Consider the following 457,781-nt stretch of genomic DNA (forward strand, 5'->3'; position numbering starts at 1 on the left):
CGAGCAGCCGGGCGGCCATGGTCGGCACGGCGCCCCAGTTGGTGACCCGTTCGCCTTCGATCAGCCCGAGCACGGTGCCGACATCGAAAGCGCCCTCGTTCATGATCACCGCACTGCCCGTGGCCAGCCGTGGGACGACCAGATTGTGCAGGCTCGCAATATGGAACAGCGGTGAGGTGAGCAGGTAGCGCAGCGGGCTGGGCTCCGAATCGGAGTATTCGCGACCGCTCAGTGCGGCGGTGAAGGCGTCGGTGAACCGGTGGTAGTCGGCGACGGCGAGCAGGTTGCGTTGCGAATGCAGGGCGCCTTTGGGGCGTCCGCTGGTGCCGCTGGTGTAGAGGATGACCGCCGGATCGTCCTCCTCGACCTCGGGCCGGGGGAGTTCGGCGCCGGCGTGTTCGGCGATCAGGCGTGGCAGGTCGGTCGTCGTGAGCACGGTGCGGCCGGCGGTATCGAGTTCGTCGAGCAGCCGGGCGCGTTTCGCGTCGGCGATGACGACCGTGGGGCGGCAGTGCCGTAACCCGTAGCCGATTTCACGAGGCACCCACCAGCTGTTCAGCCCGACGGCGATCGCTCCGAGGCACTGGGCGGCCCAGAACGCCATCACCCATTCGGGGCTGTTGGCGGCGAGGATCGCCACGCGGTCGCCCGGGCGCACCCCGTAGTTCTCGCGCAGCGCCACCGCCAGCGCCGCCACCGCATCGTGATGCTCGGCGAACGAGATGCGGCGGTCGGTGGTGACCAGATAGTCGCGCTCACCCCACGTCCGCGAGGCGGCGACCAGTTCGCCGACGGTGCGGCCGCGGTGGCGCAGCACCGGCAGGACGGAGCCCAGGACGTTCTCGGGCACGATCTCGAACCGCCCGCCCGGCCCGGTGAGCCGCCGGATGATGGCGTCGAGCTGCGCCTGGATATCCGGTACGGGTGTCGTCATGGTGGCCGCCCTTCTCCGCACGGTGCCTGTCGGGCAGCAACATCTCACGGACCGCGCCGGCGGTCCGCGGTCACTACCACTGAGCGAGACTGTCGGGGCACCGGCGGGTTCGGTCAGCTCGCACGGAACGTACAGCCGAGTTCCGCGCCCAGGGTGCGGAGAGCGGCGAGCTGCTCGCAATAGGAGTCGGCGCCGGTGGCGGTCAACGCGACACTCGCGATGGTGGTGCCCGCGGCACGCAGCCGGTCGAGGGCACGGGCCGTCCGGTCCCGGTCGCCGAGCGGGTCGAGTGGGCGGCCGGTGCTGAGCACCAGGTCGAAGCCGTCGGGGAGTTCCACCGCGGTGAGCATCGCGGTCAGGTCGGTGAGCGAGAGCGCGAACGGGACCCAGCCGTCGCCGAATTCGATCGCCCGTCGCAGCGAGCGCCGGGTGCGCCCACCGATCCACAGCGGAACCCGCGGCTGCACCGCATGCGGTTGCACCAGCAGATCCTGGAAGTCGTGGTACCGGCCGTGATACTCGGGCCGCTCCCGGGACAGAGCGGCCCGGAGGGCGGCGAGCGCGTCATCGGCGCGGGCCCCGCGATCGTCGAAGGACGCACCGAGCAGGTCGAACTCCGCGCGCAGGCTGCCGACCCCGAGACCCAGCACCAGCCGCCCGCCGCTGACGACGTCGAGCGTGCCGTAGCGTTTGGCGATCTCGAGGGGATGGTGGTAGCCGAGCACCAGCACCTGGGTGGCGAGCCGGATCCTGGTGGTGCGGGCGGCGAGGAAACCGAGCGTGGCCAGCGGATCCCAGTAGGTGCCGCCGCGTTCGGCGGCGATATCGACCGGGACCGCGACGTGCTCACTGCAGGTGAGATGGTCGAAACCCAGCCGGTCGGCGGTTTCGGCGATCTGCGCGAGCTCACTGATACCCGCACCGCGTTCCCATTCGGCGCACAGCGCCGGATGGGTGACGACGATGGGCGACGAGATTCCGATATGCATCCTGGCGATATCTCCGCTGCTCGGCCGGGCTGGTGAAGGACGGGGTCCGTTCTACCCGGCCGGAGCCGCCCCGGTGGGCTGCCGTCTCGGTGGCCGGTACGCCGGCCCGCTACCATCCCCGGCAATGCCGGCGCGCCGCAGCCTGCGGACAGCCTGGGACCCGATTTCTCGGAGTCGGGCTGTGAGTGTGCCGGGATTGCGGGCGCCGCAGCCGGGACGCCGGACGAGGGCGCCGCTGCCCGGTCGGTGAACTACCTGGTCGGCGTCCTGGTTTCGGTCCGGCTGTGTCCGGGCGGGGAGTTGTTACCCTTCGGATGACCGGTCGCCACCCGACGCGGGCATCCGGACATCGTCCGATTCCCCCGACCCGGCGAGGCGAACGGTTCGCCGGTGGACGGGTATCGTCTGCACCGGCTAGGCAGCTGTCAGCAGGACCTGCGCGGACTGCGGGGATATCGCCGCGCGGGAGTGTGTGTTCGACCCCGATCCGGGAACGTCGAGCGCGGTATGCGGTGGTATCGGGCCGGCCGCGACTCGTGCGGGTTCCGGATCGTTTTCCGAGGACGAGCCGAGAGGATCTGCATGGGACGCGATATCACGCAGTACGAATTGCTGGTCGAGCTGGAACCGGTGGTCGCCGAGAATCTGGACCGCCACCTGTCCACGGCCAAGGACTGGAACCCGCACGACTATGTGCCGTGGGACGAGGGCCGCAACTTCGCCGCCATGGGCGGTGTCGACTGGGATCCCGAGCAGTCCCGGCTGTCGGAGGTCGCCAAGGTCGCGATGATCACGAACCTGCTCACCGAGGACAATCTGCCTTCCTATCACCGGACGATCAGTGAGCATTTCTCCCGGGACGGCGCCTGGGGCACCTGGGTGGGCCGGTGGACGGCGGAGGAGAACCGGCACGCCATCGCCATGCGCGACTATCTGGTCGTTACCCGCGGGGTCGATCCGGTGGCGCTGGAGAACGACCGCATGGTGCATATGACCCGCGGTGTGCACGCGCCCGAATACTTCCACGGCATGCTCGACCAGGTCGCCTACGTGACGTTCCAGGAGCTGGCCACCCGGATCAGCCACCGCTGCACCGGAAAGGTCTGCGAGGACCCCATCGCCGACCGCATGCTCAAACGCATCGCGACCGACGAGAACCTGCATATGATCTTCTACCGCAACCTGGCCGCGGCGGCGTTCGATCTCGCCCCGGACCAGGCGATGGAATCCGTCACCAAGATCGTGACGGATTTCGCGATGCCCGGGAAGGGGATGCCCAACTGGCGGCGCAACGGTGTGCTGATGGTCAAGCACGGTATCTACGATCTGCGCCAGCATCTCGACGAGGTGCTCATGCCGGTCTTGCGGATCTGGAATGTCTTCGAACGTACCGATTTCACCGCGCGCGGCGAGCGCAGCCGTGAAGAGCTGGGCGAATATCTCGCCAAGCTGGAAAAGGACGTCCTGAAGTTCGAGGAGCAGCGGGCGCGGTTGCTCGCCCGCGAGTCCGCCAGGGCGGAGAAGGCCGGCGTCGCGGTCGGCTGAACCGAGTGCGATACCGGCATACGGGACCGGGTTCGGCGGGGCGGCACATGCACCCGGCGCCCGGCCCCGTCCACGCGAGGTGTGGATCGCCGACCGGCGGGTACCCGCGTCGGCGGAAGGAGGCGTCATGAGCCAGCGAGATACCGTGCACGCACTGCTCGACCGGGCGGGTACCACCTACGCCGCCGAAGCGGGGATCAAGCTCGACGACAAGCCCGCGCCGTTGTTCCAGCTGCTAATGCTGTCCGAACTGCTCAGCGCCCGGATTTCGGCCGATATCGCCATCTCCGCGACAGCGGAACTCGTGCACAGCGGTTTCCGCACCGCGCGCAACGTCGCCGACGCCGACTGGCAGGAACTGGTCGACGCGCTCGGCCGCGGCCATTACCGCCGCTACGACGAACGCACGGCGTCCCAGCTCGGTGAGATCGCCGGGACGACACTCGACAAATACGACGGTGACCTGCGCAAGCTCGCCGCCGTTGCCGATCACGACGTCGACCGCGCCGGCGAGCTGCTCCAGCAGTTCACCGGTATCGGTCCGACCGGCAGCGATATCTTCCTGCGTGAAGTCCAGGATGTGTGGCCGTGGGTGCGCCCGCACTTCGATCAGCGTGCCGTGCGCGGCGCCGAACGGGTCGACCTGCCCGCCGACCCCGGGAAGCTGGCCGGCCTGACACCGGAGAGTCATGCCGCCGAGCTGGCCGCGGCGCTGGTGCGTGTCGGGCTCGACGACGAGCTGGCCGAGGAAGTCCGCTCGGCGACGCATTGACCGCTCAGGTGACGCGGTAGGCGGTGTAGCGGATCCGGTCGGCGTCCCGGAGGGCGGAGGCCACGAAAATGGTATGTTCCAGTTCGGCCAGCTCTGGGGCCGAGGTTTCCAGCCGGACACCGAGGCGGAAGTAGTACTCCGCCGCGTCGACCGGGTCGCCGCGCAACAGCGCCGCCAGCACTTCCGGGCTGCCGCTGCGCACACCGAACGTGGTGAGGTAGACGTACGCGCCCTCCGCGGTCCGCGCGGAATACCGGGTATCGATCTCGATGGCGCCGTCCGGTCGCACCACCTGCCAATCCGCGCCGCCCGGCAGGATCTCCGCGTCGAACAACCCGGTGACGGTGCCGCCGACGATCGGAACGACCCGGCGGTGCCCGGCGCGGGTCGTGCCGTGATCCTCCATCGCCCCGAGCCGGGCCTCTACCCGGAACGCCGGCTCCAGGCCGGGTATCGCCGGGGCGTTCACGACGACCACACCGGCAGGTCGATACGCGACGGTACCGCGGAATCGTGCGAGATCTCCTGGGTGGCGCGGTGCAGGGTGGTGGCCGTGGCGGCCGGTTCGCCCGAGCCCGGATTACGGGCGTACCGGGGATGCGCACCCGAACTGATCTGCACGCCGATCCGGTGGCCGGCCGCGAAGCGGTGGAAGGTCGGCCACAGCCGCACCTCGACCTCCCGGAAACCGTCCGGATCGGGTGGCGGATCGGTATCCACGGTGGCGATACTACCGATGCGGCGGATACCGTCGCAGACGGTCATCGACCGGCCGTCCGGATGCACATCGCAGATCCGGACGAAGAGATCCGCGCTCGGTTGTGACGACCGGAAACGGATGCGCGCCACCGGTTCTCCGGCGATCGTGACCGCGGCGGAAAGCGGCTCGCCACGGAATACCGTGACATCGGCCCGGCGTTCGTGCCCGGCATTGTCCACCGGACCCGAATCGGGCTGCAGGCTGGGCCCGCCGAGGGCGGGGGTGGGATCGGCCGGATCGTAGACATAGCTCGTGACACCGCCGTCCGGGCGATCACGGCCCAGCCCGCCCGCGGGCCGCAGGTACAGGACGTCGGTGGCCGTACCGGGCGGCGGCCACGATTCCAGGTCGTGCCATTGCCCGCCGCCGGTGCGATACGCGCGCACCGGTGCGACGCGCGAGCTCGGCGCCGCGGTGAAATGTTCCCGGAGGAATTCGGCGGTTTCGCTGATCGCCGGTGCGCCCATACCCCGGGACAGGTGTCCCCACGGTCCGAGCGTGAGCCGTGGCGGTCGCCCGGCCGCAGCGAGCTGGGCGTAGGTGCGCAGCTGCCACGGCAGGAAGATGTCGTACCAGCCGCTGATCATGTAGACGGGCGCGGTGACGTCGGGGACCGTGGCGGTATGCGACTGCTGGGTCCAGTAGTCGTCGGTGAGCCGTTCGTGGCCGACCCAATCCTGATACCAGTGCACCCGCCGGCCGTTCGCGGCGATATCGCCGTCGGTCAGTGGCAGCGCATCGAATGCCTTGCGCAGCTCGGCGTCCGGGCGCAACTGTCCCAGCAGCAACGCGAGCATTTCCCGGTGGATCATGCGGTCCATCATCTGCGTCCAGCCGAGTGCGTTGCGTAGCGAGAACGCGGCATTCTCCCAGGTGATCGCCCCGAAATCGGGCATGGTGACGAGCAGGCAGAGGGCGTCGGGCGCGAGCGCCGGGTCGTCGCGCTGGAGTTTCCCGGCGACCGCCCACTGAGTGAAGCCCATATAGCTGGGGCCGAAGGTGGCCACCGTGCCGGTGCACCAGGGCTGCTGTCGCACCCAGCGGTGGGTTGCGATCCCGTCGCGCTGTTCGTCGACCTGCGGGGTGAACACACCGCCGGACCCCCAGGTGCCGCGGCAGCTCTGGAACAGCACCCGGAAACCTTCGCGGGCCAGCGCCCGGGCCTGGTTCGCGACCGGCCCGCTGCGGCCGTACGGGCCGCGGATCACGACGGTGGGCAGTCGCGGATCGGTCTCGCCGAGTGGGGTGATCAGGTCGGCCAGCAGTTCGACTCCGTCGTCCATCGGTACCCGCAGGTTCTTCTGGATGGCGATATCGTGCGGGCCGGGGACGAGCCCCTTGATGGTCCGCGCCTGCATCCATCGGGAAAAGCGCCGGCGCAGTGCGTTCATTCGGTGTCCTCGGGGGTGCGCAGATCGTGCAGTGCGGCCCGCAGCTGTTCCAGCGCGGGCAGTGCGGCCGCCAGGGCAGCGCGGTCGGTATCGCTCAAGGTGGCCGCGGCGGCGCTGACGAGGGCGCTACTGGCCAGGTCGAAACGGGTGAACAGGTCGTGGGCGCGTGCGGTGGTGCGGATCTCGACCTGGCGGCGGTCACCGGAACCGGGGCGGCGGTCGATCAGCCCGGCCGCCTCCATCGTGGTGAGTAGGTTGCTGACCGTGGACCGGCTCAGGCCGAGTTGCCGGGCGAGTTCGCCGGAGGTGGTGACAGTGCCCGCCGGCAGCGCGCGGATGACCTCTATCTGCGCGTCCGGGATCTCCGGCAGCTGTTCGGCGGCCCGCGCCGCGGCGAGCAGGGTCCGGCGCAGCGGGGAGATCACCGCAGCCAGCCGGGCCGCGTCCAGTTCGGTCACGAAGCGGCTTCCAGCGGGTCGAGGCGGCGTTCGGCGGGTGGCGGGGTCAGTGACGGCCGCGTGTTGAGGGCATCGGGGTGGAATCCGGCGGCCTTCTTGTAACCGGTGGCGATCTCGGCCAGCTCGGCCGGGGAGACGATATCGTGGATATGCGCGAACCCGTCCGGCGCCCGTTCGTGGGCGAGCACCATGACCTGTTCGGGGCCCTGCTGACGGTTGCTCAGCACGAGTGCGGTGGTCGCCGGCCGCCGATCCTGTTCGTAGGCCGCGAGCGCCGCGTCGGTGGAACCGGCGGTGGCCAGCCGGTAGGCGAGAGTCCGGGCGTCGAGGATCGCCTGGGAGGCGCCGTTGGAGCCGTTCGGGTACATCGGATGGGCCGCGTCGCCGAGCAGCGTGGTGCGCCCGTAGGTCCAGCGGTCGAGCGGATCCCGGTCCACCATCGGGTATTCCAGGATTTCCCCGGCGGCCGACAGCAGGCCCGGCACATCCAGCCACGGGAAACGCCAATCCCGGAACAGGTCCACGATCGGGGCGGGGTCGACCGCACGGTTCCAGTCGACCTGGCGATCGGCGGCGTCACCGGGGCCGCCGGTACGGCGTTCGGCGATGAAATTGATCTCGTCACCGATCGGGTAGGCGACGAATTTCTGCTGCGCGTCACCGGCCATGATCATCGTGCGGCCGTCGAGGAACCCCGGCGCCCGGGTGGTACCGCGCCACAACGTCAGGCCGTTCCACACCGGCGCACCCTCGTCCGGCCGGTGCCGGCGGCGCACCGCCGAATAGATACCGTCGGCGCCGATGATCAGATCGGCATGCACCACCACTTCGCCTGCGGCCGTGTGGAATCGGGCGGTGCCGGCCGGTTCCGCGGCGATCAGCCGGTGCCCGGTGTGCACGGCATCGTCGCCCAGCCGCTCCCGAACGGCGGCGAGCAGCTCCAGCTGTAACCGGCCACGATGCACCGACAGCTGCGGCCACCGGTAACCGGCCGCGAGACCCCGCGGTTCCGACCAGATCTCCTGGCCGTACCGGTTGTAGTAGCTCAGCGTTCCCGGCGCCACCCCCAGCGCGGCCATCCGCGCACCGAGCCCGAGTTCGGTGAGCTCCCGCACCGCGTGGGGGAGGAGGTTGACTCCGACGCCGAGCGGTCGCAGGCTGCCGACGCGCTCGTACACGCCGATATCCCGGAACCCGGCCGCGTGCAGGCTCAAGGCGGCGGAGAGCCCACCGATACCCGCACCGACGATCACGATTCCCATGGCGGGTCAGTTTTGCAACAAAACTATTTTCCGTCAATAACGAGCCGGATCCGGCCGGTGAGCCGGCAGCCGTGCGCCACCCTCATCGACGCCGGTCCGGCCGCCGGAAGAGGCGAGCCCGGCAGCCGGCGGGTGACCGGGCGGTCACTGCGGTATCCGCTCCTGGTAGACCGTCGCGAGATCGCGCAGCGCCTGCGCGCAGTCACCGGTGTAACCGGAGCCGTGCATCACCGCCAGGGTCGTGGGCCGCAGTTCCGCGAGCCGATTCAGCGCCGCGGGGACGGCGGGGCCGATCGAGGTCGCGTGGAATACGTCCTCGGCGACCGTCGCGGGTTCGACGAGGTCCGCATCGGTGAGTGCCGGTCCGTCACCGAGCTGCGTCATCAGGTCACCGCAGAACAGCACCCCGGTGGTTTCCTCGTACAGGACGCGCGCCTCCCAGTTGTGCGGTGCGTGCGGGGTGTCCAGATGCCGGATCCGGCGGTCGCCCAGCTCGATCACCTCACCGTCGGCCAGCCGCCGCGGTGGCCGGTCGGCCAGATCGTCGATCGACACCAGGCAGCCCACCTCGCCGTGCGCGACCTCGGCGCGCGGGGCGGCGGCGAGGAACTGGTTCATGGCCCCGCATTCGTCGGCCTCCACATGCCCGAAGGTGATCCACCGCAACTTCTCGACCGGCCTGATCCGCGCGACGGCCGCGGAGACCAAGGGGAACAGGGCACGCATACCGGTGTGGAACAGCAAGGGGTCGTCGGCGTCGACGAAGAATTGATTGAACGTGAACCCGGTGGGCCCCACCTCGGGTATGTAGGTGGAGAACCGGTAGATACCGTCGGCGATTTCGTCGGTTCGGGTTTCCATAGGAGACGTCCTGGTCGTTTCGATCCCCCGTCGCAGCACCCAGCGCGGTCGAACAGCGAACGCTCAGTTTACTCCCGTCCGGGTCCCCGGCAGAAGGCCCGCGCAAGGACGGCGGGAGGTCGTGCGCGCCCGGCCGAAGGGACCAACGCGCCGGCTCGGCCGGCCGTCACGACTCACGGACCAGGGCGAACGGCGGTGTTGCCGCACCCGGCTCCCTCCGGTTCCGATGCCCTCGCACGTGTATCGGCCGATGACCGATTCGGCGCCGGAGCGGTGGTCTCGAATCCCGGCAACCATCCGTTCACCAGCGGAATCAATGCCTGCATCAGCGGTCCGATCGCGAGCGCGTACACCGCGGTGCCGAGCCCGATGCTGCCCCCGAGTATCCAGCCGGTGACCAGCACCGCGACCTCGATCGCCGTTCGAACCAGGCGGATCGACAAACCTGTGCGCTGCACCAGACCGGTCATCAAACCGTCGCGGGGCCCCGGCCCGAACCCTGCACCGATATACAGCACACCGGCGAGTGCGTTGAGGGCCACCGCGAGCACCATAGCGCCCACACGGACCGGTAGCGACTCCCAGTGCGGTAGCAGCCACAATCCGAGGTCCACCGCCGGGCCGACCAAGACGACATTGCTCACGGTGCCGAAACCGGGCCGCTGCCGCAGCGGTATCCAGGCCAGCAGCACGACGGCGCCGGTCACGATGGTGACCGTCCCGAAGCTCATCGGAACATGCCGTGTCACACCTTCGTGGAAAACGTTCCAGGGACCCAGACCCACTGCGGCGCGGATCATTACGGCCATCGAGAAGCCGTACAACCAGAGGCCGGCGAACAGAGCCACGAGACGTCGGATCACATGACGAGCATGCCGGGCAGCCGGACCGTTCGTACAGGGCCGGTCATGTGCTACTGGACCCTTCACGCTCCGCGGCGAGAGTCCGCCGGGGCGTCAGGAACGAGGGGAATCGCTGATTGCAGCCACCCGCCGCCGATGGAACGGAGTTCGGGGACCGGACCCCGAAAAGCACGAAACCCGCGCCGTAGCGCGGGTTTCGGGACCAACGACTCTCAGATGGCGCGGACGTCCTGCGCCTGCGGGCCCTTCTGGCCTTGGCCGATCTCGAACTCGACCCGCTGTCCCTCTTCGAGGGACTTGAAGCCGGAGCCGGAAATCGCGGAGTAGTGGACGAAAACGTCAGGCCCGCCACCGTCTTGGGCGATGAACCCGAAGCCTTTTTCGCCGTTGAACCACTTCACACTGCCTTGCGACATACTGTTTCATTACTTCCTGTTGCGGGTCGGGCGATCACTTCAACAACCCATACCCAGCACCCAGCATGCCATACCCACGGATCGCGCGCACACTCAGGCCCCTGCGGGGATGCTCCGGCCGCCGGGCGGGGTCAGGGCGCCGCGCGGGCCACTGCCCCGATCTCCAGGGCCGTCCACACCGCGCCGTCGGGGCCGATGGTGATGCCGTGGGGTTCGGATTCCTTTGTGGGCAGGTCGTATTCGGTGAGGGTGCCGTCGCGGCCGAGGCGGCCGAGGCGGTTGGCACCCCATTCGGTGAACCAGCAGTCACCGGAGGCCGGGGCGACGACCGCGTGGGGTTTCGCCGCCGGATCGGGCAGCGGGAACATCCGCATGGTGCCCGCGGGGTCGAGGCGACCGATCCGCCCGGCCGCGATATCGGCGAACCACAGGGCGTCCGGGCCGGACGCGATGCCCACCGGTGCGCCCCCATCGGGTAGCGGGTACCGGGTGACATCACCGTCGAGGTCGATCCGTCCGATGGCGGCGGCTTGGTTGAGGCTGAACCACAGCGCACCATCGGGGCCGCAGGTGATCATGGACGGGAAACCGCCTCGCACGGGCAGGTCGAAGTGGGTGATCTGCCCGCCGGGCGTGATGCGGCCGATCCGGTCGGTGTTCATCTCGGTGAACCAGACGGCCCCATCCGGACCGGCGCAGGTCCCGAACGGGCCGCTGCCGGCCGGCAGGCCGAACGCCGTCACGACGCCGTCGGTGGTGATACGCCCGATATGGTCGTCGCCGGACCGGGCGAACCACAAGGCGTCGTCCCCGCCCGCGGCGATAACGGTCGGCCGGCATCCGGCGGGGCCGGCCGGATAGCGGTCGAGCGCACCGTCCACGGTCAGGCGGGCTATTTCGCCGCTCTGGGCCAGCGTGATCCAGAGCGCGCCGTCGCCACCCGTGGTGATTCCGTAGGGCCCCGCCGCGGCGTCGGCCACCGGGAACTCCCGAACGATGCGAAAATCGGCTTCTCGTGTCATAGCTGCCCTCCCGGCTCGGTCATTCGGTAGTGGCGCCGACCTGGTGTACCAGGTCGGAGATGAGCGCGGCGAGTTCGGCGGGCCGGGTCATCGGCAGGTTGTGGCCGCCGTCGATATCGATCAACCGTCGGCCGTGCCCGGCCCCGGCCACCGCGCGGACCTCGGCGTAGCGCGCCGCGTAGAAGCCGTCCGTGGGCAGCACGATCGTCATCGGGCACTCGATCCGCTCGTACACGTCCACACTCGGATATACGTCCGCCTCGGGATCGGGCACCGCGGTGAGCGCGATTTCTTCCACGGTCGGCCGCCGCACATACCCACCGTCATGGCCGGGTACGAAGCAGCGGCGCATTACCTCCCGCACCAGCTCCGGGCGGGCACCGGCGTTGAGCGGATCCGTTTCCGTCTCCCGCGTGCACCGGTCGATGTAGTCGAGCATTCCGCGTTCGTCTGTGAGCCACCCATAGCGGAACATCTCCCGCAACTGCCGGCCGGCCGCGGGTTCTCGCCACTGCGCGTTGGTGCGCACCGCTGTCGCACGATCGTCGAGGACGAGACCGTCGACCACACACAAGGCCGCCGGATCGACGACCCCGGCGGCCGTCGCCGCTGTGACGGCGTATCCACCGGTGGAATGCCCCACCAGGACAGGCCGGTCCCAGCCCAGAGCGGCCACCACGTCACCGAGGTCACGCCAATACTGTTCGGCTGTCGGAGAATCGGCGTCCGTATGTCCGTGGCCGCGCAGATCGAACGCCACGACGCGGCAGTGCGGCACCAACTGCGCCGCCACCTCCGACCACGCCACACAGTTGTGACCACTTCCGTGCACCAGCAACACCCCCGTGCCCGCACCGCCGAAGTCCAGCCCCGACAACACCCCGCCGGACACATCCACCGTGATCTCGGTCGCCAACACAAGCCGACACTGTGCCCGCCGCGGCCGGCTCCACGCAACTCGTTATCGGCGCGGGCGTGGCCGCATCACGAAGCGGATGCGGCCTTGTGCAGTTGCCGTTCGAGGAACCGTCGTTCCGGTTCGTTGCCCACGCGCTCGAGGGCGGCACGGTAGGCGGCGGCCGACTCGTCGTACCGGCCGAGGCGGCGCAGGAGTTCGGCGCGGGTGGCGTGGTACAGGTGGAAACCGGCGAGGTCGAGTGTGTCGACGATCGCCAATGCCGCACCCGGCCCGTCGGTCTCGGCGATCGCGACGGCCCGGTTCAACGCCACCACCGGGGTCGGTGTGGCGTCGAGCAGCAGGTTGTACATCCGCACGATGGCCGGCCAATCGGTGCGGGCGGCCGTCGGGGCCTGGGCGTGCAGCGCGTTGATCGCGGCCTGTAGTTGGTAGGGCCCGGGGCGGCCGCGGCGCACACACCGGGCCACCAGGGCGAGACCCTCGCCGATCTCGGACCGGTCCCACTGCGACCGGTCCTGTTCGGCCAGCGGAACGAGATCCCCGTGTGGTGTGGTGCGGGCGTCGCGGCGGGCGTCGGTCAGCAGCATCAACGCCAGCAGGCCGAGCGCCTCCGGTTCGTCCGGCATCGCCTCGGCGAGTACCCGGGCGAGCCGGATGGCCTCCGCACACAGATCACCGCGGATCAGGTCCGTACCGGACGAGGCCGCATAGCCCTCGTTGAAGATCAGATACAGCACCGCGAGCACGGCATCGACCCGCTGCGGCAGGTCGGCATCGCGGGGGACCCGGTAGGGGATGCGGGCGACCCGGATCTTGTTCTTGGCGCGCACGATTCGCTGGGCGACCGTCGGCTCGGCGACGAGGAACGCCCGCGCGATCTCGGCGGTGGTGAGGCCACCGAGCAGCCGCAGCGTCAACGCGACCTGGGCGTGCCGGTTGAGCGCCGGATGGCAGCAGGTGAAGACGAGCCGGAGCCGCTCGTCGGGGACCGCGCCGGTATCCGGCGGTTCGTCGTAGTGGTGCAGCACCGCGGCCTCCGCGTGTTTGGCGTCGCGCTGCGCTTCCCGGCGGTGCCGGTCGATCGCGCGATTGCGTGCGGTCGTGATGATCCACGCGGCCGGACCGGGCGGCACACCCTGGTCCGGCCACGTGCGCACGGCCGCCGCGAATGCCTCCTGCACCGCCTCCTCGGCGGCATCGATACTGCCGAGGAGGCCGATCAGCACCGCGACGGCGCGGCCGTATTCTGCGCGGAACACAACCGCGATATCGTCCGGTGTTCCGGTCACTGCTCCGCTTCGGTATGGAACGGCCGCACCTCGACGGGCAGGTGGCAGGCCCGTGTCGCCTTGCGACCCCACTCCAGCGCCTCATCCAGGTCGGCCGCCCGGATCACCCAGAACCCGCCGATATGTTCCTTGGTTTCCAGATACGGGCCGTCGGTGACCAGCACATCGCCACCGGCACCGACCCGCAGCACGGTCGCCGTGCTCGCCGGATGCAGGCCACCACCGAACACCTCGATACCGGCCTGCGCCAACTCCTTGTTCAAGGCGTCCACGTCGGCGGCGATCTGCGCCATCTCCTCGTCGCCGGGGGCGTAATCGTCGTCATGGTGAATGCTGAGCATGTACTGCGGCATCTGAACCTCCTGTGTCGTTGCGTTCACCCTCTACACGAACGGGCACCCGGTGGATCGACATACTCGCGAAGAAATTCTGCGCCCATTTTTCCCGGTTCGGAACTCCGCCGGTACCCGACCGGGACGGCGCCGCCGAGTACGGCCGCTGCGGTACCTTCGGCGGTGGCTCCACGCTCCCGGCTCGGAGCGAGCGGAGGAGGTTATCGGTGAACCGAACTGTTGCCGCAACGCTGTGGGTGGTACTCCAAGCCGTTGCCGGAATCGTCGCCGGCGCGGCGTTCTGGACCGTGGTGCAGATAGCGCTGGCATACATCGGTCACTGGCTGGTGAACGCCCTTGTCCTGACACCGTTGGTGGCCGCGGCAATAGCGGCGGCACTCCATCTACGAGCTCGACGGTTCGCGGTGTTCGGCTGGGCTTTCTTCGCCGGCGCGACTGTCTACGGTTACCTGTTCAGCCTTCTGGTCCTGGTCCACATCTGAAAGCAGGACTACCACGGGTTTCGCAGGGGCCGGCGCCGCACACGTCGACCGTCGGCGCCTGCCTCCGGCGTGGCTCCACGACTGTCGCCGTGTGCGAATACTCTCGTCCGCGTCGAACGCGGTGCAGGGGGTCTTACGGTCGCTCGAACGCGCGGGCGGTGGTTTCGGTCAGGAAAGCGTCCCATTGGGCGGGGGCGAAGACCAATGCCGGGCCGCTCGGGTTCTTGGAGTCGCGGACACCGACCATGCCTCCGCCGAGGTGTGCGACCTCTACGCAATCGTTGCCCCCGCCGCTGTGGCTGCTCTTGAACCATCGGACTCCGGATAGGTCAAAATTCACTGCTCGTACTCCCTGGCTACCCGCCGAAGCATCTGTTTGCTGTCTGCCAGTGGCAACGCTACCCGCTGTAACTTCCGGAACGTATCTCTGTAGTGGGTGACCGCCTTGTCCATGTCGTAATACATGTTGCCCCTATATCCCTCCACGTAGACCGTGGGCGGCTCGCCGGTCGCTCGGTCGAAGTCCAGAACGGTGAACGGACCACACGCAACTCCGAGCGGGAATCCGGCCGAGAAGGGCAGCACCTGAACTGTGACGTTCTCCGGCAAGTCCGCGAGGTGGCGTAATGCGTTCCGCATGACGGCCGGGCTGCCGACGATACGACGCGTCGGTCTCGGCGATCAGCATCGCGCGGTGGAATGCCAGGGTGGTCATGAGAACCGGTCGGCGCTCAGTTCGGCGCGTCTGCCGGGACGCGGACCGCGACCTCGCCGCCGAGCGTATGCCCGCCGGTGAGCCGCAGGTGGTCGCCGCTCCAGAAGCGGCCCGGGTCGTACCAGTCGGGGCTGCGTTTCGGCGGTAGCAAACCCATCTCCTGATAGGTGGCGGCCACGATCTCCGCGCAGTAGGCGTTCTCGACCTCGCGGGCCGCGGGACGCCGGGACTTGCGGCGCGGCAACTGGATCCGGCCGCGGAACCAGCGTCCCGCCAGGGCCGCGGTCGAGGGGAACGGCGTGCCGTCGAGACGGGCGATCGCGCGCAGGGCGCCGTCCTCCATCGGGCCGGTGGCCGGCGGATCGAGCTGGCGTAGCCAGGCCTGCTGGTCGTATCGGTTGGCCCACACCAGTACCGCGTCGCGCAGATTGTGCAGCTGGGCGCCGCGATGGGTGGTGCCCGACCACATATCGGTGAGCGAGCGACCGAGTTCGGCGTGCCAGATGAGGGCGGGTAGATCGTCGAGCACCACGGCCATACCGACATGGTTGACCGGACTGTTCGTGGTCATCCTGATCATCCGGTCGGCCGTGGAATGTCCACGGAACAACCAGATATCGCCCGTTCTGGTGATCTCGACAGCCCGGTCGAGATCGATATCCGTACCCGCCATAGAAGTAGCCTATGCGGTATGAGGTGGTGGAAGGTGCTGGGTTTGGCGGGTGCGGCCGGTGTGGTCGCCACCGGTGTGGTGGTGGTGCGCGCGGAGCGCCGTCGCCGGGCGTACACGCCGGACGAGGTCCGGGAACAGTTGCAGGCCCGGTTCGCGCAGGCGGTGGCCGCTGCGGAGGGCGCCGAGGCGGCCGAACCGGAACCGCGGGCCGCCCGTATTCGCGCGTGGGCTCGCCGGGTTTTCCGGCGCCGGCGGGCAGCCGCCACGGAGGAGTGATCCACATCACATACTGATCCTGTCAGGGTTTCGTGCGCTGTCCCGTTCAAGGAGCACGCGAATCAGAATTCGCCAGTGCACACGAACCATCGGTTCGGGCACACGAACCGAGACAGGAGCACCGCCATGTTGCATCGCATCGTGATCCTCGGCGCCGGATACGCCGGCGCCTACGCCGCCGGACTGCTTGCCCGGCGCCTGCATCGCGACGAGGTCGAGATCACCGTCGTCAACGGGGAACCCGATTTCGTCGAACGGATGCGCCTGCACCAGCTCGCCGCGGGCCACGAGCTGCCGCGGCGCGAGCTGGCGGAGCTGTTCGCGGGCACCGGTATCCGGTTGCGGGTGGCGCGCGTGGATGCCGTCGACCCGGACGAGCGGATCGTGTCCCTGACCGGGGACGGCGGGAAGGAGCGGCTGGGGTTCGACACCCTCCTGTATGCCCTCGGCAGCACCGCCGCCGTGCACGAGGTGCCGGGGGTCGCCGAGCATGCCTTCCATGTCGCCGGGCGGCCGTCGGCGCTGCGGTTGCGCACACGGTTGGACGAACTCGACGGGACCGGGACCGTACTCGTCGTCGGCGGGAATCTCACCGCCATCGAAGCCGCCACCGAACTCGCCGAAGCCCGGCCGGGACTGCGGGTTACCCTCGCCACCAGCGGTGAGCTGGGCGGCTGGCTGGGCCCCGCGGCCCGTCGTCACCTGCGGCAGGCATTCGACCGGTTCGGGATCGCGGTCCACGAGCACACCGCCGTCGAACGGGTCGAGGCGAACAGCGCGGTCGCGGCCGACGGCACCGTGTTCCCCGCCGACGCCACCGTCTGGGCGGCCGGCTTCTCGGTGCATCCGGTGGCCGCGGCGAGCGGGCTGGCGGTGCAGGAGAACGGCCGGATCCGGGTGGACCGGATGATGCGGTCGGTCTCGCATCCGGGGGTGTACGCCGCCGGTGACAGCGCCTTCGTGATCGGTGACAACGGCCGGCCGCTGCCGATGTCGTGCGCGTCGGCGGGATTCACCGCCACACAGGCCGCGGCCGCGATCATCGGCGATCTCACCGGCCGGCCGGTCTCGCAGACGGCGCTGTCCTACGTCGGCAACCACATCAGCCTCGGCCGCAAGGACGCGATCTTCCAGCTGGTCGACCGCGAGGAGCAGTCGCGGACCTGGGCCCTGCGGGGTCGCCCGGCCGCGCACGTGAAGGCCGCCATCCTGGCGGCGGGACCGTGGAGCCTGCGCCATCCCACCTACGGCCTGCCCACGCGCAAGGTCCACGTGGCGGACGCGGTGCGGCGTAGCGGCGAGGCGGTCGCGGCCTAAAGTGGCGATCGTGGACACCGCCACCGTGGAACGCTTCGAGGCCGGCCGGTCGCGGCTGGCCTCGCTGGCGTACCGGCTGCTCGGATCGGCCGCCGACGCGGAAGATGTGGTGCAGGACGCGTTTCTGCGCTGGCAGGCCGCCGACCGGGACCGGATCGAGGTGCCCGAGGCATGGCTGACGAAGGTGGTGACGAACCTGTCGCTGGACCGGCTGCGCTCGGCGCGGGCCCGGCACGAACGCGCGTCCGGTGCCTGGCTGCCCGAACCGCTGCTGGACGGCGACCCCATGCTGGGGCCGGCCGATACCGTCGAGCAGCGCGAATCGGTCACCTTGGCGGTACTGCGGCTGATGGAACAGCTGTCGCCGGTCGAGCGCGCCGTTTACGTTTTGCGCGAGGCGTTTTCCTACACCCACGCCGAGATCGCCGGGATCCTCGACATCACCGAAGCCGCGAGCCAGCAGCACACACATCGTGCCAGGCAGCGGATCGCCGCCGGGCGCAAGGCCGGCGCCGCCGACCGCGCCTCCGCCCGCCGGATCGTGGAGGCATTCGTCGCCGCTGCCTCTTCGGGGCACACCGAACACCTGGTGGCCCTGCTGACCGACGATGCCACCGCGGTCTCCGACGGGGCCGGCCTGGCCGCGAAGCTACAGGTCATGACATCGCCCGTCCAAATCGCGCGCACGCTGCGCGCGGGCTTCAAACCGACCCCGGCCAAACGCCGTTTCGTGGGCGCCCCCGTGACGATCCACGCCGGTGTGGTCAACGGTGCCCCGGCGATGCTCGCGACGGCCGAGGGCCGCGTGATCGGTGTGGTGGTCCTCGAAGTCCGCGACGACAAGGTCGCGGCGGTCTGCGGTATGGCCGCCGCGCACCGGCTGGGGCGAGTCAACGAGCAGTGGCGGCGCACCGAGCACCCGGCGCCGGTGATCGAAACCTGGTGAGTGCCGGACGTTTCCGTTGACCCGGGAACGGCGAATCGGGCCGCCGCCGCGCATCAGGGGTGTGCGCCGCTTCGTCGGGCTGAGTACTGCCGGCGACCCCACCCCGCTCAGCGCACCGCGTGCGGATATGCCTCGGCACGTCCCTGGAAGGAGAGGATCCGCGGATTCACTATCCGGCCTTCGCGGATCTCGATCGCGCGCCGGACGGTCTCGCTGCGATCCCAGGCCTGCGGACCGCCCGCCACGATCGGCAGGTACTCCAGCAGTGCTTCGGAGTTCTCCCAGGTGGCTGAATTCCACAGATACGACGGGCTGTGGTCGACACCGTAATAGTGCAGATCGTCACCGACGGTGAACATGGGGTCGGCGAACGATGTCGGGCGAGACCATTCGAATCCCATGCCCGAATCGCAGGAGACATCGACGAACAGGGTCGAGGGCGGGAACAGGCCGAGATCTTCGTCCAGCACGAATAGCAGCGGGTTCTCGGTGTCCTGGAACATGCAGTTGACGATCACGTCGTAGTGGGCGAGCATCTCGGCCAGCGGTCCCGGCTCCGGGGGTTTCAACGCCAGGGTGCGCCGGGGGTTGCGCGGGTCGCGCTGGAAGGTCTGCATCCGCACCGACGCGAACGGCGACGCGACAGCGGATACGCTGCGCTGGGTCAGCACCGTCACATCGCTGATCCCCAGTGCCGACAGCGCACGCACCGCGCCCCGGGCAGTGGCACCGAAACTGAGGACCGCGGCCCGCAACCTCCGGCCGTAGTCGCCGGTGACGCCTCTGAGCTGCAACGCGTGCATGACCGAGCAGTAACCGGCCAATTCGTTGTTCTTGTGGAAGACGTGCAGGCCGAAACCACCGTCCGCGTTCCAGTGGTTCATGGCCTCCCAGGCGATCAGGGTCAGGCCACGATCGACGGCCGACTGGGTGAGTCGCGGGTCCTGCACACAATGCGGCCAGCCCCAGACCACCTGCCCGGGATGCATGGCCGCGAGATCTTCCGCGAGCGGTTTCGGCAGTAACAGGACATCGCATTCGGCGAACAGTTCCGCCCGCGTGCGGTGCCCGGCGACCAGCGGCGCCATCCGCTCGTCCGAGTAGCCGAACCGTTCGCCGTAACCGTGCTCGAGGAAAATGGTCGCGCGGATTCCGGGGTCGATCCGGTCGAAATGCGCGGGATGGATCGCGAGCCGATGTTCGTCCTCCTTGTGGGAGGTCGCCACGACACCGAGCGTCAGTTGCTTCACCAAATGAGCCTACGCGCGTGGCTAGGGGCGGATTCACCAAGCACGTGTTCGCGCCGGTCAGCGCGCGACGGTGTCCACGATCCGGTCGGCGACAGCAGTCATCCCGGCCGCGTTGGGATGGTTGGCGGTGACAGAACATCGAAGGGGCACGGCGAATCGATCGCCGCTGAACCGATGCTCTTTCGCGCGTGGTCCGTGCCGGAGTTGCCAACGGCATTACCAAATGGCGGGGAGGGGCTGATGGGGTGCGGTGTCCGCCCACCGCGCCTTGATGCGTTCCAGTTTCTCCGGGTTCACCTGGATACGAATCGCGGCGACGCCGTCAGGTGTGGTGTCGAAACAGAAAACACCGAGAACCTCCCCACCGACCTCCACCAGCAGCGCCGGGTCACCGTTGACCGAGATCTCGTAGAAGAGCGGATTGTCGCCGATGAACGCGCGTTTTGCGGCCGTCGGCTTGAACAGCCCGTGCAGGTACCGCGCGATCGCGGCGGCGCCGCTGACCGGACCCCGCCGCGCCGGAACCCGGCCGCCGCCGTCGGCGATACTGACGGCATCAGCGGTGAGCAACCGGATCAGCGGTTCGGTATCACCGCTGAGGGTCGCGGCCAGGAATTCCCGGGCGATGGTCCGGGCGGCCGCCCGGTCGACCCGGGTCCGGGACCGGCCCGCGGCCACATGTTCCCGTGCGCGCCGGTAGATCTGCTGGCAGTTCGATTCCGTGAGGTCGAGGATTTCCGCGATTTCCCGGTGCCGGTAATCGAAGGCTTCGCGCAACACGTACACCACCCGCTCCTGCGGTGAGAGCCGTTCCAGGAGGGTCAGCACCGCCAGCGACACCGATTCGCGCTGCTCGACGGTATCGGCCGGGCCGAGCAGCGGGTCGCCCGTCAGTACCGGCTCCGGAAGCCACTGTCCCACATAGGTTTCCCGCCGGGCCCGCGCCGAGGTGAGCTGGTTGAGGCAGTGGTTGGTGAGTACCTTCGTCAGCCACGCCTCCGGCGTCTCGATCTGTTCCCGGTCGGCCGCGTGCCAGCGTAGGAACACCTCCTGCACCGCATCCTCGGCATCGCCCGCCGACCCCAGCAGACGGTAGGCGATCGCCGCCAACCGTCCCCGGTGTTCTTCGAACAGATCCATCTCGTGCGCACTGAGCGACATCGCTCCATCGTCGACTATGCCTACAGATTCGTTCCACCCCACCCGTCTGTGGGTGCGCCTGCCGTGCCCGGTCAGCGGGCTCCGGTCTTGCTGGGCCGGCCGGCCCCGGGCGGACCATCGCCCGTGCGCAGTGCCCGGTGGGTCACTGCTCAACGGCGGTGCCGGAGGAGCGAGTCGCCTGCAATACCGACGGGTCTGTTCTTTCCTGGTGCAGTAAGCGATCATGATCGGGTGGATCTGGATCGAATCAGCACCCGAACCGCGGAATTAGCGGCAAGCTTCGGTGTGCGGGCGCCACATGTTGTGGCGGGGAAAGTGCCGACGTGGTCGATCGCGGGCCTGCGGTACGCCATTTGGAAGCGGCCGCCGGTGCTGAGAGTAGAGGCCCGATTCGGTGACCTCCCCGCGGCCGAACAAGACGGGGCGCTCGCCATAACGGTCGTGGCAGGCGATCTCTATAGAAGAGGGGCGTACAAGACCGTTTTCGCTTACGTCCTGAGTTTCTCGGTCGTCAGTTTTCCGCTGCTCTACCTTGCCGCCCTGCACCGAATTCCGAGTTCGCTGGTATTTCCGGTCTTCATGGCGCTCTATGTGTGCGGCTACCTGCTGACCTTCGCGCTGCGGTCGCGGCGCATCATCTACCGCATCGACCACCGAGTGGCCGAGGTGATGGGGCGGCCGGTCGTGGACATGATGATCGACTACGGCATTCGTAACGACCACTTGGTTCGCGGCTTCATCCGGCTTTACTTCACCGCGTTCAGCCCCACGGTCGCCCAGCGAGTGCGACGCCTCGACACCGCGTTCGGACCGCGGCTTCTCACTGCCTAGCCGTATGCGGGTCACGCGGCTACGTCTTCCGGAGGCGGGCATGTAGCCGGGGAACTCGATGAGGCCGGACTTCGGGGAACGAAGGTCGAAAAGGACGTTTTCGCCCGGCGGCTCCGCGCGGCCGGGGTGGCAGTGGAGATCTGTGCCTCGGGACGCGGCGCCCGACACCGGCTGAAATCGGGCGTCGGTGGCCGCCACGTGGCGCGGCGCTCTGTACTAGTACACGGCGCAAGGATCATGTTGTGCGGGGCGTTGTTTCGGGCCGCGGTTCCTACGTTGTACTCATGAGATATCTGGAAGGTCATTTCGCGCCTGTAGAGGTAGAGGTCACGGCCCACGACTTGCCGGTGACCGGGCGTATCCCGGCCGAACTCGTCGGCCGGTATGTGCGCAACGGTCCCAATCCGGTGGGCGTGGAGGATCCGGGCGCCCATGTCTGGGGTATGGGGCAGGGCATGGTGCACGGGGTGCGGCTGCGGGACGGACGGGCCGAGTGGTATCGGAACCGTTTCGTGCGTGTGCCGGGCTTCGCGCCCATGGTGCATGTGCTCGAGCACGCGGGGCAGACGTTCGCCGTGGCCGAGGGCGGGCTGCCGCCGGCCTTGCTGGACGACGAGTTGAACACCGTGGGATTCTGCGAGCTGGGTGCGACGGCGGAGGGATTCAGCGCGGGGGCGCATTCCAAACACGACCCACTGACGGGGGAGTTGCATTCGCTGTCCTATATGCCCGGCCGTGATTTCGTGCAGTACATCGTGACCGATGCCGCGGGGACGGTGATCCGCACCGTGCCGATCGAGATGAACCGCACCCCGTTCCTGCACGACTTCGCGCTCACCGGCGACCACGTGGTGCTCTGGGATACGCCGCTGGGGTTCGACGGATTCGACTGCCGATGGCTACCGGAGCACCCCACGCGTGTGGGCGTGATGCCGCGCACGGGCGGGGAGGTGCGCTGGTACGAGATCGACCCGGTGCATGTCAGTCATACGCTCAACGCCTACGACGACGGAGAGTCGATCGTCGTGGACCTGGTCACCGCTCGAGGCCCGTTCGACCCCGCCGACCCCGGCGCGATCCGGCCGGTGCTGGACCGCTGGACCGTCACCACCGACAAGGTACGGCAGCAACGCATCGACGACCGGCCACAGGACTTCCCCCGCATCAACGACGCCTACGCCGCCCACCCCCACCGCTACGGCTACTCCGCCGCGACAGCCCTGTACGGGATACCGTTCGCACCAGAAAGCGCGCCCCCGGACGAAGCGTTCACCAACGCGCTGGTCAAACACGATTTCCAGCGGGGCACCGCGGAAGTGCACGCGTTCGGGCCGGAAGAAGCCGTGGGCGAGGCCGTGTTCGCGGCCACCGGGCCGGGCGAGGACGAGGGATATCTCCTCACCTACGTGCACGATCCGCACCGCAACGCCGCCGATCTGGTCGTGCTGGCCGCTCAGGACTTCACCGGTGCACCCGTCGCGCGTATCCACCTGCCCGCCCGCGTACCGCTGGGTCTGCACGGCAACTGGCTGCCCGACCACTGACCCGTGCCAGCATGATGGTGTGACCGATCCCCGACCGCCCTACCTCCGAATCGTCGCCGAGATCGAGCGGCGCATCGCCGCGGGCGAGCTGCGGCCGGGCGATCCGGTTCCCACTACCCGAGCCGTCGCCCGCGAGTGGGGGGTCGCCATCGCCACCGCCACCAAAGCGCTGGCCACACTGAAAAATTCGGGCGCCATCGAATCGACGTCCCGCGTCGGCGCCGTGGTCACCGCGCGTCGTCTGCCCTCGCGAACCGGTGAGGGGCTCGATCGTGACCAGGTCGTGCACGCGGCGATGCGGATCGCCGACAACGGTGGTTTGGCCGCGCTCTCTCTGCGGGCCGTGGCCGCCGAACTCGGCGTCGCGACGATGACACTGCGCCGCAACCTCGACGGCGAGGCCGAACTCACCCAGCTGCTCGCGGACGCCGCGTTCGCCGAGATCGACTATCCCGAGCCGTCCCCGGTGTGGCGTTCGCAGCTGCGGGTGGCCGCGCTCCTGCAATGGGGTGTCTACCAGCGACATCCGTGGGTGCCGCCGCTGGTGTCCATCACCCGTCCGGCCACCCTGCCGGCGATGATCGCCTACGGCCTGTGGACGCTGCGCGCCTTCGACGGCCTGGAACTGGATCCCTCCACCCGGCTCCACGTCTACGCCACCCTGGTCAACTATGTGCGGGGCACCGCGATGAACATCGAAAGCGAAGCCCGCGCCGAAATGGACACCGGAATGACGAGCAGGCAGTGGGGCACTGCCCGCCTCGCCGTGGACCGGCCACTGATCACCCAGCTCACGGAACCGGACACCGAGGTGGACCTGGAATCGCTGTTCGCCTTCGGGTTGGAACGGCTGCTCGACGGCCTGACCGTGGTGATGACACCGCGAAAGACCCGGCGCCCGCAGACGTGAGGCGTGGCCGGCACGGTTTCGCGCCGGCCGGGACTCCTCCCAACGAAGGACGCGCGGCGGCGGCCGCCGACTATACGGTCGGCCCATGGAGCCGCCGCCGACCGCCGCCCCGCCGACTCGCGCCGTCGTAACCACCGGAGTTCTCGTGGTATTCGCGGCTGTCACCGGGTGGTGGCTGCTGCTCATCGACGGGGTGGGCGCACTCACCGGTACCGAGTACACCCGCGGCGCCCATATCGTCCGGGCCGTGGGGGCGACACTGTTCGTGGTTCCCCTGATCGCGCTGGTGCTGCGGTTCCCCGTCCGGCTCCGCTGGTCCGAGCTGGGCCTCACCGGGTGGCGGCTCGGGGCGAGGCAATTCGTATACGGTGCCGCCCGCTGGGCGGTCCCCGCGTGGCTCACGCTCGCCGTACTGGTAGGGGCGGGCTGGACCGAGGTGACCGTGCGGGCGCCGGTGGCCGAGATCGCCGTCGCGCTGCTCGGGCTCACCGCACTCGTATTGCTCTACGAGGCGATACCCGAGGAGCTGGTGTTCCGCGGATACTTCTTCGCGGTCCTGGGCGGCCGTCACGCATCTGTCCGGTCGGTTCTGGGACAGGCGGCGCTGTTCACCGTCTGGGGTGCGCTGGTCGGCGGCCGGCTCTCGGTGGACCGCATGGTGCTGTTCGCGCTGTTCGCCACGCTGCTGGGCGTACTGCGCACCGTGACCGGCAACCTCTGGTCCTGTATGGGCTTCCACACGGCATTCCAGGTGACCGCCCAGTTCTTCGGCGGAGCCTGGACCCAGATGGAGTTGCACGATCCGGACCTGATCGCCACCGCGGTCGCTTTCGTCGCCGTACCGTTCGCCTCGACCGCAGTGTTGCTGTGGTGGCGTCAGCCGGCCGAGGCGCCGGGGGACAGGTAGCCCGGTTCACCCAGGCGCATGGCGTCGACGCGGTCCAGGAAATCGCGGTGGGCGCGCAGGGTGGAGTCGAGTAGTTCGCGCCAGGTGCGGCGGTCGATGCGGAAATCGTTGCGGAGTGAGGACAGCGACGCCGGGCGTAAACGGTCGATGTGGTCGACGATGAAGGTCAGCCGGCGGCGCGGGAACTGTTCGCCGATGCGGGGGTTCTCATCGAGGAATGTTTCCAGCATGTAGAGGTAGTTCACGGCGCGGCTGTATTCCTCGTCGGTGAGGCGATAGTCCATGCGTTTGATCTCCACGATCCAGAGTTCGCCGGAATCGTGCAGCAGGACGAAATCGGGTTCCCGTTTCCGGCTGCCGATCGCGGTGGTCACCAGCGGTACCCCGGATTTCTGCAGGTACCAGCGTTCGAAGGCGGCGCGCACCCGCTTCAGCGACTCGTTCATACCTAGGGGCGTCCATTCCGGGGCGAGCAGCCACGGGGCGCGTTCGATCAACTCCTGGAACGGCCGCTCCAGGGAATGCCGATCGTCGATCAGACTCTGCAATCGGTTGACCACCGCCACTCGTTCCGAGGCGATCTGGCCCAGCGAGTACACCTCGGCCACCCGGGCGGTTTCGAACAGTGCGACCACGATATCGAGCCGGTTGCCCGTGTCCTCGGCGACCTCCTTCAACGTTTCCAGCAGGCTGCGCTGCGGACCGAGCGATAACGCCAGCCGCACCAGGCTGTCGATATGGTTCTGATCCTCGAGCGCGGCGCGGTCCTTGTTGTTCACCAGGATGCGGGCGGCGTCCATCACCGATTTCCGGAACATCCGGTCCTGCGGCGCGATGGACTGCAGCATCGTGTGGATTCCCGAGCGTTCGACGAACTCCTCCCACACCCGGCGTTTCACCGAATTTTCCCCCAGCCGGCCGAGTTCCCGGATCAGGTTCCGGCCCCACGCCGAAAGCGCTTCGCCGCGTTCGGAGTTCCAGATGATGTCCTGGCGGTCCGAGCGCACGAGATCTTCCTCGCTGTCGAGCCAGTCCACGTGGATCGCGCCGACCAGGTAGGACCGTAGTTTGAACTCACCGGTGAATCCGGCCGGAATCCCGAAATCGCGGGTCTGGGCTACCAGCTTGCCGCGCGCGTATATCCGGACCCCGGCCATGGCGTCGTCCCGGTACGGGTGCTTGGCGTAGGCGACCCAGCCGGTCACCGGCAGGAACCGGTCACCGAGTTCCACCGGCCGGTCGGCCACCTCGATCCGGGTCTCCGGCATGACGTCGATGGCCAGATCGCGCAGCACGAAATGCCGGGGCGTGCCGGCCGCGGCGACACTGTTGCGGACCTCCACCCGCCAATCGCTGCGTTCGAGCCCGAACCGGGCAGCCAGCTGGCGGCTCAGCTCCGGTCCCGAAGCCACTCGCTTACGGAGGAAATCACGCAGGATGATCGTTGTACCGCGCTGGGTGCCGATGGTGCCGTCGAGCGGGCCGGGCCGAGGATGGTAGTCGCGTTCGGTATCGGAGAGCATATCGTCGAGGCTCAGCACGATATTCGCCACCGGCCAGCCGTCCGGCCCGCGCTCGGTATCCGCGCCGCCCACCGAGATCACCTCGATGGTCCGGCAGATCCCGAAGGCGGCGAGTTTCCCGATTCCCTTGCGGCCCATCACCGGTCGCCGCAGCGAGCGGGACAGATCACTGCCCGCGCGCAGCCTGCGATCGGAACCGACCCGCAGATAATGGTCGTTGACCTCGGCGGCGGTCATCCCGTGGCCGTTGTCGCGGACCACGATCGAATACGGTGCGTGCTCGGCGGCCCGCACGGTACCGGCGAGCGTGACGCCCCACGGCAGCGAAATCTCCACCCGCGTCGCATCGGCATCGTAGGAATTGGCGATCAGTTCGGCCAATACCGCGGAAACACGGTCGTAGAGCCGTATTCCGAGTTTGTCTATGGTCAGCCGGCTTATCCGCATGGTGTACTTGGGGCGGTCGGTGTATTCGCTGTCCATAGGGGCTCCCATCGCCCGATGGTCGACGCGAAGAATATTCGCTACCGTCCAGCGTGCTTGCCGCGGTTGACATTCCGCCGAATAATGGACGACGAATTCATAACGGCGCCCGCGACGAAGGTATTTCGGAACCACGCAGGTGGGTGATGTCATCGCGCGTCCGGGAGAGGGTGGGGAATGATTCCTCATCGCTTCTCGTACCGCTGGACAATCGCTCCACCCGGCGTAATATCTGTGCGGCGGGTAACCGCCGGGCGCGGATTTCGATCGAGTTCTGTTCCGCGTAATATCGAATCCACTTGCCGGGTGCTTATTGTTTTCGAACAATTGGCCTGCGGGAGTTTCCGGAAACGCGGTGCGCGGGGAACGACCGTCTGCTGAGCGCGACGCGCCACCCGGCCGGTGCCGGAATGTCCGGCCGGTGCCGGGACCGCCCGTCCGGCGTGGTACACCCGGAACACCACTCGAGGAGAGGACGATGACAGCGTGTCAGGAGATTCCGCAACCCCCGATATGAAACCACGCAGCCGCGATGTGACCGACGGCCTGGAGAAAACCGCCGCGCGCGGGATGCTGCGCGCCGTCGGTATGGGCGACGACGACTGGGTGAAGCCGCAGATCGGTGTCGCGTCCTCGTGGAACGAGATCACGCCGTGCAACCTCTCGCTGGACCGGCTGGCCGGCGGCTGCAAGGACGGTGTGTTCGAGGGCGGTGGGTTCCCTATGCAGTTCGGCACCATCTCGGTGTCCGACGGGATCTCGATGGGGCACGAGGGGATGCATTTCTCGCTCGTCTCCCGCGAGGTGATCGCCGACAGCGTGGAAACCGTGATGCAGGCCGAACGGCTCGACGGCTCGGTACTGCTGGCCGGCTGTGACAAATCGCTGCCGGGCATGCTGATGGCGGCGGCCCGGCTGAACCTGGCCAGCGTGTTCCTCTACGCCGGGTCGATCCTCCCGGGTATCGCGAAGCTGTCCGACGGCAGCGAACGCCAGGTCACCGTGATCGACGCGTTCGAGGCGGTGGGAGCGTGCGCGCGCGGGCTGATGAGCCGGGAGGACGTGGACGCCATCGAGCGCGCCATCTGCCCCGGTGAAGGCGCCTGCGGCGGTATGTACACCGCCAACACGATGGCGAGCGCGGCCGAGGCGCTGGGGATGTCGCTGCCCGGCAGCGCGGCACCACCGGCCACCGACCGCCGGCGCGACGGTTACGCCCGCGGCAGCGGGGCGGCAGTGATCGAACTGATCCGCCGGGGTATTACCACCGCCGATATCCTCACGAAAGAGGCGTTCGAGAATGCCATCGCGGTGGTGATGGCGTTCGGCGGCTCCACCAACGCGGTACTGCATCTGCTGGCGATCGCCCACGAGGCCGGGGTGGAGCTGAGCCTGGACGATTTCGCCCGCGTCGGCCGGCGGGTCCCGCATCTGGCCGATGTGAAACCGTTCGGCCGGCACGTGATGACCGATATCGACCGGGTGGGCGGGGTGCCGGTGGTGATGAAAACGCTGCTGGACGCCGGTCTGCTGCACGGGGACTGCCTCACCGTCACCGGGCGCACCGTCGCCGAGAACCTCGCCGATATCGCGCCACCGGACCCGGACGGCAAGGTCGTACGGGCGCTGACCGAGCCGATCCACCCGACCGGCGGGATCACCATCCTGCACGGAACGCTCGCCCCCGGTGGCGCCGTGGTGAAATCCGCGGGTTTCGACTCGGATGTCTTCGAGGGCACCGCACGGGTTTTCGACCGCGAACGGGCCGCCATGGACGCGCTCGAGGACGGCACGATCTCGGCGGGCGACGTGGTGGTCATCCGCTACGAAGGGCCCAAGGGCGGCCCGGGTATGCGGGAGATGCTGGCGATCACCGGAGCCATCAAGGGCGCCGGGCTCGGCAAGGATGTGCTGCTGCTGACCGACGGGCGCTTCTCCGGCGGCACCACCGGCCTCTGCGTCGGGCATGTAGCGCCGGAAGCTGTGGACGCGGGCCCGATCGCCTTCGTGCGCGACGGTGATCGCATCCGTCTCGATGTCGGCGCGGGCACACTCGACCTACTGGTCGACCCGGCCGAAATCGCCCGCCGCGGCGAGGGCTGGGCGCCGCTGCCCGCGCGGTACACCCGCGGGGTGCTCGCGAAATACGCACGGCTGGTGGGTTCGGCATCGCAAGGGGCGATCTGCGACTGACCGCTTTTCCCGGATCGGCCGGGTTGTCGCGAGCAGGTGCAGCCGGCGCGGTCGGCGTTCCGCGGGCGAGCAGAGTGGTGGACGACGTCAGTGCGAGCGTTCCAACCACTGCCGGCGATACGGGGCCCGCGACCGTGACGGTGCGGTCGCGCTGGCCGGCCGGCCGGCTTCTCGCGGCGAGCATCGCGGGGCGTCGGGACGGCACACCGGCTGGAGGCCGGGTCGCCCGCGCCTACGGTGCCCCGCCCGTCCTTCGCGTTGCCGGTCCGGCCGCACAACTCGGTATCCGCCACGTTGCCCGCGAAGGCAAGGGCGGACCACCGCGTCCGGCCCGGGCGCCCGCGCGCACCGAACAGTTGCGCAGCTGTGATCGCGCGGGGGTTCGGTCGCAAATGTGCTCAGGCGTTGGCCGCCGGCGACGGGACCGTGCTGTGCAACACCTCGTCGACGACGTCCGCCATACGGGCCCGGAACATCTCCGGGCCGAAGGATTGCGCATGTGACCTGATCCGGGCGGGATCGAGGTCGGTGGTGCCCGGATCGCGCAGGGCGGCGGCGAAGCCGGTGATCACTTCCTCGTCGGAGCCGAAGGGAACATGGGCACCGCTGAGACCCGGCAGTACCGTGTCGAGGGCGCCACCGGCGCCGACCGCGAGCACAGGAGCGCCGCATGCCATCGCTTCCACCGGAACGATGCCGAAATCCTCCACACCGGGCATGAGAAGGGCCCGGCAGCGGCGGTACAGATCGACCAGCACCGCGTCGGAAGCGGCACCCAGGAAGGTGGTTTCCGGTCCGGCGAGCGATTCCAATCGCTGCCGGTCGCGCCCGCCGCCGAGGATCACCAGCCGCATTCCCGCTCGCTGGGCTATGCGAATGGCCAGGTCGGCGCGTTTGTACGGGACGAGCCGGCCGGCGAACAGCAGGAAATCCTCGCGCGGCACCGCGGGATCGAGGACGAAATGGTCGAGCCGGACCGGCGGGTTCACCACGGTGGCCGGTATGCCCCACCAGTTCCGGACTCGGTCGGCGACCGCGTGCGAGTTCGCGACCACCGCGGTGAGCTGCGGGGCGGCGGCGAGTTCGGTGCGGCGGGCCAGGGTGCCGAGGGCGGTGAGCGCGGCGCGGCCGGCCGCACTGTTCGCCTCCTGCGCGCGGAAAGCCGGCTCCCAGGCCCAGCGGGCCGGGCTGTGCACGTAGGCGATCACCGGTGCGTCGGTGGCGAACACCGCCTGGGTCGCGAAGGCGTGATGGCTCACCACCACCGCGTCGAACCGCTCCCGCAGCGGTAGCCGCCGCAGGGCGCGTGGGACGAGCGGTAGCAGCGGGGCGTGCGAGCGCCGGCCGGTGGCGGTGTAGGCGCGTGAGATCCAAGTTCCGGTGATGGTGTCCCAGGGTGGATACGCGCTTTCCGGGGCGGCGGTGGGATCGACGATCGGCGCGAACATCCGGGCCTGCGGCCAGGTGCGCGCGAGTTCCCCGGCCACCGCCTCGGATCCACCGTATTCGGTGAACCGTTCGTGCACGATCGCCACCCGTGCTCCGGAGCCGCCGAGGGCGGACGGTCCGGTTACGTGGCGCGTTTCGGGCGAGGGGTTCATGGCAGGAGCTCCTCGACCGGGTGCGGGGTCGGCGGTGGGGCCATGGTTCGACCCTGCGGCCCGGTGTGCTGCCGGCGCCGGGGTCGTCGCGCGGCCTGCGCGGCGCGGTCGGCCGGGTTCACCGCACGACCTGCGGGAGCCGGCGCGGCGCGGCGTACGCGCGTAGCGCGGGTGCGACGGGACGGCCCGTGAGCAGGCCTTTCACCGTGCCTTGTTCGAGGGCCTGCCGGTAGATCTCGGCGGCGCCGCGGCAGGCTTCCACCGTGCGGTCGATATCGCGGTTCGTATGCGCGGCGGAGGTGACGAAGGATTGACCGAGGACGCCGCGGCGAAGGAGTTCCTGGAGGAACAGGGTGCGGAATTCCTGGGACGGCCGGCCCGCCGGGTCGAGGGTCTGGAACAGCAGGCAGGACGGGCGGCCGGCGATGCGGAGGCGGTCGGCGATCCCGAGTTCGGTGGTGACCTCCTCGAAACCGGCGCGCAGCCGGCGGCCGGCGCGTTCCATGCGGGCGATCGGGTCGGTGGTCGCGTAGGCGTGCACCACCGCGCGGAACGCCGCCAGGGAACCGGTTTCCGGGCCGTGGGTGGTGGACAGCAGGAACACCCGGGCGGCGTCGGTGCGCAGACCGCCGAGCTCGAGGTATTCGCGCCGCCCGGCGAGGGCGGCGATCGGGAAGCCGTTGCCCATCGCCTTGCCCCAGCAGGAGAGGTCGGGGGTGACACCGTAGACCCGCTGCGCGCCGCCGGACGACCAGCGGAAACCGGTGATCATCTCGTCGAACACCAGCAGCGTCCCGTACCGGTCGCACAGTTCCCGGACGCCGGTGAGATAGCCGGGGGGCGGTTCCTGTAGCGCGGTCGCGGCTTCCATGATCACGCACGCCACCTCGCGGCCGGACAGGACCTGCTCCAGCGCGGGCAGATCGCCGTAGGGGAAACGCACCGTCGGCTGGGCGGGGATCCCGGCCGACATCTCGGTCGTCCCGATGAACCAGTCGTCGACCGAGAAGAACGGCTGTTCGCAGGCGGCGACGGTGGTCCGGCCGGTTACGGCACGAGCCAGGCGCAGCGCGGCGGTGGTGGTGTCCGAGCCGTTCTTGGCGAATTTCACCATCTCCGCGCCCGGAACCAGGGCGAGAAAGTCTTCGGCGGCGGCCAGTTCCAGCGTCGTGGGCCGGGAGAAGTTCACGCCGTCGGCGATCGCGGCGCTCACCGCGTCGACGACCGGCCGGTAGCCGTGGCCGAGCGTCACCGACCGCAAACCCATGCCGTATTCGATGAATTCGTTGCCGTCGCAATCGGTGACCCGGCATCCCTGCCCGCGCACCAGGACCGGCGCCATACTTTCCGGATACTGGTCGGCGCCGCGGGCATAGGTGTGTGCCCCGCCGGGCACCAGTTCGTGCAGCCGCGCCTGGGCGCTGCCGCTCTGACCGAAATCGGTGATCACACTCGCTCCTGCGTAGACCGGCTAACAGCCGGATTCGGTGAAGGCCTTCAGATATCCGCCGCTCTGCCGCACATACATCCACGCCCGGAACGCCGGGCCGGTGGGGCTGGGACTGGCGACCATGGTGAGTTCACCGTCGAAACAGCGGTCGACGATGAAGCGGGCCCGCGAGATATGCGGGGTGAAGGTGACAACGATGATATGGCGCCAGCCGCCCGCGATCGCCCGGCGGCGGATCTCCTGCGCCTCGCCGCGCGTGGTCCACGGCCGCGGCTCGAAACAGTCCACCCGGAACGGGTATCCGGTGCGGCAGTAGCGGTCCATCCGTGGATCGTCGAGACCGGTGGAGGCGGAGATCAGCAGCTCCGGTGCCCACCGCTGCCGCGCCAGTTCCAGCCCGAGGTCGAACCGTTCGTACGGGGTGCCGCCGAGGACCACGATGGCGTCGGCCGGGCGCAGCGGGTCGATCTGCGGTGCGACGAACACCGGCCATCCGGTGATACCCGCGACCACCACCGCGAGCAGGCCCGCCGCCGCTGTCCGCCACCACCGTCGCGGCGCCCGTGACTGTCGGTCCATCGTCAGCGCACCGGCCGGTCCCGGCCCAGGGGCGCGGTGCGCAGCGCGCCGTCGGGCGCGACCACGAGCCGCCAGTAGCCGCCCTCCGGATCCTTGAGTACCACCCCGGCGTCGGCGTGATCGGACAACCAGGCGCCGCTGGCCAGTACCGACGCCAAACCGGCCCCGTCGGGCGCGGTGGCCCGCAGTATTTCCTCGTCACCGCCGGCGCGGGCGGTGATGGTCCCGGTGAACGTCGGCCGGTAGGTCTGGCCGCGTCCGGTGACCTGCCAGTGCCGCGGGAACACCGCGGGCCCGATCTCGGTGCCGGCGCCGGAGATCAGGTTGACGGCGATCCCTTCGGGGCAGCCGGCTTCGTCGATCCGCAACTCGATCGGCCGGCTGCCGGGATCGGCGTCGAAGGCGATATTCGCCAGGTACGGCTGCCGGCAGTAGACCAGGTCGATATCGCAGGCCCGGGCCGCGACCTTGCAGTTCACCATCCCGAACTGCGACGGCCCGCCCAGCCCGGCGTTACCCACCTGCACCGCGACCTCGGCGCCTTCGAACCAGATGTTGGTGAGCCACCAGTTGTTGGCGGCGCCGTCGATCAGCAGATGCCGGTCGGTGGTCGCCGGGTCGGTATCGGAGACGAATTCGACATTGGTGAGCGAGAGCCCGGCGTTGTGGTCGTTGCCGGTGCCGAGGACGCCGATCCGGTTGCCGGCGAACTTCGAGGAGGTGACGTAGTTCTGGATACAGGAGGTGGTGAGCCCGACCCCGAAGTTGTTGATATCGCAGTCGATGAACGAGGTGCCGCCGGTATTGGCCTCCAGTACCACGCCGCGCTGCCCGGTGAAGTGGGGGTGGTTGTCGCCCAGGTGGTTACCACGCAGCAGCACGGAATCGAAACTGCACCGGAAGCATTCGGCCAGCCGCACCGCCGTGGACCGCGGGCCGGTGAGGTAGAAACCCAGGCGCGCGAACCGGATTCGCTGTTTGCCCGTGAGATCCACCAGCGTCGTGTCCTGATCGCAGAACACCGTGGACACATCGGCGCCGTCACCGTAGACGACGGCGAAATCGGGCAGATCGGGCCAGGCGGTGATCCGGTAGTCGCCGGCCGGCAGGTACACCACCGGCGGTGTGCCGTCGCCGCGGCAGGCGGCGGCCAGTGCCGCCGTATCGTCGGCCACGCCGTCGCCGATCGCGCCGAACGCGCGGATATCGCGCACGGTGGTGGACGGGGAACCGGTGGGTACGACGACCGGCGCGGGTGGTGCGCCCGACGAGACCAGCGGAGCCGCGACGGCGGCCAGCCCGGCCGCGCCCAGCCCGGCGGCGAACAGATCGCGGCGCTGGACCCGCCTACCGCGCCGTTCGGCGTCTTCGGAAGAACGCTCGGTCACCGGCGGCCCCACCTGCTCCGGTGGGTCACCGCGACCACGCCGGCGATCTCGGCGCCCGCCCCGGCCAGCGCGGTGAGTGCGGCGGCCACGCGATCCCCGCGGTCGCGGCCCAGCAGCACGATGCCGGCTACCTCGGCGGTGTCCACGGCCGGGGCGTCGGCAGGCGAGATATCGACCACCACCCGGTCGAAACGTTTCGCGGCCTCGGTGAGCACCGCCGCGAAACGGGCGGAGGCGAGCAGATCCGGCGTCTGCGCGTCGGCCGCGCCGAGCGGTGCGACGGTGACCGATTTCTCCGGCCAGGACACGTAGATCTCGTCGAGCCGGGCGTCCTGCCGTAGGACGGCGGCGAGGCCGTCCGCGGCGCGCGACCCGGTCGTGGCGGGGCCGGTGTCCGGCGGATCGTCCTGTGTGACGCTGTGTGTACCGCGCAGGTCCAGCTTCACCGTCGGCGGGTCGAAGACTTCGCCGCGGACCGCGGCCGCGGTCCGGCCGGAGACTGCGGTCGCCAGTTCGCGGCGGGGGTTACCGTCGCGCACCGGCCAGTCGGGAGTCGCCGGGGGCAGCATCAGCGACTCGGGCACCAGCCCGGAGATACCGTCCCCGCTGGTGTTGGCGTCGATCACCAGCACTCGGGCGCCGGTCGCGCCGAGTACGGACGCGAGTCCGAGAACGAGTGACGGCTCGGCAGGCCCGGCGAGCCGGGTCAGCACGATCCGCTCGCCTCGCGGCAGCCGGGCCCGTACCGCACGGAGCCCCTCCGCTTCACGGCCGGTGCCGAGCGCGACGGTGCCCAGCACCGGGTGCCCGAGATCGGCGAGGTCACCGGCGGTGCGAATCCGCTTGTCCAGCCGGTCCAGCAGATAGGACGCGACCGCGCCGAGCAGCAGTCCCGCGATGGCGCCCAAGGCGAGCAGCCGGGTACCGCCCGACCCGTTCGCCTCGGCCGGTGCCTGCGCCGCGTCGACCACCGCGACCCGTGCCGCCGGTGCGGCCGTGACCTCGATGGTCTCCAGTTCGTCGACCAGCGCCCGGAACTGGGCCACCACCTGGTCGGTGAGGATCCGGCTGGTCTCCGCGTTCTCGTCGGTCACCGAAACCCGCAGCAGAGCCGTCGCCGGTGGGGTGTCCGCGCTGATCGCGGCGCGCAGCTCCTCGCGATCTACACCGAGCCCGAGCTGGCCGATCACCCGGTCCACGACATGATCGCTGGTGACCAGTTCCAGATAGGACCGCACCCGCTGCTGAGCGGCCAGACCGCCCTGATAGGAATCGGCCACCGAGGTACCGGTCGCCATCGATACGTACATCGTGCTGGTGGCCGTATACGTTTCCGGGATCGAATCCGCCTGGTACGCGGCGGCTCCCACACCGAGCGCCAGGCCGGCCAGCAACACCGCCCAGTAGCGGCGCACCAGGCGCAGGTAATCGGGCAGTTCCATCATTGTGTTCCTTCACTTCCCACGCTCGCGCCGGCCGGTGCCGCCTGCGGCCCGGCCGGTACTTCCCGATCACGTTGTGCCACCGGTGGCCCGTGCGTCCGGCGCCACTGGCCGAGCATCAGCCGTACCAGCCACGCCAGTACGACGACCTGTAGATATTTGCCGAGAGTTTCGGCGCTGCCGAGCATTCCGCGTTCGAACACCACGGGGATCTCGATCAACGCGATCCCGAACAGCACCGGCACCAGATGCCGCGCATACAGCGTGCGCGACCAGCCCACCAGTACCACCGCGGTGAACGCCACCCCCACCACCACACCGGTCCAGCCGCCGAGTACGTACCCCTCACTCACATTGCCTTCCGCCAGCGAGACCGATACCTGGCTCATATCGACCGAGGCGCCGCGCACTTCGGCGGCCCACGCGGTGCCGGCGTGTAATTTCTCCTCCGCGAGCAGTTGGGCCGGGATCATGCTGCGGGCGAGATGACCCACCACCTCGCCCGGGCCCAGCCAGGAACTCGGGCCCACGTAGTAGGCATCGGTGGCCGCTTCGAGAAGGTCGAAGCGGCGCAGCAGGCTCAGGAACGGCCGCACCGCATCCGGGTAGGCGCCGTCGACCGCGGCCGCCTCGGCCCGCAGATGCGGTGAGGTCTTCAGCGATTGCAGCCAGTCGAACCCGGCGATACCGGCCACCGACACCGCGCCGATTCCGGCGATCTTCGCCCGGGTCCAGCCGGTGAGCGCGAACCGCACCGCGACCGCCAGCGCGGCCCCGAGAATCGGGGTTTTCGATTCGGTGGCGGTGGTCCACCAGAGTTCGCCCGCGATGAGTACGCCCAGTACCGCGAGCGTGCCGGACTGCCCGGGCGGCCGGGCGAACACGATCAAACCGACCGCGCCCAGCGTGGCGGGCATGGTGAGCAGGCTCAGCACCGGGGAGGCGCTCTGCACATCGCCGGCGCTACCGGCGGCCCCGGTGGCCACGCTGAGCAACCGGGCGCCGGTGCCCAGCACGTACAGCACCCACAGGGTGGCGATCAGATCGGGGTCCCCGGCCAGCGGCGCGCGGCCGGGTCGCGGCCGGTGCCGGGCCCACAGCACGTAGGCCAGCACGATCAGCGCGTACACGGTGAGCCCGAACGCCACCGGCCGCAGCGCGGCCTCGATCCCTACGTCGTAGCCGATCTCGGCCAGCCGCGGATCGGCGATATTGTCGCCGAAGCGCGGTTCCGGGCGCACCGTCAGCAGCACCACCGGGCGCGCCACATACGACATCGCCCAGTACACCGCCTGAGCGATGAGCAGAACCCGCAGCACACCGTGCGCGAGCAGCGCCGCGACCACCAGCGCACCGAGCGCTACCGCGACCACCAGCAGCGAGAAATTCGACAACAGCAGGGGCAGCGCCTGTTTCAGCATGCCGCCGCTCCCGCCCCGGCCGGTTCACCCGAGTGCACGCAGGATCTCCCTCGCCCGGTCGGTATAGGTGTGACCGCCCTCCACGATCCGCCGGTGCCCGGCCTCGGCGGTTTTCACGGCCTGGTCCGGGTACTGCGCGCAGCGGTCCAGGATCTCGTCGAGTTCGTCGCGGCTGGAGAACAGGAACGCCTCGGTGCCGTCGTCGAGCAGTTCGGCGTGTTCGTCGGTGCGCTCGCCGACGAACAGGCCGCCCGCGGCGGGCACCTCGAAAGTGCGGCAGGTGTGCGTATCGCGGTTGCCGGAGTTGAGCAGCACCAGATTGGCCGTCACCGAGGCGACGGTGATCGCGAAATCCTCGCCGTACACGGGGCCGGTGACCGCAGCGCGGGTGGTGCGCAGCTGCCGCACCCGCCGCCAGCCGGGCCCGCACACCAGCAGTTGCGCCCCGTAGGTACGAGCCAGCGACACCATCCCGGGGCGGCGATCGGGCCGGCAGGCGCCGATGAATCCGACCAGGAACCGGCGGGTGCTGCGCCGGGCCGCGACATGATGCCAGGCCGGGTCGTAGGCGCTGCGGACGAACAGGGTCCGCCGGACGCCGCGGTCGGCCAGTTCGGGCAAATTGTGTCGTTTGGTCGTCACCACCAGGTCCCATTCCGGTTCGTGCGCCAGATAGTCCGGTGTGGTGTTGGCCGGATTCGATACATCGTCGGGGCTGTAGTGCACATGCAGCGCGGCCGGGATCTCCAGCAGCCGGGACTGGTCCAGATACACCGATTTGAACCCGAACACCAGGTCCGGGCGCAGTTCCGCGGCGGCCCGCTCCAGCCGGGTGTGGATCCGGTCGACGGTCCAGGGCGCCCGCTGCGCACCGGTTTTCGCGTACAGCCACGACGGGGACAGCCGCGGCGGCAGGGTCACCGGCGTGGAGTCGACCACCATGACCTCGTGCCCGAGCCGGCGGAAACCCTCGGCGAGCGAGCGGGCATTGCTGCCGAGCCAGTCGTCGCCGACGAACAGAATTTTCATCGTGTTCCTCTTTCACCCGCTGTGGCGGGCGGTACCGCGCCGGGCGCGTGTTCGCGCCCGGTAAGTCCTGTGCGTTCCCGGGCGATGAGCCCCCGCATCCGCGCGAGATACCAGATCGCGACAGCGAATTCGGCGGCCACGATGCCGCCGGCCAATGTCCATACCGAATGCGTGCGCATCGTGATCAGCAGCGCCACGGCCGCGACCGCGGTGCCGACGGCCGAGCCGATCAGTACCCCGAGGGTGTCCTGGCGTACCGGGAGCACCGCCGTGGTGACGAAGGAGGTCACCGTCGTGGCCGGCAGGATCAGCGCCTCCAGGCGCAGCACCCCCACCGCGCCGGCGAATTCGTCACCGAACACCAGCGGGATCACCAGCGGCGCCGCCACCCACAGGGCCGCGGCGGCCACACCCGCCAGCGCGACGCACACCGCCAGCGAGCGCAACGCGGACGGCCAGAAACTCTGTTCACCGGCGCGTTTCGCCATCCGGGGCAGCAGCGCGAAGCCGATCGGGTCGAGCAGCGATTGCACGGCCCGCACCAGCCGGTCCGACGCCGAGTACAGGCCGAGCGAGACCGCGTTGAGTACGGCGCCGTACACCGCGGCCGACCCCTGGCCGTAACTGGTGACCAGTAACCGGCCGGTCACCACCGGCAGCGCGGCGCGGATCAGTTTCCACGCGCCGCGCGGCGGGCCGGGCGCGCCGAATTCCCGCCAGGTGTCCCACCAGGTGAGCGCCAGACTGATCACCGAGGAGGCCAGCAGGCACAGCAGGGCCATCGCCGCGGTCGGGAAACGTGGCAGCAGCGTGAGCAACAGCCCCAGGTAGCCGACGCGGGCAATCGACTGGTACAGCGTGGAGGCGCCGAAACGGCCCTGCCCGATCAGCACCCAATCCTCCGACAGCGACCAGAATCCGCCGACGAACAGTCCGAGCAGCACCATCGTCAGGTAGTCGGGGGCGCCCGCGGCGGCCGCCGCGGCCAGCGCGGCGCCGAGTACGCCCAGGATGCCGCCGCGAATCGCCAGATAGGTGCCGCGGGTGTGGTTGACCACGGCGCGGTCCAGGCCCGACTCCTGCACCCGCGCCGCGAGGTAGGAGGTGATGCCCAGGTCCACGATCAGCGAACCGAGAAAATAGGCCGACATCCCGATGGCCAGCAGACCCATCCCGGCGGCGCCGAGCAGGCGCGCAATGAGCGGAAGCGTGGCCACGGTCACCAGATACTGGCCGTACTTGCCGAAACTGACGTAGGCGATATCGCGGACGACCGTCGCCAGTTCGCGCACCCGGGACCGCGCGGCCGGCGGCTCGGCCGCGACCGCGGTGACGACCGGCAGTTTCTCGGTCGGCCAGTCGGCGAAGGCCGGGATGATCTCGGTCGGCAGGTCGTAGTCGGGGGTCCGCAAACCGTCCAGCGGGACCGGATAGTGGCGGGCCACCATCCGGATCGGGATGGTGTTCTGCCCGGACAGATTCATCGCGGCGCCACCGCCTTGCGCGCGGTGACCTGTTCCAGCAGACCGGTGACGGCCCGGGCGGTGGCGGTGATCGTGAAATCGCGGGCGCGGTCGCGGGCGGCGGTGCCCAGCCGCGTGCGGAGGACGGGATCGGCGACGAGCCGGTCCAGCGCGGCGGCCAGCGCGCCGGGGTCGCCCGGCGGGGTCAGCAGGCCGTCCAGTTCCGGCCGGATGATCTCGGTGGGCCCGCCCGCACCGGCCGCCACCACCGCGCAGCCGGCGCCCATGGCTTCGACCACGACCTGCCCGAACGGTTCGGCAAGGACCGAGCAGTGCACGGCGATATCGGCCTGTGCGAAATACGGGGCGGGATCGTCGGCGTGGCCGGTGAATTCGACCGGTAGGCCCAGTTCGGTGGCGGTGCGTTCGAGTTCGGCGCGGTAATCCTGTTCGCCGAAGAAGGTTCCGCCCACCAGGTGGACGGCGGCGGGCCGATGGCGCATCCGGGCGAGGGCGCGCAGCAGGACGTCCTGGCCCTTCCACGGAGTCAGGCGTCCGACCATGACGATCCGCACCTGGGAGGAATCGCGCTGTGGTGCCCGCGCGAGATCCGGACCGGCTTCCACTCCCGGATACGCGACCACTGCCGCCCGGCCGGTGGTGGACAGTGTGTGCAGCGTCGACCGGCTGTTGGCGATTAAGCCCTGCGCCGTGAGCCGGCCGAGCAACCGCAGCGCGACAGCGAGCGGGCTGCCGAAGTATTCCGCGCTGACCCGGTCGTGCACCTGCCACACCAGCGGGATCCCCGCGCGCCGCGCCGCCACCGCACCCATCAGCAGAGCCTTGGTGCTCTGCGCGACGAGGACGTGCGCGCCGTGCGCCCGGACGGTCGTGCCGAGCCGGGTACCGAGCCGGATCAATGCCACGGCGCCGGTGAGCAGGCGCAGCGGCCCGGAACCGGCGCGGGTGAGCGATCGGCTGTCGAAATCGCCGGGGCATACGGTGACCGGGATCGCGCGGGTGCGCAGCCGGTCCACCAGCGGGCCGTCCGCGGTGAGCAGCATCGAGGCATCCACCACGCCCTCGGCCCGCAGCGCGGACAGCAACCGCAGGGTCGCCAGTTCGGCGCCGGACGGGGCGGCGGTATGGGCGAGGAAAACGGCGCGGATCATCCGGCCAGCTCCCGGTAGAGCGCGATATGGCGTTCGGCGGCCGCCGACCAGGAGAAGGTTTCGGCATGCGCGCGGCAGCGGTCCGATCCCGGGATTTCACCGTCGAGAGCGGCCACCAGCCGGGCGGCGAGTGCGTCCGGGTCGGCGGCGGGCACGATCAGGGACGGATCGAGCCCGCGCACCGAATCGGGGAGCCCGCCGCAGCGGGTCACCACCGGGGCCCGCCCGGCCGCCAGCGATTCGAGTGCGATGAGGCCGAATCCCTCCAGCGCCACCGACGGCACCACGGTCAGCGCCGACCGGGCGTACCAGCCGGTGAGTCCGGTATCGGTCACCGATCCCGCGAAATGCACACTCGCGCCGAAGGGTTCGGCCTGGCGGCGTAGGGCGGTCTCGGCCGTACCGGTGCCGACGAGTACCAGCCGGGCCCGCGGATGGGCCGCGCGGACGGCGGGCCAGGCACGCAGCAGCACATCGATACCCATGCGGTGTTCGAGCCGCCGCACGCACAGCACGACCGGCGCGTCCCGCGCCGGCGGGGGAGTGGCGGTGAAACGGTCGAGATCGACGCCCGGCGCGATCACCGACACCGCGTCCGGCGAGACGCGGTAATCGTGGACCAGCAGGTCGCGGAAGTGTTCGGAGAGCACCACGAACCGGTCGGCGGGCCGGGCGCGCAGCCGTTCCAGTGTGTACTTCACCCGCGCCGCGAGCGCGCCGCCGCCCGCCCACCGGCTCTCCGCCGCCCACGGACCGTGGAAATGCACCACCAGCCGCCGCCGGGCCCGTGGCCCGCGTGCGGGCGGGCCGTACAGCGTGAAATGCCGGTCCAGGATCACCGCTCCGTGATCGGGCAGTTCCTCCCGGAAGGCGGTGCGCGCCCGGCGCCAGGTGGATCCGCCGACCGGACCCCACGACACCCCGCCGGGCGGCGGATCGCCGAACGCCGCGGCCGAAACCCGGATTCCGGGACGATCGGCCAGCGCGCCGAACAAATCGGTGAAATAGCGGTTGAGCCCGCCGGGTGCCGAGCCGAACCACTCCGACCCGGTCATATGTATCCGGGGCGGGGCCGTCGTGATCATCCGCCCGCCCTGTTCCGGCCGCCGCGCCACCGGCCCGCCCGCACCCGCAGCCGGTGCAGTGCCGTACGCGCCAGGCGCAGATCACCGACGGCCACATCCAGCGGTGACAGCAGCCGCGGGCAGTCCCGGGCCAGACGGTGATGGAAGCGCAGGGTCTCGCTCAGTTTGCTGATCGTCGACGTGCGTGCGCACAGGTTGAAACTCGACGCCCGCCAGGCGGCCGCGACCTCCGGCAGCCCGAAGAACAGCCCGAACTGCCCGACCCGCGCGAACAGGTCGACATCCATCGGGAACACCAGATCGCCGCGCAGCCCGCCCACCCGGTCGAAATGCTCGCGCCGGAACATCGCCGCCGCCGTGGGCCCGAAATCGGCGGGGCCGCGCCGCACGATGGTGCGGGCCAGCGCCTGCGCGGTGCGCACACCGTCGAGGCCCGGGAGCCCGAGGCCGGTTTCCACCAGCGCGCCCTGTTCGTCGATCACCTGGAACCGGCTGGAGCTGATCGCGAAGGCCGGGTCGGCCATCACCTCGAGCTGCGCCGCCAGTGCGCCCGGCAGCAGGATATCGTCGGCGCACACCACTTTCACCAGGTCGCCGGTGGACAGGGTGATCGCGCGATTCCAGTTGTCGCCGATCGGCAGGGTCGTCTCGTTACGTTCCACCCGCACCCGGGGATCGTCGAAGGAGGCGGCGATCTCGCCGGTCCGGTCGGTGCTGGCGTTGTCGAGGACCAGCAGTTCGAAGTCCACGTCCTGACTCAGGATCGAGCGCAGCGTCTGCTCGAGCGTCCGGGCGGCCTCGTAGGCGGGGACACAAACCGACACGGCGGCCACTGCCCCTCCTTTCGATGGGATGATGCGGAATTCCGCTAATCGAATACACGTCGTCTGCGGATCCGGCGAAGGCGCCGGATCCGTTGTCGCGCCGTACCGGGCGATGCCCGGCGGCACCCTGCGCTACCGGATGGGCCGCTCCCGCGCATATCCGGCCGGATCGTCGACCAGCCAGCGCCCGGCCAGTTCCGGGAAACGCTCGCAGACCTCGCCGTACAGGTCGGGGACGGTGAGCAGTACCCGGTCCGGCCGCGCCGCTAGCAGATCCGCCGGGGCGATGATCGGCACATCCGTACCCGGCATCCGCCGACCCTGTTTGGCGGGTGCCGCGTCCGCGACCGCCCGCAGCAGGTCACGCCGCACCCGGGCCCGGCAGAACAGCGCCACCGCGCGGGAGGCCGCGCCGTAAGCGTAGACCCGGCTGCCGCGAGCCGCCTCCTCCCGAAGTGTGCTGCGCAGGTACTCGGTGTGCCGGTCCGCCGCGTGCTGTAATTCGCGCACTGCCGCCGGATCGCGCATCCCGGCCTCGCGGGCGAGGATCCGGTGCACCGCCTCGTCGGGCTCGGCCGGGCCGTGCACCGCTGCGAGCAGCACCGTGCCGCCGTACAGGCCGAAATCCCAGGCGGTGACGACCGACATGCCCACCGCGGCCAGCATGGCTCGGAGCACCTCGAGGGTGTAGTAGGCGAAATGGCCGTGCCGCAACGCATTCCATTGGCCGGTGGCCACGATCGTGTGCAGCGAATGGTATTGCATCAGCAGCACACCCGCCGGTGCGGTCGCCGCGGCCCGGCCGGCCACCGCTGCGGCCTGGTCGCGTTCGTGCATGAGCCCGAACGAATCCAGCACCACGTCCGCGGGGCCGCCGGTCGGGTGATAGCCGCGGTCGGCGAGCAATTCCAGCCAGCTACCACCGTGCGGGCTGGTGAACTCGCGCACCGTCGTGCCCCGGAGCAACCCGGCCGCCGCGACCCGGCGCACCGCGTCGGCGGCCTGGTCCCGCAGGGCACGCGGTTCGACGCCGCGCGGTTCGGCGGTCACCGTATCGTCGTGCGCCAGTTGCGCCAGGCCGCAGCCGCGGCACAGCACCATCGCCAGCGGATGCGCTGTTTCGCCCGGCTCGTACGGTTCGGTGGCGAGCGGGAAATGGTCGGCCGCGGGCATCGGCCCGAGGTCCAGCACCGTCACCGGTTCGCGGCGGCGGCAGGCGCGGCATCCCGCAGGCTCGGGCCGTGACGGCCGGGCCGCGGCGGGCGGCGCCGGCAGCGGATGCCCGGTCATGGCACGATCTCCCGGTGCGAATCGAAGAGACGGAACTCGCCGATGTGGTGCTGCTGGTACCCGAACCGTTCCGGGATGCCCGCGGCCTGTTCACCCGCACCTTCGACACCGCGATCTTCGAGGCCCGTTTCGGCGCGGGCGCGGCCGCCGCGTTCGTGCAGGATTCGCAGTCGCGCTCGGCCCGCGGGGTGATCCGCGGGATGCACGGGCGAGCCGGCCGGGGGGAGGCCAAACTGGTGCGGTGCGCTCACGGGGCGGTGCACGACATCCTCGTCGATATCCGTCCCGGCTCGCCCACGTTCGGGCACAGCCAGGCATTTCTGCTGGACGACGACAGTTTCGGCCACCTGTACGTCCCGCCCGGCTTCCTGCACGGTTTCCAGGCGCTCACCGAGACCGCCGACGTGTGCTACCGCATCGACCGGCCGCACGACCCCACGGAGGATCTCGCCGTCGCCTACGACGATCTCGATCTCGCCCTGGCCTGGCCGCAAGAATGCACCCGGGTTTCGGCCCGCGACCGCGCGGCGGGCAGCTGGCGCGCACTGCTCGAATCCGGGCATCTCACACACCGGTCCTGATCCGCCGCAGGCCGGCGTCCACCGCACCCACACTGCCCAGCTGCCGTAACCGGGCCAGCCGGACGAACCGCTCCGCGAAATCCGCCGCGGTCAGACCGTGGGCCACGTACTCGGTGTGGAGCTGCGCCGCGCCCGCGGCCACCGTCCAGCGCGCCGTGTACCCGAGTTCGCGCCGGGCCGCACCGAAGTCGACCCGGTAGGAGCGGGGATCGGCACCCGATTCCCCGGTGATCACCACCTCCGAACCCGGTACGACCGCCGCCACCGCCTGGGCGATCTCGGCGACCGTGCAATTGTTGACCTCGGTTCCGATGTTGTAGGCGCGGCAGGCGATCGCCGCCACCGGTGCCTCCAGGCAGACCGCGAAGGCCTCGGCGATATCCTCCGCGTGCACCAGCGGCCGCCAGGGCGTGCCGTCGGAGAGCACCTTCACCACCCCGTCCAGGACGGCGTGGCCGACCAGATTGTTCAGCACGATATCGGCGCGCAGCCGCGGCGAGAACCCGAACGCGGTCGCGTTGCGCAGGAACACCGGCGCGAAATCGGCGTCCGCGAGCGCGACCAGATCGTCCTCCACCCGCACCTTGCTCTCCGCGTACGGGGTGATCGGCCGCAGCGGCGCGTTCTCGTCGACCAGTTCGTCCCCGGCCGCGCCGTACACCGAACAGGTCGAGGCGTACAGGAACCGCCGGACCCCGGCGTCCTTGGCCATCCGCGCCAGCCGCACCGATGCGCGATGGTTGATGTCGTGGGTGATCTCGGGTACCAGCGCACCGAGCGGATCGTTGGACAGTGCCGCCAGATGGACCACCGCGTCGAACCCGGTGAGCTGACCGGCCGACACGTCCCGCAGGTCGGCGGTCATCGTCGGCGGGTCCTGCGGGACCGGGCCCAGGACACAGTCGGCGAACAACCCGGTGTCCAGGCCGGTCACCTCGTGCCCGCGGGCCTGCAGGACCGGCACCATGACGGTGCCGAGATAGCCCTGATGGCCGGTGACCAGAACTCGCATGGTTATGCCTCTCCGAATTCGAGTACGGCTTTGATCAGGTCGAATCCCTCGGCATACGCTGCGCGGCACTGGACGCCGCGCACGCGCGCCAGCCCCCGGAACGCCTCCTCGTCGAACCAGTCGCGGTTCGCCTGCGAGGGATAGCATTCGGCGAGGATCCGGGCCTTGTGCCGGACGGTCTCCGGCGTCACCGGATGCAATACCGCCGGCCGCGGAGTATCGGTCTCCCATTTGAGGATTTCGTAGCCGAGTATCAAATGGTCCCGGAACTCCGTGGGCGCCAGCTCCGCCAGCAGCCGATGATCCTGGTGGGCGTCACCGCGCTGCGGGGCGAATACGATCTCGGGTTCGGTACCGCGGCGGAACTCCGCGAGCGCGTCCTTCACCCGGTCCCAATGGGCGGGCGCCCGCCCGTCCGGGAAATCGAGCACCGTCAGCTCCAGATCGGCGCTGCCGCAGAAGGAGCCGAGCGCGGCGGCTTCTTCCGCCGCGCGTTCGGTGCCGCGGCCGGTGAGCACCAGCGCCCGGACCCGCAGGTCCGGATACCGGCCGGTCAGCGTCAGCAGGGTCGCGCCCATACCGATGGCGATATCGTCGCAGTGCGCGCCGAGCAGCGCGATCTCGGTGAGTCGCGCGGGAACGAGCGTGATCACGAGGCGGCTCGCTCCCACACCATCCAGGGACGCTCGCCGCGGTGGTAGCCGGCGTCGAGTTCCGCGCGTTCCTTGAACGTATCGGCCGGTTTCCAGAACCCGTCGTGCTGGTACCCGTACAGCCGGCCGATCGCGGCCAGCGCCCCGCAGACGTCTTCCACCAGATCCCCGTTCTCCGGCAGATGCTCGAAGATCTCCTGGGTGAGCACGAAATAGCCGCCGTTCTCCCAGATCGGGAGTTTGCTCACCGGGGTGATCTGTTTGACCTCGCCACCGGGCAGGACATCGACGCAATGGAACGACGACTGCGGCGGCACGATCATCATCGACGCGGCCGCACCGGACGCGGTGAACTGCTCGATCATCCGGTTCAGCGGGGCGTCGGTGAGGACGTCGGAATAGTTCGCCAGGAACACCTCGTCACCGTCCAGGTACGGCCGCACCCGGCGCAGGCGTTCCCCGATCGCCGATTCGAGACCGGTGTCGACGAAGGTGATCGTCCAGTCCGCGATATCGGAGTGCAGCAACTCGACCTGCCCGTCGCGGATGACGAAATCGTTGGACATCGTCTCCTGGTAGGTCAGGAAGAAGTTCTTGATGTGATGCGCCCCGTACCCCAGACAGAGGATGAATTCGGTGTGCCCGTAGTGGGCGTAGTACCGCATCACATGCCAGATCAGCGGCCGCGGGCCCACCATCTGCATCGGTTTCGGCGGGCTGTCGGCCTCCCCGCTGCGCATCCGCATCCCGTAGCCGCCGCAGAACAATACGACCTTCACCGCGCGCCGACCTCCACCGGACCCGGCGCCACCACCGCGACGGTGGGCAGCGGGAACACCAGCCGCCCACCCCATTCACCGATATACCGCAACTGTTCGCCGAGCTCATCGGCCAGGTTCCAGGGCAGGACGACGACGAAATCCGGGCGGTCGGCGGCGATCCGCTCGGGCGGATGGATGGGGATCCGGGTGCCCGGGGTGTAGCGGCCGTGCTTGTAGGGGTTGCGGTCCACCGTGTATTCGAGCAGGTCGGGCCGGATGCCGCAGTAGTTCAGCAGCGTATTGCCTTTACCGGGTGCCCCGTAGCCGACCACGCGTTTGCCCGCGGATTTCTGGTCCAGCAGGAAACGCAGCAGATCACGGCGCACCTCTTCGGCCCGCTCACGCAGCGGCCGGTAGCCGTCCACCGTATGCAATCCGGCGTCGGCCTCGGCGGCCAGCAGCTGCGCGACGCGCGGCGTGGGCTCGGCCGCGGCGGTCGGCCGGGCCCAGATACGCAGCGAGCCGCCGTGCGTGGGCAGGGTCTCCACATCGGCGACCGCCAGACCGGCCGTCGCCAGCGCACGCTGCGCCGACGCGAGGGTGTAGTACTGGAAATGCTCGTGGTAGACGGTGTCGAACTGGCCGTACCGCACGAGGTTCAGTGCATGGTGCACCTCGAGGGAGAGCCAGCCGTCGTCGGCGACCAAGGCCCGCAGCGCGCGGGTGAAACCGCGCAGATCGGGGATATGGGCGTAGACGTTGTTCGCCACGACCAGGTCGGCCGGGCCGTGTTCGGCGCGGACGCGGCGCGCGGTGGCCTCGTCCAGGAATTCGGTCAGGGTGGGCACCCCGGCCGCCCGGGCGGCCGCGCCCACGTTCTCCGCCGGTTCGATGCCCAGGCAGGGGACACCGGCTTCGACCACCGTGCGCAGCAGGTAGCCGTCGTTGCTCGCGACCTCCACCACGAACGACTCACTGTCCAGGCCGAACCGCGCGATCGCGGACGCGGCGAAATCCCGCGCGTGCCGGACCCAGCTGTCGGAGTACGAGGAGAAATACGCGTACTCGGTGAACGTCTCGGCCGGGGTGATCAGGGCCGGGATCTGCAGCAGCAGGCAGTCCGCGCACAGCCGCAGATGCAGGGGGTAGGTGATCTCCGGGAGGTTTAACGCCTCCTCGGACAGGAAACTCTCGCAAGGTGGTGTCGCCCCCAGGTCCAGGACACTGGTCAGCCGGGACGAATCACACAATCGACAATGCACTCGGGCTCCACTCGAACGGTCACGGATATCGGCGGCGCCCCGCAGCTCCGAGAAGTGGCTTCTCTCTTGCCGATCGACGGGAAAGTTAGCACCGATCCGGCGCAACTGCGACACGGTCGCGGGTGAAATTCTCGCGGAAGTGAAGAATGGCATATCTTCAGCAAACCGCGTAACGATCGGCCGCGCGGCGACGATTGTCATCGTCCGAAACCGCGCTTCACGACTGCGCGACACCGTGTTCGGTGAATTCGCTATCGCGAACCCATTCTCCACACTTGTGCCGGACGGCGACAGGGGCAATACTTTCGCAACAGGCCGGCCCGGTCTCGGCGCGCCTCGACATTATCGGGGCCGGGCTTCCTGTAAAACAGCGTGCTTCCGGTTGTCATGGATGGGAACCGGAAGCGCGGCGGGTTCGACGTTCAAGCGAGTACATTTTCATGGTTCTGGATCTCCGGGGAGTCGGCGGCATCGTCGACCTGCACCTGCCGAATCCCGCTGATCGGGACTCCTGGCGCGCGGGTCATCTCCGCCGGCTCGCCGGTACCGACACCCTCGTGGTCACGCTGGCGGCGCTGGGCGCGCACCTGGCTGCCCTCGCCGCCGAAGCACCGGCCGCGGCGTTCGATCTGCGGGCGGTGGCCCTCACGATCGCAGTGGCGGCCGGGTGGTCGATCATGCTCGGGTGGAACGGTTCCCGTGCCCCGCACACCGTGGGCGCCGGTAGCGACGAGTACCGGCGGCTCGTTTCGGCCACTCTCCAGTTGTTCGGCGCGCTCGCGATCGCGGCGCTGATCCTGCGGATCGACAGCGCGCAGGGATACCTGGTGGTCGCATTGCCGGCCGGCCTGTCGGGACTGGTCGTGACCCGGGCGCTGTGGCGGGGTCATACGGCCCGCCGCCGGGCGTCGGGCCGGTACCGGCGTTCCGTGCTCGTCGTGGGTGGTCCCGAGGCGGCCCGGGCCATCGCCGCCGCCCTGTCGGAACAGGATATGTACGGCTATCACGTCGTCGGGGTGTGCACGCCGACCGGTGCCGCGCTCGCCGAACCCGCCACGCTGCGGGCCGGCCGTCGCGATATCCCCATCGTCGGTGACGACCGTTCCGTACGCAGCGCCGTCCGCCGCATCGGCGCCGATACCGTCGTGGTGATGGCCACCGATCGGCTGGGTCCGCGCGATATCCGCAGGCTCGCCTGGGATCTCGATGCGTTCGGCACCGACCTCATCGTCGCGCCCGGAGTCATGGACATCTCCGGCACCCGCATGTCGAGTCAGGTACTGGCCGGTATGCCGATGCTGCATATCGAGCGGCCGCAATACGACCGGGCGCTCTCCCTGGGCAAGGCCGTATTCGATATCTGCTTTTCCACGCTGGTCCTGGTGCTGATCTCGCCGATGCTGCTGGCCATTGCCGTAGCGGTCAAAACAACCAGTACCGGACCGGTTTTCTATCTGTCGGAGCGGATAGGCATGGACGGCAAACCATTCCGGATGGTGAAATTCCGCAGTATGTACGTGCGGGCCGACCGGGAAGCGTCCGCGCTGATCACCGCACACGGCGGTAACCCGCTGTTCTTCAAACTGAAGAACGATCCCAGAGTCACCCCGGTCGGCCGTTTCCTGCGCCGATACAGCCTCGACGAGCTACCTCAGTTCTTCAATGTGCTGTCCCGGGATATGAGCGTGGTGGGGCCACGCCCGCAGGTGCGGCGCGAGGTCCACTCCTATGACGGAGTGATGCGCCGGCGATTACTGGTGCGTCCCGGTATCACAGGGCTGTGGCAGGTGAGCGGGCGTTCGGACCTGTCCCCGGAGGAGTCCGTGGAATTCGATATCTCCTACGTCGAGAATTGGTCCATGTTGCTCGATGTGCGGATCATCGCGCGCACGTTGCGGGCTGTTCTCCGGGGCGACGGGGCCTACTGAACCCACCGGAACCCGCTGCCGTCGAGCGCTGCCGCACGGGAACCGCTCGCGCACCGCGGTTCACCAGGAGACATTGATCGGTCCGGGACTCCACAAGCCGCCGTGCGTTTCCTGGGTGACCGCCGGAACGGCCGGCCGTGTCGCGGGGTCGAGGGGGGTGAGCCGCTGCAGCTGACCCCAGTCGTGGCTCCAATCGTCCTTCAGATAGGTGGCCAGGGTCTGCGACCGCAGCAGCTGGCGGGTCCAGCCGAGCGGGCCGCCACCGTCGTGGCTCTGCCACATCGACGTGGTCGCCGACGCCGGGCGGTTGGGCAGGATGCGCCAGCCGGGCGGCTGGGCGATACCGTCCTTGTGGTCGTAGGGCCGCTGGCACGGGAACTGCAGGCCCACCGCCCAGTCCAGCAGGACCGGTTGCTGCGAGCCGATCAGCTCGTTGACGGTCCGGGTCCGCGGGATACGTGGCGGCGTGAGCGCCATCCACTCCTGGGAGTCGACGGACAGGTCCCTGGCCTTGATGCGCACCACATCGGCCTGCGCGGGAATCTCGTCCAGCGGTATCCGCAGGTTCCGCCAGGACGGGGACGGGCCGATATCGATGGGCATCGCCACGCCGAGTGGCCGGGCGCTGGTCGCCGATTCCGCGGTGCCGTATTCGATATCCACCGGCTGCCCCGGCATCACCGAACCGTCCTGGGTGATCGCCCGGAAACGGCCGGCCGCGGTGATAGCCATGATCCCGTCCCGCTCCGCGGGCGCGGGCAGCCGGTACCAGCCGGTGGTCAACTCGGCCGCCTCCTGCTGTCCGGCGGTGCCGAGCACCGGCGTGGCGGGGGAGAGCCCGAAGGGCAGCGGCGCCCCGCCGGTCTGTGTCCGGGAACTGCCGTCGGAGCCCTCGTCGTCCAGGGCATCGGCGATACTGCTCTCCTTGTCCTTCGGCTGATCGTCGTCGGAGGTCACATTCGCGACCCCGTGCGGTACGAAACCGGTGCCGTCGCCGCGGAAGGTACTCGCGGCGTCGCCGGACAGCGGTGGCAGCATCGCGGCGTTCGGATCGGTTTCGACCAGCACATCGTTGGCCATCCCGCACGGTTCACCGCGGACCGCGTCGATATTGGAGCGCGCCAGGGAGAAGGCCGGGTACTGGGTGGCGGCGGCGGTGGCGAACGAGCCCACCTGGAACAGCACGATCAGGGCGGCCGCCACCGTCAGCGGCGGGATCTTCGCCAGCCGCCAGGCCCGGCGCGAAACACGGTGCGGAATACCCGGTTCGGGCGCCCGCAGATGCCACCAGGCCGCCAGTACCAGGCACAGGACCGCGACCGTCAGGAAGATCTGGCTCATGCCGAGGCCACCGATGGACGGCGCCTCGTTCCACCACGGGATGCCGTGATCGGAGGCGTAGAACCATTTGTTGACGCCGGTGAAGATCTGCGCCAGCGCCACCGCGACGATGGCGGCGAACAGGGCCCGGTAGCGCGGCGCCCGCATCACCTTCGGTCCCACCGCCACGGCCGTGACGACGGCGACCGCCCCGGCCAGACCGGCGAATACGCCGTTGTGGTGGGTGAACTTCGTCGGAACGGTCGCCATCAGCAGCATCGCGCCGAAGGTGATCCCCAGCAGCCGTTTCGCCGGACCCGGCGCGACGAACGGGATCCGGCCGCCCTTGCGCAACATCACGAACGCGCACACCAGCAGTCCCAGCCACATGGCGACCATCCCGAACCGGCGCCCGATCGAACCGTCGGCCGTAGGGGTGAACAACCGCTGATAGGCGACATAGTCGTCGTACCACGGGATCGAGGGGCCCACCTCGTTGTGCACACGGGTCATCTCGAACATCGCCGATAGCGGCTGGACGCCGAAGGCGAAAACCAGGACCAGAGTTCCGGCGGCGGTCAGCGGGGCGAGCAGTGCGCCGTAGGCCAGTATCCGGGTGACCCGCGAGCGTTCGCCGGGCGCCGGCATCCGGCGGGCCCGATCGGTGGCGAACCGCACCACCGACCGGGCCCCGGCGGCCAAGGGCGCGAAGCAGATCACACCCGACGGTGCGGCGGTGAGGCTGAACGCGGCGATCAGGATGGCGATCGCGTAGGGCAGAAGCTGTTTGGCCGCGATGGCACGTTCGACGAAACACCAGGTGAGCAATACGGCGACCGCGATCACCGGTTCCGGGCGCAACCCGTTGTTGTAGGGCAGCCACACCGCCAGGAATCCCAGCGCCCCGGTCCAGACGACGACCCGGTCGCGCCGTAGCACGACGCCCAGCCGGGGGATCACCTCCCGGCTCAGTGCCAGCCACGCGAGGAAACCGGCCAGCAGGGTCGGCAACCGCACCCACGGGCTGGCGATACTGATTTCGGTCAGCTGGGCGATCACGTCGTAGGGCGGCGTGCCCACCGGGTTCTCGGGGACCCCGAAGAACCGGAAATAGTTGGACATATAACCGGACGCCAGGGAGGTGCGGGCCATGCCGAACTGGTAACCGTCGTCCGATGTCGTGGACCCGATGAAATGCCAGACCACCAGCGTCCCGAGCACCGCGGCGTCGACACCGGTGACGCTGCGCCACCGCTGCGGTACCGCGAACCGGATCCGCCGGCCCGCGGAATGATCCAGCCGGAACAATGCCACCAGCGAGGCCAGCGCGCACAGTACCGCCAGGACGCCGGCCGCCCGTTTGACGAATGACGGGACCACCGAGAACCGGCTGTCGACCTCCGCGGTCACCGTCGTCCCCGCCGAGCCGTCGAGATCGCTGAAGATGCCGACGAGTTGCGGTCGGAAATCACCCTGCAGGACCACCGGCTGGACAGCGGTTCCGGTGAGTTCCGCGGTGGTCAGCGAACGGTCGGAATGCACGGTGAGGGTCGCGTCGCCGAGTTCGGCGACCGGCAGACTGAACATCGACTGGCTGCGCAGCACCACCTCGAGGCGGGCGGGCGAGCCGTCCGCCGCGGGCTGGACCCGCGCCACGAATCCGTACTTCTCCAGATCGGGTGCTTGTGCGGGCATGGTCGCCGCGGCCAGGCCACCCCGTTCGGCCAGCTGTTGCAGCGCGGAGCCGGGGACGGTCGCGTCGAAGGTGACCGGCGCGTACGAGACCAGCGGTGCGGCGATGCTGTCGGTGGAGCCCTGCTGCGGCCAGGTGAGCGTCGTCTTGTCCACGTGCACCGGCAGCAGCGGTACCGCCAGGGCGAGCAGGGTGGCGAGCAGGCCGGCGACCAATGCCACCGGCTTCGCCCAGTGTCCGCGTGCGGGCCCCGGGGCCCGAGATTGCTCCGCGGGCGTCAGGTCCGCCCTCACCATGGTGTCGGTCACGGGGGGCGATGGTAACGTGACGCATTCGTTACCGGCGAAGTCGGGCAAAACATCCTCGCCCCGCTCGGCCGTGCCGAATTCCTCGCGACCGCTCGAGCAGCGACGATTCCGGCCCACCGGTATTGCGATCGGAACGGTCGAGCGACACGCCGACTTGAAACGAAAGTATTTCTGTCCAGGCCCTCGACTTCCGACGAGCCGTTGTCGGCGCCGGCTGTTTGTCCGGCGGTCACCCGGGTAGGCGGTGGATGTACCGAAACCGCAAACCCGGGGCGTCGCCGGCCGAAACCGATGCGGGCACGTGACCGGGCGTGACAGCAAGTGAGGTAGTGAATGAGCACTGTCACCGCTTCGACCGAGGTCGCGGTACCGATTCGCACCGCCTACGACCAGTGGACGCAGTTCGAATCGTTTCCGCAATTCATGGAGGGCGTCGAGCGGGTCGACCAGCTCGACGACACGCATACCCATTGGAAGGTGTCGATCGGACCGTCGGTCCGCGAGTTCGACGCCACGATCACCGAGCAGCACCCCGAGGAACGCGTGGCCTGGCGCTCCGAGGTCGGTCCGAAGCACGCCGGGGTCGTGACCTTCCACCGGATCGACGATTCGACCACCCGGGTCATCACCCAGATGGATATCGACCCGGAGGGCTTCGTCGAACAGGCGGCGGACAAATTGAAGATCCTGGATCACCGCGTCAAGGGTGATCTCGAGCGCTTCAAGGAGTTCATCGAATCCCGCGGCCACGAGACCGGGGCGTGGCGCGGTGATGTCCCGCGCCCGGGCAACTAGACCACCTGCTCACAGCGCCGAACGGGCCGGCCGGCTCGTTCGGCGCTGTGCTGTGTTATCGGCATTCCGGCACCGCGTAGGCCCCCGCTTGATAACCTCGTTACCGGAATTTGAAAGTGGGATTCTTCCGGTGTCGCTTCCGGTCGTGGAAACCCGGCGCCGCCCCGCAGCGATCGAAGGAGTTCGCCCGTGCGCCGTGCAGATCAGGTCTATTGGGACCCCTTCGACCGCGATATCGCCCGCGACCCCTACCCGGTCTACCGCAGGTTGCGGGAGGAAGCGCCGCTCTACTACAACGACGAGCACGACTTCTACGCCCTGAGCCGCTACGACGACGTCGACCGCGCACTCCTGGACTGGCAGACCTTCTCTTCCTCGCGCGGGCCGATCCTGGAGATCATCAAGGCGGGGATCGAGATCCCGCCGGGCACCTTGCTGATGGAGGATCCGCCCGCGCACGATATCCACCGCGCGCTGCTCGCGCGGGTGTTCACGCCGCGGCGGGTGCTCTCGCTGGAACCGCAGATCCGCGAGATGTGCACGCGATCGCTGGACCGTCTCGCCGGCGCCGGGAGCTTCGATCTCATGACCGCGTTCGCCAATGAGGTGCCGATGCGGGTGATCGGCATGCTGCTCGGGATCCCGGAATCCGATCAGCAGGGGGTCCGCGACCGGGCGGACGCGAATCTGCGCACCGAGCCGGGGCAGCAGATGCAGGTCTCGGACCAGGCGATCCCGCATGCCGAATCCTTCGCCGAATACATCGACTGGCGCGCCGAACACCCCTCCGACGATCTGATGACCGAACTGCTGAACGCCCAGTTCGAGGACACCGAAGGCGTGACGCGGACCCTCACCCGCCAGGAGATCCTGACCTACATCTCGGTGGTGGCCGGCGCCGGTAACGAGACCACCGCGCGGCTGCTCGGCTGGCTGGGCACGCTCCTGGCCCGCTACCCCGAGCAGCGGGCCGAACTGGTCGACGATCCGCGGCTGATCCCGAACGCGATCGAGGAAACCCTGCGCTTCGAACCCACCGGTCACGCCATCGCCCGCTACGTCACCACCGATATCGACCTGCACGGCACCACCGTGCCCGCCGGGAGCGCCATGATGCTGCTGGTCGCCTCCGCCAATCGCGATCCCGGTCGCTGGAACGATCCGGATACCTTCGATATCCACCGCCGGATCAGCAACCTGCGGACCTTCGGTTTCGGCACGCACTTCTGCCTGGGCGCCGCCCTGGCCCGGCTCGAGGCGCGCGTCGCGCTGGAGGAGTTCCTGAAACGCTTCCCCGTCTGGGAGGTCGACTGGGACGCGGTCGAACTCTCGTCCACCTCCACCATGCGCGGCTGGGAAACGGTCCCGATCACCGTCGACCACGCCGCCCTGCGCGCCTGACTCCGGCGCACCGCCACATTCCGAGGAGAAACGATGGGAAAGCTCGACGGCAAGGTCGCTTTCATCACCGGCGCCGCGCGCGGCCAGGGCCGCAGCCATGCGATCCGGCTGGCGGAGGAAGGCGCCGATGTGATCGCGGTCGATATCTGCGCCCAACTGGATTCGGTGCAGTATCCGATGGGCACCGAGGAGGAACTGGCGCAGACGGTCGCCGAAGTCGAGAAGCTGGGCCGGCGTATCGTCGCCCGCCAGGCGGACGTGCGCGAGGTGAGCGAACTGCGCCGGGTGTTCGAGGAGGGCGTCGCCGAACTCGGGCCGGTCGAGATCGTGCTCGCCAATGCCGGGATCGGCGCGGGCGGTGCGGGCGCGGCCGAAGACCGGGAATGGGACGAGGTCGTCGGCGTCAACCTGAAGGGCGTGTGGAACACCGGCCGGGTGGCGATCCCGTCGATGCTCGAACACGGCCGCGGGGGATCGATCGTGCTGACCAGTTCGACCGGCGGCATGATCGGCGTCGGTATTCCGACCGCCGGTTTCCTCGGTTACACCGCCGCCAAACACGGCGTGATCGGGCTCATGCGTTCGTGGGCGAACTTCCTTGCCCCGCACAATATCCGGGTGAACAGCGTCGCCCCGACCGCCGTGCGCACACCCATGTCCGGAGACGGCAATCTGCAGGCCATCATGGAGCGCGCCCCGGAACTGGCCCGCGCGTTGTCGAATGCCATGCCGGTGGATCTGGTGGAACCGCGGGATGTCTCGAATGCCATCGCCTGGCTGGTATCCGACGATGCCCGCTATGTCACCGGCACGGTGGTGCCGGTGGATGCGGGCCAGCTGAACAAACGGTAGCGGCCGCGGGCGGCCGAGAATGCCGAATACGCTACGAGGGGCCGGGGGCCGGGCGTAGGCTTCGGATTCGATCGACCCGAGTCTGGAGTGCGCTATGGCCGGTGCTGCGGAAATGATGTCCCGAGGAATGAGTGCGGGCGATCAGCTCACCCGCCACGCTCGCAAGATCCCGGAGACTCCGGCCCTGCGATTCGGTGGAATATCGCGTAACTACCGCTCGTTGGACGAGCGGGTTTCCCGGTTGGCGAACGCGTTGCGCGAGCGCGGCGTCGAGGCGGGCGACCGGGTGGCCGTGCTGGGCCTGAACTCGATGGAGATCGTGGAGGCGTTCCTCGCGCCGATGCGGCTCGGCGCGTTGTGCGTACCGATCAACTTCCGGCTGACCGCCGCCGAGATCGCGTATCTGCTGGCGGATTCCGGTGCGGTCGCGGCGGTGGTGGACGCCCGGTTCGCGGGTGTGCTGGCCGACGCGCGCACGCACGCGCCGGGATTGCGGGCCTGCCTCGTGATCGGCACCGAACCCGGCGCGAACGGGGATCACGGCGACGACTACGAAACGGCGCTGGCCGCGGCGGATCCGGTATGCCCCGCGTTCGCGGTCGACGAGAATTCGGCGGCGTACATCATGTACACCTCGGGGACGACCGGGCGTCCCAAGGGGGCGGTACTGACGCATACCAATCTGCTGCTGCACGCTTTCAGCGTCAGCCTGCACCAGGGCAGTTCCGGCGATGTCGATCCGGTGGCACTCAACGGCGCGCCGCTGTTCCACATCGCCGGATTGTCGAGTTATCTGATGTGCCTGCTCCCCGGCGGTACCTTCGTGATCACCGCCTCCGGCGGATTCGATCCCCGCGCCTCGGTGGAACTGCTGGCGCGCGAACGGGTTTCCAGTTGTTTCTTCGTGCCCGCGCAGTGGCAGGCGATCTGCGCGCTGCCCGATATCGGTCAGTACGATCTGTCCGCGCTGCGGCAGATCTCCTGGGGCGCGGCACCGGCCTCGACGACCCTGCTGCGCACCATGATCGAGACGTTCCCGCAGGCCGCGGTGTCGACGGCGTTCGGGCAGACCGAATGCAGCCCGGTCACCTGCACCCTGCGCGGTGAGGACGCCCTCCGCAAGATCGGCTCGGTGGGCACACCGATCCTCAATGTGGAGGCGCGCATAGTCGACGACGAGATGAACGATGTAGCGCCCGGTGCGGTCGGGGAGATCGTCTACCGGGGCCCGATGGTGATGAAGGAGTACTGGAACAAGCCGGCGGAAACGGCGGCCGCGTTCGCCGGTGGCTGGTTCCACTCCGGTGATCTGGTCCAGCAGGACGAGGACGGCTATATCTACGTCGTCGACCGTAAGAAGGACATGATCATCTCCGGCGGAGAGAACATCTACTGCGCCGAGGTGGAGAATGTGCTCGCCGCGCATCCCGGGATCGCCGATGTCGCACTGATCGGCGTGCCGCATCCCACCTGGGGTGAGGCGCCGTTCGCGGTGATCGTCCCGGCGGATCCGGCGAACCCGCCGACGGCGGAGGGAGTCGAGGTCTTCGCCCGGACTCGGCTCGCCGGATACAAATGTCCCAAGGAGATCGCGGTGGTCGCCGAACTGCCACGCAATCCCAGCGGGAAGGTGTTGAAAACCGAACTCCGGAAAACCCATGCGCACGGTGAATCGGTAATCCCCGGAGCCTGAGGGGGTTACCCCTTGGCAGGTCCGGCACCGGCGCTGCACCGACCGGCGGAACAGACCGAGTTCCCCGGCACTTGTGTTCACTGTGATCGCAACGGGGAACGATCCGCCGCGCCGTCCGTTCCCGGCCTGGTCGCGGCTCGAAATCGCCGGCCGGCCGACTGTGTGTCGAGCGCGCCGGCCGCGTGCCGTACCCGGCGCCGGCGGCCGAGATCGACTAATCTTGGCGGCTCGCGCATCCGTGACCTCGCGCGGACCGGTACCGGCCGGTCCACGGTCGACGATGGGAATCCCGTGAACATATGGAGTTACGTCCAGGGACGAGGGGAGACCCTGGCGTTCCTCACCTACCAGCACGCGTCGCTGGCGTTCCAGACCGTGCTGGCCGGCAGTGTCGTTGCCATCCTGATCGCCGTCGCGGTCTACCGGCTGCCGTTGCTGTCGGCGCTGTCGCTGACCTCGAGCCGCGTCGCCCTGACGATTCCGTCGCTGGCCCTGCTGGCGCTGCTGCTGGTGCCCTTCGGGCTCGGTGTCGTGCCGTCGTTCCTGATGCTGGCCTTCTTCGCGGCCCTACCGGTGATCGGTAACGCGATCGTGGGCCTGCGCTCGGTTCCGGCGTCGGTGATCGAATCGGCACAGGGCATCGGCTTTTCGCGCTGGCGGATCCTGTTCACCGTCGAACTGCCCATCGCCTGGCCGGTGATCCTCACCGGTATCCGGGTTTCCACGCAGATGATCGTCGGTGTCGCCGCCATCGTCGCCTATGTGCTCGGGCCGGGGCTGGGCTCGCTGATCTTCAACGGTCTGTCCCGGCTCGGTGGTGCGAACGCCCTCGAGATGGCGTTGACCGGCACCGTTCTCATCGTGATCATCGCGCTGGTCTTCGACGCGCTGCTGGTCCTGCTCGGCCGCTTCACCATCGCAAGAGGATTGTCATGACGCGCTACCGCCGCCGCTCCGGCCGCCGCAGACCGCACGAACTCGCTCCGAAGGAGGCGCCTTGACCGAGGCTGTGACCAGGCGGGCCGCCCCGGGGACGACGGATCGGGCGGTGACCGGTGCGTCGATCACCCTGGATTCGGTGGTCAAACGCTACAAAGGCCAGGAGACCCCCGCGGTGGCCCGCCTCGACCTGGAGATAGGGGCCGGCGAGATCGTCGCGTTCGTCGGGCCGTCGGGGTGCGGGAAGACGACCACGCTGAAAATGATCAACCGGCTGATCGAGCCCACCGAGGGCCGGATCCTCATCGGTGACCGTGATGTCACCCGGGAGGACCCGGACAAACTGCGGCAATCGATCGGCTACGTCATCCAATCCGGCGGGCTGTTCCCGCACTGGACCGTCGCCAAGAACGTCGGCGCGATCCCGCGGGTCCTGGGCTGGGACAAGAAACGGATCGCCGAACGCACCGAGTACCTGCTCGATCTGGTCGGTCTCGATCCGGCGGAATTCGCCGGCCGACTGCCGAAGGATATGTCCGGCGGCCAGCAGCAGCGGGTCGGGGTGGCGCGTGCCCTGGCGGCCGATCCGCCGGTGCTGCTGATGGACGAACCGTTCGGCGCGGTCGATCCGATCACCCGGGCCCGGCTCCAGGACAGCCTGCTCGCCATCCAGCACGAACTCGGCAAGACCATCGTGGTCGTCACCCACGATTTCGAGGAGGCGACCAAACTCGGCGACCGGGTGCTGATCCTGTCCGAGGGCGGGCATATCGAGCAGTACGCGACCCCGGAGGAAATCCTCACCGATCCGGCGACCCCGTTCGTGGAGGAATTCGTCGGCTCCGGCGCGAAACTCGCCTACCTGACGGTGTCCCGGGTACGCGATATCGACACCGATGAGGTGGTCACCGCCCGGGTCGGGGAACCGGCCCCCGCCGTGATCGAACGCGCGCGGGCCGCCGGGCACACCTGGGTGGTCGTCGTCGACGAGGCGGGACGGCCGCGGTCGTGGCCGACGCTCGCCGAACTCGCGACCAAACCCGAGGTCTCCGACTTCCTCGACCGGCGGCTGCCGGTGGTGGCGCGGTCCTCGACCCTCAACGACGCGCTGGACGCCATGCTCGCGACCAGCCAGGGCGCCGCCCTCGTCACCGACGGCCGCGGCGCGGTCGTGGGCTCGTTGCGCATCGGGTCGGTGACCGACGTGATCCGGGACAAACTCGCCGAGGTGCGCGAGGAGGAGCCCCAGGTTTCCTACACCACCTATGTCGACGGTACGGATCCGGCGCCGACCCCGGTGGTCGCCGCCGACGAACCGCCGGCCGAGCCCGGCGCGGAGCCGCCCGCCGCGGCCGGCGGCGGGGAACCCGGCGCGCAGGATCCGGCGAGTAGTGCGTCGTCCGCGGTGAACCGGGCGCCCGGGGGCGCGGCGGCGGCGAAACCGGCCGATTCCGGAGAATCCGGTGGTGACGACAGCGGTTCGGCCGGGGCGTCATGAACCGGCTGCGCCGTGTCCCGCTGGATGTCTGGTTCGAACCGCTCATCATTCTCGTCCTCGGTGCCGGATACATCCTGTGGTACCGGTCGACGACCTTCACGCCGACCGAGCAGGCGTCGCTGAGCTGGGCAAACCTGCAGACCACCATCCTGGAGCACGTCAAGCTCACCGTGACGGCCACGGTGATAGTGGTGGTGATCGCGATCCCGCTGGGTATCGCGCTCACTCGGCCCGCGTTGCGGCGATTCGAGCCCCTCGCGGTCAATATCGCCAATATCGGCCAGGCCGCGCCCGCGGTCGGCCTGCTCGTCCTGTTCACCTTCTGGCTGGGCACCGGGTTCCGCACGGCGATCGTGGGCCTGGTCGTGTACGCGGTGCTGCCGATCCTGCAGAACACGATCGTGGGGTTGCGGCAGGTGGATCAGCGCACGATCGAGGCGTCGCGCGGAATCGGTTTCTCGGGCGCCCGCACGCTGGTCCAGGTGGAACTGCCGCTGGCCGTACCGGTGATCCTCAACGGAGTACGCACCGCGCTGGTGATCCTGGTCGGCACCGCGACCCTCAGTACTTTCATCGGCGCCACCAGCCTCGGGACCCTGATCACCACCGGGGTCACCCTGTTCCTGCCGAAACTGCTCGTCTCCGGCGCGATCCTGGTCGCGCTGCTGGCATTGATCATCGACTGGCTGGGCCGGCTCGTCGAACTGGCCGCGACTCCGCGAGGCATCTCATGACAGCGCCCCGAACCCGGCCGGCCGCCCTGGCCGGCGCGCTCGTACTCGTGCTCGTCCTCGCCGGTTGCGGTCTGGTGAGTTCGTCCGGGACGTTCCACGATGCGACCCTGCCGGACGGCGCGCGCCCGCTGGACGGCGCGCGTATCACCGTCACCTCCAAGAGCTTCACCGAGGGCGTACTGCTGGGCAAGATCACCGCGACCTATCTGGCGGCGGCGGGTGCGGAGGTCAGCGATCTCACCGGCGCGCCCGGATCGGCGTCGTCGCGTCAGGCGCAACTCAACGGCGATGCCGATGTGCTCTGGGAGTACACCGGCACCGGCTGGGTGAACTACCACAATCGCACCGAGACCATCGCCGATCCGCAGGAGTTGTGGCAGCGCGTCCACGATATCGAGAAGAGCGAATACGACCTGGAGTGGCTGCCGCCGGCCAACTTCAACGACACCTACGCGTTCGGGGCGGCCACCCCGACCGCCGAACGTCTGGGGGTGCGTTCCCTGTCGGAGGTGGCCGCGCTGCCGGTCGCCGAGCGCACCTTCTGCGTCGACGACGAATTCTTCAGCCGCTCCGACGGTTTCCTGCCGATGCTGGAGAAATACGGAATCCCCTACAACGCCCCGAACGGCGTTCCGGCCGCCAATGTCACCCGGATGGACTCCGGCGTGGTCTATACGGCGACGGCCCAGGGCGCCCCCTGCAATTTCGGGATGATCTATACGACCGACGGCCGGGTGAAGAACCTGAACCTGGTGGTCCTCACCGACGACAGGAAGTTCTTCCTGCCCTACAGCGGTACCGCGGTGGTACGCGGCGAGATCATCGAGCGCTATCCGCAACTGCGCGCACTGCTCGGGACGATCTCCGAACGCCTGACCGACGACCTGATGCAGGAACTCAACGGCCGCGTCGATATCGACGGCGAGGATCCCGCCGACGTCGCCTACGACTGGCTGAAGGGCGAGGGGCTCGTCGAGTAGACCTCCGCGGCGACCGCACGGCACGGCGCCCGGCGTGCTCGCCGGGTCGGCGCCGTGCGGACGGTGGGTCCGAATGTTCGCACGGCGCCGGTGCCGGTGGGCCGCTGGGCGGCCGATCGTGCCGCGCGGGCGTCGCGGAGGTGGGATTCGATCGAAAGGCAGCACATCGCTGCCCGTCCGTAGTACCTTTTTCAATCACGTGATTGAACGAGAAGGATCGGGCGGCGCGCAGTGGGTACAACGGATCGGTTGTTCGGCATCCTCCGGCCGGAGCTTCCGGTGGTGGATTTGGACGAATGGAGCCGCGGTAGCAGGGCGGAGAAGATCCGGCCGATGGCCCGGCACTGGGCCGAGGTCGGCTTCGGCACCCCGCCGGTGTTGCATCTGTTCTACGTGGTCAAGATCGCGCTCTACATTCTGGGCGGCATGCTGTTCGCGCTGACCACCGCGGGAATCGACGGGTTCACGGCGGTGGGATCGTGGTGGTCGGAGCCGATCGTCTTCCAGAAGGTCGTGCTGTTCACCATGTTGTTCGAAGTGGTCGGCCTGGGCTGCGGTTTCGGGCCGTTGAACAACCGCTTCTTCCCGCCGATGGGCTCGATCCTGTACTGGCTGCGGCCCGGCACGATCCGGCTGCCACCGTGGCCGGGCCGGATACCGCTGACCCGCGGTACGGCCCGCACACCGTTCGACGCGGTGCTGTATGCGGCCTTGCTGATCATGCTGCTGGTCGCGCTGCTCTCCGACGGCGCCGGGCCGGTGCCCGAAATCGATTCGCAGGTAGGGCTGCTACCGGTGTGGGAGATCGCCGCGGTCCTCGGCTTGCTGGCGGTGCTCGGGCTGCGCGACAAAACCATTTTCCTGGCGGCGCGCGGTGAGGTGTACGGCGCGTTCGCGGTGACCTTCCTGTTCGGCGGCGTGGACACGATCGTCGCCGCCAAGGTGGTGTTCGTCGTCATCTGGGTGGGCGCGGCGGTGTCGAAGCTGAACAAGCATTTTCCGTTCGTGGTGTCCACCATGATGTCCAACAGTCCGGTGGTCCGCCCCCGGGCGCTCAAACGCCTGTTCTTCGAGCGGTTCCCCGACGATCTGCGGCCGGGCCGCTTGTCCCGGCTGTTCGCGCACGGCGGTACGGTCGTCGAGATGTTCGCCGGGGTCGTCCTGCTGTTCAGCCACGGCGGGCTTCCCACGGCGATCGCCGCCACCGCGCTGATCTGCTTCCATCTGGTGATCCTCACCTCGATCCCGATGGGTGTGCCGCTCGAGTGGAACGTTTTCATGATCTTCGGTGTGCTGACGCTGTTCGTCGCGCACGCCGACGTCGGTCTCGGCGATCTGGGCAATCCACTGCCGGTGGTGCTGCTGTTCATGGTGCTCGCGGGGACGGTCGCCATCGGGAACCTGTTCCCGCGCAAGGTATCCTTCCTGCCCGGCATGCGGTACTACGCCGGAAACTGGGACACCGGCCTGTGGTGTATCAAGCCGTCGGCCGACGCCAAGATCCGCGCCGGGATCACCGCCGTGGCCGCCATGCCCGCCGCGCAGCTCGAGCGTTACTACGGCAGCCGGGAAGCGGCGCAGATCCCGCTGTATCTCGGATACGCCTTCCGTGCGTTCAACACCCACGGCAAGGCGCTGTTCACCCTGGCACATCGGGCGATGGCCGGGCAGAACGAAGCCGATTACGTGCTCACCGACGGGGAACGCATCTGCTCCACCGCGCTGGGCTGGAATTTCGGTGACGGCCATCTGCACAACGAGCAATTGATCGCCGCCCTGCAGCAACGCTGCGGCTTCGAGCCCGGTGAGGTGCGGGTGGTGCTGCTGGATGCCCAGCCCATCCACCGGCAGCGGCAGAACTATCGCCTGGTGGACGCCGCGACAGGGGAATTCGAACGCGGGTACGTGCGGGTCGCGGATATGGTCGTCCGGCAGCCTTGGGACGACGACGTCCCCGTGCACCCGCAGGGCAGTGAGCCGGGCGCTAGCCCGCGGCCGTGAGCCGGCGTACCGCTTCGTCGAGTGTTTCGGGGCGTTTGCAGAACGCGAACCGGACGAGGTGCTGCCACGGGCCGGGGTCGTCGGTGAAAACACTCACCGGTACGGCGGCCACGCCGAGCCGTCCGGGTAGTCCGCGGCAGAACGAGATACCGTCGGTCAGGCCGAGCGGGCGGATATCGGCGCAGACGAAATAGCTTCCGGCGCTGGGGTGCACCCCGAACCCGGTCTCGGCAAGTGCGGCGGACAGATGCAGTCGCTGTGCTGCCAGCGCTTCGCGCTGCCGCGCCACCCAGCCGAGCTCCTCGGTGAGCGCGTGGGCGACCGCGGGCTGGAACGGGCCGCCGCCGACGAAGGTGAGGAACTGTTTGGCGGCCAGCACACCGTCGATCAGGGCGGCCGGCCCGCATACCCAGCCGATCTTCCAGCCGGTGACACTGAACGTTTTCGCGGCACTCGAGACGACCAGCGTCCGTTCGGCCATCCCGGGCAGGGTCGCGATACTGATGTGCTCGGCGCCGTCGTAGACGAGATGCTCGTACACCTCGTCGGTCAGTACCAGCAGATCGTGTTCGCACGCGATCTCGGCGATCGCGGCCAGATCCGAGCGACCCAGGACCGTGCCGGTGGGGTTGTGCGGGGAATTCAGGATCAGCATCCGGGTGGCGGTGGTGATCGCCGCCCGGAGGCTGTCGTGGTCGAGGACGAACCCGTCGCCCGCGGCGGTGAGCCGGGCGGTGCGCCGGTGCGCTCCCGCCAGCGCCACCGCGGCCGGGTAGGAATCGTAGAAGGGTTCGACCAGCACGACCTCCGCACCCGGTTCGACCAGCCCCAGCACGGCGGCACTGATCGCCTCGGTGGCGCCGACGGTCACCAGCACCTCGCTGCCGGGGTCGTAGTGGGTGCCGTAGCGGCGGGCGCGATCGGCCGCGATCGCCTGCCGCAACACCGGCATACCGCGCCCGGGCGGATACTGGTTGCCGCCGTCGGCGATGGCCGCGCGGGCCACCTCGAGCATGGCCGCGGGACCGTCGGTGTCCGGGAAACCCTGCCCGAGGTTGATCGCCCGGTGGCGTACGGCGAGTTCGGTCATCTCGGCGAAAACGGTCGCTGCGAACGGCCGCAGCCGGGTGACGGTAGGCAGTGGGGCGGGCATGCAACGAGGGTAGACGCCGGTCCGGCGCGGACCGGCGGTACCGGGCTCGCCGGTGGTGCCGTTGCGCGGCCGCCGGGCACCACGCCGCGGGCGGGGCAGTGCGCGCCCAGGCGGGGTCGATACAGTCGCGGGTGATGCGAATCGATCGGAAAGTCCTCGTACTGCTGACGATCCTCGGTCTGGCCCTGGCCGGCTGTTCCTCCGGGCCGCCCGAGCCCGAGACCACGGCCGGCGCTTTCACCGACGCCCTCAACCGCGACGATATCGCCGCCGCGGCCGCGCTCACCGACGATCCCGCCCGTGCGGGGGAGAGCATCGGAGCGCTGTACGACGGCCTCGGTAAGGAGGTCACCTATACCGTCGCCGGGGTCGAGGACGATACCTTCACCCTCGAGGCCACCTGGAAGCTGGGCGCGCAGGGTCGGGCGGAATGGAAGTACACCAGCACCGGCACCGCCGTGGAGACCGATGCGGGCCATCGCATCCGATGGCACCCCGCGACTCTCGCTCCTGGCCTGGACCAGGGTGAGCTGACCTATACCCCGGTGTATCCGGAGCCCGCGCGAGTGCTCGACGCCGCGGGCGGGGAACTGTTGTCCGAACAGGTGGTGACGCTGGTCCAGCTCGCGCCCGGCGCGGACACCACGGCGGTGGCCGGGCTGCTCGCCCCGCTGGCACCGGGGATCACCGCGGCCTCACTGGACGCCGACCTCGCCGCCGCGCAGGGCGGGCCGGTGACCGCGATCAGCCTGCGCGAGACCGATATCGCGCCGATCCGCGCGGCGCTCGCCGCCACCCGCGGCGTCACCCTGTCCCCGCAGAAACGGCTGCTCACCACCGATCGCACCCTGTCGGCGCAGACCATGTCCGGCCTGGCCGGGCTGTGGCAGGACCAGGCCGACGCGGCGGCGGGCTGGACGGTGCAGGCGCGGACCCCGCAGGGCACGACCCGGATCGCCGGCCGGGACCCCGGGCAGACCGCCGATATCCGCACCACCATCGATACAGACCTGCAGCGCGCCGCGGAAACCGCGCTCGACCCGATCGGTACCCCGGCGGCGATCGTCGCCCTGCGCCCGTCCACCGGGGCGATCGTGGCCGCCGGCCAGAACGCGGCCGCCGACGCCGAAGGGCCGATCGCGTTCACCGGCCTGTACCCACCGGGTTCGACCTTCAAGACGGTGACCACCGCCGCAGTGCTCGACAACGGCCTGGCCGGCCCCGATACCGTGCTGCCCTGCCCCGGCGTCGCCGATATCGAGGGCCGCCGCATCCCCAACGACGACAATTTCGATCTCGGCCCGGTACCGCTGCACACCGCCTTCGCCCGCTCCTGCAACACCACCATGGCCGGGCTCGCCGTCCGGCTGCCGCCGGAAGCGCTCACCACCACCGCCGAACGCCTCGGACTCGGCGTCGACTACGTGACGCCCGGCGTCACCACGGTGACGGGCAGTGTGCCGATCTCGCAGACGCCGGCGCAACGCGTGGAGTCGAGTATCGGGCAGGGGCAGGTGACGGCGTCACCGTTCGGGATGGCGCTGGTGGCGGCCTCCATCGCGCACGGCACCACCCCGGCCCCGGTCCTGGTCGACGGTGAACCGGGGAAACCCGATCGCAGCCCGCAACCGCTGCCCGCCGCCGTGACCGACCAGCTGAAAACGATGATGCGGGAAACGGTCACCGCAGGCACCGCCACCCAACTGGCCGATATCGACGGCCTGCTCGGGAAGACCGGGACCGCCGAATACGGTGACAACACCCATGCCCACGGCTGGTTCGTCGGGATCCGCGGCGATCTCGCCTTCGCGGTGTTCGTCGCCGACGCGGGCAGTTCGGGCCCGGCTGTCGAGGCGGCGGGCCGCATGCTCAGGTAGCGAGTCGCCGTGCTCCGGCGAGCAGCAGGCCGACCGCGTGGACCACGACCTGATCGAGGATTTCGGCGGGTTCACCGGGGAAATGGCGATGGTCGGTCTGCACCGTCCCGCCGGCCGAAACGGCGAACCAGACGGAACCGGGTTCGTGCCCGTCCTGCGGGTCGGGTCCGCCCGCTCCGGTGACGCCGACGGCCAGTGTGGCCTCCATCAGTGTCGCGACTCCCTCGGCCATCGCGGCGGCCGCCGCCTCGGAGACCACCGGGCCCTCGGGGACACCGAGCACATGATGTTTGACCGTCCGGCTGTAGGCCACCACCGCCCCACGGAACCATTCGCCGGAGTTGCCCGCCGCGCCCAGTGCCGCCGCGAGCTGGCCGGAGGTCAGTGATTCGGCCACCGCCACCTTCAGTCCGGTCCGGCCGGCGATCTCGGCCAGTTCCTCGGCCTGTTCGTGCGCGCGCCCGAGGACCGCGGGGACGAGCAGCCCCTCGGAATCAGATCCGGAAGCCATGGAATTCCTCCGGCCGGCCCCGCCGCGCCACAGTGCCCGCCAGCTTCGGCATTCGGTCGCAGAACATGGACGCCATCGTAACGGCCGCGGGACTGCCGGAAGTTCTTCCGGGCTGCGTGGCAGCGACGGTCGTATCGGTCACCATGGCGGCCGGCGGCGGGCGGGATCCGGCGCGCGCCGGCCGAATCGCCCGGCGATTCCCGGCCGCCTGCTATACACAGCACATGCCGGAGAACTCCGGGCACCGCCACGGTGCCTTCGACGCCCTGGTGGCCGCCGCCGATGCGCCGATTTATCTGGTTACCGTCGCGGCCGGTGGGCAGCGCGCGGGATGCCTGGTGGGGTTCGCCTCCCAGGTAGCGATCGAGCCCGCGCGGTTCCTGATCTGCCTGTCCAAGGCCAACCACACCTACCGCCTGGCTCGGTATGCGGAGTTCGTCGCCGTGCATCTCGCCGGGACCGGCGATACTCCGCTCGCGACGCTCTTCGGCGGTGAAACCGGGGACGAGATGGACAAATTCGCGCACTGTTCGTGGCGCACCGGCCCATACGGCGTACCCGTGCTGGACGCCGCGGCGGCCTGGTTCTGCGGTCGCGTTCTCGCCCGGCACGATTTCGGTGATCACGTGGGGCTGGTCCTGGAGCCCGAGGAGGGCGAGGTCGTGCGCCCCGGCACCCCCGCCCTGCGTTACCACCACGTCGCGGACCTCGAACCGGGCCATCCCGCCTGAACCGTTCGGGTACCGCGCGAGTTCAGCGGAACGAGCGCGACCCGCCGGATCCCACGAGCGCCGCGCACACCGCGCGATGGGGATCGTCGCGGCCGGCACCGTGGCGCCGCGTAACAGCAGTACCTCTTCACCGCTCTCGGTGGACGAACCGCGACCCGTGAGGCCCGCCGCGCGCCAGCTTGCTGGACATTCGCGGCGTGCGCCATGGCCGCACGGTATCGGCACCGTCTCGCTCACGCGCGGCGAAGCGGCAGCGATGCCGGTGCACGACGGAACCCGGCGTTATGCCGACATCGGCAGCTCCGGTTCCGGTTCGATGTGGAAGGTGCCCGGCGGGTCGCAGGCGCGGACGGTGACCGCTTCCGGGCCGCCCGCCCGCTCGGCACTGGTGAAAACGACCCGTTGATCCGGGAACAGCGTGCGGTAACCGGTGGCGTCGATACTGCGGTATTCGACGAATACCGGGGCGATGTCGTCGTCGGGCTGTAGATATCCGAACCCCTTGCGGGCGTCGAACCAGATCACCCTTCCCGTCCGCCACGAGGACGAATCACGCGCCCGGGTGGTGTCGGTGCGGGCGTGCGCGGGTGTGCTCACCGCGACCCCGCCTTCCGGTCGTCGTGCATGATCCGGTGCCACCACTCGTCGAGCGGGCTCGGTTCCGGCCAGACCACGGGATTCACCTCGGGCAGTGCATCGCCACGGTCTCGGGTGGATGCTGCGGGCAATTGCGAAACTGTCATGACCAAGTACTTCTCCAAGAGATAACCTATGTCAGGTGACGCAGATTTTCTTATAGCACTCGGCCGCATCGAGTGCAAGCGGCCGGCTGCGGCCTGTTCCGCGCCGCGCGGCTGTTTAGGCGGTCGGCTGCTGGTTACCCGTGCCGGAGACCGGCCGGATAGGGCAGGCCGGTCGTCCCGACGAGAGGAGTCCGGCTGTGAGCGGAACCGACAAGCTCAGCAACAAGGCCGAGGACCTCGCCGGTCAGGCCAAGGAGAAGTACGGTGAGGCCACCGGCGACGAGGACAAGAAGGCCGAAGGCAAGGCCGATCAGGTCAAATCCAACCTGAAGGATGCCGGCGAGAAGGTGAAGGACGCCTTCCGCGATTGATCGACCGGCCGGGACCGGCGGCGGAGCAGCTGTCCGGTCCCGGCGCCGTCGCGTGACGAACGCTCTCCTGACCCGTTGTCTCGCCGGCGGCGGCCGTCCGGCCTGGGTGCCGGTCCCGAGCGGATTCGACCGCGCCGCTGACGGTGAATCCGTGGCGAGCGGTGGCCGGGCCGCCCGGACCGGGGCTCGAACGAGCCTGCGCGCGTTGCGAATTGTGGTGCGCCGGAAACGTATCGTCTCCGGCAGTGATTCGTGCTACTTTTCGTAACATATATCCCGGCTGGTGTGGAGGTCCAGTGTCGTACGGTGCGTACGAAATGATCGGATTATCGGCCGCCGAGGGTGGTGAAGGTGGCGGCGCCGCCCTGGATCAGGTCGCGATCATGACCGGCTCCGCCGGAGTGATCGCCTTGGGGCTGATGTGGGTGGGCTATCTGCACCGGACCCGGCGGATCACCTGGCTACAGCGCGTGGCCGATCGGCTCGGCCGCCTCTTCGACCAGCCCGGCTGGGTGGCATTACCGCTGACGATGTTCCTGGCCACCATCCTCACCGCGCTGCTCGGGTTCATCTGGGATGTGAGCCTGCACATCGGCAACGGCCGTGACGAGGGCCCGCTGGCCAATCCGGCCCACTACTTCATCCTCGCCGGGCTGTTCTTCCTGTTCACCGCCGGAATGTCGGCGATCGTCCTGCCGCTGGACGAGAAACCCGGACCGGCGGCGGTGCGGATCACCCGTACCTGGTATGCACCGGTCGGCGGCATACTGCTGGCCGGCGCCGGCCTGTACGCCCTCATCGGCTTCCCGCTCGACGATATCTGGCATCGCATCTTCGGCCAGGACGTGACGCTGTGGGGGCCGACGCATCTGATGCTGATCGGCGGCGCCGGGCTCTCCCTGGTGGGTGTGCTGCTGCTGGAATTCGAAGGCCGACGCAGCCGGCCGCGGGAGGATGTGTCCCGGCCCCGGCGCATGTGGTGGATGCGGGCCTTCGCGTTCGGCGGCCTGCTCATCGGCTTGTCGGTGTTCCAGGTCGAATACGACTTCGGTGTGGAACAGTTCCGGCTCGTCCTGCAGCCCATGCTCATCGTGGCCGCGGCGACGGTCGCGCTGATCGGTGCCCGGCTGACCCTCGGCCCCGGTAGCGCGCTGGTCGTCGCGCTGTTCGCGGCCGCGGTACGCCTGGCGGTGGCATGGCTGGTGGGCGGGCCGATCATCGAGGCACCGCGCAATGTCTTCCCGCTGTACCTCGGGATCGCCGTCGTCGTGGAACTGCTGGCGTTGCTGCCGCTCGAGCGCCGCCGGCTCCTGTGGGGCGCCGTGGCGGGCCTGGTAGCCGCGACGGCCGGGATCTGGCTCGAATCGCTGTGGGTGGGGGCAGTATTCGTCGACCCCTGGCCCGCCGCGATGTGGCCGGAACTGCTGGCGATGGCCGTCCCGACCGGGATCGCGGGCGGAGTGATCGGTGCGCTGCTCGCCACCGTACTGCTCGGCGAACCACTACCGCGGCCCGCGGTACGCCGCACCCTGGTCACCGCCGCGGTGGTCGTGGTCGCGGCGGCCACCGCCAACGGCCTGATGATCGATATCCCGCAGGACGCCCGCGCCACCGTCCAACTGCGCGATGCCGAACCCGCCGGCGGCCGGATGGTGCGAGCCGATATCCGCATCGAGCCCGCGGGACTGGCCGGCGCCGACCCGGAATGGGTCCAGATCCTGGCCTGGCAGGGCGGAGTGGGTAGCGACAGCCCCGGCCGGGGCCTGGTGGTGGACCAGTTGGACCGCGTCGGGGAAGGGCATTACGTATCGACGAAACCCGTCCCGGTGCACGGCACCTGGAAGACGATCCTGCGGGTGCAGGACGGGCGGACCCAGACCGCGCTGCCGATCTTCATGGCCGCCGATCCCGGTATCGGAGCCGAGGAAGTCCCGGCGGCCGATTCGTTCACCCGCCCGTTCGTCTCCGAGATCACCGTGCTGCAGCGGGAACGGTCGTTCGATCATCCCGCCTGGCTGTTCGCGGCGGCCTCGCTGGTGGTCCTGTTCTGCAGCCTGGTCCTGATCGCCGCCCTGTGCTGGGGCGCGGCCCGGATCAACGACCGCTATCCCCACACCTCGCGGGTGCCCACGGCGGAGCCGGCGCCCGTGTCATGAGCGACCGGTACGACGAGGTCGTCATCCTGGCCGATCACTCGGTGCTGCTGGCGATCCCCGCCTTCCTGCCCGCCTTCATCATCGCCGGGGTCGTACTCGTCATCGCGGTGCGCGATCGGCGCGCCGGCGGCGACGAGCCGCCGGAGCGCGGCGAATCCGGTTCCGATACCGACGAGGAGAATTGATGTCCGTCTCGCGTCTCTGTCTCCCGGTGCTCGCCGCCGCGCTGTTCACCGCCGGTTGCGCGGCGTCCGGACCGCCGGAACCGTCCGGGCCGCAACACTCCGAAACAGCTACGGGCGCGCCGGATTCCGCGCGGAGCGTGCGGATCGAGGTGCGAATCGCCGGCGGTGCGGTGACTCCGGTGGACAGCCGGCTCGACGCACGGGCGGGGCAGCCGGTCGAGGTGATCGTCGACAGTGACAGCACCGACGAACTGCATGTGCACGCGAACCCGGAACACACCTTCACCGTCACCGTCGGTGCGGGGCAGCGATTCCGGTTCACCGTCGATGTACCGGGCCGGGTGGATATCGAACTGCACCACGCCGGGGTCACGGTGGCGACCCTGCTCGTGCGCCCGTGATCCTGCTCGCCCACGGGATCGGCGGCGCCGCGGACCTGCCGATCCCGTTGTCCTTCGCGCTCATCGGCGCGGCCTGGGCGCTCACCTTCTCCTTCGCGGTCCTGGCCTTCGCGTGGCGCGAGCCCCGGCTGGACCCCACCGCGCCCGGGAAGCCGGTACCGGCCCGGATCCGGGCGCTCGTGGATTCTCCGCTCGTCCGGGCGGTCGTCGCCGCCCTCAGCGTCACCGCAGCAGTGCTCATCGTGGCCATCGGGGTATTCGGCCCCGCCGATCCGGCCGCGAACCCGGTGCCCGGGGTTCTGTACGTGTTTGTCTGGGTCGGGGTCCCGGTGATCTCACTCCTTGCCGGCCCGGTGTGGAAGGTGGCGTCCCCGGTGCGCGCCTGCCATCGCCTGCTGTGCCGGCTCACCGGCCGGACTCCCGCCACCGGCCTGTTCCGCTACCCGCGGGCGCTCGGCCGGTGGCCGGCGGCCGCCGGGTTGTTCACGTTCGTCTGGCTGGAATTGGCCTCGCCGGATCCCGGTTCGGTAGCGGCCGTCACGGTCTGGTGGGCCGGATACCTGGTGGTCACACTCCTCGGGCTGATCGCCTTCGGCACGACCTGGGCCGAGCACGCCGACCCGCTGGAGGTCTACAGCAGTCTGCTCGGCCGGCTCAGCCCGCTCGGCCGTGGCCGCGAGGGCGCGCTCGTCTTCCGCTCGCCGCTGGAGAACCTGGCCGGCACTCCCGTGGGGCGAGGTTCGGTCGCGGTCGCGGCAACGCTGCTGGGGTCCACCGCGTTCGACAGTTTCTCCCTGTTCGCCTGGTGGCGCGGCCTGCTCGCCGACGCGGGCGACGGGCTCACCCGCACACTGCTGAATACGGCCGGGCTGTTCGTCTTCATCGCCGTCGTCGGGGTGAGTTTCCGGTTGGCCGCCGCGGCCACCGGTGGGCTCACCCGCACCGAGCGCCGCCGGCTACCGACCCGGCTCGCGTATACCCTGACCCCGATCATCGCCGGCTACGTGCTCGCGCACTATCTGAGCTTCCTGGCCGAGAAAGGACAGGCGACAGTCATCCTGTTCGCCGATCCGTTCGGCGTGGGCTGGAATCTGTTCGGCCTCGCCGGCCGCGAGGTCGCCTATGTGTTGTCCGCACATCCCGCAGTCCTGGGAACCATCAAGGTGGCCGCCGTGGTGGCGGGCCATATCCTGGGCGTCGCCGCAGTGCACGACCGCTGCCTGCGCCTGTTGCCGCCGGCTCATCGGCTCACCGGACAGCTCGCTCTCATGCTGCTCATGGTCGGCTACACCTTCACCGGGCTCTACCTGCTCTTCGACGCCTGACCGCCGAGCAGGTGAGCGAACCGCTCAGGCGTTCGTCGGGCACCGAACGGGTGAGCCGGCGATCCCGGCGGGCCGGCCCGCTCGCCGCTCGTGCACCGCGCGGATCGCCTCCACGATATTGCTGCAGGTGAGATGGTCGGCGGGGTGGAGACCCTCGGTGCATTTGAAGCGGACGTTGGCCGTGCCCTTCGCCGAATCGGTGGTCGTGGTGAGCCGGTAGCGTAACGGCGCCCGGTTCGCGGTAGCCGCCGACCACACCGATCGGTAGCTCAGGGCGGGCCCGAGATCGCGGTCCACCACCACTTTCCCGACCGAGCCGTCGCGATCGGTGACCACCTCGACCGAACTGTCCGGGGTTGCGGTGGCGGCGGCCGCGCCCCCGAACACCGTCTCGTCGAGCACCCGGAGGCCGGCGGCGTAGTAGCCGTCCACCAGCGCCGCGGACCGGGCCGCGAGACCGGCATCGGCCGTCCCCAAGCCCAGTTCGGCCGGTGTTTCCCAGGGATAGACACCGGCTCCGGGGAAATCCAGTTCCTCCACGAGTTCGACGCCCCGGATGCCCCGGGTGACCTCGGCGAGCGATCGGATGAGCCGGGCCGGGATCGTGGCCTGGAAGGCGCCGGTCGCGTGGAAGGCCGACTCGCCGGCCCGGCAGGCGGCGGCGATCGCGGGATCCGGCGCGTACTCGTTCACCGGCGCTGTCGAGACCACGTCGTACCCCTGGCGCAGCAGGTCCGGTACCACGGTCCGCGGTGCGTCCGCCGCGATTTCGGCAAACGACGGGAGATAGACGACGCAGTGGGTCCCCGCGGGCGGAACCGGCGAATCCGGGCATAACCGCGCGTTCACCGTGAGATCGGCCCGGGCCCCGATCCGGTCCGCGATCCGGTCGGCGTGCGGGCCGTCGCCCAGCACCGCGACGGCGAGGGTGGGTGAAACCATTCGGACTCCAGGAGCTAGTGCGGACGGGACCGGCGCCACGGACACAACGGGTGGTGCCGGCCCGGTCCCGGATACGCGCTCCCGGGCATACGCGGGTAACCGGGTAGAGCTGCCGTTCGACCCGTACTCTGCCGGCCCGGCCCCTTACCAAAGCGTAGGCAACATCGCCGAGTACGGCGTCGAAATCGCCGGGTTGCCGAAAACCGGTCGCGTAGCCGGAATCCGTTGGGTCCCGGGTGTTGTGGCCCCGTCCCGCGGGGCGAGGCCACAGATCGCCGCTATACCTCGGCGACGCAGGTGACGAGTTGGCGTTCCTCGTAGGTGTAGTAGCTGGTGGACTGCTCGGGACAGCCGGCCGAATCGGTGGTGCCGGGCAGGATCGCGAGCACCTGGACGGTATCCGCCTTACCCGGCGTGCACGGGCTGTGCGTGGGGCTGTCCATGCCCATCGGAATCGTGATGCACTGGCCCACGACCCAATCGATATCTAGGCACAGGGCGCCCTGCTCCTCACCGCCCAGGGTCACGTAGTAGGTCTGGTCGACATCGGCGGCGCAGTCGTCCTTGGTCGGCGCCTTGGCGACCACCTTGTAGTTGGACTTCTCCGTGCCGCATGCGGCGTGGTCGATCTCGGCGTCCATCATCGTTCCGGACAGCGATACGCAGTCACCGATCTCGGCGTCGAAGGACACATCGCCGCCTTCGTCGGTTCCGGTCTGCCCGGGCACCGTGGACGTGGCCGGCGAACTCGCGGTGGTGGCCGATTCGGCGCCGGAACACCCGGCCAGCGCGAGTACGGCACAACCGGCCATCACGAACCCGGTGAGCAGGGTGCGGACACCGGTTACGGGCGCGCGTCTGGACATGACAATTCCTCCATCGAAAAACTGATCGAACGAACGGGTGGCGAAGGATTCGCGAATCGTCCGGCGAGGTGTGGGCGTATGCTGCCGCTCCTCGCCGCCGTTACCCGATCAAGATCATATCCGGAGGTGCTGCGCCGGTGGTCGCCCAGCGGGGCACTCGCGGAACACCAGGTGCAAGGGTGTTTCCGGTCGGTCGGACCCATCGGGTGGGCCGCCGGTGCCCCGGCGGCCCACCCGGTGGGTTGCCGGACGGCTCAGGCCGGCCTATTCGGCGTCGGCGGATCCGCGCGGATCCTTCGCCTCCCGCAAGGCGGTTTCCAGTTCCCGGCGCAGCCGGGCCGCCTCGGCCTCGTCCCCCGCGTCCTCGGCCGTGGTGATGTCCTGGTGCAACTGTGCGATCGTATCCCGGGTGCTCATCTGTGCTCCCTTCTCGTCGGACGACCGGACCGGGGCCCGGCGTTCTCCACCGACCGCGTGTCCGATTTCCCGCATTCGAAACATGGCACGCGCTCGCGGAGCTGCGCTCGTGGCCGCGGAGTGCGAGGATTCGGCGCATGAGTGGAGCCAAGCGCGTGCGGTTACAGCCGGTCGCCCAGGGGGCCGCGGTCACCCAGCTCGAACTGTTCTTCGATCTGGTGCTGGTCTTCGCGCTCACCAAGGTCACCGACCTGGCCGCCGACGATACGTCCGCCGTGAACATGCTGCGGGCGCTGCTGGTGCTGGCCGTGATGTGGTGGGTGTGGATCGCCTACAGCTGGCTGGGCAATGTGGTGCGCGCCGACGAAGGCCTGGCCCGGATCGCGATGTTCGCGGCCATGGGTGCCGGGTTCATCGCGGCGCTGACCATTCCGGAGGCCTTCCACGACCTGCCGGGTGGCTGGTCGGGACCGCTGGTGTTCGCCCTGGCGTATCTGGTGGCACGGCTCGTCCACTTGATCATGTTCTGGCTGGCCAGTGCCGGAGACCCGCAATTGCGGACGCAGGTGATCCGCTGGGGCCTGGGTTCGATCACCATCGGCACGGCGCTGCTGGTCGTCGCCGCGACGACCTCGGGCACGGTGCAGATCGTCCTGTGGATCGCCGCGGTGGCCGGCGATATGGCCTGGACCTTGCTGTCCGGTAACGGGTGGCGGGTGAACTCGGCCCGGCATTTCTCCGAACGATACGGCCTCATCATCATCGTGGCGCTCGGCGAATCCATCGTCTCGATCGGGATCGGGGTGGCCGCCCTGCCCATCTCGTGGCCGATCATCGTGGGTTCCCTGCTGGGTCTCGCGATCTCCGGACTGCTGTGGTGGGCGTATTTCGACGTCGCCGCGCTGTCGGTGGAACACGCCCTGGCCGCCGCGGATGGGGAACGGCAGATCAAGATCGCCCGGAACTGCTACACCTACTGGCATTTCCCGATGATCGCCGGGATCATCGCGCTCTCGCTGGGCCTGAAGAAAGTGCTGTACTACGTCGGTGACAGTTCACACCACACCTTGACCGACGCGCTGTACGGTATCCCGCTGTTCGCGCTCTACGGTGGTGCCGCGCTCTTCCTGATCGGCCTGGTCGGCTGCAAGGCGTACGCCACCGGGGAGGTCACCGTATCCCGTGTCGTCGCGATCGTGGTGCTGCTCGCCCTGATCCCGCTCGCCGCGGCCCTCCCCGCACTCGCCGCCCTGGCGATCCTGTGCGGGGTGCTGGTGCTGCTCATCGTCTGGGAGACCATTCGTTTCGCCGCCCCGCGCGACGAGATCCGGCACGCCGGGCACCATTCGTAGCCGCCGCCGGCCGGATGCCGTTCCCCTGTACCCGGAGTATGTTCGCCAGAGATCGCCGGGACCGCCAGGGTTCCCTGCCGGTCCCGACCGTCCTGTACCGCGACGAAGGAGCCTGCTGTGCCGAGGGAACTGGAGCTGACCACCGACGAGTTGCTGTCCACGACACGCGCGGTCCGCAAACGGCTGGATCTGGCACGTGAGGTGCCCCTCGAGATCATCGAGGAATGTCTCGAGCTGGCGGTCCAGGCGCCGAGCGGATCCAACCGGCAGGGCTGGCACTGGGTCGTCGTCACCGATTCCGGGAAGCGCGCGGCACTGGGGGAGCTGTACCGGAAGGCCTTCGACGAATACGCCGCCTCCCCGCATTTCCCCGGAAACCAGCTCACCGGGGAGGCCGAAGCCGACGAGTCCCGGCGCCGGATCGCGGATTCGGCCCGGTATCTCGCCGACCGGATGGGCGAGGTACCGGTATTGGTGGTGCCGTGCCTGGCGGGCCGGGTCGACAACGCGGCCAGTGCGCAGAGTGCCTCGTACTGGGGCTCCTTGTTCCCCGCCGCCTGGAGCTTCTGTCTCGCCGCCCGTTCCCGCGGACTCGGGACCTCCTGGACCACACTGCATCTGCGATACGAGCGGGACGCGGCCGAGATCCTCGGAATTCCGTACGACAAGGTGTCCCAGGGCGCGTTGCTACCGGTCGCGTATACGAAGGGCACGGACTTCAAACCGGCCACCCGTACCGATCTGGACTCCATCGTGCATATCGATGCCTGGTAGGCACTCACTCGAATAATGCGTGGTCCCAGCCTCTTTCGGGGCATAAGGCACACCCGGAAGTGACCGGGGCCGGAGCGTGCGGGGTGCACCGGCCGGGGTAGGTCACGTTTCGATCACACCGGTGTGGGTAGTTCTTGTAGGGAGTCGCACCGATCAGCGAGCCGATTGGGAACACCCGAGGAGCCCACGATGAACGAAACGACCGCAGCCACGCTCGACGAGTCTGCTAGCCGCGACGCACGTTCCGGGCGGGTGCACGGTGGTGACAGTTACGACAATCTCGAGCCGTGGTTCGACAAACTGGCAAGCCTGGCGCCCGGCGATCCGGAACGACAGGAGCTGCGCACCGAAATAGTGCATCTGGGCCTGCCGTTGGCCGAACATATCGCCCGCCGGTTCAGCGGCCGCGGCGAAGCATTCGACGATCTGCTGCAGATCGCCCGCGTCGGACTGGTGCAGGCCGTGGACCGCTTCGATGTGAGCCGGGGCAGTTCGTTCCTGTCCTTCGCCGTGCCCACCATCATGGGTGAAGTCCGCCGGCATTTCCGCGATCACACCTGGGCCGTGCGGGTGCCGCGCGGCACCAAGGAGCTGCACCTGCGCATCGGCCCGGCCTCCGAGGAGCTGTTCCAGCGGCTCGGGCGCACGCCGACGGCCCGGGAGATCGCCGCGGAACTCGGCGTCGAACTGACCGAGGTCACCCAGGCGCTCATTGCCGGGAACGGGCACACCAGCAACTCTCTGGACGCGGCGGTCCGCGAACACGACGACGAGACGCCCCCGCCCGCCGTGGTCACCCGGCTCGGTAGCGAGGAACCCTGCTACGAGCTGCTCGAGGACGCCATGGCGGTACGACCGCTGATCGAGCAGCTGCCGCACCGGGAGCGGCAGATGCTGGTCTGGCGTTTCTTCGGCGGGATGACCCAGAACCAGATCGCCGAACGGCTCGGAATCTCGCAGATGCAGGTATCCCGGACTCTCGCCAAAACCCTGAAGACCCTGCGTGAGCAGGCGCTCGCCGAACCGGACGGGCAGACTGCCCGGTTGGCTGCCTGAATGCCGGCACCCGCGCAGCGAACGGGTCGGTGAACGGTCCCGCACTGCCGTAGCGCCCGGCTCTCGCGCGTCGGCGATGATGTGTCCGCTTACTGGTGCAGGGAATACGTGCCCCCGTGTGTGTCGTCCGGCAACGTACCGTTGTTCATCGGTAAATAACGGTACGGCGGTCACGAGCGGCCCGTCGTCGACAGCGAGGGAGAGCGTGATGGGTTCCCGATTCCTGGGTTTCCTGATGTTGATGTTCGGCGCGATGATGCTGATGTAGCGACCGGCGTACTGTGCGGCGGTCGTATTCGCGGGTGCCGGCCACTCGGCGGGCAATCGGGCGGCCGCCGCCCTGCCCGCGCGTGGCCCGGTTCAGCCGGCGTTGCGCAGGTGTTCGTCGAAGAAGGCGGTGATCCGGCGCCAGGCGTCCTCGGCTTCCGGTTCCGAATAGGCCAATCCCGCGGTGCGCTCGACCACGCGCAACGGGGCCGGGGTGCGCCAGTCGTTCATGAAGGAATGGCCCACACCCGGATATTCCCGCACATCGTGCGGTACGCCGCCGTCGGTGAGCACCTCCTCGAGCTGCGCCGCCGCGCCGCGTAGCATCCGATCGCCACCGCCGTAACTGGCCACGGTCGGGCATGCGTCCCGCAGTGCATCCAAGCCCCGCGGTGCTACACCGTAATTGGGCGCGGTCGCGTCGAATACTCCGCGCGGTGCCAGTAGCAGGCAGAATCCGCCACCCATACAGAATCCGGCCGAGGCCACCCGGCCGGTACACCGCGCGTCGGCGGCCAGGTGATCGCGTGCGGCGACGAGGTCGTCGACGGCATCGCCGCGGCCGTCCTGCAGAGCCCGCAAGGTGCGCACGACACAACCGACCCGGCTGCCCCGTCGATACAGCGCGGGCGCGAGCGCCAGATACCCGTTCGCGGCGAAGCGGTCGGTGATCCGCCGGATATCGGCGGTCAGCCCGAACGCATCGTGGACGACCACCACGCCGGGCCAGGGTCCGCCGGACCCGGGTACCGACAGGTGGCCGGGCAGCGGACCGCGCGGCGCGGGGAATTCGATCATCGGCACGGCTCGCTCCCTCGCGGACGGGGTCCTCTACGACCTCCGATACTGGCACAGACCTCGCCGGGCTGCGCGGCGATGGGCCGCACGGAAATCGCGCTTGCCGATGCCGGGAACGTGGCCGGCCCATTCCCGGCATCGTTCGCACCGCAATGGTCGCGGCCTGAGGCGCAGGTCGTGGAATTCCGCGTGACGGGTGTGGCGGTGCTGTCCGTGCGCGGCGGTTACCCTCGGCAAATGACTGACGAGAGGTCGATGCGGGAGCGCATGCTCGCCGGGGAGCTGTACCTGGCCGACGATCCGGAGATCCGGGAACTGAGCCTGCGGGCGATGGATCTGATGGAGGCGTACAACGCCACACCGGCCCGGGACACGGTGGGGCGGCGCAAAGTCCTGGAGGAGTTGCTCGGCGCGGTGGGGGAGGGCACCGAGATCCGGCCGCCGCTGCGGGTGGACTACGGCAGCCGGATCACCATGGGATCCGGCTGTTTCGCCAATTTCGGGCTCGTCGCCCTCGACGTCGCGGCCATCACGATCGGCGACGACGTCCAGATCGGGCCGAACGTGCAGCTGCTGACCCCCACCCATCCGCTCGATCCCGGGCCGCGCCGGGCGAAATGGGAAGCCGCCGAACCCATCACCATCGGCGACAATGTCTGGCTCGGCGGCGGCGCCATCGTGCTCGGCGGGGTGTCGATCGGGGACAACACGGTGGTGGGCGCCGGAGCCGTGGTCACCCGGGATCTGCCCGCGAACGTGGTCGCGGTGGGTAACCCGGCCCGGGTGATCCGCACGCTCGATCCGGCACCGGAATGACCGTGCCGGCCCACTGTGCGCGGGCCGGCACGGCGCGGCCCTACATCGGGGGCAGCTGTTCGCCTTGGACCACCTGGATGTCCAGGTCGAGTTTGACGGTGGTACCCACGGCGGCCACGCCGGCGCGCACCATCGCGTTGTAGTCGATCGCGAAATCGTCGCGGCGCAGCACGGTTTCGGCGTGGAAGGCGGCGCGCACACCACCCCACGGGTCCGGCCCGAACCCGCCGTAGGTGAGGTCGAGATCGATCGCCCGGCGCTGTCCGTGCAGGCTGAGCTCACCCGGCATCACCCAGGTGTCGCTTCCGGTGCGGCGCATTCCGCGCCCGGTGAACGAGATCAGCGGATAGCGTTCGACATCGAGGAAATCGGCCGAGCGCAGATGATCGTCGCGCATCGCGATCCCGGTGTCGATACACGCCGCCTTGATCTCGGCGTAGCCGGTGGAGCGTTCGAACGGCGCGGCGATATCGATCCGGCCGCCGACCTCGGCGAACCGGGCTTTGATACTGGAGATGCCGAGATGGCGTGCGGTGGCGATCACCGTCGAATGCACCGGGTCGATCGTCCACGTGCCCGCCGGCGGCAGCGCGACCGTTTCCGCGACCGCCACCAGCGTGATATCGCCGAGCGACCCCGCGCCCGCCGCGGAGACCTGGGCGGTGCGGGCCACCGGCTGGTAGCCGGGTGCGGTGAGAACCGCGGTGTGCAGCCCGGGCGGCAGCGAGCCGGTGGCGACGGCCCCGGTGTTGTCGGCGACCGCGCGGCCGATCTGGCGGCCGGTGCTGTCGGTGACGGTCAGTACCGCCTCGGGTACCGGCCAGTTCTCGCCGTTGCGGATACGAGCGGTCAACCCGGTCATCAGCGCTCCTCGGTGTCGTAGCCGAGCCGCACGTCGAAGGCCGCGTCCGCACCGTTCACCGAAATCTGCCCGGTGACCGGCGGATAACCGCGGGCGACGACCGTGTACCGCCCTTCGGGCAGATCGGTCACGACATAGCGGCCCGTCTCGTCGGTTCGCACGGTGGCGTTCACTTCGCCCGCGGCGTCGAGCACGGTGATCTGGATATCTTCCAGTGCCCGGCCGCTCTCGGACAGCGCCGAGCCGCTGAGCACGGCCATCGGCGACAGCTCGATATCGTGGCGCAGCAGCCCGCTGTCCGGCACGGTCAGGGCGCTGGCGCTGGGTCGCATATGTTCCGCGACGGCGACCAGCGTGTAGGTCCCCGGAACCACGCCGTGGCACAGGTAGGCACCGTGGGCGTCCGAGGCGGCCGAGGCCACGACCTCACCGCGCTGGTCGGTCACGGTGACCGTGGCACCGGCCAGCGGTTCACCGCCGGGCGCGCGGCGGACGGTTCCCGACAGCTCGCCGAGCCCGGTGAGGGTGAGGTCGGCGCGCACCGTCCGGTCGGTGACGGTCACGTTGACCGCGGTGGGTCCGTGACCGGCGGCGGAGGCGATCAGCACATAGTTGCCGGAGCCGGGCGCGGTGATCGAATAACCACCGTCACCGGATCCGATGGCCCGGGCGACCTGCTGCCCGCGCTGGTCGATCAGGGTGAGCGCGGCGCCCGGCACCGGCCGGCCGTCGTCGCGGGTGATCCGGCCTTCGACGGCCGCCCGTGGCTGCCCTTCGCCGTCGCCGAGCCGGGACACCGGGAAAGGCTTCGCCGCGGCCGAATAGGCACCGTGCCCGTTCCGGTCGGCGGATACCGGGCCGGCCACGGCGCCGACGGCGACCGGGACGCGATCGGGCCGCGGTGCCTCCCCGGCGCCGGCCGTGCTCTCGCGTGCCGCCGGTTCGGTGACGGCATAGGCGGCCGTATCGAGTTCGGCCAGATCATCGGGGATCTCGGTCTCGGTGCCGAGGTCGGTGGCGGCGGCCGGGTCGGTCGTCGGTTCGATATCGATCGTGCGCCGCAGCGGCCGGTTCGGCAGCAGAATCGCCGCCAGGAAGGCGACCACCGTCGCGACAGCGGCGATCAGGAAGATCCGGCCGGTGGCATCGCCGTAGGCGAACCGCACGATTTCGGCGATCGGAGCCGGCAGGGCATTGATATCGAGGTTGCCGCTACCGGAGGAGGTGGTGGTGATACCCAGTTCGGCGAAGCGGGCGGTGGACAGTTCGCTGACCCGGGTGGCCAGCACCGATCCGAGCACCGAGACCCCGATCGCGCCGCCGAAGGTGCGGAAGAACGCGACACTGCTGGACGCGGCGCCGATGTTCTGCACACTGACGGTGTTCTGCACGGCCAGCACCAGGTTCTGCATCATCATGCCGACACCGGCGCCGGTGATCGTGATGAAGGTGCCGATGAGCCACATATCGGTGGCGTGATCCACGGTCGAAAGCAGCGAGAAGCCGATCACCAGCAGTGCCGCGCCGGAGACGACGAAACGCTTCCATTTGCCGAATCGGGTGATCAGCGCACCGGAGATCACCGAGGCGACCAGCATCCCGGCGACCATCGGCGAGGACAGCAGGCCGGCGGCGGTGGGGGAGTAGCCGCGGGCGGTCTGCAGGTACTGGCCGAGGAAGGTGGTGGCACCGAACATGCCGACACCGACGGCGATGGAGGCGATGATGGCCAGCGCGGTGGTGCGTTCGGTGACGATCTTGAGCGGGATGACCGGGTCTTTGACCTTCGCTTCCACCAGCACCGTCGCGAGCAGCAGCAGGACACCGCCGCCGACGTAGAGCGCGGATTCGGTGGACAGCCACTCGTAGTAGCCGGCCTTACCGGCGAACGAAACCCAGATCAGCAGAACGGAAACGCCCGCGGTGAGCAGGGTGGCACCCAGCCAGTCGATGGACACGTTCTGTTTGCGGGTGGTCGGCAGCTTCAGCGTGCGCTGCAGCAGGAACAGGGCGATCACGGCCAGCGGGATGCAGATGTAGAAGCACCAGCGCCAGCCCAGCGGGCTGTCGACGATCACACCGCCGAGAATGGGCCCGCCGGTCATCGACACGGCCATCACGGCACCCATATAGCCGGAGTACCGGCCGCGTTCGCGCGGCGGGATGATGCTGCCGATGATCGCGACCACCAGCGCGGTGAGCCCGCCCATACCGACACCCTGCAGGGCGCGGGCGGCGAGCAGCAGTCCGACGTTGTGGGCCATACCCGCGATCACCGAGCCGACGACGAAGATGACGATGGCCGATTGGACCAGTGTCTTCTTGTTGAACAGGTCGGCCAGTTTGCCCCAGATCGGCGTGGAGGCGGCGTTGGTGAGCAGCGCCGTGGTGATGACCCAGGCGTAGGCCGTCTGCGAGGCCTGTAGATCGCCGATGATGGTGGGCAGAGCGTTGGCGACGATGGTGGTGCTGAGCAGCGCGGTGAACAGCGCGGCCAGCAGGCCGGTCATCGCTTCCAGGATCTGGCGATGGCTCATGGCGAGCGGATCGCGGGAGGCTGTCGCCTCGGTGTCAGACATCGGTTCTCTCTTTCGAAACCTGCGCGTCCTCGCCCGTCGCGGCGCAGCGGGGGCGAGCGTTGAGGGAATTACGGAGTCGCCGCACGGCCAGGTACGCCTGTTCGGCGTCGTCCTCGGACCAGTCGTCCAGGGTTTCCTGCAGATGCCGGGTGTGGATATCCCGCGCCCGGTCCAGTAGGTCGCGTCCGTCGCTGGTGAGCTGTACCAGGGCGGCACGTCCGTCGCTGGGATCGGCTCGGCGGCTGATGTATCCGGCCGCGACCAACTCGGTGATATGCCTGCTCAGCGCCGATTGCGTGATACGCATATCGGCGGCGAGATCGACCTGCCGGCAGGAGCCGGAGGCGTCGAGCGTGGTGAGTACGGCGAGCCCGCCGGGTGGTAGCTGTCCCGCGTCGGTGAAGAACAGGGCACTGCGGAGGGCTCGGCCGATATGGAACATCTCACCGAGGAGGTTTCTCGCGGTGTCGGATGAGATGGGCACGGGGACTCCAAAAGGGGTAATAGTTTCTTTCGCTAACCAACTTTAGAGCAGTTGCTTTCGCTAATCAACTAAAGGGACGCCGTGGAGAGTGTGGTGTCGTGCACAAGAGGTGGAGTGGATCAGCCGCCGGCCTACGGGGCGCGGCCCGATGAGGGCCCCCGGCGAGGGCAGAGTAGTACGGCATCCGGGACGCCCGGTCGGCGGGGTCCGGACGCACGCGCGGCCGCGGCGTGACCAGCACTTGTCGAATGCTGTCGTACGCCGCGGCCGCGTGCGGTGGTGCGGGGTGGGTGGCGCCGGAGGCCGGCGGCACCCGGTCGCGTCAGTCGAAGGTGCAGCCGGAAACGGGTTTACCGGCCAGGCGGTCGAGCAGGTAGGTGACCGCATTGTCGGGACCGAAACCGTCGATCATCTCCGGCCCGAAATGGTTCGGGATGGTGGTGCCGGGCAGGATCGGCGGAAGTTCGTTGGTGCGGAAGGTGACCGTGGCGCCCTTGGCGCACCAATCGTCGGCCAGCTGCCGGGCCTGGTTGTAGGGGACGGTGTCGTCGTTGCGCCCGCTGGTGATGAGCACGGGTGCGGCGGGCCTCAGATTGCCGACCCGCATCTCGGCCAATGCCGGTGCGGCCTCCGGTATCTCGCGCAGATGATCGCTGAGCGAGCGGCCGTCGGCGGTGAGGGAATCGGTTTTCAGGAACGGATGATGGGTGACGATATCGCCGATACACGCCTCGCTGAGCTCGCGCAGAATATCGCGCCCGGCCGGGCTCGACACCCGGTCCAGGGCCTGCTGCAGATCGGGATAGCGGGCGAGCAGGGCGTTCACGGCAAAACCGATGGCACCGCCGATAAGCGCTCCGTCGATCCGTTCGAGAATCTTCGCCAGATCGGCCACCGGCCCACCGGCCCAGGTGCCCTTCAGATCGAGTTCCGGGGCATAGTCCGGCGCCATCTCCGCGGCGGCGGCCGAGGCCCCGCCACCTTGGGAGTAACCCCACAGCACCAGCGGGGTTTCCGGGCCCGCACCGGCGAGATTGTTGGCCGCGCGTGCACCGTCCAGTACCGCGTGCGCCTGTTCGATGCGGTTGGCGTAGGTGTGCAGGCCGGGCGTGCCGAGTCCGATGTAGTCGGTGACCAGCACCCGGGCGCCGAGCCGGCTCCACACCGCCGACGACGGGAGTTCCTGGTTGGCCGAGAGCGACGGGGACGGGTCGGTGGTGACCGTGACACCGGTCGAGAACGCCTTGGACATCGCGCACCGATCGCCCTGACCCGAGGTGCCGGGGCTGATCACCACCGTCGGCCGGGGCCCTGCCCCGAGCCACGGCCCCGCGGCGTCGATGAAGGTCCCGGTGACCGCGACGGGTGATCCGTCCTGCAGGCGCGAGGTGTACATGACATGGTCGGCCTTGCCGGGCCATCCCTGGTCTGTGGGCAGGGTGGCCAGCAGCGACATGGGCTGGGTCTTGATCACGGTGCCCGGCTCGGCGGGAACCTGTTGCGGTGGGGTGTAGAAGTCTTCCGGCGCCGCAGCGGCCTCCGGCTGATACACACTCACGGCCGCCGCCGCGGTGATGCACGCCGTGAACACCGCCGCCGCAGCGGCCCACCCCCGCGCACCCGGTCGGGTACGCCCACGCTGTCGAATCATCGTTAACTCTCCGTGCGAATCCGCCCCGGACATCCGCGTCCGAGTGCTGGTCACAGAGTGTGAGGCACGTGATGTGCCCCACCCCTGGGACTTACCGGACAGTAACATGTTCGGGCCGGAAGTTGATCACCGTTCTGCCCGGGCCGATCCGCGACCCGGCGACCGGCAGCGGATCGGTACGCCCGGGCTAGCCTGGATGATCATGGCGATCGAGTCGGACCCGGCACGTCCGGACTTCCAGATCCTGGTCATCGGTGCCGGGCAGTCCGGCCTGTCCGCCGGATACCACCTGCGCCGCCGCGGGCTGATCGCCGGCCGCGATTTCCTCATCGTGGATCACGCGCCGGGCCCTGGCGGCGCCTGGCAGTTCCGCTGGCCGTCGCTCACCCTGAGCACCGTCAACCGGGTGCACGACCTCCCGGGGATGTCGTTCGCCGAGAATCTGCCGGAAACCACGGCGGATACTGCCGAAGTGCCGGCCGCGACGGCTGTTCCGTACTACTACCGCCGCTACGAGGAGCGTTTCGAGCTGCGGGTGAGCCGCCCGGTCACCGTCCGCGTGGTCTGCGACCGGAGCGAACGCGACGGTTTGCTGCACGCCGAAACCGACACTGCCGGCACGCTGCGGGTGCGGGGCCTGATCAACGGCACCGGCACCTGGGAACGGCCGTTCGTCCCGCACTACCGGGGAGCCGAGGTTTTTGCCGGCCGGCTGCTGCACACCCGCGACTACCGGACAGCGGAGGAATTCGCCGGGCAGCACGTCGTGGTGGTCGGTGGCGGGATCTCGGCGGTCCAGTTGCTCGACGAGATCTCCCGGGTGACCACCACGACCTGGGTGACCCGCTCCGAACCCGTCTTCCGGGAAGAACCGTTCGGCGAGGACGCCGGCCGGCGGGCCGTGGCGATCGTGGAGGACCGGGTGCGTCGCGGCCTGCCACCCGGTTCGGTGGTGTCGGTGACCGGATTACCGTTGACCGCCCGCCTGCGCGCCGCCCGCGACCGCGGTGTCCTGCACCGGCTGCCGATGTTCGACCATATCGAGCCCGACGGCGTGCGCTGGGCCGACGGCAGTTTCCAGGCCGCGCAGGTGATCCTGTCGGCCACCGGGTTCCGCAGTGCCCTCGACCATCTGGCGCCGCTGGGGCTGCGCGGCCCCGGCGGCGGGATCACCATGACCGGCCGTTCGGCGACCCGGGTCGCGGCGGATCCACGGATCCATCTGATCGGGTACGGGCCGTCGGCCAGCACCATCGGCGCCAACCGGGCCGGCCGCTCGGCGGCCGCCGAACTCACCACCTACCTCGGCCTTCCCGCCGGGTGATCGAGAAGGTCCCGACAGGGTCACGCGGGTCTCCCGCGCAGGGCGGCTCGAATGGTGCGCCGCGGCCGATGTTGCACCACCGTCGAAATTTACGATTCCGCCCTGCCCGGTGCCGTCGAGCGCTACTTTTCGGGGCGCCGGGGAAGTGTCGTATCCGGACGCGCCCGGGGCCGGGGGTTGGCGCACTTCGGACGCACTCCTGCGTTCGCACGACATAGTTCGCAAGGTCTGTGTAGTGTCTCTGCAATCTGAAACACTCTTGAACGGGGTAGCGGCGCAGTGATCGGTATCGACGGATGTCTGGAACGCATCATGGACATCCCGGGGGCGCGCAGTGCCACATTGGTGGACGGCGCGAGTGGGCTGGCGGTCGCCGGGGCCGGGCAGCACGATCTGGTCGATCAGCACGAGGACGCCGCGACGACAACCGATGTCGTGCGCGCCGTGCTGGGTTGTCCCGCTCTCGCGACCGGGGGAAACGGTGACGACATCACCGAGATCATCGTGTGCGGCAGCGGGGGCTACCACCTGATCGACCTGGTGCGTGGCGATTTCGAGGGCCGCCTGTTCGTGCACGTGCTGTTCGACGAGGATTCCGGCAACCTGGCGATGGCCCGGTTCCGGCTGCGCGGCATCCTCGCGGAACTGACCGGGGGCGAGCACGGGGCGGGACCGGCCGAGGGCGGTCATGGTCATTGAGCTCGCGGACGAGCTGTGTCGCTTGGCGGACGAGGGCAGCACCGGTGTGCTGCACGCGGGCGACGGGGTGTTCCATCTCGCCGGCGGCGCCATCGCCTCCGCCGAATGCCGCCGCACCACCGGGCTCGAGCGGCTGGCCGTGGAGGCCGGTGTCGCCGGCACCGACGATTGGCAGCGCGCCGCCGGCGGCGATCCCGCCACCGTACTCGGCCACCCGTTGCTCGAAACCCTCGCGTTGCTCTCGGTTTTCGACGCCGCCTACTTCCTGCTGTCCGCCCCGGTCGTCCCCGAATTCCGGCCCGCGCCGCCGCACTGGCTGGCCCCGGTATGCCATATTCCGCCGCGGACACTGGTGCGTGAATGCGCCCGGCGCGGCGACCCGGAGTCCGGGCCGTGGCCGGCGCAGCTGGTCGACCGGGCGGCCGTGGTGCCGGTGCGCCGGGTGCGGCGTAACCGGGTGGTGCTCACCGGAAGCCAGGCCGAAGTGCTGGCCGCAGCCGATACCCGCCGCAGCGTCACCGCAATCGCCCGGGATCTCGGGCGTACCGCGTACGGCTGCCTGGAGGCGGTCCGCGACCTCACCGCGGCGGGGCTGATCGAACCACCCGGGCAGCCGCGTTCGCCGGGCGACCACCGGTCACCGGCCATGCCCCGGCACGCGGCCGAACCGGTATTGCGGCGCCGGGTGCGGCAGCCGGTCCCGGTTCCCGAGGACGGCGACTGGGAGCCGGTGGATCAGGAACTGCTGCTGCGGCTCCGTTCGGCGCTGGAGGAACTCGCGTGACCGGGCGCAGGAAATTGCTCGGCGATTTCATGGGGAGGTTGACCAAGGTGCCGATGCCCGAACTCGCACCGAACCCGGCGGTGGACACGGAACTGGCGGGGCTACGGGCCCGGGTTCCCGGGCTGATCGGGACGCTGGTTGCCTCCAGCGACGGCCTGCTGGTCACCCACGATCTCCCCGACCGTATCGAGCCCACCGGGATGGCCGCGCTCGCCGCGGCGCAGCTGTCGCTGTCCGAGCGGATCGCCGGTGTGGCGCACGGCGGCGGATTCCAGGAGGTCGTGGTGGACGGTTCCCACGGGCACGTCGTCATCTACGCGGCGGGCTGGGCGTCGCTCACGGTCCTCGCCGGCCCGGAGGTCAATATCGGCCGGCTACATCTCGAATCGCGACCCGCCGCGCGCAGGATCGCCGGGCACCTGGCGGGCGTCGCCCGCGAAACCGGCAGGCCCAACGGAAGATCCGGATAACCCATCGAGAGGAAACACCTGTGTCCGATATGGACTTGGCGCTCAAGGAAATGATGTCGATCGACGGCGCCGTCGGCGCGGCGGTAGTCGACTACAACAGTGGTATGGCGCTCGGGATGCTCGGCAGCTCGAAATCGCTCGACCTGCACATCGCCGCCGCCGGCAACACCGAGGTGGTACGCGCGAAACTGCGCACCATCGAACAGTTGGGGCTGCAGGAGGATATCGAGGACATCCTCATCACGCTCAGCGCCCAATACCATCTCATCCGGCCGATGACCGGCCGGAAAGCGAAGGGCCTGTTCCTCTACCTCGCGCTCGACCGGGGTCGCGCGAACCTGGCACTGGCCCGCCACAAGCTGCGCGGTATCGAAGAAGATCTCGAGGTGTGATCCGGTGCCGGGGAACGGTATACGGCCGCGCCCCGGCAATCGGTCCTAGCGGTTCACCGGCTCCGCCACGGCGGTGGGTTCGCGTACCTCGGCGGGTGGCTCGGCGCGGTAGAGATCGGCGATCCGGTCCGCGTATTTCTCGGCCACCACGGTACGTTTCAGTTTCATGGTGAGCGTGACCTCGTCGCCGCCGGGTTCCCAGAAGACCGGCAGGACGGCGAAGCGTTTGATCTGTTCGACGCGGGCCAGCTGCGCGTTACCGGCGGCGATACCCGTTTCGATCGCCGCCAGGACCGTGGGGTCGGTGGCGAGCGCGGCGGGCGAGGCGTCGGGGAGTCCGTGCCGGGTGGCGTAGGGGCCGGTGGTTTCGGCGTCGAGGACGATCAGCGCGGTGTTGTAGGGGCGGCCGTCGCCGATCACCGCCACGGCGCCGATGAGCGGTGTGGCCGCCTTCACGGTGTTCTCGATATGCGTCGGCGACATGTTCTTACCGGACGCGTTGATGATGATGTCCTTCTTGCGGTCGACAACGGTGAAATACCCGTCCGCATCGACGGTCACGATATCGCCGGTGGACAACCAGCCTTCGGCATCGATCGTCTCGGCCGTCTTCTCCGGCAGACCGCGATACCCCTTCATCACCAGCGGACCGCGGACCTGGAGTTCGCCGTCGGGCGCGGTGCGGGCCTGCATACCCGGCAGCAGTGTTCCGACGGTACCGAGCCGGACGTCCCGGGGATGGCTGACCGTGCAGATACAGGACAGTTCCGACATCCCCCAGATTTCGGTGATGGGCACCCCGAGACCGGCGAAGAAGCCCAGAGTTGCCGGTGGAATCGGAGCGGCGCCCGACATCGCCCAGCGCATCCGGTCGAATCCGAGGGCCACCCGCAGGCCGCGCAGGACCAGGTCGTCGGCACGCTGCCACTCGGCGGCCGACTCGGCGGGCAGTTCCCGGCCGGACAACGCGTATTCGCCGCGGGTGACGGCCAGCGACAGTGCCCACTGCATGGCCGCGCGCCGGTCGGGATCGGGTTCGGCGGCGACTTTCGACTCGATGGCGGTGCGGATCTTCTCCCATACCCGGGGTACCGCACCCCAGATGGTCGGGTGCAGATCGGCCAGGGCCGCCGCGATTGCGGACGGATCCGGTACGCAGGTCACCTGGACGCCGCGTACCTCCTGCGCGTAGAGCGCGGTGAGCCGGTCGGCGATATGCGCGGAGGGCATATACGAGGTGATGGTGTCGCCGAATTCGATTCCGAGGACCTCGGCGACCCCGTAGACCTGGAACAGCAGGTTGGCGTGGGTGGTTTCCACGCCCTTCGGGGCGCCGGTGGTACCGGAGGTATAGATCAGCGTCGCCACATCGCCGGGGCGGACGGCACGCCAGGCGGCATCGAAATCGAAATCCGGGGCGCCCGCGGTGCGCAATCCGGCCACCGGCAGAGTCCCCGCCGGGGCGTCGTCGAGACAGATCAGGTGATCGAGCGCGACCCCGCATGCGCGCAACCGCGCAACATACTGCGGTTCGCAGATCACCACCCGGGCACCGGCATTGCCGAGCACGTGGCCGAGCTGGGCCGGCGGCAGGGTGTTGTACACGGAGAACGAGGTCGCGCCGAGGTGCTGGGCGGCCACCTCGAGCGGATAGAAATCCGGCCGGTTGCCCATCATCAGCGCGACCGTGTCACCGCGGCGCACGCCGAGAGCGGCGAGCCCGGCGGCGAATTCGCGGACCAGCTGTGCGTATTCACCCCAGGTCAGCCTCCGGGTATCGCCGGGGGTGCGGAGCGCGACGGCGGCCGGGTCCACGGCGGCGGTGTGCTGGAACGCGGCGGGCAGGGTGTCGAATCGCTCCGGCGCCGGGGTCATCGGCGTTTCTCGATGGCGCGCACGATCTCGTGCACGGTCGAATCGGCGGCCAGCCGGCTGTCGAGCACGGTGTTGATCACGCCGCGTAGCAGCGCGTACGGCTGCCATCCGCTGGGGGCGATGGTGCGCGGCGCGCGGCGGGCGATCCCGTCGGCGATGGTCCGCGCGGCCTGTTCGGCGGTGATCCGCACATTCAGCGGCCAGGGCAGCAGATCGTTGAGGCGGCGGCCGAGATCGTCGGCGTCGAGCACGGCATGGGTCATCGGGGTTTCCACCAGCCCGAAGTACGCGATCCCCGCGGTGGCGCCGGACGCGGAGAGTTCCACCCGCAGCGCGCGGCCCAGCTGTTCGACCGCGGCCTTGCTGATCATGTAGGGCGACCCGCCCATACCGGGCGCGAACGCGGCGCAGGAGGACACCACCACGACATGGCCCCGGCTGCGCACGATCTCGTCGAGCGCCGGATGGACGGTGTTGAACACGCCGGTGAGGTTGATCTCGAGGACCCGGTCGAAATCACCCGGTTCCATGGTGCGCAACGTCGCCGGGACCGGCGTGACACCGGCGTTGGCGACGACGATATCGAGGCGCCCGAACCGGTCGGTCACCTCGCCGATCACCTGTTCCATCCGGCTCCGGTCGGTGACATCGGCGCCGATTCCGTGCGCGCGCGAGCCCAGCTCGTCCGCGACGCGCCGGGCGGCGGCCTCGTCGATATCGACCGCCACGATCACGGCGCCGCGCCGATGCAGCAGGGTCACGAGTTCCCGGCCGATTCCCTGCCCGGCGCCGGTGACGAGCACGACCGTGCCCTTCACCTCGAGCGTGGGCCCGGTGAGCCGGTCCAGGGCAGCGGGTAACGGTGGTTTCATGCGGTCACCTCATAGGAATCGGCATCGAAACGCTTGGTGCGGCGGCGGTATTCGAAGCTCCAGCTCGGGTACAGCCCGGCATTGCGGCCGTCGGGCGTGGTGTAGTAGGTCTGGCAGCCCCCGGTCAGCCACACCGTATCGGCGCTGCGCCGCGCCATCTCCCCGACGAAGGCGTCCTGGGTCTCCCGGCGCACCTCGACCCGGCGGGCGCCGCGGTCGCGGAGGGTGGTCAGCGCGTCGACGATATAGGCGATCTGCGATTCCAGCATGAAGATGGCCGACTGGTTGCCGGCCGCGCCGAACGGGCCGAGCGTGCAGAAGAAGTTGGGGAACCCCGCCATCGCCGTTCCCAAGTAGGTTTGCGGTTCCTCGTAGTAGAGCTCGGCGATCGAGCGGCCGTCGCGGCCGGTGATCCGCTCGAACGCGGTGGGGATGGGGGTGAATCCGGTGCCGTAGATGATCGTGTCGACCTCGATCTCCGCCCCGTCGCGGGTGACGATCGAGCGGGGCCGCACCTCCGCGATCCCGTCGGTGACCACCTCCACGTTGTCCTGGTCGAGCGCCGGCAGGTAGGCATCGGAGAAGATGGCCCGCTTACAGCCGATGACGTAGTCGGGGGTGGCCTTGCGGCGCAACCGCGGGTCCCGGATCTGGCGCAGCAACTGGATACGGCCGAGTACCTCGAAGGGGTGACGGAACCGGTTGTCGACGAAGCCGACCAGTCCGAAGCTCTCGATCAAGCCGTACCAGGTACCGCGGACGGCCTTCTGCGCCAAGGGGATACGGCGCAGCAGACGGCGTTCCAGACCCAGGGTGGGCCGGTCCATCCGGGGCACGATCCACGGCGCCGAACGCTGGAATACCGTCAGCGCCGCCACGCGCGGCTGGATCTCGGGAATGAACTGCACCGCGGAGGCCCCGGTGCCGATCACCGCGACCCGCTCGCCGGTCAGATCGTGGTCGTGGTCCCAGTGCAGCGAATGGAACGCGGTGCCCGTGAAGCTCTCCAGGCCGGGGAGTTCCGGATACTTCGCTTCGGCGAAGATGCCGGCGGCGGAGAGGAAGTAGTCCGCGGTGAGCGGGCCGCGGGAGGTGTCGATCCGCCACAGCGACTCCGTCTCGTCCCAGCGTGCGCCGGTGAGTTCGGTGTTCAGCCGGATATGGCGCACCACATCGTGGTCGGTGGCGACGCGGCGCAGGTATTCGAGGATTTCCGGCTGCCGGCCGTAGGTCCGGGACCAATCCGGATTCGGCGCGAAGGAATAGCTGTACAGCTGGGACGGGACATCGCAGGCGCAGCCCGGATAGGTGTTGGCCTGCCAGGTGCCGCCCAGGTCGGCGGCTCGTTCCAGCACGACCACATCCTCGAAACCGGCCTCCCGCAGTGCGATCGTCAGCCCGATCCCGCCGAAACCCGCCCCGAGCACGACGATGTCGTGGTGCTCGCCGGCGGCGCCGTTCGGATCCCGTGGGCTCATCGCCGTGCCCCCACCGATTCGGCGCGGACCCGGCCGGTGACGCCCTGGGCGATGGATTTGGTGACCAGCCGGTTCACCGGGCTCGTGGCCGCCAGCGCGGGACGCAGCAGCGGGTTGCCTTCGAGTGCGAAAGTCCAGACCAGCCGGGTCGCGGAGCCCAGCGACAGCAGAGTGAGATCTTCGGCGAACCGGCGCAGCCCGGGCACGGACGCGGAATCGACGGTGAAGGTCATCCGGGCGTTCTCGTCCCATCGGTAGAAGCGCTCGTCCAGGCGGAGGGCACCGCCGAGGACCACCTGCCGGGTGGTGCCGATACCGAACGGGCGTGGCGAGGTCCAGCGGGCGGCCGTGATCACCGGCGACCACGACACCAGCGCGTCGTCGGCGGTGAGGGTTTCCCAGACCTGCTCCCGCGAAGCGGGGATATCGACGATATGGGTGTAGCGCCGGTGCGCGGTGTCGAGGAAGGTATCGTCCGCTGCTTCGAGCGGGAAGCTGGTACGCATTGTGCTGGCGGGCCTTTCGCTGTCAGAGATCGAGAACCAACGGACCGCCCGCGGACCGGGAGACACACGGGAGCATGTGGCCGGGGCGTTCGGCGTCGGTAAGAGTGCGGTCGCGGTGGTCGACGTCGCCCGCGAGGACCTTGGTCTTGCAGGTGCCGCAGAAACCTTGGCGGCAGGAGAAGACGGCGTCGGGGTGTACCCGGCGGACGGCGTCGAGCGCGGATTCCGCGGCACCGACCCGCACCTGCCGGCCGGAAGCGGCCAGGTTGATATCGAATTCCCGGCCGTCGACGATCGGCGGCGGCGAGAACCGTTCGGTATGCAGCGAGCCGGCCGGGTTCAGCGCGAAGAAGTTGCGCTGGGCGGCTTCCAGAACGGGCGGCGGCCCGCAGACATAGACCGCGGCCCCCGGCGGTGCGGTCGCCAGGATCGCCGGGATATCGGGGGTGCCGGATTCGTCGTCGGGCCGGATCTCGGCGTCCTCGGGTAGTTCGCCGAGGAAGGGCATGGTGTCCCGGGAACGCCCGAGATACACCAGCCGGCCGCGGTCGCCCGCCGCGTGCGCCATGGGCAGGATCGGGGTGATACCGATACCGGCGGCGACGAACAGATAGTCGGATGCGGTCGCCACGAAGGTGAACCCATTGCGTGGACCGCGGATCCGCAGCGGATCACCGGGCGCGAGCGTATGGACCTCCGTCGAACCGCCGCCACCATCGGGCAGTCGGCGCACGGCGATCCGGTAGCGGGACAGATCCCGTGGGTCTCCGCACAGGGAATACTGGCGTTGCCGTCCCGAGGGCAGGAAAACATCCAGATGCGAACCGGGACGCCAGGCGGGCAGTGGCTGCCCGTCCGAGCGCCGGAGGGTCAGCGAGACCACCTCCCGCGCCTCGGTGCGGACCGATTCCACCGTGACGTCGAGATCGAAACCGCTGCGCCGCACCGGGTTCGGTGGCGACAGCGCGGGTGTGGTGAACACCTTCTTGTAGACATCCATCGCCACGCCCAGCAGGTGCAGGCCGCGCGACGGCGCCGGCCGGGTGGTATTCATCCGCGGGCCGCGGGGGAGTGCGCCAGATACCGCAGCGCGTTATCCATCGAACCCAGTTGCGAGGGATGGAAACCGGGCCGCAGATAGCGGGGCATCTCGGTGAAGAACGTGGTGAAGCTGGGTATCACCCCGCGCACCGTGGCGCTGAGGAACTGCTGTCCCCAGAAACGTCCCTTCGCGGGGCTCGGGTCCTTGCGGTAGAGGTAGGCGGTGGAGACCACGAACAACGGCAACAGCAGCCCGCTTGCCAGCAGGCCGGTGCGCACCCGGCGCGCATAGCCGCCGTCGACGTGCATATAGGCGTCGAACACCACGCTGCGGTGCTCGACCTCCTCGGCGCCGTGCCAGCGCACCAGATCCAGCATCGTCGGATGCATCCCGAGCTCTTCGAGCACCCTCGATTCGAGCAGCCATTCCCCGATCACCGCGGTGAAATGTTCCATCCCGGCGAACAGCCCCAGCCGTTCCTTGAGCCATTCCTGTTCGGCGCGGCCGGTGAGCCCGTGATCGCCGAGTACCCGGTCCACCAGCCAGCCGATCTTGGCGACATAGGATTCGACATCGAGCCCGATCGATTGCAGGTGGTTGCGTGCGCCCTCGTGGCTTCCGGCGTGCATCGATTCCTGGCCGATGAACCCGGTGACCTCCTCCCGGAGCCGTTCGTCCTCGATATACGGCAGGGCCTCGGCCAGGCAGGCCGCCATGGCCCGTTCGCCCTCGGGGAGCACCAGGTGCATGACATTGGTGACATGGGTCGCCAGTACTTCGCCGGGGATGTAGTGCATCGGGACATCGGAGAAGTCGAAGTGCACGTCCCGCGCGTGGATCGCGTGCGTTTCCTCGCGATAGGTGTGCGGCGGTGCGCTGTCATCAGCCATGCCATGACCGTACAATGCAACATATTCCCTTGCAATGTGGTCGCAACAAATTTCTTTGGATTGTTGCCGATCGGGTGTCCGCTGCTAGCGTGTCCGGCGTGCCCGCTACCGCCTCTACCTCGAAAGACCCCGTTCCGGACGAAACCGAGGAACGGATCCTCGACGCGGCCCGCCGGCAGTTCGAACGGCTCGGCGTGAAGAAAACGACGATCGGTGATGTCGCCCGGGAAGCCGGTGTCGACCGCGGGACCGTCTATCGGCGCATCGGGTCGCGCGATGATCTGGTGCGCGCGGTGAGCGCGCGGGAGGTGCGCACCCTGCTCGACGAACTGCACGGGATTCCCGCGCGGCATACGACGGTCGAGGGAGTCGTCGCCGATCTCTTCGTCACCGTCGTCACCCGCTGGCGTGGTCACCGCCTGGCGAATCGAGTGCTCGCGGTGGAACCCGCCCGATTGCTGCCGCAACTCACCACCGAAGGTGGTGCGTTCTTCACCATGGCGGTCACCGCGGCCGCCACGGTGGTGGGCGATGCCCTGCGCCGGTTCCGGCTACCGGACATTCCCGACCTCACCACCCGGATCGAGATCGCCGCCCGGGTTGTGCACTCGTTGCTGTTGCAGCCGGTCGGCGCGGTCGACCTGGACTCCGCCGATCGGCTCGCCGATTTCGCGCACCGGCATATCGTCCCACTGGTCACCGGTGGGTATCCGCCTCGTCGAGGGTAGCGGTCGCCCGCGCCGGAACATCGCGGTGTCGCCGATCGCCGGTGCGGCCCGAATGCGGGGCGGATTCGGGTGCGGACGATCTACTATCGTCGGTAGTAGTACGCGTTCGGGTGGTGTTGCCGGCGCGCTCCGGCAGGGAGGGGTTTGTCATGGAGACGATCAGCGTCGAGCGCACCATTGCCGCGCCCGCGCCCGCGGTTTTCGAATGGATCAGCAACGCGCACAACTACACTCGTATTCCACTGGTGCTGCACGAGCGGCTGCGGGAGCCCGGTGTAGACGCTCCCTACGGGCGCGGGGCGGTACGGGTACTGATCTGGGTGATCGGTGTGTTCTGGGAACGCATCACCGAATACGATCCGCCGAATTCGTTCGAATACCACGTATATCGCAGTGTTCCGCCGTCTCGGCACGAGAAAGGGCGTGTCGAATTCACCGAAACCGGTGCCGGCACCCATGTGCGATGGACGACGACCGTGCGATTGAGAATTCCGTTCGCCGGACCCGTGCTGATGCGGTGGGTGGCGAAGCCGCTGCTGACCTACGCTTTCGGCCGGGTATTGCGCACGGCGGCGGACGATCTCGGCGGCGCGGGTAACCGCTAGCCGTCCGTATCCGGGTGGGCGCCGGCAGTAGCCGGCCGGCACCCACCCGGTCCGTTCCGGCCGCCCGCTGCGGCCGAGGTCGGTCAGCGGCTGGCGTAGACGACGAGGAGATCGCGCATGGCGCGGATTTCCCGGTTCGCCTCGTTCAGGGCGGTGCGCAAACGGAGATTCTCGTCGAGGAGATCATCGAGATCGCCCGTGGTCTCGGCCGTCCTGTCGGTGGCGCGGACGTGGACGAGTTCGGCGACCGGCGATGCCGCGGCTTCGGTGAGCGGCGGGGCTTCGGCCTCGGTGGCGGTACCGGTCGCGTGGACCTCGGGTTGTTCGGCCGGGGTCTCCTTCTCCGTATTCTGCTCGGGCTCCGGAGTTTTCTGCTCGGGTTCCGGCACCGGTGCAGCGGCGGCGGGGGCCGGTTTCCGGGTGGCGACCCGGCGCGGACGCTTCTTCGGTGCGGGCGCAGCCGCCTCCTCGGCAGCCGGTTCGACCTCGGGCAGCCCCGCCGCCTTGACCCAATTCGCAAGGGTGTTGGCCGCGGGCTGGCCGCCTTCGCGTTCGGAGACCGCAGTGCACGCGGCGTTGACCGTTTTGCCTTGGGCGATCAGTTTTTTCACCCGATTGACGAGTTTGGTCTGTTCCCTTTTCGAGTAGCGCACTGCCATCCTCTACCTCCTGCATTCCGAGCGCTTGTTGCCAAATTGAACCATTGCCCGGTCGCTCGCGTCCCGCCGGGGCAACGACTTTCCGGGTAACGAGTGCCCGGCTATTCGGATCGACCCGTCGATTCCGTTTGCGGCAACAGATTTACGGAGTGCTTTCGTGGACGGGCTCGGGAGCGAATACCGCAGGGACTCCGGATCGAATACCCGGTATTCGCGGCGTGCGAAACCGTATGGACGTGGGATGGTGCCGGTGCCGCGGCGGCCGCTGCGACGGAGGGTGTTCGCGGAACCCGGATCGTGGCCCGACCAGGCGAATACCTGATCGCCGGCGCCGGCCGGGGATTCTCCGGGATCGGGTGCCGCCGGCCTGACGCGGGCGGCACCCGGCCGAAACCGGTTCGTCCCTGCCGGGCTCAGCAGCCCGACGGCACGTCCTCACCGCGGAAGCGGGCCTCCACGAAGTTCCAGGCGTCGGCGAAACCGGCGACCGCGGCCGTCATATGCTCGGCGATATCGTAGGTGGTGAGTTTCACCGGTGCCCCGGCGCGGCAGGCGCGGTCGGCATATTCGGCTATCCCGTCGTAGGGGGTGAGGGTGTCGAATCGGCCGTGCCAGAGGTAGGTCGGCATCGCCGGATACCCGTCGAAGAAACGCAGGCTGTTCTCGTGCAGCACCTCGCGCGCCTCCGGACTGTCCATCAGGCTCTTCGACGCCGCCATCTGCTCGGCACTGCGGAACGCGCCGTGGAACAGCAGGAACCGGCGGCAGGCGTCATGGGTGAACTCGCGGAACCAGAGGCCGTTCTCGTTGAGCTGATCCGAGATGGGCAGCCGGTGCGGGTACTCCCGTTCGAGCCCCATGGCGGCGGCGAAAGCGAGACCGAACCCGGGGTGCGGGTTGAAACCGAGTCCCAGGGCCATCTGTTCCAGATCGGCCGGGATCCCGCCCGCCACCACGGCGTCGATCTTCAGGTCCGGGGCGTAGTCCGGCTGCAGTGCCGCGGCCCAGCCGGTGGCGAGGCCGCCGCCGGAGTACCCGGCGATCGCGACGGGAGCATCGTCCAGTCCGAGTTCGGTGACCCGCGCAACGGCGCGGATGCTGTCGAGGGTGACCATTCCGCTGAGCCGGCCGGCGGCATAGGCGACGGTGGGCCCCAGATAGTCGGGTACCGAGATGGCCCAGCCGCGGCCGATCGGCAGCATCGCCCCGACCGCGTCCTGCAGTTCTCCGTTGAACAGCGAGCGCGAGGGGTTGCAGCGAGTGCCGAGTGAATTGATCAGCGCCTGGTAGGAGACGAGCGGCGGATTCTCGACACCCACCGGCATCAGCACGGTCGTCATACCCATGATGGGTTCGCCGCGGGAGTTGGTGGATCGGAACGCGACCTGCCAGCCCTCGGTGCCCACGTAGAGTCCGGTGTCGATCTTCCGGGTGCGGACCACGTCACCGGGTTGTAGATCGCCGAGGTCGGCGGGTGCGTGATAGAAGGGGTCGGGGTCGGGCTGGGGGTACAGCGGTTCGGCTTTCGCCTCGACGCCGAACAGCCCGGCGGAGACGAAGGCGAGCAGCAGGATCAGGATTCGGGTGGAAACTCTGAACACGATCTTCTTTCGGACAGCGGGAGGCGACCCGGCGGGAACGCGGCATTCGTGGTGCCGTGATGCCCGTCGCCGACGGTTGGGCGACGCGTGCGGAGGGTGCGGTCACCGTGGCACGACCGGTCGTGGCGCCCCGGAGCCGGCGAGCGTGGTGACCGCTCGAACGAACTGTCTCCGTTGGCTTGTGGCCGTGGTCAGTTCCGCATGTGGCGGCTAACCATACGACAGGTAAGGCACAAAAGGGTCACCGAGATCGTGGCGGCTCACCCGATCTGCGTGAGATCACAAGGAACAGGGGAGGCCGTCTCGACCGGTCACAAGCCCGCGGCCGCCTCGACCGGACCGTAGATGTAGTCGTCGAGCGGGAAGCGCACCGCTTCCCGGTGTGCGGTGACGGTGCTGGTGGGGCGCAGCAGGGCCGCCTCGCCGTGCTGATTGAAGTAGTAACTGCGGGCGGTGGCGCAGTCGCCGCCGTAGAACACCGAGGAGGCCAGTTTGCCCGTGACCCGATCCAGAAATTCGGCGTTCGCGCGTTCGGTGACCTCGAAGGTGGTCTCACCGCGGCGCATCAGCTCCCCGAACAGCCTGCCCATATGCTTCATCTGCGCCTCGATGGTCGTGAAATAGGACAAGCCGCTGTAGGAATAGGGGCTGTTGAGGCTCAGGAAATTCGGGAACTTCGGGACCGTGATGCCCTCGTAGGCCTGGAACCGGTTCTTCCGCCAGAATTCTCCGAGGTTCACCCCGTCGCGGCCGATGATCTCGAGCGCCGGGAAGTTGACGTCCCACAGGTTGAATCCCGTGGCCAGCACGAGGGTGTCGATACCGGTCTTCGTACCGTCCGCGGTGACGATACCGTCGGGCTCCACTCGTTCGATCCGGTTCGTCTCCAGCCGGACGTGCGGTTTGTTGAAGGTGGCGAAATAGTGGTTGGAGAACGTCGGCCGCTTACAACCGAAATCGTAGTGCGGTGTCAGCTGCTCGCGGAGCCGCTTGTCGTGGACCTGGGCGCGTAGATGCGCCTTGGCGAGCAGGGCCGCCGCCTTGTTCAGTGGCCGGGCCTGTTCGAAATGCAGGACGCCGACCACCATCAGGGCCTCCAGCATGGCCGTGTTGACCAGCCGGGCCGCCTTCTGGGTGGCCGGCACCCGCGCGAACAGCCGCTGCACCGCGGGCGGGATCGGCATATCGATCTTGGGAACCACCCAGATGGGGGTGCGCTGGAAGACGGTGAGTTCGCGCGCCCGGGCGGCGACCTCGGGTACCAGCTGCACACTCGTGGCGCCGGTACCGATGATCGCGACCCGGCGGCCGGTGAGATCGTGCGTATCGTCCCAGGCGGTGGTGTGGATGATCGTGCCGGCGAAGCTGTCGATCCCCGGGAAAGGTGGCGTATAGGGCTGGGAGAGGAATCCCGTCGCGGTCAGCAGATAGCGGGCGGTCAGGGTTTCGCCGCCGGCCACGGTGACCACCCAGCACTGCTGTCCGGCGTCCCAGCGGGCGCTTTCGACCGTGCTGCCGAAACGCATCCGCTCCCGCAGCCGGTATTTGTCCGCGACGTGGTCGGCGTATTTCTTCAGCTCGGCACCGGGTGCGAACAGCCGCGACCAGAACGGATTGGGCTCGAACGAGTACGAGTAGGTCACCGAGGCGATATCGACGGCGAGCCCGGGGTAGTGGTTGACGAACCAGGTGCCGCCCAGATCGGACTCGCGCTCCAGGATCACGAAGTTCCCCAGCCCGAGGCGATCGAGCTGGATACCCGCACCCATTCCACCGAATCCCGCACCGATCACGACGGCGTCGTATCGAGGTGCCACGTCGAACCTCCCAGCGATCTGAACCAAGCATCACGGAATGACACATCATTCCGTTTGTGATGACCGTATCATCGTGGGCGTGACGAAGCCATCGACGCGGGCCGAACGCCGCAAGGCCGAACTCCGGCGCGACATCATCGACACCGCGTTCGCCTGCTTCGCCGACAAGGGCTACCACGCGACCGGTATCGCCGATATCGCGACCGCCCTGGGCATCGGCCACGGCACCTTCTACCGCTACTTCAGCAACAAACGCGACATCATCGACCACGTGATCGACGATCTGGCCGCCCGGATCATCGAGGCGCTGGGCACCGACAACGCCCCGGAGGCCGCCAGCACACTGGACGACTACCGCGCCCAGATCGAGCGCATCGGCGAGGCGCTGAGCCGGATCCTGCTCGCCGACCGCCGGGTCGCGCAGTTGCTGCTGTTCCACGCCACCGGCATCGACGACGAGCTGACCCGGCGCCTGTACGGCCTGCTCGATACCGCCGATGCCTTGACCGCCGGATATCTCGAACACGGGGTGGAGCTCGGTTATCTACGCGCCGATCTCGATACCCGCAATACCGCGCGGGCGGTCACCGGCATGCTGCTGGCGGGGGTCGTGCACGGGTTGCGTGATCCGGACGAACAGCAGATGGCGGCTCTGAACGAAGCCGTGCGACGGCTGTTGATCGACGGGGTGGCCAAGGGGTGACCGGCGCCCCGGCCGGCAAGCTCACCGGGCGCCGGGGCGAGGAACGCATACAGTGGATTCCATGTCGCCGATGGACGAATGGCATCCGTCCACCGTCGCGGACTGGAGCGATGCACGCCGCCGGGCCAGATTGCGGGAAACCCGCCCGGGGAACCGGTGGAAGGCGTTGGGTCGCACCAGGCAGGCGTTGCTGCGGGTTGCCGTACTACTGATGATCGGGCTGGTCGTCTTCGCCCAGTACTGGGAATACGATGTCGCACCGGAACGGGCGCGGCTGGCCCGCACCGAACCCGCGCTGCTGCCGGTCGCCGAACCGTTCGCCCCCGCCGACCGCGATACCGCGGTCGTGGATCTGGTGGGCCTGGGTGGTCTGAACGCCAGCGATACCGCCGCGTCACTCCCCGCGCTGCGGGAGATGGGCGCGGTCTGGGCGATCCGCTACGACAACCGCGGTATCGACACCGAGGTGATCGCCGATCTGGTCATCCGAGCCGCCGTCATGTCCGGCGTCCGCAATATCGTGCTGGCCGGGCACAGTATGGGCGGGGTGATCGCGCTGGAGGTCGCGCGGCATATCCACATCGGCAGCGACCGGCGCCTGCTCGCGGTACTGCTGGACTGCACTCCGCTCGATTTGGACGCCGTGCGGCCCGAAAGCCGCGGACTGGGCGAGGATATGGTGCGCTGGATGGGGTGGCTGCCCGGTGCTCGGGAGAGCCGGGGCCTGCGGATCGCGGTGGAAACCTATGCCCGCCGCAAACAGTTCCTCGACTACACCGGGGTGCCGGGTATCCGGTTCGACCGATTCCGCGCGGCAGTGGACCAGGTGTTGCGGGACAAGATATTCAACGCCGACGCCGCCAGCAACGGCCTGATCGAATCCCAGTTCCTGGCGATCGTCGCGGGCGGTGCCACCGACGATCTGCGGCCGCTGTCGCGGTCCGCCCGCGGTAAACCGCGACCGGCCCTCGTGTTCCTCCGGCCGCACGACGCCTCCCGGGACCGCGTGGTGGATGTCGCCCGCACGCAGGAGGTACTGATCGACAAGGTCGGCGGTGTGGACGGCAATCTGCTGGTGGTGAAGCCGCGCGGCACCGGCCATGCGGATCCGCGCCAGCACCCCGGCGAGTACAACAAGATCATCTCTCAGCAGGTGCTGCCGTTCGTGGAGCGGTACCGCGCGCAGATCAGCCGGGTGGCGGACGCGGCGGCACCGGCGCGGCCGCGGTGGTCTACTCCGGCCCGGGCTCCGGGCGGGTGAGCGGGAGCCAGACGGTGAACGTGGTGGCGCCCGGCCGCGAATCCACCCGGATATCGCCGCCGTGTTTGTTCACCACGATCCGGAAGGAGATATCCAGCCCGAGACCGGTCCCCTCACCGACCGGTTTGGTGGTGAAGAAGGGTTCGAAGATCCGGTGCTGTACCTCGGCCGGGATCCCGGGGCCGCTGTCGGCGATCTCGACGACGGCGCATTCGTCCTCGAGGCGGGTGCGCAGCGTCAGCGTTCCGCTGCCCTGCATCGCGTAGACCGCATTGTCGATGAGGTTGGTCCAGACCTGGTTGAGTTCGGCCGCGTAGCAGGGCACGTCGGGCAGGGTGTGGTCGTATTCCTTGACCACGGTGACGGAGTCGCCGATCTTGCGGCTGAGCATCACCAGGGTGCTGTCCAGCAGTTCGTGCAGGTTCACCACCTGGAACGGGGCCCGGTCCATCTGCGAATACTGCTTCGCGGCGTCCACCAGCGTGGAGATCCGTCCGGTCGAATCGGCGATCTCGTTCATCAGCAGCTCGGTCTCGATGGTGTAGTTGAGCCATCGGAACGCGCCCTCGAGCACCTGCCGCGCGGAACCCTCCAGCGTGGCCGACACCCGTTCGAGCCAATCGGTGTCGAAACCGGCCTGTACGAAATTCGGGGCCAGTTCCCAGCCGCCGGGGATACCGTGCTCCTCGAGCCAGTCACCGATCGTATCCTCGCGGTCGGCGGCCTCGAGCGGCGACAGCTCGGGAGCCTTGGCCACCTGGGCCGCCGCCTCCTCTTGCAGCCGCACCAGGGTTTCCAGGACGCCGGTATCGAATTTCCCCTGCGCCATCATGGCCAATTTGTGCCGCATCCCGGCGATCCGGTCGCGCAGGCCCGACGTCGCCCGGACCGCCGCCGCGGCCGGGTTGTTCAGCTCGTGGGTGAGCCCGGCCGACAGCGATCCGAGCGCCAGCAGCCGTTCCCGCTGGGCGATACGGGCGTTGTTGTTGCGATTACCGAAGAACGCGCCCTCGAGCAGATGCACGGCCATCGGGAACCAGGCGTGCATCATGCGGGAGAAGATCTGGGCGTCCAGAACGAAGAACCGCGAGGGTTCGGTCACGTACAGCGAACCGGCGTAGCCGGTTTCGGCGTGCTCGCCCAGATAGGCCGTCCACGCACCGGCATAGGAACCACGATGGGCGGTGCGCACCATCTCGATCTCGCGGCCCCCGGAGAGTTTGGTCAGCCGTACCTCGCCGTCCAGCAGAACGTAGAAGCAGGTCGCGGGCTCGCCTTCGCGGTACACGGGCCCGGGTTCGAGGTGTTCGATACGGCCGTCGGCGCACAACCACGCGAGCTGGTCGTCGTCGAGCTTCTCGAACAGGAACAGCGTCCGCAGTTCGGCGGGATCGCAGATACTCACCACTCGCCTCCTAGGCCAGATACCGGTGTACGAGCATGACCGCCATGGCGCCCTCGCCGACCGCCGACGCCACCCGTTTGGCCGATTCGGCGTGCACGTCACCGGCCACGAAAACCCCGGGCACGCTGGTCTCCAGGTGATGCGGGGGCCGGGTCAGCTCCCAGCCCGGTGGCCGGGCGCCGTCCACCAGCAGATCAGGGCCGGCCAGCACGTAACCGGCGGTATCGCGGTGCACCACCCCGTCGAGCCAGTCGGTCTGCGGCGCCGCTCCGATGAAGAGGAACAGCCGCTCGGCGGGGGCCTTCTCCTCGGCGCCGGTGCGGTTGTCGCGCAGCACCACCGTGTGCAGGTGATCGGCGCCGTCCACCGCGACGACCTCGGTCTCGGTGTGCACCCGGATCGAGGGAACCTGTGCGATCTGCTGGATCAGGTAGTGCGACATGGATTTGTCCAGCGAATCCGCCCGCACCACCAGATGCACCGTGCGGGCGTGCCGGGACAGGTACATCGCCGCCTGACCCGCCGAATTCGCGCCGCCGACGATATAGACGTCGTGTCCGGCGCATTCGGCCGCTTCGGTCATCGCCGAACCGTAATACACGCCGCGCCCGGTGTATTCGTCCACGCCAGGCGCGGGATGGCGCCGGTAGTCCACACCGGTGGCGATGATGACGGTATGGCCCGACAGCGACCCACCGTCGGCGAAACGCACCGCGCGGGCCGACCCCTGCACCTCGAGCCCCACCACCTCCCGGGTGGTGACCACCTCGGCGCCGAATTTCGCGGCCTGGCGGCGGGCCCGGTCGGCGAGTTGCGCCCCGGACAGGCCGTCCGGGAAGCCGAGGTAGTTCTCGATCCGGGAACTCTGCCCGGCCTGGCCGCCGGTCGCGGTGCGTTCGACCAGCACCGTGCGCAGCCCCTCGGACGCCCCGTACACCGCGGCGCCGAGTCCGGCCGGTCCACCGCCGACGACGATGAGATCGTAGAAGTCCTCCGCCGGCCGGGTGCTCAGCCCCACGCTCTCCGCCAGCTCGCTGTCGCTGGGCTGGACGAGGGCCCCGCCCGTCTCGGTGATCACCACCGGGCACCGGCGGGGGTCGGCGCCGGCGGCTTCCAGCAGCCGCGCTCCTTCGGGTTCGTCGGCCAGATACCAGCGGTACGGCAATTGATTGCGTGCCAGGAACTCCCTGATCTGCGAAGACCGTGGTGACCAGCGGTTACCGACGACTTTGGTGCCGTGCACCGGGCGGTGATCGCTGCTACGCCAGGCGTCGAGCAGAGTGTCCAGGACCGGGTAGAGCTTTTCCTCCGGCGGGTCCCACGGTTTGAGGAGATAGTGGTCGAGGTCCACGACGTTGATGGCGTCGATCGCGGCGTTCGTATCGGCGTACGCGGTGAGCAGTACCCGCCGGGCGAAGGGATGCAGGTCCATGGCCTGTTCGAGGAATTCGATCCCGTCCATCCCGGGCATCCGGAAATCGGCGATCAGCACGGCCACGGGTTGGCCGCGCAATTTCAGCTCGCGCAGCGCCTCCAATGCCTGCGGACCCGATTCGGCGCGCAGGATGCGGTAGTCGGCGCCGTAGCGGCGGCGCAGGTCGCGGACGACCGCCCGCGACACTCCGGGATCGTCGTCGACGCTCAGAATGGCGGGCTTGGAGACAGTCGGGGAGCTCACCCGTCGAGTATGCCTGCACGGGCGCGGGAACGGCCGCTCGCCGGTTCCGCACTCCGAGGGATCGCTGGTGCGGAGATCGGGACCGTAGGAGGGAAGCGGTGCTCGTATCCGGCATACGAACGAGCGGCCGAGTTGCCGGAAGGTCGCTGGTGTCGGGGTGGTGTCATTATCTGCGGCCGGTGTTCGCAGGTCGATCGGGCAGGGCGAGAACTGTCCCGCACTGCCGCGGTAGTGCTTCGGTAGCCGGTGAACTGTGATTATGAGGAAGCTGGATATCGCGCGTGTGGGCGGAGTATGCCCGGGGCCGGCGGCCTTGATGCCGGAAATTCTCCAGAGAGCCTGTTTGTCCACCCGTGTGCCGGGTAGTTGCCGGGATGTAGCCGGTCGGCGCTCAACCAGGGCGTCCGGGGCTACCCGAAAAGAGCCGACGCCGTGACCGGTGGTCACGATCACCGATCACGGCGCGCACACCGAGTCGGATCGGCGATCGTGACGGGCCGGACGGACACCCCCCGACCCGCCCGCCCGGAACCGGTCCCGGCGGTGCGACTCGGTCCGCCGATCACCTATCGGCCGAGAAGCAAGGAGGAACCATGGCTCAACAGGTGGAAGAACTGATCGGTGACGCCGTCTACGACCTGGACGGCGACAAGATCGGCAAGGTGAAACGGGTCTATGTCGACAATGCCTCCGGCGCACCGACCTGGGCGTCGGTGAGCACGGGGCTCTTCCGTGACGATTCACTGGTCCCGCTGGCCGGAGCGCAGCTGCGGCAGGACACCGGGGAATTGCGGGTCCGGGTACACAAGGAAGCGGTGAAATCCGCACCGCACCTCGAACACGACGGCCTGATCAGCCAGGAATCCGAGGACGAATTGTTCGTCCACTACGGAATCGACCCCGGTAGATCCGGCTGGGACGACTACGGGCGGCACGCCCAACGGCCGGGCGGCGATACGGCCGGGACGGATACGACCGCCGCCGGAATGGGCACTGCCGCCGGAATGGGGACCGCCGCGGGGACGACTGCGACCCCCGCGGATCGGGAATCCATGGTGCGTTCGGAAGAGCAGCTCGACGTCGGCACGGAACAGCACGAGACCGGCCGGGCGCGGCTGCGCAAGTACGTGGTCACCGAGGAACAGTCGGTCACCGTGCCCACCACCCATGAGGAGGTGCACGTCGAACGCGAACCGATCACCGATCCCGGCGCTGTGCACGCCGATCTGGGTGACGAAGAGCAGGAGGTTACCCTGCACGAGGATCGGGTGACCGTGCACAAGGAATCCGTCCCCGTCGAGCGGGTCCGCCTCGCGGTCGACGAGGTCGAGGACGAACAGACCGTATCCGACACCGTCCGCAAGGAACGGATCGAAACCGAGGGCACCGATCGCGACGACCGTCGCTGACTGCGGCAAGCCCCCACGGATCCCGGGCGGTATCGCCCGGGATCCCTTGTCGCCGGCGGTCAGGCGTAGTCGGCGGATTCCCCGTCGGCGGATGCGGGAATCGAGTCCCGGTCGGGGCCGGGCAGGGCGGGAGCCTCGCCGGCCTCGGTATCCACGGCCGGCAACAGCCGCGGCAGCAGTGCGGCACCCGCCGTGGCGCCCGTGGCGGCGGTGGTCGCGATGGACCATCCGATCGGGCCGAGCGGGGTACAGCCGAAGTAGGCACCCAACCCCGGTGTCATGACGATGATGCCCAGCACCGCGCCGCTGGCGGCGGTGGTGAGCCAGACCAGGGGACTGCGGTAGCCGGCGACGAGGGTCTGGCCCAGCTGGGTGCCGATCAGCGCGACGAGCCCGATCGTGTCCGCGCGGCGCTGGGTACCGGTGTAGCGGCCCGCCATCCAGGCCGCGGAGGCGCCGGTCGCGGTGGCGACCCCGCGCACGGCGATGGTGCGGATCAGATCGCCGCCGAGGTGGGCCGGCGGGATCTCGGCGAGCTGCCGGGCCCGCTGTTCGACCCAGTCCGGGTCGTCCTCTGGCGCCACACCCTCCTGGCCACCGGCCAGGGCGAGTGCCAGCGCCGGGAACATATCGGTCAGTAGATTCACCAGCAGGAACTGCCGGGTCCCGAGTGGTGCGCGGCCGCCGACCGCCGTCCCGAACAGGGTGAACGCGATTTCGCCGGCGTTACCGCCCACCAGCACCGCCACCGAGTCCGCGACCCGCTGCCACATACTGCGGCCTTCGACCAGCGCGTGCAGCAGGGCCCGCGGATCCGGTTCGGTGAGTACCAGATCGGCGGCATTGCGGGCGGCGGCCGAGCCGTGCGCCGCGATCCCGATCCCGATATCGGCGGTGCGGATGGCGGCGGCATCGTTGCTACCGTCGCCGGTCATCCCCACCACATGGCCGGAGCGGCGCAGGGCGGTGACGATCCCGACCTTCTGCTCCGGATCGACCCGCGCGAACACGGTACTGCGTTCGATGAGTGCGGTCCGTTCGGTGTCGTCCAGTTTCTCGAGGTCGGCGCCGGTGGTGACCGTATCCACGGTGATACCGAGCTGCCGGGCGACAGCGGCCGCGGTGACCGGATGATCGCCGGTGATCATGCGGACCCCGACCCCGTTCTCCTGGAGGGCCCGGACCAGATACGGCGTCTGGGGTCGCGGGGTGTCGGCGATCCCCAGGAACCCGAGCAGGGTGAGTTCCTCGACCGCGTCCTCCATATCGTCGGGCTGGTCCGGCAGATCCCGCCGGGCCACCACCAGCACCCGCAGGCCCTGCTCGGCGAGACGGTGCACCATCGCCTCGGCGCGTTCGCGCAGCTCGTCCGACAGCGCCGGATCGGGTTTGGTGCCGGTGCGCACCCGCACACAGCGGGGCAGCACGACCTCCGGCGCGCCCTTGACCATCAGGCGCAGTTTGTGGGCGGTCTGCCCGAACGCGGCGGCGTATCCGCGGTTGGATTCGAAGGGGATTTCGTCGAGCGGATCCCAGGAATGGGCGTCGGCGTCCAGTATTTCGGCGGCGGCGTCGAGTACGGCCCGGTCGGTGGCGTGCAGGACCGGTCCGTCGCCGGGTTCGGGACAGGCGCGGGCGGCGGCGCGTAGCAGCCGCCGTGCGGTGGCCGAATCGTCGCCGGGTTGCCATTGCTCGTCGAGATCGGCGAGAGCGGTCAGCCGCAGCCGGCCCTCGGTGAGGGTTCCGGTTTTGTCGAAACACAGTTCGTCGACCCGGCCGAGCGCTTCCACCGCGCGATTGGCGCGGACCAGGACTCCGTAGCGGGACAGCCGCCGCGCCGCGGCGAGCTGCGCCACCGTGGCCACCAGCGGCAGCCCCTCCGGTACCGCCGCCACAGCCACCCCGACCCCGTCGGCGATCGCCGCGCGCAGGGCGCGGCCGCGGAGGCCGCCGAGGGCGGTCACGATGGCGCCGCCGGTCAGGGTCAACGGGAGGGCGCGGTCGGTGAGCGACCGCAGTTGCGCCTGGACACCGCCCTTGTCCGGCGGCACCGCGCCCGCGGTCGCCCGGCCCGCCTGGGTGTCGGCGCCGACCGCGACGACCACCGCCACCGCCGACCCGCTGACCACCGTCGTGCCCTCGAAGACGAGGCAGGCCCGGTCGCCCACCGCGGCGCCGGGCGTCGCCTCGACGTTTTTGGGCACGGTCACCGATTCGCCGGTGAGCCCGGATTCATCCATTTCGAGGTCGTCGACCCGCAGTAACCGGGCGTCGGCGGGTACCACTTCGCCCGCGCGCAGCACGATCACATCACCGACCTCGAGGCAGTCCGCGGGCAGCTCGGCCACCGCCGGATCGGTGGCCTCGATATCCGCCCGGTCGATCACCTGGCCGGTCAGCCGCTCGCCTTCGATGAGTTCCTGCAGTTCGTTCTCCGCTGCCTGCCGCTGCCGGGCCGAGATCATCGCGTTCACCGTGAGCACCGAGGACAGGAGCACGGCATCCGACGGCGCGCCGAGAATCGCGGTCGCCACCGCGCCCACCCCGAGGATCGGGGTGAGCGGATCGGCCAGCTCGCGGCGCATATGACCGAGGTAGGCCAGCACCGGCGCCACCGCGTTCGGCAGCGCGGCGCGACCGGCGGGTTCCTCGGTCCACCGCTGCTCGGGATCCGGTGGTTCCGGCAGCCGGGACAGCACCTCGTTCGGTTCGAGCGCATGCCAGGGCAGCAGCGGTGCGCGGGCGCCGTCCGTCGCTGCCCGCGCGGCATTGAGGCCCGAGATCGCACCGTTGAACAGGCCGGCGAAGTTCGCGGCGATCATGGGCGCCGGCCGGGACCGGGCGGCCGGCGCGGCCGCCAGGATCAGCCCCGTGAGACTGCAGGCCGACAGCGCCAGGGTGCGACCGCGCTCACTGACCTGCCGCGCCGGACCGGCGGCCGCCAGGATGCGCCGCACCTGCCCGAGATTGCGGCACAGTAGATCCGCGGACCACGGCACATGGATTTCGCCGCCCTCGCACCCGACCAGACCGAGGGCGATATCGGCGTGGTCGAGTGCCTTGTGGGCGCGGGTGCTCAGCACCGCCACCGCGTGACCGTCGCGCTGCAGCCGCTCCACATGACCACTCAGCGAACCACGCGCGGAGACGAATTCATCGGCGAGACCACGGAGTTCGGCGGCATCACGGTGCCCGGCGAGGACGACGCGCAGTCCCGCGCGGCGGGCCGCGGCGAGTACACCGTGCGCGCGGGAATCGAGTTCCCGGCCCACCAGGACGCGCCCGACGACCCGGTTGCCGGCGCGCAGTTCCCGCTCGACCGGCCGGGTCGTGGTGCCGCGGTCACGGGTGCCGGAATTCGGGTGTACCAGCCGCAGCGGCGGCTCGTTCCCCTCGCCGCTGCCCTCGTCATCCGATTGCCACAGCAAGCGCTGGGCGGTGCTCCAGACGCGGGCCGACGGCCAGTCCGGGTGCGCGCTGTCGGCCTCGAGCACCACCCGCCGGTCGGTGGCCAGTGCTTCGGCGTCGACGACGAGCGCGGTCAACCGGTCCAGGCGCCGCCACACGGCCGGATGCAAGGTGAGTACGCCGTCGGCGGCCAGCGCGGTGGACACGGTGGCGGCGAAAACCTCCCGGCCGGCCCGCGCCGCCTTCGGCGCGCCCAGCACCAGCGCATCCGCCATATCCTGGGCCCGGCCGAGTCCGGCGAGGGTGGCGGCGCCACCGAACGCCGCGGCGGCGGTTTCGTCGGCCACCCGTTCCACCGGACCCTGCGGCATTTCGGTGGGCCGGGTGAATCCCGGTAGCGGCTTCTCGACACCGAAATGCTCGGCATCCACGATCTCGGCCTGCCATGCCTGCCACTGGGCGTGCCGGGCCACGGCTTCGGTGAGCGCGAAACCGCGCTGAACGGTATCGGCGACCAGATTGCTCACCCCGCCGGCCGCGCCCTCCCCGAGCGCGGTACCCGCGGCGTTGGCGACGGCCAGCAGCAGATCGGTCCGGGTGCTGCCGAGCCGTTCCTCGAGATGCCGGCGCAGCCGGGGCTGGGCATCGGTGAACGCCGCCACCGACCGCACCCCGTGCATGAACGCCCGCATCGGCGGTACGGTGCCGGCCGCCGAGATCGCGATGGCGCAGAGATCACCGGCCACCTCGATCGCGGCCGCGAGCACCGGTTCCCGGTCGGCCGGGAATTCCGTGGTACGGCTCCAGCCGGTGTCGGCGACCTCGGATTCCCGCTCGACCGCCTCGATCTCCGCCAGCAGCCGGTCCAGATCGGCCCCGCTGGACAGGGTCGTCACGATCCGGCCGGTGACGGCGTTGACCCGCCACCACTGCACCCCGCGCAGCCGGCCCAGATGCTGGTCCAGGGCCCGGGTGACCGCGGATCGGTGGCCGTCGTCGAGTCCTCTGATCTCGATGGTCGCCGTATCCTCCGACAGCGCGACCCGGCGCTGCGCGCGCTGGTCGCGCGGATCGAGCAGCGCCGCCAGATCGTCGCGCAGCGCGCCGCCCCGGCCCGGAAGCAACGGCGCGATGCCCGACGTCGCGGTATCGACCACCTTCTCCGCGGTCCGCAGCGGTGTTTCCACCACCTGCCGCCCCGTCTCGACCGCCCGTTGCGTTCCCGAACGCACCGCCCCGGTGACGGCGGTGACAGGTGTGGTGATCAGCTGGGGTGAGAGCACAGAGCGCAGGGAAGGGGACATACCGGGGCGCTACCCGGTAGACGCGGCCGCAAACGCGCCGGGCGGGGCTCTGGTCCTGTTCGGTCCTGCCCGCCGGTCGCGGTTCCGGGGGCGTTGCCGGCGAGTTCGCCGAGGCCGGGCCGTGGTGCCGGGCCCGCCCGCGCCCGGCTCGTCGTCCGGGCCGATTCCTGTGGTGCGGCGAGCCGGGGCTCCGGACGGTGACGGAGCCGCGCTGCCGGATATCGGCGAAACGCCCGCCCGCGGAGTTCGGGCGTGCTCTCGTGCGACGAGGCGGCCCGGGCGATAGCCTGCGGTAGGCACGACGACGGAGCAGATGGCAGGACACGGCGGCGGCGAGCCCGCGCCGAGCGTCCATCCGGCGCCCGATCCACGAACTACTACCGGACCGGCGTCGATCGGGCCGTGGTCGGCGGTGACCTTGTCGAAAAGGGTGCGCATTTCCTGCCCGGTTCCCGCGCCCCGCCCTACCGGCGAGGTGAGCCGGCCGAACGGTTCGAACCACGGCCTGTGTGCCGAGACCCGTGCGAACCGGAGCCCGGCGATCATCCGGCGCCCCGCCCGGACGAAGTGTGAGCCGAGGAGGCCTCATGCGTTGTGTGGTGTTCGGTGCCACCGGTTACCTCGGTGGACGGCTGGTGCCGGAACTTCTGCGGGCCGGGCATTCGGTGCGGGTGTTCGCGCGGTCGCCGGGGAAACTGGCGGACGCACCGTGGCTCGGCCAGGTCGAGGTCGTCCGCGGTGATGTGACCGTCGCGCGGGAGGTCGGTGCCGCGCTCGAAGGTCAGGAAGTGCTGTACTACCTGGTGCATTCGCTGGCCCGCGCCGATTTCGACGAGGTCGACCGCCGGGCCGCCACCATCGTGGCCCGGGCGGCCGGGGCCGCGGGCCTGCGCCGGATCGTCTATCTGGGTGGTATCGCCCCGGCCGGGCAGGAACTGTCCCGGCATCTGTCCTCACGAGCCGAGGTCGGCCGGATCCTGGGCGCCGGCCCGGTGTCCGCCGTGGTGCTGCAGGCCGCCGTGGTGATCGGTTCGGGTTCGGCCAGTTTCGAGATGCTGCGCTATCTCACCGAACGCCTGCCGGTGATGGTGACCCCGCGCTGGGTCCGTTCCCGTATCCAGCCGATCGCGGTCCGCGACGTCCTGTACTACCTCACCCGGGCGGCGGAACTGCCGGCGGAAGTGGCGGGGGTTTTCGATATCGGCGGACCCGATGTGCTCACCTACGAGCAGATGATGCGCATATACGCGCAGGTGGCCGGATTGCCGCGGCGGCTGATCGTGCCGGTACCGGTGCTGACCCCCTGGTTGTCGGCGCAATGGGTGAACCTGGTGACCCCGGTACCGAAGGCGATCGCGGTGCCGCTGATGGAATCGCTGGTACACGACGTGGTCTGCGGCGAGCACGAGATCGCGGCATATATCCCCGAGCCGGAGCCCGGCCCGACCGGCTATCGGCGCGCGGTCGAACTGGCGCTGACCAAGATCAGGGATTCGGATGTGCCGACCCGCTGGTCGGATGCCGGGCCGGCGGCCCCCGACCCCTCCGAGCCGCTGCCCACCGACCCGGACTGGTCGGGTGGCAGCCTCTACCGCGATATCCGCGAACGCCGCACCCACGCCGACCCGGCCGCGCTGTGGACGGTGATCGAGGCCATCGGCGGCGAACACGGCTGGTATTCGTTCCCGCTGGCGTGGTCGCTGCGCGGCTGGCTGGACCGCCTCGCCGGCGGGGCGGGGCTGCGCCGGGGCCGCCGCGATCCACACCGGCTGCACGAGGGCGAGGCGCTGGACTGGTGGCGGGTGGAACGGATCGAACGACCCGCGCTGCTGCGGTTACGGGCCGAGATGCGGCTACCCGGACGGGCCTGGCTGGAACTGGGTGTCCACCCGGTGGACGGGGGCGCGGTCTACCGGCAGCGGGCGGTTTTCGAACCGCACGGGCTCACGGGCCATCTGTACTGGAAGTCGATCGCACCGTTCCATGCGGTGATCTTCGGTGGTATGGCGCGCAATATCACCGGTGCCGCCGAAGCGCAGGGCGGAATGTCATAGGCCGCAGTTAGTCTCGCGGCATGTCGTCGGCATGGTTGCGCACGAACGCGGTGTCCTGGTCTCTGCCCCGTACCCCCGGCACGCTGGCCGGTGTCTTGGCCGAGCTGGAATTCGTGCAAGCCGATCCGATCCGTGCGCCGGCGCGCGCCCAGGACCTGATCCTGCGCCAGCGCGTCCGCGGCTACCGGGCCGGTGATCTCGATCGACGCTACCGGGAGCTCGGTATCGACGAGGACGTCCTCTACGCCTACGGCTACGTCGTTCCCCGGCTGCGCCCGCTGCTCCATCCGCGCCGCCACCCGCGCGCGGTGAACGGTGGCTACCCGCACGACACGTTCTCGGCGGAGGTGCTCGCCTTCGTCCGCGACCGCGGGGTGGTCCATCCGCGGGAACTCCAGACCGAGTTCGGTCACCGCGGGGTGGTCAACGCCTGGGGCGGAACCTCCTCGGCGACCACCGTGCTGCTCGAAGAGTTGCACCACTACGGCCTGCTGCGGGTGGCGGACCGGGTCTCCGGCGTCCGGCGCTACGAGGTGGCGGCGGCACCGCCCGGCGAAGCACCGGATCCCGGCGAGCGTCGCCGGGCCCTCGCCCTGCGGATCGCGCGCACCTTGGCCCCCGCGGCGGAGTCGACACTCACCGCCACGGTGAACCGGGCTGTGCGCCGGATCGGTGACGCCACGGGCTCGGCGACCGTGCGCGAACTCCTCGCCACCGGCGAACTGGATGCCCGCACCGTCGATGGTGTGCGCTACCTGTGGCCGGCCGATCTGATCCCCACCGACCGGGAAGCGCCGGCCCGGGTACGGTTTCTGGCGCCGTTCGATCCGCTGGTGTGGGACCGTAAGCGATTCGGCCTGATCTGGGGCTGGGACTACCGTTTCGAGGCGTACACACCGGTCGCGAAACGAGTGCGCGGCTATTACGCGATGCCGATGCTGTGGCGGGACCGCGTGATCGGCTGGGTCAACTGCGCGGGGCCGGGCAGCGAGGTCGAAGTGGGTTTCGCCGACAGCGCCCCCAAGAGCGCCGCGTTCGCTCGCGCGCTGGACGCGGAGATATCCCGGCTCCAGGCTTTCCTTGGCGCGGAGTAGGGCCGAGCCGCCCGCCCCGGCCGACCCCCGGTGTTTACCGGGAGGGCGCCGGGGTAGCCGCTTCCGGTCCAGCCCCTCGGCGCGCGGCCGCAACGGTGCCGCGTGCCGGGGGAGCAGTCGAACCCGGAGGCCGAGGTGGCGTAATGCAGGCTGTGACGTGGCAGGGCAAACGGAATGTGCAGGTGCGCGATATCGCGGAACCGCGAATCCAGGAGCCGGGCGATGCCGTGGTGCGGGTGACCTCCACCGCGATCTGCGGTTCCGATCTACATCTGTACGAACTGCTCGGGCCGTACATGACCCCGGGCGATGTCCTCGGGCACGAGACGATCGGCGTGGTCGAGGAGGTCGGCTCCGAGGTCACCGGTCTGTCGCCCGGCGACCGGGTGGTGGTGCCGTTCCAGATCAGCTGCGGCGAATGTGTGATGTGCCGGCAGGGCCTGATGACCCAATGCGAAATCACCCAGGTGCGGGAGCAGGGCTGCGGGGCGGCGCTGTTCGGTTACTCGAAGCTCTACGGCCGGGTCCCCGGCGGCCAAGCCGAATACCTGCGGGTTCCGTACGCCGATTCCACCCATATCCGGGTGCCGGACGGCCCCGGTGACACCCGCTACCTGTTTCTCTCCGATGTGCTGCCCACTGCCTGGCAGGCCGTCGAATACGCCGCGGTGCCCGACGGCGGGTCGGTCACCGTCCTGGGGCTCGGGCCGATCGGTGAGATGGCGGCGCGGATCGCGCACCATCGCGGGCTGCAGGTGATCGGGGTGGATCTCGTGGAGGAGCGACTGGACCGCGCGGCTTCCCGCGGGATCGACACCATCGACCTGCGTGCCGTCGGCGGCGCGCACCTGACCACCGCCGTGCGGGACCGCACGGGCGGCCTGGGCAGCGATGCGGTGATCGAGGCGGTCGGGATGGAAGCGCACGGTTCGCCGCTGGCGGCGGCCGCCCAGCGCGCCGCCTCCTACCTACCGTCCGCGCTGGCCGCGCCGGCGATGAACACGGTGGGCCTGGACCGGCTCGCCGCCCTGAACGCCGCGATCGATATCGTCCGCCGCGGCGGCACGATCTCCATCATCGGCGTGTACGGCGGGATGGCCGATCCGCTGCCCATGCGGGTGCTGTTCGACAAGCAGATCCAGCTGCGCATGGGCCAGGCCAATGTGAAGCGCTGGGCAGGCGATATCCTGCCTCTTCTCGACGACAGCGATCCGCTGGGTGTGGATACCTTCGCGACCCATCACCTCCCACTGTCGGCGGCCCCCGACGCGTATCGCATGTTCCAGGCCAAGGACGACGGCGCGATCAAGATCGTGCTGGACCCGGCCGCCTGACCGGGCGCGCACGTACCGGCTCAGCCGATCGCCAGATATCCCGCGAGACCGAACCCGCACAGCGCGACACCGATCCGCATACCGGCCGGTGGCAGCCGCGCGACCACCGCGGGCCCGCACCAGCCGCCGGCGAACGCGCCGAGACCCATGGCGGCCGCGGCGAGCCAGTGCACCGGGCCGAACAGTGCGAAACCGGCGGCCGCGACGAGATTGGCGACCCCGGTGAGCACACTTTTGAGCACGCTGGCCCGCCAGATCGTCTCGGAGGTGCAGACGAGGATGAGCGCCAGGAACATCACGCCCGCTCCGGCCCCGAAATATCCGCCGTAGAGCGCTACGACCGCGGTCGCCAGCGGGTACAACCGCGGAAATGTCCGGTTGCCGGCGAGCTCGCGCAGTTTGGGCTGCAACAGCAGACTGGCGGAGGCGAGGGCGATGAGGATCGGGACGAGGGCGTCGAACACCTCGGCCGGGGTGGTCAGCAGCAGCACCGCGCCACCGAGCCCGCCGAGCGCGGCACAGCCCAAATGCAGAATCAGGGACCGCGAATTACCGGCGACGGCGGCGCCCGCTTTCGCGGTGGACCCCGCGCCGACGGCGACCATGGCGACGGTGTTGGTCACATTGGCCGATACCGGTGACAATCCGGCGGCCAGCAGCGCGGGATAGGAGATCAACGACGCGATGCCGGTGACATAGCCGACCAGTCCGGCGAAGAATCCGGCGACCGTGACTAGTCCGAAGGTGAGCACGGTCAAGGTTGCGGTCTCCTGGGTCGGCGGGGCCGGCGGTCGCGCCGCCGCGAACGGGAGGGCGCCGGTGCCCGAGCGCCGTCGAACGGAATCATCCGATGACTGGCCGTAGCATAACGAGCGTACGGGTTGGCCTGGTGAACGGGTCCGGCCGCGGCAGGGCGGATGCGGCGGCGGAATCCGGAGCAACGCGCCGATTCGGGTCCGGCGGCGACCGCGCCGGATCGCCGGGGAGTCGTTCCGTCGACGACCCTGCGCACCTCCGGTAATACGCGGCTATTTGCGACTAATTCGAAAAATGTCTCAGTTCGGGTTGAACTCCGGGGCGAAGTGCGGAATACCTATTAGGGGAGTTGCGATGTCGCGACAGCGCGCGGCACGGGATCGAAGGAGAAAACTGTGCGCACATTCACCGGTAAGGACGAGGTCCTGGCGGCAGTGGGGGAGACGCTCGGCACGAGCGACTGGGTGGAGGTCACCCAGCAGATGGTCGACCAGTTCGCCGAGGCCACCGGCGACCATCAGTGGATCCATGTCGATCCCGAACGTGCGAAACGGGAGAGCCCCTTCGGCGGGCCCATCGCGCACGGGTATCTGACGCTGTCGCTGCTGCCGCTGTTCACGTCCCAGATCTTCACCTTCGCGAACGCGAAGCTGGGCATCAACTACGGCTCCAACAAGGTGCGCTTCCCGAGCCCGGTCCCCGTGGGGGCGAAGGTTCGCTCGACCGCGGTGCTGGTGGACGCGAACGAGGTGGCCGGCGGTGCGCTGCAGCTGGTCGTGCAGCACACCGTGGAGACCGAGGGTGGCAGCAAGCCGGCGGTGATCGCGGAGGCGGTGAGCCGGGTCGTGTTCTGATCCGGCCGCACCGGCGCCGGTCAGCGATCGGCGTCGGTGAACCGGATGATTCCGCGAATATTGCGGCCCGCGAGCATATCGGCGACGCCCTCGTTGATCTGTTCGAGGGAGTACTCGCGGGTGATCATATCGCCGAGCCCGAGATCGCCCAGTTTGTACAGCGCCAGGACCTCCGGAATCAGCAACTGCGGGTTCCCGCCGCCGAACAGGGTGCCGCACAGGCTCTTCTGCTGGAAGGTGAGAGCCGAGAGGTTCATCCGCGGATTGGTTTCCGCGGCATCACCGGTGGCCGCCAGCACGCAACTACCGGCCTTGGCGGTGATCCGCATCCATTTGGCGAGATCGTGCCCGTCACACCGGCCGACCGCCACGATCACCGTCCGGCACATCTGCCCGCCGGTCACCTCTTCGATCGCGCCGATCGCGGTATCGATATCGGAGTAGGTGTGGGTGGCCCCGAATTTCGCGGCCTGAGTGCATTTGGCCTCGACCGGATCCACGGCGAAGATACGCCGCGCCCCGGAGATCACCGCCGCCTGGACCGCCGCCGTGCCCACCGCACCGGCGCCGATCACCGCGACGTCCTCACCCGGCCGGACGGTGGCGGTATTGACCACGGCGCCGTATCCGGTGGTGACGCTGCAGCTGGCCAGGCAGGCGATATCGAACGGAATGCTGGGGTCGATCTTGACCACCGAACTCTTGTGCACCACCGCGTAGGGCGCGAAGGCGCCGATCAGGGAGGTGGGATGCACATTGTGGCCGCGCGCGCGGATGCGGAAGGTACCGTCGGACACCGCGCCGCGGCTGAGTAGGTCCTGGCCTCGGTCGCAGAGATTCTGATGCCCCGATAGGCAGGATTGGCATATCCCGCACGCCGGGATGAAGGAGAAGACCACATGATCGCCCACGGCGAGCTGGTCCACCCCGGCGCCGACCTCGACGATCACCCCGGAGCCCTCGTGCCCGCCGAGAATCGGGAATTCGGCGGTGGGCACATCGCCGCTGGCGAGGCGCTGGTCGAACTGGCACAGTCCGGCCGTTTCCACGCGCACCTTCACCTCACCCTGCTGGGGATCGCCGATCTCGATCTCTTCGACCGACCACGGCTGCGCGTAATCCCAGATCAATGCACCCTTGGACTTCATCGGCTTCCCTAACTGTCGTGACGGTCATGCGCGTGGTTCACGGCAGTACCCAGGTTGCCTGATAATGCCGTTCTCGGAAAGTGTTATATCGAATTTTCCTCGCGCTTTCCCGCAACGGACCCACCCCCGGCCGGTCGCGACGCCGCCCGGCGAGCGGCGACGCGACGCAACGGTGGTCAGTACTGCGCCGACCCGAGATCGACCGAAATACTGCTCGCGGTGACGAATCGCGACTCCTCGCTCGCCAGCCAGCACACCGCATCCGCGATGTCCTCGGGCATGGCGACGCCCTCCGGCAGCAGCGGAGTGTTCATCTTGGCCAGCAATTCGTTCGTCTCCCCGGCGCGGGTGAGGGCGCCGACCATATCGCCCGACCCCATCGGCGTGGCCACGGGCCCGGGCGCGACGCTGTTGACCCGGATCGAATGCTTCCCGAGTTCGGCGGCGAACGCCCGCGCCATCCCGGTCACCGCATGCTTGCTGGCGGTGTAGTGCACCATGAACGGCTGCATGGACACGCCGGATGCCGAACTGATCAGGATGATCGAACCGCCGCGCCCGCCGTCGATGATGTGCTGTGCACCCGCCATCACCGTGTTCCAGGTGCCGGTGACATTGGTGTCCAGGACCGACCGGAACGATTCCGGGGTGATCTCGTCCCAGGGTTGCGGGATGCAGATGCCGGCGTTGGCCACGATCACATCGAGGCGGCCGAAGCGGGCGACGCCGTCGTCCACGGTGGCGCGCAGCACGGCGAGGTCGCGGGTATCGGCGACGGTGGCGAAGATCTTGCCACCGGCACCTTCCACCAACCGCACCGTTTCGTCGAGATCGTCCGGGGTCGCGGAATCGTAGGGAACCGCGGGCGGCAGGGGCGCGCACAGATCGACCGCGATGATCTCCGCGCCCTCCGCCGCGAGCCGCACGGCATGCGCGCGACCCTGGCCGCGCGCCGCCCCGGTGACGAAAGCAACCTTGCCGGCAAGTCGACCGCTCACTTGTTCAACTCCTGTCGTTACGGGAAACGTCCGACCATTCTGTGCGAAGCCGGGGGCCGCGCGCACGGACGAACCGCAAGCTCGCGGATCGTGGCCGGTCACGCCGCTTCGGGTCGCCGCGAGCGAGCTACTCCGACAGCGCCTTCAACGCCTGTTCGGCGAGTTCCGGCCGGCAGATCAGCAGATCCGGCAGATACGGATCGGGGCGGTTGTAGCGCAGCGGGGATCCGTCGAGCCGGGAGACGTGCAGCCCCGCCGCGCGAGCGACCGCCACCGGGGCGCACGAGTCCCATTCGTACTGCCCGCCGGAATGCGCGTAGATATCGGCCTGCCCGCGCACGACCGCCATCGCCTTGGCCCCGGCCGAACCCATCGGCACCTCGATCGCCGAGAGCCGGGACACCATCCGTAGTACATCGAAGGAGGGGCGGCTGCGCGACAGCGCGACCCGCACGGTGCCCGGCGGGGGCGGGTCGGCGAGTACCGGCGGCTGCCCGGTGTGCAGGACCGTCCCCGCTGCCGGTAGCGCGACGGCACCGACCACGGGGTCACCGTCGATCGCGAGTGCCACGTGCACCGCCCAATCCGTGCGCCCCGGCTCACCGAACTCGCGGGTGCCGTCGAGCGGGTCGACGATCCACACCCGGGACCGTTCGGTACGCGCCAGGTCGTCGGGGGATTCCTCGGAGAGCACGAGATCCGCCGGCCGTGCCCGGGCCAATCGGTCGAGCAGCAGGCGGTTGGAGCGCAGGTCACCGACCCGGCCGCCGAGTTCTCGGATCGACAGGAGAAGTTCACCGGCTTCCGCGGCCAAGGTCGCGGCGAGAGTGTGGTCGTCCATGGGGGATCCTTCCTGGCGGGCTGCGCCGTCCGGATCCATATAACACGGTGCCCCCGGCGGTCTCGTCGCTCACGGTCGACGCGGAGGGGACACGGGCCCGTACCCGGCCGGGACCGGCGGCCGGTACGGGCGCGGCGGGCCTGGTCAGTAGGCCATGAAGAGGATCTGATCGCGGGTGTAGTCGTGACCCGGGTGGTTCTCGGCCAGATGCTTGCGCACGACATCGACGAGTTCGTCCTCGTTCGCGCCGGTGAGGTGTTCGCCGCAGGGGCAGTTCAGCTGGGTCTTCATCTCGGGCTGTCCTTTCGTCAAGGGGAGACAACGCCGATCAGCGTAGTAGCCGGGCCGGGGCGCCGCCCGGCGATCAGGCCAGACGTACCGGCATCCGCTTGATACCGTGCACGAAATCGCTGTGCACGTACTCGGGTTCGCCGAGCACCACCTCCGGCACCCGGGTGAGCAGTTCGGCGAACAGCAGCCGTAACTGCATCCGGGCCAGCCAGGCGCCCAGACAGAAGTGAGCGCCGCCGCCCCCGAATCCCGAATGCGGATTCTGGGTGCGGGTGATGTCGAAGATCTGCGGATCGTCGAGCGCGGTGTCGTCGCGATTGGCCGAACAATAGAACAGGACGAGCTTTTCCCCGGCTCGTATCCGGGTGCCGGCCACTTCGGTATCGGTCACCGCGTGCCGGGCGAAATGGATCACCGGCGTCGCCCAGCGCACGAATTCCTCGACCGCGCCCCCGATTCGGGCATCGAAATCCTCGAGCAGCCATTCCCGTTGCGCGGGCCGTTCCGCCAGCGCCTTGAACGCGTGGGAGGTGGTCTGCTTGGTGGTGTCGTTGCCGGCGGAGGCCAGCAGCACCATGAACGCGCCGATTTCTTCGTCGGTGAGCCGGTGGCCGTCCACTTCGGCGGCCACGATCGCCGACATCAGATCGTCGCGCGGCTGCGCCCGGCGCCGCTGCGCCAGTTCGGTGCCCGCGCGGTGCAGAATGCCGAATTGTGTCATGAAGAAGGTGGCGCGTTCCTCGAGCGCGGCGTATTCGTCGTCGCTGGAACCGAACATCGCCTCCGCCGCGTACGCGACCGCGTCCTGGTCACCGGGATCGATACCGATCATGTCCGAGATGGTGCGCATGGGAAGTTTGCGGGCGAGGCTGTCCACGAAATCGACCGTTTCGCCCGATCGCAACCGCACCAGGAATTCGTCGACGATCTCGGTGGCATTGGCGCGGATCTGGGATTCGATGCGCCGCACCTGTTTCGGTGTGAAGGCCGAACTGATCAGCCGCCGGTAGCGGGTGTGCTGCGGCGGGTCCATGGTGAGGAAGAAGGTGGTGGGGCGCTGTACCTCGATGGGCATCGGGTCCATGCTGATTCCCAGCGTGGAGGTGAACAGTTCGGGATGGCGGCTGACGAAGGCGATATCGTGGTGCCGCGTCACCGCCCAGTAGCCGGGTTCGGAATGGGGGAATACCGCCGGTGGCGGCGCGTGCCAGGTGAGACCGGGTTCGGCGCGGAGTTCGGCGAACACCTCGTCGCGGGCGCCGAAATCCCGGGCCCAGAATTCGGGATGCGAAATATCGAGCCGGTGGTAGCGGCGCGATGCGGCGGGCGCGCTGTCGAGAGGGCTCATGAGCGACTCCGAGCTCGGTGATTCTGGGTGCGCGCGCGGGAACGGGCGGATGCGCGCGAGTCGTAGGAAATACTCTAGAACGCCGCTCCCTCGCGGGCGGCGGCTTCCGGGGAATCCAGATGCGCCCGGCGGATCCGCTGCAGCAGGTCGTCCAGCGGTGCTTCGTCCGGAGTCCGCGGCAGGACGGTCACCGCGGTGTCGAAACGGTGCTCGTACTCGGCCACCAGCCGCCGGACGGCTTCCGCACCGGGGTCGTCGGCGATGGCGTCGCCCAGCGCGTGGTAGCGCTCGGGATCGGGAACCCGGATCGGCAGCCGGCCGGTGGTGTAGAGCTCGTAGCCCTGCCACAGCAGACGCAGCGTATGCCGGGCGTGCTTGGCCCGCCGGGCCGTCGCGGCCGCCGGTTCGCCGTCGCGGGCGAGCAGGCGCCGGAACTGGCTGGTGGCGTAGCCGAAGAACGCGTCGCGCACCCGCTGTGCGGACAGGAAGCTGCCACGCAGCGCGATGAGCTCCCGGCCGAAGCCGGTGTCGGCGGTGTAGGTGTCGAGCCAGAGGATCTCGGTCGCGGTCGGATTGCACGACAGCATCAGCCGCATGGCCTTGCCGATCTCGTGATAGGTGGCGTCCGCGCCGTCGCGGCCCTGCCGGGTCTGCCGCTGCGGCGGGCGCAGGCCGAGCAGGTTACGGGTGGGCTCGACATAGATTCCGGCGTAATCGATATCGCTGCCCGGGCCTGCCAAGCCGTAGGCCGTCGAGCCGACGATTCCCTCCAGTAGGACATCCCGCCTGCCGTTCATCCGCGGCCCTCCCGATTCCCGCTCCACCCGCCGACCGGCGGCGTGGGCGTCCGGGTACCGGACGCGACCTCATCATGATCGTCCGGCCGCCGCGATGCCACCGAATTTCGCCGTTCGAGCAGGGCAAACACCGTACCCGGAAAGATTTTTCGGCGAATTCGGCAGCGGCGCGATGAATTCGCGGCGTCACATCCGTCTGGACTGTCGAGCCCTGTCTACTGTTATCGCGCTCCACCACAACCGGATAGAGAGAAACCGATGCCAGATTCACCGTTCCGCTCGCCGGCTCCCGGGCTGCCCCCGGCCGGGGTCGATACCTCCCGGGCGAGTATCGCCCGGGTCTACGATGCCGCGCTCGGGGGGAAGGACAATGTCGATGCCGATCGCCATGCCCTGGAGGCGATTCTGGAGGTCGCACCTGGTATGCGCGCCGTCGCGCGCCGCAACCGGGCGTGGTTGCGCCGGGTTGTGCGCTATCTGGCCGGGGTCGTCGGCGTGGAGCAATTCCTCGATGCCGGTGCGGGTTTGCCCACCGTGGGCAATACACACGAGATCGCCCAGCTGGTGAATCCGTGGGCGCGGGTCGTCTATCTGGACAACGATCCGATGGTCAGCGCGCACGGGCGGGTGCTGCTGGAAACCAACGAGGACACCGTCTACCTCCACGGCGATCTGACCGATCCCGGTGTGCTCGGATCCGATTCGGCGGTCTGGCGGTATCTGGACCGGGACCGGCCGGTCGCGGTGATCCTGGGCGCTGTGCTGCACCACATACCGGATGCCGCCGATCCGGCGGGCATCATGGCCAGAGCGGTGGACGCGCTGAGCCCGGGCTCGTATGTGGCGCTCACCCATTTCTGGGATCCGGGTGAAGGTGCGCCCGATCACGAGCTCGCTCGCGAAGTGGAGCGGCGTTTCGTCCAGAAGGGCCTGGGGTCGGGCTGGTTCCGGAGCCGGGAGGACATCGTGTCCTATTTCTCGGGACTCGAGCTGATCGACCCGGGTGTGGTCGCGCTCGACGACTGGTGGCCGTCGGGGCCGGTGCGGTCGCCGGGCAGCGCCGAGGAGCGGCTGATACTGGGCGGGGTCGGCCGGAAGACCGGGCTCACGGTGGTCCACTAGCGAGGCGCGTGGATCTCCGGCGCGGTCTCCGGCGCCTCGGGTAATCGTATTCTCCTTTATCGAGAACTGTCTTATACTTCGGCTGAACCGGCTGCCCGCCGGTGGGCGAGGAGATCGCGGCCGCGGGCGGCATCCACCCGCTGGAACTGGATAAATGCCGTGAGCTCGTCGAACGAACCGTGGACAATGGCAGCAGCGCCCGATCAATCCGGACGTACCGCAGTGGTGACCGGATCGAATACCGGTATCGGCCTGGAGGTGGCGCGTGGGCTGGCCCGCCGCGGGGCACGGGTGGTTCTCGCCTGCCGCAACGACACCGCGGCCGCCGCGGCCAAGAAAGATATCGAGAATTCGGTACCGGATGCCGATATCCGCACGACCCGTGTCGATATCGGCAGCCTGGCCTCGATCGCCGACTGTGCGCAACGCCTGCACGCCGAACTGCCCCGTATCGATCTGCTGATCAACAACGCGGGGGTCGTGGCCGGAACCCGGACGCTCACCGTGGACGGATTCGAAAGCGATTTCGGGATCAACTTCCTGGGACATTTCGCGCTCACCGCGCAACTGATCGACCTGATCACCGCGGCGCCCGCCGGGCGGGTGGTCAGCGTGGGCAGTCTCAGCCACGGCAGCCGCAATGCGGCACTGGATTTCGACGATCTGCAGTCCGAACACAGTTTCGGCCGGCTCGTCACCTATTCACGGTCGAAGATGGCTTCGGCCACGTTCATGGTGGAGTTACAGCGCCGGCTCGCGGCCGCCGGGTCGCCGGTGCTCTCGGTCGGGGCGCATCCCGGCGGCGTGCGCTCGACCATCCTCCGGGAGAAGAGCCTGGTCGCCCGGATCGCCTACAGCCGGGTCGTGATGGCCCTGGCCCACTTGGTCACCCAGACGCCGGAACAAGGCGCGCAGCCCATCCTGCGGGCCGCGGTCGACCCCGCGGTACCGGGCGCGGGTTTCTTCGGCCCGGCGAACCGCTGGGGCCTGGTGGGGCCGCCGGTCGCCGTGCCCGCCTCGCCGCTGGCCCATGATCCCGACACCGGGCGGCGGCTGTGGGGCGTGGCCGAAGAATTGACCGGTGTGGAATTCGCACTCCCGGTAACCGCTGCGGAACCGCCCGCGGATACGGATACCCCGGCGGCCGGCCGTGCTCCGGAAACCGCCGGCGACGGTTCGCAACGGTAGCCGCGTCCGGCGACCGGAACGAGAGAGCCGGAGCCGCGGCCGGGCGTTCGCGCTGTACCGGAACCGCTGCTGCCGGTCGTGCCGAGCTCAGCGGCCGTGCGGGTGGGGTATTGGCTGCCCGATGCCGTCGGCTGCCCGGAGCCAACCGCGGGCGAGCCGGTCGACGGGCGTTCAGCGGCGCCGGATCAGGCCTTCCTGCATGGTGGTCGCACACAATCGCCCGCAGCGGTCGAGGATTTCGCCGTGCGCGAGGCCGCGGCCGCCGCCGGCCCACCGGCCGTATTGGTCGTGCAGGAACCAGTCGTCGACCCGCAGGGGTGCGTGGAACCAGATGGAGTGATTGATGGTCGCCACCTGGAGATCGCGGCCCTGCAGTTCCTCGCCGTGCGGCCCGGTGGTCGCCGAGAGCAGCAGCAGGTCGCTCAGATACATCAGGCAGGCTGCCTGCTCGAGCCGCGCGTCGGGCAGCGGTGCCCGCGTGCGCAACCACACCCGCTGCCGGGCCGGGGCGGCCTTGCCGCGCATGGCCTGCGCGCGGGCGAGCGGGTCCGGGAACCGGGCATCGATACCGAGGGCGTCGAGGAAGGTGCCGGTCCATTCCAATGCGTCCGGGTGGCCCGCGAATACCGCGTCCAGATCGGGGACGTCGTCGGGTCCCGGGGTGTCGAGGATCGCGACCTGGTGTTCGAGCCCCTCTTCTTCCTTATGGAACGACGCCAGCATCGTGAAGATCACCCGGTCGTTCTGGATCGCCTCGACCCGCCGGGTCGAGAAGGAACCTCCGTCGCGCACCGGTTCGACGACGAACTCGGTGGGCACCGTGGTATCGCCGGGCAGCAGGAAATAGGTCTGCGCGGAATGGATCGGCCGGTCCGCGGGCGCGGTGTGTCCCGCCGCCAGCACTGCCTGGCCCGCGACCTCACCGCCATAGCTACGCCGGGCGGGGCCGTCGTGGACGCGGCCCCGGAACCGGTGGTCTCCGAGGCGTTCGAGCGTGAGGCGATCGGCCACCGATTCCGCGGGTCGCACGGCTTCCAGGCTCATGGCCACCTCCAGTGGTGCGAAACGCGGCCATGAGCCGCGGGATGCGAGCTGGGCACGGCGGCCGTCGCTCCGGACCTGCGCGCAGGGCCGCCGGGTTCCGGCCCGGACTGCTCTGCATCGACAACATTATGGTGCGCGTCCGCTCTGCGGCGCGCACGGCCCCGGCCGCGGGCGGGCGGACCACCGGCCCGCCCGTGGCGGATCACCGAATCACTTGGGGGCGAATCGCATCCCGGCGTCCAGGCGCAGGCATTGGCCGTTGAGCATGGCGTTGTCGACGATGGCGCAGGCCAGTTTGGCGTATTCGCCGGGCCGGCCCATCCGCTTCGGGAAGGCGTTCCCCGCGACCAGCGGCGTGACCATTTCCTCCGGCACCCCGGCCAGGATGCCGGTATCGAACAGCGATGGCGCGATGGCCAGCACGCGTACCCCGACCGAGCCGAGGTCGCGGGCCATGGTGAGCGCCATCCCGGCGATACCGGCCTTGGCGGCGGTGTAGGCGACCTGCCCGATCTGCCCTTCGAACGCCGCGATGGAGGCGGTGTTGATGATGACACCGCGCTCGCCGTCGGCATTGGGTTCGCCCTGGCTCATATGCCACGCCTGCAGCCGGTTGAGGTTGAAGGTGGCGATCAGGTTCAGGTTGATGATCTGGGTGAACGATTCGAGATCGTGCGGCCCGGTCTTGGACAGGGTGCGTTTGGCGATTCCGCCGCCGGCGGTGTTCACTGCGATATCGAGACCACCGAGCTGCTCCACCGCCTCGGCCAGTACCGATTCGACCCCGGCGTGGTCGGTGACATCGGCCTCGAAGAAGGACCCGCCGAGGTCGGCGGCGACCTTGCTGCCCGCACTGGCGGTCCGGTCGACCACGGCGACCTTCGCGCCGCGGGCCGCGAGCTGTTCGGCGCTGGCCCGCCCCATCCCGGAGGCGCCTCCGACGACGATTGCACGTGCTCCCTGAATCTCCATATTTCCCGTCTTTCTCGGTCTACGGCGTAGGCCATCGCTCGCCGATGGGGCCCGGCTTACGTTATAACCGCCCGGCGGGCCCCGATCCGCATTTTCGCAGAAGTGTCGGTGAAAGTGCTGGTCATCCGCTCAGCTCTCGGGCTCGGCGTCGAGTGGATACCGGTCTGAGATCCGGGCGCGGTCGCCGTAGTGGAAGCAGGTCACCAGATCGTCGGCGACCTGGATCAGCACATCCCGGCCCTCCACCTCGCCCACCCATTCCATCGGGAGAGCCGACAGGCCGTGCGCGGCTCCGAGCAGGTTCCCGGCGACCGCGCCGGTGGAATCGGAATCACCGGAATGGTTCACCGCCAGGAGCAACGCCCCCCGCACATCCCCGGTCGACTGCGCGGACACAGCGCAGTAGACGGCCACGGCGAGGCATTCCTCGGCGATCCACCCCTCGCCCGCCTGGAGAACGCCCGCCGCGGACGCCGGCTCCGTATCGGCCAGCGTCACCGCGTGTTCGAGCGCCTCGACCGTTTCCCCGGACTCCGGGATCGCGCGCAGCCGCGCCACCACGTCCCGCACCGCCGCTCGTAGGTCGGCACCCCGGATCGAGTGATCCACGAGGGCCGCGAACGCACCGGCGGCGAGGTAGCCGGTGGGGTGACCGTGGGTCAGCTGGCCGCACCGGGCGGCGAGGTCGAACGCGGCGGCCGGACCCGAACCGGTCAACCCGAACGGCGCCGACCGCATGACCGTCCCGCAGCCCTTGGAATGCGCGTTCACCGGACCGGGTTCGCCGAACGGCCGTGGCTCCAGAAAGTCGGTGGATTGCCGGCGCAGGCCGGTCATACAGGCGTTGCCCGGTGCCCGGACGGCATAGAGGAAACGCTGCGCGGCCAGCCATCCATCGGGTTCGGGCGCCGGGCCCGCCGCGTGCTGAGTCCGCAGCCAGCGCAGATAGGCACGGCGCAGCGCGGGCACCGCGTCGCGACCGGGTGCGTTGCGAAGCAGCCCCTCGGCGGTGAACAGTGTCATCTGGGTGTCGTCGGTGATACCGGCGGGCTCGCCCGGCACCGGCCCGGGCAGGAAACCGGTGACGCCCGGACTGCCGTACCGCCGCACAATCTCGTTGCGGGAGAGGAATTCGATCGGCCAGCCCAGAGCATCGCCGACGGCGCCGCCCACCAGGGCGCCACGGACTTTGTCGACGAGCGTTTCGTAGTCGCGCACGATCAGTGATCCTGCCAGCCCGCTTCCTTCGGGGACAACGTGTTTCGGCGCGGGAGCCACGCGGCGCGACCCGTCCCGGCAGGCCTGGTCGCGGCTATGCCGTGGCCTGCAGATGGTGGGCGGACATGCCCACCTCCGCCGGATCGGAACCGACGAGCAGCCGCTTGAACGCGGCCTGTTCGCGCAGCCCGCGTTCCTCCGCGTGCCGCCGGGCGGCGGGGCTGATCCGGGTGGCCACACTGCGGGCCAGGTTGACCGGGAGGCGCAGCAGCGGATACCACGGCGGCATATACGGCCAGAGCCCCAGTTTTCGCATGGCGGACGGGCCGAGATACATGCTCGCGATCGACAGGTGCTGCGCCCGCGCGACCTGCCCGCGCAGCCACGGAAGATTCGGATAGTTCCAGGTCAGCGGGTCGTTTGCCATGGGCAGGGCGAGTTGGCGCGTGGTGTCGTCGGGGTTGGTGATGGCTGTCATCGTGTGATACAGAATGCGCACGCTGTCGCGATAACCGGTGGGCAGCCATTCGTCGGCGACACCCATGAGATGGCCGACGTAGCGCGCCAGATGGGCGGCGGCCTCGCGGTCGGCACGCGAGGGTACGATTCCCATCGCGAGGCCACCGATGAACGGCGCGATGAGCGCACCGACCAGGGTGGCGGCCATATCGGTCTGGTTGATCGGCACACCCCAGGCGCGCTCGTCCCAGTCGGGCATGGCCGCGACATGGCGGCGGACCAGCGAATGCACGAACCGCACGTGCAGGGTGGACCGGTAGCCGGGCTCGAACCTGCCCATCCCGTTCTGGACGTCGAGCGCCCACTGCATGGTTTCGGCGAAGCGCTGGGCGGGGCCTTTTTCGAGGGCGCCGGTGCGCAGCAGGGTCTTGTTGAAACCGGAGGCCAGGTAGCCGCCGAGGAACGAGACGTCCCGGGCCAGGTACAGCCCGTCGTAGCCGCCGCGGCGCAGCACCTGCTCGCCCCGGCGCAGCTGCTGTTCGTCCAGCCAGTCCGGCGGAGTTTCGACCGCGGTGAAGAAATCGCGCAGGGGTTGCGGGGCGTCGGTGACGGTGTCGATTCCCTGGGTCACGGCCTGCTCGAAGAGGGGCCGGGTGGTCCCCATTCCGGTGCGCAGCATCCAGTCGACCAGCGTATCCATCGGTTCGTCGCCGACCAGCAGCGATTCGCCCATGGCCGTCCACGTCGTGGCATCGGGCGCACCGATGCCCATCATCTTGGCGAACGGCGTCAGCCCGGGGACGGCGACCGGGGCGGACGGGTGGCGGGTGGGAATCTCGGCACCCGTGTTTGCGGAACCCATGAAACGAATGTATTGATCGCGTTACATTGTGTCAATAACGAGGTCTACGTTTGGAGCGCAGCATGGACGATTCCCGCCGGTATGTCGTGATCGGGGGCGGGCTGGCCGGGCTCGCCGCCGCAGTCTGGTTGGCCGAGGCCGGTAAACAGGTGACAATCCTCGAACGACGTCCCCGCCTCGGCGGGCGCACGCAGGCGATGCGGGTCGCCGAGGTGGCCGATACCCCGGACAACGGCCAGCATGTGGTGGCCAGCGGGTATCGCAGCCTGTTCCGGTACCTGGAGAGCGTGGGCACGCGCGAGTACGTGGAGTTCCCGGGGCGGGGCAGTCTGCGCTGGCCCGGCGGTCGCGCGGTGCTGTTGCACACCACAGGTTTCCGTGCTGTGCGCACCCTGCTCGGTGCGCATCCCGAAGCCGGCCCGCTGGATCGGCTCCGGGCCCTGCGGGCGACCGCGCGCCTCGGCCGGCAGGCGCTGTTCCAGCCCGCCGATCTCGCCGATATCACCACCGAACAGTGGTTCGAGCGGGTCGGGATGCCGGCGAAAGCCCGGGAAGCGCTGTGGGATTGGCTCGCGCTGGGTATCGCCGCCGAACCGGTGCAGCGGGAATCGGCGAAGGTGTTCGCCGATGTGCTGGCCACCGGGATCCGGATCGGCATGCAGGACCGCGTCGGGGTCACCATCGGATATCCGACGGTCGACCTGGACACCCTCTACATCACCGGCGCCGAGCGGGTGTTCGAAAAATACGGTGTGGACGTCCGATTCCGCACGGTCGCCCGCAAAATCGTCGTCACCGACGGGCTGGTGACCGGTGTGCAGCTGGTGGACGGCTCCGTGATCCCGGCCGACGCGGTGATCTGCGCGGTCCCCAATTCCCGTATCCACGGCCTGCTCGACGATCTGCCCGAACACGCCGAAATCTATGCCGCCGCCGACAAACTCGGTGTCACCCCGATCGTCAGTACCAACCTGTACCTGGACCGTCCGCTGCGGACGAAATCGGCCATGGAAGCCCTCATCGGCGGTACCGGGGTGATCGACGAGGTCTTCGACCGGCAGCGTATGCATCGCCGGACACCCGACGGTGCCTGGCTCTACTGTCTCACCACCAGCGGCGCCTACGAGCAGATCCACAAGAGCAACGACGAGATCGTCGCCGAGCAACTGGCGCTGATCCGCCGGTACTACCCAGAGGCGGCCGAGGCGCAGGTGGTCCACGCGCAGGTCGTGAAAATGCCCAAGGCGACCTTCTCGCAGGTGCTGGGCACCGCCGGGTTACGTCCCGCGCAGCGGACCTCGATACCGAATCTGATGCTGGCCGGGGATTGGACCCGGACCGACTGGTCGGCCACGATGGAGAGTGCAGCACAGAGCGCGGAGCGGGCGGTAGAGGGACTGCTGGCGTATGCCGCAGCCGGTGACCAGCGCTGACACAATGAAACGCGGACTATAATTCCGCTACATGTTCCGCAGCTATGACGAAGTCGACGAACGGATTCTCGACGAGACACTCGCGCGGGTTCTGCAGGTCGGCGTCCGGCGGAGCAGTCTGGACGATATCGCGCGCCGCTGCGGGATCAACCGGGTGACCATCTACCGCCGGTTCTCCGGTAAGGACGCCCTGATCGAGGCGGCGCTGTCGCGCGAGATCGCGCGGGTACTCGCCGAGGCGACGGCGATCGCGTCGACGACCGAGGGGGTCGACGCCCAGATCGAGGAAACCGTACTGTTCGTGCTGCGGCAGACCCGGACCCATCCGCTGGTCACCCAATTGCTGGCGGTGGCACCGGAAGAAGCGCTCGGCTTCTACACGGTCCGCGGCGAGGAAATGGTTTCCCAGGGAATCGAATACATCGCGGGCGTGCTGGCGGCCGGGCAGGAACAGGGTGTGCTGGCGCATTACGATCCGCGGCCGGTCGCGGAACTGATCGCCCGGATGGCGCATTCGCTGATGCTGACGCCCACCGCGGGTGTGGATTTCGACGATGAACAGGCCGCGCGTGCCTTCATCCGGGCGGCTGTCGTCCCGTTGATGAAGTACGGCATCGGGCCGGCCGGCGATCCCGGTGCGGCGCGTCCGGCCGGAGCAACGCGCAGGGCCGGGGCCTAGCGCCCGGGCCGCGGTATCTCCCGGGGCGACCGCCCGATCCATAGGATCGACGACAACAAGGCCCGACAAGGAGTTACGCCGTGGTGAAGATAACCCGGACCACCGAGGTGTCCGACAGCATCGTGATCGGCACCGACCCCGCCACCGCCTACGACGCGGTCAGCGATGTGACGCAGATGGGCCGGTGGAGTCCGGAGAACACCGGCGCGGTGGTTGCCGAACCGGGCCGGCCCGCGTATCCGGGAATGACGTTCGTGGGGTCGAATCGCCGGGGGCCGATGCGCTGGCATACCGAATGCACCGTCACGGTCGCCGAGCGACCGAGCCGATTCGTATTCCAGGTGCACCGGTTCGGGTGGTGGAAACCGATACTGCCGGTGGCGGTGGCGACCTGGGAGTACCGGTTCGACGCGGTCGAGGAGGGCACGCTGGTCACCGAGATCTGGTACGACGACCGCACCCGCTGGCCGGATACGCCCGCCCTGTGGTTCGACCGGGTGGCCACCGGGCAGCGCGGGTTCGCCGAATTCCAGAAAGGCAATATCCGGCGCACGCTGGAACGGCTGAAGGCCGAACTCGAGGCCGCTCGCTGACGGTGCCGGCGGCGGCGCCGATCCGGGGGGATTTGCCTCAGCCAGAGTAGAACGTGTTCTACTCTGAGGTGTCCCGCCCCGCCGCGGGATCGTTGCCCGACACCGCCGACCGGAGTGATAGCCGTGCCCGTTGCCCTGACCGCCGACCATGCGGCGCTGGCCGAAACCGTCACCGGATTCGCCGCCCGGCACGCCGGTCGCGAATACACCCGCAAGCACACCGAAGCCCTGCAACAGGGCAGCCGGCCGGACTTCTGGCCGGATCTGGTCGCGTTGGGCCTGACGGGTGTGCATCTGCCGGAGTCGGTGGGTGGTCAGGGCGGAACGCTCGACGATCTGGCCGTGGTGGTCGCCGAATCGGGCCGCGCACTGCTGCCCGGTCCGTTGCTGCCCACGGTGGTCGCGAGCACCGTGCTCGCCCCGGCCGGCGAGCCGGCCGCACGGGAGGCGCTGCGACGTCTCGCCGAAGGCGCGACCGGTGCGGTGATCGGCGCCGAACAAGCCGGTGAACTCACCGCCGAAGCCGGTGCGGGCGGTGCCGCGGCGAGCCTGTCCGGCCGGACCGGTCTCGTGCTCGGGGCGGCGTCGGCCGAACTCTTCGTGGTGGCGGCGACGGCGGAGAACCGGACCCACTGGTTCCTCGTCGAACGCGCCACCGCCGGGGTCGCGGTCGAGGTACGCGACGGGGCGGATCTGGGTCGCGATATCGGCGTGGTGCGGTTCGACCGGGCGGCCGCCGCACCACTGGACCTCGATACCGGCCGGGCCGAAGCGGTCGCGATCGCATTGTCGGCCGTGGAGGCGGCCGGGGTGATCCGCTGGTGCAGCGATACCGCCACCGAATACGTGAAATCCCGTGTCCAGTTCGGCCGGCCCATCGGCGCCTTTCAAGCGGTTCAGCATCGCACCGCACAGTTGCTGATCACCAGCGAACTCGCCACCGCCGCGGCCTGGGACGCGGTGCGTGGTCTCGGTGACGAGCCCGGGCAGCGGACGCACGCGGTGGCCGGCGCGGTATGCACCACCCTGGGGAACGCGGTGCACGCGGCGGTGGAATGCCTTGCGCTGCACGGCGCCATCGGTTTCACCTGGGAACACGATCTGCACCTGTACTGGCGGCGCGCCATGGCGCTGGCCGGGCTGGCCGGGCCGGTGGAGTCGTGGGAACTGCGGCTCGGCGATGCCGCGCTGCGGGGGCCCCGGAACTTCGCGGTACCGCTGCCGGAAACGGATCCGGCCTTCCGCGAATGGGTTTCGGAGATCCTGGACCGGGCCGCGGGCCTGGACAACCCGACCCCGTCGAAGATCGGGGACCACGACGCGGTGAACACCGGCGCACGCCGGACCCTGCTCGCCGACAGCGGCCTGGTCTCGCCGCCGATGGCCCAGCCCTACGGGATCGAAGCCGGCCCGCTGGAACAGCTCATTCTGCAGGACGAGTACGACCGGCACGCCCTCGCGCAACCGTCCATGGGGATCGGGCAGTGGGTGGTGCCGATCGTGCTGCATCGAGGAACCCCCGAGCAGCTGGCACGGCTGGCCGGGCCCGCGTTGCGCGGCGAGGAGATCTGGTGCCAGCTGTTCAGTGAACCGGAAGCCGGCTCCGATGTGGCCTCGCTGAGCCTGCGCGCGACCCGGGTCGAGGGCGGCTGGCGGCTGCAGGGGCAGAAGATCTGGACCACCCTGGCGCACCGCGCCGATTGGGGTCTGCTGCTCGCGCGCACCGACCCCGACGCGGGCCGGCACCGGGGCCTCACGATGTTCCTGGTCGATATGCACGCCGATGGTGTCCAGGTGCGCCCGATCGTGCAGGCCAGTGGTGACGCGGAATTCAACGAGGTGTTCTTCGACGACGTGTTCGTCCCGGACGAGATGGTGCTCGGCGAACCAGGTCAGGGCTGGACGCTGACTCTGGAAACGCTGGCGCAGGAGCGGCTGTTCATCGGCGGTGTCCGCGATCCCGGACACAACGAGCGCATCCGCGGCATCATCGAACGCGGTGAGTACGCCGGTGCCCGCGACGACGCGGTGCGCACGCTGGGCCGGATCAGCGCGCGCGGTGCCGCCATCTCCGCGCTGAATCTGCGGGAGACGATCCGGCGGCTGGACGGGCATGCCGTGGGACCGGCGACCAGTATCGCGAAGGCCGCCGCGTCGATGTTGCATACCGACGCCGCGGCCGCGGCGCTGAACCTGATCGGCCCGGCCGCCGCGCTCGGTGAGGCGGTGTCGGAACCGGTGCATCACGAACTGGATATCCCGACCTGGGTGATCGGTGGCGGAACGCTGGAGATCCAGCTCAACACCATCGCCACGCTCGTCATGGGCCTGCCGCGGAAGTAGGGGAGACGTGTTCCGCCGGCCGGGCACGGTTGTGGGGTTCCTCACCAGGTGATCAATAACTGATGGCGCATGCCATCTGTTAACGTCGGTTCCGTGACCGAGCGACTCCCCGCGATTCTGCGCACCAACCTGCGGCTGCCCGTCATCGCCGCCCCGATGTTCATCGTGTCCGGGCCCGAATTGGTACTGGCACAGGCGAAAGCCGGCATCATCGCCTCCTTCCCGGCGCTGAACGCGCGGACCACCGATCAATTGCGGGAGTGGCTCACCCGGATCACCACCGAACTCGGCGCGACTCCCGGTGCCGCCCCGTACGCCGTGAACCTGATCGCGCACAAGACCAATGAGCGCCTCCTCGAGGATCTCGCGATCATCGAGGAGTACCGGGTGCCGATCGTGATCACTTCGCTGGGTGCGCGGCCCGAGGTGAACGAGCGGATCCACACCTACGGGGGTGTCGTCCTGCACGATGTCGTCAACAGCGTGCACGCCCGCAAAGCGATCGAGAAGGGTGCCGACGGGCTGATCGCCGTGGCGGCGGGCGCCGGCGGCCACGGCGGGGTGGTCTCACCGTTCGCGTTGATCAGAGAGATCCGCGAATGGTTCGACGGTCCGCTGGCGCTCTCCGGTGCGATCGCCCACGGCGACAGCGTGCTGGCCGCCCTCGCCGCGGGCGCCGATTTCGCCTATATCGGATCGATGTTCATCGCCACCGACGAGGCGAACGCCGTACCCGAGTACAAGAAGATGATCGTGACGGGCGCCGCCGCCGATATCGTCTACACCGACTACTTCACCGGGGTGAAGGGCAACTACCTGCGCCCGAGTATCACCGCCGCCGGCCTGAACCCGGATGCGCTGGGTGCCCCCGGCGAATCGGGTTCGCTGGAGTTCCTGAGTTCCGACGAACCCAAGGCCTGGCGTGATATCTGGGGCGCCGGCCACGGTATCGGCGCCGTGGATCAGGTACGCCCCACCGCCGCCGTGGTCGACCGCCTCGCCGAGGAATACCGGCTGGCCCGCGCCCGCGTTACCGCGCTGACCTGACGCCGGGCGGCCGTCCGTCACCGGCCCGTAGCGCCGGTATTCGCTCGGTCGAGGAAATCGTCGAGCTGGGCGGCGGTCATCAGGCCGCCGAAGGTCAAGGCGAGGCGTCCGATCGGAATGGAGCCGACCATCTGCGCCATATCGATACCCAGATCGGCACCGGCGGAACCCGAATCGCCCAGCAGCGGTTGCAGCTGTTCACCGAGTTCCGGGCCGGCAACCGGATGCGTCATCACCTCGGCGAGGCTCGATTCCCGGGTGAGCGGCACCGTGACCGGATCGCCGGTGAGCGCGACGGTGGTCCGCGCCCGCAGATCCCGGCTGGAGGCGCCGGCGAACAGGGTGTATTCGCCGCCCTCGACCAACCACCGGCCCGCCGCCTCGTTCCAGTAGGCGAATTCGTCGCGCGGAATCACCACCGTGACATCCTGCGCGGCACCGGCTTCCAGTTCCACGGTGGCGAATCCACACAGCTCCCGGGGCGCACGCAGCACCGCGGACGATTCGCGGCCGCGATAGAGCTGCACGATCTCGCGACCCGGCCGGCTGCCGGTATTGGTGATGCGGAGGGTGGCCGTGACGGTTTCGTCGTCGGCGGTCGTGTGGATATCGCCGTACTCGAACGTGGTGTAGGACAGTCCGTGACCGAACGGGTAGGTCACCTCGAGTTCACGGCGGTCGTACCAGCGGTAGCCGACGAAGAGGCCCTCCCCGTAGCGGACGTGCCCGTTCTCGCCCGGGAAATTGTCGTAGGCGGGGACATCGGCGAGCCGGACGGGCACCGTTTCGGTGAGCCGCCCGCACGGGTCGGCGACCCCGAACAGCAGATCGGCGATCGCGCCGCCACCGGCCTGTCCGAGCAGTGCGGTAGCGAGAATGGCATCGGCGGCGTCGACGATCGGGGCCAGGCGCACAACCCCACCGTGGGCGAGTATCACGACCACCCGCGACTGCACCGCACGGACCGCCGACAGCAATTCCACCTGGTCGGCCGGTATTTCGATATGTTCGCGATCGAACCCTTCGGACTCCTGTGCCGCCGCCAGGCCGAGGAACACGACGGCGATATCGGCACCGGCGGCCGTCGTGACGGCCTCGGCGCGCAGATCCGCGGCCGCCGCCGCGTTCGCGGTATCGAATCCGCGGGCGTGGGTGACGGTCGCCTCCCCGGCGAGTGCACGGATCTCGTCGAGCGCGATATCGACCCGGGTGGCGTTCACATGGGAGGAACCGCCGCCCTGGTAGCGCGGTTCGGTGGCGAATTCCCCGATGACCGCGATATTTCCGCTGCGTTCGAGCGGTAGCACGCCGTGCTCGTTCTTCAGCAGCACCGCGCAGCGGGCAGCCACCGTCCGGGCGAGGGAGTGGTGCTCATCGATATCCCAGCGGGTTTCCGGGCGGGCGTTCGCGGCCGCCCCGAGTGCCAGTGCTGCCATCCGGTGCGCCGTGGCCTGCAGGGTGCTTTCCGGTAGAGATCCGTCCTGTACCGCCTCGGCGACGCGCTGGTCGCCGACCTCGTCCGCCCCGGGCATCGCCAGATCCAGTCCGGCTGCCACGGCCGCGACCCGGTCGTCGACGGCGCCCCAGTCACTGACCACCGCGCCGGCGAAACCCCATTCGCCGCGCAGCACGTCGGTGAGCAGCCATCGGTTCTGGGCGGCATAGACCCCGTTGATCTTGTTGTAGGAACACATGACGGTCCACGGCGCCGCCGCGGTGACCACCCGCTGGAAGGCGCGCAGATAGATCTCACGCAGCGGCCGGGGATCGATATCGGAACTGGACCGCATCCGGTCGAATTCGGCATTGTTGGCCGCGAAATGTTTCAGTGAGGCGCCCACCCCCTGCTGCTGCAGGCCGCGCACCCAGCCGGTGGCCAGCGCGGCGGTGAGATGCGGATCTTCGGAGTAGTACTCGAAATTCCGGCCGCATCGCGGATCCCGTTTGATGTTGATTCCCGGGCCCAGCACGATCTGCACCCCCGCGGCCTGTGCCTCCCGGCCGATCGCCGCGCCCACCCGCTCGGCCAGCCCGGGATCCCAGCTCTGGCTCAACCCGACAGCCGGCGGAAAACAGGTCGCCGGGATGGACGGTCCGATACCCAGCGCGTCCCCGGCATGCGCGGGATCCTGATGCCGCAGGCCGTGCGGTCCGTCCGACATCGTGATCGAGGGGATCGCGCCGATCGGTTCGGTGGTCCAGAAATCCCGGCCACTACCCAGCCGGGCGCGTTCCTCGATACCGAGGCCGGCGATCGCATCGTCGGCGGTGGTGCTGACCGGGTCCGGCATACGGCTCCTCCTGGTTGTCCGATACTGCTGTCGAACATAGTCCGCCGCCGCCGCGGACCCGGGCGGCACACGCCCCGGGCCGGTCGTGGCGCCGATACCCGGCTCGGCTATCGGCGCCACATGTCACGCTTGGGCGGGGCCGTAGTCCAGATGCACCACACCGTTGGCGTAGACGTCGTGTGCTTTGAGGGTGAGCTTCGTGGCGTCCGCGCCGTCGACGAACAGTTTCTCGCCTTTGCCGAGGGCGATCGGATACACGAAGAGGTGGAGATCGTCGACGAGTCCCTCGGCCAGCAGGGCCCGGACCAGGGTGCCGCTGCCGCTGATGTAGATGGTGCCGTCGATCTCTTCCTTCAGCGTCCGGATCTTCTCGGGGTCGTAGGCGCCGAGCGAGACGCTGTTGGCCCATTCGGCCTGCGGTTCCCGGGCGCCCACCACGTATTTGACGGTGTCGTTGAAGAACGGGGCACCCGGGTCGTCCTCGACGGTACGGGTGGACCAGGCCGGGGCGAACATCTCGAAGGTGTTGCGGCCGAGCAGGATGGCCTTCGCCGCTTCGGTGATCGCACCGAGTGTCTCACCCATCTGCGGGTCGAACCCGAATTCGAAGGTGAACGAGGGGTCCTCGTACGACCCGTCGAGCGAGATGAACTCGTGCACGGCGATGGTTCCCATGATGTGTCCTTTCTGGCGGCCCCTGGCCGCGGCTCGGTGTGTGCCGCGGTCGGCGGTGGGCCGGTCGTGGTCCTATCGGTCTCGCTGGGGTAGACGTGACACGGCAGGATTTCTCATCGGTCCCGGTGGTCTTGTTCCGCACCCATTCTCATCAGCGGGAGTACGGGTGCGGGCGTGGATGGAATTCTGATAGGCAGGTGCGGTCTCGGGTCGAGAAAGGTGGACGATGGCTCCCAAGGAGGAATGGACGCTCCATCGTCCGCGGAACGCTCCGATCCTCAACCCCTATATCGATTACATCGAGAAGGTGCTGAAGGCTCTGGAAGCTGGGCTGGGTGACAAGAACGCGCAGTCGCTGACCCCCGGGGAACTGGTGAAGAAGGGCGGCGAGCGCCCCGGCGACAGCGCGCTGCAGGAGCAGTACGACCTCAATCTCGAACAGATCCAGGGGTATCAAGACGACTGGCACGCCCTCGACGACCAGATCGGCTTCATCGCTTCCTTCGCCGCCGAAGACGCCAATACGGTGAGCCGGGAGTTCGAGGAACTTCGCGATACGGCGGTCGAGATCTCGTCGGCGGTCCCGGACGACCCCACCACGGCCCGCCAGATCGATGCCGTGAACGCGCTGGACAATGCGGTCGGTGTGGCATACGAGGCGATTCTGCGCGCCTACGCGAAACTGGAGGGCAAGTCCACCGAGGTACCCGCACAGAACTGGTCGGGTAGCGGTGGGGCCGCGCCGTACGTGCCCGGTATCACCGATACCGGCAGTGCCTACAGCAACGACTCTCCGCAACCGATCGGTGAAGGCGAGAAGGCGCAGGTCCAGGAAATGTACGAGTACCTGCTGGAGAAGGGCTTCACCCCGGCGCAGGCGGCCGGCATTCTGGGGAATCTGCAGGTGGAATCCGGCTTCGACACCGGGGCCTACAACCCCGGCGAAGGGGCGATCGGCCTGGCCCAGTGGCTGGGCGGCCGACGGGAGAACCTGGAGGCGTTCGCGGCGTCCAACGGCAAGTCGGTCACGGACTGGAAGACGCAGATCGACTTCATGGTGCACGAGTTGAAGGGCAGCGAATCGGGTGCCATGAGCAGGTTGAAGAGCACCACTTCGGCCGGCGAGGCGGCGGCCGTGTTCGACCAGTACTACGAGCGGAGCTCCGGCGAAGCACGGGGCCAGCGAATCGCCAACGCGGAGAGCATCGCGAGCAGTATGGCCGGTCGCTCCACCGATTCCTCGGTCCTGGCGTAATTCCGCGAAGGTTACCGGACCACACCGGATCTGCACGCCCGGTTCCTCAGAGCTGGGGATACAGAGCCCGAATTCCCTGGCTGCAGAGCTGGTTCAATCGTGCGTACAGTAAGTGCCGCCGAGTGTGTTAACGCTACGGCGTCGTGGGGAAATCACTGTGAGGACGCGGCGCCGATCCGGCGCCGCGCAGTAGAGCAAGGGAAACAGGACTTCCGAATGGGTCACCCGCAACCACCCAATCCGTACCAGCACCAGCCTGGTCAGCCCATGCCGCCGGGGCAGCCGTACCCGGGCCAGCCGATGGGCGGGCAGCCGATGCCGGGGCAACCCATGCCGGGTCAGCCGTACCCCGGGCAGCCGCAGTACGGCCAGCAGTATCCGCCGCCGGGTCAGCCGCCCTACGGCGCGCCGGGCGGTTACGGTCAACCGCCGCGTCCCTCGGGGGGCGGTGGCGGCAAGATCGCGCTCATCATCGGCGGTGTGCTCGTCGTGGTGATCGCCCTCGGGGTGGGCGGGTTCCTCCTCCTCGGTGGAAGTGGCGGGTCGATCGGCGGCGGCTACGACGATCCGCGTGCGGTGGCGCAGGCGTGGGTCGATCAGGACGGCGATCCGGAAAACCTGGTGTGCCAGGCGGATCTGGACGAGATCGCGCAGTACGAGCAGGACAATCCGGTCAAGCCCACGGGTGCGCCCTCCGGTGTGGAAGCGCCGGAAACGACGCTGAAGAGTGTCGATGTGCCGTCGGGGAGCGATAAGGGCACCTTCACCATGGAGATGACCATGGACCTGCTCGGCGACGAAACCACCTCGACCGCGACCTACGATCTGGTCAAGGAAGACGGCGGCTGGAAAGTCTGCGGGATCCTCACGCCCGACGTCGACGTGGATATGCCGGATATGCCCGGGTACTGACTCGACGCCGGCAACATCGCCTCGGTCCTCGAACAGGGCCCCGGTATCGGGATAATTCCGATGCCGGGGCCCTGTTTCGTTCTGCGATCGGACGGTGACCTGTGATGGGGGTTGCCAGTACTTTTTTGAATGCTCGTCTTTCAGAATTTCCGGCAATCAATCGGCCATCATTCCGGATGCATGGAAGCCGGGTGCAGTGGCCGCGCTTCCAGCCCGGATCATATCCCGTCGGATTATTCGGCTCGGGTTACTCGCCGGTCTGCCAACATCGCGCAACCATATGACGCCTGCTCGAATTGTAAATTGCCGTGATTTTCTGAATGATCGACTGGCTCGCAGACGAGACAAGTGATCGAATTCTTACCACGAAAGCCGTTGATCACTGTTTTCTGAGCTGTCGCCCAGGAGGTTGTTGCTGTGACCGAGGCCAGCGGTCCGACATTGCGCCCGCCGCCGAACCCGGTACCGGAGCCGGGCACGCGGCAGATGGGATATCGCGAGGCCGGTCGCCGGCCTCGGGCGACAGTGTCGGTGACCGCCGGTGACCATTTGCTGTCGCGTATCCCCGACAGTGATGTCGCCACCTTCCGCGCCGACGCCTATCGGCGTCTGACCCCGGCGGAATTCGCGCGCGTCGACGCCGTGTACACGGCGGGTCTGGAGGCGACCTGCCGGTGGTTGACCGCGCGCAGCGGACTACCCTGCCGGCACGACCTGGACCGCCGGGGGGACCCGATCTGGTTCGGACGTGACGAGGTGGCCGTAGCGGAGCATATGCGGTCCGTGCTGCGTCCACGGCCCGCGCCGCGGGGGTTCCTGCCCGGCGCTTCCGGGGCGGGCCCGGTCGACGAATGGCTCGACATTCTGGGCCTCTATCGTTTCCTCGGCAGTTTCGTCGCCGGAAGCCCCGGTCGCGGGAACACGGTGGTCCGGTTGCGTGGCGCCCAAGCCTCCTTCCTGCTCCACGGTATGCGCTTGGATCTGCCGCCGGACCTCAATTACTCGGTCGGCCCCGGGCTGACCACGGTGCGGCTCGACAGCCGGACGGTCGAGCGGATCCGGATCGGCGCCGGCCACCCCGTCGACGCGGCCGCCCTGGCGACCGCGCTCTTCACCGGTGCCACGATGGTCGAACTCGGTGCTGTGCCCCGGGCAGGGCTGACCCGGGACGCGCTCATCTTCACCGGTCCGATCGGCTACGCGCGGGCGGCCGATGTGTACGTGTGGGTGATACCTCGTTCGGCTCGGGACCTGTTGCATGATGCGTATCTGCATCAGGAAGGCTGTGCGGACCGCGGACCGAAGCTGTTCGCCGGTGCTCTCGGCGGTGCCGGGCGACGGCTGCGCAGTACCGCCGCCCGTTGTGGAGTGGTCCTTCCGGCCCTGCATCATTGGAACCACAGCTGGATCCGCGGGGCGGGCCTGCTGCGTGGGCTCGAATCACCGGAATACGTACGCAACTCCGATCTCCTGTTCGGGCTCCGGCTCATCCCGTCACCCGGGCCGGCGCGCGAGGGCTGATTCAGCGAAAAGACGCACCCCCTTTGGGGTATCGGGCCCGGAAAGCGAATCATTCGGGCCCGATCGCGGACTCGGCGAGCGTCTCATCCCGGCAATGATCGTCCGCGCTTTCGGCAGCCTGATCGAATTCTTCTGCCCCACAGAGGTTACGTTTCAAAGGTAGGCGTATTTGCACCGGAGGTGAGCAAGTACCAGCGTGTACGAAGACAAAGTTGCGGCGCACCCCGCAGCGCCGCAACCATGCCTTCGCACACACCGATGACCCCGGAGTATCGAACGCGGGATCGTCGAATTCGCGCAAAAGCCCGAGGCCGATTCTCCGGCCGGTTGCTCGGAGAAGTGTGCGGTGCGGAGGCAGGCGCGCGGTAGACCTCGTTCACGCGCCCGGTTCGCGGGGCGCGCAATGCTTATATCCGGCGGTTCACCTCGATCTCTCACGGTCACACGAATGACAGGGCGGTCGCCGGACGCGACAGCACCGTCGGCCCCTGACGATACTGTGTGGGACAGCCCGATCGGAGGGGCGGAAGCGACAGGATGCGATGCGTTTGCGACATACCCGGCGTTCGCGGCAGCGCGCCGCGCCGGACGTAAAAGACCGATCGGTTTTCATCGGATGTTTCGCGATCCGTATCCTGCCACCGTGGAAGTGGGCATTTTCGTCGTGGACGGTGTGGGCGAACTCGGCTTGGGCGCCCTCCACGGGGCGTTCGGCACCGCGAACGTCCTCCGCAGAGAACTCGACAATCCACCGGCCGCATGGAACGTGCATACGGTGTCACTCGGTAGTTCGGTGCGGACAGGTAGCGGAAACACCATCCAGACCATCCCGCTGAGTGAAGTATCGGCGTCGTTCGACGCGCTGGCGGTGGCCGCGGTGAATGTCCTGGATCCCGAACCGCTGGTCGCACTCGTCTCGGACCCTGCCAACGCGTGGCTTCTGGACCGGATCCGCAGCGCATACGAACAGGGCGTGCACCTCGCCGCGGCCTGCACCGGGACATTCTTCCTGGCGGAAGCCGGCGTCCTCGACGGATCGCCGGCGACCACGAGTTGGTGGCTGGGCGGCAGTTTTCGCGGGCGCTATCCCGGAGTCGATCTGGACGAGCGGAGCATCGTCTGTCACGGTGACGGCATCACCACGGCCGGTGCCTCGCTGTCGCATATGGATATGGCGTTGTCGCTGGTCTATCGGACCAGTCCGGAACTGGCGGAGCAGACGCGCCGATACCTCGCCATCGAGGGCCGCGCCAGTCAGGCGCCCTACGCCATTCCCGAAGTCGTGGCGCGGGGCAACCCGCTGATCGTCGGATACGAACGGTGGGTGCGCGAACATATCTCCGGCCAATTCCTCATCTCCACCGCCGCGCGTGAACTCGGCGTCACCGAACGCAGTCTGCAGCGCGCGACCCGCGCGGCACTCGGCATGTCACCCAAGGATTTCGCCGACGATATCCGGCTGGACCGGGCCACCCGATTGCTCCGGACGACCGGCCTCACGGTGGAAGCGGTGGCCCGCGAGGTCGGCTATGTCAATGCCAGCGCGCTGCGGGCGCTGGCCCGCCGGCGCCGCGGAATGTCCCTGGCGGAGATCAGGGCTCAGCGCATCCCGGGGTGATCTCCCGGTGATCCGGGTGGTGATACCGCGCCGGGTCCCTACACTGGTCGCATGTCTGTTCGACGGCTGATCGCCGCGGCTGTGCTCGTAGCCACCGCGTCACTGAGTGTTGCCGGCTGTACCGCCACCGGCCAGGGTGCGACGAGCGAATGCGATGTCAGCGGGTGCACGGTGACCTTCGACCGGGGTGTGGACGCGAAGATCAGCGTGCTGGGGGTGGATGCCGAACTCACCACGGTCCAAGGTGATGTGGTGACGATGAAGGTCGCGGGGCAGGAGGTGACCGTGCCGATGGGGTCGACCGAACAAGCGCAGGGCCTGGACCTGACGGTTCGTGAGATCACCCAGGACAAGGTCGTCGTCAAACTGTCCACCGGCCTCTGACCCCTGCCCGCTCCGCACGACCGGCTCGTACCGGCCGAGATCGCTGCGCAGCCGCCTCGGTGGCGTGCGCACTGGGCATCGCAAGTGGGGAGACCGGCGTCCGGGTCCGGCTCAACCGGGCCTGCGCTCCGGTGTCTCCGTCCAGCGCGGCTCGGCACGGCCGTACCCGCCGGCCGGGAACGGGTAGTCGGGGAACTCGGCCAGAGCGGGCGCGGCCGTGACAACGCGCCCGTGCGTCACGGTGGTGCCCGACCCGGGGACCGCCGGGGCCGGATGGTCGGGCGTGCGGCCGCGTTCGGACAGCAGCCAGGTCGCGGTCCGGGCCAGCGATACGCGGACGTCGCGGCCGAGGCCGTCGGCCGTCCGGGCGGCCAGCGCGTCGACGACACCGGCCGCGAGCAGATAGCCCGAGGCGTGATCGAGCGCCTGGGCGGGCAGGGCACCGGGTATCGCGGAGGCACCCTCGATGACCGCGACTCCCGTGGCGGCCTGCACGATACTGTCGAAACCCCGCCGTCCGGCCCACGGTCCGGTGAAACCCCAGGCGCTCACCCGGGCATGGATCAGACCCGGCCGGCCGGCCAGGCCCAGCCGTTCCAAGGCACCCGGCCGGTAACCGGTGACCAGCACGTCGGCGGTGTCGAGCAGGCTCTCCCACTGCGTATCCGCCGTCCGCAGGTCCAGCAGGGCGGAATGTTTGCCCTGGCCGGTATCGGTGAACTGCCAGGGGATCTCCGGTAGATGTGGTGGGTCCACCCGCAGCACCTCCGCCCCGAGCAGTGCCAGCGCGCGGGTCGCCACCGGGCCGGCGATCACCCGGGTGAGATCGAGGACCCGGACACCCTGCAACGGCTGATAGGGGGTCCCGGAGATCGGCAGGGTGTAGCGGCGCCGGTCGGCGCGCGGTACCAGCGCCACCAGCGGACCGGCCGCGGCCGAACCGGATTGCGGATGTGCGCGCCACTGCGCCTCGTCGCGGACCTGCACCACGATCGCGCCCCGGGCTGCCGCCAGCTCTTCGAGATCCGCGGCGCGGATCATCGCCATCCGGGCTTCGGCCTGCTCGACGGGTGCGTCGGCGGGCAACTCCAGCGCATCCAGCAGCCGGGCGCGGTGGTGCGGATAGTTCGCGTGCGTGCGGACCCAGCCGTCGAAGGTGGGGAAGAAACCGGAGAGGTCGGCGAAGGCGGTGATGGGGGCACCGTCGATCCGCAGCAACCGATCGCTGGTGAACGATGCCGCGATCCGCGCAGGGTCGAGGCGATGCCGGATGGGCGCGGTGCCCGTGGCCTGCCGATAGCGGTCGGTGGCGGCGAGGAATGCCTGTATGGATCCGGCGGCGAGCCCCCACACCGGTAGCGTGGCGGCGAGGTACGACCCGGGGTCGGGCCAGTCCACCGGGCCGGACTCGGCGACACCCGCGCCGTCCTCGTAATCACGGACCAGCCGTGCACCCACGTCCACTGCTCCGAGCGTACTGGCCCCCGAGGCGGGCGATTGCCGGGTTACCGGTTGGCACAGCGATTTTCATCACATCGTCACCGCGGGTGCACCCGGCTCAGCCGATGGGCCGGGCGGTGGAGCCGCTGGGCTGGTGCCGGGTCCGCCACCACCAGCCCGCCCACGACACCAGAACGCACGCCGCGACCAGTATCCGCACCTCGCCGAGCATGCTCTCGGGGTAGACGACACCGGTGAGGTAGTGGTCGATGAACCCCTCCGGCGGCAGGCCCTGCAGCCCGGCACGTTCGCGCGCCCAGTTCTCCGCATAGGTCAGCGGGCAGTCGTAGCCGACCAGTACGGTGCCGAACCCCCAGGCCGCGGCGCCGGCGTGCAGCCAGATGGTGCGCGGCAGCCGCCAGGCCACGAAGCCACCCACCACCACGTAGCCGATGAACAGCACATGCGCGGCGGCGGTCAGATCGGCGAGCAGCCGGTACCACACCCTTCCAGGGTATGTCCTGATCGCGGCCGCGGCGCGGGATTCACCAGGGCGAGGGCCGGTAGTCCTTCAGGAAGCAGCCGTACAGATCTTCGCCGGCCTCGCCGCGCACGATCGGGTCGTAGACGCGAGCGGCGCCGTCCACGAGATCCAGCGGGGCGTGGAACCCCTCGTCGGCGAGGCGGACCTTGGTGTAGTGCGGGCGTTCGTCGGTGATCCAGCCGGTGTCGACCGCGGTCATGAGGATGCGATCGGTGTCGAACATCTCGCCGGCGCTGGTGCGGGTGAGCATGTTGAGGGCGGCTTTCGCCATGTTGGTGTGCGGATGGCCGGGACCTTTGTAGCCGCGGGAGAACTGGCCCTCCATGGCGGAGACGTTCACCACGTACTTGCGTCGGGCCGCGGCCGCGGCCAGTGCCGGGCGGAGCCGGGATACCAGGATGAACGGCGCGACCGAATTGCAGAGCTGCACCTCGAGCAGTTCGGTCGGGTCGACCTCGCCGACAGTGTGCACCCAGCTGTTGGTGTGCGCGAGGTCGGGGACCAGGCCGCCGGCGTCGATCGCGACTCCGCGGGCGATTCGGTCCGGTGTGGCCGATCCGGCGACCAGCGCCAATTCGGCCACATCGGCACCGGTGAGGCCGGGGGTGAGCGAGGCCGTCAGCGCGGTCGGATGGGCGCGGGTGGTCTGGCCGAAGGTCACCTTCTCGGGCAGCGCACCGGCCGGGAGCGGATCGGATTCGGCCGCCGCCAAGGCGCTGTACGCGCCGGGGGAGCGGCGTACGGTCTGCGCGGCGTTGTTGATCAGGATATCGAGCGGCCCGTGCGCCGCCACATCATCGGCCAGCGCCACGACCTGCGCGGGATCACGCAGATCGATACCGACGATCCGGAGCCGGTGCAGCCAGTCGGCGCTGTCGGGCTGGGCGGCGAACCGGCGGATCGCATCGTTGGGGAAGCGCGTGGTGATCGTCGTATGCGCGCCGTCGCGCAGCAGCCGCAGCGCGATGTACATGCCGATCTTCGCCCGCCCGCCGGTCAGCAGGGCGCGGCGGCCGGTGAGATCGGTGCGGGCGTCGCGGCGGCCGTGGCTCATCGCCGCGCAGTCCGGGCACAGCTGATGGTAGAAGGCGTCGACCCGGGTGTACTTCTCCTTGCAGATGTAGCAGCCGCGGGCGCGCAGCAAGGTCCCGGCAGAGGTTCCACTGGTGGCCGAGCTGATCGGGATACCGGCGGTCTCGTCGTCGATCCGGTTCGGTGATCCGGTGGCGGTGGCGGCTACGACCGCGCGGTCCGCGGCGAGTTTGGCCTGTTTGGCGGCGATACGGCGTTGCCGTTTGAGTTCTTTGAACATGCCGCCGACCGCGCGCTGGACGGTGACCGAATCGGGATGGCCGGGCTCGAGCCGGCCGGCTTGGTCGAGAACGCGCAGACAGGTGGCGAGGTCGTTCGGATCGATACTGGGCTCGGCCATCGGGTCGGGGAATGTCCTTCGTGAGCTGGGGAAGCGTGGCCACCATTGTGGCAAGGCGCGGGATCGGCAGCGACGCCGGGCGCGGTGGGCGCCGCGCCGACGTCGTTGACATAATGCCAATAGTGCGGGAAAGTCGTTCCCGAACGATCCGGCACGAACGGTGCCGGGCTGGGTGATCACGACCGAAGGACGCGGATATGGCACGCCCCGCTTGGAGTGACGACGAGGTCGAGGCGGTACGGGAACTCGCCCGCACCTACTTCGACAAGGAAGTGGTGCCGCACGAGGAGCGGTTCATCGAACAAGGCCACCCGGACAAGGCGCTGTACCGGCGCGCCGGCGAACTGGGCCTGCTCTGCCCGGCGGTCGCCGAGGAATTCGGCGGCGGCGGCGGGACCTTCGCCCACGAGGCCGCGATCATCGAAGAACAGGTGCGGGCCGGTGACGGTGCGCTCGGTATCCCGGTGCACAGTTCGATCATCGCGCCGTACCTGGCCGAATTCGGGTCCGACGAGCTGAAGAAGCGCATCCTGCCCAAGGCGTGCAGCGGTGAGATGGTGCTCTCGATCGGGATGACCGAACCCGGTACCGGTTCGGACCTGCAGGCGATCAAGACCCGCGCGGTCCGCGAGGGCGACGAGTACGTGATTACCGGCTCGAAGATCTTCATCTCCAACGGCTGGCTGTGCGACGGCATCATCATCGCCGCCAAAACCGACCCGGAGAAGGGTGCGGCCGGGGTATCGCTGCTGTTCGCCGAGGTCGGCGACGATACGCCCGGTTTCACCCGCGGGCGGATCCTGTCCAAGATCGGCGGTAAGGGCCAGGACACCGCCGAACTGTTCTTCGACGGTCTGCGTGTGCCGGCGGCGAACCTGCTGGGCGGGGCAGAGGGGCAGGGCTTCTATCAGATGATGCAGCTGCTGGCGCAGGAACGGCTGGTCACCGCGATCATGGCGGTCGCGATGATGGAACGCGCGGTCGAACTCACCGTCGAGTACACCAAGGGCCGGGAGGCCTTCGGCAAACCGCTGTTCGCAATGCAGAACACCCGGTTCGAGCTCGCCGAATGCGCGACCATCGCGCGTACCAACCGCGTCTTCCTCGACGACTGCATCACCCGGCATCTGCGTGGCGAACTCGATATCCAGACGGCGGCCATGTCCAAGTACTGGTCCACCGATCAGCTCGGTATCGTCGTGGATCGCTGCCTGCAGTTGTTCGGCGGCTACGGGTACATGACCGAATACCCGATCTCCCAGCTCTATACGGGCGCGCGGGTGCTGCGGATCCTCGCGGGCAGCAACGAGGTGATGAAAGATCTCATCGCCCGTGGACTCTGATCTCGAACGCGGCCTCGGTCCCGGCGTAACCGCCTACGGATCCGCCGGCGCCGCACCGGCGCGGCGCCGCCGCCTCGAACCCGACGAGCGGCGTGCGCAGATCCTGGCCAAGGCCATCGATATGTTCGGGGAACGCCCGTACGCGGCGGTCTCCACAGCCGAACTGGCGCAACGCGCGGGTGTGGCCCGGGGCCTGATCAACCACTACTTCGGCAACAAACGCGACCTCTATCTCGCGGTGGTTCGCAGAATGGTGACCTTGCCCCGCGCCGACGAGTTCGCGGTGCCCACGGGCAGCACCCGGGAACGGATCGACGCCAGTGTCCGCTGGCTGCTGGATACGATCTCCGAGCACGGCAGCACCTGGGTGAAGGTGACCAGCCACGAGGGCGTCGGTGACGACCCCGAGGTACAGCAGATCCTGGACGCTGCCGACGATGCCGCGGCCCTGCGGCTGCTGGCCATGATCGGACTGTCCGGCGACGAGGCGGCCGAACCGCGCCGGGCCATGGTCCGCGCCTACGGCGGGCTGGTGAAAGTCGCCGGGCGGGAATGGCTCACCCGCGGCACGATGACCCGCGAGCAGGTGCATGCACTACTGGTCGACGTCCTGACCACCCTGGTCACCGAATCGCTGCCCCGGGTACGCGGCGACAACTGAGCGGGCCGGCGGGTCTCGTTATGGGAAATCACGGCGTGTCGGGTGGACAACTGTGATGTGAACAATTCCCGTTTCGCGGCGCGGCGTGCCGATCCCACCTATTGTTGGCCGCAGTGCCGGGCGGGGACGACTACCCCGGATTTCCCCGGCGGTGGTCGAAGGGGTCGTGCATGGCATATTCGCAGCGCTGGGGTGAGCAGCGCTGGCCGGAGGTACCGCCCGATCGCGACGCCGAACCGCCGGTGCGTGCGGGTCGCCGCCGACCGGATCCGATCGCGGAACCGGTGGACATCGATTACGCCGACGAACCGTCGTTCGAGATCGACCGGCCGGTCGTCAACCCGTATGCAGTCGTCGCGCTGGTGGCGGCGCTGGTCCTCCTTTTCCCGGTGGCGATCGTCTTCGGGCTCATCGCGTTCTCCCATCCCCGCGGCCGGTTCATGGCGTTCACCGCATTCCTGCTCGGTGCGCTCGAGGCGGCAGCACTGGTGGCGTTCGTCGTCCTGCCCCGGGACCGGGTCTCGGACATGTACTCCCGGGTCGGCGAAGCGCTGGGTGTGACCGCCGGGTCCGAAGTAGCGGCGGGTGATCCGGCCACCGGCCCGGTGGAAAATGCGACCGCCGTGTCGATTCCCGCGCCGTCCACACAACTTTCCGCGCCGTCCACCCGGCCACCGTCCCCGCGGCCCGTCCCAGGGAGTGTGGCGCCGGTCGCCGAACAGGACACCGCCTGCCCCGAACCCGCCCTGATCGGGGTGGCCGCCGACGGCGCCACCCTGCTGTGTTTGGTCGACGCGGAGTCGGTCACCGGATATCAATGGTCCGGCCCGCGCCGGGTCGCCGAGTCCGTGCACGCGGAAGGCGAGGACTGTACGACCGGCGCGGCAGCGACCGCCCGTACGTCCGCGGGCCGTGCGCTGGTGTGTGAAAACGGTGCCTGGGTGTTGTGGACGTCGTGATCCCCGGCTGCCGGACTAGCCGGCCGGGCCGGGCTTGCGGGCGCGGCTGGGCTGTACCCGCGGCGGCTCGTTCGGCATCTTCGGGTATTGCGGTGGCCACGGCGCGTCCATGAGACCGGCAGCCATATCGCGCTCGGACATCTCCAGCAGCGGTTGGATCGATTGCGGGGGCCGTTCGGCCCACGGGTCGCCCGTTTCGGCGAGCCGCGCCGGCACCGTGGCGATCGTCAGTTCCTCCGGAACCACCGCATCCAATTCCGACCAGCGGACCGGGGTGGAGACCTGCGCGCCGACCTTGGGCCGCACACACCACGCCCCGAAGACGGTTTTGTGCGGGGCGTTCTGGTTGTAGTCCACGAACACCCGCCGCCCGCGTTCCTCTTTCCACCAGTGCGCGGTGATCTCCTCGGGATGCCGGCGTTCCAGCTCGCGGGCCAGCGCGACCGCGGCGGCGCGCACCTGGTACCCGTCCCAGCGCGGTGCCAGCGCGATATAGAGGTGCAGGCCGCGCGACCCCGACGTTTTCACCCAGGTGTCGATACCGAGTTCGGCGCACAGTTCACGGGTGCGCAGCGCCGCTGCCCGCAGTTCGCCGAAACCGATCCCGGGTGAGGGGTCGAGATCGATCCGGAGTTCGTCGGCGATGCCCAGCTCGGCGGCATGGTTCGGCCAGACGTGGAACCCCAGGCACCCCTGGTTGACCGCCCACAGCACATGGGCCATATCGTGCGCCACCAGCGCATCACTGGTGGTGCCGTTCGGCGTGGACACCTCGACGGTGTGCAGCCAGTCCGGCGCCGATTTCGGCACCCGCTTCTGGAACCAGGATTTACCCGACGCCCCGTCGGGATACCGTTCCAGCAGCAGCGGCCGTCCGCCGTTGACCCGCAGGAACGGTTCCTCGACGCTCAGGTAGTAGCGCACGAGATCGAGTTTCGTCTCGCCGCGCCGGGAGAAATACACCTTGCCGGGGTTGCTGATGGTGAGGGCGCGCCCGGCGACCTCGATCTCGGCCGCTTCGCTCATTTCGCCACCGGGGCCCCGAAGATTTCCCGCAGTTCGGCGGGCGCGGCTTCGTCGAGCTGGGCGTAGGTGCAGGACTCGGGGGTGCGGTCGGGCCGGAAGCGGACCAGTCGCCCACCGTGCCGGAACCGGCCGGATTGCACATGCTCGTACCGGACCTCGGCCACCAGTTCGGTGCGCAACGGTTCCCAGGACAGATCCTTGCCCGCGCTCCACCGGCTGACCCCACCCGGGATCGACCCACCCGAGGCCGCCTGCGCCGCGGCATCGGCCCAGTCCCGCCACGGATGGTTGTCCAAGGCGTGTTCCCGGTAGGGCGCGAGTTCGCCGACGAGTTCTCTGCGGCGCGCGGCGGTGAAACTGCTGGCGACCCCCACATGATGCAGGTTGCCCTCGTCGTCGAAGAGGCCGAGCAGCAGGGAGCCGACGCCGGCGCCGTCCTTGTGCCGGCGGAACCCGGCGACCACACAGTCGGCCGTGCGCTCGTGTTTGACCTTGAGCATCACCCGTTTGTTCTGCTGATACGGCTGGTCGTCGGCCTTCACCATCACCCCGTCGAACCCGGCGCCCTCGAATCGGGTGAACCAGTCGCGGGCCAGCGCCGGGTCGCCGGTGAGCGGGGTGAGGTGTACCCGGCCGGGCGCGGCGTCCAGAATCGACTCGAGCAGGCGGCGGCGTTCGCCGAACGGTGCCTCGGTGAGATCGCGGTCGCCGAGCGCGAGCAGGTCGAACGCGACGAAACTGGCGGGGGTCTCCGCCGCCAACTTCGTGACCCGCGATGCCGCGGGATGCAGCCGTTGCTGCAGAACATCGAAATCGAGACCGTGCCCGGTGACCACGACGATCTCCCCGTCCACCACACAGCGGGGCGGCAGGGCCGTCCGCAGCAGGTCGGCGACCTCGGGGAAGTACCTGGTCAGCGGCCGGTCGTTACGGGACCCGAGCTCCACTTCGTCGCCGTCGCGGAAGACGATGCAGCGGAAACCGTCCCATTTGGGTTCATAGCTCAGTCCGGGCCCGTCCGGTATCTCGGGGGCGGTTTTGGCCAGCATGGGGCGTACGGGTGGCATCACCGGTAGATCCACGCGATCCTCCTCGGGTCGATCCTCACCCGTATCGACGCCGCGGCCGGCGCCGATTCATCGCTCCCGATGATAGGAGTTCGTGCCGGCATATCGGCGGATGCCGGCGTTCAGTCCGCGATCCAGCCCTGCTCGGCGGCGAAATCGGTGAGCCGTTCCCGGATCACGACGATCTCCCCGGCGGTGAGCGCCGGGGAGGCATCCAGCAGCAGTTCGGTGACCAGCCGGAGATATTCGCCGGCGGTGAGCCGGGAACCCTCGCGCCCGGCGGTCTCGGCGCGGTGGCCGTGCGCCCGGAAGGACCGGAGATTGATCGCTTTCGGGCCGCGATCACCTTCGGTCACCTCGAATTCGAAGGTCCGGCCCTGCCGGAGTTCGTCTTCGCCGAGACCGATATCGTTGACGTGGACGAATACATCGGGCCCACCGTCCTCGGGCCGGATGAATCCGAATCCGCGCGCTGCGTCGAACGACACCAATTTCCCGCTGGCCACCACACCGCTCCTCGCCGCAGTTACGCGGTCACTCTATATCGCGTTTTTCCGGATCGTCGGAGATCAGTGCCTTCTGCAGGGAGTTGAACACGGTGAGTCCCTGCCCGACCATGCCGTTGAGCAGTTCACCGACCCCGTCGGGTCCGTTGAGCACCGTCAGATTCGCATTGGACAGTCCGCGGGCGGCCTGTTCGACGATGAGCGGCAGCTGCTCGATCAGCATCTGGTCGAGCGCGATCCGGTTGTTGGAGGCTGCGGCCTCGGCCTGGATCCGGGTCCGGTTCGCTTCGGCCTCGGCCAGGATCCGGACCCGGTCCGCCTCGGCCTGCGCCGGTTTGACCACCTCCGCCTGCAGTTGCTGTTCGCGCAGTTCGGCTTCCTTGCGGGCCTGGGCGGCCTGCGCACTCAGCACTTCCTGCTGGGCCAGCGCGGCGGCCAGCGGTCCGGCGGCGGCGGCTTCCGCCTCGGCCTTGTCGATATCGCGCTGGTAGCTCGCCTTGAGGATCGAGGTCTCGCGTGAGTATTCGGCCTGTTTACGCAGCGATTCCTGTTCGGCCTCGGCCGCGCGCTGGGCGGCCTGCGATTTCGCGATCTGCGCGTCCCGGTGCACGGCGGCGTTGTGCGGGGCGGCCAGGGCGGAGATGTAACCGAGATCGCCGTCGTCGATGGATTGGATCTGGAACGAATCGACCCACAGGCCGATATTGCTCATCTCCACTTTGGAGGCCACCAGGACCTCGTCGGCCAGGCGCTGCCGTTCCCGGATGATCTCCTCCACGGTCATCGAACCCACGATGGAGCGCAGGTGGCCCGAGAAGATCCGCCCGGTGAGCACCGACATCTCCTGCTCCTGTTCGGAGAGGAAACGCTGCGCCGCGTTCACGATCGAGGGGGTGTCGTTGGCCACCTTGAAAGCGATGACCGCCCGCACCTGCAATTGAATCGCCTGTTTGGTGACGCAGCGTTCGGAGATCTCGGCCTCGAACATGGCCAGCGACAGATACCGGACCTTGCGGAAGAACGGCATCACCCACGTGCCGCGGCCGATGATCACCCGGAACGGTGCGGCGTCGCTGCCGCGCGCACCGCTGACCAGCATTGCCTCGTCGGGATCCGGGACGTGATAACCCAGCACGAATGACTCCTCGCGTTCGTCTACTCTGACGCCGGGTCCGGGGTGAGAGGTATCCAGGGCACCACATCGGCGATGCGGCCGGAATCGACCGCGACCACGAGCACGGTGCTCCCGGCCGCGATGGCTTCGGTGGCCCGTGCGATGTACCCCTCGGTTCCCCCTCGGACGGCGACCAGGATCTCACCCAGCATCCCGGGGCCTCGGATCGGCGAGATCAGCTTACCCGTCGACCCGACAACTTCGTCGGCCAAAGTTCGTGAACCTCCAAGCCCTGCGGCGATTTCCGCTCCCGCGAGGCTACTGGTAAAGCGTGCGATACGCACCGAGCATGGCGACCAGATGGTCGACGATCTCGTCGCGGGTCGCGCGCAGGGATCCGTTGAGCCAGGCCGAGAACATACCCGCGTTCCCGCTGGCCATGGTGACCGCCGCGAGCCGGCGCCGCACCGGATCGTCGATCCGGGCGAAGAGATGGTCCTGGATGAGCCGGGTGAACGCCGGCATCACCGAGATGGTGGTCTGCCCCAGCCCGGTGCTGGAATAGGGTTCGACCAGGAACAACCGCGATTTCCGCGGATCGGCGAGCACCTTGTCGACCAATGCCTCCGACAGCGCGCGGTCCCGCGAGGAATCGTCGGCGACGGCGAACGCCGTCATCGGTTCCAGGAAATCGTCGGCGGTCTGCCGGTACAGCACATCGAGCAATTCGTCGCGGCTGGCGAAACTTTCGTAGAAATAGCGGTCGGTGAGATTGGCCCGCCGGCAGACCGCCCGCATGGTGACCCCGGCCGCGCCGGCTTCCCCGATCAGATCGAGCGCGGCCTCGAGCAGCGCCGTGCGCCGGGCCTGTTTGCGCTCAGAAAGCGTGGTGCCGCCCCAGATCCGGGGCCCGCCGTCGTCCGATCGCTGGTCTGCATGCACCCGACCACAGTAATCTGCCGCGATGATTCGCACGGTGGGGTGGTGGCGGCGGCCGGTTGCCCGCGCATTCGTTCAGCTCTCGGCCGCAGGTGCCGGCTGCCGGGCGACGAGCACGGCGCGACCCTGCGCGAGGTCGACCCGGTTCCGCGGCGGCGCGCCGTCGCTGTGGTCCTCGCGGAGCATGGACTGCGCCGCTCGCTGGTCCAGTTCGCGCCGCTTCGTGCCGTACCAGAACGCGGTGATCTCCTCGACCCCCGCCGCGGCGACCCGGGTGGAGGTGCGGGCCTTCGTCGCATGCCCGGTCTTCGGGAACCGGGTGTGGACCCACCGCACTGCCGCCGCCGCGCCGAGCAGCAGCATGAACATCGGAGCGCCGAGGAAAAGGATTTCCATGGGTTCACGATAGGTCTCGTCGGCACATCCGTGGGGCACGCGTGAGACGGCGCCCGATTTGCGGCAAATGTCCGGCGACTATCGTGAACCGCATGGTCTTGGTCGCTGTGTTGCTCGTCGCCGGGTTCGCCACGCTGACCGGGTCGGTACTCGCCGGGGTGGCGACCGGGCTGGACCGGCCGGTGAGTGAGTGGTTCCACGGCCTACGGGAGGAGCCATTGACCACCGGCGCGGTCGTGCTCACACACGCCGGTGGATCGGCGGTCATGTGGGTGCTGGCCATCCTGGCCTGCGGGTGGTTGCTGTGGCGTGGCCGGCGTGCGGATGCGGTCCTGGTCGCGGGGGTGGGCGCGGCCTCGGCACTGCTGGTTCCGGTCGCCAAGCAGCTGATCGGCCGGGACCGGCCGCCGGTCGGCGAGCGGCTGGTCGCGGTGGACAGCCCGGCGTTCCCCTCCGGGCACAGCACCGGTGTGGCGGCGGTGGTCGGCGTGCTCGCCGCGTTGTGTTTCCTGCGGTTCCGGCATCGGGTGGCGGCGTGGGTGACCGTGGTGGTCGCGGCCGTGTTCGTGGGCCTGGTCGGGCTCACCAGGGTGTACCTCGGGGTGCACTGGCCGACCGATGTCCTCGCCGGCTGGTCCCTCGGTGGACTACTGGTGGTGGTCGGGGTGCTGGTGCTTCGCCGGAGCGGCGCGGCGGCACCCCCGGAGCGGCGCGACCCAGAATCGGCGGATGCGAACCGGTCGCGGACCTTCGCCGAGTCGGTGTCCGGAACCTCGCCGAGGTAGAGCGCCCGCGGCCGGTTATCCCCGTTCCAGCTCGAGCCCGGCCGCGCGCCAGCCCGCGATTCCGCCGTCGAGGCTGTACGCGGTATGCCCGGTCTGCTGTGCGGTGGCTGCGAACTGCCGGGAGATATCGCCGGTGGGGCAGGTGAAAACCACCGGGTGCGCCCGGGAGAACGGGGTGCCGTGGGTGAACAGGTCGGTCAGCCGGTCGTCGGGGATATTGATCGCGCCGGGGATATGGGCGATCCGGTACGCCATCGCCCCGCGCGTATCGACGACGACAGGGCGCCGGCTGCGGATGAGGTCGGCGAGCTCGGCCGGGCCGAGCACCGCGACCGCGGCGATCTCCGCCGGTCCGGGCGCCGGCCGGGTGCTCTCGCGCCCGAACAGATCCGGGCGCCGCTGGGCGATATACGACAGGTACGGCTCGAGCCGGTCGCAGACGATGACCACCCCGACCACCGGGGCCCCGGCGCGGCCGGGCCGGGCGAGCACCTCCCGGGCCGCCGCGTAGGCAGCGCCGCTGGTGGGACCGGCGAGAATCCCGTAGCCGGTGGCGAGCTCCAGCGTGGCGTCGATCGCGGGCCGGGATTCCACGGTGACGATCTCGTCGTAGAAATCGGGCTGGAACAACCCGACCTCCCACATCTCCCGTTCCGAGCGAATCCCGGGGATGAAATCCCCGCGGTCGGATACCACCGCCACCGTACGCAGGCCCGGATGGTATTTCCGCAGATAGCTGCCCGCGCCCCGGCTCGACCCGGTGGTCCCCAGCCCGCCGAAGAGGTAGTCGACGCGGTCGATCCCCGCGGCGGCGAGATCCTCGTGTATTTCCCGGCCGGTCCCGTCGTGATGGGCGGCGATATTACGTTCGCTCGTGTATTGCGACAGATGCCGGAACCGCTCCGGTTCGGCGGTCATGGCGCGCTCGATCGCGGAGTACACATCGTTGGGCGTGGTGGGATCGGGGCATTCGGACAACCCGGGCAGCTCGACGATATCGGTGCCGAGCAACCGGAGCAGATCCCGTACCTCGCCGACCTTGATCCGGTTGGTCATGGCCCGCAGCCCGATCCCGTGTACCGCCCCGAGGATGCGCAGCGCCTTGGCGGTGTTCCCGCTGGACGCCTCGATCAGGGTCCGTCCCTCGGCGCGCACCGTATCGATTTCGTCGCTCAGCATGGCCCAGGCGACCCGGTCCTTGACCGAACCGAACGGGTTGTGTGATTCCAGTTTCGCGTACAGCTCGACGCCGTCCAGCCTGTGGACGGCCGGGTCGAGACGGAGCAGGGGAGTGTCACCGATCAGTTCGGTGATGTGCTGGTAGATCGTCACGGAACCTCGGGGGATGCTGATCCGGTATCGGGGGTGGCCGGGCGGTAGCCGGCGTCGGGGGTGGCGCGGAAACGCCCGTCCCGGACGTCGATCGCCACCTTCTGCGCCGGTGTGTGCATGGCGGCCGGCGCGGCCGACAGATCCATGTGATAGCCGGCGGTATTCGGGAATACGATCAGGTCGCCGGGCCGGGGCCGCCACGGCAGCCACACCGTATGGGCAGCGACGAGGTCGCGTTCCAGGCAGAGCCGCCCGGCCAGGAACACCGGCACCGGGTCGTCCGGCGGGGCGGGCAGGGAACCCGCGAGCAGCAGCGGGTCGGCCATCACCTCCTGGTCCGCGGGGGTCACGGTATCGCGGCTGAGGTCCAGGTGGACGAGCACACTGCCGTCGGCGGCCGTTTTCACGAATTCCACCCGCGCCAGCGTGATCCCGGCGTGATCGGTGAGCGCCTTACCCGGTTCCAGCCAGAGCTCGAGCAGATTGTCGGCGGCGACACGAGCCAGACCGCGCCCACCGTGCCCGTCGAGCGGAGCGGCCAGTAGCTCGGCCAGCATCGTCTCGGCGGCCACCGTATTGGCGTACTTGTGGAACACCGGGATGCCACGCACCGCGGCGCCGTCCACCTGATACCCGAACGTATTGGTGCCCCAGCTCATCCGCGGCCCGCGCCCGGCCAAGCCCTCGCGCAGCCGATGCACATAGTCGTCGAACCGGCCGGCATCGGCCGTGAACACCTGCCGCAGCCCGCCGCCGATATTCAGGACCGCGGGGAGCAGATCCCGGTCGTAAGCGCGTTCGAGCAGCGCGAAACAGGTTTCGGCCGCCCGGATTCGTTCCGCGATATCACCGGTGTCGAGATGAAAAGCCGGACCGCGGAAGATCAGCCGATCCCGATGGCCGGCGAGCACCGCGAACGCGTGCTCCACCTGATCCACCGGGATCCCGAACCGGCTGACCTGGGAACCGGGGAATCCGCTGATCCGCAGCAGGACCGGCACCGGCGCCGCGGGCGCCGCCAGCCGGGCCAGCGTTTCCAGCTCCCATTGATTGTCGATACTGACCGTGACACCCGTGCCCACCAGCTCACGCAGGAAGCGTTCGCCCTTCGGCCCGGTGACCTCGATGCGCTCCGGTCCGAAACCGGCGCGGCGGGCCGATTCCAGTTCGCCGGGCGAGGCCACGTCCACCGATATTCCGCGGGCCGCGGCGGTCCGGACGAACGCGGCGGAGCGGTTGACCTTGTGGGCGTAGCAGATGCGATATGGGACCCCGGATGCGTCGAGGACACCGGTGAGACGGCCGAGGTTGCGTTCGAACACCTGCGGGAAGATCAGGTGCACGGGCGTCGCGAACCGCTCCACCACTTGATCGAGTAACTCCCGCTCGGCCAGGAACTCGCGGACGAGCGGATCCCAGAGCGCCGGTAGCCCGGGGGTCTCGGCAGGACTGCCCGCTGTCCACGCGGCGGATGCGGCCGGATGGGATTGCGCGGTCATCGCGGCCGGGGTGCCGGCGCGATATCGGCGGCCCGGCTCACCGGGTTGTAACCGCCGTCGCGGAGCGCTTCGAACGCCCGGGCGCGGTTGCGCGGGCTGCGGAATTCGGCAACCACCCGTTTGGTGTCCAGGTCGATCTCGACGACCGGGATATCCATGCTTTCCAGCACCCCGCCGATGGTCCGGACACAGTGTTTGCAGGTCATATCGGGTACCGAGAACTCCCGGTCGGCCGCGGCCACGGGCCGGTCGTCCGGTGCGTCGGGCCGGGGAACCGCCACGGGTTCGCAGCGGCTCGCGAGTTCGGCGAACGCGTCTACGAAACGCCGCACGACGACGGGCAGCAGGCTGTAGTTCTCGTCGTCGGCGCGGTGGGTGACGGCCGCCAGGCACGTCGGGTGTTCGGCTGAGGGGAGTAGCGCGTACTGGCGGGAGATGAGGTCCAGATCGTCGTGATAGCGGGCGATGGCCGCGGGCACGGACAAACCTTCCTCGGTGGTCGCCCGGTGCATCACCCGGTGCGCGTCGGAGATGGTGGCATCCTTCATGGCGCGCAGGGTCGCGAGAGTGCCGGCGGGGTAGCGGAGGGCGCCGTCCTCGGTGACCCGCAGCGTCACCGGGATCATGCCGCGCCGATAGGTCGAGGTCTGCAGTTCCCAGAACCAGCGGGTCGCGACAGCGGTGAAGATCCCGGAATCGCGGAGTGCGCGGGCGAATTCGGCCGCGGACCGATACGGGGTGCGGCCCGCCAGCAGCGCGTGCTGGGCCAGCGCCCGGCCCGCGGATTCGATGCCCACCCGGAAGATATCGAGCGGCTCGTGGTCGGTCGTCGTCGCCTCCAGTACCTCCCGCGCGTCCACCGTCAGGTCCGTGATCCGATCGGCCAGCGCGGATTCGGCGTCGATCTGCTCCCACAGCAGCAGGACGGCCTCCCGGGTCGCGATCGGGACCAGCGGGCCGAGGCCGTCGGCCCGGTAGAACCCGGTATTGGGGATTCCCGCGCTATCGGTCCAGGTCATCCGGTGGGTGGCGGAGGTGACCTCGTCGGCCCGGCACGGGCGCATGAACCGCTCGAGGTACAGCCGCTGCGAAAAGGTGAGATGGCTACCCGGTTCGGGGCTCAGCTCGGTCGCCGTGTATTCGAACCGCCGGACCGGACGCGCCGCGGCCGTACCGAACAACCCCGGCCGGGCGAGGTCGGCCAGGATTCGCGAGGCCGTCCGCCGGTGATATCGGGTCGCAGGCGTGCGGTCGGTGGAAATACCGGTCTCGGTGGTCATACGAACTCCTCGGCCAGGGCGCGGACGCGATCGGTGAAGCGGTCGATATCGTCGAGGCCGGTGTAGATATGGGTGCTGACCCGCACCGACTCGGCTTCGCCTGCCCCACCCGGTACACAGTGCGTACCGGTGCGCACCAAGAAGCCGTATTCGGCGAGGACGAAGCCCAGATCGGCCGCCGAGATCCCGTCGAGAGTGAACGAGACGATACCGTGCCCGCGGTCCTCACCGCCGTACGCGGGACCGGGTAGGAAATCCACCCCCGGGATCCCGCGGAGCCCGGCGAGCAGCCGACTGGTCAGTATCGCGTTGTGCCGGGCGATCGCGGCCATCCCGTACGACTCGAGCACCTCGAGCGCTGCGCCGAGCGACAGGATGCCCGGGATGTTCGGCGTACCACCCTCGAGCAGTCCGGGCATCCGGCCGTTATCGAACCCTTCGGGGCCGAGGTGTGCGTCGGTTGCCCCGCCCGGTAGGAACGGACGGAGGTCGGTATGCACCCGGGGGTGGCAGTACAGCACGCCGACACCGGGTGCGGCGAACATCTTGTGTGCCGCGAACACCGCGAAATCGGCCCCGAGCGCGGTGACATCGACCGGGACGTGACCGCCGCTCTGGCTGCAGTCGTAGCACAGCAGTACGCGCTCGGGCAGCCGGTCGCGGAGGCCGGCCAGGGTGGTCAGGCTGCCGAAGACGTGGTGCAGGTGGGTGACGGTCAGCAGCCTGGTGCGCGGGCCGAGCTTCGCGGCGATATCGGCGGTGTCGGCGTGGCCGGACGGCGTCACCCGGTACGGCACGAGCTCGATGCGCCGGCCGAACCGGGCGAGCGTATCCCGCAGCAGATACCAGGGGTGGACATTGGCGGCGTGATCGCGCGGGCTGTAGAGGATTTGGTCGCCGTCGCGCAGCGCGGTGAGACCCCAGCTGAGTGCGACGGCGTTCAAGGCGGCGGTCGCGCCGCTGGTGAAAACGATATCGCGGGGGTCCCCGGCGCCGACGAAACGTGCGGTATGCGCGCGGACCCCGGCGATCCGCTGGGTGAGCGCGGTCGCCCAGGGATAGGTTCCGCGGGCGGCGTTGGCGGTGGCCGATGCGTGGTACTCCCGGACCGTCTCGACAACAGCCCGCGGCTTCTGTGTGGTCGCGGCGCTGTCGAGGTAGACCTCCGCGGCGGTGGCCAGCGCGGGAAAGTCCTGCCGCACCCGCGGTGAAAACAGCTCGCCGGCGGGTATGTCGGCCCCGGTGGGCGGAGCCGGTGAACCTCGACGGGCCGGCGCGGATCGCATCGTGGTCGCTCCTTCCGCCGTTCGCCGGACTGCGAACCACGATACCCATCACCGCGAGCCTCGCCCAGTGCGCTTGGTGCGCAACCGTTTTGGACAGGCTCTCGGACACGCGCGGCAGCTCCCCGGATCTGTCGGTGGCGCGCGTTACCGTGCGCCCATGCCTCTGACTCCCGAAGAACGTCAGTCGTTTCTGGCCGAACCGCATATCGGTGCGCTGTCGGTGTCCGCGGGCCCGGAGCGTGGTCCGCTGACGGTGCCGATCTGGTATCAATACCACCCGGGCGGCGAGTTGTGGCTGCTCACCGGGCCGGAATCGGAGAAGATGCGGCGGATCCGAGCCGCCGGCCGGTTCAGCCTGATGGTGCAGCGGGTGCAGCCGACGGTTCGTTATGTGAGCGTGGAAGGCCCGGTCACCGGGGTCGAAGCGGTGCCCGACGCCCGGCACCGGGAAATGGTCGAGCGTTATCTGCCGCCGGAACAGGTGGAGGGCTACCTCGCCTATGCGGCCGCGGAACTCGGCGAGCACATCATGGTCCGGATGCGGCCGGAGCGCTGGCTGTCCGCGGATCTGGGCTGACCGGGTTCAGTACCCGCCCTGCAGGTACCCCACCAGCTGTTCGCGCTCGGTGGTGAGTTCCGAGAGGGCGCTTTTGACCACGTCACCGATGCTGACGATACCGGCCAGCCGGCCGTTGTCGACCACGGGCAGGTGGCGGACCCGGTGGTCGGTCATGATGCCGCGCAGCCCGTCGACCCGGTCGCCGGGGGAGCAGGTCCGGACCTCGGTGGTCATGATCCGGGCGACGGGTTGGTCCAGCAGTTCGGCGCCGTACCGGTGCAGGCCGCGGACGATATCGCGTTCGGAGACGATGCCGGTGATCCGGCTTCCGTCCGGCGAAACGACGGCGGCACCGATGTTCTGGTCGGCCAGTAGGGCGAGCAACGCGCGGATATCGGTTTCGGGCCGGACGGTCGCGACGGCGCTGCCCTTGGTGTGGAGAATTTCGGCGATACGCATGGTCACCATCCCTGAGCGCGGGATTTCAGAATCTCGCGGTGGTCTGCCGAATACCAGCACGAAACGGCATCGACAGGTCGCCGGGGTATCGGCTCGGACAACCACCGGCAGGTAGGACGACTATTCGTCGTCGAGACCCGCCGACAGGTACGCGGCGGCGGCCAGCCATTGCCGGCACTGTGGACCGTGGACATCGTGGACCCTCAGGATTGCGCGCGCCTGCCGGTAGGTGAGCACCGGTGGCTCCGCGTTGCAATCGGTGCCGGCCTCGGGCGCCGCGAGATGGCGTACGGGCTCGGCGTGGTGCCCCAGGGTGGGGGAGCCGGGGACGCTTCCGACGGCGTTCCGGTGGGGACTTCGGAATGGCTGGGTCATTCGGTTGCCCCTCACGTGCGATGGTGCGGGGGACGACGGGCCGGTCCGGAATCGACTGGGAAGGCTGGGTATCGCCCCTCTTCGGTGGACCGAGTCTAGGCCGCCGTAGCTTACAAATGCAAGTACATCTGCAAACAACAGACGAAAAATCATTTCGGTCCCCGATTCGCGACCGGCGCAGTGGCCGTGCGGTTCTCGCGGATCAGGAGCACCGCCGCGGCCCCGGCTACGGCTTGCGTGCGACACCACCGTACGCAGGGACCGGTGCGCTCTCGCCGGTGCCGGGATGTCCGGGCTTCCACTGGTTTATCGGGACGAATCCGGGGTCCACCATGTCCAAACCGTCGAAGGCGGAGCGGATCTCGGCCCGCGCCCGTGGTAGGTAGGGCTCGCCGGCGGTATCGGTGTATTCGCGGCAGAGCCGCATGTAGTCGCCATCGTCGTCCGTGCCGTCCCACAGGACCAGGTAGCTGTCCGCCGGGACCGCGCCGAGCACCGTGCGCACGATATGCCGCATCTCCTCGGTGCTGGTGGTGTGGCCGAGCACGCCCATGAACAGCACCGCCAGCGGCCGGGTGAAGTTCAGGATGTGGCGGGCGTCGGCGACGATCAGTTCGGGGTGGTGGTAATCGGTATCGAGGTAGGTGGTGACACCTTCGTCGGTGGTGCCGGTGAGCAGTGTGCGGGCGTGGGCCAGGACCATCGGGTCGTTGTCGACGTAGACGATCTTCGAATCCGGTGCCGTACGCTGCGCGACTTCATGGGTGTTCTGCATGGTGGGCAGGCCGGGGCCGATATCGAGGAATTGCCGAATTCCCCTGTCGGCGGCCAGGAATCGCACGGCACGAACGAGGAACTGCCGGGACGCGCTCGCCAGCGTGGTGATCCCGGGGTAGATGGCGATCCCGGCGTCGCCCGCGATCCTGTCGGCTTCGTAGTGGTCGTTGCCGCCCAGCCAGTAGTTCCAGATACGGGACGAATGCGGGATATCGGTTCGGATGGCGCGATGGCGATCATCGGACATGGCGGGCTCCTCGGCGGCGCGGGGTCGGAAGCAGCCGGAAACTGCGCCGCGGCCGACTCCCGAGGGCGGGTGGAACCGACGTTCACCTGCGAGAGTACAAGACTCGCCGGTCCCGGCCCGGCCGACGCGCGGGCCGGCCCGCGTGCGCGCTTCCCCGGCATCGCCGTCCCGCCTGCCGCTGTCGGTGAGGGCGGAATTGGGGTACGGGCAGCTGTGGACGCGCTTCGGCGAACTTCGTGCTATCGTCCTGATGTCGGTGCAGATGCAAGAACACCTGCGAGTGCATCTGTAAGGACCGGCGGTATGCGACAAGTGGTGTCAGCAACCATGAGCAAGGAGTGGGTCCTATGTCGGAAGTAACCAATCAGGTGATCGGAGCTTGGCGGAAGAGCACCTTCAGCAACCCGAGCGGGAACTGCGTCGAGTTCGCCGAAGCGGCCGGTAACCTGGTCGCCGTCCGTAATTCGCGATTCCCCGACGGTGGTGTGCTCTTCTATACCCGCCCGGAGATCGAAGCCTTCCTGCAGGGCGCGAAAGCCGGAGAGTTCGACGATCTGGCCGTCTGAGAGGTAGCATGGGCCGTCGGCGTGGTGCGCCGCGGATTGCACTGTGGCGCACCGTGGGTTAACCCGAAAGCGGAGACGACTCCATGATCGCAGAGCCCGGGAACAGTGGCGGCACGCAACCCGTCGAGGCGGACCGTGGCCCCACGGTTCTACGTATCGCTCTGGGCGGCCAATTACGAAAATTGCGCGAGAGCAAGAAGATCACCCGCGAGGCCGCGGGTGAGGCGATTCGCGGCTCGCATGCCAAGATCAGCCGGCTCGAGCTGGGCCGGACCTCTTTCAAAGAGCGGGATATCCGCGATCTGCTGACGCTCTACGGCGTGACCGATGCCGAGGAACGGGAGAGTTTCCTCGTTCTCGCACGCAAAGCCAACGAACCGGGATGGTGGCATCGCTACGGCGATCTGCTGCCGTCCTGGTTCGGTCAGTATCTGGGGCTGGAGCAGGCGGCGAGCAAAATTCGTACCTACGAATCGCATCTCGTTCCCGGGCTTTTGCAGACCCCGGATTACGCGCGGGCGGTGGTGACCCTCGGCTACGAGGATTCCGATACCGACCGCCGCGTGGCCTTCCGGCAGCGCCGGCAGGAGATTCTGCATCGCGACAATCCGCCGGTGATCTGGGCGGTGATCGACGAGGCCGCGCTGCATCGCCCGGTGGGCGGTGCCGAAGTGCATCGCGCGCAGATGGAACACCTGCTGCATCTGACCCGGTTACCGAATGTGACCATTCAGGTCGTCCCGTTCTCCGCGGGGGAGCACCCGGCGGCGGGAAGCTCGTTCACCATTCTCCGATTCGCCGAGTCCGATCTGCCGGATATCGTCTATCTGGAGCAGTTGACGAGTGCGCTGTATCTGGACCGGCGCGAAGACCTGGCGTTGTACCTGTCGGTGATGGACCGGTTGAGTGTCCAGGCCGCTACTCCGGAGAAATCGCGGGCGATCATCGCCGATTATACGAAAGGCCTGTAGCACAGGCGGTTTCGGCGGTCGCGAATATTTCGTGAACCGTCCCGGCGCCGAGCCGCCGAGACGGGAGGGGTTCGCGGGCCGTGGTGCCCTGCGGTATCGGCCGGTCAGGCCCTGATGAATGTCGACGCGACCCGCCAGAACGTATCCGGTTGCAGGGTGCGGAAATCCCAGTCGTCGGCGAGTGCGTGGACTGTGGTGACGATCTGATCGATATCGAAATCGTCACGTGTCGCTGCGCCGGTGGATTCGATTGCGTCGATGACGAACTCGACGGCGGATTCCCGGGAGGAATCGGTGCCGGAGCGGACGCCGAATGTATTCATATCAAAACCGTTCGCCGGTGTGCCGATCGGGGCGGGATCCATTCGGCCCGTGCTACTTCTACCGAATCGGTGCGGATCCGCTGAACTGTCCCGCAGCTGTGGCGGTAAACCACTGGCGAATGTTGTCGTCGGCTCACTCACGCGGCCTCCCCTTGTTTTCCCCTGTATAGCGGTGTGGGATGAGTCTAGGTCGGGAGTGCTTTCAAATGCAAGTACATCTGCACGATCGATTCTTTGTGTCCGAACGGTTTTCGGATGATCTTGTCAGTCCGCCAGGGCGGCGACGGCCCGTTCGACAGGGGTGGTTCCCGAGACGAGTTCCAGTGTGCGACCGGCCGTATGGCCGGCATCGAGCAGGGCGACGATCACCGCAGCGACATCCGCGCGGGGAATCTCTCCTCGTTCCAGTCGTGGCGGTGCGAGGGTGACCGTCCCGGTGCCGGGGGCATCGGTGAGCCGTCCCGGGCGCAACACGGTCCAGTCCAGGTCCCGGCTGCGCAGATCGTCCTCCGCTTGGGTTTTCGCGTCGATATAGGCGGCCCAGACCTCGTCGGTGCCCGGTGCCGGGGGCAGTCCGGTGCCCATCGCCGAGATCTGCAGGAAACGCCGGGTTCCCACACGTTCGGCGGCTTCGGCGAGCAGTACCGAACCGTCACGGTCCACGGTGTACTTGCGGGCTGCGCCACTGCCCGGACCGGCGCCGGCGGCGAAAACCACCGCATCCGCGCCCTGGACGGTGGCGGCCAGATCGGTCACCACTGCTCGTTCGAGATCCAGGACCACCGCTTCCGCGCCGGTGGCGTACACCTCGGGCGCGTGCGCGGAATTGCGGATCAGCGCGATCGCGCTGTGCCCGCGGCCGGTGAGTTGTTCGGCGAGCAGTAGTGCGATCTTGCCGTGTCCGCCGGCGATGACGATGCGCATACCGGGCTCCTCTCCTGTTCTCAGCGTTCGGGGCCGCCGGGGTTGCAGGCGGCATCGACGGTCGCGTCGTAACCCACCGGCGGCCGCCAGGGTTCCAGGTTCCAGCTGGGTTTCTCGGGTGCGATCAGCCGGGCCCATTGCCAGTGGCAGCGGAACTGATCCCACATCCCGGGTGTGTCCGCCGCGGGGTCGAAACCCCGGACCTCCTGCCAGGCACGCAGGTCGGCGCCCGGAAAGGTGGTGTCACGGCCGGCTCGGGTCGGATAAACCATGAGGCGTGGACCGTCGACAGTGGCCGTCCATTCCACCCGGTCGACCAACGGTGTCCCCGCATAGGGATCGACGACCGGGGTCGAGGTGTAGGTGCCGGTAGCTGCGGGAGACGTGCCGGTGGACCGGTTCGCGGCGGGGGTCGTCGTGGCGGCTGCCGCCGGCGGATGCGGATCGGAGTCCGTGCAGGCGGTGGTCAGGGCGGCGGCGAGGAGGCACGCACCGGCCACACGGGTGGCGAGGTGGGTCGGCATCGGCGCTCCTGCGGTCGGGTCCGGCGGTTCGTCGCGCCGGTTGTTCCGAGCTTAGAGGGCATTGCCGGAGTTGTGCGCAGGTCGGTGCGGACGCCGCGTCAGCGCCACAGGGTGTGGCACGGCAGCCGGCGCAGGCCGGGCCGGATCTTGCTGTCCACGGTGACCGTGAGGCCGGCATGGACCGCCGCGGAGGTGAACTCCCAGGCTTCGGTATTGGTTGCCGCGTACTCCAGGACGAGGGCGTTGCCGGGGACCGGCCCGTCGAAGTACACCGTGACCCGGCGGGTGAGGTTGTCGCGGGTGCTGTTGTCGCGTTCGGCCGTGGCCGAGGTCGTGGCGTCCACGTTGTCGCGCCTCCTTCCGGGCAGCGTCTGCATCGACGCCATTGTGTGTAACTCTAAGTCCGCACCATGGGTGAGAACATGTTCCGGAATTCGCTCTGGGCGATTCACAGCATGTGGTAGATCGGCTCGGGCTGGGTCACGAAGTTTCCCGGAGCGCGCGGATGTGGCTGCCGGCCGGCCCGCGGTGTGCACCGCGCGACACGGCTGTCGTCGAGGTGCGGCCGCTGAACTGGGCAGATACGCGAATGTCCTTCACCCGGCGAGTGTTTCGTTTGGTCTCCCGTACCGCTCCCATGCGAAACTCGAATAATGGGTGCTTCTGGGATGAGACCGGCGTTGGAGACGGCTGCCTCGACCGGATCGGGGTCCACGGCGCGAGCCGCCGCGGAGGGAGGCCCCACGGTACTGCGTATGGTGCTCGGGGGGCGGTTACGGCGGTTACGCGAAGCGAAGGGTTTGTCCAGGGAACAGGCCGGCGACCATATCCGTGGCTCGGATTCCAAGATCAGCCGGCTCGAGCTCGGGCGGACCAGTATTCGCGAACGCGACCTGGTGGACCTCCTCGAGCTCTACGGAGTCAGCGACGGCGAAGAACTCGCCGCCTTCCAGGAGCTGGCCCGGCAGGCCAATACATCGGGCTGGTGGCATCGGGACAACGACTGGCTCCCGAAATGGTTCGATATGTACCTCGGTCTCGAACAGGCCGCACAGGTGATCCGCTGTTACGAGCCCCGTGCGGTACCCGAACTGCTCCAAACCCCCGACTACGCCCGGGCATTGCTCACTCTCGCGCATCCCGCGGAATCGGCCGAGGCCATCGAACGCCGCGTGGCCCTGCGGATCCGTCGCCAGCACATCCTGAACCGGGCGCACCCCCCGCATCTCTGGCTGATCGTCGAGGAGGCGGCGCTGACCCGCCGGATCGGCGGATCGCAGATCTGGTCGGCCCAGATCGATCAGCTGCTGGCGGCGGCGCGCCAGCCGCATGTGACGGTGCAGGTGCTGGCCGATCATGTCGGCGGGCCCGCACTGGCCGACGGCGCCTTCACCTATCTGCGGTTCGCGGAGGCCGATCTGCCCGATATCGTCTATCTGCAGCAGCTGACCGGCGCCCTGTACCTGGACAAGCAGGCGGACCTGGACGCCTACCGGTCTGTCGCCAACCTCCTGTCGGTGCATGCGGCACCACCTGAGCACACCCCGGGCCTGCTGGCGGCACTTCGGCGGCGGGAGCCTCGGACCCTGGACCAGCCGCAGCGGCGCGAGCCGGGACGCGGCGGCCACTGATTGCGGTTCGCCCGCCGCAGGGCTCCGTTGGGTATCTCGTTATCCGGTTGTGACCGAACCCAATCCGTCCGGGGTCCGCTGATGAAGTCTCCGGACTAGTGGTTGAAGGGTCCAACTGGCCCGAACTCGAGGTTACTGTCCAGTAGTTATGGTGGGCAGTAAGGCAGCCGGCTCCGGAAGCGCAGATCTGGAAGCCGAACTCGTCGCGTATTTCCGGGACTCGGACCCGGACTCCCACGCGGCCGATATGGTCACCACCGTCCGGCACTGCCTGGCGGCCGCCGCGCAGGATCTCGGTCCCCGGCCGGCCGCGGCGCCGGCGGCGATCATCGCCGCGGCGGCCCGGTGGGCGCGCGAGGGTGTGGCGCTGGAAACGGTACTCACGGCCTGCCACGACAGCGCCCGCGGCGGTTTCGAATTCCTCGCCACACGGGTGGCCGCCGCGGCGGCGCAGGCGGAGGCGATGGCCGATGCCGCACGGCTGCTGGTGCGCGTCGTCGAGGTGGTGACCACCGCGGCGGCCACCGCCTACCTCGACGAACACCGGATCGTCGCCCGCGAACATCAAACCGCGGCGCAGACGATGGTGGCGGCGCTGCTGAGCGGGCACGGAGTGAGCGCGCTGGCCAGACGGTCGGGGCTGCGAATCGCGGCCGCCTACCAAGTGGTGGCACTGGCGATCCCGCCCAACGCCGAAGAACGCGGCGCGGGCCCGGACGCGCTCTCGGCGGCCCGCCGCAAACTCCGGCGCGTGCAGGCCGCACTCGGGCCCGCACTCGGGTCCCGGTCGCTCTCGCTGCTGAACGCCGACGGCGGCACGGTGCTGATCCCGCTCGAATCGGCGCACGGCACCGGTCCCGTGCGTGCGGCGGCCGGGCTGATGAGCGCCGAAGTTCTGCAGATGGTGGCCGAGGCCGCGGAGGTCGCACCGATCGCGACTGTCGCCGCCGGCCCCACGGAGCAGATACCGGAACTGGCCGGACGCACCCATGACGTGCTGGATCGCCTGCGTGACAGCGGCCGGCCGCCCGGTCTGTACCGCATCGACGAGGGCTCGGCGCTGGAGCCCGACGCCGTCGTGGTCGACGCGATACGCCTGCGCCGGCTGCCGCGGGCGACCGCCCGGCCACTCGCCCGGCGGGGCAAACCGGGGGCGGCGTGACCGGCGGATACGAGTGGCAACGGGTATGGCGAGGTGTGAGATGAGATCCCGGTTGACGGTTCTGGCCGCACTGGCAGTGATGGGTGTCGCTGTCACCGCTTCTCCCGCGGGTGGTGTTCCACCCGCAGCGCCGCCCGGGCCGGCGACCGGCGAAACCCAGCAGTCCGCTCCCCAACTGCTACGGGTCGAGGTGCTGAGCGATCGGCGGATCCGTTTGCACATCCGCTCGGTGGCGATGGGCCGCGAAATCGCGGTGGACACACTGATCGGCACCGGCCCGGCGCCGCGGCCGACGCTCTATCTGCTGGACGGGGTGGACGGTGGTCCCACTTCGGGCTGGCTGACAAAGGGCGGGGCCGCGGAATTCTTCGCGGACAAACCGGTCGATGTCGTGCTCACCACCGGGGGAACGGCCAGTATGTACGCCGACTGGGTCCGGGTCGATGCCGCGCTCGGCCTCAACCGGTGGGAAACCTTTCTCACCGAGGAGCTTCCGCCGATCGTGGAGAAATATCTGGAGTCGACCGGCGTGCGCGCGATCGCCGGGGTCTCGATGGGGGCGCAGGCGGCGATGATGCTGACCCAGCGGCATCCGGGTTTCTATCGCGGAGTGGCCGGGATGAGCGGCTGTTATTCCACCGCCGACCAGCTCGGCCGGGCGGTCACGGTGATGACGGTGGCCTCGCGCGGCGGCAATCCGGAAAACCTGTTCGGCCCGCCGGCGTCACCGGAATGGCTCGCGCACGACAGTCTGCTCGGCGCGGAGAAGTTGCGCGGCACCGAAATCTACCTCTCGGTCGCCAACGGAGCGCCCAGCGGCGCCGCGTTGATGTCGATCGGCGACAGTCCCGAGATCCTGGCGGTGCTGATGGGCGGCGGCTCACTCCTGGAACAAGGCGCGAAGTTGTGTACCGAACGGCTGGCCACCAGGCTGCACGAATTGGAAATTCCGGCGGAAGTCGATTTCCTGCCCGAGGGAATGCATTCCTGGCCCGATTTCGAGGTCCAATTACACCGCAGCTGGCCGACTCTCGCCCGGGCACTGGAAATAACCAGCCGGCCCTGAACGTTCGGCGAACAATTCCCGCGCGCCGACGCGGCGGCCCGGAAAACGGCAGTCGCGCGTATTCCCCGCGGCCGCTGCCCGTTACGGCCCGAACACGGCTACGAAATCCGGGATCTGCCGCGGCGTGAGTGTCGACGTCACCGGAATTCCGGCGGCGGTGAAACTCTCCACCGCCCGGCCGATATGGTTCTCCGAGGTCACCACGACGGCGTCGCGGGCACCGAGCGCGTGGATGAGCGGTGCGCTGCGTTCGGCGTTCTGCACAGTGGTGGTGGCGCCGGGCTCCTGATGGATCCGATGGGCCGGGAGCCCGTTGCGGATCAGCCAATCCGCCATCGCGGCCGATTCGGTGACCCCGTTGCGCGGATTGCCGCCGGTGACGATCACCGGCGATTGCGGCGCGAGCAGTGCCTGCAGATATCCGGCGCGGAGCCGATCGACCAGCTCGGGACGCATGGAGCCGTCCGGAAGCAGACCGTAGCCGAGGATCACGATCGCGGTGCCGGGCCCGTGTACCCGGGTCAGCGGGCCACCCAGCAGATCTATGAGACCGGCCGATACCTGGCCGGGGAGCGGCGGTGCGGCAGCGGCGGTTCCGCACAGGCCGGCGGTGACCGCGGCGGCGGTGAGCGCGGTGGTGAGTCCCGTGCGTAGCGGCCGGCGACGGCGGCGGCGGTGACGTCCGGAGGTACGCAGGCGGCCGGTACGGGAGTCGGGCATCGGGTTCTCCGCGGGGACGGGGCCGGGGTCGGCCGGTTTCGAATACGGCTCCTACATATTCCGACGAAAAGTCGTGATCGATTCGTGATCAGCTGTACTGCTGGATAATCCACGGAAACCGGCGCAATTCGTTGGTGCGCGCAACCGGCGGTAAACAGGGTGAGATGGAAACCTGACCGATCCTATATCGGAACCTGCTGTGACCCGTGCCAACGACCATTCGGCGTGTTGGTGATTACTCTGATTTCCGTCACCGAACTGTTGTCGATCCGTTGTCGTGCCGTATGGTCAGCGAAAGTCATCGACGGTGAATTAATATTCGCGGCAAGGGAATCCAGCGATGTTTATCCGGAAAGGGGGCCCAGTGATTCGACCGGTCTCCGGCCGGACTGCTGACGTGGCCCGGTGCGCGGGTCCGTGCGCGGCGCCGAACCGGCCGCAACCGGCCCCGCCGGCGGTCTCGGGGAAGGGCCGCTCGTAGACGGGTGCGCACCGGACGGGCAGCCCGACTCCACTGCTCCACACGGTGCGCACACGGCCGCTGATCCGGTGTCGGTCGGCGGGATCGATCCCGCCGACCTGCGTCGGGTTCGACGGCAGTACGCCCACCGGCGGCGTTACCGCACATCGGCCGCCGGTGGGCGCCCGGGGGTCCGGGCAGGGCCACCCGACGCGACCGCCGGCCCCGAACCGCGTCCGGGCCGGCGGTCGCGACCCGCTAGGCGCGGGTCAGGAATTCGGCGGCCTGGGCGCCGATGAACACGCTGGGTGCGTGGGTGTGGCCGCGAACCAGGACGGGCATGATCGAGGCGTCGGCCACCCGTAGCCCGCGCACGCCGCGCACCCGCAGCTGCGAATCCACCACGCTCGATTCGTCCGATCCCATCCGGCATGTCCCGGCGGGGTGATAGAGGGTGTGCGCATACTGCTCGAGCGATTCGGTCCGGGTCTCCTCCGCCATGCCGTCGGCGGCGTTCGGCGGATAGCACAGCGGCCCGAGCACATCCTTCATGGCCGCGGTGTTCGCGATTTCGGCGCAGTAGCGCAATCCGGCCATCAGCGCGGCGCGGTCGGCCCCCTCGGGGTCGGAGAGGTACTTCGGGTCGATCACGGGTTTGGCGTGAGGGTCCTTCGAGGCCAGGGTGATCGTTCCGCGACTGTGCGGGCGCAGCAGCACCGTCGCGAGGATGACGCCGTGCTCGGTCGGGTCGATGAGGCCCTCGTGATAGAAGGGCGCGGGCGCGTAGACGAGTTCGAGGTCGGGGTAGTCGAGGCCGGGGTCGCTGCGCACGAAACCGTAGGCCTCGCCGACATTCGAGGTGAGCATGCCGCGATGGCGGAGCAGATAGTTGACCAGCTGAGCCGGTTTCTCGGCGCCGAACAGCGAATCGGCGGTCACCGAATAGCCGAGGCCCGCGACAAGGTGGTCCTGCAGATTGGCCCCGACCTCGGGAAGATGGTGGCGGACCTCGATCCCGTGCCGTTCGAGTTCGGCGCGATCGCCGATTCCGGAGAGCATGAGCAACTGCGGGCTGTTGATCGCCCCACCGCACAGGATGACCTCCGCGGTGGCGGTGGCCCGCTGGACGCTACCGCCGCGGGAGAACTCGACGCCCACCGCGCGATCGCCGTCGAACAGCACCCTGGTGGCGGTGGCCTCGGCCAGTACGCGGAGATTCCGCCGTTTCATCGCGGGCCGCAGATAGCCGTCCGCGGTGCTCCAGCGCCGCCCGCGGTACTGGGTGACCATCGTCTGGGTGAAGCCCTGCGGTTCGGGGAGATTCGCCGTCTCCACCGGGAAACCGCGTTCGGCGACCGCCCGCAAGTAGGCCGCTGTGGACGGCCGCGGGCTGCGCTGATGGGAGATGTGCAGCGGTCCGCCGGTGCCGTGGTCGTCGCCGGCGGGACCTTCGACGTCCTCGATGGTGCGGAACTGTGCGACCGCCTTGTCGAATCCCCAGTCCGGCCCGGCCGCCGCGGCCCAGTCCTCGTAGTCGGCGCGGAAGCCGCGCACCCACATCTGGGCGTTGAGCGAGGAGGAGCCACCGAATGTCTTCCCGCGGGGCCAGTAGATCTGCCGGTTGCCGAGCTGGGGCTGCGGTTCGGTGAGGTAGTCCCAGTCGTACGGGCTGCGGAACAGTTTCGAGAAGCCGGCCGGGATCCGGATGAATTTGTCCTTGTCGGCCGGGCCGGCCTCCAGCAGGATCACCGAACGTCCCGAATCCGCGCTGAGCCGGTCCGCGAGCACCGCGCCCGCCGAGCCCGACCCTACGATCACATAGTCCGCACTGACTTCTGTCACCTTCGCACCTTTCCACATCGTGTAGCGCAAAGATACGAGAGCCGGCCGAGGTATGGGGCGTGTTCGCCGCCGGTGTCCCGGACAGCGGCGGCGGGGATCGCCGTGCGGTTGTGCACAGCGGGATCGTCATTCGCGCTGCCGGCAGTCCGCGGGCGGGGTATAACCGGCCCATGAGTTACCCGGTGGATTTCGGGCTGTTACAGGCCGGTGCGATCGCCGTGATCATCGCCGGTGTGGCACTGGTGATCTCGGCCCTGGTGGTACTACGCCGGAAGGGGCCGCGGGCAACGATCCTGCGCGGCGGCAGTGGGCTCGTGCTGCTGCTCGTCGCGGCGCTGGTGCTGTGGATGGCAACCCTGGTTCAGACCTATCTGGGGTTGACGGGGGAGGTGCGGGCCGCTCATATCGTGGTGTCACCGGTTTCCGGGGCGGAGCATCAGCTCGAGGTCGATTTGATCCTGTTCGATGCCGACGGCGGTACCGCCGAGCGCAGTACGCACCGGGTGGAGGGCGACCTGTGGGTGCTGCAGGCGCAGATCGTCGAGCTGGAACCCTGGGTCAACGCGCTCGGTTTCCATTCGGGCTACAAGGTGTCGCGGCTGTACGGGCAGCGTCTCGACGGTGTCGCGACCCGGCAGGATCACATCTTCCTCAACGGCGGTGACCGCGACTTCTTCCGGGACATGGCCGAGAACCGCTGGTTCACCTCACCGTTCGTCCGCTCCGCGTACGGTAACGCGGTGATCGCCACCCCGGGGGAGTACGACGTCTACATCTCCCGGGACGCCATCAAGACACGTCAGGTGGAGTGACCGGCGTCGATCGCCGACCGGCACAGCACATTCAGTTCCGCCACCACGGTATCGAGCGCGGCGGGGTCGCGTTCGGTCCGCGCCACGATGAGGGCTCCCTCCAGGGCGCTGACGATCAGCAGGGCGACCGATCGCGCGCGCGCCGGTGCGGCCCCGTCCCGGACGAGCTTGTCCGCGATGAGCTCCCGCCAGGAGTCGAAGGTGGCGCCCGCCGCGGCCACGGCGTCCGGCTCGTTGCCCAGCGCCGCCGCCGCGATCGGGCAGCCGACCGCATACTCGCCGCGGTCGAGTCCGCGCGCGAGTATTTCGGCGAGTGAGCGCAGCGCCGCCGCGGTTTCCGGGGTCTCCAGCACCCGGGCGAGCTCGCCGGTGACCCGGGTACCGGCCACGCGCGTGGCCTCGGTGATCAGTTGTGACCGCCCGCCGGGGAAGTGGTGATACACCGACCCGCGAGGTGCGCCACTGGCATCGAGGACATCGGCGAACGAGACCGCCGCGACCCCGCGGCGGCGGATGAGTGAGATTGCACTGCGGATCATGGCCGCCCGCGGCCCGTCCGGATCCTTATGTCGTGGCATCGCACCGCTCCCTGGTTGCCTCCCATTCCTATGTATGTTGTCATACTTATATTCGTTGCACCACCGACCAGCCGCACGTTTCCGAGGAGGACCCCGTGACCGGGATCGACGCGCCACCCCATCCGTTCGATACGGCCATCGCCACCGAGTACGCGGGCGCGCATCGGGCCACCGGCCACACCTGCCCCGACTACGCGAATATGGTCGGCCCGTTCGGCGGTGTCACCGCAGCGGCACTCCTGCGCGCGGTGGAGGCACACCCCGACCGGATGGGCGATCCGCTCGCGCTGACCGTCAACTACGCCGGCCCGATCGCCGACGGACCCTTCGAGATCACCGCTCGCCCCGTGCGCACCAACCGCACGAACCAGCATTGGCAACTCGAGCTGGCCCAGGACGGTGCGGTCACCACAACCGCGACGGCCGTCTTCGGGATCCGGCGCGATACCTGGTCCGATCTGGAACTCACCAAACCTCTGGTTCCGGGACCGGAGCACGCTGTCCCGCAGGAGTTCCCGGAGTTCATCGCCTGGGGCCGGAACTACGACCTGCGGTTCGTCACCGGGGCCGTGCCGGACGTGGAGCCCGCGGACGGAAAGCCCGCCAGCCCGGATTCGGTGAGTACCCTCTGGCTGCGCGACCGCCCGGCCCGCCCGGTCGACTTCGCCTCGCTGACCGCCATGTCGGATGCCTTCTACCCGCGCGTGTTCCTGCGTCGCGGGCAGTACCTGCCGGCCGGGACGATCTCACTCACCGTCTACTACCACGCCACCGCCGCCGAACTGGCCGCCCAGGGCACCGAGTACCTGCTGGGCAGCGCCCGTGCGAACCGCTTCGCGCACGGCCATTTCGACCAGAACGCCCAGCTGTGGGGTCACGACGGCACCCTGCTGGCGACCAGCCACCAGCTCGTCTACTTCAAGGGCTGATCCGCCGCCCGGCTCAGCCCGCGGCGGGATCGGTGACCGCCACGATCGGCAGCCGTAGCGCGCCGGGCGCGGACTCCGGTACCACCGGGGACTTCGGCGCCACAGGTGCGAGCCGGCGATACGGCGCGCCCTGCGGCGGCCGGGTATCGCGTTCACCCTTGTTCGGCCAGAATGCCGCCGCCCGCTCGGCCTGCGCGGTGATGGTCAGCGACGGATTCACGCCCAGGTTCGCCGATACCGCCGCCCCGTCGACCACGCTCAGCGTCGGATACCCGAAAACGCGGTGGTAGGCATCGATCACGCCGGTCTCCGGATCGGCACCGATCGCGGCGCCGCCCAGGAAATGCGCGGTGAGCGGGATATTGAACACCTCGCCCCAGGTTCCGCCGGCCGTACCGCCGATATGTTCGGCGACCCGCCGGGTCGCCTCGTTGCCCGCGGGAATCCAGGTCGGGTTCGGCTCCCCGTGTCCTTGGCGGCTGGTCAGTTTCCGGCCGAACAGGCCGCGCTTGGTGTAGGTGGTGATGGAGTTGTCCAGATGCTGCATCACCAGCGAGATGATGGTGCGCTCGCTCCAGTTGCGGACGCTGAGGAAACTGATCAGCAGCAGCGGATGACGTAGCGCGGTTCCGAGGAACCGCAGCCAGCGCGGAACCCGGCCGCCGCCGTCCACCATCAGGGTCTGCAGCAACCCCATCGCGTTCGAACCCTTCCCGTAGCGCACGGGCTCGATATGGGTATCGGGGGTCGGATGGATGGAGGAGGTGATGGCGACACCGCGGGTGAAATCCTGCCCGGGCGCGAGTTTCCTGGTGGCCGCACCGACGATCGATTCGGAATTGGTGCGGGTCAGCAGCCCGAGCCGGTCGGACAGCTCGGGCAGCACCCCGCGGTCCCGCATGGCGTGCAGCAGGCGCTGGGTACCGAGGGTGCCGGCGGCGACCACGACCTGGCGGGCGGTGTAGGTGGTGCGCTGTTTGCGGATCCAGGCCCCGGTGCGTTCCGCGGCCACGACCCAGCTCCCGTCGGACTGTGGCCGCAGTTCGGTGACCGTGGTCATCGGGACGACCTGCGCCCCGGCCTGTTCGGCGAGGTACAGGTAGTTCTTGACCAGCGTGTTCTTCGCGCCGAACTTACAGCCGACCATACAGTCGCCGCATTCGACGCACCCGGTGCGCGCCGGACCCACGCCGCCGAAATAGGGGTCGTCGACGGTTTTCCCGGGTTCGCCGAAGAACACCCCCACCGGTGTCTGGACGAAGGTATCGCCGACGCCCATATCCTCGGCGACTTTCCGGAACACCTCGTCGGCCGGGGTGATGTGCGGGTTCTGCACCACACCCAGCATCCGCTTGGCCTGTTCGTAGTAGGGGGTGAGTTCGGTGCGCCAGTCGGTGATATCGCGCCACTGCGCGTCCTGGAAGAAGGGCTCCGGCGGGACGTAGAGGGTGTTGGCGTAGTTGAGTGAACCGCCGCCGACGCCCGCGCCGCCGAGGATCAGCACATTGCGCAATGGGTGGATGCGCTGGATGCCGTAGCAGCCCAGTTTCGGCGCCCACAGGAATTTCCGCAGATTCCAGCTGGTCTCGGGGAGTTCGTCGTCGGCGTAGCGGCGGCCCGCCTCCAGCACGCCGACGGTGTAACCCTTCTCCACGAGTCGCAGGGCGGTGACGCTGCCACCGAACCCGGAGCCCACGACGAGTACATCGAAATCCGTGGCCGCCTCGGACATGGGACTACTCCTTGGATCGGAAAGGTCAGCAGTGACTGGCGGTAACATTAACACAGGCGGGCGGGAGCGGTGATCTCTTTTGTTGACACTGCTCTCGATAATGATCAGGCTGGTCCGGTGACCACTCCTCGTGCCCGCGCCCGCGCCCAGACGATGGCCGATATCCTGCGTATCGCGCGCGAACATCTTGCCACCGATGGTGCCGCCGCCCTCTCGTTACGCGCGGTGGCCCGTGATCTCGGGGTGGTTTCCTCCGCGGTGTACCGCTACGTCCGCAGTCGTGACGAATTGCTGACCCTGCTGGTGATCGACGGTTACGACGCGCTCGGCGACGCCGTCGACGCCGCCCTGGAGCAGGCCCCGGACGATCCGCGTGAGCGGTTGCGGATCACCGCGCGGACGGTCCGCGCCTGGGCCGTGGCCGAACCCGCCTGGTACGGCCTGCTGTTCGGCACCCCGGTCCCCGGATACGCGGCCCCCGCCGACCGCACCGTTACTCCGGGTACCAGGGTGATCCTCACCCTGGTACGAATCATTGCCCAGGCCCACGAGCGGCATCTCCTGACCCGCCCCGCCGTCGACCCGCCGGTGCCGGACGCGCTGGCCCGGGATTTCCGCCGGATCCGGGACGAGTTCGGCGTGGAACTGCCCGATTGGGCGCTGGCCCGGGCGCTCACCGTCTGGTGCGGCCTGTTCGGTGCCGTGAGTTTCGACGTCTTCGATATGTACGGCGCCGATACGTTCACCGACCGGGCACAGGTGTTCGAGGCGCACCTCGCGGCGCTGGAATCCCTGCTCGTGGGATGAGCGCCTATGTGCTCTCGGCGCCCCCGGCGTCCTTCTCTACGACCAGCGGCTCCCCGCCGCGCTCCGCCCCGCGGGCCGACCGGGCGACTGTCACGTCGATCTGCTCGCTGATATAGCGGACCACCACCGCCACGACGGCCACCACCGGAACAGCCAGGAACGCCCCGGTGATCCCGTACAGCGTGCCGCCGCCGGTCACCGCGAGCAGCACCACCACGGCGTGCAGTTTCATGGTGCGGCTCTGCAGCACCGGTTGCAGCACATTGCCCTCGAGCTGCTGGACCGCGACGATGATCGCCAGCACGATCAGCGCCGTGGTGAACCCGTTGCCGACCAATGCGACGAGAACGGCGAGCGCCCCGGCCACGAAGGCGCCGACCATCGGGATGAAACCACCGACGAATGTCAGCGCCGTCAGCACGCCCCACAGCGGAACCCCGAGGATCACCAGCCCGAGGCCGATGAAGAAGGCATCGATGAAGCTGACCAGCGCCTGCGTGCGGATGAATCCGCCGAGGACCTGCCACACCCGCACCAGCACTTCCTCGAAATGCCGGCCGCTGCGCCCCCCGAGGAACTTGTGCAGCCACGGCAGGAATCTGGGCCCGTCCTTGATGAAGAAGAACGAGAGCACCAGCACCAGGAACAAGGTCACCAGCACCGATGTGGCCGTGCTGACCCCGGTGAACACCCCGGACGCGATCTGCTCGGCACTGGACTGGACTCGCGACACCACCGCGTCCACCGCCGAATCCAGCTGTTCGTCGCGCATGTTCAGCGGCGGCCCCTGCAGCCAATCGCGCACGGTGTTGATGCCGGTGGTGGCCTTGTCGGACAGTTCGGGCACCTGATCCACCACCGACGGCACGATCAGCGCGATCCCGCCCGCCAGCACCCCGATGAAACCGATCAGAGTGAGCGATGCGGCGGCCGCCGGTGGCAGCCCGATACGCACCAGCAGCCCGGTCGGCGGCCACAGTACGGTGGCGACCACGATCGCCAGCAGTACCGGCAGCAGCACCACCCACAGTTTCGCCGCGAGGAACCCCAGTACCCAGGCGCCGGCCGCGATGGCCACCACGCACAGCGCCCATTTCGCCAGCCACAGCACCCCGGAGCCGATCACGTCCCCACGGTCCAGAGAGCTGGTGGTGGACGTGCCGGCGCTGTCGTCGCGGATTTCCTTCTCCCCGTTCACCCGGCCAGTCTCGCACGACCCACCGACCGCGGCAGTGCACCGGTTCGGCGGCGCGCTCACGGCCGGGTCAGCGCGGCAGGGTCACCTGATCGGTGCAACTGGACAGTCCGTCCACGACGGAACAGACGGCGGGCGCCCGGGTCGGCCGGTAATCGCCCGGTACGCCACCGCGTCCGGTGATCGCGGTGTAGGCGGCGACAGCGTCGGTGGGGCGCCGGGTGAGAGCCGGATCGTTCAGGACATCGACCGTGTAGAGCCCGAACCGCGGGGTGTAGGAACCCCATTCGTAGTTGTCTGTGAGGCTCCAGTAGTTGTAGCCCATCACGTTCATCCCGTCGGCGGCCGCGCGCTGCAGCCAGTAGACGGTGTCGCGGAGCAGATCGGCGCGGGCGTAGCCGTCGGCGCGGGGCCGGCCGTTCTCGGTCGGCATACCGTTCTCGACAATGTAGAGCGGTTTACCCGGGAAGCGCCGCGCATAGTGGTCCAGTGCGTAGTAAATCCCCTCCGGCTGCAGCGACAGTGTCCACAATTTGCCGGGGTCGGGAAACTGGGTGAGCACGCTGTGCGGGGAGAACCCGTAGTAGTAGTCGATCCCGATGTAGTCGAGCCGTGCGCCGATCCGGTCGACGAACCCACCGTTGATCGCGGCCTCGGCGGCCGGGATGTAGGCGACGTTGCTGCTCACCATCGCACCGGGTTGCACACGGTGGATGTGGTCGTAGACGGCATCGTGCGCGAGGGCCAGCCGCTCCTGCATCGCCGGGATATCGGTGACCCCGAGCCCGCCGTGGCGTACCTCGTTCATGAGGTAGGCCGCGGGTTCGTTGAACGTGATCCACAAGGGGTCGGCGTCGGCGTACCGGTCGACGACGGCGCGGGCGTTCGCGAGCCAATCGTCGACCATGCCGGCGCGGCGCCAGCCGCCCCGTTCGGCCTGCCACCCCGGGTACACCCAGTGGTCGAGGGTCAGCATCGGCCGCATCCCGGCCGCGCGGATGCTCCCGATCACGTCGTCGTAGAACCGGAACGCGTCCTCGTCCCATCCGCCCGGGCGTGGCTGCACCCGGGCCCATTCGATCCCGATGCGGTACACCCGCACGCCCAGCTGCGCGGCGAGTGCGATATCGGCGCGATAGCGCGAGTGGAAGTCGACGGAGTCGAGGTAGGGGTCCTCGGTTTTCCCGGCGGCGATATACCGTGTCCAGTTGCTGTCCGGTGCCCGTCCCTCGGATTGAAACCCGGAAGAGGCGACTCCCCAGAGGAATTCGCGCCCCAGCGGCGCGACCTCCAGTGGGGGAGCGGGCCGGGCGGCGGCCGTGGCCGAGCCCAGCGCGAGCGCCCCGGCGGTCAGCGCGCCGGTGGCAAGAAATCGGCGACGATTCCACGAAGCCATCGAGTCGGCCTCCTGTTCTGCACGGCCGTGGCCGGCTCGGTGCGGTACTGGTCCCGACGCACCAGCCTAACGGGACACGGCCGGTCGCAACCCCTTTCACCACACGGCCGGGCAGAAAATAACGCTGATACGTTGATATGCGCATCAAACCATGTGTGCACTGCATAGGCATCACCAGCAAAATCGCGCAGAGAGGAACAGGGCCGACGGTCGTCTCCCACGTGGCATGGAAGGGGGTGATCCGTGCCCGAACCCTGCCACGGGTCCTTCGCAAAAATGCCGTTGGCCGGTGTGTGCCTGCCCTGCTATCTTTCGGGGGCCGTGCAAGAGGACGAGGAGGTGATACCCGTGAACGCAGTATCGACATGGGTGCTCCTCGCTGGGGTCACGGTCGGGCGATAGGTCGTCCGGGAGCGCCGTTCATGAGCTCCCGAAAGGCACGACCATGCTCTTCACTTCCGAACGGCGCCTCGACGACGGCGTCCTCGAACGTGAGTTCACCCTCGATGAGATCCCGGGCGTCCTGTGGACGCCCGGATCCGTATCCACCCCGGCGCCGTTGATCCTGATGGGCCACCCCGGCGGACTGGACATGATGTATCCACGGCTGGCGGCCCGGGCCCGGCACGCCGTGGGGGAGGGTTTCGCCGCGGCCACCATCGAGCTCCCCGGTAGCGGTGTGCGTCCCCGTTTCGCTGCCACCGAGCAGGCACGCGCCGACCTGCGCCGCGCGCTGGAGGCAGGCAAGCCGGTCGACGACGAGATCATCGACCGGCTCGTCCTTCCGCTGGTCGAATCAGCGGTTCCGGAATGGCAGGCCGCCCTGGACGCCCTCCTGGCGCTGCCGGTGATCGGTGGGCCGGTCGGGTTCTCGGGCGGGGTGATCTCGATCGGCATCCGGCTGGCGGTGGCGGATTCGCGGATCTCGGCCGCCCTCTTGTTCGCCGGGAGTTTCGTACCCCGCAGCATGTTGGACGAGGCCCGGCGGGTCACCATTCCGTTGCAGGTCCTGCTGCAGTGGGACGACGAATGGAACGACCGGCACATGGCCCTGGATCTGTTCGACGCCTTCGGCTCCCCCGAGAAGACGCTGCACGCCAATATGGGCGGGCACACCGGCGTCCCGGAATTCGAAGGGGACGCCGGAAACCGTTTCTTCGCCCGGCATCTGAAGTAAGGCGGGTTCCGAGGCATGGTTCGGCCGCGCGCCTGTACAGGTCGGAGAAAATCGATCCAGCGTTGCAGGCGCCGGCCGGGCATACATAGCGAAGTACGCGCGGATTTCGGGGTGTCGGTAAGAAACGTGTCACCAGGTACATGAAGCCTGCGTGAATCGGGGGTCGTGGACCTGTTGTTCTGGTCACACGTACTCCCTTATGGGGAGGTCGAACCGAACATGAACAGTCGTCTCACCCGCGCCGGTTCCTGAAGGTGGAAGCCGTTGAGTTGGCTGGAGGTCACGTCCCCTTGAACTCTCCCAAGTGCTCGACCAGTTCGGGGACGGTCGCAAGCACCTGTGGATCGACACTTGCGCGGATCAGATCGGCTTCCTTCTCACCCCGTTGTCCCTCGAGAATGACGACAACGAAATCAGCCGGCAGCGAGTCGTGGATACCGCCTCGGCGAGCGGTCGTGGTCATCGCCCTACAGACCCTGGCCATGGCGTGGTCGTGTGCCGCCTCCAGCGCGTCCATCGTTGCATCCTGGGCGGCATCAGTGCCGGCCGTGAGGAACTCCTCACTGAGGCGTTGGTACCACGGCCGCATCGGGTCGCTCGCGGCATCCAGAACGTCCCATCGCCACTCCGGAGGGGCGAACCGCGTCGAATATCCGTTGTTCTGGTGCACCGCCGCCTCCGTGTTGGCCGCAAGAGCCGGCGGGAGGATCTGGATGTCATCGCTGTAGAAGAGGTGAAAGGCTGCCGCGTACAACCGCTCGCCCGGATGCACTGCGGCGAGGTCGGCCAGGCTGTGGCATCCGCTGTCGTACCAAGCTGTCTCGAAGGCATTCCAATCCACCGGCACACGCTACCGCGCCCTGCGAGGGCATGGCCAAGGGCCGCGCAAAGGGCCGCCTCGAGGGGCAAAGCCGAATTCACCTTCGGCAGCACGGAAAACGATCCACCGCCGATATCACGACCTCGCCCAGGAATACAGCGTCGGCCGCTCCACCGTCCACCGCATATCAGCGGAGCCGAACCCGTGCGTAGCGCTCATGTACCTGGCGACACGTTTCTTACGGTCACCCGATTTTCCGAGGAAATATCCGTTGTGCGACGCGGCATTTTATGGCTCTCGCGGCATGGGATTAGCGTCGGATTCATGGAATGGAATCTACGGTCGGCCGAAGAGCTTGCGGCTGCGTTGCGGGTCGGTGCGGTGACTTCGGAGGAACTGACCGAGGAAGCGATCGCCTGTATCGAGCGCGACGACACAGTGGTCAACGCGGTCTGTGTGCCGGATTTCGATAACGCGCGGGCCGCCGCCCGGAATGCCGACCGGGTGCGCGCTCGCGGCGAGGACCGGCCGCTGCTCGGCATTCCGGTGACGGTCAAGGAGTCCTACGATATGGCCGGTCTGCCCACGACGTGGGGCATGCCGCAGTACGAGAATCATGTGCCGGCCGAGGACGCGGTGCAGGTGTCGCGGCTCAAGGCCGCCGGTGCGGTGTTGCTCGGTAAGACCAATGTGCCGGTGATGCTGCGAGATATCCAGACCTTCAACGAGATCTACGGCACCACCAGCAATCCGTGGGATCACCAACGCACATCGGGAGGGTCGTCCGGGGGTTCGGCGGCGGCTCTGGCGTCGGGTTTCGGCGCGCTGTCCATCGGTTCCGATCTCGCCGGTTCGCTGCGCACCCCTGCGCATTTCTGCGGTATCTACGCGCACAAACCGACACTCGGGCTGGTGGCGTCCCGCGGTATGGTCGCGCCGCCCGCACCGGCCTTGCCGGTCGATCTCGACCTCGCCGTAGCCGGGCCGATGGCGCGCACCGCCCGCGACCTCACGCTGCTGCTGGACGTGATGGCCGGACCAGACCCGCTGACCCACGGGGTCGCCTACGATCTCGCACTATCACCCGCCCGCCACGAGCGGCTGCCGGACTTCCGTGTCCTGGTCATGGAGGATCATCCGCTCATTCCTACCGGGTCGGCGGTGCGGGCGGGCGTGCACCGCGTCGCCGAAGCACTCGCCGACGCGGGCGCCCGCGTCGAACGGCACAGTCCCCTGCTACCCGATCCGACCGAAGCGGCGACGCTCTACATGCTGTTGATGCTGTCGAACGCCGCCGCGGGTCTGCCGGCCGAGCAGTACGAACAACTGCGGACGCGGGCCGCCGCCCTGAGTGCGGACGACCGGAGTCTCGATGCGGCCCGGCTGCGCGGCATGGTGCTGAGCCACCGCGATTGGGTCGCGGCGAACAACCGTCGTGAACTCCACCGCCACGGCTGGCGGCAACTCTTTGCCGAGTTCGATGCCGTGGTCTGCCCCGTCACGCCCACTCCCGCGTTCCCGCACAACCACCACGGAGCCCTGGACGATCGGCACATCGACATCGACGGCGTCGAGTACCCATACTTCGACCAGCTCGTCTGGGCCGGCGTGGCCACCATGCCGGGCCTGCCCGCCACCGCCATCCCCGCGGGCCGGTCGCCAGAGGGCCTGCCGGTAGGTGTGCAACTCATCGGCCCGATGTTCGAGGACCGCACCCCGCTACGTCTGGCCGAACTGCTCGAACACAAGATCGGCGGCTTCCGGGCACCGAAGTAGGGTCCCGGAAGCCGGTAGGGCAGTACCGGCCACACCGGTGGGGTAGGGGACAGGGCACCGGAAGTGGTCACGAAGGTGCCTCTGTAGGTGCGCTCGGTACCGGGATCGCTTTGCCTGGCCGACACGGAATGGCTGCAGTACTCCGTACCCGCTCCGGCAACAAACAGGCAGATACAACGATATGCGCATCTGATTATATTCATCACTACCTCACCTCACCTCCACAACGAACATCAAGATCTACATAGAAGAGGGGATGTCACCCGCCGTTGGTCATATCGGCGACTCGCCGGACGATATCGGGGTAGCGCATGGTGTGGGCGCCGCCGTTGAGATCGAGGGCGGCGCCGGTCATCCAGCCGGCCGCCGCGGAGGTCAGGAAGCCGATGGTGCCGGCGACGTCCTCCGGAGTGCCCGCGCGGCCGAGCGGTGTGTTCTCGATGTATTCGTCGACCAGTCCCGGGACGAGCGTGGCGCCGTAGGTGAGGGGTGTGTGGACGAAGCCGGGATTGACCGCGTTGACGCGGATTCCGCGTGGTGCGAGTTCCATGGCGGCGACCTCGGTGAGCATGAGCACGCCGGCTTTGGCCGAGCAGTAGGCGCTCATGCCGACGCCGGGTTGCCGTCCGTTCAGGGAGGCGACGAGCACGATGGACCCGCCGTCGCGCACGGTGCGGGTTGCCTCTTTGACGGTGAGGAACGCCCCGGTAAGGCACACGTCCACGGTGGCTTTCCAGTCGGCGAGCGAGAGGTCGGCGATGGTTCCGGGACGGGAGATCCCGGCGCAGTCGACGACGGTGTCGATCGGGCCGTGCTCGGCGGCGACCTGGTCGAAAAGGGTACGCATTCCCTGCTCGTCGGTGGCCTCCACATGGTGGCCCGCCGAGGTGCCGCCGAGTTCCGCGGCGCGGGTGTTCGCCGCGGAACCGTCCAGGTCGGCAATGATGACGGTGTCGCCGCGGCCGGCCATGAGCTGCGCGGTGGCCCAGCCGATTCCGGAGGCGCCGCCGATGATGATCGCGACCTGTGCGGGTGTATTCATGGCGATCCTCCGTGACACATACGGCAGGCGCCGCGGCCCACCGAGTTCGGACATATATCTATACAGCTGTCTAGCAGCCCGCCGGAGATTTGACTAGCATGCAGCCATGTCCCGGGTGGAGCTGCGTACGGTACGTGTCGGCGAATTCGATTTCGAGGTGCGCGTTCACGGGGGCGAGCCCGTGAACGGTGTCGTCGTGCTGTTGCTGCACGGTTTTCCGCAGAGCGCGGCCTCGTGGGATCCGGTGGCGGAGCGGCTGCTCGCGCACGGTGTGGGCGGCTATGCGCCCGAACAGCGCGGATATTCGCCGGGTGCCCGGCCCGGGGGTATCGACTCCTATCGCCTTCCCGAACTCGGCGCCGATATCGTCGGGCTCTGTGATGCGCTGGGTGCGGACCGCGTCCATCTGGTCGGGCACGATTGGGGCGCGATCGTGGCCTGGGATGTGGCCGCCCGGAATCCGGCGCGGGTGGCCTCGCTGACCGCGGTGTCGGTGCCGCATCCGGCGGCTTTCGCCTGGGCGCGGAAGCATGATCCGGTGCAGGCCGAACGATCCGGTTATATGACGTTCTTCCAGCAACCGGACGCGCCGGAGGAACTGCTGCTGGCCGACGATTGCGCGGGGCTGCGTGCGGGGTTCGGGGATGCGGTCGCGCCGGAGCTCGTGGCGCGGCATGTATCGCGGCTGAGCGAGCCGGGAGCGATGACGGCCGCGCTGAACTGGTATCGGGCGGCGGGGGATTCGTGGAGTGCGGTGCCCGCGGTGGAGGTGCCGACCACTTTCGTGTGGAGTGATGCCGATCTGGCCGTGGCCCGGTCCGGTGTCGACGCGACGGCGGAGTGGGTGGCCGCGGATTACTGCCTGGAGGTTCTGCCGGGGGTGAGCCACTGGGTCCCCGAGGAGGCGCCCGATGCGCTCTCCCGGATAATTCTCTCCCGCATCCGGTCGCACTAGCCGCGCCCGTGTCGCTGCGAATCAGGTGCGGCGCTTCTTCTACCGTGTAGGTCCGAGCCTTTGCGGTCGTGCCGGGCTGACCGGGTCCCGCGTCGACCGCGACACGCGGCAATTATCAAAAGCGCAATTGTGAGCTCTCCCGGTTATCCATTTCGGAATCCACCAACGAGTTCGGGCCTCGTCCGGGCGAGTTCACGAGTGCGGGGCCCGGCTGTTCACCGGGCCCCGCACGGGCGTGCAGAGCTACTGCTCTGCGATTGCCCGGTCGAACTACATCTGGCGGACCTGCTGGCGCATCTGGTGCATCTGCAGTTCCCACTGCATCGCGCGGTCCTGGGCCCGGCTGGACTGTTCCTCGGCCTGCTGGGCGAGGTAGGCGGCCTGGTCGGCCTGGTCCTGTGCCGACTGACAGCGCTGGTTGGCCTGGTTGGCATCGGCCTGGGCCTGCTGGGCCTGGCTCTGCGACCGGTCGGCCTCGCTCTGGGCCTGCTGGGCCTGGTTCTGGGCCTGCTGCGCCTGCTGGCGGGCCTGTTGGGCCTGCTGGGCGGCCTGGTTGGCCGCGCTCTGCGCGATCTGGGACTGGTGCTGGACCTGCCGGGCCTGCTGTTGGACCTGGCGGGCGAGGTTCTGTGCCTGCTGAGCGTATTGCCGCGCCTGCTGAGCTTCCTGCCGGATCTCGTCCAGGCCCATGCGCAGCATGTCGAGGGTCTGGACTTGCTGACCGCTGCCGCTGCCGTTGCCGGTGCTGGTGCGGGCGGCGGCGGTACTGGTGTCTTGCGCCATCTGAGCATCCTTCCAAAGGGGGGTTTTGAAACGGACTGACTCGTGGAGCGTTCAATATCCTCGCACAGTCGCCGCCCCTGCGGACCCTCCGATCTCGCCCGTAATTCGCCGTGTATCCGCTGGTAGAGCGCCCGCTCGCGGTTATCGGACGCGACCCCGACGCGACGGCGGCCGATAGCCGCACCCGCGGTGTTTCCCGATGCCGGATCGAGACCGCACCGTCATGAGCATCCGCCGGAACACGGTCGAGGCAACGGAAACCGCCCGCGCCGCGGTTTTCGCGATGCGGGCGGTTGCGCCCCTGTCAGAGCCCGAGTTTGGTGACGGCGTTGTCGGCGAGGGGGTCGGCTGTCCTGATGTAGCGGTGGACGGTGCGCGGGTTGCTCCATCGGCCTTGGCGCATGATTTCCCGGTCGGCGGCGCCGCCGAGCGCGGCTTGGGTGGCGAATCCGGCGCGCAGGGAGTGGCCGGAGAAGAGGGCGGGGTCGAGTCCGGCGCGGGCGGCGTAGCGTTTGACGATTTCGGCGACGGCTCGTCCGGAGAGTGCGGTGTCGCCGAGGCCGCCGTGCCGGTTGATCGCGGGGAACAGTGGCTTTTCCGGGTTGAGCCGGGGGTCGGGGTGGTAGCCGTGGCAGCGGTGGATATGGGGATCGCGATCGGGGAGTTGTTCGGTCCAGGCCCGGATGTTGCGCGGGTTTTCGGTATGTGCGGCGAGTAGGCGCAGCCATTCGGCGCAGGCGCAGACGGGGCAGGTGTGTGGTTGCCGGCCGCGGGGCAGTGCGACGTGTTGTTCGGTGATTCCGGTGGGGTCGGTTTTGGTGGTGGGCAGGTGGAGTAGCAGGAGCGGTTCGCCGGTGGCGTGGTCGGTGCCGAAGTGGATATCGGCGAGGCGCAGGCCGGCGAGTTCGCTGCGGCGCAGTGCGCCGGCGAAGCCGAGGAGGAGGAGCAGGGTGTCGCGGCGGCGGGCGGGTTCGCCGGGCCAGCCGGGTTCGGGGAGGCCGGTGAGGAGTTCACCGAGGGTGTGCAGCAGGATGGGCCGTTTGCGGTCGGGCCGGGTGCGGCGGGTGCGCCGGATTCCGCGCAGGGTGAGCCGGACGACATCGCTGCGGGTGGGGGCGGGTAATCCGTTGGCGGCGTGGACCGCGGCGATGGCGGCGGATTTTCGTTCGAGGGTGGCGGGGCTGTAGGCGGGGCGTCCTTCGGTGGTGCGGGCGTCGGCGGCGGCGGCGAGGTAGACGGCGACGTCGAGGGGGTCCGCGGGGAGTGCTTGCCGGTTTTCGCGGGCGCACCAGGCGGCCCAGGCGACCCAGTCGGTGCGGTAGGCGCGCAGGGTGTTGGGGGATTGGGAGGCGGTGAGGTAGCGGCCGAGTGCGGTGGCCTGTTCGTTGTCGAAGCGTTCGCGGACGTTGCGTAGTGCGGCGGTGTCGACGAGAACGCTGCCGACTCCGCGCCGGAGTTCGGTGCGGACGGTATCGGGGAGGTCCGCGGCGTGTTCGGTCACTTGCTCTCTCCTCGGTAATTGAGTCGCACAATACGTTTGGTTCGCGCCAACGTAACGAAACGTATTGTGCAAAGTTCCCTCTGCGGCAACCCTACCTTCCTAGCCTCCGATAATGTTCACTTATCGGCGGTCAGGATTACGGCAAGTATGCACCGGACCTGCTCGGCCTCTTCGAATTACGTTTCGTGTCGTTCCGTTTGATTCGACGAAACCAACGCTACGATTTACCGGTGCCGAGTACCTGCAACTACCCTGGCTGCTCTCAGCCGATCCCACGCCCGACGGGCCCCGGCCGGCCGTCGGAATACTGCGACCGCCCCGACCACACCCGGTGGCGCGCATGGCGGGAAAGACAACGGCTCCAACAAGACACGGAACCCCCCACCGATTCCGTCACGGTGACGGCAACCGGCCCGGTAACCGCGGCCCGCCTCCGCGCCGACGAACTCCTCACGCAGTTCCGCGGTTTGGCAGAACAACTCGGCACCACGCTCGACGCCGCAGTCAAGGAGATGAGCACCCTCGCCGACCCCTCGGCCGCCGAGGCGCAGGTACAGGCCGTTCAAGCCTCCGCCGCCCACCGCATCGCCGAAGCCGAGATGGCCGCGGCCGCAGCCGAACAGGCACGCCGCGAAGCGCAGGAGGCGCGGGCCCGCGCCGAGGAAACCACCGAGGATGCGATCACGGCAGCGGAAGCCGCCGAGGCCCGGATCGCCGCCGCACAGGACCGCGTCACCGAGGCGGAGGCCGCCCGCGACGACGCACTGAGTGAGGTGGAGAAGATTTCCACCCGCGCGGCCGACGAGGTGTTCGAGGCCCGCCGGACCGCGGAGGAGGATATCCGCACCGCCCAACGTGCTGCCGCCGAGGAGATCGAGCGGATCCGCGCGGAATGCGCAGAGGAGATCGAACGCGCCTGCCGCGCGGCGCATACCGATATCGAACGGGCCCAGCGTGAATGCGAGCAGCAGGTGAACGCGGCGGCCGCCGATCGCGAGATCGCGCTCCAGCGGGCCGCCGACGCCGATCGCGCCCTGCACCGCGCCGAGCAGTCGGCGGCCGATTTCGCGGAGGCGGCACGTGAGGCCCGCACGGAATTGCACCGGCTCCGCGCCGAACTCGATACCACCCGGTCGGAACTCGCCGAGACCCGGCGGTCGGCGGCGGCCGATCTGGCGGCCGCCCGCACCGAGGCGGAAGCCCGGATCGCCAAGGCGCAGGCCGAGGCGGCGGAGCGGATCGAAGCGCTCGATCAGGCCCGTACCCAGATCTTGGTGCGCGCCGAACGCGCGGAACGACAACTCGACGCGCTGGTGAGCGCGAGCGGACCGGGCGGGATTCGGTCACCGGAGCGTGAGACCCGGTGATACGACGTGCTTGTGACACCTCGTACCGGAAACGCGAGTAATTGTGGCACGCTGACCCGATGTCCGGGCATGACGTGGCGGCACCGAGGAGGCCGCGGATGAGATCCTCGCCGAGGCTTCGCCGGTGACGAGGCTCTTCCGCAGCCGCTGCGACTACCCGAGCGCCTGCGAACGGCACTGCTGGCCGGGTATTTCGGTCTGCCCGCCCGCACCCGCCACCTGCTGTTGCTTGCCGCGCTTGCCGATCGGCCCACCGCTCAACTGATCCTGAACGCCGCAGACGACCCGTCGCTCGCGGTGGACGATCTGGATGCGGCTGAGGAACTCGGGCTGATCCGGTGGGACGGCGGCGTGGTGACTTTCCCGGATCCGCTGCTGCCGGAGGCGATCGCCCAGCACAGCCGGGGCGGGCGGGTGCGGGCGGCGCACCGGGCCCTCGCCGGTGTGCTCGAGATGCTGGACGGCTGCACGTTGTCGTTCCGCGGCGATTATCGCGGGTCCACTCCGCGCCTGCGTGCGGTCGTGGATATGTCGCGTGCGATGAGCACGCCTTCGGAGTTGTTCTGGGCCAGTGTCGCGAATTGGCTGCGGACGGCGTTCAACTGCCGATGGTGCGCTTTTGTGGGTGGATCGTCTCGCCGCGGGCGAGCATTTCAACGAACTGGGCGATACGGCGGGCTCGGGTCTCGGCGCGTTTGGCGTTCGCGATCCGATAGAGAACGGCGTAGCGGTTTTGGGAGGTGAGGATGTCGAACATCGCTTGTGCCTCGGGTTCCGTGCCCAATGCGGCGGCCAGGTCGGCCGGTACCCCGATGCTGGCTTGTCCTGCGTAGGCCGCGTCCCAGCGGCCGTCGGCCTTGGCGCGTTCGACCTCGGTCATTCCGGCCGGATGCATCCGGCCCTCGCTGATCAGACGGGTGACGATGGAAACGTTACGCGTTGACCAGGGGCTTCGCCTTCCGCGAGGAGTAAAGCGCCGACAGAAGGTGACCTCATCCCGCCCTCGTAGCCGACCATCGATCCAGCCGTGGCACAGAGCTTCGTCGAGCGCCTGGTCATAGGTCAGGCTGGTGGGCCGGGTCGTGTTCTGCTTGGCGAGAACCAGCCACACCCCTGCCGAGCTGTCATGGTGTCTGCTGAGCCACTCCCGCCAGGCTCGGGTATCGGTAACGGTCAGTTCCAGTGGATCGTCGCTCATCGTCATCTCGATAATTTCCTTCGCCACGTCGACCACCGCCACCTCTGGACGGTCGCCGCCCGCCTTCACCAGGTCTTGCCGGCCTGCTCCCGGATCGTGTGGTTGATCCGGTTGAAGAAGTTGGTGAGTGCGATATTCAGGATGATCGCGAAGATCTGCTTCTCGTCGAAGTGGGTGGCGGCAGCGTCCCAGATCTCGTCGGTCACGCCCGGCGAGCCGTCCTGTATCCGGGTGGCGGCCTCGGCCAGCGCGAGGGCTGCCCGCTCCTTCTCGGTGAAGAACGGGGTCTCCCGCCAGCTGACCACGCTGTGCAGCCGCTCCTCGGTCTCTCCATGCTTCTTCGCCTCCTGGACGCCGGCGAACACACACGGGCTGCAGCCGTTGATCTGGCTGGCCCGCAGATGGACCAGCTCGCGCACGAGCGGGTCGACGCCACCGGCCTGAACCGCTTTTTGAAGATGCTGGATACCAGTGATCAAGTCGAGATTCGCCACGCTCTTCATCCGCGCTTCCACGGGTTCCGTCGTCGACTCGCCGCGCTTCTCTGAAGAATATGTATGACTCATACATGTAAAGTAGAGCTATGCCGCAAACCAAGTCAAGCCGCCGGCACGTGGCCAACGTCCTGGGTGCCTTGAGCCTCGTAATCGCCGACCGGATGAACACCGCCGTAGAAGCGATTGCGACGCTCGGCCCGTCGGCCCCCGCCGCCCTCACAGCGCTGCACGAGTTCCTCGACGGCGGATCGGTCACGCAGCTGAGTTCCGTGCTCGGCCTGACCCACTCGGGCACCGTCCGTCTCGTCGACCGCCTCGCCATCGAAGGCCTCGTCGAGCGCGTCGGGGCACAGGATGGACGGGCTGTCTCCGTTGTCCTGACCCGACATGGCCGGCATACGGCCGAACGGATACTTCAAACGCGCGAGGAGTCACTGGCGACCGCACTGTCCGCATTGTCTCCGAACGAGATCGACAATCTTGCAGCAGCGCTGGACACGATGTTGACCACGGTGACCCTCACCAGAGCCGAGGAACGCTCCACCCGCACCGATCACCGCCCACAACCTTGGCTGTGCCGCCTCTGCGACTTCGCCGCGTGCGGCCGTAGCGAGGGTAACTGCCCAGTCGCCAACGTGGTGAAGGCGGGCAAAACGAGTTAACCGGGACTTCGCGTTAGCGCAGGCCAGCGGTATCCATAATCCACCGGCTCCGCCCGGCCGCGGGCATCCGGCGGGGAGGTGTATCGCGGTGCCCGCGGGCGCGGCGCCGAGCCGGGTCCGTTCCGAACGCCGTAGTGGTGGCACGGGCGCTACCGTGACCCCATGGCCGAGGACCCTTTGCCGCGTCTACGCCGGTTGTGCACCGCGCTGCCGGAGACCTCCGAACGGCTCAGTCACGGTGAGCCGGCCTGGTTCATTCGCGGTAGGAAAACGTTCGTCACCTATTCCGATCACCATCACGACGATCGCCTGGGTTTCTGGTGCGCGGCGCCACCGGGTGCGCAGGAGGCGCTGGTGGCGGCGGAGCCGGAACGGTTCTTCCGCCCACCGTATGTCGGGCACCGCGGCTGGCTCGGCGTCTATCTGGATGTTGCGGTGGATTGGGCGGAGATCGCCGAAATCGTCACCGACGCCTATCGAGTCGTCGCGCCGAAGTCGCTGGTGGCTCGTCTCGACGAGTAGCCGTGACGGGCGCCGGATTCACATGCGCAGCGGGAGGCCGGCCGCCGTCCGGGCGATCCGGTCCGCGTGCACGACGTGCGCACGTTTCAGCAGTGCGATCAGTTCTTTTTCGCCTTCCCGGATGCGCCGCCGGTATTTGACCGGCAGGCCGGTGAGGGTTTTCTCCTCGTCGAGCATCTTGTTGTAGGTGCGTTCCCGCAGGCTCTGGTCGGCTTCGTAGCCGAGGTCGAGGTAGCGGGTGGCGTGGCGGCGGGCGTTGGCGATCGCGGTTTGGGCGCGCCCGGCGGGGCTGAGCAGTGAGGCGATGACGGTGATCAGCAGGATCAGCACGATCAGGGCCAGCGAGAGGCCGGTCGAGATTTCGGTGACGGGAACCGGTTCACCGTGGTTGATGAACGGGACGTTGTTCTCGTGCAAGGCGTGCAGGACGAGTTTGACGCCGATGAGGGCCAGTACCGCGGCGAGTCCGAAGCCGAGGTAGATGAGGCGGTCGAGCAGTCCTTCGAGGAGGAAGAACAGCTGGCGCAGGCCGAGCAGGGAGAAGGCGGTGGCGGTGAAGACGATGAACACGTTCTGGGTGAGCCCGAAGATGGCGGGGATGGAGTCGAGTGCGAACAGGACGTCGGTGCCGCCGATGGCGACCATCGCGAGCATCATCGGGGTCATATGCCGGCGGCCGTCGATCGTGGTGAACAGTTTGTCGCCGTCGTAGGTGTCGCTGGTGCGCAGGAAGCGGCGGGCGAGCCGCAGGACGAGATTGTCGGCGGCGTGGCTGTCTTCCCCTTCGGGGCGCAGCATGTTTCCGGCGGTGATGAGCAGCGCGGCACCGAATAGGTAGAACACCCAGGAGAACCGGCTGATCAGGGTGGCGCCGACGAAGATGAATCCGGTGCGCACGATGAGGGAGAACACGATTCCGACGAGGAGCACTTTCTGCTGTGCGGCGCTGGGCACCCGGAAGGTGGTCATGATGATCAGGAAGACGAAGAGGTTGTCGACCGACAGCGCTTTTTCGGTGATGTATCCGGCGAAGTATTCGACTCCCATCGTGGTTCCGCCGAATCCCCAGACCGCGAATCCGAACGCGACGGCGATCCCGATGTAGGCGGCGGACCAGATTCCGGCTTCGGACAGGGTCGGAGTGTGGGCGCTGCGGACGTGGAAGAAGAAGTCGAACAGCAACAGTGCGGCGATCAGGACGAGGGTGCACGCCCAGGCCAGTGCGGGAACGTTCACGACGGCCCTCCTGATCGGCGCCCTCGGCAGGTGTCTGGCTGCGACTGTAGTGCCGGATCGGTCCGGTGGCGCCGTTTGCGGGGTGGGTGTCGCGGGCGTGTGCGGCCGCTGCCGGGTCGCGACATACCGCTGGTTATGGCAACTGTTCGGCAATCCCGGCCGGTTGCCCATATCATTCAGCTATGCCGACCTACGAGGAAGCGGGGGACGCTCCGGTGTTCGGTCAGGGTGTGCGCCAGACGGTGCTGGCCATGGGGATCTGTTCGGTGGTGATCGGGGTCGCCACGGTGGCCTGGCCGGGCAAATCGCTGGGTGTGGTGGGCAATCTGTTCATGTTCTCGCTGCTGTGCGGGGCGGTGTCGCTGGCGGCGGTGGCCTTCGGCAGTGGGCTGAGTCGTTTCCCGCGGGCGCTGCTGTTGCTGGCGGCGGTGGTGTCGTTGGTGACGGCGGCCCTGTGCTTCCGGGCGGGTAACTGGACGCTGCTGCTGGCGATGTGGCTGGGGCTGGCGTGGTCGGTGCGCGGGGTCGCGCATGCGGTGGCGGGGGTGTGGGACGACGACGAGGTGACCGGCCGCGGGAAACAGGAGCTGTTCGGTCTGGTGACGTTGACCGCGGGCCTGGTGATCGCGATCGCGCCGTTCGGCAGTATCGAGACCCTGGCCGCGGTGGCCGGCTGCTGTATGACGGTGTTCGGGGTGCTGGAGGTGTGGACGGCGCTGCGTTCGCCGCTGGCGGTACCGTCCGGGGAGGATGCGGCGTTGAGCCCGGAGGAGCATCTGACCTCGGTGATCGCGAAGGCCGGAGGTTCGGGGGGACGCGCCCCCGACTGAACCGCCGGATCCGTCCGGTTTTCGCTACTCTTTGCTGCTATGGCGATCATTGCGAGCCATCGGATCATGCGCCTGCGTGCTCTTATCGAGCACCCCAATACCGGGGCCGACGAGCGGGCGACAGCCCAGCGGATGCTGGATCGGCTGCTGGCCCGCAGCGGCGATGCGCCCGTCGGTGACCGCACCTACGGTGATCGCCATCATCGGGTCGGGAAGCATGCGGATCTGCCGGCGGTGGCGGAGATGATCCGCGCGGATATCGCGCTGGCGCGGCTGATGTTCGCGCGCCCCTCGCGGGCGGGTGAGCCGGCGTTGCGGGATCCGCTGGGGGATGCGCCGGTGCAGATCGAGATCATGGTGGATCTGCCGCATCACGCGTGTATCGATATCACCATCGACAATGTGCCCCGGGAATGGGGCTGGGTCGTGGAGGACGGTATCGAGCGGGTGAGCCCGCAACTGCAGGAGCTGGCCACGGAGCTTGCCGAGATCATGAACGGCTACAACTTCGACGGTAGTGATATCGCGAAACGTTTCTTCGGCCGTGTCCGTATCCCGGAGCTCACCCTGGTCTGGTAGCCGCGGGTCGGCGACGGGTACGCCGCGCGAGTACCGCCGGGTCGATTCGGCGGTTTCCGGTGAGTCCGGCGAGTTCACCCGCCGGCCACCGTCACCTGCGGTGTGTGGGTCACCGGGAAGTTGACCGAGGCCGCGATGAAGCATTTCGCGGCGGCATCGTGGTGTAGTTCGCGGGCCCGCTCGACCATATCGGCGGCGGCGACTGTCACCACCGGCCGGAGCTCGGCTCCGGTGAAATGCCCGCCACCGTCGCCGGTCTCGGCCATGGTCGCGCGGGCGTCGTCGTGGTAGCCGAGGACCGTCACCCCGTTCACGGCGCACAGGTGCAGATACCACAGCAGGTGGCATTGGCTCAGTGCGGCGACCAGCAGGAGTTCCGGGTTCCAGCGGGTGTCGTCGCCTCGGAATGCGGGGTCGGCGGATCCGTGCAACTCCGGGCGGCCGGGCGCCCGCGTGATGTAGGAGCGTTCGTAGGAGCGGTAGTCGACGGTTCCGGTGTCGCCCGCCCCGGTCCAGTCGGTGCGGCATTCGTAGTGGTGGGTGCGCGTCATATCCGCGATCCTGCCGGGCCGGGGCGGCGCTCGTCGACTCGTTTCAGCGTGCCGGCGACGCGGCCTCGCCCAGGTCCAGCCCGATCGGGGTGACCCGGGGTATTTCCCCGGCCGCGATCACGGCCCGCGCGAGCGGGCGCAGCAGGCGCAGCAGTTCGTCGCGCTCCTCGGGTGTCAGGACCGTGTAGGCGGAGGCGGCGGCCGCGTCGGTGCGGGCCTCGATCTCGTGTTTCACCGCGGCACCGGTGTCGGTGAGACCGTTGTCGCCGGCCCACCCTCGGCTGCGGAGGGCGTCGTGGCGACCGGCCCATTCCTGGTCGTCGTAGTCCCGGGAGACGGTGTAGATCCCGCGGTCGGTGCCGTTGGCCAGTGCTTGCAGCACATGGGATTCCCGGCCGCCGACCCCGGCGGCGAGCAGGGCGGCGATATGCCCGTCGCCGCGGTGTTCGCGCAGCAGGGTCGCGGCGTACCAGAGGCGCGCGACCGGGTCGGTGGGTTCGGGCAGTGCCCGGTTGGCGGCGAACAGTGCCCGGCCCTCCAGCGGGGCCGCGGCCGCGGCGCGGCAGGCGAGTTCGGCGGCCGCGGCCAGGCTCGGGCTGTCGGCGAGGTCGCCGAGCTGGCGGCGCAGGGCGGCGGTCGCACCTTCTTCGCGTGCGGTGAGCGCCGCCTGCGGTGGAGCGAATTCCCAGGCGGACGGTAGCGCTTTCGCGACCCGGTCGACGGTGAAGTTGTAGAACAGCGCGTGCACGATCTCCGGTCCCACCGGCCCGAGTGGTGCGGCGCGGCCGGCGAAGTAACCCATCCAGAAGCCGCGATATCCGGCGGTTTTGAATGCCTGGAGCGGTTCGGGGGAGAAGTAGGTGACGGCGTGCAGCGGTTCGAGCAGGCGCCACGCCTGCCGGGCGAACGCGGGAAGTGCGGTGGTCATATCCTTCACGCTACTGCCGGGCGGGGGGCTTGCCGGCCGGTCTTGTCCGCGCAGTCGGTCAGGCCCGGGTGCGGCCCGGTCGCCTGGAGTCGGTTGCGGTGTGCCCGTGGGTATTCGCCGCCGCCGGGAGCTGGTGTGGCTCAATGCGTGCGGTCCATCCGGCTCGTAGCGGCCGAATGGACCGTCCGGTGTCGTTATGCGTGCGGGTGCGCTTCGGCGCGGGCGATTTCCTCGTATGCGGCGGTCAGTTCGGCGAGGACCCCGTTGCCGGGTGCGGGGCGCCGGTGCACATGGATTTCGCGGAGTTCGTCCATGAAACGCTGCCCGAGTTCGGGCCCGCCGTCGGCGAGTAGTCGTGCGCGGATGGCGAGTTCGGGGGTGGTGGGTAGCCAGCGGGCGCCCCAGGCGCCGAGTTCGGTGATGAGGGGGACGAGCTGGATGGCGGCTTCGGTGAGGTGGTATTCGACTTTCTGCCGGTGACTGGGGTCGTCGTCGCGGCTGAGCAGTCCGGCGTCGACGAGTTTGGTGAGCCGGGCGGCGAGCATATTGGAGGCGATCCCTTCCAGGGAGGCGCCGAGTAGTTCCCGGAAGTGGGTGTTGGTGCTGAACATGAGGTCGCGCAGCACGATCAGGCTCCACCGGTCGCCGAGCAGTTCCATGGTCATGTTGATCGGGCAGCCGGATTTGCCGGGTGCCACGGGCAACACCGCCGGAGCAACTGGTTGCATCATGAGATCAGTCTAGGCTAGGTTCACAACTGGTTGCAGAATGAAATCAGAAGGAGTCTTCGATGAGCCCGCTCGTGCGCGTGCAGAATTTCACCGTCTCCACCGACGGCTACGGAGCCGGCACCGGCCAGAGCCTCGACCGGCCCTTCGGCCACGCGGATCCGGGGGTCATGATGGCGTGGGCCGGCGCCACCGCCAGCTGGCCCAACCGCACCGACCCCGGCGGCACACGCGGCCTCGACGACTACTTCACTCGCGATTTCGCCCGCAACATCGGCGCGGAGATCATGGGCCGCAACAAATTCGGGCCGCAGCGCGGACCTTGGGAGAACTACGACTGGCAGGGCTGGTGGGGTGAGGAGCCGCCGTTCCACACCCCCGTCTTCGTCCTGACCCACCATCCGCGCCCGTCGTTCACCCGGGGCGAGACCACCTTCCACTTCCTCGACACCACCCCGGAGAAGGCGTTGGAGCAGGCTTTCGCCGCTGCGGACGGTAAGGATGTGCGGATCGGCGGGGGTGTGGCGACGGTCCGCGAGTTCCTGGCCGCCGACTTGATCGACACCCTGCACATCGCCGTTGCGCCGAACGAACTCGGTGCCGGTGAACGCTTGTGGGAGAGCCCCGAGGAACTACTGGACCGGTTCCATCTGGAGAAGGTCCCCAGCCCGAGCGGCATCGTGCACCACCTGTTCTGGCGCCGCTGAACAGCCGAATGCCCCCGGCGTCCGAAGACATCCGGGGGCATTCGGCACCGTCACCCGGCGCACCGGGTGTACGGGATCAGACCAGGTCGAACCGGTCGGCGTTCATCACCTTGGTCCAGGCCGCCACGAAATCGTGGACGAACTTCTCCTTGGCGTCGTCGGCCGCGTAGACCTCGGCGACGGCGCGCAGTTCGGAGTTGGAGCCGAACACCAGGTCGTAGCGGGTACCGGTCCATTTGACCTCGCCGGTCGCGGTATCGCGGGCCTCGAAGGTCTCCTGCAGTTCGTCGGTGGACTTCCACTCCACGCCCATATCGAGCAGGTTGACGAAGAAGTCGTTGCTCAGGGCGCCGACCTTGTCGGTCAGTACGCCCAGCGTCGACTGCTTGTAGGTGGTGCCCAGTACGCGCAGGCCGCCGACCAGTACGGTCATCTCCGGCGCGGTGACACCGAGCAGGTTGGCGCGGTCGACCAGCAGGTGCTCGAGCGGCAGCCGGTGGCCCTTGCCGATGTAGTTGCGGAAACCGTCGGTCTTGGGTTCGAGCACCGCGAAGGAATCGACATCGGTCTGTTCCTGCAGGGCGTCGTTGCGGCCCGGGGTGACCGGTACGGTGACCTGCACACCGGCCTCCTTGGCGGCCTGTTCGACACCGGCGGCGCCGGCGATCACGATCAGGTCGGCCAGCGACACCTTCTTACCGCCGGTCTGCGCGGCGTTGAACGATTCCTGGATCTTCTCCAGGGCGCCCAGCACCGTGGCCAGCTGCTCGGGTTCGTTGACGTCCCAGCTCTTCTGCGGTTCCAGCCGGATGCGGGCACCGTTGGCGCCGCCGCGCTTATCGCTGGAGCGGAAGGTGGAGGCCGAGGCCCATGCGGTGGACACCAGCTGCGGAACGGTCAGGCCGGCGGCCAGGACCTGCTCCTTGAGCGCGGCGATATCGGCCTCGTCGACGACCTCGAAGTCCACGGCGGGGATCGGGTCCTGCCAGATCTGGATCTCGGACGGGACCTCGGGGCCGAGGTAGCGCTCGATCGGGCCCATATCGCGGTGGGTCAGCTTGTACCAGGCGCGGGCGAACGCGTCGGCGAACTGCTCCGGGTTGTCCTTGAAGCGGCGCGAGATCGGCTCGAATTCGGGGTCGAAGCGCAGCGACAGGTCCGTCGTCAGCATCATCGGCTTCTTCTTCTTGGCCGGGTCGTGGGCGTCGGGGATGATCTCCTCGGCGTCCTTGGCGACCCACTGGTTGGCCCCGGCCGGGCTCTTGGTGAGCTCCCATTCATAGCCGAACAGGATCTCGAAGAAGTCGTTGGTCCACTGGGCCGGTTTGGTGGTCCAGGTGACTTCCAGACCGCTGGTGATCGCGTCGCCGGCCTTACCGGAGGCGTGCGCGCTCTTCCAGCCCAGGCCCATCTGCTCGATGGATGCGCCCTCGGGTTCGGCGCCGACCAGGTCGGCGTCACCGGCACCGTGGGTCTTGCCGAAGGTGTGCCCACCGGCGATCAGCGCGACGGTCTCTTCGAGATCCATCGCCATCCGGCCGAAGGTTTCCTTGATGTCCACGGCGGCGGCCAGCGGATCCGGGTTGCCGTTGGGGCCTTCCGGGTTGACGTAGATCAGGCCCATCTGGACCGCACCCAGCGGGCTTTCCAGGTCGCGTTCACCGCTGTAGCGTTCGTCGCCCAGCCAGGTGGATTCGGGACCCCAGTAGACGTCCTCGTCCGGTTCCCACACGTCGGCGCGGCCACCGGCGAAACCGAACGGCGTGAAGCCCATGGTTTCCAGGGCGACGTTGCCGGCGAAGATCATCAGGTCGGCCCAGGACAGCTTCTTGCCGTACTTCTTCTTCACCGGCCACAGCAGGCGGCGGGCCTTGTCCAGGTTGCCGTTGTCGGGCCAGCTGTTGAGCGGCGCGAAGCGCTGCTGGCCGCCACCACCGCCGCCGCGGCCGTCGATGGTGCGGTAGGTGCCGGCCGAATGCCAGGCCATGCGGATCATCAGCGGGCCGTAGTGGCCGAAGTCGGCGGGCCACCAGTCCTGCGAGGTGGTGAGGATTTCGGCGATATCCTTGCGGACCTCGTTCAGGTCGAGGGTTTTGAACGCCGCGGCGTAGTCGAAATCCGGTTCCATCGGATCCGAGGCGGGCGCGTTCTTGCGCAGGATCTTCAGGTTGAGCTGGTTGGGCCACCAGTCACGGTTGCCGGCACCCGTGGTGGGGTGTTTGGCCGTAAACGGGCACTGGCCAGTGGTGGTCTCGGACACTGCTTTCCTTCCGGTTACAGGGGGTCATCATTTCGGGCTGGACGACGTGGAGCAGTCGGGGCACAGGCCCCAGTAGACGACCTCGGCTTCGTCGATCGTGTAGCCATGGTCGTCGGATGCGGTCAGGCACGGTGCGGCGCCGTGTGCGCAATCGACGTCGGCGATGGCGCCGCAGGACCGGCAGACGAGGTGGTGATGGTTGTCGGCGACCCGGGTTTCGTAGCGGGCCACCGAGCCGGTGGGCTGGATACGGCGCAGCAGTCCGGCGGTTGTCAGCGCACGCAGCACGTCGTAGACGGCTTGATGCGAGACGGCACCGAGGTTTTCCCGTACCTGCCCGATGATCGTGTCGGTATCGGAATGGGGGTTGTCGTGCACGACGTTCAGTACCGCGAGCCGCGGTGCGGTCACACGCAGCGCGGCATCGCGCAGCATGTTCTCGAACTCCGCGGTCGTGGTCACGGCACGAAGCTTACCGCTTTCCTGGAATCAATCAAGTCTAAGCATCTCTCCAGAAAAGCCGCGGGCTCGGTGATCGCCCGGTACGATCCGCGCCGACTTACCGATATCGTGAGCACACCCGCCCCACCCCTCGGCAGTGGAGGATATATGCGCGCCCCGGTCCGCCGCACGGTAATCACCGCCCTCGGCGTCCTCGCCACGCTCTCCGGCGTCGCGGCATCCCCGGCCGCCGCCCAGCCCTCCTACTACGACCCGGTGATCACCCCGTGCGACCACCTCTTCCGCACCCCGCTGGAGCTGCCGCGCCCCGGGACGTCGGCGTACTGGAGCCCGTTCGGCGCCACCGGCATCGTGTGCTACGACAACGGGACCGGGCTCGCCGACTTCTACCAGCGCGACCCGTGGGGCGCCTGGCACGATATGAACGAACTGGCCCCCGGCCACTTCTTCTACAGCGTTTTCACCACCGGCATCCCCGAAGGCGCCCGCCGGCCCTGAACGCCCATCGCCGCCCGTCGATCGAGGAATATCCCACCGGCGAATCCCGTTACCGGAAGAAGATCCACCCCTGCACAGAGCACGTAAAGTGAATACCCGTTGCGCCGCTCACCGAAACTTGCTTATCATTGCCTTCTCAAGCTGGTCGTAGGATCGCACAGCGCGTTCCGGCGACTGCCGGTCCGATTGTCTTCACCGACTGATCGGCACAACTGACGAATCCTCCAATTGTCGGGGTTGCGGGGAATCCATAGCGCGAATTCGGCGACAGCGCCGTCGGCGAATTCTGCTGGAACAAACTGGTACATAGGCACGCCACCTCCCAGAAGGCGATCCAGTGCAACCAATGAATTCCACTACGGTCCGCTTCCTGCTCGCCGCACCCGACCCGGGGCCGAGCCACCGCCGTGACCTGCAGGTAATCCGTACGATGCGCGGAGACCGCAGGAGCGCCGACGAGGTGACACCCGTCGGCGCCCGGTCCGCCGGATGGCCGCCACGCGCCCGCGGGGTCCGTCGCGAACACTTCGAGCCGTAATGGCCGCGTCTGCGGCCGGAAGATTCCGCGGCTGCGCACATTCGACCGCACCGGCATTTCCGGCCGTCCTTGTACGCGAAATGGATAACCGTCAGGTCTCATTTTCGTGGACCGACGTGTCACAGATCGAACAAGAATTCACGAATCCCGTTCCGCCGGAAATTCAGGGAAATCCGGGAATATTCCTGCCGTGCGGGATATGCGCTCTTCGATGAATTTCATTTCTTTGCCGAAATGATGCACGTTCTGCGCAGCGAAGGGGCCGCCCGAGACATCGGACGACTCCGGAAATGACGAAATACATGGAGGTCAGGTGACCCAGTCCAAGCGCAACCTCGGCAGCAGCGGGGAGCAGTCGGTTTCGGCGCCGAACGGCTCGGCCGGCGTCCCTGGTCACCCGGTTCCCGGCAACGGTTCACCCGCACCCATCGGCGACGAGCCGGGCCTCCCACAGGCCGGTGACGTCCTGCGGTTGTCCGCGGCGCAGCGGGGGATCTGGTTCGCCCAGCATCTGGCAGGTGCGTCGCCGATATCGGTGGCGCAGTACGTCGAGATCGACGGTGAACTGGACGTCGATGTGCTCCTGCTGGCCTGCGAAACCGCCGGTCGCGAGTTCGGGTCCGCGCACGTCCGGCTGATCGAGGTCGACGGCGAGCCGTACCAGATCGTCGACGAGAACCTGACCTCCCCGATCTCGGTGGTGGACCTGCGCGGACACCCCGACCCGGTGGCGGCCGCCCACGACCTGATGGTCCGCGACTATTCCGCCCCGCTGGACCTGCTGCGCGACCGCCTCATGAAATGCGTTGTGTTCCATGTGGGCCCGGACCACTACCTGTGGTATCAGCGCGCGCACCATATCGTTCTCGACGGTTTCGCCGCGGTCACGATGCTGCAGCGGATCACCGAACTGTACAACGCGTGGGTACGCGGGCAGGAGGCGTCACCGTCCACGGCGAAGGACCTCGGCGAGATCATCGACCAGGATCTCGCGTACCGCGGTTCGACACGGTTCGACAACGATCGCGCGTACTGGACCGAACATCTCGCCGGCGCCCCGCCGGTGGTGAGTTTGGCGGGGCGGGTGGCCGAACCGACCATTCACCCGGCGCTCGTCAGCGCCGCCATCCCCGCCGGCACCGCGACGCTGCTCGACAGTGTCGTCGCCGAACGCGGCACCAGTGTCACCCCCGTCGTCGTCGCCGCCTTCGCCGCCTACCTGGCCCGGATGACCGGGAGCGACGAGGTACTGCTGAGCCTGCCGGTGTCGGGCCGGCATTCCGCGGTGCTGCGGCGTTCCGGCGGGATGGTGGCCAATGTGGTGCCGCTGCGGGTGCCGGTCGCCGACCGCACCGCCGGCGCGGTGATCGACGCCGCGCAGAGCGAACTCACCAGCGCCCTGCGCCGCCAGCGTTACCGGCAGGAAGACATCTTCCACGATATGGGGATCGCGCGGGACGAGGCCGCATCGTTCGGGCCCGCGGTGAACCTGATGATGGTCGACAACGAACTCGTCCTCGGCGAGACCACCGGCCGGTTGCATGTGCTGACCTCCGGCCCTACCGCCGACCTGTTCGTCAACATCTACCCGGGCGCGGGCCGCGACAGCACCCATATCGATTTCCAGGGCAACCCGAACGTCTACACCCCGGCCGAACTGTCCGGCCACCACACCCGGTTCCTGATGTTCCTGCACGAATTCCTGGCCGGCGGAACGGACTGCCGCATCAGCAGGCTGCCGCTGCTGGAGGCCCGTGAACGGGACACCCTGCTACCGGTGCGCGGCCCGGAGAGCACCGGGGTGCGGTTGCTGCCGGATATCCTCGCCGCCAGTGCGCGCCGCGACCCGGACGCGGAAGCGGTCGCGGCGCCCGGCGCCACCCTCACCTACCGCGAACTGGACAGCCGCTCCACGCGGCTGGCGCGGCAACTGACGGCGCTGGGCTGCGGGCCGGGCACCGCGGTGGCGATCGTGCTGCCGCGGTCGGTCGAATCGATCGTCGCGGCGTGGGCGGTCGCGAAATCCGGGGCCGCGATCGTACAGGTGGATCCGGAGTATCCGCCGAAACGGATCGAGCACATGGTCGCCGACAGCGGCGCGCAGGTGGCGGTCACCGTCGAAGCCCTGCGCGACCGGGTTCCGCAGACCGCGCGCCCGCTGCTGCTCGACGACGCCGCGACCCTACCGGCCGACCCCGGCGACGAACCGTTCACCGACGCGCACCGCACCCGCCCGCTGCGGGCCGCCGACCTCGCCTACATCACCTACACCTCCGGGTCGACCGGTGTGCCCAAGGGCGTCCAGGTCACCCACAGTGGGCTGGCGAACCTGATCGCCGACCGCAGCGAAACCTACGGTGTCGACGCGGCGTCGCGGGTGTCGTATGCACTGTCACCCAGTTTCGACGCGTCCCTGGAACAGTTCCTCACCTGTTTCGCCAACGGCGCGACCCTGCTGGTGGTGCCGCCGGAAGTATTGGGCGGGGACCGTCTCACCGATCTGCTGACCCAGCAGCGTGTCACCCACCTGACGTTGACCCCGGCGATGCTGGCGACGGTCGACCCGGCGCCGCTGACCGACCTGCGGGTGGTCGTGGTCGGGGGCGACGTGTGCCCGCCGCATGTGATCGACCGGTGGGTGCCGCACTGCACGATGTTCAACGAATACGGCCCCACCGAGACGACGGTGACCGCCGCGGCCGCCCCGATCCGGCCCGACCACACGCTCACCGTCGGCGGCCCGATCCGCGGCGTGGAGGCGATGGTGCTGGACCGCACCCTGCAGCCGGTGCCGGTGGGCACGACGGGGGAGTTGTATCTGGCCGGTCCGGGCCTGGCCCGCGGCTACAACCACCGGTTCGCCGAAACCGCCACCCGGTTCGTCGCCGACCCGTACGGCCGCCCCGGGGAACGGATGTACCGCACCGGTGACCTCGCGCGCTGGACCGGCGACGGTTCGGCAGTGACGCTGGAGTTGATGGGCCGCAGCGATTTCCAGGTCAAGATCCGCGGCTACCGGATCGAACCGGCCGAGATCGACGCCGCCCTCACCGGCCACGCGGACGTGGACCTGTCGGTCACCGTCCCGGTGCGCAACAATGCGGGCGCGACCGTGCTGGCGTCGTATGTGGTGCCCGTCGACGGGCACCGGGTCGATCCGCTGCGGCTGCAGCGTTACGCCCGCGACACCCTGCCCCCGCATATGGTTCCCGCGGTGATCCTGCCACTGGATCAGCTGCCCATGAACGCGTTCGGCAAACTCGACCGCGCAGCGCTGCCCGAACCGGAATTCGGCACCGGCCCCGCGGGCCGGGCCCCGGCCACACCGCGCGAAACGCTGCTGGCCGGCCTGTTCACCGAGGTCCTGGGGGTGCCGCAGGTCGGCGCCGACGACAGTTTCTTCGCCCTCGGCGGCGACAGTATCCTCTCGATTCAGCTGGTGGCCCGCGCCAAAGCCGTGGGGCTGGGGTTCTCCACCCAGGATGTGTTCGAACAGAAAACGGTCGCGGGCCTGGCGGCGAGCGCCACCGAATCCGGTGGCGCCCCGCATCTGAGCGAACTCCCCGGCGGCGGCACCGGGCCGCTGCCGCTGACCCCGATCGTGCACGCCATGCTCGGCCGCGGCCACTACGACCGGTTCGCCCAGGCCACTCTCGTCCAACTTCCGGCCGATCTTGATCCGGGACATCTCGTGCGCGCCCTGCAGACCGTGCTGGACCGCCACGACATCCTGCGCGCGGTACTGCGCCCGGGCGGCGACCGCCTCGAAATCCTCGCTCCCGGTGCGGTCGACGCCGCCACCGTCCTCACCCGCACCGACCTTCCCGCCCGTACCGCCGCCGAGGTGGACCGGTATCTGCAGGAGGCCGCCGACCGGCTCGACCCCGGCAGCGGCGCACTCGTGCAAGCCGTATGGCTGCACGATCCCGGCGCGGAATCCGACCTGCTGTGGCTGGTGATCCACCACCTCGCCGTCGACGCGGTGTCGTGGCGGATCCTGCTCGCCGACCTGGCCCAGGCCTGGGCGCAGATCTCGGCCGGCGACGACCCGCGGATCGGGGCGGGCACCACCTCGGTGCGGCGCTGGGCCCACGGCCTGGCCGAACAGGCACCCACCCGCCGCGCCGGTGAACTGGCACGCTGGACGCAGGTCCTCACCGGCGGTGACCGGCTGCTCGGCGCCCGCCCCCTGGACCCGCACCGCGATACCGCGGCCACCGCGGGCCGGGTCCGGGTACGGATCCCGGCCGATATCACCGAAACCGTCCTCACCACCCTCCCCGCCCGCTTCCACGGCAGCGCCAACGATCCGCTGCTGGCGGCGCTGGCGCTGGCGCTGACCGAATGGCGGCGCCGCCGCGGCGCCGCCACCGGTGGGGAACTGATCTCGCTGGAAGGGCACGGCCGCGAAGAGCAGGCCGTGCCGGGCGCCGATCTCAGCGCCACGGTCGGCTGGTTCACCACCCGGTTCCCGGTCCGGCTCGAATTGCCCGGTATCGACCCCGGCGACGTGTTCGCCGGTGGCGCGGCGGCGGGACTCGCGATCAAACAGGTGAAAGAGCAACTGCGGGCGGTGCCGGACAACGGCATCGGTTACGGGATGCTGCGTTACCTGGATCCCGTGGGTAGCGCCGAGCTCGGGCAACTGCCGGAGCCCCAGATCAGTTTCAACTATCTGGGGCGGGTGGGTGTCCGCGAACACTCGGGGGCGTGGACACCCACCACCGAATTCACCTCGCTCACCGCGACCACCGACCCGCAGATGGCACTACCCGCCGTCGTCGATGTGAACGCGATCGCCGAACCGGGCCCCGACGGCCTCGAACTCGACGCCACCTGGGAATTCGCCGCACAGATCCTGAGCGCCGAGGACGTGCGCGAACTGGCCGGCCTGTGGGAGCAGGCGCTGCGCGGGCTGGCCGCACATGCGCGCAGCGAATCCGCCGGCGGTTTCACCCCCTCGGATTTCCCGCTGGTCGAGGTCTCGCAGACCGATATCGACGGCTGGCTGCGCGACTATCCGGCGCTGACCGAGGTGTGGCCGCTGACCGCACTACAGTCCGGGCTGCTGTTCCACACCCTCTACGACCGCGACAGCGACGACGGCTACATCGTGCAGGCGGCGCTGACGCTGGCCGGGCAGGTCGACGCGCCACGGATGCGCCGCGCCGCGCAGACCCTGCTGGACCGGCACGACAGCCTGCGAACCGCGTTCACCGAAAGCGGCGCCGGCCCCCGCCAGCTGGTACTGGACCATGTCCGGGTGGATTGGCGCGATACCGATCTCACCGGCCTCGGCGACGACGACCGTGACCGCGAGATCCAGCGCCTCGCCGCGGCGGAATCGGCGCCGTTCGACCCCGCCCGGCCGCCACTGCTGCGGTTCCACCTGCTGCGCACCGCCGCCGCCGAATACCGGCTCCTGGTCACCAACCATCACCTCGTCCTCGACGGCTGGTCGATGCCGTTGCTGATCCACCAGCTGCTCGCCCTGTACACCGCGGGCGGCGACACCGCCGGTGACCTCCCGGCCCCGCGGTCCTACCGGGACTACCTGCAGTGGCTGCACACCCGCGACCGCGATGCCGCCACCGCCGCCTGGCAGCGGATGCTGGCCGGGGTGGAGAACCCGACCCGGGTCGCGGGCCGCCCGGACCGTACGGACCGCGCCCCCAGCGGTGAGGCGGGCCTGGACCTCGCGCCCGCCACCGCTGCCGCCGTGGCGGAGCTGGGTCGCGCGCACGGTGTCACCGCCGGCACCACCATCCAGGTGGCGTGGGCGCTGCTGCTCACCACCCTCACCGGCCGCCCGGACGTGGTGTTCGGCAATACGGTCACCGAGCGCCCGCCGCAGATCCTCGGCGTCGAGCACATGGTGGGGCTGTTCATCAACACGCTGCCGGTGCGGGTCCGGCTCGACCCGCACGAATCGGTCGCCGATCTGCTCACCCGCGTCCAGGCCGAGCAGGCCGCGATGCTGGAGCACCGCCATATCGGGTTGGCCGACCTGCAACGCGCCACCGGTATCGCCGATATGTTCGACACGGTCACGGTGCTGGAGTCCTATCCGCTCGACCGCGACGGCCTGGCCCGCGACCTCGGCGACGCCGGCCTGCGCCTGGTCGACGTCGAGGCCCGCGACGCCACCCCGTACCCGCTGAGCCTGCAGGTCACCCCGCCGCGGCCGGGTGACGGCACCGGCACCTACACCGTCACCCTGCGCTACGCCACCGACCGGTTCGCCGGCGAACAGGCCCGCACCCTGCTGGAACGGTTCGAACTGATCCTCACCCAGCTCGTCACCGACCCCGCCGTCCGTGCGGCCGCGATCTCGTCCTGCTGGGATACCGAACGCGCCGAACTGCTCTCGATCGCCGGCGACCCACCGGTGGCGGAACGTACCCTGTACGACCTGCTCTCCGCCACCGCCCGCAGCTACCCGGTGGCGCCGGCCCTACGGTCCGGCGACACCACCCTCACCTACCGTGAACTGGAACAACGCGCGGACGAGGTGGCCCGGCTGCTGGCGGCCCGCGGCGCGCGCCCCGAAACGTTCGTGGCGCTGGCCCTGCCGCGTTCGGCCGACCTGGTGGTGGCGATGTGGGCGGTCGCGCGCACCGGCGCCGCGTTCGTCGCACTGGATCCCGCCAACCCCACCGAACGGCTCGCCCGGATGCTCGCCGATTCCCACAGCACTCTGGGGGTCACGACCGGCGCCGTCGCCCCGAACCTCCCGGACACCGTCGACTGGCTGCGGCTCGACGACGACAACCCGCAGCCGGACGGCACCCCGGCGCCGGCGCCGCAACCGGACCCCGCCGCCACCGCCTACGTCATCTTCACCTCCGGATCGACCGGCACCCCGAAAGCGGTGCAGGTGACCCACCGCGGCCTCGCGAACGTCGCTGCCGCCCATACCGAAGCCTTCGGCGTGGACACCACCTCGACGGTGCTGCAGGTCGCCTCACCCGGTTTCGACGCCTGCGTCTCGGAACTGCTGCTGGCCCACGGCAACGGCGGCTGCCTGGTGATCGCGCCCCCGGAGGTGTACGGCGGCCCCGACCTGACGCGGCTGCTGCGCGCCGAACGGGTCACCCACGCCATCATCACCCCGTCCGTGCTGAACACCCTCGACCCCGCCGAACTGGAATCGCTGACGACGATCGCGGTGGTCGGGGAAGCCACCGGCAGCGATACCGTGCGCCGGTGGGCGCCCGGGCGGCGGCTGATGAACCATTACGGGCCGACCGAAACCACCATCTGGGCCACCGGCTCCGACCCCCTGCAACCCGGTGAACCGGTCACCGTCGGGCGCCCGGTGCGGGGTGTGTCGGTGGCGGTACTCGATGCGTGGTTGCGGCCCGTGCCGGTGGGCGTCGCGGGCGAACTGTATCTCGGCGGCCCCGGCCTCGCCCGCGGCTATTTCGGCCGCCCGGGTACCACCGCGTCCCGTTTCGTCGCCGACCCGCGCTCGGGGCGCGGCGAACGGCTCTACCGCACCGGTGATTCGGTGCGCTGGGTACGCGGCCGCGGCGGACTGGAACTGGACTATCTGGGCCGCAACGACCAGCAGGTCAAAATTCACGGCCTGCGCATCGAACCGGGGGAGATCGACACCCATCTCGCGCGGCATCCCGCGGTGGCCGCCGCCGCCACCGTCACCCGCACCGGCCCCGCCGGAGAACCGATCCTGGTGTCCTATATCGTCGCCGCACCCGGCGCGGAGGTGGACACCGCCGAGCTGCACGACCACCTCGACCGGACCCTGGCCCACTACATGAACCCGGCCGCGATCGTGGAACTGGACGAGTTGCCGGTCACCGCCACCGGGAAAATCGACCGCACAGCCCTGCGGCAGCGGGAATTCACCGCACCGGCCGCGGCCGGGCGGGCCCCGCAAACCCCCGCCGAACAAGTACTGGCCGACCTGTTCGCCGAGGTCCTGAACGTGGACACCGTCTCGGCCGACAGCAACTTCTTCGCCCTCGGCGGCGACAGCATCGTCTCCATGCGCCTGGTCGCGCTCGCCCGCGACGCCGGGTTCGTCCTCACCCCGCGCGACGTGTTCGAACACAAAACCGTCGCCGCGCTCGCCGCCACCGCCCGCACCGGCGCACCCGCGCCGGACCAGGCCCCACCCACCGGGCCCGCGGAGAGCCCGCGCACCCCGCTCACCGAATCCGAGGTGAACGCGCTGCACCGCACCTACCCGGGCCTGTCCGAGGTGTGGCCGCTGTCGCCGATGCAATCCGGGATCCACTTCCATTCGACCTTCGCCACCGGCGGTCCCGCCGGACACGACACCGACAACTACACGGTGCAGACCACCATCGAGTTCTCCGGCACCGTCGACGGGCCGCGCCTGCACCGCGCCGCTCAAGCACTGATCGACCGGCACGACATCCTGCGCGCCGCCTTCGTCGACACCGCGTCCGGGCCCGCGCAGATCGTGCTCCACCACGCCGAGGTCACCTTCGAACAGGTCGACCTCACCCCGGGCGGACCCACGGCCGATGAGATCGCCGCCGCCGACGCCACCACCGGTTTCGACCTGTCCGCGCCGCCGCTGATCCGGTTCACCCTGATCCGCCTCGCCCCCGGCGAATTCCGGCTGCTCGTCACCAACCACCACATCGTGCTCGACGGCTGGTCGATGCCGCTGCTGATGGGTGAACTGCTCGACAACTACGGTGCACCCGAACGGATCGGCGCCACCGGACCCGCCCCCTCCTACCGCGACTACCTGGTGTGGCTCGGCCACCAGGACCTCGACGCCTCCAAAACCGCGTGGGCGCAAGCCTATTCCGACGTCACCGCACCCACCCGGGTCGCCCGCGGAACCGGCGCCGCCAGCACCGCCGACGAAGTGAACGCGGAAATCCCGGCCACCGTCCACGACGCCCTGCGGCAGGTCGCCGCCGACGGCGCCGTCACCGTCAACACGGCCGTCGCCGCGGCGTGGGCGGTGAACCTGCGCGTCCTCACCGACGACACCGACGTGATCTTCGGTTCCGCGGTCTCCGGCCGGCCACCCGAACTGCCGCAGGTCGACCACACCCTCGGCATGTTCCTCAACACCGTCCCCGTCCGGGTCCGGCTCGACCCGGAGCGGACGCTGCGGGACCTGCTCACCGGTATCCAGCACCAGCACGCCACCATGCTCGACCACCACTATGTGGGGCTGCCCGATATCCACCGCGCCGCCGGCGTCACCGAACTGTTCGACACCGCGATCGCCTTCCAGTCGTTCCCCGTCGACCGCCCGGGCCTGCAACGTCTCGTCGAATCCGCGGGCCTGCAGGTCGGCGAGATCACCGGCGTCGACGCCACCCCGTTCCCGCTGAGCCTGGTCGTCGCACCCACCCGCGACGGGTCGGCCGGGCTGCGGATCACCCTGCGCTTCCTGCGCGACGAATTCGACACCGACCGGGCACACCGGATCCTCGACCGGTTCGTGCACATCCTGCACCGCATCGCCGTCGACCCGGCCACCCGGCTCGCCGACCTGTCCCTACCCGGCGACTCACAACCCACCCACCCCGTCGCCGCACACCCCGCACCGGCGACCCTGCCCGATATCCTCACCGCCTCCGCCACCGCCACACCCGAGGCGATCGCCGCGAAATACGGTGACACCACTCTCACCTACCGCGAACTCGACCAGCGATCCGACCGGCTCGCCCGGATCCTGCTGCGCCGCGGCGCCCGCCCCGGCACCGTCCTCGCCGCCGCCCTGCCACGCTCCCTCGCCGCGGTCGTCACCATCTGGGCCGCCGCGAAAGCCGGCACCGCGTTCGTGCCGATCGACCCCAACCTGCCCGCCGGGCGCATCGAATTCCTGCTCACCGATTCGCGCGCGGCACTCGGGATCACCGATACCGCCACCCGCCCGAACCTGCCCGGCGACCTCGACTGGCTCGTCCTCGACGACGACACCACCCGCCGCGACCTCACCGCCGAACCGGCAGCACCCGTCACCGCCGGCGCCCGCCACCTCGACGACGGCGCCTACGTCATCTACACCTCCGGCTCCACCGGCACCCCCAAAGGTGTGCGGGTCGGGCACCGCGGCCTCGCCGACGTCGTCGCCGCCCAACGCCGCGTCCTGCACGTCGACGAACAGTCCACGGTCCTGCAGGTCGCCTCACCCAGTTTCGACGCCGCACTGTTCGAACTACTGATGGCGCACGGCGCCGGCGGACGGCTCGTCATCGCCCCACCCGATGTGTACGGCGGCCGCGAACTGGCCGACCTGATCCGCCGCGACCACATCACCCACGCCGTGATCACCCCGTCCGCACTGGCCACCGTCCCACCCGAAGACCTCGGCGGACTCCGTGTCCTGGCCACCGCCGGCGAAGCGATCGGACCCGACCTGGTACGGCGCTGGGCACCCGGCCGCACCCTGATCAACCTCTACGGCCCCAGCGAAACCACCATCTGGGCCACCGCCGGCGAACTACCCGACACCGGCACACCCATCACCATCGGCCGCCCGGCCGGCCCCGTCGCGGCCACCGTCCTCGACACCTGGCTCCGCCCCGTACCGCAGGGTGTGGCCGGCGAACTGTACCTGTTCGGTATCGGCCTGGCCGAAGGGTATATCGACCGGCCCGGCCTGACCGCCGCCCGGTTCGTCGCCTCCCCGTTCGGCGACCCCGGCACCCGCATGTACCGCACCGGCGACGTCGTCCGTTACACCGCCGACGGCGACCTCGAATTCGTGGGCCGCAACGACTTCCAGGTGAAAATCCGCGGGATGCGGGTCGAACTGGGAGAGATCGACGCCGTCCTGGCCGCGCGCCCCGATATCGCCTTCGCCACCACCCTCGCCCACCGCGACCACGGCCGCCCCGCCCGCCTGGCCTCCTACGTCGTACCCGCACCCGGGACAACCGTCACCCCCGACGACTTGACCGCGGCCCTCACCGAAGCCCTACCGGCCCATATGGTTCCCGCCGCGATCACCGTCCTCGACGACGTACCGCTGACCTCCCACGGCAAACTCGACCGCGACCGCCTCCCGGAACCCGAATTCCCCATCCGCGAGTTCCGGGCCCCCGCGACCTGGCTGGAAGAACTCGTCGCCGACGCGTTCGCCCAGGTCCTGCACACCGACCGGGTAGGCGCCGACGACGACTTCTTCGCCCTCGGCGGCGATTCGCTCAGCGCCTCCCTCGTCGTGGCCCGCGTCGGCGCCGCCCTCGGCGTCCGGATACCGGTCCGCGCCCTGTTCGAGACACCCACCGTCGCCGGACTGGCCCGCCACACCGCCACCCTGCGCGGCGACGGCCGGATACCGCTCACCGCCGGCGCCCGCCCCGACCCCGTCCCGCTGTCCCTGGCGCAGCAGCGCATGTGGTTCCTGAACCGGTTCGAACCCGAATCGGCGGCCTACAACATCCCCGTCATGCTGCGGCTCACCGGCCAACTCGACACCGCGGCCCTGCGCGCCGCACTCACCGATGTCATCGCCCGCCACGAAGTGCTGCGCACCGTCTACCCCGAAACCGAAGGCGAACCACGCCAGGTGGTACTGGACGAACCCGCACCCGCGGTGCAGACCCGGACGGTGGACGAGCAGGACGTGCCCGCCGCCGTCACCGAATTCGTCCGCACCGGATTCGACGTCACCACCGAAGTCCCGCTGCGCGTCGCCCTGTTCGATATCGCACCCGGCACCGGCACCGGGCACTTCCTGCTCGTCCTGGTCGTGCACCACATCGCCGGCGACGGCCAATCCATGGGACCGCTGGCCCGCGATGTCATGACCGCCTACGCCGCGCGGGTCTCCGGCCACGCACCCCGATGGGAACCGCTACCGGTCCAATACGCCGACTACGCCGTCTGGCAGCGGCAGGTACTCGGTGCCGCCGACGACCCCGAATCGCTGCTGTCCACTCAGCTGCGGTACTGGCGCGACACCCTCACCGGCGCACCCGACCACCTGGACCTGCCCGCCGACCGTCCCCGCCCACCGGTCGCGTCCCTGACCGCCGGCCGCATCCCCGTCGACATCGGCGCCGAACTACACGCCCGGCTGCTGCACCTCGCCCGCAGCCACGGCTCCTCCCTGTTCATGACCGTGCACGCCGCGCTCGCCGCCGTCCTCGGCCGGCTCGCCGGCAACGACGACGTCGTCATCGGCACCCCCGTCGCGGGTCGCGGCGAACCCGGCCTCGACGACCTCGTCGGCATGTTCGTCAACACACTCGCCCTGCGCACCCCCCTCGACACCGGCGAACCGTTCACCGGCCTGCTCACCCGCACCCGCGAAACCGACCTGCAGGCCTTCGAACACGCCGACGTACCGTTCGAACGCGTCGTCGAAGAACTCAACCCGCAACGCTCCGCGTCCCAGCATCCGCTGTTCCAGGTGGTGCTGGCATTCCAGAACCTCGCCGCCACCGAGGTGGAACTGCCCGGCGTCACCGTGGCACGCGCCGATATCGACACCGGCCTCACCCAATTCGACCTGCAATTCGTGCTCGCCGATTCCTACGACGACAGGGGAGAGGCCCGCGGTATCGCCGGAACCGTCATGTACACCCACGACCTGTTCGACGAAGCCACCGCCACCGGATTCGTGCACCGCCTGATCCGGGTCCTGGAAGCCGTCACCGCCGACCCCGACGTCACCGTCGGCGATATCGACTGGCTCGACGCCGGCGAACACCACGACCTCGTCACCCGGATCGGCCCGAGGCCCACCGCCGCCCCGTACCCGCCCGCCCTGCTACCGGACGTCTTCGCCGCCGCCGTCCGCGGCAACGCCGACGGTATCGCCCTGATCGCGGACGGCACCGAACTCACCTACCGGCAACTCGACGCCCGCTCCAACCAGCTGGCACGGCTGCTCATCGCCCACGGCGCCGGACCCGAACAACCGGTCCTCGTCGCCGCCGGCCGATCCGCCGCATCGATCCTCGCCTGGTGGGCCGTCGTCAAAACCGGCGCCCCCTACGTCCCGGTCGACCCCCGCTACCCCGCGAGCCGCATCGAGCAGATGATCACCGATTCCGGCGCCGCCCTCGGCGTCACCGTCACCGCCGCACAACCACAACTCCCCGGATCCCTCGACTGGCTCGTCCTCGACGACCCCACCGTCACCGGCCGAATCGACGCATACTCCGGCGACCCCGTCACCGACACCCAGCGCCGGCAGCCCCTGCACGCCGGCAACACCGCCTACGTGGTCTTCACCTCCGGCTCCACCGGACGACCCAAAGGCGTCGCCGTCACCCACTCCGGAATCGCCGATTTCGTCGCCGCAGCCCGCACCGGACACCACCCCGGACAACCCACCCGGGTCCTGCACTTCGCGTCCCCCTCCTTCGACGCCTCCCTGCTGGAAATCCTGCTCGCCACCGGCCGCGCCGCCACCCTCGTCATCGCACCCACCGGCATCTACGGCGGCGAAGAACTCGCCGCATTCCTGCGCACCCACCGCATCACCCACGCCTTCGTCACCCCCGCCGCACTCGCCTCCGTCGACCCCACCGGCCTCGACGACCTGCAGATGGTCATGTCCGGCGGCGACGAAGTCCCCGCCGACCTCATCACCCGCTGGTCCGGCACCGACCGCGCCGGCACCCGCGAATTCCGGATCCTCTACGGACCCACCGAAACCACCATGGTCGCCACCGCCACCGACCGGATCCGCCCCGGCGACCGCACCACCATCGGCACCCCGCTCCCCGGCATGCTGGCCCTGGTCCTCGACGAGCGGCTGCAACCCGCCCCCGCCGGCGTCGCCGGCGAACTGTACCTCGCCGGACCCGCACTGGCCCGCGGCTACCTCAACCGGCCCGCCACCAACGCCGCCCGGTTCACCGCCTGCCCGTACGGCGAACCCGGCAGCCGCATGTACCGCACCGGCGACGTCGTCCGCTGGAACAGTCACGGCGACCTCGAATTCATGGGCCGCAACGACTTCCAGGTGAAAGTCCGCGGCTACCGGGTCGAACTCGGCGAAATCGACACCGTCCTCGGCGCCCGCCCCGAAGTCGCGTTCGCCGTCACCGTGCCCCGCCGCGACGGCACCGGCCCCGTCACCCTCGTGTCCTATGTGGTGCCCACCTCCGGCACCGAAATCTCCGTCGACGACCTCACCGCCGCACTCACCGACGCCCTGCCCTCCTACATGGTGCCCGCCGCGATCATGGTCCTCGACCGGATCCCGCTGTCCCCGAACGGGAAACTCGACCGCACAGCCCTGCCCGCACCCATCCTGCAGGCCAAACACTTCCGCGCGCCCACCTCCCCGGTGGAAGAAATCGTCGCCGGGGTATACGCCGAAGTACTCGGCCTCGACCGCCCCGTCGGCGCCGACGACGACTTCTTCGAACTCGGCGGCAACAGCCTCGTCGCCACCCGCGTCGCCGCCCGCATCGGCGCCGCCCTCGACGCCAACGTCCCGGTCGCGATGATCTTCGACGCCCCCACCGTCGCCGGACTCGCCGCCCGCGCCGAATCCCACGCCGACACCGGCCGCGTCGCCCTCACCCCGCAACCCCGCCCACCGCATATCCCGCTGTCCTACGCACAGCAGCGGATGTGGTTCCTCAACCGGTTCGAACCCGACTCCGCCGCCTACAGCATCCCCATCGTCATCCGCCTCACCGGGCGCCTCGATATCGACGCCCTGCACGCCGCGATCACCGACGTGGTGGACCGCCACGAAGTCCTGCGCACCATCTACCCGCACACCGAGGGGGAGCCCGCGCAGCTGGTTCTCCCCGCAGAACAAACCCCGCCGCTCACCGTCACCCCCCTCGCCGAAACCGACCTGCCCACCGCGATCACCGCACTCGTCTCCACCGTGTTCGACGTGACCACGCAGGCACCGCTGCGGGTCCGGCTGTTCGAACTCGCCCCCGATACCTGGGTGCTGGCCGTCGTCCTGCACCACATCTCCGGCGACGGATCATCCCTGGCGCCCCTGGCCCGGGACATGATGACCGCCTACCAGGCGCGGGTCCACGGCCGCCCACCCGGCTGGGAACCGCTGCCCGTCCAATACGCCGACTACGCGATCTGGCAGCACACCGTCCTCGGCTCCGAAAACGATCCCGACTCCCTGCTCCGCGCCCAGATCGATTACTGGACAACCCAACTCGCCGACCTACCGCCGCTGCTGGAACTACCCGCCGACCGGCCCCGGCCACCCACCCAGTCCTACGCGGGCGCCACCGTCCCGATCACCATCGGCGCCGACCTGCACGCCGACCTCGAAAAAATCGCGCGCGCCCACAACACGACCCTGTTCATGGTGTTCCACGCCGCCCTCACCGCCACCCTCGCGCGGCTCGCGGCCACCGACGATATCGCCATCGGCACCCCCTACGCCGGACGCGGCGAACCCGAACTCGACAACCTCGTCGGCATGTTCGTCAACACCCTCGTCCTGCGCACCCGCCTCACCGACCGGACCTCGTTCACCGAACTGCTCGACCACGTCCGCGACACCGACCTGGCCGCGTTCGGCCACGCCGACGTCCCGTTCGAACGACTCGTCCAGGAACTCAACCCCGTGCGCTCCCACGCACACCACCCGCTGTTCCAGGTACTGCTCGCCTTCCAGAACCTCACCACCACCGATTTCGAACTTCCCGGCCTCACCGCCTCGGCCGTGGCCGCCGACACCGACACCTCCCTGTTCGACCTGCAGGTCACGGTGTCGGACAACTACGACAGCACCGGAACCCCCACCGGCATCACCGGCGGCATCGCCTACGCCACCGACCTGTTCGACCCCGCCACCGCCACCACCATGGTCGAACGCCTGCACCGCATGCTGCGCGCCCTCGTCACCGACCCCGGCGGCCGGATCCACGACGTGGACCTGCTCGACACCGGTGAACGCGAAACCGTCCTGCACGACTGGAACGCCACCGCCCGCCCGCTCGACCCCGGCGAAACCCTCGCCTCCCTGTTCACCCACGCCGCCCGCGCCCACGCCGACCGGCCCGCCGTGGAATCCGGCGACCGCACCCTCACCTACGCGGAATTCGCCGCGCGCGTCAACCGCCTCGCCCGCTGGCTGATCGACCGCGGCGTCGGCCCCGACACCCTGGTCGCACTGCGCATGCGCCGATCCCTCGACCAGGTCACCGCCATGTACGCGGTGCACGCCGCCGGCGGCGGCTACCTCCCCGTCGACCCGGACCACCCGGCCGAACGAATCGACTACATGCTGGCCACCGCCGACCCCGTGGTCGTCCTGTCCTCCCTCGACGGAATCGACCTCACCGAATTCGACGACACCCCCGTCACCGACCACGACCGCCGCGCCCCACTGCGCCCGGACAACCTCGCCTACGTGCTGTTCACCAGCGGATCCACCGGACGCCCCAAAGGCGTCGCCGTCACCCACCACGCGGTCCTCAACCAGTTGCACTGGATCATCGGCACCTACCGGCTCACCGCCGCCGACACCGTCCTGCAGAAAACCCCCGCCACCTTCGACGTCTCCGTCTGGGAACTGTTCGCCACCCTCGCCGTCGGCGCCCGCCTCGTCATCGCCCGCCCCGACGGCCACACCGACCCCGCCTATCTGGCCGACACCATCGCGTCACACCGCATCACCCTCACCTCCTTCGTCCCGTCGATGCTCGCCGCGTTCGCCGGCGCCGCACCCGCACACACCCTCAAATCGCTGCGCGCACTACTGGTGGGCGGTGAAGCCTTCGGCGCCGACGTCGTCTCCGCCGCACGGCAGGTGATGCCCGATACCGACCTGCACAACCTGTACGGCCCGACCGAATTCACCCTGCACGCCACCGCACACGAGGTGATCGACACCGACACCGGCAGCGTCCCGATGGGCACACCAGTCTGGAACGTCCGCGCCTACGTCCTCGACACCCGCCTGCAACCGGTGCCGCCCGGGGTCGCGGGGGACCTGTACCTCGCCGGCAACCAGATCGCCCGCGGCTACCACGCCCGCCCCGGGCTCACCGCCGACCGTTTCGTCCCCGACCCCTACGCCCACGGGCAGCGCATGTACCGCACCGGCGACCGGGCCCGCCGCCGCCGCGACGGCGAACTGGAATACCTGGGCCGCATTGACTTCCAGGTGAAACTGCGCGGCCTGCGGATCGAACTCGGTGAGATCGAAGCGGTCCTCGCCGAACATCCCGGCATCGCCCGGGCCATCGCCGCCGTACACACCACCGCGGCCGGGGACCAGCTCGTCGGCTACCTCGTCCCCGCCGCGGGCGCCACGGTCGACACCGCGGCCGTCCTCGCCCACGCCGCCACCGAACTCCCGGACTACATGGTGCCGACCACCGTCATGGTGCTCGACGCGGTCCCGTTCACCTCCTCCGGCAAACTCGACCGCAAACGCCTGCCCGAACCGGTGTTCGCGGTGGGGGAGTTCCGGGAACCGTCCTCGTGGCTGGAAGGGGAGGTCGCCCGCGCCTACGGCCACGTCCTCGGCGTGGAGCGCGTGGGCGCCGACGACGACTTCTACGCCCTCGGCGGCAATTCGCTGAAATCGGTGCAGGTGGTGACCGAGCTGAAGAAGGAACTCGACTACGAGGTACCCGTCAGCTGGATCCTGTCCGACCCACGCCCCGCCGACCTGGCCAAACGCATCGAAACCGGTATGCGTACCGGGGAGGTCGCCACCGAACCCGCGGCCCCCGGATTCGATGTGCTGCTACCGATCCGGACCGAAGGTCAGCAGCCCCCACTGTTCTGCGTCCATCCGGCCTCCGGTCTGGCCTGGTCCTACCGGCCCCTCGGCGAATACCTGTCCGCCGGCCGCCCGATCTACGGTATCCAGGCCCCGCAACTCAGTGGCGCGGATGGCCCCGCGGGCAGTATCGAGGACACCGCCCGCCGCTACTTCGACGAGATCCGTAAGGTCCAGCCGCACGGGCCCTACCATCTGCTCGGCTGGTCGCTCGGCGGCCAGATCGCCCATGCGATCGCCGTCGAGATGCGCGCCGCCGGGGAAGAGGTCGCCCTGCTGGCTCTGTTGGACGCCGAAGCGGAGGGTATGGACCGATCGGCGGTCACCACTGTGACGGCCGGGGAACTGGTCAGCAACCTCGGCCCGGTCATGGGTATCGATTTCGTGCCCGCCGACGCCACCGCCGGGGAAGCGGCCGCGCTGATCGAGGAGAAGCTGGGGGACCGGCTCGGTATCGACGCCGCGCTGATCCAGCGCATGACCGACGCCTACAACGACTCCCTCCGGGCGGCCGCCGACTGGCGACCCCGGCTACTCGACAGCGATCTGCTGTATTTCACCGCGACCGAGGACCGCCGCGCCGACGCCGCCGGCCACCGCGGCTGGGAACCGGTGGTCGGCGGCCGGGTCACCAATATCGATATCGACGCAACCCATCTGGCCATGACCGAGCCCGCGGTGCTGTCCCGTATCGCCCGCATCCTCGACGACCACCTCGGCCGGTAGCCGCCGGTCTCCGCCGGGCGGGCGTTCACCGGTCCCGCCCGGCGGAGCAGCGCGGGGGACGGGCCGCCGCACGGCACGACACCGATTACTTGACGTAATGTAGATTATCGGCGTTCTTCGGAAGGGTGGTATCCGAAACTCGGCTCCGCGGCAAACCGGCCTTTTCAAGGCGGAACTTCCGGCTCCGGCCAGAAGCCCGGGTGCAGCCGGTAAGGCGCCGGGGTTTCCTCGCGGCACGCTCGCGCGGCCACGCGGCGCCCCTTACGTCGCATGCATTATGTCAACTCGGGATGTGTGCGCCGACCTGTGAGCACTCAACCAATTCGACGGACAGCACACGCCCGCGGCGCCTATCCCGGACGGCACCAACAGCCAGCGGCAACCGCCCCGCCCCTTCTGCCGCACGGTGCTAGGAGGTTCCACCGGGCGCCTGCCCCGCGGGCCACCGGTCGGTGATCATTTCCGTCATCTCGTTCACCCAGGTGTCGTCGAGGGCGGCGTCTCGGCGGATGAGGATGCGGAAGATCGCGGTGCCCGCCACGACCTCGGCGAGCATGGGCAACTGGTCGTCGTCGCGGCGTCGCCGGCCGTAGCGGGATTCGAAGACGGCCAGATTACCGGCCAACCGGTCGATCATCATGCGGTGCACTTCCGGGGCGGCGACGGTGTCGGCGATCAGCCCGGGTAGCGCCAGCCGCACTTCCGGTCTGTCGAACATGACGCGGACCGTCTCGACCAACGCCCGGATGTCCTCGCGGATATCGCCGGAACCGTCCGGCGTGGGGATCGTTTCGGCGGACAGCACGGCCTCGTGGACGAGCTGCGCTTTTCCCGACCAGCGCCGGTAGATGGCGGCCGTGGTTGTCCCGGCTCGTGCGGCGATCGCCGACAACGACAGCGCCGGGTAGCCCGTCTCCAGCAGCAATTCCCGGGTGGCCGCGATGATCGCGGCGTCGATCCGCCCGTCGCGCGGCCGCCCGGGCGTGGATCGCGCAGACCTCTTGCCTTCCTTGCGGCCTTCTGCTGTCATGTTCCAATCCTAATTCCAATACGGCGTGCATCATATTTGAGGGAGACCGTGTGAACCTGAGCCCACTCGACGAGTATCCGATTCATCAGACGCCGGCGCCCCTCACCTGGCCCGCCACCTCCGACCGCAACTTCTACGATCGTTCGTACTTCAACGTGCTCGATCGGGACGGCCGCTTCATGGCGCTGACCGGTATCGGCTACTACCCGCGCCTGGGCGTCAAGGACGCCTACTTCGTCGTCCGCCGCGGCGACACCCAGACGGCGGTGCATCTGAGCGACGCCATCGACGACGACCGTCTCCACCAGAACGTCAACGGCTACCGGCTCGACGTCGTCGAACCGTTGCAGGAACTGCACCTCACCTTGGCCGAGACCGAGGGCATCGCCGCGGATCTGACCTGGCGCGGACTGTTCCCCGCCGCCCTGGAACGGCCGCACGACATGCTGACCGAGCGGCGAGTGACCCTGCAGGCGTGCCGGTTCGCCCAGGTCGGCACGTGGCAGGGCTGGATCGATATCGACGGCGAACGGCTCACCGTCGAGCACGACACCAGCGTGGCGAGCCGTGACCGGTCCTGGGGTATCCGGCCGATCGGTGAGCCGGAGCCGGCCGGGCGGCCGGATGCCGCGTTCCGCGGCATGTGGTGGCTCTACCTGCCGCTGGCCTTCGACGACTTCCAGCTGTTCCTGATCCTGCAGGAAGACCCCGACGGCCACCGCAGCCTCTACGACTGCACCCGCCGCTGGCGGGACGGCCGCGTCGAACAACTCGACGGGGTGCGCGTCACCGTCGACTACACACCCGGTACGCGGATACCTCGGGGCGCTCATATCTCGTTCCTGAACCGGGCCGGCGACCGGATCGAGCTCGATATCGAATCGAAGCTCTTCGCGCCCATCGCGTTCGGCTCGGGTTACGGTGGCGACTCCTCGTGGGCACACGGCACCTGGAAGGAGGGGCCGTTCGCCGAACGCGTCGGCTTCGACCTGACCGATCCGGCGGTGATGGCCCGGGCGGCGTTCAGTCTCATCGACCATGTCGGGGTGGCCGTGTGCACCGAAGCCGACGGGCAGGTGCGGGAGGGCGCGGGGTTATTCGAGCACGGGGTGATCGGACCGCACTACCCGTCGGGTTTCGCCGACTGGACCGATGTGGCGGAATAGGTACGACGGATGAAGATCATGACAGCGCTGTACGGCCCCACCGATGCGGTCGAGCGCGCGAAAGTGCTCCAGGAGGCCGGGGCCTCGGGTGTGTTCACCTTCGAGGGCCCGTTCGATGTGTTCACGCCGCTGGTGTTGGCCTCGGCGGTCGAGGGCCTCGATGTGATGTCCAATGTCGCGATCGCGCTCCCCCGCAATCCGATCCAGCTCGCCCACCAGGCCAACGATCTGCAGTTGCTGTCCGAGGGGCGTTTCATCCTGGGTTTGGGCACGCAGGTGCGGGCGCAGATCGAGAAGCGTTACGGGGCCGAATTCGACCGTCCGGTGGCACGGATGAAGGAAATGGTGGGGGCGCTGCGCGCGATCTTCGCGGCCTGGAACGACGGTGCGCGGCTGGATTTCCGGGGCGAGTACTACCGGCACACGCTGATGACACCGACGTTCGTGCCGGGACCGAATCCGTTCGGTCCGCCGCCGATCTATCTCGGTGCCTTGGGACCCCGGTTGACCAGAGCCACCGCGGAGGTGGCCGATGGTTTGCTGGTGATGCCGTTCGGGACGAAACGGTTCCTGCACGGTACGACGATGCCGGCTGTCCGCGCGGGGCTGGCCGCGGCGGGGCGTAGCGAGGACGATTTCGAGGTGGTGCCCGAGATCATCGTGTCGGTGGCCGGCGGACGAGACGACGATCATGCCTCGACTCGGATGCTGCTGGCGTTCTACGGTTCCACCCCGGCCTACCGGCCGGTGCTCGACGCCCACGGCTGGGGTGATCTGCAGCCGGAACTGAACGCGATGTCGAAGCAGGGTCGCTGGCGGGAGATGGCGACCCTGATCGACGACGACATCCTGCACACCATCGCCGCCTGCGGTACTCCGGCGGAGGTGGCCGCGCATATCCGGGCCCGTGTCGATGGTGTGTCGGATCGGATCTGCCTGTATCAGCCGGGCCCGATCGCGGTCGAGGCGCTCGCCGAGATCGTGGACGCGTTGGGAGGTTCCGCATGTCGGTGATCGAATTCGACGCTGTCCGCGACGATCGCTACGGCGGTAAGGCGGCCGGCCTCGCCCGGCTGCACCGTCTCGGATTCGCGGTACCGGTGGGTTTCGTCGTCGCCGATGTATCCGCACCTGGTGCCGTCGAGGCGGCGGCGGAGAGGTTCGCCCGGATGGCCGCCGACGGGACTGCCCCCGTGGCTGTCAGGTCCTCCGCGGTCGGCGAGGACGGGGACGATCAGTCCTTCGCCGGGCAATACGACACGGTGCTGGGTGTCGACTCCCTCGACGCTTTCGCCGCGGCCGTGCGCACCTGCGCCGCGTCCGTTCGTTCCCGGCGGGCGTCGTCCTACAGCGGGCAGCGCGGCGCCACCATGCATGTGGTGGTTCAGCAGATGGTCGACGCGCGCGCCGCAGGCGTCGTGTTCACCGCGGATCCGGCGACCGGCCGCCGCGACCTGATGGTGATCGACGCCGTCACCGGACTCGGTGACGCGCTGGTGGACGGTACGGTCTCCCCCGACCACGTCGTGCTGGATTCGCGCGGGGCGCTCGCCGTGCAGGAGGTCGGCGAGGTGCCGGTGCTGTCACCGGCGGAGATCGCGGAGATCCGGTCGGCTGCCCTGCGCGCTGCCGAGCACTGGGGCCGGCCGGTGGATCTCGAATGGGCGATCGACCGGTCCGGGAAGCTGTGGTGGTTGCAGGCCCGGCCGATCACGACGCTGCCCGGTGATCTGAACGAGATGGATTCACCGCTCGCGGGTGCCGACCATGTGTACACGCGCTGCAATATCGGTGAGATGATGCCGGGGGCGTTCTGCCCGTTGACGGCGTCGGTATCCGGTTATGCCATCGACTACGCGATGCAGATGGTGCAGGTGGTGGCGCGGGCTCAGCCTCGTTATGAGAAGCCGTGGCTGCAGGTCGGCTATTTCTACGGCCATATGTTCTTGAACCTGACCGAGGGTACGGCGCTGAGTTCGGGTCTGCTGGGCAATTCGCTGGAGCAGTTCTCGATGTCGATCTGTGGGCGGGTGGTCGAGGAGTTGCAGGCGCAACCTCCGAAGCCGTTCGCCCGCAAGCTGGTCAATACCGTCCGGCTCACCACGCACGCGTTGTCCGCCGGGCCGGCGATCCGCCGTCTGGGCGACCGGATTGCCGCATTCCGGGTCCCGGCCGGTGATGATCCGCGGCTGGTCTTGCGGGAGCTGGAAGCCGGTGTCGAGCTGTATTGCGATGTCACGCTGACCCATGTGCGGTCGTCTTCACGCGCCGCGGTGGCCGCCAATATCCTCGAGAGTGTTCTGGTGCGGCGGGCGATCGGGAACGGGCGCGGTGAGGAGGAGGGGCGAGCCGAGGCGGCCAGGCTCATGGCCGGTGCCTCCGAGGTGGAGAGCGCGCTGATGCTGGAGGAGCTCGATGCGGTCGTAGGCGGTCTCGCCGCCGACGCTGCGGCCGCCGAGGAGTTCCTGGCGGGTGAACCCGATCAGGTGGTCGGCGCGCTGCGGGCCGCCGACAGCGCCGGCGGTCGGGCGTTGCGGCGTTTCCTGAGCCGGCACGGTCACCGCGGGTATCGCGAGCTGTGTATGCGTGACCCTTCGTGGGCGGAGGATGCGGGCGGTTTGGGAGCGATGATGCAGGTCATGTTGCGCTCGGCGCTCGATCGGGCCGACCGTGGACCGGCGCGTACTCAGGTCGAGACGAACAGTTCGGGGGTTGTCCGGTTTCTCGCCCGGTTGGCGCGGGGCGGCGCGCGCGGGCGTGAGGAGACGAAATCGAAGATGGCGTTGACGGCGCATGCGCTCAAGCTCGGTTACCGGCATCTGGGTGAGGTACTGGCCGGGTCGGGGCGGCTGCCGGACGCCGATCTCGTTTTCTTCTTCGATCGCGGGGAATTGCATCGCGTCGTCGGTGCCGAGGACATCACCGATCTGGTGCAGTGTGCCCGGAAGCGTCGTGAAGCGCTGACGTTCCAGGATTCGCTGGAGTTCGACGATGTGTCGGTGGGCCGGCCGGTACCGCTCGTCGCCCGGCCACAGCATGCAGCCACCGACGACCGGATACCGGGCCGGCCCGCCGGCCGGGGAATCGTGGAAGGGGTGGTGCGGGTCGCGAAGTCGGTTGTCGATGCTCGTGATGTGCGGCGCGGTGAGATTCTGGTCGCCCCGGTCACCGATGTGGGGTGGACGCCGTATTTCACCGTGATCGCTGCTCTTGTCACCGATATCGGCAGTTCGGTATCCCACGGCGCGGTGGTGGCGCGCGAGTACGGTTTACCGTGCGTCGTCAACACCTTGGTGGCCACTCGTGTGCTTCGGACCGGCGATCGCGTACGCGTGGACGGGGATCGAGGTCTGGTCACCCGTCTCGGCGAGCCGTGATTCGCGCCCTGAGCGGCACCCCTCTCCCCTGTCGGGTAAACCGGGTATCTCCCATATTTCGTCACTCTGACGAAATGGGCTGGGGTGGAAGGCTTCTGTGGCGCGAACCCCGAGCTTCGCCACCTTCTCTTGCGGCCGGGCGCGGCTTCGACGCCTCTGGGGTCGCCGTGGTACTTGGGAAATTTCGGGCGGATATGGCCTGACAGCGGTGATCCGATCGACTGGTTACGTCGGTCAGGTAGCCGCTTCGATCGCAGGGTTGGTGGGTTGGCCGCTTCTCTCGGCAGTGCGCTGGCACCGTCCGCACCTACTGGGACGGGTGTCCACTCTGGCCGCTCAGGCCGGGATTCATAGAGATCGAGTTGGCCGATCTGTAGTTGCGCGGCCCCCGGGTTGGTTTCGGGCGCGGAGGCCAGTGCGAGGTTTGATTCAGTGCCGGCGATCTCGATGCGCGTCCTGGGCGCGGCTATGTCGCCGTCGTGCAGGTGGATAGAAACGATGGCGCCGCTGTCGAGTTCGGCGTGGGCGAGGAAATGGTCGGGCGCGGTGACGGTGATCGGCTCGCCCGTTTCGGCTACCCGGTGCTCGCCGGTTCGGATGGCCGGTCGGATGGCAAGGTCGCGGATTGGTCCGAGCAGGTGCTGCACGAGGTCGAGGGCGTGTCCACCGAGAACCTCGACCAGTCCGGCGCCGTTTCGGTGGTCGTAGGTGTAGGCCGTCCAGGCGGGAACGTCGCGCGTATTTCCCTTGCTGCGGGAGCTGTAGACGGTCGCGGACTGCACAGTACCCAGGCGTCCGTCCGCGATCATCGCTCGCGCTCGACGAACGGCCGGCGAGAACCGTGCCTGCAAGCCGACTGTGCCATCAACACCCGCCCTCTCTGCGTCGGCGGCCAGCGCGGCGGCTTCGGCCGCCGTCGTGGCCAGCGGCCATTCGCAGTACACGTGTTTGCCGGCGTCGAGCGCGGTGGTGACCAACTCAACGTGCGTGGGCACCTTCACGGTGACGACCACGAGGTCGACGTCGGGATGCGTGGCAAGGCTGCGGGCGTCGGTGAACGCATGTCGCGCGCCGAATCGTGCACGCGCGGCTTCCGCGCTGTCTTCGCGGGTGGTAGCCACCGCGGTAAGTGCGAACTCGGGCAGTGCGACGATCGCAGGAATGTGCGCACGCGCTGCCCATCCCCGGTCCGGGTTCGCTCCGAGGACGCCGACGCCGATCGGCCTGACCATTCCCACACCTCCATAAGCGGGTCAAACTGTTCCGGTTTCAGACGATATCAGAAGCGGAACTGGTTGACCCGGTTGGCTAGACTCTGGGCATGCACGACTCCGCAGTGGATGCGCTGCTCGCACGGGGCGAAACCCGCCCGCGCGCGGACGCGCGGCGCAACGTCGAGCGGCTGGTCACCGCGACACGCCAAGCGATCAACGAACAGGGGCTTGCCATCACAACCCGCGACATCGCGCAACGCGCGGGGGTGGGCCTGGGCACGCTGTATCGGCGGATTCCGTCGCTGGACGCACTTCTCGCCGCCATTCTCACAGACACCATCGATGAGATGACCGATCGAGCACGACGTGCGCTCGACGACCCCGACGCGTGGCAGGGCTTCGTCGAGTTCGCCGAGACATATGTACAGCTACGAGCGTCTAGTTGTGGTCTGCACGAGGCGCTGTCCGGTCATGGCGGCCGTCTCGATCTGGAGCTGCGCATCACCCGTCTCCAGCAGGCGGTGCATCAGCTCGTCCAGCGGGCGCAACGTACCCATGTCATCCGCGATGACCTCGACTGGCGTGATATCCCCTTCGTGCTCGCCACCGCGATACCCGCCGACCACACCATCGGTCTCGAACCGAGACCCGACCAATGGCGCCGAAACCTGCGCATCATCCTCGACGGCCTCCGCCCGGCAACGGAGAGTTCCCGTCCACCCGTCGTCGCCGGCGGGTTGCATCAGAAGAGCGTGTCGGCCGAGCGCAGCGGCCGGTAGCCGGTGGAGCCGAGCTGCGCGAGCTCGCCCGCGATATCCACGCCGATGGAGCCGAAGAAGTTGATGTTCTCGCTGTGCGCCGGGGAGATGTGGGCCAGCACCTCGTCGTCGATCCGGCGCGCGGACCGGCGCATCGCCGCCTGAACGGGCAGCGGCCTGATCAGGCGGTTCCGGCTCGCCGGTTGCGCCAGAGAAGGACGGTGCCGGCCGTCAGGGCGGCCAGGGTGCCGAGGTTGACGCCCGCGCCGCGGTCATCTCCTGGCGGTAGCCGACGCGGGCGGGTTCGGGAAGCCGGGGCATCAGCACTCCTCTCCGGCGGGGTGATCGCAGCAGTCGCAGGACGGGCCGCTGCCGGTGGCGGTCAGGGCGGTCGGTGCGGGACAGCAGGTGTCGCCGTGCCAGGCGTTGCGGCCTTCGCGCACGGCGACGGCGGCGATGACCAGGGCGGCGATCGGGTCGGCCCACGACCGGCCGAACAGGCTGTTGAGCAGGAGCCCCACCAGCAGTACCGCCGAGAGGTAGGTGCACAGCAAGGTCTGTTTCGAATCGGCCACCGCGGAAGCCGACCCGAGTTCCCGTCCGGCGCGACGCTGGGCCCACGACAGCACCGGCATGATCACCAGGCTCGCCGTGGCCAGCCCGATCCCGACCGGCGAATGCTGGGCTTCACCCAGCCCGAACAACGCCCGGATCGAGTCGACAGTCACGTAGAGAGCGAGGGCGAAGAAGGAGAACGCGATGATCCGCAGCGCGATCTTCTCCCGTTTCCCTGGGTCGCGGCCGGCGAACTGCCAGGCGACCGCGGCCGCGGAGGACACCTCGATCACCGAGTCCAGGCCGAACCCGATCAACGCCGTCGAGGACACCCGGACGCCTTCGGCAACGACAGCGCGATGTCGTTCTGCGCCGCGACATGCTCACCGCCGCGGCCCGGCGCGAACGGTGCTGCTGGGTACGCTGGCCTGGCAGCTCATATCTTTCGTCCACCGCGGTCAAACCTGTGCTGGATACCCGTCACCCACGGTGACGGGTGCGGCCGCCGCATCGAGAGGAAGAACAGATGAGTCCCACGATTCGCAGTGTGGTGGTCCCGGTCTCCGATCTGGGGTCCGCGAAAGCGATCTACACGGCGTTGCTCGGTGCCCCGCACACCGATGAGGCGTATTACGTCGGCTATTCCGTCGACGGTTTCGAGGTGGGGCTCAATCCGCACGGGGATGTTGCGGAGGGGCCGGTGGCCTATTCCGATGTCGAGGATGTCGACGCCGTGCGCGCGGCGCTGCTGGCGGCGGGCGCCACCGAAGGTTCGGCGCCGCGTGAGGTAGCGCCCGGGGTGCGGGTGTGCGTGCTGCGGGATTCCGACGGCAACCCGATCGGTCTGCGGGGGAAATAGCCGCCTCGCCGCGGCGTCGGGAGCGGAGGTGGGTATGCGCAGACGGCGGTGGACGGTTGTCGGTGCCGCGGCGGTGACGGTCGCGGGATTGCTGGCGGGGTGCGGGATCGAGGAACCGGTACCGGGGGGTGCGCCGGTGTCACCGACCGATACGGCGGTGCAGCCCGATCGGGCGGCCGGTGTGGATATCCCGGATGGGCGGGTCGAACATATTCTGGGCCGCGTCGAGCAGCGGGCCCGGGAGCTGATGGATGTTTCCGGTATCCCCGGGATGGCGGTCGCGGTCGTGCACAACGGGGAGGTCGTGTTCAGCGAGGGGTTCGGGGTTCGGGAGGTGGGCACCGAACAGGCGGTCGATGCGAACACGGTGTTCCAGCTGGCGTCGCTGTCCAAGCCGGTGGGCGCGACCGTGGTGGCGCGGCAGGTCGCTGCCGGCGCGGTCGGCTGGGATACGCCGGTGCGGCAGCTCGCCCCCTGGTTCGCGTTGCGGGACCCCTATGTCAGCGACGCCGTGACCGTCGGTGACCTGTACGCGCATCGTTCCGGGTTGCCCGATCATGCCGGGGACATGCTGGAGGATCTGGGGTTCGACCGGGCCGCGGTGCTGCACCGTTTGCGGCTGCTGCCGTTGGGGCCGTTCCGGGATTCCTACGAGTACACGAATTTCGGGTTGACGGCGGCGGCGACGGCGGTTGCGGAGGCGGCGCGCCTGGATTGGGCCGATCTTTCGAAGCGGGAGATCTACGAGCCGCTGGGGATGGGGGCGACCAGTTCCCGGTATGCCGATTTCGTTGCGGCCCCGGATCGTGCGGTGGGACATGTGCGGGTGGACGACTCCTATCGCCGCGCCGAGCCCGCGCGGCAACCGGACGCACAATCTCCGGCGGGTGGGGTCAGTTCCTCGGTGGCGGATATGGCCCGGTGGATGACGATGATGCTCGGCGACGGCACGTTCGAGGGTCGTCCGGTGGTGGCGCCGGAGGCGCTGCTGCCGGCGGTGTCGCCGCAGGCCGTATCGTCGCCGCCGACAGCGCCGGATGCGCGGTCGGGGGCGTACGGGTTCGGGTTCAATGTGGGAACGTCGGCGGCGGGCCGGGTGGTGTTGAGTCACTCCGGGGCGTTCAACGCAGGCGCCGCGACGGCACTCACACTGATTCCGTCGGCGGATGTGGGGATCGTGACACTCACGAACGCGGCGCCGATCGGTGTCCCGGAGACGTTGAATGCCGAGTTCGCGGATCTGGTGCAGTTCGGGGAGATCCGCCAGGACTGGTGGGGGCTGTACCGCGAGGCGTTCGCGGGGATCGAGGCGCCGACCGGTGAACTGGTGGGCAAGACCCCGCCGCCTGCTCCCGCGCCCGCGGGCCCGCTGGACGGTTACGCGGGTGTGTACGGGAACGAGTATTTCGGTCCGGCGGAGGTCGCGGTGGAGGGTGAGCGGTTGCTGCTGACCTTGGGGCCGGGGAAGGTGACCGTGCCGCTACAGCATTGGGACGGGGATACGTTCGTGTTCATGCCGTCCGGGGAGGCGGCGAACCCGGGGACGGTGTCGCAGGCGCGTTTCGACGGTGACCGGTTGTGGCTGGAGTTCTACGACGCCGACGGCTGCGGCACGTTCGTGCGCTAGCCGGCGCCCGGTTGCTGCCGGCACGGCCCCCTCTCCCGGGCCGGGTGAGGGGGCCGCCGTCGCGGCTCAGCTTTCGACGTAATCCGCCAAGTGCTGTCCGGTGAGGGTGGAGCGGCCCGCGACCAGGTCGGCGGGGGTGCCTTCGAAGACGATGGTGCCGCCGTCGTGGCCGGCGCCGGGGCCGAGGTCGATGATCCAGTCGGCGTGCGCCATGACCGCCTGGTGGTGTTCGATGACGATCACCGATTTCCCGGCGTCCACGAGCCGGTCCAGCAGGCCCAGGAGGTTCTCCACATCGGCGAGGTGCAGGCCGGTGGTGGGTTCGTCGAGAACGTAGATGCCGCCTTTTTCGCCCATCCGGGTGGCCAGTTTCAGGCGTTGCCGTTCACCGCCGGAGAGGGTGGTGAGGGGCTGTCCAACTTTGATGTAGCCGAGCCCGACATCGACGAGGTGGCCGAGGATTTTGTGGGCGGCGGGAATGCGGGCGTCGCCGGCACCGAAGAATTCCTCGGCTTCGGCGACCGACATCTCGAACACTTCGGCGATATTGCGGCCGCCGAAGGTGTATTCCAGCACCTCGGCCTGGAATCGCCGGCCTTCGCATTCCTCGCAGGGTGATTCGACGGTGGCCATCACACCGAGATCGGTGTAGATGACGCCGGCGCCGTTGCAGGCGGGGCAGGCGCCTTCGGAGTTGGAGCTGAACAGGGCGGGTTTCACGCCGTTGGCCTTCGCGAACGCCTTACGGATGGGGTCGAGCAGGCCGGTGTAGGTGGCGGGGTTGCTGCGCCGGGACCCTTTGATGGGGGTTTGGTCGACCATCGCGACATCGTCGTGGTGGGCGACCGCGCAGTCGATCAGCGAGCTCTTACCGGATCCGGCGACGCCGGTAAGCACCACCAGCACACCGAGCGGGATATCGACGTCGACATCGCGCAGGTTGTGCGAGTCGGCGCCGCGGACCTGCAGCGCCCCGCTGGGTGTGCGGACCGACGGTTTGAGGGTGGCGCGGTCGTCGAGGTGGCGTCCGGTGAGGGTGTCGCTGCCGCGCAGGCCGTCGATACTGCCTTCGTACATGACCTGCCCGCCGTCGGTGCCGGCGTGGGGTCCGAGGTCGATGATGTGGTCGGCGATGGCCATCACTTCGGGTTTGTGTTCGACGACCAGCACCGTGTTGCCTTTGTCGCGCAGCTGCAGCAGTAGTTCGTTCATGCGCTGGATATCGTGCGGGTGCAGCCCGATGGTGGGTTCGTCGAACACATAGGTGACATCGGTGAGCGAGGAGCCGAGGTGCCGGATCATCTTGGTGCGCTGGGCTTCGCCGCCGGAGAGGGTACCGGCGGGCCGGTCCAGGGAGAGGTAGCCGAGCCCGATGTCGACGAACGAGTCGAGGGTTTGCCCGAGCGCGGTGAGCAGCGGCGCCACCGAGGGTTCGTCGAGGTCGCGCACCCAGGCGGCGAGGTCACTGATCTGCATGGCGCAACAGTCGGCGATGCTGATGCCCTTGATCTTGGATGAGCGGGCTTGCGCACTGAGCCGGGTGCCGCCGCAGTCGGGGCAGGTGTCGAAGGTGATCGCTTTGTCCACGAACGCGCGGATATGCGGTTGCATGGCTTCGCGGTCCTTGGACAGGAACGATTTCTGGATCCGCGGGATCAGGCCCTCGTAGGTGACGTTGACGCCTTCGACCTTGATCTTGGTGGGTTCTTTGTACAGCAGGTCGTTCAGTTGTTTCTTGGTGAACTTCTTGATCGGTTTGTCCGGGTCGAAGAAGCCGCAGCCGCGGAAGATCCGCCCGTACCAGCCGTCCATGCTGTAGCCGGGGATGGTGAAGGCGCCTTCGTTGAGGGACAGGTTCTCGTCGTAGAGGGCGGTGAGGTCGAAATCGGAGACCGATCCGCGGCCTTCGCAGCGCGGGCACATCCCGCCGGTGATACTGAAGCTGCGGCGTTCGCGGACGGTCTGCCCGCCCTTCTCCACGGTGACGGCGCCGGCGCCGCTGAGGGAGGCGACGTTGAAGGAGAACGCCTGCGGGGAGCCGATATGCGGGGTGCCGAGCCGGCTGAACAGGATGCGCAGCATCGCGTTGGCGTCGGTGGCGGTGCCGACGGTGGAGCGGGGGTCCGAACCCATCCGTTCCTGGTCGACGATGATGGCGGTGGTGAGCCCGTCGAGGACATCGACATCGGGGCGCGCCTGGTTGGGCATGAAACCCTGGATGAACGCGCTGTAGGTTTCGTTGATCAGCCGCTGCGATTCGGCGGCGATGGTGCTGAAGACCAGGGAGCTCTTCCCGGAACCGGAGACTCCGGTGAACACGGTGAGCCGGCGTTTCGGGATTTCGACGCTGATGTCTTTCAGATTGTTCTCCCGCGCCCCGTAGACCCGGATCAGGTCGTGGGTGTCGGCGACGTGCGGCTGCGCCGATCGGGTGCCGGTTCTCGTGGCAGTGCTCATCTGGTCTCCCTCTGTGGTTCGGTCCGCCCCGCCCGCCGTCATCCGATCGATCCAACCAGAGCGCGGTGACAGGTTTCGTCACCGCGGGGTGTGCGGCCGGATCGGCCGGACGACGGGGCCGTCCGGCCGGATATCGAGGATCGTGCGCGGGGCGCTACATCCGATGTGTGGGCGGTCGCTCAGCCGGCCTGCTGGATGCGGATCATATTGCCGGCGGGGTCGCGGACGGCGCAGTCACGGATACCGTACGGCTGATCGGTGGGTTCCTGGATGATCTCGACATCGGCGCCCTGCAGCCGATCGAAGGTGCCGTCGAGGTCCTCGGCGGCCAGATTGATCCCGGCGTAGGTGCCCTTGGCCATCATCTCGGTGACAACGCGGCGTTCGTCGTCGGTGATACCGGGGTCGACGGCCGGCGGGGTGAGCACGATGGAGGTGCCGGGCTGACCGACGGGGCCGACGGTGATCCAGCGCAACCCCTCGTAGCCCACATCCTTGCGCACCTCGAAACCGAGAAGGTCGCGGTAGAAGGCCAGCGCCGCGTCCGGATCGTCGTGCGGCAGGTAGCTGGAGTGGATGGTGAGTGTCATGACGACGACGCTAGCCGCGCCGCGGTGACCTGCGCTTCTCGATTCCTGATCGGTCTGGTCACCTGTTTGGCGACACAACTCGGCATCCCGGCCACCTCCCCGGCCGCCTGCTGCCGGTAGACACTGGGCGGTACGCCGACCAGTTCGGCGAAGCGGGTGCTGAAGGTGCCCAGAGAGGAGCAGCCGACGGCGAAGCACACCTCGGTGACGGTCATGTCCCCGCGCCGCAGCAGGGCCTTGGCGCGTTCGATCCGCCGCGTCATCAGGTAGCCGTACGGTGATTCGCCGTAGGCGAGCCGGAACCGGCGGCTGAGGTGACCGGCGGACATGTTCACTCCGCGGGCGAGCGCTTCGACATCGAGGGGCTGAGCGTATTCACGGTCCATCCGGTCGCGGACGCGACGCAGCAGCGCGAGGTCGCGCAGTTTCGGGTCGGCGGCCGGTGTGCTGGTCACGGGGGAATCGTGCCATATCGGACGCCTCGCTGCCCAGGCCCCGTGGCCGGTCACCGGCGCCCGCCACGCGACCGGTGTGCCCGGCTACTTCCCGCCGCCGGCGGCCAGCCGCATCAGATCGGTGTCGAGGTCGATACCGGTTTCGCTGCCGCCCGCGCTGCCGAAGGTGTGTTGGTAGCTGTCCCAGGATTCGTCCTTCACCTTGTGCGCGAATCCGCTTTCCATGAGCAGCACCAGTTCGAGCGCGGCCCGGTCGATCCGTTTGTTCAGATCGGTGTCGTTCCAGTCCTCCGACGCCGCGAACAGCGAGGTCGGCACGGTCATGGTGCGCAGGAAGGCGAACAGTGCGCGCATCTGTTCGTCGACGACGAGGGCGTGCCGGGAGGTGCCGGCGGTGGCGGCCAGGATCACCGGTTTGGCGATGAGCAGGTCGTTGTCGAGCACGTGGAAGAAGGAGGTGAGCAACCCGCTGGGGGCGGCCTTGTAGACCGGTGCCGCGACGACCAGTCCGTCGGCGGCCGCCAGGGTGTCGATCGCCGCGGTCATCTTCGGGCCCATCAGCTGGGATACCAGCGCGGTGGTGATTTCGGTGGCCAGTTCGCGCAGATCGATCACGGTGACGGTGACCGGTGCGCCGCGGCGGCCGGCGACAGCGCCGACGCGGGCGGAGATACGGTCGGCGAGCATCCGGGTCGACGACGGGTTGCTGGTTCCGCCGCTGACCACGACGAGCCGGTAGGGGTTGCGGGCCTGTCCGTTCGTGTTCATCACTGTTTCCTGTTCGTGGTGTCGGCGAGTTTTCCGCAGAGGTCTTCGAGGGCGCGCAGTTCGTCGTCGGTGAGTGCGCCGGTCAGGGCCCGCGCGACGCCGACGGCGTGGCGACCGCCCACCCGGCGCTGCCGGGCCCGGCCCTCGGCGGTGAGGGAGAGCCGGACCCCGCGGCCGTCGTGCGGATCGCGGGTGCGCTGCACGAAACCGCGGTCGACGAGCCGGTCCACCATCCGCGACAGCGCCGGCTGGGTGAGCAGGACGTGCCGGTTCAGTTCGGCGGGCCGGATCGGTTCCGGGCATTTCGACAGCGTGTAGAGGACGTCGTATTCGCGCATGGTCAGCCCGTGCCAGACGTCTTCGGCGGCGAACTGTTTCATCAGCGCGGCGTGCGCGGTGAGCAGCGCCTCCCAGGCGTCGTTCGCCAGGCGGCTGCCGGTTCGGCCGCCGCGCCGCCGCGCTACCTCCTCGGGGCCCGGCCCGCTCATGCTCTGCTCACCGGGTATGAGCGGGGGCCCTGCGGGGTCACGCTGGGCTACCTCGTCCGGGCCTGACCCGCTCATACCGTGGCATCCATATAGGGGCTGGCGCCGGCGAGGTTGTCGCCCTGGTTGGCGTTGGGCCGGGCCTGCCGGGGGGTGGCGTCGCCGTATTCGGCGGTGACCCGCGCCTGGTGGGTGGGGGCGGGCGCCGATGCGGGGTCGCGGCGGGCTGCCAGTTCCTTGCGCAGCACCGGGACCACTTCCCCGCCGAGCAGGTCGAGCTGGTTCAGCACCGTTTTCAGAGGCAGGCCGGCGTGGTCCATCAGCCACAGCTGGCGCTGGTAGTCGCCGAAGGTGTCGTGGAAGGTGAGGGTTTTATCGATGATCTCCTGCGGGCTGCCGACCGACAGCGGGGTCATTTCGGCGAAATCCTCCAGCGAGGGGCCGTGGCCGTAGACGGGTGCCTCGTTGAAGTAGGGCCGGAATTCGGTCCAGGCGTCCTGGGATTTCTTCGCGATATAGGCCTGTCCGCCGAGACCGACGATCGCTTGTTTCTTGGTGCCGTGGCCGTAGTGCTCGAACCGCTGCCGGTAGAACTCGATGAGCTGCAGCGAATGTACGGTCGGCCAGAAGATGTGGTTGGCGAAGAACCCGTTGCCGTAGTAGGCGGCCTGTTCGGCGATCTCCGGGGTGCGGATGGAACCGTGCCACACGAACGGCGGCACACCGTCGAGGGGGCGCGGGGTCGCGGTGAAACCCTGCAGCGGGGTGCGGTAGTTGCCTTCCCAGTCCACAACGTCCTCACGCCACAGCCGGTGCAGCAGGTTGTAGTTCTCCAGGGCCAGTGGCAGGCCGGCGCGGATGTCCTTGCCGAACCACGGGTACACCGGTCCGGTGTTGCCGCGACCCAGCATGAGATCCATCCGTCCCTTGGCCAGATGCTGCAGCATCGCGTAGTCCTCCGCGATCTTCACCGGGTCGTTGGTGGTGATCAGCGTGGTTGCCGTGGTGACGATCAACCGTTCGGTGAGCGCGGCGATATGGGCGAGCAGGGTCGTCGGCGAAGACGAGAAGAACGGCGGGTTGTGATGCTCGCCGATGGCGAACACATCGAGCCCGACCTCTTCGGTTTTCTTCGCGATCTGCACGATCGCGTCGATTCGCTCGGCCTCGCTGGGGGTCACGCCGGTGACGGGGTCGCGGGTGATATCGCTGACCGAGAAGATTCCGAACTGCATCCGAGGACACTCCCAACCTAGTTTCTATGCATTTGCATCTACTTGAACCGAGGGGTCTGCCGGGTTATTCCGGCGCCCGTCCACCGGGGGCGCCGGAGCCCGATGGACCGGAGGTCAGGTACGCACTCCGCCGTCCCGCATCAAGGCCAGCGCGGCCTTCGGGGCCAGACCCCGCGGCAACGGCAAACCCTTGCCGTTGCTCATCCGCAGATAGACGACCTTCCGGAACACGTCCGCGTGGGTGATCGCCGAATAGGGCAGGTGGATATCCGTGGTCTGCGGCAGCCGCAGGTGCAGGGCGTTATGGGTGTATCGCGCCCACATCTGTGTGCCGGGCCGGGCGAAGCGGCGGACGTTGGCGTTACCGCGGATCATCGTCCACACGGTGACCAGCGCCAGCACTGCCAGTTCGAACGCCAGGACGACGAAGAACGCGCCGAAGATCTCCAGAATATCGATATCGGTGTCCGAGCCGCCGGCCAGCAACCGGATGATTCCGCCGATCAGCAGGATCACCGGAAGGACCGTCACCATGATCCATGTTGCCCGCAGCCGCCACGTCATCACGGCCGTCACCCGGCTGAGCGCACCGGAGGTGGATCTGTCGGAGACGAAGGTGACCTCGATCGGTTCGGCGGCGGTGCGCCCCGGATACATCGGCTGTTGCTGAGGATGCACGGAATTCCCTCCCCTTCCGGCGCCGCGGCGCCGGTTCTTCGAAACATCGTGGTATTACGGAGTTTTCGACACTACCGGTGGCCCGCTGCGCACCGGTGCGGGGGTGGGGCAGCCGGCGGCTACAGCGGCGCGGGCTCGGCGGTGAGCGAGTCCAGGTCGCGGATGGCGGCGCAGCTGCGGCGGATCATGGTGGCGAACATGGCGTCGCCCCGTTCGCTGGGTGTGCCGTAGGCGGCGCCGAACACCGCGACCAGTGGGCCCTGCAGGGCGGCGAACCGGTAGTCCTGCCGGCAGGCGTCCAGGGAGTAGCCGGTGACCCCGAGTTCGGTCAGCCGCCGATGGTAGGTGGCGATGAGGTCGCCTTCCGCCGCTCGGCGCGGCTCGGGGTCGAGACTGGTCGTGACGAAGTAGGCGAGGTCGCGGGCGGGGAGCCCGAGGTTCACCGTCTGCCAGTCGACCGCGGTGACCACCGCCGGGTCCCCCGGGCCGAACAGCAGGTTGTCCAGGCGGTAGTCGCCGTGGACGAGGCCGAATCGTTCGGGCCGGGCGATCAGCCAGCCGGCGATGATCTCACCGCAGGCGCGCACGGTGTCGCGGTCTTCGGGGGTGAGCCGGTCGCCGAGGCGGTCGAGGAAGAGATCGGTGGTGGGTCCGTAGAGTTCACCCAGCGTCGCGGCTTCCTCGGGGCCGTTGCGGCTGAACCCTTCGATATCCAGTAGCGCCTGGTCGCACCAGCGGGGTGCGTGCAGGCCGGCGAGGTTCGCGACGGCCTGGTGGGCGTGCGCGACCGTGCATCCGGCGATCTGGTCGCCTTGGCTCGCCGGTGCGAGGTCTTCCAGCAGCAGCACGAATTCACTGCCGGATCCGTGGATTTCGGCGTAGTGGCAGCGGGGAGTGCGCACCGCGACCGTCGCGGCGAGCTCGGTGTAGAACCGGACTTCCTGCCGGTAGGCGCCGGCGAGCATTTCCCGGGTGCCGGGGTCGGCGGCCGGAAGTTTGGCCAGCAGGCGTTCCGGGACGCCGTCGCCGGTGAGCCGCAGCCGGAACACCGAACCGATCTGGCCGGTCCCGACCGGCTCGGCGGCGACCGTATCGACGGCGGCACCGAGGGCGGCGGTGAGCCATTCGGGGGTGAGTTCGGCGGCGGTGAGCGGGATCGGCATCATTTCTCCACGGATCGGCGGGGCGGGCGTTGCGAATCCGCCGGTTCCCGGCGATCGCGCCAGGCGTCGAGCACCGGTATCAGTTCGGTGGGCGTGTTGCCGTGCAGGATGACCCCGTCGGCACCGGCCCGGAATTGGTCGGCGATCCGGGCCGCGCACCGGGCGGCGGTGCCGGTGGCCGAGGCGGCCAGCCATTCGGCGGGCAGGAGTTCCTCTACGGCGGCGAGGGTCTCCGGGCCGGCCACCGCGTCGAGCGCGCCACCGGCGCCGGTGACCAGGGGGTGGGCACGGAAATCGGTGAGCACTTGCGGGTCCCAGCCGTTGACGCGGACCAGGATGTCGCCGTAGCCCTGCAGGTAGGTGCCGAGGCGGCCGACGAGTTTGCGCAGGCGCGCGGTTTCGCCCTGGGAGTCGTCCACCACGGCCAGCACCGAATGGATCCGCACACTGTGCGGGTCACGGCCCGCGGCTTCGGCGGCGGCGCGGATGGCTTGTACCGCGCGGGCGGTGGTGTCGTCGGTGAAGAAGGTGTGCAGCACCACCGAGTCCGCGATCTCACCGGCCAGGCGCAGGGTGTTGGGGCCGATCGCGGTGAGCGTGACCGGGATTTTCTCGTCGTAGGCCGGATCGAGTTGCAGCAGAGGGTATTTTCCGGCGGGTCCGTCGTGACCGAGTACGGTCTCACCACGCCACAGGCGGCGGTAGAGATCGACGGCGTCACGGATCTGAGCGGAGGTGATCCGCGGGAGGCCGATCACGTCGAACAGCGCGTCGAACCCGCGGCCGAGGCCGAGGCTGTAGCGGCCGCGGGTGAGACGATGCAGGGTGACCGCCCCGGCCGCGGTGACCAGCGGGTGGCGGGTGTTGTGATTGGTGGCGGCGGTGCAGATGCGCAGGCCGGTGGTCACCGCACCCGCCGCGGCAGCGAGGGTGAACGCTTCTTTGGTGTTGAAGCGTTCCGACAGGAACAGGGTGCCGAGACCGAGTTGGTCCGCGGTACGCGCCTCGTCGAGCAGCGCGTGCGGGTCGGTGGCGTGGCCCGCCAGGCCGTAACAGCCGAGTTCCGGGAAGGAACCACGCTGCGCTACCGCCTCCGGGCCCGACCCACTCATGCCGTGCCCGCCTGTTCTTTGCTGCCCGTGATCATCCGGTGCAGTTCGTCCGGCGTCCACGGTGGCGTGTCGTTGTGGTCGCGGAAGCCGAGGATGGCGGGGGTGGGCCGGTCGTAGCGGCCCAGGAAACCGCCGGCGGCGACGAAGATCTGACCGGTGACCGCGCGCGCTTGCGTCCCGGCGAGATACAGGTAGAGCTGGGCGACGTATTCGGCGGGTGGGGCGTCGAGGGCGGCGTTCTTGCTGATTTCGTCGAGCATCCCGCGGCGGTAGAGCTCCATGATCTTCGCTTCGTAGGCGAAACCGCTGGAGAGCCGGGTTTTCGCGCCGGGGCAGACGACGTTGGCGCGGACCTCGTGTTCGGCGAGTTCGGCGGCGATGGCGAGGGTGAGGCTGTTGACCGCGCCCTTTCCGGCGGCGTAGCCGGTGCCGCCGTAGTCGCCGAGGTAGGCGAAGGAGCTGGTGTTGATGATGCTGCCGCGGCGTTGCGCCACCATTTTCGGGGCGGCGGCGCGGCAGGTGTTGAAGGTGGTGGTGAGGTGGGAGTCGAGCAGGGCGCGCCAGTCGCGGGTGGTGACGTCGAGGATGGACGATTCGGCGGGTTCGGCGATACCGGCGCAGTTGACCAGGATGTCGATGGTGCCGAAGGTGCGCACACAGGTGTCGATCAGTGCGTTCGCGACCCCTTCGTCGGCCGCACTGCCCGCTACCCCGGTCGCGCGCTGCCCGGCGAGGGTGATCGAGTTGACGGTGCGTTCGACCGCGGCGTCGTTGCGGCCGTTCACGACGACTCCGGCGCCGTTGCGGGCCAGGGCGTGCGCGACGGCGTGACCGATCCCGCTGGTGGCACCGACGACCACCGCGCCGCGGCCCCATAGGGTTTGCTGACCGCTCATGGACCTGCTCTCGTTTCCCGGGGGCCGCGACCCGTATCGCGACCGAACACTATTCCGTACAGGTGTCCGGACAGTATGGCACTCCGGCGTTGGCGCGTCAGCGAATCGTCGGCTTACCCCGAGTCGTACGCCTTGCCTGCGGTAGACACCCCGTAGTACTGTCTGGACAGGTGTCTACCATAGATCCTGGACAGTAATCTGGGGAAGGATTTCCACATGACTTCGGTGAAACCGCCGCGGGTGTCCGGAGGCGAGCACGAACACGGCCATCTGGAGGAATTCCGCACCGACCCGATCGCGCTCATGCGCCGGGTCCGCGAGGAATGCGGCGACGTCGGCCAGTTCGAACTCGCCGGCCGCCACGTCATTCTGCTCACCGGCGCCGAAGCGAACGAATTCTTCTTCCGCGCCGCCGACGAGGACCTCGACCAGGCCGCCGCCTACCCGTTCATGAAACCGATCTTCGGTGAGGGCGTGGTCTTCGACGCCAGCCCGGAACGGCGCAAGGAGATGCTGCACAACTCCGCGCTGCGCGGCGACCAGATGCGCGGGCATGCCGCCACCATCGAACGCGAAGTCGACCGGATGCTGGCCAACTGGGGCGACGAAGGCGAAATCGACCTGCTCGATTTCTTCGCCGAACTCACCATCTACACCTCCTCGGCCTGCCTCATCGGCACGAAGTTCCGGGAGGAACTCGACAGCCGGTTCGCGCACCTCTACCACAATCTGGAACGCGGCACCGACGCCCTGGCCTACGTGGACCCGTACATGCCGATCGAAAGCTTCCGCATCCGCGACGAATCCCGCGCGAAACTGGTGGAGCTGGTCCAGGAGATCATGGACGGCCGGATCGCGAACCCGCCCGAAGGCAAACAGGACCGCGACCTGCTCGACGTGCTGGTGTCGGTGAAGAAAGAGGACGGCACCCCGCATTTCAGCGCCAGCGAGATCACCGGCATCTTCATCTCGATGATGTTCGCCGGCCACCACACCACCTCCGGCACCGCCGCCTGGTCGGTGATCGAACTGCTGCGCCACCCGGAGGTGCTGTCGGGCGTCGTGAAGGAACTCGACGAACTCTATGCCGACGGCCAAGAGGTGAGCTTCCACGCGCTGCGCCAGATCCCGCAACTGGAAGCGGTACTGAAGGAAACCCTGCGCCTGCATCCGCCGCTGATCATCCTCATGCGGGTCGCGCAGGGCGAATTCGAGGTATGCGGGCACACCATCTCCGAAGGCGACCACGTCGCGGCGACCCCCGCGATCTCCAACCGGCTGCCCGAGGATTTCCCGAACCCCGACAGTTTCGACCCCGGCCGCTATATCGACCCCAACCAGGAAGACCTGATCAACCGCTGGACCTGGATCCCGTTCGGCGCCGGCCGCCACCGCTGCGTCGGCGCCGCGTTCGCTCTCATGCAGTTGAAAGCGATCTTCTCGGTGCTGCTGCGGGACTGGGAATTCGAGATGCTGCAGCCCTCGGAAACCTACCGCAACGACCACTCGAAAATGGTGGTCCAGTTGCAGCAGCCGTGCAAGGTGCGGTACCGCCGCCGGCGCCGGGAGAACTGATGGCCTACGTCATCACGCAGCGCTGCTGCAACGACGCGAGCTGCGTGACCGAATGCCCGGTGGACTGCATCCGCCCGCGCCCGGAGGACCCGCAGTTCGCGACCGCGGAAATGCTCTACATCGATCCGGACACCTGCATCGACTGCGGCGCCTGCTACGAGGCATGCCCGGTGGACGCGATCTACGCAGAGGAGGACCTGCCCGAACATCTCGACGGCTTCCGCGACGTCAACGCCGGCTACTTCGCGAAACACCCGCTGCAACCGGATATGTCTCCCCCGCCGCCGGTGCAGCGCCTCGCCAAGGACCTCGGGACCCTGCGGGTCGCGATCGTGGGCACCGGGCCCGCCGCCTGCTACGCCGCCGAACAACTGCTCACCGCCGGGTCGGTGGAAGTGGAGATGTTCGACCGGCTGCCCACCCCGTGGGGGCTCGCCCGCTACGGGGTGGCACCGGACCACGCACAGACTCGCGGGGTCACCGAGATGTTCGCGGCCGCGTTCAAACGCGACACCCTGCAGATGTATCTCAACACCGAGATCGGCACCCACCTCACCCACACCGAACTGCGCGACAGCGTACACGCGGTGATCTACGCGGTCGGCGCGCCCGCCGACCGCCGCCTCGGCATCCCCGGCGAAGACCTGCCGGGCAGCCATTCCGCCACCGAATTCGTGGCCTGGTACAACGGCAACCCCGACTACGCCGACCGGGTGTTCGACCTGTCCGGGCAGCGGGCGGTGATCGTCGGCAACGGCAACGTCGCCCTCGATATCGCGCGGGTGCTCACCATGGACCCCGACGAACTGGCCCGCACCGATATCGCCGACCACGCGCTGGCGGCGCTACGGAACAGCGAAATCCGGGAAGTCGTGATCCTCGGCCGGCGCGGACTGCTGCAAGCCGCCTACAGCGCACCGGAATTCCGGGCACTGGGGCGGTTGACCGGGGTCGATATCGTCGTCGACCCAGCGGACGTGGTGCTCGACGAGGCCGGGCAGGCGTACCTCGACAGCCCGGACGCGGCCTACGAACTCGGGCTGAAAATCGCCGCCGCCGGCGAGTACGCGGCCCGGCCACCGCGCGACGGACACAAACGGATCCGGTTCCAGTACTGCGTCTCCCCCACCGAAATCACCGGCGACGACCGGGTGCGGTCGGTGCGGTACGTGCACAACACGCTCACCGGCCCCGCCCGATCACCGGCCGCGCACCCGACCACCGAATCCGGTGAACTGGCAGCCTCGCTGGTCCTGCGCGCCGTCGGATACCGCGGGCAACCGATCGGCGACCTGCCGTTCGACGAAGACCGCGGCGTACTGCCCACCGAAGCGGGCCGGGTCCTCGACACGGCCGCAACACCGGTCACCGGCGTGTACGCCGCCGGCTGGATCAAACGCGGACCACGCGGGGTCATCGGCTCCAACCGCGCCGACGCCGCGGAAACCGTGGCCGCCGTCCTGGACGATTTCCGGGCCGGCGCACTCCCGGCCCCCACCCGGGACCGCACCGCGCTCACCGAACTGGTCCGGCAACGTCAACCCGATATGCTCGACCGCACCGCCTGGCAGGCGATCGACCGCGCCGAACGCGCCGCCGGCGCCGCCGCCCAACGCCCACGCGTCAAGATCGCCACAGTCGACCAGCTGCTGGCCACCGCGCGCAACGGGTGACCCGGCGCCGATCATCCCCGCGCCGGTAACGAAGCAGACCGGGCCGGTCAGGCAGGGGATCACTGGTGGTTACGCGGCGGCGGCCCGGATCGGTGCAAAGGTGACACTGGCCGCTTACGCCGCCTTGCCCCTCGACACCCGAGACCGCGGCTCCTCCACCGTCGGGGCGTTCTTCCGGGTGGGTTCTGCCGCTACTGCGGCCTTCGCTCATCTACGGTGGCGATTCCAGGACAACACTCTGAAATCCCCATTGCGCATCAGGTCATCGGCGTCGACACGTGCTCGGCGCCCGCACCACCACGAGGAACCGGCTGCGCGGACCAGTGGCAGCCGGAAACACGACCCCGGGTACGACGAAGTACTCACGTCGTGAGAGCGCGGCGCGCGTAGGCGCGAACATCCGCATCGGGATCGTCGACCGCACCTTTCAGCGCTACGCGCGCCGGTTCGTACCCATTCCAGGCCGCCAGGGTCAGCACCACCGCTTTGCGGACATCCAGGTGCGGGTCGGCGAGCGCCCCGGACAGCGCGGGAATCGCCGTATCCGGCTCGGCGGCGGCCAGGCCCCGGGCCGCACCGACCCGGACCTGCCAGGCGGAATCGCCGAGGGCGGCGACACAGGTGCCGATATCGGCAGCCTCGGCACCGGTTTCGGCGAATGCCGCCAATGCCGCGGCCCGCACCAGTGGATCACGGTCACCGGACAGCACCCGCACGATATCGGCGCCACCGTTGCCGATCGTGGCCAAGCCCTGCGCAACCACGATCCGCACTTCACGGTTGGGGTCGGCGGCGGCGGCCGCGATCGCGTCACGGTCGTCCAGCGACACCAGCGCCCGCACCCCTTCGATACGGACGCGATGGTCCGGATCATCCAGCGCCGCACGGTAATCGGCGGCCGTACCGGCGCGCAGCGCACGCAGCAGGTCGACGACCGCGGCGCGGACGACCGGATCGCCGGAACCCAACCGGTCGGCGAGACCGTCCGCAGAAGGCAGGACCTCCACCAGTTCGCGCAGAGCGGCCGCGGCGGCGGCGCGGACCGTGGCCGCCGGGTCGTCGAGGGACCGCACCAGCAGCGGTACGTAACCGTCGGGGGTGTTCTCGGTGAGCGCCGCGATCGCCGCGACCCGCACCCGTTCGTCGGTATCGCCCAGGTACGCGGCGAGCTCGGCCGCTGTGGGCGCGTCCAGCGCGAGCAACGCGACCAGCCGCGGCGAGGCGGCCGGCGTGGATTCGGTGGCCGGGACCCGGGCCGGCGAGGTCGCGGTATCGGGTGCGCGACGATGCCCGACGAGCTCGGGTGACGCGACGACAACCGGATCCTCCAGCGAGGGCAGATCATCGAGCCCCGGCACGGGCACCAGATACGGTGCGACCGGCCGCTTCACGAACTCCATCTCCCCGTCTGCGCGTTTACGCAGATTGAGGTGATAACGCCACTGCTGATCGTCGCGTTCGGGCAGGTCGGCGCGTTCATGGTAGAGACCCCACCGGGATTCGGTGCGGGTCAGGGAACTGCGGGCAGCCATCTCCGCACAGTCACGGATGAACGACACCTCGACAGCGCGCATCAATTCGTGCGGGGTGCGCGCACCCATCTCGGCGAGATCGCCACGCATCCGTTCGAAGGTCTCTACCGCCAGCGAGAGTTTGGCCGCGGTTTTCGGCGGCGCCACATAATCGTTGACGAAACGACGCAGCTTGTATTCGACCTGCGGCTGCGGCGGCCCGTCCGGGTTACCCAGCGGGTGGTAGACGAATTCGTGGGCGGCGGCGATCTGCTCCGCGGGCAGAGCCTCCGGGACGGGCACCTCCGACAGCGTCCCCGCAGCGTGCGCACCGGCCAGTTCCCCGAAAACGAAGGCGCCGATCATGTAGTTGTGCGGGACGCACGCCAGATCACCGGCCGCATACAAACCCGGGACAGTGGTGCGAGCGTGCTCGTCCACCCACACCCCGGACGCGGAATGCCCACCGCACAAACCGATCTCGGAAATATGCATCTCGATATCGTGGGTGCGGTAGTCGTGGCCGCGATTGGCGTGAAAGGTACCGCGGGTAGGACGTTCGGTGGTGTGCAGGATCCCCTCGAGAGTGCTCAAGGTTTCCTCCGGCAGATGCGAAACCTTCAGATAGATCGGCCCGCGCGCGGAATCGATCTCCCGTTTCACCTCCGCGATCATCTGCCCCGACCAGTAGTCGGAATCCACGAACCGCTCGCCCTGCGCGTTCACCTGGTAACCACCGAACGGGTTCGCGACATACGCACAGGCGGGACCGTTGTAATCCTTGATCAACGGGTTGATCTGAAAACACTCGATCCCGCTGAGCTCCGCGCCCGCGTGGTAGGCCATCGAATAACCGTCACCGGCATTGGTCGGATTCTCGTAGGTGCCGTACAGGTACCCAGACGCCGGCAACCCCAGCCGCCCGCACGGGCCGGTCGCCAGGATCACCGCTTTCGCACCGACGGTGACGAACTCTCCGGTGCGGGTGTTCAGCGCCGCCGCGCCCACCGCCCGGCCGCCCGCAGTGAGCACCCGCACCGGCATCAACCGGTTCTCGATCCGGATCCGCTCCCGGTTCTTACGCTGCCGCAACACCCGGTACAGCGCCTTCTTCACATCCTTGCCCTCGGGCATCGGCAGCACATACGACCCCGACCGGTGCACCCGGCGCACCGCGTACTCCCCGTACTCGTCCTTCTCGAACTTGACGCCGTAACCTTCCAGCCGCTGCACCATGGCGAAACCCCGGGTCGCGGTCTGGTACACGGTTCGCTGATCGACGATCCCGTCGTTGGCACGGGTGATCTCCGCGACGTAATCCTCCGGTTCGGCCTTCCCCGGGATCACCGCATTGTTCACCCCGTCCATCCCCATGGCCAGCGCCCCGGAATGCCGGACATGCGCCTTCTCCAGCAACAGCACGTTCGCGCCGTGCTCGGCGGCGGTCAGCGCGGCCATCGTGCCCGCGGTGCCGCCACCGATGACGAGCACATCGCAGTCGAGACGGACGGTATCGGCGAGATCCGGCGCCGTGAACAGGGCGGGTGCGGTCACGACAGAGCCTCCAGGATTCGGGCACGCTCAGCGCGCCGGTCGGCGGTTTCGCGCGGATTCGGGATATCGACCAGCGCGCGCAGCGGATCCCCGGCCTGCCCGAGCACCGCGACCCGGTCGCCCAGCAGCAACGCCTCGTCCACGTCGTGGGTGACGAACACGACGGTGGTGGGATGGGTACGCCAGGTTTCGATCAGCAGGCGCTGCATGGTGCCGCGGGTCGGGGTGTCGAGAGCACCGAACGGTTCGTCCATCATCACCGCGCGCGGCGCGCCGGCCAGCCCACGCGCCAGCTGCACGCGCTGCCGCATACCGCCGGACAAGCTCTTCGGCAGGAAATCGGCGAAACCGGTGAGCCCGACCTCCTCGATCCACCGATCGGCGGCCGCGCGGCGCCCCGCCTTCGGTTCGCCGCGCAACCGCAGCGCGAGTTCGATATTGGCCCGCACAGTGCGCCACGGCAGCAACGCGTTGTCCTGGAACACGACGGCACGGTCACGGGAGGTGGTGGTCACCGGGTCGCCGTCGGCGAGCACACGGCCCGCGTCGGGGGCCAGCAGCCCGGCCAGAGCGCGCAGCACCGTGGACTTTCCGCAACCGGAAGGACCGGTGAGCACCAGGATTTCACCGGGCCGGACGTCCAGCGACAGGTTCGTGATCACCGGGCCGCCGGTATAGGACAGCGACACAGCGTCCAGGCGCAGGGCCATGCCGTGCTCCCCGGTTTCCGGCTCCGCCTCGCGCGGTATGAGAGTGGTGGTCACCGGAGTACCGTCCTTTCTGCGGAGTTCGTGATCGGGATCCGGCGGGCGCCGGGGCACGGGCGTATCGTCATCGGCTGTTCCCCTCTCCCCGGGGCAGCCAGCGGGTCACCCGGCGGCCGAGCAGTTCGATCGCCGCGGAAGTGCCGAACCCGAGAACACCGATGGTGATGATCCCGACGAACACCCCCGGATAGTCGACGATGGTGTAGGCCTGCCACGTGCGGTAGCCGACACCGAGCCGCCCGGAGATCATCTCCGCGGAGATCAGGCAGATCCAGGCGACCCCGAGACCGACCGACAGCCCGCCGAATATCCCCGGCAGCGCCCCGGGGAACACGACCCGGACCAGCACATCCCAGCGGTTGCCCCCGAGGGTGCGCACCGAGTCCTCCCACAGGGTGGGCAGGGCACGAACCGCGTGCCGGGTACTGACCATGATCGGGAAATAGGCGGCCAAGCCGGTGATGAACACGATGCCGGCCTCGTCGTCGGGGAACAGCAGGATCGCGATCGGCACCACCGCGATCGCCGGGATGGGCCGGGCGAGTTCGGTGAGCGGGCCGAGGATCCCGGCGAACAACCGGGACCGGCCGAGCGCGATCCCGCTCGCGACGCCGAGCACAGTGGCGACGGCGAAACCGGTGAGGATGCGGATCAGCGATTGCGCCAGATCCAGATAGTAGACCTCGGTACCGAGCCGGCGGCCCAACGCGGTGACCACCTCGGTGACTGTGGGCAGGGTGTCGAAACGTAGCCACAGCCGGACGTCGGCGGCGGTCAGCAACTGCCAGATCAGTACGGCACCGGCCACCGAAACAACCCGCAGCGCGCGGTCCGGCCACACCGAGCGGGTGCGGTGCCGGGCACGGGAGCGGTCGCTGTGCAGGGCGGCACCGGCATCGGCGGGAGCGGCGACGGTCACGACCGGACGTCCGCGACGGCCTGGTCGTAGCCGACCGGCTGGGCAGCGGGATGCGCCTGCCGGTAACGACCGGCAGCCGCCGGGGTGGTGAACGCCCGGTAGGTGTCCCCGTCGCGCAACCACACGGCCTTGTCGGCGAACCAGCGGGTGCCCAGTTCGGAATCCACGATGTAGGCGGCGCGGACCGTCTGCCCCTGGGCCCGCGCGGTTTTCACCGCGCGCAGCAGTTCGGTGGGATCACCGGCCGGCCGGGTGGTGTCCTGCCCGTCCAGCCACAATTCCGTACCGGACCCCGTGGTGCGGTTGGCGGGGTCGGCGAGCGCCTTCTCGTAGTCCTGGCCGCGGGCGGCGAACGCGGCGCGGATCAACCGGTCGTCGGCGAAGGCGCCGGTGTCGAGGTCGGCGAAATCACCGATCGACTTCAGATACCGCACATCGTCCTTGAACGCCGCCAGCAGGCTCGGTTTGAGCGTGGTGTCGAACGAGGTGCCGCCGGGACCGTTGTAGAGGTAGACCACCTCCTGCGGCAGGCCCGAACCCTCGGCCACGATCCGCGCCGCCTCCAGCGGTTCCCGCCACAGGAATTCGGTGGCGTCCAGTTGCGCCTGCAGGAACGCGTCGACCACTTCGGGATGCCGAGCGGTGTAATCCTTGCGGGCCACCACACCGTGGAACGTCGGAACATTCAGTTCGGCGCCGTCGTAGAGCAGTTTCGCCTTGTCCTGGAACACCAGCAGGCCCGGCCAGGCCACGAACTGCGACAGCGCGCTCACCTGACCCGATTCCAGGGCCGACGCCCCGACCTGCGGTTGCTGGTTGAGCACCTCCACCCCGCTGACCGGGTCGATCCCCGCGCGGGTGAGTGCCTGCACCAATGTGCCGTGCCCGGCGGAGCCGACGCTGGCGGAAACCTTCTTGCCGGCCAGGTCCGCCAGGCCCGTCGCGGGGGAATCCGGCGGCACCACCACCATGTTCAGCGCACCCTTGGGGTTGTAGCCGGTGACCGAGATGAACTCCGTACGGGAGCGCTCGTTGGCCTGGGTACGCGACCCGTTGATCAGCAGCGGGTAATCGCCCATCGACCCGATATCGATCTTCTCCGCCACCATCTGCGCGGTGATCGGGGCGCCGGTGTCGTAGTCCTGCCATTCGACCTCATAGGCCGGCCCACCCTCTTCGGTGAGCCGCGCCAGACGCTGCTCCAGATAGCCCTGGGCGCGCAGTAGAGTGCCCGCGGTGACGGTGTTGATCGTTTTGGACTGGTATCCGACGACGACGCGCACGGTATCGCCGGCGGTGGCGTCTTCCAGCGAGCACCCGGTGAGGGCGAGCGCCCCGGCGGCCAGCACGGCGGTCAGGCGTTTCAATGTGGACATGATGGGTCTCTACCTCAGGAGATACGGCATGTTGACGGTGACGGCGCCCGTGGGACAGTGGGCGGCGCAGGGGCCGCAGTACCAGCATTCGTCGACGTGCATGAACGCTTTACCGTTGTCCGGATTGATCGCGAGGGAGTCGAGCGGGCAGATCTCGACGCACAGGGTGCAGCCTTCGATGCACAGGGATTCGTCGATGGTCACCGGAATATCGGTGCGCTGGTTCGCCAGAGCCATCTACAGGACCTTCCATTCGGGGATCGCGCGGGAGAGGCTGCCGCGCAGCGTGATCCGGTCACCGCGCATCCGGATGTATTCGAGATCGACGGGTGTGCCGTCGTCGAGGCGGGTGAGGCGTTCGAGCATCAGCAGGGGCGCGCCGTCGGGGACATCGAGGGTCGCGGCGGTGTGCCGGTCGGCGGGAATCGCCTCCACCGTCAGATCCGCAGAACCGAGGGACTGTCCGCTGAGCTGTTCGAGGAGCACGAACACATCGGTGTGGGCGAGATCGTGGTCGAGGACGCGGGCACCGATCTCGGGGGCGAGATAGGTGAGGTCCAGGCTCAGCGGACGGTCGCCGAGATAGCGCAACCGTTCCAGGTACACGACCTGCTCGCCCGGCGCGAGTCCGAGCCGCCGCGCGACCGCCGGCGGTGCGGTGATCGGCTGACCCGCCCGCACCTCGTTGCGGACCGTACCCCGGCCCTCCAAGGTCTCCTGCAGCCCCAGCAGCGCATCCAAGCCGTGATCGAATTTCCGGGCGGCCACCCTGGTGCCGAGCCGGGGTGCGCGGTCGATAAGCCCCTCGTCGCGTAGCAGAGCCAGCGCGTCCCGGATCGTATTACGGGAGGTCCGGTGCTCCGCCGCCAGTTGCTGCTCCCCGGGCAGCGTATCGCCGACGGTTCCCGCGTGGATCTGGTGACGCAGGATATCGGCGACCCGCCTCGCCTGGTCCGCACGCAGCCGGCGGACGGTCGCCCCGCCGCCCGCCCGCTCGCTGTTCATCTCGCTGACCTGCATGAACGGTGACGATAGCGGCGTTCCCCGGTACTTCCCGGCGGGCGCCGAACCGGTTCGCAGATGCGGGTCCGCAATACGCCGGGTCACCGATCGCGCGACCAGCGTGGACGGGACAGTTCACGGCCATTGCGCCACCCGGCCCAGTGGATACTCCGGTTGGGATCACCCCGATTCGAATGATCCGCTCGCGGTCATCTGCGCGGCGACGAAGAAGTATCTGTCCTTGTCTTTGATTGATTTCAGCGTTTACTCCGAATGGGTAGCTCTGCCAAGGCAGATGAGGATACATAGTTAGATGCGCATATCTAGGTATCGCCAACTATTTCAGGACGTGTTCGCGGCACCGGTTTCGAGCTCATGGCCCGACGGCAAACCGTACCGGGGGCAGCCCGTTCTCGGAGTGCCACTTATCCGCTCGGCGAACGGAGCACTGCCGCTCCCCCGTTCCCCCGATCACCGGCGACTCGGCCATCTCGCGCTTCGCCGTCGGCTCGGCCTGCCCTCCCCCGATAGGCGGGAAGGGGGGGCGAGTATCCGTTCTGTCGCCGATCCGGCGGCACCCGGCCGCAGTGCGCATCCATTGCCCGATTGCGATCCCCGGCGAGCTTCGCGGCCGCCGGACGCTGTCAGTCCGGCAGACCCTCGGCGAGCCGGGCCAGGCCGGGCAGGACCTTGTCACGCCAACCGGGACCCATCCGGCCGTAGGCGTCGCGGCTCTTGTGCTCGGCGAGGTCGAAACCGGAGTGGTCGAGGTGCAGCAGGGTTCCGTTGTCCTGGGGTGTCAACTGCCAGGCCAGGGTCCAGTTCTCGTTGAAGGTGTAGACGAAGCGGCGTTCCGGGTCGACTTCCACGACCTCGCAGGGAATGGAACCCCAGCCGGGCATCTCGAGGTGGAAGCGGTGGCCGACGGTCGCGGCGATATCGCCGGGCGCCCACCACTTCCCGTGCAGTTCCGGATCGGTGAGCGCCCGCCACACCTTCGCGGGCGGCGCGGCGATGAACTGGTCCAGCGAGATGGTCGGATGATCGGCGTCGGTACTGTTCACGGGTTCTTCCTCCACGAGCTCTGCGAGTGTGCGCAACCGGCTGCGCCAGAAGCGTTCGAACGGATGGACCCACGCACTGACCTCAGCGAGCGGGGCGGCGATCAGGTGATAACACCGGTGCCGGCCGACCGCTTCGTCCCGGACCAGCCCGGCTCGCCGCAGCACCTGGAGATGCTCGGCTACCGCGGGGCGGCTCAGCTCGAACAGCCCGGCCAGGCTTCCGGCCGTCCGCGGGCCGTCGGCGAGCACTTCCAGCAACCGCCGGCGTACCGGGTTGGACAACGCGAGAAACACCTCATCGTGGGCCACGACCTCAAATTATGTCGGAAGTACCCGACATGTCAACTTTATCCGACGCTTTTTGCCGATGACCACACATGACCGACACGGAGGTAGTGGAGCGCAGGGGGTCCGTACGGCCGAACGCACGGTCGACGCGGCAGGCCGACCGTGCGTTCGGCCTGCGCGACAGCCCGGATCGCGTATCACCGGCATATGGGAAGCTCGACGACGAATCGCGCGCCCCCCGACGCATCGTCCTCGACACGGATCTCGCCACCATGGCGCTCGACGACATCGCGCACGATGGCCAAGCCCAGGCCGGCGCCTCCCTCATCGCGGCTGCGGGCATCGTCGAGCCGGACGAAACGCTGGAAGATCCGATTCCGGTCGGCTGCCGGCACGCCGGGGCCGTCGTCGGCCACCACCAGGACGGCCCGGCCGGCCGCCTGCCCGAGTGTCACCCGGACCACCGTGGCAGCGTGGCGCTGCGCATTGTCGACGAGATTGCCCAGCACGCGGGCGATCTGGGTACCGCTACCGGTGATCGGGAGCGATTCCGCGGCCGGCTCGGATTCGACCGGGACCCGGTCGCCCACGCGCCGGGCGAGCTCGCCGGCGATCAAGGCCGCGAGGTCCATCCGCTCGGTCCGAGGCTTCTCACCGGCGTCGAGCCGGGCCAACAGGAGCAGGTCGGCCGCCAGATGTTCCAGACGGACGGTGTCGCCCAGCAATCCGTCCAGCTCCAGCAGTCCCGGATGCGCCTGCGCGACTTCCAGCTGGGTCCGCAGGCTGGCGATCGGGCTGCGCAGCTCGTGCGCGGCATCGGCGATGAACCGGCGCTGCCGTTCCGACGTTTCCTCCAGCGCCGCCAGCGTGTCGTTGGTGGTCGCCGCGAGTCTGGCGATCTCGTCCCGCGAGGCCGGTTCCGGTACCCGGCGGGACAGATCACCGTGCATGATCTCGGCGAGCTCGCTCCGGATCGCCTCGACCGGCCGCAATGCGCGGCGGGTGACCAGCCAGGTCACCGCGGCCACCACGACGAGAAGCGGCAGCAGTCCGAGGAGCATGGCCTGCCGGGCGTCGGCGACCGCGCTGTCGGCCGTGTCGAGGGAGGCGCCGGCATAGATGGTGACCGGCCTGCCGCCGGGGGCAGTGCTCGCGAGCGCGGCGACCCGGTAGTTCTCCGGAGCCGACGCATCACCGACGGTCAGCCGCGCATCACCGAGGATCGCCTCGGTGCTCGACGGCACCGGGGTGGCGGTGTCACCTACCGTCGGCCCGGAAGCGGTATGCGCTGCGCCGGCACCGGCCGCGGGCGCGCTGTTCTCACCGGCGTCGGCTTCGACTTCCCCGTCGTCTTCGTCCTCGTCGTCCTCGTTGTCCTCGTTGTCCTCAGCGTCGTCGTCCTCGCCGTCGTCGTCCTCCTCGCCGCTGTCCGCCGCGGTCGAATAGGGTCCGAAGTCCGCCATCGGACCCCGGCCGAGGAGTTCACCCTCGGCCGCGAGCACGTGACCGTCCGTGGCGACGATCTGTACCGGTTCGTCGTCGGGGTCGGGGAAGCGCAGAGCCGTGAGGCCGGTACCGCGTTCCAATTGACCGGCGATCTGGCGGGCGGTGTTCTCGGCCTGGACACCGGCACTGTCGACGAGATTGTGCCGGAGCGAGGTGAGCACGAGCAGACCCGCGGCGGTCAACGCCACGGCCACCACAGCGGTGGCCGATGTGGTGGTGCGGGCCCGGACCGAACTCCACCGTGACCGCGTACGGCGGGCGCGTTCAGCCACGATCGCCCGCCAACCGATAGCCCGCCCCGCGGACGGTCAGAATACTGCGCCGGCCGAACGGTGCGTCGATCTTGCGGCGCAGAGTGCTGATGTACACCTCGACGATGTTCGGGTCGCCGTCGTAGGCGAAATCCCAGACATGGCGCAGGATATCGGCCTTGGACACCACCTCACCCGCCCGCATCGCCAAATGTTCGAGCACCGCGAATTCCTTGGCGGTGAGCGGGACATCGCAGTCGCCGCGGCGGCAGGTATGAGTGCCGGGATCCACGATCAGGTCGCCGATGCGCAGCGTCCGGGCACCGCCGCGAGTTCGCCGGCGCAGCAGCGCGTGGATACGGGCCAGCAGCACCACATACGAAAACGGTTTGCGCAGATAGTCGTCCGCACCGGTGTCGAGTCCCTCGGCCTCGTCGTACTCGCCGTCTTTGGCCGTGAGCATCAGGACCGGGGTCTCGTCGCCGGCCGCGCGCAGGGTGGAGCACACGCGATAGCCGTTCATTCCGGGCAGCATGATGTCGAGAATGATCAGGTCGTAGTCGGCGCTGGTGGCGCGGTGCAGCCCCGTGACCCCGTCGTGCACGACATCGACGGCGAAACCTTCGGCGGACAGGCCCTTTGCCAGGGTGAGAGCGAGACGCTTCTCGTCCTCCACGATCAGCAGACGCATCGTCCCAGAGTGACAGAACTTTGCTGAAACGATCTTCAGGTCGCTTCAGGTCGTCTTCAGCGTCGCTTTGCCACAGTGGTGAACGCATCCAGGACACTCACCTACACAGGAGTTTTCACCATGGGAACAATTATTCGCAATGCGGTCGCCGGGCTGCGCCGGCTCCTCGTCGGCGTCGCGGTCGCGGCCGTCGTGGCCGGCGCCTGCCTCGCCGTCTCGGGGGTAGCCCTCGGAGCGGGAGCGCACGAGCGTATCGCCGCGGCCGCCGGGCCGGCAGTGGAATGGAGCCTGGTATCGGCTCCCGGAATCGACCGGCAGCAGGCGATGGACGCCGCGGTGGCCGCGGTCCCCGGCAGCCGGGCCGTGTCGGCGGAATTCGATACGGAACACCGGGTCGCGGCCTGGGAAGTGGAGGTGGTGACACCACAGGGGGTGGAGTTCGAGGTCACCATCGATGCGGACACCGGTGAAGTTCTCGGCACCGTCGACCACGACTGACCGGCAACGGGCCACCCGGCCCGGGATCGCCGCTGATCCACCTCGAGCGAAGACCAGCCGGCCGGCGGACCGGAGCGCCGCGGCCACGGGGTTGTAGTGACCGGCACCCGACAGCACCGCTCGGCCCACCGGCCGAGCGGTGCGGCTCCGCCTACCGGCGGGCGTAACGGGCCGGCTCGCTGCCCGGCACCGGGGCGACCGAGTCGCGTGCGACCAGGTGCCGCAGGTGCGCCGCCGCCTCCGACAGCGCCATAGTCTTGGCCATGGGCGACAGGTCCGTCCACGGCTTGTACCACTGCATGCGCTCGGCCACCTGCCACACCGTGAGCTGATCGTTACCGAAGGCCTTGGACAAGTGTTCCAGTCGCTGTTCGTGGTGGTCGATCAATTCGGCGGCGCGACCCGCCACATCGCCGATGGGGAGCCCGTGAGCGCCCAGCCCCCGGGTGACGTTCATCGATTGCACCCGGCGCAGCGAATCCATGAACTGGGCCAACGGGTCCCGCTCCTCGAGCGGGTAGAGGTAATTGCCGATATGCGGTGTCGTCTTCTGCAGGACATGGTCGCCGGTGAACATCACGTCGGCGTCCTCGAGGTAGAAGCACACGTGGCCGGGAGTGTGGCCCGGGGTGTACACCGCGCGCAGGTCGCGACCGGTCAACGCGATGCGTTCATCGTCGGCCAGAGTGCGATCCGGGGCCGAGTCCCGGCCCACCGGAACCTCCCCCGTCTCGGCGTGCCGGTATGCCTGCAGGTCGGCCCGGCCGGCGCCGGCGCGGGCCATGTTCGCGACCTGAGCGTCCAGCCACGCGGTATCCCGCTCGGCCGACATCTGTGTGAACAGTTCATGATCCGCTTCGTGCATCGCAATCCACGCACCCGAGGCTTCCCGGACGCGACCACACAAGCCGCTGTGGTCCGGGTGGAAATGGGTGACAACCACGCCTTCGACGTCCGCCACCGAATGGCCGATCATCTCCAGCCCCGATGTGAGCCCCTCCCAGGCGTTGTCGTCGTACCAGCCGGCATCGACGAGCACCAGACCACCCGGCGACTCCAGCGCATACACCAGGGTGTGCCCGAGAGGGTTGTCCGTGATCGGAACCTGGATCCGGTAGATGCCGTCACCGACAGATTGCGCGCTGTTCACCCCTACCACCTTAATTCCTTAGGCGAGGCAATCACTCCTCGCATCCGGTAGCCGAGCGCAGCTCGCGGGTGCAGCCCTCGAGCTCCGGCAGACCCGGCGACCTACCGATCGGCCGCTGAAGGGCCGGAGCCGGCCGCCTTCGGTTCGGGACACTCCGGGTTCGTCTTGACCTGGAGCGCTCTCCAGGTCGTAGCGTGTGAGCGACCGATCACCGACCATCACAAGGGGATGACGTATGGAACTCGGCATACACGTACCGATCTTCGAGATCGACGGCGGCACACCCGCGATAGCCGGGGAGCTGGCGCGCGTGGGCGCGGCGGCCGAACTGGCGGGCGCGACCTGGTTGTCGTTCATGGACCATTTCTTCCAGATCGAACCCACGGGGTTGCCCGCGGAAGCGAACATGCTGGAGGGCTACACCAGTCTCGGGTTCATGGCCGCGCACACCTCCGAAATCGAGCTGGGGCTGCTGGTCACCGGAGTGACCTATCGGCATCCGGGGCTGCTCGCCAAAACCGTCACGACCTTGGACGTCCTGTCCGGGGGGCGGGCGGCGCTGGGTATCGGCGCGGCGTGGTTCGAACGCGAACACCATGGGCTGGGGGTGCCGTATCCGCCGGTACCCGAGCGGTTCGACCGGCTGGAGGAGACGCTGCGGATCTGCGCGCAGATGTGGGACCCGGACAACAACGGGCCGTTCGACGGCAAGTACTACCAGCTCGCCGAGACCCTGTGCGCGCCGCAGCCGCTACATCGGCCGAAGGTGCTGATCGGCGGTGGCGGGGAGAAACGCACCCTGCGGCTGGTGGCCCGCTACGGCGACGCCTGCAACCTGTTCGCCTCGAGCACCGACGAGGTCGCACACAAACTCGATGTGCTGCGCCGCCACTGCGACGATGTGGGCACCGATTACGAGCGGATCCGCAAGACCGTACTGGCGGGCAGCCCCGACCCGGCCGCGCTCGACGATTTCGTGCGGCAAATGGCCGGTTACGCCGACCTCGGGGTGCATACCGCGATCGTGATGCCGCCGGGTGGGTCGCCGGCGGCCTGGATCGACAGCGTGGCCCCGGTCGTGCCGCGACTCGCCGACCTCTGACGGCGGCGGTGGCGGGTCAGAACCGGGAGCGGCGGAATCCGCCTTCGGAATCGATCACCTGACCCACCACCCAGCGGCCGTCGTCGGAGACCAGCCATTCGATGAGCCGCGCCGGATCATCGGGGGTGCCGGCGCGGCCGCGGGGGAAGGCGGCGTGGACCGCGTCGACGAAGTCCTGATCCAGATCGGTGCTGCGGGGGTCGAGGAAACCGGTGTCGACCGGGCCCGGGTTGACGGTGTTCAGGACGATGCCGCGTTCGATCAGTTCCGCCGCGACCGTGGCGGTCATCCCGGCCAGGACCGATTTGGCCGCGCCGTAGGCGATTTCGCCGCGCATCGGGCCCAGGTGCTGGCCGGAGGTCAGCCAGATCACCCGGCCCCGGTCGGTGATCTCGTCGCGTTCGGGCCGGTACTGTTTCGCGAACGCCTGGGTGAGCAGCAGCACCGAGCGGGCGTCCACCGCCCAGTGCCCGTCGAGGGTGGCGGCGTCGATCTCGAACAGGGTGCCGTCTCCACCGCTGCGCGCGTGATTGGCGACCAGGATGTCGACGTGCCCGTATTCCGCGACCGCGGTGTCGACGGCCTGCTGCCCGGCGGCGGGGTCGGCGAAATCGATACTCAGGTCGGCGAGGCGGGGTGCGGCGGACAAGCCTGCCCGCACGGCCTCGAGGTCATCGGCACCCCAGGGTTGCGTGTCGTCGTGCGGAACCCAGTGGGTGAGGAACAGGTGAGCGCCGCGGGCGGCGAGACGGCGGGCGACGGCGTAGCCGATACCGCCGCGACGACTCACACCCGTGACGAGGGCGACGCGTCCGGAAAGGTCAGGTGCGGAATTCATCGCCGCTCATCGGACCATCCGCAGCGGATAGTCGCAACCCACGGTTCGGCCACACCGAGCGGCACGGATCCGGTCGCGGTACAGGGTGGGATATCGGAGCGATGCGCTCACCGCAGAGGGCTCAGGGAGTTTTGGCGAACCGGGCCGCCGATATCGCGACCCGGGCAGATCGGAAATGCCTGCCGCCCGATCGCAGTCGGCCAAGGCTACGCGGGTGGCCTCGCGGAACTGGTGACAGATCACGGAATCACAGTGACCGACGAACGGCCGGCATCATCCCCGCGCAGCCCTGGCCATATCCCACCGTCTGCCGCCGCCGTCGATATCCGCACTGCCCGTGGGGAAGAGAAGCTGTCGCTGAAAAAACGCGCCGAGCTGGACCTCCGCAAACACGAAGTGGCCAAGGTACTACTCGGGAAGGGAATCTGCAGCGTCCGCGCCCGGGTGGTACTTGTGTTCGAGGTGATATCGGCGAATTCGAACGGATCCGTGCGCAGGTTGTAGAGCTTGGGCAGCCGCAGATGGACGAACGGTTCGGCCCACACCTGCAGGGTGCCCGGGCACCGTTGCTCGAGGAAGACCGCCTTCCAGTTCTCGAACCGCATGGCGATCAGGTCGCCGTCGTCGGAGAAGTAGAAGAAACCGCGTCGCGGGCTCGTCTCGACTTCGCCGGTGAGATACGGCAGCAGGTTGAAACCGTCGATATGCACCTTGTACTCGGTCTTGCCGTCGGCACCGGCGAAGTGACCCTTCTTCAGTTTTTCGACGATATCCGGTTCGCCCGCCGCGGCCAGCAGCGTCGGTAACCAATCGTGGTGCTGGATGATGTCGTTGGACACCGAGCCGGCCGCGATCTTCCCCGGCCAGCGGATCATTTCCGGGACCCGGAACGCACCCTCCCAGTTGGTGTCCTTCTCACTGCGGAACGGGGTCATACCCCGTCCGGCCAGGTGTTGCGGTGCGGGCCGTTATCGGTGGAGTAGATGACGATGGTGTCCTCGGCGATACCGAGTTCGTCGAGCACATCGAGCACGGTGCCGACATTGTTGTCGTGGTCGATCATGGCGTCGTGGTAGGACGACTGCCACAGCCCGGCCTGGCCGCGGCTCTCGGGCTTCACATGGGTGTAGAGGTGCATATGGGTGAAATTGCACCAGACGAAGAACGGATTCCCCTCCGCGTGCTGCCGCTTGATGTAATCGACTGTGGCATCGGCGATATCGTCGTCGATGGTCTCCATCCGCTTCGCATTCAGCGGACCGGTGTCCACAATGCTCTGCTTACCGACCGGCCCGAACCTCGGATCGTCGGGTTCGGTGGAGACCTCGGGGGTCGCCTTGCACCGGAGTACACCGCGGGGCAGCGCGAATTCGTGCAGCCGGGGGAACCGGTCGGCGGGGTGCGATAGCCCATCAGACCGTCGCTGTAGCAACTCAAGTTGGTGATTCCGATGTCGTCACCCCAGTTGTTCGGGGCGTTGGCCAGCGCACTCGGCCCACGATGCCTTCCCCGCCCTCGGGCACAGGCGTGTTCCCGTGGTGGGCCGTGCCGTAGTCGACGGCCTCGTGCGCTCACCGCTGTCTCCGGGGCGCGGCCGGACCGGTAAACTCCGAAATTGCGCAGTATCTACGAGTGGAGCCGGTACCGGCACGGAGTTCATCGTGAACACGCACACCGACGAGATCGCCACCGGGCAGGACAGTCTGGAACTCCGCGTCTACGCGGAACTGAACGATTTCTTGCCCCCACGCTCGCGGTTCGCGGTACTGCGGCGGCCGGTGCGGTCCCATCAGACCGTGAAGGATGTGGTGGAGGCGGCCGGTATCCCGCATACCGAGGTCGACCTCCTGCTGGTGAACGGCGAATCCGTCGGCTTCGGCCACCGGCCCCGTCCCGGCGACCGGCTCGCCGTCTATCCCGTGTTCGAAAGTCTGGATATCACGGCACTGACCCGGGTACGGCCGCATCCGCTCCGGGAACCGCGGCTACTCGTCGACGTCAATCTCGGTGGCGCCGCTCGGCTGCTGCGGTTGATGGGCCTGGATGTGCGCTGTGAGTTCGCGGCCGGCGACGCACGACTCGCGGAGATCTCCGTGGACGACCACCGGATCCTGCTCACCAGGGACCGCGGCCTGCTCGCTCGCCGCATCGTCACGCACGGACTTTTCGTGCGCGCCGAGCACCCGGTCGATCAGGTCGTGGAGGTGATCGACCGGCTCGACCTGTCCGGCTGCCTGGCCCCGCTCACCCGCTGCCTGCGCTGCGGCGCCGCCCTCGAAGACGTGGACAAGGCCGAGGTCGCCGACCGGCTTCCGCCACATATCCGGCGCCATCACGACGCCTTCCGCCGGTGCACCGGCTGCGACCGGGTCTACTGGGCCGGGACCCACCGCGACCGCCTCGACGAGCTCGTCGCCCGGATCGTGTCGGCGACCCGGCGACCCGCACAGCGCACTCCGGACGCCCCGCCGCCGGACCGCCTCCGCGACTGACCGCCCGACGGGGCTCACTCGCTGCCGGGATCCGCTTCGATCGCACCGGCGGTGCGGTGCAGGGTGGCGACCAGGGCGGCCAGCTTGTTGCGGTCGTAGCGGATCGACGGCATCGACACCGACAGGCCCGCCACCGCCACACCGGCCGCGTCGCGCACCGGAACCCCGACAGCGACCACTCCGCGCTCGGACAGTCCGTTGTTGAGCGCGAACCCGGCGCGGCGGACGCGGCCGAGCTGGGCGCGCAGGCTCGGTAGGTCCGGCCGTTCGTCCGCGCGCTCGGCGAACCGCCGCTCGTCGTAGAGTTCGGTCACCTCGTCCGGTTCGAGGTCGGCGAGCAGCACCAGGCCCGCGGTCGTGCGATGCGCGGGAAACACCATCCCCTCGCGCGAGCCCACGCGCAGCGCCTGCCGGCATTCCACGCTGGCGATGAATCGCGTGGTGTCCCCTGTCCGGATCGTCAGGTTCGCCGACTCCCCCACCAGGTCGATCAGCCGGTGCAGATGCGGTAGCGCGGCGGCGCGCAGCCGCGAAGTACGCGATTGGGAATGGGTGGCCAGTTCGAGTACCGGGCCCGGGTAGTACTTGCGCTGCTCGTCCTGTACCGCGAAGTCCCGGTACACCAAGGTCTGCAGCAGGCGATGCGCCGTCGACCGCGCCACCCCCAGCCGCTCTGCCACCTGGCTGACCGTCAACCCGCCCTCGAGTTGCAGCATCACCGCTGCGCGCAGGGCGTGATCGGCGCTGGTGACGACATACGCCGGCGGGTTCTTCGGTTCCGTGTTACCCATCCGCTGGTTCTGCTCTCCAGAATTTGGTGTTCTGCCTACTCGGCATGCGCCACTGTAGGCGATATGAGCACGACTGACACTCCCGTCCGCTTACAAGCGGTCGCCGCGCCGAATCAGCCGGAGGTGACTCCGGCGCTCGAGGAGCTGTACCGCGGTTTCGAGCAGGAGCTGCTGGTTCCGCTGTGGACCGAGATCGGCGATCTCATGCCCGCGCATCCGCGCTCGCGGGCGGTGCCGCACGTGTGGCGGTGGGAGAACCTGCTCCGTCTGGCCGCGAAAGCCGGCGATATCGTGCCCGTCGGCCGCGGCGGCGAACGCCGGGCGATCGCCCTGGCGAACCCATCGCTCGGCGGCCGGCCGTTCGCGACGCCGACGCTGTGGGCGGCGATCCAGTACCTGATGCCCGGTGAGGACGCCCCGGAGCACCGCCACACCCAGCACGCCTTCCGGTTCGTGGTCGAGGGTTCGGGTGTCTGGACCGTGGTCGGCGGCACCGGGGACGCAGCAGCGGGTGATGCCGTGCCGATGCGCCGCGGCGATTTCCTGCCGCAGGCGGGCTGGAACTGGCATGCGCACCACAATGCGACCGCGGAGCCGATGGCCTGGATCGACGGGCTGGACATCCCGTTCCAGTACGTCGTGGAATCGCAGTTCTTCCAGTTCGGACGGGCGGAGATCGGCGCGGTCGAGCGGATCACGCCGCAGCGGTCGCGGTCGGAGCGGCTGTGGGGGCATCCGGGTCTGCGGCCGCTGTCGGTGGGTGCGGTGGCGCCGGGATCGCCGCTGCTGGCCTACAAGTGGGAGCACACCGATGCCGCGCTCAACGATCAGCTGTTGCTGGAGCAGGAAGGGTACGGCGGCACCGTCGAACCCGGGCATGCGGCGGTGCGGTTCGCGAACCCGCACAACGGGGCCGACGTTCTGCCGACCATTCGCGCCGAGTTCCACCGGATCGCGCGCGGCGCGGAAACCGCCCCGGTCCGCGAAACCGGGTCGTCGGTGTACCAGGTGTTCGACGGTTCCGGCACGGTGACCGTGGGCGACACAACCTGGTCGGTGACCCGCGGCGACCTGTTCGTCGTCCCGTCGTGGGCGCCCTTCACCGCCAAATCGGAAGCCGGGGCCACCGATTCCGATTCCGGCGCGCTCGACCTCTTCCGCTTCTCGGACGCCCCCGTATTCGAGGCATTGCAGCTCAACCGTCAGGAGATCACCCGATGAAACTCGCCACCCTCCGCGTCGACGGCGGCACCCGCGCGGTCCGTCTCGACGGTGACACCCTCGTCGATCTCGGCTATCCCGATCTCGGCGCGCTGTTCGCACAGGACGAGTGGGCCACGATCGCCGCCGACGCCACCGGCGCGACCCGGCCGGCCGAGGGCGCCGATTTCGCCCCGGTGGTGCCGAACCCGTCGAAGGTGATCTGCGTCGGCCACAACTACACCGACCACATCAAGGAGATGGGCCGCGAACTGCCCAGCTACCCCACACTTTTCCCGAAGTTCGCCGACAGCCTGATCGGCGCGAACGACCCGATCGTGAAGCCCGGCGAAACCGAGGCGCTCGACTGGGAGGTCGAGCTGGTGGTGGTCATCGGTAAACCGGTCCGCCGCGCGACCGAGGCCCAGGCCGCCGACGCCATCGCGGGCTTCACCGTGATGAACGATGTGTCGATGCGGGACTGGCAGTTCCGGACCATCGAGTGGACGCAGGGCAAGATCTGGGACTCCTCGACCCCGGTCGGCCCGTATGTCGTGACGCCCGACGAGGTCGGCGGTGTCCGCCCGGCACTCGAGGTCGAGACGCTGATCGACGGTGCCGTGATGCAGCACGACAACACCGGCACGCTGCTGTTCGATCCCGTTCATCTCGTGCAGTACGTCTCGACCGTCGTCCGGCTCAACCCGGGCGACCTGATCGCCACCGGGACTCCGGCCGGGGTCGGTCACGCGCGCGACCCGAAGGTGTACCTCGTGGGCGGCGAAACGGTCGTCACGCGGATCTCGGGTGTCGGGGAATGCAGCAACAAGGTCGTGCCGGCGTCGTGAGCGCACGGACACACGCGGATTCGCTCGAGTGGGTCGAGCACGGTACGGCGCTGTTCACCGCACAGGTGGCGCGGCTCGACGAACACACCATGACACAACCGTGCGCCCTGCCCGGCTGGACCCGCAAACACCTGGTGGCGCACGTCGCCGCGAACGCGGACGCACTCGGCAATCTGGTGCATTGGGCCCGCACCGGTGAGCGCACCCCCATGTACGCCTCGGCGCAGCAGCGCACCGCCGATATCGAAGCCGGCGCGAAGCGTTCCGCGACCGATCTCACGGATTGGCTGAACGCGTCGGTTCGGAAGCTGGGTGTCGCCATGGACGCCCTGACCGGCGAGCAGTGGCGTACCGACATCGTCACCGCCCAGGGCCGGACCGTCCCGGCCACGGAGATCCCGTGGTTGCGGGCGCGCGAGGTGTGTGTCCATGCCGTCGACCTCGGCACGGGCACCACCTTCGCGGATCTCCCCGATGATTTCCTCGCCGCACTCGTTGCCGATATCCAGGGCAAACGCGGTCTCGGCGAAGTACCCGGCGGGCCGCTTCCGGAAGTCGCCGCCTACCTCGCCGGGCGTCCCCACTCTCTCGCCGAGGTCGCCGACCTCGGCCCCTGGCTCTGAGGAGGGCTGCAGAATGAGTACCCCGGACGTCGTTGTCGTCGGCGGCGGAATCGGCGGTCTGAGTACCGCTTTCGCACTGTCGCGGCTCGGGCTGCGCGTGCGGGTCCTGGAGCGGTCCAAGGAGTTCGGTGAGGTCGGCGCGGGTATTCAGCTCGCACCGAACTGCACGCGCATCCTCGACGACTACGGCTTGCTCACCGAGGCGAAGGCCCGCGGGGTCGTGCCCGACCGGATGGTGATGCGCGACGCGGTCGACGGGAGTGATCTCACCGCACTCGACCTGCGCGACCTCGAGCGGCGGTACGGCTTCCCGTACATGGTCATCCACCGCAGCGATCTGCATTCCCTGTTTCTCGAGGCGTGCCGGGAATCCGGTGTCGAACTCCTGACCGAACAACGGGTCACCTCGTATACGCAGGCCGGGGACAAGGCCACCGCGACAACGGATACCGGCGCGGCGCACGAGGCGAGCGTGGTGATCGCGGCGGACGGCCTGCACTCCGTCGCCCGGAAACTCTTCGCCGACGACGAACCGGTGTCCTCGGCCTACGTCGCCTACCGCGGCACGGTGCCGATGACGGAGGTGAACGGGCCGGTCGATCTGTCCGAGGTGGTCGTCTACGTCGGCCCACGCTGCCATTTCGTCCACTACGGACTGCGCGGCGGCGATCTGCTGAACCAGGTCGCCGTTTTCGAATCCCCCGCAGCACGTGCCGGGCTCGACGAGTGGGGCACACCGGACGAACTCGACGCCGCGTTCACCGCGACCTGCGCATTCGTCCGGGAGCGGCTGCCGCATATGTGGCGGGACAAATGGTGGCGGATGTACGACCGCGACCCGATCGACACCTGGGTCGACGGCCGGATCGCCCTGCTCGGCGACGCAGCGCATCCGCCGCTGCAGTACATGGCACAGGGCGCGATCATGGCGATCGAGGACGGGTGGGTGCTCGCCGAACATGCGCGGCGGCTGCGCGGTGCGGACGGTGTGATCGATTGGCCGGGTGCGCTCGCGGCGTACGAGGCGGTCCGGCCGGAACACTGCCGCCGGGTGGTCCTGACGGCTCGGACATGGGGCGAGTTGTGGCATCTCGACGGCGTGCCGCGCCGGCAGCGCAACGTGCTGCTGCGCGCACGGGACGTGCACGACTATTCGTTCACCGACTGGATCTACGGCCCGACGGCATTGTTCCCCGAGGACGAACCGGCGATGTTCGAGCCCATCCCCCTGGCCTCGGCGGACCGGCCGGCCGGCACGTCCCTCGATCCGGTTTACCGGTAGGCCGGAACCAAGGCGGCCGGCTCCGGCAGCATTCTCCGGCCGCCTTGCCGCCCGCTCACTCACCGAAGTAGAGTGTGATCCAGATCATGGTGTTCAGGTGGGCCGGTGAGGCGCACCGCAGGTGGGCGGGGATCGCAGTACCGAGGAGAACCGTCATGTCCGGTTTGGTACGCAAGAATTTCGATTCGCCCGAGGAAACCCGCACCTTCGAAGCGGGTAAGGGCAAGCTCGATCTCGTAGAGCTCGACACCGGCCCGGTGGGCCGAGCGGTTTTCGAACCCGGCTGGAAATGGTCGGAACATGTCAAACCCATCGCCGGAACCGACAGCTGCCAGGCGCCCCATATGGGTTACTGCGTCTCGGGGCACCTGACGGTGGTCATGGACGACGGCGAGAAGCAGGAATACGGGCCCGGCGATTTCATGATCGTCCCGCCCGGACACGACGCCTGGACCGTCGGCGACGAGCCCTGCGTGATGATCGACTGGCAGGGGGCCGCCGACTACGCCAAGCGGTGAAACCGGCCCAGCCACGCGGTGAACTGGCCCAAGTGCGCCAGCGTCGTGACTTTGCGGCGACCATTTCGTAATCTAACGGTGATCTTGTCTCCGAGCGTTACGAGTGGTCACCATTATGCCTGGTCTACACCGCAAACCGGCCCGAGCCCCGCGGCTCGCTCCCCTGGCCGGGAGTGCGATCGCGGCGACGGCGGCCATCGTCCTGACGGTCACTTCCCGCCCCGCACCGAACACCCAACCGGCCGCCGCGGCGGCCGATTCCGCCGTACCCGCGGGCATGGACAAGGCCCAGCAGGACCCGCCCGCGGCGCAGCAGGCGCTGCCCGTCGCCGCCGCGATCGACAACCCGCCCGAACCGCCCAGATATCTCAAACGGTTCGCACCGCCACCGATCCCCTGCTCCACCGAACTCGCCGGGACACAGCCACATGTGGCGCAGGTCGGGCACCTCATCGGTAAAACGTTCGGGGTCGGCGATATCGGCGGCGCCCTCGGCCGGTACGACGGCGAACACGGGGCGGGTCTCGCGCTCGATTTCATGACCGCCGATCCGGCCCAGGGCGACGCGATCGCCGAGTTCGTCCTGGCCAACAAGGAACGCTTCGGGGTGTCCTACGTGATCTGGCAGCAGCGGTACAACGACGGCAACGGCTGGTCGTACATGGAGGATCGCGGCAGCCCCACGCAGAATCACTACGACCACGTCCACGTCTCGTTCGATTCCGCCGCCGATGTGCAGGTGACCTGCTGATCGCGCGCCGGGTACCGTCGATGCGTACCCGGAAGCCCAGGAGGTCACGTCATGGCTGTTCGCCGGCTGAACCACGCTGTCCTCTATATCCGCGACGTCGGCCGCGCGGTCGACTTCTACACCGCCACCCTGCACTTCGAGGTCGCACACCTCTATCCCGGCCGCGCGGCCTTCCTGCGGGCGGCCGGCAGCGATAACGACCACGACCTGGGCCTGTTCGCACTGGGTGACGACGCGCCGGGCCCGCACCGCGGGCAGGTCGGCCTGTACCACCTGGCCTGGGAAGTGGGCACCCTGGGCGAGCTCGTCGCGGCCGGGGAGCGGCTGAAGTCCCGGAACGCCCTGGTCGGCGCCTCGGACCACGGTGTGTCCAAATCCTTCTACGCGAAGGACCCGGACGGGAACGAATTCGAGGTGCTGTGGCGGGTGCCCCGGCCGGACTGGCCCGCCGGCGACGTCGGCACCCATCCCCTCGATCTCGACACCGCGCTGGACCGGTGGGGTCCTGACCTGGCGACCGGGGCGGCCGCGGGTTCGGCCACCTGAGCCGCTTCCGGCAGGCGGATCACCGACCTCGGTTCGTGCCGACCCCGCGCAGGCAACGCTGCGCTGTCGCACAGAGGTCATCGATGATCGCCCGCGCCGGAGCACTCTCCACCAGCACCCCCACGCCTTGGCCCGCGTCGACGGGTGCGATATCAGGGTCGTCCGCCGCCATCGCGGCTGCCACCGACTCATGAGCCGCGGGTGTACGGGCCAGATCCGCCTCGCGCCCCGCCCACTGCCGCGTGAAGTCGTTGCGCAATACGCGGGACGGGAACCGCGCCGGCCAGGTCAGGTTCTGGGCGATATCGAAAACGCGCGTGGCCACGGTATCGGTTGCCGTCGCGCGGGCCAGGGCCGCACGTGCGCCGGGCGGTGTCAGTGCCTCGGCACATATCGACAGCCGGGTGCCCATCCAGGCTCCCGCCGCACCGGCGGCCAGTACGGCGGCCAGGCTCCGGCCGGTGGAGATTCCGCCCGCGGCGAGGACCGGTACGTCGACCGCGTCCAGCACGGCATCCAGCAGCGGCAGGGTGCCCAGCAGTGGCTCCCCGTGGCCGCCGCCCTCGGCGCCCCTGGCGACGAGCACATCCACCCCGGCATCCGCGGCGCGGCGCGCCTGTTCGGCGTCGTAGACCTGGGTCGCCGCCGCGACTCCGTGCCGGTGCAACCGGTTCACCCAGTCGAAGTCATCGGTGAAGCCGATCGAGATCAGGGCCGGCCGCGCGGCGAGCGCGGTATCGAGCAAACCGGATTCCCGCGCCAGCACCCAGTCGACCAAGCCGATTCCGAACGGCCCGGAGACTTCGCCGAGCAGTTCCAGCTCACCGGTCAACGCCGCGACCGTACCCGCGCTGCCCATACCGATCATCCCGAGACCGCCGGCGGCGGTCACCGCGGCCGCGAGCCGTCCACCCGCCACCCCACCCATGGGGGCGTTCACTATCGGCGCCCGCAACCCCATATCCCGTGACCAGGGAGTCGACAGCACCATAGTCCACCTCGCTCAGCTGTACACCGGCAGCGAAGCCGCCGGATCCGGTTGCCGCCGCGACCCTACCCGGCGCGCGCGGACAGCCATCGCGCCGGAAGACTCGCGCGGGCATATCCGGCTAGCTCCCGTCCCGGCGATCGAGAACCTCGGTGAGGGCGACCGAGGTCAGCTGATGGGCCTCGGCCACCGGGGCATTCGTGATCGCACCCGCATGGGTGTTGAGACCTTTGGCGAGTACCGGGTCCTCGGCGAGCGCCCGGCGCCACCCCTTGTTCGCGAGCGCGACCGTATAGGGCAACGTCGCGTTGGTGAGGGCGTAGGTCGAGGTGTTCGGCACCGCGCCGGGCATATTCGCCACACAGTAGAAGGTCGAATTATGCACTGGGAAGGTGGGTTCGGAATGTGTGGTCGGCCGGGAATCCTCGAAACAACCACCTTGGTCGATGGCGATATCGACCAGCACGGAGCCGGGTTTCATCCGCGCGACGAGATCGTTGCCGACGAGCTTGGGGGCCGAGGCGCCCGGAACGAGCACCGCGCCGATCACCAGATCCGCCGCCTCGACCTGCTGTTCGACGGCCAGCCGCGAGGAGGCCAGCCCGTGCACCCGATTGTGGTAGCGCCAGAACGACATCCGCAGCTTGTCGAGGTCGGTGTCGAGCAGGGTCACGTCGGCACCCATACCCAGGGCGATATTGGCCGCGTTCTGCCCGGCGACCCCGGCGCCGAGGATGACCACCCGGGAATTGGCCACACCCCCGACCCCGCCCATCAGCACCCCGCGCCCGCCCCGCGCTTTCAGCAGCGAGTAAGCGCCGACCTGCGGAGCCAGGCAGCCGGCGACCTCCGACATCGGATACAGCAGCGGCAGGACGCCCGACGGCAGCTGGACGGTCTCATAGGCGATACCGGTGACCCGGCGGTCGAGCAGCGCATCGGTGAGCGGCCGGTCGGCGGCGAGGTGCAGGTAGGTGAAGAGCACCAGGTTCGCCCGCAGCAGCGGATATTCCGACGCGATCGGTTCCTTCACTTTGAGCACGAGATCGGCCGCACCCCAGACGTCCTCGGCACGGTCGACGATCTGCGCGCCGGCAGCGGCGTACTCGGCGTCGGCGATAGAGGAACCGACTCCGGCGCCTTTCTCGATATCGACCAGATGACCTTGGGCGGTCAGTTCGTGAACGCCGATCGGCGTGATCGCGACTCGGTACTCGTGATCCTTGAGCTCCTTGGGCACGCCGATACGCATGGCACCTCCTACGCGAACACGTCTGCGGGACTTCTGAGTACAGCTCCGGTACGCTGGTCGGCCGGGTCATTCGCGCACGCGACGGTCGCCGGCGTTCCGCCGCGATGTCACACGATCAGCCGAGCCCGCGACGATCACCCGCCGGCGACCGATGGGATGATCATGATCTCGGTATCGGCGCCGACCGGCGTGTCCTGTCCCGCGAGCGTGCGGCATTCGTCGTCGCCGACATAGAAGTTCACGTAGCGGCGCAATTCACCGCTTTCGTCGCGCAACCGGCGTTCCAGCCCCGGCGACCGCTCGCGGACGGCGTCCAGCACGGTGCGCAGGGTCGCCCCGCCGATATCGATTTCCTTCTCGCCGTCGACGTAGGTGCGCAACATGGACGGCAGATGGACCCGGGCCACGGCGCTATCCGACGACCGCGGCGCGTACGCACAGCACGTCCGGCAGTTTGTCCGCGACGAGCTGCCAGTGGTCGCCTTCGTCGGCGCTGCAGTAGACCTCGCCGTTGCGGGTACCGAAGTAGATACCCGCCGGGTCGGCGTTGTCCGCGCACATCGCGTCGCGCATAACGGCCGCCCAGAACGGCTGCTCCGGGAGCCCGTCGGTCAGCGCCGTCCAGGTGTCGCCACCGTCTTCGCTGCGGTACACCGCGCACCGGGCGTCCGGCGGAAAACGGAAACGCTCCATCTCCGCGTCCAGCGGGAAGGTGTAGACGACACCCGGGCGCCGCGGATGCGCGACGATCGGGAAACCGAAATTGGCGGGCGGTAATCCGCCGTCGATCGACTGCCAGCTGCGGCCGTCGTCGGTGCTGCGGAACACTCCGCCGTGGTTCTGCAGGTACAGGGTGCTCGGCGTCTCGGCGTCTACGGCGACCTTGTGCACGCACTGCCCCCACTCCGGCAGTTCGCCGGGCATGAAATCGGCGGTGACGCCCTTGTTGGTGGGCTGCCACGACGCGCCGCCGTCGGCGCTCTGATAGACCCCACCGGTCGAGATGGCGACCGCCATCCGCTGCGTATCGTCCGGGTGGGGCAGGATCGTATGCAATGCCAGCCCACCACCGCCGGGCATCCACTCGGGCCGGTGCGGATGCTCCCACAGGCCGCGGACCAGCTCGAACCTGCGGCCGCCGTCGGTGGAGCGGAACAGCGCCGCGGGTTCGGCGCCCGCGTACACCACCTCGGGTTCCGCCGCGGTGGCGGGCGCGATCTGCCAGACCCCCTGCAGGGCCGCGCCGGTGTCCTCGGGGAAGGCGAGGGGGGCATCGTCGGGCTCGCTCCACGTTGTGCCGAGGTCGTCACTGGACACCATGGTCGGCCCGAAATGACTGTCCAGCACGCCCGCGAGCAGGCGCGGCGTCGCGCGCCGGGTATCGATCGCCAGAGCTTTCACATCGGCCACGGCGAACTGGGGCTCACCGACCTCCCAGTTCGACCGGCCGTCCTTGCTGCGCGCCAGGAACAACCCCTTACGCGTTCCGATTCCGAGCAGTACGTCCACCACGTACCTCCCTGTCGTCACCGCCACCCGGGCGGGTGTGAGCGTACTCCGCGGGACCGACAGGTTCCGGCAGAACAGGGCAGCGACGCGTGCCGCGATCCGCACCGGGCCGTGGTCACCCCGCGAGGTGATCGCACGACGCCCGGTACGACCGCGAACCGCGGCGGACGCCTGCGCTCAGGGGATGACGACCGGACCGGACGCGGCGACCGGCGCAGGTTCGTCGGCCAGGCGGTGACCCGCCTCCCGCGGCGTGATCCCCTCTTCAGCCCATGCGGCCAGCAACTGCGCGACCTTGCTGTGCATGGTGGTACGCAGCCGGTCGAACGAGTTCTCCGGCTTGTCGTCGACCTCGCCGAGCAGCAGCCACCAGGCCCAGGCCACGGCCCCGGCGTTCGCGACGAAATCCGGGAGCACCGGGACACCGCGGGCGGCCAGCATGGCCTCCGCCTCCGGGGTGGTCGCGGCGTTCGCGGCCTCCACGATGACGCGGGCCCGGATATCGAACGAGTTGTCCGGGGTGATCGCGTAGGAGATCGCCGCCGGGACGAGGATATCCACCTCGGCGGAGAGCACCGCGGTGCGCGGCAGCTCTTCGACACCGGCGGGCAGCCGGGTGCGGTCGACCTCGCCGAAACCGTCGCGCAGCTCCAGCAGGGCCGGGATGTCCAGCCCGTCCGCGCAGTACAGGGCGCCGGCGGCATCGGCGACCGTGGTGACCTTCATACCGGCTTCGTGCAGGTAGTAGGCCGCGGCGCCGCCCATGGTGCCGATGCCCTGGATCGCGACGGTGGTCTCGGCGGGCGCCCGGCCCCGCCAGACCGCGGCGGCGAGGCAGGCATGCGCTACCCCGTAGCCGCCGATCACATCGCCCAGCAGGAATCCGCCGTCGACCGCCGCGTTCAGCCCGTCGCGGACCCGCTCCAAAGTGGCGTCCGGGTCGGCGGCGCGCCGGATCGCGGCGTGGTAACTCTGCCCCAGGCCGAGCTTCTCGAAGACCTCATCGATCAGATGCTGCGGAACACCCAGGTCCTCCGCCGTCACCCAGTGCGCGTCGAGCCACGGGCGCATGGCCTCGCAGAACCGCTCCAGCACCCCGACGGCGCGCGGATCCTTGGGGTCGAAATCGATACCACCCTTGGCCCCGCCTACCGGCAGGTCGAAGGTGGCGGTCTTATCGGCCATCCCGCGGGCCAGATCCTCGACCTCTCGCAGGGTGCAACCGGCCCGCATCCGGGTCCCGCCGGTGGCCAGGCCCGCGCGCAGGGTGTGCACGACCAGGTAGCCGATCGCGCCCGTCAGCGAATCCGTCCACTGCAGGCGCATATACGGTTCGGTCCGGCGTGCCACCGGTGCCGCGACGGCCGGCGCCACGGAAATGTCCGGAAGGGTTTGCGCGGTCACGTGCGGGGTACTTCCCATAGGGTTGTCGATCGCCGTCACGATGAACCACCTCCTCTTCGTACTCGGCCGTTGCCACCACATGCGGCAGCCCGGCGCGCGTATGTTCCGTCCGGACTTCTTCGTCCCCCGGCCACGACGTGTGCCCGATCCCCTAACTGTGCGGGCGTACCTGCTCGCCCGTCTATTTACGGTTGGTTCACGGCGGTGTTCACCGTTGCTGCACAACGCTTAGGCTCGTTGTATGGACTTGTCGATCCCTCGCCTGCGCATGCTGCGCGAGCTGCATCGACGCGGCACGGTCACGGCGGCCGCATCCGCCCTGCACTACACGGCGTCGGCGGTGTCGCAGCAGCTCGCGCAGCTCGAGCGCGATGTCGGGACCCGATTGTTCGAACGGCGTGGCCGCCGGGTGCAGCTCACCGATCTCGGCGTGCTGCTCGCCGAGCACGCGGAGGAGATCCTGGCCTCGGTCGAACGCGCGACCCAGGCCCTCGAGGATGCCGGCGAATCGGTGACGGCGACGCTCACGGCCGGTGTGTGGGCGTCGGTGGCCTCCGGTCTTATGCCCGACGCACTCACCGCGCTGGCCCGGACCCACCCGGGGATCACGGTGCGGACGCGCGAACTCGCCCCGGAGGCGACCGCCGCCGCGGTACGCGACGGCGCCCTGGATCTGTCCTTCGTCCTCGACTATTCCAATTACCCGATGACCTGGGACGGTGGCCTGCAGCGCGCGGTGATCGCGGTCGAACGGATCCATGCCGCGGTCCCGTCGGGGGCGGTGCCGGCGGCCAGTGTGACGCTCGCGGAGCTGAGCGAGCATCCGTGGATCCTCGCGCCGGCCCGCTCGCATTTCGGGCAGGCGGCGCGGCTGGCGTTCCAAGCCGCAGGGGTCGTGCCGCGGATCGATCACGAGGTCGAGGAGCAGGCGACCGCGATGGCGATGGTCGCGGCCGGGCTGGGAGTGACACTGGTGTCGGACCTGGGCCTGGCCCTGCGACCGCCCGGTGTGGACATCATCGCGCTCGGGGACATCCTCACCAGAACAGTGTCCTTGGCCTACCGCACCAATTCGGCGCGGCGAGCCGCGCTGCTGCTGGTGGTGGACGCGATCCGCACCGCCGCCGCGGAGAAAGGCGTGGGCGCCGACGCCGCGCTGCCGGCCCCGGCCGCGACCGAGCCGCCCGCGCCGGCACCACCCGACGTGAACGGCAGCAGTCTCGAATTGGGCTGACGCGGCGTCGGTCACCTGCCGCACCGGGCCCGTGACGTGGAATAAAAGGGGATCGGCCGCGCTGCGCGGATCGGGAGGTCGTCATCGCCTCGGGCGCCGGTCGCGGTCCCGGTTGGCCGGGTCGCGCGAAATCCGCCCTGCGGGCTCTGCCCGGAAGCCGCCTGGTACCGGCACCGATACGCGCTATCCCCGGCGTGCGTCCGGCGGCCCGGGAGTTGGCAGACTGGACGGATGGCCCGACCCGCTGCGTTCCGACCCACCCCGGCCGACCTGGCCGCCGCCGAGGGGAAGACCATTCCGGACGTCTTGGCGCCGGACCTCCGGGTGTTGTTCTGCGGTATCAATCCCGGGCTGTGGTCGGGCGCGACCGGCCACCATTTCGCGCGGCCCGGGAACCGGTTCTGGCCGGCACTGTTCCGGTCGGGGTTCACGCCGCGGCTGTTCCGTCCCGACGAACAGGACGAGCTACTCGAACTGGGCCTGGGGATTACGAACGTCGTGCCGCGTACCACCGCGAAGGCGGCGGAGCTGACCGCCCAGGAATTCCGCGCCGGCGGCGACGCGCTGACCGCCCGGGTGCTCCGGTATCGCCCGCGTATCCTCGCCGTCCTCGGACTGGGTGCCTATCGCACCGCGTTCGGCCGCCCGCGGACAGGGGTCGGGCCGCAGTCCGAAACGATCGGCGACACCCGGGTCTGGGTCCTGCCGAACCCGAGCGGCCTCAACGCCCATTACACGCTCGACGCACTGGCGACCGAGTTCCGTACCCTGCGCGGGGCGGCGGAGCGGGCAGACGAGGGACCGCACGCCCGCTGAACCGTTCCGGTAGCCGGAACCGACAGCCACATCGCCTTGCCGACGTGGAAGCGGAGCCAGATCTCAGAGCCCGCCGTTGGCGGACAGTACGACGAATGCGGCATCGGCGCTGCGCCACAGCGCGTCGATCTCGGCCCGCGCGGCGGGGGCGAGCGCCGGATCCTGCAACGCCAGGCCGTTGCCGAAGATCACCACATTCGCCCCCGCGTCGGCCAACCGCAACAGGGCACCGGAGCCCACCCCGGCACCGAATACGGCGTCGAGCCCTTCACCCAGGAAGTAGAACCGCCACAGCGGGCCGAGATCGGCACCGTAGACGTTCTTCGTCTCCGCCACGATGAGTGGGCCCTGGGTCGCGATGGCATCCACGATCCGGAAGTGGTCGGGCGCGTCGGCCGGTGTGGCGCCTACGGCGGCCACCGCATAGGCCAGGTCGACGGTGAGATGGGCGTTGTAGCCCGCCATCGCCACCCGGGCCGGTGACTGCCCGCAATCGCGGGTCAGCGCGAAGTAGTGCGCCCACTGCGGTTCGGCGACGCCGCCGGTGAATTCGGCGTGGAGATTGCGCAGGAACCGCTCCAGCAGATCGAGACTGATCCGGTGTGCGAACTCGGGATCGTCGAACGCGCCCGGATTCCGTTGCAGCGGCATGACGGCGGACCGCTCGACCGCGTCGAGGCCGAGGGCGAACAGGCCGCGCCGATCGCGGTGCCGCACCAGGATCTCGGTGATCCGGCGGTGCTGTTCCACCGCCTGTTCGAGGCGCTGCAGTGAATCTCCGGTCAGCGTCGCGGTATCGGAGAGCCGCGCGATATCGTGCACGGCACCGGCGGACAGCGGCGTTCCGCACGCCTGGTCCAGCCGGGTGGTCGCGGCGGCCGGGGCGATGAGCGCCACCAATCCCGCGCTTGCCAGCAGCAGTGTCATCAGGGGCCGGAAGCAGCGGATCCGCGGGCGCCGGTGTGGGACCGGCTCGGCCTCGACGCGCATGACTTCTCGCCTTCGTTCGGTTCGGTTCGGCAGCGGTCCCAACGCGCGGTCAGCCTAATGTCGGCGGCGGCCCGGGCTCGGGCGCGACGCGCGCCTCGGCGAAACCGGTACGAACGGCATGAACAGTGTTCGCGGCGTACCCGGCCCGTCACTTCGACCGAACGGGGTCACCAGGGCCCGCCCCTGTGAGAGGGTTGATTTCATGAAGGGGAATATCGTTCCCGCCCCTCGGGGGTGCGCAACCCGGCCCGGTCGAACCCGGCGGGGCAGATCCGTTCGAGCACTGGTGATCGCAGCCGCGGTCTTCGCCGCACTCACACCGGCCGGCCTGTTCGCCGGTACCGCGAACGCCGGCGGCGTGCCCGCCGCACCCTCACCGGGATGCACTGCGGCACCCACCGCGCCGGGCAGCACCGTGGAGCATTTCGCGACGACCGGACGATCCGGCACCTACATCCAGGATGTCCCGCCCGCCGCGCCCGGCCCCCTGCCGGTGGTGCTCGATCTGCACGGCTACATCGAACCCGCGGCCATTGCCCGCGCCTCCACCGGGTTCGTCGGCTACGGCGCCACCCACGGTTTCCTCACCGTCACACCGCAGATCGACGAACCCGGCCTGCCGCGCTGGAATTTCCAGCCCGGTAGCGCCGATATCGACTGGATCGCCCGGTTGATCGATCACGTCGGCTCGACCCTGTGCGTGGACACCCGGCGCATCTTCGTCGCCGGCCTGTCGATGGGCGCGTTCACCACCTCCTCGGTGGCCTGCCAGCTCTCCGACCGGGTAGCCGCGATCGCACCGGTCGCGGGCGTACAGGATTTCGCCTGGTGCAACACTTCCCGCCCGATGCCCGTCATCGCTTTCCACGGGACCGCGGATCCGATCATCGCCTACACCGGCGGTCCCGGGCCCAACGCCCGTCTGCTGCCCTCCCCCGACGGCACCGGATCCGCGGTGGGCACCGAACGTGACGGCCCCGCGGTCGACGGGCCGGGCCCCGCGAGCGTTCCGGACAGCGTCGCCGGATGGGCGCGGCGCAACGGCTGCGAGACCGCGGCCCACCGGGAGCAGACAGCACCCGATGTCGTCCGCGAAAGCTACCCGTGCCCCGCGGGAGCGGAGGTCGAGTTGTATTCCATCCAAGGCGGCGGCCATGTCTGGCCCGGCAGCACCGGGTTCCCGTTCCCGGAGTTGTTCGTCGGCACCAACACCACCTCGATCGACGCCACCCGGCTGATCTGGGATTTCTTCGAAGCCCACCCGCTACCCGAATAAACCCCGGGGTGCGGTCACCCGGCCGGGCAACGCGCTGTGTACTCCCCGCACGACGTAGGGTCGGCTGCGACAACGATGTCGTCACGCCGACCGACGAACGGAAGTACCAGCCATGCCGAAAATCGTGCTGTTCGGGGCCACCGGGTACACCGGCCGCCTGATCGCCGAGGCCCTGATCGGCCACGGCGCCGCGCCCGTACTCGCCGCCCGTAACACCGCCGCGCTCGACGAACTGGCCGCCGGACTCGGTGGCGCGGAGACCGCGGTGGCCGATATCGGCGACCCCGGTTCGATCCGCGCGCTGCTGGGCCGCGGCGATGTCCTGGTGACGACGGTGGGGCCGTTCCTGCGGTACGGCAATCCCGCGCTGGCGGCGGCCCTCGCGGCCGGTGCGCACTACTTCGACTCCACCGGGGAAGGCCCGTTCATCCGCACGGTGTTCGACCACGATGCCGAGGCACGAGGCGCGGGCGTCGCCTTGCTCACCGCGTTCGGATTCGACTACGTGCCCGGCAATCTGGCGGCCGGTCTCGCCCTGGCCGAGGCGCCGGATTCCGTCCGCGCGGAGATCGGCTACTTCGTCGACGGCCCCGGCACCAGCGGCGGCACCCGGGCGTCCATGGCGGGCATGGTGTTCGAGGAGGGTTTCGCTCTTCGTGGCGGACGGGTCGCCGGGGAACGGACGGCCGCCCGGATCCGCACGTTCGAGGTCGCGGGCCGGGCCCTCACGGGCGCTTCGGTGCCCGGTTCGGAACATCTGGCCCTCGTCCGCTCGTATCCGGGGTTGCGTGACGCGAACGTCTATCTCGGCCTGCCCGGGCCGGCGGCACGCGGCCTGCAGGCCGCCTCCCTGGCCGCCGGTGTGGCGGGGCGCGTCCGGCCGGTGCGGCAGCTGGCCGAGTCGGCGCTGACCCGGCTGGTCAAGGGCTCGACCGGTGGCCCGAGCCCCGCGTCGCGTGCCCGCACGAAATCATGGGCTGTCGCCGAGGTTTCGGACGCCACCGGCCGCGTCTCGGCGTCGGTGACACTGTCGCTGGGCGACCCCTACGATTTCACCGCGGCGATCCTCGCGTGGGGCGCGCGGACCGCGCTCGACGGCGGCCTCCGCGACACCGGCGCGCTCGGCCCCGTCGAAGCCTTCGGCCTCGACGCCCTCACCGCCGGTGCGGCCGAAGCCGGTCTGCGCCGATAGTCCCTGCCGGCACGGCATCCGGGCCGAGCGGACCGGCGGCCGAAACCTGTTCCTTACCGCAGAATGATTGCCGCTCAGTATGTTTCGGTGTTAGGGTGCGAATGCTCCGGATGGAAGAGGGCAGTGGATCCTGCGCGCGATCCGCACGTTCGGCGAACGTGCGGTATATCCGGCGTTTACTGTAGGGTTCTGCGGCGAAACAGGGAGCGGGGGTAGCCATGACGCATATCGAGCGCGTGGAAATGCCGGACGGGGTGGTCATCTACGCCCGGGTCGACGACGAGGCCACCACCTCCACCGGTGTGGACGTCGGGCTGCGGGATCGCTTCAAACTCGACAGCCTCGGGCCGACGATCAGCAGCGTCGCCGCCGCGGTGCACGGCAGTGTGCGGGGGCTGAAACCGGATACGGTCTCGGTGGAATTCGGCCTGGAACTCTCGCTCGACGCCGGCAAGGTCGTCGCGGTGCTGGCCTCGGGTGGGGCGAAGGCCTCGCTGAAGGTGAAGCTCGACTGGGGCACGGCCGCCACCTCCACCGACCGATAGCCGAGGGGGTAACGCTGCCGTGCCGGTACACGCCGATATCGAGGATCTGCTGAAGGCCGCGACCGCCACGGTGTCGGCCGATCGGCACGATGCCGCGCCGATCGGCACCGCCTTCCGTATCACACCGCACTACGCGGTGACGGCGGCACATGTGGCGGTTCCGGCCGGGCCCCGACTACGACTCGCCTTCGGCGACGGCAGCACCTGCGGTGCCGCCGTGGTGGCCGCCTCACCGCAGCAGACGCAGGGATCGGCCTGGGGTTTCGACGATCTCGCCGTGCTGCGGCTCGATCCGCACGACGGTGTCGCGGCACCGTGCGTCCTCATGGCCGAGCCGGTGCTGAGATACGGCGACGAACTCCTCGTCTGCGCGCTCAACGCCAGCCGGCCCGACGAACGGTTTCTCGAGGTCCACCACGGATACCGGTTCCGGGACAGGCAGCCACCGCTGTTCTTCACCGCCGACGGCTCCCGGCCGGTGGTCCCCGGTATGTCCGGTGCACCGGTGTGGTCGGTGCGTTACGGCGGCGTGGTCGGATTGTTCAAGGCGAGCGAGAACGTCAGCACCACGCAGGGCGGCGGAATCTCCTGCCTGCTGGAATGCCTGCGCCTGCGGGGCGCGCAACTCTATGCCGAAATCGTCACCGCGCACGACGCGTACCACCGGGACGAGCAGGCATGGGTCGACCGGCTGGCCGCGAAGCACGTCGACGAGAACGCGGGCCTGACCCGCCGGCGGATGGTGGAAACACACGGCTGGCTGGCGCGAATTCCGTTCGCAGCCGACCGGGAATCGCTCCGGGAAGCCCTGCGGGAGCTCGCGGGCGAACTGTTCCGGGACTCGTTGCTCGACCCGGGTAAGGACCGCCTGCTCACGCCGCGGGACCTGGTGGAATACATCGGGACCGAGAGCCAGAACTGGAAGATGGAGCTGTCCCGGTTCTGCCGCCTCGCTCCGGGCTATTTCCCGGTTCCGCCCGATGTGGCACAGGGGCTCGACGACCTCCCCAAGAAAATTCTTCTGCCGTGGGAATACCTGGAATTCGAGAAGAAGGAGCATTCCACTCGCCGGGAACTCGAACGGACGCCCATGTCCGCCCCCCGGGAATCGGCCGAGACGACCACCCTGTTCGGCATCATCGTGCCGGACGAGGGTCCGCGGCTGACCCCTGATTCGCCGGTTCCGCACCGCTACGAAGTGGCGACGAGAAACGGGCGGGAAATCATCACACCGGGGCCCTCGGACCGGTGCGATAGTTACGACCAGGCCAAACAGGTACTAAAACAGGCTCTCGACAACGCGCTCGGCGAAATCGCGAAACCGCCGCACGCCGTCGAGCTCGTCATCGCCCTGCCCGACGAGTACCTGACCGATGAGCCACTCTACGAATGGCGCCGCTCGCAGGAGCGCCCGTTCAGCAAGTTCATGATGTGGCTACGGCGCAGCAGCACCTGGGAGAAGACTCCCGAGCAGTTGGCCGATCTCGACCGGCGCTGGGAGCGGCTGCGCGACAGCGACTCCGACGATCTGGCCTGGTTCGGCTGTGCCGACGCACGGGCCCGGGATCTGGCCGCACTGCAACAATTGTTCGTCACCGAGGACGCGCCCGCCGGGATAGGCGTATCCCAGCCACCGACCACCGCGGTGCTCACCGCAGCCGGTTCGAACGCGCTGCCCGTGACCCTCTGGCATACCGACGGCTGCGCGGAGCATCCCGACGGCGGCCCGGTATGCGACGGAACGGCTTTCCGGGCGGACATGACCGCCCGGATCGGCCGCCGCTCACCGCTGGATTGGTACGCTGCGATCTGGCGTGAACAGCTACAACACGCAGGTTCCGGGGACCGGGACGAATTCTGGCGCAAGATCGTCTGCATCATCGACAGACCCGGGGAAAGCAAACTATGTCCTCCGCTCGCCGGGCCGGGGCAACGAGGGAGTTGATATGACCGCGCCGACGTGGCATGTGTTCCACGGGTCGGGGGAACCGCGCCCGGACGGCTGGGACGCCGTGCCGCCACCGATGATCTCGCGCACGTTCACCGGGCAGCCCCTGGTTCCACCTCCGCAACCGCAGCCCGATCAGCCCGCCCAGATGGACCGGAAACTCGGCCGCAACGGGATCGGCGCCCATCAGCTGCGTTCCGACGATCTCGATGTGATCAACGCGGCGCTGCTGTGCCGGCGACCGTTGCTCGCGACCGGCGCACCGGGGCTGGGTAAATCGTCGCTGGCCTACCTGATCGCCCGTGAGCTCGGATTGGGGCCGGTACTGCACTGGCCGATCACCAGCCGCAGCACCCTGCGCGACGGCCTGTACCACTACGACGCGCTGCGCCGGTTCGAAGAGGCCCAGCTGCCCGGCAACCGGTCCGAGGCGAACGGGGCGGCCGATCTGGCCGACTACATCACGCTCGGCCCGCTCGGCACGGCGCTGCTGCCCTACCGGCGGCCGCGGGTCCTGCTGATCGATGAAATCGACAAGGCCGATATCGATCTGCCCAACGATCTGCTGCACGTCTTCGAGAACGGCGAATACCAGATCGACGAACTGCGCCGGATCCGCGCCCATCGGCCGGAGGTGGAGGTCTTCACCCACGAGGGCCGCGAACGGGTCCCTGTCCGTGCGGGTTTCGTGCAATGCAATGCCTTCCCGGTGATCATCATGACCAGTAACGGCGAGCGCGAGTTCCCGCCCGCGTTCCTGCGCCGTTGTCTGCACCTGCGGCTGGAGAAACCCGAACGCGCGCAATTGGAACGGGTGGTCGCCGCACACCTGGGAAGTGCCGCGGTAGACGAATACAGCGATATAATCGACAATTTCGTACGTCGGCGCAGTGAACTCGGGACGCTGCCGACCGACCGGTTGCTGATCGCGCTGCACGTGCTGACCCAGGCCGGGCGGGTGGACGGCGCGGACCGGCTGGACCGGCAACGCCTGGCCGAGCGGCTGATGCAACCCACGGACTCCGGAGGCTGAGATGTCGAGCCTGTCCGAACTCCTCGACGCGCTCCGTGGACTCGATGTCGACGGCGGTACGGTCGCGGAGGCGCTCTGGCTCGCCAAACATATTTCGGACCAGCCGGATTCCGCCGCGCCCGCCGAAGAACCGGCATCGCCCGATACCGAGATCGGCCCCGCCCCGGACCCACTCGATCCCGGCGTCGCGCAGCACGTCCTGCCTCGGGATATGGCGCTGCCGGTGCCGCCCGGCCATGCCCCGGCCTGGCCGTATCGTTTCGAGGCCGATATCCCCGCACCCTCACCACTGGATTCGGAGACGAAAGTCCTCGGCGAGCTCCGGCCACTGGCACGCCGGATCGCCGACCCGCACGAACGGGTCTTCGACGAGGAAGCGACCGTGGAACGGACCGCCCGCACCGCCGTCGCCTGGCCGATGACCACGGCGAATACGGTGCGGCAGCGCGAGGCGGCCCTGGTTTTCGACCGGCATTCGTCGATGGCCGCGTGGAGTGGGCTGGCCGAGGCGGTGCGCAACCTGGTGAACACGGTCGGGTTCCGCCGCGTCACGGTCTGGTATCTCGACGAAGACGCGGCCGGCGCGCCACGGCTGGCCATGAATCCGCGGGGGACCGCCGACCGCGCTCTCTCGGCGCTGGCCGATCCGACCGGCCGCCGCGTGGTCATGGTGTTCTCCGCCTGCCTGGGCGACGCATGGGTATCCGGCGCGGCGGCAACGGCTTTGGCCCGCCTGGCCGCGCAGTCGCCGGTGGCGGTGGTCCAGCCGCTGCCCAGCAACCTGTGGCGGCGGACCGGCCTGGAATGGGGTCACGGCCGGGTTACCGCCGTCGTCCCCGAACGCCCGTCCCCGTTGCGGCTCATCACCCCGGCGGACGCCGCCGTCGTACCCGTGCCGGTGCTCGAACTGACACCGGGCTGGATCCGGCCGTGGGCCCAGTTGCTCTCCGGGGAACGCCGATCGACGGGGTACCCCCTGCTGCGCGTACCGGAGCCGGCGCAGGAGCGGCCGCGGCCGCTGGCCGTCCGGCAGGACGAACAACTCGGCCACAACGCCCTCGAACGAGTGCGGCGGTTCCGTTCCGCGTCCTCGCCCGAAGCGTTCCGGCTGGCCGCGAGCCTGGCCCAGGTGCCGCTGCTGCCGCCGATCATGCGGCTGGTCCAGCAGGCGGTGCTGCCGGGCAGTAAACGCAGTGTGCTCGCCGAGGTACTGGCGGGCGGGCTGATCGAGGATGCGGGCACCGGCTCCGCGCCGCCCTACAGCATCCCCGAGGACAGCCGGGTGTTCGCATTCCGGCCCGAGGTCGCCAAGATTCTGCGGGATGCCATTCCGCGCAGCGAAGCCGACGACGTCTTGGCGGCGGCGTCGCGGTTCGTGGCGCAACACTACGACGTCCCGGGCCGGGTTTTCCGCGCAGTCGTATCGCAGCCTTCGGCCGGCGGTTCGCCGTTCGCGTACCTGTCCCCGGAAACGTTGCGCCGTATCGCCCCCAATTTCCCCGATCCCCCGGCGCAACCTCCCGGCGCCGAGGACGAACAGCACTACCAGGCCCTCGTCCGCGCCGCGCACCAGGCGATACAGCGGGGCGAGGCCGATCGCGCGCTCGCGGCGTGCCGGAACGCTCTGGAAACGATTCCGATGGGGCACCCGGAACGGGCCGGCCTGCTGACGGCGCTCACCACACTGCTGCGCACCCGCTGGGAGGCCCACGGCGATCCCGGCTGTCTCGACGAAGCGATCGCGGTGGGTAAGGCGGCACTGGTCGAACTCGCGGACACCGAAGCCGGTACCGCGACGATGATCGAACTCGGCGGACTGCTGCTGCACCGATTCGAGGTCGTGGGCGGCGCCGACTACCTGACCGACGCGACCCGGGTGCTGCGCTCCGCCGTCGAAGTCACCGAACCCGGCGATCCCGGCCGCGCCGAACTGTCGGAACGGCTCGCCGACGCCCTGCTGCGCCGCTGCGAGGTCACCGGGGATCCGCTCTACGCGTGGGAGGCCGTCGATCTGTGTCTCGCGGCGGCCGAATCGGAGAGCGAGGCACCGGAGCACACGGCCGTGCTGATGTTCAAGATCGCGCGAGCCTATCTCGATATCACCGCTCTGTCGGCGACCCCGAACACCGAGCTTCCGGACCGTATCGTCGAATACTTCCGGCATGCGGTCGCCGGGCTGCCCGACGCCGCCGACGCCACGGCGCTGCTCGATACGGTGGACAGCGCCGTGCGCGCTGTCCGAACCGGCGCGCTGCCCGTCGGTTTCGCCCTCGAACTCGGGAAAGTACTGTCCCGGGTGGCGGATCCGCACAGCACCGCCGTCGCCGAGGCCCGCCGCAGGCTCGATTCCGCCGGCGACGACCGGCAATGACCGAGTACCCCGGTACCGGTCGCCGGTGGGGCACGCTGTGCGCGGCACTGCTGTTCGCCGCGATCGCGGCCGGGCTCGGCGCGGTCGCCTTGCGCGGGCTGCTCGAACTCGCCACCGATATTCTCCTCGGCTCGGTACTCCCGCTCGAACCGGTCGCCGACGGGCTGTGGCATGCACCGGCCGGGCCGCTCGAGGGCCGCGGTGCGCTGCTGGTGCCGTTGCTGGTCGCCGCGGGGATGGTGACCGCGGTGCTGTTGTCGCGTGCGGGCGGGCCCCAGGTCAACGGAACCGACGGGGTGATCGGGGCGGTGAACTCCCGGTCCCTGGACGGGCTCACCGTGCGCGGGGCGGCAGCCAAATTGACCGGTACCGCGGTAACTCTCGGGTCCGGTGGTTCCGGTGGTACCGAAGGGCCCGTGGCGCAGGTGGCGGCTTCGCTGGGGGCCGCGATCGCGCGGCGCCTGCGGTTGACCGAGGCCGACGCGAGCATGGTGGTCGCCGCCGCCTTGGGTGCGGGGGTGGGTGCGCTGTTCCAGGCGCCCCTCGGCGGCGCTTTGCTGAGCGCGGAACTACTGCGCCGGCGTGGTCTACGCCCGCGGGCACTGCTCTATGCCTTACCGGCCACACCGATCGCCTTCGGTGTTTTCGTCCTCGTGTACGGCTATAACCCGATGTTCGGCATCGTCGATTTCGGTGCGCTCCTGGATCCGGTGGCGACCGCGGTGCTCGCGGGAGTCGGCCTGGTCTGTGCGCTACTGGCCCGGCTCTACGTGGTGACCTTCCATCGCACCGGCCGGCTGCTGCGGCGGGCGCGGCGGCGGCCCGTGGTTACCGCCGCGGTGGCAGGGGCGCTCGTCGGCACGGTGGGGATTTTCGTACCGGCCGCCCTGGGTACCGGTTACGGCACGGTGTCACTGGCACTGTCGCCGGCCGCGGTACTCGCGCTGCCGCTGTGGCTGCTGCTCGCCCTGCCGTTCGTCAAGATCGCGACCACCGCCGTCACGCTGCACGCGGGCGGGGTCGGCGGGGTGTTCGGACCGGCGATCGTGATCGGCGGGACGGCCGGGGCGGCGTGCTGGCGGCTGGCCGTCGCGGCGGGCCTGGAACCCGGTCCCGCCGCGGCATGCGCGATCACCGGGGTGGCGGCCTGTCTGGGAGCGGCGGTCCGAACTCCTTTGGCCGCGTCTGTTTTCGCGGTGGAGATCGCGGGGTATCTCGTACCGCCCGCCGGACTGTTCGTCGCGGTGGCCCTCGCCGTGGCGTGCACCCGGGACATCACCTTGTTCCCGAGCCAGCAGGCCGCCCGGACTCCGCCGCGTTTCCGGCAGTTGATCGATTCGGTTATGTTGAATGCAGATGACATGAGGAGGAGAGCCGGGCCGAATCGACTCATCGGCGGAATCCGGTCCCGTCGCCGGGATCGGCCGGGCTCATCCGGGGAGGGGTGCCAGTTGGAGCCCGAGATCACGCCCGGCCTACCCGATTTGGCCGATCTGCCGCTCGACGAGTTGCTCGACGAACACCGGCCCGAAGTGAACCGCGCGGTGCGTATCGCCTTGCACCGCCGCGCCGCGGTCGGAATAGTTTTCGCCGGTCACAGTGCGGGCGGCGGGTCGTGATCGTGCTGCCGGAAAATACCGGGACGTACTCTGCCCGGCGCGGCGGCCGAGGTGAGGTCCTGCGGGTGTCCACTGCCGAACTCGATGCCCTGGCCGCCCTGGCCGACCCACCGGGGGTCCTGCCGCTGCTGGAACGGGCCCGGGTCAGCCGGAATCTGGCGTTCCTGGCCGCCGCGCTGCGCGGTGGGAACGACAGTGCCCCGCGCCGGTCGGCGCGCGCCGGTTTCGACCTGCTGGCCGCCGTACAACGGCGTGCGCCGGAAGTGGTGCGGGAGATGTTGCGTCATCACAGATTCGGTGCGTGGGTGGCGGTCTGCGCCGTCGGTGCGGGCGGGGATCCGGTCGCCGAAGAATCCTTGGCCCACCTCACCTCGTTCGCCGCCGCGGCGGCGGTGCGGGCGGGTCTGGAATTCGAGCTGGAGTTGCCGCGGGTCGGCGACGCGGTGGTGTTACCGGGCCTCGGCTGCTGGACCGGTCCGGCAACGGCTCCCCCGCGGGTCCGCCACGACGGGCGGGGCACTCCACTGCTGGACGGCTACCGCTGGACACCGATCCGCAGGCTGACGGCAGCGCTGCCGGGCGGCGGAGTCGATATCGAATTCGACGATCTCCCGCCGACCCCTTCGGCCTGGCCGGAGACCGATATCCCGGACGGCAGCTCGGGCTGGACACCCTGGGACGCTGCCGAATTCGACGAATGGCAACGAGTGTTCGGCGCGGCGATGGCACTGCTGGCCGAGGTCGTCCCCGGCCTCGCCGGCCCCCTCGCCCGCGGGATCAGGGCGGTGCTTCCCCGCGCGAGCGCCTCGTACCCGTTCGTGACCTCGACCCTCGCCGATTCCTTCGGGGCCGCCGCCATGGTCCGGCCGGCCGACGCGGTCCGGGTGGCGACGGGGCTGCTGCACGAATTCCAGCATTCGAAGCTCGGCGTGCTGATGGAGATCGAACCGCTGATCGCCGTGGAGGGTCCGGCCGATCTGCCCTCACCGTGGCGCCGCGAGCCCAGGCCCGCCAGTGCGCTGCTGCACGGTAGCTACGCGCATCTGGCGGTCGCCCGATTCCTGCGGCTGGCCGCCGGGCGCACCGGCTCGACACCGGTACCCGACGCCGAGCCGGTGCGCCGGCAGACCCTCGCCGGATGCGACATCCTGCTCGGCTCCGGCCGGCTCACCCCGGCCGGCCGGCGTTTCGTGACCTTCATGCGGCAGACCGCCGCAACCGATTCCGGCGGCCGCCCGGCCGCGCGAACAGTGTGACGGGAGTAGCGAACGTGACACATACGCCCCCTGAGCCGGCCACGGCCGAGCCGATCGTCGTCGCCCATGCGGCCGAGGACACGGTGTGGGGAATGTGGTTACAGCAGGTCGCCACCGACGCCGGGCTCGCCGTCCGGCTGCTGCGTATCGATCCGGGCGCCGGTCTGCCGTCCCGCGACGGCGGCCGGCCGCTCGCCCTGGTGATCAGCGACAACTTCATGCGGGACGCGGGGGCAGCGCCCGAGGATTGGGCGGCATACGCCACCGGCCCCGACGGTGTCCTCGCGGTGATCGTGGCCACCGCCGAGGTACCGGCCGCAGCCGAGCCGATCGCGGCGGTGGATCTGCGGCTCTTTCCCGGTGAAGCCGAGGCCCGGGCGAAGGTACTGCGTGCGTTCGGCCTGCCGGAGAACCCGCCGGCCGCCCCGGAAACCCTGGGCCGGGCCGGCCGGATGCCGATCCGGTACCCGAATCAGCAGATGTTCCTCGACTACCAGAGCAAAACCCTGCCGCTGCATCAACCGGAGTGGTTCTACGGCCGGGAAACCGAACTCGCCACGATCCGGGACACGCTGGACAAGAGCGGCGCGGCGGTGCTCACCGGGGTGGCGGGCAGCGGGAAGAGCTGGCTGGCCACGGCCTATGCGCGCCGCTTCCGCTCGCAATACGATCTCATCGCCTGGATTTCCGGGGAGAACGGCGCCGTGATGCGCACCGAGCTCGGCGAACTGGCCGAACCGCTCGGGTTGCCCGAACCGCTGCCCCGGGCTACCCGGCACACCAAGGTCGTCGCCGCGCTGCGCCGCTCCCCCAAGCGATATCTGCTCGTCTACGACAACGTCACCCCGGATCATCACCGGACCGGCGACCAATTCCTGCTGCCGCGGAAGCCGGCCCTGTTGTCGGAGATGGTGCCCTGGGACGGGACCGGTCATATCCTGCTGACCTCCAAAGTGTCGGATTGGGCGGCGCCGCAGCAGGTCCGGGTGCCGATGTTCACCGTCGCCGAGGGCGCCGACTTTCTGCGCCGGCATCTGCCCGATATCTCCGCGGAACTGGCCCGGAAGTTCAGTACGGCACTCGACGGCAGCCCGGTTCTGCTCAACGCCCTGGCCCATCGCGGCTCCCGCGGAGTCGAACCCGTGGACGAGGCCCTGCTGCACAAGGTGCAACCCGCGCCGTTCGCGGCCCTCGACGACGAACTGGCCGGGTCGTACCGGCGGGCCGCGTCCATCATCGGCGACTCGCTGCGCCCCCTGCTCGACCAACCGGCGGGCTCGGATGCGTGGGCGGCCGGCGAACTGCTGCGGCTGGTGGCTTGTTTCGCGCCTGGGCAGGCGATCTCGATCGCGTTGCTGACCTCCCAGCTCCCCGGTTCGGAGCGCCGGGCCGGCCTGCGCCTGCCCGAACCGCTCGCCGATGCGCTGGCCAACGAGCATCGCCGGCGCAATGTGCTGGCACTGGCTGTCCGCGATTCGGTGGCGGAGAACTGCGTCGACCCGCTGACGGAGCGCGGCCGGGCGCTGCGGGTCCATACCGTGCCCTGGCACGGGATCCACGATTTCCTGCCCAAGGACGTCGCCGAGGCCAACCGGCATATCGCGCACCGGGTGCTGTGCGACGCCGATCCGCAGCACAGCGACCTGCCCGCGCTGTGGGGCCGGTACCTGTGGCTGTGGCAGCAGATCATGCATACCGAGGTGCTGTCCTGCGAGCGGGTGGCGCAACCGGGCGACCCGTGCGCACAGCTGCCGGAGCTGGTCCGCCGGGTCGTTTCGGCTCTGCGCAACCAGGGCGAACTGACCGCCGCCGCCGGGTTGGGCACGCGCGCCGCCGCGGAATGGTCGCAACGGCTGGGGGAAACCGATATCGGCGTGGTCAGGATCCTGGTGGTCACCGGGAACACCCTGTGGCAGCTGGGCGCCCTCGACCGTGCGCGGGCGGCCGCCACGGCGGCACGCGACGGGGTCGAGCAGATCCGGGTCAGTTATCCCGAGGAGTACATCTGGGCGACCGACCTGCTCGCCGCGTGTACGCGGATGGCGGGCGATTGGGCGCGGGCCGTCGAATTCAACGAGCAGTCATATGCCTGGGCGGTCGAATGCCTGGGCGCCGGCCATATCGAGACGATGCGCGCCGCCCACAACCTCGCGGTGTCCTATCGGGTGATGGGCCGTTTCGCGGAGGCGATGCGGCTCGATCTCGCCAACTACGAACGTTTCCAGAACGATCCGATGCCGGCCGCCGATGCAATCCTGCGGCTGCACTGTGTGAACAACGTCGCCCGTAACCACCGGGAACTCGGCCGCGCCGCCATGTCGGTGGTCCTGCAAGAGCGGGTGGTCGCCGACTTCCTCGAACTGCTGGGCAGCCCCCGGCAGCAACACGTCCTGCGGGCCCGCAAGAATCTCGGCGTGTCCTACCGTAAGGCGGGGCGCTACCCGGAGGCTCTGGAAACCCAGCGCCTCGTGCTCACCAACCACCTCCAGGTCTACGGACCCGGGCATCCCGAGACCATCGCCGCGCAAACCAATGTGGCCAACGACTATCGCGTCGCCGGCGATACCGAACAGGCACTGGAGCACGCGGCCGCCGCGTATTCGCGCTGCGCGGACGGCTATCCGGACCACCCGTACACGGCCGCGTGCGCGGTGAACTTCGCCGCCGCACTGCGCAGCGCCGGGCACTACGAGCAGGCGCTGACCCACGACCGGGAGGCCGAGCGTATTTTCACCGAGCGGCTGTCCGCCGATCATCCGTACACCCTGGCCGCACGGACCGGCACGGCTTCCGATCTGGCCGGTCTGGACCGGATCCCGGAAGCCGTCGAACTCGGCACCGCGGCGCTCGACGACTCACGCCGGATCCGCGGCGCCGACCATCCCTATACCCTGCAAACGGCGGTGAATCTGGCGCTCGACCTGCGAGCGCTGGGTCGTGTGGCGGACGCCGATGCCCTGGAATCCGACACGCTGGAACGGTATTTCGAAACCCTGGGCAGCGATCACCCGGAGTATCTGGCCGCACACGCCCGCCGGCGGGGCGCCTGTGACGTCGAACCGCCGCCCATGTGAGCCCTTCCGCCGGCGCGGCCGTGCCGTTGTCAGAGGATGAGGCCGAGTATCGCCCACGCCACACTGACTGCCGCACCGGCGGCGGCGGAGCCGAGACCGATTATCGCGCTCATGATAGTTCCTCTCTTCGTGCGAAGAAATGTGTGCTCCGGCAAACTGCGAAACGAGAAACCCGTCGAATCATCGACACCTTTCAATGGATGCCGCACAGTCGTTCGCGACCGGGCTTCCGCCACTGCGGGATACCCCGCTTCCGGGGAATTCCACGTGTGCAGATTAGCACTCCGAACCGCTGCCGTCAGGCCCCCGATTCCGGCAACAACGGTCGTGCAAACTAACTTTCGCGGCGACCGTTCGAGGTCCGCGAACTGCGGCGTGACATCGGGTGATCTCGGCCGGTGCAGGCGAAGTCCCGTGTACCGAAATCGTTAGTCGTATCGCGGCCTTTATAACGACCCGAGCGGCGAGAACAACTCGTAATCCGGTTCGTCATCGGCGTTTGCCATTCGATCCGAGAAATGACCGTCGAATCGCTACGCGACGGATGAAACGGTCGAATTCTGCGACGGAATCTATTCTCGAATTACCCACAGGCCGAACTTGTATACGATTTCGCCGTTTTCCCGTGGCGGATACGCGAAAGGGTGACATCCACGCGACCCGCGCCCGCCGGCCCGCGCTGCCGCCGTGGTGCGCGAAACTGGACCGGTGAGTACCGACAACGACCGGACACCCCCGGCGACCAGCGCCTCGATCATCGTGCTGACACTGGCCCGGCGGGTGGAAGCCGAACTCAGTGCGGGTCTGGCGCCGCTGGACCTGACCGTCGGGCGCCTCGGCCTGCTCGGCCATATCTCCGGTATCCCCGGTGCGTCGTTCAGCGAACTGGCGCGGATGTCCGGAATCAGTGTGCAGAGTGTGCACACCGCCGTGAAGGCACTCGCCGCCGCCGGACTGGTCCGCGACCGCACCGCCCGCGCCGGTTCCGCCTCGGCCATCGAACTCACCTCCGCGGGGCTGCGGTTGCTGGACGAGGCCCGGCAGGTGGTCGCGGAGGTCGACGAGCGGTTGTTCGGTCCGGCGGCCGATCCTGTCCAGCGACAGGTCGGCGCCGCCCTGGCCGAGGCCTTCCGGGGAACAGCACCGTGAGCCACGGTGCTGTTCGCTGCTGACCGATGCGACCTTCAGCCTGCCTGAAAGAACTGCTAGGCTTCAGCCAGGCTGAAGGTTGAAAGGACCGACCCCATGAGCATCCGTCACTACCTGTACCGCGCGCCCTCGCTCTCCGCGGCGGAAGCCGTCGGCGCCGTCCGCGACGGCGCGTTGATCGTGGACGTCCGCCGGCAGTTCGAGTGGCACCGCACCCATATTCCCGGTGCCGTTCACCTGCCCCTGGAACAGTTGGCGGCAGGCTGCGAGAATCTGCCGGACGACCGGCTCCTGATCACGTTCTGCACCGGCGGCCTGCGCTCCTACGGGGCCGCGAACCTGCTCATCGAGTACGGCTTCGACGCCAAGAACATGGCGGGCGGGCTGATCGAATGGCGCGCCGCGGGCGGGGCACTGGAAACTTCGCGCGGATGACGCCGCCCGCCCCTAGCCCGCCGTTTCCGCGGTGAGCACGTCGAGCAGTTCCTGTTCCAGTGCGACGAACCCGGGATCCGTGATCATCGAAAGATCGCGCGGGCGTGGCAGATCGACACGCACCGCACGGCGCACCGTGGCCGGCCGGCCGGACAGCACGATCACCCGGTCCGAGAGATACACGGCCTCGCGGATATCGTGGGTGATCATCAGCACCATCCACCGGTAGCGCTGCCACACACTCTGCAGCCACGCCTGCATCTCGGTGCGGGTCAGTGAATCGAGCGCCCCGAACGGCTCGTCCAGCAACAGCAATTCGCGCTCCTGGACAACCGTCCGCAGCATCGCCGCGCGCTGCCGCATACCGCCGGAGAGCTGGGCGGGACGGGCGTCTTCGAACCCGGACAACCCGAACACCTCGAACAGTTCACGGGCCCGTCGCCGGGCCTCCGCCTTCCCGACCCCGTGCACCTGTAGGCCCAGGATGGTGTTGTCGAGGACCGTACGCCACGGGAACAGCAGATCCTTCTGCGGCATATAGGCGCAGTGGCCCGGCACCGGCCCGGCGTCGCCCGCGCCGAAACGGATCGTGCCCGCGTCGGGCGTCTCGAGGCCCGCCAGCAGATTGAACAGCGTGCTCTTACCGCATCCGCTCGGGCCGATGACGGATACGAACTCGCCGGGTTGCGCCGTGAAGGAGACCCCGCCCAGCACCTGCCTGTTCATCCGCCGCCGGCCGGGCTGCGGGAACGATTTGGTGAGGGCCTCGACGACGATCCGGTGCCCGGGTTCATCGGCCACGGCGACTCCTGTTCTCCGCGCGCGACCACGGCGCGACGACCCGTTCGACCGCGAAGGTCAGCAGGTACAGCGCGACGCTGAGGAACGCGGTCACGAAAACCGCCGCCAGCACCAGATCGGTGCGGAACGAATTCTTCTGCAGGCTCATATAGATTCCCAGACCCCGGCGGGCCCCGACGTACTCGGCGAAGACCGCGCCGACCACGGCGTAGGTGATCCCGATCCGCAACGCCGTGAAGAACCGCGGGACCGCCGACGGCAGGCGCACATACCGGAACACCTGCACACGGGAAGCCCCCATACTGCGCAGCAGCGCCCCCGCTTCCCGATCCGCGGCGGCGAAGCCCTCGATCAGGCCGATCGCCATCGGGAAGAAGGTGACCAGCGCGACGACGAGCACCTTCGGCAGCAACCCGAAGCCGAACCAGATGATCATCAGAGGCGCGATGGCGATGATCGGCAGGGTCTGGGAGGCCACGAACAGTGGCACGAAGGCGCGGCGCAGCCACGGCGAGAAGTCCACGATCACGGCCAGCAGCCAGGCGAGGGTCAGCGAGACGGCGAATCCGGCCAGCGTCACCTGGACGGTGGCGGCGGCATGGGTGCCGATCTCGGCGCGGTGCGCCCAGCCCTGGTGCAGCACCCGCGCCGGGGACGGCAGCACCTGCGGGCGGATACCGCTGATCGCCACATAGGCCTGCCAGAGCACGACCAGTACCAGCACGGTCGCGGCAGCCGGCAGCACCCGGCCGACCCCGCCGCGCGCCACCGTAATGCCGGGCTTCGCGGAATCCTCGTGCCCGGACTTGTTAAGGGCCCGCGAGATAGTCATCGGTGAAGTACGTCGACCAGTCGGGTTCGGCTGCCAGTGGGGCCCCGTCGGGTCCGGTGAGCAGGCCCTTCGCGTAGAGGAATCCGGAACTGGCGGCCCATTGTTCGCGGGTCTGGGTGCCGACCCGCCCGGCCGGATCCTTCATGAACTGGCCGGCCAGCATGCGCTGGCTCTCGAAGACCAGCGATTCGTCGGGGAACGCTCCGGGGTTGGCGGCGAGGAGATCCCGGGCGGCCGCGTCGGGATCGTCGGCGGCGACCTGGTAGCCGCATTGCAGCGCCCGCACGAACTTCGCCGCACGGTCGGGGTTGGCGGCCAGCCAGTCCTCGTTGGCGTCGATCACGATGGCGTAGGCGTCCGGGAAACCGAAATCGGTGTAGCGGAAGTACTTCATCGGTGTGCCGTGGTGTTCGGCCTCGATACCCTCCCAGGCCAGATAGGAGACGGTGAAATCGGCCTGCCCGGAATAGACGGCCTCGTAGGCCGATGTTCCCAGGGTGACCGAATCGAATTCGCCGGTGCCGCCGTCGTTGCGGATCACCTGCTGCAACGCCTCCACCTCGCCCGGATCACCGAACCCGGCATAGGTTTTACCGTCGAGATCCTTCGGGCTCCGGATATCGGCCCGGTCGGCCTTCACCCCGATACCGGTCGCCCAATGTTGCAGGGGCGCGAGCACCGAGAGCGTCCGCCCACCGGACGCCCGCGAGAAGGTCGACGAATTCTGGGTACTGATCCCGAATTCGGCGTTGCCGGCGTCGATCACCGTATCGACCGCGGTGTTGTTGTAGGGCAGGATCTCCACGTCCAGGCCGGCCTCGGCGAAATAGCCGCGCTGCTGCGCCACGAACAGGCCGGTGTGGTTGGTGTTCGGTGTCCAATCGAGCGCGAAGCGGATGGTCTGCTCGTCACCGGTCCCCGCGGTGCACGCGGTGAGCGCGGTGAGCGCGGACAACGCCGTCAGCACGACGGCGACCGCGGCGAGGGACCGGCGCAGGCGGCCGCTCACGACGCGGGCCACGGCTGCGGATGCAGGGCCGTGTCCCAGAACATCAGCTCGTACCGAGTGGCGACGGTGAACGCCGTCGCCATGGCCGCACGTTCGCGATCGTTCGCGAACTCCGCGGCCGCGTCGACCAGCGCACGGGCCGCAGCCGCGGACTCCTGGAATTCCTCGGCGCCGTAGGTCGCGACCCACCGCGCGTAGGGGTGATCGGGATCGGCGGCGAGCACGGCGGCCGCGCGGGTGGCCAGGTCCCGGCCGACCTCCGCGTAGATCCAGAAGCACGGCAGCGCCGCCGCCGCGCCCACCGCGTACGACTCGGTGGCGGCGGTTGCGATCAGATAGGAGACGTAGCCGAGGCAGGCCTGCGAATGCTGCGGCTCGCCCGCCCGGGCGGGCAGCAGGCCCGAGCCGAGGAGTTCGTCGTGCAGCGCCGATTCCACCGACACCGCGGTGGCGGCCGACGTCGCCCAGAACTGCGCCGCCCGGACATCGGGCGATTTCGAGGCGAGGATCGCCAGCACCTTCGAGTAACCGGCGAGATACAGCGAATCCTGCTCGATATAGGTACGGAACACCTCCGGCGGCAAGGTGCCGTCGCCGAGCAGCCGGAGAAATTCCAGATCGTCGATCGCTGCGCGCAGATCCTTCGTCCGGTCCCAGAGTTGTTCGGTGAATCCGCCGGATTCGGTGGTATGCGCGGGCAAAGCCAAGACATCCCTTCGTCAGCATTACCTGGACAGGTTCTCGGGTGTGATCTCAGCCCCGCATTGTGCGGAGCACCCCGTGTCGGAACGAATCCGACCATACCAGTGGCGCGTCACATGACAAGGGGCACGGGGCATCGGATAATGCCCGCCGACCGGCCGCGGTCGCGATTCGGGCCTCCGCCGTCCCACTCGGAGGGCGGGTGCCGCGCTCGGAAGTGCCCGCACGCCGCCATGCCGAAGGTCGCGAATACGGTCCGAAGCCGGCCCGTGGCGGCGCTGATCCAGGCGGCCCGCGACCCGATCTCCCGGTCACCGAAGGTCACCTCGGGCCTTTCGTCACCTCCGGCCGGCGCCACCTGTTCGCCGCCGGCCACATCCGGTTGCCGGGGCTGTGACACGTCCCAGGCGCGGGCCGGTTCCGCCGCGCAATCCGGACAGCACGTAGAGTTCTGGGCGCTGGACCGCCGGTCGAACTGTCTCGAGGACCACACCGGTACCCAGGCGGCGTTGCGGACCGGCTCGCTGGACACCGCGACCGGCTACTACTTCGGCGGCGCGGAGATCGACGGCCGCCGGTTCGCCGGCTACGCCGAGGGCGCCGCCACCGCCTGGCTGCGCGATCAGGGACTCGCCCAGACCTTGCGCGACCAATACGACCTGCTGCGCCTCGAACTGCCCGACGCCGGGGTACGCAAGCGGAAGGTCCTGTGCGGCGGCCATTCCCTGGGCGGTTTCCTCACCGGCTATTTCGCCGGCTGGGATTTCGACGGCGATCCGGCCACCACCGCTGATACCGGCGACAACCAGTGCGGCGGCTATTTCGCCCTCGATTCGGTGGTCCGGCCCGGTCTGGGGCTGCGCGGATTCGAGTTACCCGACGTGCCCGCACCCCTGGCCGGGGCCCTGGAACAGCTGTCGCTGCGGCTCGACACCGCGCTGCCGGTGTTGCGGTTCCCCGCGGTGATCAACCCCGAGACCACCAATCTGCTCGCGCTGGCCGGCCTGGCCGCCCGGCTCTCTCCCGACGGCGTGAACGATCTCGTCCGCAGGCTGCCGGACAATCTCAATATCACCGCCACCCTGCGCACCCTGCTCTCCCGCGACGCCGCCGCGTTCCTGACCGGCATACCGGACGCCCGGACCCTGCAGGCGAGTAACGAGGCGGTACTCGGGGCACTGCTCGACGACAATTCCCAGCCGCTGGGGTTTCTCCAGGCCAGTGCGGGTTTCCCGGCGGGCGGGCCCGTCGCGCCCAAGGATTTCCCGCTCCCCGATGCACTGGCGCGCAGCCCGCTCGCGCTCGGCTTCTTCGGAAACGCGCCCAAGGTCTCCCCTGCCCGGCACCACCCGGATACCGTCTACCGGTGGCTGGACCACAATGAATTGCATTCGACCGCAGCACCTTTCACCGACCCCGGCAGCGAGGTCACCTCCATCGCGCAACTGGCCCGCGATCTGTGCGAACCGCCGCTGGATTTCACGGAGTGGTACTTCCCGTCGCGGCTGGCCCTCGATCTGCAGCAACGGACCGCCCCCTCGGTCACCGCGCACCACCTCTACCCGGACCTGCTCACCGACCGCCCGGTACTCACCGTCCAGGGCAGCGGCGGGCTCCCGCTCCCCGAATCCGGCAGCCGACGCGAAACCCGGATCACCCTGCCGGGGTACAACCACCTCGACGTTCTCACCGCCGCCCACCCGGCCTCCGACGGTGCACCCGAACCGGTCGCGGTGCAGCTGGCCGCCTTCGCCACCGCCTGAACACGGCCGGCCTCGCCGGCACACCGCGTCCCGCTTCCGCGAGCTGTACTCTGTGTGCGGCCGCGGCGTCGGCGGCTCCGGATATTCCGGCAGAACCCAGGTGAGCGGCTTTTGCTCAGCGTGCCGTTGCGGTGGGCAAGCACCGCCCGATCCGGCCCGGACGCTCTACTCTTCTCAGGTGGATGCAGATTCCGGCAGCATGGTTGTACCCAAGCCGATTGCTGCGGGCGTGGACAGCAGTCTCGATATTCGGCAGGAGGCTGCGGCGGATGCTGGAGTCACCATCGACAGCGGGTGGCGGGAGGTCGCCGAGACCGGCCTCGCCTTCGTCCGCCGCTTCGCCTGACCGCTCACAGCGCGGCGTAGACCTGTTCGATCAGGTCGTGGGCGCGGCGGTCACCGGCCAGCCAGTCGCGGCGCAGGTTCGGCAGGAACGCGAACGCCACCTCGTGTTCGAGGTCGCCCACCCCGACCGCGCCGGGATGCCCGAAAGCGGTGGCGCGGGCGGCGGCGGGCAGGACGAAATTCTGTGAGTGCAGCATGAAGCCGAGGCCGAAGGCGCTCTCCAGCAGAAGCACAGCATCGCGGCCCCGGACCTGTTCCGCAGTCGCGGCCCGGAGGTCGGGGGCCGGGAGCAACCGGCCCGCGGTCAGGTCGCGGTAGAAACCGGCCAGCGCGCGGGCCGTCGTGACCAGGCCCGATCCGGGCCAGCCACCGGCGAGTACCTCGGGTTTGTGGTACGAGCCGGCCGGGTTCACCGAGGCACGTGTCACCAGGGACCCGGGATCCGCGGACGCCTCGGCCATCTCGGCGACGGTGCCGGCATCGAGGGGTGCCCGGTCGCTCCAGCGCCGCTCGTTCTCCGGTGGGAACCGCACGCGCGCCGCCCGCGCGATCACCGGCGCCGGTACGCCGATCCACAGTGCTGCGCCCAGCCGGCGGCGGGCGACCGGCCGTATCGCCGGTCCGGCGCCGGACGAATTCGCCGGCCAGCCAGCCGTAGGTCAGGGCGTGGTAGCCGTGGGTGGTACCGGGCGGCCAGAGCGGCACCTGCCCCGCCAGTTGTGCAGCCATCGCCGCGGGATCGGCCGCTTCGGCGGCGGTCACCGGGCGGTCGAACGCGGGGAGCCCGGCGCGGTGACTCAGCAGATCCGCCAGGGTGGTGGTCTCCTTACCGGACACACCGTATTCGGGCCAGCACGTCGTCACGCGGTCGGTCCAGTCGGCGCCCGCCTCCCGGGCGGCGAGCAGCACCGCGGTGGCGGTGACGGCTTTGGTGCACGAGAACGTGGGGCACGGGTGTCGCGTTCCCCACGGCCGGGCGGCGCGGTCGTCGGCGATTCCACCCCAGAGGTCGGCGACCGCACGGCCGCGGACGAATACCGCCAGCGCCGCACCCAGGGCGCGGCCGTCGGCGAGATTCGCGGCGAAGAGGTCGCGGACTCCCCGGAAAAGCCGGGTCGACCCAGCCGTGTACAGCAACGCTCACCGAAAAAATTAGAACACGTTTCACAACAGCCGGGTCGCCGTCCGAGCGTGGCACACCGGTGGGCCGCACTCGCGCGCCTAGACTTCCGCGCAGCTGATCCCGGTTTTCGCAGATATCGCCGAGCCGAACCACCAGGAGGATGCGTTGTCGCTGATGGCTCGCGGGCTCGCCTGGTCCGGGCTGTATCTCGCGGCGGCGATCGTCCCGCTGATCTTCGCCGCGATCGGTGTCGCCGACGCGCAACGCGGGTTCTGGACGGAGTTTTCGGTCGCGCTGGGGTTCGTCGGCATGTCGATGCTGGGGCTGCAGTTCGCGCTGGTCGCCCGGTTCCGGGCGGTCGCGGCACCGTTCGGGGAGGACGCTCTGGTGCAATTCCACCGGCAGGTGTCCTATGTGGCGCTGGCGTTCATCCTTGCCCATCCGGTACTGCTGCAGCTCGCCGGTACCGACATCATCGGCCTGCTGAACCTGGCGCAGGCACCGCCGCGGGCGCGGTTCGCCGTCGCCTCGACCGTGCTGCTGCTGATCCTGATCGCGACCTCGGTGTGGCGCAAACGGCTGCGCATCCGGTACGAGATCTGGCAGATCTGCCACGGCGTACTGTCCGTGCTCGTGGTCGCGTTCGCGCTCGCCCATATGATCCTCGTCGACTACTACCTCGACGCAGTGTGGAAGAAATGGCTGTGGGCGGTGATGACGCTCGCCCTGGTCCTGCTGCTGGTGTGGGTGCGCGTGGTCGGGCCGCTGCTGCGGCTGCGGCGGCCCTGGCGGATCGAGCGGGTCACCGCCGAACGCGGTGACGCGCATACTCTCGGGCTGACACCGGTGGGCCACAAGGGGTTTCGCTTCCAGCCGGGACAGTTCGGGTGGCTCGTGGTGGACCGCACACCGTTCTCGATCACCGCGCACCCGTTCTCCTTCTCCTCCAGCGCCGAGGACACCCCGGGCGTCGAGATGACGATCAAGGCGCTGGGCGATTTCACCTCGACCGTCGGCGATATCCGGCCCGGCACCCGGGCCTACGTCTCGGGGCCGCACGGCGTCTTCACCCCAGACCGCAACGAGGGTCCCGGATTCGTGCTGATCGCCGGCGGTATCGGGATCACGCCGATGGTGAGCATCCTGCGGACCATGGCCGACCGCGCCGACCGCCGGCCGGTCCTGCTGCTGTACGCGGTCCGCTCGCTCGACGATGCCACGATGGACGAGGAGATCCGGGCGCTCGAACGACGACTCGAACTCACGGTGGTCCGGGTCCCGGAGACTCCGCCCACCGGCTGGACCGGCGATCACGGCTACCTCGACCGCGCCGTGCTGGCCCGGCATCTACCGGACGGCTATCGCCGGTGGCAGTACTTCGCCTGCGGCCCGGGCCCGCTGGTCACCGCCGTGGAAGATGCCCTCGCTGCCCTCGGTGTTCCCGCCGAGCACCTGCACACCGAACGATTCGACTTCGTCTGAACGGGGCCGCCATGCGCCATGTCTACACCACCCGCGCTGTCCTCGCGATCACCGCGCTTCTGCTGATCGCCTCGGCCTGCTTCGCCCTCGCAACCGGCTGACGCCGGCCGCACGTTTCCGCCGGGATGCGAACCGTCCGGCACGGCGGGCGATATCGAGCGCCCGGAGCAGTTCGCGCGCCACCCCACGGTGCGGGCGGTGGGCCGACACGCAGCACCTCAGTGCCGTAGTGCCGCTGCGGCGATCTCCAGGAAGTCGCGCAGGAGTGGGCCGGGCCCGTCGGTGGCGACAACCAGGCAGGTCTGCACCTCGGGCGCGTCGGTGACGGGGACGTGGACCAGGTCGGGACGGGAGTAGGACCGCGCGACACTGTGCGGGACGAGCCCGATGCCGTGTCCGGACGCGATGAGTTCGAATTTCTCCTCGAGGGTGGTGGTCCGCCGTGTCGGCAGATCGAGTACGCGCTGACTGTCGAGGTCGGCGCGGGTGAGTTCCGGGCGCGCGGCCAGGGGATGGGTCGCCGGCATACAGGCGACCTTCGGTTCCGAGCCGACGGGGATTAGGTGCAAACCGGAGTCGTCGAAGGGCCGGCGCAGGTAACCGACCTGGGCCCACCGAACGGGCCGTCACCAGCTGGGAGGCGGAGGTCGCCGACAATATCGCCCGCGGCGCCGTCATCGACACCACCGCCTGACCGTCACCACCGTCACGGCTCCGGTATCGCCGTGCGCACTTCACAAAAGGAAACCTCCACGATGAGCAGAGTTCTCGACAATCTCGCGGCGATCGCCGATCAGCTGCGCGAACAAGGCCCGGAAGCCGAAAAGCTGGGCAGGCTCCCGGATTCGACCGCGGAAATGCTGAAAACGGCAGGGCCCATCCGGTTGCTGCAACCGATGAAATACGGCGGATTCGAGGCGCATCCGCGCGAATTCGCCGAAGCGCGCCGCCCGCGCCCGGCGACCCCAGGAGTGACCGTGCGAAAGATTCAGTGCCGCAACTGCGGAAACCGGGTACTCGTCGAGAAGTACAGCCCGAGCCACACCAGTGTGCAATGGCTCGACGATGCCGAATCCGCCTGCCCGGAATTCGCCCGGCGGGCGGCCTTGGGCGAGCCCAGCAAGTGGATCCCGACGTGTGCGGCCCTGCGCGATTCGATCGAGCGGGCCGTGGCCGAGGGCGAGCTGCCCACCGACGAACGCCGCAGCGAACCCGTTCCCGGCCACCTCGGCTGAACCGTTCCCCGCGACCGCTCACCGGGAATAGCGGACGCGCTCGTCCGTGGACCTGGCAGCGTGGTCGGAAAATACGCCGAAATGGAGGTCGACGATGACATCGGAATCCCGGGCCACGCATCCGCTGCGGGAGGTGCGCACCGACGCCGGCGTGCTGCGCTACTACGAAGCCGGCGCCGGTACGCCGCTACTGCTGCTGCACGGTTCCGGGCCGGGCGTCACCGGGTGGCGCAACTTCCGCGGCAATCTCGACGTCTTCGCCGAACGATTCCGCTGCCTGATCCTGGAGTTCCCGGGGTTCGGGGTCAGCGACGATTTCGGTGGTCATCCCATGGTCACCGCGCTGGATTCGGTGGTGCGGTTCGTGGACGCGCTCGGGCTGGACCGGGTCGATATCGTGGGTAACTCCATGGGCGGCGGGGTCGCGCTGAACTATGCGATCGCCCATCCGCAGCGGGTCGGCAAGATCGTGACCATCGGCGGGATCGGCAAGAACCTCTTCAGCCCCGGCCCCGGCGAGGGCATCCGGCTGCTCCAGGATTTCACCGAGAACCCCACCCGGGAACGGCTGATCGCCTGGCTGCATTCGATGGTGTACGACCCGGCGCTGGTCACCGAGGAGATGATCGAGGACCGCTGGGCCCAGGCCACCGACCCGGCCACGCTCGACAGCGCGCGCCGCATGTACAGCCGGGCCGCGTTCACCGCGATGGTGCGCGCCATGGACGCCGCGGACGTGCCACCGCCGTGGGCCATGCTGCACAAGGTGCAGGCGCCCACCCTGGTGACCTGGGGTCGCGACGACCGGGTGAGCCCGCTCGATATGGCACTGATCCCGATGCGCACGATCCCGCGCGCCGAACTGCATGTGTTCCCCGATTGCGGGCACTGGGCGATGATCGAGCAGAAGGCCGCGTTCGAATCCGCGGTGCTGGCCTTCCTCACCCGTAAGGACTGACCGTCCGGGGCGGGGCACTAAGCCTTGTCCCCCTGGCGACAGCCGCGAGGGCTCGGCGGCCCGCCACTCGGTATTGCGATCAGGGCGCGGTCGCCGAATCTTCGGCGACCGCGCCTTTTTCTAGCGCTGGGTACTACCGGCGTCGACCGGCAGCGTCACTGCGGTGATGTAGCGGGCCTCCTCGGAAGCCAGGAACAACGTGGCATTCGCGATATCGACCGGCTCGACCCAGGGAATCGGCAGCATATTCATCGTTGTCGCGGCCTCGGCGAATTCCTCGCGGGTAGGGTGCTCGCGATCCGGCCGGAACGATCTGCGGACCATATCGTTCTGGATCATCGGAGTGTCCACATTGGTCGGATGCACCGAGTTCACCCGTACCCCGTGCGGCGCGAGTTCCTGCGCCAGCGACCGCATCAGCCCGACCACACCGTGTTTGGCGGCCGTGTAGTGGGCCACGCCCACCAATCCGCGCAGCCCCGCGATGGAACTGGTGAGGATCATCGACCCGCTGCCCTGGGCGATGAGGTGCGGTGCGGCGGCTTTGCAGGTCTGCCAGACACCGGTGAGGTTGACGTCCAGCATGGTCCGCCACTGCTCTTCGGTCAGTTGCAGACCCGGTGCGCTGGAGGTGATCCCGGCGGTCGCGCACACCACGTCCAGGCCGCCGAGCTCGTTCACCGCCGCATCCGTCGCCGCCCGCAGCGCCGCCCCGTCGCGGACGTCGACCGCGGCGGTGACGATTCTCGCTCCTGTCTGCTCGACCGCGCGTACCGTCTCCGCGAGGTCGGCCGGGGTGGCCGGCGGGATGATCACCGTCTCCACCGGCCCGCAGATATCGACGGCGACGATATCGGCGCCCTCCTGTGCCAATCGCAGCGCCTGCGCCCGCCCGATTCCCCGCGCCGCCCCGGTGACCAGCGCGATCTTGCCCGAAACCCGTCCCATCTCACACCTTCTGAGTAAGTCCGGCGTCCACCACGAGTTCGGTTCCGGTGATGTACCGGGACTCGTCGGACGCGAGGAACAACACCGCATTGCTGATATCCACCGGCTCCACCCACGGCACCGGCAGGATCGTGCGTTGCGCCAGCACCCGCGCCGCATCCTCCTCGGTGGGGTTCGGCAGGTCCGGGCACAATTTCGCGAACACGTCGTCGTTCAGGATCATCGGCGTGGCCACCGACCCGGGATGGACGGTGTTGACCCGGATACCCCGCGGCCCCAGCTCATTGGCCAGGGTCCGGGCCAGACCGACCACCGCGTGTTTGCTCGCCGAATAGTGGGCGGCCGACGCGCCACCCTTCACGCCGTTGGTGGAACCGACGATCACGATCGAGGCGCCCGCGCCGAGATGCGCGCCGGCCGCGCGGACGGTGTGCCAGGCACCGGTCAGGTTGATATCGAGGGCCCGTTGCCACGCCTCGTCGGACAGGTTCCAGGCCGGCGCGAGATCGGCGTAGACACCGGCGTTGGCCACGACCACATCGAGGCGGCCCAGTTGCACCACCCCCGAGTTCACCGCTTCCTCCAGGCCGAGCGGGTCACGCACATCGGCGAATCCGGTGATACACCGGCGCCCACTGCGTTCCACCTCCTCGGCCGCGGCGGCCAACCCGGCCGCGTTCCCGGCGAGGTCGAGGGCGACGATATCGGCGCCCTCCTCGGCCAGTCTCCGGCAGTGGGCCCGGCCCATTCCACCGGCCGCGCCGGTCACCACCGCCACTCGATCCACCAGGCGCGTCATCGCGCACCTCCGCTGTTCACCGCATTCATGTACGCGACGCTAGGTTCGGCACGGGCGCGGCGAACCGCGTTCTCCCGGTGACCGGGCGGCCCGCGATACCCTCCCGGTCAGCCGAACCGGTCTCCCGAGTCCGGCCTGCGGCGGATCCGGCACGACGAAACTAGAACACGTGCTATTTTTCGGCCATGACGAAGCTGATCGTCGCCCTGCACGGCGCCGGACTCGCTGCCCGGCTGCGCGCACCGGAACTACGGGAAACGCTGGCCGCCGGCGGGGCGACCGCGGTGCAGGTGCACCTCGACGACACCGAGGTGGCGCCCGCGATGATGCGATTCGGTCCCGGCGCACGGATCACCGCGCTGGTCTCGGTCTGGACCGAGGGTGACCCTGCCGCGGCCGTCACCGCGGTAGCGCGGATCGCCGGCGAACCGGCAGCACACGCCTACCGCGTGCATGAGCACGTCCGCCTCGACCCACCACCGGTACCGGACGGCACGCGCAGCGACGCCCTCGTCAATCTGGCTCTGCTCCGCAGGCCCGCCTCGATGTCGAAGGCGGACTACCTGCGGTACTGGCTGGTCGAACACACGCCGATCGCCATCCGCACGCAGAACACCACCGGCTATGTCCAGAACACGGTCGAGGAGGTGCTCACCCCGTCCGCTCCGGAGGTCGCGGCCATCGTCGAGGAACATTTCCCGATGGGCGCGATGACCGACCCGCATCTGTTCTACGGCAGCCGCGGCGACCAGGACGAGCTCGAGCGCCGGATCACCGAACTGCTGGCCAGCGTCGCGCGATTCGGCGCGGACAAGGACCTGGATCTGGTGCCCACGAGCCGCTACCACTGGAACCTCTGACGCAGCCGGTCCGGTGACACCGGACCGCGAGCACCGTTACGACGCCCGCCTACCCGGCGCGGCACACGTTCGGCCGGTCAGGAGTTGTCGCCCCGCAGGGCATCGATGGCGGCCCGCAGCCTCGTCGCGGCTTCCGCGGCGACGGATTCCAGCGCCGGTTCACCGGTCACCTGGACCATCACATCCGGGTTCATCGCTTCGACGCGTACCGCGCCGGTATCGTCCGGATCCCGGCGCACGACGACATTGCAGGGCAGCAGGAGTCCGATCTGCCGATCGATCTCGACCGCCCGATGCGCCAACGGCGGATTACAGGCCCCGAGGATGAGATAGTCCTCCATCTCGTAGCCGAGTTTCGCGCGCAGGGTAGCGGTCATATCGATTTCGGTGAGGATGCCGAACCCCTGGTCGGCCAGCGCGGCGCGGGTGCGCCGCACGGCCTCGTCGAAGTCGACGACCAGCGTGGTGGACAGCGCCGGTGCGGTGGTGCCGGACATGAGCTGCTCCTCTGCTCGGTGGATGCGGAGGACCCGGCACGGATGTCGTATCCGGCGGGCCCGCCCGGACCTGCCGTGACGGGTCCGGGTACGCCCCGGCCACACTGAGCAGCGGGCCGGTGCCGACGAGCGTCCTCAGAATACGCCGCGTGCCCCGCGGGCCGCGGCCGCCGAGTACGGCCGTGCTTCGGTACACCCCGGCGTGCTGGTACCGGCACAATGAGGTTGCCCGAAAACCCGTTCTGCTCCGGAGTATTCGAATGTCGCGTGTGAACCCTTGGTGGACGAGTGACGGCGAGAACGCCAGGGTCATCAACGAGCTCGACGAAGAACTCGGCTCGGAACGGAGGGCGCGCAGCGACCTGGCCCACCGTGTGGCGACCGAACAGGCCGAGCTCCGCAACGACCTCGCGCAGGTGGGTTCCCGGATCGACGCGATCACCGACCGGATCGGCGCGGTCGTGGAGTGGACCGAGCTGCGCTTCCAACTGGTCGAATACGACGAATACCGGGCTCGTGCGGAAATCCGTAAGGTCTTCCGGGCTCTCGCCCAGGACCGGCCCGTCCCGCTACCCGAGGTCGCCGACGTCCCCGGCTACTGGCTGCCACCGGCCGCGCGGGCAGCCCTGCCGCTCGTCCCGCGCGGGCACCGGCCCAGCGGGGACCCGTTCGCCGACCCGGGGCTCGTCGCGGCGCACGAACGCGACGAAATCCGCACCGAATTGTTCGCCCTCGCCGTGGGCCTGTGCTTCGACCTGCCCGCCTTCACCGAAGCGGCCGTGCCCCGGCTGCTGTCCCGGCCGGTCGGCCTCGGCCACACCGAGGAGGGCCGGGTCGCGGTGGGCTGGCGCGCCCTGTGGGAGCACACGGCCCGCGGCGCCTTCGGCCCCGCCGCTGCCGCGGAGCTGGCCGACCACCTCGCGGCGTCTTTCGACCCCGCCACCCTCGACGCCGGCGAACTCGCGGCCTGGGACCGTGCGATCGATACCTTCGCCGCCGCCTCGACCAGGGCCGAAGCCGTCACCGCACTGCACACCCACTTCACGGCCGGCGCCGGCGCAACCGAAACCTTCACCGCGCAGGACAACCCGTACTGGCGAGATCTCCTCCAGGAATTGGTCGAGGAGCCGAGCCCCGGCGAGCGGCCACTGACGGACGCCATGGACGCACTGCACCTGCCCGGCGGGCAGTTACGCCACTCGGCACCGAGCTGGGCCGCGGCCGCCGGCACGGTCGCGGAGCTGATCCGCCGCGATCTGTTCGATCCCGCCACGCCGGTGCCGCTGCGCCAACTCGCCCTCCGGCTCGGTACTCCGCTGCTGCGGGCGCGTCTCACCGAGACCCCCACCGCGCCGGACCCGGTGGTCACCACCATCGAACGCCGCGGCGTGACGATCGAGGTCACGAGTGCGGGATACGACAGCAGGCAACTCGCCGTCGTCGACCACCGGATCATGGCGCACTACCTCGCCGATACGCCGTCGACCACCGCAAACGCCCTCGGAGCCGGAGCACTGGCGGGCCTCGCCGCCGTCGTGGCCGTATTCGGCCCGTGGTTCGTGGCGGTGCTGTCCGCGCTCGGCACAACAATTCCCTTGTGGAACTACTTCCGGGATCGTAGGACCGCCCGGGCCGCGGCGGTTCACCGGGACGAACAGCTGGCCGAGGTCCGCGCCGCACTCGACCGGGCCGGCGAGAGCCTCCGGGCCGAGGAGCGCCGGCGTTCCGAACAGCACCGAGCCGCCCGCGCCGCGCTCGCGCACTTACTCACAGCGCTGCCCACCGCACAGGTCTGACCCGGCGCGCGTATGCGGTCGTGGCCCCGGCCACGAATCACTCGACGGTGTCGCGGAGTCACCGAGCGCACCCGGCCACCGCCGCGTGGGCGGTCACGCCAGAGCTGCCTGCATGGCGACCCCGTTGACGTACGAATGCTTCTCCTTGACCGCACCGTCCTCGACCAGCACGAAATCCGCGAGGTCCACGCTGACGTTCCGGCCGGTGGCCGAGGTCCCGGTCAGCTTCCACCGGACGACCCAGAAGTCCGCGCCGACGCGCAGCGAGAGCTGCTCGAAGGTCAGATCCGGAACCAGTGCGAAGGTGCCCGCGGCGGCTTCGCGGATAGCGGCCCGGCCCCGGGCGGGTTCCTGACCCGAATGCAGGTGGAATACGGAATCGGTGGTGTGGAGCTGCACGATGCGGTCGGGGTCGCGGGCGGCCCAGCACGCGTGGTAGCGCTCGAACAGTTCACGAATTGTATTGGTCACGATGGCAACTCCGATCGATTGAATGCCCCGGGGACGGCGATGAGGACAAGTATCGAGCGGTCTCGTCCCGGTGGCGATGGGCAAACGCCCCCACTTCGAGCGGCTCCGTTGTGCACACGCACTGCCGGCACTAGGTTGAGCGATAGTGAGCCAGGACACACAATTCGAGACCTCCCGCCTGCTGCGTGCGCTCCGGGCCGATGCGGCCGCGATCGCCGAGCGGGTGACCGCCCGGATCGAGCACGACGACGCCGACTACGACACCGTGGCGCTCGGGCATGACGAGCTGTTCACGCTGGTGGCCGACAGCTGCGCGGCCTGGCTGGACGCTCTCGCGGAGATTCCGTACGAGCTCGAGCCCGCGCGCCGCGCCGGGCGGCTCAAGGCCGAGCGCGGTATCCCGCTGGAGAGCCTGCTGCACGCCTTCCGGGTCGCGGGATTGGTGTTCTGGGAGATCATCGTCGAATACGCCGGACCCGGCGACCGGGCGGCGCTTCCGCGGTTGTCCACGCTGGTGTGGGCCACCGTCGACGACTACTCGGTGGCCGCCGGCGCGGCCTACCGGCGCGTCGCCGCCGCCGGATCGGCCCCGCCCGATCAGGCGTTGCTGCGCGCACTACTGGATCCGGGCCTGCGGCCCGAACAGCGCCGTGAACTCGTCCGCAGGATGCGGCTGCCGGCCCGAGCCACCGCGGTCCTGCTGGTCGGCGATGCCGATCCCGCCACGGCCGGAGTGACCACCGTATCGGCCGTCGTCGGCGACGGCCGGGTCACCCTGGTCGTCGCCGGCTCGGCGGCTGCACTCGATCGAGCACTCCGGTCGGTGCGGGCACGAGCCGGTGCGAGCCGGCCGTTCACCGATTTCGCGGCCGCACCCGCCGCACTCGACCAAGCGCGTCTCGCGTTCCGATGCACGCGCCCGGCGGATACCGGAATCCACACCTATGCCTCCGCGCCGGAGCGTGTCCTGATCGCCGCGAATCCCGCCCTGGCCGCGGATGTCTTCGCGGAGGTGCTCGCCGCATTCGATCGGCTCGAACCCGGCGATGCCGAACTCCTCGCGCATACCGCCCTGGCCTGGTTCGAATTCGGCGGTTCCACCTCCGCGGTGGGCGAACGCCTGCATCTGCATCGCAATACGGTCCTGCACCGGCTCAAGCGGATCGAACGGCTCACCGGAAAGCTGTTCGCCGTGCCCGCCGACGCCGCGCTGCTCTATCTGGCGCTGCACACCCGCGTGCTGCGAACCCCCGATGACCGACCGTGATCGTCCGCGGACCTGCGACGCGCCGGCCGATACCGCACCGCGGGCTCATACTCGCCCGAGCAGGCTGTCGCGCTGGGCGTCGATCACGGCGCGGATCGCGGCGACCACCGCGGCGACCTCCGGCCGGCGCAGGGTTTCGGCCCGGGCGACCAGCCAGTAACCGAGGGTCACCGCCACCGAATCCGCCAGGACACGCACCAGATCGGGATGGCGGTCGGCCATGAAGCAGGGCAGCAGCCCCAGGCCGGCCGCGGCGCGGGTCGCCTCGACATGCACGAAAACATTGGTGGAGGTGACGGATTCGCGCATGGCCGGGACGAAGCCGGAGGCCAGATCGAGGTCGTCGACCTGGAGCATGGAATCGATGAAATACACCAGCGGATGCCGGACCAAATCATCGATCGACGCCGGGGCCGGGTTGTCGCGCAGGTAGCCGCGCGAAGCGTAGAGGCCCAGGCGGTAGTCGGCCAGATGCGTGGCCGTGGCGCGGCGCACCTGTGGTTCGCCGACGACGATCTCCAGGTCGAGGCCGGAACGCTGGCGGGACGCCCGCCTGGTGGTGGCCACGATCTCGACCGAGATATCCGGATGCTGCCGCCGCACCCGCGCGGCGGCGGGCGCGGCGATATAGGCGCTGAAACCGTCTGTCGCCGACATCCGGACCACGCCTTCCAGTGTCCGGTTCCCGTCCGCGCCGGTCGCGAGGGATTTCACCGCCGATTCCACCGCCTCGGCCGCGGCCAGGGCCTCCTTGCCGAGTTCGGTCAGTTCCCAGCCGCCGGTCACGCGGGTCAGGACGCGGCCGCCGAGGGTCTGCTCCAGGGCGGCGATCCGGCGCGAGATGGTGGTGTGGTTGATACCCAGGACATCCGCGGCAGTCACGAAACGGCCGGACCGGCCGACCGCCAGGAGAACCAGAAGGTCGTCCGCGCTGGGACGGCCCGATAAAGCGGCGCTCATATCTGCATTTTCGCACAGAGCTCCTGCACAAATGGTCATTGCGGCGTAATCCCTCTGCACCAATACTCGGTTCAGCCGAATAATGTGGGGACCGTCACATCACCGATGATGTGCGGCCCCGGGCACGAAGGAGAAGTGCGATGAGGGAGCACAGCGCCGGGTCCGTCCCGGCCGCCCCGGCGGGCGCCGATTCCGGCACCACGTCCGGTTTGCGGCGGGTGGTGGCCGCGTCGATGGCGGGCACAGTGGTCGAATGGTACGAGTTCTTCCTCTACGGCACCGCCGCCACGCTGGTGTTCAGCAAGGTGTTCTTCGCCGAGGGCACCAGCGATCTGGACGCCATCCTGGCCGCCTTCGTCACCTACGCGGTCGGTTTCGCGGCGCGCCCGCTGGGCGGTGTGGTGTTCGGGCACTACGGCGACAAATACGGCCGGAAGAAGCTGCTGCAGTTCAGTCTCGTCCTGGTCGGTAGCGCGACGTTCCTGATGGGCTGCCTGCCGACGTTCGGCCAGATCGGCTACTGGGCGCCGGCGCTACTGGTCGCCTTGCGCTTCATCCAGGGTTTCGCGGTGGGCGGCGAATGGGGTGGTGCGGTGCTGCTGGTCGCCGAGCACAGCCCGAATCGCAGCCGCGGTTTCTGGGCGAGCTGGCCGCAGGCGGGTGTACCCGCGGGCAATCTGCTGGCCACCGTGGTGCTGCTGGCGCTCACCACGACTCTGTCCGACGAGGCGTTCCTGAGCTGGGGCTGGCGGGTCGCGTTCTGGTTGTCGGCGGTGGTGGTGCTGGTCGGTTACTACATCCGCACGAAGATCACCGATGCGCCGATTTTCGTGGCGGCCCAGCAGGAAGCCGAGCAGATCAAGGCCGGCTCGCTGAGCGTGGTCGAGGTACTGCGCCGCTACCCGCGCGGGGTGTTCACCGCCATGGGGCTGCGGTTCGGCGAGAACATCATGTACTACCTGGTGGTCACCTTCACCATCACCTATCTGAAGGTGGAGGTCCACGCCGACACCTCGGTGATCCTGTGGTGGCTGCTCGCGGCACACGCGGTACATTTCGTGGTGATCCCGCTGGTGGGCCGTCTGGCCGACCGCTTCGGCCGCCGGCCGGTCTACCTGATCGGCGCGCTGACCGCCGGCACCTGGGGTTTCTTCGCCTTCCCGATGATGGACAGCGGTAACAACCTGATCATCGTGTCCGCCATCATCATCGGCCTGGTCTTCCATGCCTTCATGTACGCCGGGCAGCCCGCGATCATGGCCGAGATGTTCCCCACCCGGATGCGCTATTCCGGTGTGTCCCTGGGCTATCAGGTCACCTCGATCGTGGCGGGGTCGCTGGCGCCGATCATCGCCGTCCGGCTGCTCGACACCTACGGTTCCGCGGTACCGATCGCCTGGTACCTGGCCGGCGCGGCGGCGGTCAGCGCGATCGCGGTACTCGCCGCCCGCGAGACCAAGGGACTCAGCCTGGAGAAGGTCGACCAGGACGACGCGGAGAGCCTGCTCCCGGCGAGCCCGGAAGTGCCTGTGCGATGAAGGAACTCGCGGGACGTAACGCGCTGGTGACCGGCGGTGCGAGCGGGATCGGCGCGGCCTGCGCCCGCGCGCTCGCGGCGCGCGGCGCGACGGTGACCGTGGCCGATATCGACCAGGCCGGCGCCCGGGCGGTGGCCGCCGAACTCGGCGGCCACGCCTGGACCGTGGACCTGCTCGATGTCTCGGCGCTCGAGAACCTGGAACTCGACACCGACATCCTGGTCAACAATGCCGGTGTCCAGCACATCAGCCCGATCCAGGAGTTCTCGCCCCAGCGGTTCCGCGAGTTGCTCGCCCTGATGGTGGAGGCACCGTTCCTGCTGGTCCGCGCCGCGCTACCGCAGATGTACCGGCAGGGCTGGGGGCGGATCGTCAATATCTCCTCGGTGCACGGTTTGCGCGCTTCCCCGTACAAGGCCGCCTACGTGACGGCCAAACACGGGCTGGAGGGGTTGTCGAAGGTGACCGCTCTGGAGGGCGGCCCGCACGGAGTGACCAGCAATTGTGTCAACCCCGGGTACGTGCGAACCCCCTTGGTGGACAAGCAGATCGCCGATCAGGCGGCGGCGCACGGCGTCCCGGAGCAGGAAGTGCTGGAGAAGATCCTGCTCACCGAGAGCGCGATCAAACGGCTCGTCGAGCCGGTGGAGGTCGCGTCGCTGGTGAGCTGGCTGGCGTCGCCGCAGGCCGGGATGGTCACGGGCGCCGCCTACACGATGGACGGCGGGTGGAGCGCGCGATGAGGGCATGCTCCACCTGACCAGGGCGCCCCGGGCCGGCGATCCCTCGCCGGTCCGGGGCGCCCCCCGGGCTGTCGGTGCGGACTCCGGCCGACCGGATCAGCGCCAGCGTTCCAGCAGCTCGGTGGCCGTACCGGTCAGCGCCCGCTGCAGGAACGGGCCGAAACTGACCCGCGCGACCCCGGCTGCGGCGAGTGCGCCCCGATCCCCTTCTTCCGGGAAGGCGACGGCGTTCACCGGCAGCGGCAGTTCGTCGCACAGGCGGCGCAGCGTCTCCGGGTCGTGGAAGCCCACCGGGTAGAGCACGTCGGCGCCGGCTTCCGCGGCCAGCCGCAACCGGGCCACGGCGCGGTCGAGGCGGTCGGCGTCGGCACCGATACCGCGCAGGAACAGATCGGTGCGCGCGTTCACCACCAGGTGCACCCCGGCGTCGTCGGCGGACCGGCGCAGAGCGCCGACGAAATCGGCGTGCTCCTGCGCTTCACGCAGCCGCCCACCCTCGCTGTGCACGGTGTCCTCGATGTTGAGGCCGACCACCCCCGCCTCGATCAGCCCGTCCACCAATTGTTTCGGCTCCAGTCCGTACCCGGATTCGATATCCAGCGATACCGGGATCTGCACCGCGGCCGTGATCTCGCGCACCCGGCCCAGCGCCTCCGCGAACGACATACCTTCGCCGTCGGATCTGCCCAGCGAATCGGCGAGCGGGTGGCTGCCCACCGTCACGCCTGCGAAACCGGCCTGCTCGACCAGCCGCGCGGACCAGGCGTCCCATACCGTCGGCAGGATCACCGGATCACCGGGCCGATGGAGTTCCAGGAATGCGGCGGCCTTCTCGGACAGTGTTGTCATGGCATGGACCCATTTCTCGGGAGGCGGAAATCCGGCCCGGCCAGAATACTGCGGCGTGGATACGTTCAGTCGGTCCGCGGGGCGGGCGCATTCACCCGATCGCTGCGGTTCGCGGCCGGATCACGGAACCCCGGGATATTCAACGCCGCGCCGATGGCGCCCAGCGCTTCCGCGGTGGTCCGGTCACCGAGGAAATCCCAGCCGGGGAAATCGGCGCCGCGGGCGGTTCCGGATCCGGCGAGCTGGTCGAGCGCCAGTCCGGCGTGTTTGTCGAGGTAGTGCAGCAGGGTTCCGACCGTGACCTGCTGCCCGTGATAGTTGGTGATCTTCTCTTCGAGAAACGCCATGCCACCGCCCCTTCCGTCGAGGTGTGCCTGTACGGCCCGGCGGAAGGCGTTCATATCGATGCCCGCCGGGTCGATTTTTCCTTCACTGGAGTACTCGCGGTGCCCGACGCAATCGCCCGCGCCGCGACCGATGCGACGGAGGATGGCGGCGCAGCCCCGTTCGTAGGCGTCGAGCTGGGCCGCGGTCCAATCCCACGGTGGTGTGCCGCGGGAGACGGCTTCGATACCGATGGTGTGGTAGTTCGCGTTGTCCGTGGGCCAGCCGGGCCAGCTGCCGCGACCCGCGTGCCAGCAGACACCGACGGCGATCACGCGGTAGGTGCCGTCCTTCTCGAGGACCAGTTGCGCGAGCGGGCCGGGCAGGCCGGGCCGGCCGTCCTGGACCACCCGCCAGTCGTTCGGTCCGCCACCGGCCGTGTGATGGCACAGCACCCCGCGGATATCGAGGAAGTCGCCGTGCCCGCGTTGCCGCCAGCCGTCGTGTTCGATGACGGGAAGGCCGGCGGCGCGGAGCACATCGGCCAGCCATACCGGATCTCCGGTCCAGCTCATCGGATCTCCCTTCCGCGGGCGCCTGCGTCTGCGCTCGCTCTCGCGGTGCGAGCTGCGGTGATAGGCAACCGCTCTACTTCAGAGTAGGCCTATAACGGTCTCTTTTCAACCCCGTTCGGTCCCATTAAGGCCGTATTCGGCACCTTCCATCAGTGGCCGGCGGACACCACGCCGAAACAATCGGGCACTTGATCAGACCGGGTGCGATCCCGAGAATGGTCGACATGGATGCGACGCCCGCGGAGCCGGACGAACCGACCGGCGAACAGGCGCGACTGGACGCGGCGCTGGGCGCGGAAGTACGGGCGATACGAGCCCGGCGGGGCTGGAGCCAGGAGGCACTGGCCGAGAAGACCGGGTACAACAAGAAGACCATCGCCCGGCTCGAACGTGGTGAGCGGGCCATGACCATCGCGCAGATGTACCGGATCTGCCGGGCCTTCGAGATCCGGCCCAGCGAACTACTCGGCGCCGCCGAGAAGGAAATCGGTATCCAGTAGCAACGCCGGATCCACCCCGCGCTCGCGTTGTTCGGCGACGAACGACGACACGGTGGTGGTGCTGCGATCACCTATCGGTTCGTCCGCCGGCCCGGCGGCGGGGCGGTCCGGAGCCTCGTTGCCCATGAGCGTTTCCCGTTCTGGCCGATCCACGCTTGCGCTTGCTACCCACCCGGATCGCGGGCACTGTGGCACCGGATCCTGCCGCCGAGTGTAATTATTTTCCCGCTTCCCGCCTAGGCCGGCCGCCCGCCGATCCCCCGGGGCGGCAACCGATCCGCACCCGGTTACCCGGGGCGCATCGCGGCGTTTGCGCAGATGAAGGCAGAATATGGCCGGTGAGTGCAACACTGCAGGCCAGCGGACTCGCGGCCGGACACGCCGAACGCACCTTGTTCGCCGACCTCGATTTCACCCTCGCGCCCGGCGATGTGATCGGACTGGTCGGCGTCAACGGCGCCGGTAAATCGACCCTGTTGCGGATGCTCGCCGAGGGCGCCGCGGGCGAAGGCCGGATCACGCTGAGCCCGCCCGACGCCACCGTGGGATACCTGGCCCAGGAACCCGAACGCCGCGCCGGCGAAACCGTCTTCGAATTCCTCGCTCGCCGAACCGGGGTCGCGCACGCCCAGCAGGTGATGGATGCGGCGGCCGAACGTCTCGGCGAGGGTGGCACCGACGACTACTCCCCCGCACTCGAACGCTGGCTCGCCCTCGGCGGCGCCGATCTCGAACAGCGCGCCGAGGAGGTCGCGGCCGATCTCGGGCTGCTCGACGGCCTGGCCGGGGGCCTGCAGACGCCGATGACCGGCCTGTCCGGCGGACAGGCCGCCCGCGCCGGTCTCGCGTCGGTTCTGCTGTCGCGCTTCGATATTCTGCTGCTCGACGAACCCACCAACGATCTCGACCTCGACGGTCTCGAGCGCCTCGAACGCTTCGTCAGCGGTATCCGGGTGCCACTGATGGTCATCAGTCACGACCGCGAATTCCTCGCCCGCACCGTGACCAGCGTCCTCGAACTCGACCTCGCCCAGCAGCAGATCGGCTTCTACGACGGCGGATACGACGCCTACCTGGCCGAACGCGAGATCGCGCGGCGGCACGCGCGCGAGGTCTACGACGAATTCGCCGATACCAAAGCGGCGTTGGAAGCCCGCGCAGTCAAACAACGCAACTGGATGGAAGCCGGTGTGCGCAACGCCCGCCGCAAAGCGAAGAACGATTCCGACAAGATCAGCCGCAAGACCCGGGCCGAGACCACCGAGAAACAAGCGGCCAAGGCCCGCCAGACGCAGCGTCGCATCGAACGGCTCGAGGTGGTGGAGGAACCGCGCAAGGAGTGGGAGCTGCGCATGCAGATCGCGGCGGCCCCGCGCAGCGGTTCGGTGGTCGCGACGGCGAACAATGCCACGGTCACCCGCGGTGAGTTCACCCTCGGACCGATCACCACCCAGATCGATTGGGCGGACCGCATTGTTCTGACCGGCGCGAACGGCTCCGGAAAGTCCACTCTGCTCGCACTGCTGCTCGGCAAGCTCACCCCCGATACCGGGACGGCCGGGCTCGGTTCCGGCGTGCACCTCGGCGAAGTGGATCAGGCGCGCGGGCTGTTCCGCGGCGCCGCCACCCTCGCCGCCGCCTTCGGCGCGGCCATGCCCGATTGGCCCGAGGCCGAGGTGCGCACCCTGCTCGCGAAATTCGGTCTCCGCGGCCCACACGTGAACCGACCCTGCGACACCCTGTCGCCGGGCGAACGCACGCGAGCCGCGCTGGCGCTGCTCCAAGCCCGCGGCGTGAACCTGCTCGTCCTGGACGAACCGACCAACCACCTGGACCTGCCCGCCATCGAACAACTCGAGCAGGCCGTCGATTCGTTCACCGGCACACTGATATTGGTCACTCACGACCGCCGCATGCTGGATTCCGTCCGCGCGACCCGACGATGGCGGATGACCGCCGGGAAACTCACCGAGGAGTAACGAAGCCCGCCGCAACCTCGAATCGGCGCCCGTACCCACCCATCAGACGCGGGTCACCGCCGAATACGGCGACGATGTGCCCCGGCAGGTGACCGCGGAATCCCCGCCGCGGTCCGGGTGCAGCGCAATCCCGGTCGGCCGCACTCGGAGATTCGATCACCGCGCGGCGTTGTCGTCCGGCCCGTTCACCGAGTCGGTGTGCGCCCGCGGCGCCGCGGCGGGCTCGGCACTTCCGGTACCGCGACGCCGCCGAGTCGTGAAGAAGACAGCGGCTTCGCGGATCGCGTCTTCGATGGGCCTCGGCCGCCAGCCGAGTTCGCGTTCGGCTTTCGAATGATCGAGCGGGGTCATGATGTGCATCAGGCGCATCGTCACCCGGGTCACGCGGATATCGCGGCGGGTGATCCACGCGTAGAGCTCACCCAGGAGGCCGGCCACCGGCAGCAGTTTGCGCGGTATCCCGTATTTCGGTGGGGCGGCACCGGTCACGGATGCCGCGAGGTCGAGCAGTTCGCGGGTTGTGCGGTAGCCCGCGGAGACGATATAGCGCTCCCCGATCCGCCCGCGCTCGCCCGCGAGCACGAGCGCGTGGGCCGCATCGCGGATCCCGACCACCTCCGCCCCGGCGCCCCGTACGTAGAACGGCATCTTGCCGCGCGCGGCCGCGGCGATGAACGCGCCGTGCGGCGTGGGCAGATAGTCGCCTTCGCCGTAGGTGTTCGCGACGCACATGGCCACGGCGGGCAGCCCGCGTTCGCGCGCGTACCGCAGGACGAGGTCTTCCGCCTCGACCCGCGCACGGACATACGCTCCGCCGGCGCGGGTCCAATTGTGCGGGCCGGATGATTCGTCCAGCACACCATCGCCGATGGGTAGAGTCGCGACCGAACTGGTGAACACGAAACGCCGCAGCCCCGCCTCGACCGCCACGTCCAGTACGGTCCGCAGACTCGTCACATTGGTGCGGAACAGCGGTGTGGGGTCGCGCAACCAGGGCCGCGCGTCGACGACGCAGTAGTACACGATGTCGCAGCCGCGCATCGCGGCTCGCAACGCTTCGGGGTCCTCGATACTCCCGGTGACCAGTTCGATGTCCGAACCCGCGAGGGCGCGCAAAGAACTCGTCTCGCGCACCATCGCCCGGACCCGCTCGCCCTGTTCGACCAGATGGCGGGTCACATGAGACCCGAGGAACCCACTCGCGCCGATCACCAGCCTGTAGCTCGCCGCGTTGTTGTGCCCGGCGTTCGTCATCGGGGCCCGCATGCCTCAGCGCACGGAACCCGCTCGTCCGTTCCGGCGAATCCGGTCATCGTCGACCACCTCGGTCACTCGTCCTACGCACCCGGGCACGGCACCCGGCAACCCGCTACGCACACCGTAGCCGACCCGATGGACAACCGGCTGTACTCCTGTCCATATCCCGTCGACCCCATCGCCCGCCCCAGCCCCGGACTGCCCGCGAGCGGGGCACGGAGCCGCTGGACCGGGCGGCGTTCAGGATCGACTCGCCGGCCGATACGCCGGGCCCGCACTGCGACGGGGAGTACGCGGTGCGGCGGGTGCACCGGTCGGGGTCGCGGTCGTGCCCCCGCCCTCTTCGACGAGGCCCGGAAGGTGAAGTGGTCCGGTTACGCCCGGCCCGGCACCGGTTCGGGCCGCAAGGCGGCCAAGGCGAGACGGGCGTAGCGGCGCCAAACCTCGGGATCACGGATTCCGAGGTCGAGCAGGGCGCGCGCCACGCCGGAGACCAGGATCTGGACGTCCACGCCGGTGGCATCGTCGCGCAGCGTTCCCTGCGCGCGGCCCAGTGCCAGAATCTGTTCGAGATGCTGTTCGAGGCGTTCGTCACCGAACCCCTCGACACCACTGAGAACTTCGATCATCAGCCGGTCCTCGGCCAAGCGCGTGGCGATCCGCTCGAGCAATTCCTCGAGCGCGTGGTAAGCGTCGGTCCGCGCCGCCTCGACCGCGGTGACGGCCAGCCGGTGGAACCAGTCGATATGCATCTCCGCCAGCGCCCGCACCAGATCGGCCTTGGTCGGGTAGCTGCGGTAGACCGTCGCCTTGCCGACGCCGGCCCGCGCCGCGACCTGTGGGATGGTGGCTTCGAGCCCGTTCTCGGTGAAGACCTCGATCGCGGCGGCGAGTACCCGCTCGTGATTCTGCCGGGCATCCGCGCGCCGGCCCGCCCAGCTGGGGTCGCCGGCGGACGCGGGGTCCTGCTTCGCGGACGCCCTTCCGGTCATGGTTCCTCCTGCGCGAGATGGGCAGCGGCCCTTCGTAATCGACCGTGAGACGCACGTCTCATATCGCTCTCCGGGTGAGTTGCTCCACATCTTCCTCCTCGAAGTGGACCCTCGGGTCCGCTTGCTCCTACCCTGGAGCATAACCGGACCACAGGGTCCACATAATCCGCTTGGAGGAAGCGTATGGCGTGGCAGTTGTTCCGGCTCGGCCGGTGGTCGTTCAACCATCGCAAAGCGGTGGCCGCATTCTGGGTAGTGCTGCTGGCCGTGTTGGCGATCGGGGCGACGACCCTCTCCGGCAAGACCAGCGACAAATTCGAATTGTCCGGTATCGAATCCACGCAGGCATTCGAACTGATCGAACAGCGCAGCCCACAGGCGTCCCCCGACGGTGCCACGGCCCGCGTCGTCTTCGAGGCGCCCGCGGGCCGGTCACTCACCGAACCCTCCTACAACTCCGCGGTCGCCGCCGCGGTGCGCGGGCTCACCACCGAGAATGTGCAGTCGGTGACGGATCCGTTCACCGGCGGAACCATCTCCCCCGACGGCCGCGTCGGCTACGCCGCGGTGACCTACACCAAGACGTCGGCCGAACTCGCCGATGCCGACCGGACCGCCCTCGAGCGCGCCGCGCACGCCGCCGAGGAATCCGGCCTGAACGTCGCCATCGGCGGTGACGCGCTCACCGAGTTCGAGATGCCGCTCGCCGAGGTGATCGGTATCGCGGTCGCGCTGGTGGTGCTGGCGATCACCTTCGGCTCGCTGGTGGCGGCCGGGATGCCGCTGCTCACCGCGCTGGTCGGGGTCGGTATCGGGATGCTCGCCATCACCACCCTCACCGGGTTCGTCGAACTCGGGTCCACCACCCCCGCGCTGGGCACCATGCTCGGCCTCGCGGTCGGTATCGACTACGCCCTGTTCATCATGTCCCGGTACCAGAGCGAGGTGCGCGCGGGCCGTTCGCTCGAGGAAGCGGCGGGGCGCGCGGTCGGCACCGCCGGCTCGGCGGTCGTATTCGCCGGAGCGGCCGTCGTCATCGCTCTCGTCGGCCTCGCGGTATGCAATATCGGGTTCCTCACCCAGATGGGTCTCGCCGGTGCCTTCACCGTCGCGATCGCCGTCCTCATCTCGCTCACCCTGCTGCCCGCCATCCTCGGTTTCGCCGGCGACAAGGTCATGAAGGGCAAGCCGCGCTATCTGCGGAACGCGGCCGGCGAGACGGCGCCGCGCACCCACGGCCGGCGCTGGGTCGAGGGCATCGCCCGGCACAAATGGGCGGCTCTGGCCGGCGGTATCGCGCTGGCGGTACTCGCCTCCGTGCCCGTGGCGTCCATGCAGCTCGCCCTGCCCGACGACTCCAGCAAACCGGCCGGCAGCGACGCCCGCGTCGCCTACGACCTGATCGCCGACAATTTCGGGGCCGGTGCCAACGGCCCGCTCGTCGTGGTCGTCGATACCGCGAACGCCGCCGACCCCGCGGCGGCGGTGCAGACTGCCACCGACGAGCTGCAGGCCATGGCGGGCCGTGCGGGTTCGGATATCGCCACGGTCGTACCGGCGATCACTGCCGACACCCCGCAGGCCCGGCAGGCGTTCACCCAGCAGCTCGCGGCCGTCGACTTCGCCACCGTCACCGTCATCCCCGCCTCGGGTCCGTCGGATCAGGCCACCAAGGATCTCGTCGCCGAGTTGCGCACCGCGCTGGCCGATCTCCCGGCGGAGACCGGTGCCCGTGCCCTGGTCACCGGCCAGACCGCGGTGGGGGTCGATATCGCCGACGAGCTGACCGAGGTCTTCCCCCTCTACCTCGCCGTGGTGGTGGGCCTGGCGATCTTCCTGCTGATCGCGGTGTTCCGCTCGATCTGGGTGCCGATCAAGGCCGCACTGGGCTTCCTGCTCTCGGTCGGTGTCGCCCTCGGTGCCACCGTGGCCGTCTTCCAATGGGGCTGGCTGAACGAACTCATCGGCCTGGACACCACCGCCCCGGTACTGTTCATCCTGCCGATCCTGCTCACCGGCATCCTGTTCGGTCTCGCCATGGACTACGAGGTCTTCCTGGTCACCCGGATGCGCGAGGCCTACGTGCACGGCACACCCGCGCGGCAGGCCGTGATCGACGGGTTCACGCACAGCGCCCGGGTGGTGGTCGCCGCCGCGATCATCATGATCGGTGTCTTCGCCGGGTTCGCGCTCGTCGACGATGTCATCCTGAAAACGGTCGGGTTCGCGCTCGCGGTCGGTGTGCTGGCCGACGCGTTCCTGGTCCGGATGCTCATCGTGCCCGCATTCATGCTGATCGTGGGTGAGCGGATCTGGTGGATGCCGAAATGGCTGGCGCCGCTGGTGCCCACCTTCGATATCGAAGGCGAGGGGCTCACCGAGCGGCTCGACTCCGCGGATCGCGACGCCGCGAAGGAACCAGTCCTCGCCGGTCGCTGAGTCACCGGCTCGCTGAGAAGACTCACGAAAAGCACACCGCCCCCGATCTCGGTTCGAGATCGGGGGCGGTTGCCGTACCGGCTTCCGAACACCGGACCGCTCCGGGTATCTGCCGCGATTGCTCGTCGCGGCGGTGACCGCCGAGTCCGTCCACCACCGGACCGGACGCCTACCGTCTGCTCGCCTCCGCGAACGGCTCCTCGGTCTCCCTGAGGGACAACGGAACTCCGGTAGTGCTGTCGTCGGTTTCGGGTTCCGGGTGCCGGGTGCCGGGCGGGCGGTGCGCGAGACCGGAAGGCCACCACGAGAAACTCCCGAAGAGCTTCATGGTGGCGGGGACGAGGAGCATGCGCAGGATCGTGGCGTCGATGACGAGAGCGGTCACCATGCCGACGGCGATGTACTGCATCATCACCAGATCGGAGAAGGCGAAGGCGCCGCAGACCACCAGGAGGACGAGGGCGGCGGCGGTGATGATCCAGCCGGTGCGGGCGATGCCGGTGCGTACCGCTTCGGTGGTCGAGGCACCCGCCGCGCGGGCTTCGACCATGCGGGCCAGGAGGAATATCTGGTAGTCGGTGGACAGGCCGTAGATCACCGAGATGATCAGCACCAGCACCAGCACCATGATCGGTTGCGGGGTGAAGCCGAGCAGGTCGGCGCCGTGGCCTTGGACGAAGATCCAGGTGAGCACGCCGAGGGTGGCGCCCAGGCCGAGCAGGTTCAGCACGCCCGCCTGTAGCGGCAGGATCACCGAGCGGAAGGCGAGGACCATGAGCGCGGTGGTGATCAGGAAGACCAGTGCGACCATGTACGGCATCCGGCTGAGCAGCGCGTCCACGCTGTCGCGTTCCACCGCGGGCTGCCCGCCCACCAGTAGGGTGGCACCTTTCGGTAGCGGCATGGTGCGCAGATAGTCGAGGGTTTCACCGGCGTCGTGTGCGTCCTGGACCACCGTCGAGGTGGTGAAGACGCCGAGATGTCCCGGGGCTTGCAGGGCCGGCGGGAACGGCGCTTTCAGGCCGGGGGCCCGGTTCGCGCGGTCCGCGATCTCGTCGATGGTGCCGGTGTCACGAGTGATCACCATGAGGTCTACCGGGTTGATCTGGCGTAGCGGGAACAGCTCGTCGAAATGCTGCTGCGCGGTGCGGGTCGGATGGTCCGGCGGCAGGAAACGTTCGGAGATACCGCCGAACGCCGCCTCGCGCACCGGGGCGACGAGCAGCAGCAGGATCGCCACCACCGGGACCGCGACGAGTACCGGGCGGCGCATCACCCAGCCGGCGATCCGGCCCCACGGATTGTCCCGCTGGTCGGTGTTCGCGCGGCGGGCGTGGAATCGGTTGAACCCCAGAAGATCGACGCGGCGGCCGAGGACCGCGAGAACGGCGGGCAGGACGGTGACCGAAACGGCCGCCGCCAGCGCGACCGTCACCATGGCGCCGAGCGCGAACGAGCGCAGGAACCCGTGCGGGAACACCAGAATCGCGCCGGCCGCCGCCACCACGATGGTCGCGGAGAACAGCACGGTGCGGCCCGCGGTGGCGACCGTGCGGCGCACCGCGTCCGGTGGGTCGTATCCCGCGGCGAGCTCCTCGCGGAACCGGCTCACGATGAACAGGCCGTAGTCGATGGCCAGGCCGAGCCCGATCATCGAGACCACCGGCGAGACGAACGAATTCACCTCCATGACGTGGGTGAGCAGCCGGACGATCCCCCAGGCGCCGAGCACGGTCAGCCCGCCCACGATCAGCGGCAGCGCGGCGGCCACCACGCCACCGAACAGGAAGAACAGCAGCACCGCCACCGCCGGGACCGCGACCAGCTCCATCCGTCGCTGGTCGTGGGCCATCGTGTCGTTGAGCGCGAGCGCGACCGGTTGCCCGCCGGCCACCTCCATATCGATACCCGGTATGGTGAGCCGGTCGGCGACCTTGCGGTAGTTGCCCAGCACCGTGGTGTCGTCGTCGCCGCGAATGGCGAGCGAGGCGAAGGCGTGGTCGCGTTGTCCGGTGCCGAAGATATCCGGTACGGCGGGCCCGGTTTCGGTGGGCCAGTACGCGCCGTTGATCTTCTCGATCTCCCCGGGGAAGCGCCGCGGCAGGCTGTTCAGGTGGCCGACAACAGTTTCCGCGAATTCCGGTTCGTCGACCGTCTCGCCCGCGGGGGCGTGGAATACCAGTAGGACGTCGGCGACGTGGTTGCGGCCGAACGCCTCGGTGTTCAACCGCAGGGCGTGCGCCGATTCCGAACCCGGATCGTCCCAGCCGCTCACCCCGAGCCGGTCGTGCACGCCGAGCCCGTATCCACCGAGGGCCAGCAGGCCCGCGACGACCATCCCGATCACGACGAACCGGCGGCGGACGACCAGGTCGATCCAGCCGGACACATAACCTCCCGAGCGAGAAATCCGGGTCCGGCGTAGACCGCCGGACCCTCCGAAGATAGGTGAACACGAGGTGTCCCACAGCGGGTATACCGGCTGGTTCGACATCCCACAAATGCGCCCGCACTCAGTTGTGAAGTGACCCTGAAGCATGTCGGACTTCGTGTGACAGCCAGTACGCTGGCGCCGTCGCCGGCCTCGCAGGAACAGTTCACTCGTTGCGTGTAATCCGCTGGTGCTCAATCATTTCCGACTCTGGAGGATGTGTATGCCGGATATCGCAATAATCGGCATCGGCTGCCGATTCGCCGGCGGGATCGACTCACCCGACTCCTTCTGGGACTTCGTTGTGGACAAACGCGACGGTGTGGTCGACATGCCGGCCGATCGCTGGGATTACCGCCGTTTCTACGACCCGGAGCCGCGCACGCCGGGCCGCAGCTACACCAAACGCGGCGCGTTCATGACGATCGACCCGTGGGAGTTCGACCCCGATTTCTTCGGTATCTCTCCGCGTGAGGCGACCGTTCTGGATCCACAGCAGCGGCTGATGCTCGAGGTCACCTGGGAGGCCCTCGACGATGCCGGGATCGCGCGGCGCGCGGCCGGCGGTTCGGTCGGGGTGTATGTGGGTGGCTTCGTGGTGGATCAGTCGGTGATCGGCGTGGTGGGGCCCGCGCTGTTCCACACCGACATGCATACGCCGGCCAGTGCCTCCTACACGATGCTGTCCAACCGGATCGCCTACGCACTCAACCTGGTGGGGCCTGCGATCACGGTCGATACCGCGTGTTCGTCCTCGCTGGTCGCGTTCCATCTGGCCTGCCAGGCACTGGCGAACGGCGACTGCGAGGTCGCGCTGGCGGGCGGTGTGAATGTCATGCTGCAGCCGGAAACCTTCGTGCTCATGTGCAAGGGCGGCTTCCTGGCGGCCGACGGCCGGTGCAAATCCTTCGACGCCTCCGCCGACGGCTACGGGCGTGGCGAGGGCGCGGGCATGGTGGTGCTGAAGAAGCTCGACGACGCGGTCCGCGACGGCGACCGGGTCTACGCGGTGGTCAAGGCGACCGGGTCGAATCAGGACGGCCGCACCACCGCCATCACCGTGCCGAACGTGGATTCCCAGGAGTCGCTGGCGCGGGCGGTCTGCGCCCGGTCCGGGCTGGCGCCGGAATCCATCACCTACGTGGAGGCGCACGGCACCGGCACGCTGGTCGGTGATCCGGTCGAATTGCGTGCGCTGGGCCGGGTTTTCGGGGCACCCGCCGGGCGCGCGGAGTCGCTGGGTGTGGGCTCGGTGAAATCGACCCTCGGGCATACCGAGGCCGCGGCCGGTATCGCGAGCGTGATCAAGGCGGCGCTGGCCATCCGGCATCGCACGATCCCGCCGCAGGGCTGGATCGACACACCCAATCCCGATATTCCGTTCGACGAATTGGGTCTACACGTCCAAACGGAGGCGCAGCCGCTGTCCGCGGAGGCCGGGCCGATGTCCGTGGCGGTCAACGGTTTCGGCTACGGCGGCACCAACGCGCACGCGATCCTGCAGGAGTACCGGCCCGTCACGGTGGTCGAACCGGCGCGGGAGCCTCGGCATCACGGGGTGTTGCCGATCTCGGCGCGTAGTACCGGCGCGGCCCGCGCGCTGGCCGGCCGCTTCGCCGACCTCATCACCGGCGGCGCCGACCCGGCCCGGCTCGCGGAGGCCGCGTGGACGCGGATGGCGCACCATCCGTACCGCACCGGAATGCTGCTCGGCGACACCGCCGGCTTGGTGCACGCGCTGCGCGAGTTCGCCGGCGGCGAGGGCCGGGACGCGGTGCGCACCCTCGTGGCACGGACCACCGAACCGGTGTTCGTCTTCTCCGGCATGGGCCCGCAATGGTGGGGTATGGCGCGCGAACTGCTCACCACCGAGGGGGTTTTCGCCGAGACGGCCGCCGAGATCGACGCGGAGTTCCGCGCGCTCGCGGGCTGGTCGATCATCGAGGAACTGCTGAAACCGGAGGACGAATCGCGGGTCACCACGACCGCGGTCGCGCAGCCGGCGAACTTCCTGGTGCAGGTGGCGCTGGTGCGTGAACTCGCACGCTACGGGATCGCACCCGCGGCGATCGTCGGGCACAGTGTCGGCGAGGTGTCCGCGGCCTATATCAGCGGCATGCTGTCCCTGCGCGATGCCGTGCTGGTGGCCTACCATCGGGCCCGGTTGCAGGCCACCACGGCGGGGTCCGGTGGCATGCTCGCGGTCGGTATGCCGGCCGAGCAGGCCCGTGAACTGACCGGGGACGACCCCCGCGTGGATATCGCCGCGATCAACAGCGCGACCTCGCTCACCCTGTCCGGCGACGCCGACCGGCTCGACGAGATCGCCGAGAAGCTCACCGAAGACGGTGTTTTCGCCCGCCGGCTGCGGGTCGAGGTGCCGTATCACAGCCGGCTCATGGACCCGATCCTCGACGAGCTGCGTGCGGTACTGGGGACCCTCGAACCGCAGGCTCCCACAGTTCCGCTGTATTCCTCGGTCACCGGTGCGCAGGTGACCGGTCCGGACTGGGACGCCGAGTACTGGTGTGCCAATGTGCGCGAACCGGTGCGTTTCGCCGAGGCGATCACCACGATGGTCGGCGAGCGGCGGGTATTCCTGGAGGTCGGCCCGCATCCGGTGCTGTCCGGAAATATCCGCGAGATCCTGCTGGCCGCCGACGCCAACGGCACCACGGTCCCCACGCTGGACCGGCGGCAGCCCGACTCCGACAGCGTCCGGCGCACCCTCATCGGCCTGTACGGCGCGGGGGTACTGGACCTGGACACCCTGTTCCCGGCGGACGAACCCGCCACCCCGCATATGCCGTTGCCGCGGTATCCGTGGCAACGCACCCGGCTGCACGCACCGCTGCCGCTGTTCGAGCAGGCCCGGCTGGGCACCCCCGGCAGCTACGCCATGCTCGGTGATCCGGATGTCGAGGGCAAACCGGACTACCTGCTGCAGGTCGGCACCGAACTACTGCCGTGGCTGGCCGATCACGTCGTCGACCATGTCAAGATCATGCCCGGTGCGGCGTATCTGGACGCGGCGCTCAGCGCGACCGCGAAACGGCTCGGCGTCGAACGGGTCGCGCTGGAGCAGGTGCGGTTCGTCGCCCCGCTGATCATGGGCGCCCCGGACGTTCCGCTGGTCTCGCTGACCGTGGAGGAGGCCAGCGGCCGGTTTTTGATCCGTTCCCGGTCGGCCACCGGCACCGCCTGGACGCTGCACGCGACGGGTCGCACGCTGACCGCCAGTCATAAGCAGACCGCGGTCGAGGTTCCCGCGATCGAGGCCGGCGTGGATGTCGATCCGGCGATGTTCTACACCGGGCTGGCTGCGGCCGGTTTGCAGTACGGGCCGTCCTTCCAGCGGGTGCTGACCGCACGCGCCGGTCAGGACGTGGTGGTGGCGACCGTGGACGGCAGTATCGCCGCGGGCTCCGGTCATCTCGCGCATCCCGCGGTCGTGGACGCCGCCATGCAGACCGCGGCCATGCTGTTCGCCGAATCCCGGGTGGACGAGGGCACCCTCGTACCGGTCGGGGTGGGCGCCGTGCGCCTGGTCGCGCCGCTGCCCGAACGGATCACCGTCGTCGCCCGGCGCGATCCCGCGGCCCGGTTACGGGCGAATGTGGATCTGCTCGACGACGAGCACAACCTGGTGATGCGGTTGAGCGGCCTGCAGATCGGCCCCCTCACGCCCGGCCAGGATCCGCTGCGCCGGATGGCAGACTTCTACTACGTCGAAACCATGGAGCAGCGCGATCCGCTGGATCCGACCGCATTGCCGCAGGATTCGGTGAGCACCGTCGTCGTGGCGCTGGGCGGCAGCAACAGCCGCGCGGAGGCGCTGGCCGAAACGATCCCCGGTGCCCGGCTGCATCTGGCGGGGCTGCCCGGAAAAGAGCCCGCGGCCGGTCTGGCCGCGACGCTGGCGGCCACCGAAGACGACGAGGCCGCACGGCTGCATGTGATCGTGGTGGCGGGCGGGGGCGATATCGCCGATCTGTGGACGCTCGAACAGGTCGCGGTGGCGATCGACGCGTTCGCCCACCCGGAGAGCAGCACCGAGCAGTCCCCGCAAAGCGTGTTCGACGACGGTGCGTGCCACGCCACCCTGGTCACCGAACTGGCGTTCGCGGTGCCGGATCACGCCCCGCCGGATCCGGCACAGGCCGCGCTGGCCGGCGCGCACCGGGTACTGCTGAACGAGCAGACCGCGCTGCGCTGGCGGCTGGTGGATGTCGAACCGGAGACGGAGACCGCCGCGCTGGTCACCGAACTCGCGGTCCCCGGCGCGTTCTGGAGCGACAACACCGACGAAGTGGCGCTGCGCGGCGGGAGCCGCTGGGCGCCGGTGGTCACCAAACCACTGCCGGACCGCCTCGAGGCCCTCGACACCGCCGCCCCGCTCACCGATCCGGAAGCCAACTTCGAGCTGGAGATGCCGCGCACCCGGGTGCTGTCGGCGCTGGCCTGGCGGGAATGCCCGCGGCCGGAGCCGGGACCGGGGCAGCTCGAGGTGCGGATGAAGGTGATCGGCCTGAACTACAAGGATCCGCTGAAGGTGATCGGGTTGCTCGGCGAACGCGAACTCTCCCCCACCTATTTCGGCACCGTCCCGGGTATGGAGGGTGTCGGCGAAGTGGTGCGGGTCGGCCCGGAGATCACCGATATCGCGGTGGGCGACCAGGTCGCGATCGCCGCCAAGGGCATGATGCAACGGTTCGTGGTGGTAGACCGGGCGCGGGCCATCCCGCTCCCCGCGGACGCCGACCCCGCCTACTGCACCAGCACCATCGCCTTCGGCACCGCCGAGTACGCGCTGCACGATCTGGCCCGGCTGCAACCGGGTGAGACGGTGCTGATCCACGGCGCCGCGGGCGGGGTCGGTACGGCCGCCATCCAGGTCGCCAAGGATCGCGGCGCCCGCATCATCGGCACCGCGAGCACCGACGAACGCCGGGCGCATGTGCTCTCGCTCGGCGCCGATCACGCGATCGACTCCCGGTCGCTGAATTTCGTCGACGATGTCCTGGAGATCACCGGCGGCAAGGGCGCCGAGGTGGTGCTGAGCAGTGCGCCGGGCGAGATCCTGCGGCAGAACTTCCATGCCGTGGCCGAATTCGGCCGCATCGTCGAAGTGGGCAAGGCCGATATCTACACCGGCGGATTGCTGGAACTCGCCAATTTCGACAAGAACGTCGCCTACTACTCGATGGACCTGGACCGCTTGGTCGCCGTGGACGCGCACCGGCTGATCACCCTGCTGCAGCGAGTCTACGAGAAGGTGCTGGCCGGCACCTACCGGCCGCTGCCGTACCGGTTGTTCGAAACCGGCGAGGTGGCGAACGCGTTCGAAGAAACCATTCGCTCGACCGGCCTGCGCCGGATCGCGCTGCGGATGGATTCCCCGCTGCCCGCCGTGCGGCCGTATCTGCCGCAGCTCGAATTCGACGGGACCGGAACGTATCTCGTCACCGGCGGATTCGGCGGGTTCGGGATGGCCATCGGACGCTGGCTGACGCTGCGCGGGGTCCGGCGGCTGGTCCTGGTCAGTCGCAGCGGCCCCACCACCGAGGAGGCCCGCAGGCAATTGGAGGCCTGGCATACGGCCGGTGTCGAGGTGATCGACGAACGCGCCGATATCACCGACGCCCAAGCCGTCGCCGCGATCGTGGCGCACGCGCACGGCCCGGAGCATCCGCTGCGCGGGGTGTTCCACGCGGCGGGGTCGGTGGCCGACAACCGGCTGGCGGCCATGACCTTCCGGGAGCTCGATATCGTGTACCGCCCCAAGGTGCACGGCGCCCGGGTACTGCACCGGGCGGTCGCCGACGCCGGGATCGACCTGGACATGTTCGTGCTGTGCTCCTCGGGCGGATCCATGTACGGCATCTACGGCCAGTACAACTACTGCGCGGCCAATATCGCCGTGGAAACCATGGCGCAGGTATGGGCCGCGGCCGGTGAGCGGGCGCTGTGCGTCGGCTGGGGTCATCTCTCCGGCGCGACCGGCGGGATGGCGGCCGACGAGACCGCGGTCAAATATCTGGACCTGGTCGGCTTCGATCCGATCGATATGGCCGATGCCACCGCCTACTTGGAACAGGCTCTGCGCCTGGGGATTCCGCGAGCCGGCATCATCCCGACCGACTGGGCCAAACTCACCGGCACCTTCCCGCAGCTCACCCGCACCGGCCGCACCATGGCACTGGCGCAGGTCTCCGCAAAGGACACCTCGGAGCTGGCGCAACTGCGCGCCGAGGTCGCCGCGATCGAGGAAGGCAAACGCGGCGCGTTCGTGGCCCGCAAGATGGCCGAGGAGCTCGCGGTCGTCATGGGTGTCCCGGTGGAATCCATCGATATGACCGTGCCCGTCCCGGAGCTGGGGCTGGACTCGCTGATGGCGGTGGAACTCGGGGCCCGGGTCACCAAAACGCTCGGTATCGACCTGATGTCGCTGCAGATGGGCCGGTCCTTCAGCCTCGAGCAGGCCGGACCGAAGGTGGCCGAGCTGATCCTGGCCGCCGAATCCGCCACCGGGCCGTCCGCACCGGATCCGGCCGCACTCATCGCGGCATCCGACGGCGCGGCCGAACCCGTACCGGTGGGGGCCACATCGTGACGAGCAGCCGCCGAAACGAGGATGCACCATGGTCGAATTCGGCCTGATCGACGAATGGGAGCCGGCGCCGGGCCGGCTGACCAGCTGGGTGGCGTCACCGGAATCGGTGGCGCGGGCCCGGCGGGCACCGGTCCACCCGGCCCCGCCGTCGCATCAGCAGGAACAATATCTGCGGCTGGCCGACCGGCACGCCGCGGCGGAATTCCGCTACTCCGGCCTCTGCCTGGTCACCGCCGAGATCCCGGCCGGTGACCTGGACCGGGACGCGATGACCCGCGCGATCAACAGGTTCCTGTTGCGGCACGACACCTTCCGGACCTGGTTCCGGATCTCCCGGGACGGTGCGCTCGAGCGGCACCTGGTCCCCGAGGAGGACGTCGAGTTCGTACCGGTGGACTGCGGGCAGGTCGACGACCCTCGCACCGTCCGGGAGCACGTACAGAAAACCACCCCGGGCCCGTTCGATTGGGACTGTTTCACCTTCGGGACGATCGAACGCGCCGATTCCACCACGGTCTATCTCGCGGTCGATCATCTGCACACCGACGGTTTCGGCCAGTACCTGTCCGGTTTCGACCTCGCCCTGCTCTACACCCGCGAGGTCTGGCCGGAAGCCCCGGAGATGTTGTCCCCCGCGGCCAGCTACCTGGACTACTGCACCGTGGAAAGGGCCTACACCGGCCGGATGTCGCTCACCTCGCCCGGGGTACGCAAATGGCTCGAGCTGATCCGCGGCAACGACGGCAGGCTGCCGGCGTTCCCGCTGGACCTGGGTCGACGCACCGATGTCTACCACCGCAGCGCGCACCGCACGGTGACGCTGTTCGACGAAACCACCGCACTCCGGTTCGAGCGGCGCTGCCGGGCGAACGGCGCCGAATTCGTCGGCGGGATCTTCGCGGCGGCGGCGCTGACCGAACGGGAACTGGCCGACAGCGACTACTACTTCGGCATGACACCGGTGAGTACGCGCAGTACACCGGAGGAACGCGCCTCGGTGGGCTGGTACGTCACCTTGCTCCCGGTGGCGTTCCCGCTGGGCGGCACCTCCTTCGACCGGGCGGTCAAGCTCGCCCAGCACGCCTACGAGAACGGGCTGCGGCTCGCGCCCACCTCCTTCCAGCGAGTGGTCGAACTGCTGCCCGCCGATTCCGATCTGGACCTGAAACCCGGCTGGTCCTGTCCGATGATCTCCTACGTCGATGCCCGCGAACTGCTCGGCAACGAATTCTTCGACGCGGCCGGTTGCGGCCTCTACGCCAATCGCGCCGCGTCCGAACAGGTACTGATCTGGATCAACCGGCTGGCGACCGAGACCACGCTCAGCGCCATCTACCCGGATACCCCGGTCGCACACGAATCCGTGGAACGGTATGTCCGGACGCTGAAAGCCGTCTTCGAAGCCGCCGCTCAGGAGGGACGACCTTGATCGACACGATATTCCGCGATCCGGGCATCCCCGACGGCGAGAAATCCGTCTACACGGTGCGTATCGCGGATCGGCCGCCCACCTTCGACCTGGTCAGCGCCATCGGTCACGACGACGCCGGCTACCGGTCGATCGTGCAGGTCGGCCCCGGCGCGGGGAAGTTCACGATCACCGTCGAGCAGCGGTTCCACCGCATCGGCGGCCGCCTGCTGGCAGCCGAGTATCGCGCCGAAACCCGCTCCGGCACCGCGGTGGTGAGCCGGGAGGAGGCCAATTTCCTGGGCACCAGTCACCTGCAATTCGGCGGCGGGATCGCCCCCTTCCCCACCGGCCTCATGCCGCTGGCGGGTGGCCTGACCCTGCTGCGCGGTCTCGACTTCGCCGAGGGCGTCGAGGAGCACATCCCGCTCTGGCTGGCCTTCTCGGTGCACGTTCCGCTGAGCGTCAGGGTCGAGCAGCGGACCACGGTGGAGGTGCCGGCCGGCAGCGTCGACTGCTGGCAGGTCCGGTTACGGCCCCGGCTCTCCGGACTGAACACCCTGCTGGAGAAGATGCTCAGCGGATTCCTGCCACCCGCGGTCGCGCATTTCGAGGCGGCGCCACCGCACCGGATGGTCCGGTTCGGCTTCCCCACCGGCCCCATGCCCTGGGATGCCCGCGGCCTGCTGGAGCTGACCTAGCCGAACCGAACCGGCGCCGTGCCACCATGTCAGCGGCCGAGCAGTCCCTCCCCGATATAGCTGTCCCGCCCGATCCCCGGGGGGATCGCGAACACCGCCGAGCCGACGGGGGTGGTCCATTCGTTGAGCGCGTCGAATTCGTCGAGTCGCCGCTGAACGGGCAGGAACTGGGTGCCGATATCGCGCTGGAAGGAAACGAACAGCAGCCCGGAATTCGAGACCGATCCCGGCCCCGGCGGATCGTCGTAGTTGTAGACGCGCCGGAAGATTCGTTCACCCTCGTGAGTATGGTGCGCGCGGGCGATATGCGAACCCGGCGAGATGACCGGTATGCCGTTGCGGTCGGTCGCCGTGAAATCGGGTTCGTCCCTTTCGTGCACGCCGGTCAGCGGTGCGCCGTTGTCCAGTGTGCGGCCGACGGTGATCTCGCGGCCCGGCCGGTCCAGCTCGTCCCAGGTATCCAGTTCGATTCGTATCCGCCGCAGCACCATCGAGGTCCCGCCGGCCAGCCACGCCTGTTCCGAGCCGTCGTCCCAGACCAGGGCGTCGAAGGCCGCGGTGCCGGGCTCCGGATTCGTCGTCCCGTCGACCTGCCCCATGAGGTTGCGCATCGTCGTGCCCGGCGCCTCGGTGCCCCGGGCCCGTCTGAACCCGCGCTGCGTCCACCGCACGGTGACCAGTGACCGGACGTTCTTCACCAGCACCCGCACCGCGTGTGCGACCGTGACCGGATCGTCGGCGCAGACCTGCAGGAGTAGGTCCGCGCCGGTATACGCCGGATCGAGTCGATCGATGGTGAACGCCGGGAGGGGCGCCGACCAGGAGGGCGCCGCCGTCGGCCGGTCGATCGCCTCGAAAACGCCCGGGCCGTACCCGATGGTCACCGTCAGCCGCGCCGGCGTGGCGGCGAGTTCGGGTTCGGTATCGGCCAGTGCCGGCCTGCCCTGCGTGAGCCGGGCGATATCAGCCGTCCAGACCTTCATGATGCCGATGAACTCGGCGCGACCCACCTTCGGTAGCAGGTCGAGCCCGACGAGGGTCGCGTGCGCCTGCGGCGGGCTGGTCGCGATACCGGCCTGGTGCGGGCCGTCCCAGGCCACGGTCTCGGCGCCGGTGGCGGGCGCCGTTCTCGCCGTGGCGGCATAGATCCCCGCGCCGGCGCCCACCGCGCCGACCGCGGCGGCGCTCGAACCGAGCAACCGCCGCCGGCTCATCGTTGCTCGTCGCGGGGCGCGGTCAGCCACTGTGTGCGGGGTTGACGGGGCCGGCCGGATCGTGGCCGCCGGGTTCGTAATTCTCCTGCGCACCGGCGAAATCGCGGACCTGCGCGGTGAACGTCGTGCTGGAGCTGTCCTCGAAGACGAGCGTGATCTCGGTTTCCGCCCCGGGCGTCAGCGGGGCGAGCAGATCCATGAGCATTACGTGATCACCGCCCGCGACCAGGGCGTATGTACCGCCGGCGGGGATGACGAAACCACCGGTTTTGGGCCGCATCACCGTCGCACCGGCGGCCCCCGGTGCGATTTCGTGGAGTTCGACGCGCGCGGAGGCGGGCGACGACGCCGAAACCACCCGGACCGCGGTATCGGCGGTGCTGCGCAGTTCGGCGAAAGCCGCCGTCATCCCGGAATCGGCGGCCTTCACCCACTGTTCGTGGACGAGCACCGAATCGGCCTGCCGGCCGGTGGGTTCCGCGGGGCCGGTCGAGCAGGCCGCCGCCAGTGTGGTGGCGAGAGACAGCGCCACGAGGGCGCCGCGTCGGTACGAGATTCTCATTGTGGTCACTTCCAGGTGATAAGAGGTGGGTGGGGCCCCGGCCGCCGCCGTGGAGCAGCGGAACGGCGCGCGGACGGCCCATACGCGGGCATCGAACTACGCGCGGCCGTACGGGCCGAGGGCGCAAACTTCTGACCCGACCGGTATCGATCGTGGCGATATCGGCTCGGCGAGACAGGAATCGGCCGGCCGCGCGTCACCGCGGCTACCGGGTACCGCGACCCGCAGCGGCTGCGGGCGTTCCACGCGGTGGCGCCCGGCGCGTCGCGGCCTTTCCGCCCGCAGCCGGTGGTCAGCCGGTGCGGCGTCGGCATCCCGGCCGGGATCGGCGGGACGGCGAACGCCGGCTCAGACCGTAACGGGAGGTCCGCGCGTCCCGGCGCCGGAGAGGTCGACCGGACGAAGCGTGACCCGGGCGCGGTACACCGGCGTCCCGGGCGCCCACAGCGCCGGATCCACCGGTATCCGCATCGCTGCCGCGACCGCTCGCCGCAGCGCGGACACCGCCCATCGCATACCACGCTCGGCACCGTGCACGAGATAGGCACCCGCGACGACGGCCAGCAGATGGGCGCCGAGCATGCGCTCGTCCACGACGGCGACGTGCCGGTGGAGATCCGCGAACGTCAAGGCGAGATGCCCGAGTACTTGCGCGCCGACGAGCGCGGCCATCAACCGGGAACGAGAAGGTCCGCGCGCCGCGCCGGCCACACACCCGGCAGCCGAGCAGACGATGAGCATCAGCAGTCCGGCGGTTTCGGAGGGGAGCGCCCCACCACCGGCACGATGGCCCGCGACCGTGACACAGGACGACAACGCGCCCACGGATACACCACGCAGTACGCGGGTCGTATCCGGAGGCACGGTCGAATCCTAGCTCCTACTACATGAAGTAGTAAACCTGCGGCCGAGGAATCCGTGACAGGCTCCGGCCGACGGGGTAGCCATGGTCCGCAGTGATGCGGTTGACTGTGCTGGACAACGGTTTCCGCGCGGAACAGCAGAAAGGCGGTGGTCCGTGCGCACTCGCCGTCAGCTGCCCGCGCAGCCTCGGGCCGGCCGGGTATTCGGTCTTCTGCTCGTGGGCGTGCTTCTCGCCGTTCCCGGTTGCGTCGATCGGCCCGAGCCCACGATGCCCACGTGGCCCGCGGGTGTCGAACAGCCGCCGGAGTATTCGTTCGGTGATGCCGTCGCCGGCCGCAGTCAACGCGCGTGGGGGCCCGTGTTCGACGCGCTGGCACAGCGGTTCGGCCGGGAGCGGCTCGAGGTCGGTGATTACACCCTCACCGCCGAAACCGGCCCGGATGCGCTGCGGCGGGAACTGGACGCGGAGCTGGTGGGGCAACGGGGCTGGCGAACCATGGCGCCACAAACTGTCCCCTCCGATGCATGGGCTTTCGGCTACGAACGCCCCGACGGCCGGCATATCGTTGCCCTGATCGGGCTGGATGCCCGGCCCGGCGACACCCGCGTTCCGCTCACCGTCGTGACCACGTTCCCGCAGCGCTGACGTCGCGCCGATCGGCAGAAGACGCCGGCGGCGCGCTACGGACCGCGGCGCACTCCCTCGACTTCGGTCAGGAAATCCTCGATCACCGAGGTGATCTCGGCGTGCCCGGCATCGATATCGAAGGCTTCCTCCATCCGCAGGAAACGCGAGACACTCGACATCAGCATCACCAAGGTCACCGGGTTCCAGCGGTCGTGGTCGCGGCCGCGCAAGGCCCGGGAAACGAGCTCCAGCTGCAGTTCGCGGAATCGTTTCGAGGACTGGGCGATTTCGGAGCGGATGGACGGCCGGTGGGTGGCCAGGGAGACGAACTCCATGGTCAGCGCGGTGCGGGACTGATCGTGGATGGCGTCCCAGAGCGCCCACAACGGCTGTTCGGCGTCGGCGGCCGCCAGCAATCGCTGATAGCTGCGTTCGGCGCCCCTGCGGAACAGTGCCACGAACAGGCTGTCCATATTGCCGAAGTAGTAGTAGACGAGGGCAGGGTTCACGCCGGCGCGCGCACCGAGGCGCCGGGAACTGACCGCGGCATAGCCGTCCTCGAGCATCACCTGTTCGGCGGCGTCGAGCAGCGCCGACCTGGTCGACAGGCTCTCGCCGTCCGATTCGGCGCCGGCCGGCACCGACGCCCGGTTTTCGCCCATGGCACCTCCTTGTGGTGACTGTTGCGGGGACCTCCTCGGAACCACCGCGACCCCTGTGCCCGCCTTCGTCTCGATCTTAGGAAGCGCGACCGCACCGTGGTTTCGGCAGGTCGGCGACCCGGTCCTGCGACCGGTGGAAGTGGCCGCCGCCGGCGGCCTTTCGGGTCTTGACAGCGGTGAAGCGTTCTCCGTATAACTTTAACCGACTGCTTAATTAAGCAGTCGGTTAAACGCCGAATGGTCAGCGCGGTGCGCCGCCACAGGCGGGCCCCAGTGGGCGCCGATATACCGGGCCGTTCCCGGTACGCACCCACCCGCACACGCTCGTGCAGTACGAGGAGCTTCGAGATGAGCAGTCCCCCGGCGAACCTGCAGCAGGACGGCGACCGCACCCCCCACGGCGCGGGCCGGGTCGTCGTGGTGACCGGCGGCGCATCCGGAATGGGTGCATCGATCTGCCGGCGGCTCGCCGCCGGTGGTGATCGAATCGCCGTCCTCGACCGCGACGGCGCCGGAGCGCACCGCGTCGCGGCGGAACTGGAGTCGGCCGGCGGGGTCGCGATGGGCTGCGAGGTTGATGTCACCGACCGCACGGCCGTGGACGACGCCCTGCACAAGGTGCGGGCACAATGGGGTCCGGTGCAGGTACTGGTCACCAGTGCCGGGGTTTTCGCCTTCGAGCCGTTCACCGAGATCTCGATCGAATCCTGGAACCGGATCATCGAGGTCAACCTCACCGGCACCTTCCACTGCGTACAGGCGGTGATACCGGATATGGTGGCGGCCGGCTGGGGCCGGATCGTCACGATCTCCTCCTCCAGCGCCCAGCGTGGGTCGCCGAAAATGGTCCACTACACGGCGTCCAAGGGCGCCGTGATCGCCATGACCAAGGCGCTGGCCCGGGAATACGCCGGCTGCGGGATCACGGTGAACACCATTCCCCCGTCGGGAATCGACACCCCGATGTCACGCGCGTCCCAGGCGGCGGGCAACCTCCCCGACAACGAGACGATGGCGCGGGCCATCCCGGTCGGCTATCTCGGCGACGGCGACGATATCGCCGCGGCCTGCGCCTACCTCTGCTCGGCGGATGCCCGGTTCATCACCGGGCAGGTGGTGGGCGTCAACGGTGGAGCGGTCATATGACGGCCGCCGATCCCCGCCTCGCCCCGCTACCCGCCGCGGACTGGACCGACGACGGACGAGACATGCTGCGCGGCCGGCTGAAACGCGCGGACCGGTACCTGTCCGGGGATCCCGGCACACCCCCGCTGCCGAATATCCTCGGGATATTCGGGCATCATCCGGAACTCGGCGGCGCCTGGCTGGCCTACAACGGCCTGCTCCTGGAACGTGCCACCCTCGACCCCCGGCTGCGCGAACTCGCGATCCTGCGGGTCGCCTGGCGCACCCGCTCGGCCTACGAATGGGATCAGCACTCCCGTATGGCCCGTGAGCTGGGCGTCACCGCCGGCACCATCGAAGACGTCGCCTGCGGCGAAACAGCTCACTGGCCCACCGCCGACCGGCTGGTCGTGACCGCCGCCGACGAACTGCTCGACCGGCATCGGGTCTGCGACACCACCTGGGCCGCGCTCACCGCACATCTGGACACCCGGCAGATGCTCGAACTGCTCTTCGTGATCGGTTCCTACCTGTGCCTGGCGCTGGTGTTCAACAGTGTCGACCTGCAACCGGACCCACCCACCGACTCCGCGGCGACATCCGACGAACCCGTACGGGAGGACTGACCATGGCGCGCTGGCCGAAACCACCGGAAGGCACCTGGACCGAGCACTATCCCGACCTCGGCACCGGCCCGGTGTCGTTCGAGGATTCGATTTCACCGCAGTTCTACGAACTGGAGCGGAAAGCGATCTTCGAACGGGCCTGGCTCAATATCGGCCGGGTGGAGCAGGTTCCGCGGACCGGTAGCTATTTCACCAAGGAAATCCATATCGCCAAGACCTCCGTGCTCGTAGTGCGCGACCGCGAGCAGCAGGTGCGGGCCTTCTACAACGTGTGCCGGCACCGCGGCAACAAACTCGTGTGGAACGAAGACCCCCGCGCGGAGACCTCCGGTACCTGCCGCCAGTTCACCTGCAAATACCACGGCTGGCGGTACGGCATAGACGGCGAGCTGACCTTCGTGCAGCAGGAGGGCGAATTCTTCGACCTCGACAAATCGGATTTCGGTCTCGCGCCGGTGCATTGCGAGGTGTGGGCCGGCTTCATCTTCGTGAATCTGGCGCCGGAGCCACCGCAGACCCTGCGGGAATTCCTGGGCCCCATGGTCACCGCGCTCGAGGATTACCCGTTCGACCGGATGACCGAATGGTACGAGTTCCGGGCCGAGAACCAGAGCAACTGGAAACTGTTCGCCGACGCGTTCCAGGAGTACTACCACGTCCCCGGCCTGCATTCCCAGCAGGTGCCGGGTCCGGTGCGCAATCCGGAGCCGAATTTCGAATGCGCGCATTTCCAGGTGGACGGCCCGCACCGGGTGGTCAGTACCGGCGGCGCCCGTCGCTGGACCCTGCCGCCGGAGTTCATGTACCCCATCGAGCGGGTCACCCGCAGCGGACTGGTCGGCCCGTGGGAATCCCCGGATATCGGTGAACTGCCGCCGGGGATCAATCCGGGACGGGTGGAGCCGTGGGGTATCGACAATTTCCAGATCTTCCCCAATCTGGAGATCCTGTTCTACCGCGGCTGGTATCTCATCTACCGGTACTGGCCCACCTCGTACAACAGTCATCTCTTCGAAGGGGTCCTGTGCTATCAGCCCGCCCGGACGGTACGGGAGCGGGTGGAGCACGAGGTGTCCTCGGTGGTATTCAAGGAATTCGCCCTGCAGGACGCCGGGATGCTCACCGGCACACAGACCGCGCTCGAATCCGCCTACCGCACGGCGCGGATCACCGATTATCCGGTCAACGACCAGGAAATCCTGGTCCGGCATTTCCACAAGGTCGTCGCGGACTGGGTCGGCGAATATCGCGACGCGCGGGTGAGGGTGTGAATCCGATGGCCGGAAATATGTTGCCACCCGCATTCGCCGAATTCGAGCGGTTCGCCCCGATCTGGTGCCTGGCCACCGAAACCGAACGCTGGGACCGCCGGATGAACAGTTCGATGGACGAGCTGAACGAGTTCTACGCGGCCTTCTTCCCCCGGCTCGAGGAAGCCATCGCCTACTGCGACAAGTTCCCTCTCGACGACCTGCCCGACGAGGTACTGCATCTGCTGCAGCTCATCTATTCGCTGGCCCTGGTGGCGATGGCGGTCGAGATATTCCTGCAACCGCGCCCGGTGGACAGCGCCGACGCCGAATTGGAACGGATCGGCGAGCCATGGCCGTGACCCACCCGCACACCCACAGACCCTCCCCGGAGCGACCATGACCACCATCACCGTCGAGAAACTGAACCACGAGATCGGTGCCGAGATCACCGGACTCGACGCCGACCGGCTGGCCGCCGACGATACCGTCCCCGGCCTGATCCTCGACGCCCTGGAGACCAACGGCGTCCTGGTCTTCCGGGGCCTGCACCTCGAGCCGGAAGCCCAGGTGGCGTTCTGCCGCAAACTCGGCGAGATCGACACTACGCCCGGTCACCACCCACTGCCCGGGATCTACCGGGTGAGCCTCGATACCAGCAAGAACTCCTCGGCGAACTATCTGCGCGGAACCTTCGACTGGCATATCGACGGCTGCACCCCCAAGGACGACACCTACCCGCAGATGGCCACCGTCCTGTCGGCGAAAGCGGTCGCGACCAGCGGCGGGGAAACCGAATTCGCCAGTACCTACCGGGCCTACGACCGCCTCGGGACGGCCGAGCAGGAGCGGCTCCGAGGGCTACGCGTACTGCATTCGCTGGAAGCGTCGCAACGCCCGCTGAACCCCGACCCCTCACCGCGGCTACTGGAGCACTGGCGCAACTGGCCCACCCGGGAGCATCCGCTGGTCTGGACCCACCGCTCCGGCCGGCGGTCGCTGGTACTCGGTACCTCCACCGACCGGGTGATCGGCATGGACCGGGCCGCGGGCCGCGCACTGCTCGACGATCTGCTCGCGCGCTGCACCGCCCCCGAATACGTCTACCGGCACACCTGGTCGGTGGGCGACACGGTGATCTGGGACAACCGCGGCGTCATCCACCGCGCCGCGCCCTACCCGCAGGACTCGCCCCGCGAAATGCTGCGCACCACTGTTCTGGGCGACGAACCGATCCAGTAGCCGAACACACAGCCCTACCGATCCATCGCAAGGAGCACGCAATGCCGCGCTGGCCCAAACCCGCCGAAGGTAGCTGGACCGAACACTATCCCGAACTCGGTACCGCGCCGATGTCCTACGAGGATTCGATCTCGCCGGAGATCTACGAACTGGAACGCGAGGCCATTTTCAAGAAGGCGTGGCTCAATGTGGGCCGGGTGGAACAGCTGCCCCGGGTCGGCAGCTATTTCACCAAGGAGATCCACGCCGCGTGGACCTCGGTGATCGTGGTGCGGGACAAACAGAAAGAGGTCCGCGCGTTCTTCAACATCTGCCGGCACCGCGGAAACAAGCTGGTATGGAACGAACTACCGCGCGAGGAGGTTTCGGGGACCTGCCGCCAGTTCACCTGTAAATACCACGGCTGGCGGTACGGGCTCGACGGCGAACTGACCTTCGTGCAGCAGGAGGGCGAATTCTTCGACCTGGACAAGAAAGATTACGGTCTCGCGCCCGTGCACTGCGAGGTATGGGCGGGATTCATCTTCGTCAATCTCGCGCCGGAACCGGAACAGTCGCTGCGCGAATTCCTCGGCCCGATGATCACCGATCTCGACGGCTACCCGTTCGACCAGCTCACCGAACGGTATTCCTACCGTTCCGAAGTGGCGGCGAACTGGAAGCTCTATATGGATGCGTTCGCGGAGTTCTACCATGCCGCGGTCCTGCACGGGAATCAGTCGCCGGACAATTATTCCGCGGCCGCGCAGGCGGCCGGTTTCGAGGCACCCCACTATCAGTTGCAGGGGCCGCACCGGATGGTCAGCACCTCGGGCGTGGTGACCTGGGAACTCGACCCCTCCATGCGCAAGCCCATGGAGGACATCACCCGCGGTGGGCTGTTCGGACCCTGGGACGTCCCGGACCTCGGTGAACTGCCACCGGGGGTCAATCCGGCGAAATGCGATCCGTGGGGCCTGGATTCGTTCCAGCTGTTCCCGAATTTCGTGATCCTGATCTGGTCGAGCGGCTGGTATCTCACCTACCACTATTGGCCGACCTCGTACAACACCCATATCTTCGAGGGGAATCTGTATTTCGCACCGGCCCGCACACCGCGCGATCGGGTCGCGCACGAGATGACGGCCGTGACGTTCAAGGAATACGGCCTGCAGGACGCCAGCACCCTCGAGGCGACGCAGATGACCCTGGAATCCCGCGCGGTGACCCGTTTCCCGCTGTGCGATCAGGAGATCCTGCTCCGCCACCTGCACAAGACCGCGGCCGAATGGGTCGACGACCATCGCAACCAGCAGACAGGAGCGGCCCAGCGATGAGCGCACTGCCGGCCGAATTCGCCGATCTCGAACCGTTTTCCGACTGGTGCCTGGCCACCGAGGGCGAACGCTACGCCAAACGCCTGGCCTCCTCGATGGAAGAGATGCAGCGCTTCTACGATGCGATCACCCCGCGTGCCGAGGCCGCGCTGACCTACCTCGACCGAGTCGGCCTCGACGATATGCCCGACGACGCGGTTAATCTGCTGCGCCTGCTGTACTCGATGATCATGGTGTCCTTCCCGGTGGAGGTGTGGAACCAGCCGTGGATACCCGATGCCAGCCAGGCGTCGATGGACTGTGTGATCGAGCCGGCGCCGTGAGCGCCGCGGCGACCGTGCTGCGGGCGGCACGCTGGGTCGATATCGACGCCGGTGTCGTCCGCTCCCCCGCGGCGATCGTGGTGCGGGACGGGTTGATCGACGCGATCGACCCACCCGCGGTACCGGAGGGCGCCACCGAACTCGATCTCGGTGATGTGACCCTGTTGCCGGGTCTGATGGATATGGAGATCAACCTGCTCATCGGTGGGCCCGACAACCCCAGCGGGCTGCCGAACCCCATGCACGGGGTCCAGGACGATCCCGTCTACCGGACACTGCGTGGCACCGTCAACGCACGCACCACCTTGATGGCGGGCTTCACCACAGTGCGCAATCTCGGCCTGATGGTGAAAACCGGCGGCTACCTACTGGACGTGGATCTCGGCCGCGCCATCGAACAGGGCTGGTTCCCGGGGCCGCGCATCGTATCCGCCGGGCATGCGATCACCCCGACGGGCGGGCATCTCGACCCCACCATGTTCCAGAAACTCGCCCCGCACATCATGCCGATGTCGGTGCAGGAGGGGATGGCCGACGGGGTGTCCGCCGTCCGCGCCGCCACCCGGTACCAGATCAAATACGGCGCCGGGGTCATCAAGATCTCCGCGTCGGGCGGGGTGATGTCGCACAGTACCGCGCCCGGAACTCAGCAGTACTCCGACGAAGAACTCGCCGCCATCGTCGACGAAGCTCATCGCGCGGGGATCAAGGTCGCCGCGCACGCCCACGGCGATGCCGGTATCCGCGCCTGTATCCGGGCGGGGGTGGACTGTATCGAACACGGGTCGCTGGCCTCCGACGACACCGTGCAGATGATGGTGGACCACGGCACCTTCCTGGTCCCCACCAGCTACTTGTCCGAGGGCCTCGACACCTCCAAGGCCCCGCCGGCGCTGCAACGCAAGGCCGCCCAGGTCTTCCCGAAGGCCCGCCGGATGCTGGGCAAGGCCATCGAAGCCGGGGTGCGGATCGCCTGTGGCACCGACGCGCCCGCGGTCCCGCACGGGCAGAACGCCAAAGAACTGTGGGCGCTGGTCGATCGCGGGATGACCCCCGTACAGGCGATTCGCGCGGCCACCGTCACCAGCGCCGAACTGATCGACGCCGACGACCGCGGCCGGCTCGCGCCGGGTCTGCTCGCCGATATCATCGCCGTCCCCGGCGATCCCACCCGCGATATTTCCGCCCTGGAACACGTGTGCTTCGTCATGAAAGAGGGCGTCGTCCACAAGAACGAACCGGCCACCCCGAACTGAACCTGTTTGCTCGAAGGAGAAATACGGTGCCCAAAGGAATCCTCTACGTCGAATCCCGGCCCAGCTCACCGGAAGAGATCGACGAATACCACCGCTGGTACGCCGGAACCCATATCGGCGAAATGCTCGAGATCGAGGGAATAGTCTCGGCTCGCCGGCTGGAACCGGTGGCCGGTGACGGAAGCTTCATCGCGCTCTACGAGATCGAAGCCGACGATCTGGAGGCCGTGCGGGCGCGGATGGGTGAGCGGGCGCGATCCGGGGAGATGTCGAAACCGATCGGGGTGCAATCGGATCCACCGCCCACCGTCCGCCTGCTCCGCGAACTCAGTGTGCACACAGCCTGACAGGAAACTCCATGCGCCGGTACGACAATCTCTTCATCGGTGGTGACTGGGTGCCACCCGGATCCGACCTCGCCTTCGAGGTGATCTCCCCGCATACCGAGGAACCCATCGCGCGGATCGCCGCACCCGCACCCGCCGATATCGATCGCGCGATCGCGGCCGCGCGCCGGGCCTTCGACACCGGTCCGTGGCCGCGGCTCGATCCCGCAGAGCGCGTGCGGATCGTGCGCGACCTCGCCGGCCGCTACGAAGAACGAGTCGAGGAGATCGCCGGGCTCGTCACCGCGGAAATGGGTGCGCCGATCACGTTCTCCCGTTCGGCGCACGCGCGGCTGCCGGGGGTGATGATGCGGGCGCTGGCCGATCTCGCCGCGGATTTCCCGTGGCAGGAGTCGCGGCCCGGCTACTTCGGCAGCGATATCCGGGTCCGGCACGAACCGGTCGGGGTCGTCGGGGCCGTCGCCCCGTGGAATATGCCGATGCTGATGGTCGTCGCCAAACTGGTCCCCGCGTTGCTGGCGGGGTGCACGGTCGTACTCAAACCGTCACCGGAGACACCGCTGGACGCCTATCTCATGGCCGAGCTCGTGCGGGAGAGCGAGATTCCGCCCGGTGTCGTCTCCATCCTGCCCGGCGATCGCGATACCGGCCGATACCTCGTCGGGCATCCCGATGTCGACAAAGTGTCTTTCACCGGCTCCACCGCGGCCGGTCGCGATGTCGCCGCGACCTGCGGAGCCGCCCTGAAACGGGTGAGCCTCGAACTGGGCGGCAAATCGGCGGCGGTGGTACTCGACGACGCCGACCCCGAACAGGTCGCCGCCGGCATCCAGGTGGCCGCGCTGATGAACGGCGGCCAGGCCTGTGTCGCCCAGACCCGGATCCTGGTGCCGCGGCACCGGCACGACGAATACGTCGACGCGATCGCCGCCATGACCGACCGGCTCACGGTGGGCGACCCCGCCGACGAATCGACCCGGATCGGCCCCGTCGTCACCGCCCGCCAGCGGCAGCGTATCCGCGACTACATCCACCTGGGCATCGGCGACGGCGCCCGCCTGATCAGCGGCGGTCCCCAGCCGCCACCCGGCCTCGAACGCGGCTGGTATGTCCGCCCGACCCTGTTCACCGACGTCGACCCCACCATGCGGATCGCCCGGGAGGAGATCTTCGGCCCGGTACTCACCGTGCTCACCTACCGCGACCTCGACCACGCCGTACAACTCGCCGACGACACCGAATACGGCTTGTCGGGGTCGGTGTGGACACCGGATATCGACCGCGGCCTGGCGGTGGCGCACCGGATCCGCAGCGGTACCTTCGGGATCAACCAGGCCTACAGTATGGATCCGCACGCACCGTTCGGTGGCGTCAAGGCCAGCGGTATCGGGCGGGAATTCGGGCGGGAGGGGTTGGCAGGGTTCCTCGACACGAAATCGATATCGGTCGCGTAGCACCGATATCGGCGAACATTGTCTTGTCCTCGGTGCTCGGTTACCTGCCGCGTGTTCTCGGCGCGCTCAGTTCACGAAGCGACGCCAGGAACAATTCGTCCATTCGCGGACTCAGCTCCGACAGCGCCGCGGCGTTCGCGTGGCCGGCCGAGCCGAATACCCTGTCGAGAGCGTCGGTTTCGGTGCTCGCGCCGAGGGACAGACACAGGCAGGCGATCCCGTCGTCGCGGAGTTCCCCGAGGGCCTTGCGCACATCGGCCTCCGCGTAGCGGCTCTCGTAGCCGTGATCGTAGGGCACGCCGTCGGAGAGGACGACCAGCAGCCGGTACGGCGTGCCGGCCTGGGAGTCGAGAATCCTTCCCGCACCGCGGATCCCGGCTCCCAGGCGGGTGTAGCCGGAGGGCTGCAACTGCTGGAGTCGCGCCCGCTCGGCGGCACCGAAGCGTTGCCCGAAAGTTTTGATCGCCGGTAGGTGCACCGCGCCGCGGCCTTCGGACCGGAAAGCGTAGACCGCCACGCGGTCGCCGAGTTCCTCCAGCGTGGCGGCCAGGGTGGCGGCTGCCCGGCGATGGTGTTCGTGTACGGCCAGACCGTCCGGATCGGCATCGGAAGTGGATCCCGAGGCGTCGACCAGTACGAGTACCCCGAGGTTGCGGTCGAGTTTGCGGGTTTCCAGATACACGTTCTCCGCCGGTGTGTAACCGGAGCGCAGGTCCACGAGCAGATCGATCGCTGCCTCGAGATCGAGTTCGTCTCCCTCGGGACGTCCCCGCCGGACCTTGGGTCCGAGCCCGACCCGCGCCAAGCGCCGCGCCAGCACACCGTCGTGGGCGACCGCGGCGGCGGAGATATCGGCCTCCACCGTCAGCGGGAAGTCGAGGACCCGGCACCAGTCGGGGCGATAGCGGCGGGTATGGACATCCCATTCCGGATAGAGCGCCCCGCCGAACCCGAGGGCGGCGGCGGGTGCGTCATCGTCGACGAACTCGATCCGGGTGGGCAGCGGGCGCGCCTCCGCACTGCCCGGCCGCCCCCGGCGCAGCGAACGAGCCCGGAGCTGCGCCCCCGCGGACTCGTTCCCGGTTCCCCGCGAACTGCCGAGTATTCTGCGCAGCAGATTCCCGGCGACCTGCGAATCGAACACCGGATTGTCGAACAGCCGGAGGACGCGGCTGCCACCGGACTCGTCGGGTTCCTCGTCCCCGTCCTCGTCCCGGTCCAGGCCGTCGAAGGCCGCGGCGAGGTCTTGATCGGTCGCCCTACCGGTTCGTCCGGGATCCGACCCCAGCAGCCGGGCGGGTGCGATGGTTCCGAACCATTCGGGTGGATCGACAACGCGCGCCCGGCTTTTCGCCACCGCGAGCGACTCGGCGGCACTGCGGGTACTCGGTTCGCCATACGGGCCGAGCGTTGCGGTGACCGGGACCCGGCCGGCGATCCCGGCGAGGACGCGGCGACCCTCGAGGGCCAGGTACCGACGCGCCACCGACGGCCGGGCGCGCAGCCCGCCGACCAGCCTCCGGTCGAGACTGCCCGCACCGAGCAAGGCACTCTGCACCACCACTTCTCCGCGCTGCGCGGCGAGCGGCCGACCGGCCGAGACGAACACCACTGTGCCGTTCGTGTAGGCGGGCTCGCCGGCCGGTGCCGTCGCCACCGCGACGGCCCGGCCGGCCAGATGGGTGGCCAGTAGCCGGAACTGTTCGGGGCCCGCCTGGTCTGCCGCGGTCATGACACCGGGAGAACGGCGTCCGCGAGTTCGCCCAGGGCGCGCACGATATCGGGATCGTCGGACAATGCCCGCACCACCGCGGCCCGGACCGCGGTGCGCAGGCTCAGCCCTTCGGCCACCAGGCTTGCGGCCGAGATCAGCATCCGCGTCGAGGCCGCTTCGCGCAGCGGAGCACCGTCCAGGCCACGGATGGCGTTACCCAGTCCTACCAGGGCACTCGCTGTTTCCCGATCGATTCCGGCCTCGCGGATCACGACCTCCGTCTCGACCTCGGCGGGTGGGAAGCCGAGTTCGATCGCGACGAACCGCTGCCGCGTGGATTCCTTGATGTTCTTCAGAACGCTCTGGTAGCCGGGGTTGTAGGAGATCACCAGCTGGAACCCCGGCGCCGCCGGCAGCGAGACACCGAGCCGGTCGATCGGCAGTTCCCGGCGGTGATCGGCGAGCGGATGGATCACCACCGTGGTGTCCTGACGCGCCTCCACGATCTCGTCCAAATAGCAGATACCGCCCGAACGGACCGCCCGGGTCAACGGTCCGTCGGCCCACACGGTTTCGCCGCCCTCGAGCCGGAACCGGCCCACCAGATCGGCCGAGGTCAGGTCCTCGTGACCGGCGACCGTGATCAGCTCGCGGCCGAATTCGTGCGCCATCGCCTCGACGAACCGCGTTTTCCCGCAACCGGTGGGGCCCTTCAACAGCACCGGGAGCCCGCGGCCGGCCGCGGCCCGGAACACCTCCACTTCGTCCCCGACCGCCCGATAGAACGGTGCCCGCGTATCGGGGTGGCTCGTGGCCGTAGCTGTGGCCGGCATATCAGTTCCCCCGCTCGAACGGCACGATCTCCGGGACCTCGGCTCCCTCCGGAAGAACGAGCTCACCGTCCTTGTTTATGTAGCCGGATTCGTGGGTCGGTATCGGCAGATCGGGATGCGGGCAGGGCTTGTCGGTGCCCTCACCGCAGATGCCGCCGATGAAGTACGACCGCTGCTGGATATCGGCGGGCCACGGGTCGGCGTGCTGGCCGAACCATTGCGCGGGGACGTTGTAGAAGACGAAGAAGATCGCGCTCACCGCCGCGAACACCGCCAGGAACCGGGCCAGCTGCTGCCGGACGATACCGCCCCGGACCTGGTCGAGCCCCCGTTCCACGATCGTGCGCCCGCGATCATCGGTGAAGAATCGCAGACAGGCCAGCCCCGCTTGGACCGCACCCCACATCAGGCCCTCGTAGATCGGCCACTGGTAGTAGTGACCGGCGTTGAACGACACCGACTGGATCGCGCCCGGATAGGTATAGAGCCCCAGCGGCAGCAGCATGCAGGCTTCCATCACGAAATCGAGGACGAACGTGAACGCGAACGTGATGCCGACCAAGCGAAGGTTGCTGATTCCCGGCCAGCGCGTTTTGACCTTGCGCATGAACCAGCAGACACCGATCGTGATCAGCAGTACGCCCCACGCATAACCCGGGATGTTCATCAGCAGTGGTTCGGCGACCTGGGCGCCCGGTTCCTCCGGCGAGTTCCAGCCCGGAACGTACGGGGCCCACGAACCCATATTGAACATCCAGGTGTTGTAGGTGCACCACGTGTTCAGATAGTTCAGGAACGGATCCTGGAAGAACATCAGGCCCATGGACACCAGCAGGATGCCGTCCAGGGTGATGCGGCGCTCACGGCGCCACGGCCGGATGAGCCACCAGTAGATGGCGAACGGGAAACCGATCAGGACGCCGGCCGTCCAGATGCTCAGAATCGTCTTCATGAGCATCGGCGGATCGCTCGGACCGGTGGGCACGCGTTCGAAGTAGGGCCCGGTGATCCATCTGATCCAGACGTACACCTGGAGGGCCAGGATCAGTCCGCCGATCACCGCCCAGATCAGGACCGCTTTGCTCGCGGGCTTGTTCCCGGCGCCCAGTGCGGCTGTTGCGCCGAGAGATTCGGTGACGGTGGGCGTGCTCTTCTTCGACAGTTCACTCATGAAACTGTCTCCTCTGCCTGTGTGTCGTGCAGCGCTCGCAACCCCGGTCCGGACAGGACCGATCGGCCGCGATGGACTCGAAACCACCGGCGCCGCAGAGGAAATCCCGCCCTCGGCAGGAGATCGTCCGGCATCCGGATAACGGTCAAGATACCAATGAGTATCTGCTCGGACAATGGGTTTCCCAGATTCATGTTAGGATCGCTACCGTGGTTGAGCGGTGGACGAAAGAGCGGCGGCTCGAACGCACGCGTTCCCTCCTACTGGACGCGGCCGAGGAGGTTTTCGCCGAAAAAGGTTTCGCCGCGGCCACCCTCGACGACATCGCCCACGCGGCCGGCTATACGAAGGGCGCCATCTACAAGCACTTCGCCGTGAAGGAAGAACTCTTCCTCGCCGTGAGCGACCGGTACTGGCGCCGCTACTTCGACAATTTCGCCGAAGTTCTCGCGGCCGTCACCGCGGTGGGTCCGCGCGAGCTCGACCGGGTGGCCCAGCGCTGGCGTCAGCTCAGCCGCGATCGGGGCGCCGAACACGCCGCCCTGGGCCACGAGTTCACCCTGTATCTGCTGCGCAACCCCGAGGCCCGGGAAAGGGTCGCCGGTAAACGTCTGGAGGTGGCCGAAGAGCTGGGGCGGTTCGTCGCCGAGAACCTCGAGCGAGTCGGCGGGAAACTGCTCATCCCACCGCTGACCTTCGCGCATATTCTCGTCGCCACCAGCGACTCGGTGATCCTGGGCAGCGAACTCGACGACCTCGACCTGTACCGGCCGATCCTCGAGATGTACCTGTCCGTGATCGAACTGCCCTGACAATACGGCGGTCCCGGCCCCGGCGCGCACCCGGCCGAAAGAAGGCGATATGCACAACCCCGTTCTCGTCACCGGCGCCTTCGGCCAGGTGGGCAAACGTGTCACCGAGATCCTGCTGTCCCGCGGCCGTACGGTCGTCGCCACCGATCTGCGCACCGACGCCGCCGCTGCCGTCGCGTGGGATCCGGCCGGCGCCGGGGAACTACACACGGTATTCGCCGATCTCCTCGATCGCGAGGCCATCGCCGAACTCGTCGGCGAGCACCGGCCCGCGGCCATCGTCCACCTGGCCGCGATGTTCTCCCCCGCGTCCTACCGCAACCCGCGGCTGGCCCGGCGGATCAATGTCGGCGGGACCGAGAACCTGGTGCGCGCGGCCCGCGCACTGCCCGAACCGCCCATGCTGCTGTTCGCTTCCAGCGCCGCGGTATACGGCTCCCGCAATCCCCACCGCTACCCCGAGCGCATCACCCCGGACACACCGGTCGCCCCCATCGACCAGTACGGCGAGGACAAGGTGCTGGCCGAAAACGTGATCGCCGGTAGCGGCCTGCCCTACGCCCTGCTGCGGCTGGGCGGCGTACTGTCGCCGGACACCACCGCCGGGATCAACCGCGACCATCTCGTCCTCATCCGCGCGACCCCCGGCGACAACCGGCTGCACGCCGTCGACGCCCGTGATGTCGCGACGGCGTTCGCCAACGGCGTCGACCGGCGCGACACCATCGCCGGCAAAGTACTGCTGATCGGCGGTGACGACTCCTACCTGCACACCCACCGCGACGTCGAGGACGCCATGTTCGACGCCGTCGGCCTGGGCCGGCTCGGCCCCGGCGCGAGCCTGCCCGGCGATCCGGCGGACGACGGCGGCTGGGCGTTCACCGGCTGGTTCGACACCACCGAATCGCAAGCCCTCCTCGACTTCCAGCAGCACAGCTGGCCCGATACCGTCGCCTGGGTCGCCGCGGCCCAGCCCCGCTTCCGCCGCGCCGCCCTGCGACTGGCCGGACCACTGCTGCGTCCCGTGCTGCGCACCGCCCTCGCCGTGCAACGGCGTGTCGAACGGCGCGGCCCGTACGCCGACCCCTGGACCCTCATCGCCGCACGGTACGGCCCGTCCGTCCTGGCCGGCGGCGTCCCTGCCGACAGCGCCTGACTCCGGCTACGGAGTGGGAATTGCCCCGTCGCCGGTGTCCGGCTCCGAACCGTCGTCGACCGGGAGCGTATGCAGTACCCACTGCGCTTTTCCGCTGTTCTTGGCGTGGTACAGCCCGGTATCGGCGGCGTCCAGCAGGGCCTCCGCCTGACCGCCCGCGACCGTGGTCACCACCGCGCCGATACTCGCGGATACCTGGAGCCGGTGTTCTCCGACGACGACCGGGTCCGCCAAGGCGCCGAGCAGCCGATCGGCGATCTCGATCATCCGGTCGTCGTCGACCGGCGGCGGAACGAGCGTCACGAATTCGTCGCCGCCGATCCGGGCGACCAGGACGCCGAACTCGGCCACACTGTCGTGCAACCGGCCGGCGACGGCGGTGAGGACCTTGTCGCCGGTGCTGTGGCCGAAACGGTCGTTGATGTGCTTGAACCGGTCCAGGTCCACGAAGCACAACCCGATCCGGGCCTGCGGCTCCGCGTCGCGGATCAGCGAATCCAGCCGCTCCAGCAGCTGGCGCCGGTTCGGGATGCCGGTCAACGGGTCGTGCCGCGCCTGGCGGTGCAGCTCCTCCCGCATCCGGTGCTGTTCGGTGACATCCTCACCGACCGCCAGCAGATAGTTCGGATGGCTGGGGCCCCCCTCGACGTAGGTGATCGTGAAGGCGGCCCACCCGTAGCTGCCGTCGGCACGGCCGATCTGCTGTTCCAGTTTGACCGCGCCCTGTTTGTGCGGTACCAGCCGTTCGTAGACCAGCTTGCGGATCCGCTCCCGATCCTCCGGGTGGGCGAAATCGTAGACCGAAATACCGCGGAGTTCGTCGGGGGTAACACCGATCATCTCCGCGAGAACCTGATTGACATCGAGGAGGACACCGTTGGTGTCGCCGATCGCGATGGCCACCGCCGCATTGTCGAAAACCACCCGGAAACGCTCGTCCGAACGTTGTTCGTCCTCGGGCGAGCCGGGTGGGACGGACCGCATCAGCTGCTGCGCCCCGAATCCCTCCCCGAGTTTCGCCAGCAGGACCGCCATTCTCCGCAGCCTGTCGGGATCGGCGCCGGGCCCCGGCAGCGACCATAGAACGGAGGCGGAGGTGGCGACCACGTCGGTGGTGTTCAGGCCCGAGGTCGCCAGGGCCGCACCGACCCGGGCGCCGGCGTAGGCATCGAAAGGGGTCGCGGTGAGCGCCTGCTCGAGGTCGTGCACCAGCCAGTACAGCAACCGCTCGAGATCCTCCTCGGAGGGAGCGGAGCCGCCGGTCGCGCGTAATGCCCGGGACCACGATCGAACCAGTTCACCGTGCTCCGCCTCGTTCATCACGCCCCTTCGTCGACCGGTCCGTCACCACCCCGCTCGAAGCACCGAAAGCTCACCTGCCCTGCGGCACCATCGCTACCCGGATGATCACCATCATTGCTCATCGGCGAGCGCTGCGGCCGGATGGGGGTGGTTCTCGGTGAAGATACTGTTCCCCTTGTACCGGGTCGTCTCCAGTTGCCACACCCAACTGGCCTGAACACACGCGGTGAGGTCGGCGAGATGCTCGGACAGTTGCGCGCCGAGTCCGGTATCGGCGAGAGCGGGTTCGCGGCTCCGGTCGACGAGCGCGTCGTGCCGGCGGCGGAACTCGGCGATCCGGTCCCGCACCACGGCGCCGGCGTCGCGTACCGCGTCGGCCAGGGTCGCGCCCGGGGTGTTCAGCAGGCAGACCGGGATCAGATTGAAGTCCGACCGGTCCGCGATGCACTCCTTCTCGAAGGAGAACATATCGTTCATCAATGCCCCGATCTCGGCCGTGAGCAGACGTAATCGGCGTAGGTCCGCGGTCAGGCCCACCGCCGACAGCTGCTCCTCACGCAGGTAGCTGTCGCGGCCGAACTCGCACAGGGCGATGGCCGGATACATTCCCGAGACCTGTGCGCGCAGATCGATGTACTCGCCGGCGGTCAGCAGATCACCGCGTGCCCGGGCGTTCTGGTCCCGGATCGCGGTGCGCAGATGTTCCACGGTCGAATCGAGGAACCCCGCCAGCCACCGCGGGTCCGCCAGCTCATCGGTTCGCGACAGGAATTCGACCGTCGCCGCCTCGACCGGGGTGGTATCCGCCGAAGCGGTCCGGGTCTCCAGGAGGCGGCACAAGCGCTCGAGTTCGTCTCGCGCCCGGCGTTGTCCGGCCTCCGTGAGGTGGCCGTACTTCTCGCGGCCCACGGTGTCGTTGAGCCAGAACAGGATCGCGTTGAACAACCCGATGACGGTCAATCGCTGCCCGCTGATCGGGTTCGGGTGCAGATACGGCGTCATGCTGTTGTAGTGCGCCCCGGCGGGCTCCAGCCAGATCCCTTGCGCCCGGCAGTACCGTTCCACCTCGTCGCAGGCCTGTGCACCGAACTCGCTGGGCCGGAACTGCGCGCAGTAGTCCGCGATATCGCAGTCGGGCGTGCTGAACAATTCCCGCAACGACCACGGTTCGCCGGATCGCACCCAAGTTTCGTATTGCTTACGCATATCTGTGATCTCACGCTCGAGCGCCGATGTATACCGAGTAGCCACGAGGACTCTCCTCCCGCATATCCAAACCCTTTCAGTTTGGGTCACCGGCAATGCTGTGTCACGCAGTCGGCCCGGCCGGCAGCCTCCACCCTGCGCAGCGCGGTGCTCGGCGGAAGCACTGCGCTCGGCCGCCCGCTACGGGGATGCGGTGCGATCGGCCGCGCCATTGACAGTCCAATCGGACTGTGAAACTGTGGGCACCGTCGCCGCCGAGATTGGAACGCCGAGATGACCTTCGCCGGAAACACGGTCGCCTACGAAGTACGCGACCATCGCGCCTACCTCACCTTGAACCGCCCGGAGCGGCTGAACGCGATCACTGCCGAGATGGCCCAGGAGATCGGCGCGGCCGTGGCCGCCGCGAATGCCGACGACGCGGTCCGCGTCATCGTGCTCCAAGGGGCGGGCCGCGCCTTCTGCGCGGGCTACGATCTCAAGCTCTACGCCGAAGGCGGGGTCGACCATCAGGGCCCGGTATGGGATCCGATCAAGGATTTCCGGATGATGAAGGCCGGCACCGATCATTTCTTCTCGCTCTGGCGCTCGGCCAAGCCGACCGTAGCGAAAGTGCACGGTTACGCCGTGGCCGGTGGTAGTGATATCGCGCTGTCCTGCGATCTGGTCGTGATGGCCGAGGACGCGCGGATCGGTTATATGCCGGCGCGGGTGTGGGGCTGCCCCACGACCGCGATGTGGGTCTACCGTCTCGGCGCCGAACGCGCCAAGCGGATGTTGCTCACCGGCGACACCATCGACGGAGTCCGGGCCCGGGAGTGGGGCCTGGTCATCGACGCGGTACCGGCGGCCGAGCTCGATACCGCGGTCGAAGAACTCGTCGACCGGATGGCCGGCGTGCCCACCAACCAGCTGGTCATGCAGAAGATGATGATCAACCAGGCCTACGACAACATGGGCCTGCAGTCCACGCAGAACCTCGCCATCCTCTTCGACGGCATCACCCGGCACTCCCCCGAAGGCCGCTGGTTCGTCGATTTCGCGCAGCAACACGGTTTCGACGCCGCGGTCCAGTGGCGCGATACCGGCCGGTTCATCCCCGACGGGGGCGGCGATATCCCGGCCGACGACGAGATCGAGCAGATGAAACGCGAACTCGAACAGCAGGCGGCCGGCCGCGGATGAATACGCTCACCGAATCCATATGGCCGGTCGACACCAGCGCGCCCGTTCTCGAACTCACCGTCGGTGAACTGCTGCGGCAGGCGGCCGCCGCGGCACCAGGCCGGGTCGCGCTCGTCTCCGTGGCACCGGATCGCGGTGCCCGCATCTGGACCTACGCCGAGTTGTGCGACGATGCCGAGCGCGCGGCGGCCTGGCTGCTCGCCCGGTTCCGGCCGGGCGAACATATCGCGGTCTGGGCGCCGAACGTCCCCGAATGGCTTGTACTCCAATACGGTGCCGCGCTCGCCGGGCTGGTACTCGTCACGGCCAATCCCGCCCTGCGCGGACCCGAACTCGAGTACACGCTCGACCGTTCGCAGGCCGCCGGCGTGTTCTACACCGACAGCTTCCGCGGTACCGATATGTCCGCGCAGATCGGCAGCGTGCTGCCCGCGGTACCCCGGGTCCGGGAGGCCGTTGCCTTCGAGGGGTGGCTGCACGAGGTCCGCGGTACCGCCCAGCGCGCGCAGCTACCGGTTGTCGATCCGCGGTCGGCCACCCAGATCCAGTTCACCTCCGGCACCACCGGTCGCGCGAAACCGGCGGTCCTCGCCCACCGATCGATGGTGACCAACGCGGCCTTCGTCCGCGACCGCTGCGGCGCACCCGCGGGCGCGACGTTCGCCACCGCGCTGCCGCTCTTCCATACCGCCGGGTGTGGCCTGGCCGCGCTGGGGTCGGTGTATCAGCGGGCCACGCTCGTCCTCGGCGAGATCTTCGACCCCACGACGATGCTGGCCGCCCTCCAGGAATACCGCGCGGAGATCTTCGGTGGTGTGCCCGCCATGCTGCACGCCCTGCTCGCGCACCCGCGACTGGCCGATGTCGATCTCGGCGCGCTGCGGGTGGTGATGTCGGGCGGCGATGCCGTCCCGCCGGCCCTCGTCGACGGCTGGGCGAAGGCCTGCGGCGCCGCGACCAGCGCGGTCTACGGCCAGACCGAACTGGGCCCGGTCGTCTGCCAGACCAGCCCCGCCGACAGCCGCGAGGACAACCTGTTCACGGCCGGCCGGCCGCTTCCCGGCGTCGAGGTATCCATCCGTGATCCCGCGACCGGTGCGGTGCAGCCGCTCGGGGTGGAGGGCGAGATCTGCGCCCGCGGATACCAGCAGATGATCGAATACCTCGGTATGCCCGGCGAGACGGCACGCACGATCGATTCCGACGGCCGGCTGCACACGGGCGATCTCGGCACGATGGACGCCCGCGGATACGTCCGCGTCACCGGCCGGCTCAAGGACATGATCATCCGCGGCGGCGAGAACATCTATCCCCGCGAGATCGAGGAAGCCCTGGCCGCGCACCCCGCGCTGATAGCTGCGGTCGTCCTGGGCCTGCCCGACGAGACCTGGGGTGAGACCGTGGCCGCCGTGGTCCGCCCGGACCCGGCGCATCCGGCCCCGGCGCCCGCGGAGCTACAGGATTACCTGCGGGAACGTCTGGCCCCGCACAAAACGCCCAAATCCTGGTATATCGCCGAGAGTTTCCCCGTGAACGCGATGGGCAAGCTCCAGAAATTCCGGCTGCGCGACCGGATCGCCTCCGGCGAGCTCGAGCCGCTGTGAGCCGGAACCCGGTACGCGCCACCGGCTCGGCGAGCACGGAGCGGCAGGACTCCGCGCCGCGTACCGGCGGCCGCACCCGCCGCGAACAGCACGCGAAAACCCATGAGGCGCTGCTCGACGCCACGATCCGGTGCCTGGTGAACAACGGCTACGCCGGAACGACCACCCAGCGGATCCAAGACGAAGCGGGCGTTTCGCGGGGCGCGCTGCTCCATCATTTCACGTCGAAATCGGAGTTGCTGGTCGCCGCGATCCACCATATCGCCGACCGGCGCCTCGACGACTTCGGCGACCGCGTCGCCGGGCTCGGTGATGGCCCCGAAGCGCTGCCGCGGATGGTGGACGCGATCCGGTCGGCGATGACCGGCCCGCCCTTTCAGGCGGCTATGGAACTGTGGGCGGCCTCCCGCACCGACCCACAGTTGCGCGCGGCACTCCGGCCGGCGGAGAAACGGCTGGGTTCCGCACTGCGGGCCCATTTCGAGCAGCATGCCGGCATCGCCGACCCCGACGCGGCCCGCACAGCGTTCGAATCGCTCATGGCGCTCGTGCGCGGACTCGAGCTCACCCGGCTCCTGCGCACCGATCCGACCGTGGCCGACCGAGTGGTCGACGACTGGCTGACCCACGTCGCCCGGCTGCGCGACACCTGACCGCTACACCGGCGTCAGCGGGGGCGACGGCGGGAAGACCACGGGCAGCGCGGTCAGGGCCCGCTGGAAAGCGCCGGTCCGCCAGGTCAGCTCACCGGCCGGCACTCCGAGCCGGATATCCGGCAGGGCGTCGAGCAACTGATCGATGGCGTCCTGTGCGATCAGGTACGCCAGCGAACTGGCCGGGCACACATGCGGCCCGCCACCGAACGCCAGATGCGCACGGTTGCCCGCATGCTGATCCGTCCCGATCACCGGATCGGTGTTGCAGGCGGCCATGCTGATGATCACCGGCTGATGGGCGGGCAGCCAGACATCGTCGATGAGGATCGGCTGTTTGGGGAAGGTGAAACAGAAATTGGCCACCGGCGGGTCGTTGAACAACACCTCGTCCAGCGCGTCCCGGGTGGACAGGCTGCCGCCGACGGCGCTGTCGCCGAACTGCTCGTCGGTCAGGATCAACCGCAGCGCGTTGATGATCAGGTTCTGCAGCGGCTCGATACCGGCCCCGTACAAGGTGCCCACCTGGTTCATGATTTCGGGCTCGGTCAGCGCACTGGGATGCCGCATCATCCGGGTCGTCACATCGTCACCGGGCTCGGCGCGTTTGAGTTCGACCAATTCCAGTAGCGCTTTCATGAGCGCCGCGGCACCACTCTCGGCCCCGACGCCCTCGAACATGGCGGCCAACCCGGCCGCCGCCCGCTGCGCGATCTCGGTGGGACAACCCAGCATCGCGTTCAGGACGGCGAAGGTGAGCGGAAAGGCGTACTGCCGGATCAGATCCGCGGATCCGTCGCCACAGAAGGAGTTGATCAGCGGGACGGCGACTTTCTCCACGGTCTCGTGCAGGCCGAACGGGTCGACCTCGGCCAGCCCCGCGACGATGGCCTGCCGATACCGCGTATGCACCGTCCCGTCGTTGCGTCGCGCGTTCGGCCGCCACTGCATGAGCGGGAGCACCGGGCAGTCCGCGGGAATATCGCGCTGCCAGGTGCGCGGATCGGCGGGAAAATGGTCCGGATCGTTGAAGATACGCAGCGCCGTGTAGTAGCTGATCACCAGTGTCGCGGGCACGCCCGGCGCCACCTCCACCGGAACCAGGGACCCGTACTGTTCGCGCATCGCGCGATAGATGCGGTGCGGGTCGACCGCGAATTCGGGGACGTACAGGGGGATCCGCGGGCCGTCGAGATCGGCCGGCGAACTGTGCGCGGCCCGGTTGGAGCGATGGTCGGAAATCGTCACCGAAGCGATCTTAGGCACATTGCCGGTGGCCGTCTCCCGACCGGCGATACCCGCTCAGTGGGATGACCGGACCCTGCCGCGCCCGCGCCGGACGATCCTCGACGATGGATATCCCGGCCGGTGCCGACGGTGCGGGCCATCGAAGACAGGAGGGCATTCCCGTGTCACAGCTTCAGCGCTACGACGGTCGCCGCGTACTGGTCACCGGCGGCGGCTCCGGTATCGGTCAGGCCTGTGTGCTGCGCATTCTCGCCGAAGGCGGCCAGGTGGTGGCCGGCGATATCAGCGCGGCCGGGCTGCGGGACACCGTGGACCGGGCACAGGACTCCGGGGAGCGCCTGAGCACGGTCGTGATGGATATCGGGAACGAGGAGTCGGTCCGCGCCGGAGTCACCGACGCGGTGCGGCGCCTCGGTGGGCTGGACACCCTGGTGAACGCGGCGGGCGTGCTGCGGTCGGGGCATTTCGAACAGACCACGCTCGCCGATTTCGAGCAGGTGCTGCGGATCAATCTCGTCGGCACATTCCTGGTGACCCGGGAGTCGATCGCGGCATTGCGCGAAGGGAAAAGTCCCGCGGTGGTCAATTTCAGTTCCACGTCGGCGATGTTCGCCCACCCCTACATGGCCGCCTACGCCGCCTCGAAGGGTGGTATCCAGGCGATGACACACGCCTTGGCGATGGAGTTCGGCAAAGCGGGCATCAGGTTCAATTCGGTGCAGCCGGGGTCGATTTCCTCCGGGATGACCGACGGCACCGGCGAGGCCAAGCAGAGCATCGGGCCGGGTCTGCCCGCGGACGCCGATTTCGGGCTGTTCACCAAGATCACCCCGTCCCTGCCACTGCCCGGCGGCGCGATCTTCGCCGGCCCCGATTCGGTGGCCGCGGTGGTGGCGATGCTGGGTTCCCCCGACGCATACTTCATCACCGGCACCGAGGTCCGCATCGACGGCGGCTCACATATGTGAACCACGGCCGCCACGGTGCCGGCGACGACCGGTAAGGACCGTCCGCGGCGGCGCGTCGAACAGCGTCGCCCGACGGCCGGACGTCCCCGTGTTCACCTATTTCCGCCCGGCGACCAGGTCGCGGGCTTCGGCGCTGCCGTTCAACGGGCGGGTGATCCGGCGGGTGACACTCCAGCCGTCGGCGGTGCGGCGCAACTCGATTCGATGGACCCCGGCCCGCCAGATGTAGAACCTGCCGTCCTCGTGCCGCACCAGAATCGATTCGCAGATCGCCTCGGCTTCGTCGCCTTCGATACGTTCGATATGGGGTGGGCCGAAGAAATGGGCACTGCCGCCCCCGATGATGTTCTGGTGCGCGTCGGACAGGACCATCGACCGAACCTCGGCGCGCCCCACCATCCGCCAGCCCTCTACGTCGTATTCACCGTCCTCGGTCCACAGCTCCGCCACGGCGTCGGCCGCACCGGCATCGACGAGCGGTCCGTAGGCGGTGAGCTTCCGGATAACGGCGAGTTCGTCCTCGAGGCGCTGTACCCGCCTCACCAGTCCGGCAAGCGATTCGTCCGCGCTCATACCCGGCCGCCTTCCGGAGCACCGATCGGCAGCCGGGCACCGGGTGCGCCCGCACCCTGTGCGCACCTGCCCTTGTCCGCATCCGTCCCGTATCGCACACCATCGACCATGTTTCGACCTCTCGTTCTCGCGGACCAGCGCAATCCGGCGCCGTCGATCGCCGCCGGGGCGGCCGCACCGACCCGGCATCGGCGGTACCGTGGCATGAAATCAGGTGCGGGGACTCACCGGGTTCGGAGTTCCGCTGGCCGAGAGCCTCGGCTTCACGACACCTCCGCCGGGATCGCCCGCTCGACCGCCATGCGTACCAGTTCACCGGCCTGTTCCTCGGTGAAGACACCGGGCAGGGTGAGGCGTTCGAGGATGAGCCAGTTCAGTGCCAGGAACAGCAGGATCACCGTGTTCTCGTCGCCCGGCATCCCGTTCTCCATATGGTTGCGGATATTGAAGTCCAGATCGGCGCGTACCCGCTCGGTGAGCAGGGCCTGCAGGTCGGGCCGGCGCGTGGCTTCCAGCCGGAGTTCGAGGAGCGCGAGATAGCCGGTGCGGAATCGGCTGACCCGTCCGACGACTTCGGACATGAGTTCGGTAACTGTCTCCCGCGACCGTGGGCCGCCCAGTTTCGCCATGACCGTTTCGTCGGGGATCAGCCGCTCGTAGTACCGGTGACCCACCTGGACCAACAGGTCGTCGCGGTTGGCGAAGTAGTTGGAGGCAGTGCCCGGCGGCACCTCCGCTTCTTTGTCCACTGCCCGGAAGGTCAGCCCGCGGGCCCCGTCCCGGGCGAGGACCTCGATCGATGCGTCCAGCAACGCCTGGCGCCGCTGGGGATTAGTGCGGACCATTGACACCACTCCATTCGTAGTACTACAGTTCAAATCACTCCGATCAGAGTACTACAAAAGATCCGGTCAAGTCCGGATGGCCCGGACACCGGGTCCGCTCCCGCCGCATCGAAAGGGGCTACGTATGCGAAAGCCGCCCAGCACCTATCCGATTCCGAACAACCGCCGGCGCTTCCCCGAGCGCCCCACGCCTCCGCGCGTGGCCGCCACCACCAGAAAAGGACAGCCCCGCCACACCAGGCGCGGCGCCCGGTAGCAGCCCATCGGATCGATTTCCGCCGTCGCGGCCGGAACGGGCACGGTCCGTGACCGGCATCGATTCTGCACCGCTCGGCGGCGCGGACCGAGCGCTCGGGCAGGGCCCGCATGAGCCCTGCCCGAGCCCGGAAGCCGAAGCGCCACAGTTCGGATCACGGCGCGAGATACCGTTGTCGCAGGGCGGCTGCGTTGCTCTAATTCGGCCATGCAGCAACGCCGTTCCCCCGCCCTGCGGCGATTCCGAAACCGATCGTCCGCAGCACTCGCCGCCGTCATCACCGTCTGTACGGTACTGACGGGCTGCGCGAGCGGTGACGACCTCGGCACCGCCGCGGACACTCCCCTGCCGACCGAGATTCCGCCCGGAACCACGCTCGTGATCGCCGACCAGCAGGAGCGGTTCCAGACGGCGCTACGCGCCTCGGGTGAACTCGGCAAACTCCCGTTCGAGGTGGAATTCGCCAATTTCATCGGCGGACCGGAAATCCTCGAAGCATTCCGGGCCGGCGCCGCCGACGTGGCGCCGGTCGGCGATGTCCCGCCGATCCACGCGCTGGCCGCGCGCCAGGATGTGCCGATCATCGCCGCATACCAAACCGACCCGCTCGGCATCAAACTCGCCGTGGCGCCAGGCATCACCGCGACCGGTCTCGCGGACCTGCGGGGTAAGAAGATCGCCTACGCGGAGGGCACCGCGCAGCAGGCCGCCGTGCTCCGCGCACTGAGCCGGGCCGGTTTGACCACCGCAGATGTCGAGCTCGTCCGGCTGCAACTGGCCGAGTTCAACGACGCCGTCCGCACCGGACAGGTCGATATCGCTCCGCTGAACGAACCGAGGCTCACCCGGTTCCTGCGCACACCGGGCGCGAGCGTCATCCCGGATTCGCAGGCGCACGATATCTACTACGGACTCGGCTACCTCTACGCGCGGCGCGAGGCGACCAAGGACCCGGCCAAGGGGGCGGCACTGCGGGCACTGGTCGCGGCATTCGTGCGGGCCTTCCACTGGACCAACACCCACCGTGACGAGTGGGCCCGGATCTACTACGTCGAGAACCAGAAGCTCAGCGCCGACGACGCCGGCCGAATCGTCGATTCACTCGGTGAGTTCACCTTTCCGCGCCTGGACCAGAGGTTGATCGACCGGCAGCAGGAAACCATCGACATCATCGACGCCGCCGGCGAACTGCCGCGCAAGGTCGAGGCCGCCGACGGATTCGATCTGCGCTTCGACGAGGTGATCGCCCAGACCGTTCCGGCGGTGGGCGCGCGATTCGAACAGGAGAAACCGTAGTGGCCACCGTCGATATCGCCGCGGACGCGCGGCCCGAATCCGCGGCCGCCGCCAGGCCGCGCCCGGCCCGCCGGTCCGCGGGAATCCGGCTCGGACCCGGACGCCCGATTCCCTTCGGCTTCGCGCTCGGCCCCGCACTTCTGCTGATCGCGTGGGTCGCCGGATCGACGACCGGTGCGCTCGACCCCGAAACACTGCCCGCCCCATGGGATGTGGCCCGGACCGCGGGTGAACTCGCCGCCGACGGTACCCTCGGCGCCAACCTGCTCACCTCGCTGCAACGCGCAGCGACCGGGCTGGCGCTCGGGGTGGCGATCGGCCTGGTCCTCGCACTGATCTCGGGTCTCAGCCGCCTCGGGGAGGCGGTGGTCGACGGCCCGGTCCAGATCAAACGCTCCATTCCCACGCTCGCGCTGATTCCGCTGTTCATCGTCTGGTTCGGTATCGGCGAGGAGATGAAACTGATCGTCATCACCGCCAGCGTGTTCGTGCCCGTATATATCAACACTCACGCGCACCTGCGCGGAGTCGACGCACGCTACGTGGAACTCGCGCAGACCGTGGGGCTTTCCCGATGGGGCTTCGTCCGCCGGGTCGCATTACCCGGCTCCCTGCCGGGCTTCTTCACCGGTCTCCGACTGGCGGTCACCATCTCCTGGCTGGCGCTGGTGGTGGTGGAACAGGTCAACGCCACCAGCGGTATCGGTTATCTGATGACCCAGGCCCGGACCTACGGTCAAATCGATGTCATCGTGGTCGGGCTGGTGATCTACGGCCTGCTCGGCCTCTTCGGCGACCTCGCGGTCCGCGCGCTGGAAGGGAAGGCGCTGGCATGGCGGCAGACACTGGCGGATTGAGCGTGGTCCGGGTTCGCGCACTTCGGCGTGGATTCGGGGAGCGGGTCGTGTTGCGCGGCGTGGATCTGGATATCGCCCGCGGAGAATTCGTGGCGCTGCTCGGCCGCAGCGGTTCGGGTAAGAGCACACTGCTGCGCGCCCTCGCCGAACTGGACCGGGACGTGGACGGCGACGGCGAACTCACCGTGCCGCAACAACGTTCGGTGGTCTTCCAGGACTCCCGGCTGCTGCCCTGGCTCAGGGTGCTCGACAACGTGACGCTCGGGCTCACGGGTGCCGGCGCCGCCGAACGCGGCCGCGCAGCCCTGTCCGAGGTCGGTCTCGCCGGCCGGGAGCGGGCCTGGCCGCGCGAACTTTCCGGCGGCGAGCAGCAGCGCGTTGCCCTGGCACGGTCGCTGGTGCGCGAACCGTCGCTGCTGCTCGCCGACGAACCGTTCGGCGCCCTGGACGCACTCACCCGGATCCGGATGCACCGCCTGCTGGAGGATCTATGCGCCCGGCACCGGCCCGCGGTGCTGCTGGTCACCCACGATGTCGACGAAGCGGTACTGCTGGCCGACCGTGTGCTCGTCCTCGAGGACGGGCGGATCGCCGTCGACCTGTCCATCGACCGGCCCCGACCACGCCGCCACGGCGACCCCGCCCTCCTCGGCTACCGCGAACAACTCCTCACCGCGCTCGGCGTGTCCGCCGAACCGGTCCACTAGAGAAAGCACACCGATGACCGAACCACGACGGCTCAGTCTCAACGCGTTCATCTATCCCGCGGGCCACCACGAGGCGGCCTGGCGGCATCCGGACAGCCGCCCCGACCGCATCTACGACGTGCGCTACTACCAGGAGATCGCCCGCACCGCCGAGGCGGCGACGTTCGACGCCGTGTTCTTCGCCGACGGTCCCGCGCTGCGGACCAACGTCGCCTACAACGCCGCGCCCGGCCTGGAACCGATCACGCTGCTCACCGCCATCGCCGCGGCCACCACCCACCTCGGCCTGATCGCGACCGCCTCCACCACCTATTACGAGCCCTACAACCTGGCCCGCCTCTTCTCCTCGCTGGACCATATCTCCGGCGGCCGCGCCGGCTGGAACATCGTCACCACCGGCACCGACCTGGCCGCGGCGAATTTCGGCCTCGACCGCCATCCCGATCACGCCGAACGCTACGCCCGGGCCCGCGAATTCGTCGACGTGGTGACCGCACTGTGGGACAGTTGGGAAGACGACGCCGTCCTGCTGGATCGTGCGGCCGGCCGCTACGCCGACCCGGACAAGATCCACCCCATCGATTTCGCGGGGCAGCATCTGCGCGTTCGCGGTCCGTTCAACGCGGCCCGCACCCCGCAGGGCTATCCGGTACTGGTCCAGGCGGGCGCCTCGAACGACGGCCGTGCCTTCGCCGGCCGGTATGCCGAGGCGATTTTCACCGCCCATCAGCGGCTCGGTGACGCCCAGGCCTTCTATTCCGATATCAAACGGCGGGCGCTCGAATTCGGCCGCGACCCCGACCACGTGAAAATCCTGCCCGGGATCAGTCCGTTCATCGCCGGCACCGAAACAGCAGCGAAACAGCTGGAGCGGGAATTCAACGAGCTGACCGTGCCCGAATACGGCTTGACCCAACTGGAAAGCCTGGCCGGCGAATCACTGCGGGGGCTGCGTCTCGACGAACCGGTACCGGTCGAATTGTTCGCCGACGCGGGCGATGTCACCGATAACAGCGCGAGCCGGCGCCAGGTCGTGGCCGGTATCGTCCGCCGTGAGCGTCCCACGTTGCGCGGTCTGCTGCACCGGCTCGCCGGAGCGCGCGGACATCGCGTCTTCGCCGGTACCCCGGAACAGGTGGCCGACACCATCGAGGAATGGTTCCGTTCCGGTGCCGCCGACGGTTTCAACGTGATGCCGCCTTACTATCCCGGCGGCCTGGAGATCTTCACCGAAACCGTGGTGCCGCTCCTGCGCCGGCGCGGCCTGTTCCGCACCGAGTACGCCGGCAGCACACTGCGCGACCATCTCGGGCTGCCGAAACCGGCGAGCCGGTTCGCCCCGGCGCCGGTGTCCGGCCGTCCGGTCGCTCCCCGGCCCTGATGCCCCCACGGGTGTGGCTGCGCTGGTGGCGGTCCGGGCTATGGCCGCGCCTCGGCTCCCCGGCGTAGACCCGCCGGCACCTCGCGGGCAGCGATCGGGCGGCGTCAGAAGCGGTCGTTCAGGTATGCAAGCAACTCGTCGTGCAGCAGACCGTTCGACGCGGCCGCGCTGTCGCCGAGCGGGCCCGGGCTGCCGTCGAGGCCGGTGAAGGCGCCACCGGCCTCGGTGACGATGACGGCGTGCGCGGCCATTTCCAGCGGCGAGAGTTCCGGGTCGGCACAGATATCGACCACCCCTTCGGCGACCATCATGTAGGGCCAGAAGTCGCCGTACGCGCGCGTACGCCACACCTCCCGGGAAAGTGCCAGCAGGCCGCCGAGCCGGCCCCGCTCCTCCCAGCCGGTGAGCGACGAGTAGGCGAACGACGCGTCCGGCAGCTTCGAAACACCCGACACTCGTAGGCGCGACGCCGAGGAGAGATTGCGGCCGGTGAAGGCGCCGTGGTCCTGCGCGGCCCACCACCGGCGGCCCAGCGCGGGAGCGGACACCACACCGACGACGGGCCGGTAGCCGCCCGCCGATGCCTCGATCAAGGAGATCTGCGTGGCCCACACCGGCACGCCGCGGGCGTAGTTCTCGAGACCGTCGATGGCGTCGACCACCCAGCAGCGCGGCCCGGTGCCGTCCAGGCCCTCACCCTCGCCGAGCACGGCGTCACGTGGACGGGAACGCTGGAGCTGGCCCCGGATCAGCTTTTCGACCTCGGTCTCGGCATCGCGCGCCAGGTCCATATCCGGCTTCGCCTCGATCACGAGGTCGAGGGCCTTGAAGCGCTCCAAACTCGCCGCGGCCGCGGAATCCATGAGGACATGGGCGAAGCGGAGGTCGTCGAGGGGGTCCTGCATGCAATGAAGCTATCCGCAGCGCACGGCCGGTGCCAGCGGGCGCCGGTTCAGCCCTCCTCCCGGCCGCCCCGCCCGGCCACGGCCGACTGTCCGAAGAAGAACCCGAGAATCAACAGGATCAGGTTCATCACGAGGTCGGGAACCTGCGTATCCGTGAACATCGCGACCACCATCACGACACTGAACCCGACCAGCAGGAAGGCGCCGATCAGCACGGCGATCGGTTCCCGCTGCACCAGTGACCACCGCATCCTCGACCGCCGCTCCTTCAGATCCTGGACCACGTTCTGCAACCCGATCTCCAGCGCGGTGTCCCGGGTGTCCTCGGTCACCGACGATTTCGTCACCACGTCCTGCGCCCGCTGGATCTGATCGGCGACCATCTGCCGCGCCACGGGGTCGTGTATCGCGGACTCGGCGACGTACTGGATCTGATCGAGCTCGCGCCGCGCCGTGGAATTCCGCAGTTCGGCCTGTAGTTCCTTGCGGATATCGGCGAGCCGGCGCAGCGTGTATGTCTCCCCCACCACGTCGGTCACACCGCGGCTGTCGGTGACCTCGAACGGCCGCCGGTTCTCCCGGGGGACGATCTCCATCATGTTCTCGACCCGGGTCAGCCACGCCGCGAAGTCGTCGGGTGTGGCGTCGTCGAAGGCGCCGGGGATGCCGAGTTCCTTCTTGATGTTGTTGCGGACGGTTTCCCGGTTCTCCGGCGACACGTCCCGTTCTTCCCGCGGCTCTCTGCGGCCCAACGCATTTCCTCCCACACTGACCCATGCTTGCCGGACCAGCGTACGGGCTCGCCGCGCGCGCGGAAACGGGATCTCCCTTGCCGCAACAAATTCCGGGCGGTTCCGGCCCGGCGTGTCGCGACGCCGGGCCGGAACCGGCTATATCGCCCGACCGCAGTTCGCCCGCGACACGCCGCGGCGGCGCTGCCCACATTCTTGACCTGGAGCGCACTCCAACTTCTAGCCTTGTCCCCATGCGATTCGCGTTCAAGACTTCCCCGCAGGACACCACCTGGGCCGATATGCTGGCCGTCTGGCGGGCCGCCGACGATATCGAGATCTACGAATCCGGCTGGACCTTCGACCACTTCTATCCGATTTTCTCCGACCCCACCGGGCCGTGCATGGAGGGCTGGACCACCCTGACAGCACTGGCCCAGGCCACCCGGCGACTGCGGCTCGGCACCATGGTGACCGGTGTGCACTACCGCCATCCGGCAGTGCTGGCCAATATGGCCGCCACCCTCGACATCATCTCCGGCGGCCGCCTGGAACTCGGTATCGGCGCCGGCTGGAACGAGGAGGAATCCGGCGCCTACGGCATCGAACTCGGCAGTATCACCGAACGTCTGGACCGGTTCGACGAGGCCTGCCAGGTGCTCATCGGGCTGCTGAGCCAGGAGACCACGGATTTCGACGGAAAGTTCTATCGGCTGACCGCCGCCCGGAACGAACCCAAGGGACCGCAACGCCCGCATCCCCCGATCTGCATCGGCGGCAACGGTGAGAAACGCACCCTCCGCACGACCGCCCGCTATGCCCAGCACTGGAATTTCGTCGCCGGAACGGTCGCGGATTTCGCCCGCAAACGCGACGTGCTGGCGGCGCACTGTGCCGATATCGGCCGCGATCCGAAGGAGATTCTGCTCTCGGCGCAGAATCGGCTCGATCCCACGCAAGGCTACGGCGAACTGCTCGAGTGGGCCGCCGCGCTGGGCGCCGAGGGCCTGGAACTCGCGATCATCTATCTCCCGCCGCCGCACGACCCGGCCGTCCTGGAACCGCTGGCCGAGGCCATACGCGATTCCGGGCTCGCCTCCTGAGCCCGCGGGCGGCGGAGACCGGCGAATAAATCGGTGGCCGGCGCCGGCGGCGCCCGGATACGGTATCCCGGGTCGCGACGAGGTGACCGGAGGAGGGAAAACCGTTGTCCACCAAGCTGAATCAGCTCATCGCCATCGAGAAGGGCGCGAAATCGCAAGCGTCCGCGGATATCACGGCCGCCTACCAGCGGGTGGGCAAGGCCGATCTGCTCGCGGGTATCTCCCGCACGTACCGTCCGCTCGACGATATGGGCGAGGAACTGCCGCCGGAATCGAAGCGGGTCCAGGTGCGGGCACGCGAGGTGATCGCCGATATGAAGAACACCTTGACCCGGCTGTTCGACGTGACCGCGACGAAGGACACCACCAACTGCGCGGCGAAGGCCGACCTGGTGGTCGACGGCACCACCCTCGCCCGCGATCTGCCGGTCACCTACCTGCTGTTCCTGGAGAAGCAGCTGAGCGAACTGAAGAAGTTCGTCGCCAAGCTGCCGACCCTGGATCCGGCCGAAACCTGGTCTTTCGACGAGGTGACCGACTGCTACGCCACCCAGCCGGCGCAGACGGTGCGCACCAAGAAGGTGCCGCGCAACCACGTCCTCGCCCCGGCCACCGATAAGCACCCGGCGCAGGTGGAGGTCTACCACGAAGATGTCGTGGTGGGTCGCTGGACCACCACGAAGTTCTCCGGCGCCCTGCCCGCGAAGGAGGTCGGCGATATCGACGAGCGCCTCGGCAAACTGCTCGACGCGGTACGGTTCGCCCGGGAGACGGCGAACTCGACGCCCGTCACGGACGCCGAGCCGGGCCGGGCCGTTCTCGGCTACCTGTTCGGGTAGCCGAGACCACAGACTCCCCCTCCGGGGGGATGGAGCACAAGCTGAAACTGAAGTTCACATCGACACCACGGCAGTCGCTGTCAGAGTCTGCCGATAGATTCAGATTCTTGCTCCAAGTTCAACAACTCCATCGATCGCACGACGTGTGGGTGTGCTGCGATGCACCCCCGATATCCGGGTTCGAATCCCGGCGGCGGCTCTTCCTGCCGCTGTGGCGTAATGGCAACGCGCGGGGATACTCACCATGACTCGCACTCACGCACTCGGCGATCACAGGTGGGGCAAACGATAGCTCATGTGGTAGAGCATCGGACTTCTAATCCGAGGGTAGTGGGTTCGAATCCCACTCGTTCACCAGGAGGGGCCGGGAAGGGTAATCCCGGCCCTTCCGCTTGTCCGAGGTAAGAATCGGCAGTCACTTAGTACGTCATCACCGCATGTGGAGGGATGGTCGAAGCTGGGAATCCCGCGCAGCATGTGAGATAATGGTGTAGTAACTCTCTCATCTGTGCATGGAGGCGATATGTCCCGCCCAGCGTCAACGGAGTCGCATCCGCGGCAGCCCGATCCGGCACCACGCCGCAAGAACCTGGCCGGCCCCGGTGCCCTGCTCGGCGGCCCGGCGAACGTCATCATGCAGCTGAGCCTGGCCCCGGTCGGCCGCGGTGTCGTCGAAAGCACCGTCGACAGCGGCCGATTCGATCTGCACCCCCGCAAACGCGGCCGTACGACGCTGACCTACCTGGCCGTCGCCATGCTCGGCACCGAGGAGGAACGTGCGGCCTATCGCGCCGCGACCAATACCTCCCACCGTCACGTCCGGTCCCGCCCGGACAGCCCGGTGAAGTACAACGCGTTCGACCCCGAACTGCAGCTCTGGGTCGCCGCGTGTATCTACCGGGGCGTCGTGGATTCGCTGAACTACCTCTACGGCCCCCTCGACGAGGCCGACGCCGACGAGCTGTACCGCGAGTCGGCCCGGTTCGGCACCACCCTGCAGATGCCCCCGGAGCTGTGGCCCGCCGACCGCGCCGCGTTCGCCGAGTACTGGGACCGCAAGAGCGCCGAGATCTCCCTCGACGACGAGGTCAAGGCCTATCTCCTCGGCCAGGTCGTCGACCTCGGCCCCTACGGCAGGCTCGAGCAACTGGCCTTCCGCCGCCTCAACAGGTTCTTCACCACCGGGTTCCTGCCGCAACGCTTCCGCGACGAACTCGGCCTCGATTGGGGCCCGCGCCGGCAACGCGCCTTCGAGCTGGCCCTGCGCGCCATCGGAGTTGTCACGGCAGCCGGCCCCGAACAGTGGCGGTTGTATCCCCTGAACCGGCACCTCGAGGATATGAGAAGGCGCCGGGCGCTCGGCAAACCACTGGTCTGACCGGCCGGCTCCACCACATCGAAGCACGCGTACCCGATGACCCGGTTCGGGACCGCAGGCTCAAACTGGTGGTGATGAAACCGAACGAGCTTCCCGATCTTCCCGTCCGCGGTGTTGCCGGGCATATCGCCGAGACGCTGGCCGAGCACAAGACCGCGGTGCTGGTCGCGCCACCGGGAACCGGCAAGACGACCCTGGTGCCGCTGGTGCTGGCGGCACAGTCCGCGGGGCGCGTGCTCGTGGCCGAACCCCGCCGGTTGGCGGCCCGGGCGGCGGCCGCGCGAATGGCGGAACTCCTGGGCGAGCCGGTGGGCGGCACCGTCGGATATTCGGTGCGCGGGGACCGGAAAGTGGGGCGGGCGACCCGGATCGAGGTCGTGACATCCGGCTTGCTGGTACGACGGTTACAGGAAGATCCGGAGCTGGCCGGGGTCGATATCGTCGTGCTCGACGAATGTCACGAGCGGCATCTCGACGCGGATCTGCTGCTGGCGTTACTGCTCGACGCCCGCGCCGGGTTACGGCCGGATCTCCAGGTGCTCGCGACCTCGGCGACCGTCGCAGCCGAACGCCTGTCGGCGCTGTTGAGCACACCGGACCCGGCACCGGTGATCCAGGTCCAGGGCCGGACCTACCCCGTGGACACGGCCTACGTCCCCGCATTGCCCCGCGAACGAATCGAGGCGCAGGTCGCGCGCGCCACCCGGACCGCGCTGTCCGAAACCGACGGCGACGTCCTGGTGTTCCTGCCGGGGGCAGCCGAAATCCGCCGGACCGCAGCGCTTCTGACCGGTATGGACGGCGTGGATATCGTGCCGCTGCACGGGCGGCTGCCGGCCACCCAGCAGGACACCGCGTTGCGGCCTGGCTCGCGGCGGCGCGTCGTGCTGTCCACCGCGGTGGCGGAGTCCAGTCTGACGGTGCCGGGTGTGCGTGCGGTGGTGGATTCCGGCCTCGCCCGGGTCCCGCGTATCGATCGGGCCCGGGGGTTGTCCGGCCTGGCGACCGTCCGGGTCTCGGCGGCGGTGGCCGACCAGCGGGCCGGCCGCGCCGGGCGGGAGGCGCGCGGGCGGGTGTGGCGATGCTGGCCGGAATACGAACACGCCACCCTGCCGGCCTATCCGGAACCGGAGATCCGGACCGCCGACCTCACGCGCCTGGCCTTGGAACTGGCCTGCTGGGGCACCGCCGACGGGCAAGCCTTGAGCTGGTGGGACGCACCGCCGCCCGGTGGGCTGGCCGCCGGACGCGAGGTATTGCGCGCGCTGGGCGCTGTCGGTGAAGACGGTGTGGTGACGGAGCGGGGCAGGCGGATGGCCCGGGTGGGACTGCATCCGCGGCTGGCGCGCGCATTGCTCGACGGGGCCGAGGTGGTCGGGGCGCGGACGGCGGCGGAAGTGGTCGCCGTCCTCGACGACGACACCCTGGCGGCGGGCGTCGACCTGCTCGCCGGTCTGCGTGTGCTGCGCCGGGAGCGGCCGGAGCGCTGGCGGCGTGAGGTCGAGCGGCTGGCCCGGTCGGTCGACGGATCCGGCGGCGCCGACGATCCGGCTTTCGTTGTCGCACTGGCATATCCGGAGCGGCTGGCCCGACGACGCGGCCCGGGTTCGGCGAGTTACCTGATGGCCGGCGGTACCGCGGTGACGCTGCCACCCGGCTCCGGGACCGGCGATCCGGAGTGGCTGGCGGTCGGGGTCGCGACCCGTGATCCGGGCCGTTCCGACGGGTATATCCGGCTCGCCGCCGCAGCCGACGAACAATTGGCCCGGCGGGCCGCATCGAACCTGCTCGACACCGTGGAGGAGATCACGTGGGCCGACGGCGAGGTGGTCGCCCGGCGGGTCGAGCGGCTGGGCGCTCTCACCTTGTCGGAGAAGGCCATTCGCGACCCTGATCCGCGTAAGCTCGCGGCGGCGGTGCGGCAGGGGCTGGACACGGCCGGCCTCGGCCTGCTGACCTGGAATCCCGAGGCGACCGCGCTACGCCGGCGCCTCGACTTCCTGCATCGCACCCTCGGCGACCCCTGGCCCCCGGTCGACGATGATTCGCTGCTCGCCGCCGCCGGCGTCTGGCTGGGCCCGGAACTCACCGCCGCCCGCCGCCGCGCCGATCTCGAACGTATCGACACCGGGCAGGCGTTGCGCCGTCTGCTGCCCTGGCCGGACGCCGCCCGGATGGACGAGCTGGCCCCGGAGCGCCTGCCCGTCCCGTCCGGCAGCCGGCTCCCGCTCGACTATTCGGCCGACCCGCCCACGCTCGCGGTCAAGGTGCAGGAGGTGTTCGGCTGGACAGGCACTCCGCGCGTGGCCGACGGTCGCGTCGCGGTCGTACTGCATCTGCTCTCACCCGCGGGGCGCCCGGTCGCGATCACCTCGGATCTGGCCTCCTTCTGGCATACCGGCTGGCCGCAGGTCCGCGCCGACCTCCGCGGCCGCTACCCCAAACACGCCTGGCCGGAGGACCCGGCCACCGTGCCCGCACACCGGGGCACCGCGCGCAACGCCGGCCGCGACAGGACCGCCTCCCCGCGGCAGCGCGACGCCCGGTAGCGACCGAGGGTGGGTAGCGGAGGTCGACCGCGCCCGCGGCCGAGCGGTGCGGGCCGATCGAACGGTGTGGAGGCTCGCCGGGCGCGCCGAGGAGGGGATTCCCGACCCAAAATAGAACGTGTTCCTATACGGTCGAGGGGTGCAGAAAGAACAACGCCCCGCCGTGGCCGACTGGTTCACCGCGGACGACGGCACGGTGCGCCTGCAGGGAAGCCGCTGCACCACCTGCGGCACGCCGTACTTCCCGCGGAACACCCTCGCGTGCCGGAACCCGCAGTGCTCCGGCCCGAAGGACGGCTCCGAACTCGCCGAATACCTGTTTTCAACCCGCGGCCGGATCTGGTCGTACGCCGACGCCCGGTACAAGCCGCCACCGCCCTACGTCTCGCCCGACCCGTTCGAGCCGTATGTGGTCGCGGCGGTGGAACTCGAGGTCGAGCAGATGGTGATCCTCGGGCAGGTGGTGCGCGGTCTCACCGTGGACGATCTGGCCGTCGGGATGCCGGTCGAACTGACCCTCGGCGTGCTGTACGAAGACGAGGAAGCCGAGCACACGGTGTGGATGTGGAGGCCGATCGATGCCTGAGGCGAACGACCGCGATATCGCCGTCCTCGGCGCGGGTATGCACCAGTGGGGCAAATGGGGACGTAATTTCGTCGAATACGGGCTGGTCGCGGCGCGCGCGGCGCTGGCCGATGCCGGGGTGGATCATCGCGACGTCGGCTATATCGCCGGCGCGGACACCATCCGCAACGGATACCCCGGCTTCGTCTCCGGCGCGACATTCGCCCAGGCCCTGGGCTGGTCGGGTGCGCGGATCTCGAGCAGTTACGCCGCCTGCGCCTCCGGCGCCCAGGCCATCGCCAACGCCCGCGCCCAGATCCTCGCCGGATTGTGCGACGTCGCATTGGTGGTGGGTGCGGATGCCACCCCGAAGGGTTTCTTCCAGCCGGTCGGCGGGGAACGCCGCGACGATCCCGACTGGTTGCGTTTCCATCTGCTCGGCGCGACCAACCCCATCTACTTCGCGCTCTACGCCCGCCGGCGGATGGCGCTGCACGGCGCCACCCTCGACGATTTCGCCGCGGTGAAGGTGAAGAACGCCCGGCACGGCCTGAACAATCCGTACGCCCGCTACCGCAAGGAGGTATCGGCCGAAGAAGTCGCCGCCTCGGCGATCGTCTCGGACCCGCTGCGTCTCCTGGATATCTGTGCGACCAGCGACGGCGGTGCCGCATTGGTGCTGACCTCGATGGAGTACGCGCGCCGGCACGGTGTGACCGATCCGGTCCGTATCCGCGCGCTGTCGACGGTCACGCCGACCTTCCCGAAAACCGTGCTCGATCTACCCGATTTCGCGACGGATTCCGCCGTCGCCGTGGCACCGCCGCCGCGGGAGTTCCGCTCCGCCGTCGCGCACGCCGCCTACGAAGAAGCCGGTATCGGCCCCGCCGATCTGTCCCTCGCCGAGGTCTACGACCTCTCCACCGCGCTGGAACTGGACTGGTACGAGGACATCGGGCTGTGCGATACCGGCGGCGCGGAGGAGTTGTTGCGCAGCGGCGCCACGACCTTGGGCGGCCGGATACCGGTCAATCCCAGTGGCGGGCTGGCATGTTTCGGTGAGGCGATTCCCGCCCAGGCCATCGCGCAGGTCTGCGAGCTCACCTGGCAGTTGCGCGGCGACGCCGACGGCCGCCAGGTGGAGGACGCCCGCGCGGGTATCGCGGTGAATCAGGGGCTGTTCGGTCACGGGTCGGCGATTATCGCCACCCGCTGAACCCGGGCGCCGAGCCCGCCGGGACGCGAATCGGCCGCGCGGCAGAGACTGCCGCGCGGCCACCCGGTTCTACGACGTGTAGTGGGCGCGCCCCGGGGAGCAGGGGCTCGGCAGCGCCGACATCGTGGCCAGATCGCAGACGCCGTCGGTGAGCATCTGGAACGGCGTGACGCCGAGCAGGACGATGATTCCGATGATGTCGCCGTTGCCGACGAGTATCCCGGCCGTCCGCGCGGCGGCCGACCCGGAATCCAGTGCCGACGAGCCGGTTCCGGATTCGCCCTCGGCTACCGGCGCGACCGCCGGGGTCGGACCGGGCTGGGCCGTCGCGCCGGCCGCGGCGCCGACGAGGCTCACCGCCGCGATCGAGGCGACGGCAAGACGAACAGTGGTGGGCGTCATCGCGCTCCTTGATAGTGAATGGATGGCACCTTCGCGGACGAAGGCGTTGGTGTGCGGGTTCTGCTCAGGGATCCGCCGCGATCTCACCCGCCAGCGGGGATACCGCGGCGATGATCTCGGCCACCAGATCCGGCGGCACTCCGGTGCCGGTCAGCGCATCGGTGAGGTGGCAGGCCACGAGGTCGAAGTGATAGCGGGTGATACCGCGGCCCCGGTGTACCTGTTTCATCGGGGCACCCACATACGGTTCGGGCCCGCCGAGGGCGGCCGCGAAGAATTCGACCTGCCGGCCTTTCATCCGGGACATGTTGATACCGGCGAAGAACGGCTGTAGGACCTCGTCGGCGACAACACGCGCGTAGAAGTCCTCGACCACAGTCTCGAGAGCTTCCCGGCCGCCGATCCGGTCGTAGATCGGCGGGTGCGCGTCCCGGGCGGACGCGGATTCGGAAGACGAACGATACGACACGGTTTCACCACCTTCCGATGGTTCAGCGCGGTGGCACGCTCATATCGCGGTTCATGGTGGGGATCTCGATACTGATCGGCATCCGCAATTCGGACAGATACATCAGCGCGGCCTTGCGGAGGAACTCGTCGAGGAGCCAGTACGGGTCGGCCGCCGGTGGGACAGTGGTGAGAATGCCCTCGCGTACCGCGATGAAGGGGCCCCAGCTGAACCGGAGCAGCGGATCCCAGACCGGTTCGCGCGGGATGTGCAGGCCGTCGGCGATCCGGTCGCCGAGCAGGAAGCGGGTGAACGCGCCGAGGACGGGTTTGGTCAGAATCGTGAGGTCGATATTGGCGCCCAGGCTCAGCAGCCGATCGGCCAGTTTGATCCCCTCGGGCGTCGGCATCAGGATGGGGTCGAGCACCTGCGCCGCCTGGGAGTTGGCCTCCGGCCACGATTTCGGGATGTATTCGTCCCGCACGCCGAGCATATGACCGGCGACCTGCCAGGAGTGCAGAAAGGCTTCCGATTCGTGCGCCGGAATCGGCACCTTCCAGGACGTCAGATGCCTCATGACGGTCGTGGGCAGGCTGTGCCAGGTGACCATGATGTCGTTCTGACTGATCGGGATGTTTTCCTCGGCCGAATGCACCCAGTGCGGCGACTGCGGCAGCAGGTGCCGCACAGCCGCGTGCACCAAACGGGTTTTCACGCAGGTGACGACCATTTCCCCGTCCGGGGCGTAGGCATTGTTGCTACCGATGTCGTAGCCGAGTTTGGCGGTTTTGGAGATACGGTCTTCGAGGTCGTGACCGCCCTTGGAGTAGTAGACCGACCGGGCCTCCTTGGGGATGACCGTACTCATCATGCCGCTGGCGAACCCGTACAGCACACCGAGATACAGGCCGCGCTTCTTGTTGAACTCGATCGCGGTGTTCAGCTTCGCCGGATCGGTCCATTGCGGCAGCTGCCGCGCGTACTCCATGAAATCCCGCAACTCCGGCGGTAATCCGGCGGGCAACGGCTGACCGTTTCGTGTCCAGGTCCGCAACAGATCATTGACCCTGGGGACTTCACCTCGATCGATCAGCCCGGCAACCAACTCGTCGGCCTCGGGATCCCACACCGTCATCGGGTCGGCGCCGGCACCGGAACCCGCGACCGATCCCTCCGGCGACCACGTCCACGGCTGCGCCCGCCCCGTAGACGTCGCCGCCACCACCGCCAACGCCCCGGCGGCCCCGGCCACCCCACCGGCCTTCAACGCGTCGCGCCTGCTGAGTCCATCCATGCCGCCACTCCTCATTGAGCTCGATCACCGCCGAAATCCGGTGACTCCTGGCCTCCACATTCCAGTGGAATGCTCAATAACTTACCAGCTGTACCAGACAGTTGTCCAGGCTAACCAGTTCCATGCGCTTGACAAGAAGGCCGACGTAGAACGTCTCGTATCAGGCATGCGGCCGGACGGCGGCGGCGAGCACCGGTCGAGAACGGGAGCGCCCGGACAGGAAACCGCCCCATGGGTACACCACAGAACACGGAAAGAATTGTGGGTCACATTGCCGGGCATCGATCCCGAACCCCCAGGCAGGCCGGCGGTGAGTACTTCGGCAGCGATACGAGCCGTCCGTATGCGATCTCCGACCGGCCACTCCGCAGGAGATAGCACGCCGAATGAGAGAACCGGGCGGCCGCCGACCACCGGATAGTCAGGACACCGGCGCGGGCCGATATATCGCCGACCACCTCGCTACGCCGCCCGACACCCGCTACCGACCCACCCGATTGTCTCGGATCAGTAGCAACTCGTCTCAATCTTGTGACGTAATACTGAAACAGACTGCCGGTCACGTACTCTGAGCCCCTGGCCCCGGTACAACAGGGGACGTTTCGGGGGACGGAATCCCGCATCTCCTCGGGTGCCATATCTACCTCGCACCCAAGGGCGTGTGCCATGAAATCTCTCCGTGCCGGCGCACTCGCGTTGCTCATCACCGGACTGTTGCTCACCGGGCAGGCTGCCGCCCAGCCACCCGCACTGCCCGGCCTCCCGATTCCCGGATTGCCGGTATTCCCGCCACCCGCGGATACGAGCGGGGTAATCCTGCCTGGAATCCATCAATTGATCGACCGGGTGATCCCCCCACCGCCGATCGCGCCGGCACCGAAGCCGGTACAGACGGAGGAAGCCCCCACCATGGCACCGGAACTGGCCGCGCTGCGGCAGGCGGTGCTGCCCGCGCCGGTCGGCGATCCGATATTCGACCGGTGGCCGGCGAACCTCGCGGGCTTCGCCCCGGGCGCGGTGCTCGAGGTCCGCGATATCACCGCCTCGGCCGCACCGCTGGTCGTCGTACCGATCCGGCAGGCGATGCTGTTCAAATACCGGACCACCGACGCGCACGGCCGGCCGTCCTTCGCCACGGCCACCCTGGTGATTCCGGCGACCGCCGCACCGGTCCCGGGGGCGCGGCCGGTGGTGGTGAACAACCTCCCGATCGATGCGCTCGGCCGGCACTGCACGCCGAGTTACTCACTGGCCCACGGCTTCTCGGCAGACACCGCGGTCACGGATTTCATCCCGCCGACCACCCACCTCGCGGCATTACGCGGCTACGCGGTACTCATCCCGGATCATGAGGGTCCGCTGATGGCCTATGCCGAACCGTACGTCGCGGGTCACGCGGTACTGGATGCGATACGCGCCGTACGCGGCTGGCGGCCGGCGGAGTTCGGCGCGAGCAGGTTCGCGATGACCGGCTATTCCGGCGGCGCGATCGCCACCCACGGCGCGGTGAAACTCATCGGGAGCTACGCCCCCGAACTCGCACCGGCACTGGCGGGTGCGGCGCTCGGCGGAGTGCCCGCCGACTTCGAGATCCTGGCGCGCAGCATGAACGCCAATCTGGCCTCGGGTGTGTTCATGGGCGCCGTGTTCGGTATCGCGCGCGAACGGCCCGAGCTGCTGGCGCGGATGAACAACCTGGCCCAGTGGGTGAGCACTTCGCCGATGAAGGACCAGTGCATCAGCGTTTTCGCGCTGCCGGGCATCCTGCATCTGCCGATCGATATCGCCGCGAATATCACCGACCCACTGCGTTCGCCGCTGGCCCGGGATGTCTACGAGGTGACCCGGATGGCGGGTCTCGCATCGGCGACTCCGCTCTACATCTACAACGGTGAACAGGAGTTCTGGATTCCGGCCGAGGGCGCCCGCAATCTCTACCTCGAACAGTGCGCGCTCGGTGTCACCGCGGTCTACCGCAGCGTGCCCGGCGAACACGTCATCGCGGCGGGCCTCGGCTATCCCGAAGCCGTGCTCTGGCTGGACGAGCGGCTGCGCGGCGTCCCGGCGCAGAGTGAGTGCTGAGCGGCGCGAATCAGCGCGGCCGGACAGGGGGCGCCTGCGTGGGCGGTACTCCGGCGGCACGGTGGGTACCCGCCGACCGGACATACGCTGCCGGGCCCGCGCACCGTGTGCCCCATACACCGGCGCTCATTGCCCCACGCCGGTGCGCGTGCCAGGCTGTTGACGTGCAGTTCGCCGAGGTCGCCGCCGCATCCGCCGATATCGCCTCGGCATCGGCACGGCGCGCCAAGACCGACCGTCTGGCCGCGCTGCTGAGGCGTAGCGCCTCGGACGGCGACGCGCGACTGGTCGCGGTGACGGCGTCCTGGCTGTCCGGTGAACTGCCGCAACGCCAGATCGGTGTGGGCTGGGCGGCGTTGCGGTCGCTGCCGCCGCCGGCCCCGGCGCCGACGCTCACGGTCGCCGAGGTCGACGCGCGGTTCACCCGCATCGGGGCGGTCGCCGGGAAGGGCTCCCGCACCGAACGCGCCGAGTTGCTCCGCGACCTGTTCACCACTGCCTCAGAGCTCGAGCAGACATTCCTGCGCCGCCTGCTCAGCGGCGAGTTGCGCCAAGGCGCGCTCGCGGGAGTGCTCGCCGACGCGGTCGCCAAGGCCGCCGGGATACCCGCCGCCGAGGTCCGGCGCGCGGCAATGCTGGCAGGCGCCCTGCCGGCCGTCGCGGCCGCGGCGCTCACCGGGGGCCGGGCGGCGCTGGCGGAGTTCCGGCTCAGCGCGGGGCGGCCGGTCGGGCCGATGCTCGCGCAGACCGCGACCGGAGTTGCCGACGCCCTCGAACGACTCGGCGGAACCGCCGTGCTCGAGGCCAAACTGGACGGCGCGCGGGTGCAGATCCACCGCTCCGGCTCGGAGGTCTCGGTCTATACCCGCAGTCTCGACGAGGTCACCGCCAGGCTTCCCGAGGTGGTAGCGGCCACCCTGGCCCTGCCTGCCACCGATCTGATCGCCGACGCCGAGGCCATCGCCTTACGACCCGACGGCCGGCCGCATCGTTTCCAGGTCACCGCCGCCCGGTTCGGCCGCAGGGTTCCGGGCGATCTCGAACCGCTGTCGGTGTTCTTCTTCGATCTGCTGCATCTCGACGGCCAGGACCTTCTCGACCTGCCCACCCGGGATCGGCTCGCCGCGCTCGACACGCTCGTCCCCCGCGACCAGCGCGTCGACCGCCTGGTGACCGCCGACGCCGCCGCGGCACAACGATTCCTGGATCGCACGCTCGCCGCCGGACACGAAGGCATCATGGCGAAATCTCCGTCGGCGCCGTACGAGGCCGGCCGCCGCGGCGCCGGCTGGCTCAAGGTCAAACCCGTCCACACCCTGGATCTGGTGGTGCTCGCCGTCGAATGGGGTTCCGGCCGGCGCACCGGCACCCTGTCCAATATCCACCTGGGCGCACGGGACCCGGTCACCGGCGGGTTCGTGATGCTGGGCAAAACCTTCAAAGGAATGACCGACGCCATGCTGAAGTGGCAGACCGAACGTTTCACCGAACTCGCCGACGGCCCCACCGACGGGTACGTCGTGCGACTGCGGCCCGAGCAGGTCGTCGAAATCGCCTTCGACGGGGTACAGACCTCGACCCGCTACCCGGGCGGCATGGCGCTGCGCTTCGCCCGGGTGGTGCGCTACCGCGACGACAAATCCCCCGCCGAAGCCGATACGGTCGACACCGTCCGCGCGTTCTACGAGCGGGGCGGCTGACCGCCCACGGCGCCTGTCCGTGCCGCGGCGCGGATCACCGCAGGAAATCGGCTCGAAACCAGGTCGGCGGGGTGGTTTGCCGCGGACGCGGCCGGGCATACGCCACCGTGTCCCGGCTGCCGGTACACGGGAGGGTCTCGCGTGGGCACCGGGTGGAGGAGGAAGAGAAGTGTCCGAGCGCATCAGTTCCCCCCGAGCCGCCCGGTCGCCGGTTCAACTCGCCGCCCTGGCCGTCGGCGCGGTATTCGTGCTCGTGGCGATCCTGGGATTCATCCCGGGGATCACCACGGACTACGACAGCCTCGAATGGGCCGGCCACCACTCCGGCGCGCAACTGCTCGGCCTGTTCAACGTCTCGATCCTGCACAACCTCGTGCACCTGGCCTTCGGTATCGCGGGCTTGGCGGCCGGGACGCGGGCCTCGGCGGCCCGCGCCTACCTGATCGCCGGCGGCGTGATCTACCTGATCCTGTGGCTCTACGGCCTGCTGATCGATTACGACAGCGACGCGAATTTCGTACCGCTCGACACCGCCGACAATTGGCTGCATTTCGGGCTCGGCGCCGGCATGGTCGCCCTCGGTGTCCTGCTGCCGCGGTTGCGGAACGAGCCCGCACAACAGATGACCGATCGCCAGCCCGGCATCATCGAGTAGAAGCGCTGCCCGAGCCGGAATTCGGGACCGGTCGCGCGGGCCGGGCCCCGGTCACACCGCGTCGACGCACTCGCGGCCCGCACGCCGGGCCGGCTCCCGGGGTGCGCCGCGAACCTGCCGGTGCCGCTCAGCCGGCGAGGTGGCGGCTGATGACCAAGCGCTGGATCTGGTTGGTGCCCTCGAATATCTGCGTGATCTTGGCTTCCCGCATGTACCGCTCGACACGGAAGTCGCGGGTGTAGCCGTAGCCGCCGAGTACCTGCACCGCGTCCGTGGTGACCTTCATCGCCGCGTCGGTCGCGACCAGTTTGGCCACCGACGCCTGCCGCGAATACGGCAGGCCCGCATCGCGGCGGCGAGCGGCGTCGAGGTAGGTCGCACGCGCCGAATCGACCGCGGCGGCCATATCGGCGAGCAGGAAACCCAGACCCTGGTGGTCGATGATCTTGCGGCCGAACGCCGTCCGCTCCTGCGCGTAGGACACGGCCTCGTCCAGCGCGGCCTGAGCGAGCCCGACCGCGACCGCCGCGATCCCCAACCGGCCGGAATCCAGCGCGCTGAACGCGATCTGCAGCCCCTGACCCTCGGCACCGATCCGCCGTTCGGCGGGGACGAACGCGCCGTCGTAATGCGCGGACGTGGTGGGCACCGCGTGCAGGCCCATCTTCTCCTCCGGCTTACCGAAGCTCAGCCCCTCGGTGCCCTTCGGCACCAGGAAACACGAAATACCTTTGGAGCCCTCGCCGGTCCGCGCGAACAGGTTGTAGAAGTCGGCGATACCGCCGTGGGTGATCCACGCCTTGGCCCCGTCGATTCGGTATCCACCGTCGACCGCGGATGCCTTACAAGCCAGCGCCGCGGCATCCGAACCCGCCTGTGGTTCGGACAGACTGTAGGCGCCGACCGTGGTGCCACCCAGCATCTCCGGCAGCCAGCGCTGCTTCTGCTCCTCGGTCCCGAACGTCATCAGCGGATAGCAGGCCAGGCTGTGCACGCTCACGGCCACCGCGACCGCGGCCCAGCGCGCGGCGATCTCCTCCAGCACCTGCAGGTACACCTCGTACGGCTGGCCACCGCCGCCCCACTCCTCCGGATACGGCAGGCTCAGCAACCCGGCCTCCCCCAGGGTCGCGAACACGCCCTCGGGGTAGGTCTCGGCCTTCTCGTGTTCGTCGACGATCGGCGCGAGCACCTTGTCGGCGATATCGCGAGTGAGCCGAATGAGGTCCCGTGCCTCGTCGGTGGGCAGAAGTCGATCGACAGCCACAGGAAGATCCTCCGGGAATACGCGGAATAGTACTTTGCTCCTCGTCACAGTACTGTTCGCCAAACAGTACTGCAAGACGTTCCGCAGTACTATGCGCCGTATGGAGCAGCGTTCGACCTTCGCGACCCGCCGCCGCACGGAACTGTTCGACGAACTGGTCGAACTGTTCCTCGCCGAAGGGTTCGCGCACCTGACCCTCGATGCCGTCGCCGCGCGGTTGCGCTGCTCCAAATCCACCCTTTACACCCTCGCGGGCAGCAAAGAACAGCTGGTCACCGCCGCCACCGTGCATTTCTTCAAACGCGCCACCGACAGCGTCGAAGCCGAAGTGGCCGCGGGCACCGGAGCACTGGAGCGCATCGCCGCCTATCTCACCGCGGTCGGCGCGGCGCTGGCGGTCGCCTCGGGCCGGTTCATGACCGATCTGGACGCCTTCGCTCCCGCCCGCGAGGTCTACGAACGCAATACCCGCATGGCGGCCCGCCGCGTCCAGGAACTCATCGACGACGGTGTGGCCACCGGCGAATTCCGGGGCGTCCACGCCGCGTTCGCGGCGGATCTGGCCGCCACCATGATGGTCCGCGTCCAGCAGGGCGGCGTCCGCGCCGCCACCGGACTCGACGACGCCGCCGCCTACCGCGAACTCGCCGCCATCCTCACCGACGGCATCAGCGCCCGCTAGTACCGCCGCCGCGGGACGGATCCCGCCGCTGATGTGGTGGGGGCACCGGTGCTGCGCCGAGCGGCCGGCGGAATCGTAGCGGCGCACCGGCGCCCGGACACTCGCCGGGCGCATAGCGGCGGCGCCGGTGGGTAAGTCGCGAGCATGAGCGATGACACGAACGCGGACGTCCTGCACACACCGACGGCCCTGGCCACGTTCCCGCTGGACACGGGTCACCCGGTCGCTGCGCCCGGGCGATGAACGACGCCTGGGACGCGGTGGTGCAATGGTCGCGGGCGGGGTCGCGGGCCGCGCTGGCACGGGTGGTGGACAGCTCGTCCGGGCGGCCGCGTCCGCCGGGAACCACGATGGCGGTTTCGGAATCGGGTCGTGTCGTGGGCAGTATTTCCGGCGGGTGCGTCGACGGCGATATCTGTGCGCGGGCGCAGGAGGTCATTCGCCGGGGCACTCCGGAGGAGCTGCGGTACGACGGCGACGCGGGTGAATTCGCCGCCCCCAGGCTGCCGTGCGGCGGCCGGCTCGATGTCTATCTCGAACCCGTCGACGGCTCGCTGCGCGCGGTCCTCGCTCCCCTGCGGGCAGCGCTGCGCGACGGGCAGCCGATCGCGCTGGCAACGATCCTGGCCGGCGCCGGCCACAGTGTCCCCCGGCATACGCTGATTCCGGCCGCCGCCGGGTACGCCGACCCAGCGGCGACGGCCACGCTCGGCCGGGTGCGTGCGCTGACCGATCCGCACACCACCGGCCTGTTCGACCTGCCCGGTCCCGAAAACACAGCGGACCTGCGAATATTCGTCCACTCTTTTCCCGCACCGCCGCGCCTGCTCGTCTTCGGCGCCGATGATTTCGCCGCCGCGCTCACCCGAATCGGGCGGTTCCTCGGCTACCGGGTCACGCTCTGCGACGCCCGGCCGGCCTTCGCCACGGCCGCGCGTTTCCCGGCGGCGCACGAGATCGTCGTGCGCCGGCCGCACGAATACCTCGCGGACACACCGGTCACCGAATCCACCGCGATCTGCGTACTCACCCACGACGCGAAATTCGATGTGCCGTTGCTCGCGGCGGCATTGCGCACCGACGCCGGTTATATCGGCGCCATGGGCAGCCGGCGCACCCACGCCGACCGCGTACACCGGCTGCAAGCCGCGGGTGTTCCCGAGGCCGAGCTCGCGCGGCTCGCCGCGCCGACCGGCTTGGACCTGGGTGCGCGCACCCCGGAGGAAACCGCGGTGTCCATTGCCGCCGAGATCGTCGCGCTGCGGCGCCACGGCAGCGGCGCGCGGCTTCGTGATCTCGACCGGCCGATCCATCCGGTCGCCGATCCGGCATCGGCCCGTTGTGCCGTTCCCGGGTTTGGCGAATGAACCCGGGGTATCCGGCGCGTATGACAGCTGCCGAGAATCACAGCGAGATCGCGCTGGACGTGGACGGGCAGCGGCGGACGCTGCGCGTGGACAACCGCACCACCCTGCTGGACGCGCTGCGTGAGCAGCTCGGTGTCACCGCTCCCAAGAAAGGCTGCGACCACGGGCAGTGCGGCTCGTGCACCGTATTGCTCGACGGCCGCCGCGCCACCACGTGTCTCACCTTCGCCGCCGCGAACGACGGTGCCGAGGTGATCACCGCGGCCGGGCTACCCGACGGCGACACCCTGCACCCGGTCCAACAGGCATTCCTCGACCAGGATGGATTCCAATGCGGCTACTGCACGCCCGGGCAGGTGTGTTCGGCGGTGGGGATGCTGGCGGAGGCGAAGGCCGGAAATCCCAGCTACGTCACCGCCGACCTCACGGCCGCCGCGGAGCTCTCCGGCGCCGAGATCCGGGAGCGGATGAGCGGTAACCTGTGCCGCTGCGCGGCCTATCCGAATATCGTGGCGGCGATCCGGCAGGCGGCCGCCCGGTGATCCCGTTCGAATACCGCCGCGCGACGAGTACCCGGGAGGCCGTGACGGCGGTGGCCGAACGCCCGGGGGCGGTGTTCCTCGGCGGCGGGACGAATCTGGTCGACCATATGAAGCTGGGTGTCGCCACCCCGGAGCTGCTGGTCGATGTCAGCCGGCTACCGCTGGACGCGGTCGAGGACACCGCGGACGGCGGGCTGCGGGTGGGTGCTGCCGTGCGCAACAGCGATCTGGCGGCGCATCCGGTGGTCCGGGCCCGCTATCCGGCGCTGTCGCGGGCCCTGCTCTCGGGTGCCTCGGGACAGTTGCGCAATCTGGCCACCACCGGCGGCAATCTGCTGCAGCGGACCCGGTGCGTGTACTTCCAGGATGTGACGACCCCGTGCAACAAACGCGAACCCGGCAGCGGTTGCGCGGCACTCGGCGGGTACGTCCGCTACCACGCCATCCTGGGGGCGTCCGAGCATTGTGTCGCGGTACATCCGTCGGATATGGCGGTCGCGCTCGCGGCGCTGGACGCCCGGGTGGTGATCGAGGACACCGACGGCGAACAACGAATCCCGGTCACCGATTTCCATCGGTTGCCCGGCGACCATCCCGAGCGCGATACCGTCCTCACGCACGGTCAGCTGATCACCGGGGTCGAGATCCCCCCGCCGCCGGCCGGCGCGGTGGCCGACTACCGCAAGGTCCGCGATCGCGCCTCGTATGCGTTCGCACTGGTCTCCGTGGCGGCCGAACTGAGCTTCGAATCCGGCGGCGACGTGATCCGGTCCGCGCGGCTGGCGTTCGGCGGAGTCGCGCACCGTCCATGGCGGGCGCACCGGGCCGAGGCCGTTCTCACCGCGGCACCGGCGTCCGGGCAGACGTTCGCACAGGCCGCCGACGCCGAACTCGCCGACGCCCGGCCGCTGGACGGTAACGAGTTCAAGGTCGAACTCGCCCGCCGCACCCTGGTATCGACCCTGCACACCCTCACCGAACAGGCGCAGCGATGACACTGATTCCCGCCGAATCGATGGGTACGCCGCTGACCAGGCTGGACGGCCACGCGAAGGTCACCGGTACCGCGCCGTACGCCGTCGAACATCCCGTACCCGACCCGCTGTATCTGCACCCGGTCCAGTCGACCGTGGCCCGGGGCCGGGTGCGCGCCATGGATACCGAGGCCGCGCGGCAACTCCCGGGCGTCGTCGCGGTACTGACGGTGTTCGACTCCCCCGCACTCGCCGACACTTCCGACGGCGAACTGAGCATCCTGCAGGACGATCGCGTGCATTTCCGGGGGCAGCTGATCGGCGCGGTACTCGCCGAAAGCGCCGAAACCGCCCGCCATGGCGCCGATCTGGTGCGGGTCGGCTACCGGACCGAACCCCACCACACCGAGTTGCGCGCCGACGACCCCGCCCGCTACGCACCCGAACAGGTGAACCCCACCTTCCCGACCGATACCGCGGACGGTGATATCGACGCCGGCCTGGCCCGGGCGCAGGTGCGTATCGACCGGACCTACACCACACCCACCGAGCACAACAATCCAATGGAACCGCACGCCTGTATCGCGGTCTGGGACGAATCCACCGGGCGTCCGCAGGTGACGCTCTACGACTCCACCCAGGGGGTGCATACCGTCCGGTCGACACTGGCTCCGCTGTTCGGGCTCGAACCCGATCAGCTGCGGGTGCTCGCACCCCATGTCGGCGGCGGTTTCGGCGCCAAGGGCGCACCGCACGCCCACAATGTGCTCGCCCTGCTGGCCGCCCGCCGCTGCGCCGGCCGGCCGGTGAAATTCGCGCTCACCCGGCAGCAGATGTTCGCGCTCGTCGGCTACCGGACGCCGACCGTCCAGCGGATCCGGCTCGGCGCGGACGGCGACGGCAGGCTGACGGCGCTTTCCCATGAGGTCGTCGAAACCACTGCCAAGGTCAAGGAATTCGCCGAGCAGACCGCGGTGGCTTCCCGGACGATGTACGCCGCGGACAGCCGGCGGACTTCGCACCGCCTGGTCGCGCTGGATGTTCCGGTGCCGTTCTGGATGCGCGCACCCGGGGAATGTCCCGGTATGTACGCCGCCGAATCGGCGATGGACGAACTCGCCGTGGCCTGCGGTATCGACCCGATCGAACTGCGGATACGCAACGAACCGGAAACCGATCCGGAATCGGGCCGGCCGTGGTCGGGACGCCATCTCACCGAATGCCTGCGCACCGGGGCCGGCCGATTCGGCTGGGCCGGGCGCGATCCGGCCCCGCGCGCCCGCCGCGACGGCGACTGGCTGATCGGCACGGGGGTCGCGGCGGCCACCTACCCCGCGATGGCGATGCCCGGGAACACCGCCCGCATCGAATTCGGTGCCGACGAGCGCTACACCGTCGAGATCGGAGCCGCCGATATCGGAACGGGTACCTGGACGGCACTGACCCAGATCGCCGCCGACGCACTCGGCTGCGACCCCGCCGCCGTGCGGCTGCGGATCGGCGATACCGATCTGCCCGAGGCCAGCGTCGCGGGCGGGTCCACCGGAATCGGTTCGTGGGGTTCGGCCGTCGTCGCCGCCGCGCGGACGTTCCGGCGCGAACACGGCGAAACCCCGGCCGCCGGCGCACGCAGCAGCGCGCAGGCGGCGGACAATCCGGACGCCGGGAAATTCGCGCTGCACTCCTTCGGCGCCCAGTTCGTCGAAGCCCGGGTCCATCGGTTCACCGGTGAGATCCGGATTCCCCGCATGCTCGGTGTGTTCTCGATCGGACGGGCGATCAATCCGCGCACGCTGCGTTCACAGCTGATCGGCGGGATGACGATGGGCGTATCCGGTGCCCTGCACGAGGAGAGCGTGCGCGACCACCGGTTCGGCCATATCGTCACCCACGACCTGGCCTCGTACCACATCAGCGCCCACGCCGATGTGCAGGACATCGACGCGATCTGGCTGGACGAGGTCGACGAGCACACCAATCCGATGGGCTCACGCGGCGCCGGTGAGATCGGGATCGTGGGCGCCGCCGCCGCGGTGGCCAACGCGGTTCATCACGCCACCGGGGTCCGGGTGCGTGCGCTACCCATCACCGCCGATACCGTCCTGGACGGAATCGCGACCTGACCGCGTGACGTTCCGCGTCCGCTCACCGGCCGCCGGCTCAGGCCAGCGCCGCGGCGAGACGGCGCCACTGGGTGCGGGGGAACGCCTGCAGGTCCGCGTCCAGCACCTGCACACAGACATGGTCGGCGCCGGCCGCCCGGTGCTCGGCCACCCGGCGCACGATGGCTTCCTCGTCGCCCCAGACGATGATCGCGTCGAAGAGGCGGTCGCTGACGGTGGCCACATCCTCCGGCGTGAAACCCGACCGCAGGATGTTGTTCGCGTAGTTCGGCAACTGGAGGTAGCTGCGCAGCCATTCGGTACCGATCGCCCGCGCCTCGTCGGGATCGGTGGTGAGGACGGCCGTCTGTTCGGGCAGCAGCAGCGGCCCGTCACCGAGCGCGGCCCGGGCAGTGGCGGTGTGCTCGGGCGTGACCAGGTACGGGTGGGCGCCGCCGGCGCGGGTCGCCGCGAGCTGCAACATCTTGGGTCCCAGCGCGGCCAGCACCCGCGACCCGGCGGGAACGGGCGTATCGGTGGCGTCCAAGGCGTCGAGATAGGACCGCGTGGCCGCCAGCGGCTTCCGGTAGCGGCCCGGATCACCGGCATCGATCAACGGCGCGTGGCTCACGCCGATACCGAGCAGGAACCGGTCGCCGTAGGTCCCGGTCAGCGCGGCGTACCGGGCCGCGACGTCGGTCGGCTCGTGCATCCACAGGTTCAGGATTCCGGTCGCGACCACAGCCTGTTTCGTGGCACCCAGGAGATTGTCCACCGAGTCGAACACCGGGCCGCCGACATCCGGAATCCATATCGCGCTGTAGCCCAGCTCCTCGAGCTCGGCCGCCGCGTCCGCGGCTTCGGCCGCGTCACCGTAGCGCAGTTGCGAACTCCATACTCCGACACCCGTCAGCTGCACAAGTCCTCCTCGAATCCCGTGGATGCGAACGCCGGTACCGCAATCCGGCCTCGCGCGCTGGATGCTACTGCACGGTCCGGGCTCGATGTCCGTTCGCGCCGTCCACGTCCAGGACGCCGATGCGGTGCCGGACCATGAGATGCCCGGCCCGGCACCTCCGGCTCTCGACATCTCCGCGTACGTCACGTAGACCAATGGAATGCCCTCTCCGAGTACCGATGTCTGGGAAGTGCTGTCCACCGCACGGTCCATCCGCCGATTCACCGACGAACCGGTCGACGACGCCACGCTCACGCGCTGCCTGCGGGCGGCGACCTGGGCACCGAACGGCGCCAACGCGCAACTGTGGCGTTTCGTCGTGCTGGACGCACCCGAACAGCGGGCGGCGGTGGCGCAGGCGGCCCGGATCGCCCTCCGGTCGATCGAATCGATCTACGGGATGTCCAGACCGGCCGACGACGATCAGAGCCGCGCCGCGCGCAACAACCGGGCCACCTATGAACTGCACGACCGAGCCGGCGAATACACCTCGGTGCTGTTCACCGCGTTCAAGAACGACTTCTCCTCGGAGTTCCTGCAGGGTGGCTCGATCTATCCCGCCTTACAGAACTTCTACCTCGCGGCGCGTGCGCAGGGGCTGGGAGCCTGTTTGACGAGCTGGGCGTCCTATGACGGCGGGCAGATCCTGCGCGAGTCGGTCGGCGTTCCCGACGAATGGATTCTGGCCGGGCACATCGTCGTCGGCTGGCCGCGCGGGCAGCACGGACCCGTGCGCCGGCGGCCGCTCGAGGATGTGGTGTTCCGCAATCGCTGGGATCCCGAGCATGCCGACATCACCTTCGGACGAGGCGCCCGGCCGAACCGCTAGGCTCGCCCGCGCAACCGTGCGGACCTGCTCTCCTCGCCGGCCGCGGGCACCGGGCCCAGGTACTTCTCGAAAGCGTCGATCAGCTCCCGATGGGCGGTGTGGACGCCGATACCTTCTTCGAGCAAGAGGAATTTCGGGATACCGGTGATGAGGAGCAGCAGTGCGCCCGGGGTGAGTTCCCCGGGTGAACCGCGTCCGCCGGCTCCCTGCGAGAGGGCGTCGAGCTGGAGTTTTCGTACCCGCTCGGTCGCCTCGGCGATCTCGGCCCGAACCGATTCGCGATGGTTGCCCAACGCCATGAACTCGGTGGTCAGCGCACTGGCCGCTTCGGTTCGGCTGTATTCCCAGAGCACCCGCGGCAACCGGTCGGGCGGAGCCTCCAAAGCCTCGGTGAGATGCCGGATATTGCGTTCGGTGTAGCGGCGGATGGCGGCGAGGAAGATCCCGTCGAGGGTGCGGAAGTAGTACTGAACCAAGCTGGGAGTGACACCGGCCTTGGCGGCGACCGCACGGAACGTCACTGCGGCGTACCCCTCTTCCAGCATCAACTGCTCCACACAGTCCAGTAGGACCCCCCTGGTGTGCGACGTCTCGGTGCCGGTACGCCGTGCCGATGCCGCCATGCCCGACTCCTCATCTCCCGGTGGGCGCCCATCCTCTCACCTCTCGCGCTGTACGATCGTACAGCGCGAGAGGTGAACCCCACGCCGATGTCCGGCCGACCCTGTCTCGCCATCCGGCACCGAGGAGAGATATGACCACCGACAGCGATTTGGCAGCCCTGCAACGGGACGTCCGGTACCTGATGGATCGGACGGCGATTCTGGATTGCGTTGCGGGACATGCGCGCGGCTGCGACCGCCACGACCCCGATCTCGTCACCGCCGCCTATCACCCCGACGGAGTCGACGAGCACGGCGCCGCGGTGAACCCGGGCCCCGGATACGCCGAATGGGCCAATCGCACGCATGCGGCCACCTCCCGCGTGCACACCCACCACCTCACGACACATACCTGCGAGATCGACGGCGATACCGCGCACGCGGAGAGCTATGTCCTCGTCGTGCTGCTCGGGCTCGACGGCCGCAGCGCCCAGGTGATCGCCGGCCGCTACCTGGACCGGCTCGAACGCCGGGACGGCCGGTGGCGCATCGCGGTCCGGCGCTCCACTGTCGAGACGATGTTCGCGGCGGACGCGTCGGTGCTGCAATCGAGCTTCTTCAAGAAGGCGGGCTATCCCGTCGGCACCCGCGACGAATCCGACCTGTCTTACCAGCGCCCGCTGTCCCTGGAAGCCCCGGCTCCCGCGCGATGGTAACCGGTCGCCGGTGAGCAGCGTCGCCACGCTGACCCGGTGGCGCGGTGGCGATCGTCCGGACCGCGCCGGCGGATTCGCCGATCAGCGCACGACGACCCGGACGCGGTCGAGATTCCGAACCTCGGTGAACGGACTGCCGGGATCGCCGTCGCGCTGCGAGGTCACCCGGACCCCCGCGAAATAGGTGCCCGGCCGGTCGTAGGCGAAGGTCCGGGACGACTCGATGGTGGCGGCCGGCTGCCGGGCGGGAGATTCGGCGACGAACCGCCCCTCTCCGGTGAAATCCCACTCCGTCGAGACGATCATGCCCGTGCCCGGAGGGACCGCGGCGCGTGCCCGGAAGGTCACCGGCTGCCCGGCGGCGACCTCGACCCGGTCACCGCCCTCGACGTCGAGATCCACCACCGGCTGGATACCGTGCCGGTCGGCAGCCGGTGCGGTGACCGAAATCTGCGACCCCTCCCGCTGATACGAGGTGGATTCGGCGGGCGCGCGGCCGTTTTCGGCCCACTCCGCGACATCGCGCAGCGCCTGTTGCAGTATCCCCGTGTAGTCGATCAGCCGTGCGGCGCGGGCGCCGGGGGTGACATGGTCGGCGTTGTCGTTGAGCCAGAGCCGGAAGCTGTCCCGGTAATCGTCGCCGAGCGCGTCGCGCACCCGGGTGCGGTACCAGTCGCCGTCCCAGGTGAAGGCGTCGGCATCGAGGAGATTGCCGACCGCGATGACCTTGCCGGTGATCTCGCCGGTGTAGGTGCCGCCGCCCGCGGTGCCGGTGGCGAACATGCTGTCGGCGGTGACCGGGCGCTGCGGATGGATCGGGGTGCCATCGGCATGGCGGTACTGGTCGAAGGCGTAGTAATCCCGGTCGGCCGGCACCTGATGACGCGGGTAGGACGGAAGCGCCAGATACCACAGGTTGTCCAGCCGCAACTCGGTGCCCGGCGCCAGACCGGCGACAGTCTCCGCGGAGCCGGAGACGGTGACGAACCCGCCGGCCGCATCGAGGGTGGCCGCCTGCACCTGCGCACCGGACGTGCCGACCGTGAGGTCGACCGCGGTGCCGTGCCGGTTGGCGGGAACTCTGTCGAGAAAAACGCGCGCCGTGTCGTCGCCACTGCGCTCCACCCGGGTGACGGTGGCGGTTTCGTCGATCTTCCCGGCACGAACGATCTCGCCCAGCGGTGAGGCTTCGGTTCCCAGATAGCCGGGTCGATGCCAGAAGTCGTCGGCGTAGGTGGGATCCAGCTGCCGTACCGCGGGACCGAAACCGAGCAGCCCCGACGGCCCCGCCGGAGTTCCGGCACCGCTGAGGCCCAGAACGTACTCGTAGTCCTCGAAGGCCGCCAGCGGCACGCCCGCGTGGAGCAGCTCGGTCAGTACCGCCGCCTCCGTCTCGTCCAGGCCCGCATAAGGGTCACCGCTCCCGCCGGGCGCGACCGCATCGGCGATCCGGGGCGCTTCCTCGGCGAGCACCATGGCGCCGAGCGCGCGGACGAAGAAATTGTTCGGTATGGAGGACGGGGTCCCGATGATGAACGGCACGGCACCATCCCACACGCCGATGGTGTTCTCCATCGCCCCGATCGTCTGATAGGAGCCACCGCTACCGCCCCAGATATAGCCGAAGATGCGGTCCGTGGTCCCGTAGTACCGAGCGGCCACCGTCCGCGCGAACTTCGCGGCCGCGGCGTCGACCCGATACCCCGCGCCACCGTTGGTCTGCACGCTGTAGCCGCCGCTGGCCACGGCGAATGCCAGGTGCTCGGGGTCCACGTTCTCGTCGATCAGCGGGTACACGTACTGATAGAACCGGCCCTGCCACTGTTGTTTCGGCGGCAGCTGGATGACGAACCGCTTATCGGTACCCGAGAAATGCCCCGACACCTTCCGGACGGCCACCGGATTCGTCAGATCCTCTTCCCGATCGATCACCGGGTTTCCGTATTCGGGGTCGGTGCATTCGGCGGTGACCCACATGGGCTCGGCCTGCGCGGCGCAAGGCACCCGCCCGGCCTGATCCGCCCTCGGGTCCGGGTCGGATCGAGCAGCGTCGACGGCTACGGCCACACCCGCCACCACACACAACACGACCGGTACAGCGAGCCATCGTTTCGCGATCCACACGCCCACACTCTATCTGTGACCGATGCATCTGCCATAGATGCATCGGTCACAGATATCCTCATCGAATGAACGTCCGGCAGCTCCACCGCCTGATCCTGCAGCTCACCGAGCTCGCCAAACAGGCCAGCCTCAACCCGGACGAATCCTTCGCCTCCCCCGGGGAACTCGCCGTCCTCGACGACATACTCGAGCATCCGGGAAGTTCGGTGCGCCAGATCACCGAGCGCACCGGGTTCGTCCAGAGCCACGTCTCCACGACCATCGCACGCCTCGGCGACCGCGGCCTGGTGGAGACCACCACCGATCCGACCGACCGGCGCCGGACGATCGCCTCCCCCACCGGACTACTGCTGCGCACGATCGACGAGCGAACCGGCCGCACGATCGACGTCCTGCTGGCCGAGCAACTCGGCGCCGCGACAGCCGAGCGGACCGTCGAACTACTCAGCGAGCTCTCGCGCATTCTCGGATCGCCGACCGGCCGATAACAGCGGCGGGATCCCCGCACACGACCAGGGACCCATTGGCCGATCCGGCCGGCCCACCACCGGCTCGGCACACCTCCGGTGCGGTGCGTGGCAACCTCCCCGCGCAGGTCAGCGGCGCCGGAAGCCTTGCCGCCCACTGATTTCGAAATGCCCTGAGTCCGATCGAGGCCATTCCGCTCCGCAAATGAGAATCCCGTTCTACACTTGGGTAGATTCTCGTTCTACATAGGCGGAGGTGCGAGATGAACAGTGGCGCGTTCGACGGAGTACGCGTGGTGGAACTCGCACAATGGGTGTTCGTCCCCGTGGCGGGTGCACTGCTCGCGGACTGGGGTGCGGATGTCATCCGGGTGGAACGGCCCGACGGCGACCCGTATCGCAATCTCGCCACCCAGGGCATCGGCTCCGACAGCGGCGGGGTGAATCTTTCTGTGGCCCTGGCCAATCGCGGCAAACGCTCGGTGTCGCTGGATCTGCGCACCGACCGGGGCCGGGAGCTGCTGGACGAACTCCTCGCCACCGCCGATGTGTTCCTGACGAACTTCCGGCCCGCGGCGCTGCGCCGGCTCGGGCTCGATGCCGAAGAACTCACCCGGCGGTTCCCCCGGCTCGTCTACGCCCGTGGTCACGGCTACGGCGTCCGCGGCCCCGAAGCCGGGAAACCGGGCTACGACTCCTCGGCCTTCTGGGCGCAGGGCGGGCCCGCCCACGTTCTCACCCCGCTCGACCGCGAGTACCCGATCAGCCAGCGGGGCGCGATGGGCGACCGCAACGGCGCCATGGCACTGGGCTTCGCGATGGCGGCCGCCCTGCTGCGCCGGCACCGCACCGGCCGCGGATCGGTGGTCGATGTCTCGCTGCTCGCAACCGCCATGTGGATGCTGTCCTCCGATGTACTCGCGGCGCTGGCCGGTAATTCCCCCGTGGCGGTGTCCGGGCGCGGGACGCCGGTCAATCCCCTCGTGGGCACCTACCGCACCAAGGACCACCGTCATATCCAGCTCGTCTTCCTGCAGGGCGACCGGTATTGGGCGCAGTTCTGCGACCTGGTGCAGCGACCCGACCTGCGCGACGATCCGCGCTTCACGGATATGCGAGCGCGGGCCGCGCACCGCGCCGAATGCGTGGCCGAACTCGACGCCGAATTCGCGCGCCGCACCTTCGACGAGTGGAAGCAGCTGCTGGCGCGGCTGGACGCGCCGTGGGCTCCGGTGCAGTCGGTCGAGGAACTGCTCGCGGACCCCCAGGTACTGGCCAACGACTATCTCGGGGTCGTGGAAACCGAAACCGGCCAGTCGTACCGGCTCCCGACCGGACCGGTCCAGTTCGACGAAAGACCACCGGAGCTGCGGCGGGCACCCGAACACGGTGAACACACCGAGACGCTGCTGCTGGAGCTCGGCTACACCTGGACCGATATCACCGAACTCAAGGACGCCGGGGTGGTCCCGTGACGACCTCCCGCCCGCTCCCGGTGCCCGATGACCTCTCCGCGCCGTACTGGGCCGCCGCGGCCCGGCACGAACTCGCTCTCGCCCGCTGCGCGCGGTGTGCCCGGTTCGATATCCCGCCCGGTCTCACCTGTTCACACTGCGGCACCACCGATCCCGCGTATCGCTTCGAACGGGTCAGCGGCCGGGGTGTCGTCCGGTCCTGGACGATCGTGCGCCGGGCCTCGTCGGTCGGCTTCGCCGGTGAAGTGCCTTATCTACTGGTCGACATAGAACTCGACGAACAACCCGGTCTCCGGATGATCGGACGGCTGCTCGACGGACCCGATACCGAACTGGCCGAAGGGCTCGCCGTCCAGGTGGCGTTCGAAGATATCGCGGCGGGCACAGCGATCCCGGCGTTCACCGTGGCACCGCGGCGGCCGTCGTGACCGGCCGGTTCCGCGGCGGCGGCCGCGTGGCGATCGCCGGATACGCGCACAGCAGCATCCGGCGCCGGCGTGACCGGCCACTGGGCGCGCTCGCCGTGGAGATCGCGCGGGCGGCGGTCGCCGACGCGGGTTTGCGGCCCGAACAGATCGACGGATTCGTCGCCTCCGCACTGTTCCCGACCGCCGGCGGGCACCGGGTCACCGACGGCATCAGCACGGTGTCGGCGGACTGGCTGGCGGCCCGGCTGGGTGGCTCACCGCGGTATGTCGCCGGATTCACCGGTATCGGCCAGATCCCCGGCGCCGTGGCACTGGCGGTCAACGCGATCGTTTCGGGCGCGGCCGACTACGTCGTCCTGCATCGCGCGCTACACAACCCGGCCGGGGGTTACCACGACAATCCGGTCACGAGGGCCGAAGGCGCACAGCAATGGACGCTGCCCCAGGGTTTCGCCGGCCCGCTGCCGATGATCGCCCTCCCCTACACCGAGTACCTGAACCGGTACCGCGCCGATCCCGGCGCCCTGGCCGAGGTCGTGGTCGAGGCCCGGAAGAACGGGGCGCGTATCCCGTGGTCGTACTGGTACGGAAAACCCCTCACCACCGAGGAGTACCTGGCGGCGCCGATGGTCAGCGAGCCGGTTCGCCGGCTCGATTGCGATCTGCCGGTGGACGGCGTGGCCGCCTTCGTCCTCACCTCCGCCGAACGCGCCCGGGATCTCCCCCACCCGCCCGTGTATGTGACCGGATACGCGCAGAGCCCGCCACCGCGACACCGCACCGCGCTGCATTGGCCGCTCGACGACATCATGGCGGGCGGGGAGGTCACGGCCCGGCGCCTGTGGGAGGCCACGGGCCGGCGTCCCGGCGACATCGATCTGCCGCAGCTCTACGACGGCTTCTCGCCTTTCGTGTACTTCTGGCTCGAAGCCCTCGGCTTCTGCCCGCCCGGCGAGGCACACCGGTTCGTCCGCGACGGCGGTATCGACAGCGATCTGCCCGGCGGCCTCCCGGTGCTCTCCGGCGGCGGCGCGCTGGGAAACGGCCGTATGCACGGTATTCCGCAGATGCTCGAGTGCTATCTGCAACTGGCCGGCCGCGCCGGCGAACGTGCCCGCGCCGGCGTGACCACCGCCCTCGCCTGCCACTCCTCGCCGCATTACGGCGGTGTCGTCGCCTACAGCACCGAACCCGGATAACACCCGATACCCACGCCCCGCCACCGCAGCCAGGAGACCGATGCCATGTCCACCATCCTCACCGAACAACGCTCGTATATCGCGGGCGACCGGATATCCGGCGCGGAAATCCTCGCGGTGGAGAACCCGGCCGACGAATCGCACCTCGCCGATATCCCGGCCACCCCGGTGAGCGAGGTCGAGCGCGCGATACACGAGGCACGCCGATCCTTCGACAGCGGTGTATGGGTGGATACACCCGCCGCGGAACGGGCCGCGGTGCTGCGCGCGATGCTGTCGTATCTCGAGACCGTGCGGGAGCCGCTGGTGGCGACCATGGTCGCCGAGGCCGGGCAGCCGAGGATCTTCGCCGAACGCTCCCAGTTCCATTCGGGGCTGGCGATGGCCCGCGGCATGATCGACCTGTATCTTTCGCTGCCGCACGAAGAGCCGAATCCGGTACCCGTCGACGAACTCCTGCGCGGGCGCGTGGCACTCAGCGTCCGCAGGTACGAACCCGTGGGCGTCGTCGCGGCGATCACCCCGTACAACGCGGCGTTGATCATGGCATTGCAGAAAATCGTGCCCGCACTGCTCGCGGGGAACTCGGTGATCCTGCGGCCGAGTCCGCTCACCCCGATCTCCTCACTGGTCTTCGGCGCCGCCGCCGACGCGGCCGGGCTGCCGCGCGGTGTGCTGAGCGTCGTGGTCGAATCCGGTTCCGCCGGTGCGGAACTGCTCACCACTCATCCCGCCGTGGATATGGTGTCGTTCACCGGATCGACCTCGGTCGGCCGGCGCATCATGGCGCAGGCGGCGCCGTCCCTCAAACGTGTCGCGCTCGAACTCGGCGGGAAATCGGCGCAGATCTACCTCGCCGACGCGGTCGGCAGGGTCGCGGCCGGTGCCGCGGCCGTGGTCGCGGGTACCGCGGGCCAGGCCTGTGTGGCGGCGACCCGCATGCTGGTGCCGCGTGAGCACAAGGACGAAGTGCTCGAGATCGTCGCCCGGACCTACGCGGGTCTCGTCGTCGGCGCCCCCGCCGATCCGGCGACGACGATCGGCCCGCTGATCAGTGCCGCGCAACGCGAACGCTGCGAGAGCATCGTCGCCCGGGCCGTCGACAAGGGCGCGACCGTCGTCCAGGGCGGCGGCCGGCCTGGGGCGTATCCACGCGGCTACTACTTCGAGCCGACCGTGCTGGACGTTCCCGACAACGGCAACCCGGCCGCGCAGGAGGAGATCTTCGGCCCCGTCCTCTCGGTGCTGGGGTACCGGGATACCGAGGACGCCGTGCGGATCGCCAACGACAGCCCGTACGGATTGTCCGCTCAGGTGTACGGCACCGACCCGGCCGCCGCCACCGCGATCGCGCGCCGCTTGCGCACCGGCGCCGTCAACGTCAACACCGCGCTGTTCAGCGCCTACGCCCCCAGCGGCGGTTACAAGCAGAGCGGCCTCGGCCGCGAACGCGGCCCGGAGGGGATCCGGGCCTTCCAGGAAGTCAAACACCTCGTCATCGGCGAACTCCGCTGAATGGCCGGCAGTCCCGAAGGAGTAATCATGCCCACCGACCTCGCACTCGACTGGTTGATCTCGGTCGACGACCACATTCTCGAACCGCCGAACCTGTGGGTGGACCGCGTCCCGCGCGCCGACCGGGATCGCGCACCGCATATGGAATTCGACGACAACGGCGTGGACTGCTGGGTCTACGACGGTAAACGCTTCCCCAGTTCCGGGCTGAGCGCGGTAGCGGGCAAGGAGAAAGAAGAATTCAGCCCGAAACCGTTGTCCTACAGCGAGATGCGACCGGGATGCTACGACCCGGTCGCGCGGATCGAGGATATGGACCGGGCCGGAATTCTCGCCTCCCTCTGTTTCCCGACGATCACCCGGTTCTGCGGCCAGCTGTTCATGGAAGCCGGTGACCGCGACTTCGGCCTGGTCTGCCTGAAGGCCTACAACGACTGGGTGATCGAGGACTGGTGCGGCGCGGCACCCGGCCGGTACATCCCGCTGGTGCTCATCCCGCTGTGGGATCCGCAGCTGGCGGTGCGGGAGCTGGAACGCTGCGCCGCGAAGGGCGCCACCACATTCGCCTTCTCGGAGAATCCCGCACCGCTGGGCCTGCCGACGATTCACGATCCCAGCGGCTACTGGGACCCGGTGATGGCCGCGGCCAACGATCTCGACCTGGTGGTCTCCATGCACGTCGGTTCGTCCTCGACGGTTCCGCAGATCTCGAAGGACGCGCCGTTCCTGGCGAACCTGGCCTGGGGTGCGACCCGGACCTCCGGCGCGATGCTGTCCTGGTTGTTCAGCGGGATGTTCCAGCGTTTCCCCAACCTCAAGATCGCGTTGTCCGAGGGGGAGATCGGGTGGATACCGTATTTCCTGGAGCGCGCCGAGCAGGTCCTGGACAAACAGCGGCATTGGGTGAAGCGCGGCATGAACTGGGGCGATCACGCCGGGAGTCAGGGCGTCGATCTCGATACCCTCGATATCCGCCAGACCTTCCGCGACCATATCTTCGGTTGTTTCATCGAGGACACGCACGGGATCGCGAGTATCGCCGAAATCGGCGAGAACAACATCATGTGCGAAACCGACTACCCGCATTCGGATTCCACGTGGCCGAACTGCATCGACGCCGTGAAAAAGCAGATCGATCATCTGCCGGAGACGACGCAGTACAAGATCCTGCGCGGCAACGCCGAGCGGCTCTACCGGTTCACCCCGGCGCAACCGCCGGTCCGGGCAGCGGGCTGAGATGCCGGGCTGGAGTGTCCAGGTCGATCGGACACGCTGCCTCGGCTGCGGGGTCTGCGCGGCCTACGCACCGGGCAGCTTCACCCAGGACGACGAGGGGCTGGCGGTGCTGTGTGATCCGCCGGCCGATCCGCTGGACGAGGTGCGTGCGGCAGTGGACAGCTGCCCGACCGGGGCACTGAGCCTGGCGATCACCGACGTCGACACTATCGAACGAGAAGGGTGAGCCACGTGCTGCTCGAAGGAAAAATTGCGGTGGTCACCGGCGCCGGATCCGGCGTCGGTGCCGCCTCGGCCCGGCGATTCGCCGAGGAAGGCGCCTCGGTCGTCTGCGCCGATATCCGGTTCGATCAGGCGAAGGAAACCGCCCGCCGGATCGAAGCCGCGGGCGGGGTGGCCGTCGCGGTCGACACCGATGTCACGCACGAGCAGGATGTCGCCGCGATGATCGCCACCGCCGCCGACCGGTTCGGTCACGTCGATATCGTCTTCAACAATGTGGGCATCCCGACACCGCGCCTGGGTGCCGCCCTGGAGGACCACACCTACCAGGATTTCCAGCGTCTGGTGTCGGTGAACATCGGCGGGGTGTTCCTCGGCTGCACGTATGCCGTACTCCAGTTCAAGCGGCAGGGCAGTGGCGGGGTCATCCTCAACACGGGGTCGGTCGCGGGCCTGGTCGCCTGGGGCGGCGCGGTCTACGCCGCGACGAAAGGTGCCGTCCACCAGCTCACCAAGGCGGTGGCGATCGAGGGTGCGCCCTTCGGGATCCGCGCCAACGCCCTCTGCCCCGCCGGCATGCCCTATACCGGCTTCATGGCGGCCGGCGGGCTCGACAACAGCGCGGAGACGACCGCGAAATTGGCCGAGAGCACCGCCGCCAACCATCCGCTCGGCCGCCCGATCACGGCGGAGGACTGCGCGGAGGCAGCGGTATTCCTGGTATCCGATCGCGCCGCGAATATCACCGGAGTCCTGTTTCCGGTCGACGGCGGCTATGTGGCGAGGTGAACGAATGAGTCCGGCGAAAACCTTGGATCGCGACCGCGTACGCGAACTGTTCGACCTACGCGGCGCCTACCTGGCCCAAACGGGCGGCGGGTACCGCGACGACCCCTATCCGATATGGCATCGGCTCCGCGCCGAGGCCGAGGTGCACCCGGGTATCGTGCACGAACTGACTGGATACCCGGGCCCCGCGGCATTCAGCGGATTGCCGCAGCCCGACCGCCCGCACTTCTCGGCGTTCGGTTTCGCCGCCTGCGATACCGCCTACCGCAACCCCGACCTGTTCGCCTCCGCGCCGGCACCGGTCGACCCGAACAAGGGCAAACTCGACGCTCTCAACAGCATGATCTCGATGAACGGGGCCCAGCACCGGCGCTACCGGGCACTGGTCCAGCCGTCCTTCGTTCCCGCGAAGGCGCAATGGTGGATCCGCAACTGGATCGAGCAGACCGTGCACCAGCTGATCGACGGATTCGCCGCCGACGGCCGCGCCGAACTGAACGTCGATTTCTGCGCGGCCATCCCGGTCCTGACGATCACCGGCAGCTTCGGTGTGCCGGTCGAGCAGGCGTTGGAGTTCCGGGCGGCGCTCGGCCGGCCGGAGGCCGTGGTGGAGCTGATCCGGCCGATTGTCGCGCAGCGCCGCAAGGAGCCGCGCGACGACCTGATCAGCGTGCTGGTCGAGGCCGAACTGAAAGGCGAGGACGGGACAACGCAGCGGCTCACCGATGCGGAGATCCATTCGTTCGTCGTCCTGCTGCTGGCCGCCGGATCCGGTACCACCTGGAAACAGATGGGGATCACGCTGACGGCGCTACTGCAGCGGCCGGAGGTGCTCGCGGCGGTCGCGGCGGACCGGTCGCTGCTGCGACCGGCCATCGACGAGGCCCTGCGCTGGACACCGACCGATCCGATGTTCTCCCGGTACGTCACCCAGGACACCGAATTGCAGGGGGTGCACCTGCCCGCGGGATCGGTGCTGCACCTGTGCATCGGGGCCGCGAACCGGGACCCCGCACGCTGGGACGACCCGGACGAATACGACATCACCCGGCGGTTGCGGCCCTCGTTCGCCTTCGGCGGCGGTGCCCACGCCTGTCTGGGCATGCATGTCGCGAAGGCCGAGATGACGACCGGGATCGGCGCACTGCTCGACCGGCTGCCGAATCTGCGGGCCGACCCGGATGCCGAACCCACCCGCTTCATCGGCATGTACGAGCGCGGGCCCACCGAGATCCCCGTGGTTTTCGGCTGAACCCCGGTCCTGGAAAGAGGAGAGAGTCGATGAACGAGCCCGAGTACCGGCCGCCGGACCTCAGTCTGGTCGGCGCCGGCCACGTCGCCCGCTACCGGGAGACCGACGGCGAGGTCGGATACGTTTGGAACGGCACAAATATCCTGCTGCTCACGACCACCGGCCGGAAATCCGGCCGGCCGCGGACGTCGGCGCTGATCTACGGCCGCGACGGTGCCGACTATCTGGTCGTGGCCTCGGCCGGCGGCGCCGCCACGCATCCGGCGTGGTACCTGAACCTGCGGGCGAACCCCGTGGCGGAGGTCCAGATCAAAGCGGAGCGGGTCCGGGTGACGGCGCGCACCGCCACCGCGGCGGAGCGGCCGCGCCTGTGGCAGCTCGCCACGGAATACTGGCCCAACTACGACGTCTATCAGTCGCGTACCAGCCGGGTTATCCCGCTCGTCGTGCTCACCCCGTCGTGATAGGACTTCAGGCGTGTCCACTCCCAAGAGACCCGCCCGCCCCGACGCCCCGATCACGACGCCGCCCCTGTGGGCCGATCGCGCCGCGGATCAATCGCAGTCGGTACGCCGATCGCGGGCTCGCACCATCGAGCAGGCGCAGGCGATCGTCGCGGCCGCGCAGCGGTTGATCGAGGAGAAGGGGTCCGCGTTCACGACCCAGGAATTGTCGAAGGAGGCGGGGATCGCCCTGCAGACCTTCTACCGGCATTTCCCCAGTAAGGACCATCTGCTCCTCGCCGTCCTCGAGGATGTGATCTCCGATCGGATGGCGGAGATGGCGGCGGCCGCGAGCGAATTACCGGATCCGGTGGCGCGCTTACGTTTCTACATCCTCGCGGCGTTGCGGTCGCTGCGCACCGAGGACGGTGGGACCCAGCGGAAATTCATCACCTCCGAACACTGGCGGCTCTATCAGATATTCCCGGAGGAAATGGCGCAGATCAATCAGCCGTTCGCCGGACTGATCGAGCGTGAACTGCGGGCAGCGGCCGAATCGGGACTGTTGCGCCCGAACGACCCGGCCGCCGACGCCTGGCTGGCGGTGAACCTGGTGATGTCGGTTTATCACCATTTCGCGTACGCGCCGCGCGAGAACATCGAAGCCGTCACCGAACAATTGTGGGCATTCTGTTCGACCGCTTTCGGCGGTCGTCCACCTGATGAGTAACGGGGCACAGCAATGAAGCAAGCGCCGGTTTTTCCCAAAGGCCGTGATCTGGACACCACGGCCACGATCCTGCAGTCGTGGCTGGCGGCTCGGTCCGAGGTCACCGCCGTCGAAGTCGACGATCCGGCCTATCCGCAGGGTGCCGGAGTATCCAACGAGACCGTCTTCCTCCGGGTGCACTCCCCGCGCGGAACCGAACAGGTGGTGCTCCGGGTCGCGCCGGCGGCGGAGTACCAGATGTTTCTCGATCCGAGGTTCCGGATGCAGCACGATATCCTCGTCGCCCTGCGGCGGCACAGTGCCGTGCGGGTGGCGGAACCGCTGTGGCTGGAGGAGGACCCGTCGGTGCTCGGCCGGCCGTTCTATCTGATGCGACGGGTCTCCGGCTCGGTGCCGGTGAGTATGCCGGTGTACAACTCGGCCGGGTTCCTCGTGGAGGCCACCCCCGGGCAGCGGCGGACGCTGTGGGAGGACGCGATGGGCCAGCTGGCCGCGATTCACCGGGTCCCCGTCGACGCCGTCGCTTTCGTCGACCGCCCCGAATACGGGATCTCCGGCGATGAGCAGCAACTCGGCTACTGGAGCGCGCACGCACAGTGGACTCTGGAGCAGAACGTTCCGGATACGGTCCGCATTCTGCTGCAGTGGCTCACCGACAACCGGCCGGCCGGCTCGGTACCGGGGTTGTCGTGGGGCGATGCCCGGATCGGCAATATCGCCTTCGGCCCGGATTTCCGGGTTTCCGCGGTCATGGACTGGGAGCAGGCTTCGCTGGCCGGGCCGGTCGCCGATCTCGCCTGGTGGCTGGTGTTCGACGAAGCCCACAGCACGGGCCTGGGCGTCCCGCGGCTCGACGGCCTCGGTACCAGGGCCGAGACGATCGAGCTGTGGCAGGAGCTGACCGGGCTCCGGGCCGGCGATCTGCACTGGCACGAGGTGTTCGCCTGCCTCAAAGCCGGCCTGCTCAGCCTGCGCACCCGGCGCGTCCTGCGGTTGCCACCGGTCGACACCGGCACGCGGCGATACTCGTTTCTGCGGCACGCGTGCGAGCTGGTGGGAATCCCCGAACCGCAGGAGAACTTGTGACGGCGGCAACCGGGCCCGCCCCGTTCGACGAAGCGGTCGTCCTGTCTCCGGAATGGCTCACCGCGGTGCTGGATACCGGCCCCGGCGTGGTCCCGATCGCCACCGAAGTGGTCGAGCGGATCGAAACGGTGGCCACCAAGGTCCGTTTCCGCCTGACCTACTCCCGGCCCACCGGCGCTCCCCCGGCCCTGTGCGCCAAGGGCTATTTCCACCCGGAACGCCGGCGCGGTTCCCGCGCCGAGGCGGATTTCTACCGGCTGCTGGCGCCGCGGCTGCCGGTGCGCACACCGCCGTGCGTACATGCCGCCGTGGACGAGACGACCGGCCACGCCCTGGTGCTCATGCACGATCTCGTCGAGGCGGGCGCCCGGTTCCTCGATCCCCTCACCGGCTACAGCCCCGAGCGGGCCGCGGGTACCCTCGACCAGCTCGCCGCCCTGCACGCGGCGACCTGGGACAGCCGGCAGGCGGCATACGAGATGTTCCCGCCGCGGCTGGCCTCGCTCGCGGGCCATATGACCCCCGCAAAGCTGCAGCCGCTGCTGGACGACGGCCGGGCCGCCGGCATTCCCGACGACGTCCGGCACGCGGACCGGCTGCTGGCGGCCATGGCCGCGATGGATGTCCTGAGCACCGCGTCCGAACGGTGCCTGGTCCACGGAGATCTGCATACCGGCAACATCTATGAAATGCCCGACGGCAGCGCAGGTCTCATCGACTGGCAAGTTGTCCAGCGCGGCCACTGGGCCCAGGACGTCGCCTACCATCTGGCGACCGTCCTGGACCCCGGCGAACTCGCCGGTTCCGAACGCGACCTGCTCGGGTACTACCTCGACAGGCTGGCCGGGTACGGCATCGAACCGCCGGATCGAGACCACGCCTGGTGGATGTACCGGGCTCACCTGCCGTACGGGTTCTACCTGTGGTCGATGACCCGCGCGGTCGACCGCCCGATCATCGAGCATCTCACCGGGCGGCTCGCCACGGCGGTCGCCCGGCACGGCAGCCTCGATCTCCTCGGAGTCTGAACACGACCGCGAGTTGCGGGGTATCGAGATCCGCTCGATACCCCGCGACTTCGCCTGTTACGCACCGGTGGCAGCGGTACCGGGCTCGGACCGGCCGGCGGCCAGGTTCTGCCGGATCTTGTACTTCTGCACCTTGCCGCTGGGGCTGCGCGGGAAATCGTCGACCACATGGATCTCCTGCGGCCACTTCTGTTTCGCCAGGCCCGCGTCGGCGAAGTAGGCGCACAGGTCTTCGAGCAGCGGCGCGGCGATACCGGGTTGCAGCCGCAGGACCGCCGCGACGTGTTCGCCCAACCGAGCGTCGGGTGCGGCGACCGCGACGGCTTCGGCCACCCCGGGCACCGTCAGCAATACTTCCTCGACCTCGAGCGCACTGATGTTCTCCCCGCCGCGGATGATCAGGTCGGTGGTGCGGTCGACGATGGTGAGATAGCCGTCGCCGTCGAGGGTTCCGATATCACCCGTGTGGTACCAGCCCTCGTCGTCGAACGCCGTCGCGGTCAGCGTCTCGTCGAGGTATCCGAGGCACAGATCCGGTCCACGGCTGAGGATTTCGCCGTCCTCGGCCAGCCGGATCTCGACTCCCGGCTGCGGGGTCCCGTCGGTATAGAGCCGTTTGGATTCGGGTGCGGTCCAATGCGATGCCGTCATCGACGGGTGCTCGGTACTGCCGTAGGAGCGGTAGACCGTCAACCCCATACCGGTCAGCCGCTCGGCCACCGGGGCGGCGACCGGGGCGCCGCCCATACCGAGATACTTCAGCCGGGCCAGATGCTCCCGGGTGCAGTCCGGATGGTCGACGAGACTGGTCACGTAGTACGGCACACCACCGCCCAGGCTGACGCCGTAGGTGGTCATCACCTCGAGGATGCGCCCGGGATTCCAGACGTCGGCGAGGTCGATGGAGACACCTTCCCGGACCGGCACTAGCAGGGCCGAGAGCATCCCGATGAAATGACCGATGGGCGCGGCGTTGATCATCGGCCCCAGATCGGCGGGATAGCGCTGCGGCATCAGCCGGGTCTCGCAGCCGAGCGTCCGATGACTGTGGACGACCCCTTTGGGCACCCGTGTGGTACCCGAGGTGAAGGCGATCACCGCGGGGCCGGCCGGGTCCACCTGCGCCACACCGGTGAACGGCTCGTCGGCGAGCAAGGAGTCGAAGCGGCGCGCGGGATCGCCGCCGCCGACGATACCCACGATCGGCACGCTCGCGTGGACCGCGGGGTCGTACACCAGGTTCCCGAACCGTTCGGCGCCGAAGAATGCCTTGGGCCGCACCGTTTCCACGATATGGCCGACTTCCCGCGACCCGTAGGTGTGCACGATCGGCACCACGACCGTGCCCAGCAGCGAGGCCGCCCAGAACGCGGCCGCGGCCTCCATCCAATTCGGCAGCTGCAGCGCGACGACATCCCCGGGCCCGACCCCGCGATCCCGCAGACCGGCCGCCAACCGGCGTGCCACCAGCTCGACCTCCCGGAAGGTGCCCGAGTAGGGCCGGATATCGGAATGGACGCGAAAGCTGGTGTCCGGCGCGGACGCGAGACCCTGGGCGAGCAGATCGCCCAGGCTGTCGCGCGTCCACCACCCCTGCTCTTCGTACTGTCGTACCAGTTCGGGGGGAATCGTGCGCATGGTGAAACTCCAACCACCCGGCATGCGCACGCCGGTGTCGTACCGCGGCGTTGCCGGAGAACAGGGGCCGTCGGAAAACCGGGGCGGGGCCCGGCCACGAGCACGCGAAACGCGGCTCTACTCCAGAGTAGAACGTCATTCTGCTTTTTGTACGCGAATTCCCGTTTCCGCCATATCGGATTACCGAGGCGAATCGGTGCCGGCCGCGGGGGACGACCGTGGGTCCACCACGGCGAACCACGGTCGCCACGGCAACTCATGGCAATTCGGTTGCCCGCCCGCCCGCCGGTGATGAACCATGACCCCACTGTGTGACCGGCATCACCGACAACGGCACTCCGGCCCCCGGTTCCGGCTTCTACCTCCACTTTCGCTCACCGGAACACGTGCATGCCCCGCACAGGTAATTCGAGATGAGGACATCTGATGACACGCACCACTCTGTTCCGCGCGCCCGCAGCACTCACCCGCACCGGCACCGGTCTCGCCGCCCTCGCGGCCGCCTTCGGGCTCGCCACCGGTACGAGTACCGCCGACGCGTTCGTACCGCTGCCCGACGGAACCCAGACCGGGCCCGGTCTCACCATCACCCGCACCGGGGAAAGTGCCGTGGTCTCTCCGTCCATGGCCGCCAACGGCGCGGGACGGGTCACCTGGGTGTCCGGCACCATCACCGCCGATGTCACCCAGACCCCCCTCGCCGAACCCGGGCCCTACAGCACCCCGGACAACATTCCCGGCACCAACAACTCGTCCACCCACGGCGTATCCCAGGTCAACACCGGCTATATCGTCGGCTGCCAGGTCAGCATCGGCGACCGGGCGTTCTCGCTCGGCGCGAGTGCCAGTGTCTCCACGACGCAGATGGGTGTCAGCGGCTCCGCCGGCGTCCAGGTCGGGCCGGGCGAAGTGAAATTCGTGCAGATCGGCATCAAGGACATCCCCGCCCCGGGCCGATACACCCTCGGTTACCGGGACTACGAAATGGAGATCCAAGGCTGCGGCGGCTACGCCCAGGCCCGCTCCTACACCGTCATCGAGATCATCGGTGACCACTATTCGAAGACCACCCTCTACGGAGCACCGTTCAGCATCGGCTGAGCCTTCCGCCCTCACCCGCACAGCCGATTCCATCAGAACGACGAGGTTCACCGACAATGATCGACACCACGAAAACCCTCCGCACCATGGTCGCGGCCGCCGGCAGCGCTCTGCTCGCCACAGCAACCTGGGCACTGCTGCCGGCGCCGGCCCATGCCGATACCTTCGTTCCCCTGCCGGGCGGTCAGATCACCGAAACCCTGGGCGACGGCACCACCGTCACCGTCCGCCTCACCGGGGAATCCGCCGTGATCAGCCCCTCCCTGGGTTCCACACCCCTGCACCGCAACACCTGGGTCTCCGGCAGCGCCGGCGCCGAAACATCGCAGCCACCCCGGAGCATGTCCATCCGCCCCGGCTATGTCGTGGGCTGCCAGGTCAATATCGCCGGCGGCGGTGTGAACGCGGGGGCCGGCGCCACCCAGCGAGCCGGCAGCGAGACGCCCGATCTGTCCACCAGTACCGGCGGCAATCTCACCCTGGGCCCGGGCCAGGCCAAGAAATTCTATCTGCTCGATCTCGAAACCCCGGACGCCTTCGGGGATGAAAGCCATCGGCCCTTCAACCGCACGAAGTCCCCCGTAGGCAGCGTTACCTGGAAGGACAGCACCATAGGTCTCGCCGGCTGCGCGGGCTACGCACAGGCCCGCGCGTTCGTCCAGGTGGATGTCGAAACCGCGAAAGCCAAAGAGATCGTCACGCTCTGGGGACAACCCTTCTCTCTCGGCTGACCGCCGGAACATTCGAACGGCCGGGCGGAAGGACGTGCCGGCCCGGCCGTTCTATCCGGATTCGGCTGCCACTACCCTCGGCGCACGGCACCGGGCACGCTCGGGGCGGGCGGTGCCGGCCACCGGGCGGATCCGGGGCCGCGGCACGGCTCCGGTCGATCCCCGCACCACCAGGCGCGCGGTCAGCGAGACGATGGCCTGGGTATCCATCGCCTCGCCGTTCATCGCACGGTGTAATTGCCGGAAGGCAGCGGTACCCATCGCTCGCATCGGCGCCCCCACCGTGGTCAACGGCGGCGTACAGAAATCGGATCCGACCACGTTCCCGAAACCGATGACGCTCAGCTCGTCCGGCACCCCGACACCGGCTTCGTTCAGGGCATGCAGCATGCCGATCGCCACGAGATCGTTGAATACCAGCACAGCGGAGGGCCGATCGCACAGCAGTTCCCGGGCTGCCGTGATACCGCCCGCCATGGTCGGCGGATACGGACCGATCCGGCAGACTTTCAGCCCGAACCGCGGGGCCGTATCCAGCAGTGAACGCCAGCGCATACCGTCGGCCCAGGACGCCTGCGGCCCGCCGGCATAGGTCACCGAACGGTGCCCGAGTTCGGCCAGATGCCGCAGCGCCGCGTCCACCCCGGCCGCGGTATCGACCAGAACCGTGCGCGTTCCGGGCACGATCCGGTTGAGCGTCACCAAGGCCCGGTGCCCGGCGGCCGCCCGCATAGCTCGGTCGGACAGCCGCGAACCGGTGACCACGAGGCCGTCGACGGCGGGCAGAATCCGGTCCAGCACCGTTCGTTCCTGCGCGGTGGACCACCGGGTATCGGCGAGGACAACCGTATAGCCGGCGCTCGTCGCGGCGGCCTCGAACCCGTGGATGAGACCGAAATACACCGGACTCGTCACGTCCGGTACCACCATCGCTACGGCGGAGGTCCGGCCGTTCACCGGCGCACCGTTGAGCGTGTTCGCCCGATACCCCAGTTCGGCGGCGACCCGATGGATCCGTGCGGCGGTTCCGGCACTGACGCGTCCCGGCCGGGAGAACGCGCGCGAAACCGTCGAGGCGGAAACGCCCGCCGCCGTCGCGACGTCGTAGATGGTCGATGGGCGCACTGGGCCAACTCCTTACGAGCGCGGAATGTGGCTCTACCCCAGGGTAGAATCACATTCTGATCAATGGAGCCGGTTTCGCGTTATTCGTCATACCGCCGCTGTTCCGTCCTCGTGAACCATCCAATGCACGAAGCGATGCAGTGGATACATGGCATCGTGCGGGTTGCCGATCGTGCTCGGACCGGCCTCCCCGAGGCGGACGATGCGCTGCGCACCCCCGGCGGCGAGCCGATCGCGGAAATCCGGCATCCGGTCGAAGGGAAAAAATCCGACGGTCTGGGTCGCGACGGTGACATGGCGGATCGCCTCGTCGAGCGATTCCACCGAAACCACATCGACGGTCTTGCCGACCGGATGGAAATCGACCGGGGCACCGGAGCGGATCACCACACCCGTACCGTCCGTTTTGCCCCATACCCGGAACTCGTCGTCGAGCAGCACGAGGGTGCGGATCTGTTCCTTCAGCTCCGCGTCCAGCGGCCGGTTACCACCGGACGCGATCGCGCGTTCGGCGATCCGCCGGTACAGCCGGTCGCAGAATCGGTCCGCGTCCTGCTCGTTCGCCTCCAGGAAGACGAACCGGCTTGCGACACAAGCGTCCTGGTTCAGCACCATAACGTCCTCGGCGGCGAGCCCGGCGGCACGCTCGAGCGTCTCCTCGGTATCGAACGCTTCCCGGCCGATCATCGAAATCGAGGTCTTCGGATCGAACGACACCAGCTGTAATCCCGGGCCGAGATATCTGGCGACATTGTCGATGGCCTCGCCGCCACCCCAGGCGACGATCTTGTCGAAATACTGCGGACGGAAGAGTATTCGCTCGACGGCCGCGTCCCCGCCACGCCAGTAGACGGCCGACATCGACCGCACCACCGGATGCTCCGGATCGATATCGGCCATGGCACGCAGGACGGCCACCGTGGTGAACGGGTCGCTGGACGACATCTTGAACAGGTTGATCGCTTTCACCAGCGCACCCTGGGCGATGGATTTCACGGCCACCCCGGGTGAATTCCCGGGAAGCACGTGGATCAGCCGGGGTGCGAAGGCGCGGACGAAACTCCTGCGGCCGAGAAAATCCTGTTTGGGTATCCACCCGTCCAACGCTCCCGGATCGGGAAAGTTCTGTTCGACCACCGCGTGCAGCAGTCGTTTGTCCAGATAGGCGGCGGCACCTGCCACCTGCGCTTCGAGTAGCGGGCGGGGCAAGGTGTGGGTCGCCGACATCCGGTCGATACAGTCGCGGACGAACGGGTTGCGCGGATCGCGGATCCGCCGGCCGGTCTCCACCAGGAAATCGACGATATCGTCCAACGGTACGTCGAGCAGCGGGGGAACCTCACTGCGTAACGGTACGGCCCGATCCAGCTCGATCCCGGGCGTCGTGAAGGAAACGCCGAGGTCCCGTGATCGATGTACGGCATCGGTACCTTCGACGACCTCGCCACGGAAGAAGAACGGTGCGGACAGCGCCGCGGCCTGCGGCGATTCGATGGCGGTCATGCGAGCCCCCGTACGTAGGCGTCGGCGGTGCCGGCGCAGCCGATCTTGTCGTCGCCGGCGATATCGGCGTAGCGGACGATCGCGTCGGCGATCGACGCGCCCTCGTCACCGCAGGCACACGGCCCGAAATCGAGGACGATCCGGTCGCCGGTGATGATTCCGCCCCAGCGTCCGTCGAGCGACAGGTCGAAGAAGGCCGCCCGTCCTTCCACCTCGCCGGCGCCGGAGGACACCAGGGTTTCGCCCGCCTCGTCGAGGACGAACGGCACAACCCAGGGCGGGACGTGGTAGCGATTCCCGCCCCGGCACTTCGGCATTCCCGAATTCAGCTCCTGCATGGAGTAGTTCTGGAACTCCCGGCCGGGCGGAATATTGAACGTTTCGTACACGAATTCGCGGTAGTCGGGCGGGAGCTGGGCCCTCTTGAGGCCACCGCCCACATAGATGCAGTTGTCGGGATGGAAATCGGCGGCCCCGAATCCGCGCTCCCGGACCAGCGCCGCCACCTGGTAGAGGGTGTTCCACAAGCCCGAGATATACAGCTTTTCGGCGCGGTGTTCGATCATCGCCTCGGCGCCGGCGATCAGCGCCCGGTCGAGTTCGGCCCGGCGTTGCGCCGAGGTCCGCTCGTAGGCGGCCAGCTCCTCCGGCGCCGCAGTGCCGTCGGTGATCTTGCGGCGCAACCGCACCTGGCCGGTCATCGCCTCGACCGTGAGCGGCGATATCGGCAATCGGAAGAGTTCCTTGTCCGGATCACCGTAGGCCTCTTGCTGCGCCTTGCCGATGACGAGGTTCTTGGGCACCGCCGCCGTCATGCCGAGCCCCATCATCCGCCTGTCCCGGGCCGGCCGGACACCGGAGCCCCAGGCGAAGAGGTTGACGGTATCGCGACGCGACCAGGCCATATCGGCCTCGGACGCGTGCAGCATGGCCGGTTTACCCGTTGTCCCGCTCGAACAGGACACGTAGTGGCCGGCATTGTGCAGCCGCTCGATCCACAGATCGATTCCGTCGATATCCCCCGTCTCGATCGTGGCGATCGGGTGAGCGGCCAGGGTGCCCAGCCATTTCCCGAGCCGATCCCAGCGGTGCTCGGTCAAGAAGCTTTCCGGGTAGCTCTTGTAGACCGAATGCGGAAACAACAGCGCGACCGCATCCTCGAACCGGCCGACCTCGGTGATGCCCGCTTCGTCCGCGCGGTGTTTCAGTAGCCCGATGCGCTCCCGCCGCTGCTGGAACCGCTCATTCAGTGCCGCGATCTGCACGTCGCGCAACTCGGCGGCGGAGTGATCGAACCGGTTCGGATCATCGGCGAGCTCGGTCAGTCGTTCTATGGCCGGAATCATGGGCCACCCCTTCGAGAATTACGTATCCCCCGCGATTAATAGCACCTGCCAGGTGTCATTAATGTAGCACCCCGCTCGACACCCATGGCCCGAATGCGGTGAACTGACGTCCGTGGAGACGACGAGCGAAGGGCGCAAGCGGCCGCGGGGAGCCGGCCGTCCGACACAGGAACAGGCCCGTGCGCGACGGCTCGAACTGCTGGACACCGCATTGGACCTGTTCCTCGAACGGGGCTACGACCAGACCACGATCGAGCTAATCGCCGCCCGGGTCCATATGGCCAAGCGCACCGTCTATGCCCGCTACACCGACAAGGCCGCCTTGTTCCTCGCCGCCGTCCGGCGCGCGATCGAAGCACAGGCCGTACCGCGAGAAGTCCTGGAGAGCCTGGACAACGGCGATCTGGCCGAAACACTGGCGGCGGTCGCGCGCCTACGGATCGATCAGGCCATGACCCCCAACGGCCGCCGGCTGCACCGGATCCTCGCCCTGGAGAACGTGCGCTTCCCCGAGATCTTCACCCTCAGCAACACCTTGAACACCGGCCCGGTCGTCGCATTCGTCGCCGAGGTATTGGACCGCGCGGCGGCCGCCGGACGGATCACCACCACCGATACCGATCTCGCCGCGCGCGCGTTCATGAGCATGGTCGTCGGCACCCAGGTCCGCAGTATCGAAGCGGGCCGCGCGCCGAGTGCCGGACAACTCGAGCAGCGCGTGTTGTTCATGGTGCGTCTGCTACTCGACGGCCTGCGGCCGCGCTGAACCGCCTACCGGCACAGCCGTTCGGAGAGCTCCCACAACTGCGCGGCCCGATCGGCGTCCACCGCATAGCCCGCGACAGCGGGCTCGGCCGCACAGTCCGCGAAGTACACGCCGTCGAGACCGAGCGGCTTCGGGTGCACGGCCGCCCACACCTGGGTCGCCGCACCTTCCTGCGGTGTGAGAATGCCGGGATCGGGATCGGACCGGCGGGGCGGACCCGCCCGCTCGACCGGTATCGCGGCAACATCGTCTCGGGTCATATGGCGGGCCAACCGGGTGGCGACCCGGCCGGGATGCACCGCGCAGACGCGAATTCCGTCATCGCGTAGCCGCCGGTCGAGTTCGATGGCGTGCAGGATATTCGCGGTCTTGGAGGCGCCGTAGGCACGGAACTTGTCGTAGTCCCGTTTCTCCCAGTGCAGATCGTCCAGGTCGACGTCGGCGATCCGATACCCCTCCGAGGCGAGGTTGACGATTCTGGCTCCCTCGGCCGCACGCAACCGGTCGAGGAGTAATCGGGTGAGTTCGAAGTGGCCCAGATGGTTCGTGCCGATCTGCAGTTCGAACCCGTCGGCGGTGCGGGCGAACGGCGTGAACATCACTCCGGCGTTGTTCATGAGCACGTGGACCACCGGAGCGAGTTCGGCAATGCGTGCGGCGGCGACCCGGATTCCGTCCAGCGAAGCCAGATCCAGGACGACGGTGGACAGCCGCGCCGAGGGTATCTCCCGGCGAATACCGCCGACGGCCGCCTCGAGGGCCTCATCACGCCTGGCGGTCATGATGACGTGGGCACCGGCGCCGGCGAGGGCGCGAGCGGATTCCCGGCCGAGGCCGGCGGAGGCCCCGGTGATCACACAGGTGCGGCCGGTCAGGTCGAATCCGGAAACGATCTCCGCGGCGGTGGGCCGCGCACCGGGCCCCGCGCTGTCGGTCGTGGGCGGAATCGTCATCGGCACTCCGATCCGGGTGGTGCGGGAATACATACCGCACCGGCGGAGCGGAACGGCCTCGGAAATAAGTATACTGTGAAGGATATTATATCCCTGCCGGACGATAGGCTGCCCCCATGGTGGAGACGAGACGCGGCCGCCCCACACAGGCCGAGGCCAAGAAGCTGAACCAGGCAGTCCGCGAGGCCGCGGTCGCCACATTCCTGGAGTCCGGCTACGACGGCGCGACGATGGAGGCCATCGCCCGGAAGGCCGGGATCACGAAACGTTCGCTGTACGCGCGTTACCCGGACAAACGCTCCGTGTTCGCCGATGTCATTCCGTGGGCGCTGTCGAAATACGACTCGCCCGGGGACGATCCCGCCGTCGACGACAAGGACCTGGAGACAGCGCTGCTCGCGATCGGGCGGGTGGCCCTCGACCGCGCACTCGACCCGGAGAATGTCCGGCTGATGCGGATCGCGATGAACGAATCGGCGAGGTTTCCGGAATTCGCGGTCAGCACGGATTCGATGATGTGGTCCGGACGGCAACGGGCGGTGGTGGGGGTACTGCGCCGCGGCACCGCCGAGGGCACTGTCGATGTCGAAGATATCGAACTGGCCGCCGAACAGTTCCTGGCGATGGTGGAGCTGGTTCCCGGCCGGATGGCCGATTTCGGCCTCTTCCGATCGAAGCAACAGGAGGAACGCCATCTCCGGCATGCCGTCCGGCTGTTCCTCCGCGGTGCGACGCCCCGCTGAAACATCGCCCGAAAACCATCACTCCCTCGCGGTCCGGGCCCTACAATAAAAGTATACGACTCCGGATACTTTTAGCTGAACCGCTCTCCGGCCCCGCCGTTCCGGCCGCTGCACAACGAGGGAGAAATCATGACCCCGTCCGCTTCGACGCTCCCACTGCCGCAGGACGAGGTGGCGCAGATCCCCACCCTCGCGTACCTCCACAGCCCGGCTCGCCAGGCCCTGCGTCCGCGACTGGTGGTGCTCGGGACGAGCATGGACGATGCGGTGAGCGCCGCGGGCGGGTGGATATTCGATCTCTCGATGGCCGGCTGGGAGGTCACGGTCGTCGCCGGCGACCTCGGCAGTCCGCGGCCGGCCCGGATCCTGGGCGCGGACGCACTCGATCTGGACTCCGCACTCACCCACCGGCACCGAGGACCACAGCCGCAGGCAGTGGCGATTTCGGCGGCGCTGATGGCCACCGAGGCCGGGCTGCGCGGACGAGTTCGGCAGTGCTTCGACCGCGGATCGATCGAAGTCTCGATCTGGGGGCGGCAGTACGCCCAGGAATTCGGTGACCGGACCGAATCCACCACACACCGGCTCAGTCACGCCGCCCGCGTCTTCAAACAACAGGCGCTGCGGGTCGTCCGCGGCGAGGCCGGGGCTGTCGCACCCACCGAGAATTTCCGCACCGGCATCACCTCCCGGTCCATACCGCACGGCCGCGATCTGATCCGCACCGAATGGGCGGTGAAATGACCCGCGAGGCCGTGCACGGCTACGGAATCGATGAGGACGAGGCCGGATTCGTCGCCGTGGTGCGGGAGTTCGTCGACCGCGAGGTCGAACCGGTGGTACACCGGCTCGAACAGGGCGATATCTATCCGGAGCAATTGATCGAGCAGATGAAACGGATCGGCATATACGGTTTGGCGATCCCGCCACCATGGGGCGCCGGCAAGGTCTCCACGACCTGCTATTCGCTGGTCACCGAGGAACTCTCGCGCGGCTGGATGAGCCTGGCCGGGGCGATGGGCGGCCATACGGTGGTGGCGAAACTGCTGCTCGATTACGGAACCGCCGAGCAGCGCGATCGCTATCTGCCCCGGCTGGCGACCGGCGAACTCCGGGCGACGATGGCGCTGACGGAACCGGGCGGCGGTTCGGATCTGCAGGCCATCCGCACCGTGGCCCGCCGCAAGGGTGACGGCTACGTGGTGAACGGGTCGAAGACCTGGATCAGCAATGCGCGCAGATCCGGCCTGGTGGCATTGCTGTGCAAAACAGATCCGGCGGCGGTCCCGGCCCACCGCGGCATCAGCGTCCTGCTGGTGGAACCCGGGCCGGGGTTCACGGTGTCCCGGGATCTGCCCAAGCTCGGATACAAGGGTGTGGAAAGCTGCGAACTCACCTTCGACGATTTCCGGGTGCCCGCCGGCGCACTGCTCGGGGGCATCGAGGGCCGCGGGTTCGGGCAGATGATGCGCGGACTCGAGATCGGGCGGATCCAAGTGGCCTCGCGCGCCCTCGGGGTGGGCCGCGCGGCATTGACGGACTCGATCCGGTACGCGCAGGAACGCGAGTCTTTCGGCACACCCATCTGGAAGCATCAATCGATCGGCAACTACCTCGCCGATATGGCCACCGAACTGACGGCCGCGCGCCAGCTGGTGCACTACGCCGCGCGCTGCTACGACTCCGGCGCACGAGCCGATATGGAGGCGGGGATGGCCAAGCTGTTCGCTTCCGAGACCGCGATGAAGATCGCCCTGAACGCGGTGCGTATCCACGGCGGATACGGCTATTCCACGGAATTCGACGTGGAGCGGTACTTCCGCGACGCACCGCTGATGATCGTCGGCGAAGGCACGAACGAGGTTCAGCGCACCGTCATCGCCCGCCAGCTCGTCGAGCGCAATCGCAGCACTTGACATAAATATACGACTACGGATACTTATAGCGTAGGCCTCGGCACGGTGACGGCCGCGCAGATCTCTTGGCCGTAGCGCAGAGTCGCGAGGTGAATCCCCATGTCTGCTACCGAATCGTTCATCGACGGTGCCGCCGTGTCCTCCGCCGAGGTGTACGACAACATCGACCCCTCGACGTCCCGTTCCCTGGGGCCGGTGGCACGCGGCGGACCCGAAGAGGTGGACCGAGCGGTCGGGGCGGCCCGGCGCGCACAACGCCGGTGGCGAACCACCGCACCCGAACACAGGTCGGCCGTGCTGGGCCGGATCGCCGACGCCATCGAGACCCACCGTGCGGAGCTCGCCCGGTACGAGTGCGAGGACACCGGAAAACCCGCGAGCCAGGCCCGCACCGACGTCACCGTCGCAGCCCGGTATTTCCGCTTCTACGCGCACGCGATCGACACCTACTACGGGCAGGCCATCCCGTTGAGCAATGACCTGCACGTCTACACCCGCCGAGAACCGCTGGGGGTCACCGGACATATCGTCGCGTGGAACTATCCGATCCAGCTCATGGCGCGCGCCGTGGCGCCCGCGATCGCCGCGGGTAATGCCGTCGTGGCCAAACCCGCCGACGAAACACCGCGCACCGCGGTGGCGCTCGCCCGGATCGCCGTGGAATCCGGCCTCCCGGCGGGCGTATTCAATGTCGTCACCGGGATCGGTGCCGAGGCCGGTGCCGCACTGGCTGCTCACCCCGGCGTCGATTTCCTCGGTTTCGTCGGGTCCACGAGTATCGGATCGGCGGTCGCCGCGGCCGCCGCACAGCGCGTGGTTCCGGCCGTCCTGGAATTGGGAGGTAAATCCCCGCAGATCGTCTTCGCCGACGCCGATCTGGATACCGCGGCGGAATTCGTCACCCGGGCGATCCTGCAGAACGCCGGACAAACCTGTTCGGCGGGTTCACGGCTGCTGGTCGAGGAATCGGTGCACGATGCGCTGGTGGACAAGGTGCTCCAGCGGTTCGCGCGGGTCACCATCGGTCCCGGCCGGGACGATCCCGGCCTGGGACCCCTGATCTCCCGTAAGCAGCAGACGAGGGTCGCCACACTCGTGGCCGGGCGCACCCGGGGAGAAATCCGCTGCGGCGGAGCGGTTCCCACCGACGACCACCTGGCCGAGGGGTGCTACTTCCCACCGACGCTCATCGACGGGGTCGATCCGGCGGCCGCCATCGCACAGGAGGAGATCTTCGGACCGGTGCTGACCGTCAACACCTTCGCCGACGAGGATCAAGCACTCGCCCTGGCCAACGGCACCGAGTACGCCCTGCTGGCGGCGCTGTGGACCCGGGACCTCTCCCGCGCGCACCGGCTGGCGGCCGAGATCGTCGCCGGACAGGTCTACGTCAACACCTACGGCGCCGGCGGCGGTGTCGAATTGCCGTTCGGCGGTTTCCGGAAATCCGGGTACGGCAGGGAAAAAGGCCTGGCGGCCCTCGACGCGGTTACGGCCACCAAAACCGTTGTGGTGAAACTGTGAGCGCCCCGGCGGGATCCGGACCACGCCCCGCACCGACCGGCCGCATCCGCCGCTGCGAGAGAAGCGGCGCACAACAATGTCAGGAGATGTTCCGATGACCGAAACAGTCGCTTTGAGCCCCGAACTGGGAGCCGAACTGATCGATGCCGACGATCTGCTGTCCGAGGCCACCGTCGCCCGGATCCGGGAGGCGATCAGATGGCGCGGCGTACTGCTGATTCGCGGTGCCCATCTCGACGACTCCGCTCAGCTCGAGCTGAGTCGCAAGCTGGGTACCGTGCTGGCGCCCGGCGGCAGGGAGATCTTCACCGTGTCGCTGGATCCCGGCAAGAACCCCACCGCCGAGTACCTCAAAGGGACGTTCTGCTGGCATATCGACGACACCACGAACCGGATACCGGCCAAGGCCACCATGCTCACCGCGCGGCACGTCGCAATGATCGGCGGCGGTACCGAATTCGCCAGCACCTACGCTGCCTACGAGAACCTGCCGGAGCCCGAACGTAAACGCTGTGCGGACCTGCGTGTGGTCCACAGCCTCGAGGCGGCGCAGCGCGCGGTGCACCCCGACCCCACCGAACAGCAACTCGCCCAATGGCGGCGGATCCCCACCCACGAGAGCGCGCTCGTATGGCGGCGCCGGGACGGCCGGCGCTCACTTGTCATCGGCGCCACCGCGGACCATATCGTCGGCATGGACCCCGACAGCAGCCGCGAACTCCTCGACGAACTGCTGGAGTGGTCCACCCAGGAGCGTTTCCGGTACACCCACGAATGGTCGGTCGGTGACCTGGTGATCTGGGACAACACCGGCATGCTGCACCGGGCCCTGCCCTACGATCCGGCCTCCGAGCGGACCATGCACCGCACGACCATCGCCGGCGACGAGGCATGGAACTGATCCCCGGCCACGGCCACCCGCCCCGCGACAGGCAGGAAGAACATTCATGAACCAGGACACCTACGACACCGGGCGCCGGATCCGCACCCAGGTACTCGGCGCGGACTACGTGCGCAACGCCGCCGGTGACGACTTCACCCAGCCGCTACAGGACCTCGTCACCGAGTACTGCTGGGGAGCGGTATGGGGTCGCGACGGCCTGTCCCCGCAGATTCGTTCGATGCTCAACCTCGCCATGCTCTCGGTACTCAACCGGCCGCACGAGTTGCGCACCCACGTCAAAGGGGCGCTCAACAACGGTGTGACCCGCGACGAGATCCGTGAAGTACTGCTACAGGTCGCCGTGTACGCCGGTGTTCCGGCTGCCGTCGACAGTTTCCGGATCGCCCGGGAGGTACTCGCCGAAACGGACAACGGCTAGTGGGCACCATGGATATCGGCTTGATCGGCCTGGGCAACATGGGGTTCCCGATGGCCGCCCGGCTACGGGAAACCGGCCACCGGCTCGTGGTGTTCGACGCCCGCGCCGAGTCGATCGACCGGGCGGTCACGCTCGGCGCCGTGGCCGCGTCCTCCCCCGCGGACGTGGCCGACCGTGTCGAGACAGTGCTGACCAGCCTGCCGACACCGCAGGCATCGCTGGAGGTCGCCACCGGAGGCGAGGGCATCATCCACGGCGCACGAGTGCGCCGGCTCGTCGAACTCTCCACCATCGGCCCGCACGCCGCCCGGCAGCTGTCGGCAATGCTGGCCGATCGCGGTATCGCCATGCTCGACTGTCCCGTGAGCGGCGGTGTCGCGGGGGCTCGGCACGGCACGCTCGCCATCATGGCTTCCGGGCCGGCGGACGAGTTCGACTCCACCACACCACTTCTCGAGGCACTCGGCCGGCCGCTTCTGGTAGCCACCGAGCCCGGTGCCGGGCAAACGATGAAGCTGATCAACAACCTGATGGCCGCCGCCACCCTCGCCGCCACCGCCGAAGTGATGGTCATGGGTGTGAAAGCCGGCCTCGACCCCACCGTGATGATCGATGTGCTCAACGCCGGCTCGGGTGCCACCCACGCCAGCCGGGACAAGTTCCCCCGCGCGGTGCTCCCCCGCACCTTCGACTTCGGCTTCGCGACGGGACTGATGACCAAGGACGTCCGGCTCTACCTGGACGAGGCCGCGAAGCTGGGCACTCCGACCCAACTCGCCGAAACGGTCGCCCGGCAATGGGAGGCGACCACAGCGTCCGAGGGCCCGGACTCCGATTTCACCACCATTGTGAAACCACTCGAGGCGGCCGCCGGTGTGATCGTGGACGGAAGGCACGACCGACCCGCCCAGACCGCATTCTGAAAGTGGGGAGAGCGGTGGCTGCCCTCTTTCGGTCGTGTCGTAGCCACGCACAGCCGGGTGCCGCGGCAGGCAACGCCACCCGACCGGACCGGGGGCCGCTCACCACAGGTGCAGGAAGCTCCGGACGTCGTCATACCCGTCGACGGCCCGGCCGTCCACGTCCGACGGATCGGCCTCGGCACGCGCCGCCAGCGACTTCGCCAGTGCGACGGCTTCTTCGCTGAGACGCCCGAACCGCCGAGCGGTGTGTCCCAGGCACAGGCCGGCCAGCCCCAGCAACGGGCTCCCCGGCGCAGCCCGTGTCCCGACCTGCACACACCAGTGCTCGACGAACTCGACGTCGTCGTCGTACAACGCGGTTCCGACCAGCACAGTCGCGGCCTCCCCCGCGGCCGTGCGGTCACGCAGAGCCCGCTCCAACGTCTCGACCACGACCTCGTGAGGCTCCGCGGGAGGGTTCTCGAAACTCATATGAGAGCACACCGCGCGAGACTACGTGTGCTTCGGACTCAGGCTTCGGTCAGCGGGAAGTGGCAGGCGGCGTACTGCCCCGGCCGGACTTCACGGACCTCGGGTTCCTCCTCTGCGCAGAGCTGCTGGGCGTGCGGGCAGCGGGTCCGGAACCGGCAGCCCCGGGGTGGCGCGAGTGGTGAGGGAATATCGCCGGCCAGCGCCGGCCCCGCGAAACCCTCGTCCGGGTCGGCCAGCGGTACCGAATCGAGCAACGCCCTCGTGTAGGGATGTGCCGGATGGTCGTACACCTCGACGGCATCGCCGAATTCGCATACCTTGCCGAGGTACATGACCATGACGTTATCGCTGATCGTGCGCACGACACCGAGATCATGGCTGATGAACACCACGGTCAGGTCGTATTCGGCCTTGAGCTCGGCAATGAGATTGAGGATCTGCGCCTGCACCGAGACATCCAGCGCGGATACCGGTTCGTCGCAGATCAGCAGCCGGGGATCGACCGCCAGCGCCCGCGCTATCGCGACACGCTGGGCCTGACCACCGGACAGTTGCCGAGGTAGCGAGCCGGCGAGCCGCTCGTCTATCCCGACCTTCGCGAGCACTTCCTTGGAGGTCGACTCGCGTTCGGCCGCGGGCTTCCCGGCAACGGCCAAACCTTCGACCACGATCTCGCGGACCGGTCTGCGCGGATTCAGCGAGGCCACCGGATCCTGGAAGATCATCTGCATCTCCCGCCGCAGACTACGCATGCGGCGGCCGTCGGCCTCGTCGATCTGCTCGCCGGCGAAGGCGATCCGGCCGGAGGTCAGCTTGTCCAGCCGGAGCACGGCCCGGCCGGTCGTGGACTTCCCGCATCCCGATTCCCCGACGATTCCGAGGGTCTCGCCGGGTAGGACGTCGAAGCTCACCGAGGACACCGCCTGAACGGTCCCGCCGTCGGTGTCGTACTCGACCACCAGGTCGCGCACACTGAGCAGCGCCGCCTCGTCGCGCAGATGCGCGGTTCCGCTACCTGCCATGGGTATCACCACCGGATTCCGAACGGGCTGTTACGGGTTCGAGAGCAGGATGCGCGCACGCCACCAGGTGGTCCGCGGCGATTTCGGTCAACGCCGGACCGGGATCCTCGCGACACACATCGGCGACGTGACTGCACCGGGGCGCGAACCGGCAGCCCGGCGGCGGTGCGGCCGGATCCGGCAAACCGCCCTCGATCAATCGCAGGGGCGCGTACCGCTGGTGTTCGATCGTCGGCGTGGCGCCCATCAGAGCCCGCGTGTACCGATGGCGAGGGGCGGTGAAGACCTGGCGGGTCGCGCCACATTCGGCGAGCCGCCCGGCGTACATGACCGAGACCCGGTCGGTGCGCCCCGCGACCACCGACAGGTCATGACTGATCAACATCAGCGACATCCCCCGGTCCCGCTGCACGCGGCGCAGCAGGTCGAGGATCTGCCGCTGGATCGTCACATCCAGAGCGGTGGTCGGTTCGTCGGCGATCAGCAGGTCGGGTTCGCAGGCCAGGGCGATGGCGATCATCACTCGTTGCCGCATCCCCCCGGACATCTCGTGCGGGTAGTTGCGTAGCCGGCGTTCCGGATCCGGGACCCCGACCTCGCGGAGGAGCTCGAGCGCGCGACTTCGCGCCTCGGAACGGCCGGTGCCCAGATGTTTGCGCATGCCCTCGGTGAGCTGGCGTTCGACGCGCACGACCGGATTGAGCGACCGTCCGGGGTCCTGGAAGACCATGGCGATCTGCTTTCCCCAGATATCGAGCTTCTCCTTCTTGGAGAGCGCGAGGATGTTCCGGCCCTGGAACAGCACCTCACCGGAGCAGCCGGCGCGCGGTGGCAGCAGTCCCATGATCGCCCGGGCCATCACCGACTTCCCGGAGCCCGATTCGCCCACTACGCCGAGGGCCTGAGCGCGGTCCACATCGAAGGACACATCGTCCACGGCTCGTACGACACCGCGTTCGGTACTGATATAGGTATGCAGGTTCCGCACCTGCAGATTCGGTTGAGCACTCATGGTTCTCAGCTCTCCTCGGATCGTGCCCGCTACTCGGCGATCCACAGCTCCTCCGGCCGGACCGAGCCGGCGCCGTACATGGTGAGGCCGCCGACGTTCTTCCCGGTTGCCGCGCCCGCGACAGTGCGGGTGTAGAAGATGGCGGGCATCAGATCGATCAGCCGCTCCTGAACCGTCCGGTAGGCCGCCTTGCGCTGCGCCACATCCGTCGACGTCCGGCCGGTATCGAGTGCCGCGTTCAGGGCCTCGTCGTCGATGCCGGCGGTGTTGCGGCTCGAATCCCCGTAGAAGGCCGTCCCCAGCCGCGGCTCGGGATCGATGAAGAACGCACCACCGGTCATCACGTCGAAATCGTGCGTATAGCGCAGCTTGATCAGGTCGATGATATCGATGACCCGAACTTCGACTTCGACATTGCCGAACGCGCTGAGCTGAGCCTGAACGCTCTCCGCCAGCAGCCTGTTCTCCGTCTGCGCGGTGGTGGTGTAGGTGAACTTCACGGGCTTGCCCTCGGCCGCCAGCTCGTCGAACAACCGTTGCGCGGTTACCGGATCGTGCGTGTGCAGCGGCAGATCCGGCGCATGATACGGCGAGGAGTCACGGAACAGGGTGGTCGGGAGTTCCCCGCTTCCGTTGTAGATGGTCAGATTGAGCGCGTTCACGTCGAGGGCGGCCGCGACCGCCCGGCGGGCCCGGATATCGTCGAACGGCGCGCGCCGCATGTTCATCGACAGGTGTTGTCCGCCGTGCAGCGGCGATACCGCCGTCGGGAAACCTTGATTCGCCAGCTTTTCGATACTTCCCCAGTTGGAGCTGATGATCACATCGGAACCGCCGCTGATCAGCGTGTTGTAGCCCTGAACCGAGTCACCGGAGGTGCGCAGCTCGATCCGGTCCAGATACGGTTTCGGCGCATCCCAGTACTGCGGGTTCTTGACCAGCTCGATCACATCCTGCCGGGCCCACCGCTGGAGGGTGAACGGGCCCGCGCCCACCGGGTTGCTGTCGAAGGCCGCGCGCCCGGCCTGCAGCGCCTTCGGTGAGGCGATCCAGTTCATCGAACTCTCCACTACGGTGTAGGCGAAATGCGGTATGGGGTGGTGCATTCGGACTCGCAGCGTGGTCGGGTTCACGACCTCGGTCGCCGCGATCACCGCCGCATCCTCGACATAGGACGATCCGTTGGCCGGGTCGGCGAAACGATCCCAATTGAATTTCACGGCCGCCGCGTCCAGCGGGGTCCCGTCGGAGAACCGCAGATCCGGCCGCAACGTCAAATCGAACGTGGTGCCCCGGTCCGGTGTGGCGAAACCGGTCGCCATGGAATATTCGATTTCGCCGCTGTCGGGGTTGTTGACCAGCAATGTCCCGTACAGGGCATTGCCGAGTAGCGCGTTGATCACCCACTGATTGCCCAGGGCTACCGGGTCCAGAGTGCGGGGTTCACTGATCTGGAGAATCTGTGCGGTACCGCCGGCCACCGGATCACCACCGGGGCCGGTGCCCGTACCTGCTCCGGTCCCGCCGCAGGCGGCCAGGACGAGGGCAGTACAGCACGCGGCGATCGAACGAAAGAGCGTTGCTCGGAACATCATTGTTCCTCTCGAAGGAGAAGCGAGGAGTGAATCGGTGACGGGGATGGTTGCGGCAGTCAGTTCTCGACCCAGAGTTCCTCCGGTAGGAGCGACCCGTAGCCGTACTGCACGACACCACCGACGTTTCTGCGGGTGACGACGCTGGGCTCATTACTGACCTGGAAGATCACCGGGACAAGTGCGTTCAGCCGTTCCTGCACCCGGCGATAGGCATCTGCGCGTTGCCCGCTCGTTGTCCCGGTCCGGCCGTCCTGCAGTGCCCGGCTCAACTCCGCGTCGGCTATCCCGGACAAGTTGCGCCGGGAGTTCCGGTGGAACGCGGACCACAGAGCCGGTTCCGGATCGGTGAAGTTCGCCGAACTCGTCGTCATATCGAAGTCGTTCGTCCGGCGCAGTTCCACCACCCGGGTGATATCCGCGACCGTGACAGCGACCTCTACATTGCCGAACGCGCTCAGTTGCGCCTGCACGTTCTCCGCGAGTGCCCTGATCTCCGCGGTGGGGCCGCTGGTGAAGGTGAAAGATACCGGCTTACCCTCGGCCGCCAGCTCGTCGAAGAGTCGTTGCGCGGTCTCCCGGTCCGGCTGCGGGAGCGGCAGTCCCGTGTGGAACGGCGAAGTCTCACCGAACAGACTCTTCGGGACCCGGCCTTCGCCGTGGTAGACGGCGACGTTGATCGCCTCGAGGTCGATCGCCGCGGCGACCGCTCGGCGTGCACGCACATCGTCGAAGGGTGGCCTGCGTGTGTTCATGGTCAGGGTCTGGCCGCCGTGCAACGGCACTGTGCCGGTGGGGAATCCGGCCGCGCGCGACTCGGCGAGGCTCGCCGGGTTCGTCTCGATCACCAGATCGGCACCCCCGCTGATCAAGGTGTTGATCCGCTGGGCGGTATCGCCGTTGGTGCGCAGGGTGATCGCGTCGAGATAGGGTTTGGGCGCATCCCAATACTGCGGGTTCTTCACCAGTTCGATGGCGTCTCCGCGTGCCCAATGCCTGAGCGTGAAAGGGCCGGCGCCGACCGGATGCGCGTCGAACTGTTGTCTGCCGGCCCCCAGTGCGGCGGGCGAAGCGATCCAATTCAGCGAGGTGCCGTACACCGCCTCCGCGAAGTTCGGCACCGGCTCGGCCATCGTCACCGCCAGCCGGGTGGAATCGACAACCTCGGTCGCGGCCACCATCGATGCTTCCTGGAGGTAGGCCGAACCGTTGGCGGGGTCCTTGATTCGGTCCCAGTTGTATTTCACCGCCGCCGCGTCCAAAGGACTGCCATCGGAGAACCGCAGATCCGGGCGCAACGTCAACTCGAACGTGGCACCCCCGTCACGAGTGGCGAAACTCTGCGCCATGGTGAATCGCAGATCACCCGTTTCCGGATCATCGACCATCAGTGTTCCGAACAAGGCATTGCCGACCACGGCATTGAGCACCCACTGATTGCTCAGCGTTGCCGGGTCCAGGCTGCGCGGCTCCGTGATCTGGACGATGCGGGCGGTGCCGCCGGGAACCGGGACGTTGCCGGCCGGCTTTTCACTGTTGGCACCGCTGCACGCGGTCAGGAGCGATGCCAGGCAGACAAGAGCTGCGACGAGCAGACAACAGCGTCGGATCATCATTCGGTACCTCGGTGCTGACACGGGATGGCAGTTCGGGAGCGGGCGGGGCGTCAGTCACGCATCGTGCGATCGAACCGGCCACGCAGGTGGTCACCCGCCTGGTTCAACGCGAAAACGGTGCAGAAGATAACTGCGGCGGGCACGAAAACCAGATGCGGTGCGGTGGCCAGACTGTCCTTGCCGTCGGAGATCATGCCTCCCCAGCTCGGTGTCGGGGGCGGGATGCCGAGCCCGAGAAAGCTCAGCGATCCTTCCGCGACGATGAGCGCCGCCATGACGATCGGCAGATACGCCAGCAACGGTGGCAGCACATTCGGCAGGATTTCCCGGCCCAGGATCCGGCCGTGCCCGGCACCCATGTTCCGGGCGGCGAGCACGAACTCCCGGGCCGTCCACGTCAGCGTGTTCGCCCGGGCGAGCCTGATGAACGAGGGGATGATGATCAGCGAGAGGCCGACCATCAGGGTGCCCAATCCCGGGGCGAAGACCGCGGTCAGCGCCATCAGCAGGATCAGCGGCGGGAAGGCCAGCATCGTATCGCTGAGCAACCGGATCCCCGCATCCGTCCGCTTCTGGAAATAGCCGCCCAGCATCCCGATACTCGACCCGAGTGCCGACCCGATGAGGGTCGCGACCGTGCCGATCAGCAACGACACCTGGGCGCCGTACACGCACCGGGACAACATCGACCGCCCCAGATTGTCGGTGCCGGCCAGGAGATCGAGCGATCCGAGTTGCGGAGGTTGCCGCGGTGGACCCACGGGGATCGAATACGACGCCAAGGGCAGCAGATCGGCGAAGATCGCCGCCGAGATCATCACGATCAACCAGGCGTAGGACAGGTACACCAGTATCGAGCGGGGTTTGCGCACCCGCGGGACTTCCGGTTTCACCGGCGCCTCGATCCGCTGCTTACGCTCGACCTGCACATCGGCTCGAGTCATACCGTGGCCACCTTCCTGACCCGGGGGTCGATCAGCTCATAGCTCGAGTCGACCAGGATGTTGATGACGACATAGACGACCGCCATGAATGCCACGATTCCCTGCACCATGATCAGGTCCCGGGACACGATCGAGGAGGCGAGCAACTGGCCGAGACCGGGTAGCGAGAACAGCGTTTCGACGATCACCGTCCCGCCGATCAACCGCCCGAGATTGATACCCGCCAGCGTGATCAGTGAGAACGACGACGGCCGCAGCGCGTGCCGGAACATCACGTACCACTCGTTCATCCCTTTGGCGCGGGCTGCCCCGATGAAATCCTCACGCAGCGTGGTGATCAGGTCGGTGCGCAGCAGCCGATGGAATGCGGCGATCTCCATCAGCGCCATCGCGACGGCCGGCAGCAGAGCGGACTGCAGGTTCAGCCCGATGCCGTCGCCGATGCGGTTCCATCCGGTCACCGGAAGCCAGCCCAGCTCTACCGCGAAGAAGTAGATGAGTATCGGGCCGGCGACGAACGCGGGGACCGAGAGAAAAACGGAGGAGAGCGCGGCAGTCCCCCGATCGACCGGACTTCCCGGCCGCATCGCCGAAATCACGGCGAGGAAAACCGCACTGATCAGTGCGATGGCGAGTGCCATCGCGGCCAGTTGGAACGTCACCGGCAATCGCTCGGTGATCGCCGTCGTCACCGATTGTCCGGTGAGCGGTGAGGTGCCCAGATCACCCTGGGCGGCGCCTGCGACCCAGTTCAGATATTGCACCCACAATGGCTCGTCGAGGCCGAGTTTGCTGTTCAGCGCCGCAACGGCTTCCGGCGTGGCCGCGTCGCCGAGGATGACCTGCGCCACCGATCCCGGTGCGAAACTCAGCAGCACCACAACTGCCAGGGTGACCAGGAGGACCACCAGTAGACCTCGGCCCACTCGCCTCACGATGGAAAACATCATCCACCTTCGCCTTTCCGGAGCGCGCGACCGTTCGGCCCGGCACCCGTGGGGTGCCCGGCTCGCGATTCACGGTCTGATGCGGGCTGACGCGAGCATGCCGAGAATTGGATTCTTCCAATACAGATTCATGTTCGCGCTGTAAGTAGAATCATATTCTACCTAGCGTTGCGCCGCCGGAAAATCGCAGAAGAACTTCGAACCCGCTGGCAAGAGCGCTACCGGCGAGCGAACCGGTACCCGAGTCCGCGCTCGACGGTGAGGTCTTTCCACGGTGGACCAGAGGGTCCGAATTCGTGACAGCCGACCGGTGTGACGGGGCCCGGTTCGCCGCCCTGCCCCTTGCTCCCGGCAGCGCGGCTACGGGCCCTCGGCACTTCGAGGTGATGACGGTCCGTCGGAGGCCACCGCTCGCTCTGTGTTGAACCGGGCCACCGACACGCAGGTGAAACCCGATGCGCTCGCTCAGCCTTCGAGGACGACCGGTAGCCGGCGCAATCCGTGTAACGCGCGGGAAGGCACCGGTGTCGGTTTGCCCGCGAGACGAGCGTCCGGATAGCGCTCGAAGAACTGCCGAACGGCGATAGCGGCTTCCGCGCGGGCCAGCGCGGCGCCGATACAGAAGTGGATACCGGCGCCGAAGGTGAGATGACGATGTGGTTCCCGGCGTTGCGGATCGAAGACATGCGGGTCGGTGAAGATCTCCGGATCGCGATTCGCGGCGGCGAGCAGCACCACGATCGGCGTTCCCGCGGTGACCTCCCGGCCACCGAGCCGGGTATCGGTCTTGGCGACCCGGACGACGTACTGCACGGGTGCGTCGTAGCGCAGGGATTCTTCGATCACCGCCGTGTAATCCCCGTCGGCCGGCCGGAGGTGGGGCTGCCGCAACAGCGTGTGCAGGGTGTTTCCGAGCAGGTGTGTGGTGGTGCCGAAACCGCCGACCAGCAGCATGCTGCACGTGGCAATGGCCTCGCGCGGCGTCAGCCGGGCAGGGCACTGGCCGGCCAGTCCGGCGATGAGCCCGACTCCCTGCGGGTCGGCGTCGCCGAGACGTTCCCGGAAGTACGTGGTCATCTCGGTGACGAGCGCGCGGGAACGTTGCCGTTCCCGCGTTGTCCGGGCGCCGTCCAGCAACGAGGCGAGCACATTTCCCCAGGCCGCGAACTGTGGGGCCGACGTATCGGGAAGCCCGAGAATATGCGAGATCATCGCCATGGGAACGGCTTCGGCATAGTTGGTGACCAGATCGGTGACCCGGCCGCGGGGAAGCTCGTCGAGGCATTGCCCGACGATTTTCTCGATCCGGGGTCCGAGCTCGCCGAGTTCGCGCCGATGGAAGGTGGGCGCGACGAGCGATCGCAGTTCCGTGTGCCGGGGTGGTTCCAGCTTCAGGAACGAGTCGTTCACCGGGTGTACGAGCGTGACGTCACCGCTTTCGTTGCGACGGCGGGCCGACGCCCCGATGGGCGCCGGACCGAAGTCGCTCCCGGTGAGCACCTGGTAGCTCAGCGCGTGCGAGGCGGTGAACAGCAGGCCGCGACGACTACCGGCCAGGGCACCGCGGGCGCGGACCTTCTCGTATTGCCGATGCCGGTCGGACCCGGGCGGGGCCCAGAGGATCCGCGCGCCCGGGTCACCACGAAGGACATCGGCGAACAGCCGTGCCTTCTCCAGAGACAGTGCTGCCATGGTGGACTGTCGCCCGGCGCTAGGCGCCGATGGCCGATTCGGCGGGTGCCTGACGCGCGGAATGGTAGCTCGACCAGTAGTACTGGCGGTAGAACTCCTCGGCCAGCGTCACCCAGGTGTTCAGCATGCCGGTATCACCGAGGAACCGGTGCATATTCACCAGCAGCCAACTCCACACGGCCTGACTGTCCCGGCAGTTGTCGCAGTCGCCGGTCGTGGCGCAGTACTGCACACTGTGGTCGGTGCGGTAGGCGTTGAAACGGCCGACGATCGGATGCCCTTCGGTGAGGCGCTGGGCATGTGCCGGATGGTCGTTGCTGACGCTGGGGCAGGTCTCGCGGCCGAAGGTGCCCCAGTGCGTGTGGCCGGTGACCAGTGTGCGGTAGTAATAGGGATCGCCGACAACGGTTTCGGGATACGTCTCGCGCATCCGCGTCATTTCCTCGATCGCCCGTTCTTCGTTGGCCAGGCGCGCGGTGGGATCGGTGCCGTTGTCGCTGTAGTACCCGAAGTTGATCTGGTTACCGTTGGCCGCGATGGCCTCGACGGTGCGTTCGAGGTACGGCATCCCGGCCTCGCTGAGCGTGTACACCCAGGTGGCGCGCGGGTCGCCGGTGTAGGTGCGCAGCGCCTTGTCGAACAGACCGTTGATCCGCCGGCCGTTGACCCCGTGCCCGCGCAGTTCGTCGTCCACCGGTCCGCCGCCCCACAGGGACACCGCGATGGCGATATCTTCCAGTCCGTCGTACGGGATCGGGCGCGTCCCGTTGGTCACCACGGTGACGTGGCGAATCGTCTCCGCGAACACCCGGACGCGATCGAGGACCAGGGCCGGCTCGCCGCCGATCAGCAGTGTGCTGGTGATCTTCTTGTTGTCGCGCAGGTCTTCGGCGAACGCGCGGATGGTGTCCAGATCACGGATCTCGACGCTCTGCTTGTCCATATCGTGTTCGAAGAACCAGCACCCCTTGCACCGCAGGTTACAGGCGTCGGTAACCCAGACCTCCACCGTGCGGATCCCCCGGGCCACTTCGTTCACGCGCATCAATCGTTCGGCCAATGCCGGATCCTCTTGCGCGAGTTCGAATGCTCGGGTTAAAATGCGTTCCTTGCTTGGCCTGACGTCCAAGAAAACGGGCTGAGGCACAACATCCTCCTCGGTGCGATGCGGCAGATTTGCACGCTGCTGAATGTCACCGGCGAGTCGAGACTGTCGGAAATCGATAGTGCTGCCGATGCGCTGCCGAACCGATGGGCCGGCAGGTGGTTGGTGAGAATGCGGATACGGAGCGGTCGTACGGGAACTGAACTCGTTAGCGCTAGAAATAAGTCTAGGACAAACCCTGGTACAGCGCGATGCCCCCTGCGCATCACCGACGCTTTTTACGATCTACGCAACGATTCCAGGATATGTTCCGGCACAACGATTCTCGTGCGGTAGATTCTACGCACCCATGCGGCATGGCCGCGGCGTAGCCACCGTGGGCCACACCGCGGCAGCGTCAGAGACCGAGCGGCGGAGAGGGCGGGAACTTCACCGGCATCGCCGAGAGCGCGCGGTGGAAAGGACCCGGGCGCCAACGCAGTTGGTCGGCCGGGCAGGCGAGCTGGATTTCGGGGAGCGCGTCGAGCAGCTGATCGATCGCGTTCTGGGCGACCATATAGCCGATCGACCGCGCCGGGCAGGTATGCGGTCCCGAACCCCAGGCCAGATGTGCGTTGTTGTCCGTGTACTGGCCCGAATGGATCGCCGGATCGTTGTTGCAGGCCGACATGCCGATGACCACCGGCTGATCGGCGGGCAGCCAGACGCCGTCGAGCATGATCGGCTGCCGCGGGTAGCTGAGGCAGTAGTTCGCCATCGGCGGGTCGGTGTACAGCAGCTCGTTGAGTGCGTCCCGGGTCGTCGGGGCCACCCCGGACGACGTTTCGCCGGTGAAGCGGGGGTCGGTGATCATGAGCAGCAGCGTGTTGACCGTCAGATTGGTCAGCGGCTCGATCCCCGCGCCGTAGAGCACGGCCAGCTGGTGCACCATCTCCGAATCCTGCAGCCCGGCCGGATGGGCCAGCAGCCGGGAGGTGATATCGCGGCCGGGCTCGGCGCGTTTGAGCGCGACCAGTTCGAACAGTGCTTCGTTGATCCTGGCGTCGGCGTCGGTGGCGGCGGCGCCACCTTCGAACATGGCGGCCATACCGGCGGCGATGCGCTGCCCGAGCTCCAGCGGGCAGCCCAGCATGGCATTGAGCACCTGGAACGTCAGCGGGAAGGCGTACTGGGAGATGAGTTCGGCTTCGCCGTCCATGCAGAAGCCGTTGATCAGCGGGGTGGCCACCGCCTCGACATTCTGGTGCATGGAGAAAAGGTCGACCCCGTCGAGCGCGGCCGTGATCGCCTCCCGGTACCGGATATGTTCCGGACCGGTACTGCGCATCACGTTCGGCCGCCAGGCCATCATCGGCATCAGCGGATGGTCGGCCGGGACGGACTTCTCCCACGCGCGCGCGTCGGCCGGGAAATGATCGGGATCATTGAAAATCCGGATGGCAGTGTGGTAACCGATCACCAAGGTCGCCGGGATACCGGGGGCAAGCTCCACCGGCGCGAGAGTCCGGTGGCGGCCACGCATCTCACTGAAGACGCGATGCGGGTCGGCGGCGTACTCCTCGGTGTACAGGGGGACGCGCGGGGGCGCGCCGGCCGGTCGGGGTGCGGAGTACGGGCATCCGGCGGTACCGGTTTCGGACGACGGTAGGGACTTGGTCAATGCCGGGAACTCCAATGACAGCAACAGCGACAGATCCGAGAAGTTGTCCCACTTGGGACATCTCCTGTGTCGGAACATTATTGGTGTGGCGAATCGGCCGCAACCGAGAGAGTAGTGCGATACGCCACTGCGCGCCCGCGCGGGGCCATGGGAAGTTCCGGCCCGGCCGGTTCGCGAGAGTGCGAATCCAATTCCGGGTTTCCGCAAGGCATTCCGGGCCCACGCCTGGCCCGCAGGCGCAACCCAGGCATCGAAACGCCGTTCGCACCAGCGGTTTCACTTCGGTGCACGAAGCCGCGCGCCGACGAGAAGGACTTTTGTCTGCCATATTCCGCCGGAATACGGGTTGCGGTTCCGGGCCGGTGGACAGACTTATTCGGATTCCGCATATCGATACACAGGCAAATAGAGCCTCGCGCTTCTCACTATTCCGGTCGCAATAGTGCGTTCGCTTCGATTCCGCCGACGGAAACCGGAAGCGGCCGGCGCCGGTCAGCCGAGAAGTACCGCCCGCGCGGATTCGGCGAGCCGGGCAGGTCGCTCCGACAGGTCCGCTACATCGATATCCTGTTCGCCCATCACCCCGGCGCGGAAACGCGCCGCCACTCCTTCCGCGATGGCCGCCAGCCGCCACAGCGCGAAGGCCTGGTAGTAGGGCAGATCGTCGAGGGCCCGGCCGGTGGTTCCGGCGTAGCGCGCGAGCACCGCATCGATATCGAGGTAGCCCTCGGCGGGGTCGGGGGCCCAGCCGAACGGTTCGGCCGAGGTCCAGGCCGCGGTGAGCCAGCCGATATCGGCCATGACGTCGCCGACGGTCCACAGCTCCCAGTCCAGTACGGCGCGAACGGTCCCGTCGGGCCCGATCAGCAGATTCCCCGGGCGGAAATCACCGTGGGCGATCCCGGTCCAGCGCTCCGGCGGCATCCGCCGGGTGAGCAGATCGTGCACCTCCCAGAGCGGTCCCGGCCCGACGCCACCGGCGGTGAGCTGACGGTGCCAGCGGCGCAGCTGACGTTCCAGATAACTGCCGGGTCGCCGCTGCTCGGCGAGCGGCCCGGTGCTGGTATCCACAGCGTGGACGGCCGCGAGCGTATCGACGATATTGCGCGAAGCGGCGGCGCGACTCCCCCGCGGGATCCCGGCGGCGGTGCCGATATCGGGCACCACACCGTCCACATGCTCCATGACGTAGAAATCCGCGCCGGTGACGGCGTGGTCGGTGCAGCAGCCCAGCACCGGGGGAACCGGAACCGGGCCGCCGGCGAGCAGATCGAGGATCCGGAACTCGCGAACGACATCATGCGCCGAGGCGAGGACATGTCCGGTGGGCGGCCGGCGCAGGACCCAGCGGCCGCCGGACCGGCCGTAGACACGGTAGGTGAGATTGGACCGGCCGCCGGTGATCAGCTCGAACCGCAGCGGCGGCTCGGCCGCGGGGACGTTCTCGGCGAACCAGCCGGTCACCCGCTCGATATCGATACCGGCGGGGGCGCTCGGCTCCGCGGGTTGATCAGTTTCGCCGTAGACCATCGACTCGCCATCTCCTGAACCTCTGCCACCGGTGCCCTGGTGCCGCGCGGTGGGGTTCCCAGTCTGCTGCATATGAGACGTCTGGCGCTAGTGCCCCATATTCTGCGATCGGTGCGGTCGCGGCGGCTCAGTCCACCAGGGCGGGCAGGATCAGGTCGCGGTAGCGCTGCTTCATCGTCTCGATCACTTCCCGGCCGTCGCCGGCCCAGATAGCCGCATTGAAGATCTCGACCTCGACCTCGCCTCGATACCCGGCGGCACGAACCCACCGGCCGATAGCCGTGAAGTCGATGACGCCGTCACCCATCATGCCGCGGGACAGCAGCGGATCGGCGGCCATCGGGTTCAGCCAGTCACACACCTGGTACGAGCTGATCCGCCCGGCGGCGCCGGCCCGGGCGATCTGTTCTTCCAGGGCCGGATCCCACCAGATATGGAAGGTGTCGACCACGACGCCCACGGTGTCCGCCGGATATGGCTGCGCCATCGCCAATGCCTGAGCCAGTGTGGAAATCACCGCCCGGTCGGCGCAGAACATGGGGTGCAGCGGCTCGAGGGCGAGGCGGACCCCGCGTTCGGCCGCGTACGGCGCCAGCAGTGCCAGCCGCTCGTCCACTCGCGCCCGCGCGGCGGCGAGGTCGCGGTCGGGCATACCGCCCACCACCATCACCAGTTCCCGTGTGCCCAGGGTCGCGGCGTCGTCGATGGCACGGCGGTTGTCGTCGAGTGCCGCCTGTTCGTCGCCCGGCTCGGTCAGGAAGCCGCCGCGGCACAGGCTCGAGACCCGCAACCCCGCATCGGCGACGATCTTCGCCGCGGCGGCCGCACCGATCTCGTCGACCCGATCGCGCCACAGACCGATGGCGCCGAGCCCCGCCCGGGCGGCACCGTCCACCGCCTCGGCGAGGGTCCACCGTTTCGTCGTCGCCGTATTCAGCGACAGCGACCGGAACGGATCGGACAGATCATAGGCACTGGGCTGTGCCGCAACAGAAGTCATGAGGTCAATCCGTTCAGTTCGAGGTAGAGGCGCATACGGTGCGCGGCCAGTTCCGGGTCCGACAAGAGACCGGCCTTGTCCGCGAGCCGGAACAGTTCGGCCAGATGGGTCACAGACCGGCCCGTGGACAGGCCGCCCACCATCGAGAAACCCGGCTGCCTGTCGTTGAGCCACGACAGGAACGCGATCCCGGTCTTGTAGTAGTACGTCGGTGCGGTGAAGATGTGCCGACCCAGTTCTTGTGTGGCGCGCAGTATTTCCGACGCACGGGTCGCGTTGCCGTTGTCGAGTTCCTGGAGTGCGGTGGACGCGGCCGGATAGATCGCCGCGAAGATACCGAGCAACGCGTCCGAGTGCCCGTGCGCATCACCGATGATCAGCTCCGGGTAGTTGAAATCGTCGCCGGTATACAGCCGCACGCCCGCGGGCAAGGCGCGGCGCAAGGCGATCTCGTGCGCCGCGTCGAGCAGCGAGACCTTGACTCCGTCGATCTTCGCCCGGTTGTTCTCGATGAGCGTCCGGAACGTCTCGGTGGCTGTATCGATATCGTCGCTGCCCCAGTATCCGTGCAGCGCGGGATCGAACATGGTGCCGAGCCAGTGCAGGATCACCGGGCGGTCCACACCGGCCAGCAATTTCTCGTAGACCCAGACGTAGTCGGCGGCCGACCGGGCAACCTGAACGAGTGCCCGCGACGCCATCAGGATCACCTGGGCACCGGCACCCCTGACCACGTCGATCTGCTCCCGGTAGGCGTCGACGATCGCGGCCAGGCCGGCCGGTCCGGAGGGGAGTCCGGCGAGGTCGAGCTGATCGGTGCCGGCTCCGCAGGCCAGCCTGCCACCGGCCGAGGCCGCCTCGGCACCGGAGCGCCGGATCAATTCGGCGGTCGCCGGCCAGTCGAGACCCATGCCGCGCTGTGCGGTGTCCATGGCGTCGGCGACACCGAGCCCGTACGACCACAGTTCGTGCCGGTAGGCCAGGGTCGCGTCCCAATCGATATCCGCGGGAGCACCCGGTGTGTTGTCGGCCGTGGCGCGTGGAATCACATGCGCGGCAGCGAAAGCCGTGCGCGAGGCGATCGGCCGCGCCGGCCGGGTCCACGCGCCGGGCGCGCCGAGAACGTACGGTTCGAACCGGCCGCCGGTGGGCAGTACGACCGACACACCCGTGGACGCCGCGGTCACAGCGTGACCTCCGGGATCTCGATCCGGCGGCCTTCGGCGGAGCTACGCAGGCCGAGTTCGGCCAGTTGTACGCCGCGGGCGGCGGAAAGCATCCCGTAGCGGTGCGGCCGCCCGTTCACCACGTCGGTGAGGAATTCCTCCCATTGCAGCTTGAATCCGTTGTCCAGCTCCGCGTTCGCCGGCACCTCGAGCCATTGGTCACGGAACGGCTCGGTCACCGGGAGATCCGGATTCCACACCGGTTTGGGCGTGTGCGAGCGATGCTGGGCGACACATTTGCGCAGGCCGGCAACGGCGGATCCGTGTGTTCCGTCGATCTGGAACTCGACCAGCTCATCCCGGTACACGCGCACGGCCCACGACGAGTTGATCTGCGCGATCACGCCGTTTTCCATCTCGAAGATCCCGTAGGCCGCATCGTCGGCGGTGGCCGGATACGGCTTGCCCTGTTCGTCCCATCGGGTGGGGATATGGGTGGCCGCCTTCGCGGTGACCGCCTCGACCTTGCCGAGCAGGCCCTCGAGGACATAGTTCCAGTGGCAGAACATATCGACGACGATGCCGCCGCCGTCCTCGGCCCGGTAGTTCCAGCTGGGCCGCTGGGCGGGCTGGCCGTCGCCCTCGAAGACCCAGTAGCCGAATTCGCCGCGCAGTGAGAGGATCCGGCCGAAGAAACCTTCGTCGACGAGCCTGCGCAACTTCACCAGGCCGGGTAGGTAGAGCTTGTCGTGCACGACTCCCGCGGTGACGCCGGCGTTCGCGGCGACCCGGGCGAGTTCGACGGCCTCGGTGAGCGTTTCGGCGGTCGGTTTCTCGGTGAAGACGTGCTTACCGGCCTTCATGGCCGCGGCCAGCGCCTCGGCACGGCGCGAGGTGACCTGCGCGTCGAAGTAGATATCGATCGACGGATCGGCGAGGACGGCGGCGGCGTCGACACTCCATTCGGCGACCCCGTGTCGTTCGGCGAGCTCGGCGAGCTTGGCGGCATTGCGGCCGACGAGGATCGGCTCCACCTGGACACGGGTACCGTCCGGGAGCAACAGCCCGCCGCTGTCGCGGATCGGCAGGATGGAGCGCACCAGGTGCTGGCGGTAGCCCATGCGTCCGGTGACGCCGTTCATGGCGATGCGGAGCGTGCGCTGCGGAGTGGAATCGGGCATGGCTGGGTGCCTCTTCTGATTTGCTGGGCCGACGACCGCGGAACGGGTCGTGAACGGTGCGGAGACCGCACCTGCCGAGTGGATTGGTCAGCGTCGGAATGCGCTTTCCAAGCTATGCTAGTCCCGAATTCCGGTCAACCCCACGCCCACGAGAGAACGAGGCACGAAGTCATGGCGGCTGTGAGATTGCAAGATGTCGCGACCCGGGCGGGGGTATCCCAGGCGACCGCCTCCCGCGTGCTCAACGGCTCGTCACGGGTTCCCGGCGAAGGCGTCGCCGATCGGGTTCGTGCCGCCGCCGCCGAACTGGGATATGTGGCGAATGCCCAGGCCCAGGCCCTCGCGCGATCCTCGACCGGGCTCATCGGACTCGTCGTGCACGATATCGCCGACCCCTACTTCTCCTCGATCGTGCAGGGCGTTCAGGCGGCGGCACGCCGGGCCGGCAAACTCGTCCTGCTGTCCAGTACGCAACGCGATTTCGATATCGAGCGCGAATCCGTGAGCACCTTCATCTCGCACCGCGCCGATGCGATCATCCTGGCGGGTTCACGCCAGAGCGGGGATCTCGACCGCGATCTCGAGAAGGACTGCGCCCGGTACCTGGACAACAACGGCAAGGTGGTCGTCATCGGGCAGCCACTGCCGTTCGGCGCCGCCGTCGAGCCCGAAAACCAGGTGGCCTCGGCGCAGCTGGCACATGCCCTGCTCGAGCAGGGCCACCGGGACTTCGCCGTTATCGGCGGTCCGGCCAATATCCGGACCGCTGTCGACCGCCGCAACGGCTTCGTCGAAACGCTCGCGACGCACGGGGTGACACCGCTCGTGGAGATCGCGGGCGATTTCTCCCGGGACGGTGGTTTCAGCGCCGCGCGCCGCCTGGCCGCCGCACTGGATCTGCGGCCCGGACAGGCCGGCGGCATCACACCCTGCGTTTTCGCCGTCAGCGACGTGATGGCGATCGGCGCGATCGCGGCGTGGCGGGAACTCGGCCTCACGGTGCCCGACGATGTCTGCGTCGCCGGGTTCGACGATATCCCGACGCTGCGCGATCATGTGCCCGGCCTCTCGACGGTGGCACTGTCGCTGGTCGAGATCGGCGAACGCGCCGTCGCGCTCGCACTCGACGACTCCGCGACCGCCGCGCATACCCACGAATTCGTGCCCGGCCGGGTGATCCTGCGCGACAGCAGCATTTTGCGCCGGTCCTGACCTGCGACGACGCCAAACCCTTGACACTGTGCGTCCGGTCACACTAGCCTCGGTCCCAGCGTCGGAAAGCGCATTCCCGGCGGGTGTAGTGCGAACCCCGCTCCACTACTAGCTTTAGGACTCCAGATGGCGGTAGTCACGTCCGTCGAGGCCGGTTCGTCCGCACCGAAAGCGACGCAACCCGTGCGCACTCGGCGCCGGAAACTCCCCTCCCTCTCCACCATGTGGTCGACCGTATGGCGGCCGCTCGCCCTGGTGGCGGTACTCGTCGTCGCATGGTGGGCCGTCACCGAATTCGAGCTCGTCGAGGCGTACATTCTGCCGTCGCCCGCCGATACCTGGCGCACCGCCGCCGACAACTCGGCCTATCTGCTGCAGAACACCTGGGTGACGACCTACGAAACGGTGGTCGGCTTCGTTATCGCCGCGCTGGTCGGCGAAGCCGTCGCATTGGTGATGATCTACTCCCGCGGTGTCGAGCGGACGATGTACCCGCTCATCCTCTTCGCGCAGGTCATACCCAAGATCGCGATCGCGCCGCTGTTCATCGTCTGGCTCGGGTTCGGGACCAGCCCCAAAATCCTCGTCGCCGTACTGATGGCGTTCTTCCCGATCGTCATCGCCGGGATGGCCGGGCTGCGTTCGGTCGATCCGGAAATACTCGAACTCACCTCCACCATGGGCGCGAGCAACTGGAAGACCTTCGTGAAGGTGCGTTTTCCGGCGTCGCTGCCGCAGTTGATGTCCGGCCTGAAAATCGCCGCCACGCTCGCGGTCACCGGTGCTGTCGTCGGTGAATTCGTCGGCGCGAACGAAGGGCTCGGCTACGTGATTCTGCAAGCCAACGGCAATATCGACACCGCGATGCTGTTCGCCGCCCTGATCATCATGTCCCTGCTGGGCATCATCCTGTTCGCGATCATCGAAATCGCCGAACAGTTCCTCATTCCCTGGCACGCCTCGCGCCGCTCCACAGCCTCGGCCGTGGGCGCGGCCTGAGCCCGCCGAATATCCCTTATCAGTGCCACAGCTGGAGAACCCGCATGAAATTCCGAACTCGCACACTCACGACGATCGCCGCCACCGCGGTCGCCTCGCTCCTGGTATTGACCGGCTGCGGGGGCGGCGGCACGGCGGCGAAGAACCCCGGCACCGACGGGGAGACCACCGCGGTATCGCTGATGCTGAACTGGTATCCCTACGGCGAGCACGCACCGTTCTATTACGGGGTGCAGGAGGGCATATTCGCCGAGCACGGCATCGATCTCACGATTTCGGCCGGCCAGGGCTCCACGAAAACAGCGCAGGCCACCGGTTCGAAGCAGACCGATTTCGGCTGGGCCGATACCCCGGCCGTGCTGAGCAATATCGACAAGGGCGTCAAGATCAAGAGCGTCGGCGTCTTCCTGCAGACCACGCCGTCGGCCGTGCAGGTCTTCGCCGATTCGAATATCCGCACACCGGCAGATCTGGCCGGTAAGACCATTGCCGTCTCGGCGGGCGACGCGCCGACCACCACCTTCCCCGTCTACCTCGACAAAGCGGGCGTCCCGGCGGATCAGGTAACCCAGCAGAGCCTCGACTCGGCCGGCAAGATGTCGGCGATGCTCTCCGGCCGCGTCGACGGGCTCATCGGGTTCGCGCACGACCAGGGCCCGACCATCGCGAACAAGAGCGGCCGGGAAGTCCGCTACCTGCGGTATTCCGACCAGGGCCTGAGCTTCTTCAGCAACGGCCTGATCGCGAACCAGGCCACCATCGAATCCTCGCCCGAGCTCGTCCAGGCCATGGTGGATGCGACCAGCGAGGCATTCGCCGCCGCGGTCGCGAACCCGGAGGCCGCGGTCGCGGCGATGGAAGGCAAGGATCCGCAGCTGCCGCCGCAGGAGGTCCTGCTCCAGCAGTGGCAGCAGACCATCCCGCTGCTCAGCACCCCGGAAACCGCCGGCAAGGCGCCGGGCACCAATTCCGAGACCGATTGGCGCGCCACCGTCGAGGTCCTCAGCAATGCGAAGCTTCTCGACAAGGCCGAGGACCCGGCCAAGTATTGGGAATCGAAGTTCGCACCCACCAGCAAGCCGTGACCGGAACAGGTGACGATATGAGCACACCCACCGATACTCTCGCCCGCACCGACACCGCGGTCGCGGTGACCGACCTGACCGTACGGTTCTCGTCCAAACGCGGCGAGGTCACCGCGCTCCACGATGTGGATTTGCAGGTACGCCGTGGCGAATTCGTCTCGATCGTCGGCCCCTCCGGCTGCGGAAAATCGACGCTGCTGAAAGTCGTCGCCGGCCTCACCCAGCCGAGCCGGGGCAGCGTCGAACTCGGTGGCGCCCCCGTACGCGGGCCGCAGCGCAATATCGGTTATGTTTTCCAGCGCGCCGCACTGCTGGAATGGCGGACCGTACGCAAGAACATTCTGCTCCAAGCCGAAATGCGCGGTATGAGCAAACGGACGGCCGAATCCGAATGCGCGCGCCTGATCGAAATGACCGGGCTCGCCGGCTTCGAGAACGCCCTGCCGCACGAACTCTCCGGCGGAATGCAGCAACGGGTCTCGCTGTGCCGGGCCCTGCTGCACGAACCGGAAGTGCTGCTGATGGACGAGCCGTTCGGCGCACTCGACGCGCTCACCCGGGAACGGATGAATATCGAGCTGCACCGGATCTGGCGGGAAACGGGCACCACGGTCCTGCTCGTCACCCATTCGGTGGCCGAGGCCGTCTATCTCGCCAACCGGGTGGTCGTGATGAGCCCGCGGCCGGGCCGGATCGTCGAATTGCTGGACGTGGACCTGCCGGCGCACCGGGAGTACGCCTCGACCATGGAGCAGCCGGAATTCATCAGGGTCGCCAACCGCATCCGGGAGCTGCTGGGCTCTGCGACGCACGCGGACTGATCGTTCCGCGGTAACCACGGCCCCGGCGCGGCATTGCGTTGCTGATCGCTCTGTCGCGCCGGGGCCGGAGTTCTGCGCTCAGTGCGTCCCCGAACCGTTCGCGTCGGCAGCGCGCTGAAAAGTGTTGTGACCGCGCCGGGGTTGTCGGAGTCCACGGGACCCGGGGCCATCGGATATTCAGGACACCAGCAAGGCACCCACCAGCGCGATGGACGCTACCCACACAGTGGAGAGAGTAGCCAGCACGATCGGGCGCAGCCCCACCGAACGCAGCAGCGATACTCGTACACCGATCCCGAGCGCGAACATCGCCGAGGTGAGCAGGGTGGCCTGCACGAACTGAGCCGCGTCGAGCAGGCCGGAGGGCAGGAGACCGCACGAGCGCAGGGTGACGCACCCGAGGAAGCCGAGGACGAACAGCGGAATGAGCGGTGGCTGCCCGGTATCGGTATCGGCCCGGTCGGTCATGCGACGCCGGCGGGCAGCGAGATAGGCGATTACGGGCGCCAGCATCAGGACACGGGCCAGCTTGACCACCGTGGCGACGGCGAGCACACCACCACCGAGGATGCCGCCGGCCGCGACTACCTGGGCGACCTCGTGGATCGAGCCGCCCGCCCACATTCCGGCCTGCCATCCGGACAGACCCAGCAGGTGCGCAAGGAGCGGAACGGCGGCGATCATCAGCGTTCCGAAGACGACCACCAGTGCGACCGCGGTGAGCACTTCCTCCTCCTCGGCGTCGATCACCCCGCCGGTGGCCGCGACCGCCGCGGCGCCGCAGATCGAGAAGCCGCAGGCGATGAGCACCCGCTGCGACCACGACAGCCCGAGCAGCTTGCCCGCGTACAGGGTGCCCGCGATCCCGAGGACGACGATCGCGACGACGACGGCGAGCACGCCCCAGCCGAGGCCGAGCACATCATCGAATATCAATCGCAGGCCGAGCAGCGCCACACCCATCCGGAGCAGCCGCTTGGCCGAGAAGTCCAGACCCGGCCGGATCCAGCCGGGCACCGCGACGAGATTCGCCGTCGACGCGCCGAGCGCAAGGGCGATCAGGAGCGGACTCACCGCCGGCAACAGGTACCCGATTCCCATCGACGCCGCCGCCGCGGCCGCGCACAGGGCGATACCGGCCACCGTGCCCGCACTGCGCGGGCGACCGGCTTCCGGGCGCATCGCCGTTGACACGTTCGGAGCGGGTCGAACAGTCCTGGACATACCGGTGACTCTGCTGTGCCCGGTCCTCGCCCGGTAGCCGGCAATCCGCTATCGGTACATATCAATCTGATATGTACCTCGATCGTGCCATATAGTTCGGGCATGTCCACCGGATGGCCTGAGCTCGGCATTCTGGAATTACTCGTGGGGGTCGACGATCATGGAAGCCTCGGTGCGGCCGCCAGAATCGCGGGTATCGCGCAACCGAACGCCAGTCGCGCGATCAAGAAATTCGAAGCACAGGTGGGTGCCCCGCTGTTACAGCGCAAGCCCACCGGTTCGACGCTGACCCCGGAGGGCACGGTGATCGCCCATTGGTCCAGGAAAGTTCTCGACGACGCCCGGCAACTGCTCGACGTCGCCGCCGGGATGCGCGAGAAGCGCGCCGCGGAGCTCACCGTGAGCGCGAGTATGACCGTCGCCGAACATCTGATGCCCGCATGGCTGGGGCAGTTCCGGCGGACGGCTCCGGACGTCACGATCCACCTCCAGGTGCGCAATTCCGTGCAGGTGTGCGACGACGTCATCGCCGGACAGTGCGATATCGGGTTCGTCGAATCCCCGGCCGTGCCCCGGGCGCTGCACAGTATCGCGGTCGCCGCCGACCGGCTGGTGGTCGTGGTCGACCCGCATCATCCGTGGACCCGCCGCAAACGTCCACTGTCGATCGCCGAACTCGCGGGCACCCCGCTCGTGGTCCGTGAGCCCGGCTCCGGCACCCGGACCACACTGGACCTGGCTCTGCACGAATACGAGCGGGCGGCCCCGCTGCTCGAACTCGGCAGCGGTGCCGCCATCAGAACCAGTGTCCTGGGCGGGGTCGGGCCGGCGGTCCTGAGCACGCTGGCGGTCGCGGCGCAGGTGGAGTCGGGCGAACTGAAGATCGTCGAAGTGGAAGGCCTGCGCCTCGACCGCACCCTGCGGGCCGTCTGGCGGCCACCGCGTCAATTGGAGGGGCCCGCCGGCGACCTCGTCCGGCTCGTGCGGCGAGGTCCCGCCGGAACGTCTCGCCGCCCACCGGCGGCGGCACAGCGGTGAGGAGCCGGCGCCGGCCATCCGGTCCCGGACCGGCACGAGTCCGGCCGGCGCGACAGAACTACCTGCTCTTGGCCGGCCGATTGGTCGCTGCCCGGCGTTCGGCCTCCTTGGCCTGGACCCGCTCCTCCTCGGCGCGCACGGCGGCATAGCTTTCGCGTTCGCGGATCAGCCACTCCGGCGGATCCGCGAGCAGCGCGGCGATCTCGTCGGCGGTGAGCGAATCGGATACTCCGGCCCTGGTCAGACCACTGTTGGAGATACCGAGTTTCCGGGCCACGATATCGCGCGGGAACGGTCCGGTGCGGCGCAGCTCGGTGAGCCACTGCGGGGGATTCGTGCGGAGCTCGTCGAGCTCGGCCCGGGAAATCGGGCTGTTCCGGAACTCTTCGGGAGCCGCCGGCAGATAGATGCCGAGCTTGTTCGCCGCGGTCAGCGGCTTCATCGTCTGCGGTTTCCGGTCCGGGCTCACCGGAACAGCGTATCGGGCCGCCGAGCCGGGCCGGACGCCGCGGTGCCATACCCTTGCCGATATGAGCCGGTTCTCCTCGATCGATGTGCAGCGCCTGCGCTGGTTCGCCGCCGTCGCGGAGGAACTGCATTTCGCCCGCGCCGCGAAGGCCCTGCATATCTCCCGCCAGAAACTCAGTCATACGGTCATCGAGCTGGAGACCGAGCTCGGTACGAAACTGTTCGTACCCGGCGCGCAGCCGACCCAGCTCACCGACGCGGGACGGGAGCTGCTGCGGGAGGCACGCGACCTCATCGCGCGGACGGAGAACGAAGCGGGTACCGCGGCGGACACGGCCCCCGCGACGCTGCGGGTCGGTTTCGTGCCCGGCGTCACCGTCACCAAGTGGGAGCGGATCTGGGGCCGGCGATTCCCCGATACCCCGCTCGACCTGGTGCCTGTCACCCAGGCCGAGCAGGAACCGGCGCTGCGCGAGGGCCGGGTCGATATGTGCTTCGTCCGCTTGCCGATCGACCGCGACGGTATGAACGCGATCCCGCTCTACCGTGAGCTTCCCGTCGTCGTGGTACCCAAGGATCACGCGATCGCAGCGTTCGACGAAGTCGCCATGGCCGACCTCGCCGACGAGCGCCTGCAAGACACGGCCGATATCGACACCGTCGCGGCCACCATCGAACTCGTCGCCGCCGGCGTCGGCGTCGCCATCGTGCCCCATTCGATCGCCCGCCTGCACCACCGGCGCGACCTCGTCTACCGCACGGTGACCGACACCGACGACACCGAAATCGCCCTCGCCTGGCCCGCTGCCCGGACCACCGGCTCGGTCGAGGAATTCATCGGCGTCGTGCGCGGCCGCTCGGAGAACAGCTCCCGCTCCCCCACCGGAAAGGTCACCGAGCCGGCCCCCCGGAAGCCGGACTCCGCGGGCAAGCGGCCGCGTCCCGCCGGGAAGCCGATCGCCGCGCGGAAGAAGCCGGCCCGAGGTCGCAAACGCTAGGCGGTCCGCGGACCTCACGATCCGTCCGGCAACCGGGTCCCCCAAACACTGCGTACCCGGATCCCATCGAGGTCCCATCAGAACGGTGGGTGCGCCACACCCCGGGCATCGGCGGCGTGTGATGTTTCGGCTGTTCATATCGGGGCACGCGGCACACGTGTCGAACGAGGAGGAGGCGATGAGCCGGTCGGACAAGGTCGATTTCCGCGCGGTCGGCTGGCGTTCGGTGGAGTGGACCAATCTCTGCACCCTGTATTTGCGGGCTTGCGACAGCCGGTCCCCGCATTCGGTGCTCGGTGACCGCGCGGCAGCCGACGTGGTCGACCGGATCGACTACGACTGGGACCGGATACGCCGCACGATACGGCCCGGCGTGAACCAGTGGCTGGTCGCCCTGCGGGCCGCCCGGCTCGATTCCTGGTCCGCCGATTTCCTCGGCCGCCACCCCGACGCCGTGGTGCTCCATCTGGGCTGCGGAATGGATACCCGGGCGTTCCGGCTGCGGCCGCCGCCGGAGGTGCGCTGGTTCGATATCGACCAACCACACGTCATCGACCTCCGCCGCCGGCTCTACGACGACGACCGGGACGGCTACCGGATGATCGGCACCTCCGTGACCGACCCCGGCTGGACAGCGGAGATCCCGGCCGATCGGCCCACGTTGATCATCGCCGAGGGCCTGCTCATGTACCTGCGCGAGGCCGAGGTCCGCACGCTGCTACAGCAGCTGACGGATCGGTTCCCCGGTGGTGAACTCCTCTTCGATACGGTGGCGCCGATCGGAGCCCGCCTGTCGAAGGTCTTCACCAAGGGCATCATCGCCTGGGGTATCCGCGATCCGCGGCGACTCCAGCAGTGGAATCCCCGGCTGCATTTCCTGGAAAGCGATTCGAGCCTGGCGGACGCCGGCCGGATCCCGTCCAGGCCGTTGCGGGTCGTGGTCCGGTGCCTACGCGCGACACCGATCGGGAGATACGACATGCTGAACCGCTTCTCGTTCTGAGTCCGGCTGCGCCCGGCATCCTCGAGGACGCCGGGCTCGCGGCAATTCCGCGCGGCGGCACGCGAGGTGGGCTACCGGTTTCCCGTCTCTTCGCCGGGGTAAGCCGCTGACACGAAGCATGAACCGGGGCAGGAGGCAGCCTCCATGGAACGGCCGCGGCAGCACCGCCGAAGGCGAGTGGGAGGACGCCGTCACCGCCGACACCGAAGCGGCCGGCCGTACGGTCCGCGCATCCGGAAATGACCCGCAATACCGGGTGCGCCGCGCCGCGAGCGGTCGCGACGCCGTGCACAAACCCGAGGCGCTGCGCCCCCGCAACGACTGATGAACGAGGTACTCCCGTGAACGACCTGCACAGGCAGAAGCCTGCCGAACTACTCGCCCGCGAGGGCGACCTGACCGCGATCCGGGACCGGCTCGCCGACTTGGGCGCCGGCGACGTGGCGACCGAGGTCGACGAGATCCTGGGCGCGATCGCCACCTACAACGAGCAGGTCGAACGGCAGATGGCCAAGCTCAGGGATGTTTTGCGAGCCGTCGAACGGCTGGATTCGGGCAACGGGGACCGCCAACAGGTGCAGGAAGTGATCGGACGGTTCCGGATGTCACACGACTGAGGCCGGAACTACGCACTGCTCAACCGGCCGGGCGGTCCATACACCTCGCAGGTGCCTCGTGACCGGCCGCGGCATCCGGCGAATACGTCCGAACACTTGTGCGCCACCGCGGGTCCCCCGCGTCGGTGCCGTCATCGGAGCGGTTCAGCGGCGGGCTCCGGCGTGCGAGGTCCCGGCGAGGCGCCGGTGTCCGGGTTCGGGCGTTCACCGGTGAGGTAGGCCTGGATGACCGGGGCGAGCCAGCCGACGACCTCCTCGCGCGGCATCGCGACCAGCGGCGGGAAGGCCAGTACGTACCGGCACAGTGCCATACCCAGAATCTGCGATGCCGCCAGCGCGGCCCGGACCGGCCCGTCGCCGGGGTCGTCGCTCACCCGGGCGATCACGGGCTGCAATTGCGCGGCCAGGATCGACCGCATCCGTTCGGCGACCGCTTCATTGGTGACCCCGGCGCGCAACAGGATCAGCAGTGCCTCATCGCGCTCCCAGCGCTCGAGGAAGTGGGTGACCACCGCGGCGCCGACACGCGCTCGCTCGATCGCGGCCAGATCCGGCAGTTCCAGGTCGAATTCGACCGCCGCGGCGAACAGCCCCTCCTTGTTGCTGTAATAGCGCATCACCATGGCCGGATCGATGTGCGCGTCGGCGGCGATCGAGCGGATGGTGGCGCGGTCGTAGCCGTCGGCGGCGAATCGTTCCCGGGCCGCGGACAGGATGGCCGCCTTGGTTTCCGTCGATGACCTTCTCATGCCAACGAGTGTAGGCCAACGGTCGTTGACAACTGCCTGAAGTCCGGACCGCGGACAATCCACCGATGCGACCCGGTCGTCGCCCGGTAGCGCATCACACCAGCCGATAGAGGGCGGGTTGCGCCGAGATGTTGTTGGCGGCGAAGTTGGCCAGGACGAACCGCCGGAACGAGGGCCGGAAGATCATCTTGGGGGCGACGTCGCGCAGGCGGTCCCACCGGCAGTGGTTGATGATGCCGTAGTCGCGTGGTTCTCCGGGGAGCGGCTGCATGACCCGGGAGTTGTCCAATCCGGTGTTGACCGCCCACCATCCCGCCGTGTACTCCCAGACCGGGACGAGTTCCTTTTCCTCCTGCCCGTAGAAGAAGTTGAACAGGAACACTCCTTGCCGCCCGGCGTCGACATCGCCCATATTGCGCGGATTGGCGGCGGCGACTTCGAAAGTGCGCCGGGCCCCGGCCTCGACAAGGCCCGCCAGTCGCCGGTACCGGTCGCCGGTACGCAGCGTATCGATCGCGGCGGGATCGGTGACCTCGACGAGGATCACCACGTCGTAGCGGGCCCGGCGCAGCCGGTCCGCGGCGACCGCGCGGCGCAGCAGCCGGTGGTTCTCACCGAAGACCAGGTGGGCAAACCCTTGGAATACGTTGGCCCGAACCACCTCCGGGTTCCCCTCGAGCTCCGCGGCGGCGGTTGCGGCCTCGCGGATCAGGCGCGCCTTGGCGCGGCTGCCGGGCAGGAACATCGGCCGCCGATCGACCTCGGCCGCGAGCAGTAGATATCCGGTGTCGCTCGGTGCCACCAGGGCCGCCGGGCTCGGGTTGAGATGTTCGTTGACAATACGCATGGTCGCGCTCCAATCATCCTTTTTCGGCTATCGACGTCGTCGGTCGGCGATCTACGGCGGCCGTGTTCTCAGCGGCGGTCGAGTCCGGACAGACGCCAGGCCAGCCGGTTTCGCACGGGTGCCGCTTTACCCGCCAGGGCCATGGCGGTATTACGCATCGGCCGCACCCGCGCCGACGCGGTGGCCAGATCGGTGAGCCGGCTCGCGATGGCGACCACTGCCGCCGCGGTGCGATGCCGGCTTTCGGCGTAGTCGTCGAGCAAGGTCTCCGGTTCGCCGGCCAGGACACGGGACAGGGTTGTCGCGGCCGTGACCGCGTCCTCGATGCCGAGGTTCATCCCTTGCCCACCGGCCGGTGAGTGCACATGCCCCGCGTCTCCGGCGAGCAGGACCCGGCCGTGCCGGAAGGTATCGGCGATGCGGTGGTGAACCCGGAACCGCGACCCCCACACCACGTCCTCGACCGCGACGGGATGAGCCTGCGGGCCACGTTCGTCGAGCAACCCCTGCACGAACGCGATATCGGGATCGTGCGGTGCCTCGTCGACGGTCGCCACGATCCGGAACATATCGTCGGGCAGCGGCGCCACCACCACGAGCCCGGCCGGCGAGAAGTACAGGATGACCTCGTCGGTGGGCACGCCGCCGGAGAGGCGGACATCGGCGAGGGTGAACGATTCGGCGTAGGCGGCACCGGCGAACCCGATACCCGACTGCTCCCGCACGAGGCTGTGCATACCGTCCGCGGCGAGCACATAGCGCGCCCGCAGCGGCTCACCCTCCGCGAGCGTCGCGGTGACCGAATCCGTGTTCTGCGCTATCCCGGTGACCGTCACCGGGCGCGTGACGGTTCCACCGAGCGCAGTGAACCGGTCCAGCAGGTACTTCTCGGTGTCGGCCTGGGAGATCATCAACGTGTACGGGTAGGCGGTCGGTAGTTCGCTGAACGGAACCGCCATCAGCAGGCGGTCCCGGTCGCGGATCGCGAACGTGGGGGTGTGCACTCCGCGGGCCACCAGGGCCGGTACCACGCCGTAGGGCTCCAGTATTTCCAGGGTGTGCGGATGCACCACCGCCGCGCGGGAGGTGTTGGCGCCCGCGGCCTGCCGGTCGACGATCACCACGTCGTGGCCGAGTTGTTTCAGCACGACCGCGGCCGTGAGGCCGACCGGGCCGGCCCCGACGATCAGGACGTCTGCGCTGTGGTTGGTCATGACAACTCCTAGATGTCAACACTTGTTGGCATTGACGGTAGAGGGCGAATCCCCGCAAGTCAACAGCTGTTGGCCTACGGGTGTTGACTTGAACGAGCGGCGGCACACCAGCGCGCCGTCCGAGCACCGGCAGCCGTCCGCGACACCCGGCAAGCGGGCGCGGTGGCGCTTCACGATCCACGGGTCGTTACCGCGAGCCGCCCGCTCTCCGGAAGATCGTCGCGGTTCAGCGCAGGAATGCGGCGAGCAGCGGGTTCACCTGCGCCGGGCAGTCCTCGTGCACGGTGTGCCCGCAGCCCGGGAGGACCGCGGCGGTGGCATCCGGGATGCGTTCGGCCAGGCGACCGGCCTGGGATGCGGGCAGCCAACTGTCCGCGCCGCCCCACAGCACGAGAGTGGGCGCGGTGACCTGCTCCAGTCCGGCATCGGTGAGCCGGTAGTCGAGGTTGCGCCACAACGACAGAAATCCGGCACGGTTGGCGGGACGGGAGAACGGCGCGTAGAACTCGTCGATCACTTCATCGGTGACCAGGTGTTTGTTCTGGAACGTACCGCGAATATTGTCGGCGTAGAACGCCCGGGTCGTGAGGTTCGTGGCCAGTTCGCCCACCAGCGGCGTGGTGAACAACGGTGTGACAGAGGCTTTTTCGGCATCGAGCCCAGGCGAGTCGAGCAGGACCAGCCGCTCGACACGCTCGGGATGCCGCTCCGCGAAGTACAGGCTCCAGGCACCACCCCACGAGTGGCCGACCAGAGCGGTGCGCCGCAGGCCGACCGCGTCGAGGAAACTCACCAGCGCCTGCGACATCGCGGGCAGATCGTAGGCGAAGTCGCCGCGGTGCAGCTCGGTGAATCCCTGGCTGGGCAGGTCGACAGCGTAGACGGTGTGCTCGGCCGCCAGCGCCGGGATCACGTCGCGCCAGGAGTACCCCCACAAACCCCGGCCCGCGACGAGCACGACGGGCGACCCGGTCCCCATCCGGGTGTAGTGAAAGCGAGCGAGGCCGGTATCCACGTAGTGGGATTCCACCCGCGACAGGTACTGCGACCGGTAATCCGAGGCCGGCGGCTCACCGTAAGCGGCCGGCACGATGAGAACCGCGAGCACGCCGGCCAGCACCGCGGCGAGCGCGACCAACCTTCTGAATGCCGGTTTCGATGTCATGGCACAGACTTTCTGATCAAGTGAACATGGCATCTGTTGGACGAGCGCCCCCGAACCGGCGTGATGGGGCATGGCACAGATCACAGCCCGGCCCGGCCCGCGTGGTTGCGGCCGCCCGTCGTGAACCCCGGGACCCTGTCAGGGTTCGAGGTCGACCACGCCTTTGCCGGTCGTGATGTCGAGTGGCACCGAGACCTGGTCGTGGGCGATCAACCAGGTGCCGTCGATCCTGCGCATTCCGAAGGTGACCCGGACCCACATCCCGGGCGCCGCGGTCCCGTTCTTCAGCGTGCCGCGCAGACGCGCGAAGCCGTGCCCGAACGCCACGTCGCCGCCGACGGCGAAGGTCAGGTCGCGGACCTCATAGGCCACTGTCTCGAAGAGCTGGAAGACTTTCGCCCAGTTCGCGAGTTTCGCGGCTATCCCGACATGCTGGAGCGGCGGTTCGACATCGAAGGAGACGATGCCGGGGGCGTACAGCCGCTTCAGGGCTTCGAGATCTTTGGCTCGCAGCCCTGCGATCACCTCGTCGATACAGCGGCGGAGCTCGGCCTCATCCGTCTGGATGCGGCCGGCGCGTGAGCGGTGGTCATCGCGTTCGGTCATCTCGGGAATCTCTCACGAACCGGCGGAAACGGTTTCGGCCCCGGCCCGCAGCGGCGCAAGGGCGGCGCTCCAGGCGATGAGCTGATCCAGCGTCTTGTCCAAGGCGGCCACGTGGTGCTCACGCGGTGTGAAGGTGGTGTGGTTCTCGAAATCGGTGAGCAATGAGATCTCCACCGGACGGCTCACATCGGCCATACCCAGTGTCCCGCACACCACCCGCAGTTGCGTCACCGCGCGGGCGCCGCCGCTCACGCCGTAGGAGACGAATCCGACCGCCTTGTCGGTCCATTCTCCGCACAAATGATCGATGGCGTTCTTCAACACCCCGGGGACGCCGCCGTTGTATTCCGGGGTCACCATGACGAAGCCGTCGAACGGAGCGATGCGCTCGGCCCACGCGCGGGTATGCGGATGCGCCGACGGGCCGAACATCGGCGGGGTGGGCTCGTCCAGATGCGGAAGCGGATGGTCGCGCAAATCGATCGGTTCGAACTGGGCGTCGCCACGCCGCGATGCCGTATCCATAACCCACCGCGCGACCTGCGGGCCCCTACGGTTGGGCCGGGTACTGCCGAGGATGATGCCGATCTTGGTCATTTACGGAACTCCTGCTCGATCGAAAGCGCTACCACCTTCCGACGACACAGCCACCCGGAATGTCAGGCCGCCTCACAGATCGGCTCGCCGATTCGTCGATATCGGTGAGTGGATATCAGTGAGTGCGCAGACCGAAGGAGCCATCCGTGACCGATCCGCAGCCGCCCGAGGTGACCGGAGAACGCCGTCAGCTGATCAATATCGCCTACCGGCTGCTCGGCTCGCTGACCGACGCCGAGGATGTGGTGCAGGAGACCTACGCGCGCTGGTACGCGCTGCCCGAACCGCGACGGCGGGAGGTGGCGGCGCCCGGCGCATGGTTGACGACGGTCGCCGGCCGGATCTGCCTCGACCTACTCGGCTCGGCCCGCGTCAGACGGGAACGCTATGTGGGCGAATGGATTCCGGAGCCGCTTCCGGGCCGGTCCGAATGGCTCGACGGCACCACCGCGGCCGATCCCGCCGACCGGGTCACCCTCGACGAATCGATCGGCATGGCCTTCCTCGTCGTCCTCGATTCGATGACACCGGCCGAACGCGTATCGTTCGTCCTGCACGACGTCTTCCGCTACTCCTTCGCCGAGGTCGCCGAGATCGTCGGACGTACCCCGGCCGCGTGCCGCCAGCTCGCCTCCAGCGCCCGCCGCCGCATCGATACCGCGCGCAGCCCGTCGAGCACACAGCATGCGGAGGTGGTCCGGGACTTCAAACGGGCCTGGGAGACGAGCGATATGCAGGCCCTGATCGCCTTGCTCGACCCGGCCGCCACCGCGACCGCGGACAGCGGCGGCCTCGCTCCGGCCTTCCGCGACCCGATCACCGGCAGCGAACACATCGCCCGGGCGTGGATCGACATAGCCGCCCGCGGTCCCCGGGTAACGCTGATGGAGCGCACGGTGAACGGTCAACCAGGCCTGGCCGCCCGGCTCGGCGACACCATCGTCTCGGTCTACGCCTTCGACATCGCCGACGACCGCATCACCCACATCTGGGCAATCCGCAACCCGGAGAAACTACGTCTCTGGACAACCGGCTGAACCGGGTCCGGCAACGACAAGAATCCGTCCGCGGCTCACCGAATCCGACCGGCGGTGATATCGGCCTGCGTACTCGTGTCAGCGGGCGCCCTTCGGCGAAGCGGCGAGCAATGGTCCGGCGGATCAGACGACAGTGCCGGGAGAAACGGAACGAAGCGTGATCACCGTGATTTCACTGGGCGCGAAGATACGGAAAGGAGGACCCCAGAAACCCGAGCCCCTGCTGGTGTACAGCTGGGTCCGTGCACCGTGCCGGCTCAATCCGTGCACGGTGGGCTGATCGAGGCGGACCAGGAAGTTGAACGGCCAGATCTGCCCGCCGTGGGTATGGCCGGCGATCTGGAGGTCGACACCGGCAGCCGCGGACTCGGCAACCTGCTTCGGTTGATGCGCGAGCATCAGCACCGGCAGCCCGGGATCGGCTCCCGCCAGGGCATCGTCGAAGTTCGCGCCGTGACCACTCAGTTTCGCCGACTTCGCAGTGGCGTCGTCGACACCCGCGAGTACGAGACGGTCGCCGCCACGCTCGACGACAATATGCTCGTTGTGCAGCGTCTTCCAGCCGATCGAGTCCATGTGGTCGAGCCAGCCCTGCGCCTCGCCGAGGTACTCGTGATTGCCGGTGACATAGACCCGGGCGAGCCCGGCCTGCATGGTGGCGAGCGGGGCCGCCTGCCCACGTCGTCGCTCCACGGGGCCATCGGCGATATCTCCGACATGGGCCACGATATCGGGACGTAGTTCGTTCACGGCCGCGGCAACCCCGAGCGACCACTTCGTCCGGTTGATCGGACCGAAATGGGTGTCGGTGACGGCGACGACCCGGGTGCCGTCCAACCCGGGGCCGAGTCGTGGCAGGGTGACGTCCACATGCTTTATCCGAGGAATTCGCATGGCCTCCCGATTGCCCCACAGCAGGAGAACTGCGGTGACGAGTACCACGGCGGTGGCCACCGAACGTGAGCGAAGCGGGTCCTCCACACCGGCGAAGGCGAGAACGAACCGCGCGACCGTGCCTATCACCGACCATGCGAAGAGCACCCAGACGATTCCCAGGATGGAGTCGCCGACGATGCCTGCCCAGTCGAGATGGCGACGGCCGTGGCTCAATACCAGTGTCACGGGTAAGGCCACCAACGTGACCGCGAAGGCCGCTGTACCCAGTGCGACAACGGGTGCCGGCCACCGAGTTCCGGACATCACCAACGTCCACCACGGGACAGCGAAGAGGACCAGCAGCA

At 68.7% G+C, this 457,781-nt stretch carries 408 protein-coding genes, 1 tRNA gene and 8 pseudogenes (2 of these 417 only partly in view); 203 read left to right on the forward strand and 214 right to left on the reverse strand.

What is annotated here, in order from left to right; translation table 11 throughout:
* Window positions 1–934: the 5' portion of a class I adenylate-forming enzyme family protein gene (locus ACQEVO_RS11465; RefSeq protein ID WP_432911979.1), read on the reverse strand. 731 nt of this gene lie to the left of the window's left edge; only the first 934 of its 1,665 coding nucleotides appear in the window; the start codon lies at window positions 932–934; its stop codon lies off the left edge, out of view.
* Window positions 935–1,047: 113 nt separating this feature from the next.
* Complete coding sequence (locus ACQEVO_RS11470; RefSeq protein ID WP_432911981.1) at window positions 1,048–1,923, reverse strand: TIGR03619 family F420-dependent LLM class oxidoreductase; 876 nt, start codon at window positions 1,921–1,923, stop codon at window positions 1,048–1,050.
* A gap of 582 nt (window positions 1,924–2,505) precedes the next feature.
* On the opposite strand from ACQEVO_RS11470, the gene ACQEVO_RS11475 reads away from it, so the two are divergent.
* Both ACQEVO_RS11475 and ACQEVO_RS11480 read left to right on the forward strand, forming a co-directional pair.
* Entirely contained in the window at window positions 2,506–3,468 is a 963-nt protein-coding gene (locus ACQEVO_RS11475) for an acyl-ACP desaturase (protein ID WP_432911983.1), read from the forward strand.
* A 127-nt stretch (window positions 3,469–3,595) separates the two neighbouring features.
* Window positions 3,596–4,240, forward strand: coding sequence for an endonuclease (locus ACQEVO_RS11480; protein ID WP_432911986.1), 645 nt, complete (start codon window positions 3,596–3,598; stop codon window positions 4,238–4,240).
* A gap of 4 nt (window positions 4,241–4,244) precedes the next feature.
* On the opposite strand, the gene ACQEVO_RS11485 is transcribed toward ACQEVO_RS11480, so the two are convergent.
* The 11 genes from ACQEVO_RS11485 to ACQEVO_RS11535 all read right to left on the reverse strand — a co-directional run bounded on the left by ACQEVO_RS11485 (window position 4,245) and on the right by ACQEVO_RS11535 (window position 13,834).
* Entirely contained in the window at window positions 4,245–4,709 is a 465-nt protein-coding gene (locus tag ACQEVO_RS11485; RefSeq protein ID WP_432911988.1) for a DUF3237 domain-containing protein, read from the reverse strand.
* Complete coding sequence (locus tag ACQEVO_RS11490) at window positions 4,706–6,391, reverse strand: CocE/NonD family hydrolase (protein WP_432911990.1); 1,686 nt, start codon at window positions 6,389–6,391, stop codon at window positions 4,706–4,708. The genes ACQEVO_RS11485 and ACQEVO_RS11490 overlap by 4 nt, the downstream gene beginning before the upstream one ends.
* Complete coding sequence (locus ACQEVO_RS11495; protein ID WP_432911993.1) at window positions 6,388–6,849, reverse strand: MarR family winged helix-turn-helix transcriptional regulator; 462 nt, start codon at window positions 6,847–6,849, stop codon at window positions 6,388–6,390. The genes ACQEVO_RS11490 and ACQEVO_RS11495 overlap by 4 nt, the downstream gene beginning before the upstream one ends.
* Window positions 6,846–8,111, reverse strand: a complete 1,266-nt coding sequence (locus tag ACQEVO_RS11500; protein WP_432911995.1) for a flavin-dependent oxidoreductase — start codon at window positions 8,109–8,111, stop codon at window positions 6,846–6,848. The genes ACQEVO_RS11495 and ACQEVO_RS11500 overlap by 4 nt, the downstream gene beginning before the upstream one ends.
* A 144-nt stretch (window positions 8,112–8,255) precedes the next feature.
* Window positions 8,256–8,972: an MBL fold metallo-hydrolase gene (locus ACQEVO_RS11505; protein WP_432911997.1), complete on the reverse strand. Its 717-nt coding sequence runs from the start codon at window positions 8,970–8,972 to the stop codon at window positions 8,256–8,258.
* 173 nt (window positions 8,973–9,145) lie between these two features.
* Complete coding sequence (locus ACQEVO_RS11510) at window positions 9,146–9,781, reverse strand: YczE/YyaS/YitT family protein (protein ID WP_432922585.1); 636 nt, start codon at window positions 9,779–9,781, stop codon at window positions 9,146–9,148.
* A 266-nt stretch (window positions 9,782–10,047) separates the two neighbouring features.
* Window positions 10,048–10,251 carry a cold-shock protein gene (locus tag ACQEVO_RS11515; RefSeq protein WP_432912000.1) on the reverse strand — a complete coding sequence of 68 codons (204 nt, stop codon included), beginning with the start codon at window positions 10,249–10,251 and terminating at the stop codon, window positions 10,048–10,050.
* 131 nt (window positions 10,252–10,382) lie between these two features.
* Window positions 10,383–11,273 (reverse strand): Vgb family protein, encoded by an 891-nt coding sequence (locus tag ACQEVO_RS11520; protein WP_432912003.1) that lies wholly within the window; start codon window positions 11,271–11,273, stop codon window positions 10,383–10,385.
* A 19-nt stretch (window positions 11,274–11,292) separates the two neighbouring features.
* Complete coding sequence (locus ACQEVO_RS11525) at window positions 11,293–12,192, reverse strand: alpha/beta fold hydrolase (protein WP_432912006.1); 900 nt, start codon at window positions 12,190–12,192, stop codon at window positions 11,293–11,295.
* Between the two features lie 65 nt (window positions 12,193–12,257).
* Window positions 12,258–13,481 carry an RNA polymerase sigma factor gene (locus ACQEVO_RS11530; protein WP_432912008.1) on the reverse strand — a complete coding sequence of 408 codons (1,224 nt, stop codon included), beginning with the start codon at window positions 13,479–13,481 and terminating at the stop codon, window positions 12,258–12,260.
* Complete coding sequence (locus ACQEVO_RS11535; RefSeq protein WP_432912011.1) at window positions 13,478–13,834, reverse strand: YciI family protein; 357 nt, start codon at window positions 13,832–13,834, stop codon at window positions 13,478–13,480. Before ACQEVO_RS11535 ends, ACQEVO_RS11530 begins: the two co-directional genes overlap by 4 nt.
* Before the next feature lie 206 nt (window positions 13,835–14,040).
* On the opposite strand from ACQEVO_RS11535, the gene ACQEVO_RS11540 reads away from it, so the two are divergent.
* Window positions 14,041–14,316 (forward strand): hypothetical protein, encoded by a 276-nt coding sequence (locus tag ACQEVO_RS11540; RefSeq protein ID WP_432912014.1) that lies wholly within the window; start codon window positions 14,041–14,043, stop codon window positions 14,314–14,316.
* Window positions 14,317–14,449: 133 nt separating this feature from the next.
* On the opposite strand, the gene ACQEVO_RS11545 is transcribed toward ACQEVO_RS11540, so the two are convergent.
* The 3 genes from ACQEVO_RS11545 to ACQEVO_RS11555 all read right to left on the reverse strand — a co-directional run bounded on the left by ACQEVO_RS11545 (window position 14,450) and on the right by ACQEVO_RS11555 (window position 15,704).
* The gene (locus tag ACQEVO_RS11545) at window positions 14,450–14,656 is read right to left on the reverse strand and encodes a DUF397 domain-containing protein (RefSeq protein ID WP_432912017.1); all 207 of its coding nucleotides are present in this window, start codon (window positions 14,654–14,656) and stop codon (window positions 14,450–14,452) included.
* Window positions 14,653–14,976: a Scr1 family TA system antitoxin-like transcriptional regulator gene (locus ACQEVO_RS11550; protein WP_432922588.1), complete on the reverse strand. Its 324-nt coding sequence runs from the start codon at window positions 14,974–14,976 to the stop codon at window positions 14,653–14,655. Before ACQEVO_RS11550 ends, ACQEVO_RS11545 begins: the two co-directional genes overlap by 4 nt.
* 71 nt (window positions 14,977–15,047) lie before the next feature.
* Window positions 15,048–15,704, reverse strand: a complete 657-nt coding sequence (locus ACQEVO_RS11555) for a hypothetical protein (protein ID WP_432912019.1) — start codon at window positions 15,702–15,704, stop codon at window positions 15,048–15,050.
* A gap of 18 nt (window positions 15,705–15,722) precedes the next feature.
* On the opposite strand from ACQEVO_RS11555, the gene ACQEVO_RS11560 reads away from it, so the two are divergent.
* The 3 genes from ACQEVO_RS11560 to ACQEVO_RS11570 all read left to right on the forward strand — a co-directional run bounded on the left by ACQEVO_RS11560 (window position 15,723) and on the right by ACQEVO_RS11570 (window position 18,243).
* Window positions 15,723–15,980 (forward strand): hypothetical protein, encoded by a 258-nt coding sequence (locus ACQEVO_RS11560; RefSeq protein WP_432912021.1) that lies wholly within the window; start codon window positions 15,723–15,725, stop codon window positions 15,978–15,980.
* A 126-nt stretch (window positions 15,981–16,106) separates the two neighbouring features.
* Window positions 16,107–17,297, forward strand: coding sequence for an NAD(P)/FAD-dependent oxidoreductase (locus ACQEVO_RS11565; protein ID WP_432912024.1), 1,191 nt, complete (start codon window positions 16,107–16,109; stop codon window positions 17,295–17,297).
* Window positions 17,298–17,307: 10 nt separating this feature from the next.
* On the forward strand, window positions 17,308–18,243 hold the full coding sequence (locus ACQEVO_RS11570) for a sigma-70 family RNA polymerase sigma factor (RefSeq protein ID WP_432912027.1): 936 nt from the start codon (window positions 17,308–17,310) through the stop codon (window positions 18,241–18,243).
* Between the two features lie 107 nt (window positions 18,244–18,350).
* Here the strand turns inward: ACQEVO_RS11570 and ACQEVO_RS11575 are convergent, their stop codons facing one another.
* Window positions 18,351–19,493, reverse strand: coding sequence for a N(5)-(carboxyethyl)ornithine synthase (locus tag ACQEVO_RS11575; protein WP_432912030.1), 1,143 nt, complete (start codon window positions 19,491–19,493; stop codon window positions 18,351–18,353).
* Between the two features lie 216 nt (window positions 19,494–19,709).
* Complete coding sequence (locus ACQEVO_RS11580) at window positions 19,710–20,654, reverse strand: RNA polymerase sigma-70 factor (protein WP_432912033.1); 945 nt, start codon at window positions 20,652–20,654, stop codon at window positions 19,710–19,712.
* Between the two features lie 231 nt (window positions 20,655–20,885).
* Between ACQEVO_RS11580 and ACQEVO_RS11585 the strand changes: the two genes are divergently transcribed.
* From ACQEVO_RS11585 to ACQEVO_RS11600, 4 genes are all read left to right on the forward strand, one after another.
* Entirely contained in the window at window positions 20,886–21,485 is a 600-nt protein-coding gene (locus tag ACQEVO_RS11585; RefSeq protein ID WP_432912036.1) for a hypothetical protein, read from the forward strand.
* A gap of 284 nt (window positions 21,486–21,769) precedes the next feature.
* Window positions 21,770–23,029: a carotenoid oxygenase family protein gene (locus tag ACQEVO_RS11590; protein ID WP_432912038.1), complete on the forward strand. Its 1,260-nt coding sequence runs from the start codon at window positions 21,770–21,772 to the stop codon at window positions 23,027–23,029.
* Between the two features lie 19 nt (window positions 23,030–23,048).
* The gene (locus ACQEVO_RS11595; RefSeq protein WP_432912041.1) at window positions 23,049–23,939 is read left to right on the forward strand and encodes a GntR family transcriptional regulator; all 891 of its coding nucleotides are present in this window, start codon (window positions 23,049–23,051) and stop codon (window positions 23,937–23,939) included.
* Between the two features lie 85 nt (window positions 23,940–24,024).
* Complete coding sequence (locus ACQEVO_RS11600) at window positions 24,025–24,846, forward strand: CPBP family intramembrane glutamic endopeptidase (protein WP_432912044.1); 822 nt, start codon at window positions 24,025–24,027, stop codon at window positions 24,844–24,846.
* Here the strand turns inward: ACQEVO_RS11600 and ACQEVO_RS11605 are convergent.
* Window positions 24,816–26,864: an ATP-binding protein gene (locus ACQEVO_RS11605; protein WP_432912046.1), complete on the reverse strand. Its 2,049-nt coding sequence runs from the start codon at window positions 26,862–26,864 to the stop codon at window positions 24,816–24,818. The two genes, ACQEVO_RS11600 and ACQEVO_RS11605, sit on opposite strands and share 31 nt — an antisense overlap.
* Window positions 26,865–27,365: 501 nt before the next feature.
* Between ACQEVO_RS11605 and ilvD the strand changes: the two genes are divergently transcribed.
* Entirely contained in the window at window positions 27,366–29,045 is a 1,680-nt protein-coding gene (gene ilvD / locus ACQEVO_RS11610) for a dihydroxy-acid dehydratase (RefSeq protein WP_432922591.1), read from the forward strand.
* A 398-nt stretch (window positions 29,046–29,443) separates the two neighbouring features.
* Here ilvD and ACQEVO_RS11615 read toward each other — a convergent pair whose 3' ends face one another.
* The 12 genes from ACQEVO_RS11615 to ACQEVO_RS11670 form a co-directional block, all read right to left on the reverse strand.
* A complete protein-coding gene (locus ACQEVO_RS11615; RefSeq protein ID WP_432912048.1) occupies window positions 29,444–30,646 on the reverse strand; it encodes a glycosyltransferase in 1,203 nt (400 codons plus the stop codon).
* A gap of 118 nt (window positions 30,647–30,764) precedes the next feature.
* A complete protein-coding gene (locus ACQEVO_RS11620) occupies window positions 30,765–32,096 on the reverse strand; it encodes a glutamate-1-semialdehyde 2,1-aminomutase (RefSeq protein WP_432912050.1) in 1,332 nt (443 codons plus the stop codon).
* 21 nt (window positions 32,097–32,117) lie between these two features.
* Complete coding sequence (locus tag ACQEVO_RS11625) at window positions 32,118–32,675, reverse strand: YdcF family protein (RefSeq protein ID WP_432912053.1); 558 nt, start codon at window positions 32,673–32,675, stop codon at window positions 32,118–32,120.
* Window positions 32,676–32,677: 2 nt separating this feature from the next.
* A complete protein-coding gene (locus tag ACQEVO_RS11630) occupies window positions 32,678–34,063 on the reverse strand; it encodes a glycosyl hydrolase family 28-related protein (protein WP_432912055.1) in 1,386 nt (461 codons plus the stop codon).
* Window positions 34,060–35,508, reverse strand: a complete 1,449-nt coding sequence (locus ACQEVO_RS11635) for a protein tyrosine kinase (protein ID WP_432912058.1) — start codon at window positions 35,506–35,508, stop codon at window positions 34,060–34,062. Before ACQEVO_RS11635 ends, ACQEVO_RS11630 begins: the two co-directional genes overlap by 4 nt.
* A complete protein-coding gene (locus tag ACQEVO_RS11640) occupies window positions 35,505–36,926 on the reverse strand; it encodes a hypothetical protein (protein WP_432912060.1) in 1,422 nt (473 codons plus the stop codon). The genes ACQEVO_RS11635 and ACQEVO_RS11640 overlap by 4 nt, the downstream gene beginning before the upstream one ends.
* A 24-nt stretch (window positions 36,927–36,950) precedes the next feature.
* A complete protein-coding gene (locus ACQEVO_RS11645; RefSeq protein WP_432912063.1) occupies window positions 36,951–37,955 on the reverse strand; it encodes a CgeB family protein in 1,005 nt (334 codons plus the stop codon).
* Entirely contained in the window at window positions 37,952–39,439 is a 1,488-nt protein-coding gene (locus ACQEVO_RS11650; RefSeq protein ID WP_432912064.1) for a lipopolysaccharide biosynthesis protein, read from the reverse strand. The genes ACQEVO_RS11645 and ACQEVO_RS11650 overlap by 4 nt, the downstream gene beginning before the upstream one ends.
* Window positions 39,436–40,590 carry a glycosyltransferase family 4 protein gene (locus ACQEVO_RS11655; protein ID WP_432912066.1) on the reverse strand — a complete coding sequence of 385 codons (1,155 nt, stop codon included), beginning with the start codon at window positions 40,588–40,590 and terminating at the stop codon, window positions 39,436–39,438. Before ACQEVO_RS11655 ends, ACQEVO_RS11650 begins: the two co-directional genes overlap by 4 nt.
* Window positions 40,587–41,645 carry a glycosyltransferase family 4 protein gene (locus ACQEVO_RS11660; protein WP_432912069.1) on the reverse strand — a complete coding sequence of 353 codons (1,059 nt, stop codon included), beginning with the start codon at window positions 41,643–41,645 and terminating at the stop codon, window positions 40,587–40,589. The genes ACQEVO_RS11655 and ACQEVO_RS11660 overlap by 4 nt, the downstream gene beginning before the upstream one ends.
* Before the next feature lie 26 nt (window positions 41,646–41,671).
* Window positions 41,672–42,508 (reverse strand): glycosyltransferase family 2 protein, encoded by an 837-nt coding sequence (locus tag ACQEVO_RS11665; protein ID WP_432912072.1) that lies wholly within the window; start codon window positions 42,506–42,508, stop codon window positions 41,672–41,674.
* Between the two features lie 123 nt (window positions 42,509–42,631).
* Window positions 42,632–43,789 (reverse strand): class I SAM-dependent methyltransferase, encoded by a 1,158-nt coding sequence (locus ACQEVO_RS11670; protein ID WP_432912075.1) that lies wholly within the window; start codon window positions 43,787–43,789, stop codon window positions 42,632–42,634.
* 14 nt (window positions 43,790–43,803) lie between these two features.
* Between ACQEVO_RS11670 and ACQEVO_RS11675 the strand changes: the two genes are divergently transcribed.
* Window positions 43,804–44,370 (forward strand): dTDP-4-dehydrorhamnose 3,5-epimerase family protein, encoded by a 567-nt coding sequence (locus ACQEVO_RS11675; protein ID WP_432912078.1) that lies wholly within the window; start codon window positions 43,804–43,806, stop codon window positions 44,368–44,370.
* Here the strand turns inward: ACQEVO_RS11675 and ACQEVO_RS11680 are convergent.
* From ACQEVO_RS11680 to ACQEVO_RS11695, 4 genes are read right to left on the reverse strand one after another with little or no spacing between them, the layout of a single operon-like run.
* The gene (locus ACQEVO_RS11680) at window positions 44,354–45,382 is read right to left on the reverse strand and encodes an NAD-dependent epimerase/dehydratase family protein (protein WP_432912081.1); all 1,029 of its coding nucleotides are present in this window, start codon (window positions 45,380–45,382) and stop codon (window positions 44,354–44,356) included. The genes ACQEVO_RS11675 and ACQEVO_RS11680 overlap by 17 nt on opposite strands.
* 2 nt (window positions 45,383–45,384) lie before the next feature.
* Window positions 45,385–46,035, reverse strand: coding sequence for a PIG-L deacetylase family protein (locus ACQEVO_RS11685; protein WP_432912083.1), 651 nt, complete (start codon window positions 46,033–46,035; stop codon window positions 45,385–45,387).
* Window positions 46,032–46,814: a glucose-1-phosphate cytidylyltransferase gene (locus tag ACQEVO_RS11690; protein WP_432912085.1), complete on the reverse strand. Its 783-nt coding sequence runs from the start codon at window positions 46,812–46,814 to the stop codon at window positions 46,032–46,034. Before ACQEVO_RS11690 ends, ACQEVO_RS11685 begins: the two co-directional genes overlap by 4 nt.
* Window positions 46,811–48,058: a class I SAM-dependent methyltransferase gene (locus tag ACQEVO_RS11695; protein WP_432912087.1), complete on the reverse strand. Its 1,248-nt coding sequence runs from the start codon at window positions 48,056–48,058 to the stop codon at window positions 46,811–46,813. The genes ACQEVO_RS11690 and ACQEVO_RS11695 overlap by 4 nt, the downstream gene beginning before the upstream one ends.
* Before the next feature lie 440 nt (window positions 48,059–48,498).
* Between ACQEVO_RS11695 and ACQEVO_RS11700 the strand changes: the two genes are divergently transcribed.
* Window positions 48,499–49,986, forward strand: a complete 1,488-nt coding sequence (locus tag ACQEVO_RS11700) for a sugar transferase (RefSeq protein ID WP_432912089.1) — start codon at window positions 48,499–48,501, stop codon at window positions 49,984–49,986.
* 60 nt (window positions 49,987–50,046) lie between these two features.
* On the opposite strand, the gene ACQEVO_RS11705 is transcribed toward ACQEVO_RS11700, so the two are convergent.
* Window positions 50,047–53,295 carry an arabinosyltransferase domain-containing protein gene (locus tag ACQEVO_RS11705; RefSeq protein WP_432922594.1) on the reverse strand — a complete coding sequence of 1,083 codons (3,249 nt, stop codon included), beginning with the start codon at window positions 53,293–53,295 and terminating at the stop codon, window positions 50,047–50,049.
* A 345-nt stretch (window positions 53,296–53,640) separates the two neighbouring features.
* Between ACQEVO_RS11705 and ACQEVO_RS11710 the strand changes: the two genes are divergently transcribed.
* The 9 genes from ACQEVO_RS11710 (at window position 53,641) to ACQEVO_RS11750 (ending at window position 64,200) form a co-directional block, all read left to right on the forward strand.
* A complete protein-coding gene (locus tag ACQEVO_RS11710; RefSeq protein WP_432912091.1) occupies window positions 53,641–54,102 on the forward strand; it encodes an SRPBCC family protein in 462 nt (153 codons plus the stop codon).
* A gap of 189 nt (window positions 54,103–54,291) precedes the next feature.
* Window positions 54,292–55,503 (forward strand): cytochrome P450, encoded by a 1,212-nt coding sequence (locus tag ACQEVO_RS11715; protein WP_432912093.1) that lies wholly within the window; start codon window positions 54,292–54,294, stop codon window positions 55,501–55,503.
* 33 nt (window positions 55,504–55,536) lie between these two features.
* Complete coding sequence (locus ACQEVO_RS11720; protein WP_432912095.1) at window positions 55,537–56,355, forward strand: mycofactocin-coupled SDR family oxidoreductase; 819 nt, start codon at window positions 55,537–55,539, stop codon at window positions 56,353–56,355.
* A gap of 115 nt (window positions 56,356–56,470) precedes the next feature.
* The gene (locus ACQEVO_RS11725) at window positions 56,471–58,048 is read left to right on the forward strand and encodes a long-chain-fatty-acid--CoA ligase (protein ID WP_432922597.1); all 1,578 of its coding nucleotides are present in this window, start codon (window positions 56,471–56,473) and stop codon (window positions 58,046–58,048) included.
* Window positions 58,049–58,339: 291 nt separating this feature from the next.
* Window positions 58,340–58,984, forward strand: a complete 645-nt coding sequence (locus ACQEVO_RS11730; RefSeq protein ID WP_432912097.1) for an ABC transporter permease — start codon at window positions 58,340–58,342, stop codon at window positions 58,982–58,984.
* A gap of 61 nt (window positions 58,985–59,045) precedes the next feature.
* Window positions 59,046–60,485, forward strand: a complete 1,440-nt coding sequence (locus tag ACQEVO_RS11735; protein ID WP_432912100.1) for an ATP-binding cassette domain-containing protein — start codon at window positions 59,046–59,048, stop codon at window positions 60,483–60,485.
* Window positions 60,482–61,219, forward strand: coding sequence for an ABC transporter permease (locus ACQEVO_RS11740; protein ID WP_432912102.1), 738 nt, complete (start codon window positions 60,482–60,484; stop codon window positions 61,217–61,219). Before ACQEVO_RS11735 ends, ACQEVO_RS11740 begins: the two co-directional genes overlap by 4 nt.
* Window positions 61,216–62,199, forward strand: coding sequence for a glycine betaine ABC transporter substrate-binding protein (locus tag ACQEVO_RS11745; RefSeq protein WP_432912104.1), 984 nt, complete (start codon window positions 61,216–61,218; stop codon window positions 62,197–62,199). Before ACQEVO_RS11740 ends, ACQEVO_RS11745 begins: the two co-directional genes overlap by 4 nt.
* 231 nt (window positions 62,200–62,430) lie before the next feature.
* Window positions 62,431–64,200, forward strand: a complete 1,770-nt coding sequence (locus tag ACQEVO_RS11750) for a DUF3556 domain-containing protein (RefSeq protein WP_432912107.1) — start codon at window positions 62,431–62,433, stop codon at window positions 64,198–64,200.
* Here ACQEVO_RS11750 and ACQEVO_RS11755 read toward each other — a convergent pair.
* Window positions 64,184–65,353, reverse strand: a complete 1,170-nt coding sequence (locus ACQEVO_RS11755; RefSeq protein ID WP_432912109.1) for a pyridoxal phosphate-dependent aminotransferase — start codon at window positions 65,351–65,353, stop codon at window positions 64,184–64,186. The two genes, ACQEVO_RS11750 and ACQEVO_RS11755, sit on opposite strands and share 17 nt — an antisense overlap.
* A gap of 134 nt (window positions 65,354–65,487) precedes the next feature.
* On the opposite strand from ACQEVO_RS11755, the gene ACQEVO_RS11760 reads away from it, so the two are divergent.
* Window positions 65,488–67,230, forward strand: coding sequence for a penicillin-binding transpeptidase domain-containing protein (locus ACQEVO_RS11760; protein WP_432912111.1), 1,743 nt, complete (start codon window positions 65,488–65,490; stop codon window positions 67,228–67,230).
* Here the strand turns inward: ACQEVO_RS11760 and ACQEVO_RS11765 are convergent.
* Window positions 67,223–67,741 carry a CinA family protein gene (locus ACQEVO_RS11765; RefSeq protein ID WP_432912113.1) on the reverse strand — a complete coding sequence of 173 codons (519 nt, stop codon included), beginning with the start codon at window positions 67,739–67,741 and terminating at the stop codon, window positions 67,223–67,225. The genes ACQEVO_RS11760 and ACQEVO_RS11765 overlap by 8 nt on opposite strands.
* A gap of 65 nt (window positions 67,742–67,806) precedes the next feature.
* On the opposite strand from ACQEVO_RS11765, the gene ACQEVO_RS11770 reads away from it, so the two are divergent.
* Complete coding sequence (locus ACQEVO_RS11770) at window positions 67,807–68,472, forward strand: flavin reductase family protein (RefSeq protein WP_432912116.1); 666 nt, start codon at window positions 67,807–67,809, stop codon at window positions 68,470–68,472.
* Between the two features lie 342 nt (window positions 68,473–68,814).
* Here ACQEVO_RS11770 and ACQEVO_RS11775 read toward each other — a convergent pair.
* Both ACQEVO_RS11775 and ACQEVO_RS11780 read right to left on the reverse strand, forming a co-directional pair.
* A pseudogene (locus tag ACQEVO_RS11775) lies at window positions 68,815–68,997 on the reverse strand (cold shock domain-containing protein); the annotation flags it as partial.
* 68 nt (window positions 68,998–69,065) lie between these two features.
* Window positions 69,066–69,215: a hypothetical protein gene (locus ACQEVO_RS11780; RefSeq protein ID WP_432912119.1), complete on the reverse strand. Its 150-nt coding sequence runs from the start codon at window positions 69,213–69,215 to the stop codon at window positions 69,066–69,068.
* A 197-nt stretch (window positions 69,216–69,412) separates the two neighbouring features.
* Here ACQEVO_RS11780 and ACQEVO_RS11785 point away from each other — a divergent pair, with 197 nt between their 5' ends.
* The 5 genes from ACQEVO_RS11785 (at window position 69,413) to ACQEVO_RS11805 (ending at window position 73,653) form a co-directional block, all read left to right on the forward strand.
* Window positions 69,413–69,586, forward strand: a complete 174-nt coding sequence (locus ACQEVO_RS11785; protein ID WP_432912122.1) for a CsbD family protein — start codon at window positions 69,413–69,415, stop codon at window positions 69,584–69,586.
* A 317-nt stretch (window positions 69,587–69,903) separates the two neighbouring features.
* Window positions 69,904–71,742 (forward strand): hypothetical protein, encoded by a 1,839-nt coding sequence (locus tag ACQEVO_RS11790; RefSeq protein ID WP_432912124.1) that lies wholly within the window; start codon window positions 69,904–69,906, stop codon window positions 71,740–71,742.
* The gene (locus ACQEVO_RS11795; protein ID WP_432912127.1) at window positions 71,739–71,927 is read left to right on the forward strand and encodes a hypothetical protein; all 189 of its coding nucleotides are present in this window, start codon (window positions 71,739–71,741) and stop codon (window positions 71,925–71,927) included. The genes ACQEVO_RS11790 and ACQEVO_RS11795 overlap by 4 nt, the downstream gene beginning before the upstream one ends.
* On the forward strand, window positions 71,927–72,328 hold the full coding sequence (locus tag ACQEVO_RS11800; protein ID WP_432912129.1) for a hypothetical protein: 402 nt from the start codon (window positions 71,927–71,929) through the stop codon (window positions 72,326–72,328). The genes ACQEVO_RS11795 and ACQEVO_RS11800 overlap by 1 nt, the downstream gene beginning before the upstream one ends.
* On the forward strand, window positions 72,325–73,653 hold the full coding sequence (locus ACQEVO_RS11805; protein WP_432912131.1) for a hypothetical protein: 1,329 nt from the start codon (window positions 72,325–72,327) through the stop codon (window positions 73,651–73,653). Before ACQEVO_RS11800 ends, ACQEVO_RS11805 begins: the two co-directional genes overlap by 4 nt.
* 24 nt (window positions 73,654–73,677) lie before the next feature.
* On the opposite strand, the gene ACQEVO_RS11810 is transcribed toward ACQEVO_RS11805, so the two are convergent.
* From ACQEVO_RS11810 to ACQEVO_RS11820, 3 genes are all read right to left on the reverse strand, one after another.
* A complete protein-coding gene (locus ACQEVO_RS11810) occupies window positions 73,678–74,595 on the reverse strand; it encodes a hypothetical protein (RefSeq protein WP_432912134.1) in 918 nt (305 codons plus the stop codon).
* 278 nt (window positions 74,596–74,873) lie between these two features.
* Window positions 74,874–75,461 carry an LppU family putative lipoprotein gene (gene lppU, locus ACQEVO_RS11815; RefSeq protein ID WP_432912136.1) on the reverse strand — a complete coding sequence of 196 codons (588 nt, stop codon included), beginning with the start codon at window positions 75,459–75,461 and terminating at the stop codon, window positions 74,874–74,876.
* 264 nt (window positions 75,462–75,725) lie between these two features.
* A complete protein-coding gene (locus ACQEVO_RS11820; protein ID WP_432912138.1) occupies window positions 75,726–75,878 on the reverse strand; it encodes a hypothetical protein in 153 nt (50 codons plus the stop codon).
* 137 nt (window positions 75,879–76,015) lie between these two features.
* Between ACQEVO_RS11820 and ACQEVO_RS11825 the strand changes: the two genes are divergently transcribed.
* From ACQEVO_RS11825 to ACQEVO_RS11835, 3 genes are all read left to right on the forward strand, one after another.
* Window positions 76,016–77,230, forward strand: a complete 1,215-nt coding sequence (locus tag ACQEVO_RS11825; protein ID WP_432912140.1) for a low temperature requirement protein A — start codon at window positions 76,016–76,018, stop codon at window positions 77,228–77,230.
* Between the two features lie 117 nt (window positions 77,231–77,347).
* Window positions 77,348–78,004 (forward strand): nitroreductase family protein, encoded by a 657-nt coding sequence (locus tag ACQEVO_RS11830; protein ID WP_432912142.1) that lies wholly within the window; start codon window positions 77,348–77,350, stop codon window positions 78,002–78,004.
* A gap of 189 nt (window positions 78,005–78,193) precedes the next feature.
* Window positions 78,194–79,060, forward strand: coding sequence for an RNA polymerase sigma factor SigF (locus tag ACQEVO_RS11835; RefSeq protein WP_432912144.1), 867 nt, complete (start codon window positions 78,194–78,196; stop codon window positions 79,058–79,060).
* 360 nt (window positions 79,061–79,420) lie between these two features.
* On the opposite strand, the gene ACQEVO_RS11840 is transcribed toward ACQEVO_RS11835, so the two are convergent.
* On the reverse strand, window positions 79,421–80,125 hold the full coding sequence (locus tag ACQEVO_RS11840) for a dienelactone hydrolase family protein (protein ID WP_432922600.1): 705 nt from the start codon (window positions 80,123–80,125) through the stop codon (window positions 79,421–79,423).
* 237 nt (window positions 80,126–80,362) lie between these two features.
* On the opposite strand from ACQEVO_RS11840, the gene ACQEVO_RS11845 reads away from it, so the two are divergent.
* Complete coding sequence (locus tag ACQEVO_RS11845; RefSeq protein WP_432912146.1) at window positions 80,363–80,941, forward strand: sugar O-acetyltransferase; 579 nt, start codon at window positions 80,363–80,365, stop codon at window positions 80,939–80,941.
* A 40-nt stretch (window positions 80,942–80,981) separates the two neighbouring features.
* Here the strand turns inward: ACQEVO_RS11845 and ACQEVO_RS11850 are convergent, their stop codons facing one another.
* The 4 genes from ACQEVO_RS11850 to ACQEVO_RS11865 form a co-directional block, all read right to left on the reverse strand.
* Window positions 80,982–81,803, reverse strand: coding sequence for a YceI family protein (locus ACQEVO_RS11850; protein WP_432912149.1), 822 nt, complete (start codon window positions 81,801–81,803; stop codon window positions 80,982–80,984).
* A complete protein-coding gene (locus tag ACQEVO_RS11855; protein ID WP_432912151.1) occupies window positions 81,803–84,382 on the reverse strand; it encodes an MFS transporter in 2,580 nt (859 codons plus the stop codon). Before ACQEVO_RS11855 ends, ACQEVO_RS11850 begins: the two co-directional genes overlap by 1 nt.
* The gene (locus ACQEVO_RS11860; protein WP_432912157.1) at window positions 84,375–84,866 is read right to left on the reverse strand and encodes a MarR family winged helix-turn-helix transcriptional regulator; all 492 of its coding nucleotides are present in this window, start codon (window positions 84,864–84,866) and stop codon (window positions 84,375–84,377) included. The genes ACQEVO_RS11855 and ACQEVO_RS11860 overlap by 8 nt, the downstream gene beginning before the upstream one ends.
* Before the next feature lie 322 nt (window positions 84,867–85,188).
* Window positions 85,189–86,517, reverse strand: a complete 1,329-nt coding sequence (locus ACQEVO_RS11865) for a lipase family protein (RefSeq protein WP_432912160.1) — start codon at window positions 86,515–86,517, stop codon at window positions 85,189–85,191.
* A gap of 202 nt (window positions 86,518–86,719) precedes the next feature.
* On the opposite strand from ACQEVO_RS11865, the gene ACQEVO_RS11870 reads away from it, so the two are divergent.
* From ACQEVO_RS11870 to ACQEVO_RS11890, 5 genes are all read left to right on the forward strand, one after another.
* On the forward strand, window positions 86,720–87,841 hold the full coding sequence (locus ACQEVO_RS11870) for a flavin-containing monooxygenase (RefSeq protein WP_432912162.1): 1,122 nt from the start codon (window positions 86,720–86,722) through the stop codon (window positions 87,839–87,841).
* Window positions 87,842–88,120: 279 nt separating this feature from the next.
* The gene (locus tag ACQEVO_RS11875; protein WP_432912165.1) at window positions 88,121–88,540 is read left to right on the forward strand and encodes a hypothetical protein; all 420 of its coding nucleotides are present in this window, start codon (window positions 88,121–88,123) and stop codon (window positions 88,538–88,540) included.
* Window positions 88,530–89,324: a hypothetical protein gene (locus ACQEVO_RS11880; protein ID WP_432912167.1), complete on the forward strand. Its 795-nt coding sequence runs from the start codon at window positions 88,530–88,532 to the stop codon at window positions 89,322–89,324. Before ACQEVO_RS11875 ends, ACQEVO_RS11880 begins: the two co-directional genes overlap by 11 nt.
* Window positions 89,321–89,794 carry a roadblock/LC7 domain-containing protein gene (locus tag ACQEVO_RS11885; RefSeq protein ID WP_432912170.1) on the forward strand — a complete coding sequence of 158 codons (474 nt, stop codon included), beginning with the start codon at window positions 89,321–89,323 and terminating at the stop codon, window positions 89,792–89,794. The genes ACQEVO_RS11880 and ACQEVO_RS11885 overlap by 4 nt, the downstream gene beginning before the upstream one ends.
* A 20-nt stretch (window positions 89,795–89,814) precedes the next feature.
* A complete protein-coding gene (locus ACQEVO_RS11890) occupies window positions 89,815–90,186 on the forward strand; it encodes a hypothetical protein (protein WP_432912172.1) in 372 nt (123 codons plus the stop codon).
* A gap of 45 nt (window positions 90,187–90,231) precedes the next feature.
* Here ACQEVO_RS11890 and fadD11 read toward each other — a convergent pair whose 3' ends face one another.
* From fadD11 to ACQEVO_RS11920, 6 genes are read right to left on the reverse strand one after another with little or no spacing between them, the layout of a single operon-like run.
* Window positions 90,232–92,061 carry a fatty acid--CoA ligase FadD11 gene (gene fadD11 / locus ACQEVO_RS11895; protein ID WP_432912174.1) on the reverse strand — a complete coding sequence of 610 codons (1,830 nt, stop codon included), beginning with the start codon at window positions 92,059–92,061 and terminating at the stop codon, window positions 90,232–90,234.
* The gene (locus ACQEVO_RS11900; RefSeq protein WP_432912176.1) at window positions 92,058–92,933 is read right to left on the reverse strand and encodes a short-chain dehydrogenase/reductase; all 876 of its coding nucleotides are present in this window, start codon (window positions 92,931–92,933) and stop codon (window positions 92,058–92,060) included. The genes fadD11 and ACQEVO_RS11900 overlap by 4 nt, the downstream gene beginning before the upstream one ends.
* Window positions 92,930–94,411 carry a flavin-containing monooxygenase gene (locus ACQEVO_RS11905; protein WP_432912178.1) on the reverse strand — a complete coding sequence of 494 codons (1,482 nt, stop codon included), beginning with the start codon at window positions 94,409–94,411 and terminating at the stop codon, window positions 92,930–92,932. The genes ACQEVO_RS11900 and ACQEVO_RS11905 overlap by 4 nt, the downstream gene beginning before the upstream one ends.
* Window positions 94,408–94,917, reverse strand: a complete 510-nt coding sequence (locus ACQEVO_RS11910; protein WP_432912180.1) for an SRPBCC family protein — start codon at window positions 94,915–94,917, stop codon at window positions 94,408–94,410. The genes ACQEVO_RS11905 and ACQEVO_RS11910 overlap by 4 nt, the downstream gene beginning before the upstream one ends.
* 22 nt (window positions 94,918–94,939) lie before the next feature.
* Window positions 94,940–95,971, reverse strand: a complete 1,032-nt coding sequence (locus ACQEVO_RS11915; RefSeq protein WP_432912182.1) for a PDR/VanB family oxidoreductase — start codon at window positions 95,969–95,971, stop codon at window positions 94,940–94,942.
* On the reverse strand, window positions 95,968–96,849 hold the full coding sequence (locus tag ACQEVO_RS11920) for a metal-dependent hydrolase (RefSeq protein WP_432912184.1): 882 nt from the start codon (window positions 96,847–96,849) through the stop codon (window positions 95,968–95,970). Before ACQEVO_RS11920 ends, ACQEVO_RS11915 begins: the two co-directional genes overlap by 4 nt.
* Before the next feature lie 98 nt (window positions 96,850–96,947).
* On the opposite strand from ACQEVO_RS11920, the gene ACQEVO_RS11925 reads away from it, so the two are divergent.
* Both ACQEVO_RS11925 and ACQEVO_RS11930 read left to right on the forward strand, forming a co-directional pair.
* Window positions 96,948–97,577 carry a TetR/AcrR family transcriptional regulator gene (locus ACQEVO_RS11925; protein ID WP_432912186.1) on the forward strand — a complete coding sequence of 210 codons (630 nt, stop codon included), beginning with the start codon at window positions 96,948–96,950 and terminating at the stop codon, window positions 97,575–97,577.
* Between the two features lie 149 nt (window positions 97,578–97,726).
* Window positions 97,727–98,182, forward strand: coding sequence for an SRPBCC family protein (locus ACQEVO_RS11930; RefSeq protein ID WP_432912189.1), 456 nt, complete (start codon window positions 97,727–97,729; stop codon window positions 98,180–98,182).
* A gap of 83 nt (window positions 98,183–98,265) precedes the next feature.
* Here the strand turns inward: ACQEVO_RS11930 and ACQEVO_RS11935 are convergent, their stop codons facing one another.
* From ACQEVO_RS11935 to ACQEVO_RS11945, 3 genes are all read right to left on the reverse strand, one after another.
* On the reverse strand, window positions 98,266–98,841 hold the full coding sequence (locus ACQEVO_RS11935; protein ID WP_432912192.1) for a hypothetical protein: 576 nt from the start codon (window positions 98,839–98,841) through the stop codon (window positions 98,266–98,268).
* A gap of 413 nt (window positions 98,842–99,254) precedes the next feature.
* Window positions 99,255–100,445: a lipase family protein gene (locus ACQEVO_RS11940; protein ID WP_432922603.1), complete on the reverse strand. Its 1,191-nt coding sequence runs from the start codon at window positions 100,443–100,445 to the stop codon at window positions 99,255–99,257.
* Window positions 100,446–100,753: 308 nt separating this feature from the next.
* On the reverse strand, window positions 100,754–102,259 hold the full coding sequence (locus tag ACQEVO_RS11945) for a flavin-containing monooxygenase (protein ID WP_432912194.1): 1,506 nt from the start codon (window positions 102,257–102,259) through the stop codon (window positions 100,754–100,756).
* Between the two features lie 37 nt (window positions 102,260–102,296).
* On the opposite strand from ACQEVO_RS11945, the gene ACQEVO_RS11950 reads away from it, so the two are divergent.
* On the forward strand, window positions 102,297–102,962 hold the full coding sequence (locus ACQEVO_RS11950; RefSeq protein WP_432912197.1) for a TetR/AcrR family transcriptional regulator: 666 nt from the start codon (window positions 102,297–102,299) through the stop codon (window positions 102,960–102,962).
* A gap of 61 nt (window positions 102,963–103,023) precedes the next feature.
* The gene (locus tag ACQEVO_RS11955) at window positions 103,024–104,223 is read left to right on the forward strand and encodes an alpha/beta fold hydrolase (RefSeq protein ID WP_432912200.1); all 1,200 of its coding nucleotides are present in this window, start codon (window positions 103,024–103,026) and stop codon (window positions 104,221–104,223) included.
* Here the strand turns inward: ACQEVO_RS11955 and ACQEVO_RS11960 are convergent.
* Together ACQEVO_RS11960 and ACQEVO_RS11965 are read right to left on the reverse strand one after the other, a co-directional pair.
* Entirely contained in the window at window positions 104,195–105,628 is a 1,434-nt protein-coding gene (locus tag ACQEVO_RS11960; protein WP_432912203.1) for an ATP-binding protein, read from the reverse strand. The two genes, ACQEVO_RS11955 and ACQEVO_RS11960, sit on opposite strands and share 29 nt — an antisense overlap.
* 10 nt (window positions 105,629–105,638) lie before the next feature.
* The gene (locus ACQEVO_RS11965) at window positions 105,639–107,306 is read right to left on the reverse strand and encodes an FAD-dependent oxidoreductase (protein ID WP_432912205.1); all 1,668 of its coding nucleotides are present in this window, start codon (window positions 107,304–107,306) and stop codon (window positions 105,639–105,641) included.
* Between the two features lie 593 nt (window positions 107,307–107,899).
* Between ACQEVO_RS11965 and ACQEVO_RS11970 the strand changes: the two genes are divergently transcribed.
* Window positions 107,900–108,715 carry a DUF2382 domain-containing protein gene (locus tag ACQEVO_RS11970; RefSeq protein ID WP_432912208.1) on the forward strand — a complete coding sequence of 272 codons (816 nt, stop codon included), beginning with the start codon at window positions 107,900–107,902 and terminating at the stop codon, window positions 108,713–108,715.
* 59 nt (window positions 108,716–108,774) lie between these two features.
* Here ACQEVO_RS11970 and ACQEVO_RS11975 read toward each other — a convergent pair whose 3' ends face one another.
* The gene (locus ACQEVO_RS11975) at window positions 108,775–113,427 is read right to left on the reverse strand and encodes a cation-translocating P-type ATPase (RefSeq protein ID WP_432912210.1); all 4,653 of its coding nucleotides are present in this window, start codon (window positions 113,425–113,427) and stop codon (window positions 108,775–108,777) included.
* Between the two features lie 587 nt (window positions 113,428–114,014).
* Here ACQEVO_RS11975 and ACQEVO_RS11980 point away from each other — a divergent pair.
* The 3 genes from ACQEVO_RS11980 to ACQEVO_RS11990 all read left to right on the forward strand — a co-directional run bounded on the left by ACQEVO_RS11980 (window position 114,015) and on the right by ACQEVO_RS11990 (window position 117,909).
* Window positions 114,015–115,481, forward strand: coding sequence for an SDR family oxidoreductase (locus tag ACQEVO_RS11980; protein WP_432912212.1), 1,467 nt, complete (start codon window positions 114,015–114,017; stop codon window positions 115,479–115,481).
* A 20-nt stretch (window positions 115,482–115,501) separates the two neighbouring features.
* Entirely contained in the window at window positions 115,502–116,575 is a 1,074-nt protein-coding gene (locus ACQEVO_RS11985; protein WP_432912214.1) for a DNA glycosylase AlkZ-like family protein, read from the forward strand.
* A gap of 143 nt (window positions 116,576–116,718) precedes the next feature.
* On the forward strand, window positions 116,719–117,909 hold the full coding sequence (locus tag ACQEVO_RS11990; protein WP_432912217.1) for an alcohol dehydrogenase catalytic domain-containing protein: 1,191 nt from the start codon (window positions 116,719–116,721) through the stop codon (window positions 117,907–117,909).
* 20 nt (window positions 117,910–117,929) lie between these two features.
* On the opposite strand, the gene ACQEVO_RS11995 is transcribed toward ACQEVO_RS11990, so the two are convergent.
* Window positions 117,930–118,667 (reverse strand): sulfite exporter TauE/SafE family protein, encoded by a 738-nt coding sequence (locus ACQEVO_RS11995; RefSeq protein ID WP_432912219.1) that lies wholly within the window; start codon window positions 118,665–118,667, stop codon window positions 117,930–117,932.
* A 393-nt stretch (window positions 118,668–119,060) separates the two neighbouring features.
* Between ACQEVO_RS11995 and ACQEVO_RS12000 the strand changes: the two genes are divergently transcribed.
* Entirely contained in the window at window positions 119,061–119,519 is a 459-nt protein-coding gene (locus tag ACQEVO_RS12000) for a MaoC family dehydratase (protein WP_432912220.1), read from the forward strand.
* A gap of 20 nt (window positions 119,520–119,539) precedes the next feature.
* Here the strand turns inward: ACQEVO_RS12000 and ACQEVO_RS12005 are convergent, their stop codons facing one another.
* The 6 genes from ACQEVO_RS12005 to ACQEVO_RS12030 all read right to left on the reverse strand — a co-directional run bounded on the left by ACQEVO_RS12005 (window position 119,540) and on the right by ACQEVO_RS12030 (window position 124,942).
* Window positions 119,540–120,667: an NDMA-dependent alcohol dehydrogenase gene (locus tag ACQEVO_RS12005; protein WP_432912223.1), complete on the reverse strand. Its 1,128-nt coding sequence runs from the start codon at window positions 120,665–120,667 to the stop codon at window positions 119,540–119,542.
* 176 nt (window positions 120,668–120,843) lie between these two features.
* The gene (locus ACQEVO_RS12010; protein ID WP_432912225.1) at window positions 120,844–121,665 is read right to left on the reverse strand and encodes a mycofactocin-coupled SDR family oxidoreductase; all 822 of its coding nucleotides are present in this window, start codon (window positions 121,663–121,665) and stop codon (window positions 120,844–120,846) included.
* Window positions 121,666–121,792: 127 nt separating this feature from the next.
* Window positions 121,793–122,506: a 3'(2'),5'-bisphosphate nucleotidase CysQ gene (locus tag ACQEVO_RS12015; RefSeq protein WP_432912228.1), complete on the reverse strand. Its 714-nt coding sequence runs from the start codon at window positions 122,504–122,506 to the stop codon at window positions 121,793–121,795.
* Between the two features lie 144 nt (window positions 122,507–122,650).
* Complete coding sequence (locus tag ACQEVO_RS12020; protein WP_280399403.1) at window positions 122,651–122,797, reverse strand: DUF1059 domain-containing protein; 147 nt, start codon at window positions 122,795–122,797, stop codon at window positions 122,651–122,653.
* Between the two features lie 73 nt (window positions 122,798–122,870).
* Window positions 122,871–124,145, reverse strand: coding sequence for a cytochrome P450 (locus ACQEVO_RS12025; protein ID WP_432912231.1), 1,275 nt, complete (start codon window positions 124,143–124,145; stop codon window positions 122,871–122,873).
* Window positions 124,146–124,219: 74 nt separating this feature from the next.
* Window positions 124,220–124,942, reverse strand: coding sequence for a nucleotidyltransferase domain-containing protein (locus ACQEVO_RS12030; protein ID WP_432912232.1), 723 nt, complete (start codon window positions 124,940–124,942; stop codon window positions 124,220–124,222).
* Window positions 124,943–125,200: 258 nt separating this feature from the next.
* Here ACQEVO_RS12030 and ACQEVO_RS12035 point away from each other — a divergent pair, with 258 nt between their 5' ends.
* Together ACQEVO_RS12035 and ACQEVO_RS12040 are read left to right on the forward strand one after the other, a co-directional pair.
* The gene (locus ACQEVO_RS12035; RefSeq protein WP_432912235.1) at window positions 125,201–126,064 is read left to right on the forward strand and encodes an SAM-dependent methyltransferase; all 864 of its coding nucleotides are present in this window, start codon (window positions 125,201–125,203) and stop codon (window positions 126,062–126,064) included.
* A 159-nt stretch (window positions 126,065–126,223) separates the two neighbouring features.
* Entirely contained in the window at window positions 126,224–127,252 is a 1,029-nt protein-coding gene (locus tag ACQEVO_RS12040) for an oxidoreductase (protein ID WP_432912237.1), read from the forward strand.
* Window positions 127,253–127,423: 171 nt separating this feature from the next.
* Here ACQEVO_RS12040 and ACQEVO_RS12045 read toward each other — a convergent pair whose 3' ends face one another.
* The 4 genes from ACQEVO_RS12045 to ACQEVO_RS12060 form a co-directional block, all read right to left on the reverse strand.
* Window positions 127,424–128,296, reverse strand: a complete 873-nt coding sequence (locus tag ACQEVO_RS12045) for an acyl-CoA thioesterase (protein ID WP_432912239.1) — start codon at window positions 128,294–128,296, stop codon at window positions 127,424–127,426.
* Between the two features lie 210 nt (window positions 128,297–128,506).
* Window positions 128,507–129,268 carry an SDR family NAD(P)-dependent oxidoreductase gene (locus tag ACQEVO_RS12050; protein ID WP_432912241.1) on the reverse strand — a complete coding sequence of 254 codons (762 nt, stop codon included), beginning with the start codon at window positions 129,266–129,268 and terminating at the stop codon, window positions 128,507–128,509.
* Window positions 129,269–129,397: 129 nt separating this feature from the next.
* Window positions 129,398–130,486, reverse strand: coding sequence for an ADP-ribosylglycohydrolase family protein (locus tag ACQEVO_RS12055; protein ID WP_432912244.1), 1,089 nt, complete (start codon window positions 130,484–130,486; stop codon window positions 129,398–129,400).
* A 94-nt stretch (window positions 130,487–130,580) separates the two neighbouring features.
* Complete coding sequence (locus tag ACQEVO_RS12060) at window positions 130,581–131,807, reverse strand: oxygenase MpaB family protein (protein ID WP_432912246.1); 1,227 nt, start codon at window positions 131,805–131,807, stop codon at window positions 130,581–130,583.
* Window positions 131,808–131,869: 62 nt separating this feature from the next.
* On the opposite strand from ACQEVO_RS12060, the gene hpnE reads away from it, so the two are divergent.
* The 5 genes from hpnE (at window position 131,870) to ACQEVO_RS12085 (ending at window position 137,902) form a co-directional block, all read left to right on the forward strand.
* Window positions 131,870–133,240: a hydroxysqualene dehydroxylase HpnE gene (gene hpnE, locus ACQEVO_RS12065; RefSeq protein WP_432912249.1), complete on the forward strand. Its 1,371-nt coding sequence runs from the start codon at window positions 131,870–131,872 to the stop codon at window positions 133,238–133,240.
* Between the two features lie 31 nt (window positions 133,241–133,271).
* Window positions 133,272–133,919, forward strand: coding sequence for a TetR/AcrR family transcriptional regulator (locus ACQEVO_RS12070; RefSeq protein WP_432912252.1), 648 nt, complete (start codon window positions 133,272–133,274; stop codon window positions 133,917–133,919).
* Window positions 133,920–133,999: 80 nt separating this feature from the next.
* Window positions 134,000–134,512: an SRPBCC family protein gene (locus tag ACQEVO_RS12075; RefSeq protein ID WP_432912255.1), complete on the forward strand. Its 513-nt coding sequence runs from the start codon at window positions 134,000–134,002 to the stop codon at window positions 134,510–134,512.
* Between the two features lie 123 nt (window positions 134,513–134,635).
* Window positions 134,636–136,855: an acyl-CoA dehydrogenase gene (locus tag ACQEVO_RS12080; RefSeq protein ID WP_432912258.1), complete on the forward strand. Its 2,220-nt coding sequence runs from the start codon at window positions 134,636–134,638 to the stop codon at window positions 136,853–136,855.
* Between the two features lie 156 nt (window positions 136,856–137,011).
* Complete coding sequence (locus tag ACQEVO_RS12085) at window positions 137,012–137,902, forward strand: NAD(P)H-dependent flavin oxidoreductase (RefSeq protein WP_432922606.1); 891 nt, start codon at window positions 137,012–137,014, stop codon at window positions 137,900–137,902.
* Between the two features lie 17 nt (window positions 137,903–137,919).
* Here the strand turns inward: ACQEVO_RS12085 and ACQEVO_RS12090 are convergent, their stop codons facing one another.
* Entirely contained in the window at window positions 137,920–140,193 is a 2,274-nt protein-coding gene (locus ACQEVO_RS12090) for a glycoside hydrolase family 3 C-terminal domain-containing protein (RefSeq protein WP_432912261.1), read from the reverse strand.
* A gap of 123 nt (window positions 140,194–140,316) precedes the next feature.
* On the reverse strand, window positions 140,317–140,868 hold the full coding sequence (locus tag ACQEVO_RS12095) for a dihydrofolate reductase family protein (protein WP_432912263.1): 552 nt from the start codon (window positions 140,866–140,868) through the stop codon (window positions 140,317–140,319).
* Window positions 140,869–141,094: 226 nt separating this feature from the next.
* On the opposite strand from ACQEVO_RS12095, the gene ACQEVO_RS12100 reads away from it, so the two are divergent.
* From ACQEVO_RS12100 to ACQEVO_RS12120, 5 genes are all read left to right on the forward strand, one after another.
* On the forward strand, window positions 141,095–142,123 hold the full coding sequence (locus ACQEVO_RS12100) for a phage tail tip lysozyme (RefSeq protein WP_432912265.1): 1,029 nt from the start codon (window positions 141,095–141,097) through the stop codon (window positions 142,121–142,123).
* 216 nt (window positions 142,124–142,339) lie between these two features.
* The gene (locus tag ACQEVO_RS12105) at window positions 142,340–143,035 is read left to right on the forward strand and encodes an Rv0361 family membrane protein (RefSeq protein WP_432912267.1); all 696 of its coding nucleotides are present in this window, start codon (window positions 142,340–142,342) and stop codon (window positions 143,033–143,035) included.
* A gap of 417 nt (window positions 143,036–143,452) precedes the next feature.
* Window positions 143,453–144,556 (forward strand): hypothetical protein, encoded by a 1,104-nt coding sequence (locus ACQEVO_RS12110; RefSeq protein WP_432912270.1) that lies wholly within the window; start codon window positions 143,453–143,455, stop codon window positions 144,554–144,556.
* Window positions 144,557–145,199: 643 nt separating this feature from the next.
* On the forward strand, window positions 145,200–146,174 hold the full coding sequence (locus ACQEVO_RS12115) for a GlxA family transcriptional regulator (protein ID WP_432912272.1): 975 nt from the start codon (window positions 145,200–145,202) through the stop codon (window positions 146,172–146,174).
* Window positions 146,175–146,225: 51 nt separating this feature from the next.
* Window positions 146,226–146,558: a hypothetical protein gene (locus ACQEVO_RS12120; RefSeq protein WP_432912274.1), complete on the forward strand. Its 333-nt coding sequence runs from the start codon at window positions 146,226–146,228 to the stop codon at window positions 146,556–146,558.
* 111 nt (window positions 146,559–146,669) lie between these two features.
* On the opposite strand, the gene ACQEVO_RS12125 is transcribed toward ACQEVO_RS12120, so the two are convergent.
* The 3 genes from ACQEVO_RS12125 to ACQEVO_RS12135 all read right to left on the reverse strand — a co-directional run bounded on the left by ACQEVO_RS12125 (window position 146,670) and on the right by ACQEVO_RS12135 (window position 149,974).
* Window positions 146,670–148,016 (reverse strand): CoA transferase, encoded by a 1,347-nt coding sequence (locus ACQEVO_RS12125; protein WP_432922608.1) that lies wholly within the window; start codon window positions 148,014–148,016, stop codon window positions 146,670–146,672.
* A gap of 100 nt (window positions 148,017–148,116) precedes the next feature.
* The gene (locus ACQEVO_RS12130) at window positions 148,117–148,503 is read right to left on the reverse strand and encodes a DUF2784 domain-containing protein (protein WP_432912275.1); all 387 of its coding nucleotides are present in this window, start codon (window positions 148,501–148,503) and stop codon (window positions 148,117–148,119) included.
* 40 nt (window positions 148,504–148,543) lie between these two features.
* Entirely contained in the window at window positions 148,544–149,974 is a 1,431-nt protein-coding gene (locus tag ACQEVO_RS12135) for an SDR family NAD(P)-dependent oxidoreductase (RefSeq protein WP_432912277.1), read from the reverse strand.
* A gap of 197 nt (window positions 149,975–150,171) precedes the next feature.
* Here ACQEVO_RS12135 and ACQEVO_RS12140 point away from each other — a divergent pair, with 197 nt between their 5' ends.
* From ACQEVO_RS12140 to ACQEVO_RS12150, 3 genes are all read left to right on the forward strand, one after another.
* Window positions 150,172–151,317, forward strand: a complete 1,146-nt coding sequence (locus ACQEVO_RS12140; RefSeq protein ID WP_432912280.1) for an acyl-CoA dehydrogenase family protein — start codon at window positions 150,172–150,174, stop codon at window positions 151,315–151,317.
* A complete protein-coding gene (locus ACQEVO_RS12145; protein WP_432912283.1) occupies window positions 151,307–151,978 on the forward strand; it encodes a TetR/AcrR family transcriptional regulator in 672 nt (223 codons plus the stop codon). The genes ACQEVO_RS12140 and ACQEVO_RS12145 overlap by 11 nt, the downstream gene beginning before the upstream one ends.
* Before the next feature lie 170 nt (window positions 151,979–152,148).
* A complete protein-coding gene (locus ACQEVO_RS12150) occupies window positions 152,149–152,937 on the forward strand; it encodes a hypothetical protein (RefSeq protein ID WP_432912285.1) in 789 nt (262 codons plus the stop codon).
* Window positions 152,938–152,952: 15 nt separating this feature from the next.
* On the opposite strand, the gene ACQEVO_RS12155 is transcribed toward ACQEVO_RS12150, so the two are convergent.
* The 7 genes from ACQEVO_RS12155 to ACQEVO_RS12185 form a co-directional block, all read right to left on the reverse strand.
* Window positions 152,953–153,963, reverse strand: a complete 1,011-nt coding sequence (locus ACQEVO_RS12155) for a DNA polymerase domain-containing protein (protein ID WP_432912287.1) — start codon at window positions 153,961–153,963, stop codon at window positions 152,953–152,955.
* Window positions 153,960–155,045: an ATP-dependent DNA ligase gene (locus tag ACQEVO_RS12160; RefSeq protein WP_432912289.1), complete on the reverse strand. Its 1,086-nt coding sequence runs from the start codon at window positions 155,043–155,045 to the stop codon at window positions 153,960–153,962. Before ACQEVO_RS12160 ends, ACQEVO_RS12155 begins: the two co-directional genes overlap by 4 nt.
* A gap of 107 nt (window positions 155,046–155,152) precedes the next feature.
* Entirely contained in the window at window positions 155,153–155,539 is a 387-nt protein-coding gene (locus tag ACQEVO_RS12165; RefSeq protein ID WP_432912291.1) for a cold-shock protein, read from the reverse strand.
* 25 nt (window positions 155,540–155,564) lie between these two features.
* Window positions 155,565–156,671 (reverse strand): SPFH domain-containing protein, encoded by a 1,107-nt coding sequence (locus ACQEVO_RS12170; RefSeq protein ID WP_432912293.1) that lies wholly within the window; start codon window positions 156,669–156,671, stop codon window positions 155,565–155,567.
* A 20-nt stretch (window positions 156,672–156,691) separates the two neighbouring features.
* A complete protein-coding gene (locus tag ACQEVO_RS12175; protein ID WP_432912295.1) occupies window positions 156,692–156,922 on the reverse strand; it encodes a hypothetical protein in 231 nt (76 codons plus the stop codon).
* 46 nt (window positions 156,923–156,968) lie between these two features.
* Complete coding sequence (locus ACQEVO_RS12180; RefSeq protein ID WP_432912298.1) at window positions 156,969–157,592, reverse strand: TetR/AcrR family transcriptional regulator; 624 nt, start codon at window positions 157,590–157,592, stop codon at window positions 156,969–156,971.
* A 72-nt stretch (window positions 157,593–157,664) separates the two neighbouring features.
* A complete protein-coding gene (locus ACQEVO_RS12185; protein WP_432912301.1) occupies window positions 157,665–157,985 on the reverse strand; it encodes a DUF6191 domain-containing protein in 321 nt (106 codons plus the stop codon).
* Window positions 157,986–158,077: 92 nt separating this feature from the next.
* Between ACQEVO_RS12185 and ACQEVO_RS12190 the strand changes: the two genes are divergently transcribed.
* Complete coding sequence (locus ACQEVO_RS12190; RefSeq protein WP_432912302.1) at window positions 158,078–158,770, forward strand: phosphatase PAP2 family protein; 693 nt, start codon at window positions 158,078–158,080, stop codon at window positions 158,768–158,770.
* Between the two features lie 15 nt (window positions 158,771–158,785).
* On the opposite strand, the gene ACQEVO_RS12195 is transcribed toward ACQEVO_RS12190, so the two are convergent.
* The 4 genes from ACQEVO_RS12195 to ACQEVO_RS12210 are packed head-to-tail and all read right to left on the reverse strand — an operon-like array spanning window position 158,786 to window position 164,167.
* Entirely contained in the window at window positions 158,786–160,102 is a 1,317-nt protein-coding gene (locus ACQEVO_RS12195; RefSeq protein WP_432912303.1) for a pyridoxal-phosphate dependent enzyme, read from the reverse strand.
* On the reverse strand, window positions 160,099–161,601 hold the full coding sequence (locus ACQEVO_RS12200) for an alanine racemase (protein ID WP_432912305.1): 1,503 nt from the start codon (window positions 161,599–161,601) through the stop codon (window positions 160,099–160,101). The genes ACQEVO_RS12195 and ACQEVO_RS12200 overlap by 4 nt, the downstream gene beginning before the upstream one ends.
* On the reverse strand, window positions 161,598–162,881 hold the full coding sequence (locus tag ACQEVO_RS12205; RefSeq protein ID WP_432912307.1) for a heavy-metal-associated domain-containing protein: 1,284 nt from the start codon (window positions 162,879–162,881) through the stop codon (window positions 161,598–161,600). The genes ACQEVO_RS12200 and ACQEVO_RS12205 overlap by 4 nt, the downstream gene beginning before the upstream one ends.
* The gene (locus ACQEVO_RS12210; protein WP_432912308.1) at window positions 162,878–164,167 is read right to left on the reverse strand and encodes an aminotransferase class V-fold PLP-dependent enzyme; all 1,290 of its coding nucleotides are present in this window, start codon (window positions 164,165–164,167) and stop codon (window positions 162,878–162,880) included. Before ACQEVO_RS12210 ends, ACQEVO_RS12205 begins: the two co-directional genes overlap by 4 nt.
* A 157-nt stretch (window positions 164,168–164,324) precedes the next feature.
* On the opposite strand from ACQEVO_RS12210, the gene ACQEVO_RS12215 reads away from it, so the two are divergent.
* Window positions 164,325–164,744, forward strand: a complete 420-nt coding sequence (locus ACQEVO_RS12215; RefSeq protein WP_432912313.1) for a pyridoxamine 5'-phosphate oxidase family protein — start codon at window positions 164,325–164,327, stop codon at window positions 164,742–164,744.
* A gap of 6 nt (window positions 164,745–164,750) precedes the next feature.
* Here ACQEVO_RS12215 and ACQEVO_RS12220 read toward each other — a convergent pair whose 3' ends face one another.
* The 3 genes from ACQEVO_RS12220 to ACQEVO_RS12230 all read right to left on the reverse strand — a co-directional run bounded on the left by ACQEVO_RS12220 (window position 164,751) and on the right by ACQEVO_RS12230 (window position 166,584).
* Window positions 164,751–165,185: a CBS domain-containing protein gene (locus tag ACQEVO_RS12220; RefSeq protein WP_432912315.1), complete on the reverse strand. Its 435-nt coding sequence runs from the start codon at window positions 165,183–165,185 to the stop codon at window positions 164,751–164,753.
* A 120-nt stretch (window positions 165,186–165,305) separates the two neighbouring features.
* Window positions 165,306–165,560, reverse strand: coding sequence for a hypothetical protein (locus ACQEVO_RS12225; protein WP_432912317.1), 255 nt, complete (start codon window positions 165,558–165,560; stop codon window positions 165,306–165,308).
* Between the two features lie 226 nt (window positions 165,561–165,786).
* Window positions 165,787–166,584, reverse strand: a complete 798-nt coding sequence (locus ACQEVO_RS12230) for an SAM-dependent methyltransferase (RefSeq protein ID WP_432912320.1) — start codon at window positions 166,582–166,584, stop codon at window positions 165,787–165,789.
* A 347-nt stretch (window positions 166,585–166,931) separates the two neighbouring features.
* Here ACQEVO_RS12230 and ACQEVO_RS12235 point away from each other — a divergent pair, with 347 nt between their 5' ends.
* On the forward strand, window positions 166,932–167,150 hold the full coding sequence (locus ACQEVO_RS12235) for a DUF397 domain-containing protein (RefSeq protein ID WP_280399108.1): 219 nt from the start codon (window positions 166,932–166,934) through the stop codon (window positions 167,148–167,150).
* Between the two features lie 83 nt (window positions 167,151–167,233).
* Entirely contained in the window at window positions 167,234–168,121 is an 888-nt protein-coding gene (locus ACQEVO_RS12240) for a helix-turn-helix domain-containing protein (RefSeq protein WP_432912323.1), read from the forward strand.
* 104 nt (window positions 168,122–168,225) lie between these two features.
* On the opposite strand, the gene ACQEVO_RS12245 is transcribed toward ACQEVO_RS12240, so the two are convergent.
* From ACQEVO_RS12245 to ACQEVO_RS12260, 4 genes are all read right to left on the reverse strand, one after another.
* Complete coding sequence (locus ACQEVO_RS12245; RefSeq protein ID WP_432912325.1) at window positions 168,226–168,444, reverse strand: hypothetical protein; 219 nt, start codon at window positions 168,442–168,444, stop codon at window positions 168,226–168,228.
* A 264-nt stretch (window positions 168,445–168,708) separates the two neighbouring features.
* A complete protein-coding gene (locus ACQEVO_RS12250) occupies window positions 168,709–169,368 on the reverse strand; it encodes an SDR family oxidoreductase (protein WP_432912328.1) in 660 nt (219 codons plus the stop codon).
* A 20-nt stretch (window positions 169,369–169,388) separates the two neighbouring features.
* On the reverse strand, window positions 169,389–169,892 hold the full coding sequence (locus ACQEVO_RS12255) for a DUF2599 domain-containing protein (protein ID WP_432912330.1): 504 nt from the start codon (window positions 169,890–169,892) through the stop codon (window positions 169,389–169,391).
* Window positions 169,893–169,990: 98 nt separating this feature from the next.
* Window positions 169,991–170,278 (reverse strand): hypothetical protein, encoded by a 288-nt coding sequence (locus tag ACQEVO_RS12260; protein ID WP_432912332.1) that lies wholly within the window; start codon window positions 170,276–170,278, stop codon window positions 169,991–169,993.
* 369 nt (window positions 170,279–170,647) lie between these two features.
* Between ACQEVO_RS12260 and ACQEVO_RS12265 the strand changes: the two genes are divergently transcribed.
* The 3 genes from ACQEVO_RS12265 (at window position 170,648) to ACQEVO_RS12275 (ending at window position 173,751) form a co-directional block, all read left to right on the forward strand.
* On the forward strand, window positions 170,648–171,523 hold the full coding sequence (locus ACQEVO_RS12265; protein WP_432912334.1) for a helix-turn-helix domain-containing protein: 876 nt from the start codon (window positions 170,648–170,650) through the stop codon (window positions 171,521–171,523).
* Window positions 171,524–171,671: 148 nt separating this feature from the next.
* Window positions 171,672–172,685 (forward strand): transcriptional regulator, encoded by a 1,014-nt coding sequence (locus ACQEVO_RS12270; RefSeq protein WP_432912337.1) that lies wholly within the window; start codon window positions 171,672–171,674, stop codon window positions 172,683–172,685.
* A gap of 40 nt (window positions 172,686–172,725) precedes the next feature.
* Entirely contained in the window at window positions 172,726–173,751 is a 1,026-nt protein-coding gene (locus ACQEVO_RS12275; protein ID WP_432912340.1) for an alpha/beta hydrolase, read from the forward strand.
* Window positions 173,752–173,832: 81 nt separating this feature from the next.
* Here the strand turns inward: ACQEVO_RS12275 and ACQEVO_RS12280 are convergent, their stop codons facing one another.
* Together ACQEVO_RS12280 and ACQEVO_RS12285 are read right to left on the reverse strand one after the other, a co-directional pair.
* The gene (locus ACQEVO_RS12280) at window positions 173,833–174,471 is read right to left on the reverse strand and encodes a YdcF family protein (RefSeq protein ID WP_432912341.1); all 639 of its coding nucleotides are present in this window, start codon (window positions 174,469–174,471) and stop codon (window positions 173,833–173,835) included.
* Between the two features lie 718 nt (window positions 174,472–175,189).
* The gene (locus ACQEVO_RS12285) at window positions 175,190–176,773 is read right to left on the reverse strand and encodes a GMC family oxidoreductase (protein ID WP_432912344.1); all 1,584 of its coding nucleotides are present in this window, start codon (window positions 176,771–176,773) and stop codon (window positions 175,190–175,192) included.
* Window positions 176,774–176,943: 170 nt separating this feature from the next.
* Between ACQEVO_RS12285 and ACQEVO_RS12290 the strand changes: the two genes are divergently transcribed.
* Entirely contained in the window at window positions 176,944–177,585 is a 642-nt protein-coding gene (locus tag ACQEVO_RS12290) for a hypothetical protein (protein WP_432912347.1), read from the forward strand.
* On the opposite strand, the gene ACQEVO_RS12295 is transcribed toward ACQEVO_RS12290, so the two are convergent.
* Window positions 177,573–178,163, reverse strand: a complete 591-nt coding sequence (locus tag ACQEVO_RS12295; RefSeq protein ID WP_432912349.1) for a TetR/AcrR family transcriptional regulator — start codon at window positions 178,161–178,163, stop codon at window positions 177,573–177,575. The genes ACQEVO_RS12290 and ACQEVO_RS12295 overlap by 13 nt on opposite strands.
* A 95-nt stretch (window positions 178,164–178,258) precedes the next feature.
* On the opposite strand from ACQEVO_RS12295, the gene ACQEVO_RS12300 reads away from it, so the two are divergent.
* Window positions 178,259–179,092 (forward strand): acyl-CoA thioesterase, encoded by an 834-nt coding sequence (locus ACQEVO_RS12300; RefSeq protein ID WP_432912351.1) that lies wholly within the window; start codon window positions 178,259–178,261, stop codon window positions 179,090–179,092.
* 13 nt (window positions 179,093–179,105) lie between these two features.
* Here ACQEVO_RS12300 and ACQEVO_RS12305 read toward each other — a convergent pair whose 3' ends face one another.
* On the reverse strand, window positions 179,106–180,824 hold the full coding sequence (locus ACQEVO_RS12305) for a GMC family oxidoreductase N-terminal domain-containing protein (RefSeq protein ID WP_432912354.1): 1,719 nt from the start codon (window positions 180,822–180,824) through the stop codon (window positions 179,106–179,108).
* 153 nt (window positions 180,825–180,977) lie between these two features.
* Here ACQEVO_RS12305 and ACQEVO_RS12310 point away from each other — a divergent pair, with 153 nt between their 5' ends.
* Complete coding sequence (locus tag ACQEVO_RS12310; RefSeq protein WP_432922611.1) at window positions 180,978–181,631, forward strand: TetR/AcrR family transcriptional regulator; 654 nt, start codon at window positions 180,978–180,980, stop codon at window positions 181,629–181,631.
* Between the two features lie 4 nt (window positions 181,632–181,635).
* Here ACQEVO_RS12310 and ACQEVO_RS12315 read toward each other — a convergent pair whose 3' ends face one another.
* Window positions 181,636–182,829, reverse strand: a complete 1,194-nt coding sequence (locus ACQEVO_RS12315; protein WP_432912356.1) for an AI-2E family transporter — start codon at window positions 182,827–182,829, stop codon at window positions 181,636–181,638.
* 67 nt (window positions 182,830–182,896) lie between these two features.
* A complete protein-coding gene (locus ACQEVO_RS12320; protein WP_432912358.1) occupies window positions 182,897–184,222 on the reverse strand; it encodes a family 1 glycosylhydrolase in 1,326 nt (441 codons plus the stop codon).
* 445 nt (window positions 184,223–184,667) lie between these two features.
* Between ACQEVO_RS12320 and ACQEVO_RS12325 the strand changes: the two genes are divergently transcribed.
* Window positions 184,668–185,399 (forward strand): alpha/beta hydrolase, encoded by a 732-nt coding sequence (locus ACQEVO_RS12325; RefSeq protein WP_432912361.1) that lies wholly within the window; start codon window positions 184,668–184,670, stop codon window positions 185,397–185,399.
* A 280-nt stretch (window positions 185,400–185,679) separates the two neighbouring features.
* On the opposite strand, the gene ACQEVO_RS12330 is transcribed toward ACQEVO_RS12325, so the two are convergent.
* Complete coding sequence (locus ACQEVO_RS12330; RefSeq protein WP_432912363.1) at window positions 185,680–186,240, reverse strand: DUF4303 domain-containing protein; 561 nt, start codon at window positions 186,238–186,240, stop codon at window positions 185,680–185,682.
* A gap of 303 nt (window positions 186,241–186,543) precedes the next feature.
* Here ACQEVO_RS12330 and ACQEVO_RS12335 point away from each other — a divergent pair, with 303 nt between their 5' ends.
* Window positions 186,544–187,995 (forward strand): amidase, encoded by a 1,452-nt coding sequence (locus ACQEVO_RS12335; RefSeq protein ID WP_432912364.1) that lies wholly within the window; start codon window positions 186,544–186,546, stop codon window positions 187,993–187,995.
* Window positions 187,996–188,254: 259 nt separating this feature from the next.
* Here ACQEVO_RS12335 and ACQEVO_RS12340 read toward each other — a convergent pair whose 3' ends face one another.
* Entirely contained in the window at window positions 188,255–189,037 is a 783-nt protein-coding gene (locus ACQEVO_RS12340) for an SDR family NAD(P)-dependent oxidoreductase (RefSeq protein ID WP_432912366.1), read from the reverse strand.
* Window positions 189,038–189,143: 106 nt separating this feature from the next.
* On the opposite strand from ACQEVO_RS12340, the gene ACQEVO_RS12345 reads away from it, so the two are divergent.
* On the forward strand, window positions 189,144–189,992 hold the full coding sequence (locus tag ACQEVO_RS12345; protein ID WP_432912368.1) for an alpha/beta fold hydrolase: 849 nt from the start codon (window positions 189,144–189,146) through the stop codon (window positions 189,990–189,992).
* A gap of 270 nt (window positions 189,993–190,262) precedes the next feature.
* On the opposite strand, the gene ACQEVO_RS12350 is transcribed toward ACQEVO_RS12345, so the two are convergent.
* Complete coding sequence (locus tag ACQEVO_RS12350; protein ID WP_432912369.1) at window positions 190,263–190,775, reverse strand: hypothetical protein; 513 nt, start codon at window positions 190,773–190,775, stop codon at window positions 190,263–190,265.
* Between the two features lie 304 nt (window positions 190,776–191,079).
* Complete coding sequence (locus ACQEVO_RS12355; RefSeq protein ID WP_432912371.1) at window positions 191,080–192,276, reverse strand: tyrosine-type recombinase/integrase; 1,197 nt, start codon at window positions 192,274–192,276, stop codon at window positions 191,080–191,082.
* A 398-nt stretch (window positions 192,277–192,674) separates the two neighbouring features.
* Here ACQEVO_RS12355 and ACQEVO_RS12360 point away from each other — a divergent pair, with 398 nt between their 5' ends.
* A complete protein-coding gene (locus tag ACQEVO_RS12360; RefSeq protein WP_432912373.1) occupies window positions 192,675–193,643 on the forward strand; it encodes a hypothetical protein in 969 nt (322 codons plus the stop codon).
* A 153-nt stretch (window positions 193,644–193,796) separates the two neighbouring features.
* Here the strand turns inward: ACQEVO_RS12360 and ACQEVO_RS12365 are convergent, their stop codons facing one another.
* From ACQEVO_RS12365 to ACQEVO_RS12375, 3 genes are all read right to left on the reverse strand, one after another.
* Window positions 193,797–194,072: a hypothetical protein gene (locus ACQEVO_RS12365; RefSeq protein ID WP_432912375.1), complete on the reverse strand. Its 276-nt coding sequence runs from the start codon at window positions 194,070–194,072 to the stop codon at window positions 193,797–193,799.
* Window positions 194,073–194,241: 169 nt separating this feature from the next.
* Entirely contained in the window at window positions 194,242–194,841 is a 600-nt protein-coding gene (locus ACQEVO_RS12370) for a YdeI/OmpD-associated family protein (RefSeq protein WP_432922614.1), read from the reverse strand.
* A 65-nt stretch (window positions 194,842–194,906) separates the two neighbouring features.
* Window positions 194,907–195,407, reverse strand: coding sequence for a carboxymuconolactone decarboxylase family protein (locus tag ACQEVO_RS12375; RefSeq protein ID WP_432912377.1), 501 nt, complete (start codon window positions 195,405–195,407; stop codon window positions 194,907–194,909).
* A 17-nt stretch (window positions 195,408–195,424) separates the two neighbouring features.
* On the opposite strand from ACQEVO_RS12375, the gene ACQEVO_RS12380 reads away from it, so the two are divergent.
* Together ACQEVO_RS12380 and ACQEVO_RS12385 are read left to right on the forward strand one after the other, a co-directional pair.
* Window positions 195,425–196,000 (forward strand): MarR family winged helix-turn-helix transcriptional regulator, encoded by a 576-nt coding sequence (locus ACQEVO_RS12380; protein ID WP_432912380.1) that lies wholly within the window; start codon window positions 195,425–195,427, stop codon window positions 195,998–196,000.
* Window positions 196,001–196,162: 162 nt separating this feature from the next.
* Complete coding sequence (locus ACQEVO_RS12385) at window positions 196,163–196,522, forward strand: MmcQ/YjbR family DNA-binding protein (RefSeq protein WP_432912383.1); 360 nt, start codon at window positions 196,163–196,165, stop codon at window positions 196,520–196,522.
* An 18-nt stretch (window positions 196,523–196,540) separates the two neighbouring features.
* Here ACQEVO_RS12385 and ACQEVO_RS12390 read toward each other — a convergent pair whose 3' ends face one another.
* The gene (locus ACQEVO_RS12390) at window positions 196,541–197,758 is read right to left on the reverse strand and encodes a TerC family protein (RefSeq protein ID WP_432912385.1); all 1,218 of its coding nucleotides are present in this window, start codon (window positions 197,756–197,758) and stop codon (window positions 196,541–196,543) included.
* 182 nt (window positions 197,759–197,940) lie between these two features.
* On the opposite strand from ACQEVO_RS12390, the gene ACQEVO_RS12395 reads away from it, so the two are divergent.
* Window positions 197,941–198,588, forward strand: a complete 648-nt coding sequence (locus ACQEVO_RS12395) for a DUF308 domain-containing protein (RefSeq protein WP_432912388.1) — start codon at window positions 197,941–197,943, stop codon at window positions 198,586–198,588.
* A gap of 39 nt (window positions 198,589–198,627) precedes the next feature.
* Window positions 198,628–199,167: a hypothetical protein gene (locus ACQEVO_RS12400; protein ID WP_432912391.1), complete on the forward strand. Its 540-nt coding sequence runs from the start codon at window positions 198,628–198,630 to the stop codon at window positions 199,165–199,167.
* Between the two features lie 74 nt (window positions 199,168–199,241).
* On the opposite strand, the gene ACQEVO_RS12405 is transcribed toward ACQEVO_RS12400, so the two are convergent.
* From ACQEVO_RS12405 to ACQEVO_RS12415, 3 genes are all read right to left on the reverse strand, one after another.
* Window positions 199,242–199,718, reverse strand: coding sequence for an OsmC family protein (locus tag ACQEVO_RS12405; protein ID WP_432912393.1), 477 nt, complete (start codon window positions 199,716–199,718; stop codon window positions 199,242–199,244).
* 43 nt (window positions 199,719–199,761) lie between these two features.
* Complete coding sequence (locus tag ACQEVO_RS12410) at window positions 199,762–200,646, reverse strand: SCO6745 family protein (protein WP_432912395.1); 885 nt, start codon at window positions 200,644–200,646, stop codon at window positions 199,762–199,764.
* Between the two features lie 194 nt (window positions 200,647–200,840).
* A complete protein-coding gene (locus ACQEVO_RS12415; RefSeq protein WP_432912397.1) occupies window positions 200,841–201,377 on the reverse strand; it encodes a winged helix-turn-helix transcriptional regulator in 537 nt (178 codons plus the stop codon).
* Window positions 201,378–201,436: 59 nt separating this feature from the next.
* On the opposite strand from ACQEVO_RS12415, the gene ACQEVO_RS12420 reads away from it, so the two are divergent.
* Window positions 201,437–202,081 carry a dihydrofolate reductase family protein gene (locus ACQEVO_RS12420; protein WP_432912400.1) on the forward strand — a complete coding sequence of 215 codons (645 nt, stop codon included), beginning with the start codon at window positions 201,437–201,439 and terminating at the stop codon, window positions 202,079–202,081.
* Between the two features lie 76 nt (window positions 202,082–202,157).
* Here ACQEVO_RS12420 and katG read toward each other — a convergent pair whose 3' ends face one another.
* Together katG and ACQEVO_RS12430 are read right to left on the reverse strand one after the other, a co-directional pair.
* Window positions 202,158–204,341, reverse strand: a complete 2,184-nt coding sequence (gene katG, locus ACQEVO_RS12425) for a catalase/peroxidase HPI (RefSeq protein WP_432912403.1) — start codon at window positions 204,339–204,341, stop codon at window positions 202,158–202,160.
* A 27-nt stretch (window positions 204,342–204,368) separates the two neighbouring features.
* Entirely contained in the window at window positions 204,369–204,776 is a 408-nt protein-coding gene (locus ACQEVO_RS12430) for a Fur family transcriptional regulator (protein WP_432922617.1), read from the reverse strand.
* 174 nt (window positions 204,777–204,950) lie between these two features.
* On the opposite strand from ACQEVO_RS12430, the gene ACQEVO_RS12435 reads away from it, so the two are divergent.
* Together ACQEVO_RS12435 and ACQEVO_RS12440 are read left to right on the forward strand one after the other, a co-directional pair.
* Complete coding sequence (locus tag ACQEVO_RS12435; protein WP_432912406.1) at window positions 204,951–205,301, forward strand: hypothetical protein; 351 nt, start codon at window positions 204,951–204,953, stop codon at window positions 205,299–205,301.
* A gap of 851 nt (window positions 205,302–206,152) precedes the next feature.
* Entirely contained in the window at window positions 206,153–224,266 is an 18,114-nt protein-coding gene (locus ACQEVO_RS12440; RefSeq protein WP_432912409.1) for an amino acid adenylation domain-containing protein, read from the forward strand.
* Window positions 224,267–224,675: 409 nt separating this feature from the next.
* On the opposite strand, the gene ACQEVO_RS12445 is transcribed toward ACQEVO_RS12440, so the two are convergent.
* Window positions 224,676–225,296, reverse strand: a complete 621-nt coding sequence (locus ACQEVO_RS12445) for a TetR/AcrR family transcriptional regulator (protein WP_432912411.1) — start codon at window positions 225,294–225,296, stop codon at window positions 224,676–224,678.
* A gap of 50 nt (window positions 225,297–225,346) precedes the next feature.
* Here ACQEVO_RS12445 and ACQEVO_RS12450 point away from each other — a divergent pair, with 50 nt between their 5' ends.
* Genes ACQEVO_RS12450 through ACQEVO_RS12460 form a run of 3 tightly spaced genes read left to right on the forward strand, consistent with a single transcriptional unit; the run spans window position 225,347 to window position 229,839 of the window.
* Window positions 225,347–226,462: a hypothetical protein gene (locus ACQEVO_RS12450; RefSeq protein ID WP_432912412.1), complete on the forward strand. Its 1,116-nt coding sequence runs from the start codon at window positions 225,347–225,349 to the stop codon at window positions 226,460–226,462.
* Between the two features lie 9 nt (window positions 226,463–226,471).
* Entirely contained in the window at window positions 226,472–227,476 is a 1,005-nt protein-coding gene (locus tag ACQEVO_RS12455; RefSeq protein ID WP_432912415.1) for a TIGR03617 family F420-dependent LLM class oxidoreductase, read from the forward strand.
* Window positions 227,467–229,839, forward strand: coding sequence for a PEP/pyruvate-binding domain-containing protein (locus tag ACQEVO_RS12460; RefSeq protein ID WP_432912417.1), 2,373 nt, complete (start codon window positions 227,467–227,469; stop codon window positions 229,837–229,839). The genes ACQEVO_RS12455 and ACQEVO_RS12460 overlap by 10 nt, the downstream gene beginning before the upstream one ends.
* 407 nt (window positions 229,840–230,246) lie before the next feature.
* Here the strand turns inward: ACQEVO_RS12460 and ACQEVO_RS12465 are convergent.
* Window positions 230,247–231,071 (reverse strand): annotated as a pseudogene (locus ACQEVO_RS12465) (Gfo/Idh/MocA family protein); the annotation flags it as partial.
* Window positions 231,072–231,160: 89 nt separating this feature from the next.
* On the opposite strand from ACQEVO_RS12465, the gene ACQEVO_RS12470 reads away from it, so the two are divergent.
* A complete protein-coding gene (locus tag ACQEVO_RS12470; protein WP_432912419.1) occupies window positions 231,161–231,832 on the forward strand; it encodes a TetR/AcrR family transcriptional regulator in 672 nt (223 codons plus the stop codon).
* Here ACQEVO_RS12470 and ACQEVO_RS12475 read toward each other — a convergent pair.
* Both ACQEVO_RS12475 and ACQEVO_RS12480 read right to left on the reverse strand, forming a co-directional pair.
* Window positions 231,796–231,966, reverse strand: a pseudogene (locus ACQEVO_RS12475) (hypothetical protein); the annotation flags it as partial. The gene ACQEVO_RS12470 and the pseudogene ACQEVO_RS12475 overlap by 37 nt on opposite strands.
* 165 nt (window positions 231,967–232,131) lie before the next feature.
* A pseudogene (locus tag ACQEVO_RS12480) lies at window positions 232,132–232,722 on the reverse strand (cation transporter); the annotation flags it as partial.
* Window positions 232,723–232,892: 170 nt separating this feature from the next.
* Here ACQEVO_RS12480 and ACQEVO_RS12485 point away from each other — a divergent pair.
* Together ACQEVO_RS12485 and ACQEVO_RS12490 are read left to right on the forward strand one after the other, a co-directional pair.
* Window positions 232,893–233,225: a VOC family protein gene (locus ACQEVO_RS12485; protein ID WP_432912421.1), complete on the forward strand. Its 333-nt coding sequence runs from the start codon at window positions 232,893–232,895 to the stop codon at window positions 233,223–233,225.
* A gap of 34 nt (window positions 233,226–233,259) precedes the next feature.
* The gene (locus ACQEVO_RS12490; protein ID WP_432912423.1) at window positions 233,260–234,852 is read left to right on the forward strand and encodes a serine hydrolase; all 1,593 of its coding nucleotides are present in this window, start codon (window positions 233,260–233,262) and stop codon (window positions 234,850–234,852) included.
* Between the two features lie 66 nt (window positions 234,853–234,918).
* Here the strand turns inward: ACQEVO_RS12490 and ACQEVO_RS12495 are convergent, their stop codons facing one another.
* From ACQEVO_RS12495 to ACQEVO_RS12540, 10 genes are all read right to left on the reverse strand, one after another.
* Window positions 234,919–237,309, reverse strand: coding sequence for an ATP-binding cassette domain-containing protein (locus ACQEVO_RS12495; protein ID WP_432912425.1), 2,391 nt, complete (start codon window positions 237,307–237,309; stop codon window positions 234,919–234,921).
* A 179-nt stretch (window positions 237,310–237,488) separates the two neighbouring features.
* Window positions 237,489–237,899 carry a VOC family protein gene (locus ACQEVO_RS12500; protein WP_432912427.1) on the reverse strand — a complete coding sequence of 137 codons (411 nt, stop codon included), beginning with the start codon at window positions 237,897–237,899 and terminating at the stop codon, window positions 237,489–237,491.
* Window positions 237,896–238,285, reverse strand: coding sequence for a helix-turn-helix transcriptional regulator (locus ACQEVO_RS12505; RefSeq protein ID WP_432922621.1), 390 nt, complete (start codon window positions 238,283–238,285; stop codon window positions 237,896–237,898). The genes ACQEVO_RS12500 and ACQEVO_RS12505 overlap by 4 nt, the downstream gene beginning before the upstream one ends.
* Before the next feature lie 153 nt (window positions 238,286–238,438).
* Window positions 238,439–239,122, reverse strand: a complete 684-nt coding sequence (locus ACQEVO_RS12510; protein ID WP_432912429.1) for a CE1759 family FMN reductase — start codon at window positions 239,120–239,122, stop codon at window positions 238,439–238,441.
* On the reverse strand, window positions 239,122–239,685 hold the full coding sequence (locus ACQEVO_RS12515; RefSeq protein ID WP_432912431.1) for a MarR family winged helix-turn-helix transcriptional regulator: 564 nt from the start codon (window positions 239,683–239,685) through the stop codon (window positions 239,122–239,124). The genes ACQEVO_RS12510 and ACQEVO_RS12515 overlap by 1 nt, the downstream gene beginning before the upstream one ends.
* Window positions 239,682–240,842 (reverse strand): LLM class flavin-dependent oxidoreductase, encoded by a 1,161-nt coding sequence (locus ACQEVO_RS12520; protein WP_432912434.1) that lies wholly within the window; start codon window positions 240,840–240,842, stop codon window positions 239,682–239,684. Before ACQEVO_RS12520 ends, ACQEVO_RS12515 begins: the two co-directional genes overlap by 4 nt.
* 114 nt (window positions 240,843–240,956) lie before the next feature.
* A complete protein-coding gene (locus tag ACQEVO_RS12525; RefSeq protein WP_432912437.1) occupies window positions 240,957–241,520 on the reverse strand; it encodes a hypothetical protein in 564 nt (187 codons plus the stop codon).
* Between the two features lie 119 nt (window positions 241,521–241,639).
* Entirely contained in the window at window positions 241,640–242,686 is a 1,047-nt protein-coding gene (locus ACQEVO_RS12530; protein ID WP_432912440.1) for a phosphotransferase, read from the reverse strand.
* Window positions 242,683–243,795, reverse strand: a complete 1,113-nt coding sequence (locus tag ACQEVO_RS12535; protein WP_432912441.1) for a TIGR03857 family LLM class F420-dependent oxidoreductase — start codon at window positions 243,793–243,795, stop codon at window positions 242,683–242,685. The genes ACQEVO_RS12530 and ACQEVO_RS12535 overlap by 4 nt, the downstream gene beginning before the upstream one ends.
* A complete protein-coding gene (locus ACQEVO_RS12540; protein WP_432912443.1) occupies window positions 243,792–244,691 on the reverse strand; it encodes an SDR family NAD(P)-dependent oxidoreductase in 900 nt (299 codons plus the stop codon). Before ACQEVO_RS12540 ends, ACQEVO_RS12535 begins: the two co-directional genes overlap by 4 nt.
* Before the next feature lie 216 nt (window positions 244,692–244,907).
* Here ACQEVO_RS12540 and ACQEVO_RS12545 point away from each other — a divergent pair, with 216 nt between their 5' ends.
* Both ACQEVO_RS12545 and ACQEVO_RS12550 read left to right on the forward strand, forming a co-directional pair.
* Complete coding sequence (locus ACQEVO_RS12545) at window positions 244,908–246,266, forward strand: cytochrome P450 (protein ID WP_432912445.1); 1,359 nt, start codon at window positions 244,908–244,910, stop codon at window positions 246,264–246,266.
* On the forward strand, window positions 246,266–247,939 hold the full coding sequence (locus tag ACQEVO_RS12550) for an FAD-dependent oxidoreductase (protein ID WP_432912447.1): 1,674 nt from the start codon (window positions 246,266–246,268) through the stop codon (window positions 247,937–247,939). The genes ACQEVO_RS12545 and ACQEVO_RS12550 overlap by 1 nt, the downstream gene beginning before the upstream one ends.
* A 362-nt stretch (window positions 247,940–248,301) precedes the next feature.
* On the opposite strand, the gene ACQEVO_RS12555 is transcribed toward ACQEVO_RS12550, so the two are convergent.
* The 10 genes and pseudogenes from ACQEVO_RS12555 to ACQEVO_RS12600 all read right to left on the reverse strand — a co-directional run bounded on the left by ACQEVO_RS12555 (window position 248,302) and on the right by ACQEVO_RS12600 (window position 258,868).
* Window positions 248,302–251,004 (reverse strand): fumarate reductase/succinate dehydrogenase flavoprotein subunit, encoded by a 2,703-nt coding sequence (locus ACQEVO_RS12555; RefSeq protein ID WP_432912449.1) that lies wholly within the window; start codon window positions 251,002–251,004, stop codon window positions 248,302–248,304.
* A complete protein-coding gene (locus ACQEVO_RS12560) occupies window positions 251,001–251,714 on the reverse strand; it encodes an ABC transporter ATP-binding protein (protein ID WP_432922625.1) in 714 nt (237 codons plus the stop codon). Before ACQEVO_RS12560 ends, ACQEVO_RS12555 begins: the two co-directional genes overlap by 4 nt.
* 121 nt (window positions 251,715–251,835) lie before the next feature.
* Window positions 251,836–252,654 carry an ABC transporter permease gene (locus ACQEVO_RS12565; protein WP_432922628.1) on the reverse strand — a complete coding sequence of 273 codons (819 nt, stop codon included), beginning with the start codon at window positions 252,652–252,654 and terminating at the stop codon, window positions 251,836–251,838.
* Window positions 252,655–252,686: 32 nt separating this feature from the next.
* Entirely contained in the window at window positions 252,687–254,066 is a 1,380-nt protein-coding gene (locus ACQEVO_RS12570; RefSeq protein WP_432912452.1) for an ABC transporter substrate-binding protein, read from the reverse strand.
* A gap of 9 nt (window positions 254,067–254,075) precedes the next feature.
* Window positions 254,076–254,303 (reverse strand): 4Fe-4S dicluster domain-containing protein, encoded by a 228-nt coding sequence (locus ACQEVO_RS12575; protein WP_432912455.1) that lies wholly within the window; start codon window positions 254,301–254,303, stop codon window positions 254,076–254,078.
* Window positions 254,304–255,086 carry a GntR family transcriptional regulator gene (locus tag ACQEVO_RS12580; protein WP_432912458.1) on the reverse strand — a complete coding sequence of 261 codons (783 nt, stop codon included), beginning with the start codon at window positions 255,084–255,086 and terminating at the stop codon, window positions 254,304–254,306.
* A 626-nt stretch (window positions 255,087–255,712) separates the two neighbouring features.
* Window positions 255,713–256,132, reverse strand: a complete 420-nt coding sequence (locus ACQEVO_RS12585; protein WP_432922631.1) for an SRPBCC family protein — start codon at window positions 256,130–256,132, stop codon at window positions 255,713–255,715.
* A gap of 6 nt (window positions 256,133–256,138) precedes the next feature.
* Window positions 256,139–256,441: pseudogene (locus ACQEVO_RS12590) on the reverse strand (metalloregulator ArsR/SmtB family transcription factor); the annotation flags it as partial.
* Window positions 256,442–256,617: 176 nt separating this feature from the next.
* The gene (locus tag ACQEVO_RS12595) at window positions 256,618–258,198 is read right to left on the reverse strand and encodes a sensor histidine kinase (RefSeq protein ID WP_432912461.1); all 1,581 of its coding nucleotides are present in this window, start codon (window positions 258,196–258,198) and stop codon (window positions 256,618–256,620) included.
* The gene (locus tag ACQEVO_RS12600) at window positions 258,191–258,868 is read right to left on the reverse strand and encodes a response regulator (protein WP_432912464.1); all 678 of its coding nucleotides are present in this window, start codon (window positions 258,866–258,868) and stop codon (window positions 258,191–258,193) included. Before ACQEVO_RS12600 ends, ACQEVO_RS12595 begins: the two co-directional genes overlap by 8 nt.
* A 120-nt stretch (window positions 258,869–258,988) precedes the next feature.
* Between ACQEVO_RS12600 and ACQEVO_RS12605 the strand changes: the two genes are divergently transcribed.
* Window positions 258,989–259,366: a PepSY domain-containing protein gene (locus ACQEVO_RS12605; RefSeq protein WP_432912466.1), complete on the forward strand. Its 378-nt coding sequence runs from the start codon at window positions 258,989–258,991 to the stop codon at window positions 259,364–259,366.
* Between the two features lie 151 nt (window positions 259,367–259,517).
* Here ACQEVO_RS12605 and ACQEVO_RS12610 read toward each other — a convergent pair whose 3' ends face one another.
* Window positions 259,518–260,516 carry an MBL fold metallo-hydrolase gene (locus ACQEVO_RS12610; RefSeq protein WP_432912468.1) on the reverse strand — a complete coding sequence of 333 codons (999 nt, stop codon included), beginning with the start codon at window positions 260,514–260,516 and terminating at the stop codon, window positions 259,518–259,520.
* Window positions 260,517–260,751: 235 nt separating this feature from the next.
* Here ACQEVO_RS12610 and ACQEVO_RS12615 point away from each other — a divergent pair, with 235 nt between their 5' ends.
* On the forward strand, window positions 260,752–261,618 hold the full coding sequence (locus tag ACQEVO_RS12615) for an LLM class F420-dependent oxidoreductase (RefSeq protein WP_432912470.1): 867 nt from the start codon (window positions 260,752–260,754) through the stop codon (window positions 261,616–261,618).
* Between the two features lie 16 nt (window positions 261,619–261,634).
* On the opposite strand, the gene ACQEVO_RS12620 is transcribed toward ACQEVO_RS12615, so the two are convergent.
* Both ACQEVO_RS12620 and ACQEVO_RS12625 read right to left on the reverse strand, forming a co-directional pair.
* Window positions 261,635–262,456, reverse strand: a complete 822-nt coding sequence (locus ACQEVO_RS12620; protein WP_432912472.1) for an SDR family oxidoreductase — start codon at window positions 262,454–262,456, stop codon at window positions 261,635–261,637.
* Between the two features lie 452 nt (window positions 262,457–262,908).
* Window positions 262,909–263,849 (reverse strand): annotated as a pseudogene (locus ACQEVO_RS12625) (sulfatase-like hydrolase/transferase); the annotation flags it as partial.
* 268 nt (window positions 263,850–264,117) lie between these two features.
* Between ACQEVO_RS12625 and ACQEVO_RS12630 the strand changes: the two are divergent.
* On the forward strand, window positions 264,118–264,948 hold the full coding sequence (locus tag ACQEVO_RS12630; protein ID WP_432912474.1) for a Mut7-C RNAse domain-containing protein: 831 nt from the start codon (window positions 264,118–264,120) through the stop codon (window positions 264,946–264,948).
* A gap of 14 nt (window positions 264,949–264,962) precedes the next feature.
* On the opposite strand, the gene ACQEVO_RS12635 is transcribed toward ACQEVO_RS12630, so the two are convergent.
* Window positions 264,963–265,739 carry an IclR family transcriptional regulator gene (locus tag ACQEVO_RS12635; RefSeq protein WP_432912476.1) on the reverse strand — a complete coding sequence of 259 codons (777 nt, stop codon included), beginning with the start codon at window positions 265,737–265,739 and terminating at the stop codon, window positions 264,963–264,965.
* A 63-nt stretch (window positions 265,740–265,802) separates the two neighbouring features.
* On the opposite strand from ACQEVO_RS12635, the gene ACQEVO_RS12640 reads away from it, so the two are divergent.
* From ACQEVO_RS12640 to ACQEVO_RS12670, 7 genes are all read left to right on the forward strand, one after another.
* Window positions 265,803–266,960, forward strand: a complete 1,158-nt coding sequence (locus tag ACQEVO_RS12640) for a cupin domain-containing protein (protein ID WP_432912479.1) — start codon at window positions 265,803–265,805, stop codon at window positions 266,958–266,960.
* A complete protein-coding gene (locus ACQEVO_RS12645) occupies window positions 266,957–267,787 on the forward strand; it encodes a fumarylacetoacetate hydrolase family protein (protein ID WP_432912481.1) in 831 nt (276 codons plus the stop codon). Before ACQEVO_RS12640 ends, ACQEVO_RS12645 begins: the two co-directional genes overlap by 4 nt.
* Complete coding sequence (locus tag ACQEVO_RS12650; protein WP_432912483.1) at window positions 267,784–268,410, forward strand: maleylpyruvate isomerase family mycothiol-dependent enzyme; 627 nt, start codon at window positions 267,784–267,786, stop codon at window positions 268,408–268,410. Before ACQEVO_RS12645 ends, ACQEVO_RS12650 begins: the two co-directional genes overlap by 4 nt.
* Window positions 268,411–268,423: 13 nt before the next feature.
* The gene (locus ACQEVO_RS12655) at window positions 268,424–269,692 is read left to right on the forward strand and encodes an FAD-dependent oxidoreductase (RefSeq protein ID WP_432912485.1); all 1,269 of its coding nucleotides are present in this window, start codon (window positions 268,424–268,426) and stop codon (window positions 269,690–269,692) included.
* A gap of 155 nt (window positions 269,693–269,847) precedes the next feature.
* Window positions 269,848–270,210, forward strand: coding sequence for a cupin domain-containing protein (locus ACQEVO_RS12660; RefSeq protein ID WP_432912488.1), 363 nt, complete (start codon window positions 269,848–269,850; stop codon window positions 270,208–270,210).
* Between the two features lie 115 nt (window positions 270,211–270,325).
* The gene (locus ACQEVO_RS12665) at window positions 270,326–270,961 is read left to right on the forward strand and encodes a hypothetical protein (protein ID WP_432912490.1); all 636 of its coding nucleotides are present in this window, start codon (window positions 270,326–270,328) and stop codon (window positions 270,959–270,961) included.
* Between the two features lie 51 nt (window positions 270,962–271,012).
* Window positions 271,013–271,507 carry a VOC family protein gene (locus ACQEVO_RS12670; RefSeq protein WP_432912492.1) on the forward strand — a complete coding sequence of 165 codons (495 nt, stop codon included), beginning with the start codon at window positions 271,013–271,015 and terminating at the stop codon, window positions 271,505–271,507.
* A 19-nt stretch (window positions 271,508–271,526) separates the two neighbouring features.
* Here ACQEVO_RS12670 and ACQEVO_RS12675 read toward each other — a convergent pair whose 3' ends face one another.
* The 5 genes from ACQEVO_RS12675 to ACQEVO_RS12695 form a co-directional block, all read right to left on the reverse strand.
* Window positions 271,527–272,495, reverse strand: coding sequence for an NAD(P)H-dependent flavin oxidoreductase (locus tag ACQEVO_RS12675; protein WP_432922634.1), 969 nt, complete (start codon window positions 272,493–272,495; stop codon window positions 271,527–271,529).
* Between the two features lie 121 nt (window positions 272,496–272,616).
* Entirely contained in the window at window positions 272,617–273,747 is a 1,131-nt protein-coding gene (gene ald, locus ACQEVO_RS12680; protein WP_432912494.1) for an alanine dehydrogenase, read from the reverse strand.
* 134 nt (window positions 273,748–273,881) lie between these two features.
* The gene (locus ACQEVO_RS12685) at window positions 273,882–274,154 is read right to left on the reverse strand and encodes a MoaD/ThiS family protein (protein WP_432912496.1); all 273 of its coding nucleotides are present in this window, start codon (window positions 274,152–274,154) and stop codon (window positions 273,882–273,884) included.
* 4 nt (window positions 274,155–274,158) lie between these two features.
* Window positions 274,159–275,256 (reverse strand): WD40/YVTN/BNR-like repeat-containing protein, encoded by a 1,098-nt coding sequence (locus ACQEVO_RS12690; RefSeq protein ID WP_432912498.1) that lies wholly within the window; start codon window positions 275,254–275,256, stop codon window positions 274,159–274,161.
* Window positions 275,257–275,433: 177 nt separating this feature from the next.
* Entirely contained in the window at window positions 275,434–276,702 is a 1,269-nt protein-coding gene (locus ACQEVO_RS12695; protein ID WP_432922637.1) for a Glu/Leu/Phe/Val dehydrogenase dimerization domain-containing protein, read from the reverse strand.
* Between the two features lie 199 nt (window positions 276,703–276,901).
* On the opposite strand from ACQEVO_RS12695, the gene ACQEVO_RS12700 reads away from it, so the two are divergent.
* Together ACQEVO_RS12700 and mug are read left to right on the forward strand one after the other, a co-directional pair.
* Complete coding sequence (locus ACQEVO_RS12700; RefSeq protein ID WP_432912500.1) at window positions 276,902–277,894, forward strand: LysR substrate-binding domain-containing protein; 993 nt, start codon at window positions 276,902–276,904, stop codon at window positions 277,892–277,894.
* Window positions 277,895–278,125: 231 nt separating this feature from the next.
* Window positions 278,126–278,710, forward strand: coding sequence for a G/U mismatch-specific DNA glycosylase (gene mug, locus ACQEVO_RS12705; protein WP_432912503.1), 585 nt, complete (start codon window positions 278,126–278,128; stop codon window positions 278,708–278,710).
* A gap of 63 nt (window positions 278,711–278,773) precedes the next feature.
* Here mug and ACQEVO_RS12710 read toward each other — a convergent pair whose 3' ends face one another.
* Window positions 278,774–279,637: a DUF5995 family protein gene (locus tag ACQEVO_RS12710; RefSeq protein WP_432922640.1), complete on the reverse strand. Its 864-nt coding sequence runs from the start codon at window positions 279,635–279,637 to the stop codon at window positions 278,774–278,776.
* A 349-nt stretch (window positions 279,638–279,986) separates the two neighbouring features.
* Here ACQEVO_RS12710 and ACQEVO_RS12715 point away from each other — a divergent pair, with 349 nt between their 5' ends.
* From ACQEVO_RS12715 to ACQEVO_RS12765, 11 genes are all read left to right on the forward strand, one after another.
* A complete protein-coding gene (locus ACQEVO_RS12715; RefSeq protein ID WP_432912505.1) occupies window positions 279,987–280,976 on the forward strand; it encodes an alpha/beta hydrolase family esterase in 990 nt (329 codons plus the stop codon).
* A 112-nt stretch (window positions 280,977–281,088) separates the two neighbouring features.
* A complete protein-coding gene (locus ACQEVO_RS12720; protein ID WP_432912507.1) occupies window positions 281,089–282,168 on the forward strand; it encodes a saccharopine dehydrogenase family protein in 1,080 nt (359 codons plus the stop codon).
* Window positions 282,169–282,386: 218 nt separating this feature from the next.
* Complete coding sequence (locus ACQEVO_RS12725; protein ID WP_432912509.1) at window positions 282,387–282,713, forward strand: CU044_2847 family protein; 327 nt, start codon at window positions 282,387–282,389, stop codon at window positions 282,711–282,713.
* Window positions 282,714–282,732: 19 nt separating this feature from the next.
* A complete protein-coding gene (locus ACQEVO_RS12730) occupies window positions 282,733–284,658 on the forward strand; it encodes a S1 family peptidase (protein WP_432912511.1) in 1,926 nt (641 codons plus the stop codon).
* Between the two features lies 1 nt (window position 284,659).
* Entirely contained in the window at window positions 284,660–285,694 is a 1,035-nt protein-coding gene (locus ACQEVO_RS12735) for an AAA family ATPase (protein WP_432912514.1), read from the forward strand.
* A gap of 1 nt (window position 285,695) precedes the next feature.
* The gene (locus tag ACQEVO_RS12740) at window positions 285,696–288,065 is read left to right on the forward strand and encodes an SAV_2336 N-terminal domain-related protein (RefSeq protein WP_432912517.1); all 2,370 of its coding nucleotides are present in this window, start codon (window positions 285,696–285,698) and stop codon (window positions 288,063–288,065) included.
* Window positions 288,062–289,684, forward strand: coding sequence for a chloride channel protein (locus ACQEVO_RS12745; protein WP_432912520.1), 1,623 nt, complete (start codon window positions 288,062–288,064; stop codon window positions 289,682–289,684). The genes ACQEVO_RS12740 and ACQEVO_RS12745 overlap by 4 nt, the downstream gene beginning before the upstream one ends.
* Before the next feature lie 65 nt (window positions 289,685–289,749).
* Window positions 289,750–290,940 carry an aKG-HExxH-type peptide beta-hydroxylase gene (locus tag ACQEVO_RS12750; protein ID WP_432912523.1) on the forward strand — a complete coding sequence of 397 codons (1,191 nt, stop codon included), beginning with the start codon at window positions 289,750–289,752 and terminating at the stop codon, window positions 290,938–290,940.
* Between the two features lie 14 nt (window positions 290,941–290,954).
* Complete coding sequence (gene fxsT / locus ACQEVO_RS12755; protein WP_432912526.1) at window positions 290,955–294,014, forward strand: FxSxx-COOH system tetratricopeptide repeat protein; 3,060 nt, start codon at window positions 290,955–290,957, stop codon at window positions 294,012–294,014.
* Window positions 294,015–294,722: 708 nt separating this feature from the next.
* Window positions 294,723–295,163 (forward strand): MarR family winged helix-turn-helix transcriptional regulator, encoded by a 441-nt coding sequence (locus ACQEVO_RS12760; protein WP_432912529.1) that lies wholly within the window; start codon window positions 294,723–294,725, stop codon window positions 295,161–295,163.
* Window positions 295,164–295,259: 96 nt separating this feature from the next.
* On the forward strand, window positions 295,260–295,598 hold the full coding sequence (locus tag ACQEVO_RS12765) for a rhodanese-like domain-containing protein (RefSeq protein WP_432912532.1): 339 nt from the start codon (window positions 295,260–295,262) through the stop codon (window positions 295,596–295,598).
* Between the two features lie 12 nt (window positions 295,599–295,610).
* Here the strand turns inward: ACQEVO_RS12765 and ACQEVO_RS12770 are convergent, their stop codons facing one another.
* From ACQEVO_RS12770 to ACQEVO_RS12785, 4 genes are all read right to left on the reverse strand, one after another.
* Window positions 295,611–296,399 carry an ABC transporter ATP-binding protein gene (locus tag ACQEVO_RS12770; protein WP_432912534.1) on the reverse strand — a complete coding sequence of 263 codons (789 nt, stop codon included), beginning with the start codon at window positions 296,397–296,399 and terminating at the stop codon, window positions 295,611–295,613.
* Complete coding sequence (locus ACQEVO_RS12775; protein ID WP_432922643.1) at window positions 296,389–297,144, reverse strand: ABC transporter permease; 756 nt, start codon at window positions 297,142–297,144, stop codon at window positions 296,389–296,391. The genes ACQEVO_RS12770 and ACQEVO_RS12775 overlap by 11 nt, the downstream gene beginning before the upstream one ends.
* Window positions 297,145–297,208: 64 nt before the next feature.
* Entirely contained in the window at window positions 297,209–298,240 is a 1,032-nt protein-coding gene (locus tag ACQEVO_RS12780; RefSeq protein ID WP_432912537.1) for an ABC transporter substrate-binding protein, read from the reverse strand.
* Entirely contained in the window at window positions 298,237–298,947 is a 711-nt protein-coding gene (locus ACQEVO_RS12785; RefSeq protein ID WP_432912540.1) for a TenA family protein, read from the reverse strand. Before ACQEVO_RS12785 ends, ACQEVO_RS12780 begins: the two co-directional genes overlap by 4 nt.
* Before the next feature lie 228 nt (window positions 298,948–299,175).
* Here ACQEVO_RS12785 and ACQEVO_RS12790 point away from each other — a divergent pair, with 228 nt between their 5' ends.
* On the forward strand, window positions 299,176–300,705 hold the full coding sequence (locus tag ACQEVO_RS12790) for a hypothetical protein (protein WP_432912542.1): 1,530 nt from the start codon (window positions 299,176–299,178) through the stop codon (window positions 300,703–300,705).
* A gap of 178 nt (window positions 300,706–300,883) precedes the next feature.
* Window positions 300,884–301,051 (forward strand): hypothetical protein, encoded by a 168-nt coding sequence (locus ACQEVO_RS12795; RefSeq protein ID WP_432912544.1) that lies wholly within the window; start codon window positions 300,884–300,886, stop codon window positions 301,049–301,051.
* A 4-nt stretch (window positions 301,052–301,055) separates the two neighbouring features.
* Here ACQEVO_RS12795 and ACQEVO_RS12800 read toward each other — a convergent pair whose 3' ends face one another.
* On the reverse strand, window positions 301,056–301,583 hold the full coding sequence (locus ACQEVO_RS12800; RefSeq protein ID WP_432912547.1) for a serine hydrolase domain-containing protein: 528 nt from the start codon (window positions 301,581–301,583) through the stop codon (window positions 301,056–301,058).
* 136 nt (window positions 301,584–301,719) lie between these two features.
* A pseudogene (locus ACQEVO_RS12805) lies at window positions 301,720–302,187 on the reverse strand (serine hydrolase domain-containing protein); the annotation flags it as partial.
* Between the two features lie 160 nt (window positions 302,188–302,347).
* On the opposite strand from ACQEVO_RS12805, the gene ACQEVO_RS12810 reads away from it, so the two are divergent.
* Window positions 302,348–303,655, forward strand: a complete 1,308-nt coding sequence (locus tag ACQEVO_RS12810) for a ferredoxin reductase family protein (protein ID WP_432922645.1) — start codon at window positions 302,348–302,350, stop codon at window positions 303,653–303,655.
* Window positions 303,656–303,873: 218 nt separating this feature from the next.
* Here ACQEVO_RS12810 and ACQEVO_RS12815 read toward each other — a convergent pair whose 3' ends face one another.
* A complete protein-coding gene (locus ACQEVO_RS12815) occupies window positions 303,874–304,251 on the reverse strand; it encodes a LysR substrate-binding domain-containing protein (RefSeq protein ID WP_432922646.1) in 378 nt (125 codons plus the stop codon).
* 159 nt (window positions 304,252–304,410) lie between these two features.
* Between ACQEVO_RS12815 and ACQEVO_RS12820 the strand changes: the two are divergent.
* The 3 genes and pseudogenes from ACQEVO_RS12820 to ACQEVO_RS12830 form a co-directional block, all read left to right on the forward strand.
* Window positions 304,411–304,596: pseudogene (locus ACQEVO_RS12820) on the forward strand (hydroxylase); the annotation flags it as partial.
* A gap of 36 nt (window positions 304,597–304,632) precedes the next feature.
* Window positions 304,633–304,890, forward strand: coding sequence for a hypothetical protein (locus ACQEVO_RS12825; protein ID WP_432922649.1), 258 nt, complete (start codon window positions 304,633–304,635; stop codon window positions 304,888–304,890).
* 94 nt (window positions 304,891–304,984) lie between these two features.
* On the forward strand, window positions 304,985–305,848 hold the full coding sequence (locus ACQEVO_RS12830; protein WP_432912550.1) for an alpha/beta fold hydrolase: 864 nt from the start codon (window positions 304,985–304,987) through the stop codon (window positions 305,846–305,848).
* A 120-nt stretch (window positions 305,849–305,968) separates the two neighbouring features.
* Here the strand turns inward: ACQEVO_RS12830 and ACQEVO_RS12835 are convergent, their stop codons facing one another.
* Window positions 305,969–306,796: a mycofactocin-coupled SDR family oxidoreductase gene (locus ACQEVO_RS12835; RefSeq protein WP_432912553.1), complete on the reverse strand. Its 828-nt coding sequence runs from the start codon at window positions 306,794–306,796 to the stop codon at window positions 305,969–305,971.
* 1 nt (window position 306,797) lies between these two features.
* Entirely contained in the window at window positions 306,798–307,595 is a 798-nt protein-coding gene (locus tag ACQEVO_RS12840; RefSeq protein WP_432912555.1) for a mycofactocin-coupled SDR family oxidoreductase, read from the reverse strand.
* A 185-nt stretch (window positions 307,596–307,780) separates the two neighbouring features.
* On the opposite strand from ACQEVO_RS12840, the gene ACQEVO_RS12845 reads away from it, so the two are divergent.
* A complete protein-coding gene (locus tag ACQEVO_RS12845; RefSeq protein ID WP_432912558.1) occupies window positions 307,781–308,455 on the forward strand; it encodes a hypothetical protein in 675 nt (224 codons plus the stop codon).
* A 77-nt stretch (window positions 308,456–308,532) separates the two neighbouring features.
* Here the strand turns inward: ACQEVO_RS12845 and ACQEVO_RS12850 are convergent, their stop codons facing one another.
* Window positions 308,533–308,952, reverse strand: a complete 420-nt coding sequence (locus ACQEVO_RS12850) for a DUF302 domain-containing protein (protein ID WP_432912560.1) — start codon at window positions 308,950–308,952, stop codon at window positions 308,533–308,535.
* Window positions 308,953–309,221: 269 nt separating this feature from the next.
* On the opposite strand from ACQEVO_RS12850, the gene ACQEVO_RS12855 reads away from it, so the two are divergent.
* On the forward strand, window positions 309,222–310,748 hold the full coding sequence (locus ACQEVO_RS12855) for a hypothetical protein (protein ID WP_432912563.1): 1,527 nt from the start codon (window positions 309,222–309,224) through the stop codon (window positions 310,746–310,748).
* Between the two features lie 93 nt (window positions 310,749–310,841).
* Here ACQEVO_RS12855 and ACQEVO_RS12860 read toward each other — a convergent pair whose 3' ends face one another.
* Window positions 310,842–311,219, reverse strand: a complete 378-nt coding sequence (locus tag ACQEVO_RS12860) for a nuclear transport factor 2 family protein (protein ID WP_432912566.1) — start codon at window positions 311,217–311,219, stop codon at window positions 310,842–310,844.
* Window positions 311,220–311,364: 145 nt separating this feature from the next.
* Here ACQEVO_RS12860 and ACQEVO_RS12865 point away from each other — a divergent pair, with 145 nt between their 5' ends.
* Entirely contained in the window at window positions 311,365–312,486 is a 1,122-nt protein-coding gene (locus ACQEVO_RS12865; RefSeq protein WP_432912569.1) for a PucR family transcriptional regulator, read from the forward strand.
* Window positions 312,487–312,531: 45 nt separating this feature from the next.
* Here ACQEVO_RS12865 and ACQEVO_RS12870 read toward each other — a convergent pair whose 3' ends face one another.
* Entirely contained in the window at window positions 312,532–313,446 is a 915-nt protein-coding gene (locus tag ACQEVO_RS12870; protein ID WP_432912571.1) for a LysR family transcriptional regulator, read from the reverse strand.
* Between the two features lie 140 nt (window positions 313,447–313,586).
* Here ACQEVO_RS12870 and ACQEVO_RS12875 point away from each other — a divergent pair, with 140 nt between their 5' ends.
* Complete coding sequence (locus tag ACQEVO_RS12875; protein ID WP_432912574.1) at window positions 313,587–314,984, forward strand: MFS transporter; 1,398 nt, start codon at window positions 313,587–313,589, stop codon at window positions 314,982–314,984.
* Window positions 314,981–315,727, forward strand: a complete 747-nt coding sequence (locus tag ACQEVO_RS12880) for a 3-hydroxybutyrate dehydrogenase (protein ID WP_432912577.1) — start codon at window positions 314,981–314,983, stop codon at window positions 315,725–315,727. Before ACQEVO_RS12875 ends, ACQEVO_RS12880 begins: the two co-directional genes overlap by 4 nt.
* A 96-nt stretch (window positions 315,728–315,823) precedes the next feature.
* On the opposite strand, the gene ACQEVO_RS12885 is transcribed toward ACQEVO_RS12880, so the two are convergent.
* The gene (locus ACQEVO_RS12885) at window positions 315,824–316,576 is read right to left on the reverse strand and encodes an isocitrate lyase/PEP mutase family protein (RefSeq protein WP_432912580.1); all 753 of its coding nucleotides are present in this window, start codon (window positions 316,574–316,576) and stop codon (window positions 315,824–315,826) included.
* A 65-nt stretch (window positions 316,577–316,641) separates the two neighbouring features.
* A complete protein-coding gene (locus ACQEVO_RS12890) occupies window positions 316,642–317,475 on the reverse strand; it encodes a peptidoglycan recognition protein family protein (protein ID WP_432912583.1) in 834 nt (277 codons plus the stop codon).
* 224 nt (window positions 317,476–317,699) lie between these two features.
* Between ACQEVO_RS12890 and ACQEVO_RS12895 the strand changes: the two genes are divergently transcribed.
* Entirely contained in the window at window positions 317,700–317,975 is a 276-nt protein-coding gene (locus ACQEVO_RS12895; protein ID WP_432912586.1) for a helix-turn-helix domain-containing protein, read from the forward strand.
* On the opposite strand, the gene ACQEVO_RS12900 is transcribed toward ACQEVO_RS12895, so the two are convergent.
* On the reverse strand, window positions 317,937–318,128 hold the full coding sequence (locus ACQEVO_RS12900; RefSeq protein ID WP_432912589.1) for a hypothetical protein: 192 nt from the start codon (window positions 318,126–318,128) through the stop codon (window positions 317,937–317,939). The genes ACQEVO_RS12895 and ACQEVO_RS12900 overlap by 39 nt on opposite strands.
* A 185-nt stretch (window positions 318,129–318,313) precedes the next feature.
* On the opposite strand from ACQEVO_RS12900, the gene ACQEVO_RS12905 reads away from it, so the two are divergent.
* Window positions 318,314–319,954 (forward strand): ABC-F family ATP-binding cassette domain-containing protein, encoded by a 1,641-nt coding sequence (locus ACQEVO_RS12905; protein WP_432912592.1) that lies wholly within the window; start codon window positions 318,314–318,316, stop codon window positions 319,952–319,954.
* A gap of 156 nt (window positions 319,955–320,110) precedes the next feature.
* On the opposite strand, the gene ACQEVO_RS12910 is transcribed toward ACQEVO_RS12905, so the two are convergent.
* Both ACQEVO_RS12910 and ACQEVO_RS12915 read right to left on the reverse strand, forming a co-directional pair.
* Window positions 320,111–321,208: an NAD-dependent epimerase/dehydratase family protein gene (locus ACQEVO_RS12910; RefSeq protein ID WP_432912595.1), complete on the reverse strand. Its 1,098-nt coding sequence runs from the start codon at window positions 321,206–321,208 to the stop codon at window positions 320,111–320,113.
* Between the two features lie 377 nt (window positions 321,209–321,585).
* Window positions 321,586–322,203, reverse strand: a complete 618-nt coding sequence (locus ACQEVO_RS12915; protein WP_432912598.1) for a TetR/AcrR family transcriptional regulator — start codon at window positions 322,201–322,203, stop codon at window positions 321,586–321,588.
* Window positions 322,204–322,386: 183 nt separating this feature from the next.
* Between ACQEVO_RS12915 and ACQEVO_RS12920 the strand changes: the two genes are divergently transcribed.
* Window positions 322,387–324,642: an MMPL family transporter gene (locus ACQEVO_RS12920; RefSeq protein WP_432912601.1), complete on the forward strand. Its 2,256-nt coding sequence runs from the start codon at window positions 322,387–322,389 to the stop codon at window positions 324,640–324,642.
* 169 nt (window positions 324,643–324,811) lie between these two features.
* On the opposite strand, the gene ACQEVO_RS12925 is transcribed toward ACQEVO_RS12920, so the two are convergent.
* Entirely contained in the window at window positions 324,812–327,031 is a 2,220-nt protein-coding gene (locus ACQEVO_RS12925) for an MMPL family transporter (protein WP_432912604.1), read from the reverse strand.
* A 265-nt stretch (window positions 327,032–327,296) separates the two neighbouring features.
* Here ACQEVO_RS12925 and ACQEVO_RS12930 point away from each other — a divergent pair, with 265 nt between their 5' ends.
* From ACQEVO_RS12930 to ACQEVO_RS12940, 3 genes are read left to right on the forward strand one after another with little or no spacing between them, the layout of a single operon-like run.
* A complete protein-coding gene (locus ACQEVO_RS12930; protein WP_432912606.1) occupies window positions 327,297–333,686 on the forward strand; it encodes a type I polyketide synthase in 6,390 nt (2,129 codons plus the stop codon).
* A 28-nt stretch (window positions 333,687–333,714) separates the two neighbouring features.
* Entirely contained in the window at window positions 333,715–335,115 is a 1,401-nt protein-coding gene (locus tag ACQEVO_RS12935) for a condensation domain-containing protein (protein ID WP_432912609.1), read from the forward strand.
* A complete protein-coding gene (locus tag ACQEVO_RS12940; RefSeq protein ID WP_432912612.1) occupies window positions 335,112–335,795 on the forward strand; it encodes a hypothetical protein in 684 nt (227 codons plus the stop codon). Before ACQEVO_RS12935 ends, ACQEVO_RS12940 begins: the two co-directional genes overlap by 4 nt.
* A 29-nt stretch (window positions 335,796–335,824) precedes the next feature.
* Here ACQEVO_RS12940 and ACQEVO_RS12945 read toward each other — a convergent pair whose 3' ends face one another.
* From ACQEVO_RS12945 to ACQEVO_RS12955, 3 genes are all read right to left on the reverse strand, one after another.
* Window positions 335,825–337,009, reverse strand: coding sequence for a Dyp-type peroxidase (locus ACQEVO_RS12945; protein WP_432912614.1), 1,185 nt, complete (start codon window positions 337,007–337,009; stop codon window positions 335,825–335,827).
* Between the two features lie 22 nt (window positions 337,010–337,031).
* Window positions 337,032–337,571 (reverse strand): copper chaperone PCu(A)C, encoded by a 540-nt coding sequence (locus tag ACQEVO_RS12950; RefSeq protein ID WP_432922652.1) that lies wholly within the window; start codon window positions 337,569–337,571, stop codon window positions 337,032–337,034.
* Window positions 337,572–337,919: 348 nt separating this feature from the next.
* Entirely contained in the window at window positions 337,920–338,435 is a 516-nt protein-coding gene (locus ACQEVO_RS12955; protein WP_432912617.1) for a hypothetical protein, read from the reverse strand.
* Window positions 338,436–338,589: 154 nt separating this feature from the next.
* On the opposite strand from ACQEVO_RS12955, the gene ACQEVO_RS12960 reads away from it, so the two are divergent.
* Window positions 338,590–339,081, forward strand: coding sequence for a hypothetical protein (locus tag ACQEVO_RS12960; RefSeq protein ID WP_432912620.1), 492 nt, complete (start codon window positions 338,590–338,592; stop codon window positions 339,079–339,081).
* A gap of 35 nt (window positions 339,082–339,116) precedes the next feature.
* Here ACQEVO_RS12960 and ACQEVO_RS12965 read toward each other — a convergent pair whose 3' ends face one another.
* Window positions 339,117–339,725 carry a TetR/AcrR family transcriptional regulator gene (locus tag ACQEVO_RS12965; protein WP_432912622.1) on the reverse strand — a complete coding sequence of 203 codons (609 nt, stop codon included), beginning with the start codon at window positions 339,723–339,725 and terminating at the stop codon, window positions 339,117–339,119.
* Window positions 339,726–340,073: 348 nt separating this feature from the next.
* On the opposite strand from ACQEVO_RS12965, the gene ACQEVO_RS12970 reads away from it, so the two are divergent.
* The 10 genes from ACQEVO_RS12970 to ACQEVO_RS13015 are packed head-to-tail and all read left to right on the forward strand — an operon-like array spanning window position 340,074 to window position 348,664.
* On the forward strand, window positions 340,074–340,871 hold the full coding sequence (locus ACQEVO_RS12970) for an SDR family NAD(P)-dependent oxidoreductase (RefSeq protein WP_432912625.1): 798 nt from the start codon (window positions 340,074–340,076) through the stop codon (window positions 340,869–340,871).
* Window positions 340,868–341,476 carry a carboxymuconolactone decarboxylase family protein gene (locus ACQEVO_RS12975; protein WP_432912628.1) on the forward strand — a complete coding sequence of 203 codons (609 nt, stop codon included), beginning with the start codon at window positions 340,868–340,870 and terminating at the stop codon, window positions 341,474–341,476. Before ACQEVO_RS12970 ends, ACQEVO_RS12975 begins: the two co-directional genes overlap by 4 nt.
* A 2-nt stretch (window positions 341,477–341,478) precedes the next feature.
* Entirely contained in the window at window positions 341,479–342,747 is a 1,269-nt protein-coding gene (locus ACQEVO_RS12980; protein WP_432912630.1) for an aromatic ring-hydroxylating oxygenase subunit alpha, read from the forward strand.
* Window positions 342,748–342,752: 5 nt separating this feature from the next.
* Entirely contained in the window at window positions 342,753–343,088 is a 336-nt protein-coding gene (locus ACQEVO_RS12985; RefSeq protein ID WP_432912633.1) for a hypothetical protein, read from the forward strand.
* A 37-nt stretch (window positions 343,089–343,125) separates the two neighbouring features.
* Complete coding sequence (locus ACQEVO_RS12990) at window positions 343,126–343,968, forward strand: TauD/TfdA dioxygenase family protein (RefSeq protein ID WP_432912636.1); 843 nt, start codon at window positions 343,126–343,128, stop codon at window positions 343,966–343,968.
* Between the two features lie 41 nt (window positions 343,969–344,009).
* Window positions 344,010–345,284, forward strand: coding sequence for an aromatic ring-hydroxylating oxygenase subunit alpha (locus tag ACQEVO_RS12995; protein WP_432912639.1), 1,275 nt, complete (start codon window positions 344,010–344,012; stop codon window positions 345,282–345,284).
* Window positions 345,281–345,607 (forward strand): hypothetical protein, encoded by a 327-nt coding sequence (locus tag ACQEVO_RS13000; RefSeq protein WP_432912642.1) that lies wholly within the window; start codon window positions 345,281–345,283, stop codon window positions 345,605–345,607. Before ACQEVO_RS12995 ends, ACQEVO_RS13000 begins: the two co-directional genes overlap by 4 nt.
* The gene (locus ACQEVO_RS13005; RefSeq protein ID WP_432912645.1) at window positions 345,604–346,863 is read left to right on the forward strand and encodes an amidohydrolase family protein; all 1,260 of its coding nucleotides are present in this window, start codon (window positions 345,604–345,606) and stop codon (window positions 346,861–346,863) included. The genes ACQEVO_RS13000 and ACQEVO_RS13005 overlap by 4 nt, the downstream gene beginning before the upstream one ends.
* Window positions 346,864–346,889: 26 nt before the next feature.
* Window positions 346,890–347,210, forward strand: coding sequence for a hypothetical protein (locus ACQEVO_RS13010; RefSeq protein ID WP_432912647.1), 321 nt, complete (start codon window positions 346,890–346,892; stop codon window positions 347,208–347,210).
* Window positions 347,211–347,221: 11 nt separating this feature from the next.
* On the forward strand, window positions 347,222–348,664 hold the full coding sequence (locus tag ACQEVO_RS13015; RefSeq protein WP_432912649.1) for an aldehyde dehydrogenase: 1,443 nt from the start codon (window positions 347,222–347,224) through the stop codon (window positions 348,662–348,664).
* Window positions 348,665–348,704: 40 nt separating this feature from the next.
* On the opposite strand, the gene ACQEVO_RS13020 is transcribed toward ACQEVO_RS13015, so the two are convergent.
* The 3 genes from ACQEVO_RS13020 to ACQEVO_RS13030 are packed head-to-tail and all read right to left on the reverse strand — an operon-like array spanning window position 348,705 to window position 352,382.
* On the reverse strand, window positions 348,705–350,396 hold the full coding sequence (locus ACQEVO_RS13020; RefSeq protein ID WP_432912651.1) for a nitric oxide reductase activation protein NorD: 1,692 nt from the start codon (window positions 350,394–350,396) through the stop codon (window positions 348,705–348,707).
* The gene (locus ACQEVO_RS13025; RefSeq protein ID WP_432912654.1) at window positions 350,393–351,211 is read right to left on the reverse strand and encodes a CbbQ/NirQ/NorQ/GpvN family protein; all 819 of its coding nucleotides are present in this window, start codon (window positions 351,209–351,211) and stop codon (window positions 350,393–350,395) included. The genes ACQEVO_RS13020 and ACQEVO_RS13025 overlap by 4 nt, the downstream gene beginning before the upstream one ends.
* Window position 351,212: 1 nt before the next feature.
* A complete protein-coding gene (locus tag ACQEVO_RS13030) occupies window positions 351,213–352,382 on the reverse strand; it encodes a spirocyclase AveC family protein (protein ID WP_432912657.1) in 1,170 nt (389 codons plus the stop codon).
* Window positions 352,383–352,591: 209 nt separating this feature from the next.
* On the opposite strand from ACQEVO_RS13030, the gene ACQEVO_RS13035 reads away from it, so the two are divergent.
* Both ACQEVO_RS13035 and ACQEVO_RS13040 read left to right on the forward strand, forming a co-directional pair.
* Entirely contained in the window at window positions 352,592–353,194 is a 603-nt protein-coding gene (locus ACQEVO_RS13035; RefSeq protein ID WP_432912660.1) for a TetR/AcrR family transcriptional regulator, read from the forward strand.
* 49 nt (window positions 353,195–353,243) lie between these two features.
* Window positions 353,244–354,350 carry an NAD-dependent epimerase/dehydratase family protein gene (locus ACQEVO_RS13040; RefSeq protein WP_432912663.1) on the forward strand — a complete coding sequence of 369 codons (1,107 nt, stop codon included), beginning with the start codon at window positions 353,244–353,246 and terminating at the stop codon, window positions 354,348–354,350.
* 6 nt (window positions 354,351–354,356) lie between these two features.
* Here the strand turns inward: ACQEVO_RS13040 and ACQEVO_RS13045 are convergent, their stop codons facing one another.
* Window positions 354,357–355,670, reverse strand: a complete 1,314-nt coding sequence (locus ACQEVO_RS13045; protein WP_432912666.1) for a diguanylate cyclase domain-containing protein — start codon at window positions 355,668–355,670, stop codon at window positions 354,357–354,359.
* A 93-nt stretch (window positions 355,671–355,763) separates the two neighbouring features.
* Window positions 355,764–356,903 (reverse strand): terpene synthase family protein, encoded by a 1,140-nt coding sequence (locus ACQEVO_RS13050; RefSeq protein WP_432912669.1) that lies wholly within the window; start codon window positions 356,901–356,903, stop codon window positions 355,764–355,766.
* Between the two features lie 228 nt (window positions 356,904–357,131).
* Between ACQEVO_RS13050 and ACQEVO_RS13055 the strand changes: the two genes are divergently transcribed.
* From ACQEVO_RS13055 to ACQEVO_RS13065, 3 genes are read left to right on the forward strand one after another with little or no spacing between them, the layout of a single operon-like run.
* Window positions 357,132–358,043, forward strand: a complete 912-nt coding sequence (locus ACQEVO_RS13055; RefSeq protein WP_432912672.1) for a crotonase/enoyl-CoA hydratase family protein — start codon at window positions 357,132–357,134, stop codon at window positions 358,041–358,043.
* On the forward strand, window positions 358,040–359,647 hold the full coding sequence (locus ACQEVO_RS13060) for a class I adenylate-forming enzyme family protein (protein ID WP_432912674.1): 1,608 nt from the start codon (window positions 358,040–358,042) through the stop codon (window positions 359,645–359,647). The genes ACQEVO_RS13055 and ACQEVO_RS13060 overlap by 4 nt, the downstream gene beginning before the upstream one ends.
* Complete coding sequence (locus tag ACQEVO_RS13065) at window positions 359,644–360,300, forward strand: TetR/AcrR family transcriptional regulator (RefSeq protein WP_432912677.1); 657 nt, start codon at window positions 359,644–359,646, stop codon at window positions 360,298–360,300. Before ACQEVO_RS13060 ends, ACQEVO_RS13065 begins: the two co-directional genes overlap by 4 nt.
* 3 nt (window positions 360,301–360,303) lie before the next feature.
* Here the strand turns inward: ACQEVO_RS13065 and ACQEVO_RS13070 are convergent, their stop codons facing one another.
* Entirely contained in the window at window positions 360,304–361,548 is a 1,245-nt protein-coding gene (locus ACQEVO_RS13070) for a cytochrome P450 (protein ID WP_432912680.1), read from the reverse strand.
* 161 nt (window positions 361,549–361,709) lie between these two features.
* Between ACQEVO_RS13070 and ACQEVO_RS13075 the strand changes: the two genes are divergently transcribed.
* Entirely contained in the window at window positions 361,710–362,516 is an 807-nt protein-coding gene (locus ACQEVO_RS13075) for an SDR family NAD(P)-dependent oxidoreductase (RefSeq protein WP_432912683.1), read from the forward strand.
* A gap of 96 nt (window positions 362,517–362,612) precedes the next feature.
* Here ACQEVO_RS13075 and ACQEVO_RS13080 read toward each other — a convergent pair whose 3' ends face one another.
* Both ACQEVO_RS13080 and ACQEVO_RS13085 read right to left on the reverse strand, forming a co-directional pair.
* Window positions 362,613–363,089: a nuclear transport factor 2 family protein gene (locus ACQEVO_RS13080; RefSeq protein WP_432912685.1), complete on the reverse strand. Its 477-nt coding sequence runs from the start codon at window positions 363,087–363,089 to the stop codon at window positions 362,613–362,615.
* A gap of 263 nt (window positions 363,090–363,352) precedes the next feature.
* Window positions 363,353–363,934, reverse strand: coding sequence for a TetR/AcrR family transcriptional regulator (locus tag ACQEVO_RS13085; RefSeq protein ID WP_432912688.1), 582 nt, complete (start codon window positions 363,932–363,934; stop codon window positions 363,353–363,355).
* Window positions 363,935–364,397: 463 nt separating this feature from the next.
* Between ACQEVO_RS13085 and ACQEVO_RS13090 the strand changes: the two genes are divergently transcribed.
* From ACQEVO_RS13090 to ACQEVO_RS13105, 4 genes are read left to right on the forward strand one after another with little or no spacing between them, the layout of a single operon-like run.
* Complete coding sequence (locus tag ACQEVO_RS13090) at window positions 364,398–365,486, forward strand: ABC transporter substrate-binding protein (protein WP_432912691.1); 1,089 nt, start codon at window positions 364,398–364,400, stop codon at window positions 365,484–365,486.
* Window positions 365,486–366,343, forward strand: coding sequence for an ABC transporter permease (locus tag ACQEVO_RS13095; protein ID WP_432912694.1), 858 nt, complete (start codon window positions 365,486–365,488; stop codon window positions 366,341–366,343). The genes ACQEVO_RS13090 and ACQEVO_RS13095 overlap by 1 nt, the downstream gene beginning before the upstream one ends.
* On the forward strand, window positions 366,319–367,050 hold the full coding sequence (locus ACQEVO_RS13100) for an ABC transporter ATP-binding protein (protein ID WP_432912697.1): 732 nt from the start codon (window positions 366,319–366,321) through the stop codon (window positions 367,048–367,050). The genes ACQEVO_RS13095 and ACQEVO_RS13100 overlap by 25 nt, the downstream gene beginning before the upstream one ends.
* Before the next feature lie 13 nt (window positions 367,051–367,063).
* Window positions 367,064–368,431 (forward strand): LLM class flavin-dependent oxidoreductase, encoded by a 1,368-nt coding sequence (locus ACQEVO_RS13105; protein WP_432912700.1) that lies wholly within the window; start codon window positions 367,064–367,066, stop codon window positions 368,429–368,431.
* 104 nt (window positions 368,432–368,535) lie between these two features.
* Here the strand turns inward: ACQEVO_RS13105 and ACQEVO_RS13110 are convergent, their stop codons facing one another.
* Complete coding sequence (locus tag ACQEVO_RS13110; RefSeq protein ID WP_432912703.1) at window positions 368,536–369,336, reverse strand: inositol monophosphatase family protein; 801 nt, start codon at window positions 369,334–369,336, stop codon at window positions 368,536–368,538.
* Between the two features lie 47 nt (window positions 369,337–369,383).
* The gene (locus ACQEVO_RS13115) at window positions 369,384–370,088 is read right to left on the reverse strand and encodes a hypothetical protein (protein ID WP_432912706.1); all 705 of its coding nucleotides are present in this window, start codon (window positions 370,086–370,088) and stop codon (window positions 369,384–369,386) included.
* A 233-nt stretch (window positions 370,089–370,321) separates the two neighbouring features.
* Here ACQEVO_RS13115 and ACQEVO_RS13120 point away from each other — a divergent pair, with 233 nt between their 5' ends.
* The 7 genes from ACQEVO_RS13120 to ACQEVO_RS13150 all read left to right on the forward strand — a co-directional run bounded on the left by ACQEVO_RS13120 (window position 370,322) and on the right by ACQEVO_RS13150 (window position 377,717).
* Complete coding sequence (locus ACQEVO_RS13120) at window positions 370,322–371,170, forward strand: LLM class F420-dependent oxidoreductase (RefSeq protein ID WP_432912709.1); 849 nt, start codon at window positions 370,322–370,324, stop codon at window positions 371,168–371,170.
* Window positions 371,171–371,274: 104 nt separating this feature from the next.
* Window positions 371,275–372,009: a hypothetical protein gene (locus ACQEVO_RS13125; RefSeq protein ID WP_432912712.1), complete on the forward strand. Its 735-nt coding sequence runs from the start codon at window positions 371,275–371,277 to the stop codon at window positions 372,007–372,009.
* Window positions 372,010–372,290: 281 nt separating this feature from the next.
* Window positions 372,291–372,366: transfer RNA gene (locus tag ACQEVO_RS13130), tRNA-Arg, on the forward strand.
* Between the two features lie 166 nt (window positions 372,367–372,532).
* Entirely contained in the window at window positions 372,533–373,387 is an 855-nt protein-coding gene (locus ACQEVO_RS13135) for an oxygenase MpaB family protein (RefSeq protein WP_432912715.1), read from the forward strand.
* 74 nt (window positions 373,388–373,461) lie between these two features.
* Window positions 373,462–375,936: an ATP-dependent helicase HrpB gene (gene hrpB, locus ACQEVO_RS13140; protein WP_432912717.1), complete on the forward strand. Its 2,475-nt coding sequence runs from the start codon at window positions 373,462–373,464 to the stop codon at window positions 375,934–375,936.
* Window positions 375,937–376,075: 139 nt separating this feature from the next.
* Window positions 376,076–376,522, forward strand: a complete 447-nt coding sequence (locus ACQEVO_RS13145) for a Zn-ribbon domain-containing OB-fold protein (RefSeq protein WP_432278695.1) — start codon at window positions 376,076–376,078, stop codon at window positions 376,520–376,522.
* Window positions 376,515–377,717 carry a lipid-transfer protein gene (locus ACQEVO_RS13150; protein ID WP_432912720.1) on the forward strand — a complete coding sequence of 401 codons (1,203 nt, stop codon included), beginning with the start codon at window positions 376,515–376,517 and terminating at the stop codon, window positions 377,715–377,717. The genes ACQEVO_RS13145 and ACQEVO_RS13150 overlap by 8 nt, the downstream gene beginning before the upstream one ends.
* A gap of 69 nt (window positions 377,718–377,786) precedes the next feature.
* Here ACQEVO_RS13150 and ACQEVO_RS13155 read toward each other — a convergent pair whose 3' ends face one another.
* From ACQEVO_RS13155 to ACQEVO_RS13165, 3 genes are all read right to left on the reverse strand, one after another.
* A complete protein-coding gene (locus tag ACQEVO_RS13155) occupies window positions 377,787–378,119 on the reverse strand; it encodes a hypothetical protein (RefSeq protein WP_432912723.1) in 333 nt (110 codons plus the stop codon).
* Window positions 378,120–378,183: 64 nt separating this feature from the next.
* A complete protein-coding gene (locus tag ACQEVO_RS13160) occupies window positions 378,184–378,588 on the reverse strand; it encodes a group I truncated hemoglobin (RefSeq protein WP_432912726.1) in 405 nt (134 codons plus the stop codon).
* A 22-nt stretch (window positions 378,589–378,610) separates the two neighbouring features.
* A complete protein-coding gene (locus ACQEVO_RS13165) occupies window positions 378,611–379,861 on the reverse strand; it encodes an oxygenase MpaB family protein (protein WP_432912729.1) in 1,251 nt (416 codons plus the stop codon).
* 666 nt (window positions 379,862–380,527) lie between these two features.
* Between ACQEVO_RS13165 and ACQEVO_RS13170 the strand changes: the two genes are divergently transcribed.
* The 3 genes from ACQEVO_RS13170 to ACQEVO_RS13180 all read left to right on the forward strand — a co-directional run bounded on the left by ACQEVO_RS13170 (window position 380,528) and on the right by ACQEVO_RS13180 (window position 384,298).
* Window positions 380,528–381,943: a lipase family protein gene (locus ACQEVO_RS13170; RefSeq protein ID WP_432912732.1), complete on the forward strand. Its 1,416-nt coding sequence runs from the start codon at window positions 380,528–380,530 to the stop codon at window positions 381,941–381,943.
* A 164-nt stretch (window positions 381,944–382,107) separates the two neighbouring features.
* Complete coding sequence (locus ACQEVO_RS13175; RefSeq protein ID WP_432912735.1) at window positions 382,108–383,643, forward strand: ATP-dependent DNA ligase; 1,536 nt, start codon at window positions 382,108–382,110, stop codon at window positions 383,641–383,643.
* 169 nt (window positions 383,644–383,812) lie between these two features.
* Entirely contained in the window at window positions 383,813–384,298 is a 486-nt protein-coding gene (locus ACQEVO_RS13180) for a DUF4383 domain-containing protein (protein WP_432912738.1), read from the forward strand.
* 127 nt (window positions 384,299–384,425) lie between these two features.
* Here ACQEVO_RS13180 and ACQEVO_RS13185 read toward each other — a convergent pair whose 3' ends face one another.
* Complete coding sequence (locus ACQEVO_RS13185) at window positions 384,426–385,565, reverse strand: acyl-CoA dehydrogenase family protein (RefSeq protein ID WP_432912741.1); 1,140 nt, start codon at window positions 385,563–385,565, stop codon at window positions 384,426–384,428.
* A gap of 100 nt (window positions 385,566–385,665) precedes the next feature.
* Here ACQEVO_RS13185 and ACQEVO_RS13190 point away from each other — a divergent pair, with 100 nt between their 5' ends.
* From ACQEVO_RS13190 to ACQEVO_RS13210, 5 genes are all read left to right on the forward strand, one after another.
* Window positions 385,666–386,247 carry a TetR/AcrR family transcriptional regulator gene (locus ACQEVO_RS13190; RefSeq protein ID WP_432912744.1) on the forward strand — a complete coding sequence of 194 codons (582 nt, stop codon included), beginning with the start codon at window positions 385,666–385,668 and terminating at the stop codon, window positions 386,245–386,247.
* Window positions 386,248–386,486: 239 nt separating this feature from the next.
* Complete coding sequence (locus ACQEVO_RS13195; protein WP_432912747.1) at window positions 386,487–387,614, forward strand: XdhC family protein; 1,128 nt, start codon at window positions 386,487–386,489, stop codon at window positions 387,612–387,614.
* Window positions 387,615–387,634: 20 nt separating this feature from the next.
* Complete coding sequence (locus ACQEVO_RS13200) at window positions 387,635–388,156, forward strand: 2Fe-2S iron-sulfur cluster-binding protein (protein WP_432912750.1); 522 nt, start codon at window positions 387,635–387,637, stop codon at window positions 388,154–388,156.
* On the forward strand, window positions 388,153–389,151 hold the full coding sequence (locus ACQEVO_RS13205; RefSeq protein WP_432912753.1) for an FAD binding domain-containing protein: 999 nt from the start codon (window positions 388,153–388,155) through the stop codon (window positions 389,149–389,151). The genes ACQEVO_RS13200 and ACQEVO_RS13205 overlap by 4 nt, the downstream gene beginning before the upstream one ends.
* Window positions 389,148–391,253, forward strand: coding sequence for a xanthine dehydrogenase family protein molybdopterin-binding subunit (locus ACQEVO_RS13210; protein ID WP_432912756.1), 2,106 nt, complete (start codon window positions 389,148–389,150; stop codon window positions 391,251–391,253). The genes ACQEVO_RS13205 and ACQEVO_RS13210 overlap by 4 nt, the downstream gene beginning before the upstream one ends.
* Window positions 391,254–391,290: 37 nt before the next feature.
* Here ACQEVO_RS13210 and ACQEVO_RS13215 read toward each other — a convergent pair whose 3' ends face one another.
* Complete coding sequence (locus tag ACQEVO_RS13215) at window positions 391,291–392,151, reverse strand: LLM class F420-dependent oxidoreductase (protein WP_432912759.1); 861 nt, start codon at window positions 392,149–392,151, stop codon at window positions 391,291–391,293.
* Window positions 392,152–392,173: 22 nt separating this feature from the next.
* On the opposite strand from ACQEVO_RS13215, the gene ACQEVO_RS13220 reads away from it, so the two are divergent.
* Entirely contained in the window at window positions 392,174–392,341 is a 168-nt protein-coding gene (locus tag ACQEVO_RS13220; RefSeq protein ID WP_432912762.1) for a hypothetical protein, read from the forward strand.
* A 9-nt stretch (window positions 392,342–392,350) separates the two neighbouring features.
* The gene (locus ACQEVO_RS13225) at window positions 392,351–393,019 is read left to right on the forward strand and encodes a nitroreductase family protein (RefSeq protein WP_432912765.1); all 669 of its coding nucleotides are present in this window, start codon (window positions 392,351–392,353) and stop codon (window positions 393,017–393,019) included.
* On the opposite strand, the gene ACQEVO_RS13230 is transcribed toward ACQEVO_RS13225, so the two are convergent.
* A complete protein-coding gene (locus ACQEVO_RS13230) occupies window positions 393,016–393,642 on the reverse strand; it encodes a TetR/AcrR family transcriptional regulator (protein WP_432912768.1) in 627 nt (208 codons plus the stop codon). The genes ACQEVO_RS13225 and ACQEVO_RS13230 overlap by 4 nt on opposite strands.
* Window positions 393,643–393,773: 131 nt before the next feature.
* On the opposite strand from ACQEVO_RS13230, the gene ACQEVO_RS13235 reads away from it, so the two are divergent.
* Window positions 393,774–394,337: a nuclear transport factor 2 family protein gene (locus ACQEVO_RS13235; protein WP_432912771.1), complete on the forward strand. Its 564-nt coding sequence runs from the start codon at window positions 393,774–393,776 to the stop codon at window positions 394,335–394,337.
* Between the two features lie 81 nt (window positions 394,338–394,418).
* On the opposite strand, the gene ACQEVO_RS13240 is transcribed toward ACQEVO_RS13235, so the two are convergent.
* Window positions 394,419–396,461 (reverse strand): PKD domain-containing protein, encoded by a 2,043-nt coding sequence (locus ACQEVO_RS13240; protein ID WP_432912774.1) that lies wholly within the window; start codon window positions 396,459–396,461, stop codon window positions 394,419–394,421.
* A gap of 65 nt (window positions 396,462–396,526) precedes the next feature.
* Between ACQEVO_RS13240 and ACQEVO_RS13245 the strand changes: the two genes are divergently transcribed.
* The 13 genes from ACQEVO_RS13245 to ACQEVO_RS13305 all read left to right on the forward strand — a co-directional run bounded on the left by ACQEVO_RS13245 (window position 396,527) and on the right by ACQEVO_RS13305 (window position 408,331).
* On the forward strand, window positions 396,527–396,949 hold the full coding sequence (locus ACQEVO_RS13245; RefSeq protein ID WP_432912777.1) for a MarR family winged helix-turn-helix transcriptional regulator: 423 nt from the start codon (window positions 396,527–396,529) through the stop codon (window positions 396,947–396,949).
* A gap of 242 nt (window positions 396,950–397,191) precedes the next feature.
* Complete coding sequence (locus ACQEVO_RS13250; protein WP_432912780.1) at window positions 397,192–398,403, forward strand: CaiB/BaiF CoA transferase family protein; 1,212 nt, start codon at window positions 397,192–397,194, stop codon at window positions 398,401–398,403.
* A complete protein-coding gene (locus tag ACQEVO_RS13255) occupies window positions 398,400–398,831 on the forward strand; it encodes a Zn-ribbon domain-containing OB-fold protein (RefSeq protein WP_432912783.1) in 432 nt (143 codons plus the stop codon). Before ACQEVO_RS13250 ends, ACQEVO_RS13255 begins: the two co-directional genes overlap by 4 nt.
* Window positions 398,828–400,030 (forward strand): thiolase family protein, encoded by a 1,203-nt coding sequence (locus ACQEVO_RS13260; protein ID WP_432912786.1) that lies wholly within the window; start codon window positions 398,828–398,830, stop codon window positions 400,028–400,030. The genes ACQEVO_RS13255 and ACQEVO_RS13260 overlap by 4 nt, the downstream gene beginning before the upstream one ends.
* Window positions 400,031–400,075: 45 nt before the next feature.
* Window positions 400,076–401,545 (forward strand): aldehyde dehydrogenase family protein, encoded by a 1,470-nt coding sequence (locus ACQEVO_RS13265; protein ID WP_432912789.1) that lies wholly within the window; start codon window positions 400,076–400,078, stop codon window positions 401,543–401,545.
* A 27-nt stretch (window positions 401,546–401,572) separates the two neighbouring features.
* Window positions 401,573–402,781 carry an amidohydrolase family protein gene (locus ACQEVO_RS13270; RefSeq protein WP_432912792.1) on the forward strand — a complete coding sequence of 403 codons (1,209 nt, stop codon included), beginning with the start codon at window positions 401,573–401,575 and terminating at the stop codon, window positions 402,779–402,781.
* Between the two features lies 1 nt (window position 402,782).
* Entirely contained in the window at window positions 402,783–403,007 is a 225-nt protein-coding gene (locus tag ACQEVO_RS13275; RefSeq protein WP_432912795.1) for a ferredoxin, read from the forward strand.
* 5 nt (window positions 403,008–403,012) lie between these two features.
* Window positions 403,013–403,792: an SDR family NAD(P)-dependent oxidoreductase gene (locus tag ACQEVO_RS13280; RefSeq protein ID WP_432922655.1), complete on the forward strand. Its 780-nt coding sequence runs from the start codon at window positions 403,013–403,015 to the stop codon at window positions 403,790–403,792.
* Between the two features lie 4 nt (window positions 403,793–403,796).
* A complete protein-coding gene (locus tag ACQEVO_RS13285; protein WP_432912798.1) occupies window positions 403,797–405,044 on the forward strand; it encodes a cytochrome P450 in 1,248 nt (415 codons plus the stop codon).
* Window positions 405,045–405,073: 29 nt separating this feature from the next.
* Window positions 405,074–405,508, forward strand: a complete 435-nt coding sequence (locus ACQEVO_RS13290; protein WP_432912801.1) for a nitroreductase family deazaflavin-dependent oxidoreductase — start codon at window positions 405,074–405,076, stop codon at window positions 405,506–405,508.
* 13 nt (window positions 405,509–405,521) lie between these two features.
* Window positions 405,522–406,217: a TetR/AcrR family transcriptional regulator gene (locus tag ACQEVO_RS13295; RefSeq protein ID WP_432912804.1), complete on the forward strand. Its 696-nt coding sequence runs from the start codon at window positions 405,522–405,524 to the stop codon at window positions 406,215–406,217.
* 12 nt (window positions 406,218–406,229) lie between these two features.
* Complete coding sequence (locus ACQEVO_RS13300) at window positions 406,230–407,303, forward strand: phosphotransferase family protein (protein ID WP_432912807.1); 1,074 nt, start codon at window positions 406,230–406,232, stop codon at window positions 407,301–407,303.
* On the forward strand, window positions 407,300–408,331 hold the full coding sequence (locus tag ACQEVO_RS13305) for a phosphotransferase family protein (protein ID WP_432912810.1): 1,032 nt from the start codon (window positions 407,300–407,302) through the stop codon (window positions 408,329–408,331). Before ACQEVO_RS13300 ends, ACQEVO_RS13305 begins: the two co-directional genes overlap by 4 nt.
* Window positions 408,332–408,388: 57 nt before the next feature.
* Here the strand turns inward: ACQEVO_RS13305 and ACQEVO_RS13310 are convergent, their stop codons facing one another.
* Window positions 408,389–409,969, reverse strand: a complete 1,581-nt coding sequence (locus ACQEVO_RS13310) for an AMP-binding protein (protein WP_432912813.1) — start codon at window positions 409,967–409,969, stop codon at window positions 408,389–408,391.
* Window positions 409,970–410,395: 426 nt separating this feature from the next.
* On the opposite strand from ACQEVO_RS13310, the gene ACQEVO_RS13315 reads away from it, so the two are divergent.
* Window positions 410,396–411,070: an MspA family porin gene (locus ACQEVO_RS13315; RefSeq protein WP_432912816.1), complete on the forward strand. Its 675-nt coding sequence runs from the start codon at window positions 410,396–410,398 to the stop codon at window positions 411,068–411,070.
* Window positions 411,071–411,126: 56 nt separating this feature from the next.
* Window positions 411,127–411,801, forward strand: coding sequence for an MspA family porin (locus tag ACQEVO_RS13320; protein WP_432912818.1), 675 nt, complete (start codon window positions 411,127–411,129; stop codon window positions 411,799–411,801).
* 51 nt (window positions 411,802–411,852) lie between these two features.
* Here the strand turns inward: ACQEVO_RS13320 and ACQEVO_RS13325 are convergent, their stop codons facing one another.
* From ACQEVO_RS13325 to ACQEVO_RS13335, 3 genes are all read right to left on the reverse strand, one after another.
* Window positions 411,853–412,926, reverse strand: coding sequence for a LacI family DNA-binding transcriptional regulator (locus ACQEVO_RS13325; protein WP_432912820.1), 1,074 nt, complete (start codon window positions 412,924–412,926; stop codon window positions 411,853–411,855).
* 87 nt (window positions 412,927–413,013) lie between these two features.
* A complete protein-coding gene (locus ACQEVO_RS13330) occupies window positions 413,014–414,429 on the reverse strand; it encodes an acyl-CoA reductase (RefSeq protein ID WP_432912821.1) in 1,416 nt (471 codons plus the stop codon).
* Complete coding sequence (locus ACQEVO_RS13335; RefSeq protein WP_432912823.1) at window positions 414,426–415,775, reverse strand: hypothetical protein; 1,350 nt, start codon at window positions 415,773–415,775, stop codon at window positions 414,426–414,428. The genes ACQEVO_RS13330 and ACQEVO_RS13335 overlap by 4 nt, the downstream gene beginning before the upstream one ends.
* 112 nt (window positions 415,776–415,887) lie before the next feature.
* On the opposite strand from ACQEVO_RS13335, the gene ACQEVO_RS13340 reads away from it, so the two are divergent.
* Entirely contained in the window at window positions 415,888–416,541 is a 654-nt protein-coding gene (locus ACQEVO_RS13340; RefSeq protein WP_432912825.1) for a TetR/AcrR family transcriptional regulator, read from the forward strand.
* Window positions 416,542–416,546: 5 nt separating this feature from the next.
* Here the strand turns inward: ACQEVO_RS13340 and ACQEVO_RS13345 are convergent, their stop codons facing one another.
* Window positions 416,547–417,494 carry an SDR family NAD(P)-dependent oxidoreductase gene (locus tag ACQEVO_RS13345; RefSeq protein ID WP_432912827.1) on the reverse strand — a complete coding sequence of 316 codons (948 nt, stop codon included), beginning with the start codon at window positions 417,492–417,494 and terminating at the stop codon, window positions 416,547–416,549.
* A gap of 116 nt (window positions 417,495–417,610) precedes the next feature.
* On the opposite strand from ACQEVO_RS13345, the gene ACQEVO_RS13350 reads away from it, so the two are divergent.
* The 7 genes from ACQEVO_RS13350 to ACQEVO_RS13380 all read left to right on the forward strand — a co-directional run bounded on the left by ACQEVO_RS13350 (window position 417,611) and on the right by ACQEVO_RS13380 (window position 423,922).
* Window positions 417,611–418,237, forward strand: a complete 627-nt coding sequence (locus ACQEVO_RS13350; protein ID WP_432912829.1) for a TetR/AcrR family transcriptional regulator — start codon at window positions 417,611–417,613, stop codon at window positions 418,235–418,237.
* Window positions 418,238–418,366: 129 nt separating this feature from the next.
* Complete coding sequence (locus tag ACQEVO_RS13355; protein ID WP_432912831.1) at window positions 418,367–418,981, forward strand: hypothetical protein; 615 nt, start codon at window positions 418,367–418,369, stop codon at window positions 418,979–418,981.
* Window positions 418,978–420,153, forward strand: a complete 1,176-nt coding sequence (locus tag ACQEVO_RS13360; protein ID WP_432912833.1) for an acyl-CoA dehydrogenase family protein — start codon at window positions 418,978–418,980, stop codon at window positions 420,151–420,153. Before ACQEVO_RS13355 ends, ACQEVO_RS13360 begins: the two co-directional genes overlap by 4 nt.
* A 99-nt stretch (window positions 420,154–420,252) precedes the next feature.
* On the forward strand, window positions 420,253–421,677 hold the full coding sequence (locus ACQEVO_RS13365; RefSeq protein ID WP_432912835.1) for an aldehyde dehydrogenase family protein: 1,425 nt from the start codon (window positions 420,253–420,255) through the stop codon (window positions 421,675–421,677).
* A gap of 94 nt (window positions 421,678–421,771) precedes the next feature.
* Window positions 421,772–422,578 (forward strand): TauD/TfdA dioxygenase family protein, encoded by an 807-nt coding sequence (locus ACQEVO_RS13370; protein WP_432912837.1) that lies wholly within the window; start codon window positions 421,772–421,774, stop codon window positions 422,576–422,578.
* 46 nt (window positions 422,579–422,624) lie between these two features.
* The gene (locus tag ACQEVO_RS13375; RefSeq protein WP_357421679.1) at window positions 422,625–422,999 is read left to right on the forward strand and encodes a carboxymuconolactone decarboxylase family protein; all 375 of its coding nucleotides are present in this window, start codon (window positions 422,625–422,627) and stop codon (window positions 422,997–422,999) included.
* An 8-nt stretch (window positions 423,000–423,007) separates the two neighbouring features.
* Window positions 423,008–423,922 (forward strand): NAD(P)-dependent oxidoreductase, encoded by a 915-nt coding sequence (locus ACQEVO_RS13380; protein WP_432912839.1) that lies wholly within the window; start codon window positions 423,008–423,010, stop codon window positions 423,920–423,922.
* A gap of 99 nt (window positions 423,923–424,021) precedes the next feature.
* On the opposite strand, the gene ACQEVO_RS13385 is transcribed toward ACQEVO_RS13380, so the two are convergent.
* From ACQEVO_RS13385 to ACQEVO_RS13450, 14 genes are all read right to left on the reverse strand, one after another.
* Window positions 424,022–424,393, reverse strand: a complete 372-nt coding sequence (locus tag ACQEVO_RS13385) for a hypothetical protein (RefSeq protein ID WP_432912841.1) — start codon at window positions 424,391–424,393, stop codon at window positions 424,022–424,024.
* 38 nt (window positions 424,394–424,431) lie between these two features.
* On the reverse strand, window positions 424,432–425,415 hold the full coding sequence (locus ACQEVO_RS13390; RefSeq protein WP_432912843.1) for an ABC transporter ATP-binding protein: 984 nt from the start codon (window positions 425,413–425,415) through the stop codon (window positions 424,432–424,434).
* Window positions 425,405–426,427: an ABC transporter ATP-binding protein gene (locus ACQEVO_RS13395; protein WP_432912845.1), complete on the reverse strand. Its 1,023-nt coding sequence runs from the start codon at window positions 426,425–426,427 to the stop codon at window positions 425,405–425,407. Before ACQEVO_RS13395 ends, ACQEVO_RS13390 begins: the two co-directional genes overlap by 11 nt.
* A gap of 29 nt (window positions 426,428–426,456) precedes the next feature.
* Entirely contained in the window at window positions 426,457–428,019 is a 1,563-nt protein-coding gene (locus tag ACQEVO_RS13400) for an ABC transporter substrate-binding protein (protein WP_432912847.1), read from the reverse strand.
* A 59-nt stretch (window positions 428,020–428,078) separates the two neighbouring features.
* On the reverse strand, window positions 428,079–429,635 hold the full coding sequence (locus ACQEVO_RS13405) for an ABC transporter substrate-binding protein (RefSeq protein ID WP_432912849.1): 1,557 nt from the start codon (window positions 429,633–429,635) through the stop codon (window positions 428,079–428,081).
* 50 nt (window positions 429,636–429,685) lie between these two features.
* The gene (locus ACQEVO_RS13410; protein ID WP_432912851.1) at window positions 429,686–430,579 is read right to left on the reverse strand and encodes an ABC transporter permease; all 894 of its coding nucleotides are present in this window, start codon (window positions 430,577–430,579) and stop codon (window positions 429,686–429,688) included.
* Window positions 430,576–431,529, reverse strand: coding sequence for an ABC transporter permease (locus ACQEVO_RS13415; RefSeq protein ID WP_432912853.1), 954 nt, complete (start codon window positions 431,527–431,529; stop codon window positions 430,576–430,578). Before ACQEVO_RS13415 ends, ACQEVO_RS13410 begins: the two co-directional genes overlap by 4 nt.
* 462 nt (window positions 431,530–431,991) lie before the next feature.
* On the reverse strand, window positions 431,992–433,218 hold the full coding sequence (locus ACQEVO_RS13420; protein ID WP_432912855.1) for a cytochrome P450: 1,227 nt from the start codon (window positions 433,216–433,218) through the stop codon (window positions 431,992–431,994).
* A gap of 19 nt (window positions 433,219–433,237) precedes the next feature.
* Window positions 433,238–434,278, reverse strand: coding sequence for a radical SAM protein (locus ACQEVO_RS13425; RefSeq protein ID WP_432912857.1), 1,041 nt, complete (start codon window positions 434,276–434,278; stop codon window positions 433,238–433,240).
* 442 nt (window positions 434,279–434,720) lie between these two features.
* A complete protein-coding gene (locus ACQEVO_RS13430; RefSeq protein WP_432912859.1) occupies window positions 434,721–435,983 on the reverse strand; it encodes a cytochrome P450 in 1,263 nt (420 codons plus the stop codon).
* 492 nt (window positions 435,984–436,475) lie between these two features.
* On the reverse strand, window positions 436,476–437,513 hold the full coding sequence (locus ACQEVO_RS13435) for a phosphotransferase family protein (RefSeq protein ID WP_432912860.1): 1,038 nt from the start codon (window positions 437,511–437,513) through the stop codon (window positions 436,476–436,478).
* A 127-nt stretch (window positions 437,514–437,640) separates the two neighbouring features.
* Complete coding sequence (locus ACQEVO_RS13440) at window positions 437,641–438,513, reverse strand: sugar phosphate isomerase/epimerase family protein (RefSeq protein ID WP_432912862.1); 873 nt, start codon at window positions 438,511–438,513, stop codon at window positions 437,641–437,643.
* Window positions 438,510–439,700 carry a dihydrodipicolinate synthase family protein gene (locus ACQEVO_RS13445; protein WP_432912864.1) on the reverse strand — a complete coding sequence of 397 codons (1,191 nt, stop codon included), beginning with the start codon at window positions 439,698–439,700 and terminating at the stop codon, window positions 438,510–438,512. Before ACQEVO_RS13445 ends, ACQEVO_RS13440 begins: the two co-directional genes overlap by 4 nt.
* Window positions 439,697–440,860: a Gfo/Idh/MocA family protein gene (locus ACQEVO_RS13450; protein WP_432912866.1), complete on the reverse strand. Its 1,164-nt coding sequence runs from the start codon at window positions 440,858–440,860 to the stop codon at window positions 439,697–439,699. Before ACQEVO_RS13450 ends, ACQEVO_RS13445 begins: the two co-directional genes overlap by 4 nt.
* A 171-nt stretch (window positions 440,861–441,031) precedes the next feature.
* On the opposite strand from ACQEVO_RS13450, the gene ACQEVO_RS13455 reads away from it, so the two are divergent.
* The 4 genes from ACQEVO_RS13455 to ACQEVO_RS13470 all read left to right on the forward strand — a co-directional run bounded on the left by ACQEVO_RS13455 (window position 441,032) and on the right by ACQEVO_RS13470 (window position 444,977).
* Window positions 441,032–442,072 carry a LacI family DNA-binding transcriptional regulator gene (locus ACQEVO_RS13455; protein ID WP_432912868.1) on the forward strand — a complete coding sequence of 347 codons (1,041 nt, stop codon included), beginning with the start codon at window positions 441,032–441,034 and terminating at the stop codon, window positions 442,070–442,072.
* 126 nt (window positions 442,073–442,198) lie between these two features.
* On the forward strand, window positions 442,199–443,071 hold the full coding sequence (locus ACQEVO_RS13460; protein ID WP_432912870.1) for an ABC transporter permease: 873 nt from the start codon (window positions 442,199–442,201) through the stop codon (window positions 443,069–443,071).
* Between the two features lie 44 nt (window positions 443,072–443,115).
* Window positions 443,116–444,156 carry an ABC transporter substrate-binding protein gene (locus ACQEVO_RS13465; RefSeq protein WP_432912872.1) on the forward strand — a complete coding sequence of 347 codons (1,041 nt, stop codon included), beginning with the start codon at window positions 443,116–443,118 and terminating at the stop codon, window positions 444,154–444,156.
* A gap of 17 nt (window positions 444,157–444,173) precedes the next feature.
* The gene (locus ACQEVO_RS13470; RefSeq protein WP_432912874.1) at window positions 444,174–444,977 is read left to right on the forward strand and encodes an ABC transporter ATP-binding protein; all 804 of its coding nucleotides are present in this window, start codon (window positions 444,174–444,176) and stop codon (window positions 444,975–444,977) included.
* 177 nt (window positions 444,978–445,154) lie between these two features.
* Here ACQEVO_RS13470 and ACQEVO_RS13475 read toward each other — a convergent pair whose 3' ends face one another.
* A complete protein-coding gene (locus tag ACQEVO_RS13475; protein WP_432922658.1) occupies window positions 445,155–446,159 on the reverse strand; it encodes a YeiH family protein in 1,005 nt (334 codons plus the stop codon).
* A 144-nt stretch (window positions 446,160–446,303) separates the two neighbouring features.
* Between ACQEVO_RS13475 and ACQEVO_RS13480 the strand changes: the two genes are divergently transcribed.
* On the forward strand, window positions 446,304–447,239 hold the full coding sequence (locus ACQEVO_RS13480) for a LysR substrate-binding domain-containing protein (RefSeq protein WP_432912876.1): 936 nt from the start codon (window positions 446,304–446,306) through the stop codon (window positions 447,237–447,239).
* 58 nt (window positions 447,240–447,297) lie between these two features.
* On the opposite strand, the gene ACQEVO_RS13485 is transcribed toward ACQEVO_RS13480, so the two are convergent.
* On the reverse strand, window positions 447,298–447,708 hold the full coding sequence (locus ACQEVO_RS13485) for a DUF5997 family protein (protein WP_432912877.1): 411 nt from the start codon (window positions 447,706–447,708) through the stop codon (window positions 447,298–447,300).
* A gap of 61 nt (window positions 447,709–447,769) precedes the next feature.
* Between ACQEVO_RS13485 and ACQEVO_RS13490 the strand changes: the two genes are divergently transcribed.
* The 4 genes from ACQEVO_RS13490 to ACQEVO_RS13505 all read left to right on the forward strand — a co-directional run bounded on the left by ACQEVO_RS13490 (window position 447,770) and on the right by ACQEVO_RS13505 (window position 450,325).
* Window positions 447,770–448,705 (forward strand): LysR family transcriptional regulator, encoded by a 936-nt coding sequence (locus ACQEVO_RS13490; protein WP_432912879.1) that lies wholly within the window; start codon window positions 447,770–447,772, stop codon window positions 448,703–448,705.
* A 178-nt stretch (window positions 448,706–448,883) separates the two neighbouring features.
* A complete protein-coding gene (locus ACQEVO_RS13495; protein ID WP_432912881.1) occupies window positions 448,884–449,708 on the forward strand; it encodes a class I SAM-dependent methyltransferase in 825 nt (274 codons plus the stop codon).
* 118 nt (window positions 449,709–449,826) lie between these two features.
* Window positions 449,827–450,033 (forward strand): DUF2945 domain-containing protein, encoded by a 207-nt coding sequence (locus ACQEVO_RS13500; protein WP_432912883.1) that lies wholly within the window; start codon window positions 449,827–449,829, stop codon window positions 450,031–450,033.
* A 16-nt stretch (window positions 450,034–450,049) separates the two neighbouring features.
* Window positions 450,050–450,325: a hypothetical protein gene (locus tag ACQEVO_RS13505; protein ID WP_432912885.1), complete on the forward strand. Its 276-nt coding sequence runs from the start codon at window positions 450,050–450,052 to the stop codon at window positions 450,323–450,325.
* Between the two features lie 131 nt (window positions 450,326–450,456).
* Here ACQEVO_RS13505 and ACQEVO_RS13510 read toward each other — a convergent pair whose 3' ends face one another.
* The 6 genes from ACQEVO_RS13510 to ACQEVO_RS13535 all read right to left on the reverse strand — a co-directional run bounded on the left by ACQEVO_RS13510 (window position 450,457) and on the right by ACQEVO_RS13535 (window position 455,503).
* Window positions 450,457–451,074, reverse strand: coding sequence for a TetR family transcriptional regulator (locus ACQEVO_RS13510; protein ID WP_432912887.1), 618 nt, complete (start codon window positions 451,072–451,074; stop codon window positions 450,457–450,459).
* A 94-nt stretch (window positions 451,075–451,168) separates the two neighbouring features.
* A complete protein-coding gene (locus tag ACQEVO_RS13515) occupies window positions 451,169–451,921 on the reverse strand; it encodes a hypothetical protein (protein WP_432912889.1) in 753 nt (250 codons plus the stop codon).
* A gap of 68 nt (window positions 451,922–451,989) precedes the next feature.
* A complete protein-coding gene (locus ACQEVO_RS13520; protein WP_432912891.1) occupies window positions 451,990–453,135 on the reverse strand; it encodes an FAD-dependent oxidoreductase in 1,146 nt (381 codons plus the stop codon).
* Window positions 453,136–453,361: 226 nt separating this feature from the next.
* On the reverse strand, window positions 453,362–454,300 hold the full coding sequence (locus ACQEVO_RS13525) for an alpha/beta fold hydrolase (protein ID WP_432912893.1): 939 nt from the start codon (window positions 454,298–454,300) through the stop codon (window positions 453,362–453,364).
* Between the two features lie 138 nt (window positions 454,301–454,438).
* The gene (locus ACQEVO_RS13530; RefSeq protein ID WP_432912895.1) at window positions 454,439–454,906 is read right to left on the reverse strand and encodes a YybH family protein; all 468 of its coding nucleotides are present in this window, start codon (window positions 454,904–454,906) and stop codon (window positions 454,439–454,441) included.
* A gap of 12 nt (window positions 454,907–454,918) precedes the next feature.
* Window positions 454,919–455,503: an NADPH-dependent FMN reductase gene (locus ACQEVO_RS13535; protein ID WP_432912897.1), complete on the reverse strand. Its 585-nt coding sequence runs from the start codon at window positions 455,501–455,503 to the stop codon at window positions 454,919–454,921.
* Window positions 455,504–455,649: 146 nt separating this feature from the next.
* Here ACQEVO_RS13535 and sigJ point away from each other — a divergent pair, with 146 nt between their 5' ends.
* Window positions 455,650–456,540 (forward strand): RNA polymerase sigma factor SigJ, encoded by an 891-nt coding sequence (sigJ, locus tag ACQEVO_RS13540; RefSeq protein ID WP_432912899.1) that lies wholly within the window; start codon window positions 455,650–455,652, stop codon window positions 456,538–456,540.
* 123 nt (window positions 456,541–456,663) lie between these two features.
* Here sigJ and ACQEVO_RS13545 read toward each other — a convergent pair whose 3' ends face one another.
* Window positions 456,664–457,781 carry the 3' portion of a metallophosphoesterase gene (locus ACQEVO_RS13545; RefSeq protein WP_432912901.1) on the reverse strand. It continues 97 nt past the right edge of the window, so the window shows 1,118 of its 1,215 coding nt (coding positions 98–1,215); its start codon lies beyond the right edge, outside the window — the gene reads right to left on this strand; it ends in the stop codon at window positions 456,664–456,666.

This window comes from Nocardia sp. CA-290969 (genome assembly GCF_050936135.1).
Lineage (GTDB): Bacteria > Actinomycetota > Actinomycetes > Mycobacteriales > Mycobacteriaceae > Nocardia.

What these genes read in the sequence shown, in the direction of transcription:
- ACQEVO_RS11470 (WP_432911981.1), bottom strand. Translation starts at nt 1,923, where the DNA reads ATGCATATCGGAATCTCGTCGCCCATCGTCGTCACCCATCCGGCGCTG.
- ACQEVO_RS11475 (WP_432911983.1), top strand. Translation starts at nt 2,506, where the DNA reads ATGGGACGCGATATCACGCAGTACGAATTGCTGGTCGAGCTGGAACCG.
- ACQEVO_RS11480 (WP_432911986.1), top strand. Translation starts at nt 3,596, where the DNA reads ATGAGCCAGCGAGATACCGTGCACGCACTGCTCGACCGGGCGGGTACC.
- ACQEVO_RS11490 (WP_432911990.1), bottom strand. Translation starts at nt 6,391, where the DNA reads ATGAACGCACTGCGCCGGCGCTTTTCCCGATGGATGCAGGCGCGGACC.
- ACQEVO_RS11500 (WP_432911995.1), bottom strand. Translation starts at nt 8,111, where the DNA reads ATGGGAATCGTGATCGTCGGTGCGGGTATCGGTGGGCTCTCCGCCGCC.
- ACQEVO_RS11505 (WP_432911997.1), bottom strand. Translation starts at nt 8,972, where the DNA reads ATGGAAACCCGAACCGACGAAATCGCCGACGGTATCTACCGGTTCTCC.
- ACQEVO_RS11510 (WP_432922585.1), bottom strand. Translation starts at nt 9,781, where the DNA reads ATGGCCGTAATGATCCGCGCCGCAGTGGGTCTGGGTCCCTGGAACGTT.
- ACQEVO_RS11515 (WP_432912000.1), bottom strand. Translation starts at nt 10,251, where the DNA reads ATGTCGCAAGGCAGTGTGAAGTGGTTCAACGGCGAAAAAGGCTTCGGG.
- ACQEVO_RS11520 (WP_432912003.1), bottom strand. Translation starts at nt 11,273, where the DNA reads ATGACACGAGAAGCCGATTTTCGCATCGTTCGGGAGTTCCCGGTGGCC.
- ACQEVO_RS11535 (WP_432912011.1), bottom strand. Translation starts at nt 13,834, where the DNA reads ATGCCGCAGTACATGCTCAGCATTCACCATGACGACGATTACGCCCCC.
- ACQEVO_RS11555 (WP_432912019.1), bottom strand. Translation starts at nt 15,704, where the DNA reads ATGGCGGGTACGGATATCGATCTCGACCGGGCTGTCGAGATCACCAGA.
- ACQEVO_RS11560 (WP_432912021.1), top strand. Translation starts at nt 15,723, where the DNA reads ATGAGGTGGTGGAAGGTGCTGGGTTTGGCGGGTGCGGCCGGTGTGGTC.
- ACQEVO_RS11565 (WP_432912024.1), top strand. Translation starts at nt 16,107, where the DNA reads ATGTTGCATCGCATCGTGATCCTCGGCGCCGGATACGCCGGCGCCTAC.
- ACQEVO_RS11580 (WP_432912033.1), bottom strand. Translation starts at nt 20,654, where the DNA reads ATGTCGCTCAGTGCGCACGAGATGGATCTGTTCGAAGAACACCGGGGA.
- ACQEVO_RS11590 (WP_432912038.1), top strand. Translation starts at nt 21,770, where the DNA reads ATGAGATATCTGGAAGGTCATTTCGCGCCTGTAGAGGTAGAGGTCACG.
- ACQEVO_RS11600 (WP_432912044.1), top strand. Translation starts at nt 24,025, where the DNA reads ATGGAGCCGCCGCCGACCGCCGCCCCGCCGACTCGCGCCGTCGTAACC.
- ACQEVO_RS11605 (WP_432912046.1), bottom strand. Translation starts at nt 26,864, where the DNA reads ATGGGAGCCCCTATGGACAGCGAATACACCGACCGCCCCAAGTACACC.
- ilvD (WP_432922591.1), top strand. Translation starts at nt 27,366, where the DNA reads ATGAAACCACGCAGCCGCGATGTGACCGACGGCCTGGAGAAAACCGCC.
- ACQEVO_RS11615 (WP_432912048.1), bottom strand. Translation starts at nt 30,646, where the DNA reads ATGAACCCCTCGCCCGAAACGCGCCACGTAACCGGACCGTCCGCCCTC.
- ACQEVO_RS11625 (WP_432912053.1), bottom strand. Translation starts at nt 32,675, where the DNA reads ATGGACCGACAGTCACGGGCGCCGCGACGGTGGTGGCGGACAGCGGCG.
- ACQEVO_RS11635 (WP_432912058.1), bottom strand. Translation starts at nt 35,508, where the DNA reads ATGATGGAACTGCCCGATTACCTGCGCCTGGTGCGCCGCTACTGGGCG.
- ACQEVO_RS11640 (WP_432912060.1), bottom strand. Translation starts at nt 36,926, where the DNA reads ATGCTGAAACAGGCGCTGCCCCTGCTGTTGTCGAATTTCTCGCTGCTG.
- ACQEVO_RS11645 (WP_432912063.1), bottom strand. Translation starts at nt 37,955, where the DNA reads ATGAAAATTCTGTTCGTCGGCGACGACTGGCTCGGCAGCAATGCCCGC.
- ACQEVO_RS11650 (WP_432912064.1), bottom strand. Translation starts at nt 39,439, where the DNA reads ATGAATCTGTCCGGGCAGAACACCATCCCGATCCGGATGGTGGCCCGC.
- ACQEVO_RS11655 (WP_432912066.1), bottom strand. Translation starts at nt 40,590, where the DNA reads ATGATCCGCGCCGTTTTCCTCGCCCATACCGCCGCCCCGTCCGGCGCC.
- ACQEVO_RS11660 (WP_432912069.1), bottom strand. Translation starts at nt 41,645, where the DNA reads ATGACCGGGTCGGAGTGGTTCGGCTCGGCACCCGGCGGGCTCAACCGC.
- ACQEVO_RS11670 (WP_432912075.1), bottom strand. Translation starts at nt 43,789, where the DNA reads ATGACCGGGCATCCGCTGCCGGCGCCGCCCGCCGCGGCCCGGCCGTCA.
- ACQEVO_RS11680 (WP_432912081.1), bottom strand. Translation starts at nt 45,382, where the DNA reads ATGCGAGTTCTGGTCACCGGCCATCAGGGCTATCTCGGCACCGTCATG.
- ACQEVO_RS11700 (WP_432912089.1), top strand. Translation starts at nt 48,499, where the DNA reads ATGGTTCTGGATCTCCGGGGAGTCGGCGGCATCGTCGACCTGCACCTG.
- ACQEVO_RS11705 (WP_432922594.1), bottom strand. Translation starts at nt 53,295, where the DNA reads ATGGTGAGGGCGGACCTGACGCCCGCGGAGCAATCTCGGGCCCCGGGG.
- ACQEVO_RS11710 (WP_432912091.1), top strand. Translation starts at nt 53,641, where the DNA reads ATGAGCACTGTCACCGCTTCGACCGAGGTCGCGGTACCGATTCGCACC.
- ACQEVO_RS11720 (WP_432912095.1), top strand. Translation starts at nt 55,537, where the DNA reads ATGGGAAAGCTCGACGGCAAGGTCGCTTTCATCACCGGCGCCGCGCGC.
- ACQEVO_RS11725 (WP_432922597.1), top strand. Translation starts at nt 56,471, where the DNA reads ATGTCCCGAGGAATGAGTGCGGGCGATCAGCTCACCCGCCACGCTCGC.
- ACQEVO_RS11740 (WP_432912102.1), top strand. Translation starts at nt 60,482, where the DNA reads ATGAACCGGCTGCGCCGTGTCCCGCTGGATGTCTGGTTCGAACCGCTC.
- ACQEVO_RS11745 (WP_432912104.1), top strand. Translation starts at nt 61,216, where the DNA reads ATGACAGCGCCCCGAACCCGGCCGGCCGCCCTGGCCGGCGCGCTCGTA.
- ACQEVO_RS11755 (WP_432912109.1), bottom strand. Translation starts at nt 65,353, where the DNA reads ATGCCCGCCCCACTGCCTACCGTCACCCGGCTGCGGCCGTTCGCAGCG.
- ACQEVO_RS11760 (WP_432912111.1), top strand. Translation starts at nt 65,488, where the DNA reads ATGCGAATCGATCGGAAAGTCCTCGTACTGCTGACGATCCTCGGTCTG.
- ACQEVO_RS11765 (WP_432912113.1), bottom strand. Translation starts at nt 67,741, where the DNA reads ATGGCTTCCGGATCTGATTCCGAGGGGCTGCTCGTCCCCGCGGTCCTC.
- ACQEVO_RS11770 (WP_432912116.1), top strand. Translation starts at nt 67,807, where the DNA reads ATGGACGCCATCGTAACGGCCGCGGGACTGCCGGAAGTTCTTCCGGGC.
- ACQEVO_RS11780 (WP_432912119.1), bottom strand. Translation starts at nt 69,215, where the DNA reads ATGACAGTTTCGCAATTGCCCGCAGCATCCACCCGAGACCGTGGCGAT.
- ACQEVO_RS11790 (WP_432912124.1), top strand. Translation starts at nt 69,904, where the DNA reads ATGATCGGATTATCGGCCGCCGAGGGTGGTGAAGGTGGCGGCGCCGCC.
- ACQEVO_RS11795 (WP_432912127.1), top strand. Translation starts at nt 71,739, where the DNA reads ATGAGCGACCGGTACGACGAGGTCGTCATCCTGGCCGATCACTCGGTG.
- ACQEVO_RS11800 (WP_432912129.1), top strand. Translation starts at nt 71,927, where the DNA reads ATGTCCGTCTCGCGTCTCTGTCTCCCGGTGCTCGCCGCCGCGCTGTTC.
- ACQEVO_RS11810 (WP_432912134.1), bottom strand. Translation starts at nt 74,595, where the DNA reads ATGGTTTCACCCACCCTCGCCGTCGCGGTGCTGGGCGACGGCCCGCAC.
- lppU (WP_432912136.1), bottom strand. Translation starts at nt 75,461, where the DNA reads ATGTCCAGACGCGCGCCCGTAACCGGTGTCCGCACCCTGCTCACCGGG.
- ACQEVO_RS11820 (WP_432912138.1), bottom strand. Translation starts at nt 75,878, where the DNA reads ATGAGCACCCGGGATACGATCGCACAGTTGCACCAGGACATCACCACG.
- ACQEVO_RS11825 (WP_432912140.1), top strand. Translation starts at nt 76,016, where the DNA reads ATGAGTGGAGCCAAGCGCGTGCGGTTACAGCCGGTCGCCCAGGGGGCC.
- ACQEVO_RS11835 (WP_432912144.1), top strand. Translation starts at nt 78,194, where the DNA reads ATGAACGAAACGACCGCAGCCACGCTCGACGAGTCTGCTAGCCGCGAC.
- ACQEVO_RS11840 (WP_432922600.1), bottom strand. Translation starts at nt 80,125, where the DNA reads ATGATCGAATTCCCCGCGCCGCGCGGTCCGCTGCCCGGCCACCTGTCG.
- ACQEVO_RS11845 (WP_432912146.1), top strand. Translation starts at nt 80,363, where the DNA reads ATGACTGACGAGAGGTCGATGCGGGAGCGCATGCTCGCCGGGGAGCTG.
- ACQEVO_RS11850 (WP_432912149.1), bottom strand. Translation starts at nt 81,803, where the DNA reads ATGACCGGGTTGACCGCTCGTATCCGCAACGGCGAGAACTGGCCGGTA.
- ACQEVO_RS11855 (WP_432912151.1), bottom strand. Translation starts at nt 84,382, where the DNA reads ATGTCTGACACCGAGGCGACAGCCTCCCGCGATCCGCTCGCCATGAGC.
- ACQEVO_RS11865 (WP_432912160.1), bottom strand. Translation starts at nt 86,517, where the DNA reads ATGATTCGACAGCGTGGGCGTACCCGACCGGGTGCGCGGGGGTGGGCC.
- ACQEVO_RS11870 (WP_432912162.1), top strand. Translation starts at nt 86,720, where the DNA reads ATGGCGATCGAGTCGGACCCGGCACGTCCGGACTTCCAGATCCTGGTC.
- ACQEVO_RS11880 (WP_432912167.1), top strand. Translation starts at nt 88,530, where the DNA reads ATGGTCATTGAGCTCGCGGACGAGCTGTGTCGCTTGGCGGACGAGGGC.
- fadD11 (WP_432912174.1), bottom strand. Translation starts at nt 92,061, where the DNA reads ATGACCCCGGCGCCGGAGCGATTCGACACCCTGCCCGCCGCGTTCCAG.
- ACQEVO_RS11900 (WP_432912176.1), bottom strand. Translation starts at nt 92,933, where the DNA reads ATGAAACCACCGTTACCCGCTGCCCTGGACCGGCTCACCGGGCCCACG.
- ACQEVO_RS11905 (WP_432912178.1), bottom strand. Translation starts at nt 94,411, where the DNA reads ATGAGCCCACGGGATCCGAACGGCGCCGCCGGCGAGCACCACGACATC.
- ACQEVO_RS11910 (WP_432912180.1), bottom strand. Translation starts at nt 94,917, where the DNA reads ATGCGTACCAGCTTCCCGCTCGAAGCAGCGGACGATACCTTCCTCGAC.
- ACQEVO_RS11915 (WP_432912182.1), bottom strand. Translation starts at nt 95,971, where the DNA reads ATGAATACCACCCGGCCGGCGCCGTCGCGCGGCCTGCACCTGCTGGGC.
- ACQEVO_RS11920 (WP_432912184.1), bottom strand. Translation starts at nt 96,849, where the DNA reads ATGGCTGATGACAGCGCACCGCCGCACACCTATCGCGAGGAAACGCAC.
- ACQEVO_RS11930 (WP_432912189.1), top strand. Translation starts at nt 97,727, where the DNA reads ATGGAGACGATCAGCGTCGAGCGCACCATTGCCGCGCCCGCGCCCGCG.
- ACQEVO_RS11935 (WP_432912192.1), bottom strand. Translation starts at nt 98,841, where the DNA reads ATGGCAGTGCGCTACTCGAAAAGGGAACAGACCAAACTCGTCAATCGG.
- ACQEVO_RS11950 (WP_432912197.1), top strand. Translation starts at nt 102,297, where the DNA reads ATGACACATCATTCCGTTTGTGATGACCGTATCATCGTGGGCGTGACG.
- ACQEVO_RS11955 (WP_432912200.1), top strand. Translation starts at nt 103,024, where the DNA reads ATGTCGCCGATGGACGAATGGCATCCGTCCACCGTCGCGGACTGGAGC.
- ACQEVO_RS11970 (WP_432912208.1), top strand. Translation starts at nt 107,900, where the DNA reads ATGGCTCAACAGGTGGAAGAACTGATCGGTGACGCCGTCTACGACCTG.
- ACQEVO_RS11975 (WP_432912210.1), bottom strand. Translation starts at nt 113,427, where the DNA reads ATGTCCCCTTCCCTGCGCTCTGTGCTCTCACCCCAGCTGATCACCACA.
- ACQEVO_RS11980 (WP_432912212.1), top strand. Translation starts at nt 114,015, where the DNA reads ATGCGTTGTGTGGTGTTCGGTGCCACCGGTTACCTCGGTGGACGGCTG.
- ACQEVO_RS11985 (WP_432912214.1), top strand. Translation starts at nt 115,502, where the DNA reads ATGTCGTCGGCATGGTTGCGCACGAACGCGGTGTCCTGGTCTCTGCCC.
- ACQEVO_RS11990 (WP_432912217.1), top strand. Translation starts at nt 116,719, where the DNA reads ATGCAGGCTGTGACGTGGCAGGGCAAACGGAATGTGCAGGTGCGCGAT.
- ACQEVO_RS12005 (WP_432912223.1), bottom strand. Translation starts at nt 120,667, where the DNA reads ATGAAGTCCAAGGGTGCATTGATCTGGGATTACGCGCAGCCGTGGTCG.
- ACQEVO_RS12015 (WP_432912228.1), bottom strand. Translation starts at nt 122,506, where the DNA reads ATGGACGACCACACTCTCGCCGCGACCTTGGCCGCGGAAGCCGGTGAA.
- ACQEVO_RS12020 (WP_280399403.1), bottom strand. Translation starts at nt 122,797, where the DNA reads ATGAAGACCCAGCTGAACTGCCCCTGCGGCGAACACCTCACCGGCGCG.
- ACQEVO_RS12025 (WP_432912231.1), bottom strand. Translation starts at nt 124,145, where the DNA reads ATGAGCCCTCTCGACAGCGCGCCCGCCGCATCGCGCCGCTACCACCGG.
- ACQEVO_RS12030 (WP_432912232.1), bottom strand. Translation starts at nt 124,942, where the DNA reads ATGAACGGCAGGCGGGATGTCCTACTGGAGGGAATCGTCGGCTCGACG.
- ACQEVO_RS12035 (WP_432912235.1), top strand. Translation starts at nt 125,201, where the DNA reads ATGCCAGATTCACCGTTCCGCTCGCCGGCTCCCGGGCTGCCCCCGGCC.
- ACQEVO_RS12045 (WP_432912239.1), bottom strand. Translation starts at nt 128,296, where the DNA reads ATGAGCCTGGAAGCCGTGCGACCCGCGGAATCGGTGGCCGATCGCCTC.
- ACQEVO_RS12050 (WP_432912241.1), bottom strand. Translation starts at nt 129,268, where the DNA reads ATGGAGATTCAGGGAGCACGTGCAATCGTCGTCGGAGGCGCCTCCGGG.
- ACQEVO_RS12060 (WP_432912246.1), bottom strand. Translation starts at nt 131,807, where the DNA reads ATGGGTTCCGCAAACACGGGTGCCGAGATTCCCACCCGCCACCCGTCC.
- hpnE (WP_432912249.1), top strand. Translation starts at nt 131,870, where the DNA reads ATGGACGATTCCCGCCGGTATGTCGTGATCGGGGGCGGGCTGGCCGGG.
- ACQEVO_RS12070 (WP_432912252.1), top strand. Translation starts at nt 133,272, where the DNA reads ATGTTCCGCAGCTATGACGAAGTCGACGAACGGATTCTCGACGAGACA.
- ACQEVO_RS12085 (WP_432922606.1), top strand. Translation starts at nt 137,012, where the DNA reads ATGTTCATCGTGTCCGGGCCCGAATTGGTACTGGCACAGGCGAAAGCC.
- ACQEVO_RS12090 (WP_432912261.1), bottom strand. Translation starts at nt 140,193, where the DNA reads ATGCCGGACCCGGTCAGCACCACCGCCGACGATGCGATCGCCGGCCTC.
- ACQEVO_RS12095 (WP_432912263.1), bottom strand. Translation starts at nt 140,868, where the DNA reads ATGGGAACCATCGCCGTGCACGAGTTCATCTCGCTCGACGGGTCGTAC.
- ACQEVO_RS12100 (WP_432912265.1), top strand. Translation starts at nt 141,095, where the DNA reads ATGGCTCCCAAGGAGGAATGGACGCTCCATCGTCCGCGGAACGCTCCG.
- ACQEVO_RS12105 (WP_432912267.1), top strand. Translation starts at nt 142,340, where the DNA reads ATGGGTCACCCGCAACCACCCAATCCGTACCAGCACCAGCCTGGTCAG.
- ACQEVO_RS12120 (WP_432912274.1), top strand. Translation starts at nt 146,226, where the DNA reads ATGTCTGTTCGACGGCTGATCGCCGCGGCTGTGCTCGTAGCCACCGCG.
- ACQEVO_RS12135 (WP_432912277.1), bottom strand. Translation starts at nt 149,974, where the DNA reads ATGGCCGAGCCCAGTATCGATCCGAACGACCTCGCCACCTGTCTGCGC.
- ACQEVO_RS12140 (WP_432912280.1), top strand. Translation starts at nt 150,172, where the DNA reads ATGGCACGCCCCGCTTGGAGTGACGACGAGGTCGAGGCGGTACGGGAA.
- ACQEVO_RS12150 (WP_432912285.1), top strand. Translation starts at nt 152,149, where the DNA reads ATGGCATATTCGCAGCGCTGGGGTGAGCAGCGCTGGCCGGAGGTACCG.
- ACQEVO_RS12155 (WP_432912287.1), bottom strand. Translation starts at nt 153,963, where the DNA reads ATGAGCGAAGCGGCCGAGATCGAGGTCGCCGGGCGCGCCCTCACCATC.
- ACQEVO_RS12185 (WP_432912301.1), bottom strand. Translation starts at nt 157,985, where the DNA reads ATGGAAATCCTTTTCCTCGGCGCTCCGATGTTCATGCTGCTGCTCGGC.
- ACQEVO_RS12190 (WP_432912302.1), top strand. Translation starts at nt 158,078, where the DNA reads ATGGTCTTGGTCGCTGTGTTGCTCGTCGCCGGGTTCGCCACGCTGACC.
- ACQEVO_RS12200 (WP_432912305.1), bottom strand. Translation starts at nt 161,601, where the DNA reads ATGACCGCGCAATCCCATCCGGCCGCATCCGCCGCGTGGACAGCGGGC.
- ACQEVO_RS12205 (WP_432912307.1), bottom strand. Translation starts at nt 162,881, where the DNA reads ATGACCACCGAGACCGGTATTTCCACCGACCGCACGCCTGCGACCCGA.
- ACQEVO_RS12210 (WP_432912308.1), bottom strand. Translation starts at nt 164,167, where the DNA reads ATGCGATCCGCGCCGGCCCGTCGAGGTTCACCGGCTCCGCCCACCGGG.
- ACQEVO_RS12215 (WP_432912313.1), top strand. Translation starts at nt 164,325, where the DNA reads ATGCCTCTGACTCCCGAAGAACGTCAGTCGTTTCTGGCCGAACCGCAT.
- ACQEVO_RS12220 (WP_432912315.1), bottom strand. Translation starts at nt 165,185, where the DNA reads ATGCGTATCGCCGAAATTCTCCACACCAAGGGCAGCGCCGTCGCGACC.
- ACQEVO_RS12225 (WP_432912317.1), bottom strand. Translation starts at nt 165,560, where the DNA reads ATGACCCAGCCATTCCGAAGTCCCCACCGGAACGCCGTCGGAAGCGTC.
- ACQEVO_RS12230 (WP_432912320.1), bottom strand. Translation starts at nt 166,584, where the DNA reads ATGTCCGATGATCGCCATCGCGCCATCCGAACCGATATCCCGCATTCG.
- ACQEVO_RS12235 (WP_280399108.1), top strand. Translation starts at nt 166,932, where the DNA reads ATGTCGGAAGTAACCAATCAGGTGATCGGAGCTTGGCGGAAGAGCACC.
- ACQEVO_RS12240 (WP_432912323.1), top strand. Translation starts at nt 167,234, where the DNA reads ATGATCGCAGAGCCCGGGAACAGTGGCGGCACGCAACCCGTCGAGGCG.
- ACQEVO_RS12245 (WP_432912325.1), bottom strand. Translation starts at nt 168,444, where the DNA reads ATGAATACATTCGGCGTCCGCTCCGGCACCGATTCCTCCCGGGAATCC.
- ACQEVO_RS12250 (WP_432912328.1), bottom strand. Translation starts at nt 169,368, where the DNA reads ATGCGCATCGTCATCGCCGGCGGACACGGCAAGATCGCACTACTGCTC.
- ACQEVO_RS12255 (WP_432912330.1), bottom strand. Translation starts at nt 169,892, where the DNA reads ATGCCGACCCACCTCGCCACCCGTGTGGCCGGTGCGTGCCTCCTCGCC.
- ACQEVO_RS12260 (WP_432912332.1), bottom strand. Translation starts at nt 170,278, where the DNA reads ATGGCGTCGATGCAGACGCTGCCCGGAAGGAGGCGCGACAACGTGGAC.
- ACQEVO_RS12265 (WP_432912334.1), top strand. Translation starts at nt 170,648, where the DNA reads ATGGTGCTCGGGGGGCGGTTACGGCGGTTACGCGAAGCGAAGGGTTTG.
- ACQEVO_RS12270 (WP_432912337.1), top strand. Translation starts at nt 171,672, where the DNA reads ATGGTGGGCAGTAAGGCAGCCGGCTCCGGAAGCGCAGATCTGGAAGCC.
- ACQEVO_RS12275 (WP_432912340.1), top strand. Translation starts at nt 172,726, where the DNA reads ATGAGATCCCGGTTGACGGTTCTGGCCGCACTGGCAGTGATGGGTGTC.
- ACQEVO_RS12280 (WP_432912341.1), bottom strand. Translation starts at nt 174,471, where the DNA reads ATGCCCGACTCCCGTACCGGCCGCCTGCGTACCTCCGGACGTCACCGC.
- ACQEVO_RS12290 (WP_432912347.1), top strand. Translation starts at nt 176,944, where the DNA reads ATGAGTTACCCGGTGGATTTCGGGCTGTTACAGGCCGGTGCGATCGCC.
- ACQEVO_RS12295 (WP_432912349.1), bottom strand. Translation starts at nt 178,163, where the DNA reads ATGCCACGACATAAGGATCCGGACGGGCCGCGGGCGGCCATGATCCGC.
- ACQEVO_RS12305 (WP_432912354.1), bottom strand. Translation starts at nt 180,824, where the DNA reads ATGTCCGAGGCGGCCACGGATTTCGATGTACTCGTCGTGGGCTCCGGG.
- ACQEVO_RS12310 (WP_432922611.1), top strand. Translation starts at nt 180,978, where the DNA reads ATGGCCGATATCCTGCGTATCGCGCGCGAACATCTTGCCACCGATGGT.
- ACQEVO_RS12320 (WP_432912358.1), bottom strand. Translation starts at nt 184,222, where the DNA reads ATGGCTTCGTGGAATCGTCGCCGATTTCTTGCCACCGGCGCGCTGACC.
- ACQEVO_RS12325 (WP_432912361.1), top strand. Translation starts at nt 184,668, where the DNA reads ATGCTCTTCACTTCCGAACGGCGCCTCGACGACGGCGTCCTCGAACGT.
- ACQEVO_RS12335 (WP_432912364.1), top strand. Translation starts at nt 186,544, where the DNA reads ATGGAATGGAATCTACGGTCGGCCGAAGAGCTTGCGGCTGCGTTGCGG.
- ACQEVO_RS12340 (WP_432912366.1), bottom strand. Translation starts at nt 189,037, where the DNA reads ATGAATACACCCGCACAGGTCGCGATCATCATCGGCGGCGCCTCCGGA.
- ACQEVO_RS12345 (WP_432912368.1), top strand. Translation starts at nt 189,144, where the DNA reads ATGTCCCGGGTGGAGCTGCGTACGGTACGTGTCGGCGAATTCGATTTC.
- ACQEVO_RS12350 (WP_432912369.1), bottom strand. Translation starts at nt 190,775, where the DNA reads ATGGCGCAAGACACCAGTACCGCCGCCGCCCGCACCAGCACCGGCAAC.
- ACQEVO_RS12370 (WP_432922614.1), bottom strand. Translation starts at nt 194,841, where the DNA reads ATGAGCGACGATCCACTGGAACTGACCGTTACCGATACCCGAGCCTGG.
- ACQEVO_RS12375 (WP_432912377.1), bottom strand. Translation starts at nt 195,407, where the DNA reads ATGAGTCATACATATTCTTCAGAGAAGCGCGGCGAGTCGACGACGGAA.
- ACQEVO_RS12380 (WP_432912380.1), top strand. Translation starts at nt 195,425, where the DNA reads ATGCCGCAAACCAAGTCAAGCCGCCGGCACGTGGCCAACGTCCTGGGT.
- ACQEVO_RS12385 (WP_432912383.1), top strand. Translation starts at nt 196,163, where the DNA reads ATGGCCGAGGACCCTTTGCCGCGTCTACGCCGGTTGTGCACCGCGCTG.
- ACQEVO_RS12395 (WP_432912388.1), top strand. Translation starts at nt 197,941, where the DNA reads ATGCCGACCTACGAGGAAGCGGGGGACGCTCCGGTGTTCGGTCAGGGT.
- ACQEVO_RS12400 (WP_432912391.1), top strand. Translation starts at nt 198,628, where the DNA reads ATGGCGATCATTGCGAGCCATCGGATCATGCGCCTGCGTGCTCTTATC.
- ACQEVO_RS12405 (WP_432912393.1), bottom strand. Translation starts at nt 199,718, where the DNA reads ATGACGCGCACCCACCACTACGAATGCCGCACCGACTGGACCGGGGCG.
- ACQEVO_RS12410 (WP_432912395.1), bottom strand. Translation starts at nt 200,646, where the DNA reads ATGACCACCGCACTTCCCGCGTTCGCCCGGCAGGCGTGGCGCCTGCTC.
- ACQEVO_RS12415 (WP_432912397.1), bottom strand. Translation starts at nt 201,377, where the DNA reads ATGATGCAACCAGTTGCTCCGGCGGTGTTGCCCGTGGCACCCGGCAAA.
- ACQEVO_RS12420 (WP_432912400.1), top strand. Translation starts at nt 201,437, where the DNA reads ATGAGCCCGCTCGTGCGCGTGCAGAATTTCACCGTCTCCACCGACGGC.
- ACQEVO_RS12430 (WP_432922617.1), bottom strand. Translation starts at nt 204,776, where the DNA reads ATGCTGCGCGATGCCGCGCTGCGTGTGACCGCACCGCGGCTCGCGGTA.
- ACQEVO_RS12435 (WP_432912406.1), top strand. Translation starts at nt 204,951, where the DNA reads ATGCGCGCCCCGGTCCGCCGCACGGTAATCACCGCCCTCGGCGTCCTC.
- ACQEVO_RS12445 (WP_432912411.1), bottom strand. Translation starts at nt 225,296, where the DNA reads ATGACAGCAGAAGGCCGCAAGGAAGGCAAGAGGTCTGCGCGATCCACG.
- ACQEVO_RS12455 (WP_432912415.1), top strand. Translation starts at nt 226,472, where the DNA reads ATGAAGATCATGACAGCGCTGTACGGCCCCACCGATGCGGTCGAGCGC.
- ACQEVO_RS12460 (WP_432912417.1), top strand. Translation starts at nt 227,467, where the DNA reads ATGTCGGTGATCGAATTCGACGCTGTCCGCGACGATCGCTACGGCGGT.
- ACQEVO_RS12470 (WP_432912419.1), top strand. Translation starts at nt 231,161, where the DNA reads ATGCACGACTCCGCAGTGGATGCGCTGCTCGCACGGGGCGAAACCCGC.
- ACQEVO_RS12485 (WP_432912421.1), top strand. Translation starts at nt 232,893, where the DNA reads ATGAGTCCCACGATTCGCAGTGTGGTGGTCCCGGTCTCCGATCTGGGG.
- ACQEVO_RS12490 (WP_432912423.1), top strand. Translation starts at nt 233,260, where the DNA reads ATGCGCAGACGGCGGTGGACGGTTGTCGGTGCCGCGGCGGTGACGGTC.
- ACQEVO_RS12495 (WP_432912425.1), bottom strand. Translation starts at nt 237,309, where the DNA reads ATGAGCACTGCCACGAGAACCGGCACCCGATCGGCGCAGCCGCACGTC.
- ACQEVO_RS12500 (WP_432912427.1), bottom strand. Translation starts at nt 237,899, where the DNA reads ATGACACTCACCATCCACTCCAGCTACCTGCCGCACGACGATCCGGAC.
- ACQEVO_RS12505 (WP_432922621.1), bottom strand. Translation starts at nt 238,285, where the DNA reads ATGGACCGTGAATACGCTCAGCCCCTCGATGTCGAAGCGCTCGCCCGC.
- ACQEVO_RS12510 (WP_432912429.1), bottom strand. Translation starts at nt 239,122, where the DNA reads ATGAACACGAACGGACAGGCCCGCAACCCCTACCGGCTCGTCGTGGTC.
- ACQEVO_RS12515 (WP_432912431.1), bottom strand. Translation starts at nt 239,685, where the DNA reads ATGAGCGGGTCAGGCCCGGACGAGGTAGCCCAGCGTGACCCCGCAGGG.
- ACQEVO_RS12520 (WP_432912434.1), bottom strand. Translation starts at nt 240,842, where the DNA reads ATGCAGTTCGGAATCTTCTCGGTCAGCGATATCACCCGCGACCCCGTC.
- ACQEVO_RS12530 (WP_432912440.1), bottom strand. Translation starts at nt 242,686, where the DNA reads ATGATGCCGATCCCGCTCACCGCCGCCGAACTCACCCCCGAATGGCTC.
- ACQEVO_RS12535 (WP_432912441.1), bottom strand. Translation starts at nt 243,795, where the DNA reads ATGAGTGGGTCGGGCCCGGAGGCGGTAGCGCAGCGTGGTTCCTTCCCG.
- ACQEVO_RS12540 (WP_432912443.1), bottom strand. Translation starts at nt 244,691, where the DNA reads ATGAGCGGTCAGCAAACCCTATGGGGCCGCGGCGCGGTGGTCGTCGGT.
- ACQEVO_RS12545 (WP_432912445.1), top strand. Translation starts at nt 244,908, where the DNA reads ATGACTTCGGTGAAACCGCCGCGGGTGTCCGGAGGCGAGCACGAACAC.
- ACQEVO_RS12550 (WP_432912447.1), top strand. Translation starts at nt 246,266, where the DNA reads ATGGCCTACGTCATCACGCAGCGCTGCTGCAACGACGCGAGCTGCGTG.
- ACQEVO_RS12560 (WP_432922625.1), bottom strand. Translation starts at nt 251,714, where the DNA reads ATGGCCCTGCGCCTGGACGCTGTGTCGCTGTCCTATACCGGCGGCCCG.
- ACQEVO_RS12570 (WP_432912452.1), bottom strand. Translation starts at nt 254,066, where the DNA reads ATGTCCACATTGAAACGCCTGACCGCCGTGCTGGCCGCCGGGGCGCTC.
- ACQEVO_RS12575 (WP_432912455.1), bottom strand. Translation starts at nt 254,303, where the DNA reads ATGGCTCTGGCGAACCAGCGCACCGATATTCCGGTGACCATCGACGAA.
- ACQEVO_RS12580 (WP_432912458.1), bottom strand. Translation starts at nt 255,086, where the DNA reads ATGCAGGTCAGCGAGATGAACAGCGAGCGGGCGGGCGGCGGGGCGACC.
- ACQEVO_RS12600 (WP_432912464.1), bottom strand. Translation starts at nt 258,868, where the DNA reads ATGCGTCTGCTGATCGTGGAGGACGAGAAGCGTCTCGCTCTCACCCTG.
- ACQEVO_RS12605 (WP_432912466.1), top strand. Translation starts at nt 258,989, where the DNA reads ATGGGAACAATTATTCGCAATGCGGTCGCCGGGCTGCGCCGGCTCCTC.
- ACQEVO_RS12615 (WP_432912470.1), top strand. Translation starts at nt 260,752, where the DNA reads ATGGAACTCGGCATACACGTACCGATCTTCGAGATCGACGGCGGCACA.
- ACQEVO_RS12620 (WP_432912472.1), bottom strand. Translation starts at nt 262,456, where the DNA reads ATGAATTCCGCACCTGACCTTTCCGGACGCGTCGCCCTCGTCACGGGT.
- ACQEVO_RS12635 (WP_432912476.1), bottom strand. Translation starts at nt 265,739, where the DNA reads ATGGGTAACACGGAACCGAAGAACCCGCCGGCGTATGTCGTCACCAGC.
- ACQEVO_RS12640 (WP_432912479.1), top strand. Translation starts at nt 265,803, where the DNA reads ATGAGCACGACTGACACTCCCGTCCGCTTACAAGCGGTCGCCGCGCCG.
- ACQEVO_RS12645 (WP_432912481.1), top strand. Translation starts at nt 266,957, where the DNA reads ATGAAACTCGCCACCCTCCGCGTCGACGGCGGCACCCGCGCGGTCCGT.
- ACQEVO_RS12655 (WP_432912485.1), top strand. Translation starts at nt 268,424, where the DNA reads ATGAGTACCCCGGACGTCGTTGTCGTCGGCGGCGGAATCGGCGGTCTG.
- ACQEVO_RS12660 (WP_432912488.1), top strand. Translation starts at nt 269,848, where the DNA reads ATGTCCGGTTTGGTACGCAAGAATTTCGATTCGCCCGAGGAAACCCGC.
- ACQEVO_RS12665 (WP_432912490.1), top strand. Translation starts at nt 270,326, where the DNA reads ATGCCTGGTCTACACCGCAAACCGGCCCGAGCCCCGCGGCTCGCTCCC.
- ACQEVO_RS12670 (WP_432912492.1), top strand. Translation starts at nt 271,013, where the DNA reads ATGGCTGTTCGCCGGCTGAACCACGCTGTCCTCTATATCCGCGACGTC.
- ald (WP_432912494.1), bottom strand. Translation starts at nt 273,747, where the DNA reads ATGCGTATCGGCGTGCCCAAGGAGCTCAAGGATCACGAGTACCGAGTC.
- ACQEVO_RS12700 (WP_432912500.1), top strand. Translation starts at nt 276,902, where the DNA reads ATGGACTTGTCGATCCCTCGCCTGCGCATGCTGCGCGAGCTGCATCGA.
- mug (WP_432912503.1), top strand. Translation starts at nt 278,126, where the DNA reads ATGGCCCGACCCGCTGCGTTCCGACCCACCCCGGCCGACCTGGCCGCC.
- ACQEVO_RS12710 (WP_432922640.1), bottom strand. Translation starts at nt 279,637, where the DNA reads ATGACACTGCTGCTGGCAAGCGCGGGATTGGTGGCGCTCATCGCCCCG.
- ACQEVO_RS12720 (WP_432912507.1), top strand. Translation starts at nt 281,089, where the DNA reads ATGCCGAAAATCGTGCTGTTCGGGGCCACCGGGTACACCGGCCGCCTG.
- ACQEVO_RS12725 (WP_432912509.1), top strand. Translation starts at nt 282,387, where the DNA reads ATGACGCATATCGAGCGCGTGGAAATGCCGGACGGGGTGGTCATCTAC.
- ACQEVO_RS12735 (WP_432912514.1), top strand. Translation starts at nt 284,660, where the DNA reads ATGACCGCGCCGACGTGGCATGTGTTCCACGGGTCGGGGGAACCGCGC.
- ACQEVO_RS12740 (WP_432912517.1), top strand. Translation starts at nt 285,696, where the DNA reads ATGTCGAGCCTGTCCGAACTCCTCGACGCGCTCCGTGGACTCGATGTC.
- ACQEVO_RS12745 (WP_432912520.1), top strand. Translation starts at nt 288,062, where the DNA reads ATGACCGAGTACCCCGGTACCGGTCGCCGGTGGGGCACGCTGTGCGCG.
- ACQEVO_RS12765 (WP_432912532.1), top strand. Translation starts at nt 295,260, where the DNA reads ATGAGCATCCGTCACTACCTGTACCGCGCGCCCTCGCTCTCCGCGGCG.
- ACQEVO_RS12790 (WP_432912542.1), top strand. Translation starts at nt 299,176, where the DNA reads ATGCCGAAGGTCGCGAATACGGTCCGAAGCCGGCCCGTGGCGGCGCTG.
- ACQEVO_RS12810 (WP_432922645.1), top strand. Translation starts at nt 302,348, where the DNA reads ATGGCTCGCGGGCTCGCCTGGTCCGGGCTGTATCTCGCGGCGGCGATC.
- ACQEVO_RS12830 (WP_432912550.1), top strand. Translation starts at nt 304,985, where the DNA reads ATGACATCGGAATCCCGGGCCACGCATCCGCTGCGGGAGGTGCGCACC.
- ACQEVO_RS12835 (WP_432912553.1), bottom strand. Translation starts at nt 306,796, where the DNA reads ATGGGACGGGTTTCGGGCAAGATCGCGCTGGTCACCGGGGCGGCGCGG.
- ACQEVO_RS12840 (WP_432912555.1), bottom strand. Translation starts at nt 307,595, where the DNA reads ATGACGCGCCTGGTGGATCGAGTGGCGGTGGTGACCGGCGCGGCCGGT.
- ACQEVO_RS12845 (WP_432912558.1), top strand. Translation starts at nt 307,781, where the DNA reads ATGACGAAGCTGATCGTCGCCCTGCACGGCGCCGGACTCGCTGCCCGG.
- ACQEVO_RS12850 (WP_432912560.1), bottom strand. Translation starts at nt 308,952, where the DNA reads ATGTCCGGCACCACCGCACCGGCGCTGTCCACCACGCTGGTCGTCGAC.
- ACQEVO_RS12870 (WP_432912571.1), bottom strand. Translation starts at nt 313,446, where the DNA reads ATGAGCGCCGCTTTATCGGGCCGTCCCAGCGCGGACGACCTTCTGGTT.
- ACQEVO_RS12875 (WP_432912574.1), top strand. Translation starts at nt 313,587, where the DNA reads ATGAGGGAGCACAGCGCCGGGTCCGTCCCGGCCGCCCCGGCGGGCGCC.
- ACQEVO_RS12880 (WP_432912577.1), top strand. Translation starts at nt 314,981, where the DNA reads ATGAAGGAACTCGCGGGACGTAACGCGCTGGTGACCGGCGGTGCGAGC.
- ACQEVO_RS12885 (WP_432912580.1), bottom strand. Translation starts at nt 316,576, where the DNA reads ATGACAACACTGTCCGAGAAGGCCGCCGCATTCCTGGAACTCCATCGG.
- ACQEVO_RS12890 (WP_432912583.1), bottom strand. Translation starts at nt 317,475, where the DNA reads ATGAGCTGGACCGGAGATCCGGTATGGCTGGCCGATGTGCTCCGCGCC.
- ACQEVO_RS12895 (WP_432912586.1), top strand. Translation starts at nt 317,700, where the DNA reads ATGGATGCGACGCCCGCGGAGCCGGACGAACCGACCGGCGAACAGGCG.
- ACQEVO_RS12910 (WP_432912595.1), bottom strand. Translation starts at nt 321,208, where the DNA reads ATGACGAACGCCGGGCACAACAACGCGGCGAGCTACAGGCTGGTGATC.
- ACQEVO_RS12915 (WP_432912598.1), bottom strand. Translation starts at nt 322,203, where the DNA reads ATGACCGGAAGGGCGTCCGCGAAGCAGGACCCCGCGTCCGCCGGCGAC.
- ACQEVO_RS12920 (WP_432912601.1), top strand. Translation starts at nt 322,387, where the DNA reads ATGGCGTGGCAGTTGTTCCGGCTCGGCCGGTGGTCGTTCAACCATCGC.
- ACQEVO_RS12930 (WP_432912606.1), top strand. Translation starts at nt 327,297, where the DNA reads ATGCCGGATATCGCAATAATCGGCATCGGCTGCCGATTCGCCGGCGGG.
- ACQEVO_RS12935 (WP_432912609.1), top strand. Translation starts at nt 333,715, where the DNA reads ATGGTCGAATTCGGCCTGATCGACGAATGGGAGCCGGCGCCGGGCCGG.
- ACQEVO_RS12945 (WP_432912614.1), bottom strand. Translation starts at nt 337,009, where the DNA reads ATGAGCCGGCGGCGGTTGCTCGGTTCGAGCGCCGCCGCGGTCGGCGCG.
- ACQEVO_RS12950 (WP_432922652.1), bottom strand. Translation starts at nt 337,571, where the DNA reads ATGAGAATCTCGTACCGACGCGGCGCCCTCGTGGCGCTGTCTCTCGCC.
- ACQEVO_RS12965 (WP_432912622.1), bottom strand. Translation starts at nt 339,725, where the DNA reads ATGGGCGAAAACCGGGCGTCGGTGCCGGCCGGCGCCGAATCGGACGGC.
- ACQEVO_RS12970 (WP_432912625.1), top strand. Translation starts at nt 340,074, where the DNA reads ATGAGCAGTCCCCCGGCGAACCTGCAGCAGGACGGCGACCGCACCCCC.
- ACQEVO_RS12975 (WP_432912628.1), top strand. Translation starts at nt 340,868, where the DNA reads ATGACGGCCGCCGATCCCCGCCTCGCCCCGCTACCCGCCGCGGACTGG.
- ACQEVO_RS12980 (WP_432912630.1), top strand. Translation starts at nt 341,479, where the DNA reads ATGGCGCGCTGGCCGAAACCACCGGAAGGCACCTGGACCGAGCACTAT.
- ACQEVO_RS12985 (WP_432912633.1), top strand. Translation starts at nt 342,753, where the DNA reads ATGGCCGGAAATATGTTGCCACCCGCATTCGCCGAATTCGAGCGGTTC.
- ACQEVO_RS12990 (WP_432912636.1), top strand. Translation starts at nt 343,126, where the DNA reads ATGACCACCATCACCGTCGAGAAACTGAACCACGAGATCGGTGCCGAG.
- ACQEVO_RS12995 (WP_432912639.1), top strand. Translation starts at nt 344,010, where the DNA reads ATGCCGCGCTGGCCCAAACCCGCCGAAGGTAGCTGGACCGAACACTAT.
- ACQEVO_RS13000 (WP_432912642.1), top strand. Translation starts at nt 345,281, where the DNA reads ATGAGCGCACTGCCGGCCGAATTCGCCGATCTCGAACCGTTTTCCGAC.
- ACQEVO_RS13015 (WP_432912649.1), top strand. Translation starts at nt 347,222, where the DNA reads ATGCGCCGGTACGACAATCTCTTCATCGGTGGTGACTGGGTGCCACCC.
- ACQEVO_RS13020 (WP_432912651.1), bottom strand. Translation starts at nt 350,396, where the DNA reads ATGACCGCGGCAGACCAGGCGGGCCCCGAACAGTTCCGGCTACTGGCC.
- ACQEVO_RS13025 (WP_432912654.1), bottom strand. Translation starts at nt 351,211, where the DNA reads ATGCCGGCCACAGCTACGGCCACGAGCCACCCCGATACGCGGGCACCG.
- ACQEVO_RS13030 (WP_432912657.1), bottom strand. Translation starts at nt 352,382, where the DNA reads ATGAGTGAACTGTCGAAGAAGAGCACGCCCACCGTCACCGAATCTCTC.
- ACQEVO_RS13040 (WP_432912663.1), top strand. Translation starts at nt 353,244, where the DNA reads ATGCACAACCCCGTTCTCGTCACCGGCGCCTTCGGCCAGGTGGGCAAA.
- ACQEVO_RS13045 (WP_432912666.1), bottom strand. Translation starts at nt 355,670, where the DNA reads ATGAACGAGGCGGAGCACGGTGAACTGGTTCGATCGTGGTCCCGGGCA.
- ACQEVO_RS13055 (WP_432912672.1), top strand. Translation starts at nt 357,132, where the DNA reads ATGACCTTCGCCGGAAACACGGTCGCCTACGAAGTACGCGACCATCGC.
- ACQEVO_RS13060 (WP_432912674.1), top strand. Translation starts at nt 358,040, where the DNA reads ATGAATACGCTCACCGAATCCATATGGCCGGTCGACACCAGCGCGCCC.
- ACQEVO_RS13080 (WP_432912685.1), bottom strand. Translation starts at nt 363,089, where the DNA reads ATGAGCGCGGACGAATCGCTTGCCGGACTGGTGAGGCGGGTACAGCGC.
- ACQEVO_RS13085 (WP_432912688.1), bottom strand. Translation starts at nt 363,934, where the DNA reads ATGGTCCGCACTAATCCCCAGCGGCGCCAGGCGTTGCTGGACGCATCG.
- ACQEVO_RS13090 (WP_432912691.1), top strand. Translation starts at nt 364,398, where the DNA reads ATGCAGCAACGCCGTTCCCCCGCCCTGCGGCGATTCCGAAACCGATCG.
- ACQEVO_RS13100 (WP_432912697.1), top strand. Translation starts at nt 366,319, where the DNA reads ATGGCGGCAGACACTGGCGGATTGAGCGTGGTCCGGGTTCGCGCACTT.
- ACQEVO_RS13105 (WP_432912700.1), top strand. Translation starts at nt 367,064, where the DNA reads ATGACCGAACCACGACGGCTCAGTCTCAACGCGTTCATCTATCCCGCG.
- ACQEVO_RS13110 (WP_432912703.1), bottom strand. Translation starts at nt 369,336, where the DNA reads ATGCAGGACCCCCTCGACGACCTCCGCTTCGCCCATGTCCTCATGGAT.
- ACQEVO_RS13120 (WP_432912709.1), top strand. Translation starts at nt 370,322, where the DNA reads ATGCGATTCGCGTTCAAGACTTCCCCGCAGGACACCACCTGGGCCGAT.
- ACQEVO_RS13135 (WP_432912715.1), top strand. Translation starts at nt 372,533, where the DNA reads ATGTCCCGCCCAGCGTCAACGGAGTCGCATCCGCGGCAGCCCGATCCG.
- hrpB (WP_432912717.1), top strand. Translation starts at nt 373,462, where the DNA reads ATGAAACCGAACGAGCTTCCCGATCTTCCCGTCCGCGGTGTTGCCGGG.
- ACQEVO_RS13150 (WP_432912720.1), top strand. Translation starts at nt 376,515, where the DNA reads ATGCCTGAGGCGAACGACCGCGATATCGCCGTCCTCGGCGCGGGTATG.
- ACQEVO_RS13155 (WP_432912723.1), bottom strand. Translation starts at nt 378,119, where the DNA reads ATGACGCCCACCACTGTTCGTCTTGCCGTCGCCTCGATCGCGGCGGTG.
- ACQEVO_RS13165 (WP_432912729.1), bottom strand. Translation starts at nt 379,861, where the DNA reads ATGGATGGACTCAGCAGGCGCGACGCGTTGAAGGCCGGTGGGGTGGCC.
- ACQEVO_RS13170 (WP_432912732.1), top strand. Translation starts at nt 380,528, where the DNA reads ATGAAATCTCTCCGTGCCGGCGCACTCGCGTTGCTCATCACCGGACTG.
- ACQEVO_RS13190 (WP_432912744.1), top strand. Translation starts at nt 385,666, where the DNA reads ATGGAGCAGCGTTCGACCTTCGCGACCCGCCGCCGCACGGAACTGTTC.
- ACQEVO_RS13195 (WP_432912747.1), top strand. Translation starts at nt 386,487, where the DNA reads ATGAACGACGCCTGGGACGCGGTGGTGCAATGGTCGCGGGCGGGGTCG.
- ACQEVO_RS13200 (WP_432912750.1), top strand. Translation starts at nt 387,635, where the DNA reads ATGACAGCTGCCGAGAATCACAGCGAGATCGCGCTGGACGTGGACGGG.
- ACQEVO_RS13210 (WP_432912756.1), top strand. Translation starts at nt 389,148, where the DNA reads ATGACACTGATTCCCGCCGAATCGATGGGTACGCCGCTGACCAGGCTG.
- ACQEVO_RS13220 (WP_432912762.1), top strand. Translation starts at nt 392,174, where the DNA reads ATGCGAACGCCGGTACCGCAATCCGGCCTCGCGCGCTGGATGCTACTG.
- ACQEVO_RS13225 (WP_432912765.1), top strand. Translation starts at nt 392,351, where the DNA reads ATGCCCTCTCCGAGTACCGATGTCTGGGAAGTGCTGTCCACCGCACGG.
- ACQEVO_RS13230 (WP_432912768.1), bottom strand. Translation starts at nt 393,642, where the DNA reads ATGGCGGCATCGGCACGGCGTACCGGCACCGAGACGTCGCACACCAGG.
- ACQEVO_RS13235 (WP_432912771.1), top strand. Translation starts at nt 393,774, where the DNA reads ATGACCACCGACAGCGATTTGGCAGCCCTGCAACGGGACGTCCGGTAC.
- ACQEVO_RS13245 (WP_432912777.1), top strand. Translation starts at nt 396,527, where the DNA reads ATGAACGTCCGGCAGCTCCACCGCCTGATCCTGCAGCTCACCGAGCTC.
- ACQEVO_RS13250 (WP_432912780.1), top strand. Translation starts at nt 397,192, where the DNA reads ATGAACAGTGGCGCGTTCGACGGAGTACGCGTGGTGGAACTCGCACAA.
- ACQEVO_RS13265 (WP_432912789.1), top strand. Translation starts at nt 400,076, where the DNA reads ATGTCCACCATCCTCACCGAACAACGCTCGTATATCGCGGGCGACCGG.
- ACQEVO_RS13270 (WP_432912792.1), top strand. Translation starts at nt 401,573, where the DNA reads ATGCCCACCGACCTCGCACTCGACTGGTTGATCTCGGTCGACGACCAC.
- ACQEVO_RS13275 (WP_432912795.1), top strand. Translation starts at nt 402,783, where the DNA reads ATGCCGGGCTGGAGTGTCCAGGTCGATCGGACACGCTGCCTCGGCTGC.
- ACQEVO_RS13285 (WP_432912798.1), top strand. Translation starts at nt 403,797, where the DNA reads ATGAGTCCGGCGAAAACCTTGGATCGCGACCGCGTACGCGAACTGTTC.
- ACQEVO_RS13290 (WP_432912801.1), top strand. Translation starts at nt 405,074, where the DNA reads ATGAACGAGCCCGAGTACCGGCCGCCGGACCTCAGTCTGGTCGGCGCC.
- ACQEVO_RS13300 (WP_432912807.1), top strand. Translation starts at nt 406,230, where the DNA reads ATGAAGCAAGCGCCGGTTTTTCCCAAAGGCCGTGATCTGGACACCACG.
- ACQEVO_RS13310 (WP_432912813.1), bottom strand. Translation starts at nt 409,969, where the DNA reads ATGCGCACGATTCCCCCCGAACTGGTACGACAGTACGAAGAGCAGGGG.
- ACQEVO_RS13315 (WP_432912816.1), top strand. Translation starts at nt 410,396, where the DNA reads ATGACACGCACCACTCTGTTCCGCGCGCCCGCAGCACTCACCCGCACC.
- ACQEVO_RS13320 (WP_432912818.1), top strand. Translation starts at nt 411,127, where the DNA reads ATGATCGACACCACGAAAACCCTCCGCACCATGGTCGCGGCCGCCGGC.
- ACQEVO_RS13330 (WP_432912821.1), bottom strand. Translation starts at nt 414,429, where the DNA reads ATGACCGCCATCGAATCGCCGCAGGCCGCGGCGCTGTCCGCACCGTTC.
- ACQEVO_RS13335 (WP_432912823.1), bottom strand. Translation starts at nt 415,775, where the DNA reads ATGATTCCGGCCATAGAACGACTGACCGAGCTCGCCGATGATCCGAAC.
- ACQEVO_RS13345 (WP_432912827.1), bottom strand. Translation starts at nt 417,494, where the DNA reads ATGACGATTCCGCCCACGACCGACAGCGCGGGGCCCGGTGCGCGGCCC.
- ACQEVO_RS13350 (WP_432912829.1), top strand. Translation starts at nt 417,611, where the DNA reads ATGGTGGAGACGAGACGCGGCCGCCCCACACAGGCCGAGGCCAAGAAG.
- ACQEVO_RS13355 (WP_432912831.1), top strand. Translation starts at nt 418,367, where the DNA reads ATGACCCCGTCCGCTTCGACGCTCCCACTGCCGCAGGACGAGGTGGCG.
- ACQEVO_RS13360 (WP_432912833.1), top strand. Translation starts at nt 418,978, where the DNA reads ATGACCCGCGAGGCCGTGCACGGCTACGGAATCGATGAGGACGAGGCC.
- ACQEVO_RS13365 (WP_432912835.1), top strand. Translation starts at nt 420,253, where the DNA reads ATGTCTGCTACCGAATCGTTCATCGACGGTGCCGCCGTGTCCTCCGCC.
- ACQEVO_RS13370 (WP_432912837.1), top strand. Translation starts at nt 421,772, where the DNA reads ATGACCGAAACAGTCGCTTTGAGCCCCGAACTGGGAGCCGAACTGATC.
- ACQEVO_RS13375 (WP_357421679.1), top strand. Translation starts at nt 422,625, where the DNA reads ATGAACCAGGACACCTACGACACCGGGCGCCGGATCCGCACCCAGGTA.
- ACQEVO_RS13380 (WP_432912839.1), top strand. Translation starts at nt 423,008, where the DNA reads ATGGATATCGGCTTGATCGGCCTGGGCAACATGGGGTTCCCGATGGCC.
- ACQEVO_RS13385 (WP_432912841.1), bottom strand. Translation starts at nt 424,393, where the DNA reads ATGAGTTTCGAGAACCCTCCCGCGGAGCCTCACGAGGTCGTGGTCGAG.
- ACQEVO_RS13390 (WP_432912843.1), bottom strand. Translation starts at nt 425,415, where the DNA reads ATGGCAGGTAGCGGAACCGCGCATCTGCGCGACGAGGCGGCGCTGCTC.
- ACQEVO_RS13395 (WP_432912845.1), bottom strand. Translation starts at nt 426,427, where the DNA reads ATGAGTGCTCAACCGAATCTGCAGGTGCGGAACCTGCATACCTATATC.
- ACQEVO_RS13400 (WP_432912847.1), bottom strand. Translation starts at nt 428,019, where the DNA reads ATGTTCCGAGCAACGCTCTTTCGTTCGATCGCCGCGTGCTGTACTGCC.
- ACQEVO_RS13405 (WP_432912849.1), bottom strand. Translation starts at nt 429,635, where the DNA reads ATGATGATCCGACGCTGTTGTCTGCTCGTCGCAGCTCTTGTCTGCCTG.
- ACQEVO_RS13410 (WP_432912851.1), bottom strand. Translation starts at nt 430,579, where the DNA reads ATGACTCGAGCCGATGTGCAGGTCGAGCGTAAGCAGCGGATCGAGGCG.
- ACQEVO_RS13415 (WP_432912853.1), bottom strand. Translation starts at nt 431,529, where the DNA reads ATGATGTTTTCCATCGTGAGGCGAGTGGGCCGAGGTCTACTGGTGGTC.
- ACQEVO_RS13420 (WP_432912855.1), bottom strand. Translation starts at nt 433,218, where the DNA reads ATGGCAGCACTGTCTCTGGAGAAGGCACGGCTGTTCGCCGATGTCCTT.
- ACQEVO_RS13435 (WP_432912860.1), bottom strand. Translation starts at nt 437,513, where the DNA reads ATGGTCTACGGCGAAACTGATCAACCCGCGGAGCCGAGCGCCCCCGCC.
- ACQEVO_RS13440 (WP_432912862.1), bottom strand. Translation starts at nt 438,513, where the DNA reads ATGACTTCTGTTGCGGCACAGCCCAGTGCCTATGATCTGTCCGATCCG.
- ACQEVO_RS13450 (WP_432912866.1), bottom strand. Translation starts at nt 440,860, where the DNA reads ATGCCCGATTCCACTCCGCAGCGCACGCTCCGCATCGCCATGAACGGC.
- ACQEVO_RS13455 (WP_432912868.1), top strand. Translation starts at nt 441,032, where the DNA reads ATGGCGGCTGTGAGATTGCAAGATGTCGCGACCCGGGCGGGGGTATCC.
- ACQEVO_RS13460 (WP_432912870.1), top strand. Translation starts at nt 442,199, where the DNA reads ATGGCGGTAGTCACGTCCGTCGAGGCCGGTTCGTCCGCACCGAAAGCG.
- ACQEVO_RS13465 (WP_432912872.1), top strand. Translation starts at nt 443,116, where the DNA reads ATGAAATTCCGAACTCGCACACTCACGACGATCGCCGCCACCGCGGTC.
- ACQEVO_RS13470 (WP_432912874.1), top strand. Translation starts at nt 444,174, where the DNA reads ATGAGCACACCCACCGATACTCTCGCCCGCACCGACACCGCGGTCGCG.
- ACQEVO_RS13475 (WP_432922658.1), bottom strand. Translation starts at nt 446,159, where the DNA reads ATGCGCCCGGAAGCCGGTCGCCCGCGCAGTGCGGGCACGGTGGCCGGT.
- ACQEVO_RS13480 (WP_432912876.1), top strand. Translation starts at nt 446,304, where the DNA reads ATGTCCACCGGATGGCCTGAGCTCGGCATTCTGGAATTACTCGTGGGG.
- ACQEVO_RS13490 (WP_432912879.1), top strand. Translation starts at nt 447,770, where the DNA reads ATGAGCCGGTTCTCCTCGATCGATGTGCAGCGCCTGCGCTGGTTCGCC.
- ACQEVO_RS13495 (WP_432912881.1), top strand. Translation starts at nt 448,884, where the DNA reads ATGAGCCGGTCGGACAAGGTCGATTTCCGCGCGGTCGGCTGGCGTTCG.
- ACQEVO_RS13500 (WP_432912883.1), top strand. Translation starts at nt 449,827, where the DNA reads ATGAACCGGGGCAGGAGGCAGCCTCCATGGAACGGCCGCGGCAGCACC.
- ACQEVO_RS13510 (WP_432912887.1), bottom strand. Translation starts at nt 451,074, where the DNA reads ATGAGAAGGTCATCGACGGAAACCAAGGCGGCCATCCTGTCCGCGGCC.
- ACQEVO_RS13515 (WP_432912889.1), bottom strand. Translation starts at nt 451,921, where the DNA reads ATGCGTATTGTCAACGAACATCTCAACCCGAGCCCGGCGGCCCTGGTG.
- ACQEVO_RS13520 (WP_432912891.1), bottom strand. Translation starts at nt 453,135, where the DNA reads ATGACCAACCACAGCGCAGACGTCCTGATCGTCGGGGCCGGCCCGGTC.
- ACQEVO_RS13525 (WP_432912893.1), bottom strand. Translation starts at nt 454,300, where the DNA reads ATGACATCGAAACCGGCATTCAGAAGGTTGGTCGCGCTCGCCGCGGTG.
- ACQEVO_RS13530 (WP_432912895.1), bottom strand. Translation starts at nt 454,906, where the DNA reads ATGACCGAACGCGATGACCACCGCTCACGCGCCGGCCGCATCCAGACG.
- ACQEVO_RS13535 (WP_432912897.1), bottom strand. Translation starts at nt 455,503, where the DNA reads ATGACCAAGATCGGCATCATCCTCGGCAGTACCCGGCCCAACCGTAGG.